The sequence below is a fragment of the Pseudomonas sp. NLJ1 genome, assembly GCF_049486705.1.
Taxonomy (GTDB): Bacteria; Pseudomonadota; Gammaproteobacteria; order Pseudomonadales; family Pseudomonadaceae; genus Aquipseudomonas; species Aquipseudomonas inefficax.
On the sequence record NZ_CP137735.1, the window covers coordinates 3880493 to 4334076 of the forward strand.

410 protein-coding genes, 10 tRNA genes, 2 pseudogenes and 1 riboswitch (3 of these 423 only partly in view) are annotated in these 453584 nt (G+C 63.2%); of the genes and pseudogenes, 270 read left to right on the forward strand and 152 right to left on the reverse strand.

Going from position 1 to position 453584, the window contains the following annotated elements:
• Positions 1-17: the 3' end of an arginine-ornithine antiporter gene (arcD, locus tag R9B85_RS17595; protein WP_133970373.1), read on the forward strand. Its footprint begins 1411 nt before the window's first position; 17 of the gene's 1428 nt are visible here — the last part of the coding sequence; the start codon falls outside the window, past its left edge; the stop codon is at positions 15-17.
• On the opposite strand, the gene R9B85_RS17600 is transcribed toward arcD, so the two are convergent.
• From R9B85_RS17600 to gap, 6 genes are all read right to left on the reverse strand, one after another.
• Positions 1-413 carry the 5' portion of a YbaN family protein gene (locus R9B85_RS17600; protein WP_085624064.1) on the reverse strand. It extends 4 nt beyond the left edge of the window, so the window shows 413 of its 417 coding nt (coding positions 1-413); its start codon is at positions 411-413; its stop codon lies off the left edge, out of view. The two genes, arcD and R9B85_RS17600, sit on opposite strands and share 21 nt — an antisense overlap.
• 54 nt (positions 414-467) lie before the next feature.
• A complete protein-coding gene (locus tag R9B85_RS17605) occupies positions 468-1061 on the reverse strand; it encodes a biliverdin-producing heme oxygenase (RefSeq protein ID WP_215520318.1) in 594 nt (197 codons plus the stop codon).
• Positions 1062-1282: 221 nt separating this feature from the next.
• Positions 1283-3886, reverse strand: a complete 2604-nt coding sequence (locus tag R9B85_RS17610) for a TonB-dependent receptor (RefSeq protein WP_423770407.1) — start codon at positions 3884-3886, stop codon at positions 1283-1285.
• Between the two features lie 185 nt (positions 3887-4071).
• Positions 4072-5031 (reverse strand): FecR family protein, encoded by a 960-nt coding sequence (locus R9B85_RS17615; protein WP_112250836.1) that lies wholly within the window; start codon positions 5029-5031, stop codon positions 4072-4074.
• Between the two features lie 71 nt (positions 5032-5102).
• Positions 5103-5615: an RNA polymerase sigma factor gene (locus R9B85_RS17620; protein ID WP_112250837.1), complete on the reverse strand. Its 513-nt coding sequence runs from the start codon at positions 5613-5615 to the stop codon at positions 5103-5105.
• Between the two features lie 414 nt (positions 5616-6029).
• Positions 6030-7031: a type I glyceraldehyde-3-phosphate dehydrogenase gene (gene gap / locus R9B85_RS17625; protein WP_041506241.1), complete on the reverse strand. Its 1002-nt coding sequence runs from the start codon at positions 7029-7031 to the stop codon at positions 6030-6032.
• A gap of 264 nt (positions 7032-7295) precedes the next feature.
• Between gap and edd the strand changes: the two genes are divergently transcribed.
• The 11 genes from edd to R9B85_RS17680 all read left to right on the forward strand — a co-directional run bounded on the left by edd (position 7296) and on the right by R9B85_RS17680 (position 20749).
• Positions 7296-9122, forward strand: a complete 1827-nt coding sequence (gene edd / locus R9B85_RS17630) for a phosphogluconate dehydratase (RefSeq protein ID WP_112250839.1) — start codon at positions 7296-7298, stop codon at positions 9120-9122.
• Positions 9119-10081, forward strand: a complete 963-nt coding sequence (locus R9B85_RS17635; RefSeq protein ID WP_112250841.1) for a glucokinase — start codon at positions 9119-9121, stop codon at positions 10079-10081. Before edd ends, R9B85_RS17635 begins: the two co-directional genes overlap by 4 nt.
• A 202-nt stretch (positions 10082-10283) precedes the next feature.
• Positions 10284-10982, forward strand: a complete 699-nt coding sequence (gltR, locus tag R9B85_RS17640; protein WP_370290213.1) for a two-component system response regulator GltR — start codon at positions 10284-10286, stop codon at positions 10980-10982.
• Entirely contained in the window at positions 10963-12417 is a 1455-nt protein-coding gene (locus R9B85_RS17645) for an ATP-binding protein (RefSeq protein WP_112250843.1), read from the forward strand. The genes gltR and R9B85_RS17645 overlap by 20 nt, the downstream gene beginning before the upstream one ends.
• A gap of 239 nt (positions 12418-12656) precedes the next feature.
• On the forward strand, positions 12657-13907 hold the full coding sequence (locus tag R9B85_RS17650; RefSeq protein WP_112250844.1) for an AGE family epimerase/isomerase: 1251 nt from the start codon (positions 12657-12659) through the stop codon (positions 13905-13907).
• A gap of 104 nt (positions 13908-14011) precedes the next feature.
• Entirely contained in the window at positions 14012-15298 is a 1287-nt protein-coding gene (locus R9B85_RS17655; protein WP_207878926.1) for an ABC transporter substrate-binding protein, read from the forward strand.
• 181 nt (positions 15299-15479) lie between these two features.
• On the forward strand, positions 15480-16388 hold the full coding sequence (locus R9B85_RS17660) for a carbohydrate ABC transporter permease (RefSeq protein ID WP_112250847.1): 909 nt from the start codon (positions 15480-15482) through the stop codon (positions 16386-16388).
• A complete protein-coding gene (locus R9B85_RS17665) occupies positions 16381-17226 on the forward strand; it encodes a carbohydrate ABC transporter permease (protein WP_112250849.1) in 846 nt (281 codons plus the stop codon). The genes R9B85_RS17660 and R9B85_RS17665 overlap by 8 nt, the downstream gene beginning before the upstream one ends.
• Before the next feature lie 3 nt (positions 17227-17229).
• The gene (locus R9B85_RS17670) at positions 17230-18384 is read left to right on the forward strand and encodes an ABC transporter ATP-binding protein (protein ID WP_112250851.1); all 1155 of its coding nucleotides are present in this window, start codon (positions 17230-17232) and stop codon (positions 18382-18384) included.
• Between the two features lie 101 nt (positions 18385-18485).
• The gene (locus tag R9B85_RS17675; RefSeq protein WP_252192062.1) at positions 18486-19778 is read left to right on the forward strand and encodes a carbohydrate porin; all 1293 of its coding nucleotides are present in this window, start codon (positions 18486-18488) and stop codon (positions 19776-19778) included.
• Between the two features lie 116 nt (positions 19779-19894).
• Positions 19895-20749, forward strand: coding sequence for a D-hexose-6-phosphate mutarotase (locus tag R9B85_RS17680; RefSeq protein ID WP_112250855.1), 855 nt, complete (start codon positions 19895-19897; stop codon positions 20747-20749).
• Here R9B85_RS17680 and hexR read toward each other — a convergent pair.
• Positions 20742-21605 (reverse strand): DNA-binding transcriptional regulator HexR, encoded by an 864-nt coding sequence (gene hexR, locus R9B85_RS17685; RefSeq protein ID WP_181457315.1) that lies wholly within the window; start codon positions 21603-21605, stop codon positions 20742-20744. The genes R9B85_RS17680 and hexR overlap by 8 nt on opposite strands.
• Positions 21606-21816: 211 nt before the next feature.
• On the opposite strand from hexR, the gene zwf reads away from it, so the two are divergent.
• From zwf to R9B85_RS17700, 3 genes are read left to right on the forward strand one after another with little or no spacing between them, the layout of a single operon-like run.
• Positions 21817-23286, forward strand: coding sequence for a glucose-6-phosphate dehydrogenase (gene zwf / locus R9B85_RS17690; RefSeq protein ID WP_112250859.1), 1470 nt, complete (start codon positions 21817-21819; stop codon positions 23284-23286).
• Entirely contained in the window at positions 23273-23986 is a 714-nt protein-coding gene (gene pgl, locus R9B85_RS17695; RefSeq protein ID WP_112250861.1) for a 6-phosphogluconolactonase, read from the forward strand. The genes zwf and pgl overlap by 14 nt, the downstream gene beginning before the upstream one ends.
• A gap of 17 nt (positions 23987-24003) precedes the next feature.
• On the forward strand, positions 24004-24684 hold the full coding sequence (locus tag R9B85_RS17700) for a bifunctional 4-hydroxy-2-oxoglutarate aldolase/2-dehydro-3-deoxy-phosphogluconate aldolase (protein ID WP_112250863.1): 681 nt from the start codon (positions 24004-24006) through the stop codon (positions 24682-24684).
• Positions 24685-24923: 239 nt separating this feature from the next.
• On the opposite strand, the gene leuA is transcribed toward R9B85_RS17700, so the two are convergent.
• From leuA to R9B85_RS17720, 4 genes are all read right to left on the reverse strand, one after another.
• Positions 24924-26597 carry a 2-isopropylmalate synthase gene (gene leuA, locus R9B85_RS17705; RefSeq protein WP_112250867.1) on the reverse strand — a complete coding sequence of 558 codons (1674 nt, stop codon included), beginning with the start codon at positions 26595-26597 and terminating at the stop codon, positions 24924-24926.
• A gap of 424 nt (positions 26598-27021) precedes the next feature.
• Positions 27022-27849: a M23 family metallopeptidase gene (locus R9B85_RS17710; protein WP_112250869.1), complete on the reverse strand. Its 828-nt coding sequence runs from the start codon at positions 27847-27849 to the stop codon at positions 27022-27024.
• A gap of 3 nt (positions 27850-27852) precedes the next feature.
• On the reverse strand, positions 27853-29232 hold the full coding sequence (gene xseA, locus R9B85_RS17715; RefSeq protein WP_112251138.1) for an exodeoxyribonuclease VII large subunit: 1380 nt from the start codon (positions 29230-29232) through the stop codon (positions 27853-27855).
• A 251-nt stretch (positions 29233-29483) separates the two neighbouring features.
• The gene (locus R9B85_RS17720; RefSeq protein ID WP_326431957.1) at positions 29484-30362 is read right to left on the reverse strand and encodes a LysR family transcriptional regulator; all 879 of its coding nucleotides are present in this window, start codon (positions 30360-30362) and stop codon (positions 29484-29486) included.
• 97 nt (positions 30363-30459) lie between these two features.
• Between R9B85_RS17720 and R9B85_RS17725 the strand changes: the two genes are divergently transcribed.
• The 4 genes from R9B85_RS17725 to guaA all read left to right on the forward strand — a co-directional run bounded on the left by R9B85_RS17725 (position 30460) and on the right by guaA (position 35036).
• On the forward strand, positions 30460-31215 hold the full coding sequence (locus R9B85_RS17725; protein ID WP_112250873.1) for a sulfite exporter TauE/SafE family protein: 756 nt from the start codon (positions 30460-30462) through the stop codon (positions 31213-31215).
• Between the two features lie 51 nt (positions 31216-31266).
• Positions 31267-31824, forward strand: a complete 558-nt coding sequence (locus tag R9B85_RS17730; protein ID WP_112250875.1) for a sugar ABC transporter ATPase — start codon at positions 31267-31269, stop codon at positions 31822-31824.
• A gap of 86 nt (positions 31825-31910) precedes the next feature.
• Positions 31911-33380, forward strand: a complete 1470-nt coding sequence (gene guaB / locus R9B85_RS17735) for an IMP dehydrogenase (protein ID WP_013971138.1) — start codon at positions 31911-31913, stop codon at positions 33378-33380.
• A 78-nt stretch (positions 33381-33458) separates the two neighbouring features.
• The gene (gene guaA / locus R9B85_RS17740; protein WP_013971139.1) at positions 33459-35036 is read left to right on the forward strand and encodes a glutamine-hydrolyzing GMP synthase; all 1578 of its coding nucleotides are present in this window, start codon (positions 33459-33461) and stop codon (positions 35034-35036) included.
• Positions 35037-35099: 63 nt separating this feature from the next.
• Here guaA and R9B85_RS17745 read toward each other — a convergent pair whose 3' ends face one another.
• Positions 35100-36044, reverse strand: coding sequence for a helix-turn-helix transcriptional regulator (locus R9B85_RS17745; protein WP_423770408.1), 945 nt, complete (start codon positions 36042-36044; stop codon positions 35100-35102).
• A 177-nt stretch (positions 36045-36221) separates the two neighbouring features.
• Between R9B85_RS17745 and R9B85_RS17750 the strand changes: the two genes are divergently transcribed.
• The 6 genes from R9B85_RS17750 (at position 36222) to tadA (ending at position 41437) form a co-directional block, all read left to right on the forward strand.
• Positions 36222-36662, forward strand: a complete 441-nt coding sequence (locus R9B85_RS17750; protein ID WP_112250879.1) for a hypothetical protein — start codon at positions 36222-36224, stop codon at positions 36660-36662.
• A 2-nt stretch (positions 36663-36664) separates the two neighbouring features.
• On the forward strand, positions 36665-37324 hold the full coding sequence (locus tag R9B85_RS17755; RefSeq protein ID WP_313853001.1) for a hypothetical protein: 660 nt from the start codon (positions 36665-36667) through the stop codon (positions 37322-37324).
• On the forward strand, positions 37317-37982 hold the full coding sequence (locus tag R9B85_RS17760) for a hypothetical protein (RefSeq protein ID WP_423770409.1): 666 nt from the start codon (positions 37317-37319) through the stop codon (positions 37980-37982). Before R9B85_RS17755 ends, R9B85_RS17760 begins: the two co-directional genes overlap by 8 nt.
• A gap of 31 nt (positions 37983-38013) precedes the next feature.
• Positions 38014-39486, forward strand: coding sequence for a M48 family metallopeptidase (locus tag R9B85_RS17765; RefSeq protein WP_313853004.1), 1473 nt, complete (start codon positions 38014-38016; stop codon positions 39484-39486).
• Between the two features lie 89 nt (positions 39487-39575).
• On the forward strand, positions 39576-40958 hold the full coding sequence (locus R9B85_RS17770; protein ID WP_207878932.1) for a multicopper oxidase family protein: 1383 nt from the start codon (positions 39576-39578) through the stop codon (positions 40956-40958).
• Positions 40958-41437: a tRNA adenosine(34) deaminase TadA gene (gene tadA / locus R9B85_RS17775; protein WP_063911428.1), complete on the forward strand. Its 480-nt coding sequence runs from the start codon at positions 40958-40960 to the stop codon at positions 41435-41437. The genes R9B85_RS17770 and tadA overlap by 1 nt, the downstream gene beginning before the upstream one ends.
• Before the next feature lie 111 nt (positions 41438-41548).
• Here the strand turns inward: tadA and mltF are convergent, their stop codons facing one another.
• Positions 41549-43006, reverse strand: a complete 1458-nt coding sequence (gene mltF / locus R9B85_RS17780; RefSeq protein WP_112250883.1) for a membrane-bound lytic murein transglycosylase MltF — start codon at positions 43004-43006, stop codon at positions 41549-41551.
• A gap of 323 nt (positions 43007-43329) precedes the next feature.
• On the opposite strand from mltF, the gene purL reads away from it, so the two are divergent.
• On the forward strand, positions 43330-47226 hold the full coding sequence (gene purL / locus R9B85_RS17785) for a phosphoribosylformylglycinamidine synthase (protein ID WP_133970341.1): 3897 nt from the start codon (positions 43330-43332) through the stop codon (positions 47224-47226).
• A 3-nt stretch (positions 47227-47229) separates the two neighbouring features.
• Positions 47230-47541 (forward strand): NGG1p interacting factor NIF3, encoded by a 312-nt coding sequence (locus R9B85_RS17790; protein WP_112250889.1) that lies wholly within the window; start codon positions 47230-47232, stop codon positions 47539-47541.
• Positions 47542-47643: 102 nt separating this feature from the next.
• On the opposite strand, the gene tatC is transcribed toward R9B85_RS17790, so the two are convergent.
• The 3 genes from tatC to tatA are packed head-to-tail and all read right to left on the reverse strand — an operon-like array spanning position 47644 to position 48940.
• The gene (gene tatC, locus R9B85_RS17795) at positions 47644-48405 is read right to left on the reverse strand and encodes a twin-arginine translocase subunit TatC (RefSeq protein ID WP_423770410.1); all 762 of its coding nucleotides are present in this window, start codon (positions 48403-48405) and stop codon (positions 47644-47646) included.
• Positions 48402-48707 (reverse strand): Sec-independent protein translocase protein TatB, encoded by a 306-nt coding sequence (tatB, locus tag R9B85_RS17800; RefSeq protein WP_112250892.1) that lies wholly within the window; start codon positions 48705-48707, stop codon positions 48402-48404. Before tatB ends, tatC begins: the two co-directional genes overlap by 4 nt.
• Positions 48707-48940, reverse strand: coding sequence for a twin-arginine translocase TatA/TatE family subunit (tatA, locus tag R9B85_RS17805; RefSeq protein WP_112250893.1), 234 nt, complete (start codon positions 48938-48940; stop codon positions 48707-48709). Before tatA ends, tatB begins: the two co-directional genes overlap by 1 nt.
• A gap of 145 nt (positions 48941-49085) precedes the next feature.
• Here tatA and gspK point away from each other — a divergent pair, with 145 nt between their 5' ends.
• Positions 49086-50051, forward strand: coding sequence for a type II secretion system minor pseudopilin GspK (gene gspK, locus R9B85_RS17810; RefSeq protein WP_423770411.1), 966 nt, complete (start codon positions 49086-49088; stop codon positions 50049-50051).
• 138 nt (positions 50052-50189) lie between these two features.
• Here the strand turns inward: gspK and R9B85_RS17815 are convergent, their stop codons facing one another.
• Complete coding sequence (locus R9B85_RS17815) at positions 50190-52244, reverse strand: PhoX family protein (RefSeq protein ID WP_215520332.1); 2055 nt, start codon at positions 52242-52244, stop codon at positions 50190-50192.
• A gap of 224 nt (positions 52245-52468) precedes the next feature.
• Here R9B85_RS17815 and R9B85_RS17820 point away from each other — a divergent pair, with 224 nt between their 5' ends.
• The 12 genes from R9B85_RS17820 (at position 52469) to R9B85_RS17875 (ending at position 63616) form a co-directional block, all read left to right on the forward strand.
• Positions 52469-54109 (forward strand): lipoprotein UxpA, encoded by a 1641-nt coding sequence (locus R9B85_RS17820; protein WP_112250896.1) that lies wholly within the window; start codon positions 52469-52471, stop codon positions 54107-54109.
• Positions 54106-54531 carry a pilus assembly protein PilZ gene (locus R9B85_RS17825; RefSeq protein WP_423770412.1) on the forward strand — a complete coding sequence of 142 codons (426 nt, stop codon included), beginning with the start codon at positions 54106-54108 and terminating at the stop codon, positions 54529-54531. Before R9B85_RS17820 ends, R9B85_RS17825 begins: the two co-directional genes overlap by 4 nt.
• 3 nt (positions 54532-54534) lie before the next feature.
• Complete coding sequence (gspD, locus tag R9B85_RS17830) at positions 54535-56298, forward strand: type II secretion system secretin GspD (protein WP_181457312.1); 1764 nt, start codon at positions 54535-54537, stop codon at positions 56296-56298.
• Positions 56298-57746, forward strand: coding sequence for a GspE/PulE family protein (locus tag R9B85_RS17835; RefSeq protein ID WP_252378643.1), 1449 nt, complete (start codon positions 56298-56300; stop codon positions 57744-57746). The genes gspD and R9B85_RS17835 overlap by 1 nt, the downstream gene beginning before the upstream one ends.
• A gap of 3 nt (positions 57747-57749) precedes the next feature.
• Complete coding sequence (gspF, locus tag R9B85_RS17840; RefSeq protein ID WP_112250903.1) at positions 57750-58952, forward strand: type II secretion system inner membrane protein GspF; 1203 nt, start codon at positions 57750-57752, stop codon at positions 58950-58952.
• Positions 58953-58969: 17 nt separating this feature from the next.
• Positions 58970-59404 carry a type II secretion system major pseudopilin GspG gene (gene gspG / locus R9B85_RS17845; protein ID WP_013971171.1) on the forward strand — a complete coding sequence of 145 codons (435 nt, stop codon included), beginning with the start codon at positions 58970-58972 and terminating at the stop codon, positions 59402-59404.
• A gap of 3 nt (positions 59405-59407) precedes the next feature.
• Complete coding sequence (gene gspH / locus R9B85_RS17850; RefSeq protein ID WP_423770413.1) at positions 59408-59845, forward strand: type II secretion system minor pseudopilin GspH; 438 nt, start codon at positions 59408-59410, stop codon at positions 59843-59845.
• On the forward strand, positions 59842-60210 hold the full coding sequence (locus R9B85_RS17855; RefSeq protein ID WP_112250907.1) for a type II secretion system protein GspI: 369 nt from the start codon (positions 59842-59844) through the stop codon (positions 60208-60210). The genes gspH and R9B85_RS17855 overlap by 4 nt, the downstream gene beginning before the upstream one ends.
• A 703-nt stretch (positions 60211-60913) precedes the next feature.
• Positions 60914-61504, forward strand: coding sequence for a type II secretion system protein (locus R9B85_RS17860; protein ID WP_423771070.1), 591 nt, complete (start codon positions 60914-60916; stop codon positions 61502-61504).
• Entirely contained in the window at positions 61501-62577 is a 1077-nt protein-coding gene (gene gspL, locus R9B85_RS17865; protein WP_215520336.1) for a type II secretion system protein GspL, read from the forward strand. Before R9B85_RS17860 ends, gspL begins: the two co-directional genes overlap by 4 nt.
• Positions 62574-62960, forward strand: a complete 387-nt coding sequence (gene gspM / locus R9B85_RS17870) for a type II secretion system protein GspM (RefSeq protein WP_207878947.1) — start codon at positions 62574-62576, stop codon at positions 62958-62960. Before gspL ends, gspM begins: the two co-directional genes overlap by 4 nt.
• On the forward strand, positions 62957-63616 hold the full coding sequence (locus R9B85_RS17875) for a hypothetical protein (RefSeq protein ID WP_423770414.1): 660 nt from the start codon (positions 62957-62959) through the stop codon (positions 63614-63616). Before gspM ends, R9B85_RS17875 begins: the two co-directional genes overlap by 4 nt.
• Positions 63617-63722: 106 nt before the next feature.
• Here R9B85_RS17875 and R9B85_RS17880 read toward each other — a convergent pair whose 3' ends face one another.
• The 4 genes from R9B85_RS17880 to R9B85_RS17895 all read right to left on the reverse strand — a co-directional run bounded on the left by R9B85_RS17880 (position 63723) and on the right by R9B85_RS17895 (position 71248).
• A complete protein-coding gene (locus tag R9B85_RS17880) occupies positions 63723-68249 on the reverse strand; it encodes a hemagglutinin repeat-containing protein (RefSeq protein WP_423770415.1) in 4527 nt (1508 codons plus the stop codon).
• Between the two features lie 27 nt (positions 68250-68276).
• Complete coding sequence (locus R9B85_RS17885; protein ID WP_207878951.1) at positions 68277-69959, reverse strand: ShlB/FhaC/HecB family hemolysin secretion/activation protein; 1683 nt, start codon at positions 69957-69959, stop codon at positions 68277-68279.
• Positions 69960-70119: 160 nt separating this feature from the next.
• Positions 70120-70674: a L,D-transpeptidase family protein gene (locus R9B85_RS17890; RefSeq protein ID WP_112250922.1), complete on the reverse strand. Its 555-nt coding sequence runs from the start codon at positions 70672-70674 to the stop codon at positions 70120-70122.
• A 22-nt stretch (positions 70675-70696) separates the two neighbouring features.
• The gene (locus tag R9B85_RS17895) at positions 70697-71248 is read right to left on the reverse strand and encodes an NUDIX hydrolase (RefSeq protein WP_112250924.1); all 552 of its coding nucleotides are present in this window, start codon (positions 71246-71248) and stop codon (positions 70697-70699) included.
• 124 nt (positions 71249-71372) lie between these two features.
• Here R9B85_RS17895 and R9B85_RS17900 point away from each other — a divergent pair, with 124 nt between their 5' ends.
• The 5 genes from R9B85_RS17900 (at position 71373) to purT (ending at position 74658) form a co-directional block, all read left to right on the forward strand.
• Positions 71373-71972, forward strand: a complete 600-nt coding sequence (locus tag R9B85_RS17900; RefSeq protein ID WP_003252125.1) for a CoA pyrophosphatase — start codon at positions 71373-71375, stop codon at positions 71970-71972.
• Between the two features lie 44 nt (positions 71973-72016).
• Positions 72017-72541, forward strand: coding sequence for a gamma carbonic anhydrase family protein (locus R9B85_RS17905; RefSeq protein ID WP_112250926.1), 525 nt, complete (start codon positions 72017-72019; stop codon positions 72539-72541).
• Entirely contained in the window at positions 72534-72728 is a 195-nt protein-coding gene (locus R9B85_RS17910; protein WP_024086383.1) for a DUF1289 domain-containing protein, read from the forward strand. The genes R9B85_RS17905 and R9B85_RS17910 overlap by 8 nt, the downstream gene beginning before the upstream one ends.
• Before the next feature lie 204 nt (positions 72729-72932).
• Complete coding sequence (locus R9B85_RS17915; RefSeq protein ID WP_003252131.1) at positions 72933-73400, forward strand: VUT family protein; 468 nt, start codon at positions 72933-72935, stop codon at positions 73398-73400.
• Between the two features lie 76 nt (positions 73401-73476).
• Positions 73477-74658, forward strand: coding sequence for a formate-dependent phosphoribosylglycinamide formyltransferase (gene purT / locus R9B85_RS17920; protein ID WP_112250928.1), 1182 nt, complete (start codon positions 73477-73479; stop codon positions 74656-74658).
• A gap of 114 nt (positions 74659-74772) precedes the next feature.
• Here purT and R9B85_RS17925 read toward each other — a convergent pair whose 3' ends face one another.
• The 3 genes from R9B85_RS17925 to R9B85_RS17935 form a co-directional block, all read right to left on the reverse strand.
• Positions 74773-76074 carry an MFS transporter gene (locus R9B85_RS17925; RefSeq protein ID WP_054573205.1) on the reverse strand — a complete coding sequence of 434 codons (1302 nt, stop codon included), beginning with the start codon at positions 76072-76074 and terminating at the stop codon, positions 74773-74775.
• A 274-nt stretch (positions 76075-76348) separates the two neighbouring features.
• A complete protein-coding gene (locus tag R9B85_RS17930; protein ID WP_207879875.1) occupies positions 76349-77554 on the reverse strand; it encodes a transporter associated domain-containing protein in 1206 nt (401 codons plus the stop codon).
• Positions 77555-77563: 9 nt separating this feature from the next.
• On the reverse strand, positions 77564-78373 hold the full coding sequence (locus tag R9B85_RS17935) for a cytochrome C assembly family protein (RefSeq protein ID WP_025337912.1): 810 nt from the start codon (positions 78371-78373) through the stop codon (positions 77564-77566).
• Between the two features lie 324 nt (positions 78374-78697).
• Here R9B85_RS17935 and ffh point away from each other — a divergent pair, with 324 nt between their 5' ends.
• The 12 genes from ffh to R9B85_RS17995 all read left to right on the forward strand — a co-directional run bounded on the left by ffh (position 78698) and on the right by R9B85_RS17995 (position 88615).
• Positions 78698-80074, forward strand: coding sequence for a signal recognition particle protein (gene ffh, locus R9B85_RS17940; protein WP_112250932.1), 1377 nt, complete (start codon positions 78698-78700; stop codon positions 80072-80074).
• Between the two features lie 259 nt (positions 80075-80333).
• A complete protein-coding gene (rpsP, locus tag R9B85_RS17945; RefSeq protein WP_003259424.1) occupies positions 80334-80585 on the forward strand; it encodes a 30S ribosomal protein S16 in 252 nt (83 codons plus the stop codon).
• Positions 80586-80590: 5 nt separating this feature from the next.
• Positions 80591-81127: a ribosome maturation factor RimM gene (gene rimM, locus R9B85_RS17950; RefSeq protein WP_025337913.1), complete on the forward strand. Its 537-nt coding sequence runs from the start codon at positions 80591-80593 to the stop codon at positions 81125-81127.
• A gap of 3 nt (positions 81128-81130) precedes the next feature.
• Positions 81131-81883: a tRNA (guanosine(37)-N1)-methyltransferase TrmD gene (gene trmD, locus R9B85_RS17955; protein ID WP_003252146.1), complete on the forward strand. Its 753-nt coding sequence runs from the start codon at positions 81131-81133 to the stop codon at positions 81881-81883.
• Positions 81884-81925: 42 nt separating this feature from the next.
• Positions 81926-82276 (forward strand): 50S ribosomal protein L19, encoded by a 351-nt coding sequence (gene rplS, locus R9B85_RS17960; RefSeq protein WP_003252148.1) that lies wholly within the window; start codon positions 81926-81928, stop codon positions 82274-82276.
• 93 nt (positions 82277-82369) lie between these two features.
• Entirely contained in the window at positions 82370-82777 is a 408-nt protein-coding gene (locus R9B85_RS17965) for an acyl-CoA thioesterase (protein WP_025337914.1), read from the forward strand.
• A gap of 170 nt (positions 82778-82947) precedes the next feature.
• Positions 82948-83844, forward strand: a complete 897-nt coding sequence (xerD, locus tag R9B85_RS17970) for a site-specific tyrosine recombinase XerD (RefSeq protein WP_112250934.1) — start codon at positions 82948-82950, stop codon at positions 83842-83844.
• 153 nt (positions 83845-83997) lie between these two features.
• Positions 83998-84741: a DsbC family protein gene (locus tag R9B85_RS17975; protein ID WP_112250936.1), complete on the forward strand. Its 744-nt coding sequence runs from the start codon at positions 83998-84000 to the stop codon at positions 84739-84741.
• Between the two features lie 83 nt (positions 84742-84824).
• On the forward strand, positions 84825-86129 hold the full coding sequence (locus R9B85_RS17980; RefSeq protein WP_112250938.1) for a homoserine dehydrogenase: 1305 nt from the start codon (positions 84825-84827) through the stop codon (positions 86127-86129).
• Positions 86130-86187: 58 nt separating this feature from the next.
• Complete coding sequence (gene thrC, locus R9B85_RS17985; protein ID WP_112250940.1) at positions 86188-87597, forward strand: threonine synthase; 1410 nt, start codon at positions 86188-86190, stop codon at positions 87595-87597.
• Positions 87598-87834: 237 nt separating this feature from the next.
• Entirely contained in the window at positions 87835-88254 is a 420-nt protein-coding gene (locus R9B85_RS17990; protein ID WP_207879873.1) for a histidine kinase, read from the forward strand.
• A gap of 79 nt (positions 88255-88333) precedes the next feature.
• Positions 88334-88615: a DUF3509 domain-containing protein gene (locus R9B85_RS17995; protein ID WP_061303183.1), complete on the forward strand. Its 282-nt coding sequence runs from the start codon at positions 88334-88336 to the stop codon at positions 88613-88615.
• 284 nt (positions 88616-88899) lie between these two features.
• Here the strand turns inward: R9B85_RS17995 and R9B85_RS18000 are convergent, their stop codons facing one another.
• Together R9B85_RS18000 and R9B85_RS18005 are read right to left on the reverse strand one after the other, a co-directional pair.
• On the reverse strand, positions 88900-89775 hold the full coding sequence (locus tag R9B85_RS18000) for a TIGR02285 family protein (RefSeq protein WP_112250944.1): 876 nt from the start codon (positions 89773-89775) through the stop codon (positions 88900-88902).
• Positions 89776-89795: 20 nt separating this feature from the next.
• Complete coding sequence (locus R9B85_RS18005; RefSeq protein WP_112250946.1) at positions 89796-90995, reverse strand: CaiB/BaiF CoA transferase family protein; 1200 nt, start codon at positions 90993-90995, stop codon at positions 89796-89798.
• Between the two features lie 131 nt (positions 90996-91126).
• Here R9B85_RS18005 and R9B85_RS18010 point away from each other — a divergent pair, with 131 nt between their 5' ends.
• Both R9B85_RS18010 and recJ read left to right on the forward strand, forming a co-directional pair.
• Positions 91127-91669: a YaeQ family protein gene (locus R9B85_RS18010; protein WP_013971198.1), complete on the forward strand. Its 543-nt coding sequence runs from the start codon at positions 91127-91129 to the stop codon at positions 91667-91669.
• 7 nt (positions 91670-91676) lie between these two features.
• Positions 91677-93386, forward strand: a complete 1710-nt coding sequence (gene recJ / locus R9B85_RS18015) for a single-stranded-DNA-specific exonuclease RecJ (RefSeq protein ID WP_423770416.1) — start codon at positions 91677-91679, stop codon at positions 93384-93386.
• A gap of 301 nt (positions 93387-93687) precedes the next feature.
• Here the strand turns inward: recJ and R9B85_RS18020 are convergent, their stop codons facing one another.
• Entirely contained in the window at positions 93688-93951 is a 264-nt protein-coding gene (locus R9B85_RS18020; RefSeq protein ID WP_003258594.1) for a DUF3077 domain-containing protein, read from the reverse strand.
• A gap of 883 nt (positions 93952-94834) precedes the next feature.
• Here R9B85_RS18020 and R9B85_RS18025 point away from each other — a divergent pair.
• Positions 94835-95941 (forward strand): NADH:flavin oxidoreductase/NADH oxidase, encoded by a 1107-nt coding sequence (locus R9B85_RS18025; protein ID WP_112250948.1) that lies wholly within the window; start codon positions 94835-94837, stop codon positions 95939-95941.
• Between the two features lie 613 nt (positions 95942-96554).
• On the opposite strand, the gene R9B85_RS18030 is transcribed toward R9B85_RS18025, so the two are convergent.
• From R9B85_RS18030 to ydcS, 5 genes are all read right to left on the reverse strand, one after another.
• The gene (locus R9B85_RS18030; RefSeq protein WP_207879872.1) at positions 96555-97979 is read right to left on the reverse strand and encodes a gamma-aminobutyraldehyde dehydrogenase; all 1425 of its coding nucleotides are present in this window, start codon (positions 97977-97979) and stop codon (positions 96555-96557) included.
• A 17-nt stretch (positions 97980-97996) separates the two neighbouring features.
• Positions 97997-98803: an ABC transporter permease gene (locus R9B85_RS18035; RefSeq protein ID WP_112250954.1), complete on the reverse strand. Its 807-nt coding sequence runs from the start codon at positions 98801-98803 to the stop codon at positions 97997-97999.
• Positions 98793-99704 carry an ABC transporter permease gene (locus R9B85_RS18040; RefSeq protein ID WP_313853054.1) on the reverse strand — a complete coding sequence of 304 codons (912 nt, stop codon included), beginning with the start codon at positions 99702-99704 and terminating at the stop codon, positions 98793-98795. The genes R9B85_RS18035 and R9B85_RS18040 overlap by 11 nt, the downstream gene beginning before the upstream one ends.
• Before the next feature lies 1 nt (position 99705).
• Positions 99706-100737: an ABC transporter ATP-binding protein gene (locus R9B85_RS18045; RefSeq protein ID WP_112250958.1), complete on the reverse strand. Its 1032-nt coding sequence runs from the start codon at positions 100735-100737 to the stop codon at positions 99706-99708.
• Positions 100738-100887: 150 nt separating this feature from the next.
• Positions 100888-102039, reverse strand: coding sequence for a putative ABC transporter substrate-binding protein YdcS (gene ydcS, locus R9B85_RS18050; RefSeq protein ID WP_112250960.1), 1152 nt, complete (start codon positions 102037-102039; stop codon positions 100888-100890).
• 217 nt (positions 102040-102256) lie between these two features.
• Between ydcS and R9B85_RS18055 the strand changes: the two genes are divergently transcribed.
• From R9B85_RS18055 to R9B85_RS18125, 15 genes are all read left to right on the forward strand, one after another.
• On the forward strand, positions 102257-102949 hold the full coding sequence (locus R9B85_RS18055) for a tellurite resistance TerB family protein (RefSeq protein ID WP_207877168.1): 693 nt from the start codon (positions 102257-102259) through the stop codon (positions 102947-102949).
• Between the two features lie 272 nt (positions 102950-103221).
• The gene (locus R9B85_RS18060) at positions 103222-104844 is read left to right on the forward strand and encodes a methyl-accepting chemotaxis protein (RefSeq protein ID WP_112250964.1); all 1623 of its coding nucleotides are present in this window, start codon (positions 103222-103224) and stop codon (positions 104842-104844) included.
• Between the two features lie 5 nt (positions 104845-104849).
• The gene (locus R9B85_RS18065; protein WP_252378616.1) at positions 104850-105356 is read left to right on the forward strand and encodes a chemotaxis protein CheW; all 507 of its coding nucleotides are present in this window, start codon (positions 104850-104852) and stop codon (positions 105354-105356) included.
• A complete protein-coding gene (locus tag R9B85_RS18070) occupies positions 105353-106627 on the forward strand; it encodes a CheR family methyltransferase (RefSeq protein ID WP_112250968.1) in 1275 nt (424 codons plus the stop codon). The genes R9B85_RS18065 and R9B85_RS18070 overlap by 4 nt, the downstream gene beginning before the upstream one ends.
• On the forward strand, positions 106624-107286 hold the full coding sequence (locus R9B85_RS18075; RefSeq protein ID WP_423770417.1) for a chemotaxis protein CheW: 663 nt from the start codon (positions 106624-106626) through the stop codon (positions 107284-107286). The genes R9B85_RS18070 and R9B85_RS18075 overlap by 4 nt, the downstream gene beginning before the upstream one ends.
• A complete protein-coding gene (locus R9B85_RS18080; protein WP_207877162.1) occupies positions 107283-109580 on the forward strand; it encodes a hybrid sensor histidine kinase/response regulator in 2298 nt (765 codons plus the stop codon). The genes R9B85_RS18075 and R9B85_RS18080 overlap by 4 nt, the downstream gene beginning before the upstream one ends.
• Positions 109577-110590, forward strand: a complete 1014-nt coding sequence (gene wspF, locus R9B85_RS18085; RefSeq protein ID WP_423770418.1) for a Wsp signal transduction system protein-glutamate methylesterase WspF — start codon at positions 109577-109579, stop codon at positions 110588-110590. The genes R9B85_RS18080 and wspF overlap by 4 nt, the downstream gene beginning before the upstream one ends.
• 51 nt (positions 110591-110641) lie before the next feature.
• The gene (gene wspR, locus R9B85_RS18090) at positions 110642-111646 is read left to right on the forward strand and encodes a Wsp signal transduction system regulator diguanylate cyclase WspR (protein ID WP_423770419.1); all 1005 of its coding nucleotides are present in this window, start codon (positions 110642-110644) and stop codon (positions 111644-111646) included.
• Positions 111647-111886: 240 nt separating this feature from the next.
• Positions 111887-112982, forward strand: a protein-coding gene (prfB, locus tag R9B85_RS18095) for a peptide chain release factor 2 (protein ID WP_112250978.1) whose coding sequence is annotated in 2 segments (ribosomal slippage) — positions 111887-111958 and positions 111960-112982 — 1095 coding nt in all. Because the reading frame shifts where the segments join, the coding sequence is not laid out codon by codon here.
• A 92-nt stretch (positions 112983-113074) separates the two neighbouring features.
• Positions 113075-114577, forward strand: a complete 1503-nt coding sequence (gene lysS, locus R9B85_RS18100; RefSeq protein WP_114170942.1) for a lysine--tRNA ligase — start codon at positions 113075-113077, stop codon at positions 114575-114577.
• A 205-nt stretch (positions 114578-114782) separates the two neighbouring features.
• On the forward strand, positions 114783-115487 hold the full coding sequence (locus tag R9B85_RS18105; RefSeq protein WP_015269162.1) for a TetR/AcrR family transcriptional regulator: 705 nt from the start codon (positions 114783-114785) through the stop codon (positions 115485-115487).
• Between the two features lie 29 nt (positions 115488-115516).
• On the forward strand, positions 115517-116065 hold the full coding sequence (locus tag R9B85_RS18110) for a hypothetical protein (protein ID WP_423770420.1): 549 nt from the start codon (positions 115517-115519) through the stop codon (positions 116063-116065).
• Between the two features lie 135 nt (positions 116066-116200).
• Positions 116201-117478 (forward strand): flavohemoglobin expression-modulating QEGLA motif protein, encoded by a 1278-nt coding sequence (locus R9B85_RS18115; RefSeq protein ID WP_085601946.1) that lies wholly within the window; start codon positions 116201-116203, stop codon positions 117476-117478.
• Entirely contained in the window at positions 117450-118373 is a 924-nt protein-coding gene (locus R9B85_RS18120) for an alpha/beta hydrolase (RefSeq protein ID WP_112250982.1), read from the forward strand. Before R9B85_RS18115 ends, R9B85_RS18120 begins: the two co-directional genes overlap by 29 nt.
• Positions 118370-118696 carry a hypothetical protein gene (locus R9B85_RS18125; RefSeq protein WP_215520351.1) on the forward strand — a complete coding sequence of 109 codons (327 nt, stop codon included), beginning with the start codon at positions 118370-118372 and terminating at the stop codon, positions 118694-118696. The genes R9B85_RS18120 and R9B85_RS18125 overlap by 4 nt, the downstream gene beginning before the upstream one ends.
• Positions 118697-118862: 166 nt before the next feature.
• On the opposite strand, the gene R9B85_RS18130 is transcribed toward R9B85_RS18125, so the two are convergent.
• From R9B85_RS18130 to R9B85_RS18140, 3 genes are all read right to left on the reverse strand, one after another.
• Positions 118863-119654, reverse strand: coding sequence for an OmpA family protein (locus R9B85_RS18130; protein WP_207877158.1), 792 nt, complete (start codon positions 119652-119654; stop codon positions 118863-118865).
• A gap of 50 nt (positions 119655-119704) precedes the next feature.
• Complete coding sequence (locus R9B85_RS18135) at positions 119705-120118, reverse strand: DUF4398 domain-containing protein (RefSeq protein ID WP_112250987.1); 414 nt, start codon at positions 120116-120118, stop codon at positions 119705-119707.
• 276 nt (positions 120119-120394) lie between these two features.
• Positions 120395-120739: a pilin assembly protein gene (locus tag R9B85_RS18140; protein ID WP_207877154.1), complete on the reverse strand. Its 345-nt coding sequence runs from the start codon at positions 120737-120739 to the stop codon at positions 120395-120397.
• 282 nt (positions 120740-121021) lie between these two features.
• Here R9B85_RS18140 and ppc point away from each other — a divergent pair, with 282 nt between their 5' ends.
• The 7 genes from ppc (at position 121022) to R9B85_RS18175 (ending at position 128360) form a co-directional block, all read left to right on the forward strand.
• Entirely contained in the window at positions 121022-123649 is a 2628-nt protein-coding gene (gene ppc / locus R9B85_RS18145) for a phosphoenolpyruvate carboxylase (protein WP_207877152.1), read from the forward strand.
• A 258-nt stretch (positions 123650-123907) separates the two neighbouring features.
• Positions 123908-124558, forward strand: a complete 651-nt coding sequence (gene adk, locus R9B85_RS18150; RefSeq protein ID WP_112250993.1) for an adenylate kinase — start codon at positions 123908-123910, stop codon at positions 124556-124558.
• A 284-nt stretch (positions 124559-124842) separates the two neighbouring features.
• Positions 124843-125517, forward strand: a complete 675-nt coding sequence (gene tsaB / locus R9B85_RS18155) for a tRNA (adenosine(37)-N6)-threonylcarbamoyltransferase complex dimerization subunit type 1 TsaB (protein WP_112250994.1) — start codon at positions 124843-124845, stop codon at positions 125515-125517.
• 131 nt (positions 125518-125648) lie between these two features.
• Complete coding sequence (locus R9B85_RS18160) at positions 125649-125939, forward strand: hypothetical protein (protein ID WP_112250996.1); 291 nt, start codon at positions 125649-125651, stop codon at positions 125937-125939.
• Positions 125940-125942: 3 nt separating this feature from the next.
• Complete coding sequence (locus R9B85_RS18165) at positions 125943-126812, forward strand: DUF72 domain-containing protein (protein ID WP_112250998.1); 870 nt, start codon at positions 125943-125945, stop codon at positions 126810-126812.
• Between the two features lie 28 nt (positions 126813-126840).
• The gene (locus R9B85_RS18170) at positions 126841-127671 is read left to right on the forward strand and encodes an isocitrate lyase/PEP mutase family protein (RefSeq protein WP_112251000.1); all 831 of its coding nucleotides are present in this window, start codon (positions 126841-126843) and stop codon (positions 127669-127671) included.
• Entirely contained in the window at positions 127671-128360 is a 690-nt protein-coding gene (locus tag R9B85_RS18175) for an extensin family protein (protein WP_112251002.1), read from the forward strand. Before R9B85_RS18170 ends, R9B85_RS18175 begins: the two co-directional genes overlap by 1 nt.
• A gap of 12 nt (positions 128361-128372) precedes the next feature.
• Here the strand turns inward: R9B85_RS18175 and R9B85_RS18180 are convergent, their stop codons facing one another.
• Positions 128373-128993 (reverse strand): energy transducer TonB, encoded by a 621-nt coding sequence (locus tag R9B85_RS18180; protein WP_423770421.1) that lies wholly within the window; start codon positions 128991-128993, stop codon positions 128373-128375.
• Between the two features lie 103 nt (positions 128994-129096).
• Between R9B85_RS18180 and R9B85_RS18185 the strand changes: the two genes are divergently transcribed.
• Entirely contained in the window at positions 129097-129873 is a 777-nt protein-coding gene (locus tag R9B85_RS18185; RefSeq protein WP_375149732.1) for a class I SAM-dependent methyltransferase, read from the forward strand.
• Between the two features lie 129 nt (positions 129874-130002).
• Here R9B85_RS18185 and R9B85_RS18190 read toward each other — a convergent pair whose 3' ends face one another.
• Positions 130003-130644, reverse strand: coding sequence for a TetR/AcrR family transcriptional regulator (locus tag R9B85_RS18190; protein ID WP_215520354.1), 642 nt, complete (start codon positions 130642-130644; stop codon positions 130003-130005).
• Between the two features lie 426 nt (positions 130645-131070).
• Here R9B85_RS18190 and R9B85_RS18195 point away from each other — a divergent pair, with 426 nt between their 5' ends.
• The gene (locus R9B85_RS18195; RefSeq protein WP_375149670.1) at positions 131071-131790 is read left to right on the forward strand and encodes a LuxR C-terminal-related transcriptional regulator; all 720 of its coding nucleotides are present in this window, start codon (positions 131071-131073) and stop codon (positions 131788-131790) included.
• A 286-nt stretch (positions 131791-132076) separates the two neighbouring features.
• Here the strand turns inward: R9B85_RS18195 and R9B85_RS18200 are convergent, their stop codons facing one another.
• Positions 132077-136219: a DUF5801 repeats-in-toxin domain-containing protein gene (locus R9B85_RS18200; protein ID WP_423771071.1), complete on the reverse strand. Its 4143-nt coding sequence runs from the start codon at positions 136217-136219 to the stop codon at positions 132077-132079.
• 712 nt (positions 136220-136931) lie between these two features.
• On the opposite strand from R9B85_RS18200, the gene R9B85_RS18205 reads away from it, so the two are divergent.
• Positions 136932-138032, forward strand: a complete 1101-nt coding sequence (locus R9B85_RS18205; protein ID WP_215520357.1) for an efflux RND transporter periplasmic adaptor subunit — start codon at positions 136932-136934, stop codon at positions 138030-138032.
• A 6-nt stretch (positions 138033-138038) separates the two neighbouring features.
• The gene (locus R9B85_RS18210; RefSeq protein ID WP_112251012.1) at positions 138039-141104 is read left to right on the forward strand and encodes an efflux RND transporter permease subunit; all 3066 of its coding nucleotides are present in this window, start codon (positions 138039-138041) and stop codon (positions 141102-141104) included.
• A gap of 88 nt (positions 141105-141192) precedes the next feature.
• Here R9B85_RS18210 and R9B85_RS18215 read toward each other — a convergent pair whose 3' ends face one another.
• From R9B85_RS18215 to plsB, 4 genes are all read right to left on the reverse strand, one after another.
• Positions 141193-141882 (reverse strand): DUF4197 domain-containing protein, encoded by a 690-nt coding sequence (locus R9B85_RS18215; protein ID WP_112251014.1) that lies wholly within the window; start codon positions 141880-141882, stop codon positions 141193-141195.
• 33 nt (positions 141883-141915) lie between these two features.
• Entirely contained in the window at positions 141916-142314 is a 399-nt protein-coding gene (locus tag R9B85_RS18220; protein WP_112251016.1) for a YbaY family lipoprotein, read from the reverse strand.
• 185 nt (positions 142315-142499) lie between these two features.
• A complete protein-coding gene (locus R9B85_RS18225) occupies positions 142500-142859 on the reverse strand; it encodes a YbaY family lipoprotein (RefSeq protein WP_112251018.1) in 360 nt (119 codons plus the stop codon).
• Between the two features lie 79 nt (positions 142860-142938).
• The gene (plsB, locus tag R9B85_RS18230; RefSeq protein WP_423770422.1) at positions 142939-145425 is read right to left on the reverse strand and encodes a glycerol-3-phosphate 1-O-acyltransferase PlsB; all 2487 of its coding nucleotides are present in this window, start codon (positions 145423-145425) and stop codon (positions 142939-142941) included.
• Positions 145426-145657: 232 nt separating this feature from the next.
• Here plsB and R9B85_RS18235 point away from each other — a divergent pair, with 232 nt between their 5' ends.
• A complete protein-coding gene (locus R9B85_RS18235; RefSeq protein WP_003252255.1) occupies positions 145658-145867 on the forward strand; it encodes a cold-shock protein in 210 nt (69 codons plus the stop codon).
• 117 nt (positions 145868-145984) lie between these two features.
• Here the strand turns inward: R9B85_RS18235 and R9B85_RS18240 are convergent, their stop codons facing one another.
• From R9B85_RS18240 to R9B85_RS18255, 4 genes are all read right to left on the reverse strand, one after another.
• Positions 145985-146362 (reverse strand): hypothetical protein, encoded by a 378-nt coding sequence (locus tag R9B85_RS18240; RefSeq protein ID WP_112251022.1) that lies wholly within the window; start codon positions 146360-146362, stop codon positions 145985-145987.
• A 17-nt stretch (positions 146363-146379) separates the two neighbouring features.
• Positions 146380-147192: a putative RNA methyltransferase gene (locus R9B85_RS18245; RefSeq protein ID WP_207877144.1), complete on the reverse strand. Its 813-nt coding sequence runs from the start codon at positions 147190-147192 to the stop codon at positions 146380-146382.
• Positions 147192-148343, reverse strand: coding sequence for a succinyl-diaminopimelate desuccinylase (gene dapE / locus R9B85_RS18250; protein WP_112251026.1), 1152 nt, complete (start codon positions 148341-148343; stop codon positions 147192-147194). The genes R9B85_RS18245 and dapE overlap by 1 nt, the downstream gene beginning before the upstream one ends.
• A gap of 195 nt (positions 148344-148538) precedes the next feature.
• The gene (locus R9B85_RS18255) at positions 148539-151130 is read right to left on the reverse strand and encodes a glycosyltransferase (RefSeq protein ID WP_207877142.1); all 2592 of its coding nucleotides are present in this window, start codon (positions 151128-151130) and stop codon (positions 148539-148541) included.
• Between the two features lie 119 nt (positions 151131-151249).
• Between R9B85_RS18255 and tcdA the strand changes: the two genes are divergently transcribed.
• On the forward strand, positions 151250-152059 hold the full coding sequence (gene tcdA, locus R9B85_RS18260; protein ID WP_181457314.1) for a tRNA cyclic N6-threonylcarbamoyladenosine(37) synthase TcdA: 810 nt from the start codon (positions 151250-151252) through the stop codon (positions 152057-152059).
• Between the two features lie 112 nt (positions 152060-152171).
• On the opposite strand, the gene R9B85_RS18265 is transcribed toward tcdA, so the two are convergent.
• The 6 genes from R9B85_RS18265 to R9B85_RS18290 all read right to left on the reverse strand — a co-directional run bounded on the left by R9B85_RS18265 (position 152172) and on the right by R9B85_RS18290 (position 155991).
• Entirely contained in the window at positions 152172-152582 is a 411-nt protein-coding gene (locus R9B85_RS18265) for a SufE family protein (RefSeq protein WP_112251031.1), read from the reverse strand.
• The gene (locus tag R9B85_RS18270; RefSeq protein WP_423770423.1) at positions 152579-153784 is read right to left on the reverse strand and encodes a cysteine desulfurase; all 1206 of its coding nucleotides are present in this window, start codon (positions 153782-153784) and stop codon (positions 152579-152581) included. Before R9B85_RS18270 ends, R9B85_RS18265 begins: the two co-directional genes overlap by 4 nt.
• 81 nt (positions 153785-153865) lie before the next feature.
• Positions 153866-154900 carry a 2,3,4,5-tetrahydropyridine-2,6-dicarboxylate N-succinyltransferase gene (dapD, locus tag R9B85_RS18275; protein WP_025337969.1) on the reverse strand — a complete coding sequence of 345 codons (1035 nt, stop codon included), beginning with the start codon at positions 154898-154900 and terminating at the stop codon, positions 153866-153868.
• A 31-nt stretch (positions 154901-154931) separates the two neighbouring features.
• Positions 154932-155279: an ArsC family reductase gene (locus R9B85_RS18280; protein ID WP_025337970.1), complete on the reverse strand. Its 348-nt coding sequence runs from the start codon at positions 155277-155279 to the stop codon at positions 154932-154934.
• Between the two features lie 125 nt (positions 155280-155404).
• Positions 155405-155704: a type II toxin-antitoxin system antitoxin GraA gene (gene graA / locus R9B85_RS18285; protein ID WP_004375387.1), complete on the reverse strand. Its 300-nt coding sequence runs from the start codon at positions 155702-155704 to the stop codon at positions 155405-155407.
• Positions 155705-155712: 8 nt separating this feature from the next.
• Positions 155713-155991 carry a type II toxin-antitoxin system RelE/ParE family toxin gene (locus R9B85_RS18290; RefSeq protein ID WP_112251035.1) on the reverse strand — a complete coding sequence of 93 codons (279 nt, stop codon included), beginning with the start codon at positions 155989-155991 and terminating at the stop codon, positions 155713-155715.
• 249 nt (positions 155992-156240) lie between these two features.
• On the opposite strand from R9B85_RS18290, the gene R9B85_RS18295 reads away from it, so the two are divergent.
• Positions 156241-157887, forward strand: coding sequence for a Na+/H+ antiporter (locus R9B85_RS18295; protein WP_112251037.1), 1647 nt, complete (start codon positions 156241-156243; stop codon positions 157885-157887).
• 124 nt (positions 157888-158011) lie between these two features.
• On the opposite strand, the gene dapC is transcribed toward R9B85_RS18295, so the two are convergent.
• Genes dapC through map (R9B85_RS18310) form a run of 3 tightly spaced genes read right to left on the reverse strand, consistent with a single transcriptional unit; the run spans position 158012 to position 162766 of the window.
• A complete protein-coding gene (dapC, locus tag R9B85_RS18300) occupies positions 158012-159208 on the reverse strand; it encodes a succinyldiaminopimelate transaminase (protein WP_207877138.1) in 1197 nt (398 codons plus the stop codon).
• A gap of 30 nt (positions 159209-159238) precedes the next feature.
• Positions 159239-161941: a [protein-PII] uridylyltransferase gene (locus tag R9B85_RS18305; RefSeq protein ID WP_207877136.1), complete on the reverse strand. Its 2703-nt coding sequence runs from the start codon at positions 161939-161941 to the stop codon at positions 159239-159241.
• Positions 161942-161983: 42 nt separating this feature from the next.
• Complete coding sequence (map, locus tag R9B85_RS18310) at positions 161984-162766, reverse strand: type I methionyl aminopeptidase (RefSeq protein ID WP_004375406.1); 783 nt, start codon at positions 162764-162766, stop codon at positions 161984-161986.
• Between the two features lie 411 nt (positions 162767-163177).
• Between map (R9B85_RS18310) and rpsB the strand changes: the two genes are divergently transcribed.
• From rpsB to ispD, 23 genes are all read left to right on the forward strand, one after another.
• Positions 163178-163915, forward strand: a complete 738-nt coding sequence (gene rpsB / locus R9B85_RS18315; RefSeq protein WP_003252287.1) for a 30S ribosomal protein S2 — start codon at positions 163178-163180, stop codon at positions 163913-163915.
• 186 nt (positions 163916-164101) lie between these two features.
• Positions 164102-164965 carry a translation elongation factor Ts gene (gene tsf, locus R9B85_RS18320; protein WP_207877134.1) on the forward strand — a complete coding sequence of 288 codons (864 nt, stop codon included), beginning with the start codon at positions 164102-164104 and terminating at the stop codon, positions 164963-164965.
• Positions 164966-165145: 180 nt separating this feature from the next.
• Positions 165146-165889 (forward strand): UMP kinase, encoded by a 744-nt coding sequence (gene pyrH, locus R9B85_RS18325; RefSeq protein WP_056796398.1) that lies wholly within the window; start codon positions 165146-165148, stop codon positions 165887-165889.
• Complete coding sequence (gene frr, locus R9B85_RS18330) at positions 165886-166443, forward strand: ribosome recycling factor (protein WP_013971251.1); 558 nt, start codon at positions 165886-165888, stop codon at positions 166441-166443. Before pyrH ends, frr begins: the two co-directional genes overlap by 4 nt.
• A 15-nt stretch (positions 166444-166458) precedes the next feature.
• Positions 166459-167214, forward strand: a complete 756-nt coding sequence (gene uppS / locus R9B85_RS18335) for a polyprenyl diphosphate synthase (protein ID WP_423770424.1) — start codon at positions 166459-166461, stop codon at positions 167212-167214.
• Positions 167214-168029 (forward strand): phosphatidate cytidylyltransferase, encoded by an 816-nt coding sequence (locus tag R9B85_RS18340; protein ID WP_013971253.1) that lies wholly within the window; start codon positions 167214-167216, stop codon positions 168027-168029. The genes uppS and R9B85_RS18340 overlap by 1 nt, the downstream gene beginning before the upstream one ends.
• Positions 168026-169216 carry a 1-deoxy-D-xylulose-5-phosphate reductoisomerase gene (gene ispC, locus R9B85_RS18345; protein ID WP_112251047.1) on the forward strand — a complete coding sequence of 397 codons (1191 nt, stop codon included), beginning with the start codon at positions 168026-168028 and terminating at the stop codon, positions 169214-169216. The genes R9B85_RS18340 and ispC overlap by 4 nt, the downstream gene beginning before the upstream one ends.
• 71 nt (positions 169217-169287) lie before the next feature.
• Positions 169288-170640, forward strand: coding sequence for an RIP metalloprotease RseP (rseP, locus tag R9B85_RS18350; RefSeq protein ID WP_112251049.1), 1353 nt, complete (start codon positions 169288-169290; stop codon positions 170638-170640).
• Between the two features lie 74 nt (positions 170641-170714).
• Positions 170715-173075, forward strand: a complete 2361-nt coding sequence (bamA, locus tag R9B85_RS18355) for an outer membrane protein assembly factor BamA (protein WP_112251051.1) — start codon at positions 170715-170717, stop codon at positions 173073-173075.
• A 44-nt stretch (positions 173076-173119) separates the two neighbouring features.
• On the forward strand, positions 173120-173623 hold the full coding sequence (locus R9B85_RS18360; protein WP_112251053.1) for an OmpH family outer membrane protein: 504 nt from the start codon (positions 173120-173122) through the stop codon (positions 173621-173623).
• A gap of 1 nt (position 173624) precedes the next feature.
• Positions 173625-174680: a UDP-3-O-(3-hydroxymyristoyl)glucosamine N-acyltransferase gene (gene lpxD / locus R9B85_RS18365; protein WP_013971258.1), complete on the forward strand. Its 1056-nt coding sequence runs from the start codon at positions 173625-173627 to the stop codon at positions 174678-174680.
• Between the two features lie 114 nt (positions 174681-174794).
• Positions 174795-175235: a 3-hydroxyacyl-ACP dehydratase FabZ gene (fabZ, locus tag R9B85_RS18370; RefSeq protein ID WP_028634990.1), complete on the forward strand. Its 441-nt coding sequence runs from the start codon at positions 174795-174797 to the stop codon at positions 175233-175235.
• Positions 175232-176008 carry an acyl-ACP--UDP-N-acetylglucosamine O-acyltransferase gene (lpxA, locus tag R9B85_RS18375; protein WP_112251055.1) on the forward strand — a complete coding sequence of 259 codons (777 nt, stop codon included), beginning with the start codon at positions 175232-175234 and terminating at the stop codon, positions 176006-176008. Before fabZ ends, lpxA begins: the two co-directional genes overlap by 4 nt.
• Before the next feature lies 1 nt (position 176009).
• On the forward strand, positions 176010-177137 hold the full coding sequence (gene lpxB / locus R9B85_RS18380) for a lipid-A-disaccharide synthase (RefSeq protein ID WP_207877132.1): 1128 nt from the start codon (positions 176010-176012) through the stop codon (positions 177135-177137).
• Between the two features lies 1 nt (position 177138).
• Positions 177139-177762, forward strand: a complete 624-nt coding sequence (gene rnhB / locus R9B85_RS18385) for a ribonuclease HII (RefSeq protein ID WP_112251059.1) — start codon at positions 177139-177141, stop codon at positions 177760-177762.
• Between the two features lie 188 nt (positions 177763-177950).
• On the forward strand, positions 177951-181475 hold the full coding sequence (gene dnaE / locus R9B85_RS18390; RefSeq protein WP_112251061.1) for a DNA polymerase III subunit alpha: 3525 nt from the start codon (positions 177951-177953) through the stop codon (positions 181473-181475).
• 107 nt (positions 181476-181582) lie between these two features.
• Complete coding sequence (accA, locus tag R9B85_RS18395; protein ID WP_015269200.1) at positions 181583-182530, forward strand: acetyl-CoA carboxylase carboxyl transferase subunit alpha; 948 nt, start codon at positions 181583-181585, stop codon at positions 182528-182530.
• Positions 182531-182671: 141 nt separating this feature from the next.
• Entirely contained in the window at positions 182672-183955 is a 1284-nt protein-coding gene (tilS, locus tag R9B85_RS18400) for a tRNA lysidine(34) synthetase TilS (RefSeq protein ID WP_423770425.1), read from the forward strand.
• A 269-nt stretch (positions 183956-184224) separates the two neighbouring features.
• Positions 184225-185853: a CTP synthase gene (locus tag R9B85_RS18405; protein ID WP_112251065.1), complete on the forward strand. Its 1629-nt coding sequence runs from the start codon at positions 184225-184227 to the stop codon at positions 185851-185853.
• Positions 185854-185856: 3 nt separating this feature from the next.
• Positions 185857-186702, forward strand: coding sequence for a 3-deoxy-8-phosphooctulonate synthase (kdsA, locus tag R9B85_RS18410; RefSeq protein ID WP_025337985.1), 846 nt, complete (start codon positions 185857-185859; stop codon positions 186700-186702).
• A gap of 153 nt (positions 186703-186855) precedes the next feature.
• Positions 186856-188145: a phosphopyruvate hydratase gene (eno, locus tag R9B85_RS18415; RefSeq protein ID WP_025337986.1), complete on the forward strand. Its 1290-nt coding sequence runs from the start codon at positions 186856-186858 to the stop codon at positions 188143-188145.
• A 168-nt stretch (positions 188146-188313) separates the two neighbouring features.
• A complete protein-coding gene (gene ftsB, locus R9B85_RS18420; RefSeq protein WP_004375443.1) occupies positions 188314-188595 on the forward strand; it encodes a cell division protein FtsB in 282 nt (93 codons plus the stop codon).
• Positions 188592-189299: a 2-C-methyl-D-erythritol 4-phosphate cytidylyltransferase gene (ispD, locus tag R9B85_RS18425; protein ID WP_112251067.1), complete on the forward strand. Its 708-nt coding sequence runs from the start codon at positions 188592-188594 to the stop codon at positions 189297-189299. Before ftsB ends, ispD begins: the two co-directional genes overlap by 4 nt.
• Before the next feature lie 132 nt (positions 189300-189431).
• Here ispD and R9B85_RS18430 read toward each other — a convergent pair whose 3' ends face one another.
• Positions 189432-190328 carry a LysR substrate-binding domain-containing protein gene (locus R9B85_RS18430; RefSeq protein ID WP_015269205.1) on the reverse strand — a complete coding sequence of 299 codons (897 nt, stop codon included), beginning with the start codon at positions 190326-190328 and terminating at the stop codon, positions 189432-189434.
• Between the two features lie 107 nt (positions 190329-190435).
• On the opposite strand from R9B85_RS18430, the gene R9B85_RS18435 reads away from it, so the two are divergent.
• The 8 genes from R9B85_RS18435 (at position 190436) to rpoS (ending at position 197978) form a co-directional block, all read left to right on the forward strand.
• On the forward strand, positions 190436-191548 hold the full coding sequence (locus tag R9B85_RS18435) for an S-(hydroxymethyl)glutathione dehydrogenase/class III alcohol dehydrogenase (RefSeq protein ID WP_039614790.1): 1113 nt from the start codon (positions 190436-190438) through the stop codon (positions 191546-191548).
• Between the two features lie 8 nt (positions 191549-191556).
• Entirely contained in the window at positions 191557-192411 is an 855-nt protein-coding gene (gene fghA, locus R9B85_RS18440) for an S-formylglutathione hydrolase (protein ID WP_423770426.1), read from the forward strand.
• Positions 192412-192844: 433 nt separating this feature from the next.
• On the forward strand, positions 192845-193318 hold the full coding sequence (ispF, locus tag R9B85_RS18445) for a 2-C-methyl-D-erythritol 2,4-cyclodiphosphate synthase (protein ID WP_015269207.1): 474 nt from the start codon (positions 192845-192847) through the stop codon (positions 193316-193318).
• Positions 193315-194373: a tRNA pseudouridine(13) synthase TruD gene (gene truD, locus R9B85_RS18450; protein WP_215520366.1), complete on the forward strand. Its 1059-nt coding sequence runs from the start codon at positions 193315-193317 to the stop codon at positions 194371-194373. The genes ispF and truD overlap by 4 nt, the downstream gene beginning before the upstream one ends.
• A complete protein-coding gene (surE, locus tag R9B85_RS18455) occupies positions 194361-195110 on the forward strand; it encodes a 5'/3'-nucleotidase SurE (protein WP_085626450.1) in 750 nt (249 codons plus the stop codon). Before truD ends, surE begins: the two co-directional genes overlap by 13 nt.
• A gap of 35 nt (positions 195111-195145) precedes the next feature.
• Positions 195146-195784 (forward strand): protein-L-isoaspartate(D-aspartate) O-methyltransferase, encoded by a 639-nt coding sequence (locus R9B85_RS18460; RefSeq protein WP_015269209.1) that lies wholly within the window; start codon positions 195146-195148, stop codon positions 195782-195784.
• 220 nt (positions 195785-196004) lie between these two features.
• Complete coding sequence (locus tag R9B85_RS18465) at positions 196005-196862, forward strand: peptidoglycan DD-metalloendopeptidase family protein (protein WP_112251071.1); 858 nt, start codon at positions 196005-196007, stop codon at positions 196860-196862.
• Positions 196863-196970: 108 nt separating this feature from the next.
• The gene (gene rpoS, locus R9B85_RS18470; RefSeq protein WP_013971277.1) at positions 196971-197978 is read left to right on the forward strand and encodes an RNA polymerase sigma factor RpoS; all 1008 of its coding nucleotides are present in this window, start codon (positions 196971-196973) and stop codon (positions 197976-197978) included.
• A 638-nt stretch (positions 197979-198616) separates the two neighbouring features.
• On the opposite strand, the gene fdxA is transcribed toward rpoS, so the two are convergent.
• Positions 198617-198940 carry a ferredoxin FdxA gene (gene fdxA / locus R9B85_RS18475; protein ID WP_112251073.1) on the reverse strand — a complete coding sequence of 108 codons (324 nt, stop codon included), beginning with the start codon at positions 198938-198940 and terminating at the stop codon, positions 198617-198619.
• Positions 198941-199080: 140 nt separating this feature from the next.
• A complete protein-coding gene (gene mutS, locus R9B85_RS18480; protein ID WP_181457316.1) occupies positions 199081-201654 on the reverse strand; it encodes a DNA mismatch repair protein MutS in 2574 nt (857 codons plus the stop codon).
• Positions 201655-201955: 301 nt separating this feature from the next.
• Between mutS and R9B85_RS18485 the strand changes: the two genes are divergently transcribed.
• The 4 genes from R9B85_RS18485 (at position 201956) to recX (ending at position 204877) form a co-directional block, all read left to right on the forward strand.
• On the forward strand, positions 201956-202609 hold the full coding sequence (locus R9B85_RS18485) for a hypothetical protein (RefSeq protein WP_112251077.1): 654 nt from the start codon (positions 201956-201958) through the stop codon (positions 202607-202609).
• Between the two features lie 122 nt (positions 202610-202731).
• Positions 202732-203214 carry a CinA family protein gene (locus R9B85_RS18490; RefSeq protein WP_112251079.1) on the forward strand — a complete coding sequence of 161 codons (483 nt, stop codon included), beginning with the start codon at positions 202732-202734 and terminating at the stop codon, positions 203212-203214.
• Between the two features lie 103 nt (positions 203215-203317).
• Positions 203318-204385 carry a recombinase RecA gene (recA, locus tag R9B85_RS18495; protein WP_015269214.1) on the forward strand — a complete coding sequence of 356 codons (1068 nt, stop codon included), beginning with the start codon at positions 203318-203320 and terminating at the stop codon, positions 204383-204385.
• 21 nt (positions 204386-204406) lie between these two features.
• On the forward strand, positions 204407-204877 hold the full coding sequence (gene recX, locus R9B85_RS18500; protein ID WP_085619270.1) for a recombination regulator RecX: 471 nt from the start codon (positions 204407-204409) through the stop codon (positions 204875-204877).
• Positions 204878-205081: 204 nt separating this feature from the next.
• Here the strand turns inward: recX and R9B85_RS18505 are convergent, their stop codons facing one another.
• Positions 205082-206200, reverse strand: coding sequence for an LOG family protein (locus R9B85_RS18505; protein ID WP_423770427.1), 1119 nt, complete (start codon positions 206198-206200; stop codon positions 205082-205084).
• Positions 206201-206361: 161 nt separating this feature from the next.
• On the opposite strand from R9B85_RS18505, the gene R9B85_RS18510 reads away from it, so the two are divergent.
• A complete protein-coding gene (locus R9B85_RS18510; RefSeq protein WP_375149661.1) occupies positions 206362-206571 on the forward strand; it encodes a hypothetical protein in 210 nt (69 codons plus the stop codon).
• Between the two features lie 12 nt (positions 206572-206583).
• On the opposite strand, the gene R9B85_RS18515 is transcribed toward R9B85_RS18510, so the two are convergent.
• Positions 206584-207003 carry a quorum-sensing-regulated virulence factor family protein gene (locus R9B85_RS18515; RefSeq protein ID WP_112251085.1) on the reverse strand — a complete coding sequence of 140 codons (420 nt, stop codon included), beginning with the start codon at positions 207001-207003 and terminating at the stop codon, positions 206584-206586.
• A gap of 256 nt (positions 207004-207259) precedes the next feature.
• On the opposite strand from R9B85_RS18515, the gene R9B85_RS18520 reads away from it, so the two are divergent.
• The 3 genes from R9B85_RS18520 to R9B85_RS18530 all read left to right on the forward strand — a co-directional run bounded on the left by R9B85_RS18520 (position 207260) and on the right by R9B85_RS18530 (position 209138).
• Positions 207260-207970, forward strand: a complete 711-nt coding sequence (locus tag R9B85_RS18520; protein WP_112251087.1) for a tRNA-uridine aminocarboxypropyltransferase — start codon at positions 207260-207262, stop codon at positions 207968-207970.
• A gap of 78 nt (positions 207971-208048) precedes the next feature.
• Positions 208049-208699: a response regulator transcription factor ErdR gene (gene erdR / locus R9B85_RS18525; protein WP_112251088.1), complete on the forward strand. Its 651-nt coding sequence runs from the start codon at positions 208049-208051 to the stop codon at positions 208697-208699.
• A 73-nt stretch (positions 208700-208772) separates the two neighbouring features.
• A complete protein-coding gene (locus tag R9B85_RS18530) occupies positions 208773-209138 on the forward strand; it encodes a diacylglycerol kinase (RefSeq protein WP_004375479.1) in 366 nt (121 codons plus the stop codon).
• Here the strand turns inward: R9B85_RS18530 and finR are convergent.
• A complete protein-coding gene (gene finR, locus R9B85_RS18535; protein WP_112251089.1) occupies positions 209135-210061 on the reverse strand; it encodes a LysR family transcriptional regulator FinR in 927 nt (308 codons plus the stop codon). The two genes, R9B85_RS18530 and finR, sit on opposite strands and share 4 nt — an antisense overlap.
• A 121-nt stretch (positions 210062-210182) precedes the next feature.
• Between finR and fpr the strand changes: the two genes are divergently transcribed.
• Positions 210183-210962 carry a ferredoxin-NADP reductase gene (gene fpr, locus R9B85_RS18540; RefSeq protein ID WP_112251090.1) on the forward strand — a complete coding sequence of 260 codons (780 nt, stop codon included), beginning with the start codon at positions 210183-210185 and terminating at the stop codon, positions 210960-210962.
• A gap of 187 nt (positions 210963-211149) precedes the next feature.
• Here the strand turns inward: fpr and R9B85_RS18545 are convergent, their stop codons facing one another.
• Together R9B85_RS18545 and R9B85_RS18550 are read right to left on the reverse strand one after the other, a co-directional pair.
• Positions 211150-211644: a SprT family zinc-dependent metalloprotease gene (locus R9B85_RS18545; RefSeq protein WP_112251091.1), complete on the reverse strand. Its 495-nt coding sequence runs from the start codon at positions 211642-211644 to the stop codon at positions 211150-211152.
• Positions 211645-211776: 132 nt separating this feature from the next.
• Complete coding sequence (locus tag R9B85_RS18550; RefSeq protein WP_003252385.1) at positions 211777-212376, reverse strand: Yip1 family protein; 600 nt, start codon at positions 212374-212376, stop codon at positions 211777-211779.
• Between the two features lie 262 nt (positions 212377-212638).
• Between R9B85_RS18550 and ttcA the strand changes: the two genes are divergently transcribed.
• Both ttcA and R9B85_RS18560 read left to right on the forward strand, forming a co-directional pair.
• The gene (gene ttcA / locus R9B85_RS18555; RefSeq protein ID WP_012270926.1) at positions 212639-213463 is read left to right on the forward strand and encodes a tRNA 2-thiocytidine(32) synthetase TtcA; all 825 of its coding nucleotides are present in this window, start codon (positions 212639-212641) and stop codon (positions 213461-213463) included.
• A 4-nt stretch (positions 213464-213467) separates the two neighbouring features.
• The gene (locus tag R9B85_RS18560; protein ID WP_112251092.1) at positions 213468-214139 is read left to right on the forward strand and encodes a DNA-3-methyladenine glycosylase I; all 672 of its coding nucleotides are present in this window, start codon (positions 213468-213470) and stop codon (positions 214137-214139) included.
• Positions 214140-214255: 116 nt separating this feature from the next.
• On the opposite strand, the gene R9B85_RS18565 is transcribed toward R9B85_RS18560, so the two are convergent.
• From R9B85_RS18565 to arsC, 3 genes are read right to left on the reverse strand one after another with little or no spacing between them, the layout of a single operon-like run.
• Positions 214256-214669, reverse strand: coding sequence for a DUF2069 domain-containing protein (locus R9B85_RS18565; RefSeq protein ID WP_133970559.1), 414 nt, complete (start codon positions 214667-214669; stop codon positions 214256-214258).
• Positions 214662-215267: an NAD(P)H:quinone oxidoreductase gene (gene wrbA, locus R9B85_RS18570; protein ID WP_112251093.1), complete on the reverse strand. Its 606-nt coding sequence runs from the start codon at positions 215265-215267 to the stop codon at positions 214662-214664. Before wrbA ends, R9B85_RS18565 begins: the two co-directional genes overlap by 8 nt.
• The gene (gene arsC / locus R9B85_RS18575; protein ID WP_112251095.1) at positions 215264-215617 is read right to left on the reverse strand and encodes an arsenate reductase (glutaredoxin); all 354 of its coding nucleotides are present in this window, start codon (positions 215615-215617) and stop codon (positions 215264-215266) included. The genes wrbA and arsC overlap by 4 nt, the downstream gene beginning before the upstream one ends.
• An 85-nt stretch (positions 215618-215702) precedes the next feature.
• Between arsC and R9B85_RS18580 the strand changes: the two genes are divergently transcribed.
• Positions 215703-216167 (forward strand): TlpA disulfide reductase family protein, encoded by a 465-nt coding sequence (locus R9B85_RS18580; RefSeq protein WP_215520369.1) that lies wholly within the window; start codon positions 215703-215705, stop codon positions 216165-216167.
• Positions 216168-216275: 108 nt separating this feature from the next.
• Here R9B85_RS18580 and R9B85_RS18585 read toward each other — a convergent pair whose 3' ends face one another.
• From R9B85_RS18585 to R9B85_RS18600, 4 genes are all read right to left on the reverse strand, one after another.
• Positions 216276-216680: an META domain-containing protein gene (locus R9B85_RS18585; RefSeq protein ID WP_423770428.1), complete on the reverse strand. Its 405-nt coding sequence runs from the start codon at positions 216678-216680 to the stop codon at positions 216276-216278.
• Positions 216677-217114 (reverse strand): hypothetical protein, encoded by a 438-nt coding sequence (locus R9B85_RS18590; protein WP_112251101.1) that lies wholly within the window; start codon positions 217112-217114, stop codon positions 216677-216679. Before R9B85_RS18590 ends, R9B85_RS18585 begins: the two co-directional genes overlap by 4 nt.
• Positions 217115-217145: 31 nt before the next feature.
• A complete protein-coding gene (locus tag R9B85_RS18595; protein WP_112251103.1) occupies positions 217146-218135 on the reverse strand; it encodes a 2-hydroxyacid dehydrogenase in 990 nt (329 codons plus the stop codon).
• Positions 218136-218303: 168 nt separating this feature from the next.
• Complete coding sequence (locus tag R9B85_RS18600) at positions 218304-221060, reverse strand: response regulator (RefSeq protein WP_207877124.1); 2757 nt, start codon at positions 221058-221060, stop codon at positions 218304-218306.
• 193 nt (positions 221061-221253) lie between these two features.
• Here R9B85_RS18600 and R9B85_RS18605 point away from each other — a divergent pair, with 193 nt between their 5' ends.
• The 7 genes from R9B85_RS18605 (at position 221254) to R9B85_RS18635 (ending at position 229647) form a co-directional block, all read left to right on the forward strand.
• Positions 221254-221973, forward strand: coding sequence for a response regulator transcription factor (locus R9B85_RS18605; RefSeq protein WP_112251107.1), 720 nt, complete (start codon positions 221254-221256; stop codon positions 221971-221973).
• A gap of 3 nt (positions 221974-221976) precedes the next feature.
• Entirely contained in the window at positions 221977-223368 is a 1392-nt protein-coding gene (locus R9B85_RS18610; protein WP_112251109.1) for a sensor histidine kinase, read from the forward strand.
• A gap of 159 nt (positions 223369-223527) precedes the next feature.
• Positions 223528-224427, forward strand: a complete 900-nt coding sequence (cysM, locus tag R9B85_RS18615) for a cysteine synthase CysM (protein WP_215520372.1) — start codon at positions 223528-223530, stop codon at positions 224425-224427.
• Complete coding sequence (gene rlmD, locus R9B85_RS18620) at positions 224428-225786, forward strand: 23S rRNA (uracil(1939)-C(5))-methyltransferase RlmD (RefSeq protein WP_423770429.1); 1359 nt, start codon at positions 224428-224430, stop codon at positions 225784-225786.
• 96 nt (positions 225787-225882) lie between these two features.
• The gene (relA, locus tag R9B85_RS18625) at positions 225883-228123 is read left to right on the forward strand and encodes a GTP diphosphokinase (RefSeq protein WP_112251115.1); all 2241 of its coding nucleotides are present in this window, start codon (positions 225883-225885) and stop codon (positions 228121-228123) included.
• Between the two features lie 124 nt (positions 228124-228247).
• On the forward strand, positions 228248-229081 hold the full coding sequence (gene mazG, locus R9B85_RS18630) for a nucleoside triphosphate pyrophosphohydrolase (protein WP_112251117.1): 834 nt from the start codon (positions 228248-228250) through the stop codon (positions 229079-229081).
• A 26-nt stretch (positions 229082-229107) separates the two neighbouring features.
• Positions 229108-229647 (forward strand): DUF2058 domain-containing protein, encoded by a 540-nt coding sequence (locus R9B85_RS18635; RefSeq protein WP_112251119.1) that lies wholly within the window; start codon positions 229108-229110, stop codon positions 229645-229647.
• 45 nt (positions 229648-229692) lie between these two features.
• Here the strand turns inward: R9B85_RS18635 and R9B85_RS18640 are convergent, their stop codons facing one another.
• The 4 genes from R9B85_RS18640 to purM all read right to left on the reverse strand — a co-directional run bounded on the left by R9B85_RS18640 (position 229693) and on the right by purM (position 232505).
• A complete protein-coding gene (locus R9B85_RS18640) occupies positions 229693-229875 on the reverse strand; it encodes a hypothetical protein (protein WP_003257734.1) in 183 nt (60 codons plus the stop codon).
• 199 nt (positions 229876-230074) lie between these two features.
• Entirely contained in the window at positions 230075-230785 is a 711-nt protein-coding gene (locus tag R9B85_RS18645; RefSeq protein ID WP_112251121.1) for a DUF3108 domain-containing protein, read from the reverse strand.
• Positions 230786-230793: 8 nt separating this feature from the next.
• Positions 230794-231447 (reverse strand): phosphoribosylglycinamide formyltransferase, encoded by a 654-nt coding sequence (gene purN / locus R9B85_RS18650; RefSeq protein WP_423770430.1) that lies wholly within the window; start codon positions 231445-231447, stop codon positions 230794-230796.
• Positions 231447-232505 carry a phosphoribosylformylglycinamidine cyclo-ligase gene (gene purM, locus R9B85_RS18655; protein ID WP_087501448.1) on the reverse strand — a complete coding sequence of 353 codons (1059 nt, stop codon included), beginning with the start codon at positions 232503-232505 and terminating at the stop codon, positions 231447-231449. Before purM ends, purN begins: the two co-directional genes overlap by 1 nt.
• 340 nt (positions 232506-232845) lie before the next feature.
• Between purM and R9B85_RS18660 the strand changes: the two genes are divergently transcribed.
• The 5 genes from R9B85_RS18660 to R9B85_RS18680 all read left to right on the forward strand — a co-directional run bounded on the left by R9B85_RS18660 (position 232846) and on the right by R9B85_RS18680 (position 237449).
• Entirely contained in the window at positions 232846-233913 is a 1068-nt protein-coding gene (locus R9B85_RS18660; protein ID WP_423770431.1) for a DUF2066 domain-containing protein, read from the forward strand.
• A 12-nt stretch (positions 233914-233925) separates the two neighbouring features.
• Complete coding sequence (locus tag R9B85_RS18665; protein WP_423770432.1) at positions 233926-234999, forward strand: AI-2E family transporter; 1074 nt, start codon at positions 233926-233928, stop codon at positions 234997-234999.
• Between the two features lie 289 nt (positions 235000-235288).
• Entirely contained in the window at positions 235289-235996 is a 708-nt protein-coding gene (gene hda / locus R9B85_RS18670; RefSeq protein WP_013971369.1) for a DnaA regulatory inactivator Hda, read from the forward strand.
• Positions 235997-236123: 127 nt separating this feature from the next.
• Entirely contained in the window at positions 236124-236777 is a 654-nt protein-coding gene (locus tag R9B85_RS18675) for a C40 family peptidase (protein ID WP_133970574.1), read from the forward strand.
• A 138-nt stretch (positions 236778-236915) separates the two neighbouring features.
• Positions 236916-237449 (forward strand): C40 family peptidase, encoded by a 534-nt coding sequence (locus tag R9B85_RS18680; protein ID WP_112251131.1) that lies wholly within the window; start codon positions 236916-236918, stop codon positions 237447-237449.
• Positions 237450-237494: 45 nt separating this feature from the next.
• Here the strand turns inward: R9B85_RS18680 and R9B85_RS18685 are convergent, their stop codons facing one another.
• A complete protein-coding gene (locus R9B85_RS18685; protein WP_112251133.1) occupies positions 237495-238802 on the reverse strand; it encodes a PQQ-dependent sugar dehydrogenase in 1308 nt (435 codons plus the stop codon).
• A gap of 736 nt (positions 238803-239538) precedes the next feature.
• Here R9B85_RS18685 and R9B85_RS18690 point away from each other — a divergent pair.
• Entirely contained in the window at positions 239539-239796 is a 258-nt protein-coding gene (locus tag R9B85_RS18690) for a hypothetical protein (protein WP_423770433.1), read from the forward strand.
• A gap of 303 nt (positions 239797-240099) precedes the next feature.
• On the forward strand, positions 240100-240363 hold the full coding sequence (locus R9B85_RS18695) for a DUF3077 domain-containing protein (RefSeq protein WP_112252663.1): 264 nt from the start codon (positions 240100-240102) through the stop codon (positions 240361-240363).
• Positions 240364-240558: 195 nt separating this feature from the next.
• On the opposite strand, the gene R9B85_RS18700 is transcribed toward R9B85_RS18695, so the two are convergent.
• Complete coding sequence (locus R9B85_RS18700; RefSeq protein ID WP_112252662.1) at positions 240559-241137, reverse strand: hypothetical protein; 579 nt, start codon at positions 241135-241137, stop codon at positions 240559-240561.
• A 167-nt stretch (positions 241138-241304) separates the two neighbouring features.
• Positions 241305-241524, forward strand: a riboswitch (cobalamin riboswitch).
• 120 nt (positions 241525-241644) lie between these two features.
• Between R9B85_RS18700 and cobO the strand changes: the two genes are divergently transcribed.
• The 15 genes from cobO to R9B85_RS18775 all read left to right on the forward strand — a co-directional run bounded on the left by cobO (position 241645) and on the right by R9B85_RS18775 (position 254393).
• Positions 241645-242256 (forward strand): cob(I)yrinic acid a,c-diamide adenosyltransferase, encoded by a 612-nt coding sequence (gene cobO / locus R9B85_RS18705; RefSeq protein ID WP_013971375.1) that lies wholly within the window; start codon positions 241645-241647, stop codon positions 242254-242256.
• The gene (locus R9B85_RS18710) at positions 242253-243548 is read left to right on the forward strand and encodes a cobyrinate a,c-diamide synthase (RefSeq protein WP_112252661.1); all 1296 of its coding nucleotides are present in this window, start codon (positions 242253-242255) and stop codon (positions 243546-243548) included. The genes cobO and R9B85_RS18710 overlap by 4 nt, the downstream gene beginning before the upstream one ends.
• The gene (gene bluB / locus R9B85_RS18715) at positions 243545-244195 is read left to right on the forward strand and encodes a 5,6-dimethylbenzimidazole synthase (protein WP_112252660.1); all 651 of its coding nucleotides are present in this window, start codon (positions 243545-243547) and stop codon (positions 244193-244195) included. Before R9B85_RS18710 ends, bluB begins: the two co-directional genes overlap by 4 nt.
• Positions 244192-245100, forward strand: coding sequence for an adenosylcobinamide-phosphate synthase CbiB (cbiB, locus tag R9B85_RS18720; protein WP_112252659.1), 909 nt, complete (start codon positions 244192-244194; stop codon positions 245098-245100). The genes bluB and cbiB overlap by 4 nt, the downstream gene beginning before the upstream one ends.
• Positions 245093-246085 (forward strand): threonine-phosphate decarboxylase CobD, encoded by a 993-nt coding sequence (gene cobD / locus R9B85_RS18725; protein ID WP_423770434.1) that lies wholly within the window; start codon positions 245093-245095, stop codon positions 246083-246085. Before cbiB ends, cobD begins: the two co-directional genes overlap by 8 nt.
• The gene (locus R9B85_RS18730; RefSeq protein ID WP_423770435.1) at positions 246082-247536 is read left to right on the forward strand and encodes a cobyric acid synthase; all 1455 of its coding nucleotides are present in this window, start codon (positions 246082-246084) and stop codon (positions 247534-247536) included. Before cobD ends, R9B85_RS18730 begins: the two co-directional genes overlap by 4 nt.
• Before the next feature lies 1 nt (position 247537).
• Entirely contained in the window at positions 247538-248059 is a 522-nt protein-coding gene (gene cobU, locus R9B85_RS18735; protein ID WP_112252656.1) for a bifunctional adenosylcobinamide kinase/adenosylcobinamide-phosphate guanylyltransferase, read from the forward strand.
• A gap of 169 nt (positions 248060-248228) precedes the next feature.
• Positions 248229-249284 (forward strand): nicotinate-nucleotide--dimethylbenzimidazole phosphoribosyltransferase, encoded by a 1056-nt coding sequence (cobT, locus tag R9B85_RS18740; protein ID WP_375149731.1) that lies wholly within the window; start codon positions 248229-248231, stop codon positions 249282-249284.
• On the forward strand, positions 249281-249847 hold the full coding sequence (gene cobC, locus R9B85_RS18745; RefSeq protein ID WP_215520375.1) for an alpha-ribazole phosphatase family protein: 567 nt from the start codon (positions 249281-249283) through the stop codon (positions 249845-249847). The genes cobT and cobC overlap by 4 nt, the downstream gene beginning before the upstream one ends.
• Position 249848: 1 nt before the next feature.
• Positions 249849-250571 carry an adenosylcobinamide-GDP ribazoletransferase gene (locus R9B85_RS18750; RefSeq protein WP_252378638.1) on the forward strand — a complete coding sequence of 241 codons (723 nt, stop codon included), beginning with the start codon at positions 249849-249851 and terminating at the stop codon, positions 250569-250571.
• Between the two features lie 222 nt (positions 250572-250793).
• Complete coding sequence (locus R9B85_RS18755) at positions 250794-251909, forward strand: glycoside hydrolase family 5 protein (protein WP_423771072.1); 1116 nt, start codon at positions 250794-250796, stop codon at positions 251907-251909.
• 96 nt (positions 251910-252005) lie between these two features.
• A complete protein-coding gene (locus R9B85_RS18760) occupies positions 252006-252410 on the forward strand; it encodes a MarR family winged helix-turn-helix transcriptional regulator (protein WP_112252652.1) in 405 nt (134 codons plus the stop codon).
• A gap of 63 nt (positions 252411-252473) precedes the next feature.
• A complete protein-coding gene (locus R9B85_RS18765; RefSeq protein WP_112252651.1) occupies positions 252474-253676 on the forward strand; it encodes an MFS transporter in 1203 nt (400 codons plus the stop codon).
• A complete protein-coding gene (locus tag R9B85_RS18770; protein ID WP_256474626.1) occupies positions 253673-253795 on the forward strand; it encodes a hypothetical protein in 123 nt (40 codons plus the stop codon). The genes R9B85_RS18765 and R9B85_RS18770 overlap by 4 nt, the downstream gene beginning before the upstream one ends.
• A gap of 46 nt (positions 253796-253841) precedes the next feature.
• Positions 253842-254393 (forward strand): glutathione peroxidase, encoded by a 552-nt coding sequence (locus R9B85_RS18775; protein WP_112252650.1) that lies wholly within the window; start codon positions 253842-253844, stop codon positions 254391-254393.
• Positions 254394-254559: 166 nt separating this feature from the next.
• Here R9B85_RS18775 and R9B85_RS18780 read toward each other — a convergent pair whose 3' ends face one another.
• Positions 254560-254820: a DUF2798 domain-containing protein gene (locus tag R9B85_RS18780; protein ID WP_207877106.1), complete on the reverse strand. Its 261-nt coding sequence runs from the start codon at positions 254818-254820 to the stop codon at positions 254560-254562.
• Positions 254821-254934: 114 nt separating this feature from the next.
• Here R9B85_RS18780 and R9B85_RS18785 point away from each other — a divergent pair, with 114 nt between their 5' ends.
• Positions 254935-255864, forward strand: coding sequence for a LysR family transcriptional regulator (locus tag R9B85_RS18785; protein ID WP_112249366.1), 930 nt, complete (start codon positions 254935-254937; stop codon positions 255862-255864).
• A gap of 42 nt (positions 255865-255906) precedes the next feature.
• Here the strand turns inward: R9B85_RS18785 and R9B85_RS18790 are convergent, their stop codons facing one another.
• The 3 genes from R9B85_RS18790 to R9B85_RS18800 all read right to left on the reverse strand — a co-directional run bounded on the left by R9B85_RS18790 (position 255907) and on the right by R9B85_RS18800 (position 258276).
• Positions 255907-257172, reverse strand: coding sequence for an OmpP1/FadL family transporter (locus R9B85_RS18790; protein ID WP_112249365.1), 1266 nt, complete (start codon positions 257170-257172; stop codon positions 255907-255909).
• A gap of 147 nt (positions 257173-257319) precedes the next feature.
• Positions 257320-257802, reverse strand: coding sequence for a hypothetical protein (locus R9B85_RS18795; protein ID WP_025338041.1), 483 nt, complete (start codon positions 257800-257802; stop codon positions 257320-257322).
• 249 nt (positions 257803-258051) lie between these two features.
• Positions 258052-258276, reverse strand: a complete 225-nt coding sequence (locus R9B85_RS18800) for a hypothetical protein (protein WP_003257337.1) — start codon at positions 258274-258276, stop codon at positions 258052-258054.
• Positions 258277-259227: 951 nt separating this feature from the next.
• On the opposite strand from R9B85_RS18800, the gene R9B85_RS18805 reads away from it, so the two are divergent.
• Together R9B85_RS18805 and rmuC are read left to right on the forward strand one after the other, a co-directional pair.
• Positions 259228-259647, forward strand: coding sequence for a tetratricopeptide repeat protein (locus tag R9B85_RS18805; RefSeq protein WP_025338042.1), 420 nt, complete (start codon positions 259228-259230; stop codon positions 259645-259647).
• A 292-nt stretch (positions 259648-259939) separates the two neighbouring features.
• Positions 259940-261313: a DNA recombination protein RmuC gene (gene rmuC, locus R9B85_RS18810; protein ID WP_181457284.1), complete on the forward strand. Its 1374-nt coding sequence runs from the start codon at positions 259940-259942 to the stop codon at positions 261311-261313.
• On the opposite strand, the gene R9B85_RS18815 is transcribed toward rmuC, so the two are convergent.
• Both R9B85_RS18815 and R9B85_RS18820 read right to left on the reverse strand, forming a co-directional pair.
• Positions 261285-264761 carry a NahK/ErcS family hybrid sensor histidine kinase/response regulator gene (locus R9B85_RS18815; RefSeq protein ID WP_423770436.1) on the reverse strand — a complete coding sequence of 1159 codons (3477 nt, stop codon included), beginning with the start codon at positions 264759-264761 and terminating at the stop codon, positions 261285-261287. The two genes, rmuC and R9B85_RS18815, sit on opposite strands and share 29 nt — an antisense overlap.
• 207 nt (positions 264762-264968) lie before the next feature.
• Entirely contained in the window at positions 264969-266147 is a 1179-nt protein-coding gene (locus R9B85_RS18820; RefSeq protein WP_112249362.1) for an MFS transporter, read from the reverse strand.
• Positions 266148-266356: 209 nt separating this feature from the next.
• On the opposite strand from R9B85_RS18820, the gene R9B85_RS18825 reads away from it, so the two are divergent.
• Positions 266357-268234 carry an MFS transporter gene (locus tag R9B85_RS18825; RefSeq protein ID WP_112249361.1) on the forward strand — a complete coding sequence of 626 codons (1878 nt, stop codon included), beginning with the start codon at positions 266357-266359 and terminating at the stop codon, positions 268232-268234.
• Positions 268235-268244: 10 nt separating this feature from the next.
• Here the strand turns inward: R9B85_RS18825 and sugE are convergent, their stop codons facing one another.
• The 3 genes from sugE to rdgC all read right to left on the reverse strand — a co-directional run bounded on the left by sugE (position 268245) and on the right by rdgC (position 270864).
• Positions 268245-268562: a quaternary ammonium compound efflux SMR transporter SugE gene (sugE, locus tag R9B85_RS18830; protein WP_025338047.1), complete on the reverse strand. Its 318-nt coding sequence runs from the start codon at positions 268560-268562 to the stop codon at positions 268245-268247.
• 230 nt (positions 268563-268792) lie between these two features.
• On the reverse strand, positions 268793-269758 hold the full coding sequence (locus R9B85_RS18835) for a bile acid:sodium symporter family protein (RefSeq protein WP_112249359.1): 966 nt from the start codon (positions 269756-269758) through the stop codon (positions 268793-268795).
• A 185-nt stretch (positions 269759-269943) separates the two neighbouring features.
• Positions 269944-270864, reverse strand: a complete 921-nt coding sequence (rdgC, locus tag R9B85_RS18840) for a recombination-associated protein RdgC (RefSeq protein WP_013971401.1) — start codon at positions 270862-270864, stop codon at positions 269944-269946.
• Between the two features lie 217 nt (positions 270865-271081).
• On the opposite strand from rdgC, the gene R9B85_RS18845 reads away from it, so the two are divergent.
• The 4 genes from R9B85_RS18845 (at position 271082) to R9B85_RS18860 (ending at position 271583) form a co-directional block, all read left to right on the forward strand.
• Positions 271082-271157 (forward strand) — tRNA-Val (locus R9B85_RS18845).
• A gap of 13 nt (positions 271158-271170) precedes the next feature.
• Positions 271171-271247, forward strand: a tRNA-Asp gene (locus R9B85_RS18850).
• Between the two features lie 170 nt (positions 271248-271417).
• Positions 271418-271493: transfer RNA gene (locus R9B85_RS18855), tRNA-Val, on the forward strand.
• Positions 271494-271506: 13 nt separating this feature from the next.
• Positions 271507-271583, forward strand: a tRNA-Asp gene (locus R9B85_RS18860).
• Between the two features lie 135 nt (positions 271584-271718).
• On the opposite strand, the gene map (R9B85_RS18865) is transcribed toward R9B85_RS18860, so the two are convergent.
• The gene (gene map, locus R9B85_RS18865; protein ID WP_370290712.1) at positions 271719-272516 is read right to left on the reverse strand and encodes a type I methionyl aminopeptidase; all 798 of its coding nucleotides are present in this window, start codon (positions 272514-272516) and stop codon (positions 271719-271721) included.
• Between the two features lie 316 nt (positions 272517-272832).
• On the opposite strand from map (R9B85_RS18865), the gene R9B85_RS18870 reads away from it, so the two are divergent.
• The 8 genes from R9B85_RS18870 to R9B85_RS18905 all read left to right on the forward strand — a co-directional run bounded on the left by R9B85_RS18870 (position 272833) and on the right by R9B85_RS18905 (position 283806).
• Complete coding sequence (locus R9B85_RS18870) at positions 272833-276858, forward strand: molybdopterin-dependent oxidoreductase (protein WP_375149650.1); 4026 nt, start codon at positions 272833-272835, stop codon at positions 276856-276858.
• 303 nt (positions 276859-277161) lie between these two features.
• Positions 277162-279714 carry a nitrite reductase large subunit NirB gene (gene nirB / locus R9B85_RS18875; RefSeq protein WP_423770437.1) on the forward strand — a complete coding sequence of 851 codons (2553 nt, stop codon included), beginning with the start codon at positions 277162-277164 and terminating at the stop codon, positions 279712-279714.
• Positions 279714-280076, forward strand: coding sequence for a nitrite reductase small subunit NirD (gene nirD, locus R9B85_RS18880; protein ID WP_215520384.1), 363 nt, complete (start codon positions 279714-279716; stop codon positions 280074-280076). Before nirB ends, nirD begins: the two co-directional genes overlap by 1 nt.
• A gap of 149 nt (positions 280077-280225) precedes the next feature.
• Positions 280226-281158 (forward strand): pca operon transcription factor PcaQ, encoded by a 933-nt coding sequence (gene pcaQ / locus R9B85_RS18885; protein WP_112249354.1) that lies wholly within the window; start codon positions 280226-280228, stop codon positions 281156-281158.
• Positions 281159-281491: 333 nt separating this feature from the next.
• Positions 281492-282256, forward strand: coding sequence for an FKBP-type peptidyl-prolyl cis-trans isomerase (locus tag R9B85_RS18890; RefSeq protein WP_112249353.1), 765 nt, complete (start codon positions 281492-281494; stop codon positions 282254-282256).
• A 293-nt stretch (positions 282257-282549) separates the two neighbouring features.
• A complete protein-coding gene (locus R9B85_RS18895) occupies positions 282550-282990 on the forward strand; it encodes a YkvA family protein (RefSeq protein WP_112249352.1) in 441 nt (146 codons plus the stop codon).
• Between the two features lie 112 nt (positions 282991-283102).
• On the forward strand, positions 283103-283441 hold the full coding sequence (locus R9B85_RS18900) for a helix-turn-helix domain-containing protein (protein ID WP_112249351.1): 339 nt from the start codon (positions 283103-283105) through the stop codon (positions 283439-283441).
• Positions 283438-283806, forward strand: a complete 369-nt coding sequence (locus R9B85_RS18905) for a hypothetical protein (RefSeq protein WP_013971408.1) — start codon at positions 283438-283440, stop codon at positions 283804-283806. Before R9B85_RS18900 ends, R9B85_RS18905 begins: the two co-directional genes overlap by 4 nt.
• Positions 283807-283853: 47 nt before the next feature.
• Here R9B85_RS18905 and R9B85_RS18910 read toward each other — a convergent pair whose 3' ends face one another.
• A complete protein-coding gene (locus R9B85_RS18910) occupies positions 283854-284834 on the reverse strand; it encodes an EAL domain-containing protein (protein ID WP_423770438.1) in 981 nt (326 codons plus the stop codon).
• A 118-nt stretch (positions 284835-284952) separates the two neighbouring features.
• A complete protein-coding gene (locus R9B85_RS18915) occupies positions 284953-287034 on the reverse strand; it encodes a carboxy terminal-processing peptidase (protein ID WP_181457283.1) in 2082 nt (693 codons plus the stop codon).
• 144 nt (positions 287035-287178) lie between these two features.
• On the opposite strand from R9B85_RS18915, the gene R9B85_RS18920 reads away from it, so the two are divergent.
• Complete coding sequence (locus R9B85_RS18920; RefSeq protein ID WP_112249348.1) at positions 287179-288141, forward strand: NAD(P)H-quinone oxidoreductase; 963 nt, start codon at positions 287179-287181, stop codon at positions 288139-288141.
• Positions 288142-288264: 123 nt separating this feature from the next.
• Here the strand turns inward: R9B85_RS18920 and R9B85_RS18925 are convergent, their stop codons facing one another.
• From R9B85_RS18925 to R9B85_RS18950, 6 genes are all read right to left on the reverse strand, one after another.
• Positions 288265-288918: an HAD family hydrolase gene (locus R9B85_RS18925; protein WP_133970628.1), complete on the reverse strand. Its 654-nt coding sequence runs from the start codon at positions 288916-288918 to the stop codon at positions 288265-288267.
• A 14-nt stretch (positions 288919-288932) separates the two neighbouring features.
• Positions 288933-289922, reverse strand: a complete 990-nt coding sequence (locus R9B85_RS18930; protein WP_215520387.1) for an ABC transporter ATP-binding protein — start codon at positions 289920-289922, stop codon at positions 288933-288935.
• 1 nt (position 289923) lies between these two features.
• Complete coding sequence (locus tag R9B85_RS18935) at positions 289924-290718, reverse strand: ABC transporter permease (protein ID WP_423770439.1); 795 nt, start codon at positions 290716-290718, stop codon at positions 289924-289926.
• Positions 290708-291559 carry an ABC transporter permease gene (locus R9B85_RS18940; protein ID WP_252379453.1) on the reverse strand — a complete coding sequence of 284 codons (852 nt, stop codon included), beginning with the start codon at positions 291557-291559 and terminating at the stop codon, positions 290708-290710. Before R9B85_RS18940 ends, R9B85_RS18935 begins: the two co-directional genes overlap by 11 nt.
• On the reverse strand, positions 291556-292362 hold the full coding sequence (locus R9B85_RS18945) for an alkaline phosphatase family protein (RefSeq protein ID WP_207877088.1): 807 nt from the start codon (positions 292360-292362) through the stop codon (positions 291556-291558). The genes R9B85_RS18940 and R9B85_RS18945 overlap by 4 nt, the downstream gene beginning before the upstream one ends.
• Before the next feature lie 147 nt (positions 292363-292509).
• Positions 292510-293574, reverse strand: coding sequence for an ABC transporter substrate-binding protein (locus R9B85_RS18950; protein WP_423770440.1), 1065 nt, complete (start codon positions 293572-293574; stop codon positions 292510-292512).
• Positions 293575-293891: 317 nt separating this feature from the next.
• Here R9B85_RS18950 and R9B85_RS18955 point away from each other — a divergent pair, with 317 nt between their 5' ends.
• Complete coding sequence (locus R9B85_RS18955; protein WP_112249341.1) at positions 293892-294605, forward strand: UTRA domain-containing protein; 714 nt, start codon at positions 293892-293894, stop codon at positions 294603-294605.
• Positions 294606-294703: 98 nt separating this feature from the next.
• Here the strand turns inward: R9B85_RS18955 and R9B85_RS18960 are convergent, their stop codons facing one another.
• From R9B85_RS18960 to minC, 7 genes are all read right to left on the reverse strand, one after another.
• Positions 294704-296833 (reverse strand): mechanosensitive ion channel family protein, encoded by a 2130-nt coding sequence (locus tag R9B85_RS18960; RefSeq protein ID WP_112249340.1) that lies wholly within the window; start codon positions 296831-296833, stop codon positions 294704-294706.
• Positions 296834-296877: 44 nt separating this feature from the next.
• The gene (locus R9B85_RS18965) at positions 296878-297045 is read right to left on the reverse strand and encodes a hypothetical protein (RefSeq protein ID WP_166674223.1); all 168 of its coding nucleotides are present in this window, start codon (positions 297043-297045) and stop codon (positions 296878-296880) included.
• A gap of 194 nt (positions 297046-297239) precedes the next feature.
• The gene (locus tag R9B85_RS18970) at positions 297240-298529 is read right to left on the reverse strand and encodes a M18 family aminopeptidase (protein ID WP_423770441.1); all 1290 of its coding nucleotides are present in this window, start codon (positions 298527-298529) and stop codon (positions 297240-297242) included.
• 169 nt (positions 298530-298698) lie between these two features.
• On the reverse strand, positions 298699-299334 hold the full coding sequence (locus R9B85_RS18975; RefSeq protein ID WP_112249338.1) for an RluA family pseudouridine synthase: 636 nt from the start codon (positions 299332-299334) through the stop codon (positions 298699-298701).
• A 156-nt stretch (positions 299335-299490) separates the two neighbouring features.
• Positions 299491-299745 (reverse strand): cell division topological specificity factor MinE, encoded by a 255-nt coding sequence (minE, locus tag R9B85_RS18980; protein WP_003252572.1) that lies wholly within the window; start codon positions 299743-299745, stop codon positions 299491-299493.
• Between the two features lie 3 nt (positions 299746-299748).
• A complete protein-coding gene (gene minD, locus R9B85_RS18985) occupies positions 299749-300561 on the reverse strand; it encodes a septum site-determining protein MinD (RefSeq protein ID WP_133970635.1) in 813 nt (270 codons plus the stop codon).
• A gap of 99 nt (positions 300562-300660) precedes the next feature.
• Positions 300661-301419, reverse strand: coding sequence for a septum site-determining protein MinC (gene minC, locus R9B85_RS18990; RefSeq protein WP_112249336.1), 759 nt, complete (start codon positions 301417-301419; stop codon positions 300661-300663).
• 111 nt (positions 301420-301530) lie between these two features.
• Between minC and R9B85_RS18995 the strand changes: the two genes are divergently transcribed.
• Positions 301531-302466: a lipid A biosynthesis lauroyl acyltransferase gene (locus R9B85_RS18995; protein WP_112249335.1), complete on the forward strand. Its 936-nt coding sequence runs from the start codon at positions 301531-301533 to the stop codon at positions 302464-302466.
• Between the two features lie 149 nt (positions 302467-302615).
• Positions 302616-303764, forward strand: a complete 1149-nt coding sequence (locus R9B85_RS19000; protein ID WP_112249334.1) for a patatin-like phospholipase family protein — start codon at positions 302616-302618, stop codon at positions 303762-303764.
• Between the two features lie 115 nt (positions 303765-303879).
• Here the strand turns inward: R9B85_RS19000 and R9B85_RS19005 are convergent, their stop codons facing one another.
• Both R9B85_RS19005 and R9B85_RS19010 read right to left on the reverse strand, forming a co-directional pair.
• Complete coding sequence (locus R9B85_RS19005) at positions 303880-304704, reverse strand: MlaA family lipoprotein (RefSeq protein WP_112249333.1); 825 nt, start codon at positions 304702-304704, stop codon at positions 303880-303882.
• Positions 304697-305995, reverse strand: coding sequence for a serine/threonine protein kinase (locus R9B85_RS19010; protein WP_112249332.1), 1299 nt, complete (start codon positions 305993-305995; stop codon positions 304697-304699). Before R9B85_RS19010 ends, R9B85_RS19005 begins: the two co-directional genes overlap by 8 nt.
• Before the next feature lie 190 nt (positions 305996-306185).
• Here R9B85_RS19010 and R9B85_RS19015 point away from each other — a divergent pair, with 190 nt between their 5' ends.
• Positions 306186-306563 carry a hypothetical protein gene (locus R9B85_RS19015; protein ID WP_423770442.1) on the forward strand — a complete coding sequence of 126 codons (378 nt, stop codon included), beginning with the start codon at positions 306186-306188 and terminating at the stop codon, positions 306561-306563.
• A 121-nt stretch (positions 306564-306684) separates the two neighbouring features.
• Here the strand turns inward: R9B85_RS19015 and R9B85_RS19020 are convergent, their stop codons facing one another.
• Positions 306685-308253 (reverse strand): beta (1-6) glucans synthase, encoded by a 1569-nt coding sequence (locus R9B85_RS19020; protein WP_423770443.1) that lies wholly within the window; start codon positions 308251-308253, stop codon positions 306685-306687.
• A 197-nt stretch (positions 308254-308450) separates the two neighbouring features.
• Between R9B85_RS19020 and R9B85_RS19025 the strand changes: the two genes are divergently transcribed.
• From R9B85_RS19025 to R9B85_RS19035, 3 genes are all read left to right on the forward strand, one after another.
• Positions 308451-309311, forward strand: a complete 861-nt coding sequence (locus R9B85_RS19025) for a glycine betaine ABC transporter substrate-binding protein (protein ID WP_112249330.1) — start codon at positions 308451-308453, stop codon at positions 309309-309311.
• 244 nt (positions 309312-309555) lie between these two features.
• Positions 309556-309867: a DUF485 domain-containing protein gene (locus tag R9B85_RS19030; protein ID WP_003260090.1), complete on the forward strand. Its 312-nt coding sequence runs from the start codon at positions 309556-309558 to the stop codon at positions 309865-309867.
• Positions 309864-311528 (forward strand): cation acetate symporter, encoded by a 1665-nt coding sequence (locus R9B85_RS19035; protein ID WP_252379019.1) that lies wholly within the window; start codon positions 309864-309866, stop codon positions 311526-311528. Before R9B85_RS19030 ends, R9B85_RS19035 begins: the two co-directional genes overlap by 4 nt.
• 55 nt (positions 311529-311583) lie before the next feature.
• On the opposite strand, the gene R9B85_RS19040 is transcribed toward R9B85_RS19035, so the two are convergent.
• Positions 311584-311736 (reverse strand): DUF3309 family protein, encoded by a 153-nt coding sequence (locus tag R9B85_RS19040; RefSeq protein WP_003252624.1) that lies wholly within the window; start codon positions 311734-311736, stop codon positions 311584-311586.
• Between the two features lie 315 nt (positions 311737-312051).
• On the opposite strand from R9B85_RS19040, the gene R9B85_RS19045 reads away from it, so the two are divergent.
• Both R9B85_RS19045 and csrA read left to right on the forward strand, forming a co-directional pair.
• Positions 312052-312861 carry an SDR family oxidoreductase gene (locus R9B85_RS19045; RefSeq protein ID WP_423770444.1) on the forward strand — a complete coding sequence of 270 codons (810 nt, stop codon included), beginning with the start codon at positions 312052-312054 and terminating at the stop codon, positions 312859-312861.
• 120 nt (positions 312862-312981) lie between these two features.
• The gene (gene csrA, locus R9B85_RS19050) at positions 312982-313170 is read left to right on the forward strand and encodes a carbon storage regulator CsrA (RefSeq protein WP_085589970.1); all 189 of its coding nucleotides are present in this window, start codon (positions 312982-312984) and stop codon (positions 313168-313170) included.
• Positions 313171-313284: 114 nt separating this feature from the next.
• On the opposite strand, the gene R9B85_RS19055 is transcribed toward csrA, so the two are convergent.
• The 5 genes from R9B85_RS19055 to mnmC all read right to left on the reverse strand — a co-directional run bounded on the left by R9B85_RS19055 (position 313285) and on the right by mnmC (position 320854).
• Complete coding sequence (locus R9B85_RS19055; RefSeq protein WP_004575803.1) at positions 313285-313512, reverse strand: YheU family protein; 228 nt, start codon at positions 313510-313512, stop codon at positions 313285-313287.
• Between the two features lie 83 nt (positions 313513-313595).
• Positions 313596-314780, reverse strand: a complete 1185-nt coding sequence (locus R9B85_RS19060) for an osmoprotectant NAGGN system M42 family peptidase (protein ID WP_025338084.1) — start codon at positions 314778-314780, stop codon at positions 313596-313598.
• Between the two features lie 130 nt (positions 314781-314910).
• On the reverse strand, positions 314911-316656 hold the full coding sequence (ngg, locus tag R9B85_RS19065; protein ID WP_207877078.1) for an N-acetylglutaminylglutamine synthetase: 1746 nt from the start codon (positions 316654-316656) through the stop codon (positions 314911-314913).
• A gap of 3 nt (positions 316657-316659) precedes the next feature.
• A complete protein-coding gene (locus R9B85_RS19070) occupies positions 316660-318447 on the reverse strand; it encodes an N-acetylglutaminylglutamine amidotransferase (RefSeq protein ID WP_423770445.1) in 1788 nt (595 codons plus the stop codon).
• Positions 318448-318889: 442 nt separating this feature from the next.
• Entirely contained in the window at positions 318890-320854 is a 1965-nt protein-coding gene (mnmC, locus tag R9B85_RS19075) for a bifunctional tRNA (5-methylaminomethyl-2-thiouridine)(34)-methyltransferase MnmD/FAD-dependent 5-carboxymethylaminomethyl-2-thiouridine(34) oxidoreductase MnmC (RefSeq protein WP_423770446.1), read from the reverse strand.
• A 153-nt stretch (positions 320855-321007) separates the two neighbouring features.
• On the opposite strand from mnmC, the gene pap reads away from it, so the two are divergent.
• Positions 321008-322501 (forward strand): polyphosphate:AMP phosphotransferase, encoded by a 1494-nt coding sequence (pap, locus tag R9B85_RS19080; RefSeq protein ID WP_207877073.1) that lies wholly within the window; start codon positions 321008-321010, stop codon positions 322499-322501.
• Between the two features lie 255 nt (positions 322502-322756).
• Positions 322757-323719, forward strand: coding sequence for a DMT family transporter (locus R9B85_RS19085; RefSeq protein ID WP_112249322.1), 963 nt, complete (start codon positions 322757-322759; stop codon positions 323717-323719).
• 123 nt (positions 323720-323842) lie between these two features.
• Here R9B85_RS19085 and R9B85_RS19090 read toward each other — a convergent pair whose 3' ends face one another.
• Positions 323843-325237: a class II fumarate hydratase gene (locus R9B85_RS19090; RefSeq protein WP_112249321.1), complete on the reverse strand. Its 1395-nt coding sequence runs from the start codon at positions 325235-325237 to the stop codon at positions 323843-323845.
• A 155-nt stretch (positions 325238-325392) separates the two neighbouring features.
• Between R9B85_RS19090 and R9B85_RS19095 the strand changes: the two genes are divergently transcribed.
• From R9B85_RS19095 to R9B85_RS19125, 7 genes are all read left to right on the forward strand, one after another.
• The gene (locus tag R9B85_RS19095; protein WP_087501528.1) at positions 325393-325917 is read left to right on the forward strand and encodes a DUF2059 domain-containing protein; all 525 of its coding nucleotides are present in this window, start codon (positions 325393-325395) and stop codon (positions 325915-325917) included.
• 10 nt (positions 325918-325927) lie between these two features.
• The gene (locus tag R9B85_RS19100; RefSeq protein WP_003252644.1) at positions 325928-326224 is read left to right on the forward strand and encodes a BolA family protein; all 297 of its coding nucleotides are present in this window, start codon (positions 325928-325930) and stop codon (positions 326222-326224) included.
• Positions 326225-326453: 229 nt separating this feature from the next.
• Positions 326454-327386, forward strand: coding sequence for a rhodanese-related sulfurtransferase (locus tag R9B85_RS19105; RefSeq protein WP_112249320.1), 933 nt, complete (start codon positions 326454-326456; stop codon positions 327384-327386).
• A 3-nt stretch (positions 327387-327389) separates the two neighbouring features.
• On the forward strand, positions 327390-328022 hold the full coding sequence (locus tag R9B85_RS19110; protein ID WP_112249319.1) for a DsbA family protein: 633 nt from the start codon (positions 327390-327392) through the stop codon (positions 328020-328022).
• Positions 328015-329847: an ABC transporter ATP-binding protein gene (locus tag R9B85_RS19115; RefSeq protein WP_133970654.1), complete on the forward strand. Its 1833-nt coding sequence runs from the start codon at positions 328015-328017 to the stop codon at positions 329845-329847. The genes R9B85_RS19110 and R9B85_RS19115 overlap by 8 nt, the downstream gene beginning before the upstream one ends.
• Positions 329848-330085: 238 nt before the next feature.
• Positions 330086-332542: an EAL domain-containing protein gene (locus tag R9B85_RS19120; RefSeq protein ID WP_112249317.1), complete on the forward strand. Its 2457-nt coding sequence runs from the start codon at positions 330086-330088 to the stop codon at positions 332540-332542.
• Between the two features lie 30 nt (positions 332543-332572).
• Entirely contained in the window at positions 332573-333358 is a 786-nt protein-coding gene (locus R9B85_RS19125) for a TenA family transcriptional regulator (RefSeq protein WP_112249316.1), read from the forward strand.
• Between the two features lie 125 nt (positions 333359-333483).
• On the opposite strand, the gene R9B85_RS19130 is transcribed toward R9B85_RS19125, so the two are convergent.
• The 3 genes from R9B85_RS19130 to ubiG all read right to left on the reverse strand — a co-directional run bounded on the left by R9B85_RS19130 (position 333484) and on the right by ubiG (position 335749).
• Positions 333484-334224 (reverse strand): YciK family oxidoreductase, encoded by a 741-nt coding sequence (locus R9B85_RS19130; protein ID WP_207880004.1) that lies wholly within the window; start codon positions 334222-334224, stop codon positions 333484-333486.
• 152 nt (positions 334225-334376) lie between these two features.
• Positions 334377-335048, reverse strand: coding sequence for an N-acetylmuramic acid 6-phosphate phosphatase MupP (mupP, locus tag R9B85_RS19135; RefSeq protein ID WP_423770447.1), 672 nt, complete (start codon positions 335046-335048; stop codon positions 334377-334379).
• Between the two features lie 2 nt (positions 335049-335050).
• Complete coding sequence (ubiG, locus tag R9B85_RS19140; protein ID WP_112249313.1) at positions 335051-335749, reverse strand: bifunctional 2-polyprenyl-6-hydroxyphenol methylase/3-demethylubiquinol 3-O-methyltransferase UbiG; 699 nt, start codon at positions 335747-335749, stop codon at positions 335051-335053.
• A gap of 111 nt (positions 335750-335860) precedes the next feature.
• Between ubiG and mtnA the strand changes: the two genes are divergently transcribed.
• The 37 genes from mtnA to pgi all read left to right on the forward strand — a co-directional run bounded on the left by mtnA (position 335861) and on the right by pgi (position 381895).
• Complete coding sequence (gene mtnA, locus R9B85_RS19145) at positions 335861-336937, forward strand: S-methyl-5-thioribose-1-phosphate isomerase (RefSeq protein ID WP_112249312.1); 1077 nt, start codon at positions 335861-335863, stop codon at positions 336935-336937.
• 366 nt (positions 336938-337303) lie between these two features.
• Positions 337304-340069, forward strand: a complete 2766-nt coding sequence (gyrA, locus tag R9B85_RS19150; RefSeq protein WP_252379024.1) for a DNA gyrase subunit A — start codon at positions 337304-337306, stop codon at positions 340067-340069.
• Positions 340070-340300: 231 nt separating this feature from the next.
• Positions 340301-341386, forward strand: a complete 1086-nt coding sequence (gene serC, locus R9B85_RS19155; protein ID WP_112249369.1) for a 3-phosphoserine/phosphohydroxythreonine transaminase — start codon at positions 340301-340303, stop codon at positions 341384-341386.
• Positions 341386-342480, forward strand: coding sequence for a prephenate dehydratase (pheA, locus tag R9B85_RS19160; protein WP_114168009.1), 1095 nt, complete (start codon positions 341386-341388; stop codon positions 342478-342480). The genes serC and pheA overlap by 1 nt, the downstream gene beginning before the upstream one ends.
• Before the next feature lie 210 nt (positions 342481-342690).
• Complete coding sequence (locus R9B85_RS19165) at positions 342691-344898, forward strand: bifunctional prephenate dehydrogenase/3-phosphoshikimate 1-carboxyvinyltransferase (RefSeq protein ID WP_258392777.1); 2208 nt, start codon at positions 342691-342693, stop codon at positions 344896-344898.
• Positions 344895-345581 carry a (d)CMP kinase gene (cmk, locus tag R9B85_RS19170; RefSeq protein ID WP_112249308.1) on the forward strand — a complete coding sequence of 229 codons (687 nt, stop codon included), beginning with the start codon at positions 344895-344897 and terminating at the stop codon, positions 345579-345581. The genes R9B85_RS19165 and cmk overlap by 4 nt, the downstream gene beginning before the upstream one ends.
• A gap of 124 nt (positions 345582-345705) precedes the next feature.
• On the forward strand, positions 345706-347382 hold the full coding sequence (gene rpsA / locus R9B85_RS19175; protein WP_003252673.1) for a 30S ribosomal protein S1: 1677 nt from the start codon (positions 345706-345708) through the stop codon (positions 347380-347382).
• Between the two features lie 83 nt (positions 347383-347465).
• Complete coding sequence (locus R9B85_RS19180) at positions 347466-348530, forward strand: acyltransferase family protein (protein WP_423770448.1); 1065 nt, start codon at positions 347466-347468, stop codon at positions 348528-348530.
• 498 nt (positions 348531-349028) lie between these two features.
• Complete coding sequence (ihfB, locus tag R9B85_RS19185; RefSeq protein ID WP_087501542.1) at positions 349029-349331, forward strand: integration host factor subunit beta; 303 nt, start codon at positions 349029-349031, stop codon at positions 349329-349331.
• A 19-nt stretch (positions 349332-349350) separates the two neighbouring features.
• Positions 349351-349614, forward strand: coding sequence for a lipopolysaccharide assembly protein LapA domain-containing protein (locus R9B85_RS19190; RefSeq protein WP_133978595.1), 264 nt, complete (start codon positions 349351-349353; stop codon positions 349612-349614).
• Positions 349615-349714: 100 nt separating this feature from the next.
• Positions 349715-351145, forward strand: coding sequence for an MBL fold metallo-hydrolase RNA specificity domain-containing protein (locus R9B85_RS19195; protein ID WP_423770449.1), 1431 nt, complete (start codon positions 349715-349717; stop codon positions 351143-351145).
• Between the two features lie 309 nt (positions 351146-351454).
• The gene (locus R9B85_RS19200) at positions 351455-352900 is read left to right on the forward strand and encodes a sugar transporter (protein ID WP_423770450.1); all 1446 of its coding nucleotides are present in this window, start codon (positions 351455-351457) and stop codon (positions 352898-352900) included.
• 80 nt (positions 352901-352980) lie between these two features.
• The gene (locus R9B85_RS19205) at positions 352981-354378 is read left to right on the forward strand and encodes a hypothetical protein (protein WP_423770451.1); all 1398 of its coding nucleotides are present in this window, start codon (positions 352981-352983) and stop codon (positions 354376-354378) included.
• A 59-nt stretch (positions 354379-354437) separates the two neighbouring features.
• A complete protein-coding gene (locus tag R9B85_RS19210; RefSeq protein ID WP_423770452.1) occupies positions 354438-355628 on the forward strand; it encodes a glycosyltransferase in 1191 nt (396 codons plus the stop codon).
• Positions 355625-356665 (forward strand): polysaccharide biosynthesis protein, encoded by a 1041-nt coding sequence (locus tag R9B85_RS19215; protein WP_423770453.1) that lies wholly within the window; start codon positions 355625-355627, stop codon positions 356663-356665. The genes R9B85_RS19210 and R9B85_RS19215 overlap by 4 nt, the downstream gene beginning before the upstream one ends.
• A 4-nt stretch (positions 356666-356669) precedes the next feature.
• On the forward strand, positions 356670-357788 hold the full coding sequence (wbjC, locus tag R9B85_RS19220) for a UDP-2-acetamido-2,6-beta-L-arabino-hexul-4-ose reductase (protein WP_423770454.1): 1119 nt from the start codon (positions 356670-356672) through the stop codon (positions 357786-357788).
• A gap of 22 nt (positions 357789-357810) precedes the next feature.
• Positions 357811-358941, forward strand: a complete 1131-nt coding sequence (wecB, locus tag R9B85_RS19225; protein ID WP_252379033.1) for a non-hydrolyzing UDP-N-acetylglucosamine 2-epimerase — start codon at positions 357811-357813, stop codon at positions 358939-358941.
• Between the two features lie 14 nt (positions 358942-358955).
• Positions 358956-360206, forward strand: coding sequence for a glycosyltransferase family 4 protein (locus R9B85_RS19230; protein WP_423770455.1), 1251 nt, complete (start codon positions 358956-358958; stop codon positions 360204-360206).
• Positions 360206-361171 (forward strand): UDP-glucose 4-epimerase family protein, encoded by a 966-nt coding sequence (locus tag R9B85_RS19235; protein WP_423770456.1) that lies wholly within the window; start codon positions 360206-360208, stop codon positions 361169-361171. Before R9B85_RS19230 ends, R9B85_RS19235 begins: the two co-directional genes overlap by 1 nt.
• A complete protein-coding gene (locus tag R9B85_RS19240) occupies positions 361168-362178 on the forward strand; it encodes an MraY family glycosyltransferase (protein WP_423770457.1) in 1011 nt (336 codons plus the stop codon). The genes R9B85_RS19235 and R9B85_RS19240 overlap by 4 nt, the downstream gene beginning before the upstream one ends.
• Before the next feature lie 64 nt (positions 362179-362242).
• Positions 362243-364240 carry a polysaccharide biosynthesis protein gene (locus R9B85_RS19245; RefSeq protein WP_423770458.1) on the forward strand — a complete coding sequence of 666 codons (1998 nt, stop codon included), beginning with the start codon at positions 362243-362245 and terminating at the stop codon, positions 364238-364240.
• 95 nt (positions 364241-364335) lie between these two features.
• Positions 364336-365406 (forward strand): dTDP-glucose 4,6-dehydratase, encoded by a 1071-nt coding sequence (gene rfbB / locus R9B85_RS19250; protein WP_423770459.1) that lies wholly within the window; start codon positions 364336-364338, stop codon positions 365404-365406.
• Positions 365407-365593: 187 nt separating this feature from the next.
• Positions 365594-366475 (forward strand): glucose-1-phosphate thymidylyltransferase RfbA, encoded by an 882-nt coding sequence (rfbA, locus tag R9B85_RS19255; RefSeq protein ID WP_423771073.1) that lies wholly within the window; start codon positions 365594-365596, stop codon positions 366473-366475.
• Positions 366476-366817: 342 nt separating this feature from the next.
• The gene (locus R9B85_RS19260) at positions 366818-367816 is read left to right on the forward strand and encodes a glycosyltransferase family 2 protein (protein ID WP_423770460.1); all 999 of its coding nucleotides are present in this window, start codon (positions 366818-366820) and stop codon (positions 367814-367816) included.
• Between the two features lie 4 nt (positions 367817-367820).
• Entirely contained in the window at positions 367821-368891 is a 1071-nt protein-coding gene (gene rfbB / locus R9B85_RS19265; protein ID WP_423770461.1) for a dTDP-glucose 4,6-dehydratase, read from the forward strand.
• Complete coding sequence (gene rfbD, locus R9B85_RS19270) at positions 368888-369787, forward strand: dTDP-4-dehydrorhamnose reductase (RefSeq protein WP_423770462.1); 900 nt, start codon at positions 368888-368890, stop codon at positions 369785-369787. The genes rfbB (R9B85_RS19265) and rfbD overlap by 4 nt, the downstream gene beginning before the upstream one ends.
• The gene (rfbA, locus tag R9B85_RS19275) at positions 369787-370671 is read left to right on the forward strand and encodes a glucose-1-phosphate thymidylyltransferase RfbA (protein WP_423770463.1); all 885 of its coding nucleotides are present in this window, start codon (positions 369787-369789) and stop codon (positions 370669-370671) included. The genes rfbD and rfbA (R9B85_RS19275) overlap by 1 nt, the downstream gene beginning before the upstream one ends.
• A complete protein-coding gene (gene rfbC / locus R9B85_RS19280; protein WP_423770464.1) occupies positions 370671-371228 on the forward strand; it encodes a dTDP-4-dehydrorhamnose 3,5-epimerase in 558 nt (185 codons plus the stop codon). Before rfbA (R9B85_RS19275) ends, rfbC begins: the two co-directional genes overlap by 1 nt.
• A 61-nt stretch (positions 371229-371289) precedes the next feature.
• Positions 371290-372750, forward strand: coding sequence for an ABC transporter permease (locus R9B85_RS19285; protein ID WP_423770465.1), 1461 nt, complete (start codon positions 371290-371292; stop codon positions 372748-372750).
• Positions 372747-373454: an ABC transporter ATP-binding protein gene (locus R9B85_RS19290; protein ID WP_423770466.1), complete on the forward strand. Its 708-nt coding sequence runs from the start codon at positions 372747-372749 to the stop codon at positions 373452-373454. The genes R9B85_RS19285 and R9B85_RS19290 overlap by 4 nt, the downstream gene beginning before the upstream one ends.
• Positions 373451-373909, forward strand: coding sequence for a hypothetical protein (locus R9B85_RS19295; RefSeq protein WP_423770467.1), 459 nt, complete (start codon positions 373451-373453; stop codon positions 373907-373909). Before R9B85_RS19290 ends, R9B85_RS19295 begins: the two co-directional genes overlap by 4 nt.
• Positions 373910-373939: 30 nt before the next feature.
• Positions 373940-375214 carry a hypothetical protein gene (locus R9B85_RS19300; protein ID WP_423770468.1) on the forward strand — a complete coding sequence of 425 codons (1275 nt, stop codon included), beginning with the start codon at positions 373940-373942 and terminating at the stop codon, positions 375212-375214.
• Positions 375215-375266: 52 nt separating this feature from the next.
• Positions 375267-377117: a hypothetical protein gene (locus R9B85_RS19305; protein WP_423770469.1), complete on the forward strand. Its 1851-nt coding sequence runs from the start codon at positions 375267-375269 to the stop codon at positions 377115-377117.
• Entirely contained in the window at positions 377114-378724 is a 1611-nt protein-coding gene (locus R9B85_RS19310; RefSeq protein WP_423770470.1) for an aldolase catalytic domain-containing protein, read from the forward strand. Before R9B85_RS19305 ends, R9B85_RS19310 begins: the two co-directional genes overlap by 4 nt.
• 5 nt (positions 378725-378729) lie before the next feature.
• The gene (locus tag R9B85_RS19315) at positions 378730-379482 is read left to right on the forward strand and encodes a 3-deoxy-manno-octulosonate cytidylyltransferase (protein WP_061302990.1); all 753 of its coding nucleotides are present in this window, start codon (positions 378730-378732) and stop codon (positions 379480-379482) included.
• Complete coding sequence (locus tag R9B85_RS19320) at positions 379463-380116, forward strand: HAD family hydrolase (protein WP_423770471.1); 654 nt, start codon at positions 379463-379465, stop codon at positions 380114-380116. The genes R9B85_RS19315 and R9B85_RS19320 overlap by 20 nt, the downstream gene beginning before the upstream one ends.
• A gap of 114 nt (positions 380117-380230) precedes the next feature.
• On the forward strand, positions 380231-381895 hold the full coding sequence (gene pgi, locus R9B85_RS19325; RefSeq protein ID WP_423770472.1) for a glucose-6-phosphate isomerase: 1665 nt from the start codon (positions 380231-380233) through the stop codon (positions 381893-381895).
• 110 nt (positions 381896-382005) lie between these two features.
• Here the strand turns inward: pgi and wecB (R9B85_RS19330) are convergent, their stop codons facing one another.
• The gene (gene wecB / locus R9B85_RS19330; RefSeq protein ID WP_423770473.1) at positions 382006-383172 is read right to left on the reverse strand and encodes a non-hydrolyzing UDP-N-acetylglucosamine 2-epimerase; all 1167 of its coding nucleotides are present in this window, start codon (positions 383170-383172) and stop codon (positions 382006-382008) included.
• Positions 383173-383707: 535 nt separating this feature from the next.
• On the opposite strand from wecB (R9B85_RS19330), the gene R9B85_RS19335 reads away from it, so the two are divergent.
• Positions 383708-384043: a ComEA family DNA-binding protein gene (locus R9B85_RS19335; RefSeq protein ID WP_024086485.1), complete on the forward strand. Its 336-nt coding sequence runs from the start codon at positions 383708-383710 to the stop codon at positions 384041-384043.
• Positions 384044-384283: 240 nt separating this feature from the next.
• On the opposite strand, the gene R9B85_RS19340 is transcribed toward R9B85_RS19335, so the two are convergent.
• Positions 384284-384451 carry a DUF2897 family protein gene (locus R9B85_RS19340; protein WP_010952850.1) on the reverse strand — a complete coding sequence of 56 codons (168 nt, stop codon included), beginning with the start codon at positions 384449-384451 and terminating at the stop codon, positions 384284-384286.
• A 180-nt stretch (positions 384452-384631) separates the two neighbouring features.
• Between R9B85_RS19340 and pyrF the strand changes: the two genes are divergently transcribed.
• A complete protein-coding gene (gene pyrF, locus R9B85_RS19345; RefSeq protein WP_021783074.1) occupies positions 384632-385333 on the forward strand; it encodes an orotidine-5'-phosphate decarboxylase in 702 nt (233 codons plus the stop codon).
• A 57-nt stretch (positions 385334-385390) separates the two neighbouring features.
• Here pyrF and R9B85_RS19350 read toward each other — a convergent pair whose 3' ends face one another.
• The gene (locus tag R9B85_RS19350) at positions 385391-386221 is read right to left on the reverse strand and encodes an undecaprenyl-diphosphate phosphatase (protein ID WP_133970687.1); all 831 of its coding nucleotides are present in this window, start codon (positions 386219-386221) and stop codon (positions 385391-385393) included.
• Positions 386222-386889: 668 nt separating this feature from the next.
• Complete coding sequence (locus R9B85_RS19355) at positions 386890-387891, reverse strand: NADP-dependent oxidoreductase (RefSeq protein ID WP_112251817.1); 1002 nt, start codon at positions 387889-387891, stop codon at positions 386890-386892.
• Positions 387892-388066: 175 nt separating this feature from the next.
• On the opposite strand from R9B85_RS19355, the gene R9B85_RS19360 reads away from it, so the two are divergent.
• Entirely contained in the window at positions 388067-388828 is a 762-nt protein-coding gene (locus R9B85_RS19360; RefSeq protein ID WP_112251873.1) for an SDR family oxidoreductase, read from the forward strand.
• Between the two features lie 129 nt (positions 388829-388957).
• Here the strand turns inward: R9B85_RS19360 and R9B85_RS19365 are convergent, their stop codons facing one another.
• Positions 388958-390127: an MFS transporter gene (locus R9B85_RS19365; protein WP_375149618.1), complete on the reverse strand. Its 1170-nt coding sequence runs from the start codon at positions 390125-390127 to the stop codon at positions 388958-388960.
• 225 nt (positions 390128-390352) lie between these two features.
• Here R9B85_RS19365 and R9B85_RS19370 point away from each other — a divergent pair, with 225 nt between their 5' ends.
• The 3 genes and pseudogenes from R9B85_RS19370 to R9B85_RS19380 all read left to right on the forward strand — a co-directional run bounded on the left by R9B85_RS19370 (position 390353) and on the right by R9B85_RS19380 (position 393807).
• The gene (locus R9B85_RS19370; RefSeq protein WP_423770474.1) at positions 390353-391750 is read left to right on the forward strand and encodes a PLP-dependent aminotransferase family protein; all 1398 of its coding nucleotides are present in this window, start codon (positions 390353-390355) and stop codon (positions 391748-391750) included.
• A gap of 668 nt (positions 391751-392418) precedes the next feature.
• Positions 392419-392946, forward strand: a pseudogene (locus R9B85_RS19375) (HAMP domain-containing protein); the annotation flags it as partial.
• The gene (locus R9B85_RS19380) at positions 392944-393807 is read left to right on the forward strand and encodes a methyl-accepting chemotaxis protein (RefSeq protein ID WP_370290417.1); all 864 of its coding nucleotides are present in this window, start codon (positions 392944-392946) and stop codon (positions 393805-393807) included. The pseudogene R9B85_RS19375 and the gene R9B85_RS19380, both read left to right, overlap by 3 nt.
• A gap of 257 nt (positions 393808-394064) precedes the next feature.
• On the opposite strand, the gene R9B85_RS19385 is transcribed toward R9B85_RS19380, so the two are convergent.
• Complete coding sequence (locus tag R9B85_RS19385; protein ID WP_103462873.1) at positions 394065-395255, reverse strand: benzoate/H(+) symporter BenE family transporter; 1191 nt, start codon at positions 395253-395255, stop codon at positions 394065-394067.
• A 145-nt stretch (positions 395256-395400) separates the two neighbouring features.
• Between R9B85_RS19385 and R9B85_RS19390 the strand changes: the two genes are divergently transcribed.
• Entirely contained in the window at positions 395401-396003 is a 603-nt protein-coding gene (locus R9B85_RS19390; protein ID WP_103462872.1) for a glutathione S-transferase family protein, read from the forward strand.
• A gap of 131 nt (positions 396004-396134) precedes the next feature.
• Here R9B85_RS19390 and R9B85_RS19395 read toward each other — a convergent pair whose 3' ends face one another.
• From R9B85_RS19395 to R9B85_RS19415, 5 genes are all read right to left on the reverse strand, one after another.
• The gene (locus tag R9B85_RS19395) at positions 396135-396506 is read right to left on the reverse strand and encodes a glutaredoxin family protein (RefSeq protein WP_112251822.1); all 372 of its coding nucleotides are present in this window, start codon (positions 396504-396506) and stop codon (positions 396135-396137) included.
• A 59-nt stretch (positions 396507-396565) separates the two neighbouring features.
• Positions 396566-397111, reverse strand: a complete 546-nt coding sequence (gene folE, locus R9B85_RS19400; RefSeq protein ID WP_013971502.1) for a GTP cyclohydrolase I FolE — start codon at positions 397109-397111, stop codon at positions 396566-396568.
• 70 nt (positions 397112-397181) lie between these two features.
• Positions 397182-397742 carry a Smr/MutS family protein gene (locus tag R9B85_RS19405; protein ID WP_103462871.1) on the reverse strand — a complete coding sequence of 187 codons (561 nt, stop codon included), beginning with the start codon at positions 397740-397742 and terminating at the stop codon, positions 397182-397184.
• A 174-nt stretch (positions 397743-397916) separates the two neighbouring features.
• The gene (locus R9B85_RS19410) at positions 397917-398237 is read right to left on the reverse strand and encodes a hypothetical protein (protein ID WP_112251823.1); all 321 of its coding nucleotides are present in this window, start codon (positions 398235-398237) and stop codon (positions 397917-397919) included.
• 84 nt (positions 398238-398321) lie between these two features.
• Entirely contained in the window at positions 398322-398912 is a 591-nt protein-coding gene (locus tag R9B85_RS19415) for a cysteine hydrolase family protein (RefSeq protein ID WP_025338152.1), read from the reverse strand.
• A gap of 180 nt (positions 398913-399092) precedes the next feature.
• Here R9B85_RS19415 and prmB point away from each other — a divergent pair, with 180 nt between their 5' ends.
• Positions 399093-400001 carry a 50S ribosomal protein L3 N(5)-glutamine methyltransferase gene (gene prmB, locus R9B85_RS19420; RefSeq protein WP_112251824.1) on the forward strand — a complete coding sequence of 303 codons (909 nt, stop codon included), beginning with the start codon at positions 399093-399095 and terminating at the stop codon, positions 399999-400001.
• A gap of 109 nt (positions 400002-400110) precedes the next feature.
• Here the strand turns inward: prmB and R9B85_RS19425 are convergent, their stop codons facing one another.
• Entirely contained in the window at positions 400111-400893 is a 783-nt protein-coding gene (locus R9B85_RS19425) for a hypothetical protein (RefSeq protein WP_207878776.1), read from the reverse strand.
• A gap of 201 nt (positions 400894-401094) precedes the next feature.
• On the reverse strand, positions 401095-402057 hold the full coding sequence (locus R9B85_RS19430) for an alpha/beta hydrolase (RefSeq protein WP_112251826.1): 963 nt from the start codon (positions 402055-402057) through the stop codon (positions 401095-401097).
• Between the two features lie 236 nt (positions 402058-402293).
• On the opposite strand from R9B85_RS19430, the gene aroC reads away from it, so the two are divergent.
• The 3 genes from aroC to R9B85_RS19445 all read left to right on the forward strand — a co-directional run bounded on the left by aroC (position 402294) and on the right by R9B85_RS19445 (position 405208).
• Entirely contained in the window at positions 402294-403385 is a 1092-nt protein-coding gene (gene aroC, locus R9B85_RS19435; RefSeq protein ID WP_375149616.1) for a chorismate synthase, read from the forward strand.
• Between the two features lie 132 nt (positions 403386-403517).
• Entirely contained in the window at positions 403518-404672 is a 1155-nt protein-coding gene (locus R9B85_RS19440) for an MFS transporter (RefSeq protein ID WP_112251828.1), read from the forward strand.
• Complete coding sequence (locus R9B85_RS19445; RefSeq protein ID WP_423770475.1) at positions 404672-405208, forward strand: oxidase; 537 nt, start codon at positions 404672-404674, stop codon at positions 405206-405208. Before R9B85_RS19440 ends, R9B85_RS19445 begins: the two co-directional genes overlap by 1 nt.
• 111 nt (positions 405209-405319) lie before the next feature.
• On the opposite strand, the gene R9B85_RS19450 is transcribed toward R9B85_RS19445, so the two are convergent.
• Complete coding sequence (locus R9B85_RS19450; RefSeq protein WP_112251830.1) at positions 405320-405592, reverse strand: DUF3509 domain-containing protein; 273 nt, start codon at positions 405590-405592, stop codon at positions 405320-405322.
• A gap of 265 nt (positions 405593-405857) precedes the next feature.
• On the opposite strand from R9B85_RS19450, the gene R9B85_RS19455 reads away from it, so the two are divergent.
• The gene (locus R9B85_RS19455) at positions 405858-406382 is read left to right on the forward strand and encodes an ankyrin repeat domain-containing protein (protein ID WP_207878772.1); all 525 of its coding nucleotides are present in this window, start codon (positions 405858-405860) and stop codon (positions 406380-406382) included.
• A 60-nt stretch (positions 406383-406442) separates the two neighbouring features.
• A complete protein-coding gene (locus R9B85_RS19460) occupies positions 406443-406973 on the forward strand; it encodes a hypothetical protein (RefSeq protein WP_112251831.1) in 531 nt (176 codons plus the stop codon).
• 122 nt (positions 406974-407095) lie between these two features.
• Here R9B85_RS19460 and R9B85_RS19465 read toward each other — a convergent pair whose 3' ends face one another.
• The gene (locus tag R9B85_RS19465) at positions 407096-408034 is read right to left on the reverse strand and encodes a ZIP family metal transporter (protein WP_112251832.1); all 939 of its coding nucleotides are present in this window, start codon (positions 408032-408034) and stop codon (positions 407096-407098) included.
• Positions 408035-408160: 126 nt separating this feature from the next.
• Here R9B85_RS19465 and R9B85_RS19470 point away from each other — a divergent pair, with 126 nt between their 5' ends.
• The 4 genes from R9B85_RS19470 to R9B85_RS19485 all read left to right on the forward strand — a co-directional run bounded on the left by R9B85_RS19470 (position 408161) and on the right by R9B85_RS19485 (position 411618).
• Entirely contained in the window at positions 408161-408352 is a 192-nt protein-coding gene (locus tag R9B85_RS19470) for a PLDc N-terminal domain-containing protein (RefSeq protein ID WP_012271091.1), read from the forward strand.
• A gap of 241 nt (positions 408353-408593) precedes the next feature.
• Positions 408594-410669: an LTA synthase family protein gene (locus tag R9B85_RS19475; RefSeq protein WP_112251833.1), complete on the forward strand. Its 2076-nt coding sequence runs from the start codon at positions 408594-408596 to the stop codon at positions 410667-410669.
• Between the two features lie 203 nt (positions 410670-410872).
• Entirely contained in the window at positions 410873-411109 is a 237-nt protein-coding gene (locus tag R9B85_RS19480) for a hypothetical protein (RefSeq protein ID WP_112251834.1), read from the forward strand.
• Positions 411110-411285: 176 nt separating this feature from the next.
• Positions 411286-411618: a ribonuclease E inhibitor RraB gene (locus R9B85_RS19485; RefSeq protein WP_003260395.1), complete on the forward strand. Its 333-nt coding sequence runs from the start codon at positions 411286-411288 to the stop codon at positions 411616-411618.
• 122 nt (positions 411619-411740) lie between these two features.
• Here R9B85_RS19485 and R9B85_RS19490 read toward each other — a convergent pair whose 3' ends face one another.
• Positions 411741-412541: a c-type cytochrome gene (locus R9B85_RS19490; RefSeq protein ID WP_112251835.1), complete on the reverse strand. Its 801-nt coding sequence runs from the start codon at positions 412539-412541 to the stop codon at positions 411741-411743.
• Between the two features lie 526 nt (positions 412542-413067).
• Between R9B85_RS19490 and R9B85_RS19495 the strand changes: the two genes are divergently transcribed.
• The gene (locus R9B85_RS19495) at positions 413068-413799 is read left to right on the forward strand and encodes an amidotransferase (protein WP_112251836.1); all 732 of its coding nucleotides are present in this window, start codon (positions 413068-413070) and stop codon (positions 413797-413799) included.
• 132 nt (positions 413800-413931) lie between these two features.
• On the opposite strand, the gene R9B85_RS19500 is transcribed toward R9B85_RS19495, so the two are convergent.
• The 3 genes from R9B85_RS19500 to R9B85_RS19510 form a co-directional block, all read right to left on the reverse strand.
• Positions 413932-414903 carry a magnesium and cobalt transport protein CorA gene (locus tag R9B85_RS19500; RefSeq protein WP_015269363.1) on the reverse strand — a complete coding sequence of 324 codons (972 nt, stop codon included), beginning with the start codon at positions 414901-414903 and terminating at the stop codon, positions 413932-413934.
• Positions 414904-414967: 64 nt separating this feature from the next.
• Positions 414968-415687, reverse strand: coding sequence for a lysophospholipid acyltransferase family protein (locus R9B85_RS19505; protein ID WP_207878767.1), 720 nt, complete (start codon positions 415685-415687; stop codon positions 414968-414970).
• Between the two features lie 181 nt (positions 415688-415868).
• Complete coding sequence (locus R9B85_RS19510) at positions 415869-416558, reverse strand: crotonase/enoyl-CoA hydratase family protein (protein ID WP_423770476.1); 690 nt, start codon at positions 416556-416558, stop codon at positions 415869-415871.
• Between the two features lie 198 nt (positions 416559-416756).
• Here R9B85_RS19510 and R9B85_RS19515 point away from each other — a divergent pair.
• Positions 416757-416846, forward strand: a tRNA-Ser gene (locus R9B85_RS19515).
• A 169-nt stretch (positions 416847-417015) separates the two neighbouring features.
• Here R9B85_RS19515 and R9B85_RS19520 read toward each other — a convergent pair.
• The 4 genes from R9B85_RS19520 to R9B85_RS19535 form a co-directional block, all read right to left on the reverse strand.
• Positions 417016-419148, reverse strand: coding sequence for a TonB-dependent siderophore receptor (locus tag R9B85_RS19520; protein WP_423770477.1), 2133 nt, complete (start codon positions 419146-419148; stop codon positions 417016-417018).
• Between the two features lie 201 nt (positions 419149-419349).
• A complete protein-coding gene (locus tag R9B85_RS19525; RefSeq protein WP_112251840.1) occupies positions 419350-419730 on the reverse strand; it encodes a hypothetical protein in 381 nt (126 codons plus the stop codon).
• Positions 419731-419860: 130 nt separating this feature from the next.
• Entirely contained in the window at positions 419861-421033 is a 1173-nt protein-coding gene (locus tag R9B85_RS19530; RefSeq protein WP_112251841.1) for an MFS transporter, read from the reverse strand.
• Positions 421034-421186: 153 nt separating this feature from the next.
• Positions 421187-421936 carry a 3-oxoacyl-ACP reductase family protein gene (locus R9B85_RS19535; protein WP_423770478.1) on the reverse strand — a complete coding sequence of 250 codons (750 nt, stop codon included), beginning with the start codon at positions 421934-421936 and terminating at the stop codon, positions 421187-421189.
• 117 nt (positions 421937-422053) lie between these two features.
• On the opposite strand from R9B85_RS19535, the gene R9B85_RS19540 reads away from it, so the two are divergent.
• Complete coding sequence (locus tag R9B85_RS19540) at positions 422054-422992, forward strand: LysR family transcriptional regulator (RefSeq protein ID WP_112251875.1); 939 nt, start codon at positions 422054-422056, stop codon at positions 422990-422992.
• Between the two features lie 124 nt (positions 422993-423116).
• Here R9B85_RS19540 and R9B85_RS19545 read toward each other — a convergent pair whose 3' ends face one another.
• Together R9B85_RS19545 and R9B85_RS19550 are read right to left on the reverse strand one after the other, a co-directional pair.
• Positions 423117-423587, reverse strand: a complete 471-nt coding sequence (locus tag R9B85_RS19545) for a GreA/GreB family elongation factor (RefSeq protein ID WP_423770479.1) — start codon at positions 423585-423587, stop codon at positions 423117-423119.
• A 2-nt stretch (positions 423588-423589) separates the two neighbouring features.
• Positions 423590-423988, reverse strand: a complete 399-nt coding sequence (locus tag R9B85_RS19550) for a hypothetical protein (protein WP_112251844.1) — start codon at positions 423986-423988, stop codon at positions 423590-423592.
• A 130-nt stretch (positions 423989-424118) separates the two neighbouring features.
• On the opposite strand from R9B85_RS19550, the gene earP reads away from it, so the two are divergent.
• The gene (earP, locus tag R9B85_RS19555) at positions 424119-425246 is read left to right on the forward strand and encodes an elongation factor P maturation arginine rhamnosyltransferase EarP (protein ID WP_423770480.1); all 1128 of its coding nucleotides are present in this window, start codon (positions 424119-424121) and stop codon (positions 425244-425246) included.
• 48 nt (positions 425247-425294) lie between these two features.
• Positions 425295-425864 carry an elongation factor P gene (gene efp, locus R9B85_RS19560; protein ID WP_013971530.1) on the forward strand — a complete coding sequence of 190 codons (570 nt, stop codon included), beginning with the start codon at positions 425295-425297 and terminating at the stop codon, positions 425862-425864.
• A gap of 203 nt (positions 425865-426067) precedes the next feature.
• On the opposite strand, the gene R9B85_RS19565 is transcribed toward efp, so the two are convergent.
• From R9B85_RS19565 to R9B85_RS19575, 3 genes are all read right to left on the reverse strand, one after another.
• Positions 426068-426496, reverse strand: a complete 429-nt coding sequence (locus R9B85_RS19565) for an organic hydroperoxide resistance protein (protein ID WP_423770481.1) — start codon at positions 426494-426496, stop codon at positions 426068-426070.
• Between the two features lie 141 nt (positions 426497-426637).
• Positions 426638-427093 (reverse strand): MarR family winged helix-turn-helix transcriptional regulator, encoded by a 456-nt coding sequence (locus tag R9B85_RS19570; RefSeq protein ID WP_112251846.1) that lies wholly within the window; start codon positions 427091-427093, stop codon positions 426638-426640.
• A 58-nt stretch (positions 427094-427151) separates the two neighbouring features.
• Positions 427152-428105 (reverse strand): LysR family transcriptional regulator, encoded by a 954-nt coding sequence (locus R9B85_RS19575; RefSeq protein ID WP_112251847.1) that lies wholly within the window; start codon positions 428103-428105, stop codon positions 427152-427154.
• 113 nt (positions 428106-428218) lie between these two features.
• Here R9B85_RS19575 and R9B85_RS19580 point away from each other — a divergent pair, with 113 nt between their 5' ends.
• Positions 428219-428968, forward strand: coding sequence for a sulfite exporter TauE/SafE family protein (locus tag R9B85_RS19580; protein ID WP_112251848.1), 750 nt, complete (start codon positions 428219-428221; stop codon positions 428966-428968).
• A gap of 111 nt (positions 428969-429079) precedes the next feature.
• Here the strand turns inward: R9B85_RS19580 and R9B85_RS19585 are convergent, their stop codons facing one another.
• Positions 429080-429931 carry a LysR substrate-binding domain-containing protein gene (locus R9B85_RS19585; RefSeq protein WP_061552405.1) on the reverse strand — a complete coding sequence of 284 codons (852 nt, stop codon included), beginning with the start codon at positions 429929-429931 and terminating at the stop codon, positions 429080-429082.
• 96 nt (positions 429932-430027) lie between these two features.
• Here R9B85_RS19585 and R9B85_RS19590 point away from each other — a divergent pair, with 96 nt between their 5' ends.
• Together R9B85_RS19590 and R9B85_RS19595 are read left to right on the forward strand one after the other, a co-directional pair.
• Positions 430028-430246, forward strand: coding sequence for a DUF1127 domain-containing protein (locus R9B85_RS19590; RefSeq protein ID WP_013971536.1), 219 nt, complete (start codon positions 430028-430030; stop codon positions 430244-430246).
• A 145-nt stretch (positions 430247-430391) separates the two neighbouring features.
• Positions 430392-431612, forward strand: a complete 1221-nt coding sequence (locus R9B85_RS19595; protein WP_215521539.1) for a winged helix-turn-helix domain-containing protein — start codon at positions 430392-430394, stop codon at positions 431610-431612.
• Here R9B85_RS19595 and R9B85_RS19600 read toward each other — a convergent pair.
• Positions 431593-432939: a class II 3-deoxy-7-phosphoheptulonate synthase gene (locus R9B85_RS19600; RefSeq protein WP_215521538.1), complete on the reverse strand. Its 1347-nt coding sequence runs from the start codon at positions 432937-432939 to the stop codon at positions 431593-431595. The genes R9B85_RS19595 and R9B85_RS19600 overlap by 20 nt on opposite strands.
• A gap of 116 nt (positions 432940-433055) precedes the next feature.
• Between R9B85_RS19600 and R9B85_RS19605 the strand changes: the two genes are divergently transcribed.
• On the forward strand, positions 433056-433811 hold the full coding sequence (locus tag R9B85_RS19605) for a spermidine synthase (RefSeq protein ID WP_112251856.1): 756 nt from the start codon (positions 433056-433058) through the stop codon (positions 433809-433811).
• Positions 433812-434189: 378 nt separating this feature from the next.
• A pseudogene (locus R9B85_RS19610) lies at positions 434190-435903 on the forward strand (DEAD/DEAH box helicase).
• A gap of 151 nt (positions 435904-436054) precedes the next feature.
• Here R9B85_RS19610 and R9B85_RS19615 read toward each other — a convergent pair.
• On the reverse strand, positions 436055-436822 hold the full coding sequence (locus R9B85_RS19615; RefSeq protein ID WP_423770482.1) for a DODA-type extradiol aromatic ring-opening family dioxygenase: 768 nt from the start codon (positions 436820-436822) through the stop codon (positions 436055-436057).
• 101 nt (positions 436823-436923) lie between these two features.
• Between R9B85_RS19615 and R9B85_RS19620 the strand changes: the two genes are divergently transcribed.
• Positions 436924-437574 carry a thiopurine S-methyltransferase gene (locus R9B85_RS19620; protein ID WP_112251859.1) on the forward strand — a complete coding sequence of 217 codons (651 nt, stop codon included), beginning with the start codon at positions 436924-436926 and terminating at the stop codon, positions 437572-437574.
• A 168-nt stretch (positions 437575-437742) separates the two neighbouring features.
• Here the strand turns inward: R9B85_RS19620 and htpX are convergent, their stop codons facing one another.
• Together htpX and R9B85_RS19630 are read right to left on the reverse strand one after the other, a co-directional pair.
• Positions 437743-438630, reverse strand: coding sequence for a protease HtpX (gene htpX / locus R9B85_RS19625; protein WP_112251860.1), 888 nt, complete (start codon positions 438628-438630; stop codon positions 437743-437745).
• Between the two features lie 293 nt (positions 438631-438923).
• Complete coding sequence (locus R9B85_RS19630; protein WP_112251861.1) at positions 438924-440135, reverse strand: pyridoxal phosphate-dependent aminotransferase; 1212 nt, start codon at positions 440133-440135, stop codon at positions 438924-438926.
• A gap of 167 nt (positions 440136-440302) precedes the next feature.
• Here R9B85_RS19630 and msrB point away from each other — a divergent pair, with 167 nt between their 5' ends.
• Together msrB and R9B85_RS19640 are read left to right on the forward strand one after the other, a co-directional pair.
• Positions 440303-440698 carry a peptide-methionine (R)-S-oxide reductase MsrB gene (msrB, locus tag R9B85_RS19635; protein ID WP_112251862.1) on the forward strand — a complete coding sequence of 132 codons (396 nt, stop codon included), beginning with the start codon at positions 440303-440305 and terminating at the stop codon, positions 440696-440698.
• Positions 440699-440711: 13 nt separating this feature from the next.
• The gene (locus tag R9B85_RS19640) at positions 440712-441200 is read left to right on the forward strand and encodes a glutathione peroxidase (RefSeq protein WP_112251863.1); all 489 of its coding nucleotides are present in this window, start codon (positions 440712-440714) and stop codon (positions 441198-441200) included.
• On the opposite strand, the gene R9B85_RS19645 is transcribed toward R9B85_RS19640, so the two are convergent.
• On the reverse strand, positions 441190-443547 hold the full coding sequence (locus tag R9B85_RS19645; protein WP_112251864.1) for a hybrid sensor histidine kinase/response regulator: 2358 nt from the start codon (positions 443545-443547) through the stop codon (positions 441190-441192). The genes R9B85_RS19640 and R9B85_RS19645 overlap by 11 nt on opposite strands.
• A 202-nt stretch (positions 443548-443749) precedes the next feature.
• On the opposite strand from R9B85_RS19645, the gene R9B85_RS19650 reads away from it, so the two are divergent.
• Positions 443750-444637 carry an ATP-binding protein gene (locus R9B85_RS19650; protein WP_252379064.1) on the forward strand — a complete coding sequence of 296 codons (888 nt, stop codon included), beginning with the start codon at positions 443750-443752 and terminating at the stop codon, positions 444635-444637.
• Positions 444638-445120 carry a GAF domain-containing protein gene (locus tag R9B85_RS19655; protein ID WP_003260813.1) on the forward strand — a complete coding sequence of 161 codons (483 nt, stop codon included), beginning with the start codon at positions 444638-444640 and terminating at the stop codon, positions 445118-445120. It abuts the gene before it with no gap.
• A gap of 126 nt (positions 445121-445246) precedes the next feature.
• Here R9B85_RS19655 and R9B85_RS19660 read toward each other — a convergent pair whose 3' ends face one another.
• Positions 445247-446014: a hypothetical protein gene (locus R9B85_RS19660; protein WP_207879915.1), complete on the reverse strand. Its 768-nt coding sequence runs from the start codon at positions 446012-446014 to the stop codon at positions 445247-445249.
• 377 nt (positions 446015-446391) lie between these two features.
• Between R9B85_RS19660 and R9B85_RS19665 the strand changes: the two genes are divergently transcribed.
• From R9B85_RS19665 to R9B85_RS19685, 5 genes are all read left to right on the forward strand, one after another.
• A tRNA-Glu gene (locus R9B85_RS19665) sits at positions 446392-446467 on the forward strand.
• Between the two features lie 4 nt (positions 446468-446471).
• A tRNA-Gly gene (locus R9B85_RS19670) sits at positions 446472-446547 on the forward strand.
• Between the two features lie 91 nt (positions 446548-446638).
• Positions 446639-446714: transfer RNA gene (locus R9B85_RS19675), tRNA-Glu, on the forward strand.
• Positions 446715-446717: 3 nt separating this feature from the next.
• A tRNA-Gly gene (locus tag R9B85_RS19680) sits at positions 446718-446793 on the forward strand.
• 85 nt (positions 446794-446878) lie between these two features.
• A tRNA-Gly gene (locus R9B85_RS19685) sits at positions 446879-446954 on the forward strand.
• A gap of 102 nt (positions 446955-447056) precedes the next feature.
• On the opposite strand, the gene R9B85_RS19690 is transcribed toward R9B85_RS19685, so the two are convergent.
• The 3 genes from R9B85_RS19690 to R9B85_RS19700 form a co-directional block, all read right to left on the reverse strand.
• On the reverse strand, positions 447057-448139 hold the full coding sequence (locus R9B85_RS19690) for a fimbrial protein (RefSeq protein ID WP_112251867.1): 1083 nt from the start codon (positions 448137-448139) through the stop codon (positions 447057-447059).
• 29 nt (positions 448140-448168) lie between these two features.
• On the reverse strand, positions 448169-450676 hold the full coding sequence (locus R9B85_RS19695; protein WP_207879913.1) for a fimbria/pilus outer membrane usher protein: 2508 nt from the start codon (positions 450674-450676) through the stop codon (positions 448169-448171).
• A gap of 237 nt (positions 450677-450913) precedes the next feature.
• Positions 450914-453584, reverse strand: partial view of an RHS repeat-associated core domain-containing protein gene (locus R9B85_RS19700; RefSeq protein WP_423770483.1) — the 3' portion only. Its footprint extends 2441 nt past the window's final position; the window shows 2671 of its 5112 coding nt (coding positions 2442-5112); its start codon lies off the right edge, out of view — the gene reads right to left on this strand; it ends in the stop codon at positions 450914-450916.

The following is a 453584-nucleotide window of genomic DNA, read 5'->3' on the forward strand; positions in this document are numbered from 1 at the left end:
GGCTGCTGAGCTTGTGACGGGGCAGGGCAGGGGGCGTGCTCCGGGCGTGACCAGATCCACAGGTTGCCCAGGGTCATGCCGGCAATGGCCAGGAACACCGGCCAACGGTGTTCCAGGAGCGTCAGCATCAGGCCCGCGCACAGCAGCATGCTGAGGGTCGCGCTGACCTTGGCCCGCCGCTGGATCACCTTGCCATTGCGCCAGTTGTGCAGGATCGGCCCGAACAGCCGGTGGTTTTCCAGCCAGGCAGACAGGCGCGGTGAACTACGGGTGGCCGCCCAGGCGGCCAGCAGGATGAATTCGGTGGTCGGCAGGCCGGGTATGACGATCGCGACCAGGCCCACACCCAGGCTCACGTAAGCCAGGATCGCATACAGCAGGCGGGCGAGTTTCGAGCGGGCAGGTCGGGTCATGGTCTCACTGCTTAAAACGGTTCGGCCACCGGTAGGGTGGCCGGGTACGGCGTATCAAACCAGCGCGGCATCCGCAGCATAAGCGTGCTTGAGCAGCTCGGTGAAGCGCTCGAACGCCGCAACTGCGCCGCGTTCGGCAGCGGCTTCCTCTTCCTCCGACAGGGCCAGGCCATCAAGAATGCGGGTGAACTGCTTCCAGCCTTCGGCACGGCCACCGGCCGGTTCGCCCAGGTGTCGGGCACCAAAGCTGTCGGACAGTCCCAGGGCCACGGCACGCTTGATCAGAAACGCAGCGCCCAGTTTGGAGCCTTCAGAGACGAAGATCCAGCCCATTGCCTCGCCCAGGCTCGGGTTACACAGCGCACCCGGTACGGCTGGCGGTACTTCGGTGTCGAGATCGGCGAGGTCAAGGCGGGCCTGTTCGGCACGGCAGCGCTCGGCCAGGTCGGGGACGATGGCGATCAGTTGCGGGTCGTTGTACAGGGCCTGCAGCTCGGCCTGGAACAGGTACTGGGCGACCACGAAGCGGGCGAAGCTTTCGCGGCTGTCGAAGGGTGCATGGGCTTTGACCAAGGCATCCAGTTCGGCGTGGGGGGCGTGGGTGATCTGGTTGAGGCGCTGGGAGCGCAGGGCTGGGCGGTCGGTCATGGGGCAGTCCTTGGAAAAGGGGCATTCAGAGACAAGACGAAACAGCGGGGGCGGGACAGTAAAAAAAGCTGGTATTTGTGCTGGTAGTGCTGGCCTCTTCGCGGGTGAACCCGCTCCCACAGGTATTGCGCAGACCTCGGGCCTGTAATGTTCCTGTGGGAGCGGGTTTACCCGCGAAGAGGCCGGCGCTGACGAAACAAACCTGTCAGCGATAATCCAGGTCAGATATCCCAAACCACATTGATGCCGAAGTTGCGCCCCGGCATGGTCAGGCGGTCGATGTTGGCCGGCTGGGTCACGGCCGCTTCACCCTGGCCGTCGTAGCTGCGCACCGAATCCCACTGCCAGTACTTCTTGTCGGTGAGGTTGTACAGGCCGGCGTTGATGGTCACGTCGTCGGTGACCTTGTAGTAACCGGTCAGGTCCAGTACCCCGTAGCCCGGGGTGCGGAACTTGGAGCTCGAACCGTCGGGCGAGTAGAAGGTGCTGTCGTCGACGCGGGTCTTGCGCTTGACCAGTGTCCAGCTCAGCAGGCCGCCGTAGTGCTGTTGTTCATAACCCAGGCCGAACACGCCCTTGAGCGGGTTGACGGTGTTCAGTGGTTCGCCGGTGTCATCGTTGCGGCCATGGGTGTAGGCGATCGAGCCCTGGGTATACAGGCCCTGCGGTGCACCGAAGTGGTCGAGGTTCAGGCGGCCCTTGACCTCGGCACCCTTGATAGTGGCGTGCTTGATGTTGTTGGCCTGGAAGGTCTGCTCCAGGTTGGCGCTTTTCACGGCGTCCTCGTCGATGAAGTCGCGGTACTTGTTGTAGAACACCGCCACGTCGAAGTTGCCGGCGTCGAAGTTGCCACGCAGGCCGGTTTCATAGCTTTTGCTCTTTTCCGGCTCGAGGCCCGGGTTGCCTTCTACGCGGTAGCCTTGCTCGATATTCTCGAACTTCCCGTACATGGATTTGGCAGTCGGGGTGCGGAAACCTTCGGCGTACTGGCCATACCAGGTGTAGTTGTCGTTGAAGGCATAGGTCAGGCCGAGCTTGGGCGAAATACGGTGCCACTTCTTGTCCGAGTCGTCCTGGGAGGTGGGCGCGGTACCAGAGGACTCAAGGCCACGCAGGAATTCCTCGGTGAACCTGGGCTTCATTCGCGTGTAGTCGTAACGAGCGCCAGGCATGAAGGTCCAGTTGTTCCAGCGGATTTCATCCTGCACGAACAGGCTGTAGGTGTTCACGGTCGGGTCCGGGAAGTCGCTGACCAGCACCTGGCCGTCTGCCGGGCGCTCGGCGCCAGGGCCGGAACAACCTGAGCCAACGGTCAGGCAGGTGCCGGTGCCGCTGCGCGAACCGGTGACCTTCTCGTGCTTGAGGGTGGTGCCATAGGTCAGCAGGTGCTCGGTGGCACCGAGGCTGAAGGCCTTGTCCAGCTGGGCGTCGAATACCCACTGGCGGTCCTTGTAGGTGGTATCGCGGGTACGCAGCACCTGACGGCCAGGCGGTGCGTAGACCTCCTCGGTGTACTGGTCGGTCTTGGCGATCTGGTAGTTCAGGCTCCACTTCACATGGTCGGCGACCAGCGAATCCAGGCCGAACTCATGGTTGATGCCAAAGCGTTCACGGGTGATGGTGTCGTTGCCGCTACGCGCCTTGTAGTAACCCGAAGCACCACGGCCAGGAATGAACGGCCCGCCCACCGCACTGAGGATGTTCTGGTCGCGGTCATCCTTGTAACGCTCGTAGGTGAAGCCCAGGCGCGCGTCGTCGGCGTAATTCCAGCCCAGCTTGGCCAGTACGTTTGTGGTGCGCACGTCCATCGGGTTGGCTTCGGTACGCGACAGGCCGTCACCGCTGTGGCCGCCGTGGGTTTCGGTTTCGTGACCGTTGCGCTGGCTCAGGTGCACCAGGCCGTCGAACTCGCCCTGGCGGCCGGCGACGGTGGCGGAGGTCAGCCAGCTTTCGTCGGCCGAGCTGTAGCCGGTCTTCAGGCGGGCACCTGCGTCCTTGCCGGGCTTGATGATGTCGTCAGGGTCGAGGGTGAAGTAGCTTACTGCCCCCCCGATGGCGTTGCTGCCATACAGCACCGAGGCCGGGCCGCGGAGGATTTCCACACGCTTGACGATCTCCGGGTCCACGTAGTTGCGCTGGGTCTGGGCGTAGGGGCCGAAGAAGAAACTGTCGGGGATCGACACGCCATCGACCTGGGTGAGGATGCGCTCGCCGTCGATGCCACGGATGTTGTAGCCGTTCAGGCCGCTGCGCTGTCCGGTGCCGGCTACCGACACGCCCGGTTCGTAGCGCACCAGGTCCTGGATGTTGTTGACGTTCTGCCGGTCCAGCTGCTCGCGGGTCTGCACGCTGACGGTGCTCGGCACCTGGCTGACGTCCTGGGCGCTGCGCGTGGCGCTGACGGTGACCTGCTGCAGGGCGATCACATTGGCGCTGGCCTGGCGTTCGAGCACCACATTGCCGTTGCTGATCTTGCGAAAGCCCAGGCCGGTGCCGTGCAGCAGGCGCTTGAGTGCGGCATCCGGCGGTAGCGAACCTTGCACCCCTGGCGAGGCAACGCCGTCGGCCAGCTCGGCGCTGAAGCCGACCTGCCAGCCGGTGACCTGGCTGAAAGCATTGATGGCCGAAACCAGCGGCTGCTGGCCGATGCTGAAGCGGTAGTCGCCCATGCGCGGGCTGCTGGCCTGGGCCGGCTCGGCGGCCAGTGCCGGCAGGCTGATGGCGCCGCTGGCGAGCAGGGCCAGGTTCAGTAGGGAAAGGCTCAGGAGGGACAGCTGCCCTCCATGGCGAGGACGGGTGGAGGGGCGGGTAGGACCTGTGGACATCGGAAGCGCTCCCTGACGCGCGGACTGTTATAGGTGATGGCTGTCCTCGTTTTCAAACGAGAATCAGTTGCATTGGCTATAACGAGACGGGCGGGGTAGCGTGACTGCGTAAAAAAAGTTGGATTGCGGTCTGGCGATCCGTATCCCGACTTCTATGGGAGCGTGTCGGGTTTCAGATTTGCGGATCAGTTCAGGATGACCAGCGCCGGGAACTCATGCAGCTGTGCCGAGGTAATGTGGGCCAGCGCGCGCAGGGTTTCCAGCGGCTGGTCGAGGCGGTAGTTGCCGGTGACCGCCATGTCTTCCAGTTGTGCATTGCGGTTGATGATCCAGCCCGGGTAGTAGCGCTGCACCTCGGCCAGCACCTGGCTCAGCGGGCAGTTCTCGAACACCAGGCGGCCGTCGACCCAGGCCAGGTCCTTGTGCATGTCGGGGCGCTGGCGCTGGCCGAATCCCTGGGGGCCGACGCTGATGCTGTCGCCGGCACTCAGGCGGATGCGCTGGTCGCGAGCCCCCTGCAGGTCGACATCGCCGCGCTGCACCCGCACCTGTGCCTCGCCGTCGAGATAGCGCACGGCAAAGTCGGTGTCGCGCACCTGCGCGCGCAACGGCCCGGCCTGCACTTCAAGGGGCCGCAGCGTGCCTTCGGGGACCTGGAAATAGGCCTCGCCCTGCAGCAGGCGGGCGACCTGGCGGCCATCACGCTGCTCGCTGGCAAATGCCGAATTGGTGTTGAGCAGCACTTTTGCCCCGTCTTCCAGCTGCAGGCGCTGGCGCTCTCCCACCACCGTCAGGTGGTCGGCCTGCAAGCGCATGGGCAGGTTGCCGAGGGTGAACAGCCCGACCAGCAGCAGCGCCGCCGTTGCCAGGGGTTTCCAGTGGCTGCGCAGGCGCCCGCGCCACGAGCGGCGCTGTTGCTGATGCATCTGCACGGCCACCTGGTGCAGCGGTGCGCCATTCCACAGGGCTTCTGCCTCGACATAGGCCTCGGCATTTTCCGGCGCTGCGCTCAGCCAGGCCTCGAAGGCCTGGGTGTCCTCGGCGTCAGCGCATTGCAGGCGCACCAGCCAGTCCAGCGCCTCGTCCATGGCACGAGCACGGGCGCTGGGCCCGGCGGGTGACGGGCGAGGGGGGCTGTCGGTCACGGTGAATCCTTGAATGGTTTTTTGCGAATGATCAAGGCTGAGGCGGGGCGTGGCAAGGGCTTTGCGTTGCCTCACTTGAGGCGGTCGGCGACACCCATGCAGATCGCCATGATCAGTTTCAGTTCCTTCTGTACCGTGCTGGGTGAAACATTCAGTTGTTCGGCTATTTCCAGATAGGTAGCGCCGTGCAGGCGGCTGAGGATGAAGATGCGCTGCTGGCGTTCGCTCAACTGGTTGAGGCTGATGCTCAGGTGCCTGAGCAACTGTTCGGCATGGGCTGCATCCTCGCTGCTGGTAGCGGGCGCGGCCACGCTGTGCAGCACCTCGTCGGGCACGTCGTCGACCAGCATGCGCGATTGCACCCGGCGCGCGCGCAGATGGTCGAGGGCCAGATTGCGTGCGGTCTGGAACACGAACGGTTCGATGTGTTCGATGGGCCGCTCACCGATTGCGCGGGATACCCGCAGGTAGGTTTCCTGCAACAGGTCCTCGGCCGTGGTGGGGTTGCCCACCATGCGCTGCAAGGTGCGCAGCAGGGTAAGGCGCTGGACGAGGAAGACAGAGTTGAACCGGGACTGACTCACTGGGGGACCTGGCCGACGAAAGGTTAATGATAATGCTTATCATCCATATCGAAGGTCAAGCTTGGAAATGTTAGGAAAAGGTAAAGATTGTGAGTGGGTGGGCGCATGGCGGGATAGTTTGTGCGCCTGTGAGTTCGAGCGCCGCCCGCGCGGCGCTTCGCGGGACAAGCCCGCTCCCACATTTGTTGCAACGTGGCCATGCCTGTGAAAGAGGCGTTGCCCGCCCTTGGTGCATGACTTGAGGCCGGAAGTGCGGCAGCCGCGCCAGCCTAGAAATCGCGTCAGGGCAACAAGGCAGGCAACCATGGCCTGACAGGTTCGGCACGTTGCCACAAATGTGGGAGCGGGCTTGTCCCGCGAAGCGCCGCGCGGGCGGCGCTCGATCTCAAAGGCGGCAAAAATGCCATGTCATGCTCAACGGGCCCGGCACAGGGCCAAACAGTTATCCAGCATGCGGTTGGAGAACCCCCACTCGTTGTCATACCAGGCCAGCACCTTGAGCATGCGCCCGTTGGCCCGGGTATGGTTGGCATCGAAGATCGACGACAGCGGGTTGTGGTTGAAATCGCAGGAAACCAGCGGCAAGGCGTTGTAGCCCAATACCCTGGAATGCTTGCTGGCCTCGAGGAACAGCTGGTTGACCTGCTCGGCCGTGGCTTCGCGCTTGAGGTTGACGGTGAGATCGACCAGCGACACGTTGATCACCGGCACCCGCACCGCCATGCCGGTAAGCTTGCCGGCCAGCTCCGGCAGCACCAGGCCCACGGCCTCGGCAGCGCCGGTCTTGCTCGGGATCATCGACTGGGTCGCCGAACGCGCACGGTACGGGTCGCCGTGGTACACATCGGTCAGCACCTGGTCGTTGGTGTAGGCATGGATGGTGGTCATCAGGCCCTGTTCGATGCCGAACTCACGATGCAGCACCTGGGCAATCGGTGCCAGGCAGTTGGTAGTGCAGGAGGCATTGGAAATGATCTGGTGCGAGGCCCGCAGGATGTCATGGTTGACCCCGTACACCACAGTGGCATCGGCGCCTTTGGCTGGTGCCGAGACAATCACCTTGCCAGCCCCCGCAGCCAGGTGTGCGGCGGCCTTGGCGCGTTCGGTGAACAGCCCGGTGCATTCGAATACCACGTCGATCGCCTCGGCCTTCCAGGGCAGTTCGGCCGGGTTGCGGATGGCACTGACCGCGATACGGTCACCATTGACCGTCAGGCTTTCGTGGTCGGCCTCGACGCTGGCGTCGAAGGTGCCGTGCACGCTGTCGTACTTGAGCAGGTGGGCATTCATGGCGCTGTCGCCCAGGTCGTTGATGGCGACGACCTGCAGGTCCTGGCGGTAGCCTTGGGTATACAGTGCGCGCAGGACGTTGCGCCCGATGCGGCCGAATCCATTGATGGCGATGCGTAGGGTCATGGCAGTACCTCTGGCAGTCCGAGTGAAACCTGTGGCACAAAGGAGCTTCACTGAAACGGTTTTGTTGTTGGAATTACAAGATTATTCACCTTCCGATAGAAAACAAGCCTTTTTAGTGGCAGTATTTTGTTTAAATATACAACGAGTGGTTGGGCGATGTGCCTTCATCGATGCAGCGGCTCCTCTACCTTGAGCCTAGGCCGCAATCGTTTGGAGGGGAAATGCCCGGCAAACCGCCCTTACAATTAGCCTGGAGTCCAGTACATGCATCCGCGCATCCTTGAGGTCACCCAGCGGCTGGTCGAACGTAGCCGTGCCACCCGCGAACGCTACCTGCAACTGATTCGCGGCGCGGCAAGTGACGGCCCCATGCGTGCCAGCCTGCAGTGCGCCAACTTCGCCCATGGCGTGGCCGGTTGCGGCAGCGACGACAAGCAGACCCTGCGCCTGATGAACGCGGCCAACGTGGCCATCGTCTCGGCCTACAACGACATGCTTTCGGCGCACCAGCCGTACCAGCACTTCCCCGCGCAGATCAAGCAGGCCCTGCGCGAGGTCGGCTCGGTCGGCCAGTTCGCCGGCGGCGTGCCGGCCATGTGCGATGGCGTGACTCAGGGCGAGCCGGGCATGGAGCTGGCCATCGCCAGCCGTGAAGTGATCGCCATGTCCACCGCCGTGGCCCTGTCGCACAACATGTTCGACGCCGCGCTGATGCTGGGCATCTGCGACAAGATCGTCCCCGGCCTGATGATGGGTGCGCTGCGCTTCGGCCACTTGCCGACCATCTTCGTCCCGGGCGGGCCGATGGTCTCCGGTATTTCCAACAAGCAGAAGGCTGATGTGCGCCAGCGCTACGCCGAGGGCAAGGCCAGCCGCGAAGAGCTGCTGGAGTCGGAGATGAAGTCCTACCACAGCCCGGGAACCTGCACGTTCTACGGCACTGCCAACACCAACCAGCTGGTGATGGAAGTGATGGGCCTGCACCTGCCGGGGGCCTCGTTCGTCAACCCGTATACACCGTTGCGTGATGCGCTCACCGCCGAGGCCGCACAGCAGGTCACGCGCATGACCAAGGCCAGCGGCAGCTTCATGCCGCTGGGTGAAATCGTCGACGAAAAGGCGCTGGTCAACTCCATCGTTGCCCTGCACGCCACCGGCGGTTCGACCAACCACACCCTGCACATTCCGGCGATTGCCCAGGCTGCGGGTATCCAGTTGACCTGGCAGGACATGGCCGACCTGTCCGAAGTCGTGCCGACCCTGTCCCATGTCTACCCCAACGGCAAGGCCGACATCAACCACTTCCAGGCTGCGGGCGGCATGGCCTTCCTGATCCGCGAGCTGCTCGATGCCGGGCTGCTGCACGAAGACGTCAACACCGTGGCCGGCCATGGCCTGCGCCGCTATACCCAGGAGCCGTTCCTCGACAATGGCAAGCTGGTGTGGCGCGAAGGGCCGCAGCACAGCCTGGACGAAAGCATCCTGCGCCCGGTGGCGCGGCCGTTCTCGGCCGAAGGCGGCCTGCGGGTGATGGAGGGCAACCTCGGCCGCGGCGTGATGAAGGTGTCCGCTGTCGCTCCCGAGCACCAGGTGGTCGAGGCCCCGGCGCGGGTGTTCCACGACCAGCAGTCGCTGGCCGATGCGTTCAAGGCCGGTGAACTGGAGCGCGACTTCGTCGCCGTGGTGCGCTTCCAGGGCCCGCGCTGCAACGGCATGCCGGAGCTGCACAAGCTCACGCCGTTCCTCGGCGTGCTGCAGGACCGTGGCTTCAAGGTAGCGCTGGTCACCGACGGGCGCATGTCTGGTGCCTCGGGCAAGATCCCGGCGGCCATTCACGTTTGCCCCGAGGCTTATGACGGCGGCCCGCTGGCACGGGTGCGCGATGGTGATATGGTGCGGGTCGATGGTGTCAAAGGCACGCTGCGGGTAATGGTGTCGGCCGAAGAACTGGCCAGCCGCGACCTGCCGCCAGCGCCGCAGGGCAACGACCTGGGCTGCGGGCGCGAGCTGTTCGGCTTCATGCGCATGGCGTTCAGCCCGGCAGAGCAGGGCGCCAGTGCGTTCACCTCGGCCCTGGAGAACCTCAAATGAAGGACCTGCTGGTTGGCGACATCGGCGGCACCAATGCCCGTTTTGCGTTGTGGCGTGACAACCAGCTGCATGAAGTGAAGGTTTTCGCGACCGAGGACTACACCAGCCCGGAACAGGCCATCGAGGCGTATCTCGACGGGCTTGGTATTGCTCGCGGTGGGCTGATTGCGGCCTGCCTTGCAGTGGCCGGGCCGGTCAACGGTGACGAGTTCCGCTTCACCAACAACCATTGGCGCCTGAGCCGCCTCGCGTTCTGCCAGAGGCTGCAGATCGAGCAGCTGCTGCTGATCAATGATTTCACCGCCATGGCGCTGGGCATGACCCGTCTGCGCGAAGGCGAATTCCGTGAGGTATGCCCGGGCCAGGCCGACCTTTCGCGTCCCGCGTTGGTCATCGGCCCGGGCACCGGCCTGGGCGTTGGCTCCCTGTTGCGTCTGGGCGACCAGCGCTGGTGCGCCTTGCCGGGCGAGGGCGGGCACGTCGACTTGCCAGTGGGCAATGCCCGTGAAGCGGCTATTCACCAACAGATCCACAGCCAGATCGGCCATGTCAGCGCCGAGACTGTGCTCAGTGGCGGTGGGCTGCTGCGCCTTTACCAGGCGATCTGCGCACTGGACGGCGACACACCGCGACACAAGACACCGGCACAGATCACCGATGCCGCGCTCGGCGGCGAGCCACGGGCGTTGGCGGTGGTCGAGCAGTTCTGCCGGTTCCTCGGCCGAGTCGCTGGTAACAATGTTCTGACACTGGGCGCACGGGGCGGCGTCTATATTGTCGGCGGCGTGATCCCGCGCTTTGCCGAGCTGTTTCTGCGCAGTGGGTTCGCCGCGAGTTTTGCCGACAAGGGTTGCATGAGTGGGTATTTCGCTGGCGTGCCGGTGTGGCTGGTGACGGCGGAGTTTTCCGGGTTGCTGGGGGCCGGGGTGGCCTTGCAGCAGGCGTTGGATCATGGATAGGTGAAATGGGGGCCGCTGCGCGGCCCATCGCGACACAAGGCCGCTCCTACACGGGGCAGTGCATATTTCCGGCGCGGCGCGGTCCCTGTAGGAGCGGCCTTGCGTCGCGATGGGGCGCGAAGCGGCCCCAACAGCAGGCAACAAAGACCTGTAACTGACAAGAGGAAGGACCACCTTGACCACTGCCGGCAAATCGATCCTGATGGTCGACGACGACCAGGAAATCCGCGAACTGCTGCAAACCTACTTGAGCCGCTCCGGCTTCCAGGTGCATGCCGAAGCCGACGGCAAGGGCTTTCGCCGCGCGCTGGAAACCACCCCCTGCGACCTGGTCATCCTCGATGTCATGCTGCCCGACGAAGACGGCTTCAGCCTGTGCCGCTGGGTACGCCAGCACCCGCGCCAGGCCCGGGTGCCGATCATCATGCTCACCGCCAGCTCCGACGAAACCGACCGGGTCATCGGCCTGGAGCTGGGCGCTGACGACTACCTGGGCAAGCCGTTCAGCCCCCGTGAACTGCAAGCGCGGATCAAGGCCCTGCTGCGCCGCGCCGAGTTCGGCCAGGCGGCACCCGGCAGTGCCGTGCTGGCCTTCGACGACTGGCGCCTGGACACGGTCAGCCATCGCCTGTTCCATCGCGACGGCGAGGAGGTGATTCTCTCCGGCGCCGATTTCGCCCTGCTCAAGCTGTTCCTCGACCACCCACAGCAGATTCTCGACCGCGACACCATCGGCAACGCCACCCGTGGCCGCGAGCCGATGCCGCTGGACCGCATCGTCGACATGGCGGTCAGCCGTCTGCGCCAGCGCCTGCGCGATACCGACAAACCACCCCGGCTGATCCGCACCGTACGCGGCAGCGGCTACCTGCTGGCTGCCCATGTCTGCAGTGCGCCCTGAGCGGCGCTGGCGCCTGCTGCCGCGCTCGCTACTGGGGCGCATGCTGCTGCTGACCCTGCTGGTGGTGCTGCTTGCCCAGGGGCTGTCGAGCATCATCTGGGTTGCCCAATTGCGCGCCAGCCAGTTGCAGGGCCTGCGTGCCAGCGCCAGCAGCCTGGCTCATTCGATGAGTGCCAGCGTCAGCTACTTCCGCTCGCTGCCGGTCGCCTACCGGCCGATGGTCCTGGACCAACTGCGCAGCATGGGCGGCACGCGCTTTTTCGTGTCGCTCAACGCCAAGCCACTGGACATGCCGCTACTGCCCGTTACCCCGCGCAAGCAGGCGGTGATCGATGTGTTCCAGCAAGTGCTGCATGAGCGCCTGGGTTCGCAAATGGAAATTTCCGTGGAGTTCGTCAGCCCCGACGACCTGCGCATCTTCAACAGCGGCCTCAAGCTCGACGAACTGCCACGTTCCTGGGCGCATTACTCACTGACCCTGGAACCGCTCAACCCGCCGGTACTGGTCACGCAGATCCGCCTGGACGAGGGCGAATGGCTGTACATCGCCTCGCTGCTGCCGGAGCCCTACACCAGCCTGGAGGCCGAGCGCCTGCCGCGTCAGCAGATCGGCTTCATCGTGCTGACCACGGCTTTGCTGCTGTTGTTCATCGGCTTGCTGGTGCACTGGCAAAGCTGGCCGCTCAAACGCCTGGCACGGGCTGCGCGGGAGATGTCGCTGGGCGCCGATGTGGCGCCGGTGGCCGAAGGCGGTGGCAGCGAGGTGGTCGAGGTGGGGCGTGCGTTCAACAGCATGCGCGAGCGCATCAGCCGCTACCTGACCGAACGCAGCCAGTTGTTCAGCGCCATTTCCCACGACCTGCGCACGCCGATCACCCGCTTGCGCCTGCGCGTCGAGCTGCTGGAGGACGAGCGCCTGCAGGCCAAGTTCAGCCAGGATCTGGACGAGCTGGAGCTGTTGGTAAAAGGTGCATTGCAGTGCGTTAAGGACACCGACATCCACGAGAATATCGAGCCGGTCGACCTCAACCAGGTGCTGGAAATCCTGGCCGAGCCTTACCTGGGCGATGGCCGCATCACGCTCGAAGGCCGTGCGCTGGCGCCGTACCCCGGCAAGCCACTGGCGCTGCGGCGCTGCATCGGCAACCTGATCGACAACGCCATCAAGTACGGCGAGCGGGCACGGCTGCGCATCATCGATAACGCCGAGGGGTTCGTCCTGCAGGTGGATGACCAGGGGCCGGGGGTGCCGCAGCAGCAGCTGGAGCAGGTGTTCGAGCCGCACTTCCGTCTGGCCGGGCAGCAGCAGGGGTACGGGCTGGGGTTGGGGATTGCGCGCAACATTGCCCATAGCCATGGCGGGGAGGTGAGCTTGCTCAACCTGCGTGAGGGCGGGTTGCGGGTGACCTTGTATCTGCCAAGGGGCATGGACTGAGGGTATGGGTTACTGGTGCCGGCCGCTTCGCGGGTGAACCCGCTCCCACAGGTTTTTGCACCAGCCTCGGGCTTTGCATGGGCCTATCGGCCCGCTGTGGGAGCGGGTTCACCCGCGAAGAGGCCGGCACAGGCAAGCGAAATGTCACTCCCTGGTGACAATCCTGCCGTCCTTCGTGACATCCCGGCAAACCCCACTAGCTAGAATTCGCAAACGACTGGCAAGGATCAAGCTGGCCCATGAGCACCTCCAACCTGCCTTCCACCCGCTGGCTCGACGCCCCGGCCCACACCGCCTGGCGCATTGCCGAAGGGCAGCGCCTGCTGACCTTCGCCACGGCTTCGAAACTGCCCGATGGCTTCGGCAGCCTCGACGCCGCAGGCCTGCTCGCACCGGGTGCCCGAGCCGAAACCCTGATCACCGCTCGCATGACTCACTGTTTCGCCCTGGCCCACCTGCAGGGCGTGCCCGGTTACCTGGCCTATGCCGAACACGGTGTGGCTGCCCTGCGCGGCGCGCTGCAGGATGCCACCTACGGCGGCTGGTTCGCCCACCCCGGTGGCCATGACGACAGCGGCAAGGCGGCTTACCTGCATGCCTTCGTCGCTCTGGCCGCCAGCTCGGCGGTGATGGCAGGTGCTGGCGGTGCACCAGCCCTGCTGGCAGAGGCGGTGCAGGTGCTCGAAGCGCATTTCTGGAGCGAAGAGGAGGGCGCCCTGCGAGAGGCCTTCTCCCGCGCCTGGCAGTTGCCCGAGCAGTACCGTGGCGCCAACAGCAACATGCATGCGGTCGAGGCCTTCCTGGCCCTGGCAGACGTCACTGGCGACAGCCTGTGGTTGCAACGCGCCTTGCGCATCGCCGAACGCATCATCCATACCCATGCCGCCACAAACGGCCACCGGGTCATAGAGCATTTCGATGCCCTCTGGCAGCCACTGCCGCACTACAACCAGGCGCACCCGGCAGACCACTTCCGGCCTTATGGCTCCACGCCCGGGCATGCCCTGGAGTGGGCGCGGTTGCTGCTGCACCTGGAGGCCAGCCTGGAATGGTTTGGCCTGCATGCCCCGCAGTGGCTGCCGGACTGTGCCCGCGCATTGTTCGATACAGCCTGCCAGCAGGCCTGGAGCGTCGATGGCGCGCCCGGTTTCGTCTACACCCTGGACTGGGCCGACCGCCCGGTGGTGCGCGCGCGCCTGCACTGGGTGCACGCCGAAGCCTGCGCCGCCGCCGCGGCCCTGTTGCAGCGCACGGGCGAGGCGCACTACGAGCAGTGGTACCGCCGTTGCTGGGACTTCATCGCCAACCATTTCATTGACCATGGCGCTGGCAGCTGGCACCACGAACTCGATGCGCACAACCAGCCGGCCGCAACCATCTGGCCAGGCAAGCCCGACCTCTACCATGCCTACCAGGCGCTGCTGCTGCCGGGCTTGCCATTGGCACCCAGCCTGGCCAGCAACCTGGCGGGCAATGTAACCAAACGATGACATTCACGCATCGCTTCGTTACCTGGCGAGGCGAGCACGCTGTTTAGACTTCATGCAACGCAAGCGATCGACTTGCACGGCATAACAACAAGAAAGGTGCTTCGATGAATTCCACGCTCCGTCTCGCTGCCGCAATCTCACTGGCCTCCTTGTTCCCGCTGAGTGCCTTGGCTGCCGAACCCAAAGGCAGTGTCGAGGTGGTGCACTGGTGGACCTCCGGTGGTGAAAAAGCGGCGGTCGATGTGCTCAAGGCCCAGGTCGAAAAGGATGGCTTCACCTGGAAGGACGGCGCCGTCGCCGGTGGTGGTGGTGCCACCGCCATGACCGTGCTCAAGAGCCGCGCCGTGGCAGGCAACCCGCCGGGTGTCGCGCAGATCAAGGGCCCGGACATCCAGGACTGGGCGGCTACCGGCCTGCTCGACGCCGATGTGCTCAAGGGCGTGGCCAAGGACGAAAAGTGGGACTCCCTGCTCGACAAGAAGGTCGCAGACACCGTCAAGTACGACGGTGACTATGTCGCCGTGCCGGTGAACATCCACCGCATCAACTGGCTGTGGATCAACCCCGACGTCTTCAAGAAGGCCGGCATCGACAAGGCGCCAGCCACCCTCGACGAATTCTATGCCGCCGCCGACAAGCTCAAGGCTGCCGGCTTCATCCCGCTCGCCCATGGTGGCCAGCCGTGGCAGGACAGCACCGTGTTCGAAAGCGTGGTGTTGGCGGTGATGGGGGCCGATGGCTACAAGAAGGCCCTGGTCGACCTCGACAGCACGGCCCTGACCGGCCCGCAGATGGTCAAGGCGCTGACCGAACTGAAGAAGGTCGCCACCTACATGGACCCGGATGGCAAAGGCCAGGACTGGAACCTGGAAGCGGCCAAGGTCATCAATGGCAAGGCCGGCATGCAGATCATGGGCGATTGGGCCAAGAGCGAATGGACCCTGGCGAAGAAAACCGCCGGCAAGGATTACCAGTGCGTGCCATTCCCCGGCACCGACAAGGCCTTCCTGTACAACATCGACTCACTGGTGGTGTTCAAGCAGAACGACGCCGGCACCTCGGCCGGCCAGCAGGATATTGCCCGCAAGGTGCTGGGCGAGGACTTCCAGAAGGTCTTCAGCACCAACAAGGGGTCGATCCCGGTGCGCAACGACATGCTTGCCGACATGGGCAAGTACGGTTTCGACGCCTGTGCGCAAACCTCTGCCAAGGACTTCCTGGCCGACGCCAAGACCGGCGGCCTGCAGCCGAGCATGGCGCACAACATGGCTACCACGCTGGCCGTGCAGGGCGCGTTCTTCGATGTGGTGACCAACTACATCAACGACCCCAAGGCCGACCCGGCCGATGCGGCGAAGAAACTGGCAGCGGCGATCAAGGCTGCCCAGTAAAGCTGACGCGATCCCGTTGTAGGAGCGGCCTTGTGTCGCGATGGGCTGCGCAGCAGCCCCATAACCTGCGCACTCGATCTTTAAGGTAGGTAATCGACCTTGAGTCCTTTGGGGCTGCTGCGCAGCCCATCGCGACACAAGGCCGCTCCTACAGGGGAGTGCGGCGCCTTCGAGGTGAACCATGACCACAGCAACCGCCCAACTGCGGGCCTCACCCCTGGACGCGCTACAGCGCTGGCTGCCCAAGCTGGTACTGGCCCCAAGCATGTTCATCGTCCTGGTGGGCTTCTACGGCTACATCCTCTGGACCTTCGTCCTGTCCTTCACCACTTCGACCTTCCTGCCGACCTACAAATGGGCCGGCCTGGCGCAGTACGCCCGGCTGTTCGACAACGACCGCTGGTGGGTGGCAAGCAAGAACCTGCTGCTGTTCGGCGGCCTGTTCATCGTCATCAGCCTGGTCATCGGCGTAGTGCTGGCGGTCTTGCTGGACCAGCGCATTCGTCGCGAAGGTTTCATCCGCACCATCTACCTGTACCCCATGGCGCTGTCGATGATCGTCACCGGCACCGCCTGGAAATGGCTGCTCAACCCCGGCATGGGCCTGGACAAGCTGCTGCGCGACTGGGGCTGGGAGGGCTTTCGCCTGGACTGGCTGATCGATCCTGACCGGGTGGTGTACTGCCTGGTGATCGCTGCCGTGTGGCAGGCCTCGGGCTTCATCATGGCAATGTTCCTCGCCGGCCTGCGTGGCGTCGACCCGTCGATCATCCGCGCCGCGCAGATCGACGGCGCCAGCCTGCCGCGCATCTACTGGCGCGTGGTGCTGCCCAGCCTGCGCCCGGTGTTCTTCAGCTCGCTGATGATTCTTTCGCACATTGCCATCAAGAGCTTCGACCTGGTGGCAGCCATGACGGCCGGCGGCCCAGGCTACTCGTCCGACCTGCCGGCGATGTTCATGTATTCGTTCACCTTCAGCCGCGGTCAGATGGGCATGGGCTCGGCCAGCGCCATCCTCATGCTCGGTGCGATCCTGGCCATCCTCGTGCCTTACCTGTACTCGGAGCTGCGGAGCAAACGCCATGCATAGCCCTCTCGACAAAGTGGTGCCGAGCCCGAGCCGCATCGCCATCCATGCGGTGCTGTTGCTGGCGGTGCTGCTGTACCTGGTGCCACTGGTGGTGATGCTGCTGACCAGCTTCAAGACCCCGGAAGACATCAGCACCGGCAACCTGCTGAGCTGGCCGGCGGCAATTACCGGCATCGGCTGGGTGAAGGCCTGGAGCACGGTCAGCGGTTACTTCTGGAACTCGATCATGATCACCGTGCCAGCGGTGCTGATCTCTACCGCCATTGGCGCACTGAACGGCTATGTGTTGTCGATGTGGCGCTTCCGCGGTTCGCAGCTGTTCTTCGGCCTGCTGCTGTTCGGCTGCTTCCTGCCGTTCCAGACCGTGCTGCTGCCGGCCTCGTTCACCCTCGGCAAGCTCGGCCTGGCCAGCACCACCACTGGCCTGGTACTGGTGCACGTGGTCTACGGCCTGGCCTTCACCACGCTGTTCTTCCGCAACTTCTACGTGAGCATCCCCGATGCGCTGGTCAAGGCTGCGCGCCTGGACGGCGCCGGGTTCTTCACCATCTTTCGCCGCATCATCCTGCCGATGTCCACGCCGATCATCATGGTCTGCCTGATCTGGCAGTTCACCCAGATCTGGAACGATTTCCTGTTCGGCGTGGTGTTCTCCAGCGGCGACTCGCAACCGATAACCGTGGCCCTGAACAACCTGGTCAACACCAGCACCGGGGCCAAGGAATACAACGTCGACATGGCGGCGGCGATGATCGCTGGCCTGCCAACCCTGCTGGTCTACGTGGTGGCAGGCAAATATTTCGTCCGCGGGCTGACTGCTGGCGCGGTAAAGGGGTAAGTCATGGCAACGCTCGAACTTCGCAATGTGAACAAGACCTACGGCAGCGGCTTGCCGGACACCCTCAAGGACATCCAGCTGTCGATCAAGGACGGCGAGTTCCTGATTCTGGTCGGCCCGTCTGGTTGCGGCAAGTCGACCTTGATGAACTGCATCGCCGGGCTGGAGCAGATCACCGGCGGTGCGATTCTCATCGACCAGCAGGACGTCAGCGGCATGAGCCCCAAGGACCGCGACATCGCCATGGTGTTCCAGTCCTACGCGCTGTACCCGACCATGAGCGTACGCGAGAACATCGAGTTCGGCCTGAAGATCCGCAAGCTGCCCCAGGCCGCCATCGACGAGGAAGTGGCGCGGGTGGCCAAGCTGTTGCAGATCGAGCACCTGCTGGCGCGCAAGCCGGCGCAGCTGTCCGGTGGCCAGCAGCAGCGTGTGGCCATGGGCCGGGCGCTGGCACGGCGGCCGAAGATCTACCTGTTCGATGAACCGCTGTCCAACCTCGATGCCAAGCTGCGCGTCGAGATGCGTACCGAAATGAAACTGATGCACCAGCGCCTGAAGACCACCACCGTGTACGTCACCCATGACCAGATCGAGGCCATGACCCTGGGCGACAAGGTGGCGGTGATGAAGGACGGCATCATCCAGCAGTTCGGTACCCCACAGCAGATCTACAACGACCCGGCCAACCAGTTCGTCGCCAGCTTCATCGGTTCGCCGCCGATGAACTTCATCCCGGTGCGCCTGACCAAACAGGATGGCCGCCTGCTGGCGCTGCTCGACAGCGGCCAGGCGCGCTGCGAACTGCCTCTGGGGCTGGGTGCCGACGAACTCGAGGGGCGCGAGATCATTCTGGGAATCCGCCCCGAGCAGATCGCGCTGGGCTCCGGGGAGGGCAACGGCATGCCGGGCATCCGCGCCGAGGTGCAGGTAACCGAGCCCACCGGGCCGGACCTGCTGGTGTTCGTCACCCTCAACCAGACCAAGGTCTGCTGCCGCCTGGCGCCGGATGTGGCGTGCCGGGTCGGCGACAGCCTGAACCTGCAATTCGACCCGGCCCGGGTGTTGCTGTTCGACGCCGCCAGCGGCGAGCGCCTGCACCTGGCCACTACTGCCGCAACCATGAAAGACAACGTGGCGCACTTCAAAGGCCGATAACTCGTCTACACCGTCAATAAGAAAAAAGAGGACGTAAAGGGATGGAACAGCGCAAACGCATCAGGACATTGGGCTCGCTGGCCTTGCTCGCTCCACTGGCGATGGCCGCCGGCAGCGGCGCGCAGGCTGCCGAGGCCTTTTCCAGCGAATCGAAGTGGATGACCGGCGATTGGGGCGGCACCCGCACCGAGCTGCTGGAAAAGGGCTATGACTTCACCCTCGATTATGTCGGTGAGGTTGCCGGCAACCTGCACGGTGGTTACAACGACGACAAGACCGCGCGCTACAGCGACCAGTTCGCCCTCGGCGCGCACCTGGATTTGCAGAAAATCTTCGGCTGGCACGATGCCGAGTTCAAGCTGGCGATCACCGAGCGCAGCGGCCGCAACCTGTCCAACGACCGCATCAGCGACCCGCGCGCCGGGCAGTTCAGCTCGGTGCAGGAAGTGTGGGGCCGCGGCCAGACCTGGCGCCTGACCCAGATGTGGGTCAAGCAGAAGTACTTCGACGGTGCACTGGACGTGAAATTCGGCCGCTTCGGCGAGGGCGAGGACTTCAACAGCTTCCCCTGCGACTTCCAGAACCTGGCCTTCTGCGGCTCGCAGGTGGGCAACTGGGTCGGCGGTATCTGGTACAACTGGCCGGTCAGCCAGTGGGCGCTGCGGGTGAAATACAACATCACCCCGGAATTCTTCGTTCAGGTCGGTGCCTTCGAGCAGAACCCTTCCAACCTGGAAACCGGCAACGGCTTCAAGCTCAGTGGCAGCGGCACCAAAGGCGCTATCCTGCCGGTGGAGGCGGTGTGGTCACCCAAGGTCAACGGCCTGCCGGGCGAATACCGCCTGGGTTACTACTACAGCACGGCCAAGGCCGACGATGTGTTCGATGATGTCAACGGCAACCCGCAGGCGCTCACGGGCGAAGCCTTCAAGTCGCACTCCAGCAAGCATGGCTGGTGGGTAGTGGCACAGCAGCAGGTCACTGCCCATGGCGGCGACGTAAACCGTGGCCTGAGCCTGTTCGCCAACTTCACCGTGCACGACAAGGCCACCAACGTGGTCGATAACTACCAGCAGGTTGGCCTGGTCTACAAAGGCGCCTTCGACGCCCGGCCCAAGGACGATATCGGCTTCGGCGTGGCGCGCATTCATGTGAATGACGATGTGAAGAAGCGCGCCGAACTGCTCAACGCCCAGAGCGGCATCAGCGATTACGACAACCCGGGCTTCGTACCGCTGCAGCGTACCGAGTACAACGCCGAGCTCTACTACGGCTTCCACGTTACCAACTGGCTGACCGTGCGGCCCAACCTGCAATACATCAAGAGCCCGGGCGGGGTGGATGAGGTGGACAACGCGCTGGTCGCAGGTTTGAAGATTCAGTCGTCATTCTGAGAGCAATTGTTGTAAATTTACGCCAATCCACTTCGGTACCCGGCACCCACTGGTCTTCAGTGGTTGTCGGGGATAGGCCGAGACAGCGCTATCTCAAACAACAAGAGCTCTGAACCATGCCCGAACATCCGCTCCATCGCTTCTTCACCTCGCAGCGGCCGCGGCCGACATTCGAGTGGGAGCGTTACCAGCAGCGCGATGTGCTGATCATCGACCATCCCCGTTGCCAGGCGGTGTTCAGCCGTCAGGGTGCGCAATTGCTGCATTTTCAACCGGCGGGTGAACGGCCCTGGCTGTGGTGCGCCGAGCAGTGGCCGCAGGTTGGGGCGATCCGCGGTGGTGTGCCGGTGTGCTGGCCATGGTATGGCCGCCACCCCAGCGAGGACTTGTGGCCGGCCCATGGCTGGGCGCGCCTGCTCGACTGGAAGCTGGTGGGCAGCCGGGAGGACGAAGAGGGCGTAACCCTGAAATGGCGGCTGGACCTGTGCGACTGGCAGGTCGACCTGCACGCCCGGCTGGGTAGCCGCATGGAACTGAGCCTGAGCACCGAGCACCAGGACAGCGAACCCTGCCAGCTGAGCCATGCCCTGCTGGCCTACTGGCGCATCAGTGACGTGTCCGAGATAGCGCTGTCCGGGCTCGAGGATATCGAAGGCTACGACCGCCTGAACCGTCAGGCCTGCCGTGAGGATGGCGCGCTGAAGCTCAAGGGCGGCTGCCAGAAGGTCTACCCCGGCACGCCGCGGGTGCAACTGCAGGACCCGGCCTGGCAGCGCGAGCTATGCATCGATACCGGTGACAGCGACGACACGGTGGTCTGGCACCCGGGCAATCGCCCGCTGATGGGCGTGACCGGGCGTGAATGCCAACGCTTCGTCTGCGTCGAGGCTGCCAGCGGCGGTGGCGAGGGCCTGAGCCTGGCGCCGGGGCAGCGTGCCCACCTGCGCCTGCAGGCGCACCGGCTTAGCTGAGCTCGTCGTCCTCGATCGGGTAGCGGCTGGCGTTGAGGCTTTCCTTGATCTTGCGCAGGTGCGGCTGGAAGTCCACGCCGCGGCGCAGGGTCATGCCGGTGGCCAGCACATCGAGCACGGTCAGCTGGATGATCCGTGAGGTCATCGGCATGTAGATGTCGGTGTCTTCGGGCAGCGGAATGTGCAGGCTCAGGCTGCAGGCATTGGCCAGTGGCGAACCGGCGGCGGTCAGCCCCAGCACCGAGGCGCCGTTCTCTCGGGCCAGGCGGGCCACATCGACCAGTTCGCGGGTACGCCCGGTGTAGGAGATGATCACGAACAGGTCGCCGGTGTGCGCCACCGAGGCCAGCATGCGCTGCATCAGCACGTCGGCGTGCGCCGATACTGCCAGGTTGAAGCGGAAGAACTTGTGCTGGGCATCCAGCGCCACCGGGGCCGAGGCGCCCAGGCCGAAGAAGTGGATCTGCCGGGCCTGGATCATCATGTCCACGGCGCGGCTGACCTGCTGCGGGTCGAGCTGCTGGCAGGCGCTGTCGAGCGAGGCGATGGCACTGGCGAAGATCTTCTGGGTGTAGGCTGCCGGGTCATCGTCGGCCTCCACCGCGCGGCTGACGTAGGCGGCGCCGCTGGCCAGGCTCTGCGCCAGCTGCAGCTTGAGCTCGGGGTAGCCGCTGACGCCGAACGAGCGGCAGAAGCGGTTGACAGTCGGTTCGCTGACCTTGGCCGCCTGGGCCAGCGCAGCGATGCTGAAGCGGGTGGCTTGTTGCGGGTTGAGCAGGATGACTTCGGCGACTTTGCGTTCGGCCTTGTTCAGCTCGTCGAGGCGGCCCTGGATCTGTTCCAGGAGGTTTCGCACGCGGTCCATGGGTGTGTCCTTGGGTCGGGAAGACAGCCGGCTGTGGAAGCAGCAGGCTTTTTGCACGGTCGTCTATCGTACTGTCGGCGCGGTTGGCGTACCACTTGTCTGTAACACTTGCGTGTAATGTTGTGGTTTTTACTACATTATCCCTTGAAAACCGTATGTGAAAGCGGTATTCCTAGACCAACTTTAGGAAAGAACCAACATCATGGCTGCAATCAGTGTCGAACCTTGCACCTTTGCCCTGTTTGGCGCCCTCGGCGATCTGGCATTGCGCAAGCTGTTTCCTGCGCTTTACCAGCTTGACCGGGCCAACTTGTTGCACCCGGAAACCCGCCTGCTGGCGCTGGCCCGCGAGGCAGGTAGTGCGCAGGGCCACCTGGACAGCATCGAAGCGCACCTGCGCCGGCATGTACCCGAGGCCGATATCGAGCCCGCCGCGCTGGGCCGTTTCCTTGCCAGGCTGAGCTACCAGCATCTGGACTTCCTCCAGCCCGAGGGCTACCAGGCCCTGGCCGAGCAGTTGCCTGGCGAGCTGCCGCTGATTGCCTACTTCGCCACCGCTGCGGCGGTGTACGGGGCCATCTGCGAAAACCTCGACAAGGCCGGGCTGGCCGCACGCACCCGTGTGGTGCTGGAGAAGCCCATCGGCCACGACCTGGAGTCGTCGCGCCGGGTAAACGATGCCGTGGCACGGTTCTTCCCGGAGGGCCGGGTCTACCGTATCGACCACTACCTGGGCAAGGAAACGGTGCAGAACCTGATCGCCCTGCGTTTCGCCAACAGCCTGTTCGAAACCCAGTGGAACCAGAACTCCATCTCCCATGTGGAGATCACCGTCGCCGAGAAGGTCGGTATCGAAGGCCGCTGGGGCTACTTCGACAAGGCCGGCCAGCTTCGCGACATGATCCAGAACCACCTGCTGCAGCTGCTGTGCCTGATCGCCATGGACCCGCCCAGCGAACTGTCGGCCGATGCCATCCGTGACGAGAAGGTCAAGGTACTCAAGGCCCTGGCACCGATCACCGGTGAAGGGCTGAGCACCCGTGTGGTGCGCGGTCAGTACATCGCCGGCTACAGCGATGGCAAGCCGGTGCCCGGTTACCTGGAAGAAGACAACGCCAACGCCCAGAGCGACACCGAAACCTTCGTCGCCCTGCGTGCCGACATCCGCAACTGGCGCTGGTCGGGGGTGCCGTTCTACCTGCGTACCGGCAAGCGCATGCCGCAGAAGCTGTCGCAGATCGTCATCCACTTCAAGGAAACCCCGCACTACATCTTCGCCCCGGAACAGCGTTTGCAGATCGGTAACAAGCTGATCATCCGCTTGCAACCGGACGAAGGCATCTCTTTGCGGGTGATGACCAAGGAGCAGGGCCTGGACAAAGGCATGCAACTGCGCAGCGGCCCGTTGCAGCTGAATTTCTCCGATACCTGGCGCAGTGCAAGGATTCCGGATGCCTACGAGCGGCTGTTGCTCGAAGTGATGCGCGGCAACCAGAACCTGTTCGTGCGCAAGGACGAAATCGAGTATGCCTGGAAGTGGTGCGACCAGCTGATCGCCGGCTGGCGTAACGCGGGCGATGCACCCAAGCCATATGCGGCAGGCTCCTGGGGGCCGATGAGCTCGATTGCACTGATCACACGCGATGGGAGGGCGTGGTATGGGGATATCTGAACTGAAACTGCCAGCGGTTGTGAACGTCCATGAACTGGCGGATGCGGCCGCGCTTGCGGCCACCCAGGCCCATGACGTGGCCGAGCGCCTGCGTGCAGCCGTTGCCACCAAGGGTCAGGCCTGCGTGGTGCTGTCGGGCGGTCGCAGCCCGGTACCTTTCCTCGAGAAACTGGCCGGCGAAAGCCTCGACTGGGGCAAAGTCACCGTCAGCCTGGCCGATGAGCGCTGGGTGCCGGTGGAGCACGCCGACAGCAACGCCGGCCTGCTGGCCCGTCACCTGTTCAAGGGTGCAGCGGCCAAGGCCCGCTTCGTTGGCCTGTATCAGCAGGCGGAAAACCTCGATGCCGCTGCGGACAAGGCCGACCAGGCCCTGGCCGAGCTGCCGCCGATCGACGTACTGGTGCTGGGCATGGGGGATGATGGCCATACCGCCTCGCTGTTCCCCGCCAGTCCCAACCTGGAAGCAGGCCTCGACCTGGCCAGCCCGCGCCGCTGCCTGCCTTTGCTGGCACCGAGCGTGCCGCACCAGCGCCTGTCGATGACCCGCTCGCTGCTGGCCACCTCTGCCTTTACCGCGCTGTCCGTACAAGGGCAGGGCAAACTCGCTACCCTGCGCGCCGCGCTGGCTGGCAACGACCTTACCGAAATGCCGATTCGCGCTTTTCTTCACGCCCCCCTGGACATCTACTGGTGCCCATGAGCCAAGGATCCACAGTCATGACCACCCTCGAACGCCCACAGCCCAAGCTCTCGATGGCCGACAAAGCCGCACGGATCGACGCCATTTGCGAAAAGGCGCGCATCCTGCCGGTGATCACCATTGCCCGCGAGGAAGATATCCTGCCGCTGGCTGACGCCCTGGCCGCCGGCGGTATCCGTACCCTGGAAGTGACCTTGCGCTCGCAGCACGGCCTGAAGGCCATCCAGGTGTTGCGCGAGCAGCGCCCGGAGCTTTGTGTCGGTGCCGGCACCGTGCTCGATCGCGGCATGTTCGCCGCGGTTGAAGCTGCGGGTGCGCAATTCGTCGTTACCCCAGGCATCACCCAGGATATTCTCGAAGCCGGTGTGGATAGCGAGATCCCGCTGCTGCCAGGTATCAGCACGCCGTCCGAAATCATGATGGGCTACGCCCTGGGCTACCGCCGCTTCAAGCTGTTCCCGGCGGAGATCAGTGGCGGCGTTGCGGCGATCAAGGCTTTCGGTGGCCCGTTCGGCGATATTCGTTTCTGCCCTACGGGCGGTGTGAACCCGGCCAACGTGCGCAACTACATGGCGCTGCCCAATGTGATGTGTGTGGGTGGCACCTGGATGCTCGACAGCAGCTGGATCAAGAACGGCGATTGGGCGCGAATCGAAGCGTGCAGTGCGGAAGCGATGGCGCTGCTGGACGCCAACTGAATTTGTTGTGTGCTTTACGGCTTATGGGGCGCTTGGTCGGCGCCCCTTTTTTTTGCCTGCAGTCTTTGCATTGCCTGTGGGGGCCCTTTCGCGGGCTCGCCCGCTCCCACAGGTACTGTACAGTTGCTGAGTGCAGCGCGATCCCTGTGGGAGCGGGTTCACCCGCGAAGAGGCCGGCACAGGCACACAAAAAAGCCCGCATCAAACGATGCGGGCTTCTTCATTAATCACACCAGGGCTCAGGCTGCCTTGGCTTCCTGCTGGCTCAGCGAGCGGTTCAGTGCGCTGAACAGTGCCTTGAAACTGGCCGTGGTGATGTTTTCATCGATGCCCACGCCATGTACCGGGCGGCCACCGGCCACGCGCAGTTCGATGTAGGCCGCCGCCTTGGCATTGGTACCGGCGCCAATCGCATGCTCGTTGTAATCCATGATCTCCACGGCAATCGGCAGGCCGGCCACCAGCGCCTCCAGGGCGCCGTTGCCCTTGCCACGCCAGTGCAGGGTGGTTTCGCCTTCACCGGCGACTTCCACTTCCACGGCACTATGGCCGTTCTCTTCCTGCAGGCGATGGCTGACCAGCGCGTAAGGGGCGTTGGCCTGGAGGTATTCCTTGTGCAACAGGCTGTAGATCTGCTGGGCGGTCATTTCCAGGCCCAGGCGGTCGGTTTCACCCTGTACCACCTGGCTGAATTCGATCTGCATGCGGCGTGGCAGGCTGATGCCGTATTCCTGTTCGAGCAGGTAGGTGATACCGCCTTTGCCCGACTGGCTGTTGACGCGGATCACTGCCTCGTAGCTGCGACCGATGTCGGCCGGGTCGATCGGCAAGTAAGGGACTTCCCACAGCTCGCCTTCCTGCTGCTTGGCGAAGCCCTTGCGGATCGCGTCCTGGTGCGAGCCGGAGAACGCGGTGTGGACCAGGTCGCCCACGTATGGGTGGCGTGGGTGCACCGGCAGCTGGTTGCACTCTTCGACCACCTTGCGCACGCCGTCGATGTCGGAAAAGTCCAGCAGCGGGTCGATGCCCTGGGTGTAGAGGTTCAATGCCAGGGTCACCAGGTCGACGTTACCGGTACGCTCGCCGTTGCCGAACAGGCAGCCTTCGGCGCGATCGGCACCGGCCATGAGGCCCAGCTCGGTGGCGGCAATGCCAGTGCCACGGTCGTTGTGGCAGTGCAGGCTGATGATTACGCTGTCGCGACGGCTGACATTACGGCAGAACCACTCGATCTGGTCGGCGTAGATGTTCGGCGTGGACACTTCCACGGTGGCCGGCAGGTTGAGGATGATCTTGTGCTCAGGCGTCGGGTTCCACACCTCGATCACCGCGTCGCAGACTTCCTTGGCGAACTCCATCTCGGTGGCGCTGAAGGTTTCCGGCGAGTACTGGAAGGTCCACTGGGTTTCCGGCTGCTGGGCGGCGTACTTGACGAACAGCTTGGCTGCGTTCACCGCAATGTCCTTCACGCCTTGCTTGTCCTGGTTGAAGACGATGCGGCGGAACGACGGGCTGGTGGCGTTGTACAGGTGGACGATGGCCTTTTTCGCCCCGCGCAGCGATTCGAAGGTGCGGGCGATGAGGTCTTCACGGGCCTGGGTGAGCACCTGGATGGTAGTGTCGTCCGGGATGTGGCCGTCTTCGATCAGCATGCGCACGAAGTCGAAATCGGTCTGCGAGGCGGACGGGAACGAGGCTTCGATTTCCTTCACGCCAACCTGCACCAGGGTCTTCCAGAAACGCAGCTTCTTCTCCGAATCCATTGGCTCGATCAGCGACTGGTTGCCATCACGCAGGTCGGAACTACACCAGATTGGTGCGGCAGTGATGGTCTTCGACGGCCAGGTACGGTCAGGCAGGTCGATGGTCGGGAAAGCGCGGTATTTCTTCGAAGGGTCTTTGAGCATGGTCATGGAAGCAATCCTTTTGTGTGCGGCCGAGATCGGGCCTGCCGGGCGATAACGAGATGTAAAGGCGAGGCGACGCGATTCAGCCTGGTAGTCGGGCGCTGACCAGGCAGAGGCTGCGATGTTGTCGGAGCAGGATGAGGGTGCTGAAGGTTTTCATGCTTTCAACCCTAACCAGTGGGGTGGGGGATGGCAAGCGTTCAGAAAAAATTGAGAGGAATGCTTAAAAAATACCAATAGGCGAGATTTTATGGCTTTATTTTACTGAGTGCTTCTTTATTTTTGCGCGGTATTTTTCGATGGCGCAACACAGTTGAACTGATGTCGACTGTGCTGGCCCTTTCGCGGGTAAACCCGCTCCCACAGGTGCAGCGCTATCCCTGTGGGAGCGGGTTTACCCGCGAAAGGGCCAGTACTGCCAACTCAGATCTCAGGGCTGGAACGCCCCAATGAATATCGCCGGATCCACCCGCGCATCATTCAGGCTGACGTTCCAGTGCATGTGCGGCCCGGTAGCCCGCCCGGTCGAGCCCACACGCCCGACCACTTCGCCCCGGCGCAGCTGCTGCCCAACCTGCACATCGATCTTCGACATATGGCAGAACATGCTGATAAAGCCCTGTCCGTGGTCGACGAACACCGTGCGGCCATTGAAGAAGTAATCGCCCACCAGGATCACCTTGCCATTGGCCGGGGTCTTGATTGGCGTGCCTGCCGGCACCGCGAAATCCAGCCCGGCATGCGGGTTGCGTTCTTCGCCATTGAAGAAGCGGCGCACGCCGAACTTGCTCGACAGCGGGCCGCTTACCGGCTTGTCGAGGATCAGGTTGCTGGGCAGGGTGGGGCTGAAGCTGCGGTAAGCCTTTATCTGCTCGGCCAGCTCACGGTCGATGCGCTTGAGGTCGGCCGGGTTCGGGTTGACCTGGCGGGTGTTCTTCAGGGTGATGCGCTGCTCGGGGTACTTTTTACTACCTACGCTGAAAGGCAGGGTACGGCCGCCCTGGCTCAGCACCGCAGTGCCGGGCTTTTGGGTCAACGGGATGCCGACGATGGCCAGCCAGTTGTCCTGCTCCTTCACCACCAGCACCGGTTTGCCGTCGAAGCGGGCGCTGGGCGCGCTGGCTGCGGGGCCAAGGTCGACCACCGCCACGCCGCCGGGTACCGGCTTGTTCAGCGTGCGGGTGATGTAGCTGGCCTGGGCGCCACCGGTCAGCAGCAGGAGGGAAAGGGCAAGCAGGGGCGCGAGCAGGCGGGGCATGTGTCAGTCCAGAAGTGAGAGGGTGACCGGGGTCAGGTGGTTGTCTTCGACTCGCACCAAAAGCTCGCCTTCGTTCAGGCGGGCGGTCAGGCGCTGGCCGTTGCGGGTCTGTTCGGCGCTGCGGATGGCCTGGCCCTGTTCGTCCAGCAGAATGCTGTAGCCGCGGGCGAGGGTGGCCAGCGGGCTGACCACCTGCAGCGTCTGCAACTGGGCCTGGAAGCGCTGGCGGCGGTCCTTCAGCACTTCGCGCATCGCCCGTGGCAGGCGCTCGGCCAGGCTGTCCAGGCGTTGGCCCAGCAGTTTCAGGGTGCGCCCCGGGTGCTGCGCGGCCAGGCGGGTGTCCAGGCGTGCCAGCAGCTGATGGCGCTGGTTGAGGTTGAGCATGAATGCACGGCGCAGGCGCATGTCCAGGTCGTCCAGACGCTGGGCCTGCTGGCGCAGGCGCTCGCCCGGGTGGCGCAGGCGTCGGGTCAGCGACTCCAGGCGCAGGCGGTCGTGGGTAAGGCGGTTCTGCATGCGCAGCAACAGGCGCCGTTGCAGGCCATCCAGCCGTTGCTGCAGGCCACTGTTGTCGGGGGCCAGCAGTTCGGCTGCGGCAGAGGGTGTGGGGGCGCGCATGTCGGCGACGAAGTCGCTGATCGATACATCGGTCTCATGGCCTACAGCGCTGACAATCGGCGTGACACAGGCAGCCACGGCCCGCGCCACGGCTTCTTCGTTGAAGCACCACAAGTCCTCCAGCGAGCCGCCGCCCCGGGCCAGGATCAGCGCATCGAACCCGAGGCTGTCGGCCAGGCGGATGGCGCGCACGATCTGGGCGATGGCTTCGCGGCCCTGTACTGCGGTGGGGATCAGGTTCAGTTCCACCTGCGGGGCACGGCGACCGAACACACTGATGATGTCGCGGATCACCGCGCCAGTGGGCGAGGTGATGATGCCGATGCGCTGCGGGTGGGCCGGCAGCGGCCGCTTGCGTTCGGCGCTGAACAGCCCCTCGGCACCCAGCTTCTCTTTCAGTGCCTCGAAGGCCAGGCGCAGGGCGCCGTCGCCGGCCGGCTCGACAGTGTCGAGAATCAGCTGGTAATCGCCACGCCCCTCGAACAGCGAAACCTTGCCGCGTACCCGCACCGCCAGGCCGTCGCGCAGGGCCTGGCGCACCCGCGTGGCGTTCTGCCGGAACAGCGCGCAGCGCACCTGCGCGCCGCTGTCCTTCAGGGTGAAGTACATGTGGCCGGACGCAGGGCGGGCGAGGTTGGATATCTCGCCTTCCACCCACACGCTGCGGAACACGTCTTCCAGCAGCACACGGGCGCGGCCGTTGAGTTGGCTGACGGTAAGGACCTCGCGGTCCAGGCCGAGTCGTTCGAAAGGGTCTCTGATCATGGCGGGCATCATAAAGGACATCGGCCCCGGTTGTCTGTCCTGGCCCTGTCGCCGGCCCAGCCCTTTGGGCTGCGCTGTCGCGTAGATAACTGAAAGTGCAAGCAATCCGCATACCCTGTGGGGGCGGCTTTAGCCGCGAAGAATCCAACGCGGTGCATGGCACCGGCTGCGCCGGTGTTCGCGGCTAAAGCCGCTCCCACAGGGCCCCTGCCAATTCAATGAGTTATGTGCAGTTCTATGGGGCCGGCCCTTCAGGCCTGCATCGCCGTCACGAACTGGCGCACCATCGAACCTGCATCCCGCCTGCAAGCCATCGCCACAGTACTCTCACACCCTCCCTCCAGCGCCACGAAGCTGACTGAGGCAGGCGCAATTTCACGCATGCATTCCGGCAACAACGCCACCCCAAACCCCGCCTGAATCAGCTGCAACTGGGTGGTCTTGCGCGACAGTACCTGCGCCGCGCGTGGGAAAAAGCCCGCCTCCATGCACATCGAGGCCGACAGGTAGCTCAGCCCGCCACGGTCCCGGTGCGGAATGGAAATGAAGCGCTCTTCCCGCAGCTGTTCCAGCCTTACCTGTGGCGCGCTGGCCAAGGGATGCCCGGCGGCCACAGCCAGCAGCAGGGGTTCGCTGAACAGTTCATGCAGCAGCACCCCTTCATGCTGGCGCAGCACCGGCAAGCGCAACAGGCCGATATCCAGCCGCCCGGCAGCGATATCCTCCAGCTGCGCCTCCGACGACTGCTGCGCAATCTCCAGCGCAATCCCCGGGTTGCCCTGCAGGTAGCCGCCCAGGCGAGCCAGCAACGGGCCAGTCAGCGGCACGGTACTGGAGTGATTCAGGCGCAGGCTGCCTTGCAACCCTTCGCCAATATCGCGGGTCACCCGTTCCGCCTGCGCCAGGTCGGCCAGCAAGCGCCGTGCCCGTTCCAGCAAAGCCTGGCCGGCCAGGGTCAGGCGTGGCAGACGCGCGGTGCGCTCGAACAGTGGCGTACCCAGTTGCTGCTCCAACTCCTTGATCTGTCGGCTCAGCGCCGACTGGGCGATGTACAGCCGCTCGGCGGCAGCGCTGAAGCTGCCGCATTCGGCGATTTCCACGAAGTAACGCAACTGGCGAATCGACGTCATGTCATGCCTTTTCGAGATGGGTGTGGCGATAAAGGCATATTAGTCGGCATGGCTCGTGGCTGGCTAACCTTTGCCTGTCTTCCGAGGAATCGTTGCCATGCTCGCCCAACTATCGTTTTCCGGCCTTGACTGGCTACCCATCCTGCTTGGTGTCGGCGTTGCCTACATCGTCTTCGGTATCGCCGGCTTCGGCACCGCGCTGGTGGCCGGCCCAGTGCTGATCCACTTCATGCCGCTGTCGCGGATCATTCCGCTGCTGGTGCTGCTGGACTTCGTCGCAGCCTTCGGCAACCTGTTGCCCTCGCGCCGCGATGTCGTGCGCAGCGAACTGCTGCGGCTACTGCCGTTCATGGCCATTGGCTGCACGCTGGGTGTGGTATTCCTGCTGCAGCTGAAGTCCGACCTGTTGCTGCTGCTGATGGGCCTGTTCGTCACGGCCTATGCCGTGTACGGGCTAGCGGTGAAGGTGCGGCCGGCCAGCCTGTCCGGTTTCTGGGCAATGCCCATGGGTACGGCAGGCGGGCTGTTCGGTGCCTTGTTCGGCAGCGGCGGCTTCCTTTATGCGCTGTACCTGAGTGCCCGGCTGGAGGCCAAGGAGCAGGTACGCGCCACCCAGAGCGCGCTGATCAGTTGCAGTACCGTGGTGCGTCTGACGCTGTTCCTGATCGCTGGCGTGTATGCCGACCCAAGCCTGCTGCTGCTCGCCGCCTGCCTGTTGCCGGTCATGCTTGTCGGCCTCTGGGCGGGGCGCAGGCTTACCCATCGGCTGTCCCGCGAAGCCTTCGTGCGCCTGGTCACGTGGCTGGTGCTGGCCAGCGGCCTGGCGTTGATCGGTCGCTATCTCAGCGCCTGAGCAGGCGGTAGAATTGCGCCATTACCGCAGTTTTTCAGGCTTGTCCCGTTCATGAACACCCAGAGCATCATCGTTCCCAAGCTGTCTACCGTCCCGGTGCACGAAGCCCGTGCCCGCGCCATCCTGCGCTGGCTGGTGCGCGAGAAAGTGGTCGAGGAACAGCTGACCACCTGTGGCCGCACCGGCAACCGCATGGGCCATGCCCTGGCCGAAGGGGCCCGCAAAGTGGCCCTGCACCCGCAAAAACTGCCCTTCGGCGAGCAAGTCAACGGCCTGGAGGTGATGCTCAAACGCTGCATCTATACCCCTACCGAAGGTTTCCTCGAAGAGGCCGGTTGCCCCGAGTGCCGGCGCGAGGTGGGCGAGCCGCTGTTCGAAAGCCTGGAAGAATGGATGCCGGCGGTGAGCGACAACTTCACCTGCCCGTTGTGCGGGTTCGAAGATGACATCAATGGCTTCATTTACCTGCAGCCATGTGCCTTTTCCAACCTGGGGTTCATCTTCAACAACTGGGGCGAGGCCGGGTTTACCCAGGCCTTTCTCGACAGCTTCGCCGACTGGCTCGACCAGCCGGTGGCCGTGGTACAGGTAAAACTGCCACAAGGCTGACCGAAGGCCCTTATTTTGCATTGAGCGGCGCGCCGTGCATGAGTATAATGGCGCGCTTCCATTTTTCCCGCCCGGGAGCCCCCGCGATGCTGCGTATCAGCCAAGAAGCCCTGACCTTCGACGATATCCTCCTTGTACCTGGCTATTCCGAGGTACTGCCCAATGAAGTCAGTCTCAAGACCCGTTTGACCCGCGGCATCGAGCTGAACATTCCGCTGGTTTCCGCTGCCATGGATACCGTGACCGAAGCGCGCCTGGCCATTGCCATGGCCCAGGAAGGCGGCATCGGCATCATCCACAAGAACATGACCATCGAACAGCAGGCCAGCGAAGTGCGCAAGGTCAAGAAGTTCGAGGCTGGCGTGGTCAAGGACCCGATCACCATCGACGCCGACGCCACCGTGCGCGACCTGTTCGACCTGACCCGCCTGAACAACATCTCCGGTGTACCGGTGCTGGCGAACGGCGACCTGGTCGGCATCGTCACTTCTCGTGACGTGCGCTTCGAAAGCCGCCTGGATGCCAAGGTCCGCGACGTGATGACCCCGAAAGAGCGTCTGGTCACCGTCCGCGAAGGCGCCGACAAGAACGAAGTCCGCGAGCTGCTGCACAAGCACCGCCTGGAAAAAGTCCTGATCGTCGACGACAAGTTCAACCTCAAGGGCATGATGACCGTCAAGGACATCGAAAAGGCCAAGGCCTACCCGCTGGCCAGCAAGGACGACCAGGGTCGTCTGCGCGTCGGCGCCGCGGTCGGCACCGGCAAGGACACCGGCGAGCGCGTTGCCGCCCTGGTGGCTGCTGGTGTTGACGTGGTTGTGGTCGACACCGCCCACGGTCACTCCAAAGGTGTGATCGACCGCGTTCGCTGGGTCAAGGAAACCTACCCGCAAGTGCAGGTGATCGGCGGCAACATCGCCACCGGCGCTGCCGCCAAGGCGCTGGCCGAAGCTGGCGCTGACGCGGTCAAGGTCGGTATCGGCCCAGGCTCGATCTGCACCACCCGTATCGTTGCCGGTGTCGGCGTGCCGCAAATCAGCGCCATCGCCAACGTTGCCGCTGCGCTGGAAGGCACTGGCGTGCCGCTGATCGCCGACGGCGGCATCCGCTTCTCGGGTGACCTGTCCAAGGCCATCGTCGCCGGTGCTTCCTGCGTGATGATGGGTTCTATGTTCGCCGGTACCGAAGAGGCACCGGGTGAAGTCGAACTGTTCCAGGGCCGTTCCTACAAGGCCTACCGTGGCATGGGCTCGCTGGGTGCCATGGCACAGGCGCAAGGCTCGTCTGACCGCTACTTCCAGGACTCCTCGGCCGGTGCCGAGAAGCTGGTACCGGAAGGCATCGAAGGCCGTGTTCCCTACAAGGGCGCGCTGGCCGCGATCATCCACCAGCTGATGGGCGGCCTGCGTTCGTCCATGGGCTACACCGGCAGCGCAACCATCGAAGAGATGCGCACCAAGCCGGAATTCGTGCGCATCACCGGTGCCGGCATGGCCGAGTCCCACGTGCATGACGTGCAGATCACCAAAGAAGCCCCTAACTACCGCGTAGGCTGAGGCTTCTGGCAATTCAAGCATGCGGGGCTGTCGTGACAGCCCCGCGTCGTTTCCGATTTCCACTGACGAGATTGAGTCATGGCCCTCGACATTCACGCTCACCGCATCCTGATCCTCGATTTCGGTTCCCAGTACACCCAGCTGATCGCCCGCCGCGTGCGCGAAATCGGCGTGTACTGCGAGCTGCATCCATTCGACATGGACGATGAAGCGATCCGCGAATTCAACCCGCGCGGCATCATCCTCGCCGGCGGCCCCGAGTCGGTCCACGAAGCCAACAGCCCGCGCGCCCCGCAGGCGGTGTTCGACCTGAACGTACCAGTGCTGGGCATCTGCTACGGCATGCAGACCATGGCCGAGCAGATGGGCGGCAAGGTCGAAGGTTCCGACCTGCGTGAATTCGGTTATGCCCGTGTGGACGTGGTCGGCAAGAGCCGCCTGCTCGACGGCATCGAAGACCACATCGACGCTGACGGCGTACTGGGCCTGGACGTGTGGATGAGCCACGGCGACAAGGTCACCCAGATGCCGGGCAACTTCCACGTGCTGGCCAGCACCCCGAGCTGCCCGATCGCCGGCATGTTCGACGACGCGCGCGGCTACTACGGCGTGCAGTTCCACCCGGAAGTGACCCACACCAAGCAGGGCGGTCGCATCCTGTCCCGCTTCGTGCAGGACATCTGCGGCTGTGAAGCCCTGTGGACTCCGTCCAACATCGTCGAAGACGCCATTGCCCAGGTGCGTGAGCAGGTCGGTTCGGCCAACGTCCTGCTGGGCCTGTCCGGCGGCGTCGACAGCTCGGTTGTTGCCGCGCTGCTGCACCGCGCCATCGGCGACCAGCTGACCTGCGTATTCGTCGACAACGGCCTGCTGCGCCTGCACGAAGGCGACCAGGTGATGGCCATGTTCAAGGAGAACATGGGCGTCAAGGTCATCCGCGCCGACGCCGAGAAGCAGTTCCTCGACAACCTGGCCGGCGAAGCCGACCCGGAGAAGAAGCGCAAGATCATCGGCCGCACCTTCATCGACGTGTTCGATGCCGAAGCCAGCAAGCTGGAAAACATCCAGTTCCTCGCCCAAGGCACCATCTACCCGGACGTGATCGAGTCGGCTGGCGCCAAGAGCGGCAAGGCCCACGTGATCAAGTCGCACCACAACGTCGGTGGCCTGCCGGAGGAAATGAACCTCAAGCTGGTCGAGCCGCTGCGTGAGCTGTTCAAGGACGAAGTACGCAAGATCGGCCTGGAGCTGGGCCTGCCGTACGACATGGTCTACCGCCACCCATTCCCGGGCCCGGGCCTGGGCGTGCGCATCCTCGGTGAAGTGAAGAAGGAATACGCCGACATCCTGCGTCGCGCCGACCACATCTTCATCGAAGAGCTGCGCAAGGCCGACTGGTACCACAAGACCAGCCAGGCATTCGTGGTGTTCCAGCCGGTCAAGTCGGTCGGCGTCGTTGGCGATGGCCGTCGCTACGCCTGGGTCGTGGCCCTGCGCGCCGTCGAGACCGTGGACTTCATGACCGCACGTTGGGCGCACCTGCCGTACGAGCTGCTGGAAACCGTCAGCGGCCGTATCATCAACGAAATCGACGGTATCTCGCGCGTTACCTACGACGTGTCGAGCAAGCCGCCGGCGACCATCGAGTGGGAATGATCCCACCTCGCGGTTGATGAAACGGGCCTGCATTGCAGGCCCGTTTTTTTATCCGGTAAAACCCTATTCAGCCCCGGGAGAACGCCCGAAATACGCCTTGTAGGCATGGCAGAAATTGGCAGGGTTGGCGTAGCCGACCTGATAGGCAACCTGCGAGACCTGCCAGCGACGTTCCAGCAGCAGGGCGCGGGCCAGTTCCATTCTCTGTTGCCGCACATACTGCAGGAGCGACCGGCCGTATTCATGGCTGAATGCGCGGCGCAAGGTGGTCTCGCTCACCCCCAGCTGGCGAGCAAGGGCTGCAGCAGTGGGCGGGGCGTTCAGGTTTGCATCAAGCTGGCGACGCGTTTCAATGGCCAGATCGCGGTGCCCCTGGTCCTGGGGCTTTTCGGCCGGCCTGTGGCCGATCAGGTGGCTGGCCAGCTCCAGCACGATGGCCAGGCTCAGGCTTTCGCAATGCAGGCGCCTGAGTGCGCCCGTGTAGGGCGATAGATACAGCTGCTGGAACAGGCGGCTTATTGTTGGCCACTGCGGCAACTGGTCGAAGCGCATGCCATCGGCGGCAAGGGCCAGCAGCGGCATCAGTTGCGCATCGTCCCGGGCCAGCTCGTGCAGGTAATCGCCGGCAATACGCACCCCGGCCATGCGGGCGTGGCTGTTGGCGGGCAATTGGTCCTGCGCCTCCAGGCTTTCACCGAGGCCCAGCATGTGCAACTGACCAGGGGCATAACTGTTGAGCTTTCCGTCCACCGTGTGCTGCCACGCCCCGTCGAACACCTGCACGATGCACAGGCTTTGCTGCAGCACCTTGTCGATCCTCAGCGGCTCCGGAAATTGCAGGTTGCAATCGAAGTACTGCAACCCGCCGTGTACCGTCTGCGCCCGATAGTGGCCGGTCGCGCTACCCATCACTCGTGCGCTGCTTGCGTCCAGTACGCCGGCCTCGGCGAGTGACCCGGGGCTATCGAATGAAAAAGCGGTATCGAGGTAGGGGCTGATAGATCGCATGGGCGCTAGGCATCCTTGGCAGCGGGCGGCATGGCCGGAAATGGTAACGCGTGCACATTTTCAGCGACAGCCATTGTGCGCAGGGCGCTGTCTGTTGTGCGAACCGGTCAACGGGGTTGGCAGTGCGGGCCAGGCTTATTTCAATGGGCGTTTGTTCCGCTTCAGGATGGAAAACACATGCTCGCTTATCGTAAATGGACTGCCCTGCTGGTGGCTGCGCTCAGCCTGTGGCTGGGCCAGGTTCACGCTGAACAACGGCCGGAGGTGGCCGACCAGGTAGTTGCCTACATGGGCACGCAAGGGGCCAAGGTGTGGACGCTGCGCATCGGTGAACGCGCCGCAAACGAAGCGCTGGTGCAGATCGAAGGCGTCGATCACGACTGGAACATGCGCATCCAGAAAATGCAGGTGGAGAAAACCAGCCGGGATACCCGTTACTCCACCACCGTGGATGGCAAGAAATACGTGGTGCTGATCATCCAGGGCAGTTGGGGTGGCGAACTGTATCTGCCGGGTGAGGTGCAGCCACTGCAGGTCGGCTATTCGGAAGGGCTGTCGCATCAGGGTAATGCCCAGGCATTCCTCACCGATTACCTGGCGACGCAGGAGGCGCAATGACCATGAGCGAGTTCAACGACCCGCTGTCCGAGCTGTCCGGTTCGCTCGGCCAGGAATACGAGCAATCCCGTGCCGCCCAGCGCGACCGGGTAATCGCCGAACTCAAGCAAGTGATCGAGCGTGTGCCAGAGCAGAGCGAGTTCACCAATTCCCGGCGTTATCGGGTCTGGGGGCCGATACTGTTGCTGGGCTCGCTGATTCTGACCGCCGTCTGCTTCAACCTGGAGCGCATGGGCGCGGTCGCAGCCTGTGCCTTCACGGTCTTCATCGCCGCCGCGGTGACTTGGCAGCATCGCAATGCCGGTACCCAGGTGTTCATGCGCCTGACCCGCCGGCAGTTGTTCGTCGATACGCTGGACGCCCCGGTAGACATGGCCGAAGTGGAGGATGTTTCGGTCAAGGATGAAGGGCTGGTCACGGTGCAGACGCTGGAAATGAGCAGCGAAGCCGTGCTTCCCAAGCACCACGTGGTGAAACTGCAGTTCTTCGGCAACCAGGCCATGGTGCTGAAAAAGCCGCGACCGCAGGTGCGCATCATGTCGGCAGGCTTGGCCAGCAATGGGCGCAAGCTGGACAACGAGGAAGTGCTCGCAATGCTGGCGGCTTACCGCGATGCGGCCCATGCGCAACGGCAACTGGATCTGTTGCAGGCTGATGAATAACGACGAACGCGAAGCCCACCTGGCGTACCTGCAGGCGCAGGCCGATGGCCCTGTCGAGGGCTTCGAACTGCGCGAGCGCTCGCTTGGCAAGGCGCTGGCCTGTGCCTTGACCGGCCTGTCGCTTGCCGGGCTGGGTGCATGGCTGATGGCGCTGGCGGTACTGTTCGCCCCCCAGGCGAGCAGCGCCGCCATATGGCTGCTCTGCGTTTTCGGCCTCGGCCTGGCCGGCACCGGGGCGGCGGCGCTGGCATGCGCCGCAGCGCTGTATTGCCGCCATGGCAAGCGGGTGCTGAGCGTTACGCCCGATAGCCTGTGCTTCGCCAATGCGCAGGCGCCGACTCCCCTGCATGCCTTCGACGGCTTCGATGTCGAGCAGCGACATTTCAGCACCCGCCTGATCTTTACCGTGTCGGCGGCCGGCAGCGCGCCAACGCTGGCGCCGGCCTGTTTCAAGGCGTTGGCCTCGCCTGACGCTGTAGCCGTGGCGGGCGGACTGCGCGTCAGCTTGTGGTTGTGCACCCCTGTCGTAGCCGGGCGCCACCTTGCCCTGCAGGAACTGGTGGACCTGCTCTATGCCTATCTGCAAGCGGCCCAGGCCAGGCACACGTTGGCGCAACTGTTTCCTGGCGTGGCGCGCCTGGGTGAAGCGGCCAGATGAGGCTGGGCGTGACCATCGGCGCTGTGGAGCAATGAAGCGCTTCGGTTGGGGCCTGATCCTGCTGCTGTTGCCACTGGTGCTGTTCGGCTGGGGTAATGTGCAGTACTGGCGGGCCGACACGGCGCAGGATCAGGCCCGCACCATACGGCAATGGCTGGCGGCCCCCAGCGAGGCGTTGCTACAGCAATTGCCGTGGGAAGCCCGCAAGGAGCTTGCCAGGCATGTCGAGCCGCGGCAGGCCCTGCAGCGCCAACTGGACCTGCTCGATGCGGATCGCCACTGGGTAAGCGTACGCAAAGTGATGGCCAGCGTGAGCTGCTGGCTGGCATTGGCTGCTTTGCTGGTCGGCCTCTGGGCCTGGCTCAAGCTGAAGGCAGACGCCTGGCGGGCGCTGCGCTCTGCGGCCTACCTGAATGAGCGCATGATGGCCAGCTGGCAGGGCCTGGGCTGTTGCTTGAGCATCTACATGGTCATGCTTGCCGGTTCGCTGTGCCTGGCGTTGCTCTATGAGGCCAGTTCCGGAGCGAGCCGTGCAGCGCAGGGCGGCATGAGCGTGCTGGTCGTGGTGCTGCCGCTGGCCTCTGTCCTGGTTGTGTGTGTTCGCCAGGCCTGGCGAATGCGCAGGCAGTGGCCGCTGATGCAGTCTCCGACTGCCAGGTTTCTCGCCCGCCCGCTCGGCAGGCAGGCGACGCCAGCGGTGTGGCAGTGGATCGAGGCCTTGGCAACGCAGCTGCAAGCGCCGGCCCCGGACCATATCGTGGTCGGGCTTGACCAGGGATTTTTCGTCACCAGTGTGCCGGTCCTGCTGCAGCCCGGCGGGGAGGTACTCACGGGGCGCACGTTGTATCTGCCGCTACCATTGCTGACGGCCTTGAGCCAGGCCGAGGCGGCTTCGATCATCGGTCACGAGCTGGGCCATTTCAGGCGCCGTGATACGGAGCGAGGCAGCGAAACCAGCGCGCGTTTCAGCCTGATGTGCGCGCAGTATTCTGCGATGGTCGGCGACGAGGATGCTCCGCCCTGGGTGGTTCGGCCGACCTTGTGGCTGGCTGGGCAGTTCTTGCACCATTTCCAGATTGCGGTTCATCACTGGGGGCGTGCACAGGAATTGCTGGCTGATCGGGCCGGTGCCGAGGTCGCTGGCCCGAAGCTGTTCGTACAGGCGCTGCTACGGGCAATTGCCCTGGGCAGGGTGATCGACGGCTTGCTGCTCGCTCACGGTGGCAACAACCTGCTGCAGGCGCTGGCATCGCACCTGCAAGGCACGCCATTGCAACTGGGTGAGGAAGTGCTGGGGCTGGCCAACCCCCATCCGTTCGATACGCACCCCGAAATCGCCACGCGCCTGCAGAACCTGAACGTCCTGCTCGACCCGCAGCTGCTCCAGGCCGCCTTGCGGGTGCCGGCCGCAGATGATCAGCAGTGGTTCAACGCGCTCTGTGCTGCCCCCGGCAATACTGCCGAGGGGAAGGCTGCGGAAAGCATCGCAAGAGACTTCACTTAATATTTCCCATTTGCAGGTGTATCGTATTCGCCCTTCATCGCCAGCCATGCTGGCAGCTTGATTGCGCAGAACACGAGGTACCCGCACCGATGTCCTTCACCCGTCGACAAATGCTCAAAGGCCTGACCGGCCTGGTTGTGGTTGGCCTGGGCGCCGGTGGCGCGGCGCGCTACTGGCTGGGCAAGGTCGAAGATGACAACGCCGGGCATGACTATGAGCTGATCGCCGCACCGCTGGACGTCGAGCTGGTGCCGGGCTTCAAGACCGAGGCCTGGGCCTTCGGCCCGTCTGCCCCGGGTACCGAGTTGCGCGTACGCCAGGGCACCTGGCTGCGGGTGCGCTTCATCAACCACCTGCCGGTTGAAACCACCATCCATTGGCACGGCATTCGCCTGCCGCTGGAAATGGACGGCGTGCCCTATGTGTCGCAATTGCCGGTCAAGCCTGGCGAGTACTTCGACTACAAGTTCCGTGTGCCGGACGCCGGCAGCTACTGGTACCACCCGCATGTCAGCAGTTCCGAGGAGCTGGGCCGTGGCCTGGTCGGCCCGCTGATCGTCGAGGAGCGCGAGCCGACCGGCTTCAGGCATGAGCGCACGCTGAGCCTGAAGAACTGGCACGTGGACGAGCAGGGGGCCTGGCTGCCTTTCAGCATTCCGCGAGAAGCCGCGCGCAACGGCACCGCCGGGCGCCTGATCACCATCAATGGCCAGGCCGATTCAGTCACCGAGTTGCCAGCCGGTCAGGTGGTACGGGTGCGTCTGCTGAACCTCGATAACACCTGGACCTACCGCATCAACCTCAAGGGCAACTGCGAGGCAAAAATCTATGCCCTGGACGGCAACCCGGTAACCCCGCGGCCATTGGACGATGACTACTGGCTCGGCCCTGGCATGCGCATCTGCCTGGCTATCCGTATTCCCGAAGCGGGGCAGGAGATCTCCCTGCGCGACGGTTTCGTGCGCCTGGGCACCCTGCGTTCGGTAGCCAGCAACGACGCGCCGAGCGACTGGCCGCCGGCGCTACCGCCCAACCCGATTGCCGAGCCGGATCTGGAAAACGCCGAAAAGCTCAACTTCAATTTCGAATGGGCGGCAAAAGTCTCGGTCACTACGGATCAGGATAAGCCGTCGAGCATGTGGCAGATCAACGGCCAGGCCTGGGACATCACCGACAAGACCTGCGCCGAGCGCCCCATCGCCACGTTGCAGAAGGGCAAGAGCTACATCTTCGAGCTGAAGAACATGACCCAGTACCAGCACCCGATCCACCTGCACGGCATGAGCTTCAAGGTGATCGCCTCCAACCGCCACGACATCACCGAGCCGTGGTTCACCGACACCTACCTGCTAGGCAAGAACGAACGCGCCCAGGTGGCGCTGGTGGCGGATAACCCGGGCACCTGGATGTTCCACTGCCATGTCATCGACCACATGGAAACCGGCCTGATGGCCGCGATCGCGGTGGTCTGATGCGTCCGCAGATCATCGATCGCAGTCGCGATCAGGAATTCATGCGCCTGGCCCTGGCCTTGGCCGCCGAAGGCGCAGCCATGGGCGAGGTGCCGGTGGGCGCGGTGCTGGTGCAGCACGGGCAGGTGATCGGGCAGGGCTTCAACCGGCCGATCATCGACAGTGACCCCAGTGCGCATGCCGAGATGGTGGCCATTCGCGCGGCGGCGAAATCCGCCAGCAACTACCGGCTACCCGGCAGTACCCTGTATGTGACCCTGGAACCGTGCAGCATGTGTGCGGGGTTGATCGTGCATTCACGGGTCATGCGGGTGGTGTATGGCGCGCTGGAGCCCAAGGCGGGGATCGTGCAGAGCCAGGGGCAGTTCTTCGGGCAGGGCTTCCTGAACCACCGGGTGATGGTGGAGGGCGGGGTGCTGGCGGAAGAGTGCGGGCAGATCCTCAGCGACTTCTTCAAGGCTCGCCGGGCCAAGTCCTGACCTGTTTCGGCCCCTTCGCGGGTAAACCCGCTCCCACAAAAATACCACTATCTCCAAAACCTGTGATGTACCTGTGGGAGCGGGTTTACCCGCGAAGAGGCCCGTGCAGGCTTACATCGGCGGCGACTGCTCCGCCGGTTTGTCCTTGTTCACCCCGGGCACATGCAGGCTGCCTTCGGCCACCTGGCCTTCCAGCTGCGGCTGGGTCACCCAGGTAAGAATGTCGTAGTAGCGACGGATGTTGGCCACAAAGTGCACAGGCTCGCCGCCCCGGGCGTAACCGTACCTGGTCTGCCGATACCACTGCTTCTGCGACAGCCGCGGCAGCATCTTCTTCACATCCAGCCACTTGTTGGGGTTGAGCTTCTCGCGCTTGGCCAGGGTGCGGGCGTCTTCCAGGTGGCCGCTGCCGACGTTGTAGGCGGCCAGGGCGAACCAGGTGCGGTCCGGTTCCTGGATGCTGTCGTCGAGCTCTTCCTTGATTTTCATGAAGTATTTGGCGCCGCCCTGGATGCTCTGCTTCGGGTCCAGGCGGTTGGACACGCCCATGGCCTGGGCGGTGCGCTGGGTCAGCATCATCAGGCCGCGTACGCCGGTCTTGGAAGTGACCTCAGGCTGCCACATCGATTCCTGGTAGCCGATGGCAGCCAGCAGGCGCCAGTCCACCTGCTCTACCTTGGCGTAGCTCTTGAAGTGCTTTTCGTACTTGGGCAGGCGCTGCTGCAGGTGCTGGGCGAAGGTGTAGGCACCCACGTAGCCCAGTACGTCGACGTGGCCGTAGTAGCGGTCCTTCAGGCGTTGCAGGGTGCCGTTCTTCTGCGCCTTGTCGAGGAACTCGTTGACCTCGTTGAGCAGGCTGTTGTCTTCACCGGCCGCCACCGCCCAGCGCTGGTCGCGGGTGTCGCCCAGGTCGAAGGCAACCCGCACGTTGGGGAAGTACACCTGGTTCATCGCCAGCTCGTTGGAGTCGACCAGGGTCAGGTCGATCTGGCCTTCGTCGACCATGCGCAGCAGGTCGACCACCTCGACGGCGTCGGATTCTTCGTATTCCAGGCCCGGATACTGCTTTTTCAGCTCGGCCAGCTGGTCGGCGTGGCTGCTGCCCTTGAGCACCATGATCTTCTTGCCGACCAGGCCCTTGGCGTTGGTGGGGCGGGTGCGGCCGTTGCGGTAGATGACCTGTGGGGTCACTTCCAGGTAAGGGTGGGAGTACCTGACCTGGGCCTTGCGCCGTTCGCTGGTGACCAGGCCGGCGGCCGCCAGCACCGGGCCGGAGGGCTTGCCGAGGCTGTCGTACAGCTCGTCGAGGTTGTCGGCGGTCTCGATCTGCAGCTTCACGCCGAGATCCTCGGCGAAATGCTGGACCAGCTCGTATTCGAAGCCGGTTTCGCCGTTGCGGTCCTGAAAGTAGGTGGCCGGGCTGTTGCGGGTGATCACGCGCAGCACGCCATCCTCCTTCACGCGCTCGAGGGTGCTGGGTTTTTCAACGCAGGCACCGAGCAGCAGAAAGAGTCCGGTTGCGAAAAGCCATCTGGCGCAACGCTGGCGCAAAGCAGTGTGGGCGAACATAGGTTGCAGTATACGCAAAGGACTGGCCCAACCATATCTCGACAACTGTTAGCTTGTCTGGTAGCGGGTTCTGTGCTTTACCGGCCCTATCGCCGGCAAGCCGGCTCCCACAGGTACAACACAGGCCTTGAGGGCGGTGGTATACCTGTGGGAGCCGGCTTGCCGGCGATAGGGCCGGAACGGGCAACACAAGGCAATTTTTTTGACCCGAAAGTCCGGTTCCGCCGCCCGGCAGGCATGGCGTAGAGCGGGTGCCGAAACCCTTCGAATTAGGCTAGAATGCACGGCCTCTAAGCACACCCCTTCCTGAGGCTGTCCCGACGATGTTGATCCTGCGCGGCGCTCCTGCCCTTTCTGCCTTTCGCCACGGTAAATTACTCGAGCAACTGAGCCAGAAAGTCCCCGCTGTTACTGGTTTGTATGCCGAATTTGCCCACTTCGCCGATGTCGATGGCGAGCTGACCGCCGACCAGCAGCAGGTGCTGGGCCGTCTGCTCAAGTACGGCCCGAGCGTGCCGGTACAGGAACCGAGCGGCCGCCTGTTCCTGGTCGTGCCACGCCTGGGCACCATTTCGCCTTGGGCCAGCAAGGCCAGCGACATCGCCCACAACTGCGGCTTGCAGTCGATCCAGCGCCTGGAGCGTGGTATCGCCTACTACGTTGCCGGCAGCCTGAGCGAAGCCGACGCCGAACTGATCGCCGCCGAGCTGCACGACCGCATGACCCAGCGCGTGCTCGGCCAGCTGGAGCAGGCCGCTGACCTGTTCAGCCATGCCCAGCCCAAGCCGATGACCTCGGTGGACATCCTCGCCGGTGGCCGTGACGCCCTGGCCAAGGCCAACATCGACCTCGGTCTGGCCCTGGCCGAAGACGAGATCGACTACCTGGTCAACGCCTTCCAGGGCCTCAAGCGCAACCCGAACGACATCGAACTGATGATGTTCGCCCAGGCCAACTCCGAGCACTGCCGCCACAAGATCTTCAACGCCAGTTGGGACATCGACGGCCAGGCTCAGGAAAAGAGCCTGTTCGGCATGATCAAGAACACCTATCAGATGCACAACGAAGGTGTGCTGTCTGCGTACAAGGACAACGCCTCGGTGATCGTCGGCAACGTTGCCGGCCGTTTCTTCCCGAACCCTGAAACCCGCCAGTACGGCGCGGTGCAGGAGCCGGTGCACATCCTGATGAAGGTGGAAACGCACAACCACCCAACCGCCATCGCCCCGTTCTCCGGCGCCTCCACTGGCTCCGGCGGCGAAATCCGCGACGAAGGCGCGACCGGCCGTGGCGCCAAGCCCAAGGCTGGCCTGACCGGCTTCACCGTGTCCAACCTGCGCATCCCGGGCTTCGAACAGCCGTGGGAGCAGGCCTACGGCAAGCCCGAGCGCATCGTCGACGCCCTCGACATCATGATCGAAGGCCCTCTGGGTGGCGCTGCGTTCAACAACGAATTCGGTCGCCCGGCCCTGACCGGTTACTTCCGCACCTTCGAGCAAGCCATCAACACCCCGCACGGTGAAGAAGTGCGCGGCTACCACAAGCCGATCATGCTGGCCGGTGGCATGGGCAACATCCGTGAAGACCATGTGCAGAAGGGCGAGATCACTGTCGGCGCCAAGCTGATCGTGCTTGGTGGCCCGGCCATGCTGATCGGCCTGGGCGGCGGCGCCGCCTCGTCGGTGGCTACCGGTGCCAGCTCGGCTGACCTGGACTTTGCCTCCGTTCAGCGCGAAAACCCGGAAATGGAGCGCCGTTGCCAGGAGGTCATCGACCGCTGCTGGCAGCTGGGCGACGCCAACCCTATCGCCTTCATCCACGACGTTGGTGCCGGCGGTATCTCCAACGCCTTCCCGGAACTGGTCAACGATGGTGGCCGTGGTGGCCGCTTCGAGCTGCGTAACGTGCCCAACGACGAGCCGGGCATGGCCCCGCACGAAATCTGGAGCAACGAATCGCAGGAGCGTTACGTGCTGGCCGTCAGCGCCGTCGACTTCGAGCGCTTCAAGGCAATCTGCGAGCGTGAGCGTTGCCCGTTCGCCGTAGTGGGTGAAGCGACTGAAGAGCAACACCTGACCGTAAGCGACAGCCACTTCGGCAACACGCCGGTAGACATGCCGCTCGACGTACTGCTGGGCAAGCCGCCACGCATGCACCGTTCGGTTACCCGCGAAGCCGAGCTGGGCGATGACTTCGACCCGAGCAAGCTGGACCTGGACAATGCCGTTCAGCGCGTCCTCAGCCACCCGGCCGTGGCCAGCAAGAGCTTCCTGATCACCATCGGTGACCGTACCATCACCGGCCTGGTAGCTCGTGACCAGATGGTCGGCCCGTGGCAGGTACCGGTGGCCGACTGCGCCGTCACCGCCACCAGCTTCGACGTCTACACCGGTGAAGCCATGGCCATGGGCGAGCGTACCCCGCTGGCATTGCTGGATGCCCCGGCGTCCGGCCGCATGGCAATTGGCGAGACACTGACCAACCTGGCTGCCTCGCGCATCGAGAAGCTGTCCGACATCAAATTGTCGGCCAACTGGATGTCTGCCGCCGGCCACCCGGGTGAAGACGCCCGCCTGTACGATACCGTCAAGGCTGTCGGCATGGAGCTGTGCCCGGAGCTGGGCATTACCATTCCGGTCGGCAAAGACTCGATGTCGATGAAGACCAAGTGGAGCGACGAGGGCGTCGAGAAGAGCGTCACCTCGCCGATGTCGCTGATCATCACCGGCTTCGCCCCGGTCACCGACATTCGCAAGACCCTGACTCCGCAACTGCGCATGGACAAGGGCGAAACCGACCTGATCCTGATCGACCTGGGCCGCGGCAAGAACCGCATGGGCGCCTCGATCCTGGCCCAGACTTACGGCAAGATCGCTGCCCAGGCACCGGACGTCGACGACGCCGAAGACCTGAAGGCGTTCTTCGCCGTGATTCAGGGCCTGAACGAAGATGGCCACCTGCTGGCCTACCACGACCGCTCCGACGGCGGCCTGGTCACCACCGTGCTGGAAATGGCCTTCGCCGGCCACTGCGGCCTCGACCTGCAACTCGACCCGCTGACCGACAGCAAGGCCGAGGTGGCCGCCATCCTCTTCAACGAAGAGCTGGGCGCGGTCATCCAGGTTCGCCAGGATGCCACCCCGGATGTGCTGGCACAGTTCAGCGCCGCAGGCCTGGGCGAGTGCGTCGCGGTGATCGGCAAGCCGGTCAACAACGGTGAAGTGTCCATCAGCCTGAACGGCGAAGTGCTGTTCGACGACGACCGTCGCATGCTGCAGCGCCAGTGGGCCGAGACCAGCTACCAGATCCAGCGCCTGCGCGACAACGCCGACTGCGCCGACCAGGAATTCGACCTGCTGCTCGAGGAAGACAACCCGGGCCTGTCGGTCAAGCTGGGCTTCGACGTCAACGACGACATCGCCGCGCCGTACATCAAGAAGGGCGTGCGCCCGCAAGTGGCCATCCTGCGCGAGCAGGGCGTCAACGGCCAGGTCGAAATGGCTGCTGCCTTCGACCGTGCCGGCTTCGCTGCCATCGATGTGCACATGAGCGACATCCTCGCTGGCCGTGTCGACTTCGAGGCTTTCAAGGGCCTGGTCGCCTGCGGTGGCTTCTCCTACGGCGACGTGCTGGGTGCCGGTGAAGGCTGGGCCAAATCGGCGCTGTTCAACAGCCGCGCCCGCGATGCCTTCCAGGCCTTCTTCGAGCGTACCGACAGCTTCGCCCTGGGCGTGTGCAACGGTTGCCAGATGATGTCCAACCTGCATGAGCTGATTCCGGGTACCGAGCACTGGCCGCACTTCGTGCGCAACCGCTCGGAGCAGTTCGAGGCGCGTGTGGCCATGGTCGAAGTGCAGAAGTCCAACTCGATCTTCCTGCAGGGTATGGCCGGTTCGCGCATGCCGATCGCCATCGCCCACGGTGAAGGCCATGCCGAGTTCGCCAGCGAAGAAGCACTGCTGGCAGCCGACCTGTCCGGTTGCGTGGCCCTGCGCTACGTCGACAACCATGGCAAGGTCACCGAAGCCTACCCGGCCAACCCGAACGGCTCGCCGCGTGGTATCACCGGCCTCACCAGCCGCGACGGCCGCGTGACCATCATGATGCCGCACCCGGAGCGTGTGTTCCGTGCCGTGCAGAACTCCTGGCGCCCGGATGAGTGGCAGGAAGATGCCGCGCTGATGCGTATGTTCCGTAACGCACGGGTGTGGGTGAACTAAGGCGTGTACAAGCTCGCCTTCTTCGTCCCCGCCAGCCACGTCGAAGTGGTCAAGGCCGCTGTGTTCGCCGCGGGTGGCGGGCGCATCGGTGACTATGACCACTGCGCCTGGCAGGCCTTGGGCCAGGGCCAGTTCCGCCCGCTGGACGGCAGCCAGCCGTTCCTCGGGCAAACCGGCCAGGTCGAGGTGGTGGAAGAGTGGAAGGTGGAGCTGGTGGTGGCTGACGACCTGATTGCCCAGGTCGTCGCTGCACTCAAGCAGAGCCACCCGTACGAGACGCCTGCCTACGAAGTCTGGCGGCTCGCCGAGTTCTAGACCGCATCAAGGCTGTTCGCGGGTGAACCCGCTCCCACAGTGATTGCACAACTCTCGATATTGTGCGATCCCTGTGGGAGCGGGTTTACCCGCGAAGAGGCCCTACAATCCAGGCACAATCTCCTTGCCTGGCTCAGGCCGCTTCAACCATCCACAAGCCAGCAACCCCACCTCGAACAGCACCCACATCGGCACCGCCAGCATCGTCTGCGAAAACACATCCGGCGGCGTCAGGATCATCCCCACCACAAAGCAGCCGACGATCACGTAAGGCCTGCTGCGCCGCAACATAGCCACATCGGCCAACCCCACCCAGACCACGATAAACGTCGCCACCGGGATCTCGAACGCCAGCCCGAACGCCAGAAACAGCGCGAGGATAAAGTCCAGGTACTGGCTGATATCGGTCATCATCGCCACGCCCTCCGGTGTCACGCTGGCAAAGAAGCCGAACATCGTCGGGAACACCAGGAAGAAGGCGAAGGCCATGCCGGCATAGAACAGCAGGATGCTCGATATCAGCAATGGCAGGGCAATGCGCCGTTCACGGCGGTACAGCCCCGGCGCCAGAAAGCCCCAGGCCTGGTGCAGCAGCAGCGGCATGGCCACGAACAGCGCGCACATCGCGGTCAGCTTGAACGGCGTCAGGAACGGCGAAGTGACGCTGGTAGCGATCATGCTGGCGCCTTCCGGCAAAAAGCGCCGCAACGGTTCGGAAATCAGCGTGTACAGCGTCTGGGCGAAGGGGAACAGCCCGGCGAACACCAGCGCCACCAGCGCCAGGCAACGCACCAGGCGTTTGCGCAGGTCGCGCAGGTGTTCGGTCAGCGGCATGCTCGCCGCCGGGTCGATGGCAATGCTCATGAAGCGTTTTCCTTGGGGGAGGCGACCGTGGCCGCATCGTTGGCCGGCTCCGCTTTCAGGCTGATGCCTTGGCGGATCTCCTGTTCCAGGCGCTGCAAAGGCGCACTGTCGAGGTTGGGCAGCTCGACAGCGCGCAGGTCGATCTCCCGCTCCACCTGCGTACGCAGGGCGTGCATGGCCTTGCGGGCCTGGCCCAGGCCGCGCCCGAGGGTGCGTGCCGCCACCGGCAAGCGCTCCGGGCCCAGCACCATAAGCGCGACGATGCCGACCAGCAGCAACTCGCTGAAGCCTACCTCGAACATCAGGGTTGACGGTCCGCTTGCGGTTGCTGCGTGCCCTGACCGGTCAACGGGCACTGTTGCTGCACCTGCGTGTGCGCTGGCGGAATGATGTCAGTTTCACCGCCCATGGACTTGCGAAAACCCTGGATTGCCTCGCCCACATCGCTGCCCAGGCCCTTCAGGCGCTTGGTACCAAACAGCAGGAATACGATCAGCAGTACGATCACCAGTTGCCAGATTCCAATGCCACCCATTGCGACTACTCCTGTAAGGCCATGAAAAGGAAAGACAATCCTGCCTCGCGCAGATGACGTACACATGACGAACGTTCATTGCCATCTACCTGCAACACCTGGCGTGTTGACTGGCGTCTTCATTCGGCGACAGAGGCAGGCAAGGATGGGTGGCAGGCAACAGCAGGGTGCGGCCCTGTTGATGGTGATGGTGGTGCTGGCGATGCTGGCGGCAGGCATGGCCTGGCTGGTGGAAGATGGCAGGCGCCAGGTCGATGATGTGCGCCTGTTGCATCAGCGGGTGCAGGCGCGAGCCATGGAGCAGGCCGGCCTGGCCTATGCCGAGCAGGCCCTGCGCGACCCTAGCTGGCGGCTTAGCCCGCTGTTCTGGCAGGCCTTGCGTGGGCAGCCTTTGAACTACGATTTTGGCGCCGGCCAGGCGCAGTTGCGGGTCCGCGACCAGCACACCTGTTTCAACGTCAATGCGTTGCTCGGCGCGGACGGCGAGCGTGCTGCGCGCCAGTTGCGGTACCTGCTGGGCGACGACATGGCGGCGCAGCGCCTGGTCGACGCCCTGGCCGACTGGCTGGATGCCGACAGCGATGCCCGCCTGCAGGGCGCCGAGAGCGCCCAGTACTTGCGCCAGCAACCGCCGCGCCTGGCGGCCAACCAGCCGATGCTCGATACCAGCGAGTTGAACCTGCTACTGGAGCCGGACGCCAGTCGCCAGGGCCGTTACCCGATGCTGTGCGCCTTGCCGCAGACCACCGGCTGGCGGCTGAATGCCAATGCCCTGGGGCTGGAGCATCTGCCGTTGCTGGAAGCGCTGTATGAGGGGCGCTATCCGCGCTCGTTGCTCAGCCGCATCATCAGCGGCCGGCCGGCGTCAGGTTACGTGGATGCAGCTGCGCTACGCCAGGCGCTGGGGGCGGTGGATGACGAAACGTTCGAACGGCTGAGCGAAGGGCTGCTACTGAACAGCGGGTATTTTCTGTTGCAGCTGTCGTTCGCGGAGGAGGGGCGGGTGATACGCAGCGAGTTCCAGGTGGAGGCGCTGGGGGTGGTGCAATGGCATGCCCGGGTGCCGGCGCAGCAAGTGCGGGTGCGTAGCCGGGAGCCGATGGTTCGGTAATATTCACCGGCCTCTTCGCGGGTAAACCCGCTCCCACAGGGACCGCACAGTTTTGAACACTGTGCAGTACCTGTGGGAGCGGGTTTACCCGCGAAGAGGCCGGTACAGCCAGCACAAGGCTGACTGACCGGCGCCCTGTCAGGCGGTGCCGATCTCCCCGCCATCGATACGCTGGATCACCACCGTCGCAGCCCGCGGCCTTACCGTGGTACCTGCCGGGGTGGCATCGGTAGCCTTGTCGGTATACGGCCAGTTCTCCGGGTGCTGGATGTTGACGAACAGCGTCTTGTTGTCCGGGGTAAAGGTTATCCCGGTCACCTCGCAGCCATTCGGCCCGACGAAGAAGCGGCGCAGGTCCACCTGGTTCTGTGCATTCACCGGCACCTGCTTGCCACTGGCATCCACCAGGTTGGTGGGGATCACTGCCAGCAGCTGGTCGTTGGTGTAGTCGGTCAAGGTGCTCTCGCCGTTGTCGGTCTCGAACCACAGCACGCCACGGCTATCGAAGCTCATGCCGTCCGGGCTGGCGAACTGGTTCAGTTCGGTCAGGCCGGAGCGGTTGATGTCGGCGGTGCCAGCAGCGTTGGCGCCGAACACGAAGATGTCCCAGGTGAAGCTCAGCTGGTCGTCGCTGTCATGCCAGCGGATGATGTGGCCGTGACGGTTCGGGCCGCGCGGGTTGGCTGCATCAACCTTTTCCGGGGTGCGCGCGCTGTTGTTGGTCAGGGTCAGGTACACGTCGCCGTTGAGCGGGTTGACCGTGGTCCATTCGGGGCGGTCCATCGGCGTTGCACCCACGGCATCGGCAGCACCACGGGTGTTGAGGATGATGCCCGGCAGGTCGCCATACAGTGCGCCAAGGGTGCTGCCGCCAGTGGTGGCGGTGGCCACGTCCAGCAGCAACCATACGCCAGTGCCGTCGGCATTGAAGCGGGCTACATACAGCTTGCCGTGGTCGAGGTACTTGGCGCCGGTGGCCAGGCGGTCGGCGGGGGTGGCATCGGCGGCGTCCCACACGGCGGTGGACACCCACTTGTACAGGTACTCGTTGTTCGAGTCGTCACCCATGTACCACACCAGCGGCTTGCCGGCCACGGGCAGGCCTGGGGCGCAGCCTTCGTGGCGGAAACGGCCCAGCGCGGTGCGCTTGGTGGCCAGGGTGTTGCTGGTGTACGGGTCGATTTCGACGATGTAGCCGTAGGTGCTGGCTTCGTTGCGGTAGTCGTCGGTGGCGCTGGCGCCTTTGACGGTGACGTCGAAACGGGCGAACTCGTCGGCCACTTCGCTGCTGTCACCGGCTGCGGTTTCCCATTTGTACTGGCCGCTGGAGGTGCCCACGCCAATGCGGCGCTGGTCTTCGGGGCGGGTGCCCTTGTTGACGAAGATGCCTGGCCAGTTCTCTTCGCAGGTCAGGTAGGTGCCCCACGGGGTGTAGCCGTTGCCGCAGTTGTTGTTGGTGCCGCGGCAGTGGGTGCCGGCGGTGGAGTACTTGGTCTTGACGTGCTCGGTACCCCGCAGCGGGCCGGTTATTTCCATGCGCGAGGCGGTAGTGAAGCGGCGGTTGAGCGGGTCGTTGTCGACCACCTGCCAGCGACCGTTGATTTTCTGCAGGCGGACAACACCGGCGCCGTGGGCGTTGATTTCCTTGCGCACTTCCTCGACCGGGCGCTTGCCGTTGACATCGGTGGTCGGGCCGGCCGGGTGCAGGGCGGCGGTGTCGATGTACTCGAAGTTGATCGCCAGCAGGCCGTCTTCAGAGCTGCCGTTGATGGGGAAGAAGTGCATGCCGTCATGGTGCATGCCCATGGCGTTGGCCTGGTCGGTCGAGGTGTTGCTGCCGTCGGATTTCCACGGGTTGCCGTTGCTGTTGATCGGCGTGCCCCAAGGCGCCAGCACATAGGCGCTGTAGCCGGCGGCGACCACGCAGGCGTCGGTGCGCGAGCCCGGTATGGACTGGAAGCCCAGTGCCAGTTTCGGCTCTTCCGGCTCAGTCACGGGTGGCTCCGGATCATCGTGATCGGAACCACCACCGTCGAAGCAGCCTGTCAGGCCGGTACCGGCAATCATGGCGATGGCGGCGCCCAGGCTGCCGCGCATCACGCTGCGGCGGCTCAGGTAGGCGTCCATGACGTTGGCCATCGGCAGGTTGCCGCTTTGGTTCCGGTCCAGGTTGTCGCCGGTATCTCGACTCATCAGGGTGTCCTTATGTTGGCTGAGTTGGAGGAAACCGCGACTTTAGTGCGCAAATATGATGATTCATTGGCAGAAATGTTAAGGCGGTTTTAAAACGACTCGCTCTTAGCGCTGTGTTCTACAGATCACTTTGGAATGGCTGTCGGATTTCTGCCATCAAACTGTAATGCCAACGCCGCAACATCCGGTGCCCTGAATGAACGTGGATAAGGATGGCGGGTTCGATGGCAAGCAGTGTGCACAGGCGCGAAGTGATCAGCTGGATGGGTATCGGTGCCTTGGCACCGTTACTCGGCGCCTGCTCCGCATTCCCCGGGCAGCAGGGCGGCAACGCCAGCCTCGACCTGCTTTACGTGGCCGATACCCTCGATGCGCGCCAGCCTGGCCAGGCGGTGGTGCCGGCCACCCGCCTGGGGCCGGTCAGCCACCTGGGCCGCGCCCCATGGATGACCGGCAGCAGTGCCAGTATCACCTACCCACAGCTGGCGCCACTGCTGGATGCCAGCCAGGCTGCATCTGCCCAGCTGGGCGGCTATGCGGTGCTGGCAGCGTTGCTCGAACAGCTGCGCGGCGAGGCTGGGGCGGGCAACAGCCTGACCCTGGAGAACGGCCAGGGCTGGAATGGCAGTGGCCTGGCCTACCTGACCCAGGGCGAAAGCGGCCTGCGAGGCAGCCAGCTGCTGGGCAGTGAAGCGCGGGTCAGCAGCGACGAGCGCGTGTTGTGGCCACAGCGCAGCCCGGCACTGTATCGACAGGCTGGCACCGTTACCCTGGGCGCCGGGCTGGCAGACACGCAACGTCGCGCATTGGGCCTGGAGGCATTGCACATCTTCGAACGCGGCGGTGCACGTATTGCCGTGGTCGGCGTGACCGACCCCTATGCCCAGGACCAGAAAGCCTCCCTCAAACAGTGGTACCAGTCATTGCAACCGGTGTTCGAACAGGCCCGGCGCGAGGCCGACCTGGTGGTGGCCATGGCCGATGTCGGTACCGGGCCGGGCCTGTGGCTGGCCGAGCGGCTACCGCAGATCGACGTGCTGCTGTGCGCCCGCGGCCAGGACCTGTGGCCGGCGCCGGTCGAGGTGAGCCAGGCCAGCGGCCGCCGCGTGCCGGTGCTGTTCGCCGGGTGCCGGGGCAGCGGCGCCTTCCGCCTGCGCTGCCAGCGCGTGGCCGGGCTGTGGCAGTTCGACGGGCGTTTCTTCCCAGCCTTTGAGCAACAGCTGGCACCCGCCGCGCAGCAGCGTGTCGGGGCATTGCAGGCAGAATTGCGCCAGCAGCGCGCTGGCCACGCGGCCTGGCTCGATCAACCGCTGGCCCGCGCGCCACAGGCGCTGTGGCGCCGCGATACCCGAGGCGGCAGCTGGGACCGCCTGCTGCATCAAGCCCTGGCCGACGACAGCAGCATGCCGGTGCTGCTGCCGGGCCTGCGTTACGACTACCCGCTGCCCGCCGGGGCGGCCATTACCCGCGAACACCTGATCAGCCTTACCGGCGGCTACCCGGCACCGGTGGTCGAAGCGCCGGCCCGGCAGGTCGAACAAGTATTGGAAAACGCCGCTGAGCAACTGTTCGGCGACCCGCTGTTACTGGACAACAGCCAGGACCTGCCGCGCTGGCAGGGCCAGGCCTGGCGTGTCAGCTATAGCCCGCAAGGCAAGCGTATCAGTGGCCTGGAGCCGGTGCAGGGCCTGTGCCGCACCTTTGGTCTGCAGTTCGAGACCCAGGCCGGCGAGCCGCTGTGGCAACGGGTCGAAGCCTGGCTCGCCCGCCAGTCGAGCGACTGGCAACTGGCGCCCCTGCAGCTGCCCGAAGTGCGCTACGTGCAGGGCCACCCGGGCTGGCACCCAAGGCAGCTGGCCTCGTGATGCTCGCCTCGCGCCTGCTGACTGGCGCTGGCCTGACCTTGGCCGGCTGGCTGGCGGCCCAGTGTGTGCTGCAACTGGGCCGCCAGCCGCAACCGGCCACTGCGCCTGCAGTGGCCGACAAGCCGTTGCCTGGCTTGATGGTCGGCCATTGGCAGGCACCCGACGACGACGGTGCCATCGCCATCACCCGCCTGCCGTTGCAATACCTCGGCGGCCTCAAGGCCCAGCCACTGGCCTCCAGCGTGGTAGTGCTGCGCTATGGCGAGCAGGTGCGCACTTTGGCCCGCGGCCAGCGCCTGGCGCCAGGGATCGTGCTGCAGGACATCGACAGCGATGGCCTGATTTTCAACAACCAGGGGCGGCGTGAACGCCTGCCCTGGCCGCCACGCTCCGTCGTGACCGGCTTCAAGCGGCAAGGATGAACGATGCCTGTCAGATATTGCGTGGCGGCCGCGCTGAGCCTGGCCCTGTCCATGGCCTGTGCTGAAGAACCGGTGTTCGACGACAACGGCACGCCGATGTACGAAGTGAACTTCGTCGATACCGAACTGGGCGAGTTCATCGACAGCGTGTCGCGTATCACCGGCACCACCTTCATCGTCGACCCCCGGGTCAAGGGCAAGGTCACGGTGCGCACCGTCGACCTGCATGACGCCGATGCCATCTACGACATTTTCCTGGCCCAGCTGCGCGCCCAGGGCTATGCCACGGTCGACCTGCCCAATGGCAGCGTGAAGATCGTTCCCGACCAGGCCGCTCGCCTGGAGCCAGTGCCGGTGGAGGCGGGAGGGCAGCAGGGGGAAGGCAGCGACAGCGTGGCTACTCGGGTATTCAATGTGCGCAACGCCGCCAGCGAGCAGGTGCTGGGCATTCTCAAGCCCCTGATCGACCCACGGGTCGGAGTGATCACACCTTACCCGGCGGCGCACCAGTTGGTCGTTACCGACTGGCGCAGCAACCTGGAGCGTATCGCCAGCCTGCTGCGCCAGCTCGACCGCCCCCAGGACGCACCAGGCAGCGGCAGTACCCAGGTCATCTACCTGCGCCATGCCAATGCTGGCGAAGTGGTCAAGGTGTTGCGCGGGCTCAGCCAGGAAGGCATGGCGCCCTCTGAAGGTGCGGGCGAAGCAGAAGGCAAGGACAGGCCCGCCGTGCCTGCCGCCGGGGGCTCGGGCATCCGCCTGGAATACGAAGAAGGCACCAACGCCGTGGTCATGGTCGGCCCCGACAGCGAGCTGGCCGCCTACCGCGCCATCGTCGAGCAACTGGACATCCGTCGTGCCCAGGTAGTGGTGGAAGCGATCATCGCCGAGGTGTCCGACAGCAGCGCCCAGGAGCTGGGCGTACAGTGGCTGTTCGCCGACGAAAAGTTCGGTGCCGGCATCGTCAATTTCGGCAGCAACGGAGTGAACATCGCCAGCATCGCCGGGGCCGCCGCCAGCGGCGACAACGAGGCCCTTGGTGACCTGTTGTCCAGCACCACCGGCGCCATGGCGGGTATCGGCCATTTCGGTGGCGGCTTCAACTTCGCCATGCTGGTCAACGCGCTTAAGGGCAAAAGCGGCTTCAACCTGCTGTCCACGCCCACCCTGCTGACCCTGGACAACGCCGAGGCGTCGATCCTGGTCGGCCAGGAAGTACCCTTCGTCACCGGGTCGGTGACGCAGAACAACGCCAACCCGTACCAGACCATCGAGCGCAAGGAAGTCGGGGTGAAGCTGCGCATCAAGCCGCAGATCAACATCGACAACAGCGTGCGCCTGGACATCGTCCAGGAAGTGTCGTCGATTGCCGACACTACGGCGGCCAGCGACGTGATCACCAACAAGCGCGAGATCAAGACCAAGGTCATGGTCGAGGACAATGGCCTGGTGATCCTCGGTGGCCTGATCAGCGACGAACTGAGCACCAGCGACCAGCGCGTGCCGCTGCTTGGCGATATCCCTTACCTGGGGCGGCTGTTCCGCTCCGACGCGACCAAGAACACCAAACAGAACCTGATGGTGTTCATCCGCCCGCGCATCCTGCGTGACGGGCCGAGCCTGGCCGGGCTCAGCGAAGACAAGTACCGCACCTTGCAACAGACCACGCCGCTGCAGTTGCCCGACCTGGCTGATGCGCAGAACGCTACGCCGCTACTGCAGGTGTTCCCCTCCAGCCGCGCACGGCTGGAAGGTGGTGACTGGTGATGCTGCCTTATCGCCAGGCGCGGCAGAGCGGGGTGGCCATGGGCCCTGCGCAGCAGGGCTGGCAGCTATGGCTGCGGCACGACGCCGACAGCGCCCAATTGCAGGAGCTGCTGCGTGTGCACGGCCAGCCCAGCTTGGTCGAATACCTGGAGCCTGCGCTGTTCGACGAACGCCTCGGCCAGCTGTATCAGGCCGGTGACGCTGCCACCGAGGCGCTGATCGAAGGCATCGGCGACCAGGTCGACCTGGACAGCCTGATGAGCGAAATGCCGCGTATCGAGGACCTGCTGGAGAGCGACGACGAAGCACCGGTGATCCGCCTGATCAACGGCCTGTTCGGCCAGGCCCTGCGCCTGCGCGCTTCGGACATTCATATAGAAACCTTCGAGCAGAGCCTGGTGGTGCGCCTGCGGGTCGATGGCCACCTGCGCGAAGTGTTGCGCCCACCGCGTGCGCTGTCGGCCATGCTGGTGTCGCGGATCAAGGTCATGGCCCGTCTGGACATCGCTGAAAAGCGCCAGCCCCAGGATGGCCGCATCACCCTGCGCGCGGCGGGGCGCGAAGTGGATGTACGGGTCTCGACGCTGCCCGGCATCCACGGCGAACGGGTGGTGATGCGCGTGCTCGACAAGCAGGCCAGCCTGCTGGCGCTGGGCAACCTGGGCATGCCGGCGGCGGTGTTGCAGGGCCTGCGCAGTTGCCTGGCGCGGCCCAACGGCATCGTGCTGTCAACGGGGCCGACCGGTTCGGGCAAGACCACTACCCTGTATGCCAGCCTCAACAGCCTCAACGACGGCAGCCGCAACATCCTCACTGTCGAGGACCCGGTGGAATACGCGATTGCCGGCATCGGCCAGACCGCCATCAACCCGCGTGCCGGGCTGACCTTTGCCAGCGGCCTGCGCGCCATCCTGCGCCAGGACCCGGACGTGATCATGCTCGGCGAAATCCGTGACCAGGAGACCGCGCAGATCGCCGTGCAGGCCAGCCTCACCGGCCACCTGGTGTTGTCCACGCTGCACACCAACAGTGCGGTGGGTGCGGTGACCCGCCTGCGCGACATGGGCATCGAACCGTTCCTGATCGCCTCGTGCCTGCGCGGTGTTCTGGCCCAGCGCCTGGTGCGGCGCCTCTGCAGTTGCGCCGTGGCGCACCCGCTGCAACAGGCGGAACGCGACTTGTGGCCCGAACTGGCGGCGCTGGGCAGCAGCTACCACGCGGTGGGCTGCGAGCAGTGCCAGGGCGCCGGGTATGTCGGGCGCCTGGGCCTGTATGAATTCATCGAGCTGGATGCCGGGCTGATCGGCCTGTTGTACGACGGCGCCAGTGAACTGGCCATGCAGGACTACCTGGCCGCGCGCCGGCAGAGCCTGGTGGCGATGGCCAGCGACTGCCTGGCCCGTGGCGAGACCAGCCTGGCCGAAGTACTGCGCGTGGTGCAGGGCTGAGCCATGCCGACCTATCGCTACCAGGCCGTCGACCTCGCCGGCAAGACCCACAAGGCCAGCTTGCAGGCCGACAGTGAGCGTCATGCCCGTCAGCTGTTGCGTGAGCAGGGCCTGTTCGCCCGCCGCTTGCAGCGTCACGAGGCCGGCACCCGGCAACCCCGGCGCCAGCGCCTGAGCCGCGCCCAGTTGTGCGAACTGACTCGCCAGCTGGCCACCCTGACCGGTGCCGGCATCCCGCTGGTCGACGCCCTGGCTACCCTGGAACGGCAACTGCGCCAGCCCGCCCTGCACGGTGTGCTGGTGGCCTTGCGCGGCTCGCTTGCCGAAGGCCTGGGTTTGGCCCGCAGCCTGGCGCGTCAGGGGGCACCGTTTACCGGCCTGTACTGCGCGCTGGTCGAGGCCGGCGAGCGGTCCGGGCGCCTGGCCCAGGTGCTGACCCGCCTCGCCGACCACCTGGAGCAGGTACAACGGCAGCAGCACAAGGCACGTACGGCGCTGATCTACCCCACCGTGTTGATGGGGGTGTCACTTGCCGTGGTGGTAGGCCTGATGACCTTCGTCGTACCCAAGCTGACCGAACAGTTTGCCCATGCCGGGCAGAGCCTGCCGCTCATCACTACGCTGCTGATCGGCCTGAGCCAAGGGTTGGTGCAGGCCGGGCCCTGGCTGTTGGGGCTGGCCCTGATGCTCGCTGTGCTTGGCGGCTGGTTGTTGCGCAAGCCGCACTGGTGCCTGCGCCGCGACCAGCTGCTGCTACGCCTGCCCCACATCGGCAGCCTGCTGCAGGTGCTGGAAAGCGCGCGCCTGGCACGCAGCCTGGCAATCCTCAGCGGCAGCGGCGTGGCCCTGCTCGAAGCCCTGCAAGTGGCCACCGAAACCGTCGGCAACCGGCGCATCCGCCTGGCCATGGAGCAGGTGCGCCAGCAGGTGCAGGGCGGCACCAGCCTGCATCGCGCGCTGGATGCCAGCCAGCAGTTCCCGCCGCTGCTGGTGAACATGGTCGGCAGCGGCGAGGCCAGCGGCACTTTGGCCGACATGCTCGAGCGCGTGGCCGACGACCAGGAGCGCGGCTTCGCCCGCCAGGTCGATACCGCCATGGCGCTGTTCGAACCCCTGATGATCCTGGTGATGGGCGCCGTGGTGCTGTTCATCGTGCTGGCGGTGCTGTTGCCGATCATGCAACTCAACCAGGGCCTGCAACTGTGACGACAAGGAGTACTGCCATGCAGCATCGACGTAACCGCCAGCGCGGTTTCACCCTCATGGAAATCATGGTGGTGATCTTCATCATCGGCCTGCTGATCGCCGTGGTCGCGCCCAGCGTGCTGGGCAACCAGGACAAGGCCATGAAGCAGAAAGTGATGGCCGACCTGGCCACCCTGGAGCAGGCGCTGGACATGTACCGCCTGGACAACCTGCGCTTCCCCAGTAGCGAGCAGGGCCTGGCCGCGCTGGTGAAAAAGCCGGCCCAGGAGCCGCTGCCACGGGCCTGGCGCAGCGACGGCTACGTGCGCCGCCTGCCGGAAGACCCTTGGGGTACCCCGTATCAGTACCGCATGCCCGGTGAACATGGCCGGGTCGACGTGTACTCGCTGGGCGCCGACGGCCTGCCCGGCGGCGAAGGCCAGGATGCCGACCTGGGTAACTGGGAGCTGTAACGGGTGCGCCGTCAGCGGGGTTTCAGCCTGATCGAGTTGCTGGTGGTGCTGGCCATCGCCGGGCTGATGACCGGCTTGGCTGTGGCCGGGTTCGGCAACAGCCAGGCCAGTGCAGACCAGGCGCTGCAACGGCTGGCGAGCGAGACCCGGGCGCAGGCTGCGCTGGCCCGGCATGCCGGGCAGTTGCGCGGGCTGCGCTGGAATGGCCAGCGCCCAGAGTTCGTCCGGCGCGAGGGTAATGGCTGGGAGGTCGAAGCAGTCGCCCTTGGCGACTGGCCCAAGGGCCTGCGCCCGGACTGGCCGGCCAGCCCGCAGCCGCGTCTGTTGTTCACTCCGCATGGCTGGGCGCAACCGGGCAGCGTGCGCTGGCACTGGGCCGATGGCAGCCAGCAATGGGCCTGGAGCCGCGATGGCCGCCTGCAGGTGGTGGTCGCCCCATGAAGCGGCATCAGCGTGGCTTCACCCTGTTGGAGGTGACCGTGGCCCTGGCGATCGCCGCTGTCCTGGCGGTGATTACCAGCCAGGTCCTGCGCCAGCGCCTGGCGGTGCAGGACAACCTGCAGCAACACCGCCTTGGCCTGCTATGCGCGCGAGAACTGCAAACCCGCTTTGCCGTCGAGCAGTACTGGCCAGCTGTAAACCAGGTTGGCGGTGAACTGAGCCAGGGCGGCCAGCGCTGCCACTGGCAACTGCAACTGCGCCGCACCGGCGTACGCGACCTGCGCCGTGGCGAGCTGCTGTTGTTCGCCGACCGCGACCAGCGCCTGCCGCTTGGCCAGTACACCGTGTTCCTGGAGCGGCCATGAGCTACAGAGATCGTGAAGCTTGCGCGGTTCCTGTGGGAGCGGGTTTACCCGCGAAGCAGGCAACTCGGTGCATGGCACCGGCTGCGCCGGTGTTCGCGGGTGAACCCGCTCCCACAGGGAGGGCGTATACCCGTCAGCCCAGTATCCAGCCTGTGAAGCAGCGACAGGCCGGCCTGTTCCTGGAGCGGGCATGAGTTACAGAAACCGTGAAGCTTGTGCGGTCCCTGTGGGAGCGGGCATGCCCGCGAAGCAGGCGACTCGGTCCATGGCACCGGCTGTGCCGGTGTTCGCGGGCGCGCCCGCTCCCACAGAGGCCAAGTTCCACCTCGCGCAGGTGCCTGCCCATGAAGCAGCGCCAGGCCTGCCTGATCCTAGAGCACTCATGAGTTACAGAAATGATGAAGTTTGTGCTGCCCCTGTGGGAGCGGGTTTACCCGCGAAGCAGGCAACTCGGTGCATGGCACCGGCTGTGCCGGTGTTCGCGGGTGAACCCGCTCCCACAGGGGCCCAGTTCCACCCCGCGCAGGTGTCTGCCCCTGGATCAGCAGTGAGTTACAGAGATCGTGATGCTTGCGCGGTTCCTGTGGGAGCGGGTTTACCCGCGAAGCAGGCAACTCGGTGCATGGCACCGGCTGCGCCGGTGTTCGCGGGTGAACCCGCTCCCACGGGGAGGGTGTATACCCGTCAGCCCAGTGTCCAGCCTGTGAAGCACCGGCAGGCCGGGCTGACCCTGATCGAGCTGATGGTGGCTCTGGCACTTACCGCCGTACTCGGCATCATGCTCGCCGCCCTGGTCAACGGCTGGCTCAAGGTTCGCGAACGTCTGCAGGTCACCAATCAGGAAACCTCGGTGTTGGATTTCTGCCTGGCCCTGGAGCGTCGCTTCGACAGCCCGGTAATGCGCCGTCTGTACGACCAGCGCCTACCCCTGGCCAGCCGCTGGCTGGACTGGCAGCCGGCAAGTAACCAGTTGCTCTGGGTCGCCATCACCGGCATGCCGGAAGCCGAAGGCGGCTCGCGCCTGCAGCGCCAGCGCCTGCGTTTCGAGGCCCGCGAGCAGCGCTTGCTGCTGGAAAGCTCGGCCGACCTCTACGCCGCCGCCGCCCCACGCTGGGTCCAGCGCGACCGGCTCGAGCGGGTCAGTGCCATGAATGTTCTTTATTACCAGGGCGGCCGCTGGCTGGCCTGGCCTTCCGACCAACCTGCGCACCCCGGCCGTGGCGTGCGTCTGGAACTGCAGCGTGATGGAGCACCCTATGTCTGCACCTTCGCCCTCCCATGGGGGCGCTCATGAAGTTTGAATGGGGGCGGCGCACCCCGGCCCAGTCGTGGCTGTTGCTGCGACCGGGCGTTGTCTGGCACTGGGCGCTGGCCCAGGACGGCCTTGTGCAACGCCAGGGGCAGGGCGAGCCGCCGGCCAACCTGCAAGCCCGTGTGGCGTTGATCCTGCCTGCCGAGGCCTGCAGCTGTTTCCGCGTGCCGGCACCGCCCGGGCTCAAGCGTGAAGAATGGCCGCTGTTGCTCGAAGACCGCTTGCTACAGGCTGTCGACGAGGTGACTTGCGCCTGCCTGGCCCGCGAGCCCGGCCATCTTCGGTTGTTGGTGGTAGCCCGCCAGCCACTGGACGAGTGGCGCGGGCAGTGTGCCGAATGGGGCTTGCAGGTAGCCCGTTGCTGGGCAGAACTACAGCTGCTGCCAGCGCCCGATGCGGGCCGTGCCTGGCAGTGGCAGCGCACCCCCGGCCTGTGTTTTTACAAAGGGCTGGCGGAAGACAGGCAGGAGCACTGGCTGGCCTGGCCGGATGCACTGGGCGAGGTGCCACGGCAACCGTGGGCGCAGTTGCAAAAGGTCGCGCTGAGCGGCGACTGGCCCAGTAAGCTGGCACCGCTCGATACATTGCCGGGCCTGTTCGAGCGTACCCGCAAGGTGCGCTCGCTGCCGGTGGTGTCCCGGCCGCAGCAACGGTTGCTCGCGGCCTGCCTGGTACTGGCTGCCGTCTGGGGCGGGCTGTGGGTGAGCAAGCAGTGGGGCCAGGGGCAAATCTGGCGCAGCCAGGTCATCGCCCTGACCGGTGAGCAGGCCGGCCCCCGTCACGCCGCGCAGGCCCTCAAGCGCCTGCGCGAAAGTGAACTGCAACAGCAACTGCGCACGCGCCAGCTAGAAGACCTTGAGGCGGCGTTGCAGGCCTGGCTGCGTGACCACCCCAGCTGGCGCCTGCAAGCGGTGCGCTTCGATGGCCAGCGCTGGCACCTGCGGCTGGAGGGCGAGGGCGGTGCGCCGCCATGGAACGACATGGCGAAAGCGGCTGGGGCCTCCGTCCAGGTGCAGGACGGCCAGGTGGTGTTCGACTTGGGAGCAACCTCATGAACCGGGCCTGGTTACAGCGTCATCGTTTGAGGCTCGCCTGGGCGCTGATTGCCCTGTTGCTGGCCTTCCTGGCCCTGCGCGCAGGCCTTGCGCAGTGGCGCGAGCTCAACCAGTGGCGCGGGCTGGCCGAACAGGCCGCCAGCTTGCAAGGTGGCCCGGGGTTGAACCTGGAGCGGCTACGCCAGTCGGCCCAGGCGCGACAGATCGAACTGGCCGAGGTCGATGCGCAGGGCAAGGCCTGGCAACTGCGTGGGCAGGTGGCTGACGAGCGCGTGCTGCAAGGCTGGTTGCAAAGCCTGCATGCAGAAGGTGCACAGCTACTGCAATGGGGGCTGGAGCAGGATGGCAAGGGCCTGCGCTTCAACCTGGTGATGCAACCATGAGCCGCAAGGGTATGGTGTGGGTTGTGCTGGTGTTCGTGGTGTCGGTATTGGTTGAGCTTCCGGCCAATTGGGTGGTGCGTGCGTTCGGCCTGCCAATGCGTGACGCCAGTGGCAGCCTGTGGCAAGGCCAGGCCCAACAGTTGGGCCCGGTCGGGCCTTTGCACTGGACAGTGCAGCCTTGGCGCTTGCAGGCGAATGCGCAACTGGGCTTCCAGGGCCAGGCCTGGCAGTTGCGCGCCGAAGGCTGGCCATGGCGCTGGCAGCTGGAGGCGAGGGCCATGGGCGCCCAAGTGTCGGTGGCGACGGATTACCGCTTGGCCGGCCAGTGGCAGGGCGCGTTGCGGGTACAGGGGGCAGGGCGGCAATGCCGCGTCAGCGAAGGTCGCGTGACGGTAACCGACCTTGCCCTGAGCCAGCCCTGGTCGCTGGGCTTGGGGCAGGGCTGGCTGGAGATGGATTGCCGCAGCGGCTGGCACCTGCGCGGGCAATTGGCGCAGCAAGGGCAGCATCAGTTGGCCGTGGATGCCGACCTGCCAGCGCGGCGGGCGCAGGTGATGGTCGAGTTGCAACCGGAGGCGGCGCTGATGCCTTTGCTGCGTGGCATGCGGTGGCTTGGGCCGCAGGCGCTGGCAGGGCAACGAGACTTGCGCTGGTAGACACAGGCCGCTCCAACAACACATCAAAAAATGGACGCCATCCCTGTGGGAGCGGGTTCACCCGCGAACACGGGCGAAGCCCGTGCCCTCCAGCGCGGCGCCTGCTTCAGTTTTTCTTGCCCTGCACACTCGAAGCCCACTGCTCACTGCGATTGTGGCCACTGGTCCTCAACAACCCCAGGTCCAGTGCATTTTCCCCATCCGCCGCCCCCTTGCCCTTGGCTAGCTCGGCCACCGCCGTGCCCAGGTCCACCGGCGAGTTGGACGCATCGATCGACACATCCCGGCGATAGTCGTTACCGCTCAGTGTTTCCCGGGTCACCGAGTTGGCGTCGAGCACCGCATCACCTTTGGCCGACTGCAAGCGTGCACCCACCAGGTGAGCGTTGCCACCAACCCGCAGGTCGATACCGTCGCTACCGTTGAGCGTGGCCTGTTGGCCTACGCTGTCGCGCTGCGTGTGCGACACATCGAGGCTGAAGGTGGGCGAGATCCCCGGGTCTGCCTTGCTCAGGGCGGAACCAGCTTTTTTCTCCACCTTGCTCCCCAGCGGCCCTGTCAACGAAGTGGCCGCGTTGACGTAGCCCCGCGGGTTTTTCTCCTGGCTCAGCCGGGCATCGCCTTTCACGCTCAGGGTATCGACGTTGTCCTTGCGGCTGGCGATGCGCAGGTCGCCGTCGATCACTCCATTGATACGCCCAGCTTCCAGGGTGACGCCTTCGAGACGAGTATCGCCACGGCTTTGCAGGTCGATACGCTCGGCGCGCAGGTCGCTGGCATTCCAAGTCAGGTTGTCGCGCTTGTCGAGCTCCACCTTGAGACGGCCATGCAGGCCGCGGGTGTCCAGCGCGCCTTTGGCCATGTCGAAGCCCGCCCCGGCGGTGATGTCGAGGTTGTCACGTCGCTCCTGGCTGGATGATGCTTCCACCAGCATGCCACCATTCGATGCGTCGAGGGTTATCTGGCCGGCCGAGGCCTGCAGGCCCTCGAGATGCAGGGCGATATCCTCGCGGGCACTGCTGCCCAGGGTAAGTGTGCCGTTGCTGGCGAACTGGGCAGCTACAGCCTGGCGTGCCTCTTCGTCCTGCTTGCCGTGGCTGAAATGGCCGCCTATGGCACCGCCTTTGGTGTTGCCCGCCTTTACAGCCAATTCCACGCCGCCGCCCATCTTGGCGCCGCTAGCGTTCTGGGTATCGCAGGCTGCCTTGACCTGCAGCCGCCCCCCGCTTTGCAGTTGTATGTCGCCAGTCTTGGCCTCGCGGCTGCCAATGCGGGTGCCTTCGAGCATCAGGTCGCCGCCACTGTTCAGTTGTACCTGGCCCTTGGCGTCGATCTGCGCGACCTGGGCCTTGTGCTGTGTGCTCTGGTTCTGGCCGTGGTCGAGGTAGCCCCGGCCATCGACGCCGGTGCTGCCCGGGCGGTTACCGACCTTGGCCCAGGCATTGCCGTCGAGCTGGCGTGACTGCTGATCGGTGCGGTCGTTTGCCTGTGGCAATGTCAGCGAACCGGCGCTGCTCATGACCACGCTGCCTTCACCGCCATCGATGCGCGCCCCTTCATAACGACCAGAGCTGCCCAGTTGCACCTGGATACCCTGTTGCCCATACAGGCTGCCGGGTACGGCGCTGCTGACGCTGTCCTTTTTGTCCAGCGAGCCGCCTTTGCCGGCGGCGCGTACATTCAGGTCTTCGCCGGTGCTGGTATCCAGGCGCACATCACCGCCGTAGGCCAGGCGTTGCACGGTATTTTCCTGGGTGTTCTCGGCAGCCTGCATCTGGTGTTGTGCGGCCTCGATCTGCAGCTTGCCGGCGTTGGCGCGCCAGGCGGTGCCCTGGTCGGTGATGTTGTCGGCCTTGACCTCGACCTTGGCCCCGGACAACTCGCTCACCTGGGCAAAGCCGCGGCGCTGGTTTTCCAGGCGTTTGAGGTGTTCCACGGTCATGTCGGCGCCAACGCTGGGCGGCGCCATGGCGTCTTCGGGGGAGGCTTGCTGGAAGCGCGCGGCTTCTTCGCCCAGCACCAGGCGTTCGATGGGGCGGGTAAGGTCGCGGTACTCGACACTGGCGCCGAGGCTGCCCGACCAGTCGTCACGGCTTTGTTCACGCTCCTCGGTATCCTGCACCGCGCGGTTGTCGATGCGTTTGGCCGTTACCTGCAGAGTGTTGCCGGCGTCGACGCGTGCGGCCTCGGAGACCAGTTCATCGCCACTGATCTTCAGGTCGCCGCTGGCCTGCAATGTGCTGCGTTGCACCTTGCTGTCGCGTTCGGCCTGCACCTGGCGGTTGTGGTGGCCTTCGAACAGGCTGCCCAGCCGGTCGATGCCGCCGGTCACCGTCAGGCCGCCGCCACTGTTGGTGGTGCTGGTGGTTTTGTCGCGGTCGTTGCGGGTTGCCCCCAGGGTCACCTTTTGGGCCTGCACATCGAGGTCGCCTGCGGTGGCCTTCACCGTGGAACCGTTGACCTGCAGGTGAGCCCCGCTGCCAAGGCTCACCGAGGCGCCCTCGAGCTCACTGGCGACCTGGCTGGTGGTGCGCTGCTTGCTACTGGTGGTGGCAACGTCATAGGCCACGCCGGCCGAGTACTGGCGGGACTCGGGCTTGCCATCCTCGGCCTCCTGGGTCTGCTTGGCGCTGGCGCTGAAACCACGTTGCTGGTTGCGGGTTTCGCGCTCGCCAACCGCTTGCACGCTGGTAATCAGCAGGTCGCCCTTGGCCTCTGCCTGCAGGTGCCCGCCCGCTGCGACCTTGGCGCCCTGGATGCGCATTTCCTCGGCGCTGGCCAGGCGCAGGTTGCTGGCCGAGCTGACGTCGCTGGTCAGCACCTGTTGCGTACGCTCGGTGCTCTCGCGGTCGCTGCCAATCAGGCCGAACAGCTTGCTGTCGCTCGTACGGTCGGTGGAGGTGATGCGGCCATGGTCGGCTTCGATGGCCAGTGCACCTTTTGTGCTGTAGAGCACCGCGTCCTCCTTGCCGTGCACGGTACTGCCCTTGATGGCCACCTGCTCAGCTGTCACGGTCAGCTTGCCATTCGCCGTGACGCTACTGCCGGCGACGGCCTGGCCTTCGCTGTCGTTACCCTTGCGGTCGCCAAAGAAGGTGCCGGATACCAGGTCGCCGCGATAGTCGCGCCGGGTGCCGCGCTCCTGCAGGGCGGTGGTACCGATGGTTGCCTCCTTGGCTTCGATCGCCATGTCGCCGCGGCTGTGCAGGCTGCTTCCTTTCACATCGACGGTATTCCTTGCCTTGAGCGTCATGCGTTGGGCCTGGAGCGCACTGCCTTGTGCGGTTTCCTTGTACTGGTCGGTATCGCTGTCACCGCGCCACAAGTCCTTGCGGTGGCGAACCTGCTCTTCGGTGTGCTGGCTGTCGATGCCGGCAGCGATGGCCAGGTTGGCGCCGCTGTCGAGGGTCAGCTCATTGCCAGCATCCACCTTGGCAGCCACCAGGCGCATGTCGTCAGCGGATTGCAGCAGCACGCCGTCCTTGCCTTGCAAGCTGCTGCCCTGTTGCTGCTGCTGGGTGGTGGTGGTTTCGCGGTTGTAGGTTTCGCGGGTGACGAACAGGAACTTCTTGTTCCAGTTTTCGCTGTCGCGCTCGATGTTCTCGCGAGTTGTGGCGTCCAGCGTGAGTTTTCTACCGGCCTTGGCCTCGATTCGCCGAGCTTGCCCATCGACGGTTTCGAGTGTCAGGTCATCGGCAGCAGTCAGCCGCAGATCGCCCTGTTCGCTGTGCAGTTCGACGGGGTTGTCGGCCTTGCCGCTGACCTGCAGGGCGCCGGCCGACTGGATGTCGACCCCGTCTATACCCAGCAGCTGCGATGCCCCCACACGCACACCGGCACCTTCTGCGGTGCTCACCACGCGAATGCGCCCGGCGCGCATGGCGCCGAACAGGCTGGCATCGATGCTGGACGGGGTGCCGGGCAGGTGCTCGACAATTTCGCCGCTGGTGCTGTCGATGCGGTTTCGGCCGACGGTGATATCGATGGAGTTGCGCGCCATCAGCAGCCCTTTGCCGTCCACGCGCGGGGCAATCAGCTCGAGGGCGCCGTTGGGGTTTCGCTGGCCGCCCTCGAGCACTTGCAGGGTACCGCTGGCGTTCAGCGTGTCGAGGTACTTCAGTTGCTGGCCCTCGAACTCGGGGCTGCCCACCACGAAGCCGGCGCGCGTGGTGTTGATGAAACTGCCGCCGTTGAGGGTGATGCCATTGGGGTTGGCCAGGATGTAGTCGGCCGGGCGGCCGAAGATTTCCTGCGGCCCTTCGATCAGCGAGGCGTTGCGGCTGACCACTTCGTTGAGAATGGTCGAGGCGGCCTGGCCCTGGAATTGCGGGTTGGCTGCCAGGGCGCCGGCCAGTTCCGACTGCCCGGCCTGGGTGGCATTGTTCAGCACCACCCCGGAGCGGTCGACGTTGTAGTCGAGGAACTGATTGTGTGATAGCCCGTTGGCGTTTGGCGCGACGATATCGATCACCGGAACACCGTGCCCGTCGTTGATGACCGGTGTGCCGCCGGGGCCGCTGGTTGCTGCCAGGCCACCCTGGGCCAGTGCGGTGCCGGGCCCGAGCAGGGCCAGGAAGATGGCCCAGCGCAAGGTATCTGGGCGGGACGACGGTGACTGCGAGAGTGTTTGCATGTTCTCGTTCTCTTTGTTGTGGGTGATTCAGATGTTCAGGGCCAGTTCCACCACCCAGAAGCCGGGTTCCAGCAGCGGGCGGGGCAGGTCGCTGGCATACAGCGCGCGTTGGTAGCCCAGGCGCAGGTGGCTGCCGGGCAGGCTCAGTTCGGCACCGACGGTGGCCCCGGCGAGGCGTTGGGAAGGCTTGCCTTCGGCAGTGCGGGTCCAGCCCAGGTCCAGGCCGATGTAGGGGCGTACTTGCAGAGGCGCGGCCCAGCCCTCCGGCAGCGGCTGGCTGACGGTGTTGCGCCAGACGGCGCTGCTGGCACCGGAGTAGGTTCGCAGGCGAAACCCGCGCACGGCCGAATCGTCGCTGACCAGCAACTGCTCGACGGCGGGTAGCGGGTCACTGCTGTATTGCAGGCCCAGCTCGCTCTGCCAGCGCCATGGGTGGTTGGCCGGGCCCTGGCGCAGGTGCAGCAGGTTGGCGCGGTACTTGCGAAAATCCGGGCGCAGGCGCTCTGCGCCCAGCGCTGAGCGGTCGGCACCGAAGGCGTCGACACCCTGGGCGACACCGAGGTAGCCATTCCACAGCCCTCCCTCGAGCCACAGCAGGTTGATGCCCGCCTCCACGGAGACCAGGGTAGGGCTCTGCTGGACGATCACCGCGCCGGCGCTGCGGTTGACCATTTGCTTGCGGTCCAGCCGGGCGCTGGCGCTGAGCATGCCTTGCTGGTTGCGCCACAGCACCCGCTCGACGCTCAGGCCCTGGTAGCTGCTGCTGCCGTCGGCTACCTGGCGGCTGTGTGGGAGCGGCGCCTCGTAGCGCAGCTCGCTGGCGCTGAGCGCGAAGGTCCAGGCGCCGTAGGGGATGCTGTAGTACAGCGAGATGCCTTGGCTTTGCCCCGGCGCATCGAGCACCGTGCCGTTCAGCGACAGGCGCAGGTCATCATTGAGGCCCAGCGGGCTGTCCAGGCCGAAGCCGAGGTTAAGGCGATGACGCCCGGTCAGGTCGCTGCCGCGGTTGTCGAAGCGGCTGTCCAGGTGCCCGCGCGAGGCCACCTTGCGCGGCTGCACGACAACCCGGGTGCCGCCCTGCAGTTCGCCGGGCAGCAATTCTGCGGACAGGTCATAAGCGCGCAGGCGGTTGAGCTGGTCGAGGCCTTGCTCCAGGGCTGGCAGGTACAGTGGCTGCCCGAGCAGGCCGGGAAAGGCGCCGGGGAGGGACAGGGGCAATTCGGGGCCGGCCATTTCGATGGACTCGACGAACCCTTCGACGATGACCAGGTTCAGCGGTGCGCCGTTTTGTGGCGGTTGCTGCAGGTAAGGCCGGCTGGTCGGGTATCCGGCTTGCACATAGCGCTGGGTGATGGCTTTCAGCAGCCCGTTGATTTCCGCGATGCCCATGCATGGGGTAATGAACCTGCGAAGGGTTGGCGTTAACGCCGAGTCGGAAAGCTTGCGGTTGCCGGCCACGCGTACGCCGGTTATGGCCCAGCAACGCTGGTCGTGCGGGAGGGGGGCGGTGGTGTCGTGGCTTTCAGCCGGGGCGGGCTGGCGCTGCCAGCGTTCCAGCCGCTGTTGCTGTTCCAGCTGTCGCAGCCCGCGCTGCTGATCGCGCAGTTGCTGGCTGGCGGGGTCGTCGGCCAGCGCCTGAGGCGCGGTCAGCAAACCGGACAGGCAGCAGGTGAGCGCCCAGCAGGTGGCGCGGTGAATGTGGAACGGCATTGAAGCACCCCGCAAATGATGTACGGATTTCGTACTCGTCTGCGTGGATGCTAAAAACTAGGGGGGGCGCCTGGATGCAGTACCCGGCCTAAGCGCTTGTAAGGCGCGTTCTTGCCTGGAGGTGGGAAGCTTCCTACAGCGTCAGTTGAAAGGCCCGCTATCAGGGCCGAATTTCGATCAACGTGCCATCCCGCACCAGGTCCCACACTTCCTGCATGTCGCGGTTACGCATGGCAATACAGCCGTCCGTCCAGTCCAGGGTGTGGAAGTACCACTCCGGATACTCGTCGTCGATCGGCGTGCCATGGATCATGATCATGCTGCCGGCGCTCACCCCTTCGCGGGTGGCACGGGCGGCATCGGTGATGTTCGGGTAATTGATGTGCATGGCCAGGTTGAAGCGGTCGCTCTGCTTGCGCCAGTCCAGCCAGTACAGGCCCTCGGGGGTTTTCTTGTCGCCTTCGCGCTCCTTGGCGCCTTTTGGCTGCTTGCCCAGCGAGATGCGGTAGGTCTTCAGCGGTTCGCCACGGCTGATCAGCTGCAGTCGGCGTTCGGACTTGATCACCAGCACCTTGTCGATCAGCGGTTGCATGGCCTGCTGCGAAGGCGACAGGTTCTGCGCTGCCGGCTGCGGCTTGCGGATGATGGTCTCGGTGAAGGCCGCCTGGGACACCGAGGTAACGCAAAGGCAGAAAAGGGCAAGCAACCAACGCATGTAACGGTATCCCCGAAGGTTTCTAGGTGGTGGGCGAGACGTTCATCGGCGGCAGGTATTCATGGCCTATTGGGTAGTGCTGCCCGATGCGATCGCGATAGTAGCATTCTAGTGTGCGAGTGACGGTGCGGAAAGCCAGCTCGCCCCACGGTATCTCATGTTCTTCAAACAGCCGCACCTCCAGGCTTTCGACGCCGATCGCGAAATCAAGGTCTGCCAGCTCGGCGCGAAAGAAAACGTGCACCTGGTTGATGTGTGGCAGGTCGAACAGCTGGTACAGGCTCATGCTGGCGACCCGGGCGCAGGCTTCCTCGACGGTTTCGCGACGGGCGGCCTCGTCCAGGGTTTCGCCGTTTTCCATGAAACCGGCAGGCAAGGTCCAGAAGCCTCGGCGTGGCTCGATGGCGCGCCGGCACAGCAGCACCTGGCTGCCCCAGGTCGGCAACACGCCGGCAACGATGTTGGGGTTCTGATAATGGACGATCCGGCAAGACCCGCAGACATACCGCAGGCGGCTGTCGCCCTCGGGAATCTGCTGAGTGACCGGCTGGCCGCAGGCGCTGCAGTATTTCATTCGGGGTTCCCTTTGCTCAGGTTTATCTTGGCGCGACGGCCGGTTTGCCGCAAGCGCACAGGGCTTGGGTGCTTCGCGCCTTTGGTGCATCATGCAAGGCAGGCCTTGAATACGAGTGTGCGCAATGCTGGACGAGCTACTTCGCCGAATGAGCAACCACCAACCCGCATCACTGGAAACCGACCGGCGGTTCCCTGAAGCGGCGGTTCTTTTGCCCATCACCCGCAGCGAAGCGCCCGAACTGGTCCTGACCCTGCGTGCCAAGGGCCTGTCCACTCACGGCGGTGAAGTGGCTTTTCCCGGTGGCCGCCGCGACCCGGAAGACCCGGACCTGGTGTTCACCGCGCTACGTGAAGCGGAAGAAGAAATCGGCCTGCCACCAGGCCTGGTTGAAGTGATCGGCCCGCTCAGCCCGCTGATTTCGCTGCACGGCCTGAAAGTGACGCCATTCGTCGGGCTCATCCCCGATTTTGTCGAATACCGTGCCAATGATGCCGAGATCGCGGCAGTATTCACCGTGCCGCTGGAATTCTTCCGCCAGGACCCGCGCGATCATACCCACCGTATCGATTACCAGGGGCGCAGCTGGTATGTGCCCAGCTATCGCTATGGCGAATACAAGATCTGGGGGTTGTCGGCGATCATGATCGTCGAACTGGTCAACCTGCTGTTCGATGCCGGCATCAGCCTGCACCAGCCCCCTGAGCGTTACATCGAAAACTGAGCGGGGCCAACCCCGTCGTCTGCGTTGCAGCCTGAGGAGCAAGCATGAAATACCGCCTGGGCGACCTGCGGGTCGAGAGCCACCCCACCAGTTGGGCCGCACCCAACGCCACGCTGATCGGCAAGGTGCGCCTGCAGGCCAATGCCAGCGTTTGGTTTGGCGCGGTGCTGCGCGGGGACAACGAGCTGATCGACATTGGCGAAGGCAGCAACGTGCAGGATGGCACGGTGATGCACACCGACATGGGCTCTCCGCTGACCCTTGGCAAGGGCGTGACCGTTGGCCACAACGCCATGCTGCATGGCTGCACGGTGGGCGACTACAGCCTGGTCGGTATCAATGCGGTCATCCTCAATGGCGCGCGTATCGGCAAGCATTGCATCATCGGCGCCAATGCGCTGATTGCGGAAGGCAAGGAGATCCCCGACGGTTCGCTGGTGATGGGTTCGCCGGGCAAGGTGGTGCGCGAGCTGACCGAACAGCAGAAGCGCATGCTCGAAGCCAGTGCCGCGCATTACGTGCACAATGCCCAGCGTTATGCACGGGAGTTGGTGGTTGACGATGAGTGATGTCGTGGAGCGGCCGGTGGCCTCGCCGTGCGTGAGTATCTGTGCGTTGGACGAGCAGGATATCTGCACCGGTTGCCAGCGAACGGTGGCCGAGATCGGCCGCTGGGGGCGGATGGACAACGACGAGCGCCGGGCGGTGCTCAAGCTTTGCCATGAAAGGGCAGTAGAGGCTGGCCTCATCCTCTAGGGCTGACTCGCCCCCCCTGTGGGAGCGGGTTCACCCGCGAACACCGGCGCAGCCGGTGCCATCCACCGTGTTGGATTCTTCGCGGGTGAACCCGCTCCCACAGGCATCGCGTAGCCCTCGAACCTGATGTTGTACCTGTGGGAGCGGGTTTACCCGCGAACCAGCCAGCGGTAATCTGTGCGGCTTGCCCACAGACTACCCGCCATGTTCTATCTGATTGCCTACATCAGCAGCGTAGTGCTGATCAACTACGCCTTCTCCAGCGCGCCACACCTGGACATCATCTGGTCCGCCTGGGGCGGCCTGGTGTTCATCCTGCGCGACATGGTGCAGACCCGCTTCGGCCATGGGGCCCTGGTCGCCATGCTGGCGGCGCTGGTGCTGTCCTATGTCACTTCGGAACCGGCCATCGCCCTGGCCAGCGCCACTGCGTTCTTCATTTCCGAACTGATCGACTGGCTGGTATTCAGCATCACCCGCCGGCCGCTGCGCGACCGCCTGTGGCTGAGTTCGGCGCTGAGCATCCCGGTGGACACCTTCATCTTCTTCGGCATGATCGGTGCCCTGACCCCAGCCGTGATCGGCACCGCCATGGCCTCGAAATTTGCCGGTGTCACCGCCGTGTGGCTGGCCATGGCATTTCGCGCCCGGCGGGCCGCCGTGGCGGGTTGATGGTGTAGAATAGCGGTCCTTTTTCAGCGGGTGGCGCCAAGCCTGGTGCGGCCCCGGACGCCTTCGAGGACCTGAAATGACCCGTATCGGAACCCCCTTGTCGCCTACCGCGACCCGTGTACTGCTCTGCGGCTGTGGCGAGCTGGGCAAGGAAGTGGTGATCGAGCTGCAGCGCCTGGGCGTCGAAGTGATCGCCGTCGACCGCTACGCCAATGCCCCGGCAATGCAGGTGGCGCACCGCAGCCACGTGGTCAACATGCTCGATGGCGTGGCCCTGCGTGCCGTGATCGAGGCCGAGAAACCGCACTACATCGTCCCTGAAATCGAAGCCATCGCCACCGCCACCCTGGTCGAGCTGGAAAACGAAGGCTTCACCGTGGTGCCGACCGCCCGCGCCACCCAGCTGACCATGAACCGCGAAGGCATCCGCCGCCTGGCCGCCGAAGAGCTGGACCTGCCAACCTCGCCGTACCACTTCGCCGACACCTACGAAGACTACGCCAAGGCCGTTGCCGATGTCGGCTACCCGTGCGTGGTCAAGCCGGTGATGAGTTCGTCTGGCAAGGGCCAGAGCCTGTTGCGCAGCGATGCCGACCTGCAGAAGTCGTGGGACTACGCCCAGGAAGGCGGTCGCGCCGGCAAAGGGCGGGTGATTATCGAGGGCTTCATCGACTTCGAGTACGAAATCACCCTGTTGACCGTGCGCCATGTCGGCGGCACCACCTTCCTCGAGCCAGTCGGCCATCGCCAGGAGAAGGGCGACTACCAGGAATCGTGGCAGCCGCAGGCCATGAGCCCGAAGGCGCTGGCCGAGTCGCAGCGGGTGGCCAAGGCGGTCACCGATGCCCTGGGCGGTCGTGGCCTGTTTGGCGTGGAGCTGTTCGTGAAGGGCGACCAGGTGTGGTTCAGCGAAGTCTCGCCACGCCCGCATGACACCGGTCTGGTGACCCTGATTTCCCAGGACCTGTCGCAGTTTGCCCTGCATGCCCGCGCCATTCTTGGCCTGCCGATTCCGGTAGTGCGCCAGTTCGGCCCTTCGGCTTCTGCGGTGATCTTGCCCGAGGGGCAGTCGCAGCAGACCAGCTTTGCCAATCTGGGTGCGGCGCTGAGCGAGCCGGATACCGCCATTCGCCTGTTCGGCAAGCCGGAAATCAACGGTACCCGCCGCATGGGCGTGTGCCTGGCGCGTGACGAGTCGGTCGAAGCGGCGCGTGCCAAGGCGACCCGTGCTTCGCAGGCGGTCAAGGTCGAGTTCTGATCCGATTGGGGCTGCGTTGCAGCCCTTCGCGGGCAAGCCCGCTCCCACAGGTTTCGGCGCTACCCCTGTGGGAGCGGGCTTGCCCGCGAAGGGCCGCAACGCGGCCCCATTTACTTACAGCTGTGTATTGCGGGTCTCTTTCAGGCACAGCACGGCAATCAAGCTGATCACCGCCGCCACCGATACATATCCCCCCACCCAGCTCAACCCACCCATGCTCACCAGCTTCTGGGCAAAGAACGGAGCAGCCGAGGCGCCGACGATACCGCCCAGGTTATACGCCGCCGAAGCGCCGGTATAACGCACGTGGGTCGGGAACAGTTCAGGCAGCAGCGCCCCCATCGGCGCAAATGTCACGCCCATCAGGAACAGTTCGATGGCCAGGAACAGCGCCACCCCTGCGGTCGATCCCGAAGTCAGCAGCGGCTCCATGGTAAAGCCCGAGGCTACCGCCAGCAGGCCGCCGACGATCAGCACCGGTTTGCGCCCGTAGCGGTCGCTGAGCCAGGCCGACAGCGGTGTGGCCAGGGCCATGAACACTACCGCGAAGCACAGCAGGCCAAGGAATGTCTCGCGGCTGTAGCCCAGCGTGGTCACGCCGTAGCTCAGCGAGAACACCGTCGAGATGTAGAACAGCGCGTAGCACACCACCATCGCCGCTGCGCCCAGCAGGGTCGGCAGCCAGTATCTGGAAAACAGGTCGACCACCGGCATTTTCACCCGCTCGTGGCGGGCGACGGCCTTGGCGAATACCGGGCTTTCTTCAAGCTTCAGGCGTACATACAGCCCCACCAGTACCAGCGCGGCGCTGAGCAGGAACGGAATGCGCCAGCCCCACTCGCGGAACTGCTCGTCGCTGAGCACCAGGGCAAGGGTCAGGAACAGGCCGTTGGCAGCCAGGAAGCCGATCGATGGGCCCAGCTGCGGGAACATGCCGAACCAGGCGCGTTTGCCTTCCGGCGCGTTCTCCGTAGCCAGCAAAGCCGCGCCACCCCATTCGCCGCCCAGCCCCAGGCCTTGGCCAAAACGCAGCAGGCAGAGGATGATCGGCGCCCATACGCCAATGCTGTCATAGCCCGGCAGCACGCCGATGGCTGTGGTGGACACGCCCATCAGCAGAAGCGAGGCTACCAGGGTCGACTTGCGGCCGATGCGGTCGCCAAAGTGGCCGAACAGTGCCGAGCCCAGTGGGCGGGCGAGGAAGGCGATACCGAAGGTAAGGAAGGCCGCCAGCATCTGCGCGGTGCCCGACCCGGACGGGAAGAACACCGGGCCGATCACCAGGGCGGCGGCAGTGGCGTAGACGTAGAAATCGTAGAACTCGATGGCGGTGCCGATGAAGCTGGCAGTGGCTACCCGCGCGGGCGAGTTGACCGGTGCGGCAGGCGCTTCGGCATAGGTGCTGCTGGTTGTCATTGAATAGGTCCCTGACAGTCTGGTCCGGCTCCATTGGGATAAGCCACGCGTTGTGCAATGCCAAAGGGCTGGCACGGTGGCGCGGGCGCCGGAGCGTTTTGTTGTTGTGTGCGCCCGACTGACGATAGCCCAAGGGGGGTAGGGGCGGGGCGGGCACTGTTCGGGGTGTTGAAGCAGGACCGCAGGGCGTGTCAGTGGAGCGGACTGGCCGTCGAGCGCCGGGTGCGGGTAGCAGGCGGGACGGCGGGGCTGGGTAAGCGTGACCCGAGTATAGCTATCGGGTCACGGCCCACACCAGTACCTTGCTGGCACAATTGTCCTCTGTTTCGAGGATTTCCAGGCGATAGCGGCCGATCTTCAGGCAAACGGCGCTTTCAGGGATGCTTTCCAGTGCTTCGGTGACCAGCCCGTTGAGGGTTTTCGGCCCGCCGTCGCAGGGCAGGTGCCAGCCCAGGCTGCGGTTGATCTCGCGCAGCGAAGCGGTGCCGTCGATGACGAACGTGCCATCGGGCTGCGGGTGCACGTGGGGGTTGTCCAGGCTCTGTTCATCCTCGAACTCGCCAACGATCTCTTCGAGGATGTCTTCCAGGGTGACGATGCCCAGCACTTCGCCGTACTCGTCCACCACCACGCCCAAGCGGCGCTGCTGCTTGTGGAAGTTCAGCAGCTGCATTTGCAGGGGTGTGCTTTCGGGGACGAAATAAGGCTCGTAGCAGGCCCCGAGCAGCGTTTCCAGGGTCAGTTCGGCCTTCGGCAGCAGGTGGCTGATCAGCTTGGTATTGAGGATTGCTTCAACCTGGTTGATGTCGCTGTGGTACACCGGCAGGCGGGTGTGGCGGCTGACGATCAGTTGCTCGATGATGCGCTCGATCGGCTCGTCGAGGCTGATGCCGTCCACTTCGTTGCGCGGTACCAGGATGTCGTTGACGGTCATCTTGTCCAGTGACTGCAGGCCGTCCAGCAGGCCGTGGCGCGGGGCCTCGTGTTCCTCGTCCTCGTCGAACTCGTCGGCTTCCTGCGGGTGCAGGGCCACGGCCGTGGGCTGCACGCGGAACGGACGCAGGATCAGCTTGGCAATGCCATCCAGCAGGCAGGCCAGCGGTTGCAGCAGGGTGAGGGGGACTTTCAGCAGGCTGGCGCCAAGGCTGGCGAACGCCTGCGGATTGCGCCGGGCCAGGCGCCGTGGCAGGTATTCGGCAAATACCAGCAGGACGAGGGTGGCGGCCAACCCGGCCAGCCAGAAGCCGTGCTCGCCGTCATGGCGCTGGCCGACCAGGCAGGCCAGGCCCAGCACCAGCAGCTTGCCCAGGCTGGCGCACAGCACCAGGGCCTGGGCCGGCAACGCGGGCTGGCCGTCCTCGCCGACGCGCAGCGTGCCATTGAGTTGCAGGCGGGCGGCGTCCACTGCGGTGAACAGCGCCGACCACAACAGCGCCAGTGCCAGGGTGCCGAATAGCGGTGCGTACGGCAGGGTATCCATGGGCGCCCGTCAGATATGCAGGATGAATTCGCGAACCAGCTTGCTGCCGAAATAGGCCAGCATCAGCAGGCAGAAACCGGCCAGCGTCCAGCGGATGGCCTTGTGGCCACGCCAGCCCAGGCGGGTGCGGCCCCACAGCAGCACGCTGAACACCACCCAGGCGACACAGGCCAGCAGGGTCTTGTGTGCCAGATGCTGGGCGAACAGGTTGTCGAGGAACAGCCAGCCGGAGATCAGCGACAGCGACAGCAGGCACCAGCCGGCCCAGAGGAAGCCGAACAACAGGCTTTCCATGGTTTGCAGTGGCGGGAAGTTGCGGATCAGCCCGGACGGGTGCTTGTTCTTCAGCTGGCGGTCCTGCAGCAGCAACAGCAGTGCCTGGAACACCGCGATGGTGAACAGCCCGTAGGCCAGGATCGACAGCAGGATGTGCGCGAGGATGCCTGGCTCTTCGTTGACCAGCGGCACCGTGCCGGGGGGCGCGAACTGGGCCAGCAGCGCGGTCACCGCGCCCAGCGGGAACAGCAGCACCAGCAGGTTTTCCACGGGTATGCGCAAGCAGGCCAGCAGGGTCAGGGCGATGACCGCCACGGCGATCAGGCTGGCGGCACTGAAGAAGTCCAGGCTCAGGCCCAGCGGGGTGATCAGCTGGAAGAACAGCGCACCAGCCTGGGCGAGTACCGCGAAGGCACCCAGCAGGGCAAGCAGGCGCTTGTCGGCCTTGCGGTTCTGGGCAAGGTAAGAGCCCTGGTAGATGGCCGCGGCTATATATAGGCCGGCGGCGATCAGGTTGGGGATGAGGCTGGGTGAGGAGAACATAAGTCCTGGTTGGCGAGCCTTAAAGAGACGGAGTTTGGCATAGATCGCGCTGGTCTAGGAAGACTGACAGACCGCGGTGCGGCTTTCGCGGGTGAACCCGCTCCCACAGGTACGGCGCCGGTTTCCAGTGTGGCGAAGACCTTGTGGGAGCGGGCTTGCCCGCGAAGAGGCCGGCACAGCCACCGAATATCTACCAGGCCGCCAGCAAGGTGTGCGCCGTCGCCGCACTTCGCTATAATCGCCGCCTTGCTGTGCCTGGCGGGTGTGCATTCCCCGCTGGGCGCCTGACAAACCTCGGCTTTTACTGGGCCTGAAAGGATCACCATGTTCGAAAACCTGACCGACCGCCTGTCACAGACGCTGCGCCATGTCACCGGCAAGGCCAAGCTGACCGAAGACAACATCAAGGACACGCTGCGCGAAGTGCGCATGGCCCTGCTCGAGGCCGACGTTGCCCTGCCGGTGGTCAAGGATTTCGTCAACAGCGTCAAGGACCGTGCAGTCGGCACTGAAGTGTCGCGCAGCCTGACCCCGGGCCAGGCGTTCGTGAAGATCGTCCAGGCCGAGCTGGAAAGCCTGATGGGCGCGGCCAACGAAGATCTCGCACTCAACGCCGCCCCGCCCGCCGTGGTGCTGATGGCTGGCCTGCAGGGCGCCGGCAAGACCACCACCGCCGGCAAGCTGGCGCGCTTCCTCAAGGAGCGCAAGAAAAAGAGCGTGATGGTGGTGTCCGCCGACGTCTACCGCCCGGCGGCGATCAAGCAGCTGGAAACCCTGGCCAACGACATCGGCGTCACCTTCTTCCCGTCCGACATCAGCCAGAAACCGGTGGCCATCGCCGAAGCGGCCATCCGCGAAGCCAAGCTGAAGTTCATCGACGTGGTCATCGTCGACACCGCCGGCCGTCTGCACATCGACGCCGACATGATGGACGAGATCAAGGCGCTGCATGCCGCGGTCAAGCCGATCGAGACCCTGTTCGTGGTCGACGCCATGACCGGCCAGGACGCCGCCAACACCGCCAAGGCCTTTGGCGAGGCGCTGCCGCTGACCGGCGTGGTGCTGACCAAGGTCGACGGCGACGCCCGTGGCGGTGCCGCGCTGTCGGTGCGTGCCATTACCGGCAAGCCGATCAAGTTCATCGGTATGGGCGAGAAGACCGAAGCCCTCGAGCCGTTCCACCCCGACCGTGTCGCCTCGCGAATCCTCGGCATGGGCGACGTGCTCAGCCTGATCGAGCAGGCCGAGCAGACGATCGACAAGGCCAAGGCCGACAAGCTGGCCAAGAAGCTGAAGAAGGGCAAGGGCTTCGATCTCGAAGACTTCCGCGACCAGCTGCAGCAGATGAAGAACATGGGCGGCCTCGGCGGCCTGATGGACAAGCTGCCGAGCATCGGCGGGGTCAACCTGTCGCAGATGGGCAATGCCCAGGGCGCCGCCGAGAAGCAGTTCAAGCAGATGGAAGCAATCATCAACTCCATGACCCCGGCCGAGCGCCGTGATCCGGAGTTGATCAGCGGCTCGCGCAAGCGCCGAATCGCCATCGGTTCCGGCACCCAGGTGCAGGACGTCGGCCGCCTGATCAAGCAGCACAAGCAAATGCAGAAGATGATGAAGAAATTCTCCGCCAAGGGCGGCATGGCCAAGATGATGCGCGGCCTTGGCGGGATGCTGCCGGGCGGCGGCATGCCGAAGCTGTAACCCCTATTCCGGGGGCCTGCCGTTTGTCCGGCAGGCGCCCAGAACCCCCGCTGTGGCGGGGCAATCGCCGCGGATTTCGCGGCTCAACCGGCGGATCTGGACGGCAGGGCAGGGCCTTGCCGAAAAAGTCATTTGCAAATGTCCGTGTATTCCCCGAGAATATGCGGCCTTTTGGGCACCCGTGTGCCTATTTGGCATTCAGATTTGCAGTACCAGCTGCTGTATCAACTGCAGCACCGACTATAGGAACGATGTTCACATGGTAACCATTCGTCTGGCCCGTGGCGGCTCGAAAAAGCGCCCATTCTACCACCTGACCGTGACCAACTCGCGTAACGCCCGTGACGGCCGTTTCGTTGAGCGCGTAGGTTTCTTCAACCCGATCGCTGCTGGCGCCGAAGTCAAGCTGTCGGTCAACCAAGAGCGCGTCAACTACTGGCTGAGCCAGGGTGCACAGCCGTCTGAGCGCGTTGCTCAGCTGCTGAAGGACGCTGCCAAGGCTGCTGCCTGAGTAGTATGAACGCGACGCCAGAAAAGGCTGACGACCTCATCGTCGTTGGCAAGATTTTTTCGGTTCACGGCGTTCGCGGCGAGGTGAAGGTGTATTCCTTTACCGATCCGATTGAAAACCTGTTGGATTATCCGCGCTGGACGCTTCGGCACGAAGGCAAGGTAAAGCAGGTCGAGCTGGTCAACGGTCGTGGCTCCCAGAAGGGCCTGGTCGTGAAGCTGAAAGGCCTCGATGATCGCGATGAAGCCCGTCTTCTGAGCGGTTACGAAATCTGCATTCCGCGGAGCCTTTTGCCCAACCTGGCTGCTGACGAGTACTACTGGTACCAGTTGGTGGGCCTGAAGGTCATCAACCAGGACGAACAACTGTTCGGCAAGGTCGATCACCTGTTGGAGACCGGTGCGAACGATGTCATGGTGGTCAAGCCCTGCGCAGGCAGCCTGGATGATCGCGAGCGTCTGTTGCCCTATACGGCGCAATGCGTGCTCGACATCGACCTGGAAGCAGGCGTGATGCGGGTTGAATGGGACGCGGACTTCTAAACGATGGGTAACCTTCGCGTAGACGTCATCACGTTGTTCCCCGAGATGTTCTCGGCCATCACGGAGTACGGCATTACCAGCCGCGCGGTGAAACAGGGGTTGCTTCAGGTGACTTGCTGGAACCCGCGGGACTACACCACAGATCGTCACCACACGGTGGATGATCGGCCGTTTGGCGGTGGTCCGGGCATGGTGATGAAAATCAAGCCTCTGGAAGACGCCCTGGTTAGCGCCAGGCAAGCGACCGGAGCAGCGGCGAAGGTGATCTACCTTTCGCCACAAGGCCGCAAGCTGACTCAGCAGGCGGTCAAAGGCCTGGCCGAACAGGAATCGTTGATCCTGATCGCCGGTCGTTATGAAGGCATCGACGAGCGCTTTATCGAGGCTCATGTCGATGAGGAGTGGTCGATTGGCGACTATGTGCTTTCCGGTGGCGAGCTGCCGGCCATGGTACTGATCGATGCGGTTACACGGCTGCTGCCCGGAGCTTTAGGGCATGTGGACTCGGCGGAAGAAGATTCCTTCACCGACGGTCTGCTCGATTGCCCGCACTACACCCGGCCTGAGGTGTATGCGGATCAGCGTGTTCCCGACGTGTTGCTAAGTGGCAACCATGCACACATCCGGCGTTGGAGAATGAAGCAGTCCCTTGGTAGGACCTTCGAACGACGCGCCGATCTTCTGGAAAGTCGCTCGCTTTCTGGAGAAGAGAAGAAGCTGCTCGAGGAATATCTCCGCGAGCGGGACGATAGTTAAACGTATCGATGGTGGATCACGTATCCATCTTAGGAGCACAGCATGACCAACAAGATCATCCAGCAGCTCGAAGCCGAGCAGATGAGCAAGGAAATCCCGACCTTCGCACCAGGCGACACCGTTGTCGTTCAGGTTAAAGTGAAGGAAGGTGAGCGTTCCCGTCTGCAGGCGTTCGAAGGCGTCGTTATCGCCAAGCGTAACCGCGGTCTGAACAGCGCCTTCACCGTGCGCAAGATCTCCAGCGGCGTTGGCGTAGAGCGTACCTTCCAGACCTACAGCCCGCAAATCGACAGCCTGGCCGTGAAACGTCGTGGTGACGTGCGTAAAGCCAAGCTGTACTACCTGCGCGACCTGTCCGGCAAAGCCGCTCGCATCAAGGAAAAACTGTCCTGAGTGCAGTTTGCCCGGTGGCCGAGGCCGCCTAGCGAGAAAAAAGCAGCCTTCGGGCTGCTTTTTTGCGTTTTGACCCCCGAAGATGTGATTGCCATGACTACCCGAGACCAGGAAATCCTGCGCCGCACCGAACTGTCGGTGACCCGCGTGACCAAGGCGGTGTTCCCCAACACCACCAACCACCACAACACCCTCTTCGGCGGCACCGCCCTGGCCTGGATGGACGAAGTGTCGTTCATCGCCGCCACGCGCTTCTGCCGCCTGCCGCTGGTAACCGTGTCGACTGACCGCATCGACTTCAAGCATCCGATCCCGGCGGGCTCGATCGTCGAGTTGGTGGGGTCGGTCATCAAGGTAGGTAATACCAGCTTGCAGGTGCAGGTGGATGTGTTCGTCGAGAACATGTACCTGGATGGACGCGAGCGGGCGATCCACGGGGTGTTCAGCTTCGTTGCCATCGATGAGGACAAGCGGCCGGTGCCCGTTCTGCCCCAGGCCTGAGTTCTCCTGTTTAGGCCCTTTCGCGGGTAAACCCGCTCCCACAGGGATATCACCGCCTTCGGGACCTGTGTGACCCTTGTGGGAGCGGGGTCACCCGCGAAGAGGCCAGTACAGACAACCCCGAGCTGCTGTGAAACACTAGCCCCACCACCAACACCCAGCAGCCCCGAATGCCCGCCCTAGACCACCCCCTGATCGACCAGTTCCTCGACGCCCTGTGGCTTGAAAAGGGCCTGTCCGACAACACCCGCGTGTCCTACCGCAGTGACCTGGCCCTGTTCAACGGCTGGTTGCAGGAACATGGCGTCAGCTTGCCCGACGCCGGACGCGAGCTGATTCTCGACCACCTGGCCTGGCGCCTCGACCAGGGCTACAAGCCGCGCTCCACGGCGCGCTTCCTGTCCGGCCTGCGCGGCTTCTTCCGCTACCTGTTGCGGGAAAAACTGGTGGCCATCGACCCCACCCTGCAAGTGGATATGCCGCAACTGGGCAAGCCGCTGCCCAAGTCGTTGTCCGAAGCAGACGTCGAAGCCTTGCTACAAGCTCCGGACCTGGGCGAAGCCATCGGCCAGCGTGACCGCGCCATGCTCGAAGTGCTCTACGCCTGCGGCCTGCGTGTCACCGAGCTGGTCAGCCTGGCCCTCGACCAGGTCAACCTGCGCCAAGGCGTGCTGCGGGTGATGGGCAAGGGCAGCAAGGAGCGCCTGGTGCCCATGGGCGAGGAGGCGGTGCTGTGGTTGCAGCGCTACCTGCGCGATGGCCGCGCCGAACTGCTCAATGGCCGCCCCAGCGACGTCTTGTTCCCCAGCCAGCGTGGCGAGCAGATGACCCGTCAGACCTTCTGGCATCGTATCAAGCACCATGCCCGGGTCGCCGGTATCGACAAGCCGCTGTCACCGCACACCCTGCGTCATGCCTTCGCTACTCACCTGCTCAACCATGGCGCCGACTTGCGTGTGGTGCAGATGCTGCTGGGCCACAGTGACCTGTCGACTACGCAGATCTACACCCATGTCGCCAAGGCCCGCCTGCAGCAACTGCATGCCCAGCACCACCCGCGTGGATGAATGTTTTTCATGTTCCGCCGACCGGTCCTTGCAAGGCCCTTCACTGGCGGTGTGATGTGGTAGGCTTGGGCGGTTTGCACCAAGGGCCGCACGGTCACCGCGTATTTTCCGCAGGTGACGCCCTCCGGCCCCTGTCCGCCTTCAGGAGTTCCCATGCGCGTGACCCAGTTTTTCGCCGCCGCCGCGTTGGCGCTGGCCAGTACCTTTGCCGTTGCCGCGGCAACCGACAGCAATGCAGCTGCCGAGCAGGCCATCCGTAAGTCGTTGCAGAACCTCGAGTTGGAAGTGCCCGTCGAAAGCGTGGCCAGCAGCCCGGTCAGCGGCCTGTATGAAGTCAAGCTGCAGGGCGGCCGCGTGCTGTATGCCAGCGGCGACGGCCAGTTCGTGATGCAGGGTTACCTGTTCCAGATCCAGGACGGCAAGCCGGTCAACCTCACCGAGAAGACCGAGCGCCTGGGCATTGCCAAGCTCATCAACGGCATTCCAGCCGCCGAAATGGTGGTTTATCCTGCCAAGGGCGAGACCAAGTCGCACATCACCGTGTTCACCGACACCACCTGCCCGTACTGCCACAAGCTGCACGCCGAGGTGCCTGAGCTCAACCGCCGCGGTATCGAAGTGCGCTATGTCGCCTTCCCGCGCCAGGGGCTCGGTTCGCCGGGTGACCAGCAGTTGCAGGCCGTCTGGTGTTCCAGCGACCGCCGTGCGGCGATGGACAAGATGGTCGAGGGTGAGGAAATCAAGGCCGCCAAGTGCGCCAACCCGGTCGGCAAGCAGTTCCAGCTGGGCCAGTCGATCGGCGTCAACGGCACGCCGGCGATCGTCCTTGAAAGCGGCCAGGTCATTCCGGGCTACCAGCCGGCACCGCAGGTCGCCAAGCTGGCACTGGCCAAGTAATCCAATTCAGTACGCCGTCGTCATGGGGTGACGGCATGTTTCACGGTCGGCATAGGCGTCGGCCGTTCAATGGGGAGTTCACAGTGAAACCGGTCAAAGTAGGCATCTGTGGGTTGGGGACCGTCGGTGGCGGAACCTTCAATGTACTTCAGCGCAACGCCGAGGAGATCGCCCGCCGTGCCGGGCGCGGTATTGAAGTGGCACAGATTGCCATGCGCTCGCAGAACCCGAACTGCCAGATTACCGGTACCCCCATTACCGCTGATGTGTTCGAAGTTGCGAGCAACCCGGAGATCGACATTGTCATCGAGCTGATCGGTGGCTACACCGTGGCCCGCGAGCTGGTGCTCAAGGCCATCGAAAACGGCAAGCACGTGGTCACCGCCAACAAGGCGCTGATTGCCGTGCACGGCAATGAAATCTTTGCCAAGGCCCGTGAGAAGGGCGTGATCGTTGCCTTCGAAGCGGCCGTTGCCGGTGGCATCCCGGTGATCAAGGCCATCCGCGAAGGCCTGTCGGCCAACCACATCAACTGGCTGGCCGGCATCATCAACGGCACCGGCAACTTCATCCTCACCGAAATGCGTGAGAAGGGCCGTGCCTTCCCGGACGTACTCGCCGAAGCCCAGGCGCTGGGTTACGCCGAAGCCGACCCGACCTTCGACGTTGAAGGCATCGATGCCGCGCACAAGCTGACCATCCTTGCCTCGATCGCTTTCGGCATCCCGCTGCAATTCGACAAGGCCTATACCGAAGGTATCACCCAGCTGACCACTGCAGACGTGAATTATGCCGAGGCCCTGGGTTACCGCATCAAGCACCTGGGCGTGGCCCGCCGCACTGCCGAAGGCATCGAGCTGCGTGTACACCCGACATTGATCCCGGCCGACCGCCTGATCGCCAACGTCAACGGCGTGATGAACGCCGTCATGGTCAACGGCGACGCCGCCGGTTCCACCCTGTACTACGGCGCGGGTGCCGGCATGGAGCCTACCGCTTCGTCGGTGATCGGCGATCTGGTCGATGTGGTTCGTGCCATGACCTCCGACCCGGAAAACCGCGTGCCGCACCTGGCCTTCCAGCCGGATTCGCTGTCGGCCCACCCGATCCTGCCGATCGAAGCCTGCGAAAGCGCCTACTACCTGCGCATCCAGGCCAAGGATCACCCGGGCGTACTGGCCCAGGTGGCCAGCATCCTCTCGGAACGCGGCATCAACATCGAGTCGATCATGCAGAAGGAAGCCGAGGAACAGGATGGCCTGGTGCCGATGATCCTGCTGACCCATCGCGTGGTCGAGCAGCGCATCAACGACGCCATCGTTGCCCTGGAAGCCCTGCAGGACGTGGTCGGCAAGGTCGTGCGCATTCGCGTCGAGCAGCTCAACTAACAATTGTGCCGTCGGGCCGCCAGTGCGGCCCCGGCCCCAGCATCGAAGGTTTGCACCCATGCGCTATATCAGCACCCGCGGTCAGGCTCCGGCCCTGAATTTCGAAGACGTCCTGCTGGCTGGCCTGGCCAGCGACGGCGGCCTGTACGTCCCGGAAAACCTGCCACGCTTCACCCAGGAAGAAATCGCCTCGTGGGCCGGCCTGCCGTACCACGAACTGGCCTTCCGGGTGATGCGCCCGTTCGTCGAAGGCAGCATCGCCGACGCCGATTTCAAGAAGATCCTCGAAGAAACCTACGGCGAGTTCGCCCACGCCGCGGTTGCACCGCTGCGTCAGTTGAACAGCAACGAGTGGGTCCTGGAGCTGTTCCACGGCCCGACCCTGGCGTTCAAGGACTTCGCCCTGCAACTGCTCGGTCGCCTGCTCGACCATGTGCTGGCCAAGCGCAACGAGCGCGTGGTGATCATCGGCGCTACCAGCGGTGACACCGGCTCCGCCGCCATCGAAGGCTGCCGTCGTTGCGACAACGTCGACATCTTCATCCTGCACCCGCACCAGCGCGTGTCGGAAGTGCAACGCCGGCAGATGACCACCATCTTCGGTGACAACATCCACAACATCGCCGTCGAAGGCAACTTCGACGACTGCCAGGAAATGGTCAAGGCCAGCTTCGCCGACCAGTCGTTCCTCAAGGGCACCCGCCTGGTTGCGGTCAACTCGATCAACTGGGCGCGGATCATGGCCCAGATCGTCTACTACTTCCACGCTGCCCTGCAGCTGGGTGGCCCGGCGCGTTCCGTGGCGTTCTCGGTGCCGACCGGCAACTTCGGCGACATCTTCGCAGGCTACCTGGCACGTAACATGGGCCTGCCGGTCAGCCAGCTGATCGTCGCCACCAACCGCAACGACATCCTGCACCGCTTCATGAGCGGCAACCAGTACGTCAAGGAAACCCTGCACGCGACCCTGTCGCCGTCGATGGACATCATGGTCTCGTCCAACTTCGAGCGCCTGCTGTTCGACCTGCACGGCCGCAACGGTGGCGCCATTGCCGAGCTGATGGCCAACTTCAAGCAAGGTGGCGGCTTCAGTGTCGAGCAAGACCGCTGGACCGAAGCGCGCAAACTGTTCGACTCGCTGGCAGTGAGCGACGAGCAGACCTGCGAAACCATCGCCGAAGTATTTGCCGCCACCGGTGAGGTGCTTGACCCGCACACCGCAATCGGCGTCAAGGCCGCCCGCGAATGCCGCCGCAGCCTGGACACGCCGATGGTGGTGCTGGGTACCGCGCACCCGGTCAAGTTCCCGGAAGCGGTGGAGAAGGCCGGTGTTGGCAAGGCGCTGGAGCTGCCGGCGCACCTCAGCGACCTGTTCAGCCGTGAGGAGCGTTGCACGGTGCTGGCCAATGACCTGAAGGCTGTGCAGGGCTTTGTCAGCCAGCATGGTAACCGCGGCAAACCATTGTAAGCATTGCTATCGCCCGGGGGCTGCTGCGCAGCCCTTTCGCGACACAAGGCCGCTCCTACAGGAGATCGCGACCCATGCAACAGGCGCGTTCCCCTGTAGGAGCGGCCTTGTGTCGCGATGGGCCGCAAAGCGGCCCCAACAATTTCAGGCTTTCCCTCAATCCAATCAGAAAAATCCTATTCAGTTCACCCAGCGCCAAGCCTAGATTAGCCGGTCCTCCCACCAGGAGCGGCTTTCATGCACCAGCCCTATGTGTTGATTCACCAGGCTCGCCCATCCCACCAGATACTCCTGCACCAGGCCCTTAACGCCCAAGGCATGTTTCATGTGCGCATCAGCGAAACCAGCGCAGACCTTGACGCCTGCCTGAACGCCGATCACCGCCCCGATCTGCTGATCCTTGACCACGCCATGCCAACCCGGGCCGGCCTTGCCTTGCTCGAACAGCAGCACCGAACCCGCGCTTTGCTATTCGTCGGCCAGGCTACCCCCAAGCGCCACAACCTTGCCCAAGAGGCCAGAAACCGGGGCCTGTGGGTGCTTGCCGAGTTGCCCTGGCCGCTTTCGATGCCACGCCTGCAGCGTGCCCTGCAAGCACTGCAGGTGCGCCCTTGGCGGCGTATTCAAACTGTCACCTCGGCCCCGCATGCTCACTGAAGCAGCCGCGGTGTAACGAACTTTCCGCTGCGTCTGTTGGTCAGTTCCTCTATATCCCACCACGCAGCGAGTGATCCGGATGGAAAGAATCTGCAGACTGCTTAACGAAGCCCTGACCCCCTATCAGACCCACCTTGGCGTCGCCGATGCCCAGGGTAATCGCCAATTGACCGTTCACGACCGCCTTGCCGGCATCACCCTTCGGCGCACAGTCAGCGAGCGCCAATTGCAGGAACAAAGCCTTTTGATCGACCTGGTGGATGGCCTGCACCGCGACCTGCAGATCGCCGAAGGGCGCTTGCAGCCCTGTGTGATCGCGGCATTGCAGCAGCGCCAGCAACCCCATGGAACCTTTGCCTGAGTGGTTTATCAGACACTGTAGGGCAACCCCGCCAGTGCTTTGCTCCGGCGCTGGCAAGGTTGTCACGGGAAGCCCTCAAGGGCTTTCGCTTGGCCCCGGGCGTGTTTCCCCAGCGCCCGGGGTTTCTTTTTTTGGTGGGCAGGCATATATCCTTGTAGGAGCGGCTTTGTGTCGCGATGGGCCGCAAAGCGGCCCCGGCAACCTTCGCTGCGAAGCTGAAAATGTGGGGCCGCTTCACGCCCCATCGCGACACAAGGCCGCTCCTACAGGGGCTGAGCCGACAGCTAGTGGTCTTCGAAGAAGCGCTTGCTTTCTTCCAGGTAGTCTTCCTGCAACGCCGGGTCCAGCCAGCGTGCATACAATGCCGGCAACACGTCCCGGCGCAGGGCAGGCAGCAACTGGTCGATGTGCGCAATCGCTTTACGCCCCAACTCGCTGTTCGAACAGCCTACATGCAGAAACTGATAGCGGTTCACCCCTTGAACAGGATGAAACCGGTAGTCAGCCAGTGCTCCGCCTTGCTGCTCGATCAGGTAGCGCACTTCGGGCCAGTAGCCGAGCACCATGCGCAGGCGCCCCAGCTGTTGCATCTGCAGCAGGTTGGCGGTGGCGTCGTTGCCGTAGTGGCGGCTGAACGCGGTCTCGGGCAACTGGCGCAGAATTGCGTCGATCTGTGTGCCATAGCTGCGCTCGGCGACAACTCCCAGCTTCAGCGAAGTCTTGCTCAGCAGGCCATGCAGATTTACCTGCTGGCCGTCGAGGTAAGGCGCTACCAGCGCCTCGCTGTCCTTGCGCAGCACCAGGCCGCCACTGAACACGCCTAGAGAGGGCGTTGAAAACCGCACGTATTCGGCGCGGTCCGGCGTCCACAGTAAGGTCGGGTCGCAGGTGAAGGTCTGCGGGTCCTGCAGCATCTGGATGCCGCGGGCGCGGTTGACGCGCACGATGCTGTGGTCATATTCGGGCATCTGCCTGATAAGCAGAGGCAACAGCTGGTCGATCACCCCACGGCCTTTTTCCGGTCCTTCCAGAATGGTGAACGGCGGCAGGTCGCGCACCAGCCAGAAGATGCGCTCCTTGGCGTTGGCTGGCTGCAGTAGTAATGCGGGCAGCAGCCCGCACAGCAGAGCCAGGTGGCGTAGGCAACGGGCAGTGCGCATGGACCAGGGCCGCGCCAGGGTCAGACCGTGCCTGCTGCGCGCAGGCTGGCGATAGCCGCTGCGTCGTAGCCCAGGTTGCCGAGCAGCGCCTCGGTATGTTCGCCCAGCGCCGGGCCTACCCACTCGGTGGAGCCGGGGGTGTCCGACAGCTTGGGCACGATGCCCGGCATGCGGAATGGCTTGCCGTCCGGCAGCTTGGCCTGCAGGAACATTTCGCGTGCCAGGTACTGCGGGTCGTTGAACATGTCCTCGGCCGAATAGATGCGGCTGGCCGGTACTTCGGCGGTGTTCAGCACTTGCATCAGTTGTTCCAGTGGCAGGCTGTTGGCCCAGCGGTCGATTACCCCGTACAGCTCGTCACGGCGCAGGTCGCGGCCATCGTTGGTGGCCAGGGTCGGGTCGTCGGCCAGGTCGGTGCGGCCAATGGCTTGCATGAAGCGCTTGAAGATCGCATCGCCGTTGGCACCGATCTGCACATGCTTGCCGTCGGCGCTGGTGTGGATGGAAGAGGGTGTGATGCCCGGCATGATGTTGCCGGTGCGTTCGCGGATAAAGCCGAACACATCGAACTCCGGGACCATGCTTTCCATCATGGCGAAGATCGCTTCGTACAGGGCGACGTCCACCACCTGGCCCTGGCCGCCGTTGACTTCCCGGTGCCGCAGCGCCATCAGTGCGCCGATAACCCCCCACAGGGCGGCAATCGAATCACCGATGGAAATACCCGTGCGTACCGGCGGTCGGTCGTCGAAGCCGGTGATGTAGCGCAGGCCGCCCATCGACTCGCCTACCGCGCCAAAGCCCGGCTGGTCTTTCATCGGCCCGGTCTGGCCGAAGCCCGACAGGCGCACCATGACCAGGCGCGGGTTCAGTGCATGCAGCACATCCCAGCCCAGGCCGAGTTTTTCCAGCACGCCCGGGCGGAAGTTCTCGATCAGGATGTCGGCCTCGGCCAGCAGGCGTTTGAGAATCTCACGGCCCTCGGGGTGCTTGAGGTTGAGGGTGAGCGACTGCTTGTTGCGGGCCTGCACGAACCACCACAGCGAGGTGCCCTCGTACAGCTTGCGCCATTTGCGCAATGGGTCGCCGCCGTCGGGCGATTCGACCTTTATCACCTCGGCGCCGAATTCGGCACAGATGCGCGAGGCGAACGGCCCAGCGATCAGGGTGCCGAGTTCTACTACTTTGAGGCCGGCGAGGGGTTTGCTGGGCGTCGACATGGGGCATCCGTGGCAGCTGGGCAGAGCCGTGTTTTTATCACACGTCGGTTTCGCCGGGTACTGCTGCGGCGCATGGAAGGTGCGGATGGGTTAGACTGTGCCACTTTTCTTTTGCACGAAGCCCGTCGACCATGGCCCAGCCGTCCACTACCTACAAATTCGAACTGAACCTGACCGACCTCGACCGCGGCGTGTACGAAAACGTCCGTCAGACCATCGCCCGCCACCCTTCGGAAACCGAAGAACGCATGGCCGTGCGCCTGCTGGCCTACGCCCTGTGGTACAACGAAAACCTGTCGTTCGGCCGTGGCTTGTCCGATGTGGACGAAGCGGCGCTGTGGGAAAAGAGCCTGGACGATCGCATCCTGCACTGGATCGAAGTAGGCCAGCCGGACGCCGACCGACTGACCTGGTGCTCACGCCGCACCGAGCGCACCAGCCTGCTGGCCTACGGCAGCCTGCGCGTATGGCAGAACAAGGTGGTTGATGCGGTCAAGGGCTTGAAGAACCTGAGCATCGCCGCCGTGCCGCAGGAGGTGCTGGAAACCCTCGCCACCGACATGCCACGCACCATCAAGTGGGACGTGATGATCAGTGAGGGCACGCTGTTCGTCACCGACGACCGTGGCCAGCACGAAGTGCAGCTGGAATGGCTGCTGGGTGAGCGCGGCTGAATCACCCATGCGTATCGAACCTCGCCCGTTGCCGCCGACCCTGCCATTCCTGGGTAACCTGCCGCCCTTGCTGACCCGCCTGTACGCCGCCCGCGGCGTGCAGAGCGAGGCCGAGCTGGACAAAAGCCTCGCGCGCCTGCTGCCATACCAGCAGCTCAAGGGCATCGAGGCCGGCGTGGACCTGCTGGTCGAGGCCATCGACCAGCGCCAGCGCATCCTCATCGTTGGCGACTTCGATGCCGACGGCGCCACCGCTAGTACCGTCGGCGTGCTGGGCCTGCGCCTGCTGGGTGCGGCCCATGTCGACTACCTTGTGCCCAACCGCTTCGAATACGGTTACGGTCTGACTCCGGAAATCGTCGAGGTGGCGCTGCAACGCCAGCCGCAGCTGTTGATCACCGTGGACAATGGCATTTCCAGCGTCGACGGTGTGGCTGCCGCCAAGGCCGCCGGACTCAAGGTGCTGGTCACCGACCACCACCTGCCGGGCGCGGAGTTGCCCGATGCCGACGCGATCATCAACCCCAACCAGCCGGGCTGTAGCTTCCCGAGCAAGGCGCTGGCCGGGGTAGGGGTGATCTTCTACGTGCTGATGGCGTTGCGCGCGCGCCTGCGCAGCCTGGGGCGTTACGAAACGCAGCCACAGCCGAACATCGGCGAATTGCTCGACCTGGTTGCCCTGGGCAGCGTCGCCGACGTGGTGCCATTGGATGCCAACAACCGCATCCTGGTGCACCAGGGCCTCGAACGCATTCGCGCCGGCCGCGCCCGACCGGGGCTCAAGGCCATTCTTGAAGTGGCCCGTCGCGATCACCGGCGCATCACCTCGACCGACCTCGGCTTCATCCTCGGCCCGCGGCTGAACGCTGCCGGGCGCCTGGACGACATGAGCCTGGGCATCGAATGCCTGCTGTGTGAAGACGCGGCCCTGGCCCAGGACATGGCGCAGCAACTGGACGACCTGAACCAGGACCGCAAGTCCATCGAGCAGGGCATGCAGCGCGAGGCCCTGGCCCAGCTCAAGGACCTGCCGGTCGAGTCGATGCCATATGGCCTGTGCCTGTTCGATGCCGACTGGCACCAGGGGGTGATCGGTATTCTGGCTTCGCGGTTGAAGGAGCGTTACCACCGGCCGACTATCGCCTTCGCCGACGCTGGCGAGGGTATGCTCAAAGGGTCGGCGCGTTCGGTGCCGGGGTTCCATATTCGTGATGCACTGGATGCCGTGGCGGCGCGCCACCCGCAGCTGATCAGCAAGTTCGGCGGCCACGCGATGGCGGCGGGGTTGTCGTTGCCCGAGGCCAATTTCCCGGCATTTGCCGAGGCGTTCGACGAAGAAGTGCGACGCCAATTGGGTGAAGAGGACCTGACCGGTCGGCTGTTGTCCGACGGCAGCCTGGCGGTGGAGGAGTTCCACCTCGACCTGGCCAAGGCCCTGCGCCATGCCGGGCCCTGGGGGCAGCACTTCCCCGAGCCGCTGTTCCATGGCGTGTTCCAGCTGGTGGAGCAGCGCGTGGTGGGCGAGCGGCACTTGAAGGTAGTGCTCAAGAGCGAGTGCGGCTCGGTGCGGCTGGACGGCATTGCCTTTGGCATTGACCGCGAAGTATGGCCGAACCCCACGGTGCGTTGGGTCGAGTTGGCATACAAGCTGGATGTGAACGAGTTTCGTGGTAATGAAAGTGTGCAGTTGATGATTGCCCACATGGAGCCGCGCTGAGGGTAGATACCGCCGCTGCTGACGGCCTGGCGCTGACCCGTTGTGGGAGCGGGTTCACCCGTGAACACCGGCGAAGCCGGTGCCATCCACCGAGTCGCTGCTTCGCGGGCATGCCCGCTCCCACAGGGCCTGCACCGGGCTCAAGGCTTGCGCTGTACCTGTGGGAGCGGGTTCACCCGCGAACACCGGCGAAGCCGGTGCCATGCACCAAGTCGCATTCTTCGCGGGTAAACCCGCTCCCACAAGGCTCTGCGGCGGGCTGGCTAATGTGCTCCATGTGCGATCGATGATCACATCAAACTCAGCGCGCCATACCTAACTCGGCATCATCCATCAGTGCCTTGGCCATCGCACTGAGATAGTGCGCAGCCCAGATCATCATGGGCTTCTCATCCATCAGCCCGACGATGGTCAACTCCCGCACATAGCCCATCAATTCCGAAGCCTGATCACGGGCGTCTCGGCATGGAATGCCCGCTTCGATGCGAAATAATGGGTGGGTCTGGTTTTCACCCTGAAAGAAAGTGGTCTTGCCGACGGTGAATTGGGTGTCGTCTGTGTTCATTGATCCCTCTCCTGATCTTTCTGAGCGTTTTGTCGGAGGAGAAGAAATGAGGGGTGGATCAGGGACTGTCTTTTTCATATCAATCACTCGTATGGTTGCTGATTGACCGCCTCTCCGATTCCACACGAAGGGTGGCAGTTGTACGCGGTGTGGAATCCAGGCTACGAGTAAACCCGGTAGGCTTTGCGGCCTTCCGCGCACAACTGCCATGACGACAGCTACTCGGTAATTGATCGGGATTCCACACCCGGACGCTGAATACCAGCGACCAGCAAAGGCTAGAGAGTCAGGATTCCAGTCACAATCAGACGCGAGTCGACAGGACTTGTAGGGTATTTCCTCAGCTTAGGCTTCACCAGATCGGGATCGTAGGGATTATCTGAAATACCTGTCAGAGTGCCTGCCTGTAGCGGCGGTCAGGGCTGCCAGGTGCCTGCCTTGAGAGCGATGTCGCCTATGAGATCGAGCGCCGCCCGCGCGGCGCTTCGCGGGGCAAGCCCGCTCCCACATTTGTTGCAACGTGCCGAACCTGTCAGGCCATGGTTGCCTGCCTTGGTGCATGTCTTGAGGCAGGTGAGGCGGCATCAATGCCCACCTCGAAATCCAGTCATGCCAACAAGGCTGACAACCATGGCCTCACAGACATGGCCACGTTGCAACAAATGTGGGAGCGGGCTTGTCCCGCGAAGCGCCGCGCGGGCGGCGCTCGATCTCACTGGCGCCATCACTCTCACGCCAAACACCCCGCACCCCACCCGAAATCCCATGGAACCTCCCCCCCAACCATTCTGGTCTAGTCTGAAGTTATGACCGGACCTGGGCCAGGGACGTGCAATTGAGTGCCCGGGCCGGATCACCATTGGAGTCCTTGGGAGGTGCCCTCATGAGCCTGCTGCTCGAGCCTTACACCCTGCGTCAGCTGACCCTGCCCAACCGCATCGCCGTTTCGCCGATGTGCCAGTATTCCGCCGTCGATGGCCTGGCCAACGATTGGCACCTTGTCCATTTAGGCAGCCGCGCCGTGGGTGGCGCTGGCCTGGTGATCACTGAAGCCGTGGCGGTGACCGCCGATGGCCGCATCACCGCTGAAGACCTCGGCCTGTGGGACGACGCTCAGATCGCCCCGCTGCAACGCATCACCCGCTTCATCACCGCCCAGGGGGGCATGCCCGGTATTCAGCTGGCCCACGCCGGGCGCAAGGCCAGCACCTATCGCCCGTGGCTGGGCAAGCAAGGCAGCGTCAAGCTCGAAGAGGGCGGCTGGCAGCCGGTAGGGCCGTCGAAGATTGCCTTCGACCCCCAGCACACCCCGCCGCGTGAATTGAACAAGGATGAAATCGAGCAGGTGATCGCCGCCTTCGTCGCCTCGACCGAGCGTGCCCTGAAGGCCGGCTTCAAGGTGGTCGAGATCCACGCCGCCCACGGCTACCTGTTGCACCAGTTCCTGTCACCACTTAGCAACCAGCGCCGCGACGAGTACGGTAGCTGCTTCGAAAACCGCATCCGCCTGACCCTGCAGGTGGTCGAGGCCGTGCGCAAGGTCTGGCCTGCCGAGTTACCGCTGTTCGTGCGGGTATCGGCGACCGACTGGGTCGAGGACGGCTGGAACCCGGATGAAACCGTCGAACTGGCCCGCCGTCTGCGTGGCCTGGGCGTCGACCTGATCGACGTGTCCTCCGGTGGCACCTCGGTCAACGCCGAAATCCCCACCGGCCCGGGCTACCAGACGCGCTTCGCCGAGCGTGTGCGCAAGGAATCGGAAATCGCCACCGGCACCGTGGGCATGATCACCGAACCGGCCCAGGCCGAGCACATTCTGCGCACTGGCCAGGCCGACATCATCTTCCTCGCCCGCGAACTGCTGCGCGACCCATACTGGCCGTTGCATGCCGACGACGACCTGGGCGGCAACAAAGCTACCTGGCCGGCGCAATACCAGCGCGCCACCAGCCGGGCCAACCCGATTCACGAGTCGGACCTGCGGGATTGACCTGACCCAAGCATTACGCGGTCGTTGTAGGAGCGGCCTTGTGTCGCGAAAGGGCTGCGAAGCGGCCCCAGGTTTCCAGCTCCGCCGCTGATATTACCGGGGCCGCTTTGCGGCCCTTTCGCGACACAGGGCCGCTCCCACACGGTATTGCACCGCCTTTGAATGCGATGCGGTATCTGTGGGAGCGGGCATGCCCGCGAAGAAGGCGACTCGGTGTATGGCACCGGCTTTGCCGGTGTTCGCGGCGGTTCGACGCCTCGATGAACCCGCTCCCACAGAGGTCGCGCAAAATCAGGCGTTGATACTTACTCCTGTTCTATTGGCTACTTCCAAATAGTCAACCACTGCCTCTTTGAACGCGGCAGGCAATAGCCTGCGCGACCGAGCGTGAAACCCGACGATATCGCAAGTTGTGCATAGGTGCCCGACCCATGAATGGTCTTCCTTGCTGTATTTCACCTTTGCTCGTTGTCCTCGATATTTCATGTCATCCAGCCTCGTGATAATCCAGTTTCGATGACTACAAGCTAAAGGATGTGGCACTAGGAATGGGCCGAACCGATTGCAGGAAAGCTCCTGGACTGAGGTGCCGGTCTCAGCCCAGGCATTACCCTCAATGCTTGATCATCACATGCCGCACACAGGTGTAGTCCTCCAGCCCATACATCGACATGTCCTTGCCATACCCCGAATGCTTTTGCCCACCATGGGGCATTTCGCTGACCAGCATGAAGTGGGTATTCACCCAGGTGCAGCCATACTGCAAACGTGCTGCCAGGCGATGGGCACGGCCGGTGTCGCGGGTCCATACCGAGGAAGCCAGGCCGTATTCGGAGTCGTTGGCCCATTCCAGGGCCTGCGCTTCGTCGTTGAAGCGCGTCACCGACACAACCGGGCCGAACACTTCGTTACGCACGATTTCGTCGTCCTGCAGGGCATCGGCCAGCACGGTCGGCTCGAAGAAGAAACCGTCGCCCTCGATCGCCTTGCCACCGGTCACCAGGCGGATGTGCGGCTGGGCGATGGCCCGTTGTACCAGCCCTGCAACCTTGTCGCGGTGCTGGGCACTGATCAGTGGCCCCAGTTCGGTGTCCTCGGCTTCCTGCAGACCTGGCTTGAGGCTGGCCACTGCGGCCCCCAGGCGTTCGACGAAACGCTCGTAGATGCCATCCTGCACGTACAGCCGACAGGCTGCGGTGCAGTCCTGGCCGGCGTTGTAGAAGCCGAAGGTACGGATACCGTCGATGGCGGCATCGATGTCGGCATCGTCGAACACCAGCACCGGGGCCTTGCCGCCCAGTTCCATGTGCATGCGTTTCACGCTGTCGGCAGTGGCGCTGATGATGTGCGCGCCGGTGGGGATCGAGCCGGTCAGCGAGACCATGCGCACCTTGGGGTGGCTGACCAGCGGGTTGCCCACCGTCTGGCCACGGCCGAAGAGGATGTTCAGCACCCCAGGTGGCAGCAGGTCCCGGGCGAGTTCGCCGAGGCGCAGGGCGGTCAGCGGGGTCAGCTCGGAGGGCTTGATCACCACGGTGTTGCCGGCAGCCAGGGCCGGGGCGATCTTCCACGCCAGCATCATCAACGGGTAGTTCCATGGCGCGATCGAGGCCACCACGCCCAGCGGGTCACGGCGGATCATCGAAGTATGGCCTGGCAGGTATTCGCCGGCTGCCGAGCCGCCCAGGCAGCGGGCGGCCCCGGCAAAGTAGCGGAACACGTCGGCAATTGCCGGGATCTCGTCATTCAGCGCGGCGCTTAGCGGCTTGCCGCAGTTCTGCGATTCCAGGCGGGCCAGTTCATCGCCATGGGCTTCGATGGCGTCGGCCAGCGCCAGCAAGGCTTGCGAGCGTTCCTTTGGGCTGGTTTGCGACCAGCTGTCGAAGGCCTGGTCGGCGGCGCGCACGGCGCTGTCCACCTGGGCCTCGCTGGCTTCGTTGATCTGCGCCAGGGCAGTGCCCAGCGCCGGGTTGAGCACGGTCCAGGCCGGGCCTTGGCCAGCGACCAGCTGGCCATTGATCAGCATCTGCGTTTGCATCGGGGACTCCTCCAGGGTCATTTGCCGCTGCCCGCGACGCTTTCGCCGCCACGGGTCAGGTAATAGGCACCAAGTATCGGCAGCATGGTCACCAGCATCACCAGCATGGCGACCACGTTGGTCACCGGCACATCGCGCGGGCGGCTGAGCTGGTTGAGCAGCCAGATCGGCAGGGTGCGTTCGTGGCCGGCGGTGAAGGTGGTGACGATGATTTCGTCGAACGACAGGGCAAAGGCCAGCATGCCGCCGGCCAGTAGCGCCGAGCCCAGGTTGGGCAGGATGATGTAGCGAAAGGTCTGCCAGCCGTCGGCGCCCAGGTCCATCGAGGCTTCGATCAGGCTCTGCGAAGTCCGCCGCAGGCGGGCGATCACGTTGTTGTAGACGATCACCACGCAGAAGGTGGCGTGGCCGACCACGATGGTGAACACCCCGGGCTCGATCCCCAAGGCCTTGAACGCCGAGAGCAGGGCGATGCCGGTGATGATGCCGGGCAGGGCGATGGGCAGGATCAGCATCAGCGAAATGCTTTCCTTGCCGAAAAAGCTGCGCCGGTACAACGCCGCCGAGGCCAGCGTGCCGAGCACCAGGGCGATCAGCGTGGCCAGGCAGGCCACTTGCAGCGACAGCTTGATCGCTTCCAGCACATCGGGCCGGGCGAAGGCCACGGCGAACCACTTCAGGGTAAAGCCCTTGGGCGGAAAGCTGAATGCCGCGTCTTCGGTGTTGAAGGCATACAGAAAGATGATCAGGATCGGGAAATGCAGGAACAGCAACCCGCCCCAGGCCGCCAGGCGCAGCCCGGTCGAGGCATTTTCAGAGTGCATCGAAGGCCCCCAGTCGCTTGACGATGGACAGGTAGACCGCGATCAGCACGATCGGCACCAGGGTGAATGCGGCGGCCATCGGCATGTTGCCGATCGCCCCTTGCTGGGCATAGACCATGCTGCCGATGAAGTAACCGGGCGGGCCGATCAGCTGCGGCACGATGAAGTCGCCCAGGGTCAGCGAGAAAGTGAATATCGAGCCGGCGGCAATGCCCGGGATCGACAGCGGCAGTATCACCTGCACGAAGGTTTGTCCGGGCCGGGCGCCGAGGTCTGCCGAGGCTTGCAGCAGCGATGGCGGCAAGCGTTCCAGCGAGGCCTGGATCGGCAGGATCATGAACGGCAGCCAGATGTACACGAACACCATGAAGCGCCCCAGATGCGAAGTAGACAGCGTGCTGCCACCCACGCCCGGCACCGCCAGCACCGTTTGCAACAGGGCATCCAGGTGCAGTTGCTGGACGAACCACTGGGCCACGCCGCCCTTGGCCAGCAGCAGGGTCCACGCGTAGGTCTTGACGATGTAGCTGGCCCACATCGGCATCATCACGGCGATGTAGAAAAACGCCTTGGTCTTGCCGCTGGTGTAGCGCGCCATGTAGTAGGCGATGGGGAAGGCCAGCACGGCGCTGGCCAGCGACACCGCCACCGCCATGCACAAGGTGCGCAGAATGATGTCGAAGTTCGACGGGTTGAACAGCGCGGCGAAATTGCCCAGGGTCAGGTCCGGGGTCACCGCCATGGTGAAGTCGTCGAAGGTATAGAAGCCCTGCCACAGCAGGTTCAGCAGCGAACCCAGGTAAATTGCGCCGAACCAGGTCAGTGGCGGGATCAGCAGCAGGGCCAGGTACAGGTTGGGGCGCCGGTACAGCAGGTTGGACAGGCCGCGCAGTGTGCTCATGTCAGCGGCCCTCGGTTTCCTGCAGCACCGTCATGGCTTCGTGGGGCCAGTGTGCCTGTACCGGTTGCCCGGGTTGCCAGGCCTGTACCTGCGCCTGCCAGCGGTCGTTGGCCTGGCTCACCGCCAGTAGTTGGCCGCTGTCCAGTTGCAGCTCGTAGCGGGTGGCACTGCCCTGGTACTGGATGTCGCGCAGCAGGCCGCTGACCTGGACGTGCTGGCCGGCTGTGGCCGGGGCGCCGAGGCGGATGTGTTCAGGGCGGATGGAGAAGGGCGCCGGGCTGCCATTGAGCGCCATGGCCAATTCACCACGCAGCACATTGGAGGTGCCGACGAATTCGGCGACGAAGGTGGTCGCCGGCTGCATGTACAGGTTGCGCGGGGTGTCGACCTGCTCGATACGGCCGCGGTTGAACACTGCGACACGGTCGGACATCGACAGCGCTTCGGTCTGGTCGTGGGTGACGAATATGAAGGTGATGCCCAGCTGGCGCTGCAGCTTTTTCAGCTCGCCCTGCATCTGTTCGCGCAACTTCAGGTCCAGCGCGCCAAGCGGCTCGTCCAGCAGCAGTACCCGTGGCCGGTTGACCAGCGCGCGGGCCAGGGCCACGCGCTGGCGCTGGCCACCGGACAACTGCGCCGGCTTGCGTGCGCCGTAGCCGGCCAGGGCCACCATCGCCAGGGCTTCTTCGGCCCTGCTGTGGCGTTCGGCCTTGGCCACGCCCTTTACCTTCAGACCGTAGGCAATGTTGTCCAGCACGTTCATGTGCGGGAACAGGGCGTAGTCCTGGAATACGGTGTTGACGTCGCGCTGGTAGGGCGGTACGCCGGCAGCCTCGACGCCGTGGATGCGGATCGAACCGCTGGTGGGTTGCTCGAAGCCTGCAATCAGACGCAGGCAGGTGGTCTTGCCCGAACCAGAGGGGCCGAGCATGGAGAAGAATTCGCCATCGATGATGTCGATGCTGACCTGGTCGACGGCCTTGATCTCGCCGAAGGTGCGGGAAACCTGGGTGAACTGGACGGCTAGGGGCATGCATAGGCTCCGGACAACACGGTTTCTCCTGTACCGGCCTCTTCGCGGGTAAACCCGCTCCCACAGGTTCATCACCGCCTGCAAGGGTGGCGCTTTACCTGTGGGAGCGGGTTTACCCGCGAAGAGGCCGGCACAGGCATTCAGGCAACCTCAGCGCCCACCCATGATCGCAATGTAATCCTGGGTCCAGCGGCTATATGGCACGAACTTGCCGCCCTGGGCCTGCGGGGTTTTCCAGAAGGCGATCTTGTCGAAGTTGTCGAAACCGTTGGTCTTGCAGCCCTCGGCCCCCAGCAGCTCGCTGCCGGTGCAGGCCGCCGGCACCGCCGGCAACGAACCGAACCAGGCCGCCACATCACCCTGTACCTTCGGCTGCAGCGACCAGTCCATCCATTTGTAGGCACAGTTGGGGTGCTTGGCTTCGCTGTGCAGCATGGTGGTGTCGGCCCAGCCGGTCGCGCCTTCCTTGGGGATGGTCGAGGCCACGGGCTGCTTCTCTGCCTTCAGGCCATTGACCATGTAGCCCCAGGAGCTGGAGGCGACCACGCCTTCGTTCTTCACATCGCTCATCTGCACCGTGGCGTCATGCCAGTAGCGGTGAATCAGCGGTTGCTGCTGGCGCAGCAGTTCCAGCACGGCCTTGTACTGCGCTTCGTTAAGCTCGTACGGGTCCTGGATGCCCAGCTCCGGCTTGGCCGTCTTCAGGTACAACGCCGCATCGGCGATGTAGATCGGCCCATCGTAGGCCTGCACGCGGCCCTTGTTCGGCTTGCCGTCGGGAAGGTTCTGCGGCTCGAACAGTACGCCCCAGCTGGTGGGCGCCTGCTTGAATACGTCGGTGTTGTACAGCAGTACGTTCGGCCCCCACTGGTACGGGGTGCCGTATACCTGCTTGTCGACTACGTACCAGCCACCGTTCTGCAGCCGTGGGTCGATGTTTTTCCAGTTGGGGATCAAGGTAGTGTTGATCGGCTGTACCCGCTTGCCCGCGATCAGTCGCAGCGACGCATCGCCCGAGGCGGTGACCAGGTCGTAGCCGCCCTTGGTCATCAGGCTGACCATCTCGTCCGAGGTGGCAGCGGTCTTTACGCTGACCTTGCAGCCGGTTTCCTTCTCGAAGCCGGTTACCCAGTCGTAGGCCTTGTCGCTTTCACCGCGCTCGATGTAGCCGGGCCAGGCGACGATGTCCAGGCGGCCCTCGCCGGGCCCCAGGGCCTTGGGCGGCTCGGCAGCCTGCAGGCTGGCGCTGGCCAGCACGGCGCAGGCGGTTGCGCCGAGCAATGCGGTCTTGTGCACTGACATGGTGTTCCCTCTTCTTGGAGATTTTGGTCGGGGCAGTCATCAAGCAAGCCGTGAAGCGATCGTTATAAACGTAGTGCGGTTACGCGCGGTATTGGCGATATCGAGTCTAGTTGGCTTTTTGCCAGCCAATGCAACATCCGGAAGCAAATCCCCCCATGGTGATAGCGCGGGCAGGGCTTAACCTGATGGTTCCCTTGGCCAATGTGGAGACCGTTTGATGAATACCCGGGGATTGCTCGACCAGTTGCTCAAGTCTGGCCAGGACCTGCTCGCCAGCCAGGCCGGCAAGGCCAGCTCTGGCAAGCCAGGTGCCAGTGCCGGCGGCCTTGGCAGCCTGCTTTCCGGTGCCGGTGGCGGCGCCCTGGCGGCGGGCGCCATGGGCTTGCTGCTGGGCAACAAGAAAGCCCGCAAATATGGTGGCAAGGCCCTGACCTATGGCGGCCTGGCCGCGCTCGGTGTGCTGGCTTACAAGGCCTACGGCAACTGGCAGGCGCGCCAGCAAGTGGCCGCCACCGAGCCACAGACGGTCGACCGCCTGCCGCCGGCCCAGGCCGAGCTGCACAGCCAGGCGGTACTGCGGGCGCTGGTGGCGGCGGCCAAGTCCGATGGCCATATCGACGAACGCGAGCGTGCGCTGATCGAGGGCGAATTCACCCGCCTGGATGACGACCGCGAGTTGCAGCACTGGCTGCATGCCGAGCTCAACAAGCCGCTGGACCCGGCCGAAGTGGCCCGAGCCGCGCAAACGCCGGAAATGGCCGCCGAGATGTACCTGGCCAGCGTGATGATGGTTGATCAGGAAAACTTCATGGAGCGCGCCTACCTGGACGAACTGGCCCGCCAGTTGCGCCTGGACCCTGCCTTGCGTCAGGAACTGGAAAGTCAGGCAAGGCTTGCCGCCGCCCAATAGACGGGGCCTTTGTGGGAGCGGCCTTGTGTCGCGAATGGGCCGCAGAGCGGCCCCCGTATATCAGCAGCAGGGAAACGATTGCCGGGGCCGCTTTGCGGCCCTTTCGCGACACAAGGCCGCTCCCACAAGAAAAGCGCCTTTCCAGAGAGAGAAAATGACCTGCCCATCAGGCAGGTTACCTGGTCACCCCACATTTCAGCCGCATGAGCGCTGGGCGCCTGGGCTATACTTCGGCGATTTTCCCGCTCGTTGTGAATTCCTGAGGGCTGAATGTGAAGAACTGGACCTTGCGCCAACGGATCCTGGCAAGTTTTGCCGTGATCATCGCCATCATGCTGCTGATGATCGTGGCAGCCTACTCGCGGTTGGTGACCATCGCCTCCGCCGAGCAGGCAGTGGGGACCGACAGCATTCCCGGCCTCTACTACAGCTCGATGATCCGCAGCGCCTGGGTCGACAGCTACGTCACCAGCCAGCAGCTGGTGGGGCTGTCCAACCACCGCGAATTCACCTCGGCCGACGCAGAGCTGTTCAAGAGCTTCGAGGACCGCCTGAAGGAGCACATGACCAGCTACCAGGGCACCATTCAGGATGATGACGACCAGGCGCGCTTCGACGCCTTCACCCAGATCGAAGCCGCCTACCTCAAGATCGTCGACCAGGTGCTGGAAGCCTATCGACAACGCAACTACGCCGAAGCCCAGCGGTTGATCACCGATGTGCTGACCCCGGCCTGGCTCGAGGGCCGCAAGCACCTCAACGAAGTGATCGAGCACAACCGCGCCGCCGCCGATACCGACACCAACGAGATTGTCGGTGCAGTGAGCACGGCCAAGGGCAGCATGATCATTTCGCTCCTGCTGGCGATCATCGCCGCAGGCGTGTGCGGCCTGTTGCTGATGCGCGCTATCACCGCGCCCATGCAGCGTATTGTCCACGCCCTCGACAAACTGCGCTCGGGCGACCTGAGCATGCGCCTGAGCCTGGACCGCAAGGACGAGTTCGGTGCCATCGAAAGCGGCTTCAACGAAATGGCCGAGGCCCTGGCCAACCTGGTGGCCCAGGCCCAGCGTTCGTCGGTGCAGGTGACCACCTCGGTGACCGAAATCGCCGCCACCTCCAAGCAACAGCAGGCCACCGCTACCGAAACGGCCGCCACCACCACCGAAATCGGCGCCACCTCGCGGGAAATCGCCGCCACCTCGCGTGACCTGGTGCGTACCATGACCGAAGTCACCTCGGCCGCCGATCAGGCCTCCAGCCTGGCCGGCTCCGGCCAGCAGGGCCTGGCGCGCATGGAGGAAACCATGCACCAGGTGATGGGCGCCGCCGACCTGGTCAATGCCAAGCTCGGCATCCTTAATGAAAAAGCCAGCAACATCACCCAGATGGTGGTGACCATCGTCAAGGTCGCCGACCAGACCAACCTGCTGTCGCTAAACGCAGCCATCGAAGCGGAAAAGGCCGGCGAGTACGGCCGCGGCTTTGCCGTGGTGGCCACCGAAGTGCGCCGCCTGGCCGACCAGACCGCCGTGGCCACCTACGATATCGAGCAGATGGTGCGCGAGATCCAGTCGGCGGTATCGGCCGGGGTCATGGGCATGGACAAGTTCTCCGAAGAAGTGCGCCGCGGCATGTTCGAGGTGCAGCAGGTGGGCGAGCAGCTCAGCCAGATCATCCACCAGGTGCAGGCCCTGGCGCCACGCGTGCTGATGGTCAACGAAGGCATGCAGGCCCAGGCCACCGGTGCCGAGCAGATCAACCAGGCACTGGCCCAGCTCAGCGATGCCAGTACCCAGACTGTCGAGTCGCTGCGCCAGGCCAGTTTCGCCATCGATGAGCTGAGCCAGGTGGCCGCAGGCCTGCGTGGCGGCGTGTCGCGCTTCAAAGTCTGACTGCGATGAACGACTTGCAGCCGCGCGCCGCGCGGGCGGGCAACGCCAAGGGGGCGTTGTACCTGCAGTTTCGCATCCGCGACCAACGCTTTGCCCTGAGCGTGCACGAGGTGATCGAGGTGCTGCCGCGCCAGCAGCTCAAGCCGATCGCCAAGGCGCCTGCCTGGGTCGCAGGCATTCTTGCGCACCGGGGCCTGCTGGTGCCGGTGGTCGACCTGGCGGCATTGAGCTTCGGCCAGCCGGCAGCGCAGCGTACCAGTACCCGCCTGGTGCTGGTGCACTATCGGGGCGGCCTGCAGCTTGGCCTGATCCTGGAGCAGGCCACCGAAACCCTGCGATGCCACCCCGACGAGTTCCAGCCGTATGGCGTGGATAGCGGTGAGGCCCCGTACCTGGGCCCGGTGCGTCAGGATGAACAGGGTTTGCTGCAGCGCATCGAAGTCAACGACCTGTTGCCCGATACCGTGCACGCGTTGCTGTACGCGGATGATCCGACAGGGATGCCGACATGAACGAACAGCATTTTTTCCGCTTCCTGCGCGAACGCATCGGCCTGGATGTGGAGTCGGTGGGCGCTACCATGGTCGAGCGTGCGCTGCGCCAGCGTTGCGTGGCCGTGAACGCCGCAGACCTGGATGATTACTGGCTGCACCTGCAGCAGTCGATGGATGAACAGCAGGCACTGATCGAAGCGGTCATCGTCCCGGAAACCTGGTTCTTCCGTTACCCCGAATCCTTCACAGCCTTGGCCAGCCTGGCACACAAGCGCCTGGCCGAGCTGGCCGGGGCACGCCCGCTGCGCTTGCTCAGCCTGCCTTGCTCGACCGGCGAGGAGCCCTATTCGCTGGCCATGGCCTTGCTCGATGCGGGTATCGCGCCGGGGGCGTTCATGATCGACGGCATGGACATCAGCCCCAGTTCCGTGGCCAAGGCCGGGCAGGCCGTTTACGGGCGCAATGCCTTCCGTGGCAGCGACCTGGGCTTTCGCGAGCGTTACTTCGATGCCCTGGAAGAAGGCCACCAGTTGCATGAACGGGTGCGCGAGCAAGTCAGCCTGCAGGTGGGCAACGTGCTCGACCCGGCGCTGGCCAGCCGCGATGGCCTGTACGACTTCGTGTTCTGCCGTAACTTGCTGATCTATTTTGACGTGCCGACCCAGCAACGGGTGTTCGAAATGCTCAAGCGCTTGCTGCACCCCCAGGGCGTGCTGTTCATCGGCCCGGCAGAAGGCAGCTTGCTGGCGCGATTGGGCATGCGCCCGCTGGGGATTGCCCAGTCGTTCGCCTACGTGCGTCAGCAGGGCGATAGCGCAGCGCTGGCTACGCCCCCGGCCCAGCCCTTGCGGCGCATGTCGCCAGCACCTGCCAGGCCGGGCTATCCGTTACCGAGCGCAGCGTTGCCACGCCCGCTGCGGGTGCTGCCCGTGGCCGCCAAGCCAGCGCCGGCGCGCGAGCACAAGCGCGAGGAGCCAAGCGAGTTGCTGGCCAGCATTGCCCGGCTGGCCAATGCCGGCGCCAGTGAGCAGGCCCGTGCCGAATGCCAGCGCTATCTGGGGCAATTCGCGCCCTCGGCGCAGGTTTACTACTGGCTGGGGCTGCTCAGCGATACCGAAGGCGATGCGCAGCAGGCACTGACCCACTATCGCAAAGCCCTGTACCTGGAGCCGCAGCACCCCGAGGCGCTGGTGCACCTGGCGGCCTTGTTGGCGGCCCAGGGCGACCTGGCCGGTGCCCGGCGCCTGCAGGAGCGCGCCGCGCGGGTCGGCCGGGAGTCTGAACGATGAAGGAATCCGCGATGCAATTGCTCGCCGAGGAAGACGCGCACATCGACGACTGCTGGAACCGCATTGGCGTGCACGGCGACAAGCAGTGCCCGCTGTTGGAACGTCACGTTCACTGCCGCAACTGCGAGGTATATGCCGCTGCGGCCACACGCCTGCTCGACCGCTACGCGCTGATGCAGGACCACCAGGCTGCCGTGGCGTCGCCGGCCGAGGAAAACACCGGCCGCTCCATGCTGCTGTTCCGCCTTGGCGAAGAATGGCTGGCGCTGGCCACCGCCTGCCTGGCCGAAATTGCCCCGCTGCAGGCGGTGCATTCGCTGCCGCACCAGCGCTCGCGGGTGCTGCAGGGGGTGGCCAACGTGCGTGGTGCGCTGGTGCCGTGCCTGTCACTGGCCGACCTGCTGGGTGTGCGGGCCAGCGCTGCCGAGCAACGTACCGGCCGGGCGATGCCACGCATGCTGATATTGGCCGCGGAGGGTGGGCCGGTGGTGATGGCGGTCGAGGAAATCGACGGCATTCACCGGCTCGACCCGCTGCTGCTGGGCAGCGGCCAGGACGCCTCCCGCTTCACCGCAGCGGTCCTGCAATGGCGTGGCCGCAGCGTGCGGGTACTGGACGATCAACACCTACTGTCTGCCGTACAGCGGAGCCTGTCATGACCCCAGAGCAAATGCGCGACGCATCGTTGCTCGAGCTGTTCAGCCTGGAGGCCGAAGCGCAGACCCAGGTGCTCAGCGCCGGCCTGATGGCCCTGGAGCGTAATCCCACGCAGGCCGACCAGCTCGAGGCTTGCATGCGCGCGGCCCACTCGCTGAAGGGCGCCGCGCGGATCGTCGGGGTGGACGCTGGCGTCAGCGTCGCCCATGTCATGGAAGACTGCCTGGTGGCCGCCCAGGAGGGCCGCCTGCGGCTGAGCGCCGAGCATATCGACGCCCTGCTGCAGGGCACCGACCTGCTGATGCGCATCGCCACGCCTGGCGATGCTGGTGCCCAGGCGACGCTGCCGGTGTTCCTTGCGCAAATGGCCAGCCTGCTCGAGCCGGGGCCGGCAGCCATGCCCTCGGCGCCGCCAGCCGTGCCAGCGCTGCCGGAAACACCGGTGCCAATCGCACAGGACGAACCTGTGCCGCTGCCTGCCGAACCCTTGGAATCCGAGCTCGACCTGGCTCCCCGTCGCAAGGCCGGCAAGCGCACCGGCGAAGGCACTGAGCGGGTGCTGCGGGTTACCGCCGACCGCCTCAACAGCCTGCTCGACCTGTCCAGCAAGTCGCTGGTGGAAACCCAGCGGCTCAAGCCGTACCTGGCCACCCTGCAGCGCCTCAAGCGCATGCATGGCCAGGGTATGCAGGCGCTTGACGGCCTGCGCATGCAACTTGAGGACAGTGGCCAGAGCAGCGAGGTGCTCGAAGCCTTGGCTCAGACCCAGCGCCTGCTGGCGGAAACCCAGCAGATCCTGCAGCAGCAGGCTGCCGACCTGGACGAGTTCGGCTGGCAGGCCAGCCAGCGCGCACAACTGCTGTACGACACCGCGCTGGCTTGCCGGATGCGGCCGTTTGCCGATGTGCTGACCGGTCAGAGCCGCATGGTGCGCGACCTTGGCCGTTCGCTGGGCAAGCCGGTGCGGCTGCTGGTGGAAGGGGACAAGACCCAGGTCGACCGTGATGTGCTGGAAAAACTCGAAGCACCGCTGACCCACCTGTTGCGCAACGCAGTCGACCACGGCATCGAACTGCCCGAGCGGCGCCTGCTGGCGGGCAAGGCGGAGGAGGGCGTGATCCGCCTGCGGGCCTCGCACCAGGCCGGTATGCTCAGCCTGGAACTGATCGACGACGGTGCCGGCATCGACCTCGAGCGCCTGCGCAGCAGCATTGTCGAGCGTGCCCTGTCGCCCGCCGACACGGTGGCGCGGATGAGCGAGGAAGAGTTGCTGACATTCCTGTTCCTGCCCGGGTTCAGCCTGCGCGACAAGGTCACCGAGGTGTCCGGGCGCGGCGTGGGCCTGGATGCGGTGCAGCACATGATCCGTGAGCTGCGCGGTTCGATCGAGCTGACCCAGCTGGCCGGGCAGGGCTGCCGTTTCCACCTGCAGGTGCCGCTGACCCTGTCGGTGGTGCGCAGCCTGGTGGTCGAGGTGGGCGGCGAGGCCTATGCCTTCCCGCTCGCCCATATCGAACGCACGCTCGAAGTGGGCGCCGACGAGATCGTGCAGATCGAGGGGCGCCAGCACTTCTGGCACGAAGGCCGGCACATCGGCCTGGTCGCGGCCAGCCAGCTGCTCAACCGCCCGGCCGGGCAGACGCAGGAGAGCAGCCTGCGGGTGGTGGTGATCCGCGAGCGCGAGCAGCTGTATGGCGTGGCCGTGGAGCGGTTGGTGGGCGAGCGGGTGCTGGTGGTGATGCCGCTCGACCCACGGTTGGGCAAGGTGCAGGACATTTCTTCCGGCGCCTTGCTCGACGATGGCTCGGTGGTGCTGATCGTCGATGTCGAGGACCTGCTGCGCTCGGTGGAAAAATTGCTCAGTACCGGCAGCCTGGAACGCATCGAACGCGGCAGCAGCGGCGCCCGCGGCGCGGCGCGCCAGCGCATCCTGGTGGTCGACGATTCGCTTACCGTGCGGGAACTGCAGCGCAAGCTGCTCGGCAACCGTGGCTACGATGTGGCCGTGGCTGTGGACGGTATGGACGGCTGGAACGCCTTGCGTGGCGAGGACTTCGACCTGCTGATCACCGACATCGACATGCCGCGCATGGACGGCATCGAGCTGGTCACCCTGGTACGCCGCGACCAGCGTCTGCAGTCATTGCCGGTAATGGTGGTGTCCTACAAGGACCGTGAGGAAGACCGACGGCGTGGCCTGGACGCTGGCGCCGACTACTATTTGGCAAAGGCCAGTTTCCATGACGATGCGTTGCTGGATGCTGTGGTTGAGCTGATCGGAGGTGCTCAGGGATGAAGATCGCCATCGTCAACGACATGCCCATGGCCGTCGAGGCGCTGCGCCGGGTGGTCGCCCTGGAGCCGGAGCACCAGGTGGTGTGGGTGGCCAGCAATGGTGCCGAGGCGGTGCAGCGCTGCACCGAGCTGCAGCCAGACCTGATCCTCATGGACCTGATCATGCCGGTGATGGATGGTGTCGAGGCCACCCGACGAATCATGGCCGAAACCCCATGCGCCATCGTCATCGTCACGGTCGACCGCAAGCAGAACGTGCACCGGGTGTTCGAGGCCATGGGCCATGGTGCCCTCGATGTGGTCGACACGCCGGCACTGGGGGCGGGCGACCCGCGAGAGGCGGCAGCGCCCTTGCTGCGCAAGATTCTGAATATCAGCTGGCTGATCGGCCAGCAGCGAGCTCCGGCGGCACGCCCGGTCGCTGCGCCAGTACGGGTTGCAGCCCAGCGCCGCGGCCTGGTGGCGATCGGCTCGTCGGCCGGCGGCCCGGCGGCGCTGGAAGTATTGCTCCAGGGCCTGCCGGCGGCCTTTCCGGCAGCCATCGTGCTGGTCCAGCATGTGGACCAGGTGTTTGCCGCGGGCATGGCCGAATGGCTCAGCAGCGCAGCCGGGCTGCCGGTGCGTCTGGCCCGTGAAGGCGAGCCGCCGCAGCCGGGGCAGGTGTTGCTGGCCGGCACCAATCACCACATCCGCCTGCTACAGAATGGCCAACTGGCCTACACTGCCGAACCTGTCAATGAAATCTATCGGCCCTCGATCGATGTGTTCTTCGAGAGTGTGGCGCGCTATTGGAACGGCGATGCGGTGGGCGTGTTGCTTACCGGCATGGGCCGCGATGGTGCCCAGGGCCTGAAGCTGATGCGCCAGCAGGGCTTCCTGACCATTGCCCAGGACCAGGCCAGCAGTGCGGTGTACGGAATGCCCAAGGCCGCTGCGGCCATCGATGCCGCAGTGGAAATCCGCCCGCTGGAACGCATAGCCGGGCGCTTGATGGAATTTTTCGCAAAATGACGAAGTGTATTGAATCACGCCGCCAGGCCGGCAGTGATCGGGTGAACAGGTATGAATGATTTACCGATCGAAGGTTTCACGACCCCCAACGAGAACTCGGCGATGGTGTTGCTGGTCGATGACCAGGCCATGATCGGCGAGGCGGTGCGGCGTGGCCTGGCCAACGAAGAGAACATCGACTTCCACTTCTGTGCCGACCCGCACCAGGCGGTGGCCCAGGCCATGCGCATCAAGCCTACGGTGATTCTTCAGGACCTGATCATGCCTGGCCTGGACGGGCTGACTTTGGTGCGTGAATACCGCAACAACCCGGCGACCCAGGACATCCCGATCATCGTTCTGTCGACCAAGGAAGACCCGCTGGTCAAGAGCGCAGCCTTTGCTGCCGGGGCCAACGATTACCTGGTCAAGCTGCCGGATACCATCGAGCTGGTAGCGCGGATCCGCTATCACTCGCGTTCCTACCTGACCTTGCTGCAGCGCGACGAGGCCTACCGTGCCCTGCGCGTCAGCCAGCAGCAACTGCTCGATACCAACCTGATGCTGCAGCGGCTGATGAATTCCGATGGCCTGACCGGGTTGTCCAACCGCCGCCACTTCGACGAGTACCTGGAGCTGGAGTGGCGCCGGGCCATGCGTGAGCAGCAGCAGTTGTCGCTGCTGATGATCGACGTGGACTACTTCAAGGCCTACAACGACAGCTTTGGCCACCTGGCCGGTGACGAGGCCTTGCGCCAGGTAGCCGAGGCGCTCCGCGGCGCGTGCTCGCGGCCGACCGACCTGCCGGCGCGCTACGGCGGCGAGGAATTCGTCCTGGTATTGCCCAACACCTCGCCTGGTGGGGCACGCCTGGTGGCCGAGAAGCTGCGCCAGACCGTGCTCGGCCTGGGCATCCCGCACACCGCGCCGGTGGCCGACTCGCATCTGACCGTGAGCATCGGCCTGGCCACCCAGACTCCGGCCATCGGCAGCCATAGCCGGCAGCTGATTTCGGCTGCGGACAAAGGTCTGTACCAAGCCAAGAACAGTGGGCGCAACCAGGTCGGCATCGCCTGACAGAGCCTGCGCCGTACCCTTGTAGGAGCGGCTTTGTGTCGCGATGGGGCGCGCAGCGGCCCCTTGCAGTATCTGCTGCGAAGCTGAATTCCGGGGGCCGCTGCGCGCCCCATCGCGACACAAGGCCGCTCCTACACGGGTAATTGCGGCCATTCGGGTGCCCGGCGGGTCTGCCGCCCTGCGGCGGACTCGGTTATACTCGCAGGCTTTTCACCGAATTCGCACGAGAGCCGCCCGCCCATGGAAATCCAACCGATCCTGAACACCATCAAGGACCTTACCGAGCGTTCCCAGTCCATTCGGGGGTATCTTTGACTACGATCACAAGCATGACCGCCTGATCGAAGTCAACCGCGAGCTGGAAGACCCCAACGTCTGGAACAAGCCCGAGTACGCCCAGGCCCTGGGCCGCGAGCGTGCCATGCTGGCGCAGGTCGTCGAGACCCTGGACAAACTGTCCAACGGCCTGTCCGACTGCAAGGACCTGCTCGACATGGCCGTCGAGGAAGAGGATGAAGGCGCCGTAGGCGACGTCGAGACCGAGCTGCAAGCCCTGGAAGAATCCCTGGCCCAGCTCGAGTTCCGTCGCATGTTCAGCGGCGAGATGGACATGAACAACGCCTACCTGGACATCCAGGCCGGCTCCGGTGGTACCGAGGCGCAGGACTGGGCCAACATCCTGCTGCGCATGTACCTGCGCTGGGCCGACAAGCGTGGTTTCGACGCCACCATCATCGAGCTTTCCGAAGGTGAAGTCGCCGGTATCAAGGGCGCCACCGTGCATATCAAGGGCGAGTACGCCTTCGGCTGGCTGCGCACCGAAATCGGCGTGCACCGCCTGGTGCGCAAGAGCCCGTTCGACTCCGGTGCCCGTCGCCACACCTCGTTCTCCGCGGTGTTCGTGTCGCCTGAGATCGACGACAAGGTCGAGATCGAGATCAACCCGGCCGACCTGCGTATCGACACCTACCGTTCCTCCGGTGCCGGTGGTCAGCACGTGAACACCACCGACTCGGCGGTGCGTATTACCCACGTACCGACCAACACCGTGGTGGCCTGCCAGAACGAACGCTCTCAGCACGCCAACAAGGACACCGCCATGAAAATGCTGCGGGCCAAGTTGTACGAGCTGGAAATGCAGAAGCGCAACGCCGCCTCGCAGGCGCTGGAGGACAGCAAGTCGGACATCGGCTGGGGCCACCAGATCCGCTCCTACGTGCTGGATGACTCGCGTATCAAGGACCTGCGTACCGGTGTCGAGCGCAGCGACTGCCAGAAGGTCCTGGACGGCGACCTCGACCAGTACCTGGAAGCGAGCCTCAAGCAGGGGCTGTAAAACGCACACAAACGCCGCGGTACCAGGCCTGGGCCGGTACCGCGTGCCCTGCCCGAAAGGGGCACCGAACACCTGATGGAAAGAATGACGAAATGAGCGACCTCAAGACCGAAGCGCAAGACCTGCAACAGGAAGAAAACGCCCTGATCGCCCTGCGCAAGGAAAAGCTTGCCGCCGAGCGCGCCAAGGGCAATGCCTTCCCCAATGACTTCCGTCGCGACAGCTACTGCAACGACCTGCAGAAGCAGTATGCGGACAAGACCAAGGAAGAACTGGAAGCTGCAGCGATTCCGGTCAAGGTTGCCGGCCGCATCATGCTCAACCGCGGCTCGTTCATGGTCATTCAGGACATGACCGGCCGTATTCAGGTCTACGTCAACCGCAAGACCCTGCCCGAAGAAACCCTGGCTGCGGTCAAGACCTGGGACCTGGGCGACATCATCAGCGCCGAAGGTACCCTGGCCCGTTCCGGCAAGGGCGACCTGTACGTCGAAATGACCAACGTGCGCCTGCTGACCAAGTCGCTGCGCCCGCTACCCGACAAGCACCACGGCCTGACCGACACCGAGCAGCGCTACCGCCAGCGTTACGTCGACCTGATGGTCAATGAAGAAACCCGCCACACCTTCCGTGTGCGTTCGCAGGTGATTTCGCACATCCGCAAGTTCCTCATCGAGCGCGACTTCCTCGAAGTCGAGACGCCGATGCTGCAAACCATCCCGGGTGGTGCCGCGGCCAAGCCGTTCGAAACCCACCACAACGCCCTGGACATGGCCATGTTCCTGCGTATTGCGCCGGAGCTGTACCTCAAGCGCCTGGTAGTTGGTGGCTTCGAGAAGGTGTTCGAGATCAACCGCAACTTCCGTAACGAAGGCGTTTCGACTCGTCACAACCCTGAATTCACCATGCTCGAGTTCTACCAGGCCTACGCTGACTACCGCGACAACATGGACCTCACCGAGGAACTGTTCCGCGAGCTGGCGCAGCTGGTGCTGGGCACTACCGACGTGCCGTACGGCGACAAGGTGTTCCACTTTGGCGAGCCGTTCGCCCGCCTGTCGGTATTCGACTCGATCCTCAAGTACAACCCCGAGCTGACCGCCGCCGACCTGCAGGACGTCGACCGCGCCCGCGAGATCGCCAAAAAGGCCGGCGCCAAGGTGCTGGGCCACGAAGGCCTGGGCAAACTGCAGGTGATGATTTTCGAAGAGCTGGTCGAGCACAAGCTGGAGCAGCCGCACTTCATCACCGAGTACCCGTTCGAAGTGTCGCCGCTGGCCCGCCGCAACGACGACAACCCGGCTGTTACCGACCGTTTCGAGCTGTTCATCGGTGGCCGCGAGATTGCCAACGCCTACTCCGAGCTCAACGATGCCGAAGACCAGGCCGAGCGCTTCCTGGCCCAGGTGGCCGAAAAAGACGCCGGTGACGACGAAGCCATGCACTACGACGCCGACTTCGTTCGCGCCCTGGAGTACGGCATGCCACCGACGGCAGGTGAAGGCATCGGCATCGACCGCCTGGTGATGCTGCTGACCAACTCGCCGTCGATCCGCGACGTGATCCTGTTCCCTCACATGCGTCCGCAGGCCTGAGTGAATTGAACGAGCCGCCTTTCGAGGCGGCTTTTTCTTGCCTGAAGCTTTATGTTGTCAGTACCGGCCTCTTCGCGGCTAAAGCCGCTCCCACAGGGACCCCACTACCCTCAGGCTGGTGCGGTCCCTGTGGGAGCGGCTTTAGCCGCGAAGAGGCCGGTACTGACGAAACACTGTCCATGAGGTACCCCCCGTGACACCCGCAATGCCTCACCAGGGCGCCGCCGGCATCGCCACCGCCGTCGCCGAAAGCGTGCAATACCAAGGCCGCAAGACTGCCCGCCAGGGCAGCGAACAGCGTCGCCAACTGATCCTCGACGCCGCCATGCGCATTGTCGTGCGCGATGGCGTACGCGGCGTGCGCCACCGCGCCGTCGCCGCCGAGGCCGGTGTGCCACTGTCGGCCACCACCTATTACTTCAAGGACATCGAGGACCTGCTCACCGATACCTTCGCCCAGTACGTCGAACGCAGCGCCGCCTACATGGCCAAGCTGTGGGCCAATACCGAGGTGGTGTTGCGCCAGTTGCTGGCGCAGGGTGACGGCAGCCCGCAGGCACGGGCACGGTTGGCTGACGAAGTCGCACGCATGACTGCCGACTACGTGCAGCGGCAACTGCTGAACCGCCGCGACTTCCTGATGGCCGAGCAGGCCTTCCGCCAGGAGGCGCTGCTATGCCCGCGTCTGGCTCAACTGGTGTGCGCTCATGAGCAGATCCTGCTGCATGGCACCCGCCAATTGCTGCAGGTGGTGGGCTCGCAGCAACCGGAACAGGACGCCCAGATGTTGACGGCGATTATCGAGCAGATGGAATATCAGGGCCTGCTCAAGGATGCGAACGCGCAAGCCGATGGGCAGATGCTCGCTATGCTTAGCCGATACCTGCAGCTGGTGCTGGCATCGGCCTGAGCCGAGACCGACTTTTCAAGGAGAACCTGATGAAAGCCTGGCGTGTGGTGTTGTTGACTCTGTCATTCCTGCTGCTGGGCGGTTGTCTGGTGACCTTCCACGAGCCCTTGCCGAGCAACCAGGCGGCGCCCAAGGCCCTGCTCGGCAAGTGGAGCAGCAAGGACGCCTGGGGCGAACCGCTGAAGCTGGTGATCAGCCGTAGCGGCGGTGATGCCTACAAGGCGGTGGCTACGGCCAAGGGCAAGGCCCCGGAGGAATACGTGTTCACTGTGTCGCGCCACGGCAACCGCTGGTACCTGTCGGCTGGGGTGCCGAAGCGCCTGGGTGGCAACTTCCTGATCGGCGGTTTCGATATCGTCGATGGCAAGGAGCTGGTGGTCTACAACCTGGATGTCGAACAGGTGCAGCAGGCAGTGGACAAGAAGGAACTGACAGGGCGCAGCACCGAGGTGCCGGAGGACAACGGCGACGGCGTATTGATCGACAGCCCTTCGGCGCGGGTGCTGGCCTACCTGGACGACCCGGCCAACTCCGACCTGTTCGTTGAAGTGGCGCGGTTCCAGCGCTCCGGCATATGACCGTGCTGGCTTCTTCGCGGCTGAAGCCGCTCCCACAGGGACCGCACCGGTTTTGAGCCTGATGCAGTACCTGTGGGAGCGGCTTTAGCCGCGAAGAGGCCGGTACAGGTTTCTTGTACTAGAAAGGAGTCCCCGGTGGACGAATACCAGCAAACCATCCGCGCCCTGTCCGACCGCATCGTTGCGGCACAGACCCCGATCCGGGTTCTGGACGCGGTGAAGTGGGACGACAACATCCGCCAGGGCTTCCTCAAGGCCAAGGGCAAGGAGCCGCCGGCCGTCGACCGTGCCTACTACCAGTCGCGCCCGCTGGCGTTCGATTCCAGCGCGGTCAAGGCCGAGTTCCAGGGCATCGAACGCGACATCATTCGCCAGCTCGGCCAGTTCAACCCGGTCGGGCAGATCATGAAGCGCATGTGCCGCGAATACCGCATGGTGGTGCGCATGCTCGAAGCGCGTGGCACCGAGGATTTCGGCCTGATCTCCCAGGAGCTGTACGGCGCTGCCTCCGATGCCTTCCACGCTGGTGACCCGACCCTGGCCGACCTCGGCCTGATGCTGTCGGACTACCTGAACAACATCGATGGCCGTGGCGACCTCAAGGACGAGCCGAAAAACCTTACCGCCAAGGAGGCCGTGGAAATCCTCCAGCACCGGCTGAACAAGGTGTTCGGCGAGGCCGAGGAAACCATCCGTGTATTCGAATCCGACGGCATCGTCGCCGATGCCGCGGCCGGGGCCGACTACATCAAGGTGCGTGCCGACGCCATGTTCAACTCCCGTGACGTGCGCGCGCTGGAGGTGCACGAAGGGCTGGTGCATGTCGGCACCACGCTCAACGGCCTGAACCAGCCGATCTGTACCTTCCTGGCCAAGGGCCCGCCCTCGTCGACGGTGACCCAGGAAGGCCTGGCCATCCTCATGGAGGTGATCGCCTTCGCCTCCTACCCCAGCCGCCTGCGCAAGCTCACCAACCGCACCCGCGCCATCCACATGGTCGAGGAGGGAGCCGATTTCATGCAGGTCTACAACTTCTTCCGCGAACAGGGGTTCGAGATGGCGCAGAGCTACAGCAACGCCAGCCGCGTGTTCCGCGGGTCGGTGCCCAATGGGCTGCCATTTACCAAGGACTTGTCCTACCTCAAAGGCTTCATCATGGTTTACAACTACATTCAGTTGGCCGTGAAGAAGGGCAAGCTCGAACAGATCCCGTTGCTGTTCTGTGGCAAGACCACTCTGGAAGACATGCGTACCCTGCGACAGTTGGTCGAGGAAGGCCTGGTCGAGCCGCCCAAGTACCTGCCCGAGCAGTTCCGCGACCTCAACGCGCTGTCGGCCTGGATGTGCTTCTCCAACTTCCTCAACCACCTGAGCCTGGATCGCATTGAAGCCGATTACGCGAACATTCTCTGAGTGCTGCCGCCTGCTGGCCCTGGGTTTGATCCTGCTGGGCCTGGGCGGTTGCAGCAGCCTGCTCTTCTACCCCGAGCGTGGCCAGGCGTTCACGCCCGAGCGGGCCAGGCTCGAGTACCGCGATGTCACCCTGACCACTGCTGATGGCATCCGCCTGCATGGCTGGTGGTTGCCGGCCAAGGCCGGGGTCGAGGTCAAGGGTACGGTGCTGCACCTGCACGGCAATGGCGGCAACCTGCCCGGGCACCTGGGCGGCAGCTACTGGCTGCCGGAGCAGGGCTACCAGGTGTTGATGATCGATTACCGCGGCTATGGCCTGTCGCAGGGCGAGCCGAGCCTGCCGGAGGTGTACCAGGACATCGCCGCGGCCATGGCCTGGCTGGACCAGGCGCCGGAGGTCAAGGGCAAGCCGCTGGTACTGCTGGGGCAGAGCCTTGGCGGGGCCATGGCCATTCACTACCTGGCGGCCCACCCGGAGCAGCGCCAGCGTTTCAGTGCCCTGGTGTTCGATGGGGTGCCGGCCAGTTACCGTGCGGTCGGGCGCTTTGCCCTCAGCACCTCGTGGATGACTTGGCCGCTGCAGGTGCCGCTGTCGTGGCTGGTGCCGGACGGCGATAGCGCGATCCGCTCGATCGAGCAACTGAGCAGCCCGCCCAAGCTGTTCTTCCACAGCATCGACGACACCCTGGTGCCGATGGACAACGGCATCCGCCTGTACCAGCACGCGCCAGCGCCGAGGGTGCTGCAACTTACCCGTGGCGGCCACGTGCAGACCTTCGCCGACCCGACCTGGCGCCAGGTGATGCTGCGCTTCCTCGACGACCCCAGCCATTTCAACGGCCTGCGGCGGCTGGCCGAAGTGCCCAATTACCCTGACGAGAAGAACAAGCAATGAGTGAAGAACGCAACGCCATCCCGCTGATCCTGACTGGTGTCGGTAGCATCATCGTGACGGTTGGGGCCTTGTGGTACTACGGTTACCTACATTTCGCCAAGCCCGAAGATGCCCTGTTGCTGCAGGACTTCACCATGCTCAAGACCCTCCCCGGCGAGGACTACAAGGTCTCGCTGGACCCGGCAGCCCAAGTGGCCCAGTGCGTGGATGGTGTGCTGGTGCTGTTCGATACTCAGCAGAAAGGCCTGACAGGGGTGCTGGTGGACAACCGCAAGCGCGCGGTGCGTTGCATGGGTGAGGAAACCCCGCAGCAGGTGCAGTGAGCCTCGATCTTGTTGCCTGTACTGGCCCTTTCGCGGCTGAAGCCGCTCCCACAGGGTCGGGGCTGTACGCGGTCCCTGTGGGAGCGGCTTCAGCCGCGAAAGGGCCAGTACAGGCAAAAGAAAGCCCCGCTTCGATCGCGGGGCTTGTCAGTTCAGCTAGCCAGTCTTACTGCTGTACCTGGCTCACCGAGCGCGGCGCTACCGGCTGGTTGTCGTTGGAGATGGTCACCTCCACCCGACGGTTCTGCGCACGCCCCGAATTGCTCGAGTTGTCCGCTACCGGGTACTCCTTGCCATAGCCCTGGGCGACGATGCGTGCCGGGTCGACGCCGGCACGTACCAGTGCCATGCGCACGCTGTTGGCGCGACGTTCGGAGAGGGTCTGGTTGTAGTTGGCCGAGCCTACGCTGTCGGTATAACCCTCGACGATCACCTTGCGCTCCGGGTTTTCCTGGAGGAACTGCGCCAGCTTGGTGACGTTCGGGTAGGCGTTGCTTTTGAGTTCGGCCTTGTTGAAGTCGAACAGCACATCACCAAAGGTGACCAGCGTGCCGCGGTCGGTCTGCTTGGCGTTGAGGCTGTCCTGCAGCTTGGCGATCTGTGCGTCGCGGGCGTCCAGCTTGGCCTGGGCGCGCTGGGCCGAGGCGTTTTTCAGTTCACCTTCGGCGGTGCGCAGGGCGATGGTCTGCTTGGCCACCTCGACGCGCTGGTTGGTCAGGTAGGCCAACTGGTCGACCTTCTGCTCGTCTTCACGGTCCATGTAGGCCTTGTCGGCCTTGTTCAGCCAGTCCTGGGCGTCCTTGGTCTCCAGCGCCGCAACCTTGCTCGATTGCGGGTCGCTCTGCAGCGAGGAGAAGTTGGTGCGGGCCGATTCGAGGTTGGCATTAGGGTCGTGCGAGCAGGCAGCAAGACCGACGCTCAGGGCCAGCAGGGCGGGAATCATGACGTAGTTGCGCATAGTGTTCATCCTTTGATCGTTTGCGAAGGCCGAGGTGGGCGGGGCAGGGCTCACTGAGCGCTGCGCAGGCCTTCCTCACGTACGTCCTGAACGCCCTCGCGGGCATCCTGCACGGCCTTCTGGGCCTTGGCCGCCTGGGCTTTGCGTTCGGCGAGGCGGGCGTCCCATTCGGCCTGTTCGGCCAGGCGCCTGGCGTCGTCGTACTTCTTGTCGTGCATGGCGATCTCGGCCTGCTTGAACTTGTCCTGGGCCGCTTTCATTTCCACGGCGGCGAACTCGGTGCCGCCAGCGCTGACGGCGGAGTTCACGGCGGACTGGGTGACTGCATACTGCTCGGTGGGCGGGTTGCCGGCACAGCCGGCCAGGACCAAACTGCTGCCCAGGGCCAGTGCTGCCAGCTTGAACCCGCGCACATGAGTGGATGAGGGTTTGTAGATGCGGGTGTTCTTGGTGGTCAGTTCCATTGGTTCACTCCTGTTTACGACATTGTCCGTAGCAGTCCATCGCTCGTTCCCTGACACGTGCGCGCGCTTCAGCTCAACGGTGCACAACGGCAGGTGTGCAGGGTTTTAGCGTGATGGCTATTGGCTGTGACTGACGCGTTTTTCGGATAGTTCAGAAAAAATCATCCCGAGCGGACAACTATTTCTGACTGATCGGTCAGTGCGATTGGCCTGGAACTTTTGTGGGATGCAGCGGTATTCCGGGCCTTATCAGGCCCGGAACGGTGAGGTGGCGGGTTACTTCTCGCTGTCGGCTGCAGGGTTGCTCAGAGTTTGCAGATGCTGTCGCGACAGTGACAGGAAGCGCGGAGTAGGGCCGATGTCCTCGTACAGCGGGTCGCCTTCCTCGTCGGTGGCGATGACCTGGCGGCCCTGCACATAGGGGAAGCTGGCTTCCAGTTCCTCGAGGGCTGCCGCGACCAGTTCACCGAGCAGTTCCTCGGCGGTGCGCTTGGGGTACATGTCGATCAGCGCGGCCAGGCGCGCTTCTGACTCAAGGTCCAGGTGCAGGACATGGCCCGTGGGGCTGAGGGTACCGGCGGCATTCTGTTCCCAGTGCTGGGCGAGTTCACGGATTTTCATGATGACCTCTGTTGACGCCTTCAAGGGCTGCATTGCATGGGAGTGTCGTGCTTTCACTTTAGTTTGCTTTGGCCGATCACGGCTTGCCATCGGCGCCTGGCTGTGGGCACTCTTGGAGCGAATACCGCACTCCCCTGTGGGAGCGGGTTCACCCGCGAACACCGGCGCAGCCGGTGCCAGGCGCCGCGCTGGATTCTTCGCGGGTGAACCCGCTCCCACAAGGGATCGCGTAAAGGCTGTAAAGGGATGCAATGCGCCAGAGCCGCGCCGGAGAGAGGGCCAATGACCGATATCGATGTGCGTTTGCGTGAAGATGTCCATGTGTTGGGTGAGCTGCTCGGCGATACCATTCGCCAGCAGCATGGCGAGGCGTTCCTGCAGAAGATCGAGGACATCCGCCACAGTGCCAAGGCCGACCGCCGCGGTGCCGGCGAGCAACTGAGCTCGACCCTGGCGGACCTGGCCGATGAAGACTTGCTGCCCGTGGCCAGGGCCTTCAACCAGTTCCTCAACCTGGCCAACATGGCCGAGCAGTACCAGTTGATCCGCCGCCGCGACGCCGACCAGCCCGAGCCGTTCGAGGCCCGGGTGCTGCCCGAGCTGCTGGCGCGCCTGAAACAGGCCGGGCACAGTAATGATGCCCTGGCCCGGCAATTGGCCAAGCTCGACATCCAGCTGGTGCTCACTGCGCACCCCACCGAGGTGGCCCGCCGCACCCTGATCCAGAAGTACGACGCCATCGCCGGCCAACTGGCAGCCCAGGACCACCGCGACCTGACCGTGGCCGAACGCGAGCAGGTGCGCGAGCGCCTGCGCCGGCTGATCGCCGAGGCCTGGCACACCGAAGAAATCCGCCGCACCCGACCCACGCCGGTGGACGAAGCCAAGTGGGGCTTCGCGGTGATCGAGCATTCGCTGTGGCACGCCATCCCCAACCACTTGCGCAAGGTCGACAAGGCCCTGCTGGAGGCTACCGGCCTGCGCCTGCCATTGGAGGCGGCGCCGATCCGCTTCGCCTCGTGGATGGGCGGTGATCGTGATGGCAACCCCAACGTGACCGCAGCGGTCACCCGCGAAGTGCTGCTGCTGGCACGTTGGATGGCTGCCGACCTGTTCCTGCGCGACATCGATGCGCTGGCTTCCGAGTTGTCCATGCAGCAGGCCGACGAAGCCCTGCGCGAGCGGGTCGGCGACAGTGCCGAACCCTACCGTTCCCTGCTCAAGCAACTGCGCGATCGCCTGCGCGCAACGCGCGCCTGGGCGCATTCGGCATTGACCAGCAGCCAGCCGGCCAGCGCCGAGGTGCTGGTGGACAACCGCGACCTGATCGCGCCGCTGGAGCTGTGCTACCAGTCCCTGCACGCCTGCGGCATGGGTGTGATCGCCGAAGGCCCGTTGCTTGACTGCCTGCGCCGCGCCGTGACCTTCGGCCTGTTCCTCGGCCGCCTGGACGTACGCCAGGACGCCGCCCGCCACTGTGATGCATTGAGCGAGATTACCGACTACCTGGGCCTGGGGCGTTATGCCGACTGGGATGAAGAGCAGCGCATCGAGTTCCTCCAGGCCGAGCTGAAAAACCGCCGGCCACTGCTGCCCGCGCACTTCAAGCCGCAGGCTGATACCGCCGAGGTGCTGGCCACCTGCCGGGAAATTGCCGCCGCACCAGCCGCATCGCTGGGCTCTTACGTCATCTCCATGGCCGGTGCTGCCTCGGATGTGCTGGCGGTGCAGCTGCTGCTGAAGGAGGCCGGCCTGACTCGGCCCATGCGCGTGGTGCCGCTGTTCGAGACCCTGGCCGACCTCGACAATGCCGGCCCGGTAATGCAACGCCTGCTCGGCCTGCCAGGCTACCGCGCCAACCTGCGCGGCCCGCAGGAAGTGATGATCGGCTACTCCGATTCGGCCAAGGATGCCGGTACCACGGCTGCGGCCTGGGCGCAGTACCGGGCGCAGGAAAACCTGGTGCGTATCTGCTCCGAGCACCAGGTCGAGTTGCTGCTGTTCCACGGCCGTGGCGGCACGGTAGGCCGTGGCGGTGGCCCGGCCCACGCAGCGATCCTGTCGCAGCCGCCGGGTTCGGTTGCGGGGCGTTTCCGCACCACCGAGCAGGGCGAGATGATTCGCTTCAAGTTCGGTTTGCCGGGCATCGCTGAGCAGAACCTCAACCTGTACCTGGCCGCCGTGCTCGAAGCCACCTTGTTGCCACCGCCACCACCGCAGCCGGCCTGGCGCGAGGTGATGGACCAGCTTGCCGCCGATGGCGTCAAGGCCTACCGCGGCGTGGTGCGGGAGAACCCCGATTTTGTCGAGTACTTCCGCCAGTCGACCCCGGAGCAGGAACTGGGGCGCCTGCCGCTGGGCAGCCGCCCGGCCAAGCGCCGCGCCGGAGGCATCGAAAGCCTGCGGGCCATCCCGTGGATCTTCGGCTGGACCCAGACGCGCCTGATGCTGCCAGCCTGGCTTGGCTGGGAAACGGCATTGAACAATGCCCTGGCCCGTGGCCAGGGTGAACTGCTGGCGCAGATGCGCGAGCAATGGCCGTTCTTCCGCACCCGCATCGACATGCTCGAGATGGTACTGGCCAAGGCCGATGCGCAGATCGCCGAGGCCTACGACGAACGTCTGGTGCAACCGCACCTGCTGCCTTTGGGTGCGCACCTGCGCGACCTATTGTCGCAGTCGTGCCAGGTGGTGCTGGGCCTTACCGGGCAGCCGGTGCTACTGGCGCACAGCCCCGAGACGCTGGAATTCATCAGCCTGCGCAACACCTACCTGGACCCGTTGCACCGCCTGCAGGCCGAGTTGCTGGCCCGTTCGCGCAGCCGCGAAGCCGCTCTGGACAGCCCGTTGGAGCAGGCCTTGCTGGTCACTGTGGCGGGTATTGCCGCCGGCCTGCGCAACACTGGGTGAGGGTAGGCCCGAAGCGTCCCGGGCGAGTGCTGTGCCGGGCATGCAGGTGGACGAAGAGGGTGGTTGCGCCTGGCGCAACCACCTGCCAGGCCAGCCTTAGGTGGCGCATTCCTGCAACTTTGGGACGCTTGTCTGGCTGCCGGGCGCTGTGTATCTTGAGCAGCCTTCTGACCGATTTATGGTCATACCCGATTTTTCCGGACTTGGCCCTGGTTGCCGAATCCATTGAATTTCATAAAAAAATTTGAGGAGCACGAGATGCGCGTAATTCTGCTGGGAGCTCCCGGGGCCGGTAAAGGTACTCAGGCAAAGTTCATCACCGAAAAGTTCGGTATCCCCCAGATTTCCACCGGTGACATGCTGCGTGCCGCCGTCAAGGCCGGTACCCCGCTGGGCCTGGAACTGAAAAAAGTCATGGATGCCGGCCAGCTGGTCTCCGACGAGTTGATCATCAGCCTGGTCAAGGAGCGCATCGCCCAGCCTGATTGCGCCAAGGGCTGCCTGTTCGACGGCTTCCCACGCACCATCCCGCAAGCCGAAGCCATGGTCGCGGCCGGTGTCGACATCGACGCCGTCGTGGAAATCGCCGTGGACGACGAGGAAATCGTCGGTCGCATGGCTGGCCGCCGCGTGCACCTGGCCTCGGGCCGCACCTACCACGTTCAGTACAACCCGCCGAAAGTGGAAGGCAAGGACGACGAGACAGGTGAAGACCTGATCCAGCGTGATGACGACAAGGAAGAAACCGTTCGCCATCGCCTGTCGGTCTACCACAGCCAGACCAAGCCGCTGGTGGACTTCTACCAGAAGCTGTCGGCTGCCAATGGCGGCAAGCCGAAGTACAGCCACATCGAAGGCGTCGGCTCGGTCGAAGCCATCACCGCCAAGGTCCTGGCAGCCCTGAGCTGATCCAGCGCCTGACGCACCTCGACAACGGCCCGCTTGCGGGCCGTTGTCGTTTGTGGGGCGCGGTCCCTGTGGGAGCGGCCTTGCGTCGCGAAAGGGCTGCGGAGCAGCCCCGGCAATCTTCGCGGCGAAGCTGAAAATGTGGGGCCGCTGCGCGCCCCATCGCGACACAAGGCCGCTCCCACAGAGACCGCGTCAAGGGGCCGTACAGCTGCCCCTTAGGGACACAACGCCGCAGCTGCTCTATACTGCCGCTCTTTTCCCCCTAGTACCTGGATACCCGTTAGATGACCACCCTCCTGGCCCTGGATACCGCCACCGAAGCCTGTTCCGTCGCACTGCTGCATGACGGCAAGGTAACCAGCCATTACGAGGTGATCCCGCGCATGCATGCCCAGAAGCTGCTGCCGATGATCAAGCAGCTGCTGGCCGAGTCCGGCGTGGCGCTGAATGCGCTGGATGCCATCGCCTTTGGCCGTGGCCCGGGCGCGTTCACCGGCGTGCGCATTGCCATCGGTGTGGTCCAGGGCCTGGCCTTCGCCCTGGAGCGCCCGGTTTTGCCGGTGTCCAACCTGGCCGCACTGGCACAGGGCGCGCTGCGCGAACAGGGTGTGCAGCAAGTGGCGGCTGCCATTGATGCGCGCATGGATGAAGTCTATTGGGGCTGCTACCAGGCCACCGAAGGTGAAATGCGCCTGGTCGGCCAGGAGGCAGTGCTGCCGCCCGAGCAGGTGGCGCTGCCGGCGGGTAGCACTGGCGAGTGGTTCGGTGCCGGTACCGGTTGGGGCTATGCCGAGCGCTTGGCGGTGCAGGTGGCCGCCAGTAATGCCAGTGCCTTGCCCAACGCTCTGGACATTCTCGCCCTGGCCAGCTTTGCCTGGGCACGCGGCGAGGCAATCGTTGCCGAACAGGCGCAACCGGTGTACCTGCGCGATAATGTAGCCACACCCAAGAAGCGCTGAGTGCTGCTTGTCGGTTATCGCCGATGACACTAAAACCTTTTGCGCGATCTGTGGTCCAGTTATCACTCGAGCATTAGCGATGGACCCCTGATGCTGCTAAATTGCCATCATTGGTCCTGAGTGCTCATTCCATGCGTATCGACGGTTTCTCATCGCAGTCCTATCCGATCAAGCGCACGCCGCGCAAGGCAGCGGTGCGTGACGAGGCCATCGATGATGCCGAGGTGATCGAGGAGGTCGAGAGCGCCCCTCAGGAAGCCACCGCCCGCCGTCGCAGCGGTGGCTTGCCAGCCCGCCAGCAGGACATGATCTTCCCCCGCGCCCGTGACCGCCGCACCGCTACCGCATTAGCCAGCTACCTGAGCACCGCCGGTTTTACCGACTGGGACATGGAAGTACTGGGGCTCGACCTGTACATTTAGTGGATGAGTCCATCACCACTGCCTTATTTTCTCGGTTGTCCGTCATGGAGCGAAAACGCCTGGCGCGGCTACCTGTATCCCGCCGACGCCAACAGCAGTGAAATGCTCGGCTACTACAGCCAGGTATTCAACGCCGTCGAGGGCAATACCACTTTCTACGCACGTCCTGCACCCGGCACCATTGCGCGCTGGGCGCAGATCATGCCCGAACACTTTCGCTTCACTGCCAAGTTCCCGCGAGACATCAGCCATGAAGGCGACCTGCGCGATCAGCTGGAGCCGGCCTTTGACTTCACCCGCCTGATGGCCCCGCTGGGCCAGCGCGTAGCGCCGTACTGGCTGCAGTTGCCGGCCCAGTTCAGCCCCGCACGGCTGGGCGAGCTTTGCCACTTCCTTGACGAAGTCGGGGTGCCGGTAGCAGTGGAGGTGCGTAACCAGGCCTTTTTCGCCAAGGGAGAAGAGGAGCGGTTGCTCAACCGCTTGCTGCATGAGCGCGGCGTGGAACGTATTTGCCTCGACCCGCGCGCCTTGTTCAGCTGCACCTCTCGTGACGCCGCCGTGCTGCATGCGCAAGCGAAGAAGCCCAAGGTACCGCCACGCCCGGCAGCCTTCAGCCAGCACCCGCAGGTGCGTTTCATCGGCCACCCGCAGCTGGAGGCCAACGAGGCCTTTCTTACCCCTTGGGTGGACAAGATCGCCGCCTGGATCGAGGAAGGCCGCCACCCCTACATCTTCCTGCACACCTCGGACAACCGCCTGGCCGCGGCGTTGGCCCAGCGCTTTCACCAACGCCTGATGCAGCGGCTGCCGGGCCTTGCCGCGTTGCCGGAATTGCCGCGCACCCCCGAGGTCGAACAACTGGGGCTACTCTGACCTTTCCCTGACTGCCGGAGGTTGAACCATGGATGTGCAAACCCTGCGAGCCGAAGCCTTCAAGGCCCTGCACGAGCGCGACAGCGCCTTCGTCATCCCCAACCCGTGGGATGCCGGCTCGGCCAAGTTGCTGGCCAGCCTGGGCTTCGAGGCGCTGGCTACCACCAGTGCAGGCCTGGCCTTCAGCCTGGGCCGGCCGGACGCCGAAGGCGCCTTGAGCCTGGAGGATACCCTTGATAATGCCGGCGAGATCGTCGATGCCACCCCGTTGCCGGTGGCCGCCGACCTGGAGAACGGCTTTGGCGACCTGCCCGAAGATTGCGGACAGACCATTCTGCGGGCGGCCGAAGCCGGCTTGGTGGGGGGCTCTATCGAGGATGCCAGTGGTCGCAGCGATACGCCGATCTATGATTTCGGGCTGGCAGTAGAGCGTGTGCGCGCAGCCGTGCAAGCGGCGCGCAGCCTGCCGTTCCCGTTCACCCTGTGCGCCCGGGCAGAGAACCTGTTGCATGGGCGCATGGACCTGGACGACACCATCCGGCGCCTGCAGGCCTATGCCGAAGCCGGTGCCGATGTGCTCTACGCGCCCGGGCTGCGTACTGTCGAGGAAATCCGCGCGGTGGTGCAGGCCGTCGCGCCACGGCCGGTGAATGTGCTGATGGGCATGGCGGGCGTGCCGTTGAGCGTCAACCAGTTGCAGGACCTGGGCGTGCGCCGCATCAGTGTCGGCTCATCGCTTGCCCGTGCCGCATTGGGGGCCTTCCACCGGGCTGCGCTGGAGATTCGCGATGAGGGCACCTTCGGCTACGGTGAGCAGGCGCTGCCGTTCGCCCAACTCAACGACCTGTACCGCCGCTGATGAGGGCCGTGCTGGCGTTGCTGGCCGGCCTGTCGTTGATTGCCGGGCTGGCCTGGCAGCTGGGTTGGCGTCTGCCCGCCGCGTGGAACCCATGGGCGCCGCTGGACGTGCGTCAGCCCCCCAATCTGTTGACCCCTTACAAGCTGTCCCGCCTTCGCGATGACCCGGCGCTGTGTCGCCTGGCACTTCAAACCAGTCAGTTGCGCTACCGGGCGCAAGCCGACAGTTCGGCTTCTGCCGACTGCCCATTGCGCAACGTATGGCGCATCGACGGTGGTCATGCTCGGCTTGGCAGCAGCTTCCTGGCCAGTTGTCCGTTGGCAGTGGCGTATGCACTGTTCGAAAACCATGGCCTGCAGCCTGTGGCGCAACGGGTGTTGGGGCAGCCGGTGACGCAGGTCGACCACCTGGGCAGTTTTGCCTGCCGCAATGTCTACCATCGCAAGCAGGGGCGCCTGAGCCAGCACGCCACGGCCGATGCCCTGGACATCAGCGGCTTTCGCCTGCAAGACGGCCAGCGTATCGTCCTTGCGCGGGACTGGCAGGCGGGTGGGCAGAAGGCGGAGTTCCTTCGTCAGGTGCAGCAGGCGGCCTGCGACAGTTTCAGCACGGTACTGGGGCCAGACTACAACGCTGCACATCACAACCACTTTCATGTGGACATGGGCCGCTGGCAGATCTGTCGCTGAGCGTGGGCGCGGTCAGGCGTGGGCGCGCACGTTGTTCAGCACCACCGGGCGTGCCCAGTGAATGTCGAACTCCAGCTCGTTCTGTTGCTTGGCCAAAGTAGGGGTGTCGAACGGCTCGGGGGCCGGCTCCAGCAGGTTGGTCTCGAACTCGGCGATCGGCAGGAACAGCGAGCGCGGGGTAGGGCCGGGGCCGGGTTCGGCAATGGGGTGACCCTGGCTCATCACCACCGGGCGAAGCCAGCTGTTGCTGATATCGAGTTGGCGCTGCTGCTCGATCAGCTCGACTGCGCTGAACGGCTTGGGGGCGGGCGGCAGCAGATTGGCTTCGAGTTCTGCCTTGGGCAGGAACAGGGGCTCGGGCGGTGCCACCTCGGTGTCGTGTACCGGGCAGGCACGCTGTGCGTCGATCAGGGCCAGCGCGCGGGCGCCGCCGATCGGCTCGCCGCTGCTCTGGTCGTATTGCACGAACGACTGGCTGACGCTGTCTACCGGCTCTTCCTGCTGCTCAGCCATGGCCCGGGCAAAGAAATCCTGCCACAGGTGGCTGACGCCCCCGAGTGCCTGGGTGTTGTGCTGACTGTAGTTGCCGACAGGCGACAGGTAGGTCAAGCCGATGGGAAGAGTATCTGACATGGCAGTCGCGCGCGTTGTGCTCTGGCAGAATAGCGGGATATTGCCTGTATCGGCTGCGAGGGCCGATACATTAGTGGCTGGGTTCAATTTCTAGGTGTGAATGATGCAAGAGCAGGGCACAGGTATCCGGGTCGAGGCGCTGTCGGCTGAATTCGAGGCGCAAGCCGCTGCGTGGGCACAGCGCCTTGAGTTGCCGCTGCAGGACGACGCTGCCGGGTTTGCCGTGCAGGTGGGCGTTGATGGTTTGCAGATCCAGCAACTGGGCCCGCAGGCACCGGGGCCGGTGCGGGTGGACTTCGTCGAAGGCCAGGCCGCGCACCGGCGCCAGTTTGGCGGCGGCAACGGGCAGATGATTGCCAAGGCGGTGGGCATCGCTCAGGGGGTGCGACCGCAGGTGCTGGATGCCACGGCGGGGCTGGGCAAGGATGCGTTCGTGCTGGCCAGCCTGGGCTGCCAGATGACCCTCATCGAGCGCCAGCCGCTGATTGCCGCGTTGCTGGAAGATGGCCTGGCGCGGGCCCGCGTGGATGAAGAAGTGGGGCCGATTGTCGGGCGCATGCGCTTGCTGACCGGCAACGCCATCGAGCGTATGCGTGCCTGGGAAGGCGAAGCCCCGCAGGTCATTTACCTCGACCCGATGTTCCCGCACCGCGACAAGAGCGCGCTGGTGAAAAAGGAAATGCGTGTGTTCCGGCCCTTGGTCGGTGATGACCTGGACGCCCCGGCGTTGCTCGAAGCTGCGCTGGCGTTGGCCAGCCACCGGGTGGTGGTGAAGCGACCGCGCAAGGCGCCGATCATCGATGGGCCCAAGCCGAGTCACAGCCTGGAGGGCAAATCGAGCCGGTATGACATTTATCCGAAGAAGGCGCTCAAGGCCTGATTTGGCTATGCCTGTGCGGGCCTCTTCGCGGGTAAACCCGCTCCCACAGGATCGATGTGATCCTGAAGTTTGTGCAGCACTTGTGGGAGCGGGTTTACCCGCGAAGAGGCCCGCACAGGCATCCAGATATCAGGGCTGGAACGCCCGCATGAACACCCTGACCACCTCGCGCACATGTGCCTCGGCCTCATCCCCCTCCAGCGGCCCCGCGCACCCCAGCAGCAAGCGGTAATCCGGTGCGCCCTTGACCAGGCAGAAGAAGTGCTCCGCCGCACGCAGCGGGTTGTCGATGCGCAGCAGCCCGCGCTCGTGCGCCCCGCGCAGCAAAGCTTCCATCCCCGCTAGCACGCGCTTGGGCCCGGCTTCGTAGAAGTACTCGCCAAAGCTCGGGTCGAGGCTGCCCTGGGCCATGATCAGGCGGCACAGCTTGACTGCTTCGTCGCTGCTGATCAGCGCCTGGAAGCCACGGGCAATGGTCAGCAGTACCTCCTCCACCGGCGCCCCGTCGGGGTACTCGAACAGCAGGTCAGGCAACTGGATCTGACAGGTGGCCATCACCGCCGAGCAGAACAGCGTCTGCTTGTCGGTGAAGTGGCTGTACACAGTAAGCTTCGAAACACCTGCCGCCGCAGCGACCGCATCCATGCTGGTGTTGGCGTAGCCAAGGCTGAGGAACAGGGCCTTGGCCGCTTCGAGAATCGCCTCGCGCTTGGCCAGATCCTTGGGCCGGCCCGGGCCGATGGGGGCGTCGTTGGACATTGTGGTCTGCATCTGGTTGAAGAAACAACATCTTAACGGGTCAGGCGCCATCCGGCTAAACCTGCGGGCAAAACCTGCTGTTTGTCAGCGAAAAGCTGATCGACAGTGAGGTAGGAGATCGAGTGCGACAAAAGCCTAATGCGTGTCGATAAATTGACGGACTAATTTTAGCGTTCGTAAGTTCGCGCCATTCGTCGTTTAATTGACTTTTCGTCCAAGGCAGAAATGCGCCAAAGGGGACGGGTTGCCAAGTCCAAGACCTTGATTTTCAAGTCCAGAGCTCGATAAGTGAGGCTCCGATCCACATGGGCATCGAGTCGCTGACTTATGCCGCAAGGGCCTGCCATTGCGCTTCGCTGGCCTAGACTCCGCTGAAGGGCCTGTAGGATAAGGCTTACAAGGGGAGGACAGGGAGCGTTTTTCATGGGAGGCAGGAAGATGATGCCGGACCCCGTAAAAATCATACGCGTGATGCTAATCGATTGTCGGCCACTGGTGCTCTTGGGGCTTCACGATCTGATTGATGCCAGAAAACCCCGTATGGAAGTGAGTGGCCAGGCCACCACCTATACCCATGCGCTGGATCTTGCCGATCAATTGCGGCCAGATGTCATTTTCTTCAGCTTTTTTCCAGATGCGCTGGACCCGCTCGAGGTAGTTGCCGAACTCGCGCGCACTGGCGGCATGAAAGTGCTGGTGCTCAAGGGGGGGTACGAGACCGTCCCCGTTGCACTGGCCATCGAGGCGGGCGCGCTTGGCATCGTGCTGGCCGAGGACTCAACGGAGTCGATTATCCAGGCCATCATCAAAGTCCACCATTGCGACATCGGGCTGGACAGAGCCTGGGTCAGTGGGCTTTCCGGTTATGCCTCGGCCAGGCATATACCGTTCAGGTGCAATCCGGCGCAGGCGAAACATGCACGGCTGACGTTGCGCGAGCGGGAACTCGTTCGCGCCATCGTTGGTGACCCGTCCGCCAAGTACCTGTGCATTGCCGGGCGCCTGGGTATCAGCGAGCACACCGTGCACAATCACCTCAGCAACATCTATCAGAAGCTCAACCTCACCAACCGCATCGACTTGCTGATGTATGCGGTGCGTCACGGACTCATCGGTGGCGAAGAGCCGCCTGCATCCACATTGGGGGAGATGGACTGAATACCCAGTGGCCAGGGCCTTTGGGGGCGAAGCTTGTCCTATCCTGCAAAAGTACACGCTGCGAAGGTAATGCCAGTCAGTTAGCGTCATTGGGGCTGCTGCGCAGCCCATCGCCGGCAAGCCGGGCTCCCACAGGGACCGCGAAAATCTTGAGGTCTGCGCCCTACCTGTGGGAGCCGGCTTGCCGGCGATGGGTCGCAAAGCGGCCCCAAATCGCTTAACAGACTGGCATTACGCTGCGAGGGTGGTTTCCAGCCACCCTCGCAGGTTTCACGCACGCAATGTTTCAGGCGCTGCCATTGAAGATGTCGTTGTTGTCGATGTGGACCCCGACCAGGGTGATGGTCGTCGTCTGCCCGCCGGATTCGGCAATGGTCACGATGCTGTCTGCGCCAGTGTTGTCGATCGACTGGACGACGGCATTTGGATCGCCATTGAGCACCAGCGTGTCTCGTTGCCCCGCGCCTGCATCGAACCCGCTGACCTGGTAGAGGAGCTCATCGGTCGACAGGTCGACGTTGAAGGCATCGCGCTGGCCGGTCGTGCCAACCAGGGTGAAGTCGAACGGTGCGTTGTCCGGTTCGTTGGCGAACAGGTTGGCGTCGAACGTGCTACTCGCGGAGTCGCCATCTTTGTCCGTCAGCGTGGCACTGAACTGCAATTTGACGTCGCTGGCCAGGTTCTCGGTTTCCTTGATGAACTCGATTACCGGGATCTTGATGTCGCCTCGCCCCATCGTCAGTTGAACGGCGTCGATCAGCGTCGAGCCTTCCTTCTGGACCAGGAAGGACACTTGGCCGCCAGCCTCTGGTGTCAGGGTATTCACCTCGGTCAGGTTCGACGTCGTCCCGTCCGCGTAGTAGATCCGGTAGTACAGGTCCTCGGTCGCGGTGTTGTAGCCCGCTACGGAGTTGTCGATGAAGATCTTCATGCCCGTCAACAGCGTCTCAGGGTTGATCACGAAACTCTCATCGGCGGCGCTGATCGCTGCCAGGTTGTCGCCCTGGAGCACGTTGTTGGCGACGCCGATACCGGAAGTGCTGACGTTCATGGCCGCTGGGTCGATGTACGACGGCTGGGGATTGGTCTGTAGCGAGGCTTCGGTCGGGTCGGGGGCCCCGAGCCCTATGCCGGTGAAGATGTCTGCCGTCGAGGCGAGTGCTTTGGCGGAGAAGAACACGATCTCCTCGGATGCCGATGGAATGGTCGGGTCGTTCGTTTTGGGGATCAGCAAGGTGCGAACAGGGTCCGGGCCGCCGGCATCGAGCGAGCCGTTGGCACTGCTGAACGTGGTGACCGAACTGAAGCCTTGCACCAGGTCCAGTGTATAGCTGCCATTGGCAAAGGCCGTCAGCGTGTAGTCGATCGTGGTGTTGGCCGTTGTGGCGTTATTGTCGAAGTCCCCGGTCAAGGTGCCGTTGAAGTGGAACGCACCATTGGCGTCGGGCGAAGGCGACGTCTCGGTGAGTGTGCCGGTACCGGTCGTAGTGGTGTTGTCTGGCCTGACCAGCGTGAACTGGCCACCTACCAGCGAAATGTCCAGACCGGTCGTCCCCAGGCCGTCGGCGCCGATCGTACTGTTCCAGAACCCATATTGCGGCAGGATACTCCCGGTTCCGATCAGGTTGCCGAAGGCAAGTGTCGGTCCATCATCGTGGAATACCAGGTTCTGCCCGATGTTCAGGGTAGCCTGGGCGCTGTCGCCGTCCTTGTCGGTCTTGGTCGCGGTCAAGGTCACCAGGTTGTCGGCGGTCAGGGTCTTCGAGTCATCGGGGTTGCTGGCGTCGGGATGCACGACGGCGCGAAGCTGGTCGAGGGTGACTTCGCCGTTGCTGGCGACGCTGACGGTGAACACCAGGTGGTTGCCGACGGCCGTGCGGCCTTCCACCACGGTGCCGTTGAGCGACAGATTGACTGCCGAGCCGGTAGCCGTGTCGGTCAGGCCGGAGGCGCCGGCCACCACGCCCAAGGCGTAGGTGAGCGTACCGGCGTCATCGGCGCCGAAGGCCGAGGTGAAGTTGGCGGCGAAGCTCTGGGTGGCGTCGGTCGCCAGGAATGTTTCATCGACGGTCAGGACCGGTTCCGTGCCGGTGGTGCTGATGCTTGGACCGTCATCCTTGAATTCCAGGTTCTGCCCGATGTTGAGGGTGGCCTGCGCGCTGTCGCCATCCTTGTCGGTCTTGGTCGCAGTCAAGGTCACCAGGTTGTCGGCGGTCAGGGTCTTCGAATCATCGGGGTTGCTGGTATCGGGATGTACGATGGCGCGGAGCTGGTCGAGGGTGACCTCGCCGTTGCTGGCGACGCTGACGGTGAACACCAGGTGGTTGCCGACGGCCGTGCGGCCTTCCACTACGGTGCCGTTGAGCGAGAGGTTGACTGCCGAGCCGGTGGCCGTGTCGGTCAGGCCGGAGGCGCCGGCCACCACGCCCAGGGCGTAGGTGAGCGTACCGGCACCATCGGCGCCGAAGGCCGAAGTGAAGTTGGCGGCGAAGCTTTGCGTGGCGTTGGTCGTCAGGTCCGTTTCATCGACAGTCAGGACCGGTTCCGTGCCGGTGGTGCTGATGCTTGGGCCGTCATCCTTGAACACCAGGTTTTGGCCGATGTTGAGTATGGCCTGGGCGCTGTCGCCGTCCTTGTCGGTCTTGGTCGCGGTCAAGGTCACCAGGTTGTCGGCGGTCAGGGTCTTCGAGTCATCGGGGTTGTTGGTGTCGGGATGCACGACGGCGCGAAGCTGGTCGAGGGTGACCTCGCCGTTGCTGGCGACGCTGACGGTGAACACCAGGTGGTTGCCGACGGCCGTGCGACCTTCCACTACGGTGCCATTGAGCGACAGGTTGACTGCCGAGCCGGTGGCCGTATCGATCAAGCCGGAGGCGCCGGCCACCACGCCGAGGGCGTAGGTGAGCGTACCGGCGCCATCGGCGCCGAAGGCCGAGGTGAAGTTGGCTGCGAAGCTCTGGGTGGCGTCGGTCGCCAGGATTGTCTCATCGACAGTCAGGACCGGTTCCGTACCCGTGGTGCTGATACTGGGCCCATCGTCTTCGAAGCTCATTTTGGAGCCGATTTCGGCGGTTGCGGTAGAAACCTGGCGTAGCATGAAACCGCCGATATCGAAGTCGGCATGTTCATTGCCTTTGGCGTCGACGGCGGCCCCATTCTCGACGAGTACGCGGTTGTGATCCTGTGTGGTGGTGTACTCGATCTTCTGGCCGGCTTTGATGCCGGTGAGGGTGGCGACGCCGGAAGCAAAGCTGATGACGATACTCGGGTCATTCACCGACCCGTTTGAATTCTCGATCACCTGGCCAGTGGCGATATTGATGACGCGAACGTTGGTGATCGCCACCGCCGCATCGTTGGCGTAGCCATTGACGAAATTCACGCCAGGTTCAGCGGCGGTGCTGAAGGCGCTGATCCTGACCACGGCGCTCTTGCCGCTTTGCAACTGCACGACATCGAACGTGGCCGACCTTGCATTGAACACGGCGGTGAAGTCGACGTTAGCTTCGATATCCGCTTCGTTCTGGTCCAGGTTGGGAATGGTCACATTCTGCCGGGCACCGGTGACGAAGGTAAAACGGACACCTTCCTGTTCCACGATCATCTGGTTGTTGGTGCCGAAGGTGGTCGGGCCGCCCGCCTGGCTGGTATTGATCGTATCGCCCGTGGTGATGTTGGCACCGCTCGACTGGTCGGCCGGGTCCTTGCCGGTGGCGATGATCGTCGGGTCGGTGATGCGCAGGATGCCTCCATCATTGACGACGGTCGGGTTCGCGGTGGTGAACATCAGGAACAGGTTCTGGCCGGAGGGTGCGTTGGCCAGGCTGAATGCCAGGTCCTGGCTGGTGCCGATGAACACCTTGTTCAGCAGATTGACCGCATCGTCAGGGTTGCCCGTGTTCGGGTGCTTCAGCGGCTGGTATTCCACCGTCCAGATCTTGCCGCCGCTGACGGGCGATCCGGTTTCTTCGATATAGCCCGCGAAGATGATCGCGCCTGTCGGCCCGCCAGCGCGGCCCAGCACGATGTTGTTGTTGGTATCGGTGTAGAGCAGGATGTCGACGCCATTGAGGGTATCCAGCCCGCTGTCCAAGCCATTGAGAGGCGCGCCAACGCTGTTGGTGAAGCTGATGTCGGTGATGCTGCCTCCCGGTACCGGGGTGATGCTGAACGCATTGCTCCCGGTGTTGCCGACGGCGCCGGTATAGCCGCTCAAGGCGGCACCTGCCGGGGTACCGGCCCCCAGTGTGGTCAAGCGGGTCGAGAAGGCGGAGGGCAGGGACGCCACCAGGATGTCGTTGTCGTCGGCATCCGAGGCCGGGGTTGGTGTGGCTGTGCCGTTCTGCAACGCGGCCGTTTCGTCCAGCGTCACGCTCACACCGGTCGCGGTGATGATCGGCGCGCTGTCTGTGAACGAGGCCGTGGCCATCACATCGTCAGCGCTGCCTAACACTTGGTCAGCACCCGTGGCGGTCGCGCTGAGCAGGAAGGTGGCGCCCGCCGAGTCGTCGGGGTTGACGTACCACGAGGTGGTGATGCTGCCGTTGACCTGGCCGTCGAGATCGTCAGCGCCGCCGTCGGTCACGTACCAGGGGGTGTGACCTTCGCCGGAGCTGTTGGCGAGTACATCGTCGGGGGTGCCCCACAGCTTGTCCGCACCGGCGTCCGTGACATGGTCCACCTCGAATGCGACCGTGCTGCCAGCCGCAAAGCCGCTGGCCGTGATGGTGGCAGTGCTGCCAGGACTATAGTCGCTCAGGTCGGTGGTAACGGTTGGTGAGGAGATGGGGGGTAGGTCGTCGCCGGAGGGGCTGCTGTGTTTGTCCGTTGGCGAGGCGTTCTTCTTGCGAATAGTCATGGCTCTCTCCCAGGCACTGCCGGTTGTAGAGGCCGGACCAGGCCTCTGTAATAGGCCTCCACTATGGCGAAGCGCCATGAGTCACGCATCGGCTGATACTCCTAGGCGGGGTGGGAGTATCGGACTACATGGCACTGGCGCCGGGAGGCCGAAGGCGCACGGTCGCATGTTGTTCAACGCGCGCCTGTCGTATTCGGCTGCAGCCTCTTCCCGGCGTCCGTTGCCTGACTTAATATACTCTCCAGTACAAATATTGAATGTGCCCTCCGCGAAAGGATTCATCATGTTGCGCCATGCCTTGTCCATCGCTCTGTCCGCCGCTGCCGTGCTGTTGCTGGCGGCGTGCGGCCAGGAAGCCGCCCCACCTGCTGCGCCGCGCCCGGCGCTGGTGGTGCAGCCGCAGCCGGCCGAAGCCGCTGCCGACAGTTACCCCGGCGAAGTGCGGGCGCGCTTCGAGCCGGAGCTGGCTTTCCGCATCGGCGGCAAGGTCAGCAAACGCCTGGTCGAGGAGGGGCAGCGGGTCAAGGCCGAGCAGCCGCTGGCCGAACTTGACCCGCAGGATGTGCGCCTGCAACTGGAAGCCAACCGTGCCCAGTTGGCGGCCGCCGAAGCCAACCTGTCGCTGGTGCGCGCCGAGCGTGATCGTTACCAGAAGCTGCTGGACCGGCAGATGGTCAGTCATTCCCAGTTCGATAACGCCGAAAACCTCTATCGCGCCGGCCTAGCCCGGCTGAAACAGGCCAAGGCCGAGTTCGACGTGGCCGGCAATCAGGCTGAATATGCCGTGCTGCGCGCACCCCAGGCCGGGGTGATCGCCAAGCGCCAGGTGGAAGTGGGCCAGGTGGTCGCCGCAGGGCAGACCGTGTTCACCCTGGCCGCCGATGGCGAGCGGGAAGTGGCCATCGGCCTGCCGGAGCAGCAGTTCGCCCGCTTCGCCGTGGGCCAGCCGGTGAGCGTGGAGCTGTGGTCGCACCCGCAAGAGCGCTTCCAGGGGCGCATCCGCGAGCTGTCACCGGCCGCCGACCCGCGTTCGCGCACTTTCGCTGCCCGCATCGCCTTTACCTCGGCCGCCACACCGGCGGAGCTGGGCCAGAGCGCCCGGGTATTCATCGCCCACGAAGGGCTGATCCCGCTGGCGGTGCCCCTGTCGGCAGTCACTGCGGAAAACGGCCAGGCCTACGTCTGGCGGGTCACCAAGGACAGCCGCCTGGAGCGGGCAGTGGTACGCCTGGGGGCTTATGGTGCCGACAGCGTACCCGTGCTCGAAGGCCTCGCCCCCGGCGACTGGGTAGTCGCCGCGGGTGGCCATGTATTGCGCGAGGGCCAGGAGATACGCCCCGTGGATCGTACCAATCGCGTAGTGAACCTGACGGCCAAGGAGTAAGTCCCGATGGGTTTCAACCTTTCTGCCTGGGCGCTGCGCAACCGCCAGATCGTCCTGTTCCTGATGGTCCTGCTGGCGGCCATTGGCGCCATGTCCTACACCAAGCTCGGCCAGAGCGAGGACCCACCGTTCACCTTCAAGGCCATGGTCATTCGTACCCTGTGGCCTGGTGCCACTGCCGAGGAAGTGTCGCGGCAGGTTACCGAGCGCATCGAGAAGAAGCTGATGGAAACCGGCGAGTACGAGCGGATCGTCTCGTTTTCCCGCCCCGGCGAATCGCAGGTCACCTTCATGGCCCGCGACTCGCTGCATTCCAAGGACATCCCCGAGCTGTGGTACCAGATCCGCAAGAAGGTCGCGGACATCCGCCACACTTTGCCGCCGGAAATCCAGGGCCCGTTTTTCAATGACGAGTTCGGCACCACCTTCGGCAACATCTATGCGCTGACCGGTGAGGGCTTCGACTACGCGGTGCTCAAGGACTATGCCGACCGTATCCAGATCCAGCTGCAGCGGGTCAAGGACGTGGGCAAGGTCGAGCTGATCGGCCTGCAGGACGAGAAAATCTGGATCGAGCTGTCCAACCTCAAGCTGGCCACCCTCGGCGTGCCACTGGAGGCCGTGCAGCAGGCCCTGCAGGAACAGAATGCGGTCAGCACCGCCGGCTTCTTCGAAATGCCCAGCGAGCGCCTGCAACTGAGGGTGAGCGGGCGCTTTGACAGCGTCGAGCAGATTCGCCAGTTCCCCATCCGCGTGGGCGATCGCACCTTCCGTATTGGCGATGTGGCCGAAGTGCACCGCGGCTTCAACGACCCGCCCGCACCGCGCATGCGCTTCATGGGCGAGGATGCCATTGGCCTGGCGGTGTCGATGAAGGACGGCGGCGACATCCTGGTGCTGGGCAAGGCATTGGAAAGCGAGTTCGAGCGCCTGGCCCGCAGCCTCCCGGCCGGCATGGAGCTGCGCAAGGTTTCGGACCAGCCGGCGGCGGTCAAGGCCGGCGTGGGCGAGTTTGTCCAGGTGCTGGTCGAGGCGCTGGTCATCGTGCTGCTGGTGAGCTTCTTCTCGCTGGGCCTGCGCACGGGGCTGGTGGTGGCGCTGGCTATCCCGCTGGTGTTGGCCATGACCTTCGCCGCCATGCACTACTTCGGCATCGGCCTGCACAAGATCTCCCTTGGCGCGCTGGTGCTGGCCCTGGGCTTGTTGGTCGATGATGCGATCATTGCCGTGGAGATGATGGCGATCAAGATGGAGCAGGGCTACGACCGCCTCAAGGCGGCCAGCTACGCCTGGAGCAGCACCGCCTTCCCGATGCTCACCGGCACCCTGATAACGGCGGCGGGCTTCCTGCCCATTGCCACGGCAGCCTCCAGTACGGGCGAATACACCCGTTCGATCTTCCAGGTGGTGACCATCGCCTTGCTGACCTCCTGGGTGGCCGCCGTGGTATTCGTGCCTTACCTGGGCGAGCGCCTGCTGCCAGATCTGGCCAAGCTGCATGCCGCGCGCCATGGCAAGGACGGCCACGCGCCAGACCCTTACGCCACACCGTTCTACCAGCGTGTACGGCGTGTGGTGGAGTGGTGCGTGCGGCGGCGCAAGACGGTGATCCTGCTGACCATTGCCGCCTTTGTCGGCAGTATCCTGCTGTTCCGCTTCGTGCCCCAGCAGTTCTTCCCGGCCTCCGGGCGCCCGGAGTTGATGGTCGACCTGAAACTGGCCGAGGGTGCCTCGCTGGCCAACACCGCCGAGCGGGTCAAGCAACTGGAGGCGTTGCTCAAGCAGCAGGAGGGTATCGACAACTACGTGGCCTATGTGGGCACCGGTTCGCCGCGTTTCTACCTGCCGCTGGACCAGCAGCTGCCGGCGGCCAGCTTCGCCCAGTTCGTGGTACTGGCCAAGTCGATGGAGGACCGCGAGCGCCTGCGCAGCTGGCTGATCACCACCGTGGACCAGCAGTTCCCCGACCTGCGTGCCCGGGTCACCCGCCTGGAAAACGGCCCGCCCGTGGGTTACCCGGTGCAGTTCCGGGTAACTGGCGAGCACATCGAGAAGGCCCGTGCGCTGGCCCGCGAAGTGGCCGACAAGGTGCGCCAGAACCCGCATGTGGTCAACGTTCATCTGGACTGGGAAGAGCCGAGCAAGGCGGTGTTCCTCGAGATCGACCAGGACCGCGCCCGCGCCCTGGGCGTGAGCACCGCGCACCTGTCGAGCTTCCTGCAAAGCTCGCTGACCGGCACCACGGTCAGCCAGTACCGCGAGGACAACGAGCTGATCGAGATCCTGCTGCGCGGCACCCGCCAGGAACGCAGCGAGCTGGGCAACCTCGGCAGCCTGGCATTGCCGACCGACAATGGCCAGAGCGTGGCGCTGTCGCAGGTCGCGACCCTGGAGTACGGCTTCGAGGAAGGCATCATCTGGCACCGTAACCGCCTGCCGACGGTGACCGTGCGCGCCGATATCTACGACAAGGAGCAGCCGGCGACGCTGGTGAAGCAGATAGAGCCGACCCTGCATGACATCCGCGCCAAGCTGCCGGATGGCTATTTGCTGGAAGTGGGCGGCACGGTCGAGGACTCCGAGCGCGGGCAAAAGTCCGTGAATGCCGGCATGCCGCTGTTCGTGGTGGTGGTGCTGAGCTTGCTGATGATCCAGCTGCGCAGCTTCTCGCGCACGGTGATGGTGTTCCTCACTGCGCCTCTGGGGCTGATTGGCGTGACCTTGTTCCTGCTGGTGTTCCGCCAGCCGTTCGGCTTTGTCGCCATGCTCGGCACCATTGCCCTGGCGGGGATGATCATGCGCAACTCGGTGATCCTGGTGGACCAGATCGAGCAGGACATTGCGGCGGGTATGGAGCGCTGGCAGGCGATCATCGAAGCCACGGTGCGGCGGTTCCGCCCGATCGTGCTGACTGCACTGGCGGCGGTGCTGGCGATGATTCCGTTGTCGCGTAGCGTGTTCTACGGGCCGATGGCGGTGGCGATCATGGGCGGGTTGATCGTGGCCACCGTGCTTACCCTGCTGTTCTTGCCGGCGTTGTATGCGGCTTGGTTCAGGGTGAAGAAGGGCTGAAGGCCGCTCCCACAAAGGTCCTGCATTCGCCGATCAATGTGGGAGCGGCCTTGTGTCGCGATGGGCTGCAAAGCAGCCCCCGGGGCCATCAGAGGGCGCCGAAGACCTTCTTGGCCAGGCTGGTAGCCGCTTCAGCCGGGTTCTGGCGGATGCTCTGCTCCTGCTTGGCAATCATCTCGAACAGGCCATCCAGTGCCTTTTCAGTCACGTAGTTCTCGATGCTGGCGCTTTTGGCGTCGACCACACCCAACGCCACGGCCTGCCCGGCAAAGTTGTTGTACTGCTGAGCCAGGCCAACCTTGTCGGTAGCCTGCTTGACGATCGGCAGGAACCTGGCGCGGATCTGTTCGCGGCTGCTCTTGTTCAGGTACTGGGTGGCCGAGTCGTCACCGCCGCTGAGGATGCCTTTGGCATCTGTCACGCTCATGTTCTTCACGGCATCCACCAGAATCGCCTGGGCCTGCGGCACGGCAGCCTCGGCGGCCTTGTTCATGCTGGTTTCCAGGGCTTCGACCTGTTCACCCTTGCCGAACATCTTCATCGCCTTGGCGGCCTTGCCCAGGTTGCCTGGCAGTTCGATGCGCACATCCGGGTTGTTGCTGAAGCCGCCCGGCGTGCTCAGCTGCTTGACGGCCAGTTGTGCGCCTTGAGTCAGGGCATCCTTCAGGCCGCCGGTGGCGTCTTTCTGGGTCAGGTCGCCGAGCGACAGGGCCAGGGCACTGGCCGACAGCAGCAGGCCGGCACACAGGGTGGTGAAGCGCAGGGAAGTGCGGATCATGAAGCTTTCCTTGTAAACAGATGAGTACGGGTATCAGCGAACCGGGTCGACCTTCACCCGCACGGGCTGTGGGTCACTGCCGTCGAGCATGACGCCGTGGTGTTCGGTGTTGATGAACAGCAGCTTGCCGTCCAGTTCGATGCGCGCGCTTACCGCATAGCGGTGGCCGGGCTTGACCTGGGCCGGGTCGTAGGTGAGGTGGAACGGCAGCGGTACGTTGCCTTTGACCGGGCCGGCCTGGCGGGCCAGGGTAACCGCCGGGGCATCCATCAGCGAGACATCCTGCAGTTCCACGCTGAGGGTGGCGGCAGATGGCAGGGCGCTGCGCTGCAGGTAGAAGACTTCGCCATCCAGGCTGGCCTGGTTGGACGGGGTGTGGCTGGAACAGGCTGCGAGCAAGGATGCGCAACACAGCATAAAAAGCTTTTTCATGGTATCTCCGAAGTCCTAGGCGTTGGCTTGTGGCCAACCCCAGGGACTTTAGCGGATTTCTTCTGACGGGTCCTTGATGTAGATGTGATTGAGGGAATTGAGCGGACGAAGAGGAACGCAGATATTCAGTTGCGGCGCGGCTACCGTAAGGTGATTGCGTCCGTTAGTCGCTGGTGCGGACGGGGTCAGAGGGAAAGCTGGCCTGGGCCGCTAGCAATCTGGTCGACCGTCACACGTTGGGTACCGGACACTGTGCCTGGCTCGATCGAGTGACGGCTGGTGTTGATGTAGTGCAGTCGATCATCTTTTTCGATGCGCACGGCGAGGGCATAACTACGGCGTGGATCGATCAGGCTGCTGTCAAAAGTCAACGGCAGATTGATCGGCATCAGGCCGCCACAGCGCAGGCGCAGCTCGGCAAGGCTGATGGCCGGTGCGTCCGCCATGGAGACATCGATCAGGCTCAACTTGACCAGCCCGGACGGTGGAAGGGTGTTATCGCCAGAAGAAACGATTTCAACGTTGAATGATTTCATTAGCGTCATTTCAGAACTCCTTGACAGGGGGGGCAGATGCAGCACATCGATACTCCCCCCTCTCAAGGGGCGTGAGCAGACTGAAAGCCTACCCTTGCACCAGATCCACCGGCTCATCACGGTGCAACGCCACCTGGCGGATCGACAGGCGCAGTTCCGCCGACAGCACACGCTTGGCCACGCCTTCTGCCAATTCGCCGAGCTTGTCGTGATAACCCAGCTTGCCTTGCGCGTCAGCGTGCAGCACTCCTTGCTCGACCAAGGTCTGGATGAAGTGGCGGAACAGGGTCTTGTCGAAGAACTCCGGGGCGTTCAGGCCATGCAAGATCGACAGGCGCTGGGCCATCATCACGCACAGGTCTTCCAGTTCTTCGGCGCTGAGGCTGTTCTGTCCGCTGTTGAGCAGCAGCGAAGTTGCCATGTAGAAGCGCTGCAGGGTCTGGGTGATGGTGCGGGCGAGCAGGGTGAGCAATACGAACTGCCGCGAGCTGGGTGCCGGGCGAATGTAAGTATCGTTGTCCTGGCGCAGCAGCCCTTGCTCGACCAGTGCGGCCAGCCACTGGTCGATCACCGCATCCAGCTGCTCCGGCGTCCAGCGCAGGAACAGTTCGGCCTGCAGGTAAGGGTACAGCGCATGCACATACTGGCCCAGCAGTTCGCGGCTCATGCGCGAGCTGCTGAGGAAGAAGCTGGCCAGCAGCGCCGGCAAGGCGAAAATGTGCAGCACGTTGTTGCGGTAATAGGTCATCAGCACCGCGTTGCCTTCATCCAGGTACAGGATGCGGCCAAGGGCGTCCTTCTGCTCGGCGACCAGGTTCATGCCGCGCACGTGTTCGATCAGCGCCAGGCCATCGCCCTCGGGCAGGGTGGTGTGCGGCGAATAGGGCACCTGGCGCAGCAAGGCCAGGTACAGGTCGAGCACGCGGGTCAGGGCGCGCTCGTCCAGGGCCAGGCGGCTGGTGGACAGCAGCGCCAGGGCCACCAGGTTGACCGGGTTGATCGCGGCCGCCTCGTTGAGGTGGCGGGCCACGGTTTCGCCCAGGCGGGTGGTGGCGGCGTTGAGCCAGGCAGGGCGGTATTGCGGGCCGTGGTCCTGTTCACGCCAGCCGGGCTGTTGCTGGTCGAGGAAGCCGGCCAGGCGGATCGGTTCGCCAAAGTTCACATACACCTGGCCAAAGCGCTGCTTTAGCGCACCGAATACCTTGAAGATGTCGAAGATCGACTCTTTCTTCTTGCTGGCACCGCGCAATTCGCCCAGGTAGGTGCGCCCTTCGAGCACGCGTTCGTAGCCGATGTACACCGGCACGAACACGATCGGTGTGCGCGACGAGCGCAGGAAGCTGCGCAAGGTAATGGCCAGCATCCCGGTGCGTGGCTGCAGCATGCGCCCGGTGCGCGAGCGGCCGCCTTCGACGAAGTATTCGACCGGGAAACCCTTGGTGTAGAGGGTGTGCAGGTATTCATTGAATACTGCGGTGTACAGCGGGTTGCCCTTGAACGTACGGCGCATGAAGAAGGCACCTCCACGGCGCAGCAGGTTGCCCACCAGCGGCATGTTGAGGTTGATGCCCGCAGCCACGTGCGGCGGTGTCAGGCCGTTGCGGAACAACAGGTACGACAGCAGCAGGTAATCGATGTGGCTGCGATGGCACGGTACGTAGATCACTTCGTGGCCAGGGGCGATGCCCTGCACCTGGTCGATGTGGTTGACCTTGATGCCGTCGTAAATCTTGTTCCAGAACCAGCTCAGCACCACTTCGAGAAAGCGGATGGCGGTGTAGGTGTAGTCCGAGGCGATCTCGTTGCCATAGCGCAGAGCCTGGGCTTCGGCCTTGGTCAGCGGCAGGTTCTCGCGCTGCGCCTCATCGACGATGGCCTGGCGCACCTGGGGGGCGTGGATCAGGCCCTTGACCAGGTTGCGCCGGTGCGAGATGTCCGGGCCGATGACGGCGGTCTTGAGGTTGCGAAAGTGCACGCGCATCAGGCGCTGGGCCATGCGCACGGTGCGCTCGTGGCCCTTGTTGTGCTGTACCAGTTCGCGCAGGTGGATGGGTGCGGAGAACTGCACCCGGGTCTTGCGCCCGAGGATCAGTACGGTCAGCAGCCGGCGCAGGCGCCCGGTAACTGCCCAGCTGTCGGCGAACAGCAACTTCCACGGGCTGGACTCACTCGCCGGGGTCTGGCCCCAGAACACACTGACCGGAATGATCTGCGCATCCTCTTCGGCATGCTGGCTGACGGCGGCGACCAGGCGCTCCAGGGTGGGCGGGGCGCCGCGCTTGTCATGGCGGCCAAGCCAGTCCGGGTCCGGGGTCAGGTAGAAGAATGCCGCCTGTTCCTGCAGCGGGCCAACCGCTACTGGCAGCACCGGGCGCGGCAGGCCTGCCTTGGTGCATTCATGGTCGAGCACGGCCAGGTCGGTGAGTGCGGGCGAGGGCAAGGCGTAGAACACCGGGCGGCTGCGGTCGAGCTTGAGGGTGAGGGAGGACTGGTTGATGGTCTCGGAGCGCACCCACAGGTACAACAGGCGACGCAGGGCGCCGAAGATCAGGCGGCGCAGGGGGGAACGGGTCATGGGGTGTGTGCCCTGGGTGTGATTTTCAGGTGGGTATCCAGCCATTTAGTCTGCCGTATCCGCGCAAGTTCAGCAAAAATCGCCGAACGGCGCGACGGTCATCAAATTTTTTTGTTCTGTGTCATATACTCGGCCTGCCACTTGCAAGATATTTGCGCAAGCGGCGTCGACACAGGGAGCAGACCCTGTGTCTGCAAGGCGATCTTCACAATAAAAATCCGGAGTAGTTCAGATGTCGTCTCGTGAGACTGGGAATGTAAAGTGGTTCAACGATGCCAAGGGTTATGGCTTCATTCAGCGCGAAGGTGGTGCGGATGTCTTCGTCCACTATCGGGCGATCCGCGGTGAGGGGCATCGTACCCTGGTCGAAGGGCAACGGGTGGAATACGCCTGCGTGCAGGGCCAGAAAGGCCTGCAAGCCGAAGACGTAGTGGGCCTCTGAGCCTCAAGCTGTAACGGTTTGTGTGGGAGCCGGCTTGCCGGCGATCACCGGCGAAGCCGGTGCCAGGCACCGTGTTGCCTGCATCGCCGGCAAGCCGGCTCCCACAAAAAATACCGCTCAAGCGGTGCGCCAGGTGATTTCCTCTTCACCGTCGGCGCTGATGCGGACCCAGCGGTCGGCATCTTCTTCCCCATCTTCTTCCACCCAGCCACCTGGCGCGCAACGCACTTCCACACCCAGTGCAGCAAATGCAGCGCGGGCGCAGGCGACGTCATCGGCCCACGGCGTCTGGTCGCTTTCCAGGTACAGGCTGTTCCATTTCCCTACAGCCTTGGGTAGCCAGGTGACCGGAATGTTACCGGCCAGGCATTTGAAGGTATGGCCTTTCTGCTTCCATTCGCTGCATGGGCCGATTGCCTGGGCGAGCCACTCGGCAATCTGCTTGTGGTCGACGTCGGCGTCCTTCAGGTAGATCTCGATATCAGGTTGGCGCATAAGGGCTCCGGGTGTGCTCAGTCTTGGCGCACGAAATAGTCATAACGCATGGAAACCGTGACTTCGAACGGCTCGGGCTGGTCGATGACCCGGGCACGCTTTTCGGCACTGGCGCGCCAGCCGTGCGGGGTCATGGCCAGCAGGTCGGCGCGGGCCTTGGGTGCGGCCAGGCTCAGGCGGAACTCCAGGGTTTCGCTGTGGGCATGGGCCATGCCTTCGGGGACCAGGGCCAGGTGTTTGTCGTCGGCATACGGGCGCACTTCATCGTAGAGCACTTCGCGCAGTTCCATCAGGTGGCCGCTGGTGGGGCCGACCCGCATCAGGCCGCCGCCGGGGCCGAGCAGGCGCTTGGCCTCGGCCCAGTCCAGCGGGCTGAACACGCTGGCGATGAACTGGCAGCTGGCGTCGGCAAGCGGCACGCGGGCCATGCTGGCGACCATCCAGGTAACCTCGGGCGCGCGGCGGCAGGCACGCTTGACTGCCTCGCGGGAAATGTCCAGTGCGTAGCCGTCGGCAGCCGGCAGAGCCTGGGCGATCTGCGCAGTGTAGTAACCCTCGCCACAGCCGATGTCCAGCCAGGCCCCGGGCTGGCGCTCGGCGGCCAGCTCGGCCAGGCGGCGCGCCACCGGCGCGTAGTGGCCGGCGTCGAGAAAATTGCGGCGGGCTTCGACCATGGCCTGGTTGTCACCGGGGTCGCGGCTGTTCTTGTGCTGCACCGGCAGCAGGTTCAGGTAACCCTGGCGGGCCCGGTCGAAGCGGTGGCCGGCCGGGCACACCACACCGTTGTCGAGCCGGCTCAGTGGCGCCTGGCAAAGAGGGCAGGCGAGCATCAGGCGAGCAACCGGACCAGGGTCTGGTAGTAGATTTCGGTCAGCAGGTCGAGGTCGCTGGCCAGAATCCGTTCATCCACCTGGTGGATGGTGGCGTTGACCGGGCCGAGTTCGACCACCTGGGTGCCCATGGTGGCGATGAAGCGGCCATCGGAGGTACCGCCGCTGGTCGACGGCTGGGTGTCGCGGCCGGTGACGCCCTTGATGCTGGCCGAAACGGCGTCCAGCAATTCGCCCGGTTCGGTAAGGAACGGCAGGCCCGACAGCGCCCAGTCGATCGACCAGTCCAGCTCATGCTTGTCGAGGATTGCCGACACCCGCGCCTGCAGGTCTTCGACAGTCGACTCGGTGGAGAAGCGGAAGTTGAACAGTGCGGTCAGGTCGCCCGGGACCACATTGGTGGCACCGGTGCCGGAGTTGAGGTTGGAGATCTGGAAGCTGGTCGGCGGGAAGAACGCATTGCCTTCGTCCCAGTGCTCCGCCGCCAGTTCTGCCAGGGCCGGTGCGGCCAGGTGGATCGGGTTGCGTGCCAGGTGCGGGTAGGCCACATGGCCCTGCTTGCCGCGCACTGTGAGCTTGGCGCCCAACGAGCCTCGGCGGCCGTTCTTGACCACGTCACCCAGCAGGGTGGTGCTGGAGGGCTCGCCAACGATGCACCAGTCCAGGCGCTCGTTGCGTGCTTTCAGGCGCTCGACCACGGCCTTGGTGCCATGGTGGGCCGGGCCTTCCTCGTCGCTGGTGATCAGGAACGCCACCTTGCCGCGGTGGTTCGGGTAGTCCTGCACGAAGCGCTCGCTGGCAATCACCATGGAGGCCAGGCTGCCTTTCATGTCGGCGGCGCCACGGCCGCAGAGCATGCCATCGGCGTCGATCAGCGCTTCGAACGGCTCATGCTGCCATTGCTGTACCGGGCCGGTGGGTACCACATCGGTGTGGCCGGCGAAGCACAGCACCGGGCCGTCCTGGTTGCCGTGAGTGGCCCAGAAGTTGTCGACGTCCTCGATACGCATCGGTTCCAGCTGGAAGCCCACGGCGCCCAGGCGATTCATCATCTGCGCCTGGCAGTCAGCGTCGACGGGGGTGACCGAGGGGCGACGGATCAGGTCGCAGGCCAGTTGTAGGGTGGGCGAGAGCTCGGCAGGGGCCGTCATGGGGGACTCCGGGGCAAGGCGGGGAAATCTGAGGGGCGTTATCTTATATCAAACCGTCAGGCCAATGGGGCCGCTTTGCGGCCCATCGCGACACAAGGCCGCTCCTACAAGCGATCGCGCCGCATCTGACAGGATGCGATCCACTGTAGGAGCGGCCTTGTGTCGCGAAAGGGGCGCAAAGCGCCCCCGGCATTCTCAAGCCTGCTGCGGCTCAGCGGCCTTCTCCCCAGGCTTGGGCAGCGAAGACAGGAACGCCATCACCAACGCCGCCACATAAGGCAACGACTGCACCAGCAACATCGCCACCCAGAAGCGCATGTCCGAACTCGGCAGGCCCTGCACCAGGTAGATACCCAGCGCCGCGCCCCACAACAGCAACATGATGAACAGCTCTTCCCGCGCCTCGGAAATCGCCACCAGCAACCCATGGCTGTCGGCGTTTTTCGGCGTGCGGAAGAACGGCATGCTGCTGGTGAAGAACCCGTACAGCACCGCCTTGGCGATGGTATGCGACAGTGCCAGCCCCGCCAGCGCCGCTGCAAAGGCATCTTTCAGGTTCACCCCTACGGCGCGGCGGTAAAGGAAGATGATCTTGCCGACCTTGAAGAAGAACAGTGCCAGCGGTGGAATGGCAAAGATCATCAATGGTGGGTCGACCCGGTGCGGCACGATGATCATTGCCGCCGACCACAGCAGTGCACCGATGGTGAAGAAGATGTTCATGCCATCAGCGATCCACGGCAGCCAGCCGGCCAGGAAGTGGTAGCGCTGGCCGCGGGTCAGCTCGCTACCCTTGCCGCGCAACAGGGCGCTGGCATGGTGCTTGATGATCTGGATGGCACCATACGCCCAGCGGAAGCGTTGCTTCTTGAAGTCGATGAAGGTGTCTGGCATCAGGCCTTTGCCGTAGCTGTTGTGGGCATACGCTGCCGACAGGCCCTTCTCGAACACTCGCAAGCCCAGTTCGGCGTCCTCGCAGATGCACCACTCGGCCCAGCCCAGCTCTTCCAGCACGCTGCGCCGGGTCATGGTCATGGTGCCGTGCTGGATGATCGCGTCACGGTCGTTGCGGGTGACCATGCCGATGTGGAAAAAACCCTTGTACTCGCTGTAGCACAGCTTCTTGAAAGCGCTTTCGTGCTGGTCGCGGTAGTCCTGCGGCGACTGCACCACGGCAATCTTCGGGTCGGCGAAGTGCGGCACCATGTGCTTGAGCCAGTTGCGGTCGACGCAGTAGTCCGAGTCGATCACCGCGATCACTTCTGCGTCCTTGGCGGTATGCGGGATCAGGTAGTTCAGCGCGCCGCCCTTGAAGCCGGCCAGGGGCGCGACATGGAAGAACCTGAAGCGCTCGCCGAGCTTCTCGCAATGGGCCTTTAGCGGCTCCCACACGGCTGGGTCCTTGGTGTTGTTGTCGATCACCAGCACTTCGTAGTCGGGGTAGTCCAGCGCGGCCAGGGCATCGAGGGTCTGTTTGACCATCTCTGGCGGCTCGTTGTAGCACGGCACATGCACCGACACCTTGGGCCGGTAGGCGCTGTCGGCCTGCACCGGCAGGAACTCGCGCCGGCGCTTGTGTATCCACACCGCCTCGGCCAGTTCGTGGGCCTCGGTGAGCAAAACGATGAACACGCCCAGCGCGCCGAGGGCCAGCAACACGCCCACGGTAAGGCTGAACCAGGTGCTGTATTGCTGGCTGTAGTCGTAGGCGATCCATACCAGCACCGACCCGCACAGGAAGGTGATGAAGGTCAGGAAGGTGCGGCCTCGCTGGCGCAGGGCCGAACCGTCGATGAACAGCACCATCAGGGCAATCATCGCCAGCACCACCGAGGCCACCGCCAGGGCACGCCATTGCGGGATCGCCACCACCGGGCCGTCGAAGTTGAATTTTTGCTGGCGTTCGGCGTTGTACACGCCCCAGTACGCACCCACCGAGCCTTCGTCGCTGGCCTTCCACGGCTGGTCATAGGCTTCGATGACGAAGTAGTTGTAGCCACGCCGGTTGAGGGTGTTGACCAGGGTGCGCAGGTAGATGGCCTGGTCGGCCTGGGTGGCATCGGCGCCGCCGCGCATGCGGCCGTTGCTCGGCCAGCCAACTTCCGACAACAGCAGGGGTTTGCGCGGGAACTGGTGCTTCAGCTCGCGGGCGCGGTCGAGCACGAACTCGACCGAATCCTTCATCGGCACGAACTCCCAGTACGGCAGGATGTGCGCGGCAATCAGGTCGACGTGCTTGGCCAGCTGCGGGTTTTCCTTCCAGATGTGCCATTGCTCACTGGTGGTCACCGGCACCTTGACGGCTGCGCGTACCCGATCGAGGTACTTGATCAGGTTTTCCGGGGTGACTTCTTCACGGAACAGCGCTTCGTTGCCGACCACTACCCGAACCACGCTGCGCGAGTTGTTGGCCAGCTGGATGGCCGTGGCGATTTCGCGTTCGTTGCGCTCCAGGTCCGGGCTGATCCAGATGCCCAGCGTCACCCGCAGGCCGAACTCCTCGGCCAGGCGCGGGATATCCGCCTGGGTGCCCTCCACGGTGTAGATCCGGATGCTGTCGGTCAGTTTGCTCAACTGCTCCAGGTCCTGGCGCATCTCGTTGTCACTGGGGTACTGGCCCTTCTGCGGGCTTTCGCCCAGACGGAACGGTGAATACGAGAAACCAGAGATCTGCTCTGGCCAGGCGGGGGCGGAGACCGGGCGGTTGATCAGTGCCCAGAACCCGGTGAACAACGCGGCGATGGCCAGGACCACGACCAGGTTCAGGCCGAATTTACGTGAAGACATTGTCGTCCATATGTGTCGAAGTGATAGGACATTAAAGCAGGGTTGGTAGTCTCTTTCCTAACGATGCAGGCCATGGGCCCGCTGGCATATAATGCGCGCCGGTTTTTTGGGGTATGAACATGAGCACAGAAGATCCACGCTTCGCCGGCGTTGCCCGGCTGTATGGCGACCAGGGGCTGCACCGTCTGAGCCAGGCCCATGTGGCCGTGGTCGGTATAGGCGGGGTAGGCTCGTGGGCGGCGGAAGCGCTGGCACGCAGTGGCGTGGGCGAGATCACCCTGTTCGACCTCGACGATGTGTGCGTCAGCAACACCAACCGCCAGGCCCATGCCCTGGAAGGGCAGGTGGGGCGGCCCAAGGTCGAGGTCATGGCCGAGCGCCTGCGGGCTATCAACCCGGCGTGCACGGTGCATGCAGTGGCCGACTTCGTCACCCGCGACACCATGGTCGAATACATCACCGAGAACCTCGACTGTGTGATCGACTGTATCGACAGCGTCATGGCCAAGGCGGCGCTGATCGCCTGGTGCCGGCGGCGCAAGATCGCCATCGTCACTACCGGTGGCGCCGGTGGGCAGATCGACCCGACCCAAATCCAGATCGCCGACCTGAACAAGACCTTCAACGACCCGCTGGCCTCGCGGGTGCGTTCCACCTTGCGTCGCGACTACAACTTCTCGCGCAATGTCAGCCGCAACTATGGTGTGCCATGCGTGTTCTCCAGCGAACAGCTGCGCTACCCCAAGGGCGATGGCAGCGTTTGCCTGCAGAAAAGCTTCGTGGGCGAGGGCGTGCGGCTGGACTGCTCGGGTGGCTTTGGCGCGGTGATGATGGTAACCGCGACCTTTGGCATGGTGGCGGCTAGCAAGGCGGTGGAAAAACTGGTAGCGGGGGCGCGGCGGCCTTCGGAGCGGGTCAAGCCTGAATAGACCGCGTGGGCTTCTTCGCGGGTAAACCCGCTCCCACAGGGGGCCTCATCCTCCTTGAGAGAGATGCAATACTTGTGGGAGCGGGTTTACCCGCGAAGAGGCCAGCACCGATTCAACGGTTGGAAGCCAACTCCGCCATCCGCTGCAACACCGCATGCAGCCCATTGCTGCGCGATGGCGACAGCTGACGCTCCAGGCCTAGCTGAGTGAACCACTCACGCAGATCGAGCCCGGCGAGCTCTTCGTTGGCCAACCCCTGCACCCGCACCAGCAACAACGCCAGCAGCCCGCGCAACAGGCGTGCATCGCTGCTGGCCTTGAACCGCCACAGGCCCTCGACCTGCTCGGCCACCAGCCATACCAGGCTTTCGCAGCCATGCACGCGGTTAGCCTCGGTCTTTTCGCTGTCAGCCAGCGGCTCCAGCCGGTCGCCCCACTGCATCAGCAGCCGCGCACGCTGTTCCCAACCCTTGCCCTGCTCGAAAGCTTCCAGCGCCTGGCGCGCCTGATCGGGCAGCGTCATCGCAACAGCTCCAGGCCTTGGTCCAGCGCCGCGAAGAAACGCTGCAAGTCATCGCTATCGTTATACAGCCCCAATGACACGCGGATCGCGCCCTCCAGGCCCAAACCCTTCAGCAGCGGCATGGCACAGTGATGGCCGGCACGCACGGCAATGCCTTGCTCGGTCAGCAGGTGAGCGATGTCGGCGTTGTGCACGCCTTCAATGACGAAACTGGCAAGGGCCGCCTGTGGGGTGCCGAGGATGCGTACGCCATCGCGGTCCGCCAGGCCGCGTAGCAGGTGCTGGTGCAGGCTGGTTTCATGGGCTTCGAGTGCCTGGGCATCGAGGCTTGCCAGGTAGTCCAGGGTCGCACCCAGGCCGATCACTCCGGCGATCGGCGGCGTACCGGCCTCGAACCCCAGCGGTGCCGGGCGAAAGCTGGCGCTGTGGTACTCGGCCATTTGCACCATCTCGCCGCCGAACTGCCAGTGGTGCAGCAGGTCCAGCGCCTGGCTGCGGCCGTACAGCACGCCAACGCCTTCCGGGCCGTACAGCTTGTGGCTGGAGAAAACATAGAAGTCGCAGCCGAGCTGCTGCACATCATGGCGGCCATGCACCACGCCCTGGGCACCGTCGACCACGGTTAACGCGCCTTGGGCGCGGGCATGGGCCAGCAGTGCCGGCAGCGGCTGCCAGGTGCCCAGCACATTGGACAGCTGGCTCACCGCCAGCACCCGGGTGCGCGGGCCGATCAGTTGCAGCGCCTGGTCCAGGTCGATGCGGCCATGGGCATCCAGCGGCAGCACCACCAGGCGCAGGTTGCGCCGGCGCGCCAACTGTTGCCAGGGCAGCAGGTTGGCATGGTGCTCCAGGGCGCTGACGGCAATTTCGTCACCGGCCTCGAAGCGGTGCTCCAGGCCGTAGGCCAGCAAGTTCAGCGCCGAGGTAGCACCGTGGGTGAAGATGATCTGCCGCGAGTCTGCAGCATTGAGCCAGGCGGCAACCTTGTCACGACTGGTTTCGAAGGCCTGGGTCGCCAGTGCGCCGGGCAAGTGCTGGGCACGGTGCACGTTGGCCGCGCCATGGCCGTAGTAATGGCTCAGGGCATCGAGCAAGGCTTGCGGCTTCTGGGTGGTGGCGGCGCTGTCCAGGTAGGTCTGGTGCTGCCGTTGCAGGGCGGCGATGGCGGGAAAATCGGCACGCCAGGGGGAGGGCTGGAACATGGTCGCGGGGCCTGGAATGAAAATCGGGTCTGGCACCTTGGCGCCAGACCCGATCTTAACACTTCAAACCGCCGAGGGTTCTCAGTTGTGCGCGTGCAGCGCCTCGTTCAGCTCGATGGCCGACTTGTGGGTCTTGCACTCCACCGCGCCATTCAGCGAGTTGCGGCGGAACAGCAGGTCGGTCTGGCCGGCCAGGTCGCGGGCCTTGACCACCTTGACCAGCTGGTTGTTCTCGTCCAGCAGGTTCACCTTGGTACCGGCGGTGATGTACAGGCCGGCTTCGACGGTGTTGCGGTCGCCCAGCGGAATGCCGATACCGGCGTTGGCGCCGATCAGGCAGCCTTCGCCAACCTTGATGACGATGTTGCCGCCACCGGACAGGGTGCCCATGGTCGAGCAGCCGCCGCCCAGGTCCGAGCCCTTGCCGACGAATACGCCCGCGGAAACGCGGCCTTCGATCATGCCCGGGCCTTCGGTGCCGGCGTTAAAGTTGACGAAGCCTTCGTGCATGATGGTGGTGCCTTCGCCGATGTAGGCGCCCAGGCGCACGCGGGCGGTGTCGGCGATACGTACGCCGGCCGGGACCACGTAGTCGGTCATCTTCGGGAACTTGTCCACCGAGAACACTTCCAGCAGCTCGCCCTTCAGGCGCGCTTCCAGTTGCAGTTCGGCGAGTTCGGCCAGGTCGACCGCGCCCTGGTTGGTCCAGGCCACGTTCGGCAGCAGCGGGAAGATGCCGGCCAGGCTCACGCCGTGCGGCTTGACCAGGCGGTGCGACAGCAGGTGCAGCTTGAGGTAGGCCTCTGGGGTCGAGGTCAGCGCGGCGTCTTCGGCCAGCAGGGTGGCGACCAGCGGCTTGTGGCTTTCAGCCAGGCGGGTCAGCAGGGCGGCCTGGGCGGCATCCACGCCTTTCACGGCTTCGGCCAGTTGCGCGGCCTGGGCGTTGCTGAAGGCGATGGCCTGGTTGCCACCTTGGTAACCGAGAACCGGGGCTACTGCAGCGACCAGTTCGGCGCTCGGGTTGAGCAGCGGTTGTGCGTAGAACACTTCCAGCCAGGCGCCCTGGCGGTTCTGGGAGCCGACACCGAAGGCCAGGCTGAACAGGGTATTGGACATGTGATTACCTCGTGCGAAATAGGGTAGCGGCTCAGGCCAGGGCAGCGGCATACAGGTCGGGCTTGAAGCCGACCAGGGTACGCGCGCCAAGGTCGAGCACCGGGCGCTTGATCATCGACGGCTGGGCCAGCATCAGCTCGACGGCCTTGGCCTGGTCGAGGTCGGCCTTGCTGGCGTCGTCCAGCTTGCGGAAGGTGGTGCCGGCACGGTTGAGGATGACTTCCCAGCCGTGTTCGTCGCACCAGCGATTCAGGCTGTCACGATCGATGCCTTGGGCCTTGTAGTCGTGGAATTCGTAGGCGATGGCCTGGTCTTCGAGCCAGGTACGCGCCTTTTTCATGGTGTCACAGGCTTTGATGCCGTAGAGCGTGTAGGTCATTGTGTGCATTGGGGTCACAGGCTGCCCCAATCTCTCCGTTTTCCAATTTCAGTCGCGGGATTATGCGGGAACGATCCTCGCGGCGCCACGCCCGTGGTGCCCACGTTTATTGATCAAGGTATGTCTCAAGCGACCAGGCGCTGTACCGAACCGATGATCTCATCACCGTGTTGCTGTTCGGCGGTGCGCAGATCGAAGGCGGTCTGCAGGTTGAGCCAGAACTCGGGGGTGGTGTCCAGGCAGATGGACAGGCGCAGCGCCATGTCGGCGGAAACACCGCCCCGTTCACGCAGGATGTTGTTGACGGTTGGCGTGGCAACGCCTAGCGCCCGGGCCAGTGCCGCGGCGCTGAAACCCATTTCTTTCTGAAAGTCCTCACGCAGGACTTCTCCGGGATGAATCGGACGCATACCGTTCTTGAGCATGATGCACCTCAGTGGTAATCGACAATTTCAACGTTAATCGGCCCGTTGTCGGTCCAGGTAAAGCACAGGCGCCATTGGTCATTGACACGGATACTGTGCTGGCCGGCACGGTTGCCGCTCAATGCCTCGAGACGGTTGCCAGGTGGCGACCGAAGGTCTCGCAGCTCTGTTGCGGCATCGAGCATGGCCAGTTTGCGTTCCGCAACTGACTTGATATCTGACCAACGCCGTGTCTTTCCATGAATAAAAAGTGCTTCCGTGTCGGCACAGCTAAAGCTTCGAATCATGAGGCTGAATGCTTAACGTTATTCGTTAAGCATGATTATACGACGGGTTTTCAGCAGTTCAAGCGCTGACTAGCGCACGATGCTCGCCAACCTCAGTCACGATTGCTGGGTATCATCATGTTACATATTCATCTGCCACCTGCGACTATCGTGCAGCGGCCCCGAATCGCCCATCGCCGCTAACATATTGTTTCAATGGCGATGTTTCGCCCTGTTGTCGTCTCTGGTTCACAAAGGAAGCTTTCCCGGATGCAGTCCGCCTATACCGTTCTCATCCTGCTGACGCTGGTCAGCGTGTCGAAGCTGGTCGGCCGCATGATTCCGCTGCCCTTGCCGCTGGTGCAGATCGCCGCCGGTGCCTTGCTCGCCTGGCCGACACTGGGCCTGCATGTGGCACTGGACCCCGAGCTGTTCCTGTTCCTGTTCCTGCCGCCGCTGTTGTTCGCCGACGGCTGGCGCATTCCCAAGCGCGAGTTGTGGCGCATTCGTGGGCCGGTGGTGGCGCTGGCCGTGGGCCTTGTGCTGTTTACCGTGGTCGGTGCCGGTTACTTCATTCACTGGTTGCTGCCAAGCATCCCGCTGCCCGTGGCCTTCGCCCTGGCCGCAGTGCTGTCGCCGACCGACGCCGTGGCGGTTTCGGCCATTACCCAGGACCGGCTGCCCACCCCGCTGATGCACATGCTCCAGGGCGAGGCCCTGATGAACGATGCCTCGGGCCTGGTGACCTTCAAGTTTGCCCTGGCGGCGGCGATCACCGGGGTGTTCTCGCTGACGGATGCAAGCTTCAGCTTCGTTCTGGTCGCCCTGGGCGGCCTGGCGGTGGGCGTGGCCCTGAGCTGGCTGATCGGCCGCCTGCGGGCATGGATGATCGCCCGCGGCTGGGACGACCCGGCCACCCACGTGGTGTTCATGTTGCTGCTGCCTTTCGCCGCCTACGTGCTGGCCGAGCGCCTGGGCGTGTCGGGCATCCTTTCGGCGGTGGCGGCCGGCATGATGCAGAGCTGGCTCGACCTGCTGCCAAGGCAGACCAGCACGCGCCTGCTCAACCGCAGCGTGTGGTCGCTGTTGGAGTTCGCTTTCAATGGCCTGATTTTCCTGCTGTTGGGCCTGCAGCTGCCAGACATCATCAAGGCGGTGGTCAGCCACGAAGCGACTGTATGGCCGACCCTGGCCTACCGCTGTCTGGACGTGGTGGCGATCTTTGCCGCGCTGATCTTGTTGCGGTTCATCTGGGTGCAGAGCATCTGGCGCTCGATCGGTGTGGTACGCCGCTGGCGCGGCAAGCCCGCGCTGGTGCTGATGCCCACGGCGCGTTCCTGCTGGTTGCTGACCCTGGGTGGTGTGCGCGGTGCGGTCACCCTGGCCGGCGTGATGTCGATCCCGCTGCTGATAGGGGCGGGCAAAGCCTTCCCGGAGCGTGACCTGCTGATTTTCATTGCGGCGGGGGTGATCCTGCTGTCATTGATCAGTGCCTGTATCGCGTTGCCGATTTTACTGCGCGGTATTACCAAAAGCCCGGACGAGCGGCTGCATCAGGAGGTGCAGGAAGCGTGGCGACGCACGGCCGAGGCGGCGATCCATGCGCTGGAGGCCGAGGAAGTGATCGACAGCAATGCGCCGCAGGATGCCGCGCAGGCGACTCTGGCGACCGAGTTGAAGGCGCGCTTGATGGCGGAATACCGTGATGAGCTGGACAGCTATAACGACAGCGCCGAGGCCAAGGCCCTGGCCGAGCAGATGGACCTGCTGGAGCGGCGTTTGCGCTTGCGGGCGCTGCGGGCGCAGCGGTTGGAACTGTACAACCTGCATCGCCAGCATCTGGTGGGGGATGAGGTGGTGCGGCAGGTGCTGGGGGAGCTGGATATGAGTGAGGCAAACCTGGGGGCAGTCAGGTAGATCGTGGGGCTTCCCTCTTAGGGCTCCTGTGGGAGCGGGTTCACCCGCGAACACCGGCAAAGCCGGTGCCATGCACCGCGTTGCATTCTTCGCGGGTAAACCCGCTCCCACAGGTCTTGCGAAATCAGCGGTTCTGCAGAAACGCGCGAATTCGCTCCGCCGCCTCGATGCACTCGGCCAGCGGTGCAACCAGTGCCATGCGCACACGCCCGGCACCCGGGTTCACGCCATCCACTTCACGCGACAGGTACGACCCCGGCACCACCGTCACATGCTGGGCCTCGAACAGGTCGCGGGTGAATTCGGCATCGCCGCCGGGTACCTTGGCCCACAAGTAAAAGCTGCCATCCGGGCGCTGCACATCCAGCACCGGCTGCAGGATATCCAGCACGGCATCGTACTTGGCGCGGTACTGGTCGCGATTCTCGCGCACATGCGCCTCGTCCTGCCAGGCAGCAATGCTGGCCAGCTGGGTTTGTACCGGCATGGCGCAGCCGTGGTAGGTACGGTACAGCAGGAACGGCTTGATGATCTCGGCGTCACCGGCGACGAAGCCGGAGCGCAGGCCCGGCAGGTTGGAGCGCTTGGACAGGCTGTGGAATACCACGCAGCGCTTGAAGTCGCTGCGGCCCAGTTCCGCACAGGCAGTCAGCAGGCCTGGTGGTGGGGCATCCTCGTCGAAGTACAGCTCGCTGTAGCACTCGTCGGCGGCAATCACGAAGTCGTGCTCGTCGGCCAGGGCAATCAGCTTCTTCAGGGTGGCCATCGGCACCAGTGCGCCGGTGGGGTTGCCCGGCGAGCACAGGAACAGGATCTGGCAACGCTTCCACACTTCAGCCGGCACGGCATCGAAGTCGGGGTTGAAACCGTTGCTTTCCAGGCAGGGCAGGTAGTGCGGGGTGGCACCGGCCAGCAGCGCTGCGCCTTCGTAGATCTGGTAGAACGGGTTGGGGCTGACCACCAGCCCGTCATCGGCGCGGTTGACCACGGCCTGGGTGAAGGCGAACAACGCTTCGCGGGTGCCGTTGACCGGCAGGATGTGGCGGTCAGCGTCCAGCCAGCCGGCCGGTACGCCGAAGCGCCGCTCGCACCACTGGCCGATGGCCTGGCGCAGGGCCGGCAGGCCGATGGTGCTTGGGTACACTGCCAGCTTGTCGAGGTTGTCGGCCATGGCCTGGGCAACGAACGCCGGCGATTCGTGCTTCGGCTCACCGATCGACAGGGCGATGGCGCGCTTGTCCGCCGCAGGTGCAACGCTACCCAGCAGGGCGCGAAGTTTCTCGAACGGGTAGGGCTGAAGCTGGGTCAAGGCATGGTTCATCGGCGCAAGGTCTCGTCAATCGTCTAGTCGTTAAAAGGTTACGCGGGTAGGGCTGGCATCGCTGGCCTGGCCGGCCTGCAGCTGCTGGACGATGGCCTCCTGCAGCCGGCTGCACAGCTGTGGGTCGGACAGCGGCTGGTTGTCGGCATCGGTGATGAAGAACACGTCTTCCACCCGCTCGCCAAGGGTGGCGATCTTGGCGTTCTGCAGCGACAGGTCGAACTCCAGGAAGATCCGCCCCAGCCGGGCCAGCAGGCCTGGGCGGTCGGGTGCGGTGATTTCGAGGATGGTCACCGGTCGCTGGGCATCGTTGAGAATGGTCACCTGTGGCGGGAAGTCGAAGTGCTTGAGCTGGCGCGGTACCCGGCGCTGGATGATGGTCGGGTAGTCCTCGGGGTTGCGCAGCGCTTCGGTCAGGCCATCGCGAATCTGCTTGACCCGCTGCGGGTTGTCGCCGATCGAGCCGCCGTCGTTGTCCAGCACGATATAGGTATCGAGAGTGAACTGGCTGCTCGAAGTGATGATCCGCGCGTCATGAATGTTCAGGTTCAGCTGCGACATGGCCGCCACCGTCACGGCGAAGAAGTCGTGCTGGTCGGGGGCATAGATGAAGATCTGCGTGCCACCCTCGAATTCGCGCTGGGTGGTTTCCTTGATCAGCACCAGCGGCCCGCCATCGGCCGGCTGCTGGAGAATCGCGTCACTGTGCCATGCCACGTCGGCGGCGGTGTGCTTGAGGAAGTAGTCATCGCCCAGCTGCGACCACAGTTGCTCGACGTCGTCCGGGTCGGTGCCTTCGCGCACCAGGATATCCAGCGCCGCCGATTGGGTCTGGCGAATCTGCTCTTCGCGGTCCAGCGGGTTTTCCAGGCCACGGCGCAGGGCGCGCTTGGTCTCGGTGTACAGCTGGCGCAGCAGGCTGGCCCGCCACGAATTCCACAGGCTGGGGTTGGTGGCGTTGATATCGGCCACGGTCAGCACGTACAGGTAGTCCAGGCGTGTCTCGTCGCCCACGTGCAGGGCAAAATCGTTGATCACCTGAGGGTCGGACAAGTCCTTGCGCTGGGCGGTGGTCGACATTACCAGGTGGTTCTGCACCAGCCAGACGATCAACCGGCTGTCCCAGGCCGGCAACTGGTGGCGTTCGCAGAACTTCTGCGCGTCCACCGCGCCCAGCTCCGAATGGTCGCCCTGGCGGCCCTTGCCGATGTCGTGGTACAGGCCGGCCAGGTAGATCAGCTCGGGCTTGGGCAGGCGCCCCATGAGCTTGCTGGCCAGCGGGAATTTCTCGGACACCGGCGTGTATTGCAGCTTGCGCAGGTGCTTGATGAGGTTGAGGGTGTGCGCATCGACCGTGTAGATGTGGAACAGGTCGTGCTGCATTTGCCCGACAATCAGGCCGAACTCGGGCAAATAGCGGCCGAGGATACCGTAGCGGTTCATCCGCCGCAGGTTGCGGTGGATGCCGATTTCGCACTTGAACAGCTCGATGAACAGGCTGGTGTTGCGGATATCGGTGCGGAAGGTGTCGTCGATCAGGTGCCGGTGCTCACGCAGCAGCCGCACCGTATCGGCACGTACGCCCTTGATCTCGGGGTGCTGGGCCATCAGCACGAAGATTTCCAGCATGGCGAACGGCGTGCGCCTGAACACGTTCGGCCTGGCCGCTTCTATATAGCCGTCATGCAGGCGGAAGCGCGCATTCAGGGGCTGGGTGGTGCCGCTGTCGTCATCGGCGAGGATGACTTCCTCGAAGTGCTGGATGATCAGGTCGCACAACTGGCTGATGCTCATCACCACCCGGTAGTACTGCTGCATGAACTGCTCGATCGCCCGCTTGGGGTTGTCGTCGCTGTAGCCCAGCAGCGCGGCGATGCTGCGCTGGTGGTCGAACAGCAGGCGGTCCTCGGCGCGCCCGGCCAGCATGTGCAGAGCGTAGCGCACCCTCCACAGGAAGTCCTGGGACGAGGCCAGCAGCTCGTTCTCGCTTTCCAGCAGGAAACCTTCGCCGGCCAGTGCGTGCAGGTTGAGGGTGCCGTACTGGCGGCGGGCCACCCACAGCACTGTCTGGATGTCGCGCAGGCCACCGGGTGAACCTTTCACATTGGGTTCGAGGTTGTACTCGGTGTCGTTGTACTTGTGGTGGCGGGCCTTGAGTTCAGCCCGCTTGGCCAGGAAGAAGTCCTTGCTCGGCCACATGTGCGCAGTGCTGGTCACTTCCAGCATGCGCTGGCGCAGCGCTTCGGGACCGGCAATGGTGCGGCTTTCCATCAGGTTGGTGATAACCGTCAGGTCGGCTCGGGCCTGCTCTGCGCATTCGTCGACGGTGCGCACGCTCTGGCCAACTTCCAGGCCGATGTCCCACAGCAGGGTGAGAAACCGTTCGATGGCATCGCGGTACTGCTCGTGTTCGGCGGCACCCAGCAGGATCAGCAGGTCGATGTCCGAATGCGGATGCAGCTCACCGCGCCCGTAACCGCCCACCGCGACCAGGGCGATGCCGCTCTGATCGCCCCAGTCGAACTGGTTCCAGGCCTGTTGCAGGATGTTGTCGACCAGCCAGGCGCGGGCCTCGATCAGCGGGCGAATTTCGTTGCCACTGCGGAAACGCTTGTCGAGCACCTCGCCGGCCTGGCGGATGGCTTTCTTGAAGGCGGCGATGGGGCTCGCCTTGAGGGCCAGTTCCGCCTGGAACTGGCCGCGGTCGAACAGCTCGGGGTCCACCTGGGGCATCGCGTCACGTTCCTGTCGTGGGGGTGGCCTGTGGGAGTGCGGTCAGGCCGAGGTGCGCGGGATGGTGTCGTCCTTGCGCAGGGTGAAGATCTCGTAGCCGGTCGCAGTCACCACCAGGGTGTGCTCCCACTGGGCCGAGAGCTTGCGGTCCTTGGTGATGGCGGTCCAGCCGTCGCCCAGCACCTTGGTGTCGGCCTTGCCCTGGTTGATCATCGGCTCGATGGTGAAGGTCATGCCTTCCTTCAGCTCCATGCCGGTGCCGGCGCGGCCGTAGTGCAGAATCTGCGGCTCTTCGTGGAACACCTTGCCGATGCCATGGCCGCAGAACTCGCGCACCACCGAGAAGCCGTTCTTTTCAGCGTGCTTCTGGATCACTTCGCCGATGTCGCCCAGGCGGCAGCCTGGCTTGACCAGTTCGATGGCCTTGTACATGCATTCCTGGGTGACCTTGGACAGGCGCTCGGCCCATACCGGCACGGTGCCGACATGGAACATGCGGCTGGTGTCGCCGTGGTAGCCGTCCTTGATCACGGTGACGTCGATGTTCAGCGTGTCACCATCCTTGAGCGGCTTGTCGTTGGGGATGCCGTGGCAGACCACATGGTTGATCGAGGTGCAGATCGACTTCGGGTAGCCCTTGTAGTTGAGCGGTGCCGGGATGGCCTGCTGGACGTTGACGATATAGTCGTGGCACAGGCGGTCCAGCTCTTCGGTGGTGACACCGGGCTTGACGTGTTCCTCGATCATTTCCAGCACCTCGGCGGCCAGGCGGCCGGCGATGCGCATCTTCTCGATGTCTTCTGCAGTCTTGATGGTGACGGTCATTACAGGCTCTCTACGGCGCCGTGCACGGCGCGAACAAACGGGAAAGGCCGGATTCTAGCAGAGCAGGGCGCCGATCGGTCGGCATGCGGATGGAGAATTGGGGCTGCTGCGCAGTCCATCGCCGGCAAGCCCGCGCCCACACGAATCGGTTACCCTTGTTGAAGCTGTCATCTATGGAAAGCATTCTCGCCTGTTTGGCGGGGTGCTGCAAAAGCCGCTGACGGACGCAATGGTATCCGGGTTCCGTTCGGCCGCGGTCTGTGGTATAAAATGCGCCGCTTTCGGGGATGACCCCGTCAGCATTAACCCACACACGTGTCGACACGATGACCTGGGTGCCCCGAGTTGCAGAATTCGCGGGTTGGTCATTGGGATACGTGGAGGCCCAACCCGACTTATCAAGGAACTATCATGTCCCAAGTCAACATGCGCGATATGCTGAAGGCCGGTGTGCACTTCGGCCACCAGACCCGTTACTGGAACCCGAAAATGGGCAAGTACATTTTCGGCGCGCGTAACAAGATCCATATCGTCAACCTGGAAAAAACCCTGCCAATGTTCAACGACGCTCTGTCGTTCGTAGAACGCCTGGCCCAGGGCAAGAACAAGATCCTGTTCGTCGGCACCAAGCGTTCCGCCGGCAAGATCGTCGCCGAGCAAGCTGCTCGTTGCGGTTCGCCGTACGTTGACCACCGTTGGTTGGGCGGCATGCTGACCAACTACAAGACCATCCGCGCTTCGATCAAGCGTCTGCGCGACCTGGAAACCCAGGCCGAAGACGGCACTTTCGCCAAGCTGACCAAGAAAGAAGCTCTGATGCGCTCCCGCGACCTGGAAAAGCTGGATCGCAGCCTGGGCGGCATCAAGGACATGGGTGGTCTGCCAGACGCTCTGTTCGTTATCGACGTTGATCACGAGCGCATCGCGATCACCGAAGCCAACAAGCTGGGCATCCCGGTTATCGGCGTTGTCGATACCAACAGCAGCCCGGAAGGTGTTGACTACATCATCCCAGGTAACGATGACGCCATCCGCGCTATCGAGCTGTACATGACTTCGATGGCTGACGCAGTCATCCGCGGCCGCAACAACGTTGCCGGCGGCACCGAAGTTTACGCTGAAGAAGCGGCTGCACCTGCTGCCGAGTAATTAGACGCTAGCGTCGACTTGGCACGCAAAAAGGGGGCTCTGCCCCCTTTTTGCCACCTTGAAATCCTGCTGTCAGCATCGCCCCCGCATCATGGGCTAGCTGAGATAAACACAGCGGATTCGCAGAATTGAACGCCCGTGACGAACGGGTGGAATGGTTGAAAAACTTTCCAAGAGGATTTTGAAATGGCAGCAATTACTGCAGCGCTGGTCAAAGAACTGCGCGAGCGTACCGGCGAAGGCATGATGGATTGCAAGAAGGCTCTGGAAAAGGCCGACGGCGACATCGAAAAAGCCATTGACGACATGCGTGCCTCGGGCGCCATCAAGGCCGCCAAAAAGGCTGGCAACGTCGCTGCTGAAGGCGCTATCGCGGTCAAGACCGACGGTAAATCCGCCGTCCTGCTGGAAGTGAACTCGCAGACCGACTTCCTGGCCCTGCAAGATGACTTCAAGAGCTTCGTTGCCGAAAGCATCGAAGAAGCTTTCGCCCAGAAGCTGACCGACGCCGCTCCGCTGATCGCCTCGCGCGAAGCTGCTCGTGAAGCCCTGGTTGCCAAGTGCGGCGAGAACGTCAACATCCGTCGCCTGGTGCGCGTTGAAGGTGACGTTGTCGGTGCCTACCTGCACGGCAACAAGATCGGCGCTGCCGTTGTCCTGAAAGGTGGCGACGTCGATCTGGCCAAGAACATCGCCATGCACGTTGCAGCTTCGAACCCAGAGTTCCTGCTGCCGTCGGAAGTATCGGCCGAAGCCATCGAGCGCGAGAAGGGCGTCTTCCTGCAGCTGAACGCTGACAAGATCGCCGGCAAGCCGGAAAACATCGTCGAGAACATGATCAAAGGTCGTATCTCGAAGTTCCTGGCCGAAGCCTCGCTGGTCGAGCAAGCCTTCGTCATGAACCCGGAAGTCAAGGTTGGCGAGCTGGCCAAGAAAGCCGGTGCTGAAATCGTTTCCTTCACCTACTTCAAGGTAGGCGAAGGCATCGAGAAGCCAGTCGACGACTTCGCTGCTGAAGTTGCCGCTCAGGTCGCTGCTGCCAAGCAGTAAGACAGCCCCGTCTGTCGCCCCAAAGAGGCTGCCCGCTCACGCGCGCAGCCTCTTTGTCAAAACGGCGAAGGGTTTATAAGGCCCATCGCCGCTGGCACCGAAGCGGTGCCACGCTACAGTTAGCTGGCTGCAAACAGCCCGCACGAATTTTCTAAAAGTACGCCGCAGGAGAGACTCGCAATGGCTCAGCAGGTGAGTGGTCGCCAACCTCGCTATAAACGCATTTTGCTCAAACTTAGCGGCGAGGCCCTGATGGGCTCGGAAGACTTCGGGATCGACCCGAAAGTGCTGGATCGCATGGCCCTCGAAGTTGGCCAGCTGGTAGGGATCGGTGTCCAGGTCGGCCTGGTGATCGGCGGTGGTAACCTGTTCCGCGGCGCCGCGCTCAGCGCAGCCGGCATGGACCGTGTCACTGGTGACCACATGGGCATGCTGGCCACCGTGATGAACGCCCTGGCCATGCGCGACGCGCTCGAGCGCTCGAACATCCCGGCCCTGGTCATGTCGGCCATTTCCATGGTCGGTGTCACCGATCATTACGATCGTCGCAAAGCTATTCGTCACCTCAACTCCGGGGATGTGGTAATTTTCTCCGCCGGTACCGGCAACCCGTTCTTCACCACCGACTCCGCGGCCTGCCTGCGCGCCATCGAAATCGATGCCGACGTGGTGCTGAAAGCGACCAAGGTCGATGGTGTGTACACTGCCGATCCATTCAAGGACCCACATGCCGAGAAGTTCGATCACCTGACCTACGACGAGGTCCTGGATCGCAAGCTGGGCGTGATGGACCTGACCGCAATCTGCCTGTGCCGTGACCACAAGATGCCATTGCGGGTATTCAACATGAACAAGCCTGGCGCCCTGCTGAACATCGTGGTGGGTGGCGCTGAAGGCACTCTGATCGAGGAAGGCCAAGCATGATCAACGACATCAAGAAAGACGCGCAGGAGCGCATGACCAAGTCCCTCGAGGCCCTGGCTCGCAACCTGGCGGCAATCCGCACCGGTCGCGCCCACCCGAGCATCCTGGACAGCGTCAAGGTCACGGCCTGGGGCAGCGAGATGCCGCTTAACCAGGTGGCCGCGATCACCGTCGAAGATGCCCGCACCCTGAAGATCGTCGCTCACGACAAGAACCTCAGCGCCGCCATCGAGAAGGCCATTCTCACCTCCGACCTGGGCCTGAACCCGTCCAGCGCCGGTACCACCATCCGTGTGCCGATGCCGGCCCTGACCGAGGAAACCCGCAAGGGCTACACCAAACAGGCCAGCGGCGTTGCCGAGGATGCCAAGGTGGCCGTGCGCAACGTGCGCCGTGACGCCCTGGCCGACTTGAAGAAGCTGACCAAGGACAAGGAAATCAGCGAAGACGAAGAGCGTCGCGCCGCTGACGAAATCCAGAAGCTGACCGACAAGTATGTTGCCGAGGTCGATGCCGCCTTCAAAGCCAAGGAAAAGGACCTGATGGCCGTCTAAGGCCGGGGTTTTTTAATGGAAAAGACCAAGCCAGCGGCGCCGTCCTCGGTGCCGCGTCATGTCGCGATCATCATGGATGGCAACAACCGCTGGGCGAAAAAACGCCTGTTGCCCGGCGTTGCCGGGCACAAGGCGGGTGTCGACGCCGTTCGCGCGGTCATCGAAGTCTGTGCCGAGTCCGGGGTCGAGGTACTGACCCTGTTCGCTTTCTCCAGCGAGAACTGGCAGCGTCCCGCCGAAGAGGTCGGTGCGCTGATGGAGCTGTTCTTCTCGGTCCTGCGGCGCGAGGCCAAGCGCCTCAACGAGAACAACATCAGCCTGCGTATCATCGGTGACCGTTCGCGTTTCCATCCCGAGCTGCAGGCCGCCATGCGCGAAGCCGAGGCGCTGACCGCCGGCAACAACCGTTTCATCCTGCAGATCGCGGCCAACTACGGTGGCCAGTGGGACATCGCCCAAGCCGCCCAGCGGCTGGCGCGGGAAGTGCAAGCCGGGCACCTGCGCCCGGAAGATATCACTCCGGGCCTGCTGCAGACCTGCCTGGCAACCGGCGAGCTGCCGCTGCCGGACCTGTGTATCCGCACCGGTGGCGAGCACCGCATCAGCAACTTCCTGTTGTGGCAGCTGGCCTACGCCGAGCTGTATTTCTCCGACCTGTACTGGCCGGACTTCAAACACGAGGCCATGCGCAACGCCCTGGCCGATTTCGCTTCGCGCCAGCGCCGCTTCGGTAAGACCAGCGAGCAGGTCGAGGCTGGAGCTCGTGCTTAATGCTTAAACAACGCATCATTACCGCGCTGATCCTGCTGCCGATCGCGCTGGGTGGCTTCTTCCTGCTAAACGGTGGGGATTTCGCCCTGTTCATCGGCTTCGTGGTGACCCTCGGCGCCTGGGAGTGGGCGCGTCTGGCCGGGCTCATGGCCCAGCCGCTGCGCATCGCCTATGCCGTGGTCGTCGCCGGAGCGCTGATGCTGCTGTACATCCTTCCGGAGCTGGCGCCCTGGGTGCTGGGCGCCGCGGTGATCTGGTGGGGGTTGGCCACTTGGCTGGTGCTTACCTATCCGCGCAGCAGCGAGCTGTGGGCCAGTGCCGCCTGCCGGTTGCTGATCGGCCTGCTGGTCTTGCTGCCGGCCTGGCAGGGGCTGGTGCTGCTAAAGCACTGGCCGTTGGGTAACTGGTTGATCCTGTCGGTCATGGTGCTGGTGTGGGCTGCCGATATTGGCGCGTACTTCTCTGGCCGTGCCTTCGGCAAGCGCAAGCTGGCGCCTCAGGTCAGCCCGGGCAAGAGCTGGGAAGGCGTGTATGGCGGCCTGGCGGTCAGCCTGGTGATTACCCTGGTGGTCGGCATCAGTCGCGACTGGGGCTTCGGCCAGATCCTCCTGGGCCTGCTGAGTGCCGCGCTGGTGGTCATGTCTTCGGTGGTCGGTGACCTGACCGAAAGCATGTTCAAGCGCCGTTCCGGCATCAAGGACAGCAGCAACCTGTTGCCTGGCCATGGTGGGGTGCTCGACCGCATCGACAGCCTGACTGCGGCGATCCCGATTTTCGCCGTGCTGCTGTGGGCTGCCGAATGGGGTGTGATGTGAGTCGTGCGCAGCGTATTACCGTGCTCGGGGCCACCGGTTCCATTGGCCTGAGCACGCTGGACGTCATCGCCCGCCATCCTGACCGCTATCAGGTGTTCGCCCTGAGTGGCTATTCGCGTATCGACGAGTTGCAGGCCCTGTGCGTGCGCCATCGCCCGGCGTTCGCCGTGGTACCGAGCGCCGAGGCGGCCACCCGACTGCGCCAGAGCCTGGCTGCGGCGGGTTGCGCCACCGAGGTGCTGGAAGGCGAGGCCGGGTTGTGCCAGGTGGCTTCTGCGTCGGAAGTGGACGCGGTGATGGCGGCCATCGTCGGCGCCGCCGGCCTGCGCCCGACCCTGGCGGCGGTCGAGGCGGGCAAGAAGGTGTTGCTGGCCAACAAGGAGGCGCTGGTGATGTCCGGCGCGCTGTTCATGGAAGCGGTGCGGCGCAGTGGTGCCGTGCTGCTGCCGATCGACAGCGAGCACAATGCGATCTTCCAGTGCATGCCCGGCGACTATGCGCGCGGCCTGAGTGCCGTCGGCGTACGCCGGATCCTGCTCACCGCCTCTGGCGGCCCGTTCCGCGAGACCCCCGTCGAGGCGCTGCTGGACGTTACCCCGGAACAGGCCTGCGCGCACCCCAACTGGTCCATGGGGCGCAAGATTTCCGTGGATTCGGCCAGCATGATGAACAAGGGCCTGGAACTGATCGAGGCCTGCTGGCTGTTCGATGCCGCACCGGCCAAGGTCGAAGTGGTGGTGCACCCGCAGAGCGTGATCCACTCCCTGGTGGACTACGTGGACGGTTCGGTGCTGGCGCAGCTGGGTAACCCGGACATGCGCACGCCCATTGCCAGCGCCCTGGCCTGGCCCGAGCGGATCGATTCCGGGGTGGCTCCGCTGGACCTGTTCGCCATCGCCCGTCTGGATTTCCAGGCGCCCGACGAACAGCGCTTCCCTTGCCTGCGCCTGGCGCGGCAGGCTGCCGAGGCCGGCAACAGCGCACCGGCCGTGCTCAATGCGGCCAACGAGGTCGCGGTCGAGGCATTTCTCCAGCGGCGTATCCGCTTCCCGGAGATCGCGGGTATGATCGAACAGGTGCTCGATCAGGAGCCCGTCGTACCGCTGCCATCGCTGGACGCGGTGTTCGCCGCCGACCAGCGTGCCCGGGAGCTTTCCCGTGAGTGGCTGAGGCGTCACGGTCGTTGATGCTGGCCCACCACGGTTCGCGAGGGGGCTGGGCATGATGCCAGCCCGCTGAACATCATTCGGAGATGGATATGACAGCGCTCTACATGATTATCGGCACCCTCGTAGCCTTGGGTGTACTGGTCACTTTCCATGAATTCGGCCACTTCTGGGTGGCGCGCCGCTGCGGTGTCAAGGTGCTGCGCTTCTCGGTGGGCTTTGGCACGCCACTGTTGCGCTGGCATGACCGCCACGGCACCGAGTTCGTGATCGCGGCGATCCCGTTGGGTGGCTACGTCAAGATGCTCGACGAGCGTGAAGGCGATGTGCCGCCTGCACTCGTCGAGCAATCGTTCAACCGCAAGTCCGTGCGCCAGCGCATCGCGATCGTCGCGGCGGGCCCGGTTGCCAATTTCCTGCTGGCCATCCTGTTCTTCTGGGTGCTGGCGATGCTGGGCACCCAGCAGATCCGCCCGGTGATCGGTGCGGTCGATGCTGGCAGCCTGGCAGCATCGGCAGGCCTGACCGCAGGTCAGGAAATCGTCTCCATCGACGGCAAGCCGACCAATGGTTGGTCTGCGGTCAACCTTCAGCTGGTTCGCCGCCTGGGTGAGAGCGGCACCCTGCAAGTTGGCGTGCGCGAAGAGGGTGCCAGCGCCGAGCGCCAATTGCAGGTGAAGCTGGACAGCTGGCTCAAGGGCGCCGACGAACCGGACCCGATCCAGTCCCTGGGGCTGCACCCTTGGCGCCCGGCAATCGTGCCGGTGTTGGCCGAGATCGATCCGAAGGGGCCGGCTGCCGCTGCGGGCCTGAAAACCGGTGACAAGCTGCTGGCCCTCGATGGCGTGGCAGTGAGCGAATGGCAGCAGGTGGTCGATGCCGTGCGGGCTCGTCCACAGGCCAAGGTCATGGTGCGTGTCGAACGCGATGGTGCTGCGCTGGAGGTCCCGGTCACCCTGGCTCGCAAGGGCGAGGGCAAGGCGGCCGGCGGCTATCTTGGCGCCGGGGTAAAAGGTGGCGAATGGCCCGCCAACATGCTCCGCGAAGTCAGCTACGGCCCGCTGGATGCGGTGGGCGAGGGCTTGTCACGCACCTGGAACATGAGTGTCCTGACCCTTGAATCGCTGAAGAAAATGCTGTTCGGAGAGCTCTCGGTAAAAAACTTGAGTGGACCGATAACCATTGCTAAAGTGGCGGGCGCTTCAGCCCAGTCCGGCGTGGGGGATTTCCTGAATTTCCTGGCCTATCTGAGCATAAGCCTGGGGGTTCTTAACCTGCTGCCCATCCCGGTTCTGGATGGGGGGCATTTGCTGTTTTACCTGGTCGAGTGGGCGCGCGGTCGTCCGCTGTCGGATCGGGTGCAAGGTTGGGGGGTCCAGATCGGTATCAGTTTGGTCATAGGGGTGATGTTGCTCGCCCTGATCAACGATCTGGGTCGACTATAAAGCTTCGCTCAATTGCGAAACCTGCCGTTTTGTCGCGGCGGGCTGTTTATTGCCAGTTGGAATAAAAGGACTTCATGAAACGTCTGCTGCTAACTGCGGTCATGTCCGCACTGATGATCGCTGAAGTTCACGCCGAGTCCTTCACCATCTCCGATATCCGCGTCAACGGCCTGCAGCGGGTTTCCGCCGGCAGTGTCTTCGGTGCCTTGCCGCTGAACGTCGGCGACCAGGCCGACGACCGCCGCCTGGTGGAGTCGACCCGTTCCCTGTTCAAGACCGGTTTCTTCCAGGACATTCAGCTGAACCGCGATGGCAATGTCCTGATCATCAACGTGGTCGAGCGCCCGTCGGTGTCGAGCATCGAGATCGAAGGCAACAAGGCGATCAGCACCGAAGACCTGATGAAGGGCCTGAAGCAATCCGGCCTGGCCGAAGGCGAGATCTTCCAGCGTGCCACCCTCGAAGGCGTGCGTAACGAGTTGCAGCGCCAGTACGTGGCCCAGGGCCGCTACTCGGCCGAGGTCGACGCCGAGGTGGTGCCGCAGCCGCGCAACCGCGTGGCATTGAAGATCAAGATCAACGAAGGCACCGTCGCCGCCATCCAGCACATCAACGTCGTTGGCAACAACGTGTTCGACGATGAGACCCTGGCGCAGCTGTTCGAGCTGAAGACCACCAACTGGCTGTCGTTCTTCAAGAACGACGACAAGTACGCCCGCGAAAAGCTCTCCGGTGACCTGGAGCGCCTGCGTTCCTACTACCTGGACCGCGGCTACATCAACATGGACATCGCCTCCACCCAGGTGTCCATCACGCCGGACAAGAAACACGTCTACATCACCGTCAACATCAACGAAGGCGAGAAGTACACCGTCCGTGACGTGAAGCTGTCCGGTGACCTGAAGGTGCCGGAAGACCAGGTCAAGTCGCTGCTGCTGGTGCAGCCTGGCCAGGTGTTCTCGCGCAAGGTGATGACCAGCACCTCCGAGCTGATCACCCGCCGCCTGGGTAACGAAGGCTACACCTTCGCCAACGTCAACGGCGTGCCGCAGCCGAACGATGAAGACCACACCGTCGACATCATGTTCGTGGTCGATCCGGGCAAGCGTGCCTACGTCAACCGCATCAACTACCGCGGCAACACCAAGACCGAAGACGAAGTGCTGCGTCGCGAAATGCGCCAGATGGAAGGCGGCTGGGCCTCGACCTACCTGATCGACCAGTCCAAGACCCGTCTGGAACGCCTGGGCTTCTTCAAGGAAGTGAACGTCGAGACCCCGCCGGTGCCGGGCACCGACGACCAGGTCGACGTCAACTACAGCGTCGAGGAGCAGGCCTCCGGCTCGATCACCGCCAGCGTCGGTTTCGCCCAGAGCGCCGGCCTGATCCTCGGTGGTTCGATCAGCCAGAGCAACTTCCTCGGTACTGGTAACAAGGTTTCCATCGGCCTGACCCGTTCGGAATACCAGACCCGCTACAACTTCGGCTTCGTTGACCCCTACTTCACTGCCGATGGCGTGAGCCTGGGCTACAACGCCTTCTACCGCAGCACCGACTACGACGACCTCGACGTCGATGTGGCCAGCTACGCGGTGGACAGCTACGGTGCGGGCGTCAGCCTGGGCTACCCGATCAGCGAGACCTCGCGCCTTACCTACGGCCTGAGCGTGCAGCAGGACAAGATCAAGACCGGCAAGTACACCGTTGACGAGATCTTCGATTTCCTCGAAGAGGAAGGCGACAACTTCCTGAACTTCAAGGCCTCGATCGGCTGGTCGGAATCGACCCTGAACAAGGGCGTGCTGGCAACCCGCGGTCACTCGCAGAGCCTGACCCTGGAATCCACCATCCCGGGCAGCGATCTGTCGTTCTTCAAGCTCGACTACCGCGGCCAGCTGTTCAAGCCGATCACCAACGACTACACCCTGCGCCTGCATACCGAGCTGGGTTATGGTGACGGTTATGGCAGCACCTCGGGCCTGCCGTTCTACGAGAACTACTTCGCGGGTGGCTTCAACTCCGTCCGTGGCTTCAAGGACAGCAGCCTGGGCCCACGCAGTACCCCAAGCCGCGGCGAGGCCAACGGTGGCAAGCCAGGCACCATCGCCGACCCGGACCAGGATCCGTTGCCGTTTGGTGGCAACGTGCTGGTACAAGGCGGTGTCGAGCTGCTGTTCCCGCTGCCGTTCGTCAAGGACCAGCGTTCGCTGCGCACCTCCGTGTTCTGGGACGTGGGTAACGTGTTCGACACCAATTGCGGCAACCAGCCTGATTGCGAGAAGGTCGGTTTCTCGGGCATGGCCAGTTCGGTCGGCCTGGGCGTGACCTGGATCACCGCACTGGGCCCGCTGAGCTTCAGCCTGGCAATGCCGGTCAAGAAGCCGGACGATGCCGACACCCAGGTGTTCCAATTCTCTCTGGGCCAGACCTTCTGAGGTCGGCCCTCGCTTAATGACAACGGTTTATCCAGGAGTGCATCGTGCGTAAGTTGACCCAACTGGCCGTAATGGCCGCGGCGCTGGTCGCCACCCCGGCTTTCGCCGAAATGAAGGTTGCCGTCCTGAACTATCAGATGGCCCTGCTGGAATCTGACGCGGCCAAGAAATACGCCGTGGATGCCGAGAAGAAGTTCGGCCCGCAACTGACCAAGCTGAAAAGCCTGGAAAGCAGCGCCAAGGGCATTCAGGACCGTCTGATCAAGGGCGGCGACAAGATGCAGCAGCAGGAGCGTGAGCGTCTTGAGCTCGAATTCAAGCAGAAAGCCCGTGACTTCCAGTTCCAGTCCAAGGAACTGAACGAAGCCAAGGCTGTTGCCGACCGCGACATGCTCAAGCAACTGAAGCCGAAGCTGGATGGCGCTGTCGAGGAAGTGATCAAGAAAGGCGGTTACGACCTGGTCCTCGAGCGTGGCGCGGTCATCGATGTCAAACCGCAGTACGACATCACCCGCCAAGTCATCGAGCGCATGAACCAAGCCCGTTGATATGACCGTGACCATGACGCTAGGCCAGCTGGCCGAGGCCCTCGGCGCCACCCTCAAGGGCCCCGAGGCGCTGCAGATTACCGGGCTGGCCACTTTGCAGGAGGCTGGCCCAGGTCAGTTGAGCTTCCTCGCCAATCCGCAGTACCGCAAATTCCTGGATAGCAGCCAGGCGGCTGCGGTGCTGCTGAAGGCGGCGGACGCCGAAGGCTTTGCCGGCAATGCGCTGATCGTCGCCGACCCGTACCTGGCCTACGCGCGCATTTCCCACCTGTTCGATCCCAAACCTAAGGCTGTGGCGGGTATTCATCCCAGCGCCGTGGTGGCGGAGGACGCGCAGGTGGACGCCAGTGCCAGCATCGGGCCGTTCGCGGTCATCGAAAGCGGTGCGCGCATCGCGGCCAATGTCAGTGTGGGTGCACACTGCGTGGTCGGTGCCCGTTGCGTGATCGGTGAGGGTGGCTGGCTGGCCCCACGGGTCACCCTGTACCATGATGTGACCATCGGCAAGCGTGTGGTCATCCAGTCGGGTGCGGTGATCGGCGGTGAAGGCTTCGGCTTTGCCAACGAGAAGGGCGTGTGGCGCAAGATCGCTCAGATCGGTGGCGTGACCATCGGCGACGACGTGGAAATCGGTGTCAACACTGCGGTCGATCGCGGTGCGCTGTCGGATACGCGGATCGCTGACGGGGTCAAGCTCGACAACCAGATCCAGATCGCCCACAACGTGCAGATCGGTGAGCACACGGCCATGGCCGCCTGCGTCGGAATTTCCGGCAGCACGCGCATCGGCAAGCATTGCACCATTGCCGGAGGTGTCGGCATGGTGGGTCATATCGATGTCTGTGATAACGTTTTCGTGTCCGGGATGACCATGGTGACCCGTTCGATCACCGAACCGGGTGCCTATTCTTCCGGCACTGCCATGCAGCCACTGGCTGAATGGCGCAAGAGCGCCGCGCGTATCCGGCACCTGGACGACATGGCCAAGCGTCTCCAGCAGCTGGAAAAACGCGTCGATACCGTGACCTCAGGTGGCCAGCCGACATCAGAAGGCTGATACCATTCCCTGAGCAAGAGTGAACAGTCGCTAGCTGGCTCCTCTTTGGACTGCAAAAGGAGCGTGTGGTCAGCACCTGCGCTCCCTATTCTTATTACAGGCTTCCCCCCCGAAATGATGGACATCAACGAGATTCGCGAATACCTGCCTCACCGTTACCCGTTCCTGTTGGTGGACCGCGTGACGGATCTGGACTACGAGGCCCAGAGCATTCGTGCCTACAAGAATGTCAGCATCAACGAGCCGTTCTTCAATGGCCACTTCCCGGCGCACCCGATCATGCCGGGCGTTCTGATCATCGAAGCCATGGCCCAGGCGGCCGGCATCCTTGGCTTCAAGATGCTTGATGCCAAGCCGGCCGATGGCACCCTGTACTACTTTGTCGGCTCCGACAAACTGCGCTTCCGTCAGCCGGTGCTGCCGGGTGATCAGCTGGTGCTGGAAGCCAAATTTCTCAGCCGCAAGAGCATGATCTGGAAGTTCGAATGCCGCGCCCTGGTCGACGGCAAGCCGGTTTGCTCGGCAGAAATCACCTGCGCGGAACGCTCCCTATGAATTCGATTGATCCTCGGGCCATTATCGATCCCTCGGCCAAACTGGCCGATGGCGTCGAGGTCGGCCCTTGGTCGATCGTTGGCCCTGATGTAGAGATCGGGGAGGGCACCGTTATCGGCCCGCATGTTGTGCTCAAAGGCCCTACCCGCATCGGCAAGCACAACCGTATCTTTCAGTTTTCCTCGATCGGCGAAGACACCCCGGACCTCAAGTACAAGGGTGAGCCAACGCGTCTGGTCATCGGTGACCACAATGTGTTCCGCGAAGGGGTGACCATTCACCGCGGTACCGTTCAGGACCGTGCGGAAACTACTGTGGGCGACCACAACCTGATCATGGCCTATGCCCACATCGGCCACGACAGCGTCATCGGCAACCACTGCATCCTGGTCAACAACACCGCTCTGGCCGGCCATGTGCATGTGGGTGACTGGGCGATCCTGTCCGGTTATACCCTGGTGCACCAGTACTGCCATATCGGTGCCCATGCGTTTTCCGGCATGGGCACGGCTATCGGCAAGGACGTCCCGGCCTTCGTCACCGTGTTCGGCAGCCCGGCCGAGGCCCGCAGCATGAACTTCGAAGGCATGCGCCGTCGGGGTTTCAGCGATGAGGTCATTCACGTGCTGCGCCGTTGCTACAAGATTGTCTATCGCCAGGGCCTGACCGTCGAAGACGCGCTCAAGGAACTGACCGAACTGGCCGCGCAACACCCTGAGGTCGAGCTGTTCCGTCAGTCGATCGTGAACTCCGCCCGCGGCATTACGCGCTGACATGGCCCAGCTTTGCGTAGCCTTGGTCGCAGGTGAGGCCAGCGGCGACATTCTGGGTTCAGGCTTGATGCGTGCCATCAAGGCGCGCCACCCGGACGTTCGGTTCATCGGCGTTGGCGGCCCCTTGATGGAAGCCGAAGGCCTGCAATCCTATTTCCCCATGGAACGCCTGGCCGTCATGGGCCTGGTTGAAGTGCTGGGGCGCCTGCGTGAGCTGCTCAAGCGCCGCAAGCTGCTGATCGAGACCCTGATCGGCGAAAAGCCCGACGTGTTCATCGGCATCGATGCCCCCGACTTCAACCTCAACATCGAACTGAAACTGCGTCAGGCCGGGATCAAGACCGTGCACTACGTCAGCCCGTCGGTCTGGGCCTGGCGGCAGAAGCGTGTGCTGAAGATTCGCGAAGGCTGCGACCTGATGCTGACGCTGTTGCCATTCGAGGCGCGGTTCTATGAAGAGCAGGGCGTGCCTGTACGTTTCGTCGGCCACCCGTTGGCCGACACCATCCCGCTCGAAGCCGACCGCCCGGCGGCGCGTGCCGCGCTTGGCCTGGGTGAAGGGCCGGTGGTGGCGCTGATGCCGGGTAGTCGTGGCGGCGAAGTCGGGCGCCTGGGGGCGCTGTTCCTGGATGCGGCCGAACGGCTGCGCCAGCAGGTGCCAGGCGTGCGTTTCGTGCTGCCTTGTGCCAACGCCGCACGGCGCGCCCAGGTCGAGCAGATGCTTGAAGGGCGCGAGCTGCCGCTGACCCTGCTCGATGGCCAGTCGCACCAGGCCCTGGCGGCCTGTGACGCGGTGTTGATCGCCTCGGGTACCGCCACCCTCGAAGCGCTGCTGTACAAGCGGCCGATGGTTGTGGCCTATCGCCTGGCGCCTCTTACCTACTGGATTCTCAAACGGCTGGTAAAGAGCCCCTACGTTTCGTTGCCGAACCTGCTGGCCCAGCGGGCGTTGGTACCCGAACTGCTGCAGGACGACGCCACCAGCGAAGCCCTGGCCAGCACCCTGGCGCCTCTGGTAGCCGATGGCAGCCAGCAGACCGAACGTTTCGACGAAATTCACCGCACCCTTCGCCGTGACGCCTCCAACCAGGCTGCCGAGGCGGTACTGGCGTTGCTCAAGGACCGCTGACATGCAAATTGGACTGGACTTCAACCTGGTCGAGGACCTGGTCGCCGGTGTCGACGAAGTGGGCCGTGGCCCGCTGTGCGGCGCGGTGGTGACTGCAGCGGTGATCCTCGACCCGGCGCGCCCGATCCTCGGCCTGAACGATTCGAAGAAACTCACCGAAGCCAGGCGCGAGGCGCTGTTCGATGAAATCTGCGAAAAGGCCCTGAGCTTCTGCATCGCCCGCGCCGAGGTCGAAGAAATCGACCGCCTGAACATCCTGCATGCCACCATGTTGGCGATGCAGCGAGCGGTGGAAGGCTTGCACATTACACCGAAGCTTGCCCTGATCGACGGTAACCGCTGCCCGAAACTGGCCGTACCGGCGTCGCCGGTAGTCAAGGGGGATAGCCAGGTGCCGGCCATTGCGGCGGCGTCGATCCTGGCCAAGGTGACCCGCGACCGAGAGATGAGCGCGTTCGAGCTGATCTACCCGGGTTATGGCATTGGCGGGCACAAGGGGTACCCGACCCCGGTGCACCTCGAGGCGCTGGCACGGCTTGGGCCGACGCCCATTCATCGGCGTTCCTTTGCTCCGGTGAGGGCAGCTTGGGAAGCGCTTGAAGGCGTCACCGACGCCCTGATCTGATTTTTGGGGGCCGCTTTGCGGCCCATCGCCGGCAAGCCAGCTCCCACATGGATCGTACAATCCCTGACAGCTACGCGGTCCCTGTGGGAGCTGGCTTGCCGGCGATGGGCTGCAAAGCAGCCCCAAAACCCCCTCGCATTTAAGCTACAATCCCGCCCTTGTCGTTCAGCACTGCTACAGGATCTTCCATGTCGGTTCCCTTCGTTCACCTGCGCGTCCACTCCGAATTCTCGCTGGTCGACGGCCTGGTGCGGATCAAGCCGCTGGCCAAGGCACTGGCCGGGATGAACATGCCGGCGGTGGCGATCACCGACCAGAGCAACATGTGCTCGCTGGTAAAGTTCTACAAGACCGCCATGGGCGCCGGCATCAAGCCGATCTGCGGCGCCGACCTGTGGCTGGCCGCTGCCGATCCGGAAGCACCGCTGTCGCGTATCTGCTTCCTGGCCATGAACCCCAAGGGCTACCGCAACCTCACCGAGCTGATCTCGCGCGGCTGGACCGACGGCCAGCGCAACGGCCTGGTCATCCTCCAGCGTGACTGGATCGCCCCCGCCAGCGAGGGCCTGATCGCCCTGTCCGCAGGCAAGGAAGGGGACATCGGCATGGCCTTGCTGGCCGGCAAGGGCGATGAGGCCGAGGCCCTGCTGCGAGACTGGATGGGCATGTTCCCCGAGCGCTTCTATGTCGAAGTGCAGCGCACCAACCGCGCCCGCGACGAGGAGTACGTGCACGCCGCCGTGGCGTTGGCCGACAAGCTCGGCGCTCCGCTGGTGGCAACCAACGATGTGCGCTTCATCAAGCAGTCGGACTTCGATGCTCACGAAACCCGCGTGTGCATCGGTGAGGGCTGGACCCTCGACGACCCGCGCCGGCCAAGGATGTACAGCGACCAGCAGTATCTGAAGTCGGCCGAGGAAATGACCGAGCTGTTCAGCGACCTGCCCGACGCCATCGCCAACACCGTCGAGATCGCCAAGCGCTGCAACATCCAGGTGCAGCTGGGCAAGTATTTCCTGCCCGACTTCCCCACGCCCAACGGCATGGGCATTGATGATTACCTGCGGCATGTGTCCCACGAAGGCCTGGAAGAGCGCCTGGCAGTGCTGTGGCCGAAAGAGACCACGCCCGATTACGAAGAGAAGCGCCAGGTCTATCTCGACCGCCTGAAGTTCGAGCTGGACATCATCATCCAGATGGGTTTCCCCGGTTACTTCCTGATCGTCATGGACTTCATCAAGTGGGCCAAGAACAACGGCGTGCCGGTCGGCCCGGGCCGAGGGTCGGGTGCCGGCTCGCTGGTGGCCTACGTGCTGAAGATTACCGACCTCGACCCGCTGGCCTACGACCTGCTGTTCGAGCGTTTCCTCAACCCTGAACGTATTTCCATGCCCGACTTCGACGTCGACTTCTGCATGGATGGCCGGGACCGGGTGATCGACTATGTGGCCGAAGCCTATGGCCGTAACGCGGTCAGCCAGATCATCACCTTCGGTACCATGGCGGCGAAGGCGGTGGTGCGAGACGTGGCGCGGGTCCAGGGCAAATCCTACGGCCTGGCCGACCGTCTGTCGAAGATGATCCCGTTCGAAGTGGGCATGACCCTGGAGAAGGCCTACGAGCAGGAAGAGATCCTGCGCGACTTCCTCAAGGGTGACGAAGACGCCCGCGAAATCTGGGACATGGCCCTGAAGCTCGAGGGCGTGACCCGCGGTACCGGCAAGCACGCCGGTGGCGTGGTCATCGCCCCGACCAAGCTCACCGACTTTTCGCCGATCGCCTGTGACGAAGAGGGCGGCGGCCTGGTAACCCAGTTCGACAAGGATGACGTCGAGGCTGCCGGCCTGGTGAAGTTCGACTTCCTCGGCCTGCGCACCCTGACCATCATCAAGTGGGCGATGGAGATCATCAACCGCGAGCAGGCCAAGAAGAACCTGCCCGATGTAAACATCGACTTCATCCCGCTGGACGACCGCAAGACCTACGAGCTGTTGCAGAAGGCCGAAACCACGGCGGTGTTCCAGCTTGAATCGCGGGGCATGAAAGAGCTGATCAAGAAGCTCAAGCCCGACTGCCTGGAAGACCTTATCGCACTGGTGGCGCTGTTCCGCCCAGGCCCGCTGCAGTCGGGCATGGTGGACGACTTCATCAACCGCAAGCACGGCCGCGCCGAGCTCGCCTACCCTCACCCTGACTACCAGTACGAAGGCCTGAAGCCGGTGCTGGCACCGACCTACGGCATCATCCTGTACCAGGAACAGGTGATGCAGATCGCCCAGGTAATGGCTGGCTACACCCTCGGTGGCGCTGACATGCTGCGCCGTGCGATGGGTAAGAAGAAGCCCGAGGAGATGGCCAAGCAGCGGGGTGGTTTCATCGAAGGTTGTGCCAACAACAATATCGATGCAGAGCTGGCCGGTAACATCTTCGACCTGGTAGAAAAGTTCGCCGGTTACGGCTTCAACAAATCCCACTCCGCCGCCTATGGCCTGGTGTCGTACCAGACTGCCTGGCTGAAAACCCACCACCCGGCGGCGTTCATGGCTGCTGTGTTGTCGGCGGATATGCACAACACCGACAAGGTGGTGGTGCTGGTCGAAGAAGTGCGCAACATGAAGCTGCGCCTCGACGCGCCGGACGTGAACTTCTCCGACTTCAAGTTCACCGTGAACAATGACGGGCGCATCGTCTATGGCCTGGGCGCCATCAAGGGCGTCGGCGAAGGCCCGGTGGAGGCCATCGTCGAGGCCCGCGCGCAGGGTGGCCCGTTCAAGGACCTGTTCGATTTCTGTGAGCGCATCGACCTCAAGCGGGTCAACAAGCGTACCCTCGACGCACTGATCCGCAGCGGCGCGCTGGATCGTCTGGGCCCGCACTTCCATGACGAGATCAAGGCCTACCAGGCCAACATCGACATCAACCGGGCAACCTTGCTCTCGGCGCTGGGCGAGGCCATCAAGTCTGCCGAGCAGGCTGCCCACACCGCTGACAGTGGCCACGTCGACCTGTTCGGCGGCATGTTCGAAGAGGCGGATGCCGACGTCTACGCCAACCACCGCAAGGTGCGCGAACTCACCCTCAAGGAACGCCTGAAGGGCGAGAAGGACACCCTTGGCCTGTACCTCACCGGCCACCCGATCGACGAGTACGAGACCGAGATTCGCCGCTTTGCCCGCCAGCGCATCATCGACCTCAAGCCGTCACGCGAGACCCAGACCATCGCCGGCATGATCATTGCCCTGCGGGTGATGAAGAACAAGAAGGGCGACAAGATGGGCTTCGTCACCCTGGACGACCGTTCCGGGCGCATCGAGGCGTCGCTGTTTGCCGATGCCTTCTTGGCGGCACAGTCCTTGCTGCAGACCGATGCCATGGTGGTTGTCGAAGGCGAGGTCAGCAACGATGATTTCTCCGGTGGCCTGCGCCTGCGGGTGAAGCAGGTGATGACCATGGAGGATGCGCGCACCAAGCTGGCCGAAAGCCTGCGCCTGAAGGTGGCACACGAAGCGCTCAAGGGCGACCGGCTGAAGTGGCTGGGCGAACTGATTACCCGCCACCGCGGCGCCTGCCCGATCACCCTCGAGTACACCGGCAGCGACGCCAAGGCCATGCTGCAGTTCGGCGAGCAGTGGGCGATCGACCCGGCCGATGGGCTGATTCAGGCGCTGCGTGACCAGTTCGGGCGTGAGAACGTCTTCCTGCAATATCGTTGAACCGACAAAAAATTTAATCTCGACCTGAATGCGCCTGATCCCTTAAGGTAGGGCGCCAAACGGATCAACCGGCCGGCCGCCTGGCCGTAGACCCAAGACGGATGACTATGAACCCGAATTTTCTCGATTTCGAACAGCCGATTGCCGACCTGCAAGCCAAGATCGAAGGCCTGCGCCTGGTAGGCAACGACAACTCGCTGAACATCAGCGATGAAATTGCCCGTCTGCAAGACAAGAGCAACACCCTGACCGAAAGCATCTTCGGCAACCTGACCAGCTGGCAGATCGCCCGCCTGGCTCGTCACCCGCGTCGTCCTTACACCCTGGACTACCTGGAGCACATCTTCACCGAGTTCGAAGAGCTGCATGGTGACCGTCACTTCTCCGACGACGCTGCCATCGTCGGTGGTACCGCGCGCCTGGACGGCAAGCCGGTCATGGTCATCGGCCACCAGAAGGGCCGTGAAGTGCGCGAGAAGGTACGCCGCAACTTCGGCATGCCGCGCCCAGAGGGCTACCGCAAGGCCTGCCGCCTGATGGAAATGGCCGAGCGCTTCAAGATGCCGATCCTGACCTTCATCGACACCCCGGGCGCCTACCCGGGCATCGACGCCGAAGAACGCAACCAGAGCGAGGCCATCGCCTGGAACCTGCGCGTGATGGCGCGCCTGAAAACCCCGATCATCGCCACTGTAATCGGTGAGGGTGGTTCCGGCGGTGCGCTGGCCATCGGCGTGTGCGACCAGTTGAACATGCTGCAGTACTCCACCTACTCGGTGATCTCGCCGGAAGGCTGCGCCTCGATCCTGTGGAAGACTGCCGACAAGGCAGCCGACGCAGCCGAGGCCATGGGCATCACTGCCGAGCGCCTGAAGAGCCTGAACATTGTCGACAAGGTCATTCAGGAGCCGCTGGGCGGCGCCCACCGTGACCCGGCGAAGATGTCGGAAAGCATCCGTGCCGACCTGGTACAGCAGCTGGACATGCTCGGCAAGCTCGACCATGACGCGCTGCTGGCCCGCCGTTACGATCGCCTGATGAGCTACGGCCTCTGATAGCGAGATGAATGGCACCGGCTTCGCCGGTGTTCGCGGGTGAACCCGCTCCCACAGGTACTGCGCAGCCCTCTGGAACGGCGCGATCCCTGTGGGAGCGGGTTCACCCGCGAACGCATTCTCGAATGGAGTGCGGGTTCGATGATCAACCTCACCCCCTGGCTCAACGCCCCAGCCTGGTACATCGCCTTTTCCGGCGGTCTCGACTCCACCGTCCTCCTGCACCTGCTGGCCGACCGCGCCCGCAATCACGCATCCCCTCCATTGCGCGCCATCCACATCCACCATGGCCTGCAATCCGCCGCTGACGCGTGGCCCGCCCACTGCCAGACCGTCTGCGACAATCTCGGCATCGAACTTCAGGTCATCCATGTCCAGGTCAGCCCCGGCGCCAGCCTCGAGCAGGCCGCCCGCGACGCCCGCTATGCCGCCTTCCGCCAGCTGTTGGGCCCAGGCGACATCCTGTTCACCGGCCAGCACGGCGACGACCAGGCCGAAACCTTGCTGTTCCGCCTGCTGCGCGGTGCAGGCCTGCGTGGCCTGGCAGCGATGCCGGGGCAGCGGGCGCTAGGGCAGGGCAGCCTGGTCAGGCCGTTGCTGGGCTGCTCTCGCCAGCAACTGCAGGACCACGCCCAGGCCAACGGGCTGGCCTGGATCGAAGATCCGTCAAACGCTGACACACAATTTGCCCGCAACTACCTGCGCAGCGAGGTGTTTCCGCTACTTCGGCAACGTTGGCCGCAGGCCAGCCAGAACCTGGCCCGCGCCGCCGAGCATCTGGGCGAAGCCCAGGGCCTGCTGGACGAGCTGGCCGAGGATGACCTGGCGCTCGCGGAGGAGGGCGGGCCGGTTGCCTGGCCGGGGCTGGACTCCCTCGACCTGGCTACCCTGGTGGCGCTGTCGCCGGCCCGTCAGCGCAATGCCCTGCAATACTGGCTGAGCCGCCGGGCCCGCCTGCCCGATGCCCGGCACTGGGCCGGCTGGGCGGACCTGCGCGATGCTGCAGCCGATGCCCAGCCCGCCTGGCGCCTTGCCGATGGGCAACTGCTGCGCAGTCATGGGCGTATCTGGTGGTTGAGCGGAGACTGGCTGCAACTGCCCGTCGGCGAACTGGCCTGGGCCGATCCCGCCGAGCCTTTGTTGTTGCCGGGTAACGGCAGTGTGCGTCTTGTTGGCGCAGCGCCGCTGGACGGCTTGCGCATTGCCTACCGCCAGGGCGGCGAAGTGCTCGATGTCCCCGGCCGCGGCCGACGCGACCTCAAGCGCCTGCTCAACGAACAGCAGGTACCGCATTTCCTGCGCCCGCGCCTGCCATTGCTGTACCAGTGCGAGCGCCTGCTGGCGGTGGCCAACCTGCCCGGGCTGGTGCAGGCTGATTGCCAGCTGTGCTGGCAGTTGCCGACGAACGCGCAAGGTTTGAGCTGAAGTGTACATTCGGGTAGACTACCCTCCCTTCTTGATACAGCTTCTGTGGGTTCCGCGAAAACACAGTAGTTGCCGATTACCAAGCAGTTTTTTGCTGGGCTGATTCTGAAAATGACGAGCGAGCTCCATGCCGGGGATACCCCTGGTCTGTACAGACGCGGCAGTTTTTCGAGATGCACTGTGATTGACGCAGGTGATCGGGGGCTTCGGCCTTCCTTCGCTTTCTCCGGCGGCGCTGGCCGCCTTAACGCAGACTTCTAGGGTTTTTCATGACGCGCTACATATTCGTCACGGGCGGTGTTGTTTCTTCATTGGGGAAAGGCATTGCCTCGGCTTCCCTGGCGGCCATCCTGGAAGCGCGGGGCCTGAAGGTCACCATGCTCAAGCTGGATCCGTACATCAACGTCGATCCGGGCACCATGAGCCCGTTCCAGCACGGTGAAGTGTTCGTCACCCACGATGGCGCCGAGACCGACCTCGACCTGGGCCACTACGAGCGGTTCATCCGCACCACCATGACCCAGAACAACAACTTCACCACCGGCCGCATCTACGAGCACGTGCTGCGTAAAGAGCGCCGTGGTGATTACCTGGGTGCGACCATCCAGGTCATCCCGCACATCACCGACGAGATCAAGCGTCGCATCATCAAGGGCGCCGGCGATGCCGACGTGGCCCTGGTGGAAATCGGCGGTACCGTGGGTGACATCGAGTCGCAGCCGTTCCTCGAGGCCATCCGCCAGCTGCGCGTCGAAGTGGGCTCCAAGCGCGCCATGCTGATGCACCTGACCCTGGTCCCGTACATCGCCACCGCTGGCGAGACCAAGACCAAGCCGACCCAGCATTCGGTGAAGGAACTGCGTTCCATCGGTCTGCAGCCTGACGTGCTGATCTGCCGCTCCGACCACCCGGTCGATGCCTCGTCGCGTCGCAAGATCGCGCTGTTCACCAACGTTGAAGAGCGTGCGGTGATTTCGCTGGAAGACGTCGACACCATCTACAAGATCCCGGGCGTGCTGCACGCACAGGGCCTGGACGACTTCGTCGTCGAGCGTTTCGGCCTGCAGTGCAATGGCGCCGACCTGTCCGAGTGGGACAAGGTGGTCGATGCCAAGCTCAACCCCGAGCACGAAGTGACCATCGCCATGGTCGGCAAGTACATGGAGCTGCTGGATGCGTACAAGTCGCTGATCGAAGCGATGAGCCACGCCGGCATTACCAACCGCACCAAGGTCAACCTGCGCTACATCGACTCGGAAGACATCGAGAACCAGGGCACCAGCCTGCTCGAAGGCGCCGATGCCATCCTGGTGCCGGGCGGTTTCGGCCTGCGCGGCGTGGAAGGCAAGATCACCGCGGTGCAATACGCCCGTGAGAACAAGGTGCCATACCTGGGTATCTGCCTGGGCATGCAGGTGGCCGTGATCGAATTCGCCCGTAACGTGATGGGCTGGAAAGACGCCAACTCCACCGAGTTCGACCGCAACAGCGGCCACCCGGTAGTCGGCCTGATCACCGAGTGGGCCGATGCCACCGGTGCCGTCGAAACCCGCAACGAAGCCTCCGACCTGGGTGGCACCATGCGCCTGGGCGCCCAGGACTGCCAGCTGGCCGCCGGTTCCAAGGTGCACGACTGCTATGGCAAGGACGTGATCACCGAGCGTCACCGTCACCGCTACGAAGTGAACAACAACCTGCTGCCGCAACTGGTCGACGCCGGCCTGGTGGTTTCTGGCCGTTCCGAAGACGGTGCGCTGGTGGAAGTGGTCGAGTCCAAGGACCACCCATGGTTCGTCGCCTGCCAGTTCCACCCGGAATTCACCTCGACCCCGCGTGACGGCCACCCGCTGTTCAGCGGCTTCGTCAAGGCAGCCCTGGCTCAGAAGAACAAGGCCTGATCAATGACCCAGAAGATCATTCGCGTCGGTAACATCGAGATCGCCAACGACAAGCCGTTCGTCCTGTTCGGCGGCATGAACGTCCTGGAGTCCCGTGACCTGGCAATGAAGGTCTGCGAGGAGTACGTGCGGGTGACCGAGAAGCTCGGTATCCCGTACGTGTTCAAGGCCAGCTTCGACAAGGCCAACCGTTCGTCGGTAACCTCGTACCGTGGCCCGGGCATGGAAGAGGGGCTGAAGATCTTCGAAGAGATCAAGCGCACCTTCAACGTGCCGGTCATCACCGACGTGCACGAGCCCTACCAGGCCGAGCCTGTAGCCAAGGTGTGCGACATCATCCAGCTGCCGGCCTTCCTGTCGCGACAGACCGACCTGGTGGTGGCCATGGCCAAGACCGGCGCGGTGATCAACATCAAGAAGGCCCAGTTCCTCGCACCCCAGGAAATGAAGCACATCCTGACCAAGTGCGAGGAGGCCGGTAACGACCAGTTGATCCTCTGCGAGCGTGGTTCGAGCTTCGGCTACAACAACCTGGTGGTGGACATGCTCGGCTTCGGCATCATGAAGCAGTTCGAGTACCCGGTGTTCTTCGACGTGACCCACGCCCTGCAGATGCCGGGTGGTCGCGCCGATTCCGCCGGTGGCCGCCGCGCCCAGGTTACCGACCTGGCCAAGGCCGGCATGAGCCAGGGCCTGGCCGGGCTGTTCCTCGAAGCCCACCCCGATCCGGACAATGCCAAGTGCGATGGCCCATGTGCCCTGCGCCTGGACAAACTGGAGCCGTTCCTGGCCCAGCTCAAGCAACTGGACGACCTGGTGAAAAGTTTTCCGACGGTAGAAACCGCGTAAAGCTCGATTCTCGGGTAAAGTACCGTCCGATCCACCCCTGACCAGCCGGTCAGGGGTTCCCTTCACCCGGCCTGCCCACTGCATGTCCGCCCGGTGAACGGCAAGAATTTCCTAAGCTAAGTTGTTTTCGTCAATTCTGGAGTGCTTACAACAATGGCAAAAATCGTCGACATCAAAGGTCGTGAAGTTCTCGATTCGCGTGGCAACCCCACCGTGGAAGCCGATGTACTGCTCGACAACGGCATCATCGGCAGCGCTTGCGCGCCGTCCGGTGCTTCCACTGGCTCGCGCGAAGCGCTGGAGCTGCGTGATGGCGACAAGAGCCGTTACCTGGGCAAGGGCGTGCTGAAGGCCGTCGCCAACATCAACGGCCCGATCCGTGACCTGCTGCTGGGCAAGGACCCTGCCGACCAGAAGGGCCTGGACCGCGCCATGATCGAACTGGACGGTACCGAGAACAAGGCCAAGCTGGGCGCCAACGCCATCCTCGCCGTCTCCCTGGCTGCCGCCAAGGCCGCTGCTCAGGACCAGGACCTGCCGCTGTACGCGCACATCGCCAACCTGAACGGCACCCCGGGCCAGTACTCGATGCCGGTACCGATGATGAACATCATCAACGGTGGCGAGCACGCCGACAACAACGTCGACATCCAGGAGTTCATGGTTCAGCCAGTTGGCGCCAAGACCTTCTCCGACGGCCTGCGCATGGGTACTGAAATCTTCCACCACCTCAAAGCCGTGCTGAAGGCCCGTGGCCTGAACACCGCCGTTGGTGACGAAGGTGGTTTCGCCCCTAACCTGGCTTCCAACGAAGACGCCCTGGGCGCCATCGCCGAAGCCGTCGAGAAAGCCGGCTACAAGCTGGGCACCGACGTGACCCTGGCCCTGGACTGCGCGGCTTCCGAGTTCTACGAAGACGGCAAGTACAACCTGTCTGGCGAAGGCAAGTCGTTCGACGCCGAAGGCTTCGCCGAGTACCTGAAAGGCCTGACCGAGCGCTTCCCGATCATCTCGATCGAAGACGGCCTGGACGAGTCCGACTGGGCTGGCTGGAAGATCCTCACCGACAAGATCGGCACCAAGGTGCAGCTGGTTGGCGATGACCTGTTCGTGACCAACACCAAGATCCTCAAGGAAGGCATCGAGAAGGGCATCGGTAACTCGATCCTGATCAAGTTCAACCAGATCGGCTCGCTGACCGAAACCCTGGAGGCCATCCAGATGGCCAAGGCTGCTGGTTACACCGCGGTGATTTCGCACCGTTCCGGTGAAACCGAAGACTCGACCATTGCCGACCTGGCCGTGGGTACCGCTGCTGGCCAGATCAAGACTGGCTCGCTGTGCCGTTCCGACCGCGTTTCCAAGTACAACCAGCTGCTGCGCATCGAAGAGCAACTGGGTGCCAAAGCGGTTTACCGCGGTCGTGCCGAGTTTCGCGGCTAAGCAAGAGATGGTAAAAAGACAGCAGCCGGAGTTGTAGGAACGTTCGTACTGTTCTTTCCTACATTCCAACAGGTTTCTGTCGACGAAGCCTGGCCTCGGCCAGGCTTCGTGCTATTCGAGGCCCCGAAGTAAAAATACCCGGGCAGCCTTTTTAATCTGGATAACGTGATGCGCAGTCCCTATTGGTTGTTCCTCGTCCTGCTCCTGCTACTGGGTGGCCTGCAGTACCGCCTGTGGGTGGGTAACGGCAGCCTGGCGCAAGTGACCGAGCTGAAGCAGCAGATTGCCGAGCAGCATGCCGAAAACGAGCGCTTGCTCGAGCGCAATCGCGTGCTCGATGCCGAAGTGCTGGAACTGAAAAAAGGCATGGAGACCGTTGAAGAGCGGGCTCGCCACGAATTGGGAATGGTCAAAGAGGGCGAAACCCTCTTCCAGTTGCCACAGAAATGATCGAAACGTTACCCGCCTTCTGGGCCGTGATTCCTGCTGCGGGCGTAGGCGCCCGCATGGCTGCCGACCGCCCCAAGCAGTACCTGGAGCTGGCTGGGCAGACCATTCTCGAGCACAGCCTCGACTGTTTTCTCGGCCACCCGATGCTCAAGGGTGTGGTGGTCAGCATTGCCGAAGATGACCCGTACTGGCCTCGCCTGCGCTGCGCCAGCGACCCACGCATCCAGCGCGCAGCGGGTGGCCGCGAACGTGCCGACTCGGTGCTCAATGCCTTGCTGATGCTGCATGCCCAAGGGGCGGCGGACAGCGACTGGGTACTGGTGCATGATGCCGCGCGACCAAACCTGACGCGCAGCGACCTGGACAAGCTGTTGTCGGAGCTGGCGGACGACCCGGTGGGTGGCCTGCTGGCGGTGCCGGCGCGCGATACCCTCAAACGCGCCGATGCCGATGGCCGGGTGGGTGCCACCGTGGACCGCAGCACCATTTGGCAGGCCTATACGCCGCAGATGTTCCGCCTGGGGGCCTTGCATCGGGCGCTGGCCGAGTGCCTGGTGTCGGATGTGCTGGTGACCGACGAGTCCTCCGCCATCGAGTGGTCTGGCCAGGCGCCACGGCTGGTCGAAGGGCGCAGCGACAACATCAAGGTGACCCGGCCGGAAGACCTGGAGTGGTTGCGCCAGCGCTGGGCAGGGCGCCGCTGAATTTCTTGCTCCTGTGCCGGCCTTTTCGCGGGTAAACCCGCTCCCACAGGTATCGCACATCCCTTCAGGTTTGCGCTGTACCTGTGGGAGCGGGTTTACCCGCGAAGAGGTCAGACCAGGCAGCACGAGGTTTCAGTTCAAGCGATACTCCGGCAACCCCGCCAACCCTTCCTTCAGGTAATCCACCAGCCGCCGCACCTTCGGCGACAGGTGCCGCTGTTGTGGATACAGTGCCCACACCGCCGTATTCGGTGGCTGGTGCGCCTCCAGCAACGACACCAGCGCGCCACTGTTCAAGTGCTCCAGCACGTAATAATCCGGCAGCTGGCACAACCCCATGCCCTGCAGCGCCGCGTCCAGCACCGCCTGCCCGCTGTTGCAACGCCAGTTGCCCTGCACTCGCTGGCTGATCTCGCGGCCGTCTTGCTGCAGCGCCCACAAGTCCGAACTGCCCACTAGGCAATTGTGCCGCGCCAGCTCCGACAGGCTGTGCGGCCGGCCATAACGTTCCAGGTAAGCCGGCGAGGCGCACAGGTACATGCGCCGTGGCGCCAGGCGGGTTGCCACCAGTCGCGAGTCGGCCAAGCGGCCCAGGCGGATGGCCAGGTCCATGCCTTCGTGCACCAGGTCGAGGGTGTGGTTGCTCAGTTCCACATCCACCCGCAGCTGCGGGTACAGCGCCATGAACCGTGTCACCAGCGGCACGATGAAGCGCTCGCCATAGGCCACCGCGCAGGTCATGCGCAGCAACCCCTTGGGCTCGCTGGCCAGGTCGCCCATGGCGCGCAGGGCTTCCTCGCGGCCATCCTGCAGGCGCTGGCAGTGCTGCAGGAATGTCTGCCCGGCCTCGCTCAGGGTCACCCGCCGGGTGCTGCGATACAGCAGGCGCGTCTGCAACCGTTCCTCCAGGCGGGCAATCTGCCGGCTGATATGCGACGAGGAAACCCCCAGGCGCTCGGCGGCCGCGGTGAACTGGCCCGACTCGGCCACGGCGACGAATTCGTCGATGCCTTCCCAGCGGCTACTCATTGATTATCCCTGCATGGCAATAATGTTTTGTCTTTGCCATGATTATTCATCAAAAGACGGTGAATTACACTGCCAGACTGAATCGACCCTCTGTCTGGAGACCTTTGATGATCAAGTCCCGTGCTGCCGTAGCCTTCGAAGCCAAGAAACCCCTGGAAATCGTCGAAGTCGACGTGGCCATGCCCAAGGCCGGTGAAGTGCTGCTGCGCGTGGTCGCCAGCGGTGTCTGCCACACCGACGCCTATACCCTGTCGGGCGCCGACCCGGAGGGCATTTTCCCGTCGATCCTCGGCCACGAAGGTGGCGCGATCGTCGAGGCGATAGGCGAGGGCGTCACCTCGGTCGCCGTCGGTGACCACGTCATTCCGCTGTACACCCCGGAATGCGGTAAGTGCAAGTTCTGCCTCTCGGGCAAGACCAACCTGTGCCAGGCTATCCGCGCCACCCAGGGCAAGGGCCTGATGCCGGACGGCACCACGCGCTTCTCCTACAAGGGCCAGCAGCTGTTCCACTACATGGGTACCTCGACTTTCTCCGAGTACACCGTGCTGCCGGAAATCTCCGTGGCCAAGATCCAGAAAGAAGCGCCGCTGGAAAAGGTCTGCCTGCTGGGTTGTGGCGTCACCACTGGTATTGGCGCAGTGCTCAACACCGCCAAGGTCAAGCCGGGTGACACCGTGGCCATCTTCGGCCTGGGTGGCATCGGCCTGTCTGCGGTAATCGGTGCGGTCAAGGCCAAGGCGTCGCGCATCATTGCCATCGACATCAACCCGGCCAAGTTCGAAATCGCCCGTCAGCTGGGTGCCACCGACTGCATCAACCCGAAAGACTACGACCGCCCAATCCAGGAAGTGATCGTCGACCTCACCGACGGCGGTGTGGACTTCTCCTTCGAGTGCATCGGCAACGTGCAACTGATGCGTGCCGCGCTGGAGTGCTGCCACAAGGGCTGGGGTGAGTCGGTGATCATCGGCGTGGCCGGTGCCGGCCAGGAAATCGCCACTCGTCCGTTCCAGCTGGTCACCGGCCGCGTATGGCGTGGTTCGGCGTTTGGTGGCGTACGTGGCCGCAGCGAGCTGCCAAGCTACGTGGAGATGTCCGAGAAGGGCGAAATCCCGCTGGATACCTTCATCACCCACACCATGGGCCTGGAAGACATCAACAAGGCCTTCGACCTGATGCACGAAGGCAAGAGCATTCGCAGCGTGATCCACTTCTGAGGTTTGCCATGAGCCTGGATAACATCTCCTGCCAGAAGAGCTTCGGCGGCTGGCACAAGCGTTACCGGCATCACTCCAAGGTGCTGGGCTGCGACATGGTGTTCGCCGTCTACCTGCCGCCGCAGGCTGAACAGGGCGAGAAGCTGCCGGTGCTGTACTGGCTCAGCGGCCTCACCTGCACCGACGAGAACTTCATGCAGAAGGCCGGCGCCCAGCGCCTGGCCGCGGAGCTTGGGTTGATCATCGTCGCCCCCGACACCAGCCCGCGTGGCGAGCAGGTGCCGGGCGACCCGGACGGCGCCTGGGACTTCGGCCTGGGTGCCGGCTTCTATCTCAATGCCACTCAGCAGCCCTGGGCCCAGCACTACCGCATGCACGACTATGTGGTGGAGGAGTTGCCTGCGTTGATCGAAGCGCACTTCCCGGCTTCGGGCGAGCGCAGCATCAGCGGCCACTCCATGGGCGGGCATGGCGCGCTGGTGTGCGCCTTGCGCAATCCGGGGCGCTACCGTTCGGTGTCGGCGTTCTCGCCGATCAGCAACCCGATGGATTGCCCTTGGGGCGAGAAAGCCTTCAGCCGCTACCTGGGTGTAGACCGTGCGCGCTGGCGCGAGTGGGATGCCAGTGTGCTGCTGGCCGAGACCCCGGCCGGCGAATGTCCGCCGTTGCTGGTGGACCAGGGGGACCGCGACGACTTCCTCGAGAAGCAGCTCAAGCCTGAAGCCCTGGAGCAGGCGGCACGCAAAGGGGGGCATGAACTGACCCTGCGTCTGCAGCCTGGCTATGACCACAGCTACTACTTCATCGCCAGCTTTATCGAGGAACACCTGCGTCATCATGCGGTGGCGCTGGGGCGGGTGTAAGGCATAGCGTTTTCAGCGCCTGTGAGATTGAGCGCCGCCCGCGCGGCGCTTCGCGGGACAAGCCCGCTCCCACATTTGTTGCAACGTGGCCATGTCTGTGAGGCCATGGTTGTCAGCCTTGTTGGCATGACGGGATTTCGAGGTGGGCATTGTTGCCGCCCCACCTGTCTGAAGACATGCACCAAGGCGGGCAACGCCTCTCCAACAGACATGGCCACGTTGCAACAAATGTGGGAGCGGGCTTGCCCCGCGAAGCGCCGCGCGGGCGGCGCTCGGTTTCACAAGCGCAGAAAGTGTCAAGGCGAACACCCGCGAAGCGCCGCGCGGGCGGCGCTCGATCTCACAGGCGCAGACAATGCTGTGCCGATCACCCCAGCCCCAATGCCTCAAAAGCAGGTAGAATCACGCCCTGACTCATTCAGGGCGTTTTTCTATGCGTATTGGCCATGGCTACGATGTGCACCGTTTCTGCGACGGTGATTTCATTACCCTGGGCGGGGTGCGTATCCCCCACAAATACGGCCTGCTGGCCCACTCCGATGGCGACGTGTTGCTGCACGCCCTGAGCGATGCCTTGCTAGGCGCGGCAGCGCTGGGAGACATCGGCAAGCACTTTCCCGACACCGACCCGCAGTTCAAGGGCGCCGACAGCCGCGTGCTGTTGCGCCATGTGGTCGGCATCGTCCAGGCCAAGGGCTGGAAAGTCGGCAACATCGACGCCACCATCGTCGCCCAGGCGCCGAAGATGGCCCCGCACATCGAAACCATGCGCAAGCTGATCGCCGAAGACCTGCAGGTCGAGCTCGACCAGGTCAACGTCAAGGCTACCACTACCGAGAAGCTGGGCTTCACCGGCCGCGAGGAGGGCATCGCCGTGCATTCGGTAGCCCTGCTGCTGCCAGCATGACCGAACTGGAACTGCTGGGCCCGCGCGCATCGGGCGAACCGCTGGGTACCGCCGTCCTCAAGGCGGTGGCCGAAGATTTCCAGGTCGACGAAGTACTGGACATCCCGCTGTCGGGCCAGGGCGAGCACCTGTGGCTTTGGGTCGAGAAGCGTGACCTGAACACCGAGGAGGCGGCCCGCCGCCTGGCCCGTGCCGCTGGGGTGCCGGTGCGCACGATCAGCTACGCCGGCCTCAAGGACCGCCAGGCCCTGACCCGCCAGTGGTTCAGCCTGCACCTGCCAGGCAAGGCCGACCCGGACCTGTCACGTGCCGAGGATGCCAGCCTGCGTGTGCTCAAGCAGGTGCGCCACCAGCGCAAGCTGCAGCGTGGCGCGCATTCGGCCAACGGCTTCACCTTGCGCCTGACTGCCCTGGCTGCCGATCACCAGGCGGTGGATGCGCGCCTGGAACAGCTCAAGCAGCACGGCGTGCCGAATTATTTCGGCACTCAGCGCTTCGGTCACGGTGGCGGCAACGTTCACGACGCCCTCGATTGGGCCGCACGCAAGGCCTTGCCCGAACAGCGCAACGTGCGTTCGCGGTTGCTCTCGGCCGGGCGCAGCTACCTGTTCAACCAGGTGCTGGCCGCCCGTGTTGCCGACGGTAGCTGGGCGCGTGCCCAGGTGGGCGACCTGTTGGCGTTCACCACCAGTCGTAGCTTCTTTCCTGCTGGGGAGTCGGAATGTTCCGATCCTCGGCTGGCGATCCTTGACTTGCATCCGACAGGCCCGCTGTGGGGAGCAGGCGATTCGCCGGCTACGGGAAGTTCTGCGCAACAAGAGGATGCGATCGCCGCACGGCAGCCGGCACTTTGCCAGTGGCTGGCCTTGGCGGGCATGGATCACGAACGACGCATTCTGCGGCTCCCTATTGGCGATCTTACGTGGCATTATCCCGAGCCTGATATCCTGCAACTGGAATTCGTCCTTCCGGCCGGATGCTTCGCCACCGTGGTGGTGCGCGAAGTCGTGGATCTGGTGTCGGCGGGGCAGACGGACAGCTCATGCGTATTCTGATTTCGAACGACGACGGTGTTACCGCACCCGGCATCGCCGCGCTGCACGCTGCGCTGGCGGATTACGCCGAGTGCGTGGTTATTGCCCCGGATCAAGACAAGAGCGGCGCCAGCAGTTCGCTGACGCTGGACCGGCCACTGCACCCGCAGACCTTGGCCAATGGCTTCATCAGCCTCAACGGCACGCCGACCGACTGCGTGCACCTGGGGCTCAATGGGCTGTTGCCACAGACGCCGGACATGGTCGTGTCGGGGATCAACCTCGGTGCCAACCTGGGCGACGATGTGCTCTATTCGGGCACGGTCGCGGCCGCGCTGGAAGGCCGTTTTCTCGGTGGCACCTCGCTGGCGTTTTCGTTGTTGTCGCGCCAGCCGGACAACCTGCCGACCGCGGCCCATATCGCCCGCCGCCTGGTCGAGGCGCAGTCGCGTCTGGCCTTGCCGCCGCGCACCGTGCTCAACGTCAACATCCCCAACCTGCCGCTGGAGCACATTCGTGGCATTCAGCTCACCCGCCTCGGTCACCGGGCGCGGGCGGCGGCGCCGACCAAGGTGGTCAACCCGCGCGGCAAGGAGGGCTACTGGATCGCCGTGGCCGGGGATGCCGAGGACGGTGGCCCGGGTACCGACTTCCATGCGGTGATGCAGGGCTATGTATCGATCACTCCGCTGCAGCTCGACCGCACCTTCAGTGATGCCTTCGAGCAGCTCGACGGTTGGCTGGAGGGCCTGCTCTGATGCGCGAGGACGATATGCTGCGGCGTGGCATCGGCATGACCTCCCAGCGTACCCGGGAGCGGCTGATCCAGCGCCTGTGCGAGGAGGGCGTATCGAACACCAAGGTGCTCGACGTGATCCGTCGTACCCCGCGCCATCTGTTCGTCGACGAGGCGCTGGCGCATCGCGCCTACGAAGACACTGCGCTGCCGATCGGCCACAACCAGACCATCTCGCAACCATTCATGGTTGCCCACATGAGCGAGCTGCTGCTCGAGGCCGGGCCGCTGGACAAGGTGCTGGAGATCGGCACCGGTTCGGGCTACCAGACGGCAATCCTGGCCCAGCTGGTCGAGCGGGTGTTCTCGGTGGAACGCATCAAGGTGCTGCAGGACCGGGCCAAGGAGCGCCTGGTGGAGCTGAACCTGCGTAACGTGGTGTTCCGCTGGGGCGACGGTTGTGAAGGCTGGCCGGCGCTGGCGCCGTACAATGGCATCATCGTCACCGCCGTGGCGCCGGAAGTGCCGCAGGCACTGCTTGACCAGCTGGCACCCGGTGGCCGTATGGTGATCCCGGTAGGGCCGGCCGGTGAAACCCAGCAGCTGATGCTGATCGTGCGCGAGGAGCATGGATTCTCTCGCCGGGTGCTGGGGGCCGTGCGCTTCGTACCGCTGCTCAACGGCCCGCTGGCCTGAACACGGCTGGTTCGAGCCGCGCGATATTTTTGCGCCAGCACCGAATTCTTGCGGCAACGCCCTGTCTATCTGGCGGGGTGAAGCGCCAGCGCACTGCGTGCACCAAGGCTTTGCAGCAGTCTTTCACCCACCCTGCCAATGCGGGCGGGCTTGGTTATAATTGCAACAATATTGCATTTCTTGTCTTCATATCGTTTTCGGCACCATGAGGGGAGCGCGGGTGGGTCACACAGTCATTCGGCAGCGCAAGGACGGGTCGGGTTTCACGCTTCTGGTGATTGCACTGGCCATGGGCACGCTACTGGTGGGTTGCTCTAGCACCAGCAGCAATAGCGCGCGGGTGGTCGACCGCAATAACACCGTGCCCAAGCGCCCGGCTGTAACCACCGGGCAATACATCGTCAAGCCTGGCGATACGCTGTTCTCCATCGCCTTCCGTTATGGCTGGGACTACAAGGAACTGGCTGCGCGCAACGGCATCGCGGCGCCTTACACCATTCGCCCGGGGCAAGCGATTCGTTTCAGCAGCGGCTCTACCGGCAGTACCACGGTGGTGTCCAGCCCGTCTTCGTCCAGCAAGACCACGGTCATCCGGCGGCCTGTGGGCAGTACCAGCACACCCCCTGCCAGCACCACCAGGCCGGCCACGCCGACAGCCTCCAGCAGCGCCCCGGTGGTTGCCACGGTGCCTGCCGCAGAGCGCGCAGTAGGTGGCTGGACCTGGCCTGCCAATGGCGTGCTGATTGGAAAATTCGCTTCAAACGGTAGTTTGAATAAAGGCATTGATATCGCCGGTGATTTGGGACAGCCTGTTTTTGCTGCGTCTGATGGTTCAGTGGTGTACGCCGGGAGTGGCTTGAGGGGCTATGGCGAACTGATCATCATCAAGCACAGCGATACCTACGTCAGTGCCTACGGCCATAACCGCAGGCTGTTGGTTCGGGAGGGGCAGCAGGTCAAGGCAGGGCAGTCGATTGCTGAAATGGGGTCCACGGGCACTGATCGGGTGAAGCTGCATTTCGAAATTCGCCGCCAGGGCAAACCCGTCGATCCGCTCCAGTTCCTGCCACGTCGTTGACCGTTGGGCCCGGCCTGTTCCTGTGATGTAGAGGGGACAGGCTCCAGCGCTGCCAGGGAGACAGGTGCCGCTCGAGTCTGAGTTCGAACTCAGCAAAGGACTATAACAATGGCTCTCAGTAAAGAAGTGCCGGAGTTTGACATCGACGATGACCTACTTCTGATGGAGACGGGTATCGTTTTGGAAACGGATGTGGTGTCAGACGAACCTGCTGTATCTTCGGTTCGGACGAGGGCCAAGTCGGGCTCTTCGCTCAAGCAACACAAGTACATCGATTACAGCCGGGCGCTCGATGCCACCCAGCTGTATCTCAACGAGATCGGATTCTCGCCTCTGCTTTCGCCGGAAGAGGAAGTGCACTTTGCGCGCCTGTCGCAAAAGGGCGACCCCGCCGGCCGCAAGCGCATGATCGAAAGCAACCTGCGCCTGGTTGTAAAAATTGCCCGCCGTTACGTGAACCGCGGCCTGTCGCTGCTCGACCTGATCGAGGAGGGCAACCTGGGCCTGATCCGTGCAGTCGAGAAGTTCGACCCGGAGCGTGGTTTCCGGTTCTCGACCTATGCGACCTGGTGGATTCGCCAGACCATCGAGCGGGCGATCATGAACCAGACCCGCACCATTCGCCTGCCGATCCACGTGGTCAAGGAGCTGAACGTCTACCTGCGCGCCGCGCGCGAGCTGACCCAGAAACTGGACCACGAACCCTCGCCAGAAGAAATCGCCACGCTGCTGGAGAAGCCGGTCGCCGAGGTCAAGCGCATGCTGGGCCTGAACGAGCGGGTGTCTTCGGTGGATGTGTCGCTCGGCCCGGACTCGGACAAGACCCTGCTCGATACCTTGACCGACGACCGCCCGACCGACCCGTGCGAACTGCTGCAGGATGACGACCTGTCGCAGAGCATCGACCAATGGCTGGGTGAGTTGACCGACAAGCAGCGTGAGGTGGTGGTGCGCCGCTTTGGCCTGCGCGGGCATGAAAGCAGCACCCTGGAAGATGTCGGCCTGGAGATCGGCCTGACCCGTGAGCGGGTACGGCAGATACAGGTCGAGGGGCTCAAGCGTTTGCGTGAGATCCTCGAGAAGAACGGCCTTTCCAGTGAATCGTTGTTCCAGTAGCGAAGGTCTGTAACAGCAAACGCCCCGATGACCTCGGGGCGTTTTTGTATGTGGCGACCAGAGGTGTCCCATTCAAAATTGCCGGGGGCGCTTTGCGCCCCTTTCGCGACACAAGGCCGCTCCTACAGGGGGCGCGATCATGCAGGCGATCGCGGTCCTCTGTAGGAGCGGCCTTGTGTCGCGATGGGCTGCAAGGCAGCCCCAAAATCGCTCAGGCAAAACCAATATCAAATGTGTACCGCGCCACCCCAGTAACATCGCGTGTAAGCCTTTGCTTACTTGTTCTGTAAGCCTTCTATGTATGCTTCAGTAAATCATTGTCGTATCCAGCACCTGTATTTTCCCAACTCATTGAAAACCTTCGCTTATTCAGCTGTGAGGAAATGTGTCACCTGCAATACCCTGTGAGGTTTAGCGGTTGCCCGCCCAGCGCAAGTCGCTAGTATTCGAACTGTGCACAGGGACATGCACAGGCTTTCAGGAGGAAAGCCAGGGACATCGCAAGAAGCGATTTCATCAGGATGATGTTTGGGACAAGCAGGGACTACGGAAAAAAATGTGGGCGGGTCAAACCGCCCCTTTTTTTTGCCTGCAAAAAACAAAAAAGGCCGCAAGGGCCTTTTTCGTATGCGGCGCTATCAGCGCTCCAGGTGTTCGATCTTGCCGGTCTTGCCGTCCCACTCTTCAGCGTCTGGCAGGGCGTCCTTACGCTCGGTGATGTTCGGCCAGACTTCCGCCAGTTCGGCGTTCAGCTCGATGAAGTTTTCCATGCCCGCTGGCACTTCGTCTTCCGAGAAGATGGCTTGCGCTGGGCACTCCGGCTCGCACAGGGCGCAGTCGATGCACTCGTCCGGATGAATGACCAGGAAGTTCGGGCCTTCGTAGAAGCAGTCCACCGGGCAGACTTCCACGCAGTCGGTGTATTTGCATTTGATGCAGTTGTCGGTGACGACGAAGGTCATTTCTAATTCTCTCCTCAGGCGACGGCGGCGGCCCTTCCTCTCAGGGCCGCGCGGTTTACGGGCATGTGGCTGCAGGCCAGGCTAATAACCTGCAGCACCAGCAAACCGCGGCGGATTCTACCAGCTTGTAGTGGGCGCCGTTATAACAGGTTCTTTAGTTGATATAGCATTTCGATAGCTTGACGCGGGGTCATGTCGTCCAGCTGCAGCTTGCCCAGCTTCTCGATGGCCGGGTGTGGAAGGCTGGCGAACAGGTCGCTCTGGTGCGGGACCTGTGGCACGTCCTTGGCCTTTTGGGCCGGGGGCTGTTCATGCGCAAGGCTGGTGGTTTCCAGTCTCGCCAGATGTTCACGGGCACGCTGGATGACGGCCGTCGGCACGCCAGCCAGCTGCGCCACGGCCAGGCCGTAGCTCTGGCTGGCGGGGCCAGGCAGCACGTGGTGCAGGAACACGATGCGCTCGTTGTGCTCGGTGGCGTTCAGGTGAACGTTGGCCACCAGCGGCTCGCTTTCCGGCAGCACGGTGAGCTCGAAGTAGTGCGTGGCGAACAGTGTATAGGCACGCAGCTGGGCCAGGCGCTCGGCGGCGGCCCAGGCCAGCGACAGGCCGTCGAAGGTACTGGTGCCGCGGCCCACTTCGTCCATCAGCACCAGGCTGCGGTCGGTGGCGTTGTGCAGGATATTGGCGGTTTCGCTCATCTCGACCATGAAGGTCGAGCGGCCGCCGGCCAGATCGTCACTGGAGCCGATGCGGGTAAAGATGCGGTCGACCAGCGACAGCTCGCAGCTGGCCGCCGGCACGAAGCTGCCGATGTGCGCAAGCAGCACGATCAGGGCGGTCTGGCGCATGTAGGTAGACTTACCGCCCATGTTCGGGCCGGTGATGATCAGCATGCGCGTGCTGTTGTCCAAGCCCAGGTCGTTGGCCACGAACGGTGTGGTCAATACCTGTTCCACCACCGGGTGACGGCCCTGCTCGATACGCAGGCACGGCTCGTCGACGAAGCGCGGGCAGTTCAGGTCCAGGTTCAGCGCACGTTCGGCCAGGTTGCTGAGCACGTCCAGTTCGGCCAGGGCGGCGGCGCTGTCCTGCAGCGGCGCCAGGTGGCTGATCAAGGTTTCCAGCAGAGCGTCGTAGAGCATCTTTTCGCGGGCCAGGGCGCGGCTCTTGGCCGACAGCGCCTTGTCCTCGAACGCCTTCAGTTCCGGAGTAATGAAGCGCTCGGCGCCCTTGAGGGTCTGACGGCGGATGTAGTCGCCCGGGGCCTGCTCGGCCTGCTTGGTCGGCAGCTCGATGAAGTAGCCATGCACCCGGTTGTAGCCGACCTTGAGGTTGGCCAGGCCGGTGCGGGCCTTTTCCCGGACTTCCAGGTCGATCAGAAACTGGCCGGCGTTCTCGCTGATCGCCAGCAGCTCGTCCAGTTCGTTGTCATAGCCGGCCTTGAGCACGCCGCCATCGCGGATCACCGCCGGCGGGTTGTCGATGATCGCCCGCTCCAGCAGGCTGGCCAGTTCGGGGTAGGTGCCGGTAATGGCGGCCAGGCGGGCCAGGTGCGGTGCCTCCAGCTCGGCCATGGCGTTCTGCAGCTCGGGCAGCGCGCCCAAGGCGTCGCGCAGGCGTGCCAGGTCGCGTGGGCGGGCGTTGCGCAGGCCGATACGGGCGAGAATCCGCTCGATATCGCCGATTTCCTTGAGCTGCGGCTGCAGCTTCTCGAAGCGGTAGCCGTCGAGCAGGCAACGGATCGAGTCCTGGCGTGCCTGCAACACCTTGAGGTCGCGCAACGGGCGGTTCAACCAGCGGCTCAGCAAACGGCTGGCCATGGCGGTCTGGCAGCGGTCGATCACCGATTGCAGGGTGTTGTCGCGGCCGCCGGCCAGGTTGATGTCCAGCTCCAGGTTGCGGCGGCTGGCGCCGTCGAGGATGACCGTGTCGTCCAGGCGTTCGTGGCGCAGGCTGCGCAGGTGCGGCAGGGCAGTGCGCTGGGTTTCCTTGGCGTAGATCAGCAGGCAACCGGCGGCGCCGATGGCCAGGGTCAGCTTGTCGCAGCCAAAGCCCTTGAGGTCCTTGGTCGCGAACTGCTGGCACAGGGCCTTGCGCGCCGAATCACGGTCGAAGTCCCATGGCGCGCGGCGACGGGCGCCCGGGCGTTTTTCGGCAGGCAGGTCGCGCGGCCAGTCGTCGGGGATCAGCAGCTCGACCGGGTTCAGGCGCTCGAGCTCGGCCAGCAGGTTTTCCCAGCCCTTGATCTCCTGCACGCTGAAGTTGCCACTGGTGATGTCCAGTACGGCCAGGCCGAACAGGCGCTCGTCACCGAGCAGCGCGGCAATCAGGTTGTCGCGACGTTCGTCGAGCAGGGCCTCGTCGCTGACCGTACCGGGGGTGATGATGCGCACCACCTGGCGTTCCACCGGGCCCTTGCTGGTGGCGGGGTCGCCAATCTGTTCGCAGATCACCACCGATTCGCCGAGCTTGACCAGCTTGGCCAGGTAGCCTTCCAGCGAATGGAACGGAATCCCGCACATGGGGATGGACTGGCCGGCCGACTGACCGCGCGCGGTCAACGTGATGTCCAGCAGTTTTGCGGCTTTTTTCGCATCTTCGTAGAAGATCTCGTAGAAGTCGCCCATGCGGTAGAACATCAGCTGGTCCGGGTGCTGGTTCTTCAGCTTCCAGTACTGCTGCATCATCGGGGTGTGTGCGGAGAAATCGGAGATTGCTTTATTCATCAAGGGCTTAAAAAGTAGGTCTCAATATTGTGGGGCAAATTGGGGCGTTCTGTGTTGCATGCGCGACGCCGAGACCCACCGGATTTTTCAAGCCGCATAGGTTAACACGGCTACCCGGCAGGCAGTACCTGCATGTCTGCCAAGCGCGCAGGGTTGTATTGAAGGCAGGTTGACAGCACCGAGCTGCCATGGAGAATTGCGCGCTCTTACCCATCAGGATGGCTTGCCTGACGCATTCGCGGGGGCCTGCGGCCCAATAGAAAGTTATTGCAACAGGTTGATTAGTGCCATGAGCGCAGTTCGTTTTGATGTAGATGCGGTTTTTTGTATTTCCCTCGACACCCGCGCTGACCGGCGCACGCTGTTCAGCGAAACCATCGGGCGACAGCTCGACAACGAAGTGCACTTTCATGTCGTCGAGAAAAACAGCGATCCCAAGCGCGGTTGCTACGAATCCCATCAGCAACTGGCCCGTCATGCGCTGGATAAGGGCCTCGATCGAATCCTGATCTTCGAAGACGATGCCAAGGCTTATGAGTTCAAGCCTTCGCAAGTGCGCTGGGTCAATCGCTTCATGCAGAAACGGCCTTTCGAGGCCTTGCACCTGGGTTATTCCATGGGGCGAACCTGGCTGACCTGGTTCCCGTTCATCGCCCGCGGGCGGGTGGTGGCGCTGCATGCTTATGTGCTGTCGCGCGAGGGCTGCCGGATCCTGGCGCAGACCCCCTACGATGGCACGCCGGTGGATGTGGTGGTCAAGCACCGGATCCGCCAGCATTGCGTATTCCCCATGATGTTCCGCCAGCACGCCGCCGCCGTGGCCGGTAGCGACCTGGAACAGGTGGTGCGCAATGAGGACGAGTGGTGGGAGCGCAACTGGACCAAGCATCGTCGTTCACCGATGAAGAACCTCTGGCGGACCGTGCTGCGGCTGAATTTCTGATTGGTGTGGGCTTCAGGCGCCAAAAATCCAGAGGCGAACATCCTCATGTCCAGCACGCCGCCAGACGCCCATTCCCCAATCCTGAAATGCTAGGGTAGAAGGCAGTCTACAAGGAGCCCGACATGGACCCGATCACCACGCTTGCCATCCGCCTGGGTGAGCACCTGCGCCGCTTCAACGCGCAGGTGAGCACCGCCGAATCCTGCACCGGTGGCGGCATCGCCGAGGCCATCACCCGTGTGCCCGGCAGCTCGGCCTGGTTCGAGGCCGGTTACGTGACCTATTCCAACACCCAGAAAACCCGTCAGCTGGGAGTGCCCGCAGCGTTGTTCGGCCAGGTTGGCGCGGTAAGCCAGGAAGTGGTCGAAGCGATGGTCCGCGGCGCCCAGGCTGCCAGCGGCGCGCGCTTTGCCGTGGCGGTGAGCGGCGTGGCCGGGCCAGACGGTGGTTCGCCGGCCAAACCAGTGGGTACCGTGTGGCTGGCCTGGGGCGACGGTAACCATGTGTACAGCGAGCGGCGCCAGTTCGACGGCGACCGCGAGGCGGTGCGCCGGCAGACGGTGATCGCCGCGTTAGACGGCTTGTTACAGCTTGGTGCCGAGTAAATCGACAACAGGGGTTTGCGCGGGCGCTTGCCTGTGGAATAATACTGGCTACTTATACAGGTATTCCGGCCGTCAGGGCCAAGTCGAACACGTGAGGATTTCAATGGACGACAACAAGAAGCGCGCCTTGGCTGCGGCCCTGGGTCAGATCGAACGCCAATTCGGCAAGGGCGCCGTCATGCGCATGGGCGACCACGAGCGCCAGGCTATCCCTGCCATCTCCACTGGCTCGCTGGGCCTGGACATCGCCCTGGGCATCGGCGGCCTGCCAAAAGGCCGTATCGTCGAGATCTACGGCCCGGAATCGTCGGGTAAGACCACGCTGACTCTGTCGGTCATCGCCGAAGCCCAGAAGAACGGCGCCACCTGCGCCTTCGTCGACGCCGAACACGCCCTCGACCCCGAGTACGCCGGCAAGCTGGGCGTCAACGTCGACGACCTGCTGGTTTCGCAGCCGGACACCGGCGAACAGGCCCTGGAAATCACCGACATGCTGGTGCGTTCCAACGCTGTCGACGTGATCATCGTCGACTCCGTGGCCGCCCTGGTACCGAAGGCCGAGATCGAAGGCGAGATGGGGGACATGCACGTGGGCCTGCAGGCGCGCCTGATGTCCCAGGCGCTGCGCAAGATCACCGGTAACATCAAGAACGCCAACTGCCTGGTCATCTTCATCAACCAGATCCGTATGAAGATCGGTGTGATGTTCGGCAGCCCGGAAACCACCACCGGTGGTAACGCCCTGAAGTTCTACGCCTCGGTGCGTCTGGATATCCGCCGCACCGGCGCGGTCAAGGAAGGCGACGAGGTGGTCGGTAGCGAAACCCGCGTCAAGATCGTCAAGAACAAGGTTTCTCCACCATTCCGTCAAGCCGAGTTCCAGATCCTCTACGGCAAGGGTATCTACCGTAACGGCGAGATCATTGACCTGGGTGTTTCCCAGGGTCTGGTCGAGAAGTCCGGTGCCTGGTACGCCTACCAAGGCAACAAGATCGGTCAAGGCAAAGCCAACGCTGCCAAGTACCTGGCTGAGAACCCGGCTATTGGTGCCGAGATCGAGAAGCAGATTCGTGAGAAGCTGCTGACCTCTGGGGCTGTTGCGGCTGCTGGTAAGGCTGCTGCTGCCGAAGCCGATGCCGATGACATGGCCGACGCTGACGCCGGTTATTGATTGCGCGGTAGATAGCCGAACATGTCCGCCGTACTCGACACCCCCGTCGCCATTCGGCGGACAGCCATGGACCTGCTCGCGCGACGTGAGCACGGTCGCGTCGAGCTGACGCGCAAGTTGCGTCAGCGCGGCGCTTCGGACGAGCTGATCGAGCCTGAACTCGACCGGCTCGCCGAAGAAGGGCTGCTTAGCGAAGCCCGCTACCTCGAAAGTTTCATCCGGTACCGTTCCAGCTCCGGCTATGGCCCTGCGCGTATTCGCGAAGAGCTAGGCCAGCGCGGTTTGGCGCGTGCTGATATCGAGCAGGCGCTGCGCGAGAGCGAGGTGGACTGGGGCGAGCGCATGCGTGATGTATGGCAGCGCAAGTTTGCTGGTCAACGCCCGCAAGATCCCCGAAGCCGTGCCCAGCAGACCCGTTTTCTGGCGTACCGGGGTTTCCCCATGGACATGATCGGCCGCCTGCTCAGTGGGCGTGATATCGACGATTACTGAAGACCGGGGCCGCTTTGCGGCCCTTCGCGGGCTTGCCCGCTCCCACAGGTTTGAGGCGAGGCATCAGACAGTGCGTGCTCTTGTGGGAGCGGGTTTACCCGCGAACACCGGCGCAGCCGGTGTCATACACCGCGTTGGATTCTTCGCAGCGGTTCGACGCCTCGATGAACCCGCTCCCACAGGATGCGCGGGCTAGTGTCACGATCAACTGACCTTCAACGCCTCCCTGGCCCGCTGCGTGGTATGCATGGGCTGCGGCTTGGCCCAGTTCTCCGGCAGGTTGATGAAGTCCACCAGTTCACGCAGCCGGCCTTGATCCCGACCATTGAAGGCAAATGACAAGCGGGTCAGGTGGCTGAAATTGCCCACTTCGTGCTCGGCACTGCTGTCAGGTTGCTGGTGATACTTGCCACTCAGGCGCAAGTCGGCAAAGCCTTCCTGGATGTCATACAGCGCCGCCTCGCTGAGCGGGTGATGCATGCGGATCACGAACTGGCTCTTCAGCCAGCGGCTGGAGTGGTAGTTACTGTAGAACTGGTTGATTTCTTCCACTGCCTCGTCAGCGCTGTACACCAGGCGCAGCAGTTTCAGGTCGCTGGGCAGGATGTAGCGGTTCTCCTCCAGTTGGCGGCTGATGAAGTCCAGGCAGTCGCGCCAGAATCTGCCACCTGGCGAATCCAGCAGCACTACCGGTACCAGCGGGCTCTTGCCAGTCTGGATCAGGGTCAGCACTTCCAGCGCTTCATCCAGAGTGCCGAAACCACCCGGGCACAGCACCAGGGCATCGGCCTCCTTGACGAAGAACAGCTTGCGGATGAAGAAAAAATGGAACGGCAGCAGCTTGTCGGTGCCATCCACCGTGGGGTTGGCGTGTTGCTCGAAGGGCAGGGTGATGTTGAACCCCAGGCTGTGGTCGCTGCCGGCGCCTTCGTGGGCAGCTGCCATGATGCCGCCGCCGGCACCGGTGATGACCATCAGGTCGGAGCGTGCCAGGGTTGCGCCCAGTTCGCGGGCCAGGGCGTACATCGGGTGTTCCAGCGGGGTGCGCGCCGAGCCGAACACGGTCACCTTGCGCCGGCCCTTGTAACGTTCCAGGGTGCGGAACGAATGGTCCAGTTCGCGCAGCGCCTGCAGGGTGATCTTGGCGCTCCAGCGGTCGGTGTCGTCATGGGCCATGCGCAGGATGGTCAGCATCATGTCGCGGTACAGCGGCAGGTTGGGGCTGTTCGGGGCTACCAGTTGCAGCTGTGCGTCGATGTTGCTCAGGTCGATGTTGTTGTCGCGGAAGTGGCTGAACAGCAGTTCACTCGATTGGTAAGGCATGCAACGTCTCCTTCTGCACCAATACCTCTGACCTCAATCTAGACCCTTGCGCTCAATCGTGCCGGGGTGTTCGGCATCGCCGCCCGTCGGCATGCAGCCACTGGGGATGCGGGTTTGGTTAACTGGGTAGAGCGAAACGTGTCGATGCAGGAGGTGGCGGTATGCATCGCTTGATCATCGAAGTGGACCGGCAGCTTTACCAGCAGCTGGAGAATGCGGCCCAGGTGCATCACCTGAGCCTGGAAGCCGAGTGCCGGCGCAGGCTGTCGGGGCTGGAATGCCAGTCGCGCTACTTGCAGGCGCTGCTGGCAGAGATGCGCGCCGATGCCGCTGAAGGGCACTGGCGCGCCCGTGAGGACGAGAAGGCGTAGCGATCGAAGTGGTTACTTCTTCTTGTTGCCTGCGACGCAGCTGGCGTTGTCGAACGCCTGATCCATGATCGGTTGGTTGGTCTTGTAGACCGTGAAGCGGTAGACCATCACCGCGCCCTTGGACATCAGGTTGCGGAAACCGCTGTTGCGGCAGACGCTGTCACCCAGCTGGCTGCGTACCTGATCGGGGTTGGCCTGCATGCGCGCAGCATGCTCCTGGCGCACGCTCAGGTGGTTGACCAGTGCCTTGCCTTCCACCGTGTAACCCTGGTCGAGGATGTCCTCGTTGATGGCTCGCGGGGTGCCGACACTGCTCTCTTTGGCAACCTTCTGCAGCATGTTGTTCAGGTCGTATTCCTGCTTGGAAGCCGCCTGGGCTGCCAGGGGCAGGGCGAGCAACAGGCTCAGGGCGGGTACGATACGGCGCAGCATGAATCTCTCCTGGTTCGATGACTGGCGCTTTGACATGCGCGGGTCGACGGCGTTCCGTGACAACCGCACGTTGGCTGCAAATGGGGCTGCGCAGCAGCCCCAGAAGCGCGCAGGCGCGAGGCTGGGTAAAACAGCGATTATAGGGACCGCGCCGCCACCTGCACAGCAATTGGCCGCTGTTCTGATAGACTGGCGCCCTTAGTTTTCTCCGAGTCATCCTTGTGTCCATTCCCAACCTGTCCAGAGGCCTGCCGGCATGAGCCATGCGGTAGCGCGCCTGCGCGCCGAACGCCTGGCGCGCAGCAACAAGCCCTTCATCGCCCGTGGTTCGCGTGCCGAGCGCTGCCCCGACTGCCGGGTCATTGCCACTCATTGCCTGTGCGCCTGGAAGCCTCGGGTGCAGGCCGAGTCCGGCGTGTGCCTGCTGATGCATGACACCGAGCCGCTCAAGCCCACCAATACCGGCTGGCTGATCGCCGACCTGATCCAGGACACCTCGGCCTTCGGCTGGCTGCGCACTTCGGTCGACGAACGCTTGCTGGCGTTGCTGGACGATCCGCGTTGGCAACCCTACATCGTCTTTCCCGGCGAATTCGTTGCCCAGGAGCGAGTAGTCAGCGAAGTGGTGCGCGAGCCGGGCAAGCGCCCGCTGTTCATCCTGCTGGATGCCACCTGGACCGAAGCGCGCAAGATGTTCCGCAAAAGCCCGTACCTTGACCGCTTCCCGGTGTTGAGCCTGCAGGCCGAGCAGATGTCCCGCTACCGGCTGCGCCGCTCCAAGCGCGATGATCACTTCTGCACTGCGGAAGTCGCCGCCATGTGCCTGGACCTGGCTGGCGATACCCAGGCCTCGCAGGCGCTGGACGCCTACCTGGATGTGTTCAGCCTGCATTACCTGAGCGGCAAGCGGCGCCTGCCGCTGGACGAGCAGGACGATACCCACCAGCGTTTGCATACCTTCCTATAGTCCAAGGGGCACAACCCCTGCTTTGGTTCATAATGACCCTTACCCGAGTGCCCGACACAGAACAGGATCCCCAGATCGATGGCCACTTACGAAATCCTGATTGCCGATGACCACCCGCTGTTCCGTGGCGCCTTGCGCCAGGCCGTTACCCTCGGCCTGGGCCCGGATGTACGCCTGGTTGAAGTCGCCAGTATTGCCGAACTGGAAACCCGCCTGAGCGAAAAAGCCGATTGGGACCTGGTGTTGCTGGACTTGAACATGCCAGGGGCCTATGGTTTTTCCGGGCTGGTGCTGCTGCGCGGGCAATACCCGCAGATACCCGTGGTGATGGTATCGGCGCAGGAAGAGGCTGCAGTGGTGGTCAAGTCCCGCGAGTTTGGCGCCAGTGGCTTCATTCCCAAGTCCAGCACCCTGGAAGTTATTCAGGATGCGGTGCGTAAAGTGCTCGATGGCGAGGTCTGGTGGCCGCCGCAGGCGTTCGAAAAAGTCGATGTCTCGGCCGAGGCCAAGGCCGCCAGCGAAGGGCTGGCCAGCCTCACGCCACAGCAGTTCCGCGTGCTGACCATGGTCTGCGAAGGCCTGCTGAACAAGCAGATCGCCTATGAGCTGAGCGTTTCGGAAGCGACCATCAAGGCCCACGTGACCGCGATCTTCCGCAAGCTGGGCGTGCGTACTCGCACCCAGGCGGCTTTGCTGCTGCAACAACTTGAATCGGTTGCCAGTAGCTGAGTGCGTGTGGCTTCACGCTTTTTTGACCCGTGCCGGTCTAGTCTGCTGGCCTTTCCGTTGTGAAGTGACATACATGACATCGCCATTCAAGGGCCAGACCGGCCTCAAACGTATCTTCAACGCTGCCGGCTATTCGCTGGACGGCCTGCGCGCCGCTTTCAAGGGCGAGGCCGCGTTCCGCCAGCTGGTGCTGCTCAATGTGCTGCTGGTCCCGATCGCTTTCTGGCTACCGGTCAGCCGTGCGGAGCGGGCGATCATGATCGCCGTGTGCCTGTTGGGCTTGATCGTCGAACTGTTCAACTCGGCGGTGGAGGCAGCCATCGACCGCATTTCGCTCGAGCGCCACCCACTTTCGAAAAACGCCAAGGACATGGGCAGCGCCGCGCAACTGGTGGCACTGACCATGGTGGCGCTGGTGTGGGGCGTGATCCTGCTTTAAGCGATCGGTGGCAACACGATCTCGTCACTGCGTGTGAAACCGGCAGTGAAGTTGCGGCACAGTTCGAGAAATTCGCGCATGGCCGAGGTCTGGTACTTCTGTTTGTGCCAGATGAAGTAGAACTGGCGCATCAGGTCCAGCTCCGGGGTTTCCACCGGCACCAGGCTGCCGCGGCGGAAGGCGTCACGCAGGGCCAGGCGCGAGATGCAGCCAATGCCAAGGCCCGACTCCACCGCGCGCTTGATCGCTTCGGTGTGTTCCAGCTCCAGGCGGATGTTGAGGTTGGCGCGGTGGTGGCGCATGGCCTGGTCGAAGGTCAGGCGCGTGCCTGAGCCCTGCTCGCGCAGGATCCACGCTTCCTGGGACAAGGTCTGTACATCGGCGCGGCCCAGCTTGGCCAGCGGGTGCTGCGGCGCGCAGAACACCACCAGCTCGTCCTCGACCCAGGGCTGCACTTCCAGGTTCGGGTGGTTGCAATCGCCTTCGATCAGACCCAGATCAATTTCGTAATGCGCCACCTGTTGCACGATATGCGCAGTGTTCTGCACATGCAGCTTCACCTGGCTTTCCGGGTGCACCTGCATGAAACTGCCGATCAACAGGGTGGCCAGGTAGTTGCCGATGGTCAGCGTGGCACCGACCGCCAGCGAGCCGAAACCGGACTTGCCGTTGAGCAGGTCTTCGATTTCCTTGGCCTGGTCGAGCAGGGCCACGGCCTGCGGCAACAGTTGCTGGCCCAGGGCGTTGAGGCTCAGGCGCTTGCCGGCGCGGTCGAACAGCTGGCAGCTGGACTGGCGCTCAAGCTCGGTGATCGAGGTGCTGGCGGCCGACTGCGACAAGGCCAGCACACTGGCGGCGCGCGAAACGCTCTGGTGCTGGGCCACGGCAACGAAGACTTGCAGCTGACGAAGTGTAAATCGCATATCTATATAACCGATAACACATATCTTGATAATCCAGTTAACAGATATTGTCGCTGCCCCTAAACTATCGCGCAACTGCGCGTCTTGCGCGCGCCGCGTCTTTCTTCAGGAGCCCCATTAAATGAGCAACATGAACCACGAACGTGTCCTCAGTGTGCACCACTGGAACGACACCCTGTTCAGCTTCAAGTGCACCCGCGACCCGGGCCTGCGCTTCGAGAACGGTCAGTTCGTGATGATCGGCCTGCAACAGGACAACGGCCGTCCGCTCATGCGCGCCTATTCCATCGCTTCGCCGAACTGGGAAGAGCACCTGGAGTTCTTCAGCATCAAGGTGCCGGACGGTCCGCTGACCTCGCAGTTGCAGCACCTGAAGGAAGGCGACGAGATCATCATCAGCAAGAAGCCTACCGGTACCCTGGTTCTCGATGACCTGAAACCGGGTAAGCACCTGTACCTGCTGAGCACAGGCACTGGCCTGGCACCGTTCATGAGCGTCATCCAGGACCCGGAAACCTACGAGCGCTTCGAGAAAGTGATCCTGGTGCACGGCGTGCGCTACGTGAACGAAGTGGCCTACCGCGAGTTCATCACCGAGCACCTGCCGCAGAACGAATTCTTCGGCGAGTCGGTTCGCGACAAGCTGATCTACTACCCGACCGTGACCCGTGAACCGTTCGAAAACCAAGGCCGCCTGACCGACCTGATGCGCAGCGGCAAGCTGTTCAGCGACATCGGCCTGCCACCGATCAACCCGCAGGACGATCGCGCGATGATCTGCGGCAGCCCGAGCATGCTCGACGAGACCAGCGAAGTGCTGGACAGCTTCGGCCTGAAGGTCTCCCCGCGCATGCGCGAGCCGGGTGACTACCTGATCGAGCGTGCCTTCGTCGAGAAGTAAGGCACAGGCTGATGCAAAGAAGGCGACCTTAGGGTCGCCTTTCTTGTGCCTGTGATTCATGTGTCGCCAACACTGGCCTCTTCGCGGGTAAACCCGCTCCCACAGAGCTACCACAAGGCCTGACGTCAGTGGTATCCCTGTGGGAGCGGGTTTACCCGCGAAGGGGCCGGAACAGGCACAACACAACCTATTCCACGCGCGTCTCGCCGCTGTACACCAATATCTCCCGACACCGCTTGCACAGGTAGCGCCGCCCCTGGCGCACCAGCTTGTGCCGCTGCGCAGTAAACGGGAAGTCGCTCTGTGGGCACGGGCAGCGGTAGATGTAGCGGGTCACCACGCGCCGTTGCACTTCGTAGTTGTGGCAACGGTTGGGCGGCAGTTCATACACCCCGCGCATGATCAGCTGCCACTCCTCGCCATGGGCCTGGATACGGTCGCCGAACAGCTGGTGGGCCACCAGGTGCGCCACTTCATGGGCCACGGTCTGGCGCAGGAAGTCTTCCTGGTTTTCGCGGTAAAGCTGCAGGTTGAAGCGCAGCAGGTTCTGGTGCAGGTGGGCGACGCCGGCTTTTTGCCCGCGCAGCTTGAAGCTGACCTCCGGGCGCGGGAAGGGGCGTTTGAAGAAGGTTTCAGCTTGCTGGTAACAGGTTTCGACGCGTTGTCTGAGCAGCTCGGGCATGGCGGGGTGGTTCTCCTGACCGGGCATTATGCCGCAACCCCGGGCAGGCTGCCGAGCCACCGGTCAGCGCACAGCCAGAGGCCGCCTTGCGGCGGCCCCAGGTTTGATGCCCCAGTGTTGGTCGGGTCTGTTCTAGTTGGTGTAGACGGGCCCCACGCCCAGTCCCCAGATGATCACCGTGGCGGCCATGATCGCCACCAGTACCACAAGGCCTACCGCCAGCACCGAGCTGGAGAACAGGAAGCCTTCGTCGGACGGTATGTTCATGAACGTCGGCAAGCCGACGTACAGCAGGTACACCGTGTAGCAGATGGCGGCGGTGCCGATCAGCATGCCCAGCCACAGGTGCGGGTACAGCGCCGCCAGGCCGCCGATGAACAACGGTGTGGCGGTGTAGGTGGCAAAGGCGATGCACTGTGCCATTGACGGGTTGGCGTCATAGGTGCGGGCCATCCAGTGGATGAACGCCCCCATTACCGCCACCCCGGCAAGCATGGCCAGGTACGACATGATGCTCATCCAGATGGCGCTTTCCATGGTCAGCATCACCGCTGGCCGGTCGCCGATCACCCAACCGACCTGGGTGGTACCGATGAAGGCCGACACGGCGGGGATCGCAGCCAGGATCAGGGTGTGCGTCAGGTACATGTGGCTGATGGTTTCTTCTTCGCCACGAATTTCCCGCCATTCCTGGTCGGGATGGGTAAACAGCCCCACAACGTGATGAATCATGCCGATCACTCCTCTCAATGTTGCCAAACGCCCCCCAGATGGAGCGCAAGCGGCGCCAGGCCGGAACACCGAAGCAAGCGGTAATGTGGCCTTATGTCGCAGTATAGGAAGCCGTTACCGGCATAAACCGTGCTTTTTAGAGCAAATTGCGCTGTAAGGCGCGCTGTTGATTACGATGAAGTCTTTATCGGAATGCCTACAGCGCCGCCGCGTTTGTGCGTAAAATAGCCGGCTTTTGTCACACCTCGCGGATCCAAGCGCTATGGGCACCCTCTCGGTCAACCAGAACAAACTGCAAAAACGCCTGCGTCGTCTCGCCGGCGAAGCCATCACCGACTACAACATGATCGAGGATGGCGACAAGGTCATGGTCTGCCTGTCCGGCGGCAAGGACAGCTACACCATGCTCGACGTTCTGTTGCACCTGCAGAAGGTGGCACCGATCAAGTTCGAGATCGTTGCGGTGAACATGGACCAGAAGCAGCCGGGGTTCCCCGAGCATGTGCTGCCGGCCTACCTCAAGGAACTGGGCGTCGAGTACCACATCGTCGAGAAGGACACCTATTCTGTGGTCAAGGAGCTGGTCCCCGAGGGCAAGACCACCTGCTCGCTGTGTTCGCGCCTGCGCCGTGGCACCCTGTACACCTTTGCCGACGAAATCGGCGCGACCAAGATGGCGCTGGGGCACCACCGCGACGATATCGTCGAAACCTTCTTCCTCAACATGTTCTTCAACGGCGCGCTCAAGGGCATGCCGCCGAAGCTGCGCGCCGACGATGGCCGCAACGTGGTGATCCGCCCGCTGGCCTACTGCAGCGAGAAGGACATCCAGGCCTACTCGGACATGAAGGAATTCCCGATCATCCCGTGCAACCTGTGCGGCTCGCAGGAAAACCTGCAGCGCCAGGTGGTCAAGGACATGCTGGTGGAATGGGAGCGCAAGCACCCGGGGCGTACCGAGAGCATCTTCCGCGCCCTGCAGAACGTTGCACCGTCGCAGTTGGCCGACCGCAACCTGTTCGATTTCACCAGCCTGAAGATCGACGAAAACGCCACCCCGCGTTTCCTTGACGTGCTGAACATCTGAGCCCATGCGCGATTACCAGTGGTTGCACGAATACTGCCTGAACCGCTTCGGCTCGGCCCAGGCGCTGGAGGCCTTCCTGCCGCAGCCGCGCACGCCGGCGCAGCTGCGTGATATCAGTGACGACCGCTACCTGTCGACCTTGGCCCTGCGCGTGTTCCGCGCCGGGCTCAAGCACAGCCTGGTGGATGCCAAGTGGCCGGCGTTCGAGCAGGTGTTCTTCGGCTTCGACCCGGAGAAGGTGGTGTTGATGGGCGCCGAACACCTCGAGCGGCTCATGCACGACGAGCGCATCATCCGCCACCTGGGCAAGCTCAAGAGCGTGCCGCGCAATGCGCAGATGGTGCTTGATATCGCGAAGGAGAAGGGCAGCTTTGGTGCGTTCATCGCCGACTGGCCGGTGACCGACATCGTCGGCTTGTGGAAGTACCTGGCCAAGCACGGTAACCAGCTGGGCGGGTTGTCGGCACCGCGCTTCTTGCGCATGGTCGGCAAGGATACGTTCATCCCTACCGATGACATGGCTGCGGCGTTGATTGCGCAGAAGTTGATCGACAAGCCGCCGACCAGCCAGCGGGACCTGGCTTTGGTTCAGCAGGCGTTCAACCAGTGGCATGCCGAGAGTGGGCGGCCGCTGTGCCAGTTGTCGGTGATGCTCGCGCATACCGTCAACCATTGAGATTGCTGGGGCTGCTTTGCAGCCCTTTCGCGACACAAGGCCGCTCCTACAGGAATACGCGATACCCTGTAGGAGCGGCCTTGTGTCGCGAAAGGGCCGCAAAGCGGCCCCAGAATTTACGCCCCTTCGCCCGCCATGCGCCGCTCATGCTGGAACTTCCAGCGCACATACAGCAGCCCGGCAATGAACAGCCCCAGGCTCACCAGCACTTCTACCCAGCCAAATACCGCCCGCGCCGGGTCGAACGCCGCCAGCACGCCCTTGATGAAATAGATATTCACCACGAAGCAGGTCCAGGCATGTGCCCGGGCGCTGCCTGTCAGCATGCCCGGCAACAACAGCAACAACGGCACCAGTTCGATCGCCAGGATCACCTCGACCCGTGCCCCGTGCAGGTTGGCGAACCACAGGTTGTTCACTACCAGCAGGGCGATCAGGCCGAAGAAGAACGCCAGGCTCAGCGCCCGCGTCAGGCGCAGGCGCGGTGCCAACCATTCCAGCGCCGGCAATACCTTGGGCTTCTTAGCCACGTGCGGCCTCCAGGGCCTTGGCGGTGGTCGCCAGGCGTTGGCCAAGGGCGCGGCACAGGGCGATCTCGTGCTGGTCGAGCTCGCGCTTGCCATCGGCGCCAGCATGATGGCTGGCGCCATACGGAGTGCCGCCGCCACGGGTCTCGAGCAGTGCCGATTCGCTGTACGGCAGGCCCATCACCAGCATGCCGTGGTGCATCAGGGGCAGCATCATCGACAGCAGAGTGGTTTCCTGCCCGCCGTGCAGGCTGGCAGTGGAGGTGAAAACGCCTGCCGGCTTGCCGACCAGTTCACCGCCCAGCCACAGGCTGCTGGTGCCATCCAGGAAATACTTGAGCGGCGCCGCCATGTTGCCGAAGCGGGTTGGGCTGCCCAGTACCAGGCCGGCGCAGTGGCGCAGGTCGTCCAGGGTGGCGTACAGCGCGCCACTGGCCGGGATGTCCGGGGCCACCGCTTCGCACTGGGTGGAAATTGCCGGCACCGTGCGCAGGCGGGCTTCCATGCCGGCCAGCTCGATGCCGCGGGCGATGTGCCGGGCCATCTCGCTGGTCGAACCATGGCGGCTGTAATACAGCACCAGGATGTAAGGCTGGCTCACGGCAGGATCTCCAGTACTTTCTCGGGCGGGCGGCCAACCACGGCCTTGTCACCGGCGACCAGGATCGGCCGCTCGATCAATTTGGGGTGCCGGGCCATGGCTTCGATCAGTTGTGCGTCGGTCAACGCCGGGTCGGCCAGGTTCAGCTCCTTGTACTCGTCCTCGCCGGTACGCAGCAGTTGGCGCGGGGCGATGCCCAGCTTGCCGAGCAGGGCCTTCAGGGTGGCAGCGTCGGGCGGGGTCTCGAGGTAGCGAACGACGGTCGGCGCCAGGCCGCGAGCTTCGAGCAGTTCCAGGGCGCCGCGGGATTTCGAGCAGCGCGGGTTATGATAGAGCGTGAGGTCGGTCATGTCGGGTCGCATCCAGCAGGGTGTGGCGGCTATTCTAACCGCAGCGACTGACCAATTTGCTTTAAAACTCGAGAAGGATTGACCCATGGCAAGGCGTCTGGCAGCAGTACTGGCCATCACCGCGAGCCTGTTGCTCGGTGGTTGCGGTGCCGATTATGGCGTGGACCAACACGGTAATACGATTACGGCCGAACAACTCGATGGGCACTGGCTGGTGCTCAATTACTGGGCCGAATGGTGCGGACCGTGCCGTACCGAAATCCCTGAACTGAACGCGGCAGCCAAGCAGTGGGCGGCCGACGGTATCAAGGTGGTGGGTGTGAACTTCGACGGCTTGCAGGGGCAGGAGCTCAAGCAGGCTGCCGAAACCCTGGGCATCGCCTTCACCGTATTGGCACAGGACCCGGCCGAGCGCTATGACCTGCCACGTAGCGAGGCATTGCCGGTGACCTACATCATCGATGACAAGGGCAAGGTGCGGGAGCAGCTGATGGGCGAGCAGACCCTGGAAGGGCTGCAGGCCAGGATCAAGGCCCTGAAAGGCGCCTGATCCAGAAAGCTTCGCGGGTAAACCCGCTCCCACAGGTACAGCGCCGCTTTCAAAGCCTGCGCCGAACCTGTGGGAGCGGGTTTACCCGCGAAGAGGCCAGAGGATCGGTCAGCCTTCCTCAGGCCAGAAGCGCAGCGGCTTGCCTACGGCCGGCCAGAAACGCACCTGCTCGATAGGCGACACATCCCAGCGCTGCACTGTTTCCAGCGCCTGCAGGAAGCGCTTTTCCTGCTCCATCAACGCCGGTGCGCAGAGCTTGCGGGTTTTGCCGACCTTGCCGAAGCTCAGGTGCTCGCCGTCCAGTGTGTATGGCGCGAACCAGTGGTTGCAGCCGCCGTTGCCATAGGCACGGCCATCGCTGGCCAGGGTCAGGGTCAGGTGGCTGTAGTCGATCAGTGGTCGTTCGCCAATCCACTCCAGCACGTAGCTGCGCTCCTGCTGCAGTTTCGAGGGTTCCGCGGCGCAGCCGAGCAGGCCGCTGGCAATCAGCACGCCGGTCAGCAGATTCTTCACTCGGCGCTCTCCTGGCAACGCGGGCACAGGTGTTTTTCGCCACGGCTGGCCCAGCCCAGCTCGGCTACGCGCGCGCTGGCGGCAGGCTGGCGGGCTTTCTTGCCCAGCTTGGCGTCCACCGCGAACTCGAAGTCCAGCACGGCGTCGCAGCTGTCGCACGCGACCTGCCAGGTGAGGATTTCCAGTTCGTTGAACACCGGGCCGCTGGCCACGGCAACCCACTGGCCGCGCGGGTTGATCAGGTGGCGCACGCTCTCCACTGTCAGGCGCATGGACAAGTCCTTGCTGCCCTTGAGGGTGACCAGCAGGGTGTCGCCTATGTGCATCGAGCCGCCGTTGCCGGTGACCTGATAGCGGCCCGGCACCAGGGCGCGGCACTCGATAAGCGTGTGTTGCGGGTTGAAAAGGGTGTAGCGGAAATCGTGCTCGACCATGGGTCCTCCAGAAATGCCGCGTATCCTAGCACTAACCCATCACCAGATTCTGTGGATTGCCTGCCGCCCAGCGGTTGATGTTGTCCAGCGTGGTCGCGGCGATGGCATCCAGTGCCTCGCGGGTAAGGAACGCCTGGTGGGCGGTGATGATCACGTTGGGGAAGGTCAACAGGCGGGCCAGTACGTCGTCCTGTAGCGGCAGGTCGGAGCGGTCCTCGAAGAACAGCTGGGCTTCTTCTTCGTAGACGTCCAGGCCCAGGTAGCCGAGCTGGCCGCTCTTCAGCGCGTCGATCAGCGCCGGGGTGTCGACCAGCGCGCCGCGGCCGGTGTTGATCAGCATGGCGCCGGGCTGCAACTGGGCCAGGCTTTGTGCATTGATCAGGTGCCGGGTGTGTTCGGTCAGCGGGCAGTGCAGGCTGATGACGCGGGCTTCGCGCAGCAACTCGGGCAATGGCAGGTAGCGCGCGCCCAGGGCCAGCAGCTCGGGGTTGGGGTAGGGGTCATAGGCCAGCAACTGGCAGCCAAAACCGGCCATGATGCGGGCGAACGCGGTGCCGATCTGGCCGGTACCAACCACGCCGACGGTCTTGCCATGCAGGTCGAAACCGGTAAGCCCGTGCAGGGTGAAGTCACCCTCGCGGGTGCGGTTGTAGGCCCGGTGCAGGCGCCGGTTCAGGGCCAGGATCAGCGCCACGGCGTGTTCGGCCACGGCGTGCGGCGAATAGGCCGGCACTCGCACCACGGTCAGGCCCAGGCGCTGGGCGGTGGCCAGGTCGACATGGTTGTAGCCGGCCGAACGCAGGGCGACCAGGCGTGTGCCGCCTGCGGCCAGGCGCTGCAGCACCTGGGCGTCGAGCTCGTCATTGATGAAGGCGCAGACCACCTCGTAGCCATCGGCCAGGGCCGCGGTGTCGAGGGTCAGGCGGGCGGGCTGGAAGTGCAGGTCCAGGGTGGTGCCGCTGGCGGCCCGGGTGAAGCTTTCCTGGTCGTAGTGCTGGCTGCTGAACAACAGGGCGCGCATGTTTGATTCCTTATACATGACTCATTAACGACACAGGCCCTGTAGGAGCGGCCTTGTGTCGCAAAAGGGGCGCGGAGCGGCCCCAGGTTCTATGCCATGGCGACGATCGCCGGGGCCGCCTTGCGGCCCTTTCGCGACACAAGGCCGCTCCTACCAAGACCGCGTTGGTCAGGCGCTCAATCTGGCCTGCGCCGCCAAGCGGTTGATCGCCGCATCCAGTTCATCCAGTGCCTGTTGTGCCAGCGGGTTTTCCTGCTTGAGCAAGGTTTCGCTGCGCTGGCACGCGGCCCGCAACTGCGGCACGCCGCAATAACGCGAGGCGCCGTTCAGGCGGTGCACCTGTTCGATCAGGCCGTTGCGGTCGTCGGCCTCGCGGGCGGCGCGTATGGCTTCGCGGTCGGCTTCCAGCGAGTTCAGCAGCATGCTCAGCATATCGGCCGCCAGGTCTGCTTTGCCGGCGGCCAGGCGCAGGCCTTCCTCGGGGTCCAGCACCTTCAGGTCATCACCGTTGTCCAGTTGCTCGGCCAGGCGTTCCTGCTGTGGTGCGCCCAGGCTCAGGCCGGTCCATTTCATCACCACCTGGGCCAGTTGCCGTTCGCTGATCGGCTTGGTCAGGTAGTCGTCCATGCCACCGTGCAGCAACGCGCGTTTCTCGTTGGCCATGGCGTGGGCGGTGAGGGCGACGATCGGCAGCGGGTTGCTGCTTTGGGTGTTTTCCCACAGGCGGATCTGTTCGGTGCAGGCGCGGCCGTCCATGCCCGGCATCTGCACGTCCATCAGCACCAGGTCGAACGGCTCGTCCTGCACCGCCTGCACCGCCGCATAGCCGTTGTCGACGGCCAGCACCTCGGCGCCCATGTCTTCGAGCAGGGTCTGCACCAGCAACAGGTTGGCGGGGTTGTCGTCGACGCAGAGGATTTTCGGCTGGCGCTGGCCGTTGACGCTGTTCACCTCGCCTTGCGGGCGGCGCGGTTGTAGCAGTTCCAGCAACAGGCGGCGCAGTTTGCGCGTGCAGGTCGGCTTGGACAACAACTGGCCATGGCCGTTGGGCAGGTACGGATGGTAGAGCGCCTGCTCGGTGGTCGGGCACAGCACCACGCACTGGCAATGGTAGCGTTCGAGCTGCTGGTGGTAATGGCCCAGCTGCTCGGGCGACAGGTTGCCAAGGTTGGCGCCGAGCACGGCGAAGTCGAATGGCAGGCCGGCCTGGCTGGCAGCTTGCACGCCCTGCAGCAACTGGTCGAAGGAGGGGAACAGGCTGACGCTGAGGCCGCAGTCCTCCAGCTGGTGTTCCAACGCCTGGCGCGCCAGTTCGTGGCCATCGACGATGGCTGCGCGGCGACCCAGCAGCGGTTGCAGCGGCAGGTCCTCGACACCGTCGTGGGCTTTGGGCAGGTTCAGGCTGATCCAGAACTGCGAACCCTCGCCCGGGGTGCTGTCGACACCGATTTCGCCGCCCATCTGTTCGATCAGGCGCTTGGAAATCACCAGCCCCAGGCCAGTGCCGCCAGGCTGGCGGGCCAGCGAGTTGTCGGCCTGGCTGAAGGCCTGGAAAAGCGTACGCACATCCTGCGGCGACAGGCCGATGCCGGTGTCCTGCACGCTGATGCGTAGTTGCGCACTGTCTTCGTGCTCGTCTTCGAGCATGGCGCGCACGACGATGGTGCCCTCGCGGGTGAACTTGATGGCGTTGCTGACCAGGTTGGTAAGGATCTGCTTGAGCCGCAACGGGTCGCCGATCAGCGACGACGGGGTATCGCGGTAGATCAGGCTGAGCAGCTCCAGCTGCTTGGCGTGGGCGGCCGGGGCGAGGATGGTCAGGGTGTCCTGGATCAGGTCGCGCAGGTTGAAGGGGATGCTGTCGAGCACCAGCTTGCCGGCCTCGATCTTGGAGAAATCGAGGATCTCGTTGATGATCCCGAGCAGGTTGTCGGCGGACTTCTCGATGGTGCTCAGGTAGTCCAGCTGGCGTGGTGTCAGCTCGCTTTTCTGCAGCAGGTGGGTGAAACCGAGGATGCCGTTGAGCGGGGTGCGGATTTCGTGGCTCATGTTGGCCAGGAATTCCGACTTGATGCGGCTGGCCTCCAGGGCCTCCTTGCGCGCCATGTCCAGCTCGATGTTCTGGATCTCGATGGTTTCCAGGTTCTGGCGCACGTCCTCGGTGGCCTGATCGATGCTGTGTTGCAGCTCTTCGTGGGCGTTGTGCAGGGTTTCGGCCATGCGGTTGATGCCGCGCGCCAGCTCGTCCAGCTCATGGCTGCCCATGGCCGGCAGGCGTTCCTCGAGGTGGCCGTCCTTGAGCTGGTTGACCGCGTGCTTGATGCGCTTGATCGGGTCGTTGATGGTGCGGCTCATGCGCAGTGCCAGCAAGCCGCTGAGCACCAGGCAGGCGAGAATCAGCAACAGGCTGGTGAACAGGTTGCGGTAGCCGCGCAGCAGGGTGCCGTCGTGGGACAGCTCGATCTCGACCCAGCCCAGCAGGCGTTCGGTTTCGGCCGGCACGGCATCGGTGGCCAGGTCGCGATGGTGGCCGAACACCGGCATCAGGTAGCGGGTGGCATCATTGCCGCTGCGTTGCAGCAGTTGGGTGCCGGTGCCGCCGCTGGGCGGCTGGTTGAGCATGCTCGGGCCAGCGTGGGCCAGACGCGTGCGGTCAGGGGCCAGGAAGGCGACCGCGCGCACATCCGCCTGCTCCAGGGTTTGCGCGGCAATACGCTCCAGTTGCGCCGGTGCCAGCTTGGCCATGGCGGGCGCAGCCAGCGGCGCCAGTTGCTCGGCGATCATCTTGCCGCGTTGCAGCAACTGGGTGCGGAGGTCGTTCTGTTGCAGCCAGGTGAAGTAACTACCCAGCACCAGGGCCATCAGGCCGGCCGGCAGCAGAGCCAGCAGCAGGACCCGGCTGCGAATTCCCAAGCGATCGAGCACACTCGCCTCCTGTCATGTGCCTGGACACCGTCACGCAATGACGGCCAAGCCGGGAAGTTACTCCGCCTGCAGTGCTATTGCACCTCTTTAGTATGTGTTTTGCGCCCTTGCAGGGGCATTGGTCGCAGGGCGGTTGCCTGGCAGGCGCTGGATACTCAATAATCACGCGATTGAGAATGCATGGCAGTTGCCAATGAATCCTGTAGCTATTCACAATTCCAACATCCTTGCCATCGAGGATGACCCCGTTCTCGGTGCCTACCTGCACGAAGAGCTGCAGCGCGGCGGTTTCCAGGTGACCTGGTGCCGCAATGGATTGGAGGGCCTGGAAACGGCAGGCCGCCAGGCTTTCGATGTGGTGCTCATGGACATCCTGCTGCCCGGGCTCAACGGTCTGGATGCCCTGGCGCAGTTGCGCAAGCGTAGTGCCACGCCGGTGATCCTGATGTCGGCGCTGGGTGCCGAGGCCGACCGCATCAGCGGTTTCCAGCGCGGTGCCGACGACTATCTGCCCAAGCCGTTCAGCATGGCCGAGCTGCAGGTACGCATCGAAGCCATACTGCGCCGCGTGGCCCTCGAACGACGCCATCAAGCCCCGCACGCGCATGCCGCCAGTGGCGAACTGCAATACGACGAGGGACTGTACGACGTGCGCCTGGAGGGTCGCCTGGCCGGGCTGACCCCCAGCGAGTTCCGCCTGCTCGACATCCTCAACCGCAACCTCGACGAAGTGCTGAGCAAGCCGTTCCTCTACCAGCAAGTGCTGCAGCGAGGCTATTCGCGGCATGATCGCAGCCTGGACATGCACGTCAGCCAGATCCGTCGCAAGCTCAAGGGCATCGGCTATCACGAACGGCAGATCCGCACCGTGTGGGGCAAGGGCTACGTACTCAGCGCCAGCGAGGCGGAGTGACCCATGCTCGACCGCCATTCGCTGTTCTGGAAGCTGGCCATCCTGTTGGTGGGCTTCTGCCTGCTGATGATCGGCCTCAGCTACACCTGGGGCCGGCACATGGAAACCCAGAACGCTTTCCTCTCGGAGCCGGCGCGGCAGGCCTTGCGTGGCTATGCCGCCGAGGCCGAGCAGGCCTGGCGCAGTGGCGGGCGGATGGGGCTGGACAGGTGGGTGACGGCGATGCACCAGCGCGAACGCGGCTGGGTTGGCGTACTCGACCTCAACCTGCGGCCGCTGGACAGCGCCAGCCTCGACCCGCAGATCATGCAGCGGCTCACCCGCCTGCGTGGTGTCGACTGGCCGATGAGCCGGCGCAGCGTCGAGCAGCCATGGCTGCGCATACCGTTCCCGGGGGCACCGGAGCAGGGCATGCTGGTGATCGAACTGCCGCAGCGCTTCAACCCCGGCCAATACCGCATGCTGTGGCGCATCGTCACCAACGGCATCATTCCCGGCCTGTTTACCCTGCTGTTGTGCGTGGGCCTTTATCGCATGCTCATCGTGCCGTTGAACCAGTTGCGCGAGCAGGCCAACGCCTGGCGCGCCGACCAGCTGTCGGCGCGCCTCGATCCACGCACCATCGCCCGGCATGACGAGCTGGGCGAACTGGCCCGAGCCTTCGACCAGATGGCCGAGCGGCTGCAGGGCACGGTAACCATGCAGCAGCAGTTGCTGCGTGACCTGTCCCACGAAATGCGTACACCACTGAGCCGGCTGCGTGTGGCCTGCGATGGCGAGTCCGACCTGCAACGCCTGCGTGAACGCCTGACGCGGGAGGTGGACTGCATGCAGCAGCTGGTCGAGGACACCCTGCAACTGGCCTGGCAGGACGCCGAACGTGCGCCGATGAACCTGGAGCCGATCGAGGTGCAGGCGCTGTGGGAGCTGCTGGCCGAGAATGCCAGCTATGAAAGCGGCTGGTCGCTGGCGCGGCTGCGCTGCGAAGTGCCGGCCGACTGCTGGGTGCAGGGTAACCTCAACCACCTGGCCCAGGCGCTGGAAAACCTGTTGCGCAACGCCATTCGTCATTCGCCGGCCGATGGTGTGGTGCGCCTCGGTGGGCAACGTGAAGGCGGGTATTGGAGGTTGTGGCTGGAAGACGAGGGCGGTGGCGTGGCTGAAGAAGACCTGGAGCGGATTTTTGCGCCGTTCTCGCGGCTGGACGGTTCGCGACCAGGAGATGGCGGTTTCGGCCTGGGGTTGAGCATTGCCCGCAGTGCGATCCAGCGCCAGGGCGGCACCTTGTGGGCGGAGAATGGCAAGCGCGGGCTGCGGTTGTGGATGCGCTTGCCCTTACATGTGCCGGCCTCTTCGCGGGTGAACCCGCTCCCACAGGTTCATCACTATTCTTGAGGCCAGTGAAGTCCCTGTGGGAGCGGGTTCACCCGCGAAAGGGCTGGTACAGGTTATCGATATAGCTTGTAGCTATATTCACCACAGATTGCGTGATATGGCCGCGAAGGGTTTGCCGGTATGATAGGCACCCCTGCCGTCCGGATTGTGAAATACGCCATGACCTTGCAGTACCCAACCATCGCCGATTGCGTCGGCAATACGCCCCTGGTTCGCCTGCAGCGTATTGCTGGCGAAACCAGCAACACCCTCCTGCTCAAGCTCGAAGGTAACAATCCCGCCGGCTCGGTAAAGGACCGCCCGGCACTGTCGATGATCACCCGCGCCGAACTGCGCGGCCAGATCAAGCCCGGCGATACTCTGATCGAAGCCACCTCCGGCAACACCGGCATCGCCCTGGCGATGGCTGCGGCGATCAAGGGCTACAAGATGATCCTGATCATGCCCGACAACTCCACCGCCGAGCGCAAGGCTGCCATGACCGCCTACGGCGCCGAGCTGATCCTGGTGACCAAGGAAGAGGGCATGGAAGGCGCCCGTGACCTGGCCGAGAAGCTGCAGGGCGAAGGCCGCGGGCTGGTGCTGGACCAGTTCGCCAACGGCGACAACCCTATCGCTCACTACAACAGCACTGGCCCCGAGATCTGGCAGCAGACCCAGGGCACCATCACCCATTTCGTCAGTTCCATGGGTACCACCGGTACCATCATGGGCTGCTCGCAGTACCTCAAGGAACAGAACCCGGCGGTGCAGATCATCGGTCTGCAACCAATGGAAGGCTCGGCCATTCCGGGCATCCGCCGCTGGCCCGAGGAATACCTGCCGAAAATCTTCGACGCCAGCCGCGTCGACCGCGTGGTCGACATGTCGCAGCAGGAAGCCGAGGAAACCACCCGCCGCCTTGCCCGTGAAGAGGGCATTTTCTGCGGTGTGTCTTCCGGTGGTGCAGTTGCAGCCATGCTGCGTCTGTCCCGCGAGGTGGAAAATGCCACGATGGTCGCGATCATCTGCGATCGCGGCGACCGTTACCTGTCCACCGGCCTGTTCGACCCGAGCTAAATGTCCAAGAAGAAAAGCAACAGCGGCCTGCGCTTTCAGCCGGCCGGCGGCAACCGCAGCCCCCAGGTCCCGGTGGGCAAGAAACAGCGCCTGGAAATCGAGCGCCTGGCCGGTGACGGCCGCGGCATTGCCTTCCACGAAGGGCGCACCTGGTTCGTCAGTGGCGCCCTGGCCGGGGAGGCTGTAGAGGCGCGGGTGCTCAATGCCCGTGGCAAAGTGGTCGAGGCCCGCCTGGAGCGCTTGCTGCAGGCCAGCCCCGAACGCCGTCAGGCTCCGTGCCGATATTACGAGCGCTGCGGAGGCTGCAGTCTGCAGCACCTGCCGCACGAAGCGCAGCTGGCGCTCAAGCAACGCACCCTGGCCGAGCAGCTGCAGCGGGTGGCCGGCGTGCAGCCCGAGGAATGGGCTGCACCGCTGAGCGGGCCCGAGTTCGGCTACCGGCGTCGCGCCCGCGTGGCAGTGCGCTGGGACGTCAAGGCGCGCCAGCTGGAGGTCGGCTTCCGCGCCGAGGCCAGTCAGGACATCATTGCCATCGACGATTGCGCGGTGCTGGTACAGCCCTTGCAATCGATTCTGCGCCACCTGCCTACCGTGCTGCGCTCGCTGAGCAAGCCTCAGGCGCTGGGCCATGTGGAACTGTTCAGCGGTACTGCCGAGGCGCTGCTGGTGCGCCATGTCGCGCCGTTGCCCGCCGAAGACCTGGCCAGGTTGCAGGCGCTCTGCGAACAGGCCAACGCCCAGCTGTGGCTGCAGGGTGAAGGAGAGCCGGCGCCAACGGACCCGGCCGCGCAGTTGGGCTTTGCCCTGGCGCCCTGGCAGCTGGAACTGGCCTGGCGCCCAGGTGACTTCGTGCAGGTAAATGCCCAGGTCAACACGGCGATGATCGAGCAGGCCCTGGCCTGGCTCGCACCCCAGGCCGACGAGCGCGTGCTGGACCTGTTCTGCGGCCTGGGCAACTTCGCCCTGCCGCTGGCCCGTCAGGCGCGTGAGGTGGTGGCAGTGGAAGGCGTGCAGGCCATGGTCGATCGGGCCGCGGCCAATGCCCGGAACAACAATGTGCATAACGCACGGTTTTTTCAGGCCGATTTATCGCAGCCTTTGGCGGGCGCCGGATGGGCCGCCGAGGGCTTTTCTGCGGTACTCTTGGATCCACCGCGCGACGGTGCTTTCGAGGTGGTGCAAGGCATCGCCCGCCTCAAGGCCAGAAGGCTGGTCTATGTATCGTGCAACCCGGCCACGCTGGCGCGAGACGCCCAGGTGCTGGTCGGCCAGGGGTACCGGTTAAAAAGGGCCGGGATTCTCGACATGTTTCCTCAGACGGCGCATGTCGAGGCCATGGCGTTATTCGAAGCGGGCTAGCTGACTGGCCCCTTGGTGCGGTCTCCACGGAATGGTGGCCGCACGGTGATCGCCAGCGCACCCGAGTGGTGTGCTGTATGGAAAGGTAAAACAAAGATGGTACAGGTGAGAGTGCACCAGCCGGTCAACACCGACGGCAGTATCAATCTCGAAGCATGGTTGGACCATGTGGTAAGCGTCGATTCGGCACTGGATCGCGCAGCGTTGAAAGAGGCCTGCGAGTTTGCCCATGAGGTCGAGAAAAAGGGCAACCCGGCCAAGCATTCCTGGGCGGACGGTACGTCCAGCTTCCAGGCGGGCCTGGAGATCGCTGAAATCCTCGCCGACCTCAAGCTCGACCAGGATTCCCTGGTGGCGGCGGTCATCTACCGCTCGGTGCGCGAGGGCAAGGTGACCCTGGCCGAGGTCAGCCAGCGCTTTGGCCCGGTGGTGTCCAAGCTGATCGACGGGGTGCTGCGCATGGCCGCCATCAGCGCCAGCCTCAGCCCGCGCCAGTCGCTGGTGCTGGGCTCGCAGGCGCAGGTCGAGAACCTGCGCAAGATGCTCGTGGCCATGGTCGACGATGTGCGCGTGGCGCTGATCAAGCTGGCCGAGCGCACCTGCGCGATCCGTGCGGTCAAGGCAGCCGACGACGAGAAACGCCTGCGTGTCGCGCGCGAGGTGTTCGATATCTATGCGCCGCTGGCGCACCGTCTGGGTATCGGCCACATCAAGTGGGAGCTGGAAGACCTGTCCTTCCGCTACCTCGAACCCGACCAGTACAAACAGATCGCCAAGCTGCTGCACGAGCGTCGCCTGGACCGCGAGCGCTTCATCAGCGAGGTGATGAACCAGCTGCAGAACGAGCTGCTGGCCACTGGCGTCAAGGCCGACATCAGCGGCCGGGCGAAGCATATCTATTCGATCTGGCGCAAGATGCAGCGCAAAGGCCTGGAATTCAGCCAGATCTACGACGTGCGCGCGGTACGCGTGCTGGTGCCGGAAATCCGCGACTGCTACACCGCGCTGGGTATCGTGCACACGCTGTGGCGACACATCCCCAAGGAGTTCGACGACTACATCGCCAACCCCAAGGAGAACGGCTATCGCTCGCTGCACACCGCGGTGATCGGCCCCGAGGGCAAGGTGCTGGAAGTGCAGATCCGTACCCACGGCATGCACGAGGAAGCCGAGCTTGGGGTTTGCGCCCACTGGCGCTACAAGGGCACCGACGTCAAGCCCAGTTCCAACCATTACGAAGAGAAGATCTCCTGGCTGCGTCAGGTGCTGGAGTGGCACGAAGAGCTGGGCGACATCGGTGGCCTGGCCGAGCAGTTGCGGGTCGACATCGAGCCGGATCGGGTTTATGTATTTACCCCGGACGGCCACGCCATCGACTTGCCAAAGGGTGCCACGCCGCTGGACTTCGCCTACCGCGTGCACACCGAAATCGGCCACAACTGCCGCGGCGCCAAGATCAACGGGCGTATCGTACCGCTCAACTACAGCCTGCAGACCGGCGAGCAGGTCGAGATCATTACCAGCAAGCACGGCAACCCCAGCCGTGACTGGTTGAACTCCAACCTGGGCTACGTCACCACTTCGCGGGCGCGGGCCAAGATCGTGCACTGGTTCAAGCTGCAGGCTCGTGACCAGAACGTTGCCGCCGGCAAGACCTTGCTCGAACGCGAGCTCAGCCGCCTGGGCCTGCCGCAGGTGGATTTCGAGCGCCTGGCCGAGAAGACCAACGTCAAGACCGCCGAGGACATGTTTGCCTCGCTCGGTGCCGGCGACCTGCGCCTGGCGCACCTGGTCAACGCCGCCCAGCAGTTGCTGGAGCCCGAGCGCATCGAGCAGATCGAACTGGTGCCGCGCAAGCCTACCGGGCCGCGTACCGGCAAGCGTGGTGACATCCAGATCCAGGGTGTCGGCAACCTGCTGACGCAGATGGCCGGCTGCTGCCAGCCGCTGCCGGGCGACGCCATCGTCGGCTACATCACTCAGGGCCGCGGCGTGAGCATCCACCGCCAGGACTGCGCCTCGGTGCTGCAGTTGGCGGGCAAGGAACCGGAGCGCATGATCCAGGTCAGCTGGGGGCCGATCCCTGTGCAGACTTATCCGGTCGACATCGTCATTCGTGCCTATGACCGCCCGGGCTTGCTGCGTGATGTGTCACAAGTGCTGCTGAACGAGAAGATCAACGTGCTGGCGGTGAACACCCGCTCGAACAAGGAAGACAACACCGCGCTGATGTCGCTGACCATCGAGATTCCGGGCCTGGACGCGCTGGGGCGCCTGCTGGGGCGGATCTCGCAGTTGCCGAATATCATCGAGACGCGGCGTAATCGTACCCCTTGAGACCGCGGCGCCTGCTTCGCGGGTAAACCCGCTCCCACAGGGATGGTGCAAGTCTTCAAATGTGCACTTTTCCTGTGGGAGCGGGTTCACCCGCGAAGAAGCCATCGCCGAAGGACCTGCTTACATGACCTACACCCTCGACGACCTGCTGCACCTCATGGCCCGCCTGCGCGACCCGCAGTACGGCTGCCCGTGGGACCTGAAGCAGAACTACGCGAGCATCGTCCCGCACACCATCGAAGAGGCCTACGAGGTTGCCGACACCATCGAGCGCGGCGACTTCGAGCACCTGCAAGGTGAGCTGGGCGACCTGCTGTTCCAGGTGGTCTACTACAGCCAGCTGGCCCGCGAGGAGGGGCGTTTCGAGTTCGACGGCGTGGTCGACAGCATCACCCGCAAGCTCATTCGCCGTCACCCGCATGTATTCCCCACCGGCGAGCTGTACGCGCCGGTGGACACCCCCAGCCTGAGCGAGGCCCAGGTCAAGTCACGCTGGGAAGAAATCAAGGCTGAAGAGCGCGCGGAAAAGAGCCAGCCCGAACAGCTGTCGTTGCTCGACGACGTACCAGCGGCATTGCCGGCGTTGTCGCGGGCAGCCAAACTGCAAAAGCGCGCGGCCACGGTCGGTTTCGACTGGCCTGCGGCATTGCCGGTGCTGGACAAGGTCCGCGAAGAGCTGGACGAAGTGCTGCAGGCCATGGCCGATGGCGATGCCGATGCGCTCGAGGATGAAGTCGGCGACCTGCTGTTCGCCGCCGTCAACCTGGCCCGTCACCTCAAGCAGGACCCGGAACACGCCTTGCGCCGTGCCAACCGCAAGTTCGAGCGGCGTTTCCGCTTCATCGAACAGGCATTGCGCGACAGTGGGCGATCCATCGAAGATTGTAACCTTGACGAACTGGACGCCCTTTGGGGCGAAGCCAAACGTCAGGAAAAGAACCTGCCCAGCTGCAGCTGAGCTGTTGCATAAGTGAGTGAACATTCATGAGCCTTTCCCTTCGCGACCAACTGCTCAAAGCCGGTCTGGTCAACCAGAAACAGGTTTCCCAGGCCAACAAGGCCGAGAAGAAACAGAAACGCCTGGAGCACAAAGGCCAGGTCGAGGTGGACGACACCCAACAGCGCCTGGCCAAGGAAGCCATGGCCGAGAAAGCCAAGCGTGACCAGGAACTGAACCGCCAGCAGCAGGAAAAAGCCGAGCAGAAAGCCCGCGCCGCGCAGATCAAGCAGTTGATCGAAGCGACTCGCCTGCCGAAGCTGAGCACCGAGGACTACTACAACTTCGTCGACGACAAGAAGGTCAAGCGCATTGCCGTCAATGCCCTGATGCGGACCAAGCTGAGCAATGGCGCGCTGGCTGTGGTGGCGCATGCCGGTGGTTACGAAGTCATCCCGCGTGAAGCTGCGGTGAAGATCCAGGAGCGCGACCCAAGCCGCATCCTGCTGCTGAACACCCATGTCGAGGAAGCGGACGAGGACGACCCGTACGCGGCCTACAAGATCCCGGATGATCTGATGTGGTAACCATGAAAACCCCGCCTAGGCGGGGTTTTTCATTTGAAGATGGGGTCATTGCGTGGCGCGCTGGTTTTCCAGGTTTTCCAGCTCTGTACGGTACTGGTGCGCTTCATGTTCGTTGTGGAACATCCCCACCAGCTGGCCTTGTTGGTGCACATCCCAGATCCGCACGCCAGCGGCCAGGCCTTCGTGGGACATTTTCGATTCGTCGCGTTCGGTTACTTGGACTGTCATCGTTAAACTCCACTGCTTCAGTTGACTGCGACACTGTGTCGCACACCCTCTTTATAGAGTTTGTTAGCAGGCTAAGTAAATAAAACTGGGATGAAACAAGTTTCATGGAAGCCGGAGCGCGGTCAAGTGTGGGAGCTTTGAGAGGTCAGAAAAAAGCCCCGCACAAGGCGGGGCTTCGGGTGCTGCTGGCAGCGCTGGCTCAGTTGCCCTTCACCAGCTTGCCATCCACCGTGCCATCCTGCAGCACGATCACGTATTCCTTGCCGTCGGTCTCGACCTGGCGCAGTTGCACCAGCAGGTAGTCCCAGTCCTTGGCAAACCACAGCTCGGTGATGCGCTTGCTCTGGCTTGGGTCGCGCACGCGCTCGACCTTCACCGCATCGACCTGGCCGGTCTTGGTGGTGACCTTTTCGGTGCCCAGCACGCGGAAGTCGTAGGTGTCGATCTCGTCACCGTCGACCACCTGGTAGGTCATGCTCTTCTTGCCAGCGGCCACATCGTGCTGCAGGGCCAGCTGATAGGACGACTTGTCCAGCACGCCACGGTTCAGTGGCAGGGTGATGGCGTCGCCACGGTCGCTGCCGGTGACCTTCTTGCTGTTCCAGTCGAAGGTCAGGTCGACCTTCTTGGCCTTGCCCAGGCCACCACGCTCGAAGTGGTACTTCTGCGGCAGCAGGGTGTCGTTGTCCAGGCGCAGGGTGCTTTGCTCGGTCAGGCTGGCGATCATCATGGAAGCCTTGAAGTTAAGGTCCCAGGTACCGTTGGCATTCTTGACCAGGCTGCGCTCGGCGGTGCCGCTCATGGGCAGTTGCTTCCAGTCTGCGGTATAGCTGGCCGAGAACGGCTTCAGATCAGCTGCCTGGAGGGGCAGGGCGAGCACGGCGAGAGCCAAGAGCAGGGCGCGACGCATAAATTCTCCTAGGATCGAATCAAGTGACCGCTGGCCGCCAGGGGCTGGCCATCCAGTAATGCACCCTGTTCGCCAAGGCGCAAGCGCCCTTCGGCGAACCAGCGCACCGCCAGCGGGTAAATCTGGTGTTCCTGGCGGTGAACCCGCTGGGCCAGGCTTTCGACGGTGTCGTCCGGCACCACCGGTACCACAGCCTGTACGACCAGTGGGCCGCCATCGAGTTCCTCAGTCACGAAGTGTACGCTGCAGCCGTGCTCGGCGTCGCCTGCCTCCAGCGCCCGGCGGTGGGTATGCAAGCCCTTGTACTTGGGCAGCAGCGACGGGTGGATGTTGAGCAGGCGGCCCTGATAGTGGCGCACGAAGTCGCCACTGAGGATACGCATGAAGCCGGCCAGCACTACCAGGTCCGGGGCGAAACCGTCGATGCGCGCCATCAGCGCGGCATCGAAGGCTTCACGGCCGTCGAACTGGGTGTGCTCAAGCACGACGCTGTCGATACCGGCCGCCGCGGCGCGTTGCAGGCCGTAGGCATCGGCGCGGTTGGAAACCACCGCACGGATGCGCACCGGGCTGTCCTGGCCTTGGCAACTGTCGATCAGGGCTTGCAGGTTGCTGCCGGAGCCCGACAGCAGTACCACTACATTGCAGGTCTTGCTTGGCATCAGTGTGCCTTGAGGTTCTGCAGCTCGACCTGGGCAGCGCCCTCGGCGGCTTCGGCGATGTGGCCGATCACCCATGGCTGCTCGCCAGCGGCGCGCAGTTCGTTCAGGGCAGCTTCTACCTGATCCTGGGCCACGCAGATGACCATGCCGACGCCGCAGTTCAGTACGCGGTGCATTTCATGCTCGTCGACGTTGCCTTTTTCCTGCAGGAAGTCGAACACTGCCGGGCGCTGCCAGCTGGCCACGTCGATCACCGCCTGGGCGTTGGCAGGCAGTACGCGCGGGATGTTGTCCAGCAGGCCGCCACCGGTGATGTGGGCCATGGCCTTGACCGCGCCGGTGTTCTTGATCAGTTGCAGCAGCGGCTTGACGTAGATGCGGGTCGGCGCCATCAGCAGGTCGGTCAACGGCTTGCCGCCCAGCTGGGTGTTCTCGATGTCGGTGGCGGACACTTCGAGGATCTTGCGGATCAGCGAGTAGCCGTTGGAGTGCGGGCCCGAGGACGGCAGGGCGATCAGTGCGTCGCCGGTGGCAACCTTGGAGCCGTCGATGATCTCGGCCTTTTCCACCACGCCGACGCAGAAGCCTGCCAGGTCGTAGTCTTCGCCTTCGTACATGCCAGGCATTTCGGCGGTTTCACCACCGACCAGCGAGCAGCCGGCCAGTTCGCAACCGGCACCGATGCCGGTGACCACGGTGGCGGCCACGTCGACGTTCAGTTTGCCGGTGGCATAGTAGTCGAGGAAGAACAGCGGCTCGGCGCCGCACACTACCAGGTCGTTGACGCACATGGCGACCAGGTCCTGGCCGATGCTGTCGTGCTTGTTCAGGTTCAGTGCCAGGCGCAGCTTGGTGCCGACGCCGTCGGTGCCGGAGACCAGCACCGGCTGCTTGTAGCCGGCCGGGATCTCGCAGAGGGCGCCGAAGCCGCCCAGGCCACCCATGACTTCAGGGCGTGCGGTGCGTTTTGCCACGCCCTTGATGCGTTCGACCAGTGCTTCGCCGGCGTCGATGTCTACACCGGCGTCCTTGTAGCTCAGGGAGGGTTGCTTGCTCATTGATCCAGGCCTTTAGGAGGGAGGGATTCTTAAAAACGACCATGACGGCCAAGGCCGGCTGGTAAGCGGCGGCTGCCTGAAACGTCAGTGGTCTGTGAAGGCGCGCGATTTTATCAGGGTTGCCGGGCAGCGGCCATCCTCAGGCCGACGGGCAGGTGCCGAAAGCATTAAAAAACATCCTTTCATGGGCCGCGACTGGTTGCCGCGCGGGTGGCTGTATAAGGTATAGGAAAGGTGGCAGGCAGAAATGCCCGGTGTCACGGAGCATTTCTTGTCCGTGGCGGTCACAGCCTGCAGGGCAGCGCCCCGTCGCTCCATGTGTTCTGGACAGGAATCCTCCATGCGTTTCTTCAATATTCTGGCAGTCGGTTGCCTGGCCCTGATCTCGGCCACTGCCCATGCTGAAAATGTCTCCGGCCTTTATCAAGTGCGCGAGCCGGTCACCGGGCAGGGCGCCGAGGCCCGTGCCGCGGCTACCACCCAGGCCCTCGATACCTTGGTAACGCGCCTGACCGGCGACCCCAAGGCGGCGCAAAGCCCGGCATTGGCCGCGCTGCGCAAGGACCCGCAGCAAATCATCAACCAGGTCGCCAGCGAAGCAGGGCCACCCGAATCGGTGCTGGTCGAGTTCGACCCAGGCAGTACCGAACGGGCCTTGCGCAAGGCCGGCCTGGCCTTGTGGGGCAGCAACCGCCCCTCGATCCTCGGCTGGTGGCTGAACGACAGTATCGAAGGCAGCAACCTGGTCGGTGACGGCCAGGCCAGCGCCCAACCCCTGCGCCGTGCCGCTCAGCACCGTGGCTTGCCGTTGCGCCTGCCGCTGGCCGACCTGCAGGAGCAACTGGTGGCCAATGCCGAGCAGATCGAAGGCAGCGACCCTGCGGCGCTGCGCGAAGCCTCGGGGCGCTACGGCGCCGATGCCTTGCTGGCGGTGCATGCCCGGGAAACCGACGGCAAGTGGCAGGGCAAGTGGCAGCTGTGGCTGGGCGACCAGCGTGAGCAAGGTACTGCCGAGGGGGCCGACCCGGCAGCGCTGGCCGACGCCGTGATGCTGGCGCTCAGCAGCCGCCTGGCGCCGCGCTACGTCACTCGCCCAGGTGCCAGCAGCCAGTTGCAGGTGCAAGTGCAGGGGATGAACCTGCAGCGCTATGCCGAACTGGCCCGCGTGCTCGAACCCTTTGGCCCGCGCTTGCAAATGGCCGAGGGCAGCACCCTGACTTACGACGTGACCGCCAACCGCGAACAGCTGCGCGCCCAGCTTGGCCTGGCCAAGCTGCAGGAAGTACCGGTAGAGCAGGCGCCCGCAGTGCAAGCGCCTCCAGCGCCGGCAGACGCTGCCGGGGCCGGGCAAACATTGCCGGCCCAGCCAGCACCCAAGCCGTTCGACGGTTTGCGTTTTCGCTGGTAAGGGGAGCACACCGTGACCGACATGCGTCGTTGGATCTGGCTGGGCGTTGCCCTGCTGGTCGCCGTGCTGCTTTACAGCCTGCACAACATTCTTACCCCATTCCTGGTCGGCATCCTGCTGGCCTACCTGGCCGACCCGCTGGTCGACCGCCTGGAGCGCCTGGGGCTGTCGCGCACCTGGGGCGTAGTCGTGGTGTTCGGCCTGTTCACCCTGGTGCTGCTGGCCTTGCTGCTGGTGTTGATACCGATGCTGGCCAAGCAGCTGGTGCGCCTGTACGAGCTGGCGCCGCAGATGCTCGACTGGCTCGAGCACGTGGCGCTGCCCTGGGTGCAGAGCCGCCTGGGCCTGGCTGACGGCTTCTGGAAGTTCGACAAGATCAAGGCCGCCATCAGCACGCACATGGGCCAGACCACCGATATCGTCGGCGTGCTGCTGTCCCATGCCACCGCCTCGGGCCTGGCGCTGATGGCCTGGCTGGCCAACATGGTGCTGATCCCGGTGGTGGGCTTCTACCTGCTGCGAGATTGGGACCTGATGATGGGCAAGCTGCGCAACCTGTTGCCACGTCAGCGTGAGGCGCAGGTGCTCGGCCTGGCAGGAGAGTGCCACGAAGTGCTGGGCGCGTTCGTGCGTGGGCAGCTGCTGGTGATGGTGGCGCTGGGCATCATCTACTCGGCGGGTCTGATGCTGGTGGGGCTGGAACTGGGCCTGTTGATCGGCATGCTCGCCGGGCTGGCGGCCATCGTGCCGTACATGGGCTTCATCATCGGCATCGGCGCGGCCTTGGTGGCTGGCCTGTTCCAGTTTGGTGGCGACCTGTACCCGATGCTGGGCATCGTCGCGGTATTCATGGTCGGCCAGGCGCTGGAAGGCATGGTGCTGACCCCGCTGCTGGTCGGCGATCGTATCGGCCTGCACCCGGTGGCGGTGATTTTCGCGATCCTGGCCGGCGGTGAGCTGTTCGGCTTTACCGGGGTGTTGCTGGCGCTGCCGGTGGCGGCGGTGATCATGGTGCTGCTGCGACATGTGCATGATCTGTACAAGGAATCGGACATGTATGCCGGGGATATTGACCCGGAGTTGTGAGCTTGAGGCCTCTTGGCTGCGCTGACCCTTGTAGGAGCGGCCTTGCGTCGCGATGGGGCGCGCAGCGGCCCCAGGATATCTGCCCTGGCTCAGGATTTCCGGGGCCGCCTTGCGGCCCATCGCGACACAAGGCCGCTCCTACAGGGCCGATGCCACAGGCGTTTGGCGCGCAACTCGTTGATTTTACTTGGGCTATCCGCTGCCGTGATTGTGCGCCCCGCGCTGCGGGTATAGACTTTGCAGATTGTTCACCAAAGGCCCCCTGCGGTCCTGTCGACCGCCCGCGAGCATGAAACCACCGATCCAGTTGCCCCTGGGTGTGCGCCTGCGCGATGACGCCACCTTCATCAACTACTATCCGGGCGCCAATGCTGCGGCATTGGGCTACGTCGAGCGGCTATGCGAAGCCGACGCCGGCTGGACCGAGAGCCTTATCTACCTGTGGGGCAAGCAAGGTGTTGGCCGTACCCACCTGCTACAGGCTGCCACCCACCGCTTCCAGCAACGCGGCGAACCCGCTGTCTACCTGCCGCTCGCGCAATTGCTCGATCGTGGTGTAGGGCTGCTCGACTACCTGGCCCAGTACGAACTGGTGTGCATCGATGACCTGCACGTGATCGCCGGCAAGGCTGACTGGGAAGAGGCCATGTTCCACCTGTTCAACCGCCTGCGTGACAGCGGCCGGCGGCTGCTGCTGGCTGCCTCGGCATCGCCGCGCGAACTGCCGATCAAGCTGCCCGACCTGAAGTCGCGGCTGACCCTGGCCCTGGTGTTCCAGATGCGTGGCCTGTCCGACGAAGACAAGCTGCGCGCCCTGCAACTGCGTGCATCGCGCCGTGGCTTGCACCTCACCGATGAAGTCGGCCACTTCATCCTCACCCGCGGCGCACGCAGCATGAGTGCGTTGTTCGACCTGCTCGAACGTCTCGATCAGGCCTCGCTGCAGGCGCAACGCAAGCTCACCATTCCTTTCCTCAAGGAAACCCTGGGTTGGTAAGCCCCTGAAAACGTTGGGCCAGAGCGGCAAAACAAAAAAGTCACATCTTTTTCGATAAAATTTGCAAATGGCCATGATAGAGGGCATAGTTTCACCCTTCTAAAGGATTACAGACACGGTCGTGCCCATGCTGAAGCGCTTCGCACCCCTCGTGCCACTCGCACTCGTGACCCTGCTTTTTGGCTGCGCGGCCCAAGGCCCAGCATCTCATTCAGAGCCGCAGCCCCAGGATCACTCCCCGATCGCCGCACAATCGGCGTTCAAGGCCAAAGCCTCGTCCTCGTCGGTATTCGGCGAGCCGGAAGAGCTGGCCACCGAAGATGACCTGCAGTCTTTCTCCAGCAGCAAGCCTTACCAGCTGCCAGCGCTGGCTGACAGCATTCTCGAGCGCGGCATGTCGTTGATCGGCACCCGCTACCGCTTCGGTGGTACCTCTGAGAAGTCCGGCTTCGACTGCAGTGGCTTCATCGGCTACCTGTTCCGCGAAGAAGCGGGCGTGACCCTGCCGCGTTCCACGCGTGAAATGATCAACGTCGATGCGCCGAAAGTGGCCCGCAACAAGCTCAAGCCAGGTGACCTGCTGTTCTTCAGCACCAATGGCCGCGGCCGCGTCAGCCATGCCGGCATCTACCTGGGTGACAACCAGTTCATCCACTCCAGCAGCCGCCGCAGCGGTGGCGTGCGCATCGACAGCCTCGGTGATCGCTACTGGAGCAAGACCTTCATCGAAGCCAAGCGTGCCTTGGCCATGGCGCCGACCACCAATATCGCGCGCAACTGATAGCAAAATGATATATCCTGCCACGGCGGCGATGCTTTGAAAAAGCTCGCCGCCGTGCGCATTTATAGAAAACGTCTAATCTAAATTCTCAACTCTTTTCGGCTGCGGCCCAGCGGACTCAGACAGGATGTTCTGGCCATGGTAAAGATGGCGCGCTTCGCATTTCTCCCCTTGGCAGCCTTGCTGGCTGCCTGCTCCAGCCGTGCGCCTGCGCCGGCCCCTGTGGTACAGCCGCAGGTAACCTATAGCCAACCCAGCCCTTCGCCGATTGCCGATGACGTGCTGATGCGTGCTATCGGCCTGGTGGGCACGCCTTATCGCTGGGGTGGTAACACGCCGGACTCTGGTTTCGATTGCAGTGGCCTGATCAAGTACGTTTACCGTGATGCTGCTGGCATAAGCCTGCCGCGTTCTACGCGTGAGATGATCGTCATGCGCGCACCGACCGTGGATGCCAACTCGCTGCAGTCCGGTGACCTGGTGTTCTTCGCCACCAGTGGTGGCTCACAGGTCAGCCATGCTGGCATTTATGTCGGGGAAGGGCGCTTCGTGCATGCGCCTTCAAGCGGCGGCACGGTGCGCCTGGACTACCTGTCCAACAGCTACTGGGCCAAGGCTTACCTGCAGGCGAAGCGCGTCATACCGCAAGGGCATCTGGCGCAGAATCCCTGAGTGGCAGGGCCGCAAAGCGGCCCCAATCCTGTTGGCAATGCGGGCTCACGGCGCCTTGCTCACCCGCCAGACCACATTGCCGACATCATCGGCTACCAGCACGCCGCCACGCCCATCATTGATTACCCCGACCGGGCGGCCCTTGGCCTTGCCATGCTCATCCAGAAACCCGGTAAGCAGGTCCACAGGCTTGCCCGAGGGTTTTCCTGACGGGTCGAACGGCACGAAAATCACCTTGTAGCCACTGTGCGGCTTGCGGTTCCACGACCCATGCTGGCCCACGAACGCCCCCTGTTGGAACGGCGGTGGTAGCCCATTCGGTTCGGCGAATGCCAGCCCCAGCGAAGCCGTGTGTGGGCCCACGGCATAGTCGGGAACCAGCGCCTGGGCCACTTTGTCAGGCGCTGGCGGTTGTACGCGCTCGTCCACATGCCTGCCATAGTAGCTGTAGGGCCAGCCATAGAAACCGCCGTCCTTCACGGAGGTGATGTAGTCCGGCACCAGATCGCTGCCGATCTCGTCACGCTCGTTGACTGCCGTCCACAACGCACCGCTGTGTGGCTCCCAGGCCAGGCCGTTTGGGTTGCGCAGGCCGGTGGCGAACAGGCGGTGCTGGCCGCTGGCTGGGTCAACTTCCCAGATCGCGGCGCGCCCCTGTTCCTTGTCCAGGCCGTTTTCGCCTACGTTGCTGTTGGAACCGACCGTCACGAAAAGCTTCTTGCCATTGGGGCTGGCGATCACGTTCTTGGTCCAGTGGTGGTTGAGCGGCCCGCCTGGCAACTCGACCACCGACTGGCCTTCATTGCGAATTTGCATGGCACCGGGCTCGTAGTGAAAGCGCAGCAGCTTGTCGGTGTTGGCGATGTAGAGGTTCTTGCCGACCAGGGCCATGCCGAACGGTGAGTTGAGGTCTTCGATGAAGGTTGTGCGGATTTCTGCCACGCCGTCGTGGTCGGCGTCACGCAGCAGGGTAATGCGGTTGGCGCTGGGCACGCCTGCACCTGCCCGCTTCATCACCTTCTTCATGACCCAGCCGCGCAGGCCCTTGCCATCTTCGGGCTTTGGCGGGGCGTTGGTTTCGGCCACCAGCACGTCGCCGTTGGGCAACAGGTAAAGCCAGCGAGGGTGGTCCAGTCCGCTGGCAAACGCTTTCACCTGAGTTCCTGGTGCTGCCTCGGGCTTGTCGTCCTTTGGCCAGCCCACTGCCGGGGCGATATTCACGGTGGGGAGGGCAGTTTTGACCGGAGCGGGCAACTGGGGCGTTGGGCCACTGCCGTCGAGTACATTCAGCAGGGCGGTTTCGCCGCAGGCAGTCAGGCTGGCGGCCAATAACCAAGGCGTCAGGTGTTTCATGGGCGGCGTCCTCCTAACAGGGCCTATGAATTGAGAGGTCGGCGGCATTCGCCAGGTTCCCGGCAACCATCCAACTGTCGTTGTCGTTGTCGTTGTCGTTGTCGTTGTCGTTGCCGTTGCTTTTGCTTCTAAGCGCGCGATAGTTCAGGCGCCGCAGATTGCGACTTCAGGAGGCCGAGCGGTGGGACTGCGGAGGGAGGTGACGGGCATGGATGCCCGTCAAGCGCTGAGGCCCCATGGATGGGGCCTGCAGCGCGTACTCCCGGGAGCAGGCCCGTAGCGAGGGAACCCCGGAGCGCAGCGTAGGGGCCGGATGATAGGAGCCAGCGTTTTTTGGTTACTTTTTGTCGCGTTTGACAAAAAGTGACCCGCCGTAAGGGCGGAAAGGTGATTAAGCGCCACCTTCGCAAATGAATGTTGACCTTGTTGTTGATGCCCACGCTTGAAAGCAAAGAGCAAAGAGCAAAGAGCAAAGAGCAAAGAGCAAAGAGCAAAGAGCGGAAAAGTACTGGTTTTGATATCGGGCATAGTCCATTTACGATGGCGACTCATACTCACCTTTTCGCCCTTACGGCGAGTCACTTTTTGTCAAACGCGACAAAAAGTAACCAAAAAACGCTGCGCTCCCATCATCCGGCCCCTACGCTGCGCTCCGGGGTTCCCTCGCGCCGGTCTTGCTCCCGGGAGTACGCGCTGCAGGCCCCATCCATGGGGCCTCAGCGCTTGACGGGCATCCATGCCCGTCACCTCCCTCCGCAAGACCTCTGCTCGGCCTCCTGAAGTCGCGAAGATCAAGATCAAGATCAAAAGCAAAAGCAAAAGCAAAAGCAAGAGCAAGAGCAAGAGCAAGAGCAAGAGCAAGAGCAAGAGCAAGAGCAAGAGCAAGAGCAAGAGCAAGAGCAAGAGCAAGAGCAAGAGCAAGAGCGTGCAGGTCTGGTGGTGGCTCAATGTGCCAGTTGCAAGGTGGCGGGGCGGGCCCAAGAATCAGATTTAACACCTTTCTTGTAGGCCGTTTCCCAAAGATACTCCCAACGCCTATTCTCCGTTGCGCGTGCCAAATGCGGTCTCTAGTCTCGGCATGTCGTTGACCTTCAATGACCGGGTTAGCCGCCCGAAATCGTCAGACACCGCAGCCGTGCAATACCGAGCAATCGGCATTGGCGCCTCATGGCGGCTGTGCGTGGGGCACCTGCGGGTGCGCCGGGTGCCTGACGTCCCGGTCGGCTAACCCACGTACAGCTGCCACCATACTGTTTAGCCGCGGTCGGTGGTCGCTTCACTACGACAGGAGCCCTAAATGACCACCGAAGACACGAAATGCACAGTCGGCAAAACCATATTCTTTCAAGGTGAAAACCAGACCCACCCCCTGTTCCGCATCGAACCCGGCATCTCCTGCCAGAACGCCCGCGAACAAGCCTCGGAATTGATTGGCTATGCACGGGATCTGACCATCGACGGCCTGATGGAAGACAAGCCAAAGCTGATCTGGGCCGCGCACTACCTTTGTGCCTTGGGCAAAGCGCTGCTGGATGATGCCGAACTCGGCATGATGCGTTAGGACCTGAAGGGCGCGCAGGGGGCCGCATATAACTGAAAGATTTAGCAGGGGCTCTGTGGGAGCGGGCGCGCCCGCGAATACCGGCGTAGCCGGTGCCAGCCACCGCGTTGAATTCTTCGCGGGCACGCCCGCTCCCACAGAAGCCATATCGCGCTTGCGAAACGAGTTCCGGCCCCGGCCTGAGCCGAAGTTGCTTCAAGCCTGCTTGAGCAACAACGCCACCCCCGGAAAATACTGCCCCAGCTCGTTGTGCAACTTGCGATAGGCATACGGGAAGTACCAGGCGATGGCACAGGCAGTATGTTTCTGCAGGTCGTCGACCAGGTCCTGCAGTTCCTCGGGGCTGGCATGCTGGCCAGCCTTCCACGGGCTGATGAACAACGCCCCGGCCTTCAACTGGCTGGGGTAGGCCACCTGACGCGCGAGGGCAGCGGTCTGCTGCAGGGCGTCGGCCATGTCCAGCCGGGCGATTTTTGGCCAGCGCTGGCTGACACTGAGGTACAGCGCTTCATCGGCACTGCTTATCGACAGGTCGCAGCGCCCTTCATACTCGCCTTCGTCGCGCTGCTTCTTGCCGGCAAACTGCTGCAGCGCCGCCAGTTCGGCCTGCCACGCCGCTGCGGCAAGCAGGCCGGTATTGGCGGCTGCACCATGCCAATAAGGTGCTTCGGCATCGCCGGCAAACTGGTTGAAGCGGTCGATACAGTCGCCCCAGCGCTCCAGCGCCGGGGCGAGGAACTCCAGACGCGGGTTGTTGATGATCTGGCCTCGCATGCTGCGCTCTCCTGTTATCGTTGTTGTCGCGTTCAGCTGAAAGTAATGGCTATGTGATATCACTGTATTCAGTGTGGCACAACCAGGTGAATTGGCCATTACCCGGGCGATGCCTGTTCGACTGCAAAGCAGCCCGCTTCGATTGACGCTCCCGGTGCAACCCTCTAACCTTCGCGCGTGTTTCAGGTGTCCTGCCAGCCCCGTCTGGGCAGGGTGAAACTGGGAAGCCGGTGGGTGCCAGCATGGCGCGATTCCGGCGCTGCCCCCGCAACGGTAGGTGAGTCGCGGCCGCGCAGGGCCACTGGGTGCCAGCACCCGGGAAGGCGCGCAGGCTTGGGCCAAGGCCCGCTCACAAGCCCGGAGACCGGCCTGATACTGCCAACGGCATCACGGAGGGTGATGCGCGGTGCACCGTGGCGTACGGCCACGGCCCCTGCGCGTTCTCCGTCTGCCCGCCTTTTACCTGTCGCCGCGCGTTGCCGTGGCGCCAGCCAGCGGAGAACCCTGATGAGCGAATCCACCGAACGCGACGAACGCCACCTGGCGCGCATGCAGCGCAAGAAGGCGATCATCGACGAACGTATCGCCAATTCCCCCAACGAATGCGGCCTGCTGCTGGTGCTGACCGGCAATGGCAAGGGCAAGAGCAGCTCGGCCTTCGGTATGCTCGCTCGCGCCCTGGGCCATGGCATGCAGTGCGGTGTGGTGCAGTTCATCAAAGGCCGCAACAGCACCGGCGAGGAGCTGTTCTTCCGCCGCTTCCCCGAGCAGGTGCGCTACCACGTGATGGGCGAAGGCTTTACCTGGGAAACCCAGGACCGCCAGCGCGACATCGCCGCCGCCGAAGCGGCCTGGGCCGTGTCGCGCCAGTTGCTGCAAGACCCGAGCGTGCAGTTCGTGGTGCTCGATGAACTGAACATCGCCCTCAAGCACGGCTACCTCGACCTTGATCAGGTGCTGTCCGACATCCAGGCCCGCCCACCGATGCAGCATGTAATCGTCACTGGCCGTGCCGCGAAACCCGAGATGATCGAGCTGGCCGACACCGTGACCGAGATGGGCATGCTCAAGCACGCGTTCCAGGCCGGCATTCGTGCACAGAAGGGCGTGGAGCTGTGAGCCAGCCGCGCCATTGCCCCGCCGTACTGATCGCGGCACCGGCCTCTGGCCAGGGCAAGACCACCGTCACCGCCGCCCTGGCCCGCCTGCACCGCAACCTCGGGCGCAAGGTGCGGGTGTTCAAGTGCGGGCCCGACTTTCTCGACCCGATGATCCTCGAGCGGGCCAGCGGCGCGCCGGTGTATCAGCTCGACCTGTGGATGATCGGCGCCGAGGAAAGCCGCCGCCTGCTGTGGGAAGCCGCCGGCGAGGCCGACCTGATCCTGATCGAAGGGGTGATGGGGCTGTTCGACGGCACGCCGTCCAGCGCCGACCTGGCGCGCCACTTCGGCGTGCCGGTGCTGGCGGTGATCGATGGCACGGCCATGGCCCAGACCTTCGGCGCCCTGGCCTTGGGCCTGGCGCGCTACCAGGCGGACCTGCCATTTGCCGGTGTGCTGGCCAACCGGGTTGGCAGCCTGCGCCATGCGCAACTGCTGGAAGGCAGCCTGACCGAAGGCCTGCGCTGGTATGGGGGCTTGTCCCGCGAGCGCGGTATCGAGCTGCCCAGCCGCCACCTGGGGCTGGTCCAGGCCAGCGAACTGAACGACCTGGACGCGCGCCTGGATGCCGCTGCCGAGGCGCTTGGTGCCAGTTGCGATGCTGCCTTGCCGCCGCCAGTGGCCTTTGCCGAACCCGAACCGCAAGCCAGTGCTGCCTCGTTGACCGGTGTGCGCATTGGCGTGGCGCGGGACGAGGCCTTTGCCTTCACCTATGGCGCCAACCTCGACCTGCTGCGCAAGCTGGGGGCACAGCTGGAGTTTTTCTCGCCGCTGCATGACCGCGAGCTGCCAGCAGTGGACAGCCTGTACCTGCCGGGCGGTTATCCCGAACTGCACCATCACGCCCTGGCCGCCAATGCGCCGATGAGCGAGGCGATACGCGCCCATCACGCCTTGGGCAAACCGTTGCTGGCAGAGTGCGGCGGCATGCTGTACCTGCTCGATGCCCTGACTGACGTAGCCGGCGAGCGTGCCGAACTGCTCGGCCTGCTGCCCGGCGAAGCAACCATGCAGAAGCGCCTGGCAGCCCTGGCGCTGCAGGCGGTGGAACTACCGGAAGGCACCTTGCGCGGGCACACCTATCACCATTCGCTGACCAGTACCGCACTGGAGCCGATTGCCCGAGGCCTGAGCCCCAACGGCGGGCGTGGCAACGAAGCGGTGTACCGCCTGGGTCGGCTGACGGCTTCCTACGTGCACTTCTACTTCCCCTCCAACCCAGATGCGGCGGCGGCGCTGTTGCGACCATGAGCGAGCACGCCTACAGCGACGTCGAGCGCGCCGCGATCTACCGGGCCATCGGCGAACGCCGTGACATGCGCCACTTCGCCGGTGGCGAGGTAGCCCCGGAACTGCTGGGCCGCCTGTTGGCTGCCGCGCACCAGGCACCGAGCGTCGGGTTGATGCAGCCCTGGCGTTTCATCCGCATCACCCGGCGCGACCTGCGCACGCGCATCCAGGCATTGGTGGAAGCAGAGCGGGTACGTACCGCCGAAGCCTTGGGCGAACGCTCCGACGCCTTCATGAAACTGAAGGTGGAAGGCATCAACGACTGCGCCGAGCTGCTGGTGGCCGCCCTGATGGACAACCGCGAGCCGCATATCTTCGGCCGCCGCACTTTGCCCGAAATGGACCTGGCCTCGCTGGCCTGCGCCATCCAGAACCTGTGGCTGGCCGCCCGTGGCGAAGGCCTTGGCATGGGCTGGGTGTCGCTGTTCGACCCGCAGGCGCTGGCGGCGCTGCTGGGCATGCCGGCCGGGGCCAAGCCGGTCGCAGTGCTGTGCCTGGGGCCGGTAACCGAGTTCTACCCGGCACCGATGCTGGTGCTGGAAAACTGGGCCGAGGAACGGCCTTTGAGTGAAATGCTCTTTGAGAACCAATGGGGAGAGCACCAATGAGCGTGGCCTTGCTGACCGTGGCCGGGGTGGCCCTGGATGCCTTGCTGGGCGAGCCGCAGCGGCGCCACCCGCTGGTGGCCTTCGGCAACATGGCCAGTAACCTTGAGCGCCGCTTGAATGCCGGTGGGCGCGGCTGGCGCAGCCACGGGGTGAGCGCATGGTTCCTCGCCGTGGTGCCGCTTACCCTGTTGGCACTGATCCTCTCCTGGCTGCCGTATATCGGCTGGCTGGTCGATGTGCTGGCACTGTACTGCGCTGTCGGGCTGCGCAGCCTGGGCGAACATGTGTTGCCGGTGGCCAGTGCCTTGCGCCAGGGTGACCTACAGGAAGCGCGGCGCCGTGTGGGCTACCTGGTCAGCCGCGAAACCCGCGAACTGGACGAACCCGCGGTAGCCCGAGCGGCCACCGAATCGGTGCTGGAGAATGGCAGCGACGCGGTATTCGCCGCGCTGTTCTGGTTCGTGGTGGCTGGCGCGCCGGGCGTGGTGCTGTACCGCCTGAGCAACACCCTGGACGCCATGTGGGGCTACCGCAACGAGCGCTTCGAACGCTTCGGCTGGTGCGCGGCGCGCGTCGACGATGTGCTCAACTATATTCCCGCCAGGCTGGTGGCATTGACCTACGCGCTGCTGGGCAAGACCCGCCTGGCCCTGGCCTGCTGGCGCAAGCAGGGCCCGCTGTGGGATAGCCCCAATGCCGGGCCGGTGATGGCTGCCGGTGCTGGTGCGTTAGGGGTGGAACTCGGTGGGCCAGCGGTGTACCACGGCGAGCTGCATGAGCGGCCACGCCTGGGTGACGGGCCAGTGGCCGACGCCGACGCCATCGAGCGCGGCTGGGGCCTGGTGCAGCGCGGCGTATGGCTGTGGCTGTTGGTGATCTGCCTGGGGGCCTATATCAATGCTTGAACACGGAGGCCGCCTGCTGCGGGCGGTACGGCAATACGGCATCGCCCGCGAGCAGTGGCTCGATCTGTCCAGCGGCATTGCGCCATGGCCTTTTCCGATTCCACCGATTCCCATGGAGGCCTGGGCCCGCCTGCCGGAGACCGAGGACGGCCTGGAAGACGCTGCACGGGCGTATTACGGCGCCCGCCAATTGCTGGCGGTGGCTGGTTCCCAAGCTGCGATCCAGGCCTTGCCACTGCTGCGCGCAACCGGTCGGGTAGGGGTAATGACGCCGTGCTATGCCGAGCACCCCTACGCCTGGCAACGGGCGGGGCACCAGTTGCTGGAGCTGGACGAAACGCAGGTCGACGCGACGCTCGACAGCCTCGATGTACTGGTGCTGGTCAACCCCAACAACCCCACCGGCCGCCGGGTGCCGCGTGAGCGCCTGCTGGAGTGGCACGCGCGCCTGGCTGCCCGCGGTGGCTGGCTGTTGGTCGACGAAGCGTTCATGGACAACACCCCGGCGGATGGCGTGGTCGATTGTGCCGAGCGCCCAGGGCTGATCGTGCTGCGCTCGTTCGGCAAGTTCTTCGGCCTGGCTGGCGTGCGTCTCGGGTTCGTTGCCGCCGAACGCAGCCTGCTGCAGCGCCTGGCCGAGTTGCTCGGCCCGTGGACGGTCAATGGCCCGACCCGGGTGCTGGCCCAGGCCAGCCTGGCCGACCACGCTGCCCAGCGTATGCAGGTCGAACGCTGCGCCGCCGCCAGTCAGCGGCTGGCGATGCTGTTGCGCAGCGCCGACCTGGCGCCCAGCGGCGGTTGCGACCTGTTTCAGTACGTGCGCAGCGAGCATGCCGCGCACCTGCATGACTTTCTTGCCCGCCGCGGCATCCTGGTGCGGTTGTTCGAGCAGCCGCCAGCGGTACGCCTTGGGCTGCCAGAATGCGCGGCGGATGAGCTGCGCCTGGCCCATGCCCTGGCGGATTATCAAAAGGAAACGGCATGACTACGCTCATGGTGCAGGGCACCACCTCCGACGCCGGCAAGAGCACGCTGGTGACCGCACTGTGCCGCTGGCTGTTGCGCCAGGGCGTCGGCGTGGTGCCGTTCAAGCCGCAGAACATGGCGCTGAACAGCGCGGTGACCGCCGACGGCGGTGAAATCGGCCGGGCCCAGGCGGTTCAGGCCCAGGCCTGCCGGCTGCAACCGCACACCGACATGAACCCGGTGCTGCTCAAGCCCAACAGCGACACCGGCGCCCAGGTGATCATTCATGGTCGTGCCGTCACCAGCATGAATGCGGTGGCCTACCACGACTACAAGGCCATCGCCATGCAGGCGGTGCTGGCGTCGCACCAGCGCCTGAGCGCCGCCTGGCCGGTGGTCATGGTCGAGGGCGCGGGCTCGCCAGCGGAGATCAACCTGCGTGCCGGTGACATCGCCAACATGGGCTTTGCCGAAGCGGTGGACTGCTCGGTGATCCTGGTTGCCGACATCAATCGTGGTGGCGTGTTCGCCCATCTGGTCGGCACGCTGGAGCTGCTGTCGCCCAGTGAGCAAGCGCGGGTAAAGGGTTTTGTCATCAACCGCTTTCGCGGCGACATCGCCTTGCTGCAGCCGGGGCTGGACTGGCTGGAGCAGCGCACCGGCAAACCGGTGCTGGGTGTGCTGCCGTATGTCACCGACCTGCATCTGGAAGCCGAAGACGGCATCGATGTGCGCCAGGGGGCGAAGACCGAGCGCGTGCTCAAGGTGATCGTCCCGGTGCTGCCGCGTATCAGCAATCACACCGACTTCGACCCACTGCGCCTGCACCCCCAGGTGGACCTGCAGTTCATCGGCCCGGGCCAGCCGATCCCGGCTGCCGACCTGATCATCCTGCCGGGTTCCAAGAGTGTGCGCGGCGACCTGGCGCAACTGCGTGAGCGCGGTTGGGACAAGGCCATCGACCGGCACCTGCGTTATGGCGGCAAGCTGATCGGTATCTGCGGTGGCCTGCAGATGCTGGGCCGCGAAGTGCGTGACCCGCTTGGTCTTGAAGGGGGGGCTGGCTCCAGTCCGGGGCTTGGCCTGTTCGATTACGCCACGGTGCTCGAAGCCGAGAAGCAGCTGCGCAACGTCGTTGGCACGCTGAACCTCGACACAGTTCCGATTGCCGGTTACGAAATTCATGCCGGCGTCACCACGGGGCCTGCCCTGGAGCAGCCTGCCGTGCAACTTGCCGATGGCCGTTGCGATGGTGCTGTCAGTGCCGATGGCCAGATACTTGCCACCTACCTGCACGGCCTGTTCGAAGGCAGCCAGTCGTGCGCGGCGTTGCTGCGCTGGGCTGGCCTGGAGAATGTGCAGGTCATTGATTACGAGGCCCTGCGCGAACGCGATATCGAGCGCCTGGCCGACCTGGTGGAAAAGCACCTGGACACCGCGCGCCTGCGCCAACTCTGTGGGGTGGCCTGACATGCTCAACCTGATCCTCGGCGGCGCCCGCTCTGGCAAGAGCCGCCTGGCCGAACAACTGGCCAGCGCCAGTGGCCTGCCGGTGACCTACATCGCCACCAGCCAGCCGCTGGATGGTGAAATGAACGAACGTGTGCTGCTGCATCGCCAGCGTCGCCCCGGTGACTGGGGGGTGATCGAAGAACCCCTGGCCCTGGCCGCGGTACTGCGCGCCGAAGCGGCCGAAGGGCGGTGCCTGCTGGTGGATTGCCTGACCCTGTGGCTGACCAACCTGCTGATGCTCGAAGATGACCAGCGCCTGGCCGAGGAGCGTGATGCGCTGCTGGCCTGCCTGGAACAGTTGCCGGGCACGGTGATCCTGGTCAGTAACGAAACCGGCCTGGGCGTCGTGCCCATGGGTGAGCTGACCCGGCGCTATGTCGACCTGGCCGGCTGGCTGCACCAGGCTGTGGCCGAACGCTGTCAGCGCGTGGTGCTGACCGTGGCCGGCCTGCCCCTAATGCTCAAAGGACCCGCGCCGTGAGCATCTGGCAGGGCCCCTGTGGGAGCGGGTTTACCCGCGAACACCGGCGTAGCCGGTGCCATGCACCGCGTCGCATTTTTCGCGGGTGAACCCGCTCCCACAGGGTGCACGGCGCGCTTACGGAGTTTCTGTAAGCTTCCATTACCCAACTACGAACAGGCCCATGACCATGACCCAACCCTGGTGGCAATCCCCCTGCCAACCTCTCGACAACCCCGCCATGGACCAGGCCCGCGCCCGTCAGCAGCAGTTGACCAAACCTGCCGGTTCGCTGGGCCAGCTGGAAGGCCTGGCCATTCAGCTGGCCGGCCTGCAGGGCTGTGAGCGGCCGACCCTGGACCGCACCGCAATCAGCATTTTTGCCGGTGACCACGGCGTGGTCGAGGAAGGCATCTCGGCCTACCCGCAAGCGGTGACCGGGCAGATGCTGCGCAACTTCGTCGGCGGTGGCGCGGCGATCAGCGTGCTGGCGCGCCAGCTGCAGGCAAGCCTGGAAGTGGTCGACCTGGGCACCATCGACCCGCACCTGGAACTGCCTGGCGTGCGCCATCTGCGCCTGGGCGCCGGTACCGCCAACTTCGCCCGCCAGCCCGCGATGACCGAGGGCCAGGTTCAAGCCGCGCTGCAGGCCGGTCGCGATAGTGCCCTGCGCGCCGCCGAACAGGGCGCGCAGCTGTTCATCGGTGGCGAGATGGGGATTGGCAATACCACGGCTGCAGCTGCCCTGGCCAGCGTCTTGCTGTGCTGCCCGCCGGCTGAGTTGAGTGGCCCGGGTACCGGCCTGGATCACGCCGGGGTGCGGCACAAGGCCGAGGTCATCGAGCGAGCGCTGAGGCTGCATGGCCTGAGTGCCAGCGAACCATTGCAGGCACTGGGCTGTGTCGGTGGTTTCGAGATCGCGGCCTTGGCCGGTGCCTACATTGGTTGCGCGCAGGCAGGTATCGCGGTACTGGTGGACGGCTTCATCTGCAGTGTCGCCGCGCTGCTGGCGGTGCGTCTCAACCCGCAGTGCCGGGCTTGGCTGCTGTTCGCCCACCAAGGCGCAGAGCCTGGGCACAAAGCCTTGCTCGACGCGTTGCAGGCCGAACCGTTGCTGGCGCTGGGCCTGCGCCTGGGCGAGGGCAGTGGGGCTGCCCTGGCCGTGCCGCTGTTGCGCCTGGCCTGTGCGTTGCACGGGCAGATGGCGACCTTCGCCGAGGCTGCGGTGGCGGATCGCCCGGCATGATCCTCGATCTGCTGCGCCATGGCGAAACGGAACAGGGCGGCCTGCGTGGCAGCCTTGATGATGCCTTGACCGACAAGGGCTGGGCGCAGATGCGCCATGCCGTGGCCGAAGCCGGCCCGTGGGAGGTGCTGGTCAGTTCGCCGTTGCAGCGCTGTGCGCGTTTTGCCGAGGAACTGGGCGAGCGGCTGAACCTGCCCGTACAGCGCGAAGCGGCGTTACAGGAGCTGCATTTTGGCGACTGGGAGGGCCGTAGTGCAGCGCAGATCATGGAAGACCAGGCGGACGCGCTGGGGCGGTTCTGGGCGGACCCTTACGCGTTTACCCCGCCAAATGGCGAGCCGGTCGAGGCGTTCGCCGAGCGCGTGCTGGCTGCTGTCGAACGCTTGAGTCGGCAGCATGCCGGCAAGCGCGTGCTGCTGATCACCCATGGTGGCGTGATGCGGCTGCTGCTGGCCCGTGCCCGTGGTTTGCCGAGGGCACAGTTACTGCAGGTCGAAGTCGGCCACGCTGCGCTGATGCGGCTGGTGCCGGGTAATGACGGCCAGTTGGTCGAGGGGCGCTGAAATGTTGCCGTTGTGGATTGCCTTGCAATTTCTCAGCAGCCTGCCGGTGACTCTGCCAGGCATGCCAGCGCCGCGCGAGATAGGCCGCTCGCTGCTCTGCTACCCACTGGTCGGGTTGCTGTTCGGCCTGTTGCTGTGGCTGGCCAGCCACCTGCTGCAGGGTGCACCGACGCCGCTGCACGCGGCCCTGCTGCTGACATTGTGGGTGCTGCTCAGTGGCGCTTTGCACCTGGATGGCCTGGCAGACAGTGCCGACGCCTGGCTTGGCGGTTTCGGTGACCGCGAACGCACCCTGCTGATCATGAAAGACCCGCGTAGTGGGCCGATTGCCGTGGTCACCCTGGTGCTGGTGCTGTTGCTGAAGTTCTGCGCGTTGTGGGTGCTGGTCGAGCGGGGCATTGGCGCACAGTTGCTACTGGCACCCTTGATCGGGCGGGCAGCAATGCTTGGGCTGTTCCTGAGTACGCCTTATGTACGGCAGGGTGGTTTGGGGCAGGCGCTGGCCGAGCATCTTCCCCGGCATGCGGCCGGGTGGGTGCTGCTGGGCTGTGTGCTTTTCTGCCTGGTCCTGGGCGGGTGGATCGTGCTGCTGGCGTTCGCCGTGTTTGCCTGGTTGCGACAGCTGATGTGCCGGCGCCTGGGCGGGGCTACCGGCGATACCGCCGGTGCAATGCTGGAGCTGCTCGAACTGGCCGTGGTGCTGGGGTTGGCGTTGGGCCTCTGAGTCTTGCTCCTGCAAGTGACCGCGCAAGCAGGATGTTTCTGTAGGGCGTTTCTGAGCCTAACGTGTCGGTAAATTCCTGAAAAACTCAGCAAGAGCCGACATCTTTTCACTGGCGTATGCTTGCCCCTCCGCTAACTGTCGAGGAGTGTCGGCACCATGCGTCATGTCATTCTCGCTGCGTTTCTGTTGGCCATGGTGCCCGCAGCCATGGCAGCCGATCTCATGGCTTTCTGGAACAGCCCCCGCCACGGTGGCAACAGCTTCAACCGGCTGCCACCTGATCAAGCCTACTTCGACGCCTTGGGCGGTTATGGCGCAACTTGGGTGCGGCTGTCCTACGACAAGTGGCAGCCGGCAGAACGCGACTTCCTCCTCGGCGATGCCGATGCCTACCAAGGCCTGCCTGCCACCGACGTGGCCACGCTGAGAGCCACCCTCGACCGCGCCCACAAGGCCGGCCTCAAGGTGGTCATCGCACCGCTTTCGCTACCCGGCATGCGTTGGTCGCAAAACAATCAGGGCCAGTTCGACGACCGCCTCTGGCAAGACAAACGCTACTGGTTGCAGGCTGCGGCGTTCTGGCGGGATCTGGCCCGTGAGCTGAAAGGCCACCCGGCCATCGCTGCCTACAACCTGGTCAACGAGCCCGCCCCGGAGAAGCAAGGTGGCCTGGCCGAGCATGCCGACCCTGGGCAAATGCAGCAGTGGTATGCACGGCAGCAGGGCGGTGCGCGTGATCTGCCTGCCTTGTATCGGCAGTTGATAGCAGCCATTCGCGAGGAGGACTCCGACACGCCGGTCATGCTCGATGCCGGCTGGTTCGCCGCCGCCGACGCTTTCGGTTACTGGCCGGCACCTCTGGAGGACCAGCGGGTGCTGTACAGCGTACACATGTACGAGCCCTATCTGGTGACCAGTGCACCGAACATGACGCGCAAGCAACCCATCGCCTATCCCGGGCCGGCACCGTTCGCGGGGCAGGCGCAGCAATGGGATGGGCAACGTGTGGCGCAGTACCTGCGCCAGCCGCTGGACTGGGCCGCCGCCATGAAAGTGCCCAGCTCGCGCCTGGTGGTGGGCGAGTTCGGCTGCATGCGCAGGTTACCGGGCTGCCGGCAATACCTGGAAGACGTGCTCAGCGTGCTGGATCACTACCGGTTGCACTGGGCCTTCTACAGCTTTCGTGAAGATAACTGGGACGGCATGGACTACGAATTGGGCTCGGCCAAGGTGCCGTGGCGCTATTGGCAGGCAATCGAGCAGGGCGCTCCAGACCCGCTGGCGCGCAAGGCTACAGCGGAGTTCGAGCCGATTCGCAGGCGCTTGAACCCGGGCTGAGGGTTATGCCTGTCAGTTAGGTAACTTGGGGCTGCGTAGCAGCCCCGTTAACGCTTTCTCTTGCAACATTACTGACGCGGGTATATACACGTATCCATGCTGACCAGTGAATGTATCTGTACCCACCTGCGTCGTGCCGCCCGTGGGGTGAGCCGACATTACGACGAGGCCCTTGCCGGCTTTGGGGTCAATGTCGCCCAGTTTTCCCTGTTGCGTCATCTGCAGCGGCTCGATCGCCCCAGTATCACCACGTTGGCGGAAGCCATGGGCCTTGAGCGCAGTACCCTGGGCCGCAACCTGCGGGTGCTGGAGGCTGAAGGGCTGGTGGCCTTGGCCGATGGTGACGACCAGCGCAACCGCGTGGTGCTGCTGACCGAGGCCGGTACCCAGCTGCTGCGTGCGGCCCATCCGGCCTGGGAACAGGCACAGGCCGAACTGGTGGAGCGGCTGGGGACAGGGCAGCGGGATGAACTGGTGCGTTTGCTGAACCAACTGGCTTGATTTGATACGACTATAAGCGGGTATATACCCGTAAAACCTTGCGATGTGCTGGAGATAACGACAATGACTTCGGTGTGGCGAACCAGCGGGTGGGTATTGGTGGGGGCAGCGTTGATCCTGGCGCTATCCCTGGGTGTGCGGCACGGCTTCGGCCTGTTCCTGGCGCCGATGAGCGCGGACTTCGGCTGGGGGCGTGAGGTGTTCGCCTTCGCCATTGCCTTGCAGAACCTGATCTGGGGGCTGGCGCAACCGTTCGCTGGCGCCCTGGCCGACCGCCTGGGCGCGGCGCGGGTGGTGATCATTGGCGGTATTCTCTACGCTGCCGGGTTGGTGCTGATGGGCATGGCCGACTCTGCCTGGTCGTTGTCGCTGAGTGCCGGCTTGTTGATCGGTATGGGCCTGTCCGGCACCTCGTTCTCAGTCATCCTGGGCGTGGTCGGGCGTGCCGTGCCAGCGGAGAAGCGCAGCATGGCCATGGGCATTGCCAGTGCTGCCGGTTCTTTCGGCCAGTTCGCCATGTTGCCGGGCACCCTCGGCCTTATCCAGTGGCTGGGCTGGTCCGCAGCGTTGCTGGTGTTGGGCCTGATGGTGGCGCTGATCGTGCCCTTCGTCGGCCTGCTGCGTGACCGCCCGCTGCCCACTCATGGTGCCGAACAAACCCTGGGCCAGGCCCTGCGCGAGGCGTGCTCGCACTCCGGTTTCTGGTTGCTGGCGCTGGGCTTTTTCGTCTGTGGTTTCCAGGTGGTGTTCATTGGCGTGCACCTGCCGGCCTACCTGGTCGACCAGCACTTGGCTGCGACTACCGGCACAACGGTGCTGGCGCTGGTAGGCCTGTTCAATATCGTCGGCACCTTCACCGCCGGCTGGCTGGGCGGGCGCATGTCCAAGCCGCGCCTGCTGACCGGGTTGTACCTGCTGCGTGCGGTAGTGATCGTGCTGTTCCTGTGGGCGCCGGTGACTGAGATCAGCGCTTACCTGTTCGGCATCGCCATGGGCCTGCTGTGGTTGTCCACGGTGCCGTTGACCAACGGCACGGTGGCCACCTTGTTCGGCGTGCGCAACCTGTCCATGCTTGGCGGTATCGTCTTCCTGTTCCACCAGCTGGGCGCCTTCCTTGGCGGCTGGTTGGGCGGGGTGGTGTATGACCGCACCGGCAGCTACGACCTGGTCTGGCAGATTTCCATCCTGCTCAGCCTGCTGGCTGCCGCCCTCAACTGGCCGGTGCGCGAACGCCCGGTCGCCCGCCTGCAGGCCCAGGCTGCATGAACCGCTATGTGGCACAAGGGCTACTGGCCCTTGCCGCCCTGTTGCTGATGGCGCTGGTGTGGTGGGGCTGGCACAAGGGCGGGATGGCGTTGATGCAACTGGGCATGAGTGTTTGTTAGGCGCTACCCTGCAAGTTCAAGGATTGTCTTGCAGGAGAAACGAGTCATGCGTGCACATTGGTTGATGGTGCCGGTGCTGGCCCTGCTTGCCGGCGCATCGAGCTGGGCTGCCGATTGCCCGGCGTTGTTGCAAAGCAGCCTGCCAGAGTTGCGGGGCAAGGGGCAGGTGGACCTGTGCGAGCGCTTTGCCGGCAAGCCGCTGGTGGTGGTCAACACGGCCAGTTACTGCGGTTTTGCGCCGCAGTTCGAGGGGCTTGAGGCGACATACAAGGAATATCACGAGCAAGGCCTGGAAATGCTTGGCGTGCCGTCCAATGACTTCAAGCAGGAGGACGCCGATAGCGAGAAGACTGCCAAGGTCTGTTATGCCAACTATGGCGTCACCTTTACCATGACCAAGACACAGGCGGTGCGGGGCACGGATGCGATACCGCTGTTCGCGGAACTTGCCAGCCAGAGCAGTGCGCCGAAGTGGAATTTCTACAAGTACGTGGTGGACCGCAAGGGCAAGGTGATTGGTAACTTTTCCAGCCTGACCAAGCCGGATGACCCAGCATTCCGGGCAGCCATCGAAAAGGCCATTGCCTCCCAGCCATAACCTGGCTGCTCTTGCTCTTGCTCTTGCTCTTGCTCTTGCTTCGGCTTTTGCTTCTAAGCGCGCGATAGTTCAGGCGCCGCAGATTGCGACTTCAGGAGGCCGAGCAGAGGTCTTGCGGAGGGAGGTGACGGGCATGGATGCCCGGCAAGCGCTGAGGCCCCACGGGTTACTTTGCATGCACCGTAATCGCCACCAACCGCACTACCACCGGCCTGACCATCAACACACATACGAACGCCACAGGCATCGCCAACTGGTACGCCTTCAGCACGTTACCGAGATATTCGGCGTTAACCCCCGCATTCGCTGCCGTAATCACGAAACACATCAACAGCGCCATGATCGACGACATGTAGAAAGCAAAGACGTAGGGCATGGCCCCCGGGTGCAATTTGCGTCGACTGCGTGCCTGGGAGAGGTTGCTCATGCGAACTCCTGGAAGGTGGGTAAAGGCGCAAGTTAGCAACGCTCCGGGCAGCAGCTGTAGACCAGCCGTACTGAGTTCTTTATAAAGAGATTCTTACGAATCCAAAGGCTCAGCATGGACCTGCTCAACGCCATTCGCAGCTTCATCAAGGTGGTCGAAGCCGGCAGTATCGCCGCCGGTGCCCGCAACCTGGGCCTGAGCCCGGCTGCGGTCAGCCAGAACCTGGCACGCCTGGAAGGCCACTTGCAGGTTCGCCTGCTCAGCCGCACCACCCGCAGTATGGCGCTGACACCCGCCGGTACCCAGTACTACGAACGCGTCAGGCACATCGAACGCGACCTGGCCATGGCCGAACAGGCCGTCACCACCCCCGACAGTGAACCCCAGGGGCGGCTGTGCATTGCCTCGACATCCGCCTTCGGTCGCCACGTTCTGGCACCATTGATACCCGCATTCAGTGCCCGCTACCCACTACTTTCGATAGAGTTGGTAACGACTGATCGCCGGGTCAACCATGCTCGCGAAGATGTGGATGTGAGCCTGCGCATTGCTCCACAGCTGGAGGACCAGTTGGTGGCCCGGCATATCGCCCGTATACCATTCATTTGCTGTGCCTCGCCCGGTTACTTGCAAAGCGCCGGTATACCGGCCACGCCCGAGGGCTTGCGTGATCATCGCTGCCTGGTGTTCCGCTATCCGGTGGATGGGCGCTTCCTGCGTTGGGGCTTCATGCGCGACGGGCTGCGGTTCGAGGCAGAATTCGGCAGTGTCCTGATCAGCGACGACATCGATGCCCTGACCCAGATGGCACTGCACGATGGCGGCATCACCCGCCTGGCCGAGTTCATCGTCCGGCCGCATCTGGCCACCGGGGCGCTGGTGCCGTTGTTCGAATACAGCGACAGCGCCCAGGCCTATGCCCAGACCGAACCGATGGATATCTACCTGTGCCTGGCCGACCGCTTCGCCATGACCGCTAAAGTGCGTGTATTCATGGACTACCTTTGCGAAGCCCTGGGCGACAGCTGGCAGGTGCAAGCATGAAAAAACCGCCACGAGGGCGGTTTTTCATGTGAAGCGTACTGATCAGAAGCGGTAGGTGAGGGACGCACCGATACCGTGAGCGCTGTTCTCGTACTTGGCCTGGTAGCTGCCTTTGGTGGGGCTGACCTGGTTGACCTTGACGTCTTCTTCCCACAGGTAGGAATAGGCTACGTCGATGGTCATATCGTCGTTCGGGCTCCAGCCAGCACCCAGGCTGAATACCTTACGATCGCCAGTCGGAATGCGCGGCGAGCGGTCGTGGTTGTTGGTAGGCGACTGGTCGACGGTAAAGCCGGTGCGCAGTACCCACTCCTTGTTGACTTTGTAAGACGCACCAATGGCATGAGCCCAGGTGTCGTGCCAATTCTGGTCTTCCTTGATGGTCTCGAATGCCGAACCTGCAAGTTGCGCTGGGACATCGTTTTGCACGGTGATGTCTTCCAGACGGCTCCAGCGAGTCCAGGTGCTACCGGCGTACAGGGTCCACTGGTCATCGAGTTCGTGGGTGACCGAGAAATCGACCGATTCCGGTGTCTTGATCTTCAGTGTCGCATCGAACTTGTCACCGTTGAACGGTCCGATCAGCGGGGTGCTGACGCGAGTTTTGCCTTCCAGCTTGTAGTCGACCATCGAGTGGTAGGTCAGGCCGAGACGGGTGCGGTCGGTGGCCTGGACCAGGATGCCGATGTTGTAACCCACGGCGGTATCGTCACCCTTGATCTTTACCTCTCCGTCTTGACCACCCAGGAACGCGGGGGTAGGCAAGTTCGAGCCCAGTTCGCCCTTGATGCGGTTGAAGGTCGGGCCAAAACCGATCGAGACCTTGTCGTTGAAGGCGTAGCTTACGGTTGGCTGGAAGGTGATTACCTCGACATGGCTCTTCTTGCCCCAGTAACGTGCAGCGTCACCATCGCCGTAGTCGGTCACCAGGCCAAACGGTACGTAGACGCCGAAGCCTACGCTCCAGTGGTCGTCGATCGGTTTGACGTAGTAACCCATGGGCACACCAACGAGCGGCACCATGTCGCCATCGGTTTCCCCCCCAAAGTTGCTACCCGGGCCCGAGATGTCGGACTTGGCGATGACAGCTGCGCCACCCACGGTTACTTGTTCGCGCTTGAGGCGCGACATGCCAGCAGGGTTGCCAAATACGGTGCTGGCATCTTCGGCAGAAGACGAACGTCCCGCGAAACCGGTCCCCATGCTGCTGATGCTTTGCTCGTTCAGCGCGAAACCTGCGGCAAGCAGTTGGCTGGAAGCGAGGGCAACGGCAATGCCGAGGGAGGTTTTGAGCATTACTTTTTTCATTATTAGAAAACTCCTTGGGATCTCCGGGGCGAAAAGCTACCAACAAATCACCCGCCGCGCTATAGCCTCAATCGCAGGAGATAGAGCGGTTTTGTAGGACAATCCGACCAAAATTCCCTTTTTTCCGGTTTCGTTGTAGGACGTGTCTCAAGATGCCTGCGGCAATCTCTGATCTATGCAGGTATGCCAGGCGTGGGTGAAGTCGCGCAGGCGACCTTGGGGGTTGAAAATCTGTCGCCAGATCCGCGCCAGTGCGAGAAGGTCGTCGGCTGCAGGCAAGGGCGTGGCCTGCTCTTCGACGAGCATCCAGGCAATGGCGGTGGAATAGCGCAGGTTTACGGTGAGTTCCAGGTGCGGGCCGCCGAGGAAGGCGTGCTGGCTAGCCAGGCCGCGGACCAGGCTGGCCAGGTCGGGGTCTCGGGCAAGGTAGTCGTCCCAGATTGCCTGGTGACGGTGTTCGCCGATACGGTACAGACCGTGGCCACGACGGTCGTGCAAGGCCGACCCCAGGGCCGACTGGCTGGCGGCGATGCCAAGCAGCAAGGCTTCGGCGCTGGCGCAGTGACGGTTCAGGTAGACCAGGGTAGGCCGGATCACATACTGACACAATTCATTCGCCGCGATACCCATGATGCCCTCGAGCAGTTAGGGGCCGGACGGGCGCTGGAGCTTGGCAGCTGGTGAGTGATCAGGCCCGCCGGAAGCGGCAAGCACCGCTCGAGTTGAAGTGTAGTGTGATAATCGTGGTGTAAAGGGCTGTTTTTAAATCGATTGCTGCCTGACGTTTCGGGCTATATGCCTTAAGGCAATTACGCCACGAACGTTCAGGCAGGCTTGCGATGTGATCATTCAGCGCTTGAATACCGCAATATTCGCCACTCACGCAGTGAGCGACTGGCGGGTGCGGGCGATGACCGCCTGCAGCGGTTCACTGCGGCTGTACTGTTCGGGGTACAGCCGTTCGGTATGGCAGGCGACGCCGTGTTCGTCTACCAGGGTAAAGCTGAAGCTGCCCTTGCGAGGGGCAACGATAAGGCACTTCAACGGCGAGAAGGCCTGGGAGAGGGTGCCAATGGCAGCCTGAATCTGATGATGAGTTTGCATATTGTTGGAGGTTCCTGCTTTAAACACGGGGTTATGATCCGTGCATGATAGAAACGTTCCAGTGACGCCTTTATTAAGGGACGAATGAACCTGACTGGAACAGGGCAGCCAGAGGGAGCGCAATCAAAGGTGGGCGCTTGGGCTGACTGGTAGGTACTTCAGAAGGCAGGCAGCACGCCGGGGCCATGGTTCTAGGCCGTCGGGGTGGGATCCTGATCAATCTGTCACGTGATTCGTGCTTGAACAGCGCTGGGCTGGCGAGTGAATCATCGAATTGGCCGGTCCTGGTTTCAGCAGCGCCACCCTTGGGAGGAGCGGGTCTGCAAGGACGCTCAAGGCCAGAATTGACTTTCAGCTTGGTACTAACGAGGCGCACCTTAACGGAAATACAGGCGCTTGGCAAGCATTTCATGTTTGTTCAGGTGAGCCGAGCAGTATGGCGCGTATTTGCTCTGCTGGGAAGAGGGGGCAAAAAGCCCGCATCCGGCCGGATGTACCGATTTCGTGCACTCAAATGAAGGTTTATGGTGCACTTGTTCACATTCGGAGCAGCGCTTGCAACTGGCTCGCAGTACGCCACAACCGCTTCGCCAATGCCTTGACTGGACGGTTAAGTCAATGAAAAAAAACACTATTTTTAGCTGGTGAAAAAATCGTCAGTTTGAGCGAAAGCCCCAATTCATGGGGGTTTGCGAGGGATGTGGGGTGGTTGTCCACCGAGTTATCCACAGGAACTGTGGATTGTCCCGAGCGCTTGCTCTAGGACGGGCGTGCCAGCAATACAGTGAACTGTCCGACAATCGACATGCTCCGGAAGCCCTCTTGGTCATCCACTTGAAAACGTCAAGAAAAGATCATTGAAAATTTTTTCAATCCTCCGGAAATCGAAAGGCCAAGGTGCAAAAAAAAGGGTAAAGTGGCGCGCCTTTCGAGTTGCCATACCTGTTGCTCATGAAGTTTCGCGGTAAACCCCTCGCCAGCCCCGCAGCATCCACGCCTGCGCCTCCCCCCAAACGGTTTTCCCTCAAAGTGGCCTTGTGGCTGCTCGATAACCCGCGCCTGGGTGACAAGCCGCAGGTCAAGCACCTGGCCGGGCGTCTGTTGAAACAGCCAGCACGTCAGGGTGTGGTAGTGGCGCAAAGCCGGCTGGGGCAGATGTTGTGCCGTGATTGCGGCAATGCCCGTGACCGGCGTATTGGCCATGAACTGCTGCGCCAGGCTGCCCGCGCCGGTGACCGGCGGGCGCAGCTGGAATACGCGCGACTGTGCCAGCACAGCGAGCCGGAGCAGGCGCGGTACTGGCTGGAGCTGGCGGCGGGGCAGGGGTCGCAGGAGGCGCGGCGGCTTTTGAGGCAGTGGTTTCATGCCTGAGGTGTGTTGCCAGCACTGGCCTCTTCGCGGGTAAACCCGCTCCCACAGGAATAGCTATACCTCGGATACTGTGCAATCCCTGTGGGAGCGGGGTTACCCGCGAAGAGGCCGGAACAGGCAACACACCGCTCAGGCTGATAAGCTGCGATGCATTCATCCAGGATCATTCGGGGTAAGCATGACAGTGGATCTGGCCAGCATTCTGCTGGGCTTGGTGGCAGGTGCATTACCTTGCCTGGGTTGGGTCATGCAGGTGCAGCGCCGCCAGGGCGCGCGGCAAGGCGAGCAGGCCTTGCTTGAAGAGCGCCTCAATGCTGCCCAGCTGGCCATGGCCGGCCTGCAGGCGCAATTGGAGGCCAGCCGCGACGAGGTCAGCGACCTTACTGAAGCCAACACCGTCAAGCAGACCCAGCTGGCCGCCCAGGGCCGTGAGCTGGAACTGCTGCAGATCGATCGCGACAACGCCCGCGACGCCGCCCACGCCTGGAACCTCGAACGTGCCAACCGCGAAGCCGAACTGCGCCGCCTGGAGGCGCAGACCGCACGCCTGGACGCCGAACTGCGCGAGCAGCAGGAAAGCCACCAGCAGCGCCTGGAAGACCTGCAGGAAGCTCGCGACACCCTGCGCGCCCAGTTCGCCGACATGGCTACCAAGATCTTCGACGAGCGCGAGCAGCGCTTCGCCCAGACCAGCCAGCAGCATCTCGGCCAGTTGCTCGACCCGCTCAAGGAGCGCATCCAGGCCTTTGAAAAACGCGTGGAGGAAAGCTACCAGCAGGAAGCCCGCGAGCGCTTCTCGCTGGGCAAGGAGCTGGAGCGCCTGCAACAACTGAACCTGCGGCTGTCCGACGAAGCGACCAACCTGACCCAGGCGCTGAAGGGTCAGAAAACCCAGGGCAACTGGGGTGAGCTGATCCTCGAACGGGTATTGGAGCATGCCGGCCTGGAAAAGGGCCGCGAATACCAGACCCAGGTCAGCCTAAAGAGCGCCGATGGCGAGCGCTTCCAGCCTGATGTGCTGATCATGCTGCCGGGCGACAAGCAGGTAGTGGTGGATGCCAAGGTCAGCCTCACCGCCTACCAGCAGTTCGTCGCCAGCAATGACGAGGCCGCGCTCAAGCAGCATGTGCAGTCGCTGCGCAGCCACGTCAAAGGCCTGTCGAGCAAGGACTACAACCGCCTCGAAGGCCTGCACAGCCTGGATTTCGTGCTGCTGTTCGTGCCGATCGAGGCAGCGTTCTCGGCAGCCCTGCAGGCCGAGCCGAACCTGTTCCAGGAAGCCTTCGACCGGCAGATCGTGATCGTCAGCCCGACCACCTTGCTGGCTACCTTGCGGGTGATCGACAGCCTGTGGAAGCAGGAACGCCAGGGCCAGAACGCCCGCGAGATCGCCGAGCGTGCCGGCTGGCTGTACGACAAGTTCGTGCTGTTCATCCAGGACCTGGACGAGCTGGGCAGCCGCCTGCAGCAGGTGGACAAGGCCTATGCTGCCGCGCGTAACAAGCTGTGCGAAGGGCGCGGCAACCTGGTCAGCCGCAGCGAACAGTTGAAGCTGCTGGGCGCCCGCGCCAGCAAGAGCCTGCCGGCCGACCTGCTGGAGCGGGCGTTGTCCGACGAGGCGTTGCCGGACGAAGCGCTTACTGAGCCAGGCTCAGATGGCGATTGAGCATGGCGCGCAGGGCCGCCGGCTTGACCGGCTTGGCCAGGTAGTCCAGACCTGCGGCATGCACCATGGCGATGGTTTCCTTGCTGCCGTCGGCACTGATCACCACACCCGGCACCGGTTCACCCAGGCGCGCGCGTAGCCAGCCCATCAGCCCGGTACCGGTCTCGCCGTCGTCCAGGTGGTAGTCCACCAGCGCCAGGTGCGGGCGCATGCCTTTGCCCAGCAAGGCTTCGCATTCGGCCTGGTTGCGCGCGGTCCATACCTGGCAGCCCCAGCGGCTGAGCAGGCTGTTCATGCCGATCAGGATGCTGTCTTCGTTGTCCACGCACAGTACCTGCAGCCCGGCCAGGGGCTGGCCGCCCTGTTCCACCGGGGCGGTGGGCGCCGGGGCGGCCTGGCGGGCAATCGGTACGCTGACGCGGAACACCGTGCCCTTGCCCGGCCACGAGCGCACTTCCAGCTTGTGCCCCAGCACCCGGCACAGGCCGTCGGCGATCGCCAGGCCCAGGCCCAGGCCTTTTTCGGCGCGGGTCTGGTGGCTGTCCAGGCGTTTGAACTCCTGGAAGATCTCCTGCAGCTTGTCGTCGGCGATGCCCGGGCCGCGGTCCCAAACCTCGAGCCACAACCGCTCACCTTGGCGCCGTGCACCCAGCAGGATCGGGCTCTTGCCATAGCGCAGGGCGTTGGTCAGGAAGTTCTGCAGCACCCGGCGCAGCAGCCTCATGTCGCTGTCCACCCGCAGGCGGCTGCCACGCAGGCGGAACTCCAGGCCCTTCTCTGCGGCCAGCACCTTGAATTCCGCGCCCAGGGTGTCGAACAGCTCGTTGAGGGCAAAGGGTTTGGCATCCGGTGTGATCTTGCCGTTTTCCAGGCGCGAGATGTCCAGCAGGTCGCTGATCAGCTCTTCGGCCGAGCGCAGCGAGCTGTCCATGTGCTGCACCAGCTGGCGGGCCTCGTCATTCATGCCCTCGGCTTGCTGCGACAAGGCGGCGGAGAACAGCCGGGCGGCATTCAGCGGCTGCATCAGGTCATGGCTGACCGCAGCCAGGAAACGGGTCTTGGACTGGCTCACCGCTTCGGCACGGCTCTTGGCTTCGGACAACGCCTGGTTCAGTTGCGACAGCTCATGAGTGCGTTCCGCCACCCGTTGCTCCAGGCTTTCGTTGGCATCGCGCAGGGCTTGTTCGGCCTCGCGGAACGGGGTGATATCGGTGAAGCTCATGACGAAACCGCCGCCCGGCATCGGGTTGCCGATCAGTTCGATCACCCGGCCATTGGGGAACAAGCGCTCGGAGGAGTGCGCACGGCCCTGACGCATCCAGTGCAGGCGCCGCGCCACATGCACCTGCGCCTCGCCCGGGCCGCACAGCCCGCGCTCGGCGTTGTAGCGGATGATGTCGGCGATCGGCCGGCCCACGCTGATCAGCCCGTCGGGGTAGTTGAACAGTTCCAGGTAACGGCGGTTCCAGGCCACCAGGTGCAGGTTCTGGTCGACCACGCTGATGCCCTGGTTGATGTTCTCGATGGCCCCTTGCAGCAGGGCGCGGTTGAACTGCAGCACCTCGCTGGCTTCGTCGGCGATACGCACCACGTCTTCCAGTTGCATGTCGCGGCCTTCGATGGCGGCCTTGACCACGGCACGGGTCGACGAGGTGCCGAGTACCCCGGCCAGCAGGCGTTCGGTGTGTTCGATCCAGTCGCCGTCGGCGTTCTGGTTGGGGTTGAAGCCCTTGCCCTGGCGGTAGGCGAAGCGGATGAAGCTCTGCCGGGCGCGTTCTTCACCGACGAAGCGCGAGGCCAAGGTCAGCAGGTCGTCGATCTGCACCGCCAGCAGCGGCTTGCTGCTAGGCCTGGCGCTGGTCTGCTGGCCTATGAAGCGGCCGGCCTGCCAGTGCTCGGAAACCCGCGTGCGCGACAGCACCGAGACCCAGGCGAACAGGGTGAAGTTGCCCGCCAGCGACAGCACCACGCCCTGGGTCAGCGGGCTGATCGGCAGGTTCAGCGGGTTGCCGTGCAGCCACGCCAACCCTGGGAACAGCTGCAGCGACCAGCCCACGCTGTGCGCGGCAATCGGCAGCACCAGGGTGTAGAACCACAGGAAAATACCAGCGGCCAGGCCGGCGAACACACCGCGGCGGTTGGCCTGTTTCCAGTACAGCGCACCGAGCATGGCCGGGGTCAGTTGGGTCACGGCGGCGAAGGCGATCTGGCCGATGGTCGCCAGGCTGGCGGTGGAGCCCAGCAGGCGGTAGCTGACATACGCCAGCAGCAGGATCACCACGATTGTCACCCGGCGTACCGAGAGCATCCAGTGGCGGAACGCCTCGAACGGCCGCTCGGCGTTGGTACGGCGCAGCAGCCAGGGCAGCAGCATGTCGTTGGAGACCATGGTCGATAGCGCCACGGCCTCGACGATGACCATGCCGGTGGCCGCCGAGGCACCACCGATGAATGCCAGCAGGGCCAGGCTCGGGTGTGCCTCGGCCAGCGGCAGGCTGATGACGAACGAATCGGAAATCACCGTGCCCGGCAGCAGCATCTGCCCGGCCAGGGCAATCGGCACCACGAACAGCGCGGCCAGTGCCAGGTACATCGGGAATACCCAGCGCGCCAGGCGCATGTCCTGGGGTTCGATGTTCTCCACCACGGTAACGTGGAACTGCCGTGGCAGGCAGATGATCGCCATCATCGCCACGGCGGTCTGTACCACCATCGACGGCCAGTTGATGGTCTCCTGCCAATAGTCCTGCAGGTGGATCGACTGGCGGGCCTGGCTGAACAGGTCGTCGAAGCCGTCATACAGGTTGAAGACGATGAAGATACCCACGGCCAGGAAGGCCAGCAGCTTGATCAACGATTCGAAGGCAATCGCCAGGACCATGCCGCGGTGGTGTTCGGTCACGTCCAGGCTGCGGGTACCGAAGACGATGGCGAACAGTGCCAGTACCAGCGACACGACCAGTGCGGTGTCCTGTACGCGGGTGCCGGTGGCATCGGCATTGGCGCCGATCAGCAGGTTCACGCCCAGCACGATGCCCTTGAGCTGCAAGGCAATGTACGGCAGCACGCCGATCAGGCAGATCAGCGCCACGACCACCGCCAGGGATTGCGACTTGCCGTAGCGCGCGGCGATGAAGTCGGCAATCGAGGTGATGTTCTGTTGCTTGCTGATCAGCACCATCTTCTGCAGCACCCAGGGTGCGAAGATCAGCAGCAGCACCGGGCCCAGGTAGATCGGCAGGAATGCCCAGAGCTGTTCGGCGGCCTGGCCGACCGCGCCGAAGAAGGTCCAGCTGGTGCAGTACACGGCCAGCGACAGGCTGTACACCCAGGCACGCAGCTTCGGCGGCAACGGCGTGCTGCGGCGGTCGCCGTAGAAGGCGATGGCGAACATGATGGCCATATAGGCCAGGGCGACCACGGCGATCAGCCCGCTGGACAACGACATGAAAACTCCGAAGCAAAAAGATAACGCGGTCCCGATCAATCAGTCTGGCACGCAGGTGCCGCTTCGTCAGCGCAGACGATGGTCGCAGTGGCAGGTGGTCGCAGGGTTCTCTTTAACCTGTGCCGGCCCTTTCGCGGGTGAACCCGCTCCCACAGGTACTGCACTGTGGGAGCGGGTTCACCCGCGAAGAGGCCAGCAGAGCAGACATCATCCTCTACGGGTACCCAGCCAATAAAACACTCCCGCCAGTATCACCGACAACACCAGCAGGTAGAAGATCGCCCCCGGCCACAGATGCACCAGGGCGAACCCCACCATCACCGGCCCCAGCGCCGCGCCGAGGTTGGACAGGTTCTGTGCCCCGTAATACACCCCACGCAAGTGCTCCGGCGCGATCAGGTCGATGAACATGTACTCGGCCGGGATCACGATGATCTCGCCCAGGGTGAACACCAGCATCGCCAGGCACCACGCCAGCGCCGAACCGGCAAAGGCAAAGCCCAGCAGCCCGGCGATGAACAGGCCCATGCCGGCCAGCAGCCAGGGCATCAGGCGCTGGCGGCTGATGCGGCGGCCGATCAGGTACTGCAGGGCGATCACCGTCACCGCGTTGGTGGTCACCAGGTAGCCGATCAGGCGCGCCGCCTCAGCCGGGCTGCTGGTTACCACCAAGTACTGAGACAAGTAGGCGGTGAACTGGCCGAATACCACCGCGCTCAGCACCCCGCCCAGGGTGAAGCATACCAGCCGCCGGTCACGGGCCAGCCCCAGTGCCACCTGGCCGAAGCCGACCCCGGGCTTGTCCGGCACACTGGCCTGCAGGCTGCGGTCACCCAGGCGCCAGTAGGCCAGGCACATGCCCAGGCCGAGCAGGGCGGAGGCGATGAACGGCATATGGTCATTCAGCTCCAGCATGGCCACCCCCAGCAGCGGGCCGGCGGCGTAGCCGACGTTGCTGAGGGTGTACTTGATGGCGAACACTTCGGCCCGCTCCTCCACCGGGAGCAATGCGCAGAAGCCCGCCTTGGCGGCGATGTCGACCACTGCCAGGGCCAGGTTGATCATTATCAGGCAGAGAAAGAACAGCAGTGCCGAGTTGCTGGCGACCGCGCCGACAAAGGCCAGGGCAAACAGCAAAGTGCTGGCGCTGACCAGTGTGTGGTTGCGCAAGGTATCCACCAGGTGGCCGCCATACAGGCTCAGCAGCGAGGCGATGATCAGTGCGCCACCGATCAGCAGGCCGATCTGGCTGATCGGCAGCTGGAAATTGTCGGCCAGGTACACCACCAGGTAGGGCAGGGTGAGGGCACGGGCGACGGTGAGGGTGAAGGTGGTGCCGAGCAGCAGGCGTACAGTGTGCGGGTAGCGTTTTATGGCGGCGAGCATACACATCCTTGTTGTTCTGTTTTGCCGTGGTTACCAGCATATGCCAACAGAGGCCTGCTGCGCAGGCCTTTCGCGGGCACGCCCGCGAAAGGGCCGGTACAGCCCTCCAGAATCCTTGAGCGCTTGCCAGTCAGTGCATTTCCCATGCAGATTTGTGGCTTGTCGCGCCCGGCGCGCCTCCAATTGAAAAGCCCTCAGGACCATGGACGATGAGTCATTCCTCGCAATTCACCTTGCTCGGCAAGCGGCGTTTCCTGCCGTTTTTCATCACCCAGTCGCTGGGTGCCTTCAATGACAACCTGTTCAAGCAGTCGCTGATCCTGGCGATCCTGTTCAAGCTCAGCCTGGGCGACGGTGACCGTTCGATCTGGGTCAACCTGTGCGCCCTGCTGTTCATCCTGCCGTTCTTCCTGTTTTCGGCGCTGGGCGGGCAGTTTGGCGAGAAGTTCGCCAAGGATGCGTTGATCCGGGCCATCAAGCTGGCCGAGATCGCGATCATGTCGGTAGGCGCACTCGGCTTCATCACCAACCACCTGACGTTGATGCTGGTGGCGCTGTTCGGCATGGGAACCCATTCGGCGCTGTTCGGCCCGGTGAAGTACTCGATCCTGCCGCAGGCCCTGCGCGAGGAAGAACTGGTCGGCGGCAATGGGTTGGTGGAAACCGGTACCTTCCTGGCGATCCTCGCCGGCACCATCGGCGCCGGGGTGATGATGTCGAGCGAAAGCTATGCCGCCGTGGTGGCCGGTGGCGTGGTCGGCACCGCCGTGCTCGGCTACCTGGCCAGCCGCTGGATCCCGCGGGCCGCCGCCGCCTCGCCGCAAATGCCGCTGGACTGGAATATCTTCAAGCAGTCTTGGGCGATCCTGCGCATGGGCCTGGGGCAGCCGCCGGCGGTGTCGCGCTCGATCGTCGGCAACTCGTGGTTCTGGTTCGTCGGCGCCATCTACCTCACGCAAATCCCGGCCTACGCCAAGGACTGGCTGCACGGTGATGGCACGGTGGTGACCCTGGTACTGACCTTGTTCTCGGTGGGGATTGCCCTGGGTTCGCTGCTATGCGAGCGGCTTAGCGGGCGCAAGGTGGAAATCGGCCTGGTGCCCTTCGGCTCGTTCGGCCTGAGCCTGTTCGGCCTGCTGTGGTGGTGGCACTCCGGCGATGTACCGGCTGCTGCGGCGCCGCACGACTGGCTGGCGCTGTTGGGCATGGGCCAGGCCTGGTGGATCCTGCTGTCGATCGTCGGCCTTGGGGTGTTCGGCGGCTTCTACATCGTACCGCTGTATGCACTGATCCAGGCCCGCACGCCCGAAGACCAGCGCGCCCGGGTGATCGCTGCCAACAACATCCTCAATGCCCTGTTCATGGTGGTGTCGGCAGTACTCACCATCATCCTGCTGGGCCTGGCCGAGTTGAGCATCCCGCAGCTGTTCCTGGTGGTGTCGCTGCTCAATATCGCGGTCAACGCCTATATCTTCAGGATCGTGCCCGAGTTCACCATGCGCTTCCTGATCTGGCTGCTCAGCCATTCGATGTACCGCGTGCAGCACCGCGACCTCGAGCGCATTCCCGACGAAGGCGCGGCGCTGCTGGTGTGCAACCACGTGTCGTTCGTCGATGCGCTGCTGCTGGGCGGGGCGATCCGTCGGCCGATCCGCTTCGTCATGTATTACAAGATCTACAACCTGCCGGTACTCAACTTCGTGTTCCGCACCGCAGGCGCCATCCCGATTGCCGGGCGCAACGAAGACCTGGCCATCTACGAACGTGCTTTCGCGCGCATTGCCGAGTACCTGGCCGATGGCGAGCTGGTATGCATCTTCCCGGAGGGCAAGCTGACCGGGGACGGCGAAATCGATGTGTTCAAGGGCGGCGTCAACCGCATCCTCGAAGAAACCCCGGTGCCGGTCATTCCGTTGGCCTTGCAGGGGCTTTGGGGCAGCTTCTTCAGCCGTGACCCGGCCAAGGGCTTTTTCAAGCGCCTGTGGTCCCGGGTGACCATCGTGGCAGGCGCCGCCATCCCGGTGGAGGCGGCGCAGCCAGAGGCGTTGCGTGAGCAGGTCAGCCGCCTGCGCGGCAACCTGCGCTAGGCGGAGGGCGTTAGCTGGCGCTGACTTTCAGGCCGACCAGGCCGGTAACGATCAGCGCCACGCTGACCAGGCGTACCAGGGCCATGGACTCGCCGAACAGGATGATGCCGGCGATCACCGTGCCGACGGCGCCGACGCCGGTCCAGATGGCATAGGCTGTACCCAGCGGCAACTCTTTCATGGCCAGGCCCAGCAGGCCCAGGCTGATGGCCATGGCCGCGACGGTGAGGACGGTGGGCAGTGGCTTGCTGAAGCCGTCGGTGTATTTCAGGCCGACGGCCCAGCCGACCTCGAACAGGCCGGCGAAGAACAGGATGATCCAGGACATGGTGTGTCTCCATCGTTGTCAATGATGGGGCCGTCCCCGGAATGGTCACGCGGTGCGTCGTGAGGTCGTCCTCACAGTGGGTACCATGGTGCACATATGCAAACCTCTGGGCAAGCCTGTGCGGGCCTCTTCGCGGGTAAACCCGCTCCCACAGGTACTGCACAGGTCTGAGTATTGTGGAGATCTCTGTGGGAGCGGGTTTACCCGCGAAAGGGCCAGTGCAGGCAACATCAATGCCTGGCCGGTTCCCCACCTTCAGCTTCTGCCACAGGTTCCCCCATGCGCCGGAACCAGGTCGACAGCAGCGCCCCGGAAATATTGTGCCAGACACTGAACAACGCACTCGGCACCGCAGCCAGCGGCGAAAAATGCGCCGCTGCCAGTGCCGCGCCCAGCCCGGAGTTCTGCATGCCCACCTCCAGCGCCAGCGACTTGCGCTGTGCCAGTGGCAGCTTGCACAGCCTGCCGGTCAGGTACCCCAGCAAGTAGCCGAAGCTGTTGTGCAATACCACTACAGCCATGATCAGCAGCCCCGATTCGGCGATCTTCGCCTGGCTGGCCGCCACCACCGCGCACACGATCATCACGATGCTCACCACCGACACCAGCGGCAGTACCTGCACCGCCGCTTGCACTCGCGCGCCAAGCAGCCGCTGGGCCAGCACCCCGAGCACGATCGGCAGCATCACCAGCTGCAGGATCGACCAGAACATGTCCATGAAGGACACCGGCAGCCAGGCCGAGGCCAGGAACCAGATCAGCGCCGGGGTAAGCAGCGGGGCGAGCAGGGTGGTCACCGCAGCGATCGCCACCGCCAGCGCCAGGTCGCCGCGCGACAGCCAGACCATCACGTTCGACGCCGTGCCGCTCGGGCAGCAACCGACCAGGATCACGCCCACGGCGATTTCCGGCGGCAGGTGGAACAGCTGGCACAGCAGCCAGGCCATGCCCGGCATGATCACGAAGTGCGCGACCACCCCCAGCATCACCCGCCAGGGCTGGCGGGCGAGGGCGGCGAAGTCATCGAGCTTGAGGGTGAGGCCCATGCCGAACATCACCAGGCCCAGCAGCGGCACGATGGCCACCTTCAGGGCGATGAACCATTGCGGTTGCACGAAGGCCAGTACGGCGAACACCAGCACCCACAAGGCGAAGGTATTGCCGACGAAGCGGCTGAGAGTGGCGAGGGCACGCATGGGGGCAATTCCTTTTCTATTTATAGCTGCGTGAATTTCAGGGGCCCTATCGCCGGCAAGCCAGCTCCCACAGGTACGCTACAGGTTCCGAATACTGTGGTGTTCCTGTGGGAGCTGGCTTGCCGGCGATAGGGCCGGTGCAGGCAAAAAATATCTTTCAGGCCTGCACCGATACCTCATTTACCTCAGACCCCTTGCGGGATCTCTTCCCCACCCAGCGCCTCGAACAGCACCGGCAGGAATTCGGCAAAGGTCATCATCATCAACTGGAAGCTGGCATCGAACTGCTGGGCAGCCTCATCGCCACCGTCCTGTTCGGCCTGCTCCTGCAGCAGCTCTTCGAACTTCAGGCGCTTGATCACCATCTTGTCATCCAGAATGAACGACAGCTTGTCCTGCCAGGCCAGGGCCAACTGGGTGACCACCTTGCCAGTGCTCAGGTGCAGCTGGATTTCCTCGCCGGTAAGGTCCTGGCGCTTGCAGCGCACGATGCCGCCGTCTTCGGCAGTGTCGCGCAGTTCGCACTCGTCCAGCACATAGAAGCCTTCGGCAGCTTCCTGCGACTTGACCCACTCGGTCATGGTGGCAACCGGTGCGATTTTCACGGTGGCCGGGCGCACCGGCAGCGAGCCCATCACTTCACGCAGGGTCGACAGCAGGTCTTCGGCACGCTTGGCGCTGGCCGAGTTGACCAGGATCACGCCCAGGCGCGGGGCAATGGCAGCGAAGATCATCGAGCGGCGGATGAACGCGCGCGGCAGGAAGGCCTGGATGATCTCGTCCTTGATCTGGTCGCGTTCCTTTTTATAGACCTTGCGCATCTGCTCGGTCTCGATCTCTTCGACCTTTTCCTTTACCGCGTCGTTGACCACGCTGCTGGGCAGGATGCGTTCTTCCTTGCGCGCGGCAATCAGCAGGTACTCGCCGCTGACATGCACCAGAGGAGCGTCTTCGCCCTTGCCGAATGGCGCGACGAAACCATAGGTGGTCAGCTCCTGGCTGGCGCAGGGGCGGGCCGGCTTGCTGGCCAGTGCCGCTTCCAGCGCTTCAGGCTCGAATGGGACTTCCTGGGTCAGGCGGTAGGTCAGCAGGTTCTTGAACCACATGAGGGGCAATCTCTCCTTAATGCATGAGGCGGGCATTATTCTCCGAGCGGTGCTCTCAGGCCAACCCTGTCGGAGTGCCAGTAGCTGTAGCTGGATGTAAAGGTGCACGTGGCAACGCTAGGTCTTTGAAAGGCCTGAGGTTTTTTTTGAAAAAAGTTTAAAAAGTGCTTGCCAGTGTACGGAGCCGTCCGTAGAATGCGCGCCACACCGAGACGAAGGGTGATTAGCTCAGCCGGGAGAGCATCTGCCTTACAAGCAGAGGGTCGGCGGTTCGATCCCGTCATCACCCACCACTCGATGTTTAGCGCAGCGGTAGTTCAGTCGGTTAGAATACCGGCCTGTCACGCCGGGGGTCGCGGGTTCGAGTCCCGTCCGCTGCGCCATATTTCACTTCCAGGGCCTACTGAACACCCGGAAGTAACAGAGAAAGCGACCCCAGGGTCGCTTTTTTTGTGCCTGCGATTTGGTGTTTCAGGGAAATTTGCAAAAAGTTAGATAAGTGCTTGCCAGAGCGCCAGGTCGCCCGTAGAATGCGCGCCACACCGAGAGACATGGGTGATTAGCTCAGCCGGGAGAGCATCTGCCTTACAAGCAGAGGGTCGGCGGTTCGATCCCGTCATCACCCACCACTCGATGTTTAGCGCAGCGGTAGTTCAGTCGGTTAGAATACCGGCCTGTCACGCCGGGGGTCGCGGGTTCGAGTCCCGTCCGCTGCGCCATATTCCGCTTCCAGGGCCTACTGAACACCCGGAAGTAACAGAGAGAGCGACCCTAGGGTCGCTTTTTTTGTTTCTGCATCCTGAGCGATTTCATCGCTCATGAAATCCTGGGGCCGCTTTGCGCCCCCGGCAATTTCAGCCGCGAAGCTCTTCTTCCCGCAATGTCAGCACTTCAAACCCATCCTCGGTCACCGCCACGGTATGCTCCCACTGCGCCGACAAGCTGTGGTCGCGGGTAATCACCGTCCAGCCATCCTTCAGCGTGCGCGTCCCGCGTCCGCCCTGGTTGATCATCGGTTCGATGGTGAACACCATCCCCGGCTTCAACTTCAGGCCCATCCCGCGCTGGCCAATGTGCAGCACCTCGGGCCCTTCATGCATCTGCTGGCCAATGCCATGCCCGCAATACTCACGCACGACGCTGTAGCCCGCCGCTTCGGCATGGGTCTGGATGGCATGGCCGATATCGCCCAACGTAGCCCCGGGGCGTACCTGTTCGATGCCTTTCCATAGCGCGTCATAGGTGGTGTCGACCAGGCGCTGCGCCTCATCGCTGATTGGCCCGATGCTGTACATCTTCGACGAGTCGGCGATGTAGCCGCCTTGTTCCAGGGTGATGTCGACGTTGATGATCGAGCCTTCCTTCAGCACTTCATCGGCCTTGGGCATGCCATGGCACACCACATGGTCTACCGAGGTGTTTAGCGAATAAGGGAACCCGTACTGGCCCTTGCTCGCCGGGCGGGCCTTGAGCGTGCCGATGATGAACGCTTCGGCGCGGTCGTTGATCTGCATGGTGGTCACGCCAGGGCGGATGAAGCTGTCGAGGTCGGCGAACACCTGGGCAAGCAGCTGGCCGGCGCGGCGCATCAGGTCGAGTTGGGCGGGGGTCTTGATAATCACCTGGGACATGGGGGGAGGGCGGTTGCTCATGCTGGAATTTGCCCCAGCATAGCGCCATGGAGGGCGGGGTTGCCATCGCATGGTGCACTCCCTGTGCCGGCCTCTTCGCGGGTGAACCCGCTCCCACAGGGATATCACAGGGCCTGAGGGCTGCGATGTACCTGTGGGAGCGGGTTCACCCGCGAAAGGGTCGGCACAGCTGGCCCATAAATTGCTGATCTACCGCTACCCAGGGCTATCAACGTCGACAGCCCACAAAACTTCACGACAAAGGCGCCGTGTTGCCCCGCTTGCCCAGCAAGCCGGAGCAGCCGGCGCCTTTTGCGTTCCCCACAGGAGCCCGCCCATGGCCAACAGCGAAGTGCGCAGCGTCTGCCCCTATTGCGGCGTCGGTTGCGGCATCGTCATGAGCGTTGCCGATGGCAAGGTCGGCAAGATCAGCGGCGACAAGCAGCACCCCAGCAACTTTGGCCGCCTGTGCACCAAAGGCCTCACCGCACACCTGCCGCTGACCGCCGCCGGGCGCATGGAGGATGCCTATGTACGCCAGCAGCGCAGCCAGCAGCCAGCGCGAACCGGCATCGACCAGGCCATCGCCGCCGCCGCTGCGCGCCTGCGTGGCATCCTCGACCAGCACGGCCCCGACGCCGTGGCACTGTATGTGTCCGGGCAGATGTCGCTGGAGGCACAGTACCTGGCCAACAAACTGGCCAAGGGCTTTATCCGCACCCGCCACATCGAGTCCAACTCGCGCCTGTGCATGGCCAGTGCCGGCAGCGGCTACAAGCTGTCGCTCGGTGCCGATGGCCCGCCCGGCAGCTACCAGGACTTCGAGCATGCCGACGTATTCCTGGTCATCGGCGCCAACATGGCCGACTGTCACCCGATCCTGTTCCTGCGCCTGCTCGACCGGGTCAAGGCGGGTGCCAAGCTGATCGTCGTCGATCCGCGGCGCACTGCTACCGCCGACAAGGCCGACCTGTTCCTGCAGGTGCGCCCCGGCAGCGACATGGCCTTGCTCAACGGCCTGCTGCACCTGCTGCTGCGTAACGGCCACACCGACCCCGGCTTCATCGCCCGCCACACCGAAGGCTGGGACGAACTGCCGGCCTTTCTCGATGACTACACCCCTGACCGCGTGGCCGCCATCACCGGGTTGGCCGAAGCCGACATCATCAAGGCCGCCGAATGGATCGGCAGCGCCAGCAACTGGATGAGCTGCTGGACCATGGGGCTGAACCAGAGCATCCACGGCACCTGGCACACCAATGCGGTCTGCAACCTGCATCTGGCCACGGGTGCCATCTGCCGCCCCGGCAGCGGGCCGTTCTCGTTGACTGGCCAACCCAATGCCATGGGCGGCCGCGAGATGGGCTACATGGGCCCCGGCCTGCCAGGCCAGCGCTCGGCGCTGGTAGCGCAAGACCGCGCCTTCGTCGAGCAGCAATGGCAACTGGCCCCAGGCAGCCTGCGCAGCGAAGGCGGCGAGGGCACGGTGGCGCTGTTCGAGCAGATGAAAAGCGGCGTGGTCAAAGCCTGTTGGGTCATCTGCAGCAACCCGGTGGCCAGTGTCGCCAACCGCCAGCAGGTGATCGACGGCCTGCGCCAGGCTGAGCTGGTGATTACCCAGGACGCCTTCCTCGACACCGAGACCAACCGCTACGCCGACATCCTGCTACCGGCTGCGCTGTGGGCCGAAGGCGAGGGCGTGATGATCAACAGCGAGCGCAACCTCACCCTCATGCCACGCGCCGTCGAACCGCCCGGGCAGAGCCTGCCAGACTGGCAGATCATCGCCCGGGTCGCTTGTGCCATGGGCTACGCCGACGCCTTCGACTACCCCGATGCCGAAGCGGTGTACGAAGAAATCCGCCGCTTCCACAACCCAACCACCGGCTACGACCTGCGGGGCATCGGCTATGCCGAACTGCGCGAGCAGCCGCACCAGTGGCCCTGCGCCCCGGGCCGCGACAACCCGCGCAGCCCATTGCGCTATCGCAACGACGGCAGCAGCCAGATGCTGCTGCGCGATGCCCAGGGCGAGTGCCCGACATTGGCTTTCCCGACCGCCAGCGGCAAGGCTCGCTTCTTCGCCCGCCCCTGGTTGCCGGCAGCGGAGCTGCCAGATGCCGATTACCCCATGGTGCTGAATACCGGCCGCGTGCAGCACCAGTGGCACACCCTGACCAAGACCGGCAAGGTACCGGCGCTGAACAAGCTGGAGCCCGGCCCCTTCGTGGAAATCCATCGCGACGATGCTGCCCGGCTGGGCATCGCCGAAAAGGACCAGGTGGCCATTCGCTCGCGCCGTGGGCAGGCCGTGCTGCCCGTGCGAATCAGCGACCGGGTGATGCCGGGCAACTGCTTTGCCCCGTTCCACTGGAACGACCTGATCGGCGAGCAGCTGGCGATCAACGCCGTGACCTGCGATGCGGTCGACCCGCTGTCGCTGCAGCCAGCGTTCAAGCATTGTGCCGTGACCCTGGAGCGGGTTGCCGGTGAGCGCATCGAAGCCCTTGATCTGAACACTGCCAATCCGGAGCCTGCCCGCATGCCGACCGCCACCCTGTCCCGACTGCTTGGCCTGGACGCCCTGCCAGCCCCGGTGCTGGCCGAGGAAGAGCGCCATTACCTGCAAGGCTTCCTGCTGGGCCTGGACCAGGCCCGCGCCGAGGGCGTGCCCTGCCTGCCGGCCAGTGCGCCGCTGGCCGCCAACCGCCGGTTGTTCGTCGATGGCTTGCTGGCCGGGCTGTTCGCCCAGCCTGCGGCGCTGCCCGATGTGCCGTTGAAAGCACCACGGCACCAGGTGCTGTGGGCTTCGCAAACCGGCAACGGCGAGCTGTTGGCCGAACGCTGTGCCGAGCGCCTGCGCGCCGCCGGCCTCGATGTGCAGCTCAGTTGCATGGAAGCGGTCAGCCCGCGCCAGCTGCAGGGCGCCGCCAGCGTGGTGCTGATCGCCAGCACTTTTGGCGATGGCGAAGCGCCCGACAGCGCAGCAGCATTTTGGCACGCCTTGCAGGGCGAGGAGGGCGCCCACTGTGCCGAACTGCCTTTTGCCGTGCTGGCCCTGGGCGACTCCAGTTACGACCAGTTCTGCGGCTTTGGCCGCCAGCTCGACCAGCGCCTGGCCGAGCTTGGGGGGCGGCGCCTGCTGCAGCGGGTGGACTGCGAGCCGGACTTCGACGACGCCTTCGCCGCCTGGCTGGATGCGCTGCTGCCCACGCTAGGCCGCGCCGCTGGACCGCAACCGGTCACCGAGCCTGCGCCCGTGTCGGCCTACGGCAAGCAGCAACCTTGGGCCGCCACCCTGCTGGAAAACCGCTTGCTCAACGGCCCGGGTGCCACCAAGGAAACCCGTCAACTGGTGTTCGACCTGAGCGGCAGCGGCTTCACCTATGCCGCTGGTGATGCCCTGGGCGTTTGGCCGCGCAACTGTCCGGCCCTGGTCGACGAGTTGCTGGCGCTGATGCAGCTCGATGGCCAGACCATGGTCGAGCTGAAAGGCCAGCCCGCCATGCCGTTGACCGAAGCCCTGCAAGCGCACCTGGAGATCGCCAAGGTCACCCCGCAGCAGCTGCAGGCTTTCGCTGGCAATGCCCCGGACCTGCAGCGCCTGCTGCAGCCCGAGTGCAAGGCCGAGCTGCAGGACTGGTTGTGGGGGCGGCAACTGGTCGATGTGCTGCGCGCCTTCCCCCAGCAGCTGCCGTTGGCCAGCTGGCTGGAGCTGCTCAAGCCGTTGCAGCCGCGCCTGTATTCGATCAGCTCCAGCCCGCTGGCGCACCCGCAGCAGGTGCACCTGACCGTTTCCACGGTGCGCTATGGCGCGCGCAAAGGCGTGTGCTCAAGCTTCCTTGCCGACCGTGCGCAGGCACTGAAGGTGGCGATCTTCCCGCAGGTGTCGAAGCACTTTCGCCTGCCCGAGGACGACAGCGTGCCGGTGATCATGGTTGGGCCTGGTACCGGCATTGCGCCGTTCAGGGCCTTCCTCGAAGAGCGAGAGGCACGTGGGGCGAAAGGGGCCAACTGGCTGTTCTTCGGCGAGCAGTACGCGGCCACCGATTTCTATTACCAGGAGCAGCTGCAGGCCTGGCAGGCTACAGGGCACTTGCGTCTGGACACGGCGTTTTCGCGTGACCAGGCCGAGAAGGTCTACGTGCAGCAGCGCATGCTCGAACAGGGCGCGCAGCTGTGGCAGTGGCTGGAGGCGGGGGCGTACTTCTATGTGTGTGGCGACGCGCAGCGCATGGCCAGGGATGTGGATGCGGCGTTGCGGGCGATCGTGGCCGAGCATGGCGGCATGGATGCAGTGGCGGCTGCGGCTTATGTCGAGAATCTGAGCAAGGCCAAACGCTATCGGCGGGATGTGTACTGACGTGCCCCAGGATGGGGTGTAGTGCACTGTGAATGTGCATGAAGTGTGCCGGCCTCTTCGCGGGTAAACCCGCTCCCACAGGTACTGCACAGGTCTGAAAAATGTGGCGATCCCTGTGGGAGCGGGTTTACCCGCGAAGAGGCCGGTACAGGAAACAGGGTTGGCACACTCCCTGCTTTACCCTGGTTACAACAAAGCCCCCTGATCAACGGCGATCAACCCGGGCCCCTACCGTGATGAATACAGGCAAAGGCGCCTGGAGCTTCGGCTCCAGGCGCTTTTTTTTTGATCGAGGATCGGCTTATGAAGGCAACAGCGAGCAGCGGGCAACGAGAGCGACTGGTCATCGTCGGCAACGGCATGGTCGGCCACCATTGCGTCGAACAACTGGTCAGCCGCGGCGCCCTGCAGCGCTTCGAAGTGCATGTGTTCGGCGAAGAGCGCCAACGTGCGTACGACCGCGTGCACCTGTCCGAATACTTCGGCGGCAGCTGTGCCGAAACCCTGGCCCTGTGCGGGCAGGACTTCTACGGCGTCAGCGGTGTGCACCTGCACCTCGGCGAAGCGGTGCTGGAAATCGACCGTGAGCGCTTTGAGGTGGTCACCGCCGAGGGCCGCTATGGCTACGACCAGCTGGTGCTGGCCACAGGTTCCTACCCCTTCGTGCCGCCGATCGAAGGTTCCAGCGGCAATGCCCGCCTGGTCTACCGCACCCTCGACGACCTCGATGCCATCCGCGCTGCCGCAGCCAGTGCCCGCCGTGGCGTGGTAGTGGGTGGTGGCCTGCTTGGCCTGGAAGCAGCCAACGCCCTCAAGTCGCTGGGCCTGGAAGCCCACGTGGTGGAATTCGCCCCACGGCTGATGCCGGTACAGCTGGACGGCGAGGGCGGTGCCGCGCTCAAGGCGCAGATCGAAGCGCTGGGTGTTGGTGTGCACCTGTCGCGTGCCACCCAGTCGATCGGTGCGGGTGAAGACTACCGCTACCGCATGAACTTCGAGGGCGGCGAGCACCTGGAAACCGACCTGATCGTGTTCTCTGCGGGTATCCGCCCGCAGGATGCCCTGGCCCGTGCCTGTGGCCTGGACATCGCCGCGCGTGGCGGCGTGGTGATCGACAACCATTGCCGCAGCAGCGACCCACGCATCTTCGCCATTGGCGAGTGTGCCTCGTGGAACGGCAGCGTGTTCGGCCTGGTTGCCCCGGGCTACAGCATGGCGCGCAACCTGGCAGCATTGCTGATGGGTGAAGCCGCTGGCGAGTTCACCGGTGCCGACATGTCGACCAAGCTCAAGTTGCTGGGCGTGGATGTCGGCTCCATCGGCGATGCCCATGGCGCCACCCCGGGCGCACGCAGCTACCGCTTCATCGACGAAGCCAACAGCGCCTACCGCCGGCTGGTGGTGGATGCCAGCGGCAAGCACGTGCTCGGTGCGGTGCTGGTCGGCGACAACAGTTACTACGACACCCTGCTGCAATACGCCCAGAACGGCATCGCCCTGCCGGCCGACCCGGCGGCACTGATCCTGCCGCAAGGCGACGGTGCACCGGCCCTGGGTGCTGATGCGCTGCCCGACAGCGCGACCATCTGCTCCTGCCACAACGTCAGCAAGGGCGCAGTCTGCGCCGCCATCGACAGCGGCTGCGGCGACCTTGCCGCAGTCAAGGGCTGCACCAAGGCCGCTACCGGTTGCGGTGGTTGCGCGGCACTGCTCAAGCAGGTGTTCGAGCACGAACTGACCGCCCGTGGCGTGGCGGTGGACAAGAGCCTGTGCGAGCACTTCGCCTACACCCGTCAGGAGCTGTACGGGCTGGTGCGGGTAGAGGGTATCCGTACTTTCAACGAACTGCTCGAGCGCCACGGCAAGGGCCACGTTGGCTGCGACATCTGCAAGCCGGCGGTGGGCAGTATCCTCGCCTCGTGCTGGAACCAGCCGATCATGGACCCGGCGCTGGTGCCGCTGCAGGACACCAACGACACCTTCATGGCCAACATGCAGAAGAACGGCACCTACTCGGTGGTGCCGCGCATCCCCGGCGGTGAAATCACCCCCGACAAGCTCATCGTGATCGGCCAGGTAGCGAAAAAGTACGACCTGTACACCAAGATCACCGGCGGCCAGCGCATCGACCTGTTCGGCGCCCAGTTGCACGAGCTGCCGCTGATCTGGGGCGAGCTGATCGAGGCCGGCTTCGAAACCGGCCATGCCTACGGCAAGTCGACCCGCACGGTGAAATCGTGTGTTGGCAGCACCTGGTGCCGTTACGGCGTGCAGGACAGCGTCGGCATGGCCCTGCGCCTGGAAGACCGCTACAAAGGCCTGCGCAGCCCGCACAAGCTCAAGTTCGCGGTGTCTGGCTGCACCCGCGAATGCGCCGAGGCACAGAGCAAAGACATCGGCGTGATCGCCACCGACAAGGGCTGGAACCTGTACGTGTGCGGCAACGGCGGCATGCGCCCGCGGCATGCCGAACTGTTTGCCACCGACCTCGACGACGAGACCCTCGTACGCCTGATCGACCGCGTGCTGATGTTCTACATCCGCACCGCCGACAAACTGCAGCGCACCTCGGTGTGGCGCGAGAACCTGGAAGGCGGGCTGGACTACCTGAAGCAGGTGATCATCGACGACAGCCTGGGCCTGGCCAGCGAGCTGGAAGCGCAGATGCAGCATGTGGTCGACCAGTATGAGTGCGAGTGGGCCAACGCCCTTGGCGACCCCGAGAAGCTCAAGCGCTTCCGTACTTTCGTCAACGACCGCCGCGCCGACCCGGACGTGCACTTCGTGCGCGAACGCGAACAGCGCCGGCCTGCTGTGCCACTGCACCTGATCCCAACCGTCGAGGAGGCTGTCTGATGAACCTGTCCAATGCTGCTGTGAAAACCCACGAGAACTGGCAGGCCGTGTGCCAGGCGGATGACCTGGTGGCCGATTCCGGGGTGGTGGTCTGGCTCGACGGGGCCCAGGTGGCGCTGTTCTACCTGCCGGGGCAGGCGCAGCCGCTGTATGCGGTGGACAACCGTGACCCGCGGTCCGGCGCCAACATCATCGGCCGCGGGCTGGTGGGCAGTGTGCAGGGCCAGCTGGTGGTGGCGGCGCCGTTGTACAAGCAGCACTTCAGCCTGCAGAGCGGGGAATGCCTGGAGGATAGCGGGCAGCGACTTCGCGTGTGGCCGGTGCGGTTGAATGGGGAGGCGGTGGAGTTGGCTGTGGCTTGATGCTGATTTGTCTCTACCGGCCCCTTCGCGGGTGAACCCGCTCCCACAGGTATCGCGTTAACCTGTAAGGGTGTGGGGCCCCCCTTTGGGAGCGGGTTCACCCGCGAAAGGGCCGGTACAGGTTATCTGCATGCGTTAAGCTTGAGCCCATGAACCTCGACACCCGCATCAAGTACCGCCACCTGCTGTGCTTCCTGGAGATTGCCCGGCAGGGCAGCCTGGCCAGGGCTGCCGACATCCTGGCAATCAGCCAGCCAGCCATCTCCAAGACCCTCAAGGAGCTCGAGGACCTGCTGGAAGCGCGGCTGTTCGCGCGCAGCCGCCAGGGCGTCGAGCTGACCCCGGCCGGCACGCGTTTCATGCGTTACGCCGGGCCCAGCGTGCAGGCCCTGCGCGATGGTGTCAGCAGCCTGCGTGGCGAGGCGCGGGCGCCGTCGCAAGTACGCATCGGAGTGCTGTCCACGGTCGAAGGCCTGCTCATGCCCGAAGTGCTGTGCCGCCTGCACCAGCGGCATGAGGCGCTGGTGATCAGCGTGGTCACCGGGGTCAGCGCGCAGTTGCTCGGCCAGTTGCGCCTGGGTGAACTGGAGCTGGTGGTCGGGCGCATGACCGACAGCCCGCAGATCCAGGGCCTGTCGTTCGAGCACCTGTACAGCGAGTCGATGAGCCTGGTGGTGCGACCGCGTCACCCGCTGCTGGCAACCACGCCAGTAGAGCGGGGGCAGGTGGAGCGTTACCCGCTGGTGCTGCCGCCAGCCGGCACCACCATCCGTCAGCATGCCGACAGCCTGTTCGTGCAATGTGGCATCCAGATGCCGGCACAGCGCCTGGAAACCCTGTCGCTGGCGCTGAGCCGGCGCTATCTGCTGGGCAGCGATGCCGTGTGGGTGGCGCCGCGCGATGCGGTGCTGCTCGACCTGCGCCGGGGCGAACTGGCCGAGCTCGACCTGGGGGTGCGCGAGCCGGGCGGCTCGGTCGGCATCTGTCGCAATGCCGCCTTGCCGCAGAGCCTGCCGGGGCAGTGGGTGTGCGAGGTGTTGCGCGAGGTGGCAGGGCAGTATCGAGAGGGCAGCTATCCCTGAACGCAGGTTCGGCCCTATCGCTGGCAAGCCAGCTCCCACAGGTTGACCACAGGCCCGAAGCAGGTGCCATCCCTTTGGGAGCTGGCTTGCCGGCGATGGGGCTAGTGCAGGCTTTTCAGCATTCAGCGAAATAAATCCCCCGCAAAACCGGGCAAAGGCGCCGCAACCGATCAATACTGGCCAGTGGCTGCACATCCTTTGATGAATAAGCGTTTAACTACTGAACTTCCTTACCAAAACCCGCTCCTATGCCGGTAGCCATTGGTCATGGCCGCCTGCTAAGCTCGCGGCTTTACCCTGATTGCCCTTTTGGCGCATGAACAAGGAAATAGCATGAAACAGCATCGTTTGGCGGCTGCGGTTGCCCTGGTAGGCCTGGTACTGGCTGGCTGTGATCAACAGACCAGCAGCCCCGAGCTGAAGACTCCGGCACAGAAAGCCTCCTACGGTATCGGCCTGAACATGGGCAAGAGCCTGGCTCAGGAAGGCATGGAAGACCTTGATTCCAAAGCAGTCGCCCTCGGTATCGAAGACGCCGTTGGCAAGAAAGAACAGCGCATCAAGGACGAAGAGCTGGTAGAGGCCTTCACCGCGCTGCAGAAGCGTGCCGAAGAGCGCCTGGCCAAGGCCAGCGAAGAAGCCGCTTCCGCCGGCAAGAAATTCCTCGAGGAAAACGCCAAGAAACCAGGCGTGGTCACCACTACCTCGGGCCTGCAGTACGAAGTGGTCAAGAAGGCCGACGGCCCGCAGCCCAAGGCGACCGACGTGGTCACCGTCCACTACGAAGGCAAGCTGATCGATGGCAAGGTGTTCGACAGCTCCGTCGAGCGTGGCAGCCCGATCGACCTGCCGGTCAGCGGCGTGATCCCGGGTTGGGTCGAAGGCCTGCAGCTGATGCACGTCGGCGAGAAGTACAAACTGTTCATCCCGGCTGAACTGGCCTACGGCGCGCAGAGCCCGAGCCCGCTGATCCCGGCCAACTCGGTACTGGTGTTCGACCTGGAACTGATCGCCATCAAGGATCCGGCCCAGCTGCAAGGTGCCGAGCCGGAAGCGGAAGCTCCTGCTGAGGCCCCGGCCGAAGCGCCTGCCAAGTAACACTGGCTGGCCCACGCAAAACGCCCCGTCCTGACGGGGCGTTTTCGTTTGTGCCAGGTGGTTGGACGAACCTGCAACTGCTGATACTGTCCGAGGAAATGCAGCGTGAAGAAGCAGAAGGCTTCTGACGCAAACTGTTTGCGGCGTACGCAACCACGGTGTGAAACGGCTGTGTAAAAAACGCCCGATCTGACCGGGGCCCTTGCCTGGCAGGCACCTGGGGTCGGAAACGTCGCCCTGTTCACAAGGTTATCCACAATAAATGTGGATAACCTTTTCCTCTTGGAGGCTCCATGAGCGCACCTTGGAATTTCGCCCGTTTCCTGCCCTTGGCCGAGCGCCTCCTCAGCCGTGGCCGGTTGCCGGCCTTGCTGTTTGCGGTAGCCCGCAAAGGCCCGCGCATCGGCCAGTTGCGTGAAGATGTGAAGCTGCTGCAGTCGTTGTGCCTGGCCTGGTGGCGCGGCGAGTACCGCGCCATCAGCCCCAGGGCGCTGGTCACCATCGTTGCCGGGCTGCTGTATTTCGTCAGCCCCATCGACGCCATCCCCGACTGGCTGCTGGGCGTGGGCTTCCTGGACGACATCGCGGTACTGGGCTGGGTGCTGAAGACCGTGGCCGACGAACTGGCGCGCTTCAAGGCCTGGCGCGACAGCCAGGCACCCGAACGGCTGCGCGTGGTCGAGCGCCTGCCGGCCACCCCCGAAGCGCTGCGGTTGGAACGCAACACGCAGTGAAAACTGGCCGCAACCGCAGCGCAACTGCACAGACCCCAGAGTTGGTAATATAATTGGCATAAGGGTTATGCCTACGGATTACATGCTGTAATCCTTTTTAAAGGGGTTTGTAATGGGTATTCAGGTCATCAGCCGGGACGGTCAACCCGAGTACGCCGTCGTTCCCTGGGAGCAGTACCAGGCACTGCTCAAGGCCGCGGGGCAGGCACCTGCCGAGGTGGTTGCCAGTGCAGCGCAGGGCGATGCAGCCAGTGCGCCCTTGCCAGCCTTCAGCGAAGTGGCGCAGATTCGCCAGGCCAAGGGCATTGCGCCTGAGCAACTGGCGCGCAATGTCGGCGTAAGCCCGGCTTACCTGGCCATGATCGAATCGGGCGAGCGCCAGCCGGATGCTGCCATCCGCCGAGCCCTGGCTTGGCATCTGGGGGTGGCTGGCTGGAGCGAGCCATCATGAGCCAGGTCAGGATCAGCCGTCAGCACTGGGATAACCTGCTGGGCGAGCTTGACCTGGCCCGTCGTCAACGTCACCTGCTGACGTATCGAGCGCTGATCGAGCGCTTGCAGTTGCCCAGCCCGGCCATGCAGACGCTGACCGCCGCGCTGGAGTACCTGGCGGTGCTGGATGCCCGCGCCGAGCAGCCATTGCGCAGCTCGCTGGTGATCAGCCAGGGTGCCAGCCGTTTGCCGCGTACCGGCTTCTTTGAATGCGTGGAGCGCCTGGGGCGTTTCTCCGGGCCGGTGGATGGCATGGAGGCGGCGTCGTGGCATGCCTCCGAGGTAGTGCGGGTGTTCGAGTACAGCTACCCCGAAACAGCCTGATTTTTGCCTGTGCCGGCCTCTTCGCGGGTAAACCCGCTCCCACAGGTTCACCACAGGGCTTGAGCCTTGCGTTGTACCTGTGGGAGCTGGTTTACCCGCGAAGAGGCCGGCACAGGCAAAGCATCCCTGTGGATCAGCCCGCAAGCCCTGCCATCGGCATCTACCACTTCCAGTGCATCCAGTTGCTGGTGCCGGCCAAACAATTCCAGCAACTGCCCGATCGTGACATTGAGCCGCACCGTCGGCTGTTCTGCCTGCGGAACATTCATCAGCGCCGGTAGCGGCCGGCTTTCGCGCGTCCCCAGCTCCTGCGGCCGTCCCAGCAGGTAGCCCTGCACCAGGTCCACACCCATCTCCACCAGCACCGCCAGCTCTTCCGCCAGCTCGATGCCTTCGGCAATTACCTGAGCCTTCGACGCCCTGGCAATCTGCAAGATCGAACCGACGAACTCGCGCTTGAGCGGGTCGCGGTGGATGCCGTCGATGAAATGGCGGTCGATCTTCACGTATTCGGGGCGCAGCTCCGACCACAGGCGCAGGCTCGAATAACCCGCCCCCAGATCGTCGATGGCAATCGAGAAGCCCATGTCGCGGTAGTGGTGCAGGGCGTTGGACAGCAACTGGAAGTCGTCGGTCGGGGTGTGTTCGGTCAGCTCGATCACCACCCGGCTGGGCGGCAGCCCGACCTGTTCGAGCAGCTTCAGGGTCTGACCGGAGGGATAGTGCGGCTCTAGCAGCGACTCCGGTGAGATGTTGAGAAACAGCTTGCCCTGCAACTGCTGTTCGCTGAAACGCCGGCAGGCGCTTTCCCGGCAAGTTGCCTCCAGCTCGGTCAGGCGGCCGGCCTGGCGGGCGATGGTGAAGAGGTTAAGTGGTGCGTGCAGCGGGCTGTTGGACGGCCCGCGGCTCAACGCCTCGTGGCCGAAGACCCGCTGCTCGCTCAGGCACATGATCGGCTGGAACAGACTGTGAATGTTGCGTTGAGCCAGGATGGCACTCAAGGCACTGAGCTGTTCGGCGACGGTCATGACGTTTTCCTGAAAATGAAAGGGCCGGGCGTTTCCACGCCCGGCCCCTCTATTTCACGACAGCGCCATGACTGTTTGATGACAGGTGAAGCTAATTTGCCATCATTGCCGCAGTGCCTTACTTCTTGGCTACCTTGGTGCTCGCACTCAGGTAATCGATCAGAATGCGACCGGTTTCCGACAGGTAGGCATCGTCTTCGGGCTTGGTGTTTTCATCTTCGGTCGGCAGCGCGTCCTCGTCCTCTTTCTTCAGCTCCTTCAGCGGCTCTTCACCCTTGGCCTTGCGGCGGATGTTCTCCAGTGCCAGCTGCTTGGCCTCGATTTCGTCGTGGCGTGCACGGCGGTCCTGCTCGTTGAGGCTGACGGTCTTCTCGTTCATCAGCTTCTGGGTCAGGGCCAGGCGATCACGGATGTAGGTGAACTCCGCGTCCTTGTCGCTGCGCGCTTCATGCTGCGCCTTGAGCTGGGCCAGGAACGGCTTGAACGGGTCGGCCGCCGGCTTGACCACCGGGCGAATGGTGTCCCATGGCATGGCCTCGGGCAGGGCGCTCTCGCCGATTTCCTTGGTGTCGATGATCGACGGGTAGTCGATGTCCGGCAGCACGCCCTGATGCTGGGTGCTCTGCCCGGAAACCCGATAGAACTTGGCCAGGGTAAGCTTCAGCTCGCCATGGTTGAGTGGCTGGATGGTCTGCACGGTGCCCTTGCCGAAGGTCTGGCCACCGATGATCAGCGCACGGTGGTAGTCCTGCATGGCACCGGCGAAGATCTCCGACGCCGAGGCCGACAGGCGGTTGACCAGCAGCGCCAGCGGGCCCTTGTAGAAGGCACCGGGGTTTTCGTCTTCCAGCACATCGACACGGCCGTCGCTATTGCGCACCAGCACGGTCGGGCCTTTCTCGATGAACAGGCTGGTCAGCTCGGTGGCTTCCTGCAGCGAGCCGCCGCCGTTGTTGCGCAGGTCGATGACCACGCCGTCGACCTTTTCTTTCTGCAACTCGGTGAGCAGCTTCTTCACGTCACGCGTGGTGCTCTTGTACTCCGGGTCACCGGCGCGATAGGCCTTGAAATCGAGGTAGAAGGCCGGGATCTCGATGATGCCCAGCTTGTAGTCACGCCCGTCCTGCTTGAGCTTGAGCACCGACTTCTTCGCAGCCTGCTCTTCGAGCTTCACCGCCTCGCGGGTGATCGACACGATCTTGCTGGTCTGGTCGCTGGGCGCGTTGCTGGCCGGGATGATCTCCAGGCGCACCACCGAGCCTTTCGGGCCGCGGATCAGCTTGACCACTTCGTCCAGGCGCCAGCCGACCACGTCGACCATTTCCTTGTTGCCCTGGGCCACACCGATGATCTTGTCGGCCGGTGCCACCTGCTTGGTCTTGGCCGCCGGGCCTGCCGGCACCAGGCGCACGATCTTGACCTGGTCGTTGTCGCTTTGCAGCACTGCGCCGATGCCTTCGAGCGACAGGCTCATGTTGATGTCGAAGTTTTCCGCGTTGTCCGGCGACAGGTAGTTGGTGTGTGGGTCGTAGGACTGGGCGAAGGTGTTGATGTAGGCCTGGAAGATGTCCTCGGCACGGGTCTGGTCCAGGCGCGACAGCTGGTTCTTGTAGCGCTTGGTCAGGGTTTCCTGGATCTGCTTGGGTTCCTTGCCGGCGATCTTCTGGCGCAGTACTTCGTCCTTGACGCGTTTGCGCCACAGGTCGTCGAGCTCGGCCTGGTTCTTCAGCCACGGGGCGTCCTTGCGGTCGATCAGCAAGGTTTCCTTGGCGTTGAAGTCGATCTTGTCCACGCCCTTGTTCAGCTCGGCCAGGGCGAAGTCCAGGCGTTGCTTGACGCGGTCCAGGTAGCGTTTGTAGATGGTGAAGCCAGGGTCCAGGTTACCGCTCTTGAGGAAATCGTCGAATTGCGTTTTCCATTTGTCGAATTCGGCGATGTCGGCGGCGGTGAAGTAGCTGCGTGCCGGGTCCAGCAGCTTGATGTAGCTGTCATAGATGATGACCGAGCGGGCGTCGTCCAGCGGCGGCTTGCTGTAGTGGTGGCGCTTGAGCAATTCCACCACGTTGAGGCTGGCGACGATCTCGTCGCGGTCCGGCTGCAGGCTGTCCCACTTGTTGGCGGCCGCCGCATTGCCGCCGAGCGTGAGGCTGCCCAGGCCGATCATCAGCGCCAGGGCGGTGCTTGGGAGGAAATGCTTCATGCTGATTCGACGTGGAGACAATTGATCACGCATAGTAGGCCGTCTTTTCTGTTCACCGGTTGCAAATAACCGGATGCATACTGCAAAAAGCCTGGGGACTTGGCGTTCCCAGGCTCGGTCATATGATTCAACTATGGAGGCACTGTGAAGGCATTGCAAGGCGTTGACGGACATGTGGCCTGGGTCGAGGCCGAACGCCCGACCTGCGACGCAGGCCAAGTGCGCATTCGCGTGGCTGCTGCGGGGCTGAACCGCGCCGATCTGCTGCAGATGAAAGGTTTGTACCCACCACCGCCAGGCGCCAGCCCATACATGGGCCTGGAGTGTTCCGGCGTGATCGAAGAAGTGGGTGCCGGTGCTGACTGGCGGGTAGGTGATCGGGTATGCGCACTGCTGGCCAGCGGTGCCATGGCCGAGGAAGTGGTGGTGGATGCCCGTCACGTGCTGCCGGTGCCCGAGGGCCTGAGCCTGCACGAGGCGGCGGCGTTGCCGGAAGTGTATGCCACTGCCTGGCTGAACATCTTCCAGCTGGGTGGCGTGAAAGCTGGCGAGAAGGTGCTGGTGCACGCTGGCGCCAGCGGCGTTGGCTCGGCTGCCATCCAGTTGTGCAAGGCGTTCGGCAGCCCGGTGTGGGTCAGCGTCGGTTCGCAGGACCGTCTGGCCTACTGCGAGGCGCTGGGCGCCGCCGGTGGTGTGGTACGTAACGAGAACCTGGACGCGCTGGAAGGTTTCGGCCCGTTCGATGTGATTCTTGACCCGGTGGGCGCCAGCTACGGTGAGCTCAACCTCAAGTTGCTGGCGCGTGACGGGCGCTGGGTGATCATCGGCCTGATGGGCGGGCGCAAGTTCGAGCTGGACCTGGCGCAGGTACTGGGCAAGCGCCTGGAGATTACCGGTTCCACACTGCGCAACCGCGATGACGGCTTCAAGGCCGAGTTGTTGCGCGAATTGCAGCAGCAGGTGTGGCCGCTGTTTGCCGAAGGGCGCCTGTCGCCGCAGCTGGTGGATACCTACCCGGTGGAGTTTGCCCAGGCGGCGTATGCCGAGCTTGAGACCAACCAGGTGTCGGGCAAGCTGGTGATGGTGATCGACCCTAGCCTGATGTAAACAGGCCAGGCCTCTTCGCGGGTGAACCCGCTCCCACAGGGATTACCACAGGCTTGAAAACTGTGTGTTCCCTGTGGGAGCGGGTTTACCCGCGAAAGGGCCGGTGCAGGCAATGCGATTACCTCAGGCCCAGCTCAGGATCGGCCACTTGTTGATCTCGGCATGCTCGCGCAACACCGCATCCGGGTTCACCACATGCGGATGATCCACCTTCAGCAACAACGGCAAATCGTTGCGCGAGTCGGAATAGAAACTTGCCCCCTCCAGGTTCTCCTGCTCCTGGTCCAGCCACTCCAGCAACCGCGTGATCTTCCCTTCGCGATAGGTCAGTACCCCATGGGTCTTGCCGGTATAAACCCCATTCACCGCCTCCAGTTCGATCGCCAGGTACTCGTCCACGCCCAGTCGCGCCGCAATCGGCCCGACCAGGTGCGTACCCGACGCCGAAATGATCAGGATGCGATCCCCGCGCTTGCGGTGTTCGGCGATGCAGCGGCAGGCGTCGCCGTAGATGATCGGCTCGATCACCTCTTCGACCCACGGCTCCACCAAGTGCTCGACCTCTTCCAGGGTGCGCCCGGCGATCGGCTCCAGGCTGAAGGCCATGTAATCCTCCATCTGCAGGTGGCCCTTGCCATAGGCCTCCATCAACTCATGGTCGCGGCGCACGAATTCCTTGCCGTCGACCCAGCCCAGCCGGGCCATCTGCTCGCTCCACAGCGACGCGCAGTCGCCGTGGATGAGGGTTTCGTCCAGATCGAAAATTGCCAATGCCATGGTGCTTATTCTCCTTAGGCCACTTCCCGTAGCGCCGTGGGGTCGATCGACAAGCTTACCCGTTGCCCGTCCGCATGCAGGTCGGACGGTGAGCGGTTGAGCACGTCGACCACCAGTTCCACCTCGCGCACCCGCACCTTGTAGCGGATCACATTGCCCAGCAGGCTGTGGCTGCGCACTTCGGCGTCCAGTTCGCCGTTGATGCCCAGGGTGATCGACTCGGGGCGGATCGCCAGGCGGCTGGCCACCGGGCGCTGCAGCAGTCGGCTGGCACTGTCGGCGTCGAGCAGGTTGTAGTTGCCGATGAAGCCGGCGGCAAACAGGTCCACCGGCGCGGTATAGAGGGTTTCGGCATCGCCGCTTTGGACGATGCGCCCCTGGTTCATCAGGAAGATGCGGTCGGACATGGTCAGCGCCTCTTCCTGGTCGTGGGTGACGAAGATGGTGGTCAGCCCCAGCTCGCGCTGAATGGCGCGGATCTGCTCGCGCAGGTGCTTGCGGATGCGCGCATCCAGCGCCGACAGCGGCTCGTCAAGCAGCAGCAAACGCGGGCGGGTGACCAGCGAGCGGGCCAGGGCCACGCGCTGGCACTGGCCGCCGGACAACTGGTGCGGGTAGCGCCCGGCGAAGTTGCCCAGCTCCACCAGCTCCAGCGCCTCTCGCACCCGGGCCTGGCTCTCGTCGGCCTTGACCTTCTGCATGCGCAGGCCAAAGGCCACGTTCTGCTCCACGGTCATGTTGGGGAACAGCGCATAGCTCTGGAACACCATGCCGATGCCACGCTTTTGCGGGCTCAGCGGCACGATGTCATGGCCGTCGAGCAGGATCTGCCCGCTGTCCACCGGGGTCAGCCCGGCGATGCAGCGCAGCAGCGTGGACTTGCCGCAACCGGAAGGGCCGAGCAGGGTAACGAACTCGCCGCGTTCGATACGGCAGTCGATGTTTTCGAACACCGGGCTGCCGGCGTAGCTTTTTTGCAGTTTCTGTACGCTGACGAAGCTCATGTCAGGTCTTGTCCTTGTTCAGGCGGTTGGCGCCCCAGGTCAGTACCAGCACGAAGGCGAAGTAAGAGATCACCAGCGCGCTGTTGAAGTGGCCGCTGCTGTTGCGCATGTTGTTCAGGTACACCTGCAGGGTCTCGTAGCGGGTGCCGACCAGCAGGTTGGCGAACACGAACTCGCCGAACAGGAACGAGAACGACAGCAGCAACGCCACCATCAGGCCCTTGCGCAGGTTCGGCAGTACCACCAGCAGCGCTGCCTGCCAGGTGCTGGCGCCCAGCAGCTGGGCGGCGTCCATCAGGTCGCGCAGGTTGATCGCCTGCAGGTTGTTGGTAATGGCCCGGTACATGAACGGCAGGGCGATGGTGAAGTAGCAGCCGATCAGGATCCACGGTGTACCGACCATGGCCATGGGCCCGCTGCCATACAGCTGCAACAGCCCCACCGACGACACCACCGGCGGCACCGCGAACGGCAGCAGGATGAGGATGTTCATCAGCGCGTCGAGCCTCGGGAAGTGGTAGTGCACCACGAACAGCAGCGGCAGGATCAGCACCACCGACAGCAGCAGCGCGCCCACGCACACCAGAAGCGACTGGCCGAAGGCCGCCAGGAAGCGCGGCTCGCTCCACAGTGCGATGTACCATTTGAAGGTGAGGCCGCTGGGCAGCAGGCTGGCCGACCAGCTGGTGGCCAGCGAGTAGAGCAGGGTGCCGGCCAGCGGCAGCAGCAGGATGAGGAACAGCAGGTAGACCACGGCGCGGTGGTACCAGCCGCCGGAACGGGCGTCAGCGCGCATGGTAGCTCCTTTTCAGCAGCCATTGATGCACCACCGTGACCAGCGTCATCAGCCCCACCAGGACCATCGCCAGGGCGCTGGCCAGGTTGGGGTCGAGGCTGATGTCACCAGCCACCAGGCCGGCGATGCGGATCGGCAGTACGTTGAAGTTGCCGGTGGTCAGCGCGTACACGGTGGCATAGGCACCGAGGGCGTTGGCCAACAGGATGACGAAGGTGCCCAACAGTGCCGGAGCCAGCACCGGCAAGCCGATATGCCGCCAGAATTGCCAGTGGCTGGCGCCCAGCAGCGCGGCCGACTCGCGCCAGTCTTCGCGCAGGGCGTCGAACGCGGGGTACAGCAGCAACACGCCAAGCGGGATCTGGAAGTAGGTGTACACCAGGATCAGCCCGCTCTTGGAATAGATGCTGAAGTCTTCCAGCAGGCCGACCTGCTTCAGCAGCAGGGTCAGCGCGCCATTGAAACCGAGCAGGATGATGAAGGCGAAGGCCAGCGGCACCCCGGCGAAGTTGCTGGTCATGTTGGCGAAGGCGCTGACGAAGTCGCGCAGCTTCGAGTCCACCTGGCGCAGCGAGTAGGCGCCGAGGGTGGCGATGACGATGCCGAACAGGCTCGACCAGAAGCTGATCTCCAGGCTGCGTTGCAGAGCCTGCAAGTAGAACTTCGAGGCGAATACCTTGCTGAAGTTGTCCATGCCCCAGCCCGCTTCCGATTGCAGGCTGTTGATCGCCACCCAGGCCAGCGGGGCAATCTGGAAGATGACGAAGAACACGGCGAACGGTAGCAGGCACAGCAAGGCCAGGTAGCGGCTACGGGCGCTGCCGCGCTTGGGTGTGGTCACTTCAGCAGCTCCCGGCAGACGCTCTTGTCATGCGGCGCGCCAAGCAGCTCGCAGATGGTTCCGCACAGCTCGGTCTGCAGCGGTTTGGCCGCAGGGTCGAGGCTGAAGGCATCGCCGAAGACGAACAGTGGCACTTCGCGTTCCTCGGTCAGCAGGCCATTGTGCGAGCGGTCGTTGTTCATGCCGTGGTCGGCGGTAACCAGTACCTGGTAGCCCTCTTCGAGCCAGGCTGGCAGGTAGTCGGCCAGCAGGATGTCGGCGCTGCGCGCGGCGTTGCGATACTGGCTGCTGTCCAGGCCATGGTGGTGGCCGACATCGTCGATGCTCATCGGGTGCACCAGCAGGAAGTTGGGGGCGTGGCGGCGGCGCAGGTACTCGCCGTCGGCCAGCAGGTGCGAATCGGGGTAACGGTCGTCCCAGTAGAACAGCCCGTGCTGGATCGGCAGTTTCGGTGCGTGGGTATGGCGGTCACGCTGCGGGTCGAAGGGCGAGCGGTTGTACAGCTCGCTCATCCAGTGATAGGCCGCCGCCGCAGTGCCGAGGTTGGCCTCGCGGGCGTAGTGGAACACGCTGCGCTGGTTGGACAGGCGGTTGACGTTGTTGTGCACGATGCCGCTGTCGATCGGAGGCACGCCGGTGAGGATGCACTCGTACAGCGGCCGCGACAGCGACGGCAGTTCGCATTCCACGCGGTACAGCGCGGCACGGTCGGCCTCGACGTAGGCGTGCAGGTGGCCCATGGCGTGGTGGGCGACCTGGTAGTTGAGGCCGTCGAGCAGGACCAGGATGACGTTGTGTTGCATGGTGGCTCCAGTCATGAATCGCGTTGGCTTCTTCGCGGGTAAACCCGCTCCCACAGGGTTGTGCGCCAGCGTTGAGGTGCACGCTGTCCCTGTGGGAGCGGGTTCACCCGCGAAAGGGCCGGATCAGGCACTACAAAAGCTAGCCCCTTACTCCATCTCGATGATCACTTGCTCCTGCCACATCTGCGGCAGTGCCTTGGAGGTCTTTTCCCAGGCCTCGGCATTCTTGATCGGCTGCGCCGCCTTGTACTGCTCATTCGGCAGCAGCTTGGCCTGCACGTCTGCCGGCAGCTTCAGGTGCTCGGCACGGATCGGCCGCGCATGCCCCTTGGCCAGGTTGATCTGCCCGGCGTCGCTGAAGATGTACTCACGCGTCAGCTTGGCCGCATTGGGGTGCTTGGCGTACTTGTTGATGACGGTGGTATAGCCGGAGATCACCGAGCCATCCGACGGGATCAGCACTTCGAAACGCTTGGGGTCGATCTGCTCGCGGTAGCTCAGGCCGTTGAAGTCCCACACCACGCCCACCTCCACCTCGCCCTTCTCCAGGGTCTGGATGGTCGGGTTGGCCAGCGACAGGCGCTTCTGCTGGGCCAGCTTGGTGAACAGCTGCAGGCCCGGTGCCAGGTTGGTCTCGTCACCCCTGTAGGCGATCGCCGCAGCCAGCACGCCGTTGGCGGCCTGGGCTGCGGTGCCGACGTCACCGATGGCAACCTTGTACTTGCCTTTTTCCAGGTCGTGCCAGGAGGTTGGCCGCTCGCCTTCCTTGACCAGGTCCTTGTTGATGATGAAGGCGATGGTGCCGGTATAGGCCAGTGCCCAGTGGCCGTCCTTGTCCTTGGCCCAGCTCGGCACCTGGTCCCAGGTGCTCGGTTTGTACGGTTGGCTCACGCCCCTGCTCACGGCAATCGGGCCGAAGGCAGCACCCACGTCGCCGATGTCGGCGCTGGCGTTGTCCTTCTCGGCTTCGAACTTGGCAATTTCCTGGGCCGAGCTCATGTCGGTGTCGCTGTGCTTGAGGCCGTACTTGCTGGCCAGGTCTTCCCAGGTGCCTTTCCAGTTGGCCCAGGCATCGGGCATGCCCACACTGTTGACGTTGCCTTCCTTGCGGGCGGCGTCTTCCAGGGCCTTGAGGTCGGTATCGGCGGCCATGGCCGTGGTACACAGGGCGATGGCCGAACCGAGCAGTGACGCCATGAACAACTTTTTCATCCGAAGCTCCTTGGGTGGGTGCCTTTAGCGATGGTTGTTATGAGTGAAGCCGTTGTCTGGTGACCGTTGGTCTAGGTCAGCAAACCTTGAGCCAAGGTAGGCTGCTTGCGTGACAGTTTGATGTAGGGAAGGGCCGATGACGGCCCTGAAGCTACAGCGTAGACCACGCAGCCGCCCCGGTTCTGCTGGCTTGGCGCGTTTCTGGCAGTGTCTGGCCAAAGCCTTTGTCACGGGATGTTCATCAGCCCTGCCTAGGCTTGCACTATTCTCCAAGTGCCCTGTTCTGGGGCTGGACTAGTCCAGATAGGTAACCTTTGATGCAGTCGATGCCACCGCGTGCGGTAACAGCCATCTGCCACGCCCTGCAGGAACAGATCGAGCACGGCCTGCTGGCGCCGGGCGGCAAGCTGCCGGCCGAGCGCAAGCTCAGCGAGGTGTTCGACACCACGCGCATTACCCTGCGTGAGGCGCTGGTGCAGCTGGAAGCCCAAGGGTTGATCTACCGCGAAGAGCGTCGCGGCTGGTTCGTCGCGCCCGAACGGCTGACCTACGACCTGATCGAGCGCAGCCACTTCCATGCCATGGTCCGCGACCAAGGGCGGGTGCCCAGTACCGGGCTGTTGTCGGCGCGGCTGCAGCCGGCTTCGGCGGCCATCTGTGCGCGCTTGCAGCTGCCGGCGTTGTCCAGCGTGGTGCGTATCTGCCGGTTGCGGCGGATCGATGGGCGAGCGGTGCTGTATGCCGAGCACTACCTCAACCCCCGGTACTTCCCGGAGATTCTCGAACAGGACCTGGCCCAGTCGCTGACCGAGATTTATGGGCGGGTGTATGGCATCCAGTATGGGCAGGTGTGCTTCGAGATCTTGCCGACGGCATTGCCAGTGGAGGCGGCCAGCGCCTTGAAGGTGTCGGCGGGAAGCCCCGGGTTGCATATCACCCGGGTCAACAGTGACCAGCATGGGCACCTGATCGACTGTGACCTGGAGTATTGGCGGCATGATGCCATCCGCATTCGAGCCCAGGCGGGATGAAGTGTTGGCTTCTTCGCGGGTAAACCCGCTCCCACAGGGACCGCACAGGTTTCAGCCTGCACAGTACTTGTGGGAGCGGGTTCACCCGCGAAGAGGCCCTAACTGGAGGAACCGGCAGTCACTACCTGCACTGACAACCTTGGCGTCGCCAAATCCAGCCCCGCCTCGTCCAGCTGCCGCTTCAACGCCAGGTTGAACGCCCGCGAAACCTCCCACTGCTTGATCGGCGCAGTCTTGAACCGCGCCCGCAGGATCGCCGACCCCGACTCGAAGCTCTCCACCCCCTGCAGCTCCAGCGGCGACCAGATGTTGCGGCGCATCAGCGGGTCATTGCGCAGCTTCTGCCCCACTTCGCGAATCAGCGTGATTGCCTGGTCGATGTTCATGCTGTGCGGGATCGCCACGCGGAAGATCGCGTAGCCGAACTCGCGCGAGTAGTTCTTGATGCTCTTGATCTCGCTGAACGGGATGGTATGCACGATCCCGTCGATGTCGCGCAGGCGCACGGTACGGATGGTCAGCCCCTCCACCGTGCCCAGGTGCCCACCCACATCCACGTAGTCGTCTATTGCCAGCGAGTCCTCGATGATGATGAACAACCCGGTGATCAGGTCAGCCACCAGCGACTGCGCACCAAAGCCGATGGCCAGGCCGATCACACCGGCACCGGCCAGCAGCGGGGTGACGTTCATGCCCATGTTGGCCAGGGCGACGATTACCGCAATGATGAAAATGACCACGAACATCACGTTGCGGATCAACGGCATCATGGTTTGCGCGCGGGCGTTGGCCAGGCCCCGGCGCGAACGCACCAAGGCGTGGTGCACGGCGGTGTCGGCAAGGATCCACACCAGCCAGGCGACGATCAGCGTGCCGGCCAGGCCCAGCAGGCGCACGCTTATGTCGTGGCCGTCGCCTTCGGCGAAGCTGATCATCGACAGGCCCCACACGCGCAGCCCCAGCTCGATGAACACCAGCCAGATGAACAGGTGCACCAGCAGGTAGCCGAAGTTGCGCAGGCGCTCGGCGTACACCGCCTGGCGCTTGTTGGCGCGCTTGGGGTTGGCAGCGTGGCGGCGTACCAGGCCGTTGAGCACCATGCACACCACCACCAGCACCGTGCACATCAGTGACTGGCGCAAGGCAGTGCTGGTGTCACCGGCCGAGATGAACGTAGCGAACAGCGAAATCGCCACCAGGATCAGTGCCGGCACGAACCAGAAGCTGCCGAGGATTTCGATGGTGTCGCTGAGCGTGCGCCGGGTCAGGCGCCGTGACAGTGGCTGGTTGCGGATCAGGTGGGCGATCGGGCGGCGGAAACGCAGGATGAACAGCCCCGTGCACAGCGCCGCAATCACGTTGGCCAAGGTGGCCAGCGCGTGGGCCAGGTGGGTGCCGAGGGCGACCGTCAGGCGCGGGTCGCTCATCGCTTCGCCAAACGCGGCGAAGCTGCCGATCAGCCACAGCGGGCGAAATGCCTGGTGGCGCAGGATGTGCAGGGCGCGGTGGCGATGGGGGCCGTCGAGCAGCGAGAAGGCGATCACGCAGATGGCCGAGAAGCAGGTGCCGACCACCAGTGCGTAGGCCAGCACCATGGCCAGCGACTTGCCCAGCGACGGCGGCAGCACGAAGCTCAGGTACACGGTGAACACCAGCGCAACCAGCCATGGGCCCAGCTTGCGCAGGGCAAAGCGCACCAGGTCCCAGGTGCGCGGGTGCTGCGGCAGTTCCTCGCTCAGGCCAAAACGCAGGCGTACCCGGTGCCCGACCCAGTTGAAGGCATAGGCCAGCACGCTCCACACGGCGATGACGGCGGCAAAGCCGAACAGGATGGCCGGCCACTGGTGCACCGGCACCACCAGCTCGGTCAGCTCGACCTGGGCCTGTTCGATTTCCGCGGCCCAGCGACGGAACGGGCTGGCATCGCCGCTGAACTGCTTTTCGAAGTCATGCAGGGCGCCGCCGATCAGGCCGAGCACGCCCTGCTCGACGGTGGGCTGCGATTGCCTGGTGGCGTCGCGCAGCTTTTTCAGGTCGGCCAGCAGCTTGGCCCGCTGCTGGTCGTTTTCCAGGTTCCTGATCACCTCGTCCAGCGACTTGCCCAGCGGTTCGCTGGCCTCTGGCTGCGCGGGCGTGCTGCCACCAAGCAGGCCAGGCAGGCCCGCAGCCTGTAGCGGGGTGACAAACAGGAACAGCAGCAGGAACAGGCAACGCAGAAGGGCAGGCACTGGCAAAACTACCTCAGGTCAAACGATTGGCCGAGTGTAGAGGTTCACGACGGCAGTTGCTCCAGGATTTTCCAGCAGGTGAGGCCGAAGATACCCAGGGTGCCGACCCACATCATCAGCACACCGATGTTGCGCTCGCGCAGGCTGAAGCCGATGGTCAGCAGCATGAGGAACAGGAACACCGGCACGAACAGGGAAAGGAACGGGGACATGGACAGCAATCCTTTTGCAGTAGGGCCATGTAACAAGCATAGCGGGTAGCAGGCGAAGCGGGATTGACCTTGGGCAGGTCTGGCCTCTTCGCGGGTAAACCCGCTCCCACAGGCATGGCACAACTGCTGAAAGTTGTGCGGTCGCTGTGGGAGCGGGTTTACCCGCGAAGAGGCCGAGCCTGCCTACATCAACATCAAGGCAACTCGCGGCAACGGTAGAAGGCGCTCAGCACCTTCACCAGGTGCGCCAGGTCATGGCTGCCGCACAGTTCGCGAATCGAATGCATGGCAAAGGTCGGCAAGCCGATATCCACCGTACGCACGCCCAGGTGGCTGGCAGCAATCGGCCCGATGGTCGAGCCACAGCCCATGTCGCTGCGTACCACGAAGCTCTGCACCGGCACTTCCTCGGCCATGCACAGGTGGCGGAAGAACCCGGCGGTTTCGCTGTTGGTAGCGTAGCGCTGGTTGTTGTTCACCTTGATGACCGGCCCGGCGTTGAGCTTGGGCCCGTGGTTGCCGTCATGCTTGTCGGCGTAGTTGGGGTGCACGCCGTGGGCGTTGTCGGCCGACACCATCAGCGAGCGCTGGATGGTACGCACGTAGGCGTCGCCATCCGGCAGCAGGCGCTGCAGGGTCTGCTCCAGCATCGGGCCGTCGGCGCCGCAGGCCGAGCAGCTGCCCACTTCTTCGTGGTCATTGCACACCAACACACAGGTTTCATCGCTGTCGGCGGCCAGCAGGGCCTGCAGGCCGGCATAGCACGACAACAGGTTGTCCAGGCGCGCACCGGCGATGAAGTCGCCGTTCAGGCCCACCAGCGCGGCGTCTTGGGTGTCGTAGAAGCTCAGCTCGTAATCCAGCACCACATCGGCGATCAGCTCGTGCTCGCGGGCCAGTTGCTCGGTGAGCAGGGCGCGGAAGTCGATGCGCTCGTCACCCGCCACTTGGGCAAGGATTGGCGGCAGCTCGTTCTGCGGGTTGATCGCCCAGCCTTCGTTGGCGGTGCGGTTGAGATGGATTGCCAGGTTGGGGATGACTGCGATTGGCAGCTTGAAGTCGATCAGCTGGCTCTCGACCTTGCCGTCACGGCGGTAGGTGACCCGGCCGGCCAGCGACAGGTCGCGGTCGAACCATGGCGCCAGCAGGGCGCCGCCATACACTTCGACGCCCAGCTGCAGGAAGCCCTGGCGCTGCAGCTCGGGCTGCGGCTTGACCCGCAGGCACGGGCTGTCGGTGTGGGCGCCGACCATGCGGATGCCATTCAGCAACGGTGCCTGCTTGCCCAGCTTGATGGCGATGATCGACGAGTCGTTACGGGTGACGTAGTAGCGGCCGCCAGGCACTGTGGCCCAGCTGTCGCGCTCGTCCAGGCGTTGGTAGCCGGCAGCTTCCAGGCGCTGGGCCAGGCTGGCGGTGGCGTGGAAGGGCGTGGGGGAGGCCTTGAGGAAATCGACAAGGCTAGAATTCAGTGCGTCGCGCATGGCTCACTCCAGACAGCAGTGGCGCGAGTTTAGCGTATTGGGTCAGTAAATTGTGTCTGCCTCTTTGCGGCTAAAGCCGCTCCCACAGGGACCGCACCGCTCTTGAGGGCTGTGCAGTCCCTGTGGGAGCGGCTTTAGCCGCGAAGAGGCCAGTACAGGCAATACGAATTCAGAAAGGCGCAGGGCACTCGAACTTCAACCGCTCCCCGGTTACCGGGTGGGTAAAGCTCAGCATCGAGGCATGCAGGCACAGCCGCTCATGGGCCGCCAGCGCCTCGGGATTGGCATACAACCGGTCGCCCAGCAGCGGGTGCCCGATCGACAGCATGTGCACGCGCAACTGATGCGAACGCCCGGTAATCGGTGTCAGCTCTACCCGGCAGTAATCACCGCAGCGCTCGACGATGCGCCAGAAGGTCAGCGCATGCTTGCCCTGCTCGTGGTCCACCACATGCCGTGGCTTGGTCGGCGGGTCGTAGCGCAGCGGCAGGTCGATGCTGCCGCTGTCCAGCGCCGGCTGGCCCCAGCACAGCGCGGTGTAGGCCTTTTCGGTTTCGCGGTCGTGGAACTGGCGCGACAGCTCACGGTGGCTGTCGGCGTCCCGGGCCAGCAGGATGATGCCGGAAGTTTCCCAGTCCAGGCGGTGCACGATCAACGCGTCGGGGTAGCCGTTTTCCTGCAGGCGGGTGATCAGGCAGTCCTTGTTGTCCTCGGCGCGGCCGGGTACCGACAGCAGCAGGGTCGGTTTGTTGATCACCAGGATGGCGGCGTCTTCGTGCAGGATCTGGATGTTGGACAGCGGCATTGCAGTATCTCTGTGATATCGGGGAAACCATTGGGGCCGCTTTGCGGCCCATCGCCGGCAAGCCAGCTCCCACAGGTACAGCGCGGACCCTGTGGGAGCTGGCTTGCCGGCGATGGGCTGCAAAGCAGCCCCAATGATCCAGGCCAGGTCGCGAAATCAGCGATCCGGCAAGGTGATGTTCAGTTCCAGAATCGAGCAGCTACCCTGGTTTTCCAGCTCGATATGCACGTCATCGTTGCCGATGTTCACATACTTGCGGATCACTTCCAGCAGTTCTTTCTGCAGCGCTGGCAGGTAGTCCGGTTCGCTGCGTTGGCCGCGCTCGTGCGCCACGATGATCTGTAGACGCTCTTTCGCTACCGACGCGCTGGTCTGTTTCTGTCTGCCACGAAAGAAGTCAAAAAGGTTCATGGTTTACTTGCCTCCAAACAGGCGCGCGAAGAATCCTTGCTTCGGCACTTCGATGAACCGCAGGGGCTTTTCTTTGCCCAGCAGACGGTCGACGGTATCGCTATAGGCCTGGCCGGCATCGCTCTGGTCGTCGAGGATCACCGGGATACCCTGGTTGGAAGCCTTGAGCACTGCCTGGCTCTCGGGGATCACACCCTTGAGCTTGATCGCCAGGATCTCTTCGACGTCGGCGATGCTCAGCATTTCGCCCTTTTCCACGCGCTCCGGGTGGTAGCGGGTGATCAGCAGGTGTTCCTTGATCGGCTCTTCGCCGTTCTCGGAGCGGCGCGACTTGCTCGACAGGATGCCCAGCATGCGGTCGGAGTCGCGTACCGAGGAAACCTCGGGGTTGGTCACCACGACGGCTTCGTCGGCGAAGTACATCGCCAGGTGCGCGCCTTTCTCGATACCGGCCGGCGAGTCGCAGATGACGTAATCGAAGGTTTCCTTCAACTCCATCAGCACCTTTTCCACGCCCTCCTGGGTCAGCGCGTCCTTGTCACGGGTCTGGCTGGCGGCCAGCACGAACAGGTTCTCGAGGCGCTTGTCCTTGATCAGGGCCTGTTGCAGGTTGGCCTCGCCGTTGACCACGTTGACGAAGTCGTACACCACGCGGCGTTCGCAGCCCATGATCAGGTCGAGGTTACGCAGGCCCACGTCGAAGTCGACGATGACGGTCTTGTGGCCGCGCAGTGCGAGGCCGGTACCAATGGCGGCGCTGGTGGTGGTCTTGCCCACACCCCCCTTGCCGGAAGTAACCACGATAATCTTGGCCAAGGTGTTTCACCCCTAAAATAATCGGGACACAAGTCCCTGCAAAAATACAAATAAATGGCAACGATAAAAAGTTGCACTAAAAATGCTGGCAAGTATCCGTTAAAGACGGGTGATGTTCAACACGTCGCCAGACAGGCTGATTTGCACGCCGGTGCCCCACAGCGGGTCGCGGCGCAAGTCTTCGCAGACCTTGTACTGGCCGGCGATGGAGACCATTTCGGCGGTCATCTGCTGGCAGAAGATACGCGCCTTGGTATTGCCTTTGATGCCGGCCAGGGCACGGCCGCGCATGGCGCCGTACACATGGATGTTGCCATCGGCCAGAAGTTCCGCCCCCGGGCTGACCGAACTGGTCACCACCAGGTCGCCACCCTGGGCGTAGATCTGCTGGCCGCCCCGTACTGGCGCAGTGATGATGCGGGTCGGGCGCACCTCGGGCTCGAGGATTGGCGGCGGGACGGGGGCCGGCTCGGGCTTCTTCACTTCGGGTTCAGGCTCCAGCGGCCGTTCGCGGGCTCCTGATGGCGGCAGCACCGGCAGGTCGATGGCGATGGCAGCGGCGATGTCCTCGATGCGGTTGGCACGGATGGCCAGGGTACGCAGGCCGTGGTGGCGGCAGATGCGCATCAAGCCGGGCAGGTCGATTGCCCCCTCGTCGGCCGGCAGCTTGTCCAGCGCCAGCACCAGCGGCGTGTTGCTGAAGAAGTTCGGTGCCTGGGCGACTTTGGCCGCCAGTTGGCGGTCGAGGGCTTCAAGGTCATTGCGCGCCAGTTCCAGCACTGTAATGGCGAGCATGCTGCCCTTGAGCTGGAACACGGAGGCGGTGTCGGGTGTGTGGTTTGGGCTCATGGTCTGCATAGACGGCTTGTTGCGAAAAAAGTGCCCTGACTTATAACGATAAGACCGGTTGCCCGCAACATGCGCTGATCCGTTGTAGAATGCGCGGCCTTTGTCTTTCCGGAAGCTTCAATGGAACGCCCGCGTTTTCGTCCCTATTTCCTTCACCCACGTTTCTGGGGCCTGTGGCTGGGCCTGGGCCTGCTGTGGCTGGTGGTCCAGTTGCCGTACCGGGTCCTGTTGAAAGTCGGTGCCGCGCTGGGAGCGGTGATGTACCGCTTTGCCGGTGAGCGGCGGCGCATTGCCGCGCGCAACCTGGAGCTGTGCTTCCCGGAGCTGTCGATCGACGAACGGCAGCGCCTGCTCAAGGCCAATTTTGCCTCTACCGGTATCGCCTTCTTCGAAATGGCCATGAGCTGGTGGTGGCCCAAGGCCCGGCTGGCGCGTCTGGCCCATGTCGAGGGGCTGGAGCACCTGCAGGCCGCTCAGCAGGCGGGGCAGGGGGCCATCCTGATGGCCGTGCATTTCACCACCCTGGAAATCGGCGCCGCATTGCTGGGCCAGCAACACACCATCGACGGCATGTACCGCGAACACGGCAACCCGCTGTTCGACTTCATCCAGCGCAGCGGCCGCGAGCGGCATAACCTCGACTCGCTGGCGGTGGAGCGCGAGGACGTGCGCGGCATGCTCAAGCTGCTGCGTTCGGGCCGGGCGATCTGGTACGCACCCGACCAGGACTATGGCGCCAAGCAGAGCCTGTTTGTGCCGCTGTTCGGCATCCCGGCGGCGACGGTGACTGCCACCACCAAGTTTGCCCGGTTGGGCAAGGCGCAGGTGATTCCGTTCACCCAGAAGCGCCTGGAGGATGGCAGCGGCTATCGGCTGGTGATCCACCCGCCGCTGGCGGACTTCCCCGGGGAGAGCGAAGAGGCTGACTGCCTGCGCATCAACCAGTGGGTGGAAAGCGTGTTGCGCGAATGCCCCGAGCAGTACCTGTGGGCGCATCGCCGGTTCAAGTCGCGGCCCGAAGGGGCGCCGCGGCTGTATGAGAAGAAAAAGCGCTGAGCCGTGCTTTGCCTGTGCCGGCCTATTCGCGGGTGAACCCGCTCCCACAGGTATTGCATAGCCTTCAAGGCCTGTGGAGAACTTGTGGGAGCGGGTTCACCCGCGAATAGGTCGGCACTGACAGCACACCAACCCCAGGAAGGACTCCTATGGCCCCACCCCCGGTAACCGGTCTTATCCTTTCTGGCGGCGGCGCCCGCGCTGCCTACCAGGTCGGCGTGCTGGCCGGCATTGCCGAGCTGCTGCCGCCTGGCGCACACAACCCCTTCCCGGTCATCGTCGGCACCTCCGCCGGCGCCATCAACGCCGTCACCCTGGCCAGCGGCGCCACCCATTTCAGCGACGCCGTACAGCGGCTCACCGCCTTCTGGCAGAACTTTCGCAGCCATCTGGTGATCCGCAGCGACTGGCCCGGGGTGGTCCGCCAGGCCAGCCGCTTCGTCGCCCACAACCTGCTGGGCGTGGGTGGCCCGGCGCCAGTGGCGCTGCTGGACAGCAGCCCATTGCGCGGCTTGCTGCAGGCGCACTTGAACCTGGACGGTATCGCCCACTCCCTGGCTGCCGAACAACTGCGCGCCGTTGCGGTAACCGCCTTTGGCTACGAGTCCGGCCAGGCGGTGACCTTCTACCAGGGCCGCGACACCATCGAAGCCTGGTTGCGCCACCGCCGCATCGGCATGCCCACGCCGTTGACCATCGACCACCTGCTGGCCAGCGCAGCCATCCCGTTGCTGTTCGCCCCGGTGCGGCTGGGCGACGAATATTTCGGTGATGGCGCGGTACGCCAATCGGCGCCGATCAGCCCGGCCCTGCACCTGGGCGCCAGCCGGGTACTGGTAGTCGGGGTCAGCGGCAACCCGCAGCGGCCGGCGCCACCATTGCCGACCCAGCGGGTGTTCAGCGGGCAGCAGCCGAGTCTGGCGCAGATCGGGGGGCACATGCTCAACAGTACGTTCATTGACAGCCTGGAAGACGACATCGAGCTGCTTCAGCGCCTCAACCACTTGAGCCATCTGTTGCCGGCGCACCTGGACGCCCGGCGCCTGGGCCTGGCGCCAATCGATGTGCTGGTGGTAGCGCCCAGCCAGCCGCTGGACGAGATTGCCGCGCGGCACCGGCGCGAGTTGCCGGCGGCGTTGCGCATGTTCCTGCGCGGGCCGGGGGCGACGCGTACCAGCGGGGCGGGGGTGTTGAGCTATTTGCTGTTCGAGGCCAGTTATTGCAGCGAGCTGATCGAACTGGGGCGAAAGGATGCCTTGGCCAAGAAGCGCGAGCTTTGCCAGTTCCTGGGGATTTGATGTTGCCTGTGCCGGCCTCTTCGCGGGTAAACCCGCTCCCACAGGGATCGCACGATACCTGTGGGTGGTGCAGTCCCTGTGGGAGCGGGTTTACCCGCGAAGAGGCCTGGCCTGCTTACTCGGCTATCTGCAGTTTGCGCGCCTGGGTATACACATACCGCACCTTCTCGTACTCGAACGGCGAGTTGAGCTGGCCATATCGGAATTTGGTGCTGTAGCGCTTGTCCACCACGCGCAGCACGGAGATTTCCGGGTGGTCGCTGCTGGCTTCGGCCACGTTCAGGTAGTTGATCGCCTGTTCGCCCGCATAGTCCACCACCAGCCCGGTGGCATCGCGCAGGTTCGACGGCCCCAGTACCGGCAGCATCAGGTACGGCCCGTCCGGTACGCCGTAGAAGCCCAAGGTCTGGCCAAAGTCTTCGCTTTGCCGCGGCAGGCCCATCTTGGTCGCCGGGTCCCACAGCCCACCCACGCCGATGATGGTGTTGAACATCAGCCGTGCGGTGATCTCTGCCGAGCGCTTGGCCTTCAACTGCAACACGCTGTTGAACAGGTTTGGCACGTCGCCCAGGTTGTTGAAGAAGTTGGTCACCCCGGTGCGCACGAAGCGTGGGGTGACGTACTGGTAGCCGCTTACCATCGGCAGCAGCACCCATTGGTCCAGGCGGTAGTTGAAGTGGTAGACGCGCCGGTTGAGCGATTCCAGCGGGTCGTACACATTCAGTGCTTGCAGGGTGGAGCGCTCGAACTCGCGCTGGTCCAGCCCCGGGTTGAATTTCAGCTCGCGCAGCGGGTCGACGAAACCATCGGCCTCGGGCGTCAACGGTGCTTCGGTGACTTGCGGGTCGGCCTCGACCACGCTGGCCCGAGGGGCGGTTTCGGCGGCCATGGCCTGGCCGGCGGCGAACAGGGCAGTGGCAAAGAGGAGTTTGTTAACCACGGAAGAACTCCAGCATGGCGTCACTGTTGACGCGGTAGTTGAGGTTGCCGCAATGGCCGCCATGGGGATAAAGGGTCAGGCGGTCCCCGAACACCTTGCGCAGGAAGCCGATGTCACCAGGGCCGAGGATGACGTCGTCGGCGTTGTGCATCACGGCGATCTTGTCGCTGCTGCTCAGGTAGTCTTCCAGCGCATACAGGCTTACCTGGTTGACCAGTTGCAGGATGCTGTTGCCGTCGGTGCGGGCGCGCCACATGGGGATGACCTGCTCGGTCATGTAGCAGTCGAAGTCGCACTGCAGGGCGCGCTTGAAGAACGGCGTGAGGCTGCTGCCTTCGGTGATCGGGAACTTCGGCGGAATGATCAGGCCGCGCCGGTTGATCAGGTCGGAGGTGAAGGCAATGTCGGCCGCCGAGAAGCGGAACGAGGTGCCGATCAGCATGGCCATCTGCTCGTTGGACAGGTGCTGGCGCGACTGCTGGAAGTCGTACAGCAGGGCTTCATTGAGGTCGATGTAGCCTTTTTCCTGGAAGTAGCGGGTCAGCTTGGTCAGCATCAGCTCGTAGAAGGTGGTGCTGCGGTCGATGCCCTTGACCTGGGTTTGCACCAGCTTGTCCAGGTTGTTGATCGAGGTGTACAGGTTGACCGGCGGGTTCAGCAGCAGCACGCGCTTGAAATTGAAGCTGCGGCGGGTTTCGTCCAGGTGGCTGACGAAGGCAGCGTCGAGTGCGCCCAGGCTGTAGCCGGTGAGGTAGAACTCGCTGATCGGCAGGCGTGGGTGCTGGGCGCGCACGGCCTGCATCACCCGGTACATGTCTTCGGCATCCTCCTGGCTGACGCCTGGGGTGGCGAAGCGCGAGGCGGCGCTCATGAAGTCATAGCTGGTGGGCGAGGACAGCTGCACTACGTGGAAGCCGGCCTGGTAGAACAGCTTTTTCAGGTATTCGTTGATGCTGCTGGTGTAGGGCGCACCGGTGCCGGCGATGATGAAGATCAGCGGCGCCTCGTGGTCCTGGCGGGCCAGGCGGTACTTGAGCTTCTTCACTGCCCAGAAATTGTCGGGCAGGGTGAACTCACGGTCCGGGCGCAGGTTGAGGCTGTAGTCGGACTGGCTGATTTCGTCGTCGCCGGGCAGGGTGGGGCGCTGGTCCGGCGGCGTGGTGGCGATGGTTGCCTCGAACGGGTTGGTCAAGGGGTAGCCATAGCTCGCGGCGTCGATATCCCGCGCCGAAGCGGCCACAGCCATGAGCAGGCCGCCGAGCAAGGCAGCGAGGCGCAAAGATCGAAGCATGTAATCCCCCAAAAGAACGCAAGGTCGAGCAGTGTGCAGGCTAGGACCACAACGGGCCGGGCAAAGTTGCCAGCTGCGGTGGTCTTTGGTGTGCTTGTTATCTGCAACATAGCTGCAGGAATGTGATTTTGCCTTACAACTGGGCATCGGCGATCATGGATGCTTTCGATTACCGCTATTGGAGAACTGGATGTCTCGTTCGCTGCCGGCTGCGCTGCTTGTGCTGTTTGTGGGGCTTTGGCTTGCTGCCAGTTATGGCGTGCGCTACGGGCTGATGGAGGACGGGCAGTGGGTGGGGCTGTGCACGGCCCCGGCGGCGTACTGGCAATGCGAGGTGCGGTCGTTGCTGGGGTTGGGCATTCATCACCAGGTGATGGCCTGGGGCGGGCTGGGGCTGGCGCTTCTGGCGCAGGTGGTTGCCGGCCGCGGAGGCTGGTGGCTGGCGGTGGTGGCGTTGGTCTTCGCGGTGCCGGCGCTGGTGCTGTATACCGCCAGCATTGCCGTGTTCGCGCTGGTGCTGGCGGGGCTGCGGTTGGTGCGGGACGCTGGTGCTACGCGGACTTTGTAGGAGCGGCCTTGTGTCGCGATGGGCCGCAGAGCGGCCCCGGCAATCTATGCCATTGCGCTAATCCTGGGGCCGCTTTGCGGCCCATCGCGACACAAGGCCGCTCCTACAGGGATGTGTATTTTCAGGCCGTGCGAGCAAGGCGCAAGCTCCGCCACAAGGCCGCGGTCATCAGCACACTCACCCCGGCCCACCCCCAGGCCTGTTGGTTCTCCAACCCCTCAACAAACAATTGCGGCGCCACCCCGGCACCGACGATGAACGCCAGCAACGCCACCTCCGCCCGCCGCGCCCGCACCGGCCACAGTGCAAACACCAGCGCCGGCAACGCCAACGCTGCGCTCGGGAAGCTGCGATAGCGTGGGTCGAACACCATCGCCAGCATGCTCACCGCTGCGGCAAAACCCGCCGCCAGCAACAGCCAGCCGGCCCGCGCCCGCAGCCAGGCGTACAGGCGCTCGCGCCAGCCCGTGCGCCGCGCCAGGGCCAGCACGGCATGGGCCAGCACCAGCAGGTTCAGCCCGGCCAGCAACACCGCCCACAGCCACTCCCCGGCAAAGCGCGCATGGGTACGCATCAGCTCGCCCCAAAGCCCCAGGCAGCCTGCCCCAAACGCCGCCAACAACGGCAGCAGCATGGCAGCCGTCGGGGTGGCGGGGCGCCCGGCAAGCATCAGCATCAATACCATCAGCACGGCACTGGCCAGCAACCACTGCGGCCAGTAGGGCAGGTTGCTCACCGGCCCTTCGAGCACGCCCTTGTCCTGCCGGTCGGCATCGTACAGCCCCCAGTAACCACCGACCGCCCCCTCATTGGCGCGTTTCCATGGCTGGTCGAACGCCTCGATCAGGTTGTAGTGCCAGCCGTTGCTTTCGGCCATGGCCACGAACCCGCGAATGAAGCGCGCCTCGTTGACCCGGCTGGGCTGCGCGGTCTCGCGCTGGCGGCCTTCGCTGGGCCAGCCGGTTTCGCCGATCAGGATGTCCTTGGGCGCGAAGCGCGTGCCAAACACCCGGCGCACATCGGCGACATGGGCCAAGGCTTCGTCGATGCCACGCGGGTCGTCTTCCCAGTAAGGCAGCAGGTGGATAGTCAGAAAGTCCACCGCCGGCGCCACCTGCGGGTGTTGCAACCAGAACTCCCACACATCGGCGTAGGTCACCGGCACCTTGACCTGGCTTTTCACCCGGGCGATCAGCGTGGCCAGGTGTGCGCCGGTCACCTCCTTGCGCAGCAGCGTCTCGTTGCCGACGATCACCGCACTGACCACATCGGGGTTGGCGTTGGCGGCGGCGATCAGCAGCTCGATTTCTTTTTCTGTGTCGGCCGGGTGGGCGTTGACCCAGGCTCCCAGCATCACCTTCAGGCCATGCTTGCGCGCCAGTGCCGGGATTGCCTCAAGACCGGTCTGGGAATAGGTACGGATGCACTGGAAACGCTCAGCCAGCAACGCCAGGTCGGCATCCATGCGGGCCGGGCGCAGGCGGAACGGCTGGTCATAGGGCGACTGGTCCTTGTCGAACGGGGTGTACGAAGCGCATTGCAGCTTGTGCGTCGGGCTGGCCGCGTCCGGTAGTTGCACCGGCTTGCCAAGCCCGTACCAGAGCCCTCCGAGCCCGAGCAGGGCGAGCAGGCAGGCAAGCAGGTACAACGGCAGCAGCAGGCGGGTAGAACTGGGCATCGGGCGGTCCATCGTCAGGCGCAAAAGGGTAGATAGTAGCCCGGCGCCAAACCTTTGGCATGCAAGGATCGCGCAGGTCGCCGCAGGCCGATGGCGCTAATGGCATAGTGCTGTCGCATATGGCGCGCATACAGGTCGCAGCTGGAGCAGGTCGACTATTGTTGCAGGACGATGATGCAAATTCCGAGACCTGACGAGGGGATGCTTTGATGGCTGCTAATACAAGAATGCGACGTTTCCTGGGTGTGGGCACTGCCATGGTACTGGCCATGGGGGCGGCACAGGCGATGGCCAAAGAAGTAAGCATTGGTTACGTGGATGGTTGGGCTGACAGCGTGGCTACCACCAACGTGGCCGCCGAAGTGATCAAGCAGAAGCTCGGCTACGACGTGAAGTTGCAGGCCGTGGCCACCGGGATCATGTGGCAGGGCGTGGCAACCGGCAAGCTGGATGCCATGTTGTCGGCCTGGTTGCCGGTGACCCATGGCGAGTACTGGGCCAAGAACAAGGACAACGTGGTCGACTACGGCCCGAACTTCAAGGACGCCAAGATTGGCCTGATCGTCCCCGAGTACGTCAAGGCGGTGAGCATCGCCGACCTCAAGACCGACGACACCTTCAAGCAGAAGATTGTCGGCATCGATGCCGGCTCCGGGGTGATGCTGAAAACCGAGCAGGCCATCAAGGACTACGACCTGACCGGTTACAAGCTGCAGGCCAGCTCCGGTGCGGCGATGACGGCGGAACTGGGCCGAGCCTATAACAAGCAGCAGTCGATTGCGGTGACCGGCTGGGTACCGCACTGGATGTTCGCCAAGTGGAAACTGAAGTTCCTCGAAGACCCGAAAGGCGTATATGGCGCAGCGGAAACCGTGAACAGCATCGGCAGCAAGGAACTGGCGACCAAGGCCCCGGAAGTGGCGGAGTTCCTGAAGAAGTTCAACTGGCAGTCGAAGGACGAAATTGGCGAAGTGATGCTGGCTATCCAGGAAGGCGCCAAGCCTGAAGCGGCGGCCAAGGACTGGGTGGCCAAGCACCCTGATCGCGTGAAGGAGTGGACCGGCAAGTAACAACCCGTCAGGGCCAGTTTTGCTGCTTCGCGGGTGAACCCGCTCCCACAGGGATTTGCGCAGTCTTCGGGCTTGCGCAAATCCCCTGTGGGAGCGGGTTCACCCGCGAAAGGGCCATAACTTTGTTACGCAACTGGTAAAACACCGTTGCATCTAAGACTAAGGTCGTCTGGTTGGCGTTCCATAGCCGCATAAAGTAAGGGTCGTGGGTTCCACCCCTATCTGTGCTGCTAGGACAAAAACAATGAACGACAGCATTTACCTCTCGATACAAAACAGCCCCCGCTTCAAGGAGCTGGTTACCAAACGCGAACGGTTCGCCTGGATTCTATCGGCGATCATGCTCGGCCTGTATTGCGCCTTCATCCTTCTGATCGCCTACGGTCCTCAGATACTGGGCACCAAGCTCAGCCCTGAGTCATCGATTACCTGGGGCATTCCCCTGGGCGTCGGCCTGATCGTCTCGGCATTCGTCCTGACCGCCATCTACGTACGCCGCGCCAACGGCGAATTCGATGAGCTGAACAAGGCCATCCTGAAGGAGGCGCAACAATGATTCGCCACGCCAAAACCTTGGCCGTACTGGCCTGCGGAGTTTTCGCACCCGCCGTGTGGGCCGCCGATGCCCTGACCGGCGAGGTGCAGAAGCAACCGCTGAACGTCTCTGCGATCGCCATGTTCGTGGCCTTCGTCGCCTTCACCCTTGGCATCACCTACTGGGCCTCCAAGCGCAACAAGTCGGCGTCTGACTACTACGCCGCCGGTGGCAAGATCACCGGCTTCCAGAACGGCCTGGCGATTGCCGGCGACTATATGTCGGCGGCCTCGTTCCTGGGTATTTCCGCACTGGTGTTCACCTCCGGCTACGACGGCCTGATCTACTCGATCGGCTTCCTGGTCGGCTGGCCGATCATCCTCTTCCTGATCGCCGAACGCCTGCGCAACCTGGGCAAGTACACCTTCGCCGACGTGGCCTCGTACCGCCTCGGGCAGAAGGAGATTCGCACCCTGTCGGCCTCCGGTTCGCTGGTGGTTGTGGCCTTCTACCTGATCGCGCAGATGGTCGGTGCCGGCAAGCTGATCGAGCTGCTGTTCGGCCTGGACTACCACGTGGCGGTGATCCTGGTGGGTATCCTGATGTGCCTGTACGTGCTGTTCGGCGGCATGCTGGCCACTACCTGGGTACAGATCATCAAGGCCGTGCTGCTGCTGTCCGGTGCCAGCTTCATGGCGCTGATGGTGATGAAGCACGTGGGCTTCGACTTCAACACCCTGTTCTCCGAAGCGATCAAGGTGCACGCCAAGGGCGAGGCGATCATGAGCCCGGGCGGCCTGGTCAAGGACCCGATCTCGGCGTTCTCGCTGGGCCTGGCGCTGATGTTTGGTACCGCCGGCCTGCCGCACATCCTGATGCGCTTCTTCACCGTCAGTGACGCCAAGGAAGCGCGCAAGAGCGTGCTGTACGCCACCGGCTTCATTGGCTACTTCTACATCCTCACCTTCATCATCGGCTTTGGCGCCATCCTGCTGGTCAGCACCAACCCGGACTTCAAGGACGCCGCTGGTGCCTTGCTGGGTGGTAACAACATGGCAGCGGTGCACCTGGCCAACGCCGTGGGTGGCAGCGTGTTCCTCGGCTTCATCTCGGCTGTTGCCTTCGCCACCATCCTGGCAGTGGTCGCCGGCCTGACCCTGGCCGGTGCTTCGGCAGTGTCCCACGACCTGTATGCCAGCGTATGGCGCAAGGGCAAGGCCAACGACAAGGACGAGATCCGCGTATCGAAGATCACCACCGTCGCCCTGGGCGTACTGGCGATCGGCCTGGGCATCCTGTTCGAGAAGCAGAACATCGCCTTCATGGTCGGCCTGGCGTTCTCCATTGCGGCCAGCTGCAACTTCCCGGTACTGCTGCTCTCGATGTACTGGAAGAAGCTGACCACCCGTGGCGCCATGATCGGCGGCTGGTTGGGCCTGGTGAGCGCGGTGACGCTGATGGTTCTCGGCCCTACCATCTGGGTGCAGATCCTCGGCCACGAGAAGCCGATCTACCCGTACGAGTATCCGGCACTGTTCTCCATGGCCATTGCCTTCGTCAGCATCTGGTTCTTCTCGGTCACCGACAAGTCCAAGGCTGCCGAAGACGAACGTGCGCTGTTCTTCCCGCAGTTCGTGCGTTCGCAGACTGGCCTGGGTGCTTCGGGTGCTGTTTCGCACTGATCCTTCAGGCAATAAAAAAACCGCGCTTCGGCGCGGTTTTTTTGTGTTTTTGCCGCTAGATCATGCCTAGTAGCAACAACACCAGCAGAATTACCAGCACCACGCCGATGATGCCGGACGGGCCATAGCCCCAGCTGCGCGAGTGCGGGAAGACCGGTAAGCCACCAATCAGCAGAAGGATCAGGATGATGATGAGAATCGTGGTCATGACGGAGTCCTTGCGTGGTTGAGGGTCAAGGGCCTCGGACTGCTGGCCTCTTGTAAATAAGGACTGCCGGAGTTTGTGAAAGATTCCATTTGTGTAGCGCCCGTGCCGGCCTCTTCGCGGGTAAACCCGCTCCCACAAGAACAGCGCAACCTTCAGGCCTGTGGTGATCTTGTGGGAGCGGGTTTACCCGCGAAGAGGCTGGCACAGCCCAACCACGCAGTCATGCCCGTCCATTCACTACCCTGATGAACCCTGCCAGCCCCCCAAGCCTTGATTAGACTCGCTGCACAACCCATCAGAACAAGGCCAGCCACCATGCAAAACCGCATCATGATCACCGGCGCCGGGTCCGGCCTCGGTCGCGAGATCGCCCTGCGCTGGGCACGTGAGGGTTGGCGCCTGGCGCTGGCCGATGTCAACGAAGCCGGCCTGCGCGAAACCCTGGAGCTGGCCCGCGCAGCCGGTGGCGAGGGCTTTGTCCAGCGTTGCGACGTGCGCGACTACAGCCAGCTCACCGCCCTGGCGCAGGCCTGCACCGAGCAGTTCGGTGGCATCGACGTGATCGTCAACAATGCTGGCGTCGCCTCGGGCGGCTTCTTTGCCGAGCTGTCGCTTGAAGACTGGGACTGGCAGATCGCGGTCAACCTGATGGGCGTGGTCAAGAGCTGCAAGGCCTTCCTGCCGCTGCTGGAGCGCAGCAAGGGGCGAATCATCAACATCGCCTCGATGGCCGCGCTGATGCAGGGCCCGGGCATGAGCAACTACAACGTGGCCAAGGCCGGCGTGCTGGCCCTGTCGGAAAGCCTGCTGGTCGAGCTACGCCAACTGGAGGTGGCGGTGCACGTGGTGTGCCCGTCGTTCTTCCAGACCAACCTGCTGGACTCTTTCCGTGGGCCGAACCCGGCGATGAAAGCCCAGGTTGGCAAACTGCTTGAAGGCTCGCCAATCAATGCGGCGGACATCGCCGAGCACATCCACCACCAGGTCGCGGCTGGCGAGTTCCTGATCCTGCCCCATGAGGCTGGGCGCCAGGCCTGGCAACTGAAGCGTCAGGCCCCTGAGCGGCTGTATGACGAAATGGCCGAAATGGCGGTAAAAATGCGGGCCAAGGCCCAGTCGCGATGATTCGTCTGTAAGTAAAGTTACCTGGAAATGTAGGGTCTTTCTGAATCGCGGCAGAACTATTGAGTAGCCGTATGCCATCAGGGCAGGCTCCGGTTTTCCCTCACGCTGGAGGATTGGAGCATGCTGGTAATAGGGCGCGAAGTAGGAGAGATCATCGTGATTGGCGATGACATTCGGATCATGGTCGTGGAGACGCGGGACGGGGTGGTGCGCTTTGGCGTGGATGCACCACGGCAGGTGCCGGTGCATCGGGCCGAGGTGTACAAGCGCATCAAGGAGGGGCAGAAAGATAAAGCCCGTGGAATCTGATGTTGCCTGTGCCGGCCTCTTCGCGGGCTCGCCCGCTCCCACAGGGGCCGCGCAAGGATCAGGCCTGCGGTATTCCTGTGGGAGCCCGGCTTGCCGGCGATGAGGCCAGACCTGCTATTCGAGCAACTCCCGGGGCACGTCATGCTTGGCCAGCAACTGGCACTGCTGGCTTTCGAGATCGAACAGGATGAACGCCTGGCCCTTGGCCAGTGCCTGGCGCACCCGCAGCACACGGGTTTCCAGCGGGGTGTCGTCGCCGTTGTCGGTACCGTCGCGGGTGACGAAGTCCTCGATCAGGCGGGTCAGGGTTTCGGCTTGCAGTTGGTCGTAGGGGATCAGCATGGTGGGCGTTGCCTAGGGTGTCGGTGGGGGCATGCTACGCGAAACATTCGGGATTTTGGGGCCGCGTTGCGGCCCCCAGGGCCTCAGCCCTTGTTGCCAACCAGGCTATCCACCGCCGGCACCCGCGTATCGCTCTCCATCTGCGCATCATGCTCCAGCTGGTGGCTGAAGCGCTCCAACGACGCATTGGCCGGCTGCGAATCACTGGCAAACACCGGTGGGCTCAGCAGGTATGCCGACAACAACCGGCTTAATGCCGCCAGGCTGTCGATGTGTGTTCGCTCGTAGCCATGGGTGGCATCGCAACCAAAGGCCACCAGCGCGGTACGAATATCGTGCCCCGCCGTCACTGCCGAATGGGCATCGCTGAAGTAGTAGCGGAACAGATCGCGCCGCACCGGCAGGTCGTGGTCGCCGGCCAGTTTCAGCAGGTGCCGGGACAGGTGGTAGTCGTAAGGCCCCGACGAGTCCTGCATGGCCACGCTCACAGCATGCTCGCTGGAAGCCTGCCCGGGCGCCACCGGGGCAATGTCGATGCCGACGAACTCGCTGACATCCCAGGGCAAGGCACCAGCCGCCCCCGAGCCGGTCTCTTCGGTGATGGTGAACAGTGGGTGGCAGTCGATCAACGGTTGGCGGCCGCTTTCCACCACGGCTTTCAGCGCCGCCAGCAGCGCTGCCACACCTGCCTTGTCGTCCAGGTGGCGGGCGCTGATGTGGCCGCTTTCGGTGAATTCGGGCAACGGGTCGAAGGCAACGAAATCACCAATGCTCACACCCAGCGCCTCGCAGTCGGCGCGGGTGGCGCAGTAGGCGTCCAGGCGTACCTCGACGTGCTCCCAGCTGATCGGCATCTGGTCGATGGCGGTGTTGAAGGCATGCCCGCTGGCCATCAGCGGCAGCACGCTACCCCGGTATACGCCAGTGTCGGTGAACACGCTTACCCGGCTGCCTTCGGCGAAGCGGCTGGACCAACAACCGACCGGCGCCAGGGCCAGGCGGCCATTGTCCTGCAACTGGCGCACGCTGGCGCCAATGGTGTCCAGGTGGGCGGACACGGCGCGGTCGGGTGAGGTCTGCCGGCCCTTGAGGGTGGCGCGGATGGTGCCGCGGCGGGTCAGCTCGAAGGGAATGCCCAGCTCGTCCAGGCGTTCGGCCACGTAGCGCACGATGGTGTCGGTGAAACCGGTGGGGCTGGGGATGGCGAGCATCTCCAGCAGTACGCGCTTGAGGTAGTCGAGATCGGGTTCGGGATGTCGGTCGGACATGGTTGGGGGACTCCTTTACTCCTATGCCGGCTTCTTCGCGGGTAAACCCGCTCCCACAGGTCCACCACAGCCCTCGATACTTGTGGGGTCTCTGTGGGAGCGGGTTTACCCGCGAAGAGGCCAGCAGCGGTTATGCCAAAGGCCGGCTATGCGGAAACAGCAGGTCGATAAAACGCTCGGCGGTCGGCTGCGGTTCATGGTTGGCCAACCCGGCACGCTCGTTGGCCTCGATGATCACGTACTCCGGTTGCCCGGCATCACGCACCATGAAGTCCAGCCCCACCACCGGGATCTCCAGCGCCCGTGCAGCGCGCACGGCGGCGTCGGCCAGCACCGGGTGCAGGCGCTCGGTCACGTCCTCCAGAGTGCCGCCGGTATGCAGGTTGGCGGTGCGCCGCACGGCCAGGCGCTGGCCGGCGGGCAACACATCCTCATAACCAAAGCCCGCCGCGCGCAGGGTGCGCTCGGTTTCGTCGTCCAGCGGAATGCGGCTTTCGCCACCGGTTGCCGCCTGGCGACGACGGCTTTGGGCATCGATCAGCTGGCGGATACTGTGCTTGCCATCGCCCAGCACCTGCGCCGGGTGACGAATGGCTGCCGCGACCACTTCGTAGCCGATTACCACGATGCGCAGGTCATGCCCGGCATGGAAGCTTTCCAGCAACACGCGGCTGTCGAACTGGCGGGCATGCGCCACGGCGCGGGTAATGTCGTCGATGCAGGTGAGGTTCACCGCCACGCCCTGGCCTTGCTCACCATCGACCGGCTTGACCACCACCGCGCCATGCTCGTCGAGAAACGCCAGGTTGTCGTCGGCATTGCCGGCCAGTTGCTGCGCCGGCACCAGCAGCCCGGCGTTGTGCAGGGCATGCTGGGTCAGGCGCTTGTCCTGGCACAGGGTCATGGTCACGGCGCTGGTCAGGTCGCTGAGCGACTCACGGCAGCGAATGCGGCGCCCGCCCAGGCTGAGGGTGAAAAGGCCGCCGGCGGCATCGTCCACCTGTACCTCGATGCCTCGGCGCAGCGCTTCGTCGACGATGATGCGTGCATACGGGTTGAGGTCGGCTTGAGGCCCAGGCCCCAGGAACAATTGTTCGTTGATGCCGTTCTTGCGCTTGACCGCGAAGGTCGGCAGGTTGCGAAAACCCAGCTTCTGGTACAGGCGCTTGGCCTGGCGGTTATCGTGCAGCACCGACAGGTCCAGGTAGGCCAGGCCACGGCTCATGAAGTGTTCGATCAGGTGGCGCACCAGCACTTCACCCACGCCGGGACGGGTGCATTGCGGGTCTACCGCCAGGCACCACAGGCTGCTGCCGTGTTCGGGGTCGTCGAATGCCTTGGCGTGGTTCAGGCCCATGACGCTGCCGATCACCGCGCCGGTGTCTTCGTCCTCGGCCAGCCAGTACACCGGGCCGCCCAGGTGCAGAGGCGTGAGCAGCTCGGCGTCGACCGGCAGCATGCCGCGCGCCTGGTACAGGGTGTTGATTGCCTGCCAGTCGCCCGGGTTCTGCGCCCGGCGCACGCGGAAGCCGCGGAACACCCGCTGCGCCGGGCGGTAGTCGGTGAACCACAGGCGCAGGGTGTCGGAGGGGTCGAGGAACAGTTGCTGCGGGGCCTGGGCCAGCAGCTGCTGCGGCGCGGCCACGTACAGGGCGATATCGCGCTCGCCGGGGCGCTCTTCCAGCAGGTCGGCGGCCAGGTCGGCCGGGTTGGGGTAGGTGTGGCCGATCAGCAACCGGCCCCAGCCGCAATGCACGGCGCGTGGCTGGTCGTGGGGCTGGCTGCCATCGCCGGCCAGGCGCGCCTGCAGGCGCTCGTAGGACGGCGCCTGGCCGCGCAGCAGGCGCTGACCGTAAGCGATTTCGTGGGCTTTCATCCGTCAGATTCCTTGTTCGCTCAGCCACAGGTTCAGTGCCGCCAGCTGCCACAGCTTGGAACCACGTAGCGGCGTCAGCTGGCCGTGCGGGTTGCTCAGCAGGCGGTCGAGCATGGCCGGGTTGAACAGCCCGCGGTCCTGGCTGGGGTCGGTCAGCAGCTCACGTACCCAGCCGAGGGTGGCGCCTTCCAGGTGCTTCAGGCCCGGCACCGGGAAGTAGCCCTTCTTGCGGTCGATCACCTCGTGCGGGATCACCCGCCGCGCCGCCTGCTTGAGCACCTGCTTGCCGCCGTCGGGCAGCTTGAAGCGTGCCGGAATGCGCGCCGACAGCTCCACCAGCCGGTAGTCGAGGAATGGCGTGCGCGCCTCCAGGCCCCAGGCCATGGTCATGTTGTCGACCCGTTTGACCGGGTCGTCGACCAGCATTACCGTGCTGTCCAGGCGCAGCGCTTTGTCTACCGCATCGGGGGCACCGGGGCGGGCGAAATGTTCACGGACGAAGTCGCCGGCCGCGTCGCTTTCCAGCAGCCAAGGTGCCTGCACGGTGTCGCGGTACTCGGCGTGGCTGCGATCGAAGAAGGCATCGCGGTAGGCGGCAAAGGCATCTTCGGCGCCGTTTACCTGCGGGTACCAGTGGTAGCCGGCGAACAGCTCGTCGGCGCCCTGGCCGCTTTGCACGCCCTTGCAGTGCTTGGCCACTTCCCGCGACAGCAGGTAGAAGGCGATGCAATCGTGGCTGACCATCGGCTCGCTCATGGCGCGGAAGGCCGCTGGCAACTGCTCGATGATCTCGTGCTCGGCGATGCGCAGCTGGTGGTGACGGGTGCCGTAGTGCCTGGCGATCAGGTCGGAGTACTGGAACTCATCGCCGCGTTCACCGCCGGCATCCTCGAAGCCGATGGAGAAGGTCGACAGGTCGTCCACACCCACTTCGCGCAGCAGGCCGACCAGCAGGCTGGAATCGACCCCGCCAGACAGCAGCACACCCACGTCCACCGCTGCCCGTTGGCGAATGGCCACGGCGTCGCGGGTGGCGTCGAGCACGCGGGTGGTCCAGCCTTCCAGGTCCAGTTCCCGTTCGTCGGGGTTGGCGCCGTATTGCAGCTGCCACCAGGTCTGGCGTTCCACTTCGCCATGGCGGTCGATGCGCATCCAGGTACCGGGTTCCAGCTTTTGCACGTTGGCCAGCAGGGTGCGTGGTGCCGGCACCACGGCGTGGAAATTCAGGTAGTGGTTGAGTGCCACGGGGTCGAGCATCGGGTCGATGTCACCACCCTTGAGCAGCGCTGGCAGGGTCGAGGCGAAGCGCAGGCGCTCGCCGTTGCGCGACAGGTACAAGGGTTTGACGCCCAGGCGGTCGCGGGCGAGGAACAGGCGCTGGTTGTCGCGCTCCCAGATGGCCAGGGCGAACATGCCATTGAGCTTGGGCAGCAAGGCCGCGCCCCAGGCGTGGTAGCCCTTGAGCAGCACCTCGGTGTCGCCGTCGGACCAGAAGCTGTAGCCCAGGGCTTGCAGCTCCTGGCGTAGTTCGGGGAAGTTGTAGATGGCGCCGTTGAAAGCCAGCGACAGGCCCAGGGTGTTGTCGACCATCGGCTGGGCAGAGCCGTCGGACAGGTCCATGATCTTCAGGCGCCGGTGGCCGAGGGCGATCGGGCCTTGGCTATGGAAGCCCCAGGCATCCGGGCCGCGGGGCGCCAGGTGATGGGTTATGCGCTCTACCGCAGCCAGGTCGGCTGGGCGAGGGGCTTGGTCGATGGGGGTGAAACGCAACTCTCCTGCTAATCCGCACATAGGTCCTTACCGGTTTTTCCGTTGGGGAGGGGGTGCCCCGGATTAGGGCACCTTAAGGAACTGACCCATGTGCTTTGCGAGAGTTTTAGACCGATCTGTTATATGGGGTGGGGCCGGCAGGTGCCTGTCTTGGGTATTGTGGTGTTGCGGACATCGAGCGCCGCCCGCGCGGCGCTTCGCGGGACAAGCCCGCTCCCACATTTGTTGCAACGTGCCGAACCTGTCAGGCCATGGTTGTCAGTCTTGTTGCCTTGACGCGATTTCCCGGCTGGCGCTACCGCCGCCTTGCCAGTCTCAAACTCTCCACCAAAGCGGGCAACGCCTCTCTCACAGGCATGGCCACGTTGCAACAAATGTGGGAGCGGGCTTGTCCCGCGAAGCGCCGCGCGGGCGGCGCTCGGTCTCAAGCCACAACAAATCCAACGCCATGCCCCCGGCCCGATCACTTGCCTCGAATCAACCTGCGCAAGGCAAACCGGTTCGGATGACAGGCCTCCGCCACCGCCCGTGGCACCGGCAGCGGCTCCCCGCACACCCACGCCGCCACCAGCTCGCCACTCAATGGCGCGGTGATCAACCCGCGCGAGCCATGCCCACTGTTCACATACAACCCATCCAGCCAGGGGCAGGCCACATCCGGCACCTGCCGCGCATCCCGGCCCAGCACTGCATAGGCCTGGGCGAACGCCTGCGCATCCGCCATCGGCCCGACGATCGGCAGGTAGTCCGGGCTGGTGCAACGGAACGCCGCACGCCCCTGCAATTGCCCAGGGTCCAGCTCGGCGGTGCCCAGGCGCCGGGCCAGGTCGAGCGAAATCTCGTCCAGCAATGCCAGGTTGCCCTGGTGCTCGGCCACTGTCGGCGCAAGGTCTGTGGCGTGGAAGTCGAAGCTCGCCCCCAAGGTATGTTCATCCCCACGCGGCGGCGCCACATAGCCTTCCGCACACACCACGGTGCGCAGCGCGCGGCTGCTGGCGGTGGCCGGCAGGCGGGTGATCTGCCCGCGGATGCGCTTGAGCGGCAGCTGCGCGCATGGCTCGAAGCGCAGTACGTCGGCGGCGCCGGCCAGCACCACCACCCGCGCGCTGGCCAGCAGCTGTTCGCCAGCCCAGGCTTGCCACTGCCCGTCTACCTTGCGCAGCTCGAGCACTTCCTGGTGCGTCAGCAGGTTGATACCCGGGTGCTGCAACTGCTGCTGGCACAGCGCTGGTGGGTGTACCCAGCCACCTTCGGGATAGAACAGCCCACCAGCCGGCAAGGCCACCCCGGCGATGGCTTCGGCCTCAGCACGTTCCAGCGAGTGCAGAAGACCGGGTTCGAAGGCGCCAGCCAGTTTGCCCTGGCGTTCGGCTTCCTTGCTGTCGAAGGCCAGTTGCAGCACGCCGCAGGCATCCCAGTCGCGGCCACGTTGCAGGCGCTGCAGCTGGCGCCGGGTGTAGCCGAAACCGGCCAGGATCATCTGCGACAGCGCCGTGCCGTGGGCAGACAGCTTCAGGTACAGCACCCCTTGCGGGTTACCCGAAGCTTCCTGAGCCGGGGTGTGGTGACGTTCCAGCACGGTAACCTGCCAGCCACGCCGGGCCAGGCTGGCGGCGGTTGTGCTGCCGGCGAGCCCGGCGCCAATCATCAGTGCTTCACGCGGCCCCGCTGCGGCAGCAGGGCGGGCGTACCATGGCGCGCCGGGGCTGGGCACAGGGCCGACGTAGGCGCCGCTCATCACTTCCCATTTCTTGCCGATGCCCGGCACCTTCTTCATGGCGAAGCCGGCGTCGACCAGGCTGCGGCGTACCCAGCCGGTGGTGGTGAAGGTGCCTAGCACCGTGCCCGGGTGTGACAGCCGTGCAAGCTGCGCGAACAGCTCCGGGGTCCACATGTCGGGGTTCTTGGCCGGGGCGAAGCCGTCGAGGAACCACACGTCGATCTGCGCATCGAGTTGCGGCAACTGTTCCAGTGCGTCGCCTATCAGCAGGGTGAGGGTGACCCTGCCGTTGTCGAAGGTGAACTGCTGGAAGCCCGGGTGCACTGCCACGTACTGCTCCAGCAGGGGCTGGCTGTAGGCCGCCAGTTCCGGCCACAGGCGCATGGCGCGGGCCATGTCGTCGCGACCGAGGGGGTACTTTTCGACGCTGACGAAGTGCAGGCGGGCCTCGGCGTGGGCGTGTTGCTCGAACAGTTGCCAGGCGCAGTAGAAGTTCATGCCGGTGCCGAACCCGGTTTCGCCGATCACCAGGCAGGCGTGCGGGGCGAGGTTGGCAAGGCGCTCGGCCAGGCGGGTTTGCCCAAGAAACACGTGCTTGGTTTCTTCGATGCCTTCGTTGACCGCGAAATAGACGTCGTCGTATTGCCGCGAATGGGGGCGGCCCTGGTCGTCCCAGTCGATCTGGGCGTGCTGGAGGAGGGTGGACATGGTTGGCTCGGTTGCAGCGGATGGGCGGATTTTATGCCATCCGGGAGGTTTGCGCAGGCTGTGCCGGCCGCTTCGCGGGCACGCCCGCTCCCACAGGTACTGCACAAGCCTTCAAATCCGCTAGTCTTGCTTATCCATTGAAGGAGCCAGTGCATGTTCGAATCCGCAGAAATCGGCCACAGCATCGACAAGGAGGCTTACGACGCCGAGGTACCCGCTTTGCGCGAGGCCCTGCTCGAAGCCCAGTACGAACTCAAGCAGCAGGCGCGCTTCCCGGTGATCGTGCTGATCAACGGCATCGAGGGCGCCGGCAAGGGCGAGACGGTCAAGCTGCTTAACGAGTGGATGGACCCGCGCATGATCGATGTGCTCACCTTCGACCAGCAGACCGACGAAGAGCTGGCCCGCCCGCCGGCGTGGCGCTACTGGCGGGCCCTGCCACCGAAGGGGCGGATGGGCGTGTTCTTCGGCAACTGGTACAGCCAGATGCTGCAGGGGCGGGTGCATGGGGTGTTCAAGGATGCCGTGCTCGACCAGGCCATCACCGGCGCCGAACGGCTGGAGGAGATGCTGTGCGATGAAGGTGCGCTGATCATCAAGTTCTGGTTCCACCTGTCCAAGAAGCAGATGAAGGCGCGGCTGAAGTCGCTCAAGGACGACCCGCTGCACAGTTGGAAGATCAGCCCGCTGGACTGGCAGCAGTCGGAAACCTACGACCGTTTCGTGCGCTTTGGTGAGCGAGTGCTGCGCCGCACCAGCCGCGACTACGCGCCGTGGCATGTCATCGAGGGCGTCGACCCGAACTACCGCAGCCTGGCGGTAGGGCGCATCCTGTTGGAAAGCCTGCTGGCAGCACTGGATAACAGCCCCAAGGGCAAACACCGGGGCAACGTCGCCCCGCTGGGCCGCAGCATCGACCAGCTCAGCCTGCTTGGCGCGCTGGACATGACCTTGCGCCTGGACAAGTCCGACTACCAGGAGCAACTGGTCACCGAGCAAGCCCGCCTGGCCGGCCTGCTGCGCGACAAGCGCATGCGTCGGCATGCCCTGGTGGCGGTGTTCGAAGGCAATGACGCTGCCGGCAAGGGCGGTGCCATCCGCCGCGTGGCCGCCGCGCTGGACCCCCGCCAGTACCGTATCGTGCCGATTGCCGCACCCACGGAAGAAGAACGCGCGCAGCCATACCTGTGGCGGTTCTGGCGGCACATTCCGGCGCGTGGCAAGTTCACCATCTTCGACCGTTCCTGGTATGGACGGGTGCTGGTGGAGCGGGTGGAAGGTTTCTGCAGCCCGGCCGACTGGATGCGCGCCTACAGCGAGATCAACGATTTCGAGGAACAGCTGGTGAACGCCGGCACGGTGGTGGTCAAGTTCTGGCTGGCGATCGACCAGCAGACCCAGCTGGAGCGTTTCGAAGAGCGCGAGCAGATTCCGTTCAAGCGCTACAAGATCACCGAGGATGACTGGCGCAACCGCGACAAGTGGGACGACTATGTCCAGGCGGTGGGTGACATGGTCGACCGCACCAGCACCGAGATTGCGCCGTGGACGCTGGTGGAGGCCAACGACAAGCGCTGGGCGCGGGTGAAGGTGTTGCGCACCATCAACCAGGCGCTTGAGGCGGCGTTTGCCAAGGACAAGAAATAATCGAAGTTCCTGGTTGCCTGTGCCGGCCTCTTCGCGGGTAAACCCGCTCCCACAGGGACCCCACAAGATTCAACGGTTGTGTGAATCCTGTGGGAGCGGGTTTACCCGCGAAGAGGCCAGAACAGCCAACCCACCCACCAAGCCATGCCCCAGAAGAATGACCTGATGAATTCTTTTCTCGGCACTCTCCACCGTCCCCGCCCTCCAAGCCCGTAGAATTCAACCACCCCCACCACGGGCTTGATCGAGGATTTTATGCACACCATTACCGGCCGCTGGGGCTATGGCCTGTTCCTGGCACTTCTGACTGCGCTGCTCTGGGGCATCCTGCCGATCAAGCTCAAGCAGGTGCTGCAAGTGGTCGACCCGGTCACCGTCACCTGGTACCGCCTGCTGGTCTCCGGCGGCCTGCTGTTTGCCTGGCTGGCCGCCAAGCGCAGGTTGCCTTCCTTCGGCAAACTGGCGCCCAGGGGCAAGGGCCTGGTGGCTGTGGCCGTGCTCGGCCTGATGGGCAACTACGTGCTGTACCTGATCGGTCTGAACCTGCTTAGCCCGGGCACCGCGCAACTGGTCGTGCAGATCGGCCCGGTGCTGTTGCTGGTGGCCAGCGTGTTCGTGTTCCGCGAGCGTTTCAGCCTGGGGCAGGGCGTGGGCCTGCTGATCCTGCTGGCGGGGTTCGGGCTGTTTTTCAACCAGCGTCTGGAAGAGCTGCTGACCTCGCTCGGCACCTATACCACCGGCGTGCTGACCATTCTGCTGGCCACCAGCATCTGGGTGTTTTATGCGCTCAGCCAGAAGCAGCTGCTGACCGTGTGGAATTCGCAGCAGGTAATGATGGTGATCTACCTCAGCTGCGCCGCGCTGCTGACGCCCTGGGTGCACCCGTTGGAGGCGTTGCAGCTGAGCCCGGTGCAAGGTTGGCTGTTGCTGGCCTGTTGCCTGAATACCCTGGTGGCCTACGGCGCGTTCGCCGAGGCGCTGGCGCACTGGGAAGCATCGCGGGTGAGTGCCACGCTGGCGCTGACCCCGCTGGTGACCTTTGTCGCGGTGGCGCTGGCGGCATTGGTGTGGCCTGAGTATGTGCAGGCCGAAGACATCAATGCGCTGGGCTATGTGGGGGCGGTAACCGTGGTGCTGGGCTCGGCGGTGGTGGCGCTGGGGCCTTCGCTGGTGGCCGGGTGGCGGGCGCGCAGGGCGCGGCTGGCCCAGGTTCATTGATCGCCTGTACCGGCCTCTTCGCGGGTGAACCCGCTCCCACAGGGATCCCACAATATTCAGCCTGGTGGTAATCCTGTGGGAGCGGGTTCACCCGCGAAAGGGCCGGTAAAGGCAGTGCACGACTCAGCTCTTGCCACCCGGCGCCAGCATGTTCTCCGGCCTCACCCACTGGTCGAACTGCTCATTGGTCAGGTACTTCAACTCCAGTGCCGCCTCGCGCAAGGTCTTGCCTTCGCCATAGGCCTTCTTGGCAATTTCCGCCGCCTTGTCATAGCCAATATGCGGGTTCAGCGCCGTTACCAGCATCAGCCCCCGCTCCAGGTGCGCCGCCATCTGCTCGGCATCCGGCTCGATGCCCGCCACGCAGTGCTGCTGGAAGTTGCGGCAGCCGTCAGCCAGCAATTCGATCGACTGCAGCAGGTTGTGGATGATCACCGGCTTGAACACGTTCAGCTGCAAATGCCCCTGGCTGGCGGCAAAGCCGATTGCCGCGTCGTTGCCCAGCACCTGGCAGGCCAGCATCGACAGCGCTTCGCACTGGGTCGGGTTGACCTTGCCGGGCATGATCGAGCTACCCGGCTCGTTGGCCGGCAGGCGTACCTCGGCCAGCCCGGCGCGCGGGCCGGAACCCAGCAGGCGCAGGTCGTTGGCGATTTTCATCAGGGCCACGGCCAGGGTCTTCAGCGCGCCGGCCAGGCTGGTCAGGGGCTCGTGGCCGGCAAGGGCAGCGAACTTGTTCGGCGCAGTGACGAATGGCAGGCCGGACAGCGCCGCCAGTTCGGCGGCGATGGCTTCGGCAAAACCATGCGGGGCGTTGAGCCCGGTACCCACGGCAGTGCCGCCCTGGGCCAGTTCGCATACCGCCGGCAGGGTGGCGCGGATGGCGCGCTGGGCATAGTCGAGCTGGGCGACGAAGGCCGACACTTCCTGGCCGAAGGTGATCGGCGTGGCGTCCATCATGTGCGTGCGGCCGGTCTTCACCAGCGTGTGGTGGCGTGCCGACAGCTCGGCCAGCCCCGAGGAAAGCTCTGCGATGGCCGGCAGCAACTTGTCGTGCACCGCATGCGCCGCAGCGATGTGCATGGCGGTAGGGAAGCAGTCGTTGGAACTCTGCGAGCGGTTGACGTGGTCGTTGGGGTGCACTGGCGCCTTGCCGCCACGGCCCTTGCCGGCCAATTCGTTGGCCCGGCCGGCGATCACTTCGTTGACGTTCATGTTGCTCTGGGTGCCGCTGCCGGTCTGCCAGACCACCAGCGGGAACTGGTCGTCATGCTGGCCGTCCAGCACTTCGTCGGCGGCCTGTTCGATCAGCCGGGCGATGTCGGCTGGCAAGTCACCGTTACGGTCGTTGACGCGTGCCGCGGCCTTCTTGATCAGCGCCAGGGCGTGCAGCACCGCGATGGGCATGCGTTCCTTGCCAATGGCGAAGTTGATCAGCGAACGCTGGGTCTGCGCACCCCAGTAGGCGTCCTCAGGAACTTCGACCGGGCCCAGGCTGTCTGTCTCGATACGGCTCATTCTGTACTCACTCCTGTGTAGTTCGAAATCGCAGTTTAGGCCCTGATTCGACCGAGCGGTTCCATCGCTCGTCGTGCCACTTGAGCACATCGCCACCACGGCGCAGAATGCTCTACTCTGAGGTACCCGCCTCCCTCTCTTCCGAAGGAAATGCAATGACCCGTCTCCGTGTCCTTTGTGCCGCCGTTGCCCTGGCTTGCGCCAGCGGCCAGGTACTCGCTGCCACCGCCAGCCACAACGCTGCTGCCGAGAAATTCCTGACCCTGGCCAACGCCGACAAGCTGGGCACCCCGGTGTACATGCAGGTCCAGCAGATGTTCGCCCAGCGTTTCGCCCAGACCAAGGCCCCGGCCGCCAAGCAGCCGGTGCTGGAAAGCTACCAGGCCAAGGCCAACGCCGCGCTGGACAACGCCATCGGTTGGAACAAGCTGAAGCCGAAGATGGTCGACCTGTACACCCAGACCTTCACCGAGCAGGAGCTCAAGGACCTGGTCAAGTTCTACGAATCGCCGCTGGGCAAGAAAGTGCTGCGCGAAATGCCCAAGGTCACCCAGCAGTCGGCCCAGCTGACCCAGCAGAGCCTGGAGCCAGCGGTACCGGTGGTGAACAAGCTGCTGGACGACATGACCAAGGAACTGGACCCGAACGCTGGCAAGGCCGCTGCCCCGGCAAAGAAGTGAGTACGCCGCGATGACCATGCAACAGCGTATCGAACAGCAGCTGGCTGCCCTGGCGCCGCAACACCTGCAAGTGCTCAACGAAAGCCACATGCACAGTCGTGGTCAGGAGACCCACTACAAGGCAGTGATCGTCAGCGAGCAGTTTGCCGGGTTGAACAGCGTCAAGCGCCACCAGAAGGTGTACGCCACCATGGGTGAGCTGATGGGCGAGATCCATGCCCTGGCCATCCACACCTACACCGCCGAAGAGTGGGCCAAGGTCGGCGTTGCACCGGCCTCGCCTGTGTGCGCGGGCGGCGGGCACTGAAACCTTGCTGTTGTTCTGGTAGAATCCTGCAAGATCCGGGGGCCGCTTTGCGGCCCTTTCGCGACACAAGGCCGCTCCTACAGGGGACCGCAACAGCCATCGGGTTGTGCATTCCCTTGTAGGAGCGGCCTTGTGTCGCGAAAGGGGCGCAAAGCGCCCCCAAGCTTTTTCTACACCTGTCAAACCCGGTCCGCCCCTTACGAGGGCAACCACCTGGAGAACCTGCTTCATGTCCCAACCCATCGTCGTCGCGGCGCTGTACAAGTTCGTCACCCTGGAAGACTACGTCGAGCTGCGCGAACCGCTGCTCAAGGCCATGCTCGACAACAACGTCAAAGGCACCCTGCTGCTGGCCCACGAGGGCATCAACGGCACCGTGTCGGCCACCCGCGAAGGCATCGACGGCCTGCTGGCCTGGCTGCGCAACGACCCGCGCCTGGCCGATGTCGACCACAAGGAATCGTACTGCGACGAACAGCCGTTCTACCGCACCAAGGTCAAGCTCAAGAAAGAGATCGTCACCCTCGGCGTGCCGGGCGTGGACCCGAACCAGGCGGTCGGTACCTACGTCGAGCCCAAGGACTGGAACGCGCTGATCAGCGACCCGGAAGTGCTGCTGATCGACACCCGCAACGACTACGAAGTGGCCATCGGCACCTTCAAGGGCGCCATCGACCCGAAGACCGAAACCTTCCGCGAGTTCCCCGACTACATCAAGGCCAACTTCGACCCGAGCAAGCACAAGAAGGTTGCCATGTTCTGCACCGGCGGCATTCGTTGCGAAAAAGCCTCCAGCTACATGCTCGGTGAAGGCTTCGAGGCGGTCTATCATCTTAAGGGCGGCATCCTGAAGTACTTCGAGGAAGTGCCTCAGGAAGAAAGCCTGTGGGACGGCGACTGCTTCGTCTTCGACAACCGCGTCACGGTGCGCCATGACCTGAGCGAAGGCGAGTACGACCAGTGCCACGCCTGCCGCCACCCGATCAATGCAGAGGAGCGCGCGTCCGAGCACTATTCGCCAGGGGTCAGCTGCCCGCATTGCTGGGACAGCCTGAGCGAGAAGACCCGGCGCAGCGCCATCGACCGGCAGAAGCAGATCGAGCTGGCCAAGGCCCGCAACCTGCCGCACCCGATCGGTTACAACTACAAAGCCGAGGCTTGATGCATGTCTGCACGCCTGATCTATGTGATGGACCCGATGTGCTCCTGGTGCTGGGGTTTCGCACCCGTGGCCGCGGCCCTGATCGCCCAGGCGCGTGATGCAGGCGTGCCTACCCACCTGGTGCCGGGCGGGCTGCGTACCGGCGGCAGCGCCCTGGACAGCTCTACCCGCAAGTACATTCTCGAACACTGGCAGGCAGTGGCCGATGCCACCGGCCAGCCGTTCCGCTTCGAGGGGGCCATGCCCGACGGCTTCGTCTACGACACCGAGCCGGCCTGCCGTGCCCTGGTCACTGCCCGCGAACTGGACACCGAGCGCGTCTGGCCGCTGCTGGCGCTGATCCAGCGTTCGTTCTACGAGCAGGGCGTGGACGTGACCGTTGCGCCGCATCTGGTCGACCTGGCCGAACAGGCAGGCTTCGACCGTGCCGTGTTCGCCGAGGCTTTCGCCCGTGCCGACACCCGCGCTGCCACTGCAGCCGATTTCAGCTGGGCCCAGGACCTGGGCATCGCCGGTTTCCCGACCCTGCTGGCCGAACGCAATGGCCAGCTGGCCCTGCTGACCAACGGCTACCAGCCGCTGGAGCGCCTGCAACCCTTGCTCGGCCGCTGGCTGCAGCAGGCCGCCTGTGCTTGATGTGCCTGGGTCACCCGACCCGGTGCCGGGCAAGCCTCACACTGCGGCCGATCGACTGAGCTGGGCGGAAATCCGCCGCCTGGCCCTGCATCACAAGAAAAACCTCTGGTCCGCCAACCTGATCGCCGTATTGGCGGCCTGCTGCAGCGTGCCCATCCCGCTGCTGCTGCCGCTGCTGGTGGACGAAGTACTGCTGGGCCATGGCGATGCCGCGTTGAAGTGGATGAACCACCTGCTGCCGTCCAGCTGGCAGGTGGCGGCGGGCTATATCGGCCTGATGTTGCTGCTGACCCTGTGCCTGCGCCTGGCCGCGCTGGCGTTCAACGTGATCCAGGCCAAGCTGTTCGCCGGCCTGGCCAAGGACATCGTCTACCGCCTGCGCATTCGCCTGATCGAGCGGCTCAAGCGCATTTCGCTGAAGGAATACGAAAGCCTGGGCAGCGGCACGGTGACCACCCATCTGGTCACCGACCTGGACACCCTCGACAAGTTCGTCGGCGAAACCCTGAGCCGCTTCCTGGTGGCCATGCTGACCCTGACCGGCACGGCGGCCATCCTGGTCTGGATGCACTGGCAGCTGGCCTTGCTGATATTGCTGTTCAACCCGCTGGTGATTTACTTCACCGTGCAGTTGGGCAAGCGCGTCAAGCACCTGAAAAAGCTCGAGAACGACAGCACCGCGCGGTTTACCCAAGCGCTGGCGGAAACCCTCGATGCCATTCAGGAAATCCGCGCCAGCAACCGCCAGGGCTACTTCCTCGGCCGCCTTGGCCTGCGCGCCCGCGAAGTGCGCGACTACGCCGTGGACTCGCAGTGGAAAAGCGATGCCAGCGGCCGCGCCAGTGGCCTGTTGTTCCAGTTCGGCATCGATATCTTCCGCGCCGCGGCCATGCTCACCGTGCTGTTCTCCGACCTTTCGATCGGGCAGATGCTGGCGGTGTTCAGCTACCTGTGGTTCATGATCGGCCCGGTGGAGCAACTGCTCAACCTGCAATATGCCTACTACGCCGCCGGTGGTGCGCTGAGCCGCCTGAACGAGCTGCTGGCACGCGCCGACGAGCCGCAGTACCCGGCTGCCAGCGACCCGTTCGCCGGCCGCGATACGGTGGGCATCGAAGTGCGCGACCTGCGCTTTGCCTATGCCGACGAGCCGGTGCTCGAACACCTCGACCTGTCCATCGCCCCGGGCGAGAAAGTGGCGATCGTCGGCGCCAGCGGTGGTGGCAAGAGCACGCTGGTGCAACTGTTGCTGGGCCTCTATAGCGCCCAGGCCGGCACCATTCGCTTTGGCGGTGCCAGCCTGCAGGAAATCGGCCTGGAGACCCTGCGCGAAAACGTTGCGGTTGTGTTGCAGCACCCCTCGTTGTTCAACGACACCGTGCGCGCCAACCTGACCATGGGCCGTGACTGCAGCGACGAGGCCTGCTGGCAGGCGCTGCGTATCGCCCAGCTGGATGCCACCATCGCCGCCTTGCCGCAGGGCCTGGATAGTGTGGTGGGACGCTCCGGCGTGCGCTTGTCCGGTGGCCAGCGCCAGCGCCTGGCCATTGCCCGCATGGTGCTGGCCGAACCCAAGGTGGTGATCCTCGACGAAGCCACCTCGGCGCTGGATGCTGCCACCGAATACAACCTGCACCAGGCCCTGGCGCGCTTCCTCAGTGGCCGCACCACACTGATCATCGCCCACCGCCTGTCGGCGGTGAAGCAGGCCGACCGGGTGCTGGTGTTCGACGGCGGGCACGTGGCCGAGGATGGCGACCATCAGCAGCTGATTGCCGAGGGTGGGTTGTATGCCAAGCTTTACGGGCACCTGCAGCAGAGCTGAATTTTTGGCAGCCTGTGCGGGCCCTATCGCCGGCAAGCCAGCTCCCACAGGTATCCCACAATGCTCAGGCCTGTGGTAATCCTGTGGGAGCTGGCTTGCCGGCGATAGGGCCGGGAAGGCCATGCAAAAATTCCCCAGTTCCCTGCCATAAAAAACCCAACCGCCGGTATGGCAAATGGCCTACGCTGTGCTTTGTCTGGGTTGATTTGCGCCTTATCTGCTCTGTGACAGGGACTCCATGAAGGGACATCGCACTCTAGAAGCGCCAAAGTTGCTCGGCATCACCTGGCCCTTCATCGCCGTTGTGGTCTTCCAGGTAGCCTTGGGCAGCCTCAGCCTTTATACGCTCTCGGCCGTGCGTGCCTATGTGGCGGGCGAGAGCCTTTGGTCCAAGGCGCAGAAAGACGCCATCTACTACCTCAACCTGTACGCCGAAACCCGCGACGACAGCACCTACCATCGCTATCGCCAGGCCATCACCGTGCCCCAGGGCGACCACCAACTGCGCGAGGTGCTCGACCAGCCCAGCCCCGACCTGGACGCCGCACGCCAGGCCGTGCTGCAAGGCGGTAACCACCCCGACGATGTCGAGCGGATCATCTGGTTCTACCGCAACTTTCGCAACGTCAGCTACATGCAGACGGCCATCGACTACTGGGACATCGGCGACGACTACCTGGGCAAGCTGGATATGCTGGCCATGGAAATGCGCAGCAGCTTCGCCGCTGGCCCGGTCGACGCCCGCACCGTCAGCGACTGGAAGGCGCGCATCGTCACCATCAACGAAGGGGTAACCCCGGCCGCCAAGGCGTTCAGCGATGCCCTGGGCGAAGGCTCGCGCATGCTGCTGCGGGTGCTGCTGATCACCAACCTGCTGACCGCGATGTTCCTGATTGCCATTGCCTGGCGCCGCTCCAGCAAGCTGCTGGCCCAGCGCCAGGCCTTTGCCAGCGCCCTGCAGGAAGAAAAGGAACGGGCGCAGATTACCCTGCAGGCCATTGGCGATGCGGTGATTACCACCGATGTAGAGGGCAGTATCGGCTACCTGAACCCGGCCGCCGAGCATCTGACCCACTGGCAGGCCGGCCAAGCCCAGGGCCTGCCGCTGTCGGCGCTGTTCAGCCTGGTGGACGAGCAAGCCGAGGAGGACGGCCGCAGCCTGGTCGAGCAGGTACTCAGCGGCAGCCTCAAGGGTGGCGCCGAACATGCCAGGCTGATCCAGCGCCTGGACGGTAGCACCGTGTCGGTCAACCTGGTCGGCTCGCCGATCGTCAATGACGGCCAGGTCAGCGGCATCGTGCTGGTGCTGCACGACATGACCCAGGAGCGCCAGTACATCGCCAACCTGTCCTGGCAGGCGACCCACGACGCCCTGACCGGCCTGGCCAACCGCCGCGAGTTCGAATACCGCCTGGAGCAGGCGCTGAACGACCTGGCGCGTCAGCCCGGGCGGCATTCGCTGATGTTCCTCGACCTCGACCAGTTCAAGCTGGTCAACGATACCTGCGGGCATGCCGCCGGCGACGAGTTGCTGCGGCACATCTGCGCCGTGCTGCAGTCCGGCCTGCGTGAAGGCGACACCCTGGCCCGGCTGGGTGGGGACGAATTCGGCGTGCTGCTGGAAAACTGCCCGCCCGACCAGGCCGAGCGTATCGCCGAGCAGCTGCGCCAACTGGTGCAGAGCCTGCATTTCGTGTGGAAGGGGCGCCCGTTCGTCACCACCGTCAGCGTCGGCCTGGTGCACATGGCGCAGGCCCCAGGCACCCTCGAAACCTCGCTGCGCGCCGCCGACATGGCCTGCTACATGGCCAAGGAAAAGGGCCGCAACCGCGTTCAGGTGTACCATGCCGACGACAGCGAGCTGTCCATGCGCTTTGGCGAAATGGCCTGGATCCAGCGCTTGCACGTGGCCCTGGAAGAAAACCGCTTCTGCCTGTACGCCCAGGAAATCGCCCCGCTGAAAACCTTCGAAGGCCCCGGCCATATCGAGATCCTGCTGCGCCTGCACGACGAAAGCGGGCGGACCATCCTGCCCAGCAGCTTCATCCCGGCGGCCGAGCGCTATGGCCTGATGACCGCGCTGGACCGCTGGGTGGTGCGCAATGTGTTCCTGGTCATCCGCCAGTGCCTGGACGAAGGGCGCGAGGGGCCGTTGTCGATCTGTGCGATCAACCTTTCGGGGTCGAGTATCGGCGACGACAAGTTCCTCGAATACCTGCAACGCCTGTTCGTCGAATACGCCATCCCGCCGCGGATGATCTGTTTTGAAATCACCGAAACCAGCGCCATAGCCAACCTTGGCAGCGCCATTCGTTTCATCAACGAATTGAAGGGGCTGGGTTGTCGCTTCTCGCTCGATGATTTCTGCGCTGGCATGTCGTCGTTCGCCTATCTCAAGCATTTGCCCGTGGATTACCTGAAGATCGACGGGAGTTTCGTCAAGGACATGCTCGACGACCCGGTCAACCGGGCCATGGTCGAGGTCATCAACCACATCGGTCACGTAATGGGCAAGCGCACCATTGCCGAATTCGTCGAAACACCCTTGATCGAGCAGGCCTTGCAGGAAATTGGCGTGGATTACGCCCAGGGCTACCTCATCGAACGCCCTCAGGTGTTCACCTGTGACAGTCTGCAGCGCCAACGGATCGCCGCCCGGCCTCTGTTGCAGCGGGCGCCTGGCACGTTTCGCTAGCTAGAAATCACAAGGATCAAGGAGCTGAAAGTGATTGACGCATTCGTTCGTATCGGGCCGTTGATGGATCCCGCCAGCTACCCCCAATGGGCCCAGCAACTGATTGAAGACTGCCGCGAGAGCAAGCGCCGGGTCGTCGAGCACGAGTTCTACGCGCGCCTGCGCGATGGCCAGCTGAAGCAATCGACCATTCGCCAGTACCTGATCGGTGGCTGGCCGGTGGTGGAGCAGTTCTCGCTGTACATGGCCCACAACCTGACCAAGACCCGCTATGGCCGACACCAGGGCGAAGACATGGCGCGGCGCTGGCTGATGCGCAACATCCGTGTCGAGCTCAACCATGCCGACTACTGGGTGAACTGGTGCCAGGCGCATGGCGTGCACCTGCACGAGCTGCAGGCCCAGGATGTACCGCCAGAGCTGAACGGGTTGAATGACTGGTGCTGGCGCGTGTGCGCGACCGAGAACCTGGCCATTTCCATGGCGGCGACCAATTACGCCATCGAGGGTGCGACCGGTGAATGGTCGGCGGTGGTGTGTTCCACCGACACCTATGCGCTGGGCTTCCCGGAGGACCAGCGCAAGCGGGCGATGAAGTGGCTGAAGATGCATGCCCAGTATGACGACGCGCACCCGTGGGAGGCGCTGGAGATCATTTGCACCCTGGCTGGCGAGAACCCGACCCTGGGGCTGCGCAATGAACTGCGCAAGGCGATTTGCAAGAGCTATGACTGCATGTACCTGTTCCTGGAACGGTGCATGCAGCTGGAAGGGCGCCAGCAGGGGCGCATGCGGCCGACGTTGGCCGCCGGCTGAGTGTTCGCCTGTCCCGGCCTCTTCGCGGGTGAACCCGCTCCCACAGGATAATCACCGCCCATGAGGGCAGTGCAGTACCTGTGGGAGCGGGTTCACCCGCGAAAGGGCCGGTACAGGCAAAAGTCTTACTGGGCGTTGAACGCCTGCCCATTCACCCCTTTGCTGTCCGGCCCCATCAGGTACAGGTACACCGGCATGATCTCTTCGGGCAGCGGGTTGTTCTGCGGGTTTTCGCTGGGGTAGGCCTGTGCCCGCATTGCCGTGCGCGTGGCGCCTGGGTTGATGCTGTTGGAGCGCACCGGTGCAACGTCTTCCAGCTCATCGGCCAGGGTCTGCATCAGGCCCTCGGTGGCGAACTTGGACACGCCATAGGCGCCCCAGTAGGCCCGGCCCTTGCGCCCGACGCTGCTGCTGGTGAACACCACCGAAGCGTCTTCCGACAGCTTCAGCAGCGGCAGCAATGTGCTGGTGAGCATGAAGGTGGCATTGACGTTGATGTGCATCACGCGCATGAAGTTGTCACCCGACAGCTGCTCCAGCGGTGTGCGCGGGCCGATGATCGAAGCGTTGTTCAGCAGGCCGTCGAGGCGGCCGAACTGGTCCTCGATCATCACCGCCAGTTCGTCGTACTGGTGGGGCAGGGCGGTTTCCAGGTTGAACGGGATCACCACCGGTTGCGGGTGCCCGGCGGCTTCGATCTGGTCATAGACCTCGTTGAGGTTGGCCTCGGTCTTGCCCAGCAGCAGCACGGTGGCGCCCAGCGCAGCGTAGGCCTTGGCGGCAGCGGCGCCGATGCCGCGGCCGGCACCGGTAACCAGGATGACCCGGCCTTGCAGCAGGTCGGGGCGGGCGGTGTAGTCGAACATGGTAGGTCCTTCGAGTTCGTTGGCGCGGCACCGTCCCTTGTGGGAGCGGGTTCACCCGCGAATGCGTACGTTCAGGTGCCGATGTTGTCCGGGCTGACGCATTCGCGGGTGAACCCGCTCCCACAGGGGCTGTGCTGCGGTCTAGGCGGGGTTCAGCAGCCGCACAGCGCGCTGTCGATAACCTTGCGCAGTTCCAGTGGGTGGTCCACCACCACATCGGCACCCCAGTTGTTGGGGTTGTCCTCTGGATGAATATAGCCGTAGCGCACCGCCGCCGTGCGGGTGCCGGCGTCGCGGCCAGACTCGATGTCGCGCAGGTCGTCGCCGACGAACAGTACGCTGGTCGGGTCCAGGTCCAGGGTCTTGCAGGCGAGGATCAGCGGCTCGGGGTCGGGCTTGCTGTTTTTCACGTGGTCCGGGCAGATCAGCAGCGCCGAACGCTCGGCCAGGCCCAGTTGCTGCATGATCGGCTCGGCGAAGCGCACCGGCTTGTTGGTGACCACGCCCCACAGCAGGTTGCCTTTCTCGATGTCGGCCAGCAGCTCGGCCATGCCGTCGAACAGCTTGCTGTGCACTGCACAGTCGCGCTGGTAGCGCTCGAGGAACTCCAGGCGCAGGGCCTCGAAGCCTTCGGCTTCCGGGCTCATGGCGAAGGTCGCGGCGACCATCGCCCGGGCACCGCCGGAGATCACATCACGGATCAGCTTGTCATCAACGGCCGGCAGGCCGCGCTCGGCAAGCATGGCCTGGCAGATGGCGATGAAGTCCGGCGCCGTGTCGAGCAAGGTGCCGTCCATGTCGAAGAGTACTGCTCGCAAACGCATGCTTATTCCTCGCGCAGGGTCTGGACCATGTAATTGACGTCGACGTCGCTGCTGAGCTTGTAGTGCTTGGTCAGCGGGTTGTAGGTCAGGCCGATGATATCCTTCACCTGCAGGCCGGCAACGCGGCTCCAGGCGCCCAGCTCGGACGGGCGGATGAACTTCTTGAAGTCGTGGGTGCCGCGCGGCAGCATCTTCAGGATGTACTCGGCGCCGACGATGGCCAGCAGGTAGGCCTTGGGGTTGCGGTTGATGGTGGAGAAGAACACCTGGCCGCCAGGCTTGACCATGCGGTAGCAGGCGCGAATGACCGAAGATGGGTCGGGCACGTGCTCGAGCATTTCCAGGCAGGTGACCACGTCGAACTGTTCAGGCATTTCCTCGGCCAGGGCTTCGGCGGTGATCTGCCGGTACTCCACCTGCACGCCCGACTCCAGCTGGTGCAGCTGGGCCACGGCCAGTGGCGCCTCGCCCATGTCGATGCCGGTGACCGTGGCGCCGCGCAGGGCCATCGCTTCGCTGAGGATGCCGCCACCGCAACCCACATCCAGCACTTTCTTGCCGGCGAGGCTGGCGCGTTCGTCGATCCAGTTGACGCGCAGCGGGTTGATTTCGTGCAGCGGCTTGAACTCGCTTTCGCGGTCCCACCAGCGGTGGGCCAGCGCTTCGAACTTGGCGATTTCGGCGCGGTCGACGTTGCTCATTAGAACAGTCCTCTGAAACTTCGCAAAATTGCGCCGGAGTATACCCGAGCGCTCGGCCCCGAGGGTCGCTATAATCGCCGGCTTTTGATATCCGAACGACGGGGAGAGGCGATGCGCGAGCGACTTTTGGCGGCGGAGAAGGTGACCGGGATCCGCTGGCAGGGCGGCGTCCTGCACCTGCTCGACCAGCGCCTGCTGCCGTCGCAAGAGCACTGGCTGGCCTGCGACAATGTCGCGCAGGTGGCGGCGGCGATCCGCGACATGGCCGTGCGCGGCGCGTCGGCCATCGGCATTGCCGCGGCCTATGGCCTGGTGCTGGCCCTGGAAGAGCGGCTGGCCGAGGGTGGCGACTGGGAAATGGACCTGGAAGAAGACTTCCTTACCCTGGCTGAGGCGCGCCCTACCGCCGCCAACCTGTTCTGGGCGCTGAACCGCATGCGCGAGCGCCTGCAGCGGCTGCGCCCGGACGAAGATGTGCTGGCGGCGCTGGAGGCCGAAGCGCAGGCCATCCACGAAAGCGACCGCGAAGCCAACCTGACCATGGCCCAGCAGGGAATCGAGCTGATCCGCCGCCACCAGGGCAACGCCCAGGCCCTGCTCACCTACGGCAACGCCGGCGCCCTGGCCTGCGGTGGCTTCGGTACCGCGCTGGGGGTGATCCGCGCCGGCTACCTGGAGGGTATGGTCGAGCGGGTATATGCCGGCGAGACCCGCCCTTGGCTGCATGGCTCGCGCCTGACCGCCTGGGAGCTGGCCAACGAGGGCATTCCGGTGACCCTGTGCGCCGATTCGGCACTGGCCCACCTGATGAAAAGCAAGGGCATCACCTGGGTGGTGGTGGGTGCGGACTGCATCGCCGCCAACGGCGATGTGGCCAGCAAGATCGGTACCTACCAGCTGGCAGTCAGTGCCATGCACCACGGCGTACGTTTCATGGTGGTGGCGCCGAGCACCAGCATCGACCTGAACCTGGCCACTGGCGAGGACATTCCGCTGGAAGAGCGCGCTGCCGACGAGTTGCTGGACATTGCCGGTACCCGGGTGGCGCCGGATGTCGAGGTGTTCAATCCGGTGTTCGATGTGACCCCGGCCGACCTGATCGACGTGATCGTGACCGAGCGCGGCATCGTCGAACGGCCTGATACGGCCAAGCTGGCGCAGTTGATCTGCCGCAAGCGCCTGCACTGATTTTTGCACTGCCTGTGCCGGCCTCTTCGCGGGTAAACCCGCTCCCACAGGGATAGCACAAGGCCTGAGGGCGGTGGTGTACCTGTGGGAGCGGGTTTACCCGCGAAGAGGCCGGCACAGGCTATAAAAAATCCAGATTTTCGCTCACGTGAGGCCACCTGCCACATCTCCCCACCTCCCATGCCTTTGTGATAACATCCGGCAGTTTCCAAGACCGCCCATCACGGCGGCCTTCATTGCGCAGATCCATGGCACAACTCATTGATTTGTCGTAAGTCGTCGCACCCTTATGCGCTGCGGCGGCGAGCTTCGTTCGGCCCTTGATGGAGCTGCGAAGTTTCACCAGAAAAAGGAATCAGGCTTCTCATGGGCGAACTGGCCAAAGAAATCCTCCCGGTCAATATCGAAGACGAACTGAGACAGTCTTACCTCGACTACGCGATGAGCGTGATTGTCGGGCGAGCGCTGCCCGATGCGCGTGACGGCTTGAAGCCCGTGCATCGTCGCGTTCTCTATGCGATGAGCGAACTGGGCAACGACTGGAACAAGCCGTACAAGAAATCCGCCCGTGTGGTCGGTGACGTGATCGGTAAGTACCACCCGCACGGCGACACCGCGGTCTACGACACCATCGTGCGTATGGCCCAGCCGTTCTCGCTGCGCTACCTGCTGGTCGACGGTCAGGGCAACTTCGGTTCGGTGGACGGCGACAACGCCGCAGCCATGCGATACACCGAAGTGCGCATGGCCAAGCTGGCCCACGAGCTGCTGGCCGACCTGCACAAAGAGACCGTCGACTGGGTGCCCAACTATGACGGCACCGAGCAGATCCCGGCGGTCATGCCGACCCGTATCCCCAACCTGCTGGTCAACGGTTCCAGCGGTATCGCCGTGGGCATGGCGACCAACATCCCGCCGCACAACCTCGGCGAGGTCATCGATGGCTGCCTGGCACTCATCGACAACCCCGAAGTCACCATCGATGAGCTGATGCAGCACATCCCTGGCCCGGACTTCCCGACTGCCGGCCTGATCAACGGCCGCCAGGGCATCATCGAGGCCTATCGTACCGGTCGTGGCCGCATCTACATGCGCGCCCGCTCCGAGATCGAAGACATCGACAAGGTCGGCGGCCGCCAGCAGATCGTGATCACCGAGCTGCCGTACCAGCTGAACAAGGCGCGCCTGATCGAGAAGATCGCCGAGCTGGTCAAAGAGAAGAAGATCGAAGGCATCACCGAGCTGCGCGACGAGTCCGACAAGGACGGCATGCGCATCGTCATCGAGCTGCGTCGCGGCGAGGTGCCGGAGGTGGTGCTGAACAACCTCTACCAGCAAACCCAGCTGCAGAGCGTATTCGGCATCAACGTGGTGGCCCTGGTCGACGGCCGTCCGCGCCTGCTCAACCTCAAGGACCTGCTCGAAGCGTTCGTGCGTCACCGCCGTGAAGTGGTGACCCGCCGTACCGTGTTCGAGCTGCGCAAGGCCCGCGAACGCGGCCACATCCTCGAAGGCCAGGCGGTCGCGCTGTCCAACATCGACCCGGTCATCGCCCTGATCAAGGCCTCGCCGACCCCGTCCGAAGCCAAGGAAGCGCTGATTTCCACCGCCTGGGAATCCAGTGCCGTGCAGGTCATGGTCGAGCGCGCCGGCGCCGATTCCTGCCGCCCTGAGGACCTGCCGGAGCAGTACGGCCTGCGTGAGGGCAAGTACTACCTGTCGCCGGAACAGGCCCAGGCCATTCTCGACCTGCGCCTGCACCGCCTGACCGGCCTGGAGCATGAAAAGCTGCTGGCCGAGTACCAGGAAATCCTCGAACAGATCGGCGAACTGATCCGCATCCTCAGCAGCGCCGAGCGCCTGATGGAAGTGATCCGCGAAGAGCTGGAAGCCATCCGCGCCGAATATGGCGATGCCCGCCGCACCGAAATCCTCGATGCGCGCCACGACCTCAACTACGGCGACATGATCCCGGAAGAAGAGCGCGTGGTGACCATCTCCCACGGCGGCTACGCCAAGACCCAGCCGCTGTCTGCCTACCAGGCCCAGCGCCGTGGCGGCAAAGGCAAGTCGGCTACCGGGGTGAAGGACGAGGACTACGTCGAGCACCTGCTGGTCGCCAACAGCCACGCCACCCTGCTGCTGTTCTCCAGCAAGGGCAAGGTGTACTGGCTGAAGACCTACGACATTCCCGAGGCGTCCCGTGCCGCACGCGGCCGGCCAATGGTCAACCTGCTGCCGCTGGAGGAGGGTGAGCGTATCACCGCCATGCTGCAGATCGACCTCGAGGCCCTGCAGCAGAGCGCTGATGCCGACGAAGAGCTGGAGGATGCGGATGACACCGTGCTCGAAGGCGAAGTGGTCGAGGCCGAGGAAGTGGACGAGGAAGAGGGCGACACCCCTGAGTGGGTTGCCGAGCCGACTGGCGCCTACATCTTCATGGCCACCGCTTCGGGTACCGTGAAGAAGACCCCGCTGGTGCAGTTCGCCCGTCCGCGCTCCAACGGCCTGATCGCCCTGAAGCTGAAGGAAGGTGACACCCTGATCGCCGCGGCCATCACCGACGGTGCCAAGGAAGTGATGATGTTCTCCGACGCCGGCAAGGTGATCCGCTTCGCTGAAAGCGTGGTCCGCGAGATGGGCCGTAACGCCCGTGGCGTGCGCGGCATGAAGCTGGGCAAGGGCCAGCAGATCATCTCCATGTTGATTCCGGAATCCGGCGCGCAGATCCTCACCGCCTCCGAGCGTGGCTTCGGCAAGCGCACACCGCTGTCCAAGTTCCCGCGTCGCGGCCGTGGTGGCCAGGGCGTGATCGCCATGGGCACCAAGGGGCGCAACGGCCTGCTGATCGGCGCCATCCAGGTGCAGGAAGGCGAAGAGATCATGCTGATCTCCGACCAGGGCACGCTGGTGCGTACCCGCGTTGGCGAAGTGTCCAGCCTGGGCCGCAACACCCAGGGCGTGACCTTGATCAAGCTGGCTGCCGACGAGACGCTGGTGGGCCTGGAGCGTATCCAGGAGCCTTCCGAGGACGAGCTCGATGATGTGATCGAGACGGACGAAGAGGGTGTCGAGGCTGAAGCGCCAGACAACGAAGAAGCTGCTGGCGCCGAAGAGGCCCAGCAGGAGTAAGCAAGCGTAAAACCCGAACGGGGCGACCAAGGTCGCCCCGTTTGACTGATCAGGCCAGGCAATGCTCTCGAGGGTGATGCATTGCCCTGTGGGAGCGGGTTTACCCGCGAAGAAGGCACCGCGGTGGATGGCAAGGGCTTCGCCCTTGTTCGCGGGTGAACCCGCTCCCACAGTGTTCCTGGCAGCATTGAAGATTGACGATTTGTACCATTTGGCAGAGCGAGAGTGGATGTGAGCAAACGAGCCTTTAACTTCTGCGCAGGCCCTGCCGCGCTTCCTGACGCTGTCCTGCAGCGCGCCCAGGCCGAGATGCTGGATTGGCATGGCAAGGGCTTGTCGGTGATGGAAATGAGCCATCGCAGCGACGATTACGTGGCCATCGCCGAAAAGGCCGAGCAGGACCTGCGTGACCTGCTGTCCGTCCCCTCAAACTACAAGGTGCTGTTCCTGCAGGGCGGCGCCAGCCAGCAGTTCGCCGAAATCCCGCTGAACCTGCTGCCGGAAAACGGCACCGCCGACTACATCGAGACCGGCATCTGGTCGAAGAAGGCCATCGAGGAAGCGCGCCGCTTCGGCAACGTCAACGTCGCCGCCAGCGCCAAGCCCTACGACTACCTGGCCATCCCTGGCCAGAACGAGTGGAAGCTGACCAGCAACGCTGCCTACGTGCACTATGCGTCCAACGAGACCATCGGTGGCCTGCAGTTCGACTGGGTGCCAGAAACCGGTGACGTGCCACTGGTGGTCGACATGTCGTCCGACATCCTCTCGCGCCCCATCGACGTGTCGCAGTACGGCCTGATCTACGCCGGCGCGCAGAAGAACATCGGCCCGAGCGGCCTGGTAGTGGTGATCGTGCGCGAAGACCTGCTGGGCCGCGCCCGCAGCAGCTGCCCGACCATGCTCGACTACAAGGTTTCGGCCGACAACGGCTCGATGTACAACACCCCGGCCACCTACTCCTGGTACCTCTCGGGTCTGGTGTTCGAATGGCTGAAAGAGCAGGGTGGCGTCGATGCCATGGAGCAGCGCAACCGCGCCAAGAAAGACCGCCTGTACGGCTTCATCGACAGCAGCGAGTTCTACACCAACCCGATCAGCCACAACGCCCGTTCGTGGATGAACGTGCCGTTCCGCCTGGCTGACGAACGCCTGGACAAGGCCTTCCTCGCCGGCGCCGATGCCCGTGGCCTGCTCAACCTCAAGGGCCACCGTTCGGTAGGCGGCATGCGCGCCTCCATCTACAACGCCCTGGGCCTTGAAGCAGTCGAAGCCCTGGTGGCCTACATGGCCGAATTCGAGAAGGAGCACGGCTGATGTCCGAGCACGAGCTGAAGGCGCTGCGCGTTCGCATCGACAGCCTCGACGAGAAGATTCTCGAGCTGATCAGCGAGCGCGCCCGTTGCGCCCAGGAAGTGGCCAAGGTCAAGACCGCCTCGCTGGCGGAAGGCGAAAAGCCGGTGTTCTACCGCCCCGAGCGTGAAGCCGCCGTGCTCAAGCGCGTGATGGAGCGCAACAAGGGCCCGCTGGACAACGAAGAGATGGCGCGGTTGTTCCGCGAAATCATGTCGTCGTGCCTGGCCCTGGAAGAACCGCTGAAAATCGCCTACCTCGGCCCTGAAGGCACCTTCACCCAGGCTGCGGCCATGAAGCACTTCGGCCACGCGGTGGTCAGCCGGCCGATGGCAGCCATCGACGAAGTGTTCCGCGAAGTGGCGGCCGGTGCCGTCAACTTCGGCGTGGTGCCGGTGGAAAACTCCACCGAAGGCGCGGTCAGCCACACCCTGGACAGCTTCCTCGAGCACGACATGGTGATTTGCGGCGAAGTCGAGCTGCGCATCCACCACCACCTGCTGGTGGGCGAGAACACCAAGACCGACAGCATCACCCGCATCTACTCCCACGCCCAGTCACTGGCCCAGTGCCGCAAGTGGCTGGACGCGCACTACCCGAACGTGGAGCGCGTGGCCGTGTCGAGCAATGCCGAGGCGGCCAAGCGGGTCAAGGGCGAGTGGAATTCGGCGGCGATCGCCGGCGACATGGCGGCCAACCTGTACGGTTTGACCCGCCTGGCCGAAAAGATCGAAGACCGCCCGGACAACTCCACGCGCTTCCTGATGATCGGCAGCCAGGAAGTACCGCCGACCGGCGACGACAAGACCTCGATCATCGTTTCGATGAGCAACAAGCCGGGTGCCTTGCACGAGCTGCTGGTACCGTTCCACCAGAACGGCATCGACCTGACCCGCATCGAGACCCGCCCGTCGCGCAGCGGCAAGTGGACCTACGTGTTCTTCATCGACTTCGTTGGCCATCACCGCGACCCGCTGATCAAGGCGGTGCTCGAGCAGATCAGCCAGGAGGCTGTGGCGCTGAAGGTGCTGGGCTCTTATCCGAAGGCGGTGCTTTGATTTGAGAGGGTTGGGGCCGCTTCGCGCCCCATCGCGACACAAGGCCGCTCCTACAGATACCGCGCAAGCCATGAGGTTTGTGCAGTCCCTGTGGGAGCTGGCTTGCCGGCGATGGGCTGCAAAGCAGCCCCAATGGCCCTCACAGGCTGCCTAGATTTCTGAACAGGGTTCGCACCAGTGGTAAAAGCAGTAACAACCAAACCCGCGCCAATCATCAACCGCCTGGTTGTGGTCGGCCTCGGCCTGATCGGTGGCTCGTTCGCCAAGGGCCTGCGTGAAAGCGGCCTGTGCCGCGAAGTGGTCGGTGTCGACCTGGACGCCCCCTCGCGCAAGCAGGCCGTGGCCCTGGGCGTGGTCGATCGCTGCGAGGAAGACCTTGCCGCCGCCTGTGTCGGTGCCGATGTCATCCAGTTGGCCGTGCCGATCCTGGCCATGGAAAAGGTCCTGGCCCGCCTGGCTCAACTCGACCTCGGCGATGCCATCATTACCGATGTCGGCAGTGCCAAGGGCAACGTCGTCCGTGAGGCGCGAGCCGTCTTCGGTGCCCGCCTGTCGCGCTTCGTCCCCGGCCACCCCATCGCCGGCTCCGAGCAGAGCGGGGTAGAGGCCTCCAACGCCACCCTGTTCCGCCGGCACAAGGTCATTCTCACGCCGCTGGCCGAAACCGACCCGGCCGCCCTGGCCCTGGTCGACCGCCTGTGGCGCACGCTGGACGCCGATGTGGAGCACATGTCGGTCGAACGCCACGACGAAGTGCTTGCCGCCACCAGCCACCTGCCGCACCTGCTGGCCTTCGGCCTGGTCGACTCACTGGCCAAGCGCAATGAAAACCTCGAGATCTTCCGGTACGCTGCGGGAGGCTTCCGCGATTTCACGAGAATCGCTGGCAGCGACCCGACCATGTGGCACGACATCTTTCTCGCCAACCGCGACGCTGTCCTGCGCACGCTTGATACATATCGCAGCGATCTCGACGCCTTGCGCGACGCGATCGCTGAAGGGGACGGGCACCAGCTGCTGGGTGTATTCACCCGCGCACGCGTTGCCCGCGAGCATTTCAGTAAAATCCTGGCCCGCCGGGCCTATGTGGACGCTATGAACGCCAACGATCTGATTTTCCTGGCCCAACCGGGTGGCCGCCTGTCCGGGCGGATCCGCGTACCGGGCGACAAGTCGATTTCCCACCGCTCGATCATGCTCGGCTCGCTGGCCGAAGGCACCACCGAGGTCGAAGGCTTCCTCGAAGGTGAGGACGCGCTGGCGACCCTGCAGGCATTCCGTGACATGGGTGTGGTCATCGAAGGCCCCAACCACGGCCGCGTGACCATTCACGGCGTTGGCCTGCACGGCCTCAAGCCGCCACCCGGGCCGCTTTACGTGGGCAACTCGGGTACCTCGATGCGCCTGCTGTCTGGCCTGCTGGCCGGCCAGCCGTTCGACGTGACCATGACCGGCGACGCTTCGCTGTCCAAGCGCCCGATGAACCGTGTGGCCAACCCGCTGCGCGAAATGGGTGCCGTGGTCGAGACCGGCCCTGAAGGCCGCCCGCCGCTGACCATCCGCGGTGGCCACAAGCTCAAGGCGCTGACCTACACGCTGCCGATGGCCAGTGCCCAGGTCAAATCCTGCCTGCTGCTGGCCGGCCTGTACGCCGAAGGCAAGACCACCGTCACCGAGCCTGCGCCAACCCGTGACCACACCGAGCGCATGCTGCGCGGCTTCGGCTACAGCGTCGACAGCAACGGCCCGGTGGCCTCGCTGCAGTCCGGCGGCAAGCTCACTGCCACCCGTATCGAAGTACCGGCCGACATTTCCTCGGCGGCGTTCTTCCTGGTGGCGGCGTCCATCGCCGAAGGCTCGGAGCTTGTGCTGGAGCACGTTGGCATCAACCCCACCCGTACCGGCGTGATCGACATCCTGCGCCTGATGGGCGGTGACATCACCCTGGAAAACCAGCGTGAAGTCGGTGGCGAGCCGGTGGCCGACCTGCGCGTGCGCGGTGCCAGGCTGAAAGGCATCGACATCCCTGAAGAGTTGGTGCCACTGGCGATCGACGAGTTCCCGGTGCTGTTCGTCGCCGCTGCCTGCGCCGAAGGGCGTACCGTGCTGCGGGGTGCCGAAGAGCTGCGGGTGAAGGAATCCGACCGTATCCAGGTCATGGCCGACGGCCTGATCACCCTGGGCATCAAGTGCGAGCCGACCCCGGACGGCATCATCATCGACGGCGGCCAGTTGGGCGGCGGCGAAGTGCATGGCCACGGTGACCACCGTATCGCCATGGCCTTCAGTGTTGCCTCGCTGCGCGCCAGCGCGCCGATCCGCATCCACGATTGCGCCAACGTCGCCACCTCGTTCCCCAACTTCCTGGCGCTGTGCGCCGAAGTGGGCATCCGCGTGGCGGAAGAGGGCAAGTCGTGAGTGCCCTGGCGCCGGTCATCACCATCGACGGGCCAAGCGGTTCGGGCAAGGGCACGGTTGCCGGGCTGCTGGCCCGCGAGCTGGGCTGGAGGCTGCTGGACTCTGGCGCGCTGTACCGTTTGCTGGCGTTCAATGCCAGCAACCATGGCGTCGACCTGACCAACGAAGAGCTGCTGACCAAGCTTGCCGCCCATCTGGATGTGCAGTTCGTCGCCGCCGAGCCCGGTAAGCTGCAACAGATCATCCTCGAGGGTGAGGACGTCAGCAACGTCATCCGCACCGAAACCGTCGGTGCCGGTGCCTCGATGGTCGCTTCGCTGCCGGCCGTGCGTGATGCGCTGCTGGTGCGCCAGCGCGAATTCCGCGAGGCGCCGGGCCTGATTGCCGACGGTCGCGACATGGGGACCGTGGTGTTCCCGGATGCGCCGTTGAAGATTTTCCTCACCGCCAGTGCGGAGGAGCGGGCACGTCGCCGCTACCTGCAGTTGAAGGGCAAGGGTGAAGATGTTAGTCTGTCGAGTCTGCTGGATGAGATTCGTGCGCGTGATGAGCGCGACACCCAACGTGCAGTGGCCCCGCTGAAACCAGCGGTCGATGCCATTCAGTTGGACTCTACCGAGTTGTCCATCGAGCAGGTGTTGCAACGTATCAGGAGCGAGATCGCGCTACGCGACCTTCTCTGATAGCCAGGAAAGCAGGCAGGGGCACCAGTCAACGTCCTGCCGGCTTTCCTTTACTTAAAACAAACCCACATTGTCTGGAATGTGGCGATGGGCGTCTGTTTCGCCCGAATCTACAGGAATTAAAATGAGCGAAAGCTTTGCAGAACTCTTTGAAGAAAGCCTGAAAACCCTCAATCTTCAGCCGGGTGCCATCATCACCGGTATCGTTGTCGACATCGACGGCGACTGGGTTACCGTACACGCTGGCCTGAAGTCCGAGGGCGTCATCCCGCTCGAGCAGTTCTACAACGAAGCTGGCGAGCTGACCATCAAGGTCGGTGACGAAGTTCACGTTGCGCTGGACGCGGTCGAAGACGGCTTTGGCGAAACCAAGCTGTCCCGTGAAAAAGCCAAGCGCGCCGAGTGCTGGATTGTTCTGGAAGCAGCTTTCGCCGCCGAAGAAGTGGTCAAGGGCGTTATCAACGGTAAGGTTAAGGGCGGCTTCACTGTCGACGTTAACGGCATCCGTGCGTTCCTGCCGGGCTCCCTGGTTGATGTCCGCCCTGTGCGCGACACCACCCACCTGGAAGGCAAAGAGCTGGAATTCAAGGTCATCAAGCTGGACCAGAAGCGCAACAACGTTGTCGTTTCCCGTCGCAGCGTGCTGGAAGCCGAGAACAGCGCCGAGCGCGAAGCCCTGCTGGAAACCCTGCAGGAAGGCCAACAAGTCAAGGGTATCGTCAAGAACCTCACCGACTACGGCGCCTTCGTGGACCTGGGCGGTATCGACGGCCTGCTGCACATCACCGACATGGCCTGGAAGCGCATCAAGCACCCATCGGAAATCGTTAACGTTGGCGACGAAGTCGACGTACGCGTTCTGAAGTTCGACCGCGAGCGCAACCGCGTTTCGCTGGGTCTGAAGCAGATGGGCGAAGATCCGTGGGTAGCTATCACTGCCCGTTACCCAGAAGGTACTCGCGTACAAGCTCGCGTTACCAACCTGACCGACTACGGCTGCTTCGCTGAGCTGGAAGAAGGCGTTGAAGGTCTGGTACACGTTTCCGAAATGGACTGGACCAACAAGAACATCCACCCGTCGAAAGTCGTTCAGGTTGGCGACGAAGTGGAAGTCATGGTTCTGGACATCGACGAAGAGCGTCGTCGTATCTCCCTGGGCATCAAGCAGTGCAAGTCCAACCCATGGGAAGACTTCTCCGGCCAGTTCAACAAGGGTGACAAGATCACCGGTACCATCAAGTCGATCACCGACTTCGGTATCTTCATCGGCCTGGACGGCGGCATCGACGGCCTGGTTCACCTGTCCGACATCTCCTGGAACGAAACCGGCGAAGAAGCCGTACGTCGTTTCAAGAAGGGCGACGAGCTGGAAACCGTCATCCTGTCGGTCGACCCAGAGCGCGAGCGCATCTCCCTGGGCATCAAGCAGCTGGAAGACGATCCGTTCTCCAACTTCGTTGCTGTCAATGACAAGGGCGCTATCGTCAAGGGCATCGTGAAAGAAGTTGACGCCAAAGGCGCCATCGTCACCCTGGCCGACGACATCGAAGCTACTCTGAAAGCTTCCGAAATCAGCCGTGACCGCGTTGAAGACGCGCGTAACGTCCTGAAGGAAGGCGAAGAGATCGAAGCCAAGATCATCAGCGTTGACCGCAAGTCCCGCGTTATCAGCCTGTCCATCAAGTCGAAGGACGATGCTGAAGAGCGCGAAGCCATCCAGAGCCTGAAAAACGCTCCGGAAGCGGCTGCCGACACCACCATGGCTGCGCTGCTGCGCGAAGCAATGGCCAAGCAGAACTGAGTTCTGTTTGATCGGTAAAAAAAGGCGACCTTCGGGTCGCCTTTTTTTTATGCTGAAAGAAAGCCATGTCGGGGGATTGTGCGATGTTGATGTTTGGCGACGTCATGGAAGGTCGCGGGCGCGATAACAATTTCCTGATCATCAGGCTGCTGGCGGCAACTGCCGTAGTGGTGGGGCATTCCTTTGCGCTCTGCTATCGGGAGTGCCTGAGCTGCACCGACCCTGGGCTGCAGTTGGGTATGCCGGTGCCCGTTCACAGTTTGGGCGTGGAAGTATTCTTCATGGTCAGCGGTTTCCTGATCGCGGCCAGTGGTGAGAAAAATAGCGCCCGGGACTTCTACCTGGCCCGCGCATTGCGGATCTTGCCTGGCTTGCTCGTGTGCCTGCTGCTGATGGCCTTTGTGCTAGGGCCCGTCATTACCTCGCTGCCGCTGACCGAATATTTTTCCCAGCGTCAGGTTTACAGGTACGTCTATAGCCCATTGCTGGTTTTCAAGGATGCCCAGTTCCTCTTGCCTGGGGTGAGCTTTACCCCGCGGCCCTATGGGGATTCGATCAATGGCAGCTTGTGGACCATCCCATTGGAAATGCGCATGTACGTGGTGCTGTGGCTATTGGTGCTGGTGGCCAAGGTATGCCGGTGGCCGATGATGGGGTTGACGCTTGCCGCGTTGGTTATTGCACTGGGGCTGCATACCCTGCATCCAGCCTTTGCGGAGTACCCGTTCAAGCTGGTGGTGTGCTTCCTGGCCGGGGCGGTGTTCTATTCGTACCGGGCGGTGATCCCGTATACCGGCTGGCTGTTGTTTGCCTGTGTTACGTTGTTCGTGTTGGCCAAGGGTGGGCGCCTTGAGGTTTTTGCGTTTGCCGTTCTGACGATGTACGGCACGTTGTATGCAGCTTATCGCCCGCAGTTGAAGCTTCCTTCGTTTTTGGAGGATTACTCGTACGGTATCTACCTGTATGCATTTCCTATCCAGCAAGTGTTGGCGGCTGCGATGCCGTGGGCCGGGCCTTACTGGCTGATGTTAGCTGCCGTACCGGCATCCTGGTTGGCGGGGTATGTGTCGTGGCAGTTGGTAGAGAAGCCTGCCTTGGCGATGCGCAAGCGCTTTTCCCGAGCGGGTTCCCGGCAGCAATTGGCATAGGCGCCTGGCCTCCAACTGCTGGCGTGCCCTGCGCAGAAGGTGAGCACTGAATTCGCAAGCGGTCCGCGTACCCTGTGGGAGCGGCTTTAGCCGCGAAGAATCCAGCGCGATGCATGGCACCGGCTGCGCCGGTGTTCGCGGGTGAACCCGCTCCCACATGGTCTGTGCCGGGCGCCAGTACTTGAACGGGCCTCTTGTAAACGGTCTTGTGTCGCGAAAAGCCCGCTCCCCAACAGGTCGATGCCTGGCTTGAAAGCAGACTGCGTCTCTGCAGGGGCAGCGACCCAGGCCGGATTTGCAAAAGCCTGCACGGCCCCTATGGGAGCTGGCTTGCCGGCGATGGGGCCAGCCCTGCCAACCCCCGCCAGCTAGACCATTCCTGTAAAACTTCAATCTTGAATTTTTTATTAAGTCAAGAACCACCCTGTTCAAATCCCTCCCAGCGTGCTACAAACTGGTTAAGCAATGATCTAGCTGCTTGATAACGAAGGGAAAAATATGACGAAGTCGGAGCTGATCGAACGTATTGTCACCCATCAGGGGCTGCTCTCGTCCAAGGACGTGGAGTTGGCCATCAAGACCATGCTTGAACAGATGTCACAATGCCTTGCCACTGGTGATCGCATCGAGATTCGTGGTTTTGGCAGCTTCTCGCTGCACTATCGCGCCCCACGCGTAGGCCGTAACCCGAAGACCGGCCAGTCGGTCAGCCTCGAAGGCAAGTTCGTGCCGCACTTCAAACCCGGCAAAGAGCTGCGCGACCGGGTCAATGAAGAAGAGCATGATGAGGCCCACACCTGATTCCACAAGGAGCAATCTGATGCGTAACCTCAAGCGCGCCCTGGCGGCGGTGTTCGTGCTGCTGTTGGCGGCTGTGGTGCTGTTCTTCGTGCTGGAGAACCAGCAAACCGTCTCGTTGGTCCTGTTCGGTTGGGCTGCACCGGCAATGCCGGTCGCTGTGGTGGTCCTGGCCGCCCTGGTCATTGGCCTGGCAGTCGGGCCGCTGCTCGGTGCCTACGGCGTGCAGCGCAGCAAGCGCAAGATCAAGGCCTCTGCCCGGCAGGCAGCATTGAGCGGTAACTAAGGGCATTTCCTACATCGGTTTAGGAAAGTCTCGCCTATGCCAGCACCGGCCGTCATGGAGTAATAGCACTTCATTTTCGGCCCAGGCGAGTGTGCGCAGCATGGAATATCCCGTCCTTTCCCATCACGGTGGCACCCGCGGCGTCACTGGCTCCTGCCATCAACTGCACCTCGATCCGTCCACCAGCCTGCTGATCGACTGCGGCCTGGAGCAGGGCAGCGATGCCGCGCCAGGTGCAGCATCGGCGCCGCTCGGCTTCGACGTGCAGGGCATCCAGGCCCTGGTCATCACCCACGTGCACCTCGACCACGTTGGTCGCATCCCGGCGCTGTTGGCCGCCGGCTACCGTGGCCCGATCCTGTGCAGCGAGCCGTCCGCCCGGCTGCTGCCACTGGTGCTGGAAGATGCCTACAAGCTGAGCATCCGCAGCGAGCCCGCCCATGTGGCGCGATACCTTGATTTCATCCGCGACCTGATCGTGCCCCTGCCTTTCGAGCAGTGGCACACACTGGCCGAGCGCCCCGGCCTCAGCTGCCGCATTCGCCTGCAGCGCGCTGGCCATCTGTTGGGTTCGGCCTATGTCGAATGCGACATGCAGCATGAACAGACCAACACCCGCTACGTGTTCTCCGGTGACCTGGGCGCTTGTGGCAACCCCTTGCTGCGCCCCGTGCAACCCCCGGAACGGGCCGATGTACTGGTACTGGAAAGCACCTACGGCGACCGCCTGCACCCGCCAGCGGGCGACCGTGAACAGCGCCTGGAAGCTGCCATCGACCGCGCCCTGGCGGACCAGGGCACGCTGCTGATTCCGGCCTTCAGCCTCGGCCGCACCCAGGAACTGCTGTACGAACTCGAAGGCATCCTTCACCGCAAGGCCTTGCTGAACAAAGCCGGCCCGGCCTCCGATGGCGACCCTCTCGACTGGGCGCAGTTGCCCATCATCCTCGACTCGCCCCTGGCCCAGCGCATTACCGGTGTATATCGAGAACTGCACGACTACTGGAATGCCGAAGCCCGGGCGCGCCTTGCCGAAGGGCGCGACCCGTTGGGTTTCAGTCAGCTGATCAGCGTGGACACCCACGCCCGCCACCAGCAGGTGGTCAATTTCCTGAAGAGCACCGGGCGGCCGGCGATCGTTATTGCTGGTAACGGTATGTGCTCGGGTGGGCGCATCGTCAATTACCTAAAGGCTATGCTGGGGGATCCGCGACATGAGGTGATGTTTGTCGGTTACCAGGCCAAGGGCACGCCGGGTGCTGTGATACAGGCGAGTGAAGGAGCGGAAGGGTTTGTGCAGATTGATCTGGATGGGCGGATGTATGAGCTGCGGGCTAAAGTCATGACGTTGTCGGGATATTCAGGGCATGCGGATCAGGCGGGTTTGGTGAGGTTTGCGCAAGGGGTATCTCGCCAAGGAGCAAAAGTGATACTAGTGCATGGAGTGCAAGGGAGCAGGCAGGCGCTCAAGCATGCGTTAGTGCGATCTTTTGCTGCTGAGAATCTGGTGGTTGAAATTAGCATTCCATGAGCGTGGAAAGTGAGTTTTTACGCAGCGACACCGAAATTGAATGTTAGTTCAAATTAAATGGTGAGCTTGTCATTTGGTTGTGTGAGTGCGCAGGGTGGGTGTTGAGTCTCTGGGAGGTGTTGATCTAGAGCGGTCGCGAGTTAGAGGGTGGGGTGAGTGGCAGGATGTGATTGGGCATCCTGTTCCTGTCATAATATTTCAGTTACTATCCTGCATTCTATTCCGCAGCGAGATCTTCGTGGGTAAGCTCGCTGGCGGAGTGCTACCACCCTGAGTCGCGCAGAGAAGGGTTTGTGGAGGGGATGGAAAGTGGCGATTAGTGTCAGGGGCAATGGATTCCTTGGTAAGTTCTTATTGTACGTTCCGGTTAAGTTGCTACCGGCCTTCCTTACTGTTTTTTTTATATTTTTCCTGTATCGATTTTTCCCTGAAGATGAGTATGTATCCTATTCGGTTAGTCTCTCCTGCTCATTGATCGTGGCGCAATTGAGCGCGATGTGGGTGGGGAATTCCTATGTTTATTATTTTTCTTCCAGTGCTGATCAGCGGGCACTTTTTTCAAGCTGTCTTTACTTGGTTACATCGCTTGCTCCCTTTGCGGCGTTAGTGGCGGCATTGGTTTCCATTCTTTTTTCTTCTGCGCCAGACACCTTCTACTGCGTGTTGCTCTTGTGTCTCACGCAGATGTACTTCTTTTTCATGTCTTCCGTTTGTCAGGCTGCATTTCTGGTGCGTCAACAATTGCTGGCTGTGGTCATGCAGGTTGTAGCCCAGCTAGGGGTCATTTATTTCTGCTACTCGAGCCTAGGGGTAACGTATTCGGATGCCATGTTTGCGTTGAGTGCTGGTTATGGCATGGCCGCACTGATCATGTTGATCGGCGCGGTTGTCAGAATGGGTATTCACAGCCCTCTTGCTGCCAAAAAAGCGTTTGGTGGCGATGTCCGTGCTGTCTTCAACTACGGTTCAGCGTTGGCTCCTTGGATGCTGGGCATGCTGCTGATGGTGGCGGCAGATCGTTTTGCTATCGGCTCTCTCGGTATCCCGGGAGGGGACTCGTACTTGTCAATGAAGGATTTGTTTGTCGGAGCGGGCGGGTTGTTGAGCATGCCATTGCTGATGTTGGTACATCCGCTGATCATCAAGCGGTTTCGTGATGGTGTGTTCGAAGGCGCATTAATTCAAAGCTCGGTTGGCTTTTTGGTAGTGGTTTTTTCGCTGTTATGGGCCGTCATCGCTCTTGTTGGGCTTTCGGTGTTTGAGCAGTTTACCGGAAAGCCCATCTCGGCCCCGCTCGGTGTGCTATTGATCGCCTATCTTGGTGTGTTCTTGAATTGTGCAGCGGTTTACGCCCAGAAGCGTCTAGAGGTGCACAGGCGAATGCGTCTCCTGGCGTATTTTTCATTGATGGCTGCATTGGTTTCGTTGGGGCTCTCCTATGTGGGTGGTTTGCTGCTCGGCCTGTACGGCGTGGCATTGGGCGTGGTGATTGGGCAGCTCTTGTACTTTGGCGTTGTAACAGCAACTATTTTGAGAAAGGTTGATCTTTACAGGGGGGTAGTAAAGCCGTTCGTCGTGTCGATGATGGCGTTGGCGATGGGGTACCTGCTTCAAGTGGCGCTCGATGCATCTTTGGGGGGTGTGGTGTGGTGGGTGAGAGCTTTGGTGTGGACACTGCTTTTTTCGTTCTTTTCTCTAATAGTGGTTTGGAAGGCCGTGTCGTGGCGAGACTTCATGAACGCGAAAATGGATTGAGGTGTTCTGTGCCGTGCGAGGCTCAGATGCTGTCATGCCGGATAATAGATCGACGTATTTAAAGGAATTAGGGGGGGTGAATGGTCGGTTCAAATAAGTTGCGAGATTGGTTGTCGATAAATATTGCGCCGGTTGTTTTCTTGGCTGCTTATTTTTTAACCGTTGTGCTTGGTAATCTTGTCTATGCACTCCCTAGTGCTCGTCCCTACCTAATGAATATACCGTTCACTGCCCGTATATTTAATTTTGAGACGCTTTTTTCTCCAGGGTATTGGCTGTTGCTGCTTTCCCCGTTTGTAGTGACGCCGATGGTCGTCTGGCTGGTGCGACGCTTTTTGCAGTCAACGGTTCTTCGGGTGGCAGGCTTCTTTCCGGAATTCACCCGGTCATCTTACCTATTGCTGCTTGTTCTATGTTATGGCGTAGTTATCTACTCTTTTTGGCAGGCAGAAGCCTTCAAGCTGTTTTTGGCAGGGAGCGATTTTGCTTCGAGTGTCGAGGCGCGCTTTGTGATACGTGAGCGGGTCAATTTTTTCAGTATGGCCCTGCTAATGTCAAATCTGCATTTTCTGTCGATTTACGGCGTGGTCAAGTTGGTACGTGAGGGCGGGCTTTGGTGGGGGGGGGCAACCCTGCTGAATGCCATCGTAATATCGGTGCTTCTGATTGTGCTTAATATGAAGTGGCCTATTCTGATTTTTTATGCTGGGTTGGTATTGGCAGTATTCATCTATACACCCAGGTATCCCTTTGTGAAGGCTGCTGTCGGCATGATGGTGCTGCTGCTCGTTTATTTCCTGATCTCTGCATTTGTTTACAGGATTTCTCCACCTGCTGTCGAAACTGTGCAGCAACCGCCTGTCTCCGAAGCTGTGACCGACAAGCATGAGACTACTCGGTCCGAGAACGCCAGTAGCTCGTCGGCCCTGGTGGAGGTGGGTGATTCAAGCGTGCAGAAAGGAATCGATGTGTTAGCGCTGAGCTCAGTCATCGGTGGGCGAGTGCCACAGATGATGTTTCATGCTATCAATCGGATGGCCATTAGCTACCCCTATTACTATGAAATCTTCACCCGGCGGGGCCAGGTATGCGGTGGATTGCTGGTGCAGGCCCAGGTGGGTCAGAAGTGCCGCCCGAGTTTTTATGTGTACACAGAAATATTCAATGACCAGTTCAAGCAGCGTGGTACGGCTCCCGCCGCCGTTCATATCACGGCCTATGCATTGGGTGGGTGGCCGCTTGCGGTGATTGGTTTGCTGTGTGGTTCAGTATTGCTTGGTGTTTTTGCTTCGTTGCCACTACATGCTGGTTCGTTGATGGGGGCCATGGCGGTTACCGGAGGGGTCATGGGCTACCATCTTTCTCAATTGCCCGGAGAGGGGCCTCTTTTTTACGATCACGGTGTGATCTGGGCGGTATTGATGCTGTTGGTGTATGCGCTGGTTGTAAAAGCCTATAGGGCAGTGGTCGCGAAATGAGAGAAAACAGCAATGGCGCCCAACTGTGCGGGGCGCAGGAGCGAAACGGAGGTGGCATTATGCGTGAGGTCCTGCTGTTGGGCTTCCATGTCGGAAAGCAGTATTTCGAACACTATTCAGTGGGCGACGCATTCCCGCAGGTGGCGGCGTACAAGCTGGAATCACGGTTTATTGACGCGCTTCGTCTGGGTGGATTTAGGGTGAATACACTCGCCACCATCGCGGTGTCCACCTTTCCGCGCATCAAGCGTGTGTGGTTTCCCGGTGCTGTGCTTCAAGGTGAGGGTGCCGGACAAGGGCGAGTCATGCCGCTGGTCAACCTTCCCGCGATAAAGATGCTCACGCGTTGTCTCGGGTCATGTTATGGCCTGTTGCGCATGGGGCGCAGTGCAGATGTAGTGTGTGTGTATGCGGCCCACTCGCCTAACCTTTTGGCTGCTTACCTGTATTCCAGGCTGTGCGGCAAGCCGTACTACGTGTATGTGCCGGATTTGCCCTCTTTCATGGATGTGGCGCTAGAGCGTGGCCGCCTGCTCAGGTGGTTGAAAAAAATCGATGCCTCGCTGCTTTCTTGGTTGCTCCGGTCGGCAAATGGCTTGGTGGTGATCAGTCGGCTAATGGTTGAGGATCAACCGGCTTGGAAAGCCAGGCCTTATCTTGTGCTCGAGGGAATCTCCGAGTCTTTGCCTATCCCTGCCGATGGCGTGGTTGACAAAAAAATGATTTTTTACGCGGGTGGTGTGAATCGCTCGTATGGCATTGTCGAGTTGGTCGAAGGCTTTCTGCGGTCGGGTATAGGGTACGAGCTTGTTCTATGCGGTCGCGGAGACCTTGAGGGGTACCTTGCGGAAACTTGCGCCAAGCATGCCTCTGTCAAGTACTTGGGTTTTGTGTCGCCTGAAAAGGTAGCGGAGTTGCAGGGGCGCGCATCCTTGTTGGTGCTTACGCGTAACCCTGCGGAAGCGTACACTCGTTACTCTTTTCCTTCCAAGCTGATTGAGTATATGTCTGCTGGTATACCGGTACTCACAACACGTCTAGCGGGAATACCTGACGAATATTTCGATCATCTTAATATCATTGAGGATTTTTCAATCAGTGCCGTTGCGGATGCTCTTGTCAAGATCAGTTCAGCCGATGAACAGTATTTGTCTGATAAAGCCGCGCGTGGTAGGGTTTGGGTCCTTGGGGCTAAGTCAAGTCGTGCCGTCGGAAAACAGCTTGTTGAGTTTATGGAGAATAATAAGTGAATGTATTTTCAGGTAAGGTCCTGCTGATAACGGGCGGCACAGGTTCTTTTGGTAATGCAGTTCTGAAAAGGTTTCTAGATAGTGATATCCGGGAAATTCGCGTTTTCAGTCGCGACGAAAAGAAACAAGATGACATGCGTAAGCGCTACGCCAGTTCAAAATTAAAATTTTATATTGGTGATGTGCGTGATTATCAGAGCGTCCTGAATGCGACCCGTGGTGTTGACTACATCTATCACGCCGCTGCACTAAAACAGGTTCCCTCCTGCGAGTTTCACCCTCTCGAAGCCGTGAAAACCAATGTCTTGGGTACTGAAAATGTCCTGGAGGCGGCTATTCAGAATGGAGTCAAGCGGGTTGTCTGCTTGAGTACAGACAAGGCTGTCTACCCCATCAATGCCATGGGCATTTCCAAGGCAATGATGGAAAAGGTGATGGTCGCCAAATCACGAAATGTGGATGAACAGAAAACGGTGATTTGTGGCACCCGGTACGGCAACGTGATGGCGTCCCGCGGTTCGGTCATTCCGCTGTTCATTGAGCAGATTCGCGCCGGCCAGCCGTTGACGCTGACTGACCCCAACATGACACGCTTCATGATGACCCTTGCCGATGCTGTCGACCTCGTGCTCTATGCCTTCGAACATGGCAATAACGGTGACATCTTCGTGCAGAAGGCACCTGCTGCCACCATCGAAGTGCTGGCGAAGGCTCTGACCGAACTGGTTGGCAAACCGGAGCATCCTATCAATGTCATCGGTACTCGCCACGGCGAAAAACTCTTTGAGGCCCTGCTGAGCCGGGAAGAGATGGTTTGTGCCGAGGACATGGGCGACTACTACCGCGTACCGCCAGATCTGCGCGATCTGAACTATGCGAAGTTCGTGGAAGAGGGCGAAACCCAGATCTCCATCACCGAGGACTATAACTCGCACAATACCCAGCGCCTTGATGTCGCCGGCATGCAGCAGTTGCTGCGCAAGCTCGATTTCATCCGCGCCATCGAGCGCGGCGAGCATGCAACCCCGGAGGAGTGAGGCGATGAAAGTATTGGTCACAGGGGCCAACGGCTTCGTAGGACGTAACCTGCTGGTGCATCTTGGCGAGCGCAAGGACATCGAGGTGGTGCCGTTCACGCGGGAGCATACCCTTGACTCGTTGACCGACAAGGTTCGCGATGTTGATTTTGTGTTCCACCTGGCAGGCATCAACCGCCCGAAGGATCCCGAGGAATTCAAGGTTGGCAATGCCGACCTGACTGTGGAATTGTGCCGAGCTATCGAGGCAAGCGGCCGGCAGATTCCCGTCCTTTATACCTCGTCGAGCCAGGCTGAACTCGATAACGCCTACGGTGCCAGCAAGCGCGGGGCCGAGCAGGCCTTGGCCGAGCTGCAGGCGCAGCACGGCTCGGCAGTGCACCTGTTCCGCCTGCCCAACGTATTTGGCAAGTGGGCGCGACCTAACTACAACTCGGCGGTCGCCACCTTCTGCCACAACATCGTGCATGGTTTGGACATCACCATCAATGACCCGCAGGCGCGGATCAACCTTGTCTATATCGACGATGTGGTAAAGGCCTTCATCCAGGTGATGGATGGCGTGCAGTCTGGCACGCCTTTCGCTCAGGTTGAACCGCAATACAGCATCACGGTGGGAGAGCTGGCTGATCTGCTGCGCACCTTCCGTGACAGCCGCGCGAGCATGGTTACGGAGGCGGTGGGCACTGGCCTGGTGCGCGCCCTGTATTCCACGTACTTGAGCTACGTGCCCCCCGAGAACTTCACCTACACGGTCGCCAAGCATGGCGACCCTCGGGGTGTATTCGTCGAGATGCTGAAAACCAAGGACAGTGGCCAGTTTTCCTACTTCACTGCGCACCCGGGCATTACCCGAGGCGGGCACTACCACCACACCAAGACCGAAAAGTTCCTGGTGATCAAAGGCAAAGCGTGTTTCCGCTTCCGCCATGTGGTGTCTGGGGCCTTCCACGAACTGTTCACGTCTGGCGAAGAACCCGAGATTGTCGAGACTGTCCCTGGCTGGACCCACGACATCACCAACGTGGGTGACGACGAAATGATCGTCATGCTTTGGGCCAACGAAATTTTCGACCGTGAAAATCCTGATACCTACGCTCGGCCAGTAGGCACCGAAGCCTGAACTGCCCCGAGAGGATTAACTAATGAAAAAACTGAAAGTTGTCACTGTCGTTGGTACCCGCCCGGAGATTATCCGGTTGTCGAGGGTGATTGCGCGCCTGGATGAATACTGCGAGCACATTCTGGTGCACACCGGCCAGAACTATGACTACGAGCTGAACGAAATCTTCTTCCAGGACCTGGGCATCCGTAAGCCGGATCACTTCCTGAGTGCTGCAGGCGCAAGCGGGGCTGAAACCATCGGTAATGTAATTATCGCAGTGGACAAGGTACTGGCCGAGGTCAAGCCAGAAGCCCTGCTGGTGCTGGGCGACACCAACAGTTGCATGGCCGTGTTGCCGGCCAAGCGCCGGAAAATTCCGACTTTCCATATGGAAGCTGGCAACCGCTGCTTCGATATGCGTGTGCCGGAAGAAATCAATCGCCGTATCGTTGACCACACTGCCGATATCAACCTGACGTACAGCACCATTGCCCGCGACTACCTGCTGCGTGAAGGCCTGCCAGCTGACCAGATCATCAAGACCGGTAGCCCGATGTTCGAGGTGCTCGAGCATTACCGCAGCGGCATCGAGGCTTCGGACGTACTGCAACGTATTGGTCTGGAGCCAGGCAAATTCTTTGTCGTGAGTGCCCACCGGGAAGAAAACATCGATTCCGACAAAAACTTCCTCAAGTTGGTAGATGTCCTCAACACCGTGGCGGCAGAGTTCGACCTGCCGGTGATCGTGTCCACCCACCCGCGTACCCAGAAGCGTGTTGACGCTATGGGTATCACCTTTCACGCTAACGTGCGTTTGCTCAAACCACTTGGGTTCAAGGACTACAACAAACTGCAGTCCGAAGCCCGCGCGGTGCTTTCCGACAGCGGCACGATCAATGAGGAGGCTTCGATCCTCAACTTCCCGGCGCTCAACATCCGCGAGGCGCACGAGCGCCCTGAAGGAATGGAAGAAGCTGCGGCGATGATGGTTGGCCTTGAAGTAGAGCGCGTGCTGCAAGGTTTGGCTATCCTCGAGCGGCAAGCACGAGGGGCCAACCGCAGCCTGCGCCTGGTTGCCGACTACAGCATGCCGAATGTTTCCGACAAGGTTGTGCGGATCGTGCACAGCTATACCGACTATGTGAACCGCGTGGTCTGGAAGCGTTACTAAACCGGAAGCTATCGATGCCAGCTGAAAAATTGCGTGTACTGGTTGTAACACAGTACTTCTGGCCGGAGAACATGCGGATCAACGATATGGTCCGCGACTTCACCGCCAGGGGACATGAAGTGACGGTATTGACTGGGCTCCCCAATTATCCGGAGGGAAGCGTCTACCAGAACTACAAGGCCAACCCCGAAGCGTTCTCATCCTATGAAGGGGCGCAAGTCGTTCGTGTGCCTTTGGTGCCTCGTGGTAAACGCAGTGTGCAGTTGGTATTGAACTACCTGTCGTTTTGCGTGCTGGCATCCTTGCTGGGTGCCTTCAAACTGCGCGGGCGCAAGTTCGATGCTGTATTCGTCTATGCCGTTTCGCCCATTCTTGCGGCCATACCGGCTGTAGTAATCGGGCGGCTGAAGCGAGCGCCAGTGTTTGTTTGGGTGCTCGACCTTTGGCCGGAGACGTTGCGGGCGGTGAACGTCATTCATGACCGGCGACTGCTGGGCCTGGTGGGCAAGGCGGTATCGTGGATCTACAATCGCACCGACTACCTGCTGCTGCAGTCACGCGGCTTCTTCGACAATGTGCGCCGTTATTGCACGCGAAAAATCGACGACCACCGGTTGGTGTATTTTCCCAGCTGGGCCGAAGACGACTTCTCGGCGAAAATGGATAAACCCTGCACGCTCATTGCACGGGACAGTTCCGTGTTCACGGTCGTCTTTGCCGGCAACATCGGTGAAGCTCAAGACTTTCCAGCCATCCTGGAGGCCGTACAAGCGTTACGTGGTGAAGTTGCCATCCGTTGGGTCATCGTAGGGGACGGCCGCATGAGCGGCTGGTTGGCAGACGAAGTGCGCAATCGCGCCCTCGACAACGTCCACTTGCTGGGGCGCCATCCCCTCGAGGCCATGCCGCCGCTTTTTGCCCAGGCAGATGCCTTGCTGGTGTCACTGCGCACCAATGATGTGTTCGAGCAAACCATCCCAGGCAAGGTTCAGGCCTACCTCGCTTCCGGCAGGCCGGTCCTGGGCATGATCAATGGTGAGGCGGCGCGCGTCATCGACGCTGCCGGTGCGGGCTATGCCTGTGCATCCGGGGATGGCGAAGGGCTGGCAACCATCACTCGCAAGATGGCCATGCTGGCACCTGAGCAGCGCCAGGCCATGGGGGATAGCGGCCGTCGCTTTTATGAACAGGAATTCGCTCGCCAGGTACTGCTGACACGTCTTGAGCAGCTGTTTGGTGGTGCCACCTTACGAAGGACAAGTTGATGAAGCATCGTGTATTCCTCACCGGGGCCAGCGGCTTCGTGGGCAGTGCCGTGTTGCGCAGGCTATTGGCAGAAGATATGCCAACTGTGGCCACGTTGCGCGGTAACAGCCCGTCATTGCCGGCCGCTGTGCAGGCGGTGCGCTTCGAGTCATTCGATGAAGCGAGCCAGTGGGGCGAGGCGCTGCGCGGCTGCGACACGGTCGTTCACTGCGCTGCCCGCGTTCATGTGATGAATGATACCGAAGCCGACCCACTCGCTGCGTTTCGCAGGGTCAATGTGCACGGTACCTTGAACCTTGCCCGGCAGGCAGTAGCCGCAGGGGTGAGGCGCTTCATTTTTGTAAGCTCGATCAAGGTCAACGGCGAGGGCACTGCAGCTGGGCAGCCGTATACTGCGGATGACAGCCCGCAGCCACAGGACCCGTATGGCATTTCAAAGATGGAAGCAGAGGCTGAGCTGCAGGCGCTGGCGAAAGCGTCTGGCCTGGAAATAGTTATCATCCGGCCCGTTCTGGTTTATGGTCCTGGGGTCAAGGCCAACTTCGAAGCCATGATGCGCTGGTTGAACAAAGGTGTGCCGCTGCCATTCGGGGCCATCGACAATCGCCGCAGCCTGGTTGCGCTCGACAACCTGGTCGACTTGATCTTGACCTGCGTCGACCACCCTGCGGCTGCGAACCAGGTGTTTCTGGTAAGCGACGGTGAGGACCTTTCCACCACTGCGCTATTGCGCCGTATGGGCCAGGCATTGGGCGTGCCGCCGCGGTTGCTGCCCATACCTGCCTGGGTGCTGAGTGGTGGTGCCAGTTTGCTGGGCCGCACGGCATTGTCCAAAAGGCTTTGCGGGTCTTTGCAGGTGGATATAGAAAAAACGCGTAAGGTGCTCGGCTGGCAGCCGCCGGTAAGTGTCGACGCCGCGCTCAGGGCTACTGCGCAACATTTTCAGGAATTGTCGAACAAATGATGCTTTGGTGGCTTTTACCCGTTGTGCTTCTGTGTTCGTTGGTCATGACTGGAACGTTACGGCGTTATGCATTGGCCAAAAACATCATCGATGTACCCAATGCCCGCAGTTCGCACTCGATCCCCACGCCCCGTGGCGGCGGTGTGTCGATCGTCGTGGCGTTTCTGGCCGCGTTGGCAGCGATGGCTTTCCAGCCCGGCGCCCAGGCAGACGCATTGATTGCCTTGGGTGGGGCAGGGGCCGTAATCGCGGTGCTCGGTTTCATGGATGATCACGGTCATATCGCCGCCCGTTGGCGGTTGCTGGGCCACTTTACTGCTGCCATCTGGGTTCTGTTCTGGTTGGGTGGGTTGCCGACACTGCAAGTGTTCGGCTGGGCACTTGACCTGGGCTGGGCAGGTGCCGTTGTTGCAGCGGTATACCTGGTCTGGCTGCTCAACCTCTACAACTTCATGGACGGTATCGATGGGATTGCCAGTGTCGAGGCAATCACTGTCTGCCTGGGTGCCAGTCTGCTTTACTGGGTGAGTGGGCAAGCAGGCATGATGGCACTGCCGCTGCTGTTGGCTGCGGCTGTGGCGGGTTTCCTGTTCTGGAATTTTCCTCCTGCGAAAATTTTCATGGGTGACGCAGGCAGTGGTTTTCTCGGGATTGTCCTGGGTGGTTTGTCGCTGCAGGCCGCCTGGCTGTCTTCCCAGCTGTTCTGGTGCTGGCTGATCTTGCTGGGTGTGTTCATCGTCGATGCCAGCTACACGTTGATTCGTCGGTTGTTGCGCGGTGACAAGGTTTACGAGGCGCATCGCAGCCATGCTTATCAGTTCGCGTCTCGTCGTTATGGCAGGCACCTGCCGGTAACCCTGTCTGTCACGGCAATGAATGTGTGCTGGCTACTGCCAGTGGCCCTGAGTGTTCTGTTGTTGGGTCTGGACGGCGTCCTGGGGCTGATCGTTGCCTACGTTCCTCTAGTGCTGATCGCGGCCTATTTCCGCGCCGGTAGTCTGGAATAGTTGCTATTTGGTAGATGTGACGAAGAATCGGTTAATGACAATCAGAAGGATGTTGTGGGAGCCTATGGACAACGTGCGTAAAAAACTGCTCGGGCTGCCTCGTCGACAAAAGCGGTTGCTGCAGGTACTGGCAGATGTAGTACTGGTGTGGGTTGCACTCTGGCTGGCATTCGTGGTGCGTCTGGGTATCGATGAGCTGGCCAACCCATTGATCGATCACACCTGGTTGTTCCTTTGCGCACCCGTGGTTGCCATTCCTCTGTTCATCCGCTTCGGCTTGTACCGCGCAGTCATGCGCTATTTCGGCAATGATGCGCTGATTGCCATCATCAAGGCCGTTACGCTTTCCGCGTTGATTCTTGGGTTCATCATCTATTGGGCCAGCAACCATCAAAACGTCGTACCTCGCTCGATCACCTTCAACTACTGGTGGCTGAGCCTGATCATGATTGGCGGGCTGCGCCTGGCCATGCGCCAATACTTTCTGGGCGACTGGTTTGCCGCAGCTGCGCAGCATGTGCCGTTCGCCCAGCGTGACGATGGCCTGCCCAAAGTTGCAATTTACGGTGCCGGTGCTGCTGGTAACCAGTTGGTGGCCGCCTTGCGCATGGACCGGGCCATGCGCCCGGTGGCATTCATTGATGACGATGCCAGTATCAGTGATCGCGTAATCGCCGGGCTGCAGGTTTATCGGCCAGAGCAATTGGAGCAGATGATCAACGTCACTGGCGCCCAGGAAATTCTGCTGGCAATCCCATCTTCGACGCGCACCCGCCGTAGGGAGATTCTCAATTTCCTGGAAGGTTACCCACTGCATGTTCGCAGTGTGCCGGGCATCATGGACCTGGCCAGTGGCAGAGTGAAAGTCGATGATATCCAAGAGGTCGATATTGCCGACTTGTTGGGGCGGGATATCGTACCGGCACAGGCCGACCTTCTTGAGCGTTGCATCCGCGAGCAAACGGTACTGGTGACCGGGGCGGGCGGCTCGATCGGCTCGGAGCTGTGCCGGCAGATCCTGGGGCAGGGCCCCAAGTACCTTCTGCTGTTCGACCACAGCGAGTTCAACCTTTACAGCATCCTCTCTGAGCTGGAGCAGCGCGTAACGCGCGAATCCCTGGCGGTCAGCCTGGTGCCCATTCTGGGCTCGGTTCGCAACCAGCCCCAGATGCTCGACATCATGCGCACCTGGCGGGTCGACACCGTTTACCATGCCGCCGCCTACAAGCACGTGCCGATGGTGGAGCACAACATCGCCGAAGGGTTGATGAACAACGTCATCGGCACCTTGCACACCGCTCAGGCCGCGCTGCAGGCAGGCGTTCCCAACTTCGTGCTGATTTCCACCGACAAGGCCGTGCGCCCGACCAATGTGATGGGCAGTACCAAACGCTTGGCCGAAATGACCCTGCAGGCCCTGAGCCGCGAAGTGGCGCCTGTGCTATTTGGCGACAGTAGCAACGTTTCGCAGGTAAACAAGACCCGCTTCACCATGGTCCGCTTCGGCAATGTGCTGGGTTCGTCGGGATCGGTCATTCCGCTGTTCCATAAACAGATCAAGGCCGGCGGCCCGCTCACCGTCACTCACCCGAAGATCACCCGTTACTTCATGACCATTCCCGAAGCGGCACAGCTGGTCATCCAGGCGGGTTCCATGGGCAAGGGCGGTGATGTGTTCGTCCTGGACATGGGCGAACCGGTGAAAATCGTGGAGCTGGCCGAGAAAATGATTCACCTGTCTGGTTTCAGTGTGCGCTCCGAGCGTAACCCGATGGGGGATATCGCCATCGAGTTCACCGGGTTGCGGCCAGGAGAAAAGCTCTATGAGGAATTGCTGATTGGCGACAACGTAATTGCCACCCGCCACCCAATGATCATGAGCGCCAATGAAGATTTCATTGCCTGGGATACGCTCAAGGAACTATTGCGTCAACTGATGGCGGCGGTGGCGGCTGATGATTTTGTGCGGGTACGGCAGCTGCTGCGCGAGACCGTGAGTGGTTATTCGCCGGAAGGCGAGATTGTTGACTGGATTTATCAGCAGCGGCGCCTGGAGCCCTGATTTACGTTGGCATTGTCTTCGCACTCGGACCAACCGCCGACAGGCTAGAATCCAGAATATGGAAGAGCAGATCATGACAGCGGAAGCAGGCAATCATGACCATTCTGGTAACCGGCGGTGCGGGTTTTATCGGGGCGAACTTCGTATTGGACTGGCTGGCCGGCAGCAATGAGCCTTTGGTCAACCTGGACAAACTTACCTACGCAGGCAACCTGCAGACACTGAGCAGCCTGCAGGGCGACAAACGGCACATTTTTGTGCGCGGCGACATTGCTGATAGCAGGCTGGTCGCAACCCTGCTGAAAACCCACCAGCCACGCGCCATCGTCAACTTTGCCGCTGAATCCCACGTCGACCGCTCGATCCACGGCCCGGAAGACTTCATCGAAACCAACATCGTCGGTACCTTCCGCCTGCTGGAAGCCGTACGCGCCTACTGGGGTGGCCTGGATGATCAGTCGCGCCAGGCCTTCCGCTTCCTGCATGTGTCCACCGACGAAGTGTACGGTTCGCTGGCCGCCGGCGAACCGGCCTTCACCGAAACCCACCAGTACCAGCCCAACAGCCCGTACTCGGCCAGCAAGGCCGCCAGCGACCACCTGGTGCGCTCGTACCACCACACCTACGGCCTGCCGGTGCTGACCACCAACTGCTCGAACAACTACGGCCCTTACCACTTCCCGGAAAAGCTCATCCCGCTGATGATCGTCAACGCCCTGGCTGGCAAACCGCTGCCGGTATACGGCGACGGCCAGCAGATTCGCGACTGGCTGTATGTCAAGGACCACTGCAGCGCCATTCGCCGCGTGCTGGAAGCCGGCAAGACCGGCGAGGTGTACAACGTGGGCGGTTGGAACGAAAAGCCCAACCTGGAAATCGTCAACCGCGTGTGCGCCCTGCTGGACGAACTGCGCCCCCGCGCCGACGGCAAGCCCTACGCCGAGCAGATCACCTATGTGACCGACCGCCCCGGCCATGATCGCCGCTACGCCATCGATGCCCGCAAGCTCGAGCGCGAACTGGGTTGGAAGCCTGCCGAAACCTTCGAAACCGGTATTCGCAAGACAGTGGCCTGGTACCTCGACAACCAGGAATGGATGCAGAACGTACAGTCCGGCACCTACCGCGACTGGGTCGAGAAAAACTACGCAGGGCGCTCGGTATGAAGATTCTGTTACTAGGCAAGGACGGCCAGGTAGGCTGGGGAACTGCAACGCAGCCTGGTCTCGTTGGGGCAGGGCTTAGCCTCGAAAATCCAAGCATTCCCGCCATTGATCACCGATGTTTACTTCACCCAGGCCAGGTGCCCGACCAACTTCTGCATGTTCAGGAAACCCACGAGAAATGACCACCATGAAGCGTAAAGGCATCATTCTGGCGGGCGGGTCGGGTACCCGACTGCACCCCGCAACTCTGGCAATTTCCAAGCAACTGCTGCCGGTGTACGACAAGCCGATGATCTATTACCCGCTGACCACCCTGATGTTGGCGGGCATCCATGACATCCTGATCATCTCCACCCCCCAAGACACCCCGCGCTTTGAACAGTTGCTGGGTAATGGTCACCGCTGGGGCATCAATATCACCTACGCGGTGCAACCATCCCCGGATGGTCTCGCGCAGGCCTTCCTGATAGGCGAAGGTTTCATTGGTAACGACCCCACAGCACTGGTGCTAGGTGACAACATCTACTACGGCCACGACTTCCAGCAATTGCTGCGCAGTGCCATGGATCGTCAGGGAAGCGCCAGCGTGTTCGCATACCACGTGCATGACCCCGAGCGCTACGGCGTAGTCGAGTTCGACGGGCAGGGCAATGCCATTAGCCTGGAAGAGAAACCAACCAAGCCCAAGTCCAGCTATGCCGTGACCGGGTTGTACTTCTACGACAATGATGTGATCGAGATTGCCAAGAGTATTCGGCCATCCGAGCGGGGCGAGTTAGAGATTACCGATGTGAATCGGACTTACCTGGAACAGCACCGGCTGTCGGTGGAGATCATGGGGCGCGGGTATGCCTGGCTGGATACCGGGACGCATGAGTCGTTGCTGGAGGCGAGTGGATATATCGCGACCATCGAGCGGCGGCAGGGATTGAAGGTGGCCTGCCCGGAAGAGGTGGCATACAGGCAAGGATGGATTGGGGCCGACGAGTTGTTGAGGCTGGCTGAGCCTTTGGCGAAGAATGGGTACGGGCAGTACCTGCGGCGGTTGGTGCAGGGGACGGTTTTTTAAGGGGATGCGGTTCTACCTTTGAGGGTTGGCATTCCTTTGGGGGCGCGTGCATTGTGCTGCAGTTGGCAGCAAAGGGCGAGTCTGCATCTTCTCGCTGGCTGCTCAAATTTTCAGCCTGAAGTGACCAGACAGAAAATTTCTGTAATTTCGGTGACGATTTTGGTTACTTTGGTTCTGTTTTTTAAAGAAAATTTTATCTGTAGTGCAAGAATTTCACGAGATATTCAGAAACTGATGCGAATGTGCTATCCTTCCTCGCGATTTTGTGCAATGGCTTTTTGATGGCACTCAAGTTTAGTTAGGGTATCTGCGGAAGCAGTTGTCATTTCAGGGAAGACAAGCGTGGCGGTGCTCACTCAACCCCCGGGCGTTCACACGCCGGACAGGCTCCTATTCGCTCAGGAATTAAGCATTCCTGAGCTTGCGCGTGTGGCGATCCTCATGTGCACCTATAACGGTGCCAATTTCCTGTCTCAGCAGCTGGATTCTTTCGAGCGGCAAACCTATCGAAACTGGGTCCTACACGTGTCGGATGATGCCTCGCAGGACGGTACGCTCGAGGTACTCGAAGGGTACGTGGAGTCGTGGGGCTCGCACCGCATCAAAGTAGTGAGCGGTCCCCAAGCCGGCTTTGTGCGTAATTTCCTTTCGCTGACCTGCAGGGCTGACATCGATGCGGATTATTTCGCGTGGTCGGACCAAGATGACGTTTGGTGCCCAAGCAAGCTCCAGGCGGCTGTAGAGTGGCTTTCGAGTGTGCCTGCCGACCAGCCTGCCCTTTATTGTGGCCGTACCCTGCTGATTTGTGACGGGGGAATCCATCGCGGGTTATCACCAAATTTTGCATCTCCGCCGCATTTCAAAAATGCACTGGTTCAAAGTATCAGCGGAGGCAACACCATGGTCTTCAACAAGGCGGCGCGTGCCTTGATCATGGAAGCCGGTGCTGAATTGACTGTACCCTCCCACGACTGGTGGTGCTATCAGCTGATCACTGGTGCGTCTGGCGCCGTTCGCTACGACCCTGAACCCCGGGTTTTTTACCGGCAGCATGCCGACAATGTCATCGGCAGCAACTCTGACTGGTGCGCCCGCCTGCGACGCCTGGTCATGGTGTTCCAAGGGCGTTTCTATGAGTGGAATGCCCAGAATATCCGTGCCTTGGAGAGCATGAGTCACCGGTTGAGCAAAGATCACCGCAAGACCCTCAAGCTGTTCAAGACAGCCCGAAAACGAAGCCTGCCCGTGCGCGTCTACAAAGTGCTCAAAGCAGGCCTGCATCGTCAGACCCTCCTTGGCAACCTTGGGTTGCTGCTCGCGACAATACTGAAAAAGATCTGATCAAATGACTATTCTGGTAACTGGTGGCGCCGGCTTCATCGGCGCCAACTTCGTGCTTGACTGGGTTGGCCAGTCGGGTGAAACCGTCATCAATCTGGACAAGCTGACCTATGCCGGGAACCTGGAGAATCTCTCCACCCTGGAAGGTAACCCGCAGCATGTGTTTGTGCATGGCGACATCGCTGACAGCCAACTGGTAGGGCAGCTGCTTGCCGAGCATCGCCCTCGTGCCATCATCAATTTTGCTGCGGAATCGCATGTTGATCGCTCCATCCATGGGCCGGAAGACTTCATCCAGACCAATATCGTTGGCACCTTCCGCTTGCTGGAGGCCGTTCGTGCTTACTGGAATGGGTTGGAAGGTGATGAGCAGCAAAAGTTCCGCTTCCTTCACGTATCCACCGACGAAGTGTACGGTTCGCTGGCTAGCGATGAGCCGGCTTTCACTGAAAAGCACCAGTACGAGCCGAACAGCCCTTACTCCGCGAGCAAAGCAGCCAGCGACCACTTGGTGCGCGCGTACCACCATACCTATGGCCTGCCGGTACTGACCACCAACTGCTCGAATAACTACGGCCCGTATCATTTCCCTGAGAAGCTGATCCCGCTGATGATCGTCAATGCCCTGGCAGGCAAGGCCTTGCCGGTATACGGCGATGGCCAGCAGATTCGTGACTGGCTGTATGTGAAAGACCACTGCAGCGCCATTCGTCGTGTGCTCGAGGCAGGTGCCGTGGGCGAGGTTTACAACGTTGGCGGTTGGAACGAAAAGCCGAACCTGGAAATCGTCAATCGTGTTTGCGCCTTGCTGGACGAATTTCGTCCACGTGCCGACGGCAAGCTCTACAGCGAACAGATCGCCTATGTTACCGACCGCCCTGGCCACGACCGCCGGTATGCGATCGATGCTCGCAAGCTGGAGCGTGAGCTGGGTTGGAAGCCTGCCGAAACATTTGAAACGGGCATTCGCAAGACCGTCCAGTGGTATCTGGAAAACCAACCGTGGGTCGAAAGCGTCCTGTCCGGTAACTACCGTGATTGGGTCGAGAAGAACTACGCCGAGCGCCGCGCATGAAAATTCTTCTGTTGGGCAAGAATGGCCAAGTGGGCTGGGAGCTGCAGCGCAGCCTCGCCCCCTTGGGCGAGGTGCTTGCCCTGGATTCGCGTAGCGTTGATTTCTGCGGTGACCTGGGCAACCTCGAAGGGCTCAAGGACACGCTGGCGCGTTATGCCCCCGACGTTATCGTTAATGCCGCCGCCTACACCGCAGTGGACAAGGCCGAATCCGAGCCGAGCCAGGCACACTTGGTCAACGCCGAGGCTGTAGCTGTAATGGCTGAGGCCGCGGCAAGCAGTGGCGCGTTGCTGGTGCATTACTCCACCGATTACGTATTCCCTGGCGACGGTACGCAGGCCTGGCGCGAGACTGACGGTGTTGGCCCGCTGAACGTCTACGGCGTCAGCAAGCTGGCCGGGGAGCAGGCGATTCAGGCATCGGGCTGCCGCCACCTGGTCTTCCGCACTTGCTGGGTGTACGCAGCCCGCGGCAACAACTTCGCGAAAACCATGCTGCGACTGGCGCGTGAGCGCGACACCTTGGGCGTGATCGATGACCAGTTTGGTGCACCTACAGGGGCCGAACTGATCGCCGACGTGACGGCGCATGCCATTCCGGCTGCGCGGCACAACTCCAAGCTGGATGGTATCTACCACCTGGCAGCGGGCGGTGAAACCACATGGTGCGGTTACGCGCGCTATGTCATCAACCTGGCTGCTGCCGCTGGTCTGGAGCTGAAGGTCTCTGCCGAGGCAGTCAATGCACTCACCACAGATGCCTACCCTACGCCAGCCAAACGCCCGGCCAACTCTCGCCTGAATACCGAAAAACTGCAGAAAGCCTTCCAGCTGAATCTCCCGTCCTGGGAATACGGTGTGGCACGGATGCTGACAGAAATCATAGAGAAGCAATGATGAGTAAACGTAAAGGGATTATCCTGGCCGGTGGCTCCGGCACCCGTCTTCACCCAGCAACGCTGTCCATCTCCAAGCAGTTGTTGCCGGTGTACGACAAGCCGATGATCTACTACCCGCTGACCACATTGATGTTGGCGGGAATCCGCGACATTTTGATCATTTCCACACCGCAGGACACCCCACGCTTTGAGCAACTGCTGGGCGATGGTGCGCGTTGGGGGCTGAATATTCAGTATGCAGTTCAGCCTTCGCCAGACGGTCTGGCCCAAGCGTTCATCATTGGCGAGCAGTTCATCGGTAATGATCTGTCGGCATTGGTTTTGGGCGACAACATTTTCTACGGGCACCACTTCAACGAACTGCTGCATAGCGCAACAGACCGTGACCATGGTGCGACCGTGTTTGCCTATCACGTCAACGACCCTGAGCGTTACGGTGTGGTCGAGTTCAACGACCAAGGCAAAGCTGTGAGCCTGGAAGAGAAGCCGCTGCAGCCGAAGTCGAACTACGCGGTCACCGGCCTGTATTTCTATGATCAGCAAGTGGTTGAGATCGCAAAGAGCATCCAGCCTTCGCCACGCGGCGAGCTGGAGATCACTGACCTCAATCGCATCTACATGGAGCAGGGCAGCCTGTCTGTCGAGATCATGGGCCGCGGCTATGCATGGCTCGACACCGGCACCCACGACTCCCTGCTCGAGGCAAGCCACTACATCGCAACCATCGAGCACCGCCAGGGCCTTAAGGTTGCGTGCCCTGAAGAAGTTGCTTTCCGCCAGCAATGGATCACTGCTGAACAGCTGGAAAAACTGGCTGCGCCGCTGGCCAAGAATGGTTATGGCCAATACCTGAAACGCCTGCTGCAGGAAAAAATTTACTAATGAAAGCTACTCCTTTGGCCATTCCCGAAGTCATTTTGTTTGAGCCTCGGGTTTTCGGTGATGACCGTGGCTTCTTCTTCGAAAGCTTCAACCAGAAGGTTTTTGATGAAGTGGTAGGCCGCGAAGTCAACTTTGTGCAGGACAACCATTCCCGCAGTGCCAAGGGTGTACTGCGCGGGCTGCACTATCAGCTGCAGCAAGCGCAGGGCAAGTTGGTACGTGTAGTCCAGGGTGAAGTGTTCGACGTTGCTGTAGATGCGCGTCGTGATTCGCCCACATTTGGCAAATGGGTGGGGGCGCACCTGTCCGCAGAAAACAAGCATCAGCTGTGGGTGCCGGAAGGATTCGCGCACGGCTTTGTCGTCCTCTCGGAAGCGGCAGAGTTCCTGTACAAAACCACCGACTTCTACGCCCCAGCGCACGAGCGCTGCATCATCTGGAACGACCCGGATATCGGAATTGACTGGCCGATAGACTTTGAACCACAGCTGTCGGCGAAAGACCTGCTTGGCAAGCGGTTGGCCGAGGTTGATGTGTTCGAGAATTACAGCAAATAAAACCACGGTAGCGATCGACGAGACGCAGGGCTAATGCCCTGCGTTTTGCGCATTGGAACTTATGACTCAGATAGAAAACCTCGCACCCGCACAGGCATTCGAATTGGCGAACGCGTTGATGCGGCAGAAACGCTGGGTGGAGGCGGCTACGCTATGGCAGGCCTTCCGCGAGCAGTATAAGGGCCACCCTGCGCCATGGTTGCAAGGCGCTGTCTGCTGCTTTAAGCAAGAGCAGTATGAACAAGCGGGCGAGCTTTTAGAATTTAGTCGACACCGTTTCGATAAGCATGTCTCCACCTGGTTGATCAGTGCAGACTGGGCCCAGGTGCAAGGTGAGGCGGCGCTCGAAGCGCAGCTGCTGGGGCAAGGTCGTGCGGTACTGGGTGACTGTTGGGAGTTGCTTTGCCGTACCGCCGCGTTGGCAATGCGCAACGGTGACGTCAGCGCCGCGAATGCGCATAACCTCACTGCTCGCAATGTGGCCCCCGATCGAGTTGAGCCGCTGGTTCAAGCTGCGGAAATCGCCGAAAAGCTAGAGCAGTGGGAAGATGTCGCTGAGTATTGGAACGCTGTGGTCGCTTTGAAGCCAACACACCCCCAGGCTTATCAAAAGCTTTCGCAGGCCTACGAGCGGGCAGGGCAACACGCATTGGCGCGGCGATATCGGTTGGCAATGCAATATGGAGCCGAAATATTAAATACGCCGGAGCCTGCTGTAAAAGATGAACTAAAAAAAGCCAAAGGCTCGGTATCCTCGGTTATGCACTTTGCTACTTTGGTGGTAACCAAGGCCATTTTGAACCTGAAGTCAGAGTCTTCGCGCACCCACCTTAATTACGCTTGGGTGGTGCTGGAGCCTCTGCTGCATCTCGTTATTTATTATTTCCTGTTCGGCAGAGTCTTGAATGCGGGGGTCGAGAATTACGGTCTATTCTTGCTCTGCGGTTTGGTGCCCTGGATGTGGTTCACCAAAGCGGTGTCGACCAGTGCAACCAGCATACTGGGCGGTCAGTCACTGATGCTGAACAGTAACGTTCAGCCGGCCTTCTTTCCACTTGTCAATATTGTGCAGTCGACGCTCAAGCAGTTACCAGCCATGCTGTTGCTGATCATTCTACGCTTTGTAGCTGACGATGACAGTTTGAGCTTGAGCCTTATTTATTTCCCTGTGATCGTAGTGCTGCAGTTCTTGCTGACCATCGTACTGAGTATGCTGCTTGCGGCGCTTGTTTCAATGGTCCGCGACATCGCCAATATCGTTGGTACGGGCTTGACCCTGTTGATGATCCTTTCGGGGGTAATCTACAATTACCAATCCCTGCCCGGGAAGGTGGCAGAGTGGGTTCAGTACAACCCGCTGGCGGTTATTATCTCTGCTTATCGCCAAGTGATTCTGCAGGGCACCGCTCCTGAAATACAAGGGTTGCTCTATGTGCTTGCAGTGAGCGTTGCTTTGGGGGCTGTCAATTACGTTGTGTACAAGCTGCAGCGGAAAAAGTTTGTAAGGCGGGGCATGGCATGAAGTCTGATGTAGTCCTCTCGCTACGTAACGTAGGTGTGCGGTTCAAGCTGAATGGTAAGCGAGGGTTCCATGAGCCCTTGAAAGGCATTGACCTGGATATCAAGGCTGGCGAAACGCTCGGCATTCTTGGCAGGAATGGCGCAGGCAAATCGACGTTGCTCAAAGTTCTGTCGGGCGCATTGACCCCCGATTCGGGAGAGGTTTTGAACCATGGCGCCTCGGTGGCCTTGCTGGCCTTGCAGGCGGGCTTCGACAGTAATCTTACCGGTCGAGATAACGCAATTTTTGGCGGCATGCTGCTGGGGCATCCCAAAAAGTGCGTTATCGAACGGGTAGAAGAAATAAAGGCCTACTCGGAGCTGGGTGATTATTTCGAAGAGCCGGTGAGAAACTACTCGACGGGTATGGCCTCTCGATTGGGGTTCGCTATCAGCACCATCATGAGCCCTGATGTGATTTTGGTTGATGAGGTGCTTAGCGTGGGGGATGTCAGCTTCAGAAAGAAAGCTGAGCGCACCATGATTCAAAAAATTGCATCAGGCCAAACCGTTGTATTGGTATCGCACTCTCAAGGGCAGATTGCCGCTTTGTGCGACCGTTGTGTCATCTTGGAAGGGGGTAGGCTCATCACGGGAGAAAGTGTTGGGCAGGTCATGAAGATTTATGAAGAAATTATTGAAATAAGCGCTAGGGAAAATGTATGAACATGAAGTTGGTGTTGGTTCCAGCAGTAATCGCCATGGCGCTTGCTGGTTGTGGAGACGACAAAACTATCGCGTCACTACCGGTGGAGAAAACTAATCGCTGTGCGCTCGACAAGGTGCAAGGTAGTACAGAGCGGGTAGTGAAAGTTCGGCCGGGGATCGTTGAGCTTCAAGGGTGGGCGCTTGGTGCTGAAAGTGCGCAGGGCGTGTCAAATTTAATAATCACTTTGAAGAATGCTGAGGGGCAGGTTTATACCTTTGAAGAAGGGGCTCGCTATGACCGCCCCGATGTTGCCAAAGCCTTTAAGAATGATGGCTATAAGTCGTCAGGTTTCATTGTCAAGGCGGACTTGTCGAACTTGCCGGCTGGTGCATACGGTATCTTGATAAGAACTCCTGAGAAGGATCGTATGATGGCGTGCGCCGTAAATAAAAATATTATTGTTGAGTTGTGATCTTTTAGTATATTGATTTGAGGGTTTTTTGTGAGTATTTTTCATAGGATCGCTGATCAGTTGGTCTACCCGGCAGCTCATGCATACGTTTCGCTGCAGTCTCGCCTCAACTGGTTTAAGAGTTTTGGTAAGAGTGATCAGGTATTTTACTCGTCTGCTTACCAAGGCCAAAAAATAGTTCTGATGGCGTTATATCAAAAAGGGGCTATTCGTAATGATGTGATTCATTTTTTGCGTGCTGCGAAGGAGCTGGGTCTTTATGTGGTATGCGTAAATACCCTCAAGCTGAAACAGCCGGATCTGTATAGTGATGTTATCGATTGCTATATAGAGAAGTATAATTATGGGCGCGATTTTGGCAGCTATAAGTCCGGATTCAAGTACCTCTATTCGAGTGGGCTCGCTGAGCAGTGCCCGCGAATGCTGCTAGTCAACGATAGCGTGTTTTTCAGCCGTAAGCATAATGTCCGCTTCTTGGAGGAAATGTTTGATTCCAGCGTAGAAGTTTTGGGTGCGACTGAGAACTATGAGATTGAGCATCATCTAGGCTCTTTCTGTATCGCCTTGAGCGGCGGGGTTCTAAATCATCCTAAGCTGAAAAAATACTGGCAGAACTATAAGTGCACGGATGTGCGCCCAGTCGTAATTAAGACGGGCGAAATGGCTCTGTCGAAAACGCTAAAGAGTATCGTAAGTTCGCCCGATAATTTCAAGTCATTATATGATACTGAGCGTGCTTCGGCACTATTGCATAGAGATGATGCTGTGCTGGAGGATATCGCCCATCTATCCCGCACATCTGCTTTGTCACTGGCGCCGCGTTTTTCGTTTTCTTCTGTGAGCAAAGAGGTTATCAATAAGTATCTGCATTCCCCAGCCGCGATAGCTGGTGTTTCTGCATTGAATGCCGATTTTGAATCTCTGTCAGAGGTTGAGGTCCATTATGCGGATTCCCTTACTGGTTTTTCGGAGTTTGTTTGCGGGGCTGTGACTAACTCTTCATCTGCAAATGAAAGTATTCGGAGCGCCGTGAAGGGAGAGGTGATTTCCAAGTTTATTGGCTGCTTTATGCATGGGTCGCAGATTCATCAGAATGGGATCTTCTTGCATCGTATTGGCTTGCCGATTATTAAGTTGGATGGCGTTTATCGTGGGATGTTTTCCCCTAGCGATATCGAGAAGCTTGCAATGGATCTTGAGTCTGATCAGCGTGGAGAGTTTCGCTGGATAATGTACTCCCGTCCTTATGGTGGTGATGTTTTGTACGGATGGAAGCGTGCTGCATTTTCTCGTGGTTTGATTTGAGTTTTTGAATCTGAGTGCTGACTGCTCGATACGATTAAGTAGGGAGAAATTTGTGTATCCTGATTTTTTAGAGCTTTCGGTGCTCGATAAAGCTAAGTCGAACTTAAAGAGGGTTGTGCCTCACTCGTGCCTGGACACCCCATCCCATCGTCAACTGGGTGGTGCAAAGCTATCTATTGCGGGTTGGTTTTTGAAGGATAGTAATACCTCGGATACTTACTTGCTGGTTCGGAACGGTGTCGTAGAGAGCCAGATCCGTGCAACGGTCGAGCGTCGTGATGTGTTGTGCAGTGTTCTAAAAATTTCTGAGAATTTGCTTAGTGTGCATCCCCAGTTGCGTTGTGGGTTCAGTGCATCTGTTGAGGTAGATCTAAGTCAGCCAGTCGAGATTTTCTTTGTAGCTGATGGAGAGGAATATCCTTGGCGCGTGATTCATGCCGCAGCAACTGGTTTTAAGGCTGCCAGTATGCAACAGTTGTGGTCTGAGTTCATTGCTTGTAAAGATATCAAGAGGCTTGCGGGGGAATTGTCTGGTTTTCTAACGAAAATCAGCGATGCAATCCTTGAGGATATTATCTTCAAGGGCGTGCAGGTCGCCAGCTTGAAAGAGTTGGCTTCCGGTAAGGTTCCTGGGTCGATAGCGCGGGCATTGCCATTCTTGAATTATGTTACATCCAGCGATTTTTGCATAAATGCTGTAGAGACTGCGTTATCCAAAGGTTCTGTGATTGTGCCTGATCCGTTTGGATATGGTATGGCATTCTGTAATGAAAGCTATGTAATGGGGTATGAAGTCAATGTGCTCAGGTTTGTCTCGTCAACGGGTGAGGCATTCTTCATATTCCAACATGTGGGTTCCGCGGATGCTGTATATTTTCCTACAAGAGATGTAATTGCATTGACTCCGCACTTGTCTGATGCTCTTGTGAAAGGTTTTATTTACAAACTGATTCGGAGCATTGTTGCGGTTGGTGATTACGCTTCAGGAGAACGAGCTTTCTCTGGGGTGATTGCGTCTCACGGTCGACCATACCATTTCTACTATGATGTGGCTCCAGCGATAGATGATCTACATCGGGCGAGTCTGTTGGAGCGTTTGCCAAGTATCGTTTATTATAAGGGTGCAGATTTCTGTTCGTTCTCTAAGTTGTATGGATTAAGTGTTCATGAGGAGTTTCTTGCGCCCGACGAAGTATGGGGTAAGCTATTAAAATTCAAGGGTTTCTATTTTCATGTTGGTGCGGTATTTAATCAGGCGCGGATTGAAAATGTGACTAATTTTGATAGGAGATTTATTTCTTCGGTGCGGAAGGGGATGGCGTCGCTAGATCCAGTAACTACGGCGGGATTGATGTCCTGCTATCCATTGATTTGGTTTGGTGTCACTGTCCAGAAGCGCTCGTGGCTAGAGCAGGTTGATGCTGCGGTCAATATATTGAATTCATTAAGGCTTGTATATCCAGAGGTTGGTGTTGTATTCGATGGGTGGACCTCGCCGGTACACTCAACATCTCGAGATCAACGTGAAACTGATCTTGATAATGGCATTGTAAATCAGATAGTAAAAAGGCTGGATGGTTCGATATCTGTTTTTAATGTGGTTGGCGCGGATAGTGTCAAAAAAATTCAATATGCAAGCTTTGTCGATGCTTATGTAGGTAACTCTGGCACAGGTGGTCTACATGTTGCTAGGTTTGCAGGGCGCCCAGGAGTGGCGCACTTGAATACGAAAATGCTTAATGCGAATAATCACATTCGCAAGCGAACCCGCCTCATAGACGTCAAGCATATTGTTGATCGTCCTGAGGACTCTGACTTGAGAATGGATTTTATCAGTTACAGTCTGGACTGGCAGGTTGTGTATAACGAACTGGTTCAGGTTATTGAGGGAGGTTCAAAGTGAGTGGGAGTACTGTTATCGATTGCACCCTGCGCGATGGTGGTTACTATAATTCTTGGGATTTTCCGGAAGATGTAGTTGATGACTACCTGAAGGCAATGGCTGCTGCCGGTGTTAACGTCGTCGAGCTGGGCTTACGCTCTCTGAAAAACTCCGGTTTCAAGGGCGCGAGCGCTTTTACCACCGATCATTACATCCGCAGTCTCGATGTACCTGGCTCACTTTCAGTCGCAGTCATGATTAATGCTGTGGAGCTGCTCGGAAGTGACCTGCCGATGGAAGAGGTCTTGAGCCGGCTGTTTCCAGAGACCGCGGCGACGTCGCCTGTGGAACTCGTACGTATCGCCTGCCATGTACACGAATTCGAACAGTCACTTCCTGCATCGGCCTGGCTGAAAGAGCGCGGTTTCCAGGTCGGGTTCAACCTCATGCAGATTGCTGACCGTAATCAGCAGGAAGTCGAGACTTTGGCCGCCGCAGCCGCCAACTGGCCATTGGATGTTCTGTATTTCGCTGACAGCATGGGCAGCATGAGCCCTGACCAAGTGGCACAGGTTGTCGGTTGGCTGCGCTCGCGCTGGAAGGGCCCTCTGGGTATTCACACTCATGACAACATGGGCTTGGCACTACAAAACACTCTGCGCGCCTTGGACGAAGGCGTCACTTGGTTGGACGCCACCGTTACCGGCATGGGGCGTGGCCCCGGTAATGCGAAAACTGAGTACTTGGTCATCGAGCTCTCGGAGCGCAGTGGGCTAAGCGCTAACGTTGTTCCCTTGATGGGCGTGATCAATCGCTACTTCCGTCCTCTGCAGCATGAGTGTGGGTGGGGTACCAATACTTACTATTACCTGGCGGGTAAGTATGGGATACACCCTACCTACATCCAGGAAATGCTGGGCGACTCGCGTTATGGCGAAGAAGATATCCTGGCTGTTATAGAGCACCTGCGTGTTGAGGGTGGCAAAAAATTCAGCTCGCGCACATTGAATTCCGCCCGGGTCTTCTATCAGAGCCCTACGCAGGGGAGCTGGGCGCCCGCAGAGGTATTAGCGGGTCGCGATGTGTTGCTGCTGGGGACCGGGCCTGGTGTAGAAAAGCATAGGGCTGCGATCGAGGCCTATATCCGTAGGTGCAAGCCGTTTGTAATGGCACTCAACACACAAGCGAAAATTGCTTCGGAATTGATTGATGTGAGAGTGGCTTGCCATCCGGTTCGTCTGCTAGCTGACTGCGCAGAGCATGCTCGTTTGCCGCAGCCGCTGGTAACCCCAGCTAGCATGCTACCAGAAGATGTAAGGCAAGCATTGGGGGAGACTACCCTTCTTGACTTCGGGATTACCGTCAACTCGGATATGTTTGAGTTCAAATCAACACACTGCACGTTGCCGACCTCTTTGGTATTTGCTTACGCGTTGGCCATCGCTGCTAGTGGGGATGCGCGTTCGATCAACTTGGCAGGGTTTGATGGGTATGGCGCAGATGACCCGCGTACAGCTGAAGTTGAGTCTGTGCTGGAACTGTTCCTCAAGTCGACGCCGGAGTTGCCCGTCACCGCAGTAACGCCTTCGCGTTATGCGATCGAATCCAAATCTATTTATGCGATCTGACTAATATGAAATCAGTTGTCGTAATTCCCGCACGCTATAAATCGTCACGGTTCCCAGGTAAGCCTTTGGTGAATCTGCTGGGAAAACCCATGATCCTTTGGGTGGCCGAACTGTCTGCCAAAGCGGTCGGCCAAGAAAACGTTTTTGTTGCTACCGAAGATGACCGCATAGCGCAGGTAGTGGAAGGTGCTGGCTTCAATGTGGTGATGACGAGCAGCACGGCCCTTACTGGGACTGACCGTCTGGCAGAGGCTGCCCAGCAAATTGAGGCTGACATCTACATCAACGTACAAGGTGATGAGCCGCTGATTGATCCTGTTGATATCCAGAAAGTTCTGGAGCTCAAAAAGGTGGCAATGGATTCGGTGGTGAACGGTTACTGCTGGATTGATGATGCAGAAGACCCAAACAGCGTCAATATTCCTAAAGTGGTCACTACTGAAAAAGGTGACCTGATGTACATGTCTCGCTTACCGGTTCCTGGTTTTAAAGATCCGGCCGTTGCGCCAAGCCGCTACAAAAAACAAGTCTGCATTTATGGATTCACCCGCCAGCAACTGGATAGCTACGCCAGCTTTGGCCGAAAAGGCGAGGTAGAAAGCAGCGAGGACATCGAAATTCTTCGGTTCCTCGAGTTGGGTGTGCCGGTCAAGATGGTCGAAACCAGCGGTGGCAGCCTGGCGGTGGATGTACCTACCGACGTAGATGTTGTCGAGCGTGCGCTGCAGGAGCTTGGGTTTGAACTTGCAAAAGTATAAAACAATCATTTTTGATTGTGATGGCGTGGTTTTAGATTCGAATCGCGTAAAAACACAGGCGTTCTACTTGGCCGCACTGCGCTACGGTGAAGCAGCTGCGCAAGCGCTCGTCGAACATCATACTGCCAACGGCGGCATATCCAGGTTTAAAAAGTTTGAATACTTCTTAAATGAAATAGTGGATGTGCGCTCGGATGAGTCGGGCATGCAATGCCTGCTAGATTCCTATAGCAAGGAAGTTGCGGATGGCCTGATGCAATGTAAAATTGCAGAGGGCCTTAAGGATCTTCGATGCGCTTCGCCGAATGCTAAATGGCTGATTGTCTCTGGTGGTGCTCAGGTCGAGTTGAGGCATGTGTTTTCTGAACGGGGCATATCTGAATACTTCGATGGCGGAATTTTTGGCAGTCCCGATCCCAAAGACACCATTTTCGCCCGGGAAATCGCTTCAGGTAACATTGAATTCCCTGCGCTCTTTGTTGGGGATAGTCGTTACGATCATACGGTTTCTGAAATGTTCAAGACCGATTTTGTCTTTGTTTCGGCCTGGACGGAGTTCAAGGGCTGGCAGGATTACTTTGCAAATACTGGGGTAACCTGCAAATCTGCATTGTCGGATTTAATTACTCAGTAAAGATAGCACCGTGCGCTGCATACTCTGTGGCGCAATGGATTATCCATTTGCGTTATCGCTGCCTGGCAATGTCTGCCGTTTTAGAGGCATCACCATGCATCAAGGACCCCCGCAATGGCGTATTACCGTACACCCCATGATGTGACGGCCCTGCCCGCCTGGCAGGCGCTTCAGCAGCACCGCGACGCCATGCAAGGCTTCAGCATGCGCGAAGCGTTCGCCGCCGATGCCAAGCGCTTCGATCAGTTCTCCCTGAGCTGCTGCGGCCTGTTCCTCGATTACTCGAAAAACCTGATCACCGAGCAAAGCCGCGAGCTGCTGGTCAACCTGGCCAACGAAGTGGGCCTGCAGGACGCCATCAAGTCGATGTTCGCCGGCGAAATCATCAACGCCTCCGAAGGCCGCCCGGTACTGCACACCGCCCTGCGCCGGCCGGTAGGCGACAAGCTCAGCGTCAACGGCGTGAACGTCATGCCGGAAGTACACAAGGTGCTCAACCAGATCACCGAACTGGTCGGCCGTATCCACGACGGCCTGTGGCGCGGCTACAGCGAAAAACCGATCACCGACGTGGTCAACATCGGCATCGGTGGCTCGTTCCTCGGCCCCGAGCTGGTGTCCGAGGCGCTGCTGCCCTACGCCCAGCGCGGCGTGCGCTGCCACTACCTGGCGAACATCGACGGCAGTGAGTTCCACGAGCTGTCGGCCAACCTGCGCGCCGAAACCACCCTGTTCATCGTCTCGTCGAAGTCGTTCAACACCCTCGAGACCTTGAAGAACGCCATGGCCGCGCGTACCTGGTACCTGGCCCAGGGCGGCTCGGAAGCCGAGCTGTACCGCCACTTCATCGCAGTTTCCAGCAACAAGGCCGCCGCCGTGGCCTTCGGCATCCGCGAAGAAAACATCTTCCCGATGTGGGACTGGGTAGGCGGGCGCTACTCGCTGTGGTCGGCCATCGGCCTGCCGATCGCCCTGGCCATCGGTACCGCCAACTTCAAGGAACTGCTGTCCGGTGCCTACACCATGGACCAGCACTTCCAGACCGCGCCGTTCGAAAAGAACATGCCGGTACTGCTGGCCCTGCTGGGCGTGTGGTACGGCAACTTCTGGGGCGCCCAGAGCCACGCGATCCTGCCGTACGACCACTACCTGCGCAACATCACCAAGCACCTGCAACAGCTGGACATGGAGTCCAATGGCAAGAGCGTGCTGCAGGACGGCACCCCGGTGAAGACCGACACCGGCCCGGTGATCTGGGGCGGCGTCGGCTGCAACGGCCAGCATGCCTACCACCAGTTGCTGCACCAGGGCACCCAGCTGATTCCGGCCGACTTCATCGTGCCGGTGGTGAGCTTCAACCCGGTGGCTGACCATCATCAGTGGCTATACGCCAACTGCCTGTCGCAGAGCCAGGCGCTGATGCTGGGCAAAACCCGCGAGGAAGCCGAAGCCGAGCTGCGTGGCAAAGGCCTGAACGAAGCGGACATCGAAAAGCTGGCCCCGCACAAGGTCATCCCGGGCAACCGCCCGAGCAATACCCTGGTGGTGGAACGCATCAGCCCACGCCGCCTGGGCGCGCTGGTGGCGATGTATGAGCACAAGGTGTTCGTGCAGAGCGTGATCTGGGGTATCAACGCCTTCGACCAATGGGGTGTGGAGCTAGGCAAGGAGTTGGGGGAGGGTATCTACCAGCGTTTGATTGGCAGCCGTGAAGAGACCGCTGATGACGGTTCAACTCAAGGACTGATCAATTACTTCCGCGGTCGTCACCGGGGCTGATACTCCCTCCAAGGTCGTCATGCTGTCGGCCACTGGCTGCCCCGAAAAGGGGCAGCCGCTGTCTAGCGTCAAGTCGCTGATTGGGGCCGCTTGTTGTTATCTTCGATTTTCTATGGCCTTGTGGCATTAGGTGCCTTCTCGACATTTGATTCAACAGCAAAACCAGCAAGCGCCCCCACAATCCGCCCACACGCCTTCCCATCACCATACGGATTATGCGCCACGCTCATCTCCCGATACGCCCCCTCATCGGTCAGTAACCTTGCCAGCTCCCCGACAATAGACCCAACCTCCGTACCCACCAGCTTCACCGTCCCCGCCGCCACTGCCTCCGGCCGCTCTGTGGTATCACGCATCACCAGTACCGGTTTGCCCAGCGCCGGCGCTTCCTCCTGAATACCCCCCGAGTCGGTCAAAATTACATACGCACGGCTCATCAGATAGACGAACGGCAGGTAATCCAGCGGCTCGATCAAGTAGATATTCCCCACATCCGCCAGCCGCCGGTTGACCGGTTCGCGCACGTTGGGGTTGAGGTGCACCGGGTATAGCACATCCACCTCGGGGAACTGGCGCGCCGTCTGTACCAAAGCCTGGCAGATGCGTTCGAAGCCACCGCCAAAATTCTCGCGGCGATGGCCTGTTACCAACACCATGCGCCGGTTGGCAGCCAGGTAATCGAACTGGCCCTCGAACTGCGCCCGCAGCGCCGGGCTCTCCAGTTTGTGCACCACTTCCAGCAGGGCGTCGATCACGGTGTTGCCAGTGGTGAAAATGCTCGACGGGTCGATGCCTTCCCTTAGCAGGTTGTCACGCGAGCTGGCGGTGGGGGCGAAGTGCAGGGCGGCCAGGGTGCCGGTCAGGCGCCGGTTGCCTTCCTCTGGCCAGGGTGAATACAGGTTATTGGTGCGCAGGCCGGCCTCTACGTGGGCGATGGGGATTTGCTGGTAATAGGCCGCCAGGCTGGTGGCAAACGTGGTCGCGGTGTCGCCATGCACCAGCACCACATCGGGCTTGAATTCGGCCAGTACCGGCTGGATACCCTGCAAAATCCCCGTGGTCACGCCGGTCAGGTCCTGGCCGGGCTTCATGATCTTCAAGTCGTAATCGGGAGTGATACCGAACAGTTCCAGTACCTGGTCGAGCATTTGCCGATGCTGGCCGGTGACGCACACGCGGGATTCGAAGCGGGCGTCCTGGGCGAGTTGCAGGGCGAGGGGGGCCATCTTGATGGCTTCTGGACGGGTGCCAAATACGGTGAGGGTCTTGAGGGGCACGGCGGTGATCCTCTTGCTGGACGGGGCAGTACTGGTGGGCCAAAGGGGCCGATCAGGCGCACGAAGGCTGGCCTGGTGGACGGGCTGGGTGTGAGGGCAAGCGGCGGGTGGATGGGGTATGCAGCTTGGGTCCTTCAAGCAAACGGCTGTCCATTGCTCAAAAATCTAGCAGTTGGTTCATGTGATGCCAGTTGGCAGGGGGTGTGTTTGCCGGCTGGAGGGTGCGGTTGTTCGTGATCAGGCCTTGTTCACCGGGGGCTGTAGGAATGTGGGCAGGTTTTGCTGTGAATGCGGCATCGGACAAACGGGTATTCGGCTACAGGCCATAAGGCATGGCGCCAATGCTCTCGGGCCGAGGTGGTGGTGGAGGAAAGGCCATTCTTTCTGGGTTGGCGAAGTTGGCTGAGTGATTGATCGATTTGGTAACCATTCGCCGATGGTGGTGGCTGTTTCAGTGCGGGGTTTGCCGCTAGGGTTGATTGCGCGGCCGAAGGAAAACGGCTGCTGGAAAATGACCAACCCAGGAGTGTTCACCATGCGTAACAACGTTCTGTCGTACTTGCTGCTGCCGCTGTTCGCCAGCCTGTCCTTTTCCCTTAGCGCTGCCCCGGCCAGCACCACGGCGGTGGCCGAGCCCGTACCGGTGGTAACCCAGCAGCAGGCCCAGCAGCCGCAGCGGCTGGACCTGAACACGGCTGATGCGCTTACTTTGCAGAAGGAGCTGAACGGGATAGGGAAGGCCAAGGCTGAGGCCATAGTGGCCTACCGGGAGGCCAATGGGCCGTTTGCTTCGGTGGATGAGCTGCTGGAGATCAAGGGGATTGGTAATGCGTTGCTGGAGCGTAACCGGGACAAGGTGATGGTGGAGTAAGGGGGAAGGGCTGGGGTTTGTGTCCTGGCCCTGACTTTCATGAAGGTTCATTTGAGGTAACTGAATTCGAAAGCGGTCCGCGTACCCTGTGGGAGCGGCTTTAGCCGCGAAGAACCCGACGCGGTGTGTGACACCGGCTGCGCCGGTATTCGCGGCTAAAGCCGCTCCCACAGGGGCCCTGCTGACTCAATGAGTTATGTGCAACTCCATGAAAGCGGGCTTGCGACGGTAGTGGGCGTGCTAGCGGTCCTGCGCGTCCTTGGCATCCGCTTCGGCATTGCGCTCATGCACCTTGCGCAACTGTTCTTCGGTCAGTGGCAGTTTTTTTGCTGTGTCGCGCAGCAGCATCAGCCCGCCGACGATCGAGCCGAGGGCTATGATGAGTATCAGCCAGGCATACCAGGGCATTGTCGTTCTCCTTTGCTGGTGATGGGCAGCGCTTGTACAAATGTTGAGCAATTGCCCGTTCCGTTGGTTCAATTATAGGAGCCAGCCACTGTCGGGCCAATTCCGTGACCCGCGGGCCCCAAAGCCTGCGTCACTTCGTTTACAATGCGCGCCGTTTTCGACTTGCCAAGAGACCCTGCCATGTCCGCCTGCCAGACGCCCCTGATCGTCGCCCTGGATTTCCCTACCCGTGAGGCCGCCCTGAAGCTGGCTGACCAGCTTGACCCTGCGCTGTGCCGGGTGAAGGTTGGCAAGGAGCTGTTCACCAGCAGCGCTTCGGGCATTGTCGAAACCCTGTGCGACAAGGGCTTCGAAGTGTTCCTGGACCTCAAGTTCCACGACATCCCCAACACCACCGCCATGGCGGTGAAGGCTGCCGCCGAGATGGGCGTATGGATGGTGAACGTGCATTGCTCCGGTGGCCTGCGCATGATGGCGGCCTGCCGTGAAGAGCTGGCCAAGCGCAGCGGCCCGCAGCCGTTGCTGATTGGCGTGACCGTGCTGACCAGCATGGAGCGTGAAGACCTGGCCGGTATCGGCCTGGATGTCGACCCGCAAGAGCAGGTGCTGCGCCTGGCCGCGCTGGCCGAGAAGGCTGGCATGGACGGTTTGGTGTGCTCGGCGCTGGAGGCCCCGGCGCTGAAGGCGGCGCACCCGTCGCTGCAGCTGGTGACCCCGGGCATTCGCCCGGCGGGCAGTGCGCAGGATGACCAGCGCCGTATCCTTACCCCGCGCCAGGCACTGGATGCCGGTTCGGACTACCTGGTGATCGGCCGCCCGATCAGCCAGGCCGCCAACCCGGCGCAGGCGCTGGCTGCGGTAGTCGCTGAAATACGCGGCTGAACCTGACCAATGAAAAGGGCTGCGAATGCAGCCCTTTTTCATTTTTGTGGCGTGATATCAGCCTTGAGCTGTCGACCAGTCGATCCAGCCGAACTGCCAGGTAGCCAGAATCAATAAACCGAAGACGATGCGATACCAGGCGAACGTCGCGTAGCTGTGGTTGGCGATGAACTTGAGCAGCGCACGCACGGCGATCATGGCGAAGATGAACGAGGTCACGAAGCCGATGGCAAACACCGGCAGGTCGCCGGGCTGGAACAGGTCGCGGTACTTGTAGCCCGAATACACCGCCGCACCGACCATGGTCGGCATCGCCAGGAAGAACGAGAACTCGGTCGCCGCCTTGCGCGACAGGCCGAACAGCAGGCCGCCGATGATGGTGGACCCGGAACGCGAGGTGCCCGGGATCATCGCCAGGCATTGGACGAAGCCGATCTTCAAGGCATGGGTCCAGCGCATGTCATCGACATGGTCGACCGCCACACGGTGGGTACGGCGTTCGGCCCAGAGCATGATCACCCCGCCAACCACCAGGGCCGTTGCCACGGTGATCGGGTTGAACAGGTAGTGGTGAATCAGGTCGGCGAACAGCACGCCCAACACCACCGCCGGCAGGAACGCCAACAGCAGGTTGCCAGTGAAGCGCCGTGCCGTAGGCTGGCTGCTCAGGCCGAACACCACTTCCAGGATCTTGCCGCGAAACTCCCACACTACCGCCAGGATCGCTGCCAGTTGGATGATGATGTTGAATGCAATCGCGCGTTCACCGCCGAAATCGATCAAATCGGCAACGATGATCTGGTGCCCGGTACTGGAGATTGGTAGAAACTCCGTGAGCCCTTCAACCACTCCCAGGATGAGTGCCTGGAAGGCAGTCCATAAATCCATTGATCCCCCGTTAGAGCCGTGCTGCTTGCCAGGCCCATGCTCTTGATTTAGCTGTGATTGCCGATTGAGGCAGCGAAGATGTTGGTGCGGGGGCGGATGCTACCAGAGCGACGTTGCGAAGACTTGTGTGGGGTTGCCGGCTTCGAGGAAGGTTTCCAGGCCTGCGGTTAGGATTGGGGAGGGGGTGTACTTTTTCATAGTGAAAATCCAGTGCGTGACGAGGAGAAACCACCCGGATCTTTCTCACGGACAAGGGTGGCAGCCATTGCGCGGGGTGAGAAACCGGTGCACTGACGCCGGCCAAGCCGAAGCCTGCCCGCGAATGGCTGCCATTGAACAGTGGAGCAGCAGTGCATAACAGGTTCTCACACCCGGTCACCAACATGGCGACCCGGTGAAGTTATCCCTGAGGGATTTCCCCGACAATTCAGCTGCTTCCGACCGCTGCGTAGGATAGTTCGCTTGCTGCTTCAAGCTGAAGCGGTGGGGGCAAGGTTCAGGAAAGTCTGACGCGCTGCGAACGCGGTGCTGCAGTTATCGCCGGGGCCGCTGTGCGGCCCAATCGCCGGCAAGCCAGCTCCCACAGGTACAGCGTCGGGCTCAAGGGTGGCGCTGTACCTGTGGGAGCTGGCTTGCCGGCGATGAGGCCAGTATTGGCTACCTCAATCTCAAACCTTCAGCACCAACTTGCCAAAGTTCTCCCCACTGAACAGCTTCAGCAGTGTCTCGGGGAAGGTCTCCAGCCCTTCCACCACATCTTCCTTGCTCTTCACCTGCCCGCTGGCCAGCCACCCGGCAATCTCCAGTGCGGCCTTGCCGTAGTCCTTGGTGTAATCCATCACCACAAAGCCTTCCATGCGCGCGCGGTTCACCAGCAGCGACAGGTAGTTGGCCGGGCCTTTCACCGCTTCCTTGTTGTTGTACTGGCTGATCGCGCCGCAAATCACGATGCGCGCCTTGAAGTTGATGCGGGTCAGCACGGCATCAAGGATGTCGCCGCCGACGTTGTCGAAGTACACATCCACGCCTTTGGGGCATTCGCGCTTCAGGCCGGCCAGCACATCCTCGGCCTTGTAGTCGATCACCCCGTCAAAGCCCAGTTCGTCCTTCAGGTACTGGCACTTCTCGGCGCCGCCGGCAATGCCGACCACGCGGCAGCCTTTGATCTTGGCAATCTGCCCGACAATGCTGCCCACCGCGCCGGCCGCACCGGAAATGACCACGGTGTCACCGGCCTTGGGCTGGCCAACGTCCAGCAGGGCGAAGTAGGCGGTCATGCCGGTCATGCCCAGCGCCGACAGGTAGCGGGGCAGGGGCGCCAGATTGGGGTCGATCTTGTGCAGGCCCTGGGGTTCGCCAGTGAAGTAGTCCTGCACGCCCAGGGCGCCGCTTACATGGTCACCCGGTTTGTAGGCGGGATGGTTGGAGGCGACAACCTCGCCAACACCCAGCGCGCGCATCACCTGGCCCAGGGCCACGGGCGGGATGTAGGACTTGCCTTCGTTCATCCAGCCGCGCATGGCCGGGTCCAGCGACAGGTACAGGTTGCGCACCAGCACCTGGCCTTCGCCGGGTTGTTCGGCGGGCACGGTCTCGAAGCTGAAGTCGTCACGGCGCACGGCGCCGACCGGGCGTTTGGCGAGCAGGAAGCGGCGGTTGGTGTTGGTCATGGCGGGTCCTTGGGGGCAGTGGAGGAGGGAGGTGTCAAATCTACCCTGTTGATGTAGGCAGGTCCTTAACATCACTGACAAGCATGGTAGCCTAACCGGTGGGGTTATGATGCTGCCCGGCCGGGTGGTGGCTGACTATGCTCTGAACCCCACCAAGCACCCTTTGGAGCACGCGATGAGCATGACCTTTTCCGGCCAGGTAGCCCTTGTCACCGGCGGCGCTGCCGGCATCGGCCGGGCGACCGCCCTGGCTTTCGCCCGGGAGGGCTTGAAGGTGGTGGTGGCCGACCTCGACCCGGCCGGTGGCGAGGCCACTGTGGCCCTGATCCACGCGGCGGGCGGGGAGGCGCTGTTCATTGCCTGCGACGTTACCCGTGATGCCGAAGTGCGCCAACTGCACGAGCGCCTGATCGCCGCCTATGGCCGGCTGGACTATGCCTACAACAACGCAGGTATCGAGATCGAGCAGGGCCGCCTGGCCGAAGGCAGCGAGGCGGAGTTCGACGCCATCATGGGCGTCAACGTGAAGGGTGTATGGCTGTGCATGAAGTACCAGCTGCCGTTGCTGTTGGCCCAGGGCGGTGGGGCCATCGTCAATACCGCCTCGGTGGCGGGCTTGGGTGCGGCGCCGAAGATGAGCATCTACAGCGCCTCCAAGCACGCGGTGATCGGCCTGACCAAGTCGGCGGCCATCGAGTACGCCAAGAAGGGCATCCGGGTGAATGCGGTGTGCCCGGCGGTGATCGACACCGACATGTTCCGCCGCGCCTATGAGGCCGACCCACGCAAGGCCGAGTTTGCCGCTGCCATGCATCCGGTAGGGCGTATTGGCAAGGTCGAGGAAATTGCCAGCGCCGTGCTGTACTTGTGCAGTGACGGCGCGGCGTTTACCACAGGGCATTGCCTGACAGTGGATGGTGGGGCTACGGCGATCTGATCTGATATCGGTGTGGCCTTCTTCGCGGGTAAACCCGCTCCCACAGGTACCCCACTGCTCTCGGGGCCGGTGATATCTCTGTGGGAGCGGGTTTACCCGCGAAGAGGCCCTTGCAGGCCACCACAAAGGCTAGCGCGAACCCTGTGGGAGCGGGCAGGCCCGCGAAGAGGCCCTGGCAGACCAGCACAATGCCAGCCCAACCAGCAAACACCCCACCACCAGCACCCCACCAAACACCAGCAACGCCAACCGCGACCCCAGCCGGTCACTCAGCAAGCCGGTAAAGATCACCGGCAGGCTGAACCCCAGGTACGCCAGTAGAAAGAACCCGGCACTGGCCCGTGTCTTCTCGCTGCCGGCCAACTGGTTCACCGCTGCCAGCCCGCCCAGGTAGATAAACCCGTAGCACGCACTACTGGCCGCCACCGCACCCAGCAAGACCGCGCCCAGCTGGCCGCTGTCCGCGCCCCAGGCCAGCACGGCATAGCTGCAGGGCAATATCACCAGCCCCAGCAAGGTGGCCGTACGGCTGCTGAGGCGTCGTGCCATGGGCTGGAACAACAACCCGCAGCTGATCACGCAAAAGGTCGAAAACCCCGACCAGGCGCTAAGCCCATGCTGGCGCAGGATGCCCGGCAGCAGGGCAATCACCAGCCCCACGCAGGCCCACGCCAGCAGAATGGCCAGGCCATAGGCCACGCTGCCACGTGGGTAGCAGGGCAGGCGCAGCATGGGGTTGCGTTGTGCCGGGCGTGGGTCGGGCAGGCGCCATGCCAGCAACATGGCCAGCGCCGCCAGCAGCAGTTGCAGGTGGAAGCTGCCCGGGGTCAGGCTGGGGCCGCGCAACAGGAACAGGCTGGTCAGCGCCGCGCCCAGGCCAAAGCCCAGCGAGGTGCTGGCGGTGACCCAGTTGGCGGCGCGGGTGTTGTCCAAGCCGCCCATCAGTTCTCCCATGTAGGCGGTGGCCGTGGCCGAAGCCAGGCCGGTACCCAACCCAAGGAACAGCCGCGCCAGGCCCAGGGTTTGCAGGCTGGGGGCCAGCAGCATCAGTACGGTGGCGACCATCGACAGGGCCAGTGCGGCAAGCACCAATGGCCTGCGCCCGACCCTGTCGGCCAGCCCGCCCAGGGCCAGCAGCACGGGTAGCACGCCGAGCACATAGCCGGAGAAGGCCACTGCGGTGGCGGCAGCGCCTTGGCCGGAGAGGTCGGCGTAGGTGATGTACAGCGGGGCCTGCAGGTTGACGGCCAGGGTGATCAGGCAGAGGGCGAAGGCCAGGCGGGCCGGGGCGGTGGGCATGGTAGGGGTCCTGGTTCTGTAGTGTCTGTACTGGCCCTTTCGCGGGTGAACCCGCTCCCACAGGTACGACACCGCTCTCGGGTTGGGTGCGATCCCTGTGGGAGCGGGTTCACCCGCGAAAGGGCCGGGCCTGCCAACTCTGATGCCTGCCCATTCCCCTCACCAGACACACCGCCAACCCTTTTATGCTTAACTGTTCGCTCAAAACCAGCGAACACTTGCCCCATGCACTTGCCCCTCGACCGCACCAGCACCACCCCGCTGGTACAGCAACTCACCGACCACCTGCAAACCTGGATCGACCAGCAACGCCTGCGCCCCGGCGCGCGCCTACCGTCGATCCGGGCCTTGGCCCGCAGTCAGGCGGTCAGTGCGTCGTGTGTGATCGAAGCCTACGACCGCCTGGTCGCCAGCGGCTGGCTGGAGGCCCGCCACGGCACCGGCTTTTTCGTCGCCGAGCGCAAACCCGGCCTGGCCGTGGAAGACGCCCAACCCTGGGGCGAGGCCGGGGACGGCAGCTGGCGGCAGTTCCGCGAGGGCCATGACGAATTGCTCAAGCTGGGCTGCGGCTGGTTGCCCAGCAGCTGGCGCGCCGCCACCGAACTGGCTCAGGCAGTGCGCCAGGTCAGCCGGGGCAACCCACAGGACCTGTTCGACTACTGCCCACCCCTGGGCCTGGCCAGCCTGCGCCAGCAGCTGCACAAGCGCCTGGCGCAGCTGGGAATCGCCGCCGGGCCCGAACGTATCCTCACCACCCACGGCGCCAGCCACGGCCTCGACCTGCTGGTGCGCACCCTGTTGCGCCCAGGCGACACGGTGCTGGTGGAAAACCCCGGCTACTACAACCTGTACAACCTACTGCGCCAGCACCAGGTGCACATGCTGCCGGTGCCGCGCACCGCCGAGGGGCCGTGCCTGGCCACCCTCGAAGCCCTGCTGGCGGCGCACAAGCCGCGCTGCCTGTTCATCAACAGCCTCTACCACAACCCCACCGGCACCAGCTTGACGCCCAAGGTGGCCTACCGCCTGCTGGAGCTGGCCCGCGAGCACGATCTGCGCATCATCGAGGACGATATCTACGCCGACTTCCAGGAAGGCCCGGCCACCCGCCTGGCCACCCTCGACAGCGAGCAGCGGGTCATCTACATGAGCAGTTTCTCGAAAACCCTCAGCAGCTCGCTGCGGGTCGGCTACCTGGTCGCCGACCCGGCATTGCTGGCGCGCCTGGCCGAGCTGAAGATGGTCAGCGGCATCGGCACCTCGCGCTTTGCCGAGCAGGTGGTGGGGCAGATGCTGGCCAACGGCAGCTACCGCAAGAGCGTGCAGCGCCTGCGCGTGCGCCTGGGGCAGCACATGGCCAGGCTGCTCGGCCAGCTGGAACAGGCGGGCTGGCAGGTATTCTGCGAGCCCTATGGCGGCATGTTCGTCTGGGCCCGGGTGCCGGGCCGGGATTTCGCCAGCCTGGAGCGCCTGGCCCTGGAGCACGACGTGCTGCTTACCCCCGGCAGCGCCTTCGATTACCAGGGCGCGGGCAGCGCCTGGCTGCGCATCAATGTCGCCTACGGGCAGGACTCCCGCGCCCAGGCCTTCCTTCAGCACGCAGGGCGACCTCTGCCAAGCTGATAGCGACACGCTCATAGCTATTTGACACCATTCTGACGCCAGGCCCTTGTTCATCGGCTGGCAACGTTGCCACCCTTGGCCTTCGGGATAACCTCGCACGCAGAAGGGGAATCGGCATGGGCGCGAGCAAGCACGGTGTGCTGGCCAACCTGGGCATGGCCCGCAAACTTGGCCTGGGCTTTGCCCTGGTGCTGGTGCTGACCCTGGCGGTGGCGGCCATTGGCATTGCCGCGCTACACAGCGTTGGCCAGCGCTTCGACAGTTTGCGCCAGTTGGCCCAGTTCAATACCGACCTGCTGCGCTTGCGCCAGCACGAGCAGGCCTTTGCCCTGCGCTCCGACCTGCAGCAAGCCGAGGCCTTGCGCAGTGGCCTGCAGGGCCTGGCCGAGCGCGCCCGTGGCCTGCCGGCGCTGGCGGCGGCAGAAACCGACCTGGCGGCTTATGGCCAGGCGTTCGAAGCCTTTGTCGAGGCGGTGCAGGCCAAGGAGCTGGCGCTGGACATGGCCAGCTGGTCGGTGTCCAGCGTGGCCAACAACCTCGACGTACTGCAGGCCGGCCTGGCCGATGATGGCGTGTACACCCTCAAACAGTCCCAGGGCCAGCAAGGCGGTGCATTCCTCGAGCAGGCCGCGCAGGTGGCGCAGGTGTCGCGGCTGATGCTGCAGGCCATGGACGAAGCGCGGGTACGCCTGGAAAAAAGCCGCAAGGGCGAAGAGGGCGTCAGCCAGGAGCGCATCGCCCAGACTGTCGAGGCCGCCAGCCTGGTCAGCCAGTTACAGGGGGCGGTCAGCGATGCCGGCTACCAGAGCGTGCTGGGCGAAGTGGCGGGGCACATTGGCAGCTTCTCGGAAAAACTCAACGAATACACTGACCAGCTGGCCCGCGAGCAGGGCTTGAAGGCGCAGTTGCAGGCCAGTGCCGAGCAAGCCACCAGTCGGGTCGACCAGGCCTACCTGGGGCAGGAACAGGCCCTGCAGAGCGAACTGCAACGCAATGCCGTGGCCATCGGCCTGGCCACGGCATTGGCGCTGCTGGTGGGAGTGCTGGCCGCCTGGCTGATCACCCGCGCTGTGGTCGGGCCGCTCAAGCATGTGATTGCCCGCGCCCAGCGCATTGCTGCCGGCGAGCTGAGCTTTGACGCCCAGGCGCCACGCCGTGACGAAGTAGGGCAGTTGATGCAGGCCATGCAGCAGATGGCGGCGGGCCTGTCGGGCATTGTCAGCGGCTTGCAGCAAGGCATCGAGCAACTGGCTGGCAATGCGCAGGCGCTGTCGGCGGTGACCGAGCAGACCAACCGCGAGGTAGGCAGCCAGAAGGAAGAGACCGAGCAGGTGGCCACCGCCATGCAGCAGATGACCGCCACTGTGCACGATGTGGCGCGTAATGCCGAAGAGGCGGCGCAGGCGGCCCAGGCGGCGGACGAGAAGGTTGATTCCGGCCAGCAGGTGGTGCGCCAGAGCATGCAGCGCATCGAGCAGCTGGCGGCGGCGGCGGAGACGGCCAGCGCCGGTATCGACAGCCTCAGTGCCGAGATCCACACCATTGGCGATGTGCTGGAAGTGATCAAGAGCGTGGCCGAGCAGACCAACCTGCTGGCGCTGAATGCGGCTATCGAAGCCGCCAGGGCGGGTGAGCAGGGGCGTGGCTTTGCCGTGGTCGCTGATGAGGTGCGTGCGCTGGCGCGGCGTACCCGGCAGTCTACCGAGCAGATCGAGACCTTGGTCGCCAGCCTGCGCGGCAATGCCCAGCAGTCGGTGGCCCAGATTCGCGGCAGTACCGAGCTGGTGCGGTTGGCGGTGGCTGATGCGCTGCAGACCGAAAGCGCGCTGGGCAGCATTGCCGCGGCGGTGTCATTGATCCAGCAGATGAACCAGCAGATTGCCGCGGCGGCCGAGCAGCAGAGCTCGGTGGCGGAAGAAATCAGCCGCAGCGTCACGCAGATACGTGGCAGTGCCGATCAGGCGGCGTTGGCGATGCAGGACAATGCCCGGTCGAGTATCGAGCTGGCGCAGTTGGGCACTGACCTGAAGGGGATGGTGGGGCATTTCAGGTTGTGATCCGGGCCTGGGCTTTGTGTTGCCTGTACCGGCCTCTTCGCGGGTGAACCCGCTCCCACAGGTACCCCACTGCCTTCAGGTCCAGTGAAGCAGCCTTGTACTGCGAAGGGGCCAGCAATGCTACAGAACACCTTCTGTCATACCGGCCTCTTCGCGGGCACGCCCGCTCCCACAGGGAACACGCAGCATTCAGCCCTGTGGTATTCCTGTGGGAGCGGGTTTACCCGCGAAGAGGCCGGCACAGGCAACAAATACCTTCAGGCCCTGCGCGGGTTGAGGATCATCAAGGCCAGCACCCCCGCGACAATCCCCCAGAACGCCGAGCCGATCGAGAACAAGGTCAGCCCCGAAGCCGTGACCATGAAGGTAATCACCGCCGCCTCCCGCTCACGCGCCTCGCTCATGGCCACGGTCAGCCCGTTCATGATCGAGCCGAACAGCGCCAGCGCCGCAATCGACAGCACCAGCTCTTTCGGCAGCGCCGCAAACAGCGCCGCCAGGGTCGCGCCGAACACCCCGGCAATGCCATAGAAAATCCCGCACCACACCGCCGCGGTGTAACGCTTGGCCGGGTCTTCATGGGCATGCGGCCCGGTGCAGATCGCCGCGCTGATCGCTGCCAGGTTGACCCCGTGCGAGCCAAACGGCGCCAGCAGCAGCGAGGCAAAACCGGTAGCCGAAATCAGCGGCGAGGCCGGCACCTGGTAGCCGTCTGCGCGCAGCACGGCCACACCCGGCATGTTCTGCGAGGTCATCGCCACCACGAACAGCGGAATGCCAATGCTGATGGTCGCCGCCAACGAGAAGCTTGGCGTGGTCCACACCGGTGTGGCCGCTTCCAGGTGGAAGCCGCTGAAGTCCAGCAGGCCCAGGGCGCCGGACAGCGCCGTGCCCACCAGCAGCGCGGCCAGTACGCAGTAACGCGGCGACAGGCGCTTGACCAGCAGGTAGCTGAAGAACATGCCCAGTACCAGCAAGGTGCGGTGCTGGGCGGCAACGAAGATTTCGCTGCCGATCTTGAACAGGATGCCCGCCAGCAGCGCCGAGGCCAGCGAGGCCGGGATGCGCTTGACCAGGCGCTCGAAGCTGCCGGTCAGGCCACAGATCAGCACCAGCACGGCACAGGTGATGTAGGCGCCGATCGCCTCGCCATAGCTGACCCCGCCCAGGCTGGTGATCAGCAAGGCGGCGCCGGGGGTGGACCAGGCCACGGTGATCGGTGTGCGGTAACGCAGCGACAGGCCGATGCTGCACACCGCCATGCCAATCGACAACGCCCAGATCCATGAGGAAATCTGCGCGCTGGTCAGCCCGGCTGCCTGGCCGGCCTGAAACATCAGCACCAGCGAGCTGGTATAGCCGGTGAGCATGGCGATGAAGCCGGCGACCACCGCCGATGGGGAGCTGTCTGCCAGGGGCCGCAGGCGTGCGGAAGTGGCATCGGTCATGAACAAAATCCTTGTAAAGGTGTAAGCAGTTTTTTCAGACTACAGCGAGCAAGGTTGATCCTTGCCATACAGCGGCCATTGCTTTTAGCCGTACAGTCGCCAACTATTGGGCGCAAATGCAGAACTGCTTGGGAGTGGAAGGGCGATGTACAAGGTCTATGGCGACTACCAGTCGGGCAACTGTTACAAGATCAAGCTGATGTTGAGCCTGCTGGGCCGGCCGTACGAATGGCACCCGGTGGACATCCTCAAGGGCGAGACCGAAACGCCCGAGTTCCTGGCGATGAACCCCAACGGCAAGGTGCCAGTGCTGGAGCTGGAGGACGGCAGCTACCTGTGGGAGTCCAATGCCATTCTCAACTTCCTGGCCGATGGCAGTGAGTTCCTGCCCACCGAGCCGCGCCTGCGCACCCAGGTGTTGCAGTGGCAGTTCTTCGAGCAGTACAGCCATGAGCCGTACATTGCCGTGGCGCGTTTCATCCAGTTCTACCTGGGGTTGCCGGACGAGCGCCTGGAGGAGTACCGCAAGCTGCACAAGGGCGGTTACAAGGCGTTGAGGGTGATGGAACGGCAGCTGCAGATGACGCCGTACCTGGTCGGCGAGCAATATTCGATTGCCGATGTGGCGTTGTATGCCTACACCCATGTGGCGCAGCAGGGCGGGTTCGACCTGGCCGACTACCCGGCGGTGCGGGCGTGGCTGGAGCGGGTCAGCAGCCACCCACGGCATGTGCCGATGGTGGGCTAGTTTCTAGCCTGTGCCGGCCTCTTCGCGGGTGAACCCGCTCCCACAGGGATATCACTGGACCTGAGGTCAGCGGGGTACCTGTGGGAGCTGGCTTGCCGGCGATAGGGCCAGTACAGGAAATCTACAAACTGTCAGGCCGAAGCGAACCGCTCATCCAGATAGGCAATGATCGCCTTGGACTCATACATCCAGGTCACCTTGCCCGCTTCTTCGATGCGCAGGCACGGCACTTTCACCCGGCCGCCACCTTCCTGCAGGGCCTGGCGGTGCACCGGGTTGTTCTTGGCATCGCGCAGCGCCACCGGCACGTTCAAACGGTGCAGGGTACGGCGTGTTTTGACGCAGAACGGGCAGGCGTGGAACTGGTACAGCGCCAGGCCCTGGGCCGCTTGCTCGACGCGGGCCTGGGCGGCGGCGTCGCGCTTGCGCTTGGCCGGGCGGCTGATCCAGTCGCCGAACACGATGAGCTGGCCGAGGCCAACCCGCAGGGCTTTGACGATCATGGGCAACTCCTGAAATGAAAAAGCCGACCCGGCAGGGTCGGCTCGGGGTCAGCAGCCAATCACTTGATCAGGCTGAGGAACTCGCTGCGGGTGGCGGCGTTTTCGCGGAACTCACCCAGCATCACCGAGGTGATCATGGTCGAGTTCTGCTTCTCGACACCGCGCATCATCATGCACATGTGCTTGGCTTCGATGACCACGGCAACGCCGGCGGCACCGGTTACCTGCTGCACGGCCTCGGCAACCTGGCGGCTGAGGTTTTCCTGGATCTGCAGGCGGCGGGCGTACATGTCGACGATGCGCGCCACCTTCGACAGGCCCAGTACCTTGCCCTTGGGCAGGTAGGCCACGTGCGCCTTGCCGATGAACGGCAGCATGTGATGTTCGCACATCGAATACAGCTCGATGTCCCGGACCAGCACCATTTCGCTGTTGTCAGAGCTGAACAGCGCGTTGTTGGTGACTTCTTCCAGTGTTTGCTCATAACCGCGGCAAAGGTACTTCATCGCCTTTGCAGCCCGCTTGGGCGTGTCGAGCAGGCCCTCACGGGAGACGTCCTCGCCAATCTGGCTGAGGATCTCGGTGTAGTTCTGTTCCAGGGACATGGATCTACCTGTGGGAAAAAATCGCAAAAACGAAGGGTACGGCGGTGAGGGCGGCGCTGCAAGCGCGGCGTTACTCGTCGCGGCCTTCGAGCATGGTTCGCTTGAGCATCACATACACCGCGCCGGTGCCGCCGTGGCGGGCGTTGCACGAGGCAAAACCGAGCACCTGCGGGTGCTGGCGCAGCCAGGTGTTGACGTGGCTCTTGATCATCGGGCGCTTGCCGTCCAGGCGCGCGGCCTTGCCGTGGGTCACCCGCACGCAGCGCACTTCCAGTTTGGTGGCTTCGGCGATGAAGTCCCACAGGGTTTCGCGGGCCTTTTCCACGGTCATGCCGTGCAGGTCGAGGCTGCCCTCGAACGGGATCTGCCCCAGCTTCAGCTTGCGCAGCTGGCCTTCCTGCACGCCATCGCGGCGCCACATCAGCTCGTCTTCGGCACCAACGTCGATGACGAACTGGTCGGACATGCCGTCGATCACCAGCGCCTTGTCACTGCGCACCGTCGCCGCCTGGCGCAGGCCGGCCAGCTTCTGGCGGTCGGCCTTGGGCTTGCCGACTTCGGCGCGGTCGTGGCGGATCGGTTTGACACCGCGCACTTCGGCTTTGAACAGGGAAAAATCGTCGTCTTGCATGATGCCTCCACGTGGGCGGCGTAGTTTACGCGACTGTGGGGGCTTGTGCAGCTTGTGCCGGCCCTTTCGCGGGTAAACCCGCTCCCACAGGGATATCACCGGACCGGAGGGCAGTGGGGGCCCTGTGGGAGCGGGTTTACCCGCGAAGAGGCCCGCACAGGCGACAAAAAATTATCAGTCGTGTTTCTTCATCAGGTGCGGCGACAGGTTCAGTTCCCGCCCGCGACGCAGGCGAATGCGGCTGTGCCGCCAGAAGCGCACGCCCAGCCACAGCAGCAGCAAGCCGGCCACGGTGAGGATGCCGGAAAGCGGCTTGTTGGCATTGAGCTCCGCCAGGGCAGGGTAGTTGCCCAGCAGGCCGGCGACGCCGGCCATCGCCAGCAGCACGCCCAGGGTCGCCAGCATGGCCGACAGGCCGGCCGCCAGGCGGGCGCCCCAGTTACGCGGTTCGCGCGGGCGCAGGCGCTTGGCGTCGAAACTGCCTTTGAGCTTCATTCCGCTCTCCTCTGTGGATATCCGGAATTGGACCTGGGGCCGCCCATCGGGTTCCGCCCGGCTGCCGGGCGGTTGCCTGGCTGATCAGATCAGGCTGGCGGTGGGGGCCACGCAAGCGAAGTTGTCGGCCATCACGGCCATTTCGCACTGGTGGATCTGCGCGGCCGGGATCACCCCATCCTTGAATGCCAGGTCGCGGGTAGCCGAAGCGTCTTCCACCAGGGTGCAGCGGTAACCATAGTCCTTGGCGCGGCGTACCGTGGTGCTGACGCTGGAGTGGCTCATGAAGCCGCAGACGATCAGGTCCAGGTGGCCCAGCGCCTGCAGGGTTTCATGCAGCTGGGTGTTCTTGAATGCGTTGGGCATGCGCTTTTCGATGACGATTTCGCCTTCCAGCGGCTCCAGCCCCGGAATGAACTGGCCGGCCGGCCCTTGTGGGTCGAAGCGGCCACCGACAGTGCCCAGGTGGCGGACGTGGATGATCGGACGGCCGCTCTTGCGCGCGGCGTCGAGCAACCTGGCGATGTTGGCCACGGCCTCGTCCATGCCCGACAGCGCCAGGGGCCCGCTGAGGTACTCCTTTTGCGCATCGATGATGATCAGGCTGGCGTGGCTCAGCTTGGCCGGCGGGTAATCGCGGCCAGTGAGGCGAAACATCGTGGTTGGAACGGACATCAAGGGCTCCTTGGATAGGGCTTTTGTATACCTATTCTCCCCTGCCTTGGCGCCAATGGGAATGGTTGACAACGCAAGCGGCATGGTTACTGGCTTGTGGCTAGCCTTTGGGCAAGGCAAAGGAACAAATGTGCGGGTGGGGCTGTTAGACTTTTGTCCGGTCTGAATTAGGAGTACCCCGTGATCACATCCCGCCTGCGCACGCTGCGCGACTACATCCGCTGGGCGGTCAGCCGCTTCCACGAGCACGACCTGTTCTTCGGCCATGGTGCCGACAACGCCTGGGACGAGGCCCGCCTGCTGGTTCTGGGGGCGGTGCACCTGCCGTGGGAGGTGGCCGACAGCTACCTGGACTGCATGCTCGAGGACGACGAGCGGGTACGCCTGCAGCACCTGCTCAAGCGCCGTATCGAAGAGCGCGTGCCGGCCGCCTACCTGTTGGGCGAAGCCTGGTTCTGCGGCATGTCGTTCATCGTCGACGAGCGCGTGCTGGTGCCGCGTTCGCCGATTGGCGAGCTGATCGAGAAACGCTTCGAGCCGTGGCTGGCGAGCGAGCCGGCGCGCATTCTCGACCTGTGCACCGGTTCTGGCTGCATCGGCATCGTTGCCGCCGACGTCTTCCCCGAGGCCGAGGTAGTGCTGGCCGACCTGTCGTTCGAAGCGCTTGAAGTGGCCAACCAGAACATCGAACGTCACGGCCTGGACGGGCGCGTGTATACCGTGCAAGGCGACGGTTTTGGCGGTTTGCCGGGGCAGCGTTTCGATCTGATCCTGTCCAACCCGCCGTATGTCGATGCCGAGGACTTCGACGACATGCCGGCCGAGTACCACCACGAGCCGGAGTTGGGCCTGGCCTGCGGCAACGATGGCCTGGACCTGGTGCGGCGCATGCTGGCCGAAGCGGCGGACCACCTGACCGACAAGGGCTTGCTGGTTGTCGAGGTGGGCAACAGCCAGGTGCATGTCGAGGCGCTGTACCCTGAGGTGGACTTTGCCTGGCTGGAATTCGAGCGCGGCGGGCACGGGGTGTTCATGCTGACTGCCGAGCAGTGCCGCCAGCATCAGGAGCTGTTCAAGGCCCGGGTCTGACTCCAGGGCCTCTTCGCGGGTAAACCCGCTCCCACAGGTATGGCGTTGCCCTCAGGTGCGACGCAGTTCCTGTGGGAGCGGGCAAGCCCGCGAAGCAGGCGACGCGGTGTCAGCGCGTGGCAATCCAGATCAGCAACCCCGCCTGGAACACCGCAAACGCCACCAGGCAGGTAATGGTAAAGCGCAACCCGCTGTCTTCACGCTGGTACTTGGCTACCCGCTCATCCCGCTCACGCAGTTGCCCTTCCTTCTCTTGCAATTGCTGGTCAGCCTGCTGCAGCAGGCCGGCAGCATCCAGTATCTCCACTCGCTGCAAGCGCTCGCTGTTCCACGCGCCCTTGAGCTGGCCCACCGTCATTTCCACGGTACGGCCCTTGAGGTGCTGGCTGTCCTCGTATTCCACCTCGATCCCCACCCCGCGCAGGCAGTGGTCACGACGCAGGCGTGAGTCTTCGTTCAGCGCATCCTTGCTCGGCAGCGCCATGCCCTCGATCCGGTAGTGCGACCACTTGCGCTGCAGCCACTGCGCGGCCTGGGCCAGCAGGAAACGGCCCAGGCCACGGTTCAAAGGTTCCAGTTGCAGGCCATGTTCATCGCCAATGCGCACCAGGCGCGTGGCGTGGTCGACGCGTATGTCCAGGCGGTTCTTTTCCTTGTGTACCTTCTGCCCGGGCAGCTGGACTTCCATGCGCAACAGGCTGTGGGCCTGGTCATGGCGCTCGGCATAGCCGAACTGCACAAAGCGCAGCGGCCGCGCGCCGGTGTTGCGGTCGGTGGGCAGGGCGGCCAGGCGCAACAGCTGGAAATGTTCGACGGCCAGCTCGGCCCAGGGCAGGGCGGCGGTTTCCTCGGGCTCTTCGGCCGGCTCTACGGCGGCGGGGGCGGTTGTCATCAGGGCTTGTCCTTGGATACGAGCATGCGGCAGGGGCTGCTGTGCAGCCCATCGCCGGCAAGCCAGCTCCTACAGGGACCGCATGGCATTCAGGCCTGTGGTATTCCTGTGGGAGCTGGCTTGCCGGCGATGGGGCGCGCCAGCGGCCCCAATGTTCCGCTGATACCGAAATTATCGGCCGTACCGGCCAAGACCTGAGGCTCAGGCAGAAGGCAAATGCTGAATAAACGTCACAATCTGCTCGCCAAGCTCCCTGGCCAGCGGCAGTTCAGGGTTGAGGTAGCTTTCGCGCTGCTGGCTCATCGCCTTGGGGCTGATGCGCAGCATGTGGTTCATGCCATCGATCAGCACCAGTTGGGCGTCCGGCTTGGCCGCCTTCAGCCGTTCGGCGTCGACCACGCTCACCTGCACATCGTTGCGCCCCTGCACGATCAACGCGGGCATGGGCAGCCGGGCAAAGGCCGCCGCCGGGTTCTGCTGGAACAGCGAAATCAGGTAGGGCTGCACGCTGGGGCGGAACACCTGGCGCAGCGGCGCCGGTACCTCCAGGCTGGTCTGTCCGGCCTGCAGGCGGTCGAGCAGGGCACTGCCGCCGGCCAGTTGCGCCGGCGGCAGGCGCTGGGCCAGTTGCTCGCGCAGCACCTCGGCCAGCGGCCGACCGCTGCCGGCCAGGGTAATCACCGCGCTGGCGCCGGCCTGCTCGGCGGCCAGGCTGGCGATCAGTGCGCCTTCGCTGTGGCCGATCAGGATCAACGGGCCGAAGCGTGGGTCGGCCTTGAGCTTGTGGCTCCAGGCGACCACGTCGGCCACGTAGCGATCCACGCTGAGGTCACGCTCGTCGGGCGTGGCCGGCTGGCTGGCGGCCACCCCGCGCTTGTCGTAACGCACGCTGGCGATGTGCTCGCTGGCCAGCAGCAGGGCCAGGCGCTTGAGGTTGTCGACCCGGCCTGACGCCGGGTTGTTGCCGTCACGGTCGGTGGGGCCGGAGCCGGCGATGATCAGCACCACCGGCGGCGGGGTGGCCTGTTGCGGCAGCAGCAGGCTGCCGTGCAGCACGCCCTGGCCGGTGTCGAGGTCGATCGGGCGCTGCAGAACAGTGGGGGCGGCGGCCTGGGCCAGGCTGGTACACAGGAGGAAGAAGAGGGCGACGAGGCGCGACATCATGCGGTACTACTTGGGGAGATGAAGGTTTGACCCAGTGTGGGTGGGAAGGTTCTCGGACCGTGCATGCAGGTTCGGTCTCTTCGCGGGTAAACCCGCTCCCACAGGTACAGCACAATTTTCGCATCTTGTGATGACTCTGTGGGAGCGGGTTTACCCGCGAAGAGGCCAGCACAGGCGATCAATCCATCTGTATACTGCCGCTTTCGTTCACTTCAGGCAGATCTCGCGGAGCGTCCATGTCCGGCAATACCTACGGCAAGCTGTTCACTGTCACCACCGCTGGCGAGAGCCATGGCCCGGCGTTGGTCGCCATTGTCGATGGATGCCCACCGGGTCTGGAAATTTCCCTCGCCGACCTGCAGCACGACCTCGACCGGCGCAAGCCCGGCACCAGCCGGCACACCACCCAGCGCCAGGAAGCCGACGAGGTGGAAATCCTCTCCGGCGTGTTCGAAGGCCGCACCACTGGCTGCTCGATCGGCCTGCTGATTCGCAACACCGACCAGAAATCCAAGGACTACTCGGCGATCAAGGACCTGTTCCGCCCGGCCCACGCCGACTACACCTACCACCACAAGTACGGCATCCGCGACTACCGCGGCGGTGGCCGTAGCTCGGCCCGCGAAACCGCCATGCGCGTGGCCGCCGGTGCCATCGCCAAGAAGTACCTGGCCACCCAGGGCATCACCGTGCGCGGCTACATGAGCCAGCTGGGCCCGATCGAAATCCCGTTCAAGGCCTGGGAGGCGGTGGAGCAGAACGCTTTCTTCAGCCCTGACCCGAGCAAATTGCCCGAGCTGGAGGCCTACATGGACCAGCTGCGTCGTGACCAGGACTCGGTGGGTGCCAAGATCACCGTGGTCGCCGAAGGCGTCATGCCGGGCCTGGGCGAGCCTATCTTCGACCGCCTGGACGCGGAACTGGCCCACGCGCTGATGAGCATCAACGCGGTCAAGGGCGTGGAAATCGGCGCCGGCTTCGCCAGCGTGGCCCAGCGCGGCACCGAGCACCGTGACGAAATGACGCCGGAAGGCTTCCTCAGCAACAATGCCGGCGGCATCCTCGGCGGTATTTCCTCGGGCCAGCCGATCGTTGCCCACCTGGCGCTGAAGCCGACCTCCAGCATCACCACCCCGGGCCGCTCCATCGATGTCGACGGCAACCCGGTGGACGTCATCACCAAAGGCCGCCACGACCCGTGCGTGGGCATCCGCGCCACGCCGATCGCCGAGGCGATGATGGCCATCGTGCTGATGGACCATCTGCTGCGCCACCGCGCGCAAAATGCCGATGTGAAGGTGAATACCCCGGTGCTGGGCCAGCTCTGATTCGCCAGTACTGGCCTCTTCGCGGATAAACCCGCTCCCACAGCAATATCACTGGGCCTGAGGGCAGTGAGGTACCTGTGGGAGCGGGTTCACCCGCGAAGAGGCCGGCACAGGTCCCCACAAGGCCACCCCATGCAACCAATCCCCTACTGGCGCCTGTCCAGCTTCTACCTGTTCTACTTCGCCCTGCTCGGTTCCACCGCCCCGTTCCTGGCGCTGTACTTCGATCACCTGGGCTTTTCTGCGGCACGCATCGGCGAGCTGGTGGCCATTCCGATGTTGATGCGCTGCATCGCCCCCAACCTGTGGGGCTGGCTGGGCGACCGCACCGGCCAGCGCCTGCTGATCGTGCGCCTGGGCGCGCTATCTACCCTGGCCACCTTCGCCCTGATCTTCCTTGGCAAAAGCTACGCCTGGCTGGCGCTGGTCATGGCCCTGCACGCGTTCTTCTGGCATGCGGTGCTGCCGCAGTTCGAGGTCATCACCCTGGCCCACCTGCACGGGCAGACCGCGCGCTACAGCCAGGTGCGCCTGTGGGGCTCGATCGGCTTCATCCTCACCGTGGTCGGCCTGGGCCGGCTGTTCGAGTGGCTGAGCCTGGATATCTACCCGGTGGCGCTGGTCACGATCATGGCCGGCATCGTCGCCGCCAGCCTGTGGGTGCCCAATGCCCAGCCAGCGGAGCAGGGCGAGCGCAGCGGCGCGGGTGGTTTCCTGCAGCAGCTTCGGGCGCCCGGGGTGGTCGCGTTCTATGCCTGCGTGGCCCTGATGCAGCTCAGTCACGGGCCGTACTACACCTTCCTCACCCTGCACCTGGAACACTTGGGCTATACCCGGGGTGCCATCGGTTTGCTGTGGGCACTGGGGGTGGTGGCCGAAGTACTGGTGTTCATGGCCATGAGCCGCATCTTCGCGCGTTTTTCGGTACAGCGGGTGCTGCTGGCCAGCTTCGTGCTGGCGGCGCTGCGCTGGCTGTTGCTGGGCAACCTGGCCGATGAGCCGGCGGTGCTGGTTTTCGCCCAGGTGCTGCACGCGGCCACCTTCGGCTGCTTCCATGCCGCCAGCATCGCTTTCGTCCAGGCCAGCTTCGGCGCCCGTCAGCAGGGCCAGGGCCAGGCGCTTTATGCGGCGCTGTCGGGCACCGGTGGTGCGCTGGGGGCGTTGTATTCGGGCTACAGCTGGAACCTGCTGGGCCCCACCTTCACCTTTGGTATGGCCAGTGCCGCAGCCTTGGCTGCAGCCGTTATCATTGCCCTTTGTTCGCAACCGACCAGGACCCGTCCCTGATGAGCATTCTCTGCGTTTTCCACCCCTCCAGCCCGGACCTGCCGAACAAGGTGCTGACCCACCACGACGATATCGTCGTCACCCTGGCCGAGCAGGGCGTGCGCTTCGCCCATGCCGAGCATGGCCTGCGGGTGCGCCCGGGCACGGCTCAGGATGAGGTGCTGGAGGCTTGTCGCGAGCACCTGGACCAGTTGATGACCGCGCATGACAGCAAGGCCTTCGTGGTGCTCAACCGTGATGGTGAGGCCCCGGCGCAGGTGGATGTGCGCGATGAGCATGTGCATGACGCCGACGAGGTGTTTGCCGTGGTCAGCGGGCGGGCACAGGTTGGCCTGCGTTTGGGGGATTGGGTGTATTCGGTGCTGTGCGAGAAGGGTGACCAGCTGGTGATGCCGGCGGGGACCCGGCGCTGGGTCGAGCTGGGCGATACACCGTTTTGCCTGGCGTTACGGTTGTATGGCAGTGAGCAGGGTATGCAGCCGAGGTTTACCGGCGATGTGACTGCGCGGGCGTTCCTGGGCATTGATGAATTGTGATGGCTTTGCCGGCCTCTTCGCAGCACAAGGCTGCTCCTACAGGGCCAGTGTTACCGGTACCTGTAGGAGCAGCCTTGCGCTGCGAAGAGGCCAGATCAACCAACTCAAAACTTAGCGATAAGTCGGCAAGGCAAACCGCTGCTGGCTCTGCAGCATCGAAATCACCGGCAACTCGCTGGCCTGCTCGGCCAGATCCCGGCGAATCGCACTGATCGCCCACGAAAGCTGCTCGGCGCTGTGCAGTTGCGCATAGGTCAACACCCGGCGGGTGACCTTGCCGTCAGCAGCGCGCAGGGTCAGCATCACTCCGCCGTCGGGGCGGGCCTGGGTATCCACCTGATAGGCCGAAAATACCGAAACGAACTTTTCCTGGATGAGGTCCATATCAACTCCTGGCTGTTGCGTGGCAGACATGAGTTGATGTTTGCAGTGACCGTGCCAGGATGTTTTTTCTGAAAAATCTCTTTGAATTCAGTAGGTTGCGTTTATCTGCTGAAAGCGTTGTCGTGCAACCTGCACGGTCGTGCATTTTGCACAGTGCATATTGCACGACTCGCCGCCAGCTATCGGCCCGATAGAATCTGAACCTTTGACCCGGCAGCCTTGCCTGACAAAAACTTGGGCAACGATTTCTGCCAGGAGGTTCCAAATGTCCAGCCAACCCACGCCCGCCACCATGACCGACGACGAAACAGCCGCCTTTGCCGAGCAGGTGTTCGAGCGTGCCCGCCAGGGCGATGCCGAGATGCTCGGGCGCCTGCTGGCCAGCGGCCTGCCGCCCAACTTGCGCAATCACAAGGGGGACACCCTGCTGATGCTGGCCAGCTACCACGGCCACCACGATGCAGTGCGGGTGCTGCTGGCGCATGGCGCCGACCCGCTGATTGCCAACGATAACGGCCAGCTGCCCATCGCCGGCGCTGCGTTCAAGGGCGACCTGGCCATGATCCGCCTGTTGCTGGAGCACGGCGTACCGGTGGACGCTACCGCGCAGGATGGCCGCACCGCGCTGATGCTGGCCGCCATGTTCAACCGCAGCGAAATCCTCGACTACCTGCTGGCCCAGGGTGCCGACCCGGCCCGTCAGGATGCCCGTGGTTCCACCGCGCTGATGGCAGCGCAAACCATGGGCGCCGTGGACGCTGCAGCGCGCCTGCAAGTGCTGGCCGGCTAACCGCAAGGGGGCATTTGCGGCTATCCTTGGCGACTTTTCACCCGTCGCAGGCCCCCTTTCATGAAAACTCAGTTGCTCGAATTCATCCGCCTCATTGCCGCTGGCTGCATGCGTGAGGAAGACATCGAGCGCATCGCCGACGAGGCCGCCCAGGCCTACGCCGACCCCGCCGCCTTCCTGTCCGCCAACCCCGACATCAACTACGACGACAGCTTCCCCATCCCTCTGGGCGAATGGGTGGTGCTGGGCAGCCTGCCGGACACCGTGGTGTTCCAGGCCGATAGCTACCAGGAGCTGTTTCAGCAGATCAGCGATTCGTTCGATCAGAGCGTGCCGTTCACCCTCAAGCCCAAGCAACTGGCCCGCACCGAGCCGCTGACCGCACTCAACCGCATCCAGGTGCAGATGGGGGCGCTGAACAAAGAGGCGGGTGGTTACGTGCTGCTCAACTTCAGCCAGTTGCTGGATGACGAGCTGCAGATGGTGATGGTGGGGCAGAACGACCTGGCGCGGGTGCTGGAGCTGGGGGCAGAGGTGGGGATCAAGGTCGAGCCGGCGCTGGAAGCACTGAAGGTCGCCGTGCACATCTGATTTCATCTTCTGCTTCTTCGCGGGTAAACCCGCTCCCACAGGGATATCACTCCCCTCAGGCCTAGTGATATCCCTGTGGGAGCGGGTTTACCCGCGAAGTGGCCGGCAGGCAGCTTCAAGCTTCAGCCCAGCGCAGTATCCAGGAACATCATCACCGCAAACCCACCCATCAACCCCAAAGTCGCGGCCGTCTGATGCCCATTGCGGTGGGTTTCGGGAATCACCTCGTGGCTCACCACAAAGATCATCGCCCCCGCCGCCAGCCCCATGCTCACCGGGTAGGCCAGGGCAAAGCCGGTCGAAATCCCCAGGCCGATCACCGCACCCAGCGGCTCCATCAGCCCCGACCCGATCGCCACCAGCGCGGCCTTCAGGTTCGACAACCCGGTGGCGCGCAAGGCCAGCGCCACGGCCAGCCCCTCGGGGATGTCCTGGATGGCGATGGCGCTGGTCAGCGGCAGGCCGATGTTCATGTCACCATTGGCAAAGCTCACGCCAATGGCCATGCCCTCAGGCAGGTTGTGCAGGGTAATCGCCAGCACGAACAACCACACCCGGCTGATGCGCTCGGCTTCTGGGCCACAAGGGCCGGTGCTCTCGTGTTCATGCGGGGTGAAGCGATCCAGGCCCAGCATCAGCAGCACGCCTAGGCCCATGCCCAGCACCACGGTAAAGGCCGCAGCCGGGCCGTTGCCGGTGATCTCGCGGGCGGCGTCCAGGCCTGGCAGAATCAGCGAAAACGAACTGGCCGCCAGCATCATGCCGGCGGCAAAACCCAGCATCACATCCTGGGTGCGTGCCCTGACATCGCGCAGCACCACCGCCAGCACCGCGCCCAGCGCCGTGGCGCCAAAGCCGGACAGCCCGCCCAGTGCGGCCAGGTGAAGATTATCGGCGTGGTCGCCGTTCACCGCGTTCCACAGGCTCGCCCCCAGCAGTACCAGTACCACCAGCATGCTCAGGGCCAGGCCTGCACCAATCCAGGGGTTTTCGTGCATCTGTTGGCGCCAGGCGCTGACGGGCGAGGGCAGGGCGACGCTGTGGGTATGGGCGGGGGGCATGGCAACCTCGAAATCGATGGATACAGCAGTTTAAGCAGTGACCCACGCAAACGGCCAAGGATTCCCTTCTATTGACGTGATAGCTGACTATGCTGTGCAGCAAAAGCCTTTCACGGGAGATTTGGCATGGGGTCGACGTTCAACAGCCTGGTCGGGCTGATCATTCTGGCGCTGGATATCTGGGCCATCCTCAATGTGATCAAGAGTGGCAGTGAAGTGGGCATCAAGGTGTTGTGGATCCTGCTGATCGCCTTGCTGCCGGTGGTGGGCCTGGTTATCTGGGCGATCGCCGGGCCGCGGGGGAATGTGCGGATCTGAATGCCTGTGCTGGGCTCTTCGCGGGTAAACCCGCTCCCACAGGGATATCACTGGGCCTGAGGGGAGTGGAGTACTTGTGGGAGCGGGTTCACCCGCGAAGAGGCCATCAGGGACAAAAACGGCAACACCCCCGTGACAAAATTTTCACATTGGTTTAAACAGAATCCGCACCCGCACAATGCTGCGTTGGTATACACCTGCGCCATCTCCGCAAACCCGCAATCCTAGGACCTTCCCATTCATGGCTAACCCGGACGCCTTGAAGCAACGGGGCGCGCGAGCGTCGTTCTCGCCCACCCTGAAATCCCACCTGGCCTACACCCTGCTCAGCGGCCTGGTGATCATGCTGATGCTCAGCCTCGTGCGCCTGGCGCTGCTGGTCTACAACAGCGACATGATCGGCGATACCCCCAGCGCGACCGTCGCCGAAGGCTTCCTCAACGGCTTGCGCTTCGACCTGCGCGTGGTGGTGTACATCAGCATTCCGCTGCTGCTGGCCATCCTCAGCCCCTGGGCCATGGCCCGCCGTGGCCTGTTCCGTTTCTGGCTGACCATCACCTCGAGCGTGGTGATGTTCCTCGGCCTGATGGAGTTGGACTTCTATCGCGAGTTCCACCAGCGCCTCAACGGTCTGGTGTTCCAGTACATCAAGGAAGACCCGAAGACCGTGCTGAGCATGCTCTGGTACGGCTTCCCGGTGGTGCGCTACCTGCTGGCCTGGCTGTTCGGCACCTGGCTGCTGAGCTTGCTGTTCAAGGGCATCGACCGCATCACCCGGGGCAACGGCGCCGGCGAGGTCACCCTGCAGCGCCGCGCGGCGCCGTGGTACAACCGCCTGGCAGTGTTCATGGTGATCCTGCTGGTGGCCGTGGTCGCCGCCCGTGGCACCCTGCGCCAGGGCCCGCCAATGCGCTGGGGAGATGCCTTCACCACCGATTCCAACTTCGTCAACCAGCTGGGCCTGAACGGCACCCTGACCCTGATCGATGCTGCCAAGAGCCGCTTCGGCGAAGACCGCGCCAATATCTGGAAGCCGGTGCTGGAGCAGGACGTGGCCACGCAGAGCGTGCGCGAGCAGCTGCTGACTGCCAACGACACCCTGGTCGATGCCGACGAGGCTGCCATCCGCCGCGACTTCGTGCCGCCGGCCGAGCGCACCCTGCCGATCAAGAACGTGGTGGTGATCCTGATGGAAAGCTTCGCCGGCCACTCGGTGGGCGCGCTGGGCAGCCCCAACAACATCACCCCGTACTTCGACAAGTTGGCCAAAGAGGGCCTGCTGTTCGACCGCTTCTTCTCCAACGGCACCCATACCCACCAGGGCATGTTCGCCACCATGGCCTGCTTCCCCAACCTGCCAGGCTTCGAATACCTGATGCAGACCCCGGAAGGCGGCCACAAGCTGTCCGGGCTGCCAGCCCTGCTCAGCGCCCGCGATTACGACGATGTGTACGTCTACAACGGCGACTTCGCCTGGGACAACCAGTCCGGTTTCTTCGGCAACCAGGGCATGACCACCTTCATTGGCCGGAACGACTTCGTCAACCCGGTGTTCTCCGACCCGACCTGGGGCGTTTCCGACCAGGACATGTTCGACCGCGGCAACGAAGAGCTGGCAAAGCACGATGGCAAGAAGCCGATCTACGCGCTGCTGCAGACGTTGTCCAACCATACCCCCTACGCGCTACCCAAGGACCTGCCGGTAGAGCCGGTAACCGGCCAGGGCCGCCTGGACGAGCACCTGACCGCCATGCGCTATTCGGACTGGGCGCTGGGGCAATTCTTCGAGAAGGCGCGCAAGGAGCCGTACTTCAAGGAAACCCTGTTCGTCATCGTTGGCGACCATGGCTTTGGCAACCACCAGCAGGTCACCGAGCTGGACCTGGGCCGCTTCAACGTGCCGCTGCTGCTGATTGCCCCGGGCATCCAGGAGAAGTTCGGTGCGGTCAACCATACCGTGGGCACCCAGGTCGACATCGTGCCGACCATCATGGGCCGCCTGGGTGGTCAGGCTCGTCATCAGTGCTGGGGCCGCGACCTGCTCAACCTGCCTGAGGGCGACCAGGGTGTGGGCATGATCAAGCCATCGGGCAGCGAGCAGATCGTCGGCCTGGTGCAGGGCGACCGCATCCTGATCGAGTCCAAGGACATGACCCCGCGCATGTACCGCTACCAGCTGGGCAGCGAGTTCAAGGCCGAGCTGATCGAAAGCCCGGACCAGCCGGAAATGCTGAAGAAGCTGGAAGCGTATATCCAGACCGCGACCAAGAGCCTGCTGGATAACACCGCCGGTGTGGTGCACGGCACACCGAAGTAAGGCTGCAACAGAGGCCGCTTTGCGGCCCATTCGCGGGCATGCCCGCTCCCACAGGGATATCACAGGGTCCGAGGGCAGTGATATCCCTGTGGGAGCGGGTTTACCCGCGAAGAGGCCGGCACAGACTGAACATTCTCACCGCCCCAAGGTCATTTATTCAGGCATCACACACCCGATGTTCGTTGACTGAGAGGGGTCGTTCGATGAAAGAGTGGGAAGTCATCTTTGCCGATCAGAAAGGCGTGCTCACCACCCTGACGCTGCGCGGCGACCAGTGCCCCAGCGAGGAGGACGCTGCGCGGGCCATCCGTTCGCACCTGTTCCCGGTGATGGACGAGCTGGACCTCAACGACTTCCAGGACCGCACTGTTTCACCCACCGCACGCTGGCTCAAGGAACAGAGTGGCGTGACCATCACCAGCATCCAGGAAACGCCCTGAACCACACGTTTGCGTGGTGCCCTGGCAGGCACTACGCTGCATGAAGGTGCCGGCCTTTTCTGCGGGTTGGCACCGCATCCCTTCGCGTCTTGCATCAGCTCGAACTGCCCGGCCGCTGCCGGCAGGTGCGTAGTGCACGGAAAGTCTATCCATCGCATTATTCAGGAGGACGTTTCATGAGCAGCCAGAACGACGATATCAGCAGCAACGTCCTGCGCCAGATGAAGGCAGGCGGTTTCGACTTCACCCAGATCCACCCCATCGAGTTCTACGCCATATTCCCCGACGAAGCAGGGGCCCGCCGCGCGGCCGGGCAGTTTCGCGGTGAATCGCTGAATGCCCAGGTTAAGGAGTTGGGCGACGGTGCCTGGCATCTGGAACTGAGCAAGGTCATGTATGCCACCCATGGCGGGATTGGCGACTTCGAAGAGGCCTTCGAGCAGCTGGTGACACCTTATGGCGGTGAGGTGGAAGGGTGGGGGGTCAAGCAGGAGCGGCCCATAGCCTGAGATTTTGGGAATTTGGGGCCGCTTTGCGGCCCATCGCGACACAAGGCCCCTCCTACAGGCGTGCGCGTACCCTTGTAGGAGCGGCCTAGTGTCGCGAAAGGGGCGCAAAGCGCCCCAGTTTCTCAAGGCCTGCGCCCAGCCATATGCCTCAAATAGGCCAGCAACTCATCCAGCTCCGGCTCACTCAAGACACTTTCCGCAAACCCCGGCATCTTCGCCTGCGGCCACTGCCGCAGGCTCTGCGGGTCACGAATCAGCTGGCGTAGATATTCAGGCCGAAAATACTCGGTCGGGTTATGCGGCACGTTCAGGTCCGGCCCCACCTGCGCATCCCCCGCGCCGTTCAGCCGGTGACACGCCAGGCAGTTCTGCTGGAACAAGGCAAAGCCCCGGCGCACCGGGCTGTCAGCCGGCAGCTTCGGGTCGGGCAGCAGTGCCGGCAAACGCGCCTCGACAGAGGCCAGCTTGCGAATCGTGGAAATCTGGAACGGCCACTGCTCCGGGCGGATGCCGCTGGCCTGCGGTGCAGTCCACACCAGGTAGAACGGCCCCGCACTCGGCTTGCCCTGGCCCAGCGGTGGCCATGGCCGGCCCGGCTCCTCCACCGCCAGCCAGGCCTGTGCCGGCCCGTGCTGCAATAGTGGCGCCGCTGGCATTTCGGCGGCAAAACCGTCCAGCGCCACCGCCTGCAGGTGGTCGTTGGCGCTCACACCGTCCAGCAGCACGGCCAGCGGCACCGCCCGGTAACGCATGGGCTGCTTGTAGGAAACGTCCTGGTCGATGCTGATGTCCCGGGCTTGCGGGTGGTCGAGCAGTTCGGCACTGCTCCACTGGCGCGTCGTGGCACCCAGTTCAAGGTGCAGTTGCGCCGCCGACAGCGGCAGGCTCAGGAGCAACACTAACAGTGCAAGGCAATGGCGCATGGGTAATCTCCGACCATCAAGGCCAGCAGGTTACCTGTGTGTTGCCTGTTGACGCCACAGCGGCAGTCAGCCGAACAAACGTGTGAGGTTCGGCAGGATCAGCAGCAAAGTCGTGGCGAAGAGAATCAGCCCAGCTTGGCGAATTTTCGATTGTCTGAACATGGCGGACCGCCTTCTTGTTGTTATTCCTGAATACCCGTTGGCTTCCCTGTCGCGCTTCGGGTCGATCGCAGTAGCGTTGGTGACGCCTTGACTGCTGCCTCTTGAAAGTGGATATACAACCAACAGTAGGGTGTACGTCATCCGTGTTTGAGAACCCTTTGTTCTAACCCTGCTGATAATTGATTTCTTCTGGCTATGAGGCCAATTGCCATTCGGCTGGCATGCTCTCGCTAGACGGTGGCGCAAGTGCCAGCAAGTCACCGACGAAATGTGACCGTTCGTCAGTGCGGCCTACTTGCTTGTACGTGCCTTTCGCGTCAGTCTCTACAGCAGATTCCCACCTATGTCGTTCAGGACTATCCCTATGTCGTTACGCATCTGCATCCTTGAAACCGATGTCCTGCGACCGGAGTTGACCGCGCAGTACCAGGGCTACGGCAGGATGTTCGAGCAGCTCTTCTCGCGTCAGCCGATCGCCGCCGAATTTCGTGTGTACAACGTGATGAACGGCGATTACCCCGCCGACAGCGAAGTGTTCGATGCCTATCTGGTGACGGGCAGCAAAGCCGACTCGTTTGGTACCGACCCGTGGATCCAGACCCTGAAGGCCTACCTGCTGAAACTGTACGAGCGTGGCGAGAAGCTGCTGGGTGTGTGTTTCGGCCACCAGTTGCTGGCGTTGACTCTGGGTGGCAAGGCCGAGCGTGCCGAACAGGGCTGGGGCGTAGGTATCCATCGCTATTCGCTGGCGGCCCATGCGCCGTGGATGGACCCGGAGGTGTCGGAGCTGACCTTGCTGATCAGCCACCAGGACCAGGTGACCGAGTTGCCGGAAGGCGCCACGGTGATCGCCTCCAGCGACTTCTGCCCGAACGCTGCCTACCACATTCGTGACCAGGTGCTGTGCTTCCAGGGGCACCCCGAGTTCGTGCACGACTACTCCCGTGCGCTGCTCGATGCACGCCAGGAGTATCTGGGTGATGAGGTGTACCACAAAGCCGTGGCCAGCCTGGCCACCGAGCACCAGGGCGACCTGGTGGGGGAGTGGATGCTGCGGTTTATCCAGCAGCCGGTGCGCAAAGATTCTGCAGCGTGATGGCTGGGGGGTGCTTTGCAGCCCATCGCGACACAAGGCCGCTCCTACAGGGATCGCGAATAACCTGACTGAGGCGGTCCCCTGTAGGAGCGGCCTTGTGTCGCGATGGGCCGCAAAGCGGCCCCGACAATCTCAAAGCCAGCCCGATTTCTTGAAGCTGGCATACAAAGCGGTACAGCCCAGCCCGATCACCCCCAGCACCCCGAAATACCCGTAGTGCCACCCCAGCTCCGGCATGTTCTGGAAGTTCATCCCGTACACCCCGGCAATTGCCGTGGGGAATGCCAGGATCGCCGCCCAGGCCGCGAACTTGCGCTGCACGATACTCTGCCGTGACGACTCCAGCAGCATGCCGATCTCGATGGTCTGGCTGGCGATGTCGCGGATGCCGGCAAGGTCTTCCATTTGCCGCGTCACGTGGATCTGCACATCACGGAAGTACGGGCGCATGTTCTTGTCGATGAACGGGAAGCTCAGGCGCTGCAGCTCCTCGCTCACTTCCACCATCGGTGCCACGTAGCGGCGCAGGCGCAGGATATCGCGGCGCAGGCTGTGCAAGCGGCGGATATCGTCCTCTTGCAGCGAACCGCCAAGCACGCTCTGCTCGAGCTCTTCGATCTCGCCATGAATGGCCTCGCTGACCGGCTGGTAGTTCTCGGTGACGAAGTCGAGCAAGGCATACAGCACGAAATCTTCGCCATGCTCCAGCAGCAACGGCCGCGCCTCGCAGCGTTGGCGCACCAGGGCATAGGATTTGGAGTGGCCGTTGCGGCAGGTGATGATGTAGCCGTTGCCGGCGAAGATGTGGGTTTCAATGAACTCCAGTTTGCCTTCGTGGCGCACCGGCGAGTAGGTGACGATGAACAGGGCGTCACCGAAGGTTTCCAGCTTGGGGCGGCTGTGTTTTTCCAGGGCGTCTTCAATGGCCAGTTCGTGCAGGTTGAACTGGCACTGCAGGTTGGCCAGTTCCTCTGCGTTGGGCTCTTCCAGACCGATCCACACAAAGTGCCCTGGCTTGCGGGCCCATTCGCTGCCTTCATCGATGCTGATGTTGGTGACCTTTCTGCCGGCGCTGTACACCGCCGATGCCACGACTCGACCCATGGTTGTTCGCTTATTCCGGTTGGACACGGGTTACAGCTTGGGCTGTAGTGGGCTCAAGAGCAACCTAGCGCTTGGCCAGTTCCCCTTCCATGCGGTCGATGCATTGCTGCATCTGCCCCCGGCACTGTTCGATCAGCGCCGGCAGGTCCTGCAGGGTCATGCCCGTCGTTGCGATCGGTGGCAGCGAGCGCACGATCACCGTGCGCTGGCGCCAGCTGTTCAGGTTCAGGCGCCCGGCATAGCGGCTGACGCATACCGGCACGATCGGCACGCCGGCCTCGATGGCCATGTGAAATGCGCCTTTCTTGAAGGCCAGCAGGTGCTCGCCGGGATTGCGCGTGCCTTCGGGGAAAATCCAGATAGAGGTGTCGTCCTGCAGTACCCGGGTGGTCTTCTGCATGGCCTTGCGTGCCTGGTAGGCGTTCTTGCGGTCGACCAGCACGTTGCCACCCAGCCAGAACAGCTGGCCGAACAGCGGGATCCAGCCCAGGCTTTTCTTGCCGATGGCGACAGTGCGCTGGGGCACCACCTGGCCCAACACGAACAGATCGTAGTTGGACTGGTGGTTGGCGACGATCACGCAGCCTGGCGGGTGGTCCCATAGCGGGCCGACTTCGGCCTTGACCCTGATTCGCATCAGCCAGGTGGCCGGCAGGCTGTAGAGGCGGGCGAACACGCGGCTGTTGTCGGGGTTGAAGGGGCGGCACAGGCCAATGACCAGGCCCAGGGCGCCAACCACAAGGAAATGCAGCGCCAGCAGGAACATGCGCAATGAATAAAGCATGGTACGACTCACACCAGACAGTCGCCGGGGAGTGTACGGATGTGCACTGGTCGGGGCAAACCCTGAGGTGCGAACCTGTGATGGCCCTTTCGCGGGTGAACCCGCTCCCACAGGATCGCCACACCTTCAAGGTTGGGAGTTCCCTGTGGGAGCGAATTCACCCGCGAAGAGGCCGGCCCGGCTAGCCCATATGCTGCTGATCCAGCTCGATCGCCTTGTCCAGTGCCTCCAGCAGCCCTTTGCGCACCTTCAGCTTGGTGTTCTTGTGCGCCAGCATGTTCAGCTTCTTCAGCTCCCGCGCCGCTGCCAGTGCCGCATCCTGCAACTGCTCGGCCGGCACCACCTTGTCGAGGAAGCCGGCGTCTACCGCGCCCTGCGGGTCAAACACCTCGGCATTGATCACCGAGCGGTGGAAGGCCGAGCGGCGCAGGCGGTCGCGGGCCAGTTCGATGCCGGCATGGTGCATGGTCATGCCGATCTGCACTTCGTTCAGGCATACCTTGTACGGCCCTTCGACGCCAATGCGATAGTCGCCCGACAGCAGCAGGAAGGCGCCCTTGGCCACGGCGTTGCCTGGGCAGGCGACCACCACCGGGAACGGGTGCGACAGCAGGCGGCGGGCGAGGGTGGAGCCGGCGGTGACCAGGCTGATCGCCTCGTTGGGGCCGCTGGTCATCACCTTGAGGTCGTAGCCGCCAGACAGAATGCCGGGCTGCCCGGTGATGATCACCACCGCGCGTTCTTCGGTGGCGCGGTCGAGCGCGGTGTTGAAGGCGGCGATGACGTCTGGCGAGATGGCGTTGACCTTGCCGTTGTTCAGGGTCAGGGTGACGATGCCGTCTTCGGCGTGGTAGGTAATCAGCTCGCTCATGGCAGAGTCCTTTTGTTGGCGTGGCGACGACGTTACCCAGCGCCAGGGGCGAGGTAAAGCAGTAAGGCTGACTGGTCGGTCAGCGTTCGCCGGGCCCTAAATGCAAATGCATGAAAAAATTGAAAAAAATGCTTGCCAAAGGGAAGGTCTTTCACTAAATTAGCGCACCTCGACAGGCTGCAAGGCTTGAAGAGAAACGGTGAAGTGTCCGAGTGGTCGAAGGAGCACGCCTGGAAAGTGTGTATACGAGAAATCGTATCAAGGGTTCAAATCCCTTCTTCACCGCCACATTCTACGAAGAGCCCCCGAGCTGAGAAGCCGGGGGCTTTTTGTTTTTGGGGCCTTTGGGGCCGCTTTGCGGCCCTTTCGCGACACAAGGCCGCTCCTACAAGCGTGCGCGGTCCCCTGTAGGAGCGGCCTTGTGTCGCGAAAGGGCTGCAAAGCAGCCCCAAAAAATCTAGAAGCTGACCGAAGCCGAAAGCCGAGCCGTTCGCGGCGCCCCCTGGAACAGGTAGTTATCCCCCAGGTAATCCCCCACATCGCGCCAATAGCGCTTGTCGAACACGTTATCCACAGTCAGCCGCAGCACCGTGTCATATCCCCCAATGCGCGTGCGGTAGCGGCTACCCACATCGAATACCGTGTACCCACCAACTTCCACATTCCCTGCCTGGCTCGCATATTTGCTGGCGCTGTAGCGCGCCCCGCCCAGCAGTGCCAACCCCGGTACCGGCAGGGTGTATTCCGCCTGCAGCGCTGCCCGGAACCTGGGCACGTTGATCGCCTGGTGGCCTTCATAGGCATCAGTCCCGCTGTTCTGCACCCGCGCCCGAATGGCCGCGGCGCTGGCTTGCAGCTGCAGGTTCGAGGTCACCCAGCCACTGGCGCCAAGCTCCAGACCAGTGTTCTTCTGCTGGCCTTGCTGCACGTAGGTGAAGTGGCCGGCGCCGTCCGGGCGCGCGTACTGGTATGCCTGGCGGATCTGGAACAGTGCGGCGCTGAAGCTCAGGCCTTGCCAGTCGTGCTTGAGGCCCAGTTCCAGCTGGTGCGAGGTAGTCGGTGCGAGTATTTCGAATTTGTTCTCGGCGAACCAGGGTGCGGTACCGCCGGCCGACAGGCCTTTGGAATAACTGGCATATACCGTGGTATCCGGCTGTGGCTTGTAGATGAGCGCGGCGTTGGGCAGCAACTCGTACTGCCGGGTATGGCGACCGGCAACGCCGTCCTCATTCCAGGTTTTCTCGTCCAGGCGTACTTCTCGGGCACCCACTACGGTCTGCCACTGGTCGTTGAAGCTGATGCGGTCGCTCACGAACAACCCGTATTGGCGGCTGTCCAGGCGACGTTCGCTAGACCTGATGGGCTTGTCGGATGGGTCAAAGGCCGGTGCACCAGTGTAGATGTTGCCTGTACCTACCCATTCCATATAGCTGGGGCGCTGATCCAGCGTGCGCCGCTGCGCACTGGTGCCCACGGTCAGCTCATGTCCTACGCCCAGCGCATCGAAATGCCCGTTGAGCATGGCCTGCGCCTCGTCGGTACGGCGGGTGTCGTCGGGGCTGCGGAAGTCGTAGATGTCGTAGTCGCCGTTGCTGGCGAAGAACGCGCCTTCGCTCGAGCCCCAGGCAAACGAGCTGTAGTCATCGATCACCACCTTGCTGCGCGAGGCACTCAAGGCCCCTGTCCAGGCTTCGTTGAAACGATACTCGAAGCGCCCGCCCAGGTTCAGCGAATCGTTCTGCACCGGCTTGGCCCAGTGCTGGTAGGCCAGGCGGTCGTCCGGGTCGATGCCATGGGGTACTTCGCTGCCACCGAGCAGCTGGTAACCCGGCACCGAGCGCTGTTCGCGGTGCTGGTATTCGGCATCCAGCTGCAAGGTGGCATCCGGGTTGATCTGCCAGTCGAAGGCCAGCGAGGCGAAGTCGCGCTTGCCGTCGGCGTGGTCGACGTAGGAGCGGATGTCTTCGTGGGCCAGGTTGGCCCGCAGGCCGAACTGCCGCTCGCTGCCGAACCAGCCGCCCAGGTCGGTGGCCAGGTAGCGTTCGCCTTGTTCGTTGGCCGACACCGTGACGCTGCGCACGTCTTCGGCGCGCTTGGTCACGTAGTTGACCAGGCCGCCCGGCTCCGACACACCGCTCTGCAGCCCGGACAGGCCCTTGAGCAGCTCTACCTGCTGCTTGTTCTCCAGGGCCACGTTCTGCTCGCCGGCGATGGTCTGGCCATTGATGCGGTAGCTGCTGGCGGCATTCAGCTCGAAGCCGCGCACATTGAAGTTTTCGTAGTAGCCGATGGGGGCGTAGCTTTCGCCCACCGAGGCATCGCTTTGCAGCACTTCGCTGAGCTGGCGCACCTGGCGGTCTTCCAGCAGTTGCTGGCTGAACACGCTGATCGAGGCCGGGGTGTCGAGCAAGGGCGCGGGCTGGAAGCCGCCCACGGCTGCCTGGCGTGCCTGGTAACCGTCGTTGGCGTAGGTGTCGGACACCTGCAGCGGGGCCAATAGCACGCTGTCTTCGGCAAGCACATGGGGGCAATGCAGGGCCAGGCCCAGGCTGAGCAGGCTCAGGGGCAGGCGGGGGTGACGCGGGGGCATGCGGTGGGGCTCCTGGATGCGCACTCCTGTGCCGGCCTCTTCGCGGGTAAACCCGCTCCCACAGGAAAATCACTATCCTCAGGTGCAGTGATATCCCTGTGAGAGCGGGTTTACCCGCGAAGAGGCCGGCACAGGCCATGAAAAAGGCGGCATCTTACAGCCGCCTTCAACATAAAACGATCCGGACCGTCCGATATCCAGTCAGCCTTTACTGGCCGGCCGCCTGTGCTGCCGCCAGTTGTCATCGATCTTCGACCAGGTCTTGCCATCGGTAATGGCCATGAGCTTGCGCCCGTCCTTGAAAGTAGCCAGGAAGGTAGCTTCTTCTTCCTTGCCACCCAGCCACAACCCGGCCAGCAACCCCACCGGCCCGGCCACCAGTGCACCGGCCACGCCCCAGCCCAGGGCACTGCCCAGGCTGCGGTTGGATTCCAGGCTGGCCAGCCGCAGGTCGCTGATGCGCGCCAGGGAAATCCGCTCGCCGGGGGAGGGGCTGCGCGGGGTCTTGAGTGTGAGCGATCCGTTGCGATATTCGCCTTCACCTTGCAAGAAATCGCCGGATTGCACCGTGAGTCTTGTCATAACGTCGTCCTGTCAGGGAAAGGGCATTGGCCAGCGACTACTGAGCGCTGCCGAGGCAGGCAAGTCAACGGCCATGCGACAGAGGGTCGTGCGGTGCATTGTCACTCTCAGGCTGGCGCTCCTACAGGGGTTATGCGTCAGCTTTGCGGGCGGAAGCAAGCCACGCCAGCAACGCCAGCCCGCCAATCACCAACCCGGCCACCACGATCCCTATCCAGCCCTGGCGCTGGAACAATTGCGTGCCCAGCAGCGACCCCAAGGCCCCGCCAATGAAGTAGCAGGTGATATACCCGGCATTCAGCCGCGTGCGCGCCTCGGGCCGCAGGGCAATCACTGCATTCTGGTTGCTCACATGCACCAGTTGCACTGCCAGGTCGAGCATCAGCACGCCCAGCAGCAAGGCCGGCAACGACTGCTCGGCAAAGCCCAGCGGCACCCACGACAGCAGCAATACCACCAGCCCCACGGTGGTGCCCAGCGAGCCCTTGCCACGGTCGGCCAGGCGCCCGGCCCAGTTGGCCGACAGCGCACCCGCTGCACCGGCCAGGCCGAACAGGCCTATCACTGCATCCGAATAGTGGTACGGGCCTTTCGCCAGCAGGAACGCCAGTGGCGTCCAGAACAGGGCGAACAGGCTGAATGCCAGCAGGCCGAGCAGCGAGCGCAGGCGCAGCACCGGTTCTTCGAGGAACAGGCGGAACACCGAGCCGATCAGCGCCGGGTATTTCAGCCCGGCATGGCTGTGGTGTTGCGGCAGGCTGCGGTACAGCGCCACGGCGGTGATGGCCATCAGCACTGCGGCCAGTACGTAGATGCTGCGCCAGCCACCGAGTTCGGCCATGAACCCGGCGGCGGTGCGTGCCAGCAGGATGCCCAGCAGCAAACCGCTCATCAACGTGCCGACCGCGCGCCCGCGCTGGTGTGGCTCGCTGAGGGTCGCGGCCATGGGCACGAGGATCTGCGCCACCACCGAGAACAGCCCGGTCAGCGCAGTGCCAAGGATCAGCCACGGCAGGCTCGGTGCGCAGGCGCTGATGATCAGGCCCAGGGTGGAAATGGCGGTCATCACGGTGATCAGCCGGCGCTGCTCGAACAGATCGCCCAGCGGCGCCAGCAGCAACAGGCCGGCGCCGTAGCTCAGTTGTGCGGCAATGACGATGCTGCCGGCACTGGCAGTGCTCAGGCCGAACTGCTGGGCGATGCTGTGCAGCAGCGGTTGCGCATAGTAGTTGCTGGCGACGGCCAGGCCGGTGGCGGTGGCCATCAGCAGGATCAGGGCGCGGCTGAGTGTGGGGGTGTGCATGTGCTTCTCGTGGCAGGTGGATAAGTGGATAGCCTGTGCCGGCCTCTTCGCGGGTAAACCCGCTCTCACAGGGTCACCACAGTACTCGAAAGCCGTGGTATTCCTGTGGGAGCGGGTTTACCCGCGAAGAGGGCGGAACGGGCAACCCGTCAATCAGGCGGCAAACCCGCCATCGACCGTCAGGCTGGCCCCGGTAATGTACCCCGCCTCAGGCCCCGCCAGGTAAGCTACGAAGCTGGCAATTTCATCCGCCTCGCCATACCGCCCGATCGCCATCAGCGGGATCAGGCTGTCCGCGAATTCGCCGCTGGCCGGGTTCATGTCGGTGTCCACCGGCCCTGGCTGCACGTTGTTCACGGTAATGCCGTTCGGCCCAAGGTCACGGGCCATGCCGCGGGTCAGGCCGACCAGCGCCGATTTGCTCATGGCATAGGGGGCGCCACCGGCAAACGGCATGCGCTCGGCATTGGTGCTGCCAATGTTGATGATGCGCCCGCCTTGGCCCATGTAGCGTGCCGCGGCCTGGCTGGCGACGAATACGCTGCGCACGTTCACCGCCAGCATGTGGTCGAAGTCGGCCAGGTCGAACTCGGTCACCGGCGCTACCGCCAGCACGCCGGCGTTGTTGACCAGGATATCCAGCCGGCCGAAGGCCTTCACGGTGTCATCCACGGCCAGTTGCACAGCCGCCGCGTCGGCACTGTCGGCCCGCAGGGCCAGGGCTTTGCCGCCGTTTTCGGTAATTTCCTGCGCCAGTGCCTGCGCCGGGCCGGCGGAACTGACATAGGTGAAAGCCACCTGCGCGCCTTCGCGGGCCAGGCGTCGCACGATGGCTGCGCCGATGCCGCGGGAACCGCCTTGTACCAGGGCCACCTTGCCTTCGAGTGTGTGTTGCTTGGACATGTTGATCTCCTGCTGTAGCCAGGCTGGAATGCCTTGGATGGGCGCAGTATCGGCGCTTGATTACCTGCTGATAAGATGGCAATCACTATCATCAGAGTGAACCTTTGGTTGCCAATCATGGCCGTGGAATCGTTCAACGCGTTGGAATGCTTCATCCGCAGTGCCGAAGTCGGCAGCTTTGCCGAGGCCGCCAGGCGCCTCAGCATTACCCCGGCTGCCGTGGGCAAGCATGTTGCTCAACTGGAAGCGCGCCTGGGGGTGCGGTTGTTCCAGCGTAGTACCCGCAAGCTGACCTTGACGGAGGCCGGGCAGCGGTTTCTGGGCGAGGTCAGTGACAGCTTCCGCACCATCCAGTACGCCGTGGCCAACCTGGCCAGCAGCGAAGGCCAGCCGGCCGGGTTGTTGCGGGTGAGCATGGGCACGGTCTTCGGGCGCTTGTATGTGTTGCCGTTGCTGTCTGAGTTTCTGCGTCGCTACCCGGCCATTACCCCGGACTGGCATTTCGACAACCGCCAGGTCGACCTGATCGGCCAGGGCTTCGATGCGGCGATTGGCGGAGGCTTCGATCTGCCTCCGGGGGTGGTGGCACGCAAGCTGACCCCGGCGCACCGGGTGCTGGTGGCAGCGCCGGCGTACCTGGGCCGGCACGCACCGATTGACGACCCGCAGGTATTGCAACGGCATGACGGTATCCTGATCCGCTCGCCGCAGACCGGGCGGGTGCGTTCATGGCCGCTGACCAGTCGTTGGCAGGTGCAGCAGCCGTTGCAGTTGCGCCAGGCGATGACCATGAGCGATTCGGATGCGGCTTGCGCGGTGGCCGAGCAGGGCCTGGGGATTGCCCTGGTGAGCCTGCCGTTTGCCGTGCCGTACCTGGACGGCGGGCGGCTGCGGCGGGTGCTGCCGGACTGGTACGTGGATGATGGGCATATCAGCCTGTATTTCGCCGAGCACAAGCTGCTACCGGGCAAGACCCGGGCATTTATCGATTTTGTCGTGGAGCAGTTCGAGAAGCAGGGGCTGGCGGGGCGGTTCGATGCCTTGCAATCGGTGTAGGAGCAGCCTTGTGCTGCGAAGGGGCCGGTAAGGCAAAAAGATTTTCTGTGTTGCTCAGGGACCCTTCGCAGCACAAGGCTGCTCCTACAGGGGCAACACCGGCTTCAGGAGCGAAGAGGCCTGCTCAGACAACATCGACAATGATCAAAGTCTGCGCCCCCAGGCTCACCTCATCATCAACTTTCTTGCCCAGCAACTGCTGCCCCAGCGGCGAACGCGGGGTAATCACCGTCACCAGCCCATCCCCCACGCCAATCTTCAACCCCGCCGCCTCGGGCCCGAGGAACAGTCGGCGCTGCCCGCCATGTTCATCCTCCAGCGTCACCAGGTTGCTCACCTGCACCCCGCGTGCCGGGTCATGATCGCGCAGCAGCAGTTGCTGGTAGGTCAGCAGCGCCTTGCGGATCTCGGCGCTGCGGCGGGCCTGGCCGGTGGCCAGGTACGAGGCTTCCAGGCCCAGGGTGTCGTACTTGTTCTCGGCGATGTTCTCCTCGGCAGTGGCGGCTTCGTACGCGGTTTGCGCCGCGCGGGTCAGCACATTCAGGTCATGTTCGAGGGCGGCGACGATCTGCGCCAGCAGGCTGGGCTTGTCCATGGTCAGTAACAGAACTCCAGCACGTTGGCCTGGCTTTTGTCGGTGGGCGCGGTGCGGTTCTGCTGCAGCCAGAACTGGCACTTGGGGCTGTTGAGGTTGCGCGGGTTGCCCTGGGCGGCCTCGGCGGCCTGTTGCAGCTCCTGCTTGTGCAGGATGTCCTTGTAGCGTTCGAACATTTGCGCCTGGGCATCCGCCGCAGGGGCTGGCGCTGGCGGCGTGGCAGGCCGGTATGCGGCGGGGGCCATCGCCTGGGCCAGCGGCTGTACCTGCTGTGGCCACAGTTGCAGGGCCAGCCACAGGCTGGCGGCGATCGCCACGGCGCCCAGCCACAGGCCAAAGGCAACGCACACGATCAACGGCAACGGCTTGAGGGTGATCTTCAGTTCACGGTGGCGCGGCATGGCAGCCTCCTGGCAGGGTGTTCGGGGTGCATTGTCGCATGCGCCTGGGCATTTTTCCGCGCAGGTGCTTTTGTCAGCGACAATTTATGCGCAGAATGCGCGGTTTTTCCGCTGGGCGAGGGCAGGGCACATGAAAGCCACCTGGGACATCTTCTGCAGCGTCGTCGACAACTACGGCGATATAGGCGTGACCTGGCGCCTGGCCCGGCAGCTGGTGGCCGAGCACGGCCTGGCAGTGCGGCTGTGGGTGGATGACCTCAATGCGTTCACGCCCATGTGCCCCGGGGCCGATGCCAACGCCCCGCAGCAGTGGCAGCACGGTGTGGATGTGCGCCAGTGGCCGGTGGCCTGGCTGCCGGTGGCGCCGGCTGATGTGGTAATCGGTGCCTTCGCCTGCCAGTTGCCAGCAGCTTATGTAGAGGCAATGCGTGCTCGCGCCACGCCGCCGCTGTGGCTGAACCTCGAATACCTCAGTGCCGAGGACTGGGTGGAGGGTTGCCATGGCTTGCCTTCGCCGCAGCCCAATGGCTTGCGCAAGGTATTCTTCTTTCCCGGCTTTACCGAAAAAACCGGTGGCCTGCTGCGCGAGGGCTCGCTGCTGGCGCGGCGTGATGCGTTCCAGCAAGGCGCACGGCAGGCCTTCTTGCAGGGGCTTGGTGTTAACCCTGGAGCGGGGACGTTGCTGATTTCCCTGTTCGCCTATGAAAACCCGCAACTGGGCAACTGGCTTGATGCCCTGGCCTCAGGCGAGCAACCTTGTCACCTGCTGGTACCGCAAGGGCGCGTTGTCGCGGGGCTCAGCCAGTGGCTTGGCGAGGTGGAGCTGCAAGTGGGCAGCCTGTGCAAGCGAGGGGCGCTGACCGTGCAGGTGCTACCTTTCGTCAGCCAGGACGACTACGACCGGTTGCTGTGGAGCTGTGATTTCAATGCCGTGCGCGGCGAAGACTCGTTCGTGCGTGCACAGTGGGCCGGGCAGCCGATGCTGTGGCACATTTACGTGCAGGACGAGAATGCCCATTGGGAAAAGCTCGAAGCGTTTCTCGCGCATTATCGACACGGGTTGTCAGGCGATGCCGATGCCGCCCTGCTGGGCTTGTGGCGAGCCTGGAACATGGATCGCGACATGCGCCAGGCCTGGCAGGCGGCCCGCCAGCACTGGCCGGAGCTGCAGCAGCATGCGCGGCTTTGGGCGGCGCGACAGGCCACTCAGCCGGACCTTGCCACAGCGCTAGTACACTTTTACCGAAATTCGCTATGATACGCGGCCTCGATTTTTATAAATCCATCCAGATTCGGATACTTCGTAATGAAAACTGGTAAAGAACTGAAACCCGGTACCGTCCTGCGGATCGACAACGACCCGTGGCTGGTTCAAAAAGCTGAGTTCACCAAGTCGGGCCGTAACAGCGCGATCATGAAGACCAAGCTGAAGAACCTGCTGACCGGCTACAAGACCGAAACCGTCTACGGTGCAGACGACAAGCTGGACGACGTGATCCTGGATCGCAAAGAAGCGACCCTGTCGTTCATCAACGGTGACGAATACACCTTCATGGACACCACCGACTACACCATGTACGAACTGAACGCCGAGGACATCGAAGCCGTTCTGCCGTACATCGAAGAAGGCATGGAAGACGTCTGCGAAGCCGTGTTCTTCGAAGGCCGCCTGGTATCGGTTGAACTGCCGACCACCATCAGCCGTCAGGTTGTCTACACCGAGAACGCTGCACGCGGCGACACCTCGGGCAAGGTCATGAAGCCTGCCAAGCTGAAGAACGGTACCGAAATCTCGGTTGCCGACTTCATCCAGATCGACGAGTGGATCGATATCGACACTCGCGACAACAGCTTCAAAGGCCGCTCCAAGAAGTAATCCTTCTTGTGAAACGCAAAAACCCGGCCTTGGCCGGGTTTTTTCATGCCTGCGTTTTTGCAGTTCTCGATGCTGGCTCTTGCTTTTGTGGGAGCGGCCTTGTGTCGCGAAAGGGCCGCAAAGCGGCCCCGGCGATATCAAGGGTGCCCGAGATTCTGGGGCCGCTTCGCGACCCATCGCGACGCAAGGCCGCTCCCACAGCCTTACACGGTCACGTGCAGGCGCACATCCACATTGCCGCGGGTGGCGTTGGAGTACGGGCACACCTTGTGCGCCTTTTCCACCAGCCCTTCTGCATCCGCCTGGGCCAGGCCCGGCAGGTTGATGTGCAAGTCGATGTCCAGGCCGAACCCCCCCGGAATCTGGCCGATGCCCACCTTCGCGGTGATCGAGGCGTCCGCCGGCAGGGCCTTTTTCTCCTGCCCGGCCACGAACTTCAGGGCACCGATGAAGCAAGCCGAGTAACCGGCGGCGAACATCTGCTCGGGGTTGGTGCCGTCACCGCCTGCGCCGCCCAGTTCCTTGGGGGTGCTCAGGCTGATCACCAGCTTGCCGTCACTGGAACGGGATTTGCCGTCGCGCCCACCGGTGGAGGTAGCTTCTGCGATGTACAGCGGAGTGACCTTTTGCATCTTGAGCCTCGCTAATGTGCTGTGCGCTCCCCGTCTGGAGGAGGGCGCGGGTTGGTGTGGGATTTAAATTAGCGCGCAATTAGTTTGTGCGCAAGATAAATCTTCGCCGCTCATCCGAACGGCCATTGCACAGCATAGCTGTCAGAGGTTTTTCTGCAGGTTCTCGCGTAGCGCCAGCAGGTCGGCCTGCAGTTGCTGCAGCTGTTCCAGGCTGTGGCCGCTGGCCTTGAGAATGCACTGCGGCACTTCTTTGGCCTGCTGCTGCAAGGCGCGGCCCTTGTCGGTCAACTGCACCAGTACCACTCGCTCGTCCTCGCGGCTGCGGTTGCGCTGCAGCAGGCCTTCGCTTTCCAGGCGCTTCAGCAGCGGCGTCAGCGAGCCAGGGTCGGTGAGCAGGTGCTGGCTTATCTCGCCGACGGTCAGGCCGTCATGCTCCCACAGCACGAGCATGGCCAGATACTGCGGGTAGGTCAGGCCCAGGGCCTGCAGCAGCGGTTTGTAGACCTTGGTCATCAGCAACGAGGTGGAGTGCAGGGCGAAACAGACCTGGTTGTCCAGCAGCAGCTCGTCACAAGAGGCTTGGGTGTTGGCGTTCATGCAGGTCCTTGAAAGTAATCAATGGGAAAGTCTGGCACGCTGATCGTTAGTGCGCGCTTTATTCGCGCAGTTCACTGCGCAAGGCCAGGTCCCAGGGTGGAATCGGGCTGAAGCGGCTCTTGAGAAATTCGAGCAGCAAACGGCTGCGAGAGTTCGTTTCATGTTCCAGGCGAAGCGCGTAGATACCGCTGCTTTCCGCTTTGGGCAAGCCACCGTCGCAAAACAACGGCATCAGCTCGCCGCGTAGCAGGTATTCGCTGATCAGCCAAGTGGGCAGGTGGGCGATGCCCAGGCCGGCGAGGGCGCCGAACAGCAGGGTCTCGGCATTGTTGGCGGCCATGCGCATGCGCGAGGGGCGGTACAGGCGGGTTTGCCCGGCCACGTTGAAACGCCAGGCGAATGGCGGCGCCAGGCCGTCCCAGTCCAGGCCGTCGTGCCCGGGCAGCTCGCTGGGGCAGGTGGGCATGCCGCGGCTGGCCAGGTAGGCAGGGCTGGCACAGGCGATGCGCACCATGTAGGCCAATGGCGTGGCGACCAGCCGGGTATCGGCCAGGGGGCCGGCGCGCAGCACCAGGTCGACCTCGCCCAGGTGGCTGCCATGCAGGTCGACAAAGCTGTCGATCAGGCGCAGTTGCACATCCAGGCCTGGGTAGGCGACCAGGAAATCAGCGATGGCCGGGGCCAGGTGGCGGCGGCCGAATGCGGCGGGGGCGTCGATACGGATCAGGCCTTCGGGGGCATTGCTCAGCGACACCGCTTCGGCGCGAGCCAGGCGCAGTTCCTCGATGATGCGCCTGGCCCGTTCGGCAAAGGCATTGCCTGCAGGTGTGGCGCGCACGGCGTGGGTGCTACGGGTGAACAGGCGGCTGCCCACGGCGCTTTCCAGGTTGTCGATGCGCCGGGCCACGGCGGACGGCGTCAGCGGGTGGCGGCGGGCGGCGGCAGAAAAGCTGCCGGTTTCCAGCACATCGAGGAACAGGCTTAGCTGGTCGGTCAGGGTATCGGGGCTCATGGCTGCCTTGCTTTTGCGAAAAACGCATAGCCATTGTGCGCTGCTGTGCGTTTCCCCGCCAGCCCGCAATCGTTAGCATGCTCGCATTGTATGCATAGGCGGGTGAGGCCCTGATGATCGAGTGGTTGTTGTATATCGTGCTGGGTGCGGCCCTGGGGACCATGGGCGGCCTGTTCGGCATTGGCGGTGGGCTGATCGCGATTCCCGCCCTGGGCGTTCTGTTCGGCCTGGACCAGCAACTGGCGCAGGGCACGGCGTTGGTGATGGTGGTTCCCAATGTGCTGCTGGCGCTGTGGCGTTATCACCAGCGTAACCGCATCGAGTTGCGCCATGCGCTGCCGTTGTCGCTGTGCAGCTTCGTGTTCGCCTGGCTGGGGTCGATCTGGGCGGTGGGGCTGGATGCGCATTCCATGCGCCTGGGCTTTGTCGGCTTTCTGGTGGCCTTGGCAGTGTGGAACGTGGCGCGGATGTTCATGAAGGTGACACCGCCCAGCGCCGAGTTGCGCTATGCCTGGCCGTGGCTGGGTGTGCTGGGCAGCTTTGCCGGGACCATGGGTGGCTTGTTCGGGGTGGGTGGGGCCGTGGTGGCCACGCCGATCCTGACCAGTGTGTTCGGTACCACCCAGGTGGTGGCGCAGGGGCTGTCACTGGCGCTGGCGGCGCCGAGTACCTTGGTAACTCTGGTGACCTACGGGGTGCACCACAGTGTCGACTGGGGTGTGGGGGTGCCATTGGCGGTGGGCGGCTTGCTGAGTATCAGCTGGGGGGTGAAGTTGGCCCATGCGTTGCCGGAGAAAGTGTTGCGGACAATGTTCTGCGTGTTTTTGGTGGTGTGTGCGGTGATGCTCGGGTTTGAGCTTTGAGATTTTGGGGCCGCTTTGCGGCCCATCGCGACACAAGGCCGCTCCTACAGGGGATCGCGTACCCTTGTAGGAGCGGCCTTGTGTCGCGATGGGCTGCGCAGCAGCCCCAAATCACTTGAACCCTTCGACGATGTAATCGGCCATGCAATCGGTGATCGGCGAAGGGTTCTGGGTACTGCGCACAAGCATCACATTGGCCACGGGCAACTGCGGCAACCCTTCGCTCTCCCCCAGAATGCGGATATTCCCGCCAATCAGGCTCTGCAACTGTGCGGTCACCGCCAACCCTGCGGTGACAATGGCAAAGATCGCGGCCAGGCTCGGGCTGGTATAGGCGATGCGGTAGTCGATGCCCTGGGCCTCGAGGGCATTGCAGGTCCAGGCCCGGCAGAAGCAGTCGGTATTGAACAAGGCTACCGGCATGGGGCGTTGCTCCTGCGGACAGAAGCCTTCCGCGGCGGCCCAGACCAGGCGTTCCTGGCGCAGCAGCTGGCCAATCTCGTTGCCCGGCTCACGGGTGACGATGGTCAGGTCCAGGTCCTGGCGCAGCATCAGCTGTTTGGAGGAGTCGCAATGCACCTCCACCTGCACCAGCGGGTAAGCCTGGGCAAAGCTCGACAGAATGGTCGGCAGGAAGCGCATGGCATAGTCATCCGGCGTACCGATGCGTACTACCCCGACCATGTGCGGCATGCGCAGGGTGTTGAACACTTCGCCATGCAACTTGAGGATGCGCCGGGCATAGCCCAGCAACACCTGGCCCTCGGCGGTCAGGCGCACCTGGCGGCCGTCGCGCTCGAACAGCTGGCGCTGCAGGATGTCCTCCTCCAGGCGTTTCATCTGCATGCTTACCGCCGACTGGGTGCGGTTGACCACCTCGCCGGCGCGGGTGAAGCCACCCTGCTCGGCGATGGCCACGAAGGTGCGCAGTACGTCCGCATCGAGGCTCTGGTACTGGGACATTGCATCAATCTCCGAGATGCATGGCATCAGAAACATTCGTTGGATTGATCTTATGCCTGGCGCGAGACTGGAGCCATCAACACGGAGGGCTTCACGATGAAAGGTCATGTCAGCAGCATCCAGCAACCTGCCTTTTCCCTGAACCACCTGTGGCATGCCGCCCTGCAGCGCCCGGCGCGCTGGCTGCAGCTGTACCGCCAACGTCAGGAACTGGCCAGCCTCAGTGACGCAACCTTGCACGACCTGGGGTTGAGTCGGGCGGATATCCAGCAAGAGGCCGAACGGCATTTCTGGGATGACCCGCTGCGGAAATAGGCTAAGTTTGTCGGTGGAATCACTGGCCTCTTCGCGGGTGAACCCGCTCCCACAGGGATACCACTGGTCTTGAGCGATGTGGAGTCCCTGTGGGAGCGGGTTCACCCGCGAAAGGGCCGGAACAGACACTACAAGGAGTTCAGGCTTGCCCCTCAAGCTGTCCATCAGCCAGGCCCGCCGCCTGGCCCTTTCTGCCCAAGGTTTCGGCAAACAGCCGGAATCGGTGCCGACCCTGCCAGCACTCAAGCGGATGCTGCAACGCCTGGGCGTGTTGCAGATCGATTCGGTCAACGCCCTGGTCCGCTCCCACTACCTGCCGCTGTTTTCCCGGCTGGGCAACTACTCGCATGCCACCCTCGACCATCTCGCCTGGGGCAGTGGCCGCCAGCGCCTGTTGTTCGAGTACTGGGGCCATGAAGCCTCATTGCTGCCGCTGAGCCTGTACCCACTGCTGCGCTGGCGCATGGCCCATGCCGCCGATGGCCGTGGCATCTATCGCCAGCTCGCGCAGTTTGGCCGTGAACGCCAGGATGTGATCGCCCGGGTACTGGCAGCGGTCCGCGAACAGGGCGCCCTTGGCGCGGGCAGCCTGTCCACCCGTGAGGAGCGGGCCGGCCCCTGGTGGGACTGGAGCGAGGAAAAGCACGCGCTGGAGTGGCTGTTCGCCGCAGGGAAAGTGACGGTCGCTGGCCGACGTGGCTTCGAGCGGCTCTACGATGTGCCGGAAAAGGTCCTGCCGAAAGCGATTCTCGACCAACCGTTGCCCAGCGAGACCGAGGCGCATCAGGGCTTGATGCTGCACGCCGCCACCGCCCTGGGCGTAGCTACTGAGCGCGACCTGCGCGACTACTTCCGCCTGGACCCGGGGCAAGGCAGGGCGGCACTGGCGGAACTGTTGGCTGATGGCCGCCTGCAAGCGGTCGAGGTGCAGGGTTGGAAGCAGCTTGCCTACTGCGCCGGCGCACCGCGTATCCCCCGGCGCATCCAGGCCAGCGCGCTATTGTCGCCATTCGATTCACTGGTATGGGAACGCAACCGCACCGAGCGCTTGTTCGACTTCCGCTACCGCCTGGAAATCTACACCCCGGCGCACAAGCGGGTGTATGGCTACTACGTGCTGCCGTTCCTGTTCCGCGAACGCATCGCCGCGCGCGTGGACCTGCGTGCCGAGCGCGCCCAGGGGCAACTGGCAGTGCATGCGGTGCATGTCGAGGCAGCGGGCCTGGACGAAGAGGGGTATCAGGCTTTGGCCGGCAACCTGCTGCGCCTGGGCCAGTGGCTGGGCCTGGGGCGGGTGCAACTGAACTGCCCGCGGGTTGAGGGCAGCCAGTTGCGTCAGGCTTTGCTCAGCGTCGCACCTGCTTGAGGGTTTCGGCGATCAGGAAGGCCAGCTCCAGCGACTGGTCGGCGTTCATGCGCGGGTCGCAGTGGGTGTGGTACCGGTCAGACAACGCATCTTCGGTGATCGGCCGGGCACCGCCGATGCATTCGGTGACGTTCTGCCCGGTCATCTCGATGTGGATGCCGCCGGCATGGCTGCCCTCGGCCTGGTGCACCTGGAAGAACTGCTTCACCTCGTCCAGGATCTGCGCAAAGTCGCGGGTCTTGTAGCCGCTGCTGGCCTTGATGGTGTTGCCGTGCATCGGGTCGGAACTCCACAGCACCTTGCGCCCTTCGCGCTCGACGGTGCGGATCAGCCCCGGCAGATGGTCGCCAACCTTGCCGGCGCCCATGCGCACGATCAGGTTCAGGCGCCCGGGGTCGTTGGCCGGGTTCAGCGTGTCGATCAGGCGGATCAGTTCTTCAGGGTTCATGCTCGGGCCAACCTTGACCCCGATCGGGTTGTGCACGCCGCGCAGGAACTCCACATGGGCACCGTCCAGCTGGCGGGTGCGGTCGCCGATCCACAGCATGTGCGCCGAGCAGTCGTAGTAATCGCCGGTCAGGCTGTCCTGGCGCACGAAGGCTTCTTCATAGTTCAGCAGCAGTGCTTCGTGGGCAGTGAAGAAATTGGTTTCGCGCAGCTGTGGCGCGCTGTCCAGGCCGCAGGCGCGCATGAATGCCAGGGTTTCGTCGATGCGGTTGGCCAGTTGGTGGTACTTGTCGGCCAGCGCCGAGTTGGCGATGAAGTCCAGGTTCCACTTGTGCACCTGGTGCAGGTCGGCAAACCCGCCCTGGGCGAAGGCGCGCAGCAGGTTGAGGCTGGCGGTGGCCTGGTGGTAGGCCTGCAGCAGGCGCTCCGGGTCGGGAATGCGGCTTTTCGCGTCGAAGCCGATGCCGTTGACGATGTCGCCACGGTAGGCGGGCAGGGTGATGTCGCCGATGGTTTCATCGCCCGCTGAGCGCGGCTTGGCGAACTGCCCGGCCATGCGCCCGACCTTGACCACCGGGCAGCCGGCGGCGAAGGTCATGACAATGGCCATCTGCAGCAGCACCTTGAAGGTGTCGCGGATTTTCGCCGCCGAGAACTCGGCGAAGCTCTCGGCGCAGTCGCCACCCTGCAGCAGGAAGGCGCGGCCTTCGGTGACCTCGGCGAACTGCCGGCGCAACTCGCGTGCCTCGCCCGCGAACACCAGCGGCGGGTAGCTGGCCAGCGTCTGTTCGACCTTCAGCAGGTGCGCGGCATCGGGGTAGGTCGGTTGCTGCTGGATCGGCAGGGCGCGCCAGCTGTCGGGGCTCCACGGTTGGTTCATCTCGGGCTCGGTCTTGTCGGTTGTAGGCTATGGGCCATGGTAACAGTTGGCGCTGCGCTTGTTGCATCGAGGGTGTTGGCGGACAATGCGCGTTTTTGCGCGGGTGGGTGGCAAGCATGACGGCGGAACGGCAAGAGCGGCTACTGGCACGGGTGGAGGACGCCTTTGGCGTCATCAGCGTGTATGAAGTCGACGACTACCGCTTTCTGGAGTTCGGCGATGCGATCGAGCAGAGCTGCGTGTTCACGGCCGACCCCAGCTGGCTGGAGTATGACTATACCCGTGCCATGCTGGTGGGCGCGTTGTGCCACGAGCAGCCGGAGAGCGCGCTGTTTCTCGGCCTGGGTGCCGGCACGCTGACCCAGGCCTGCATGAAATTTCTGCCGCTGGACGATATCGAGGCCATCGAGCTGCGCCCGGACGTACCGCGCCTGGCCATGGAGTATCTGGGCCTGGACGACGACCCGCGGCTGTATGTACGCATCGGCGATGCCCTGGAGCTGTTGCCCACGGCCGAGAAGGCCGACCTGCTGTTCGTCGACCTGTACACCGACCATGGGCCGGGGGTGGGCCACCTGGCGTGGAACTTCCTGGAGAACTGCCAGCAGCAGCTGAACCCGGGTGGTTGGCTGGTGATCAACCAGTGGGCCACCGACGACGGCAAGCCGCTGGGCGCGGCGTTGCTGCGCGGGTTGTACCACCGGCATTACTGGGAGCTGCCGGTGAAGGAGGGCAATGTGATCCTGCTGGTGCCGTCGGACCTGGAGCAGACGCTGGACCTGGATGGGCTGAGGGCCCGGGCCGAGGCGCTGGCGCCGCGTCTGGGGTATAGCCTCGAGGGGCTGATCCGCGAGATTCGGCCGGCTACCTGAATACCGCGTCGCCTGATTCGCGGGTAAACCCGCTCCCACAGGGATGTCATGGACCTGAGAGCAACGCTGTACCTGTGGGAGCGGGCGACGCGGTATCGCAGACTGGAATCGTTTCAGCCGCATATTGCTGATGGCCTGATACTGGCCGGACACCCTGAAAATATTCCTCACGTACCCGCACTATTTCGGGTATAGTACGCGCCGGTCTTTTAGCGGACCGCAAAATCAGGTGGTGCAAACCCTCCGAGTCCAGCTTCGGCTGCACGTCCGCTAGGCGGACTTTCCCACGTTTTCTTTTTCAATCGTTTTCGCAAATCCCCGCCGCCAAAGCTGCCTGGGTGACCTGTCGGTCTTTCATGGCTTGTGCAGCTTTGGAGCATGGGTCTTTGCGGATGCACCTAGAGGCAGACCCATGACCCAGGAAACCGGCGGCTTCGCCGCTCTCGATCTCAATCCGAATATTGTTGCTGCCGTTCTGGCGACCGGCTACGAAGAGCCGTCCGCCATTCAGCAACAATCGATCCCGATCATCCTCGCCGGTCACGACATGATCGGCCAGGCGCAGACTGGCACCGGCAAGACCGCTGCCTTCGCCCTGCCGATCCTCAACAAGATCGATGTGAGCAAGCGCGAACCGCAAGCCCTGATCCTGGCGCCAACCCGTGAGTTGGCGCTGCAAGTTGCTACCGCTTTCGAAACCTACGCCAAGCAGATGCCGGGCGTGAACGTGGTCGCCGTCTACGGTGGTGCCCCGATGGGCCCACAGCTGCGTGCGATCCGTAACGGCGCGCAAATCGTCGTGGCCACCCCGGGCCGCCTGTGCGACCACCTGCGTCGTGACGAAAAAGTCCTGTCGACCGTGCAGTACCTGGTACTGGACGAAGCCGACGAGATGCTCAAGCTGGGCTTCATGGACGACCTCGAAGTGATCTTCGATGCCATCCCGGCCAGCCGCCAGACCGTGCTGTTCTCCGCCACCCTGCCGTCGTCGATCCGCTCGATCGCCGAACGCCACCTGCGCGAGCCCAAGCACGTCAAGATCCAGAGCAAGACCCAGACCGTTACCGCGATCGACCAGGCCCACCTGATGGTCCACGCCGACCAGAAGATCCCGGCTGTGCTGCGTCTGCTGGAAGTGGAAGAGTTCGACGCGCTGATCGCCTTCGTGCGTACCAAGCAAGCCACCCTGGACCTGGCCTCCGCGCTGGAAGCCAAGGGTTACAAGGCTGCCGCGCTGAACGGCGACATCGCCCAGAACCAGCGTGAGCGCGTGATCGACTCGCTCAAGGATGGCCGCCTGGACATCGTTGTCGCTACCGACGTCGCTGCCCGTGGCCTGGACGTACCGCGTATCACTCACGTGTTCAACGTCGATATGCCGTACGATCCGGAATCCTACGTACACCGTATCGGCCGTACCGGCCGTGCCGGTCGCGAAGGCCGTGCACTGCTGCTGGTCACCCCGCGTGAGCGCCGCATGCTGCAGGTGATCGAGCGCGTAACCGGGCAGAAAGTTGCCGAAGCCCGCCTGCCGAATGCCCAGGCCGTGCTGGACGCCCGCATCAAGAAACTGACCAACAGCCTGGCGCCGCTGGTAGCCGAAGCAGAAGCCACCCACGGCGACCTGTTCGACCGCCTGACCAACGACCTGGGTTGCAGTGCCCGCGCTCTGGCTTCGGCCCTGCTGCGCAAGGCCACCAATGGCCAGGCGCTGGACCTGGCTGCGGTAGAGCGTGAGCAGCCACTGGTGCCGAGCTTCGCCCCGCGTGGTGAGCGTACCGAGCGTGGTGAGCGTGGCGAGCGCCCGGAGCGTGGTGACCGCGAGCGCCGTGCGCCATTGCCGCTGGCTGAAGGCCGTGTGCGTTGCCGCACTGCCCTGGGTGCCCGTGACGGCATCGCTGCCAAGAACCTGCTGGGCGCGATCCTCAACGAAGGTGGTCTGGCCCGTGACGCCATCGGCCGCATCCAGGTGCGTGATAGCTTCAGCCTGGTCGAGCTGCCGGAAGATGGCCTTGAAAAGCTGCTGTCCAAGCTCAAGGACACCCGCGTGGCTGGCAAGCAGCTGAAGCTGCGTCGCTACCGCGAGGATTGATCCTGGCGCAATGAAAAAATCCCCGGCCTTGGCTGGGGATTTTTTTGCCTGTGCCGGCCTTTTCGCGGGTAAACCCGCTCCCACAGGTACAGCACAAGCCTTGAAATCTGTGGAGACCCTGTGGGAGCGGGTTCACCCGCGAAGAGGCCTTTCAGTCGAACCGATAAATGTCCATCCCCAGTGCCCCCAAGGTAAACCCTTGGTGCACCACTGCAAACTCGCCCCCAGCCCCGAGGGCAAAGAACAGCGGCAGCAAATGCTCATCACTGGGATGGTTGCGCACCGCAAACGGCGCCTGCTGCCGATAACCCAGCAACGCTTCCTGATCATCCGCTTGCAGCTTTTCCACTACCCAGTCCCGAAACGCCTGCGCCCAAGGCTCGATCACATCCGGCCCGGCATGCCAGTCCAGCTCGCCCAGGTTATGGGTAATGCTGCCCGAACCAATCAGCAGCACACCCTCGCCACGCAGCCCCGCCAGCGCCTTGCCCACCCTGACCTGCAGCGCCGGCCCCATGTGGCTGGGCAGTGAAACCTGCACTACCGGTATGCTCGCATCCGGGTACATCAGCGACAGCGGTACCCAGGCGCCATGGTCGAATGGCCGCTGCGCGTCCAGTCGGGCTGGCAGCCCGGCAGACTGCAGCAGTTCACTGACCTGGCCGGCAAGGGTGGGGTCACCTGGCGCCGGGTATTGCACTGCATACAACGCCGGTGGGAAGCCATAGAAGTCATGCCAGGTCTCTGGTCGTGTGCTGCCGGTCACCAGCAGTTCGCGGGTTTCCCAGTGCGCCGACACCACCAAGATCGCTTTCGGCCGGGGCAAGGTGTTGGCCAGCCGTGCCAGCGCCGGCCCGCTGGCGCCGGGTTGCAGGGCAAGCATGGGGGAACCATGGGAAATGAACAGGCTGGGCAGCATGACGGGGTCCTGGCGGTTAAGATGCAATCATCTTCGATCAACCACAGATCGAAATCCAAACCAACTTTTACCGACAAACCATCTAAAAATCGGGAGTGATCATGGAGCCAGCGTTCTGGCAGCAGCGGTGGGCCGACAACCAGATCGGCTTTCACCAGGCGCAGGTGAACCCTTATCTGCAGAAGTATTGGCCAACGCTTGGCCTGGTGCCGGGCAGCCGTGTGCTGGTGCCGTTGTGCGGCAAGAGCCTTGACCTGGCCTGGCTGGCCGGGCAGGGGCATCGCGTGTTGGGCGTAGAGCTGTCGCGGCGTGCGGTTGAGGCATTCTTCCGCGAGCATGGGCTACAGGCCGAGGTGGGGCAGCGGGGGGCTTTCGAGGTTTGGCGCAGCGGTGACGTGGAGCTCTGGTGTGGGGATATCTTTGCGTTGCAGGCAGAGGATATCGGGGACTGCGCGGGGCTTTATGACCGGGCTGCGGTGATTGCCTTGCCGTCGCAGATGCGTGGGGCTTACATGCAGCTGTTGTCGGGTTTGCTGCCGACGAGTTGCCAGGGGGTGGTGGTGACTCTGGATTACGACCAGGCTTTGCTGGGCGGGCCGCCGTTTTCGGTAGGGGATCAAGAGCTGCGGCAGGGGTTTGCCGGCTGGCAGGTGGATGAGCTGGAAGTTGTCGAGGTGATTGAGGAGAGCCCGAAGTTTTTGCAGGCCGGGGTATCGAGTTTGCTGGAGCGGGTTTACCGAGTCAGCCGCTGACAAGTGTGTAGCCTGTACCGGCCCTTTCGCGGGTGAACCCGCTCCCACAGGAACACCACAGGCCTGAAGATTGCGGGATCCCTGTGGGAGCGGGTTTACCCGCGAAGAGGCCGGCACAGGTGTACAAAAAAGGGCGACCGAAGTCGCCCTTTCCGCTTACCAGTTGGATCAACCGCGACGGCGCAGGGCCTCGATACGGTCTTCCAGCGGCGGGTGGCTCATCAGCAGCCCGGCCAGGCCGTGCTTCAGGCCACCATTGATGCCGAACGCCTTCATGGTGTCGGGCATGTGCACCGGCAGGCCTTGCTCCACGCGCAGGCGCTGCAGGGCGCCGATCATCGCCGTGGTACCGGCCAGCTGTGCGCCGGCTTCGTCGGCGCGGTATTCGCGGCGGCGCGAGAACCACATCACGATCATGCTGGCCAGAATGCCCAGGATCAGCTCGGCAACGATGGTCGCCACGTAGTAGGCAATGCCCTGGCCTTCTTCGTTCTTGAAGATCACCTTGTCGACGAAGTTGCCGATGATGCGCGCGAAGAACATCACGAAGGTGTTCACCACGCCCTGCACCAGCGCCAGGGTGACCATGTCGCCGTTGGCCACGTGGCCGATTTCGTGGGCCAGCACTGCGCGCACTTCATCGGGCGAGAAACGCTCCAGCAGGCCCTGGGACACAGCGACCAGTGCGTCGTTGCGGTTCCAGCCGGTGGCGAAGGCGTTGGCCTCGTATGCCGGGAAAATACCCACTTCAGGCATCTTGATGCCTGCTTCACGAGACAGCTCTTCGACCGTTTGCAGCAGCCACTGCTCGTGGCGGGTGCGCGGCTGGCTGATGATCTGGGTGCCGGTGGTCATCTTCGCCATCCACTTGGAGATGAACAGCGAGACGAGGGAGCCGGCAAAACCGAACACGGCGCAGAACACCAGCAGGCTGCTGAGGTTCAGGTCGACCCCGTTGGCGGCCATGAACCCGTTGAAACCGAACAGGCTCAGGGTAATGCTTGCAACCAGCACCACCGCAAGGTTGGTGGCTACAAACAACAGAATGCGCATCATGGTTGTTACGTTCTCCTGACGGATGAATTGTCGCTTACTGCGGGGTATATAAGGTGCCGGCCGTGCCGATTCAATCGGGCGACTATTTCAAACTGTGTACGGCGGAGTATGGCAGAGGATGGCGTGGGGGCTGTGGGATAGAGCGTTGCAGGATGTAAGAAACATCCTGTGGGAATGTTGGGGCCGCTGTGCGGCCCATCGCGACACAAGGCCGCTCCTACAACTGATCGCGTAATCCTGTAGGAGCGGCCTTGTGTCGCGAAAGGGGCGCAAAGCGCCCCCAGGGCCAGCACTTACTGCGAATAACCCTTCAGGAAATTCCCGATCCGGCCAATCGCCGCCTCCAGGTCATCCACCCGCGGCAAGGTAACCACACGGAAGTGGTCCGGCCACGGCCAGTTGAACGCGGTACCCTGAACGATCAGCAGCTTCTCCGACAGCAGCAGGTCAAGGGCGAACTTCTCGTCGTTGAGGATCGGGCACACTTTCGGGTCGATCCGCGGGAATGCATACAGCGCACCCATCGGCTTCACGCAGCTCACGCCCGGGATGTCGTTCAGCAGCTCGTAGGTGCGATTGCGCTGCTCCAGCAGGCGGCCCGGTGGCAGCACCAGGTCGTTGATGCTCTGGTAGCCGCCCAGCGCGGTCTGGATGGCATGCTGGGCCGGCACGTTGGCGCACAGGCGCATGTTGGCCAGCATGTCGATGCCTTCGATGTAGCTTTGCGCGTGGTGCTTGGGCCCGGAGATGATCAGCCAGCCGGAACGGAAGCCCGCCACCCGGTACGACTTGGACAGGCCGTTGAAGGTCAGGCACAGCAGGTCGGGGGCCAGCGAGGCGGTGCTGATGTGCACGGCTTCGTCGTACAGGATCTTGTCGTAGATCTCGTCGGAGAACACCACCAGGTTGTGCTGGCGGGCCAGTTCCAGCATGCCCAGCAGCAGCTCTTTGGAGTACACCGCGCCGGTCGGGTTGTTCGGGTTGATGATCACCAGGGCCTTGGTGTTCGGGGTGATCTTGGCCTTGATGTCCTCAAGGTCGGGGAACCAGTCGGCCTGCTCGTCGCACAGGTAGTGCACCGGTTTGCCGCCGGCCAGGCTCACGGCGGCGGTCCACAGCGGGTAGTCGGGAGCCGGGATCAGCACTTCGTCGCCGTTGTTGAGCAGTGCCTGCATCGACATGACGATCAGCTCGGACACGCCATTGCCGAGGTAGATGTCCTCGATGGTGACGCCTTCGATGCCTTTTTGCTGGCAGTACTGCATCACTGCCTTGCGCGCGCTGAACAGGCCTTTGGAGTCGCTGTAGCCCTGCGCGGTGGGCAGGTTGCGGATCACATCCTGGAGGATTTCGTCAGGCGCCTCGAAGCCAAACGGCGCCGGGTTGCCGATGTTCAGCTTGAGGATGCGGTGGCCTTCCTCCTCCAGGCGTTTGGCGTGCTTGAGCACTGGGCCGCGAATGTCGTAGCAGACATTGGCGAGCTTGTTCGATTTGCTGAACTGCATGATGGGATCCCGATTGAGAAAACGCGCTACGCCCCGCCGAAAGGTTTGAAAGGGCAGGAAGCGGGTGCCAGACTGAACGCCTGGCACACGAAGCCAACTAATATACGTGCCACCCGCGCCCCGGAAAAGACGGTGCGCAGCGAAATTCAGCCTGCCGAGGTCCCTACATGCAAAAGATCGAGAAAACCCTGGAACAATGGCGGTCGATGCTCGACCCCGAGCAGTACCAGGTGTGCCGCCTCAAAGGCACCGAGCGGCCGTTCAGCGGCAAGTACAATAGCGAGCGCCGCGACGGCATCTACCACTGCATCTGCTGCGGCCTGCCACTGTTCGATGCGCAGACCAAGTTCGATTCCGGCTGCGGCTGGCCGAGCTTCTACGCGCCCATCGAGGACAGCGCGATGATCGAGATCCGCGACACATCCCACGGCATGATCCGCACCGAAGTCACCTGTGCCCGCTGCGATGCGCACCTGGGCCACGTGTTCCCCGATGGCCCGCCACCGACCGGCCTGCGCTACTGCATCAACTCGGTGTGCATCGACCTGCGCCCGCGCGACTGACCGGAGCCCGACCATGGCTGGATCGATACTGGACATCCCCTGCGTGACCCTGGGCGGCGAGCACAAGAAGCTCGGCGACTTCCCCGGCAAGGCGCTGCTGGTGGTCAATACCGCCAGCCAGTGCGGCTTTACCCCGCAGTACAAAGGCCTGGAGCAACTGTGGCAGGCCTATCGCGCACGCGGCCTGGTGGTGCTGGGCTTCCCCTGCAACCAGTTCGGCAAGCAGGAGCCGGGCGATGCGCGGGAAATTGCCCAGTTCTGCGAGCGCAACTTCGGCGTGAGCTTCCCGCTGTTTCGCAAGGTCGAGGTCAACGGCCCCGGCAGCCACCCGCTGTTCGCCGAGCTCAAGCAGCGCGCCCCGGGCATTCTGGGCAGCCAGAAGATCAAGTGGAACTTCACCAAGTTCCTGGTCGACCCGGCCTCTGGCCAGGTAACGCGCTACGCTCCCACCACCAAGCCGCAGGCCCTGGAAGCCGACATCGAGCGCCTACTCAGCCGTTGACGGGTACCCAGTGGTCGACCAGTGCCAGCAGCTCTTCGCGGCGGAACGGTTTGGCCAGGTAGTCGTTCATGCCCGCTGCCCGGCAGCGCTCGCGTTCTTCGGGCATGGCGTTGGCGGTGAGAGCGACGATCGGCAGGTCGGGCCAGCGGCCGCTCTGGCGGATGCGCCGGCTGGCCTCGTAGCCGTCCATCACCGGCATGTTGCAGTCCATCAGCACCAGGTCGAACTCGTCCTGTTCCAGTAGCTCCAGGGCCTCGGCGCCCTGGGTGGCCAGCTGCACCTGGCAGCCGAGCTTGGCCAGCATGCCCTTTGCCACCAGCTGGTTCACCGGGTTGTCCTCCACCAGCAGGATGCGCGCGCGGCCTTGCTCCAGGGTGATGGCAGGGGTGGCCAGCGGGTGTTCGGGCTCGTGGCCCTGCAAGGTGCGGCGCAGGGTCTGGTACAGGGCGTTGCGCGACAGCGGCCGGGCCAGTTGGTGCAGGGGGGCGAGGGCGACCGACTGTTCGCTGGGCAGGAAGTTGCCGTAGGCAGTCACCAGCAAGATCGGTGTCTTCAGCGCCGGGCGCAGTTCGAACAGTTGGTCCAGGCTGTCGGTGATCAGCAGGTCGATGGCCGAGGCGTCCAGCCCCGCGCTGCTGTCATGGCGCTGGTAGGCAAGGCCCCAGGCGGGCAGCAGGTCCTGCAACAGTTCATCGAGCCCGCTGCCGGCTGCGTTCAGCGCAGCCACATGCCCGTGCAACGGTGCTGGCGGGATGGCCTCGGTGTGCACGGGCAGCGGTAGCTCGGCGGTGAAGCGGCTGCCGAAGCCCGGGTCGGACTTGATATGCAGGTGGCCCTGCATGGCCTTGCACAGGTTGCGCGTCAGCGCCAGGCCCAGGCCGGTACCGCCGTACTGGCGGGTAATGCCGGCACCTGCCTGGGTGAACGGCTGGAAGATCCGCGCCTGGGCTTCTTCGGGGATGCCGATGCCGGTGTCGCGCACTTCCAGGCGCACACCGCCGACAATGGTCGTCAGCCGTACATCCACGCGGCCGAAGCGGGTGAACTTGAGGGCATTGGACAGCAGGTTGCTGACGATCTGCCGTACCCGTGTGGGGTCGCCAAGCACGCTGCTGGGGAAGTCGCGGGCGATCAGGCAGGTCAGCTCCACGCTTTGCGCGGTGTTCTGTGACAGCAGGTTGGCGGTGTCCTCGACCATCGAGCCCATGTCGAACGGAATGCGCTCAAGCTCCAGCTGGCCGGCATCGAACTTGGACAGGTCGAGAATATCGTTGAGCAACTCCACCAGCACCTTGCCCGAGTCATGGGCAATCGCCAGCTGTTGGCGTTGCTCGCTGGGCAGCGGGCTGTCCAGGGCAAGGGCGATCATGCCGAGCATGCCGTTGAGCGGGGTACGGATTTCGTGGCTCATGTTGGCGAGGAAGGCGGCGCGCGCCTGGGCCATGTCCAGCGCCCGGCGGCGGGCTTCTTCCAGCTCCTGGTTGGACAGGCTCAGGCTGCTGTTGCTGGCCTTCAGTTCGTTGGTGCGTGCCGAGACGATATCTTCCAGCTCGTTGAGGTACTGGGTCAGGCGGTTTTCTGCGGTGCGCCGCTGCTCGATCTCGGTGGCCATGCTGACAAACTGCTGGTTGGCGACCCTCACCAGTACGCCGATCTCGTCGTGTTCGTGGCCATGCGGGCAGGCCACGCGGGTTTGCCGGGGCTTGCGCGGGTCACTGCCACTGAGCGCGCCGATCACCGTCACCAGCGGCTTGGTCAGCATCATGTAGAACAGCGCCAGGAGGATGCCGGTCAGCACCAGGCTGCGGGCGAAACCGTTGAGCAGGGTGATGCCGGCACGGTCGAGAAAGCGGCTGCCGAAGGCATAGGTGTCTACCTCCAGGTACAGGGTGCCAAGGTATTCCTCGGGCATGTGGGTCAGGTACAGGCGTTCCCTGAACTGGCGCTGCTCGCCGAACAGGAAGTCGCTGAGCGGCCGGTAGCGGTCCTCCAGGCGCGGCCGTTCGACGTCGGCCAGCACTGTTTCGTTGTTATCGATCAGCCGCGCACGGACGATCGCTGGTGACTGCAGCAGGCCGCGGGTCAGCTCCAGGGCCAGTTCCGAGTCGATGTTGTAGGCGATGCGCGAGGCCGGGTTGTGGCTGATTTGCAGCAAGGCACGCACTTCACGGTTGATGGACGCGTCTTCGCTGGCATAATCGATGCCGATCTGGATGAGACTGAGCAATGTTCCCAGGATGAAGCCGACCAGGACTGTCAACCGGGCTTGCTTGTATGACAGGCGATTGGTGAACTTGATATCCATGTGTCCCGAGCCGGTTTCACGTCCCTTGCGCTGCGCAAGCATAGCCGATCAACCCCGGCTACTGGTGGGTCTGTCGCACATTCAGCCTTGATTGCTCAATTGCTGGTGCCGGCCTCTTCGCGGGTGAACCCGCTCCCGCACGTACTGCAACGCCCTCAGGCCTGGTGCGAGCCCTGTGGGAGCGGGTTTACCCGCGAAGAGGCCGGCACAGCAGCCTAGAATCCAAAAATTTGCAGGAGTTTTCATGGACGCCCGCTTGATTGCTTTCCTGGACCGCGCCGAATCGGTACTGGCCCGCCTCGAACCCCTGTTGCCGGCCCGGCGCCCGGACATCGACTGGGCCACTACCCTGGCCGCGCGTTGGCAGCGCGATGGCCGCAGCGGCTACCTGCTGCCGCTGGAGGTCAGCCTGGATATCCGCCTCAGCGACCTGATCGGCGTCGACCAGCAGCGTGACCAGCTCGGCCGCAACACCCATCAGTTCATCAACGGCATGCCGGCCAACCATGCACTGCTGTGGGGCTCGCGTGGCACCGGCAAGTCGTCGCTGGTCCGCGCCCTGCTGGCCGAGCACGCAGGTGCCGGCCTGCGCCTGATCGAAATCGAGCGCGACCACCTGGCCGACCTGCCGCGTGTGGTCGAGCAGCTGCAGAAGTTGCCGCAGCGCTTCATCCTGTTCTGCGATGACCTCTCGTTCGAAGCCGGGGAGGGCGACTACCGGGTGCTCAAGAGCGTGCTCGACGGCTCGCTCGAGCAGGCTCCGGACAACGTGCTGTTGTACGCCACCTCCAACCGCCGCCACCTGGTGCCGGAGAAGGAGAGCGACAACGAAAACTGGAAGCGCGTTGACGGCGAGCTGCACCCCAGCGAAGCGGTGGAGGACAAGATTGCCCTGTCCGACCGTTTTGGCCTGTGGCTGTCGTTCTACCCCTTTACCCAGGAGCATTTCCTGAACGTGGTCGAGCACTGGATCGGCCAGCTCGCGCAAACTGCCGGCCTGGCCTGGCAGCGCAGCGAAGAACTCGACATCCTCGCCGTGCGCTGGGCCACCGGCCGCGGTAACCGTAATGGCCGTTGTGCCTATCAGTTCGCCCGCTACTGGGTCGGGCTGCAATTGCTGGAGCAAAAGTAAATGATCGACCTCAATGCCAGTGGCGCCGGCCTCGACGGCTACAACCTGCTGGCGGCGCAAGTGCAGGCGCTGTTTGCCGACGAGCGTGACTTCATCGCCAATGCCGCGCAGTTTTCGGCATTCCTTTATAACCAGGTGGACGACCTGAACTGGGCCGGGTTCTACCTCAATCGCAACGAAGAACTGGTGCTGGGCCCGTTCCAGGGTCAGGTGGCGTGCGTGCGGATCCCGTTCAGCAAGGGCGTGTGCGGAGCAGCTGCGGCCACCCGGCAGACCCAGCGGGTAGAGGATGTGCATGCGTTCCCTGGGCACATTGCCTGTGACAGTGCGTCCAACAGCGAGCTGGTGATCCCGCTGGTGAAGGAGGGCAGGTTGATTGGTGTGCTGGACCTGGACAGCCCGAAACTTGGGCGGTTCAGTGAGGCGGATCAGGTAGGGCTGGAGCGGTTGGCGGCGATTTTTCTGGAGCTGACCGACTGCTGATGGTCGTTGCCTGTACCGGCCCTTCGCGGCTAAAGCCGCTCCCACAAGGATGGCATCAAGCTTGGGGGCGATGCGCTCCCTGTGGGAGCGGCTTTAGCCGCGAAGAGGCCGGTACAGGTTAAAGCATCAGTCGTACATCACTTTCTTCTTCCAGGTCTCTTCCTCATCGGTCTTGAGCCCCTGGGTCAGTTCATTCTGCTCATCCTCCGCCGGGGCCATGCGGTCCAGCACCTGGGCATTGGCCCGGGCCAGCAGCTTCTCCAGGTAGGTCAGCTGCTCTTCATACACCTTGGGCTCCGGCTGCTTGCGCAGGTACTGCACGCCGCGTTCGAAAGCCAGGCGCGCCTGGCCTGGCTGGTTCTTCTGCAGGGCCTGCTGGCCGAGGTTGTTGAAGAACTCGATATGCAGCAGCACCAGGATATGGCGGATTTCCTTGACCCATTGCTTGGCCTCGGGCGTGGGCAGGAAGCCCTCCTGGGCGGCGCGAGTCACCTGGTTGTGCAAAGCCTCCAGCAGGAAGCGCACATCCTTGGCCTTGATCTCGGTCTGGATCGGGTTGGGCGGGTTGTTCACCGGAATCTGCCCGCCTAGGGCAATCAGCGCCTCCAGTTCGGCAATACGCGCCTTGAATCCGGCGTTGTGCTTGTCCATCGCCAGTTGACGCTGGTTCAGGTTGAGCTCCAGGCGGGTCAGCAGCAGCTTCAGCGCCGGGGTCATGAACTGGCCGGGGAAGGTCTCGGTGATTTCGCCACAACGGCGCAGGCGGTCGGCCAGCTCGACCTTCATCCGGGCGCGTTCGAGCTTGCCGTTCTCGACCACATTGTTGAGGTAGCCGATCACGATCAGCAACGCGATGCCCGCCACGATGAGCAGGGTGATCAGAAGTGGTGTCACCGTTAATGCCTCATTGAAGAAGAATTACACCCTTGAGTGTAGTGAGTTCGCCTGGAGACGAACAGCGGCTACATGCCTGCACTGGCCACTTCGCGGCTGAAGCCGCTCCCACAGGTACATCACAGGCCTCAAGTGCAGTGATGTACCTGTGGGAACGGCTTCAGCCGCGAAGTGGCCGGTACAGGCACCCCTCCATCTATATCGGCACACCGGCCCGCAACTGCACCCCAACCCACCCGGAAGTCATTGATTTAAATAAATTTCTACAAAGGGGTTGACGCCTGTACCAACCATCCATAGAATGCGCGCCACTTGCAGCGTAAAGCACACAGCGAAACGCCGCAGGGAGTGAAAGCAGGCAGTAATGCCAGCAGCGTGTCCCCTTCGTCTAGTGGCCTAGGACACCGCCCTTTCACGGCGGTAACAGGGGTTCGAGTCCCCTAGGGGACGCCAAATTGCGGGAATAGCTCAGTTGGTAGAGCACGACCTTGCCAAGGTCGGGGTCGCGAGTTCGAGTCTCGTTTCCCGCTCCAGTTTCTCCGGCAACGCCTGACGGCGGGGCAGGAAAAGAAAATCCAGACTGAATCGTGAGGTTCAAACCTGGTGCACTGAAAAGTGTCGTGTGTCCCCTTCGTCTAGTGGCCTAGGACACCGCCCTTTCACGGCGGTAACAGGGGTTCGAGTCCCCTAGGGGACGCCAAATGCGGGAATAGCTCAGTTGGTAGAGCACGACCTTGCCAAGGTCGGGGTCGCGAGTTCGAGTCTCGTTTCCCGCTCCAGTTTAAATACTGTGGCGTCTATGCGGTGCAGTGGTGGTGAAGGTCTTCAAGGCGCTTCACGCCGATAGTGGTAAAGCTTCAAAATGCGGGAATAGCTCAGTTGGTAGAGCACGACCTTGCCAAGGTCGGGGTCGCGAGTTCGAGTCTCGTTTCCCGCTCCAAACATGTAACGCAAAAAGGGACCCTAAGGTCCCTTTTTGCGTTACATGTTTAAATTTCGCAAGCCCCCCAGTGGGCGCGTCCTGCGCCCCTGGCATAGGGCATCAGCGATAGCTGATGGTGAACTTCAGTGCCCCGCTGGCGGGCCCTGCCGTAACCGTTGGGCCATTCTGGTAGTAACGTGCCTTGAAATCCAGGCGTGTGTCGCCGATCGTCAGCCAGGTTACCGGCTCGTCTTGTTCAAGCGTCATGGGTGAGCTGTCACTGCGCAGTAGCTGGATGGCAATGCCTTGCGCCGGAGAGCTGTCATTGAGGCTGAATAACCCGAGGCTGGGGTCGATCACACTTGAACCCAGTGCGCCTTCCAGGCGAATGTGAGCACGCGCCACGCTGCCTGCCGGGTCATCCTCGCAGTCGCTCAATGTGATGTGGAAGTTGACCGGCGGCGAAGTATCACCAGGCGTGGAGAAGATGGCGGCATCGTGGGGGCCCAAGCTAACCGGGTTGTCGCTCACCGCATCGGCTTTGAGCGTGCATTGCGCCTGGTTCACGCCTGCTCCCACGCTCAACTGAAGCGCCGGACCGAGGTCGGTGATGGTGCCTGTTGCAACTCGTGTGTTGAAGTGAGTGCGGCCTGCCGGTATGGGGCCAGTCTTGATCAGGTAGTAATCGGCATTCAGGTCGTTTATCAGTAGCGGTGATGGCGAGATGTTTACCGTATTGTGGCCTTCATAGGGTACGGCTGGATGACCGTCGACGGGTCGAAAGCCGTTGTTGGCCCCGGTATAGGGGTGCCTGAGGCGGATGTACAGGCCGACCCCCGTAATGCCGGTTTCCAGTACTTTACCGGTGACGTCCCAGCCGTTAACGGGCGGTAGCGGTTTGCCATGCACCGGTACAGTGGCAGGCATGAGGAATGTCAGTACGCTGCTGCCGTCGTTGTCGCAGCGGATTTCCCGATTCGAGGGGTCCTTTGAAACCAAGCGCTGGACGGAGCCGATGACGGTGCCGAGCTCGGCATCCCTGGGCACCCAGAATTCGCCCAGGTTGACGCTGTGGCCGACCGTGCCGCTCGCCCCTTGCCAGGTGCAACCTGGAATGGCGTGGGCCTGCGGTAGGTTGATTAGCTGTGTGCCAAGGGCCAGGCCCAGGGCAAACAAGCTTGGCAGGTATCGTTGAGGTCGCATGAATAGGTTCCGTTGTTGGGCAGAAGTCATCAGGCTTCAGTGGCGGGGCAGGTCAGGGTTTGAAAGTAGAAGCCCTGCTGCTGACGCATGCTGGCGGGCTTGATCGATAGCTGACATTGCTCGGCCAGTTGCTCGCCCCATCGCACCTTCAGCACCTGACTGGTTGCTTCGGTAGCCACCAGCGCTTGGCCGCCTTGTCCCACCACCGCCAGCGTCTTGCCCTGGGTATCCTGGACCTGAGTACCGAAAGGCAATGGTTTACCCTCGGTGTTCAGCAGGGTCAGTACCAGGCGCGCAACACGACGTGCGGCGAACGTGCGCTGCACGATTGCGCCTCGTCTCGGTATGGCCTGGGCTGTGCCGTTGTCGATTTCCACATCCGGTTCGAGCTGGTCGGTGGTGAGTGTCAGGCGGTTGATCCGATAGGGCTGCAGGTGCGGTGCAAGGGCATAACCCTTGGCGTTTGTGCGCGCAGCTGTCGCGTTTTCCATGCCGGCGCCGGGGGTGTCGGGTACATGGATCAGCGCGTTGGTCTCGCCGAAACTGGGGCTGAACACCAAGCCATCGCCGTGCACCAGCGCGGAGCCGCTGGCGTTGACCGACAAATTGCGGTAGTCGTTGCCTTCAAAATAGCCGGCACCAAAGTTGACGTGCGGAGTCAGGTAGCCGGCCGATAGCTCGGCACTCTTGTTCTGCTGGCCATCATTGGCCAGAGCTGCCTGATAATTGAGGCGGTTGTCCAATGCACCGCCACTGAGGCTGGCGCGCTGGCTGAAACGCCCAGCCTGTTGCTGGGTGTCCAAGGTGACGCTGCTGCCCAGGCCGAAGTCCAGAGGGAAGGACAGACTGAGGCCGAGAATGCGGTCGTTGTCGTGGGTCTTGTTGAGTGACTGCGAGGCGAACAGGCTGTAGTTGATGCCTTTGTGATGCGTGTTGAAGTAGAACTGGTATTGACGGCGCTGGCGCTGGGTTTGCCAGTAGTCATCCTGGCTCAGGTTGAAGCTGAGCGAGCTGCTGCGGCCCAGTTGCTGGTAGATCGATGCTTCCAGGCGGCTGCGGCGGCTGCCTGGCCAGTGCTGGTCGTTGTTCCGTTGCGCCACGGCTTCGTCAAAGTCGCGAAAGCCCTCGGTGGAGTAGCGATAGCCGGCAAAGCGCAGGTGTGTACGGGTAGGAAACGCCTTGCCATAACGGGCAGCGTAACTGTTGCCGCTGACCTGGCCAAGTGCTGTGCCCAGGTCGCTGCGGGCATGGGTGACATCGAACGACAATGCGCCGGCCGCGCCAAAGTCCTTGCCTAGCCCCAAGGCGTTGGCGCTGTAGTCGTCGCTGGTCAACATGCCACCATACAGGGTGCTGCTCCAGCCGATACCACGGGCAAGGGTGCCCTGCAGCAGCTGGGGTGTTTCGTCACCGTTGGCGGTGTTGTAGCGCCCGGCCGCGAGGTTGTAGCGCCAGATGCCATCGCGCAGCAGGTTGGTCAGGGTCGAGTAGGGCTGGGTGAAGCGGCGTACCTGGCCGTCGGCCTCGGTCAGCACCACTTCCAGTTCGCCGCTGCCGCCACCGACACTGAGGTCGTCGATTTCATAGGGACCGGCGGCGACGTAGGTGCTGTAGATGGGGAAGCCGTTCTGCAGTATCTCGAGTTTGGCGCGGCTCTGGGCCACGCCGCGTATTACCGGGGCATAGCTTTGCAGGGTATCTGGCAGCATGCCCAGGTCGGAGGCCAGTTGCAGGCCTTTGATGGGTTGGCTGCGAAACACCTCGCCACCGCTGTAGGTTTCGCCCAGGGTCAATGTGCCCCAAGTGGCGGGCAGGTCGGTCTGGGCATAGGTATTGCTGTGGCGCCAGCGACGGTGCCCTTGGCCATCCTCGCGCAGGCTCTGGCTGCTGCGCAGGCGCCAGCCGGCCAGGTTCAGGCCGCTGTTGAGCAGCAGGTCGTGTTGGCTGCGGCTGCGCCCGTCGCGCTGGCTGCTGTGCATGGCCGAGGCTTGGTAATTGACGAATGCAGCATTTATACCGTGCTCCCACTGGTCCGGGGCGACGGTGCCGGCCTTGTCGCGTTGCAGCGCTGCCTGGGGAATGGACAGGTCGAGGCGCAGGCGGCTCGAATCGAACTCCACCTGGGCACCCTCCACCAGGGCGGGCAGGTCGATGCACGGTGCCTTGGCCAGTTCCGGTTTAGCCAGGCTGCGTTCGCGCAGCCCAAGGCTGAACAGCAGCCCTGGGGCCAGGCATGGGTTCAGTGTTGGCTGGCCTTGGCGTTGCTGGAATTCGATGTCGTGTTCGCCAGCGGGGGCCAGGTTGACGCGGACCTCCACGTGATATCGCCCGGGGGCCAAGCGTTGCTCGTTTGCCAGGGCACGCAGGGCGGGGTCGGCGCTGCCGGGGGCGTGGCCGCTGGACTGGTGCAGGAAGCCGGATTGGAATTGCAGCGGGGGTTCGTTGGCCAGTGCCAGGCAGGCAGGCGCTGCCAGGTAACTGCCACCGAGGGCGAGCAAGGGCGTGATGCCTCGCCAGCGCTGGGGGAGAGGGCACATAGGAAATCTCGGTTATCTACTCGGTGGCGGGCCACCGCGCGCAGGTGTTGGCTCAACTCCGGTGCCGGGAGGGCCGAGGGATATGAGCGGTGAGCGCGTGAGATTAAGGAGAAGGTTGAGGAGGGGATGTAGGAGATATCTGGAGGCTTGTACGATATCTCGATATGTCAGGGGGGAGGGGCAGCATCAGGAATCAACCACCCTCGCCGGGCAGCGAGGGTGGTTGGTCATGGTGCTTTAATTGCTCCCACGTATGAACATGAGGGGATCAATTTGAGGTCTACCGCCACTTGGAAACATGGCTGCCTCGTTTGCCTTGGGGAATTTTTGAGCGGCTGCTGGGGGGGTCTCGGGGATGGTTGCGGGCGTCCTATTGGCTATTTGCTTACGTACTTCACGTCTGATTCGGGTGTTGACATATTCGTAGTCGAACTGGGCATCCCGACCAGGCTGTCCATCCCGACCATTGGTTCCATCCCGACCATTGGTTCCATCCCGACCATTGGTTCCATCCCGACCAGGCTGTCCATCCCGACCATCGATTCCATCCCGACCAGGTTGTCCCTGCCCCCCATTCGGCTGCGACGCTGGCCCATACCGCCTCACCGCGAACACATTGCCTATTTGAGCGAAACGGTCAGTGTTTTTAGTAGCGAAAGCTGCAATATCCCGAGTCAAGCTTGCCCCGCCATAAAACCCTGCAGCCCCTGCCAAGGCACCCCCTACGGCACTCAGCGCACCGCCAATCGCCATCAGCGTGTTGCCCTTGTTCGGATCGTCCTCCAGGATCCCTGCAACCTGAACACCCAGGCCGGCAACCGCCATTGCGCTGCCGACACTACCCGCCACCAGCCATGCGGTAGTTTTGGCGCTCAGGGCGATCCCGGCCGCTACTGCACTGGCTGCACCGGCCGCGAACACCCCGAACGAGGCCACGGCAAGGAGGGCGAAAGCTGCTGTTACGCCAAGCGTGATCCAGGCACTTGTCTTGCTCGGTTTCTTGCGGATGCTTGCCGCTTGGTCGGGAGGCGCCATGGGGCTGGCGGCATGCCCGGTAGGGTCACGCCACATGACCGGGTTGCCCTTGCAGTACAGGTACGGGTTGATGCCGACGTCTTCCGGGTCAAGCGTATCAGGGCTGTGGAAGCGCATCAGGCCAGGGTTGTAGGCCCGATAGCCACGACCCAGCAGGTACCAGCCCATGGCCCGTTCGCGGGCTTCACCGTTGAAGGCCAGCAGCCCGGTCAAAGCAAGTGACTCCGGGGTTTCGCCGAACGCGGTGTATTGGGCATTCTCCACGTCACCCTTTGCGCTTTCGGCGATCACGCTATTCGCCATGTCGGTCCAGAACAGGCGCGGCGAGGCAGGGGCTTTGCCGTGTTGCAGGCCCAGTGGGCGTTCGCCATCGTGCAGGTAGTAGAGGTCAGTCGCGCCTGCCTGGGTACAGACCAGTCGGTTGCCCTGGTAGCGCCGCAGTATTTCATCCGCGTCGGTCGCTTTCACGCCGATCAGGTGGCCATGGCCATCGTAGCGGTAGGTCAGCAGCGTCTGCTTGTCGTCCTGACTGCGCACTTCCTGCAAGCGGCCAGATTCGTCATAACGCAGCCTATGCCCCCACTCATCATTGAGCATGTTGCCATCATCGTCGTAGGCAAAATCCATTGAAGGCAGGTAGTCGGCATGGGTGTGGGTGGCGTTCTTCAACTGGAACCCTTCGCAGTTGAAGTAAGCCTTGTCCACCTCGCCGTCAGCGAAGTCGGTACGGTTGTAAATCAGGTTGTCGAGGTCGTCGAATACATAGGACTGTTCCTTGATCGGGCGGCCTTTGGCATTGCGCGGGTAGTCACCCGTTTCGCTTTCGCAGACATAACCGATGAGCCGGTCGAGGGGATCATAGCTGAAGATCTCCTGCAGCAACTGCTGGTCCCCACGCCAAAGAGACCTGCTGTGCAGCATGCCGTCGTCGCGCCAGCGTTGCCTGATGATCTTCAGTTCGCCGGGCGTTTCACCCTTGAACAGCGTCAGGATGCGGGTTTCTTCCCGGCCGCGGCTGTCATACTGTTGCTCGCACTGCAGGGTGTAGTCGCTGTCAAGGTCGCGCGTACGGGTAAATTGCAGGCGGCCATTGTTGTCGTAAGTGAAATCGGCGCGCAGTCGGCCCTGGGTGGTCCATATCAGGCGTCCATGAGCGTCATAGCCGTGGTGGGTCGACATGCCATTACTGTCGTCCAGTGCGAAGGTGCGGCCTTGCAGCGAATCACGGTAATCACGATGGTAGGTGTCCGGTGTCTGAGTGTCGGTCCATTCCTCGTGAAGCAGGTAGCCTTGGTCTGTGTAAACGTATTTGCGTTTGCCTTGATCGTTATCGGCGTTGTTGAGTGCGGCACTGGTGGGGTCGAAGGTGAATACGCTGCGCTTCCCACCCGCAGTGATGGCGCTTGGCGTAGTGGTCAGGTCCAACAAGTACTCGTAGTCGAACGTCCGCAGTTTGCTCGTGCGCCGGGAAGGGACCATCTGGTCATTTTTTTCGCCATAGGTGTACTTCTCAGTGCGCGGCCCTGCCACCCGGCTTTTCAGGCGGCTGAGGTCGTCGTATTCACGCAGGGACACTACTGTGCCTTCTTTGTCACCTGCGGCGTGCAGGCGCAGTTGCTCGACCAACTCTTCGGCGGAATGGGCGGCAAATTTGCGACTGAGTGCAGTCTGGTTCGGCCGTATGGTTTTGGTTACACGGTTATAGGCGTCATATTCAAAGCGTGTGATGCGCAGCAACTCGGCCTTGCTGTCAGGTTCACGTACCCGGCTCTCCTCGCGAGTGCAGCGGCCACTGCCGTCATAGTAGTAGTCATAGCGATCGAGCGTTTCATTGGCTGGCCCCAGGTTCTTCACCTGTATGGGTTTGTTGAAC

What these genes read in the sequence shown, in the direction of transcription:
- R9B85_RS19480 (WP_112251834.1), top strand. Translation starts at nt 410,873, where the DNA reads ATGAAAGAGTGGGAAGTCATCTTTGCCGATCAGAAAGGCGTGCTCACC.
- R9B85_RS18180 (WP_423770421.1), bottom strand. Translation starts at nt 128,993, where the DNA reads ATGTCAGATACTCTTCCCATCGGCTTGACCTACCTGTCGCCTGTCGGC.
- R9B85_RS19085 (WP_112249322.1), top strand. Translation starts at nt 322,757, where the DNA reads ATGCACACCATTACCGGCCGCTGGGGCTATGGCCTGTTCCTGGCACTT.
- map (WP_370290712.1), bottom strand. Translation starts at nt 272,516, where the DNA reads ATGAGCAACCGCCCTCCCCCCATGTCCCAGGTGATTATCAAGACCCCC.
- R9B85_RS19440 (WP_112251828.1), top strand. Translation starts at nt 403,518, where the DNA reads ATGCAACCAATCCCCTACTGGCGCCTGTCCAGCTTCTACCTGTTCTAC.
- rdgC (WP_013971401.1), bottom strand. Translation starts at nt 270,864, where the DNA reads ATGTGGTTCAAGAACCTGCTGACCTACCGCCTGACCCAGGAAGTCCCA.
- lpxD (WP_013971258.1), top strand. Translation starts at nt 173,625, where the DNA reads ATGACCGTGACCATGACGCTAGGCCAGCTGGCCGAGGCCCTCGGCGCC.
- mltF (WP_112250883.1), bottom strand. Translation starts at nt 43,006, where the DNA reads ATGTTCGCCCACACTGCTTTGCGCCAGCGTTGCGCCAGATGGCTTTTC.
- R9B85_RS19415 (WP_025338152.1), bottom strand. Translation starts at nt 398,912, where the DNA reads ATGTCCGTTCCAACCACGATGTTTCGCCTCACTGGCCGCGATTACCCG.
- R9B85_RS18560 (WP_112251092.1), top strand. Translation starts at nt 213,468, where the DNA reads ATGCGCGATTACCAGTGGTTGCACGAATACTGCCTGAACCGCTTCGGC.
- R9B85_RS18140 (WP_207877154.1), bottom strand. Translation starts at nt 120,739, where the DNA reads ATGAAAATCCGTGAACTCGCCCAGCACTGGGAACAGAATGCCGCCGGT.
- leuA (WP_112250867.1), bottom strand. Translation starts at nt 26,597, where the DNA reads ATGACCATGCTCAAAGACCCTTCGAAGAAATACCGCGCTTTCCCGACC.
- ttcA (WP_012270926.1), top strand. Translation starts at nt 212,639, where the DNA reads ATGGGCACCCTCTCGGTCAACCAGAACAAACTGCAAAAACGCCTGCGT.
- R9B85_RS18640 (WP_003257734.1), bottom strand. Translation starts at nt 229,875, where the DNA reads ATGACAGTCCAAGTAACCGAACGCGACGAATCGAAAATGTCCCACGAA.
- R9B85_RS18110 (WP_423770420.1), top strand. Translation starts at nt 115,517, where the DNA reads ATGAAAGCCTGGCGTGTGGTGTTGTTGACTCTGTCATTCCTGCTGCTG.
- R9B85_RS18200 (WP_423771071.1), bottom strand. Translation starts at nt 136,219, where the DNA reads ATGGCCACGGCCTCGTTCACAGACAGCGCGCCGATCATCACCGCGACC.
- R9B85_RS17710 (WP_112250869.1), bottom strand. Translation starts at nt 27,849, where the DNA reads ATGCCCCGCCTGCTCGCGCCCCTGCTTGCCCTTTCCCTCCTGCTGCTG.
- R9B85_RS17720 (WP_326431957.1), bottom strand. Translation starts at nt 30,362, where the DNA reads ATGACGTCGATTCGCCAGTTGCGTTACTTCGTGGAAATCGCCGAATGC.
- R9B85_RS19195 (WP_423770449.1), top strand. Translation starts at nt 349,715, where the DNA reads ATGGAATATCCCGTCCTTTCCCATCACGGTGGCACCCGCGGCGTCACT.
- zwf (WP_112250859.1), top strand. Translation starts at nt 21,817, where the DNA reads ATGGCTGCAATCAGTGTCGAACCTTGCACCTTTGCCCTGTTTGGCGCC.
- R9B85_RS18750 (WP_252378638.1), top strand. Translation starts at nt 249,849, where the DNA reads ATGTTGCCGTTGTGGATTGCCTTGCAATTTCTCAGCAGCCTGCCGGTG.
- R9B85_RS18770 (WP_256474626.1), top strand. Translation starts at nt 253,673, where the DNA reads ATGAACCGCTATGTGGCACAAGGGCTACTGGCCCTTGCCGCCCTGTTG.
- R9B85_RS18835 (WP_112249359.1), bottom strand. Translation starts at nt 269,758, where the DNA reads ATGCGTGCCCTCGCCACTCTCAGCCGCTTCGTCGGCAATACCTTCGCC.
- R9B85_RS19605 (WP_112251856.1), top strand. Translation starts at nt 433,056, where the DNA reads ATGACGGCGGAACGGCAAGAGCGGCTACTGGCACGGGTGGAGGACGCC.
- R9B85_RS17915 (WP_003252131.1), top strand. Translation starts at nt 72,933, where the DNA reads ATGTTCTATCTGATTGCCTACATCAGCAGCGTAGTGCTGATCAACTAC.
- R9B85_RS18070 (WP_112250968.1), top strand. Translation starts at nt 105,353, where the DNA reads ATGAACGAACAGCATTTTTTCCGCTTCCTGCGCGAACGCATCGGCCTG.
- R9B85_RS18795 (WP_025338041.1), bottom strand. Translation starts at nt 257,802, where the DNA reads ATGGGTATCGCGGCGAATGAATTGTGTCAGTATGTGATCCGGCCTACC.
- R9B85_RS18065 (WP_252378616.1), top strand. Translation starts at nt 104,850, where the DNA reads ATGAACGACTTGCAGCCGCGCGCCGCGCGGGCGGGCAACGCCAAGGGG.
- R9B85_RS18520 (WP_112251087.1), top strand. Translation starts at nt 207,260, where the DNA reads ATGAGCCATGCGGTAGCGCGCCTGCGCGCCGAACGCCTGGCGCGCAGC.
- rpoS (WP_013971277.1), top strand. Translation starts at nt 196,971, where the DNA reads ATGGCTCTCAGTAAAGAAGTGCCGGAGTTTGACATCGACGATGACCTA.
- R9B85_RS18020 (WP_003258594.1), bottom strand. Translation starts at nt 93,951, where the DNA reads ATGAACACAGACGACACCCAATTCACCGTCGGCAAGACCACTTTCTTT.
- R9B85_RS19650 (WP_252379064.1), top strand. Translation starts at nt 443,750, where the DNA reads ATGGACGCCCGCTTGATTGCTTTCCTGGACCGCGCCGAATCGGTACTG.
- R9B85_RS18000 (WP_112250944.1), bottom strand. Translation starts at nt 89,775, where the DNA reads ATGCGCACTGCCCGTTGCCTACGCCACCTGGCTCTGCTGTGCGGGCTG.
- R9B85_RS19285 (WP_423770465.1), top strand. Translation starts at nt 371,290, where the DNA reads ATGACTCAGATAGAAAACCTCGCACCCGCACAGGCATTCGAATTGGCG.
- fghA (WP_423770426.1), top strand. Translation starts at nt 191,557, where the DNA reads ATGAGCCTGGATAACATCTCCTGCCAGAAGAGCTTCGGCGGCTGGCAC.
- pap (WP_207877073.1), top strand. Translation starts at nt 321,008, where the DNA reads ATGTTCGAATCCGCAGAAATCGGCCACAGCATCGACAAGGAGGCTTAC.
- R9B85_RS17605 (WP_215520318.1), bottom strand. Translation starts at nt 1,061, where the DNA reads ATGACCGACCGCCCAGCCCTGCGCTCCCAGCGCCTCAACCAGATCACC.
- R9B85_RS18590 (WP_112251101.1), bottom strand. Translation starts at nt 217,114, where the DNA reads ATGGTCGAGCACGATTTCCGCTACACCCTTTTCAACCCGCAACACACG.
- R9B85_RS19540 (WP_112251875.1), top strand. Translation starts at nt 422,054, where the DNA reads ATGGCCGTGGAATCGTTCAACGCGTTGGAATGCTTCATCCGCAGTGCC.
- R9B85_RS19190 (WP_133978595.1), top strand. Translation starts at nt 349,351, where the DNA reads ATGCGTAACCTCAAGCGCGCCCTGGCGGCGGTGTTCGTGCTGCTGTTG.
- R9B85_RS18205 (WP_215520357.1), top strand. Translation starts at nt 136,932, where the DNA reads ATGTTGCGCCATGCCTTGTCCATCGCTCTGTCCGCCGCTGCCGTGCTG.
- R9B85_RS19100 (WP_003252644.1), top strand. Translation starts at nt 325,928, where the DNA reads ATGACCATGCAACAGCGTATCGAACAGCAGCTGGCTGCCCTGGCGCCG.
- R9B85_RS19205 (WP_423770451.1), top strand. Translation starts at nt 352,981, where the DNA reads ATGGTCGGTTCAAATAAGTTGCGAGATTGGTTGTCGATAAATATTGCG.
- R9B85_RS19410 (WP_112251823.1), bottom strand. Translation starts at nt 398,237, where the DNA reads ATGAAGCTCAAAGGCAGTTTCGACGCCAAGCGCCTGCGCCCGCGCGAA.
- R9B85_RS18895 (WP_112249352.1), top strand. Translation starts at nt 282,550, where the DNA reads ATGAGCGCACCTTGGAATTTCGCCCGTTTCCTGCCCTTGGCCGAGCGC.
- R9B85_RS17895 (WP_112250924.1), bottom strand. Translation starts at nt 71,248, where the DNA reads ATGAAATACTGCAGCGCCTGCGGCCAGCCGGTCACTCAGCAGATTCCC.
- R9B85_RS19565 (WP_423770481.1), bottom strand. Translation starts at nt 426,496, where the DNA reads ATGCAAAAGGTCACTCCGCTGTACATCGCAGAAGCTACCTCCACCGGT.
- R9B85_RS18460 (WP_015269209.1), top strand. Translation starts at nt 195,146, where the DNA reads ATGACCTCCCAGCGTACCCGGGAGCGGCTGATCCAGCGCCTGTGCGAG.
- R9B85_RS18945 (WP_207877088.1), bottom strand. Translation starts at nt 292,362, where the DNA reads ATGCAACACAACGTCATCCTGGTCCTGCTCGACGGCCTCAACTACCAG.
- R9B85_RS19445 (WP_423770475.1), top strand. Translation starts at nt 404,672, where the DNA reads ATGAGCATTCTCTGCGTTTTCCACCCCTCCAGCCCGGACCTGCCGAAC.
- R9B85_RS19000 (WP_112249334.1), top strand. Translation starts at nt 302,616, where the DNA reads ATGGCCCCACCCCCGGTAACCGGTCTTATCCTTTCTGGCGGCGGCGCC.
- rpsP (WP_003259424.1), top strand. Translation starts at nt 80,334, where the DNA reads ATGGTAACCATTCGTCTGGCCCGTGGCGGCTCGAAAAAGCGCCCATTC.
- R9B85_RS19180 (WP_423770448.1), top strand. Translation starts at nt 347,466, where the DNA reads ATGTTGATGTTTGGCGACGTCATGGAAGGTCGCGGGCGCGATAACAAT.
- ihfB (WP_087501542.1), top strand. Translation starts at nt 349,029, where the DNA reads ATGACGAAGTCGGAGCTGATCGAACGTATTGTCACCCATCAGGGGCTG.
- ffh (WP_112250932.1), top strand. Translation starts at nt 78,698, where the DNA reads ATGTTCGAAAACCTGACCGACCGCCTGTCACAGACGCTGCGCCATGTC.
- R9B85_RS18010 (WP_013971198.1), top strand. Translation starts at nt 91,127, where the DNA reads ATGGCCCAGCCGTCCACTACCTACAAATTCGAACTGAACCTGACCGAC.
- xerD (WP_112250934.1), top strand. Translation starts at nt 82,948, where the DNA reads ATGCCCGCCCTAGACCACCCCCTGATCGACCAGTTCCTCGACGCCCTG.
- R9B85_RS18685 (WP_112251133.1), bottom strand. Translation starts at nt 238,802, where the DNA reads ATGAAACACCTGACGCCTTGGTTATTGGCCGCCAGCCTGACTGCCTGC.
- R9B85_RS17885 (WP_207878951.1), bottom strand. Translation starts at nt 69,959, where the DNA reads ATGCCGTTCCACATTCACCGCGCCACCTGCTGGGCGCTCACCTGCTGC.
- R9B85_RS17875 (WP_423770414.1), top strand. Translation starts at nt 62,957, where the DNA reads ATGAGCCGCAAGGGTATGGTGTGGGTTGTGCTGGTGTTCGTGGTGTCG.
- R9B85_RS19405 (WP_103462871.1), bottom strand. Translation starts at nt 397,742, where the DNA reads ATGCAAGACGACGATTTTTCCCTGTTCAAAGCCGAAGTGCGCGGTGTC.
- R9B85_RS18930 (WP_215520387.1), bottom strand. Translation starts at nt 289,922, where the DNA reads ATGAGCTTCGTCAGCGTACAGAAACTGCAAAAAAGCTACGCCGGCAGC.
- R9B85_RS19040 (WP_003252624.1), bottom strand. Translation starts at nt 311,736, where the DNA reads ATGACCACGATTCTCATCATCATCCTGATCCTTCTGCTGATTGGTGGC.
- R9B85_RS18040 (WP_313853054.1), bottom strand. Translation starts at nt 99,704, where the DNA reads ATGAGCACACTGCGCGGCCTGTCCAACCTGCTGTACCGGCGCCCCAAC.
- R9B85_RS19570 (WP_112251846.1), bottom strand. Translation starts at nt 427,093, where the DNA reads ATGAACGCCAACACCCAAGCCTCTTGTGACGAGCTGCTGCTGGACAAC.
- R9B85_RS18815 (WP_423770436.1), bottom strand. Translation starts at nt 264,761, where the DNA reads ATGTCGTTGTCCAGCGGGCTGATCGCCGTGGTCGCCCTGGCCTATATG.
- R9B85_RS18700 (WP_112252662.1), bottom strand. Translation starts at nt 241,137, where the DNA reads ATGCGAGGCCAGATCATCAACAACCCGCGTCTGGAGTTCCTCGCCCCG.
- R9B85_RS19060 (WP_025338084.1), bottom strand. Translation starts at nt 314,780, where the DNA reads ATGTCCGACCGACATCCCGAACCCGATCTCGACTACCTCAAGCGCGTA.
- earP (WP_423770480.1), top strand. Translation starts at nt 424,119, where the DNA reads ATGAAAGCCACCTGGGACATCTTCTGCAGCGTCGTCGACAACTACGGC.
- graA (WP_004375387.1), bottom strand. Translation starts at nt 155,704, where the DNA reads ATGCTCAAGAACGGTATGCGTCCGATTCATCCCGGAGAAGTCCTGCGT.
- R9B85_RS18950 (WP_423770440.1), bottom strand. Translation starts at nt 293,574, where the DNA reads ATGAAAAAGTTGTTCATGGCGTCACTGCTCGGTTCGGCCATCGCCCTG.
- R9B85_RS19535 (WP_423770478.1), bottom strand. Translation starts at nt 421,936, where the DNA reads ATGTCCAAGCAACACACACTCGAAGGCAAGGTGGCCCTGGTACAAGGC.
- R9B85_RS17675 (WP_252192062.1), top strand. Translation starts at nt 18,486, where the DNA reads ATGGCCGCCGGCAGCGGCGCGCAGGCTGCCGAGGCCTTTTCCAGCGAA.
- R9B85_RS19630 (WP_112251861.1), bottom strand. Translation starts at nt 440,135, where the DNA reads ATGCAGTTCAGCAAATCGAACAAGCTCGCCAATGTCTGCTACGACATT.
- cbiB (WP_112252659.1), top strand. Translation starts at nt 244,192, where the DNA reads ATGAGCGTGGCCTTGCTGACCGTGGCCGGGGTGGCCCTGGATGCCTTG.
- R9B85_RS18530 (WP_004375479.1), top strand. Translation starts at nt 208,773, where the DNA reads ATGACATCGCCATTCAAGGGCCAGACCGGCCTCAAACGTATCTTCAAC.
- ppc (WP_207877152.1), top strand. Translation starts at nt 121,022, where the DNA reads ATGACCGATATCGATGTGCGTTTGCGTGAAGATGTCCATGTGTTGGGT.
- dapD (WP_025337969.1), bottom strand. Translation starts at nt 154,900, where the DNA reads ATGTCCAATACCCTGTTCAGCCTGGCCTTCGGTGTCGGCTCCCAGAAC.
- mazG (WP_112251117.1), top strand. Translation starts at nt 228,248, where the DNA reads ATGACCTACACCCTCGACGACCTGCTGCACCTCATGGCCCGCCTGCGC.
- R9B85_RS17765 (WP_313853004.1), top strand. Translation starts at nt 38,014, where the DNA reads ATGAAGCGCTTCGGTTGGGGCCTGATCCTGCTGCTGTTGCCACTGGTG.
- adk (WP_112250993.1), top strand. Translation starts at nt 123,908, where the DNA reads ATGCGCGTAATTCTGCTGGGAGCTCCCGGGGCCGGTAAAGGTACTCAG.
- R9B85_RS18910 (WP_423770438.1), bottom strand. Translation starts at nt 284,834, where the DNA reads ATGACCGTCGCCGAACAGCTCAGTGCCTTGAGTGCCATCCTGGCTCAA.
- R9B85_RS19575 (WP_112251847.1), bottom strand. Translation starts at nt 428,105, where the DNA reads ATGAGCCCCGATACCCTGACCGACCAGCTAAGCCTGTTCCTCGATGTG.
- R9B85_RS19380 (WP_370290417.1), top strand. Translation starts at nt 392,944, where the DNA reads ATGGCGGCGGGCCTGTCGGGCATTGTCAGCGGCTTGCAGCAAGGCATC.
- R9B85_RS19425 (WP_207878776.1), bottom strand. Translation starts at nt 400,893, where the DNA reads ATGACAACCGCCCCCGCCGCCGTAGAGCCGGCCGAAGAGCCCGAGGAA.
- R9B85_RS19365 (WP_375149618.1), bottom strand. Translation starts at nt 390,127, where the DNA reads ATGCCCACCGCCCCGGCCCGCCTGGCCTTCGCCCTCTGCCTGATCACC.
- R9B85_RS18485 (WP_112251077.1), top strand. Translation starts at nt 201,956, where the DNA reads ATGAGCGCAGTTCGTTTTGATGTAGATGCGGTTTTTTGTATTTCCCTC.
- lpxA (WP_112251055.1), top strand. Translation starts at nt 175,232, where the DNA reads ATGAATTCGATTGATCCTCGGGCCATTATCGATCCCTCGGCCAAACTG.
- R9B85_RS18405 (WP_112251065.1), top strand. Translation starts at nt 184,225, where the DNA reads ATGACGCGCTACATATTCGTCACGGGCGGTGTTGTTTCTTCATTGGGG.
- R9B85_RS18635 (WP_112251119.1), top strand. Translation starts at nt 229,108, where the DNA reads ATGAGCCTTTCCCTTCGCGACCAACTGCTCAAAGCCGGTCTGGTCAAC.
- R9B85_RS19045 (WP_423770444.1), top strand. Translation starts at nt 312,052, where the DNA reads ATGCAAAACCGCATCATGATCACCGGCGCCGGGTCCGGCCTCGGTCGC.
- R9B85_RS18295 (WP_112251037.1), top strand. Translation starts at nt 156,241, where the DNA reads ATGCAGTCCGCCTATACCGTTCTCATCCTGCTGACGCTGGTCAGCGTG.
- ydcS (WP_112250960.1), bottom strand. Translation starts at nt 102,039, where the DNA reads ATGTCAGTGCACAAGACCGCATTGCTCGGCGCAACCGCCTGCGCCGTG.
- edd (WP_112250839.1), top strand. Translation starts at nt 7,296, where the DNA reads ATGCATCCGCGCATCCTTGAGGTCACCCAGCGGCTGGTCGAACGTAGC.
- R9B85_RS19290 (WP_423770466.1), top strand. Translation starts at nt 372,747, where the DNA reads ATGAAGTCTGATGTAGTCCTCTCGCTACGTAACGTAGGTGTGCGGTTC.
- R9B85_RS18550 (WP_003252385.1), bottom strand. Translation starts at nt 212,376, where the DNA reads ATGATTCATCACGTTGTGGGGCTGTTTACCCATCCCGACCAGGAATGG.
- R9B85_RS18680 (WP_112251131.1), top strand. Translation starts at nt 236,916, where the DNA reads ATGGTAAAGATGGCGCGCTTCGCATTTCTCCCCTTGGCAGCCTTGCTG.
- mtnA (WP_112249312.1), top strand. Translation starts at nt 335,861, where the DNA reads ATGCGCGAGCGACTTTTGGCGGCGGAGAAGGTGACCGGGATCCGCTGG.
- R9B85_RS18765 (WP_112252651.1), top strand. Translation starts at nt 252,474, where the DNA reads ATGACTTCGGTGTGGCGAACCAGCGGGTGGGTATTGGTGGGGGCAGCG.
- R9B85_RS17835 (WP_252378643.1), top strand. Translation starts at nt 56,298, where the DNA reads ATGCTGCCTTATCGCCAGGCGCGGCAGAGCGGGGTGGCCATGGGCCCT.
- truD (WP_215520366.1), top strand. Translation starts at nt 193,315, where the DNA reads ATGACCGAACTGGAACTGCTGGGCCCGCGCGCATCGGGCGAACCGCTG.
- R9B85_RS18965 (WP_166674223.1), bottom strand. Translation starts at nt 297,045, where the DNA reads ATGTCCCCGTTCCTTTCCCTGTTCGTGCCGGTGTTCCTGTTCCTCATG.
- R9B85_RS19130 (WP_207880004.1), bottom strand. Translation starts at nt 334,224, where the DNA reads ATGTTCGACTACACCGCCCGCCCCGACCTGCTGCAAGGCCGGGTCATC.
- R9B85_RS18435 (WP_039614790.1), top strand. Translation starts at nt 190,436, where the DNA reads ATGATCAAGTCCCGTGCTGCCGTAGCCTTCGAAGCCAAGAAACCCCTG.
- R9B85_RS17910 (WP_024086383.1), top strand. Translation starts at nt 72,534, where the DNA reads ATGAGTGATGTCGTGGAGCGGCCGGTGGCCTCGCCGTGCGTGAGTATC.
- fdxA (WP_112251073.1), bottom strand. Translation starts at nt 198,940, where the DNA reads ATGACCTTCGTCGTCACCGACAACTGCATCAAATGCAAATACACCGAC.
- R9B85_RS18605 (WP_112251107.1), top strand. Translation starts at nt 221,254, where the DNA reads ATGAATCCTGTAGCTATTCACAATTCCAACATCCTTGCCATCGAGGAT.
- R9B85_RS18995 (WP_112249335.1), top strand. Translation starts at nt 301,531, where the DNA reads ATGGAACGCCCGCGTTTTCGTCCCTATTTCCTTCACCCACGTTTCTGG.
- R9B85_RS17660 (WP_112250847.1), top strand. Translation starts at nt 15,480, where the DNA reads ATGACCACAGCAACCGCCCAACTGCGGGCCTCACCCCTGGACGCGCTA.
- R9B85_RS17880 (WP_423770415.1), bottom strand. Translation starts at nt 68,249, where the DNA reads ATGCAAACACTCTCGCAGTCACCGTCGTCCCGCCCAGATACCTTGCGC.
- R9B85_RS19035 (WP_252379019.1), top strand. Translation starts at nt 309,864, where the DNA reads ATGATTCGCCACGCCAAAACCTTGGCCGTACTGGCCTGCGGAGTTTTC.
- gap (WP_041506241.1), bottom strand. Translation starts at nt 7,031, where the DNA reads ATGACCCTACGCATCGCCATCAATGGATTCGGCCGCATCGGGCGCAAC.
- R9B85_RS18035 (WP_112250954.1), bottom strand. Translation starts at nt 98,803, where the DNA reads ATGCACTCTGAAAATGCCTCGACCGGGCTGCGCCTGGCGGCCTGGGGC.
- R9B85_RS19530 (WP_112251841.1), bottom strand. Translation starts at nt 421,033, where the DNA reads ATGCACACCCCCACACTCAGCCGCGCCCTGATCCTGCTGATGGCCACC.
- csrA (WP_085589970.1), top strand. Translation starts at nt 312,982, where the DNA reads ATGCTGGTAATAGGGCGCGAAGTAGGAGAGATCATCGTGATTGGCGAT.
- R9B85_RS17975 (WP_112250936.1), top strand. Translation starts at nt 83,998, where the DNA reads ATGCGCGTGACCCAGTTTTTCGCCGCCGCCGCGTTGGCGCTGGCCAGT.
- lysS (WP_114170942.1), top strand. Translation starts at nt 113,075, where the DNA reads ATGAGCGACCTCAAGACCGAAGCGCAAGACCTGCAACAGGAAGAAAAC.
- R9B85_RS19455 (WP_207878772.1), top strand. Translation starts at nt 405,858, where the DNA reads ATGTCCAGCCAACCCACGCCCGCCACCATGACCGACGACGAAACAGCC.
- R9B85_RS19370 (WP_423770474.1), top strand. Translation starts at nt 390,353, where the DNA reads ATGCACTTGCCCCTCGACCGCACCAGCACCACCCCGCTGGTACAGCAA.
- R9B85_RS18430 (WP_015269205.1), bottom strand. Translation starts at nt 190,328, where the DNA reads ATGAGTAGCCGCTGGGAAGGCATCGACGAATTCGTCGCCGTGGCCGAG.
- fabZ (WP_028634990.1), top strand. Translation starts at nt 174,795, where the DNA reads ATGATGGACATCAACGAGATTCGCGAATACCTGCCTCACCGTTACCCG.
- R9B85_RS19500 (WP_015269363.1), bottom strand. Translation starts at nt 414,903, where the DNA reads ATGGGTCGAGTCGTGGCATCGGCGGTGTACAGCGCCGGCAGAAAGGTC.
- R9B85_RS19430 (WP_112251826.1), bottom strand. Translation starts at nt 402,057, where the DNA reads ATGATGTCGCGCCTCGTCGCCCTCTTCTTCCTCCTGTGTACCAGCCTG.
- gltR (WP_370290213.1), top strand. Translation starts at nt 10,284, where the DNA reads ATGGTCGACGACGACCAGGAAATCCGCGAACTGCTGCAAACCTACTTG.
- R9B85_RS18270 (WP_423770423.1), bottom strand. Translation starts at nt 153,784, where the DNA reads ATGTTCCAGCCCTCCCCCTGGCGTGCCGATTTTCCCGCCATCGCCGCC.
- R9B85_RS19020 (WP_423770443.1), bottom strand. Translation starts at nt 308,253, where the DNA reads ATGGACCGCCCGATGCCCAGTTCTACCCGCCTGCTGCTGCCGTTGTAC.
- R9B85_RS18890 (WP_112249353.1), top strand. Translation starts at nt 281,492, where the DNA reads ATGAAACAGCATCGTTTGGCGGCTGCGGTTGCCCTGGTAGGCCTGGTA.
- R9B85_RS19385 (WP_103462873.1), bottom strand. Translation starts at nt 395,255, where the DNA reads ATGACCGATGCCACTTCCGCACGCCTGCGGCCCCTGGCAGACAGCTCC.
- R9B85_RS18490 (WP_112251079.1), top strand. Translation starts at nt 202,732, where the DNA reads ATGGACCCGATCACCACGCTTGCCATCCGCCTGGGTGAGCACCTGCGC.
- R9B85_RS19010 (WP_112249332.1), bottom strand. Translation starts at nt 305,995, where the DNA reads ATGCTTCGATCTTTGCGCCTCGCTGCCTTGCTCGGCGGCCTGCTCATG.
- R9B85_RS19640 (WP_112251863.1), top strand. Translation starts at nt 440,712, where the DNA reads ATGGCTGGATCGATACTGGACATCCCCTGCGTGACCCTGGGCGGCGAG.
- R9B85_RS18210 (WP_112251012.1), top strand. Translation starts at nt 138,039, where the DNA reads ATGGGTTTCAACCTTTCTGCCTGGGCGCTGCGCAACCGCCAGATCGTC.
- R9B85_RS19470 (WP_012271091.1), top strand. Translation starts at nt 408,161, where the DNA reads ATGGGGTCGACGTTCAACAGCCTGGTCGGGCTGATCATTCTGGCGCTG.
- R9B85_RS18760 (WP_112252652.1), top strand. Translation starts at nt 252,006, where the DNA reads ATGCTGACCAGTGAATGTATCTGTACCCACCTGCGTCGTGCCGCCCGT.
- R9B85_RS19475 (WP_112251833.1), top strand. Translation starts at nt 408,594, where the DNA reads ATGGCTAACCCGGACGCCTTGAAGCAACGGGGCGCGCGAGCGTCGTTC.
- wspR (WP_423770419.1), top strand. Translation starts at nt 110,642, where the DNA reads ATGAATGATTTACCGATCGAAGGTTTCACGACCCCCAACGAGAACTCG.
- pgi (WP_423770472.1), top strand. Translation starts at nt 380,231, where the DNA reads ATGGCGTATTACCGTACACCCCATGATGTGACGGCCCTGCCCGCCTGG.
- R9B85_RS19030 (WP_003260090.1), top strand. Translation starts at nt 309,556, where the DNA reads ATGAACGACAGCATTTACCTCTCGATACAAAACAGCCCCCGCTTCAAG.
- rpsA (WP_003252673.1), top strand. Translation starts at nt 345,706, where the DNA reads ATGAGCGAAAGCTTTGCAGAACTCTTTGAAGAAAGCCTGAAAACCCTC.
- trmD (WP_003252146.1), top strand. Translation starts at nt 81,131, where the DNA reads ATGGGTAACCTTCGCGTAGACGTCATCACGTTGTTCCCCGAGATGTTC.
- R9B85_RS19350 (WP_133970687.1), bottom strand. Translation starts at nt 386,221, where the DNA reads ATGGATTTATGGACTGCCTTCCAGGCACTCATCCTGGGAGTGGTTGAA.
- R9B85_RS19015 (WP_423770442.1), top strand. Translation starts at nt 306,186, where the DNA reads ATGTCTCGTTCGCTGCCGGCTGCGCTGCTTGTGCTGTTTGTGGGGCTT.
- R9B85_RS18645 (WP_112251121.1), bottom strand. Translation starts at nt 230,785, where the DNA reads ATGCGTCGCGCCCTGCTCTTGGCTCTCGCCGTGCTCGCCCTGCCCCTC.
- folE (WP_013971502.1), bottom strand. Translation starts at nt 397,111, where the DNA reads ATGTCCCTGGAACAGAACTACACCGAGATCCTCAGCCAGATTGGCGAG.
- R9B85_RS17650 (WP_112250844.1), top strand. Translation starts at nt 12,657, where the DNA reads ATGAGCACCTCCAACCTGCCTTCCACCCGCTGGCTCGACGCCCCGGCC.
- R9B85_RS18265 (WP_112251031.1), bottom strand. Translation starts at nt 152,582, where the DNA reads ATGACGCTGCCCGATCAGGCGCGCCAGGCGCTGGAAGCTTTCGAGCAG.
- recJ (WP_423770416.1), top strand. Translation starts at nt 91,677, where the DNA reads ATGCGTATCGAACCTCGCCCGTTGCCGCCGACCCTGCCATTCCTGGGT.
- map (WP_004375406.1), bottom strand. Translation starts at nt 162,766, where the DNA reads ATGACCGTCACCATCAAGACTGCAGAAGACATCGAGAAGATGCGCATC.
- ngg (WP_207877078.1), bottom strand. Translation starts at nt 316,656, where the DNA reads ATGAAAGCCCACGAAATCGCTTACGGTCAGCGCCTGCTGCGCGGCCAG.
- R9B85_RS19235 (WP_423770456.1), top strand. Translation starts at nt 360,206, where the DNA reads ATGAAGCATCGTGTATTCCTCACCGGGGCCAGCGGCTTCGTGGGCAGT.
- R9B85_RS19090 (WP_112249321.1), bottom strand. Translation starts at nt 325,237, where the DNA reads ATGAGCCGTATCGAGACAGACAGCCTGGGCCCGGTCGAAGTTCCTGAG.
- R9B85_RS19230 (WP_423770455.1), top strand. Translation starts at nt 358,956, where the DNA reads ATGCCAGCTGAAAAATTGCGTGTACTGGTTGTAACACAGTACTTCTGG.
- rnhB (WP_112251059.1), top strand. Translation starts at nt 177,139, where the DNA reads ATGCAAATTGGACTGGACTTCAACCTGGTCGAGGACCTGGTCGCCGGT.
- R9B85_RS19340 (WP_010952850.1), bottom strand. Translation starts at nt 384,451, where the DNA reads ATGCCCTGGTATGCCTGGCTGATACTCATCATAGCCCTCGGCTCGATC.
- gspM (WP_207878947.1), top strand. Translation starts at nt 62,574, where the DNA reads ATGAACCGGGCCTGGTTACAGCGTCATCGTTTGAGGCTCGCCTGGGCG.
- dnaE (WP_112251061.1), top strand. Translation starts at nt 177,951, where the DNA reads ATGTCGGTTCCCTTCGTTCACCTGCGCGTCCACTCCGAATTCTCGCTG.
- cobD (WP_423770434.1), top strand. Translation starts at nt 245,093, where the DNA reads ATGCTTGAACACGGAGGCCGCCTGCTGCGGGCGGTACGGCAATACGGC.
- pyrH (WP_056796398.1), top strand. Translation starts at nt 165,146, where the DNA reads ATGGCTCAGCAGGTGAGTGGTCGCCAACCTCGCTATAAACGCATTTTG.
- R9B85_RS18195 (WP_375149670.1), top strand. Translation starts at nt 131,071, where the DNA reads ATGATGCCGGACCCCGTAAAAATCATACGCGTGATGCTAATCGATTGT.
- cobC (WP_215520375.1), top strand. Translation starts at nt 249,281, where the DNA reads ATGATCCTCGATCTGCTGCGCCATGGCGAAACGGAACAGGGCGGCCTG.
- R9B85_RS18130 (WP_207877158.1), bottom strand. Translation starts at nt 119,654, where the DNA reads ATGCGCAACTACGTCATGATTCCCGCCCTGCTGGCCCTGAGCGTCGGT.
- R9B85_RS18290 (WP_112251035.1), bottom strand. Translation starts at nt 155,991, where the DNA reads ATGATTCGAAGCTTTAGCTGTGCCGACACGGAAGCACTTTTTATTCAT.
- R9B85_RS19690 (WP_112251867.1), bottom strand. Translation starts at nt 448,139, where the DNA reads ATGCGACCTCAACGATACCTGCCAAGCTTGTTTGCCCTGGGCCTGGCC.
- gspG (WP_013971171.1), top strand. Translation starts at nt 58,970, where the DNA reads ATGCAGCATCGACGTAACCGCCAGCGCGGTTTCACCCTCATGGAAATC.
- R9B85_RS17925 (WP_054573205.1), bottom strand. Translation starts at nt 76,074, where the DNA reads ATGACAACCAGCAGCACCTATGCCGAAGCGCCTGCCGCACCGGTCAAC.
- R9B85_RS19395 (WP_112251822.1), bottom strand. Translation starts at nt 396,506, where the DNA reads ATGATCGTCAAAGCCCTGCGGGTTGGCCTCGGCCAGCTCATCGTGTTC.
- R9B85_RS17760 (WP_423770409.1), top strand. Translation starts at nt 37,317, where the DNA reads ATGAATAACGACGAACGCGAAGCCCACCTGGCGTACCTGCAGGCGCAG.
- R9B85_RS18170 (WP_112251000.1), top strand. Translation starts at nt 126,841, where the DNA reads ATGGATGTGCAAACCCTGCGAGCCGAAGCCTTCAAGGCCCTGCACGAG.
- R9B85_RS18755 (WP_423771072.1), top strand. Translation starts at nt 250,794, where the DNA reads ATGGCTTTCTGGAACAGCCCCCGCCACGGTGGCAACAGCTTCAACCGG.
- purM (WP_087501448.1), bottom strand. Translation starts at nt 232,505, where the DNA reads ATGAGCAAGCAACCCTCCCTGAGCTACAAGGACGCCGGTGTAGACATC.
- R9B85_RS17900 (WP_003252125.1), top strand. Translation starts at nt 71,373, where the DNA reads ATGCTGGACGAGCTACTTCGCCGAATGAGCAACCACCAACCCGCATCA.
- tilS (WP_423770425.1), top strand. Translation starts at nt 182,672, where the DNA reads ATGATCAACCTCACCCCCTGGCTCAACGCCCCAGCCTGGTACATCGCC.
- gspL (WP_215520336.1), top strand. Translation starts at nt 61,501, where the DNA reads ATGAAGTTTGAATGGGGGCGGCGCACCCCGGCCCAGTCGTGGCTGTTG.
- R9B85_RS18915 (WP_181457283.1), bottom strand. Translation starts at nt 287,034, where the DNA reads ATGAAGCATTTCCTCCCAAGCACCGCCCTGGCGCTGATGATCGGCCTG.
- arsC (WP_112251095.1), bottom strand. Translation starts at nt 215,617, where the DNA reads ATGACCGACCTCACGCTCTATCATAACCCGCGCTGCTCGAAATCCCGC.
- R9B85_RS18240 (WP_112251022.1), bottom strand. Translation starts at nt 146,362, where the DNA reads ATGCGCCAACCTGATATCGAGATCTACCTGAAGGACGCCGACGTCGAC.
- R9B85_RS19600 (WP_215521538.1), bottom strand. Translation starts at nt 432,939, where the DNA reads ATGAACCAACCGTGGAGCCCCGACAGCTGGCGCGCCCTGCCGATCCAG.
- thrC (WP_112250940.1), top strand. Translation starts at nt 86,188, where the DNA reads ATGCGCTATATCAGCACCCGCGGTCAGGCTCCGGCCCTGAATTTCGAA.
- accA (WP_015269200.1), top strand. Translation starts at nt 181,583, where the DNA reads ATGAACCCGAATTTTCTCGATTTCGAACAGCCGATTGCCGACCTGCAA.
- R9B85_RS18030 (WP_207879872.1), bottom strand. Translation starts at nt 97,979, where the DNA reads ATGCAAACGCAGATGCTGATCAATGGCCAGCTGGTCGCTGGCCAAGGC.
- dapC (WP_207877138.1), bottom strand. Translation starts at nt 159,208, where the DNA reads ATGAACCATGCCTTGACCCAGCTTCAGCCCTACCCGTTCGAGAAACTT.
- R9B85_RS19545 (WP_423770479.1), bottom strand. Translation starts at nt 423,587, where the DNA reads ATGGACAAGCCCAGCCTGCTGGCGCAGATCGTCGCCGCCCTCGAACAT.
- R9B85_RS17645 (WP_112250843.1), top strand. Translation starts at nt 10,963, where the DNA reads ATGTCTGCAGTGCGCCCTGAGCGGCGCTGGCGCCTGCTGCCGCGCTCG.
- R9B85_RS17680 (WP_112250855.1), top strand. Translation starts at nt 19,895, where the DNA reads ATGCCCGAACATCCGCTCCATCGCTTCTTCACCTCGCAGCGGCCGCGG.
- efp (WP_013971530.1), top strand. Translation starts at nt 425,295, where the DNA reads ATGAAAACTGGTAAAGAACTGAAACCCGGTACCGTCCTGCGGATCGAC.
- R9B85_RS18280 (WP_025337970.1), bottom strand. Translation starts at nt 155,279, where the DNA reads ATGACCTACACGCTCTACGGCATCAAAGCCTGTGACACCATGAAAAAG.
- R9B85_RS18955 (WP_112249341.1), top strand. Translation starts at nt 293,892, where the DNA reads ATGCAGTCGATGCCACCGCGTGCGGTAACAGCCATCTGCCACGCCCTG.
- R9B85_RS17745 (WP_423770408.1), bottom strand. Translation starts at nt 36,044, where the DNA reads ATGCGATCTATCAGCCCCTACCTCGATACCGCTTTTTCATTCGATAGC.
- wbjC (WP_423770454.1), top strand. Translation starts at nt 356,670, where the DNA reads ATGAAAGTATTGGTCACAGGGGCCAACGGCTTCGTAGGACGTAACCTG.
- dapE (WP_112251026.1), bottom strand. Translation starts at nt 148,343, where the DNA reads ATGACGGCCCCTGCCGAGCTCTCGCCCACCCTACAACTGGCCTGCGAC.
- R9B85_RS19240 (WP_423770457.1), top strand. Translation starts at nt 361,168, where the DNA reads ATGATGCTTTGGTGGCTTTTACCCGTTGTGCTTCTGTGTTCGTTGGTC.
- R9B85_RS18515 (WP_112251085.1), bottom strand. Translation starts at nt 207,003, where the DNA reads ATGCTGCGCCGTATCGTACCCGCCCTGAGCCTGTTGCTCGCCCTGCCC.
- R9B85_RS19520 (WP_423770477.1), bottom strand. Translation starts at nt 419,148, where the DNA reads ATGCCCCCGCGTCACCCCCGCCTGCCCCTGAGCCTGCTCAGCCTGGGC.
- R9B85_RS17905 (WP_112250926.1), top strand. Translation starts at nt 72,017, where the DNA reads ATGAAATACCGCCTGGGCGACCTGCGGGTCGAGAGCCACCCCACCAGT.
- ispF (WP_015269207.1), top strand. Translation starts at nt 192,845, where the DNA reads ATGCGTATTGGCCATGGCTACGATGTGCACCGTTTCTGCGACGGTGAT.
- R9B85_RS18080 (WP_207877162.1), top strand. Translation starts at nt 107,283, where the DNA reads ATGACCCCAGAGCAAATGCGCGACGCATCGTTGCTCGAGCTGTTCAGC.
- R9B85_RS18235 (WP_003252255.1), top strand. Translation starts at nt 145,658, where the DNA reads ATGTCGTCTCGTGAGACTGGGAATGTAAAGTGGTTCAACGATGCCAAG.
- R9B85_RS17965 (WP_025337914.1), top strand. Translation starts at nt 82,370, where the DNA reads ATGACTACCCGAGACCAGGAAATCCTGCGCCGCACCGAACTGTCGGTG.
- fpr (WP_112251090.1), top strand. Translation starts at nt 210,183, where the DNA reads ATGAGCAACATGAACCACGAACGTGTCCTCAGTGTGCACCACTGGAAC.
- R9B85_RS17770 (WP_207878932.1), top strand. Translation starts at nt 39,576, where the DNA reads ATGTCCTTCACCCGTCGACAAATGCTCAAAGGCCTGACCGGCCTGGTT.
- htpX (WP_112251860.1), bottom strand. Translation starts at nt 438,630, where the DNA reads ATGATGCGCATTCTGTTGTTTGTAGCCACCAACCTTGCGGTGGTGCTG.
- R9B85_RS18045 (WP_112250958.1), bottom strand. Translation starts at nt 100,737, where the DNA reads ATGCCCCTAGCCGTCCAGTTCACCCAGGTTTCCCGCACCTTCGGCGAG.
- R9B85_RS18785 (WP_112249366.1), top strand. Translation starts at nt 254,935, where the DNA reads ATGGACCTGCTCAACGCCATTCGCAGCTTCATCAAGGTGGTCGAAGCC.
- pcaQ (WP_112249354.1), top strand. Translation starts at nt 280,226, where the DNA reads ATGAACCTCGACACCCGCATCAAGTACCGCCACCTGCTGTGCTTCCTG.
- R9B85_RS18900 (WP_112249351.1), top strand. Translation starts at nt 283,103, where the DNA reads ATGGGTATTCAGGTCATCAGCCGGGACGGTCAACCCGAGTACGCCGTC.
- R9B85_RS18595 (WP_112251103.1), bottom strand. Translation starts at nt 218,135, where the DNA reads ATGCGCGCCCTGTTGTTCAGCAGCCAGCACTACGACCAGGAAAGCTTC.
- R9B85_RS18105 (WP_015269162.1), top strand. Translation starts at nt 114,783, where the DNA reads ATGCCTCACCAGGGCGCCGCCGGCATCGCCACCGCCGTCGCCGAAAGC.
- R9B85_RS19110 (WP_112249319.1), top strand. Translation starts at nt 327,390, where the DNA reads ATGTCTGCACGCCTGATCTATGTGATGGACCCGATGTGCTCCTGGTGC.
- cobO (WP_013971375.1), top strand. Translation starts at nt 241,645, where the DNA reads ATGAGCGAATCCACCGAACGCGACGAACGCCACCTGGCGCGCATGCAG.
- R9B85_RS19655 (WP_003260813.1), top strand. Translation starts at nt 444,638, where the DNA reads ATGATCGACCTCAATGCCAGTGGCGCCGGCCTCGACGGCTACAACCTG.
- R9B85_RS18545 (WP_112251091.1), bottom strand. Translation starts at nt 211,644, where the DNA reads ATGCCCGAGCTGCTCAGACAACGCGTCGAAACCTGTTACCAGCAAGCT.
- wspF (WP_423770418.1), top strand. Translation starts at nt 109,577, where the DNA reads ATGAAGATCGCCATCGTCAACGACATGCCCATGGCCGTCGAGGCGCTG.
- R9B85_RS19460 (WP_112251831.1), top strand. Translation starts at nt 406,443, where the DNA reads ATGAAAACTCAGTTGCTCGAATTCATCCGCCTCATTGCCGCTGGCTGC.
- R9B85_RS19505 (WP_207878767.1), bottom strand. Translation starts at nt 415,687, where the DNA reads ATGCTTTATTCATTGCGCATGTTCCTGCTGGCGCTGCATTTCCTTGTG.
- tcdA (WP_181457314.1), top strand. Translation starts at nt 151,250, where the DNA reads ATGAGCACAGAAGATCCACGCTTCGCCGGCGTTGCCCGGCTGTATGGC.
- tatA (WP_112250893.1), bottom strand. Translation starts at nt 48,940, where the DNA reads ATGGGTGGCATTGGAATCTGGCAACTGGTGATCGTACTGCTGATCGTA.
- rfbD (WP_423770462.1), top strand. Translation starts at nt 368,888, where the DNA reads ATGAAAATTCTTCTGTTGGGCAAGAATGGCCAAGTGGGCTGGGAGCTG.
- R9B85_RS17730 (WP_112250875.1), top strand. Translation starts at nt 31,267, where the DNA reads ATGAACACCCAGAGCATCATCGTTCCCAAGCTGTCTACCGTCCCGGTG.
- minC (WP_112249336.1), bottom strand. Translation starts at nt 301,419, where the DNA reads ATGCAGACCATGAGCCCAAACCACACACCCGACACCGCCTCCGTGTTC.
- R9B85_RS18055 (WP_207877168.1), top strand. Translation starts at nt 102,257, where the DNA reads ATGAATACCCGGGGATTGCTCGACCAGTTGCTCAAGTCTGGCCAGGAC.
- R9B85_RS19620 (WP_112251859.1), top strand. Translation starts at nt 436,924, where the DNA reads ATGGAGCCAGCGTTCTGGCAGCAGCGGTGGGCCGACAACCAGATCGGC.
- recX (WP_085619270.1), top strand. Translation starts at nt 204,407, where the DNA reads ATGTCCGCCGTACTCGACACCCCCGTCGCCATTCGGCGGACAGCCATG.
- kdsA (WP_025337985.1), top strand. Translation starts at nt 185,857, where the DNA reads ATGACCCAGAAGATCATTCGCGTCGGTAACATCGAGATCGCCAACGAC.
- R9B85_RS18730 (WP_423770435.1), top strand. Translation starts at nt 246,082, where the DNA reads ATGACTACGCTCATGGTGCAGGGCACCACCTCCGACGCCGGCAAGAGC.
- R9B85_RS19550 (WP_112251844.1), bottom strand. Translation starts at nt 423,988, where the DNA reads ATGCCGCGCCACCGTGAACTGAAGATCACCCTCAAGCCGTTGCCGTTG.
- purN (WP_423770430.1), bottom strand. Translation starts at nt 231,447, where the DNA reads ATGCCAAGCAAGACCTGCAATGTAGTGGTACTGCTGTCGGGCTCCGGC.
- R9B85_RS18780 (WP_207877106.1), bottom strand. Translation starts at nt 254,820, where the DNA reads ATGAGCAACCTCTCCCAGGCACGCAGTCGACGCAAATTGCACCCGGGG.
- R9B85_RS17815 (WP_215520332.1), bottom strand. Translation starts at nt 52,244, where the DNA reads ATGAGTCGAGATACCGGCGACAACCTGGACCGGAACCAAAGCGGCAAC.
- uppS (WP_423770424.1), top strand. Translation starts at nt 166,459, where the DNA reads ATGGAAAAGACCAAGCCAGCGGCGCCGTCCTCGGTGCCGCGTCATGTC.
- R9B85_RS18905 (WP_013971408.1), top strand. Translation starts at nt 283,438, where the DNA reads ATGAGCCAGGTCAGGATCAGCCGTCAGCACTGGGATAACCTGCTGGGC.
- R9B85_RS19245 (WP_423770458.1), top strand. Translation starts at nt 362,243, where the DNA reads ATGGACAACGTGCGTAAAAAACTGCTCGGGCTGCCTCGTCGACAAAAG.
- R9B85_RS18160 (WP_112250996.1), top strand. Translation starts at nt 125,649, where the DNA reads ATGCGTATCGACGGTTTCTCATCGCAGTCCTATCCGATCAAGCGCACG.
- R9B85_RS19295 (WP_423770467.1), top strand. Translation starts at nt 373,451, where the DNA reads ATGAACATGAAGTTGGTGTTGGTTCCAGCAGTAATCGCCATGGCGCTT.
- rfbB (WP_423770461.1), top strand. Translation starts at nt 367,821, where the DNA reads ATGACTATTCTGGTAACTGGTGGCGCCGGCTTCATCGGCGCCAACTTC.
- pheA (WP_114168009.1), top strand. Translation starts at nt 341,386, where the DNA reads ATGTCCGAGCACGAGCTGAAGGCGCTGCGCGTTCGCATCGACAGCCTC.
- R9B85_RS19360 (WP_112251873.1), top strand. Translation starts at nt 388,067, where the DNA reads ATGAGCATGACCTTTTCCGGCCAGGTAGCCCTTGTCACCGGCGGCGCT.
- R9B85_RS18695 (WP_112252663.1), top strand. Translation starts at nt 240,100, where the DNA reads ATGACCACCGAAGACACGAAATGCACAGTCGGCAAAACCATATTCTTT.
- R9B85_RS18580 (WP_215520369.1), top strand. Translation starts at nt 215,703, where the DNA reads ATGGCAAGGCGTCTGGCAGCAGTACTGGCCATCACCGCGAGCCTGTTG.
- nirD (WP_215520384.1), top strand. Translation starts at nt 279,714, where the DNA reads ATGAACCTGTCCAATGCTGCTGTGAAAACCCACGAGAACTGGCAGGCC.
- eno (WP_025337986.1), top strand. Translation starts at nt 186,856, where the DNA reads ATGGCAAAAATCGTCGACATCAAAGGTCGTGAAGTTCTCGATTCGCGT.
- R9B85_RS18125 (WP_215520351.1), top strand. Translation starts at nt 118,370, where the DNA reads ATGAGTGAAGAACGCAACGCCATCCCGCTGATCCTGACTGGTGTCGGT.
- R9B85_RS19615 (WP_423770482.1), bottom strand. Translation starts at nt 436,822, where the DNA reads ATGCTGCCCAGCCTGTTCATTTCCCATGGTTCCCCCATGCTTGCCCTG.
- R9B85_RS19525 (WP_112251840.1), bottom strand. Translation starts at nt 419,730, where the DNA reads ATGACAAGACTCACGGTGCAATCCGGCGATTTCTTGCAAGGTGAAGGC.
- R9B85_RS19585 (WP_061552405.1), bottom strand. Translation starts at nt 429,931, where the DNA reads ATGTCCCAGTACCAGAGCCTCGATGCGGACGTACTGCGCACCTTCGTG.
- R9B85_RS19070 (WP_423770445.1), bottom strand. Translation starts at nt 318,447, where the DNA reads ATGTGCGGATTAGCAGGAGAGTTGCGTTTCACCCCCATCGACCAAGCC.
- purL (WP_133970341.1), top strand. Translation starts at nt 43,330, where the DNA reads ATGTTGATCCTGCGCGGCGCTCCTGCCCTTTCTGCCTTTCGCCACGGT.
- R9B85_RS18825 (WP_112249361.1), top strand. Translation starts at nt 266,357, where the DNA reads ATGAGTCATTCCTCGCAATTCACCTTGCTCGGCAAGCGGCGTTTCCTG.
- mupP (WP_423770447.1), bottom strand. Translation starts at nt 335,048, where the DNA reads ATGCGTTTGCGAGCAGTACTCTTCGACATGGACGGCACCTTGCTCGAC.
- cysM (WP_215520372.1), top strand. Translation starts at nt 223,528, where the DNA reads ATGACCTTGCAGTACCCAACCATCGCCGATTGCGTCGGCAATACGCCC.
- ispD (WP_112251067.1), top strand. Translation starts at nt 188,592, where the DNA reads ATGATCGAAACGTTACCCGCCTTCTGGGCCGTGATTCCTGCTGCGGGC.
- R9B85_RS19465 (WP_112251832.1), bottom strand. Translation starts at nt 408,034, where the DNA reads ATGCCCCCCGCCCATACCCACAGCGTCGCCCTGCCCTCGCCCGTCAGC.
- R9B85_RS18340 (WP_013971253.1), top strand. Translation starts at nt 167,214, where the DNA reads ATGCTTAAACAACGCATCATTACCGCGCTGATCCTGCTGCCGATCGCG.
- R9B85_RS17665 (WP_112250849.1), top strand. Translation starts at nt 16,381, where the DNA reads ATGCATAGCCCTCTCGACAAAGTGGTGCCGAGCCCGAGCCGCATCGCC.
- R9B85_RS19055 (WP_004575803.1), bottom strand. Translation starts at nt 313,512, where the DNA reads ATGCTGATCCCCTACGACCAACTGCAAGCCGAAACCCTGACCCGCCTG.
- ftsB (WP_004375443.1), top strand. Translation starts at nt 188,314, where the DNA reads ATGCGCAGTCCCTATTGGTTGTTCCTCGTCCTGCTCCTGCTACTGGGT.
- R9B85_RS18165 (WP_112250998.1), top strand. Translation starts at nt 125,943, where the DNA reads ATGAGTCCATCACCACTGCCTTATTTTCTCGGTTGTCCGTCATGGAGC.
- R9B85_RS19120 (WP_112249317.1), top strand. Translation starts at nt 330,086, where the DNA reads ATGAAGGGACATCGCACTCTAGAAGCGCCAAAGTTGCTCGGCATCACC.
- R9B85_RS18805 (WP_025338042.1), top strand. Translation starts at nt 259,228, where the DNA reads ATGAAGTTTCGCGGTAAACCCCTCGCCAGCCCCGCAGCATCCACGCCT.
- R9B85_RS19580 (WP_112251848.1), top strand. Translation starts at nt 428,219, where the DNA reads ATGATCGAGTGGTTGTTGTATATCGTGCTGGGTGCGGCCCTGGGGACC.
- R9B85_RS17990 (WP_207879873.1), top strand. Translation starts at nt 87,835, where the DNA reads ATGCACCAGCCCTATGTGTTGATTCACCAGGCTCGCCCATCCCACCAG.
- plsB (WP_423770422.1), bottom strand. Translation starts at nt 145,425, where the DNA reads ATGACCCGTTCCCCCCTGCGCCGCCTGATCTTCGGCGCCCTGCGTCGC.
- mnmC (WP_423770446.1), bottom strand. Translation starts at nt 320,854, where the DNA reads ATGTCCACCCTCCTCCAGCACGCCCAGATCGACTGGGACGACCAGGGC.
- hda (WP_013971369.1), top strand. Translation starts at nt 235,289, where the DNA reads ATGAAACCACCGATCCAGTTGCCCCTGGGTGTGCGCCTGCGCGATGAC.
- R9B85_RS19025 (WP_112249330.1), top strand. Translation starts at nt 308,451, where the DNA reads ATGGCTGCTAATACAAGAATGCGACGTTTCCTGGGTGTGGGCACTGCC.
- R9B85_RS18870 (WP_375149650.1), top strand. Translation starts at nt 272,833, where the DNA reads ATGGCCAACAGCGAAGTGCGCAGCGTCTGCCCCTATTGCGGCGTCGGT.
- R9B85_RS18225 (WP_112251018.1), bottom strand. Translation starts at nt 142,859, where the DNA reads ATGACGCTAATGAAATCATTCAACGTTGAAATCGTTTCTTCTGGCGAT.
- xseA (WP_112251138.1), bottom strand. Translation starts at nt 29,232, where the DNA reads ATGATCAGAGACCCTTTCGAACGACTCGGCCTGGACCGCGAGGTCCTT.
- R9B85_RS18675 (WP_133970574.1), top strand. Translation starts at nt 236,124, where the DNA reads ATGCTGAAGCGCTTCGCACCCCTCGTGCCACTCGCACTCGTGACCCTG.
- erdR (WP_112251088.1), top strand. Translation starts at nt 208,049, where the DNA reads ATGGCCACTTACGAAATCCTGATTGCCGATGACCACCCGCTGTTCCGT.
- R9B85_RS19335 (WP_024086485.1), top strand. Translation starts at nt 383,708, where the DNA reads ATGCGTAACAACGTTCTGTCGTACTTGCTGCTGCCGCTGTTCGCCAGC.
- bluB (WP_112252660.1), top strand. Translation starts at nt 243,545, where the DNA reads ATGAGCGAGCACGCCTACAGCGACGTCGAGCGCGCCGCGATCTACCGG.
- rseP (WP_112251049.1), top strand. Translation starts at nt 169,288, where the DNA reads ATGACAGCGCTCTACATGATTATCGGCACCCTCGTAGCCTTGGGTGTA.
- tsf (WP_207877134.1), top strand. Translation starts at nt 164,102, where the DNA reads ATGGCAGCAATTACTGCAGCGCTGGTCAAAGAACTGCGCGAGCGTACC.
- gspK (WP_423770411.1), top strand. Translation starts at nt 49,086, where the DNA reads ATGGGTGGCAGGCAACAGCAGGGTGCGGCCCTGTTGATGGTGATGGTG.
- purT (WP_112250928.1), top strand. Translation starts at nt 73,477, where the DNA reads ATGACCCGTATCGGAACCCCCTTGTCGCCTACCGCGACCCGTGTACTG.
- R9B85_RS17635 (WP_112250841.1), top strand. Translation starts at nt 9,119, where the DNA reads ATGAAGGACCTGCTGGTTGGCGACATCGGCGGCACCAATGCCCGTTTT.
- R9B85_RS17855 (WP_112250907.1), top strand. Translation starts at nt 59,842, where the DNA reads ATGAAGCGGCATCAGCGTGGCTTCACCCTGTTGGAGGTGACCGTGGCC.
- R9B85_RS18970 (WP_423770441.1), bottom strand. Translation starts at nt 298,529, where the DNA reads ATGCGCGACGCACTGAATTCTAGCCTTGTCGATTTCCTCAAGGCCTCC.
- R9B85_RS18505 (WP_423770427.1), bottom strand. Translation starts at nt 206,200, where the DNA reads ATGCCTTACCAATCGAGTGAACTGCTGTTCAGCCACTTCCGCGACAAC.
- R9B85_RS18935 (WP_423770439.1), bottom strand. Translation starts at nt 290,718, where the DNA reads ATGCGCGCTGACGCCCGTTCCGGCGGCTGGTACCACCGCGCCGTGGTC.
- guaB (WP_013971138.1), top strand. Translation starts at nt 31,911, where the DNA reads ATGCTGCGTATCAGCCAAGAAGCCCTGACCTTCGACGATATCCTCCTT.
- R9B85_RS18075 (WP_423770417.1), top strand. Translation starts at nt 106,624, where the DNA reads ATGAAGGAATCCGCGATGCAATTGCTCGCCGAGGAAGACGCGCACATC.
- R9B85_RS18820 (WP_112249362.1), bottom strand. Translation starts at nt 266,147, where the DNA reads ATGCTCGCCGCCATAAAACGCTACCCGCACACTGTACGCCTGCTGCTC.
- R9B85_RS19510 (WP_423770476.1), bottom strand. Translation starts at nt 416,558, where the DNA reads ATGAGCGAGCTGATTACCTACCACGCCGAAGACGGCATCGTCACCCTG.
- R9B85_RS19095 (WP_087501528.1), top strand. Translation starts at nt 325,393, where the DNA reads ATGACCCGTCTCCGTGTCCTTTGTGCCGCCGTTGCCCTGGCTTGCGCC.
- gspD (WP_181457312.1), top strand. Translation starts at nt 54,535, where the DNA reads ATGCCTGTCAGATATTGCGTGGCGGCCGCGCTGAGCCTGGCCCTGTCC.
- surE (WP_085626450.1), top strand. Translation starts at nt 194,361, where the DNA reads ATGCGTATTCTGATTTCGAACGACGACGGTGTTACCGCACCCGGCATC.
- tatB (WP_112250892.1), bottom strand. Translation starts at nt 48,707, where the DNA reads ATGTTCGAGGTAGGCTTCAGCGAGTTGCTGCTGGTCGGCATCGTCGCG.
- R9B85_RS19695 (WP_207879913.1), bottom strand. Translation starts at nt 450,676, where the DNA reads ATGTGCCCTCTCCCCCAGCGCTGGCGAGGCATCACGCCCTTGCTCGCC.
- aroC (WP_375149616.1), top strand. Translation starts at nt 402,294, where the DNA reads ATGTCCGGCAATACCTACGGCAAGCTGTTCACTGTCACCACCGCTGGC.
- rlmD (WP_423770429.1), top strand. Translation starts at nt 224,428, where the DNA reads ATGTCCAAGAAGAAAAGCAACAGCGGCCTGCGCTTTCAGCCGGCCGGC.
- msrB (WP_112251862.1), top strand. Translation starts at nt 440,303, where the DNA reads ATGCAAAAGATCGAGAAAACCCTGGAACAATGGCGGTCGATGCTCGAC.
- R9B85_RS17930 (WP_207879875.1), bottom strand. Translation starts at nt 77,554, where the DNA reads ATGGATACCCTGCCGTACGCACCGCTATTCGGCACCCTGGCACTGGCG.
- sugE (WP_025338047.1), bottom strand. Translation starts at nt 268,562, where the DNA reads ATGTCCTGGATCATCCTGTTCTTCGCCGGCCTGTTCGAGGTCGGCTGG.
- R9B85_RS18690 (WP_423770433.1), top strand. Translation starts at nt 239,539, where the DNA reads ATGCCCGTCACCTCCCTCCGCAAGACCTCTGCTCGGCCTCCTGAAGTC.
- finR (WP_112251089.1), bottom strand. Translation starts at nt 210,061, where the DNA reads ATGCGATTTACACTTCGTCAGCTGCAAGTCTTCGTTGCCGTGGCCCAG.
- guaA (WP_013971139.1), top strand. Translation starts at nt 33,459, where the DNA reads ATGGCCCTCGACATTCACGCTCACCGCATCCTGATCCTCGATTTCGGT.
- R9B85_RS18305 (WP_207877136.1), bottom strand. Translation starts at nt 161,941, where the DNA reads ATGCCCCAGGTGGACCCCGAGCTGTTCGACCGCGGCCAGTTCCAGGCG.
- ubiG (WP_112249313.1), bottom strand. Translation starts at nt 335,749, where the DNA reads ATGAGCAACGTCGACCGCGCCGAAATCGCCAAGTTCGAAGCGCTGGCC.
- nirB (WP_423770437.1), top strand. Translation starts at nt 277,162, where the DNA reads ATGAAGGCAACAGCGAGCAGCGGGCAACGAGAGCGACTGGTCATCGTC.
- R9B85_RS18185 (WP_375149732.1), top strand. Translation starts at nt 129,097, where the DNA reads ATGCAAGAGCAGGGCACAGGTATCCGGGTCGAGGCGCTGTCGGCTGAA.
- tadA (WP_063911428.1), top strand. Translation starts at nt 40,958, where the DNA reads ATGCGTCCGCAGATCATCGATCGCAGTCGCGATCAGGAATTCATGCGC.
- cobT (WP_375149731.1), top strand. Translation starts at nt 248,229, where the DNA reads ATGACCCAACCCTGGTGGCAATCCCCCTGCCAACCTCTCGACAACCCC.
- R9B85_RS19645 (WP_112251864.1), bottom strand. Translation starts at nt 443,547, where the DNA reads ATGCTTGCGCAGCGCAAGGGACGTGAAACCGGCTCGGGACACATGGAT.
- R9B85_RS17755 (WP_313853001.1), top strand. Translation starts at nt 36,665, where the DNA reads ATGAGCGAGTTCAACGACCCGCTGTCCGAGCTGTCCGGTTCGCTCGGC.
- gspF (WP_112250903.1), top strand. Translation starts at nt 57,750, where the DNA reads ATGCCGACCTATCGCTACCAGGCCGTCGACCTCGCCGGCAAGACCCAC.
- rfbA (WP_423770463.1), top strand. Translation starts at nt 369,787, where the DNA reads ATGAGTAAACGTAAAGGGATTATCCTGGCCGGTGGCTCCGGCACCCGT.
- R9B85_RS18190 (WP_215520354.1), bottom strand. Translation starts at nt 130,644, where the DNA reads ATGCAGACCACAATGTCCAACGACGCCCCCATCGGCCCGGGCCGGCCC.
- wecB (WP_252379033.1), top strand. Translation starts at nt 357,811, where the DNA reads ATGAAAAAACTGAAAGTTGTCACTGTCGTTGGTACCCGCCCGGAGATT.
- minE (WP_003252572.1), bottom strand. Translation starts at nt 299,745, where the DNA reads ATGAACCTTTTTGACTTCTTTCGTGGCAGACAGAAACAGACCAGCGCG.
- pgl (WP_112250861.1), top strand. Translation starts at nt 23,273, where the DNA reads ATGGGGATATCTGAACTGAAACTGCCAGCGGTTGTGAACGTCCATGAA.
- frr (WP_013971251.1), top strand. Translation starts at nt 165,886, where the DNA reads ATGATCAACGACATCAAGAAAGACGCGCAGGAGCGCATGACCAAGTCC.
- R9B85_RS19485 (WP_003260395.1), top strand. Translation starts at nt 411,286, where the DNA reads ATGAGCAGCCAGAACGACGATATCAGCAGCAACGTCCTGCGCCAGATG.
- rplS (WP_003252148.1), top strand. Translation starts at nt 81,926, where the DNA reads ATGACCAACAAGATCATCCAGCAGCTCGAAGCCGAGCAGATGAGCAAG.
- R9B85_RS18215 (WP_112251014.1), bottom strand. Translation starts at nt 141,882, where the DNA reads ATGATCCGCACTTCCCTGCGCTTCACCACCCTGTGTGCCGGCCTGCTG.
- R9B85_RS18800 (WP_003257337.1), bottom strand. Translation starts at nt 258,276, where the DNA reads ATGCAAACTCATCATCAGATTCAGGCTGCCATTGGCACCCTCTCCCAG.
- R9B85_RS17725 (WP_112250873.1), top strand. Translation starts at nt 30,460, where the DNA reads ATGCTCGCCCAACTATCGTTTTCCGGCCTTGACTGGCTACCCATCCTG.
- R9B85_RS18660 (WP_423770431.1), top strand. Translation starts at nt 232,846, where the DNA reads ATGCGTTTCTTCAATATTCTGGCAGTCGGTTGCCTGGCCCTGATCTCG.
- lpxB (WP_207877132.1), top strand. Translation starts at nt 176,010, where the DNA reads ATGGCCCAGCTTTGCGTAGCCTTGGTCGCAGGTGAGGCCAGCGGCGAC.
- R9B85_RS18220 (WP_112251016.1), bottom strand. Translation starts at nt 142,314, where the DNA reads ATGAAAAAGCTTTTTATGCTGTGTTGCGCATCCTTGCTCGCAGCCTGT.
- R9B85_RS18005 (WP_112250946.1), bottom strand. Translation starts at nt 90,995, where the DNA reads ATGTCGACGCCCAGCAAACCCCTCGCCGGCCTCAAAGTAGTAGAACTC.
- R9B85_RS17750 (WP_112250879.1), top strand. Translation starts at nt 36,222, where the DNA reads ATGCTCGCTTATCGTAAATGGACTGCCCTGCTGGTGGCTGCGCTCAGC.
- rpsB (WP_003252287.1), top strand. Translation starts at nt 163,178, where the DNA reads ATGTCCCAAGTCAACATGCGCGATATGCTGAAGGCCGGTGTGCACTTC.
- R9B85_RS18610 (WP_112251109.1), top strand. Translation starts at nt 221,977, where the DNA reads ATGCTCGACCGCCATTCGCTGTTCTGGAAGCTGGCCATCCTGTTGGTG.
- R9B85_RS19450 (WP_112251830.1), bottom strand. Translation starts at nt 405,592, where the DNA reads ATGGACCTCATCCAGGAAAAGTTCGTTTCGGTATTTTCGGCCTATCAG.
- R9B85_RS18245 (WP_207877144.1), bottom strand. Translation starts at nt 147,192, where the DNA reads ATGCTCGCCTGCCCTCTTTGCCAGGCGCCACTGAGCCGGCTCGACAAC.
- relA (WP_112251115.1), top strand. Translation starts at nt 225,883, where the DNA reads ATGGTACAGGTGAGAGTGCACCAGCCGGTCAACACCGACGGCAGTATC.
- tsaB (WP_112250994.1), top strand. Translation starts at nt 124,843, where the DNA reads ATGACCACCCTCCTGGCCCTGGATACCGCCACCGAAGCCTGTTCCGTC.
- rfbC (WP_423770464.1), top strand. Translation starts at nt 370,671, where the DNA reads ATGAAAGCTACTCCTTTGGCCATTCCCGAAGTCATTTTGTTTGAGCCT.
- R9B85_RS18775 (WP_112252650.1), top strand. Translation starts at nt 253,842, where the DNA reads ATGCGTGCACATTGGTTGATGGTGCCGGTGCTGGCCCTGCTTGCCGGC.
- R9B85_RS19495 (WP_112251836.1), top strand. Translation starts at nt 413,068, where the DNA reads ATGTCGTTACGCATCTGCATCCTTGAAACCGATGTCCTGCGACCGGAG.
- tatC (WP_423770410.1), bottom strand. Translation starts at nt 48,405, where the DNA reads ATGAGCATTGCCATCGACCCGGCGGCGAGCATGCCGCTGACCGAACAC.
- R9B85_RS17890 (WP_112250922.1), bottom strand. Translation starts at nt 70,674, where the DNA reads ATGCGTTGGTTGCTTGCCCTTTTCTGCCTTTGCGTTACCTCGGTGTCC.
- bamA (WP_112251051.1), top strand. Translation starts at nt 170,715, where the DNA reads ATGAAACGTCTGCTGCTAACTGCGGTCATGTCCGCACTGATGATCGCT.
- gyrA (WP_252379024.1), top strand. Translation starts at nt 337,304, where the DNA reads ATGGGCGAACTGGCCAAAGAAATCCTCCCGGTCAATATCGAAGACGAA.
- R9B85_RS19490 (WP_112251835.1), bottom strand. Translation starts at nt 412,541, where the DNA reads ATGCGCCATTGCCTTGCACTGTTAGTGTTGCTCCTGAGCCTGCCGCTG.
- R9B85_RS17820 (WP_112250896.1), top strand. Translation starts at nt 52,469, where the DNA reads ATGGCAAGCAGTGTGCACAGGCGCGAAGTGATCAGCTGGATGGGTATC.
- R9B85_RS17700 (WP_112250863.1), top strand. Translation starts at nt 24,004, where the DNA reads ATGACCACCCTCGAACGCCCACAGCCCAAGCTCTCGATGGCCGACAAA.
- R9B85_RS18135 (WP_112250987.1), bottom strand. Translation starts at nt 120,118, where the DNA reads ATGGAACTGACCACCAAGAACACCCGCATCTACAAACCCTCATCCACT.
- R9B85_RS18025 (WP_112250948.1), top strand. Translation starts at nt 94,835, where the DNA reads ATGAGCCTGCTGCTCGAGCCTTACACCCTGCGTCAGCTGACCCTGCCC.
- R9B85_RS18975 (WP_112249338.1), bottom strand. Translation starts at nt 299,334, where the DNA reads ATGCCGCTGTCCAACATCCAGATCCTGCACGAAGACGCCGCCATCCTG.
- R9B85_RS17610 (WP_423770407.1), bottom strand. Translation starts at nt 3,886, where the DNA reads ATGTCCACAGGTCCTACCCGCCCCTCCACCCGTCCTCGCCATGGAGGG.
- R9B85_RS17995 (WP_061303183.1), top strand. Translation starts at nt 88,334, where the DNA reads ATGGAAAGAATCTGCAGACTGCTTAACGAAGCCCTGACCCCCTATCAG.
- R9B85_RS19390 (WP_103462872.1), top strand. Translation starts at nt 395,401, where the DNA reads ATGTACAAGGTCTATGGCGACTACCAGTCGGGCAACTGTTACAAGATC.
- R9B85_RS18790 (WP_112249365.1), bottom strand. Translation starts at nt 257,172, where the DNA reads ATGAAAAAAGTAATGCTCAAAACCTCCCTCGGCATTGCCGTTGCCCTC.
- R9B85_RS18925 (WP_133970628.1), bottom strand. Translation starts at nt 288,918, where the DNA reads ATGGCATTGGCAATTTTCGATCTGGACGAAACCCTCATCCACGGCGAC.
- R9B85_RS19590 (WP_013971536.1), top strand. Translation starts at nt 430,028, where the DNA reads ATGAAAGGTCATGTCAGCAGCATCCAGCAACCTGCCTTTTCCCTGAAC.
- rfbB (WP_423770459.1), top strand. Translation starts at nt 364,336, where the DNA reads ATGACCATTCTGGTAACCGGCGGTGCGGGTTTTATCGGGGCGAACTTC.
- R9B85_RS19105 (WP_112249320.1), top strand. Translation starts at nt 326,454, where the DNA reads ATGTCCCAACCCATCGTCGTCGCGGCGCTGTACAAGTTCGTCACCCTG.
- R9B85_RS17935 (WP_025337912.1), bottom strand. Translation starts at nt 78,373, where the DNA reads ATGTTCTCCTCACCCAGCCTCATCCCCAACCTGATCGCCGCCGGCCTA.
- rimM (WP_025337913.1), top strand. Translation starts at nt 80,591, where the DNA reads ATGAACGCGACGCCAGAAAAGGCTGACGACCTCATCGTCGTTGGCAAG.
- cobU (WP_112252656.1), top strand. Translation starts at nt 247,538, where the DNA reads ATGCTCAACCTGATCCTCGGCGGCGCCCGCTCTGGCAAGAGCCGCCTG.
- R9B85_RS19355 (WP_112251817.1), bottom strand. Translation starts at nt 387,891, where the DNA reads ATGACCAACACCAACCGCCGCTTCCTGCTCGCCAAACGCCCGGTCGGC.
- recA (WP_015269214.1), top strand. Translation starts at nt 203,318, where the DNA reads ATGGACGACAACAAGAAGCGCGCCTTGGCTGCGGCCCTGGGTCAGATC.
- R9B85_RS17655 (WP_207878926.1), top strand. Translation starts at nt 14,012, where the DNA reads ATGAATTCCACGCTCCGTCTCGCTGCCGCAATCTCACTGGCCTCCTTG.
- R9B85_RS19315 (WP_061302990.1), top strand. Translation starts at nt 378,730, where the DNA reads ATGAAATCAGTTGTCGTAATTCCCGCACGCTATAAATCGTCACGGTTC.
- R9B85_RS18175 (WP_112251002.1), top strand. Translation starts at nt 127,671, where the DNA reads ATGAGGGCCGTGCTGGCGTTGCTGGCCGGCCTGTCGTTGATTGCCGGG.
- R9B85_RS18510 (WP_375149661.1), top strand. Translation starts at nt 206,362, where the DNA reads ATGCATCGCTTGATCATCGAAGTGGACCGGCAGCTTTACCAGCAGCTG.
- R9B85_RS19210 (WP_423770452.1), top strand. Translation starts at nt 354,438, where the DNA reads ATGCGTGAGGTCCTGCTGTTGGGCTTCCATGTCGGAAAGCAGTATTTC.
- R9B85_RS18255 (WP_207877142.1), bottom strand. Translation starts at nt 151,130, where the DNA reads ATGTCTTCACGTAAATTCGGCCTGAACCTGGTCGTGGTCCTGGCCATC.
- rfbA (WP_423771073.1), top strand. Translation starts at nt 365,594, where the DNA reads ATGAAGCGTAAAGGCATCATTCTGGCGGGCGGGTCGGGTACCCGACTG.
- R9B85_RS17670 (WP_112250851.1), top strand. Translation starts at nt 17,230, where the DNA reads ATGGCAACGCTCGAACTTCGCAATGTGAACAAGACCTACGGCAGCGGC.
- pyrF (WP_021783074.1), top strand. Translation starts at nt 384,632, where the DNA reads ATGTCCGCCTGCCAGACGCCCCTGATCGTCGCCCTGGATTTCCCTACC.